This is a genomic window from Mycolicibacter minnesotensis (assembly GCF_010731755.1).
GTDB classification, from domain to species: domain Bacteria; phylum Actinomycetota; class Actinomycetes; order Mycobacteriales; family Mycobacteriaceae; genus Mycobacterium; species Mycobacterium minnesotense.
Genome location: NZ_AP022589.1, coordinates 3,834,244 through 4,224,047 on the forward strand (window position 1 = coordinate 3,834,244; position 389,804 = coordinate 4,224,047).

Annotated in this window: 348 protein-coding genes, 1 tRNA gene, 11 pseudogenes and 1 riboswitch (1 of these 361 running past the window's edge); of the genes and pseudogenes, 132 read left to right on the plus strand and 228 right to left on the minus strand. The window is 67.0% G+C overall.

Annotation, left to right across the window (positions count from 1 at the left end; genetic code table 11):
- The 4 genes from G6N09_RS17635 to G6N09_RS17650 all read left to right on the plus strand — a co-directional run.
- Nucleotides 1-229, plus strand: the final stretch of a protein-coding gene (locus G6N09_RS17635) for a LysM peptidoglycan-binding domain-containing protein (RefSeq protein ID WP_109558830.1). It extends 323 nt beyond the left edge of the window; the window shows 229 of its 552 coding nt (coding positions 324-552); its start codon lies off the left edge, out of view; its stop codon occupies nt 227-229.
- 137 nt (nt 230-366) lie between these two features.
- Nucleotides 367-1,020, plus strand: a complete 654-nt coding sequence (locus G6N09_RS17640) for an Rv1815 family serine proteinase (RefSeq protein WP_083022936.1) — start codon at nt 367-369, stop codon at nt 1,018-1,020.
- On the plus strand, nt 1,017-1,517 hold the full coding sequence (locus G6N09_RS17645; RefSeq protein WP_083022938.1) for a VOC family protein: 501 nt from the start codon (nt 1,017-1,019) through the stop codon (nt 1,515-1,517). The genes G6N09_RS17640 and G6N09_RS17645 overlap by 4 nt, the downstream gene beginning before the upstream one ends.
- Nucleotides 1,514-2,965, plus strand: a complete 1,452-nt coding sequence (locus G6N09_RS17650; protein WP_083022940.1) for an FAD-binding protein — start codon at nt 1,514-1,516, stop codon at nt 2,963-2,965. Before G6N09_RS17645 ends, G6N09_RS17650 begins: the two co-directional genes overlap by 4 nt.
- A gap of 10 nt (nt 2,966-2,975) precedes the next feature.
- On the opposite strand, the gene G6N09_RS17655 is transcribed toward G6N09_RS17650, so the two are convergent.
- On the minus strand, nt 2,976-4,910 hold the full coding sequence (locus G6N09_RS17655) for an ABC transporter ATP-binding protein/permease (protein WP_083022942.1): 1,935 nt from the start codon (nt 4,908-4,910) through the stop codon (nt 2,976-2,978).
- A 182-nt stretch (nt 4,911-5,092) separates the two neighbouring features.
- Here G6N09_RS17655 and secA2 point away from each other — a divergent pair, with 182 nt between their 5' ends.
- From secA2 to G6N09_RS17705, 10 genes are all read left to right on the plus strand, one after another.
- Nucleotides 5,093-7,453, plus strand: a complete 2,361-nt coding sequence (secA2, locus tag G6N09_RS17660) for an accessory Sec system translocase SecA2 (RefSeq protein WP_109558816.1) — start codon at nt 5,093-5,095, stop codon at nt 7,451-7,453.
- Nucleotides 7,454-7,462: 9 nt separating this feature from the next.
- Nucleotides 7,463-8,065: a CDP-alcohol phosphatidyltransferase family protein gene (locus G6N09_RS17665; RefSeq protein WP_083022946.1), complete on the plus strand. Its 603-nt coding sequence runs from the start codon at nt 7,463-7,465 to the stop codon at nt 8,063-8,065.
- The gene (locus G6N09_RS17670) at nt 8,058-8,990 is read left to right on the plus strand and encodes a DUF881 domain-containing protein (protein ID WP_083022948.1); all 933 of its coding nucleotides are present in this window, start codon (nt 8,058-8,060) and stop codon (nt 8,988-8,990) included. The genes G6N09_RS17665 and G6N09_RS17670 overlap by 8 nt, the downstream gene beginning before the upstream one ends.
- Nucleotides 8,991-9,071: 81 nt before the next feature.
- Complete coding sequence (locus G6N09_RS17675; protein ID WP_046189077.1) at nt 9,072-9,404, plus strand: small basic family protein; 333 nt, start codon at nt 9,072-9,074, stop codon at nt 9,402-9,404.
- A gap of 4 nt (nt 9,405-9,408) precedes the next feature.
- The gene (locus G6N09_RS17680; RefSeq protein ID WP_083022950.1) at nt 9,409-10,179 is read left to right on the plus strand and encodes a DUF881 domain-containing protein; all 771 of its coding nucleotides are present in this window, start codon (nt 9,409-9,411) and stop codon (nt 10,177-10,179) included.
- Nucleotides 10,180-10,207: 28 nt separating this feature from the next.
- Nucleotides 10,208-10,621, plus strand: a complete 414-nt coding sequence (gcvH, locus tag G6N09_RS17685) for a glycine cleavage system protein GcvH (RefSeq protein ID WP_046189075.1) — start codon at nt 10,208-10,210, stop codon at nt 10,619-10,621.
- 175 nt (nt 10,622-10,796) lie between these two features.
- The gene (gene garA / locus G6N09_RS17690) at nt 10,797-11,282 is read left to right on the plus strand and encodes a glycogen accumulation regulator GarA (RefSeq protein ID WP_083022953.1); all 486 of its coding nucleotides are present in this window, start codon (nt 10,797-10,799) and stop codon (nt 11,280-11,282) included.
- Nucleotides 11,282-12,019 carry a transcriptional regulator FtsR gene (gene ftsR, locus G6N09_RS17695; RefSeq protein ID WP_083022955.1) on the plus strand — a complete coding sequence of 246 codons (738 nt, stop codon included), beginning with the start codon at nt 11,282-11,284 and terminating at the stop codon, nt 12,017-12,019. The genes garA and ftsR overlap by 1 nt, the downstream gene beginning before the upstream one ends.
- 143 nt (nt 12,020-12,162) lie before the next feature.
- Nucleotides 12,163-12,657 carry a bifunctional nuclease family protein gene (locus G6N09_RS17700; protein ID WP_083022958.1) on the plus strand — a complete coding sequence of 165 codons (495 nt, stop codon included), beginning with the start codon at nt 12,163-12,165 and terminating at the stop codon, nt 12,655-12,657.
- A 233-nt stretch (nt 12,658-12,890) separates the two neighbouring features.
- Nucleotides 12,891-13,526 carry a MerR family transcriptional regulator gene (locus tag G6N09_RS17705; protein ID WP_083022960.1) on the plus strand — a complete coding sequence of 212 codons (636 nt, stop codon included), beginning with the start codon at nt 12,891-12,893 and terminating at the stop codon, nt 13,524-13,526.
- 55 nt (nt 13,527-13,581) lie between these two features.
- On the opposite strand, the gene G6N09_RS17710 is transcribed toward G6N09_RS17705, so the two are convergent.
- Nucleotides 13,582-14,208, minus strand: coding sequence for a TetR/AcrR family transcriptional regulator (locus G6N09_RS17710; protein ID WP_083022963.1), 627 nt, complete (start codon nt 14,206-14,208; stop codon nt 13,582-13,584).
- A complete protein-coding gene (locus G6N09_RS17715) occupies nt 14,205-15,113 on the minus strand; it encodes an oxygenase MpaB family protein (RefSeq protein WP_109558832.1) in 909 nt (302 codons plus the stop codon). The genes G6N09_RS17710 and G6N09_RS17715 overlap by 4 nt, the downstream gene beginning before the upstream one ends.
- A gap of 126 nt (nt 15,114-15,239) precedes the next feature.
- Nucleotides 15,240-15,337, plus strand: a riboswitch (glycine riboswitch).
- Nucleotides 15,338-15,506: 169 nt separating this feature from the next.
- Here G6N09_RS17715 and gcvP point away from each other — a divergent pair.
- Together gcvP and G6N09_RS17725 are read left to right on the plus strand one after the other, a co-directional pair.
- Nucleotides 15,507-18,332 carry an aminomethyl-transferring glycine dehydrogenase gene (gene gcvP, locus G6N09_RS17720; protein WP_083023442.1) on the plus strand — a complete coding sequence of 942 codons (2,826 nt, stop codon included), beginning with the start codon at nt 15,507-15,509 and terminating at the stop codon, nt 18,330-18,332.
- Between the two features lie 109 nt (nt 18,333-18,441).
- Entirely contained in the window at nt 18,442-20,079 is a 1,638-nt protein-coding gene (locus tag G6N09_RS17725; RefSeq protein ID WP_133053069.1) for a hypothetical protein, read from the plus strand.
- Between the two features lie 42 nt (nt 20,080-20,121).
- Here G6N09_RS17725 and G6N09_RS17730 read toward each other — a convergent pair whose 3' ends face one another.
- The 6 genes from G6N09_RS17730 to G6N09_RS17755 form a co-directional block, all read right to left on the minus strand.
- A complete protein-coding gene (locus G6N09_RS17730) occupies nt 20,122-22,218 on the minus strand; it encodes a substrate-binding domain-containing protein (protein ID WP_083022968.1) in 2,097 nt (698 codons plus the stop codon).
- 69 nt (nt 22,219-22,287) lie between these two features.
- Nucleotides 22,288-24,474 carry a malate synthase G gene (locus G6N09_RS17735; protein WP_083022969.1) on the minus strand — a complete coding sequence of 729 codons (2,187 nt, stop codon included), beginning with the start codon at nt 24,472-24,474 and terminating at the stop codon, nt 22,288-22,290.
- A 49-nt stretch (nt 24,475-24,523) separates the two neighbouring features.
- Nucleotides 24,524-25,414: a 3-methyladenine DNA glycosylase gene (locus G6N09_RS17740; RefSeq protein ID WP_083022971.1), complete on the minus strand. Its 891-nt coding sequence runs from the start codon at nt 25,412-25,414 to the stop codon at nt 24,524-24,526.
- Nucleotides 25,407-26,468 (minus strand): hemolysin family protein, encoded by a 1,062-nt coding sequence (locus G6N09_RS17745; RefSeq protein ID WP_083022974.1) that lies wholly within the window; start codon nt 26,466-26,468, stop codon nt 25,407-25,409. The genes G6N09_RS17740 and G6N09_RS17745 overlap by 8 nt, the downstream gene beginning before the upstream one ends.
- Nucleotides 26,461-27,807 (minus strand): hemolysin family protein, encoded by a 1,347-nt coding sequence (locus G6N09_RS17750; RefSeq protein ID WP_083023444.1) that lies wholly within the window; start codon nt 27,805-27,807, stop codon nt 26,461-26,463. The genes G6N09_RS17745 and G6N09_RS17750 overlap by 8 nt, the downstream gene beginning before the upstream one ends.
- Nucleotides 27,808-27,844: 37 nt before the next feature.
- The gene (locus G6N09_RS17755; protein ID WP_083022977.1) at nt 27,845-29,281 is read right to left on the minus strand and encodes a GuaB1 family IMP dehydrogenase-related protein; all 1,437 of its coding nucleotides are present in this window, start codon (nt 29,279-29,281) and stop codon (nt 27,845-27,847) included.
- A gap of 241 nt (nt 29,282-29,522) precedes the next feature.
- Here G6N09_RS17755 and G6N09_RS17760 point away from each other — a divergent pair, with 241 nt between their 5' ends.
- A complete protein-coding gene (locus G6N09_RS17760) occupies nt 29,523-30,407 on the plus strand; it encodes an alpha/beta fold hydrolase (RefSeq protein WP_109558817.1) in 885 nt (294 codons plus the stop codon).
- Between the two features lie 4 nt (nt 30,408-30,411).
- Here G6N09_RS17760 and gndA read toward each other — a convergent pair whose 3' ends face one another.
- From gndA to G6N09_RS17775, 3 genes are read right to left on the minus strand one after another with little or no spacing between them, the layout of a single operon-like run.
- On the minus strand, nt 30,412-31,860 hold the full coding sequence (gndA, locus tag G6N09_RS17765) for an NADP-dependent phosphogluconate dehydrogenase (RefSeq protein ID WP_083022979.1): 1,449 nt from the start codon (nt 31,858-31,860) through the stop codon (nt 30,412-30,414).
- Nucleotides 31,861-31,916: 56 nt separating this feature from the next.
- On the minus strand, nt 31,917-32,855 hold the full coding sequence (locus G6N09_RS17770) for a M56 family metallopeptidase (RefSeq protein ID WP_083022981.1): 939 nt from the start codon (nt 32,853-32,855) through the stop codon (nt 31,917-31,919).
- 14 nt (nt 32,856-32,869) lie between these two features.
- Entirely contained in the window at nt 32,870-33,286 is a 417-nt protein-coding gene (locus tag G6N09_RS17775) for a BlaI/MecI/CopY family transcriptional regulator (protein WP_046189058.1), read from the minus strand.
- A 155-nt stretch (nt 33,287-33,441) separates the two neighbouring features.
- Here G6N09_RS17775 and G6N09_RS17780 point away from each other — a divergent pair, with 155 nt between their 5' ends.
- Nucleotides 33,442-33,849: a PaaI family thioesterase gene (locus G6N09_RS17780; RefSeq protein WP_083022983.1), complete on the plus strand. Its 408-nt coding sequence runs from the start codon at nt 33,442-33,444 to the stop codon at nt 33,847-33,849.
- 4 nt (nt 33,850-33,853) lie between these two features.
- On the opposite strand, the gene G6N09_RS17785 is transcribed toward G6N09_RS17780, so the two are convergent.
- On the minus strand, nt 33,854-35,239 hold the full coding sequence (locus G6N09_RS17785) for a type II NADH:quinone oxidoreductase Ndh (RefSeq protein WP_083022984.1): 1,386 nt from the start codon (nt 35,237-35,239) through the stop codon (nt 33,854-33,856).
- 108 nt (nt 35,240-35,347) lie between these two features.
- Complete coding sequence (locus G6N09_RS17790; RefSeq protein ID WP_083022986.1) at nt 35,348-36,019, minus strand: SDR family oxidoreductase; 672 nt, start codon at nt 36,017-36,019, stop codon at nt 35,348-35,350.
- 199 nt (nt 36,020-36,218) lie between these two features.
- Here G6N09_RS17790 and modA point away from each other — a divergent pair, with 199 nt between their 5' ends.
- From modA to G6N09_RS17820, 6 genes are all read left to right on the plus strand, one after another.
- On the plus strand, nt 36,219-36,974 hold the full coding sequence (modA, locus tag G6N09_RS17795) for a molybdate ABC transporter substrate-binding protein (RefSeq protein ID WP_083022988.1): 756 nt from the start codon (nt 36,219-36,221) through the stop codon (nt 36,972-36,974).
- Between the two features lie 6 nt (nt 36,975-36,980).
- The gene (locus G6N09_RS17800) at nt 36,981-37,772 is read left to right on the plus strand and encodes an ABC transporter permease (RefSeq protein ID WP_083022990.1); all 792 of its coding nucleotides are present in this window, start codon (nt 36,981-36,983) and stop codon (nt 37,770-37,772) included.
- Entirely contained in the window at nt 37,769-38,878 is a 1,110-nt protein-coding gene (locus G6N09_RS17805; protein WP_234806914.1) for a sulfate/molybdate ABC transporter ATP-binding protein, read from the plus strand. The genes G6N09_RS17800 and G6N09_RS17805 overlap by 4 nt, the downstream gene beginning before the upstream one ends.
- 36 nt (nt 38,879-38,914) lie before the next feature.
- Entirely contained in the window at nt 38,915-39,739 is an 825-nt protein-coding gene (locus G6N09_RS17810; protein ID WP_109558818.1) for an alanine and proline-rich secreted protein Apa, read from the plus strand.
- A gap of 67 nt (nt 39,740-39,806) precedes the next feature.
- Entirely contained in the window at nt 39,807-40,100 is a 294-nt protein-coding gene (locus G6N09_RS17815; protein WP_083022992.1) for a GlsB/YeaQ/YmgE family stress response membrane protein, read from the plus strand.
- Nucleotides 40,101-40,133: 33 nt separating this feature from the next.
- The gene (locus G6N09_RS17820; protein WP_083022994.1) at nt 40,134-41,162 is read left to right on the plus strand and encodes a zinc-binding alcohol dehydrogenase family protein; all 1,029 of its coding nucleotides are present in this window, start codon (nt 40,134-40,136) and stop codon (nt 41,160-41,162) included.
- A 10-nt stretch (nt 41,163-41,172) separates the two neighbouring features.
- Here the strand turns inward: G6N09_RS17820 and G6N09_RS17825 are convergent, their stop codons facing one another.
- The 3 genes from G6N09_RS17825 to G6N09_RS17835 form a co-directional block, all read right to left on the minus strand.
- Nucleotides 41,173-41,898, minus strand: coding sequence for a CPBP family intramembrane glutamic endopeptidase (locus tag G6N09_RS17825; protein WP_179959917.1), 726 nt, complete (start codon nt 41,896-41,898; stop codon nt 41,173-41,175).
- Between the two features lie 117 nt (nt 41,899-42,015).
- The gene (locus G6N09_RS17830; protein ID WP_234806915.1) at nt 42,016-42,438 is read right to left on the minus strand and encodes an MmpS family transport accessory protein; all 423 of its coding nucleotides are present in this window, start codon (nt 42,436-42,438) and stop codon (nt 42,016-42,018) included.
- 5 nt (nt 42,439-42,443) lie between these two features.
- Nucleotides 42,444-44,894, minus strand: a complete 2,451-nt coding sequence (locus G6N09_RS17835) for a phosphoketolase family protein (protein ID WP_083022999.1) — start codon at nt 44,892-44,894, stop codon at nt 42,444-42,446.
- Here G6N09_RS17835 and G6N09_RS17840 point away from each other — a divergent pair.
- Together G6N09_RS17840 and G6N09_RS17845 are read left to right on the plus strand one after the other, a co-directional pair.
- Nucleotides 44,893-47,274 (plus strand): CoA transferase, encoded by a 2,382-nt coding sequence (locus G6N09_RS17840; protein ID WP_407662699.1) that lies wholly within the window; start codon nt 44,893-44,895, stop codon nt 47,272-47,274. The two genes, G6N09_RS17835 and G6N09_RS17840, sit on opposite strands and share 2 nt — an antisense overlap.
- A 10-nt stretch (nt 47,275-47,284) precedes the next feature.
- The gene (locus G6N09_RS17845) at nt 47,285-48,760 is read left to right on the plus strand and encodes an acetyl-CoA acetyltransferase (RefSeq protein ID WP_083023002.1); all 1,476 of its coding nucleotides are present in this window, start codon (nt 47,285-47,287) and stop codon (nt 48,758-48,760) included.
- A gap of 10 nt (nt 48,761-48,770) precedes the next feature.
- Here the strand turns inward: G6N09_RS17845 and G6N09_RS17850 are convergent, their stop codons facing one another.
- From G6N09_RS17850 to G6N09_RS17865, 4 genes are all read right to left on the minus strand, one after another.
- The gene (locus G6N09_RS17850; RefSeq protein ID WP_083023005.1) at nt 48,771-49,406 is read right to left on the minus strand and encodes an endonuclease; all 636 of its coding nucleotides are present in this window, start codon (nt 49,404-49,406) and stop codon (nt 48,771-48,773) included.
- A 52-nt stretch (nt 49,407-49,458) separates the two neighbouring features.
- Nucleotides 49,459-50,697 (minus strand): alpha-hydroxy acid oxidase, encoded by a 1,239-nt coding sequence (locus G6N09_RS17855; RefSeq protein WP_083023007.1) that lies wholly within the window; start codon nt 50,695-50,697, stop codon nt 49,459-49,461.
- Between the two features lie 75 nt (nt 50,698-50,772).
- A complete protein-coding gene (locus G6N09_RS17860; RefSeq protein ID WP_083023010.1) occupies nt 50,773-51,309 on the minus strand; it encodes an alkyl hydroperoxide reductase in 537 nt (178 codons plus the stop codon).
- 63 nt (nt 51,310-51,372) lie between these two features.
- Nucleotides 51,373-51,954: a peroxiredoxin gene (locus G6N09_RS17865; protein WP_083023013.1), complete on the minus strand. Its 582-nt coding sequence runs from the start codon at nt 51,952-51,954 to the stop codon at nt 51,373-51,375.
- A 113-nt stretch (nt 51,955-52,067) separates the two neighbouring features.
- Here G6N09_RS17865 and G6N09_RS17870 point away from each other — a divergent pair, with 113 nt between their 5' ends.
- Nucleotides 52,068-53,000, plus strand: a complete 933-nt coding sequence (locus G6N09_RS17870) for a hydrogen peroxide-inducible genes activator (RefSeq protein ID WP_083023015.1) — start codon at nt 52,068-52,070, stop codon at nt 52,998-53,000.
- A gap of 47 nt (nt 53,001-53,047) precedes the next feature.
- Complete coding sequence (locus G6N09_RS17875) at nt 53,048-53,815, plus strand: enoyl-CoA hydratase/isomerase family protein (protein WP_083023017.1); 768 nt, start codon at nt 53,048-53,050, stop codon at nt 53,813-53,815.
- Here G6N09_RS17875 and G6N09_RS17880 read toward each other — a convergent pair.
- Nucleotides 53,807-54,040 carry a (2Fe-2S)-binding protein gene (locus G6N09_RS17880; protein WP_083023019.1) on the minus strand — a complete coding sequence of 78 codons (234 nt, stop codon included), beginning with the start codon at nt 54,038-54,040 and terminating at the stop codon, nt 53,807-53,809. The genes G6N09_RS17875 and G6N09_RS17880 overlap by 9 nt on opposite strands.
- A 9-nt stretch (nt 54,041-54,049) precedes the next feature.
- On the minus strand, nt 54,050-54,745 hold the full coding sequence (locus G6N09_RS17885) for a fatty-acid--CoA ligase (RefSeq protein WP_109558820.1): 696 nt from the start codon (nt 54,743-54,745) through the stop codon (nt 54,050-54,052).
- A gap of 237 nt (nt 54,746-54,982) precedes the next feature.
- Between G6N09_RS17885 and bfr the strand changes: the two genes are divergently transcribed.
- The 4 genes from bfr (at nt 54,983) to G6N09_RS17905 (ending at nt 60,117) form a co-directional block, all read left to right on the plus strand.
- Nucleotides 54,983-55,462, plus strand: a complete 480-nt coding sequence (gene bfr / locus G6N09_RS17890) for a bacterioferritin (RefSeq protein ID WP_083023021.1) — start codon at nt 54,983-54,985, stop codon at nt 55,460-55,462.
- A 67-nt stretch (nt 55,463-55,529) separates the two neighbouring features.
- Nucleotides 55,530-57,572: an MDR family MFS transporter gene (locus G6N09_RS17895; RefSeq protein ID WP_083023024.1), complete on the plus strand. Its 2,043-nt coding sequence runs from the start codon at nt 55,530-55,532 to the stop codon at nt 57,570-57,572.
- An 83-nt stretch (nt 57,573-57,655) separates the two neighbouring features.
- Nucleotides 57,656-58,150, plus strand: coding sequence for a carboxymuconolactone decarboxylase family protein (locus G6N09_RS17900; protein WP_083023026.1), 495 nt, complete (start codon nt 57,656-57,658; stop codon nt 58,148-58,150).
- Between the two features lie 203 nt (nt 58,151-58,353).
- Complete coding sequence (locus tag G6N09_RS17905) at nt 58,354-60,117, plus strand: CocE/NonD family hydrolase (RefSeq protein ID WP_083023460.1); 1,764 nt, start codon at nt 58,354-58,356, stop codon at nt 60,115-60,117.
- Between the two features lie 4 nt (nt 60,118-60,121).
- Here G6N09_RS17905 and G6N09_RS17910 read toward each other — a convergent pair whose 3' ends face one another.
- Nucleotides 60,122-60,580 carry an SRPBCC family protein gene (locus G6N09_RS17910; protein ID WP_083023029.1) on the minus strand — a complete coding sequence of 153 codons (459 nt, stop codon included), beginning with the start codon at nt 60,578-60,580 and terminating at the stop codon, nt 60,122-60,124.
- Between the two features lie 117 nt (nt 60,581-60,697).
- On the minus strand, nt 60,698-61,681 hold the full coding sequence (locus tag G6N09_RS17915; RefSeq protein ID WP_083023032.1) for an esterase family protein: 984 nt from the start codon (nt 61,679-61,681) through the stop codon (nt 60,698-60,700).
- 345 nt (nt 61,682-62,026) lie between these two features.
- On the opposite strand from G6N09_RS17915, the gene G6N09_RS17920 reads away from it, so the two are divergent.
- Nucleotides 62,027-63,145, plus strand: a complete 1,119-nt coding sequence (locus tag G6N09_RS17920; protein WP_083023034.1) for a DUF7159 family protein — start codon at nt 62,027-62,029, stop codon at nt 63,143-63,145.
- A 1-nt stretch (nt 63,146) separates the two neighbouring features.
- Here G6N09_RS17920 and G6N09_RS17925 read toward each other — a convergent pair whose 3' ends face one another.
- Nucleotides 63,147-63,707 carry a YceI family protein gene (locus G6N09_RS17925; RefSeq protein WP_083023036.1) on the minus strand — a complete coding sequence of 187 codons (561 nt, stop codon included), beginning with the start codon at nt 63,705-63,707 and terminating at the stop codon, nt 63,147-63,149.
- Between the two features lie 126 nt (nt 63,708-63,833).
- Here G6N09_RS17925 and G6N09_RS17930 point away from each other — a divergent pair, with 126 nt between their 5' ends.
- Both G6N09_RS17930 and gnd read left to right on the plus strand, forming a co-directional pair.
- Nucleotides 63,834-64,256: a hypothetical protein gene (locus G6N09_RS17930; RefSeq protein ID WP_083023039.1), complete on the plus strand. Its 423-nt coding sequence runs from the start codon at nt 63,834-63,836 to the stop codon at nt 64,254-64,256.
- 106 nt (nt 64,257-64,362) lie between these two features.
- On the plus strand, nt 64,363-65,382 hold the full coding sequence (gnd, locus tag G6N09_RS17935) for a phosphogluconate dehydrogenase (NAD(+)-dependent, decarboxylating) (protein ID WP_083023041.1): 1,020 nt from the start codon (nt 64,363-64,365) through the stop codon (nt 65,380-65,382).
- 113 nt (nt 65,383-65,495) lie between these two features.
- Here gnd and G6N09_RS17940 read toward each other — a convergent pair whose 3' ends face one another.
- Nucleotides 65,496-66,626 (minus strand): nitronate monooxygenase, encoded by a 1,131-nt coding sequence (locus G6N09_RS17940; RefSeq protein ID WP_083023044.1) that lies wholly within the window; start codon nt 66,624-66,626, stop codon nt 65,496-65,498.
- A gap of 145 nt (nt 66,627-66,771) precedes the next feature.
- Nucleotides 66,772-67,563, minus strand: coding sequence for an HAD-IB family hydrolase (locus tag G6N09_RS17945; protein ID WP_083023046.1), 792 nt, complete (start codon nt 67,561-67,563; stop codon nt 66,772-66,774).
- Nucleotides 67,564-67,678: 115 nt separating this feature from the next.
- Between G6N09_RS17945 and G6N09_RS17950 the strand changes: the two genes are divergently transcribed.
- From G6N09_RS17950 to G6N09_RS17965, 4 genes are all read left to right on the plus strand, one after another.
- Nucleotides 67,679-67,924 carry a hypothetical protein gene (locus G6N09_RS17950; protein WP_083023462.1) on the plus strand — a complete coding sequence of 82 codons (246 nt, stop codon included), beginning with the start codon at nt 67,679-67,681 and terminating at the stop codon, nt 67,922-67,924.
- A 128-nt stretch (nt 67,925-68,052) separates the two neighbouring features.
- Nucleotides 68,053-68,553 (plus strand): hypothetical protein, encoded by a 501-nt coding sequence (locus tag G6N09_RS17955; protein ID WP_083023049.1) that lies wholly within the window; start codon nt 68,053-68,055, stop codon nt 68,551-68,553.
- 24 nt (nt 68,554-68,577) lie between these two features.
- Nucleotides 68,578-69,852: a competence/damage-inducible protein A gene (locus G6N09_RS17960; RefSeq protein ID WP_083023051.1), complete on the plus strand. Its 1,275-nt coding sequence runs from the start codon at nt 68,578-68,580 to the stop codon at nt 69,850-69,852.
- Nucleotides 69,853-69,900: 48 nt separating this feature from the next.
- Nucleotides 69,901-71,364 carry a lipase maturation factor family protein gene (locus G6N09_RS17965; protein ID WP_083023053.1) on the plus strand — a complete coding sequence of 488 codons (1,464 nt, stop codon included), beginning with the start codon at nt 69,901-69,903 and terminating at the stop codon, nt 71,362-71,364.
- 10 nt (nt 71,365-71,374) lie between these two features.
- Here the strand turns inward: G6N09_RS17965 and G6N09_RS17970 are convergent, their stop codons facing one another.
- The 6 genes from G6N09_RS17970 to dtd all read right to left on the minus strand — a co-directional run bounded on the left by G6N09_RS17970 (nt 71,375) and on the right by dtd (nt 75,664).
- On the minus strand, nt 71,375-72,859 hold the full coding sequence (locus G6N09_RS17970) for an HNH endonuclease signature motif containing protein (RefSeq protein ID WP_083023056.1): 1,485 nt from the start codon (nt 72,857-72,859) through the stop codon (nt 71,375-71,377).
- Nucleotides 72,860-73,106: 247 nt separating this feature from the next.
- On the minus strand, nt 73,107-73,406 hold the full coding sequence (locus G6N09_RS17975) for a hypothetical protein (RefSeq protein ID WP_133053070.1): 300 nt from the start codon (nt 73,404-73,406) through the stop codon (nt 73,107-73,109).
- A 103-nt stretch (nt 73,407-73,509) separates the two neighbouring features.
- Nucleotides 73,510-73,965, minus strand: coding sequence for a phage gene 29 protein family protein (locus G6N09_RS17980; protein WP_083023059.1), 456 nt, complete (start codon nt 73,963-73,965; stop codon nt 73,510-73,512).
- A 385-nt stretch (nt 73,966-74,350) separates the two neighbouring features.
- Nucleotides 74,351-74,659 carry a Gp37-like protein gene (locus G6N09_RS17985; protein ID WP_083023061.1) on the minus strand — a complete coding sequence of 103 codons (309 nt, stop codon included), beginning with the start codon at nt 74,657-74,659 and terminating at the stop codon, nt 74,351-74,353.
- A gap of 101 nt (nt 74,660-74,760) precedes the next feature.
- Complete coding sequence (locus G6N09_RS17990) at nt 74,761-75,186, minus strand: DUF2834 domain-containing protein (protein ID WP_083023063.1); 426 nt, start codon at nt 75,184-75,186, stop codon at nt 74,761-74,763.
- Nucleotides 75,187-75,232: 46 nt separating this feature from the next.
- Nucleotides 75,233-75,664 carry a D-aminoacyl-tRNA deacylase gene (dtd, locus tag G6N09_RS17995; RefSeq protein WP_083023066.1) on the minus strand — a complete coding sequence of 144 codons (432 nt, stop codon included), beginning with the start codon at nt 75,662-75,664 and terminating at the stop codon, nt 75,233-75,235.
- A gap of 53 nt (nt 75,665-75,717) precedes the next feature.
- Between dtd and G6N09_RS18000 the strand changes: the two genes are divergently transcribed.
- On the plus strand, nt 75,718-76,032 hold the full coding sequence (locus G6N09_RS18000; protein ID WP_083023069.1) for an MTH1187 family thiamine-binding protein: 315 nt from the start codon (nt 75,718-75,720) through the stop codon (nt 76,030-76,032).
- On the opposite strand, the gene G6N09_RS18005 is transcribed toward G6N09_RS18000, so the two are convergent.
- From G6N09_RS18005 to G6N09_RS18025, 5 genes are all read right to left on the minus strand, one after another.
- A complete protein-coding gene (locus tag G6N09_RS18005) occupies nt 76,025-76,684 on the minus strand; it encodes a M15 family metallopeptidase (protein WP_083023072.1) in 660 nt (219 codons plus the stop codon). The two genes, G6N09_RS18000 and G6N09_RS18005, sit on opposite strands and share 8 nt — an antisense overlap.
- A gap of 17 nt (nt 76,685-76,701) precedes the next feature.
- Entirely contained in the window at nt 76,702-77,448 is a 747-nt protein-coding gene (gene yaaA, locus G6N09_RS18010; RefSeq protein WP_083023074.1) for a peroxide stress protein YaaA, read from the minus strand.
- Complete coding sequence (locus G6N09_RS18015; protein WP_083023076.1) at nt 77,445-77,951, minus strand: phosphatase PAP2 family protein; 507 nt, start codon at nt 77,949-77,951, stop codon at nt 77,445-77,447. Before G6N09_RS18015 ends, yaaA begins: the two co-directional genes overlap by 4 nt.
- A gap of 49 nt (nt 77,952-78,000) precedes the next feature.
- Nucleotides 78,001-78,447, minus strand: coding sequence for an STAS domain-containing protein (locus G6N09_RS18020; protein WP_083023078.1), 447 nt, complete (start codon nt 78,445-78,447; stop codon nt 78,001-78,003).
- A gap of 98 nt (nt 78,448-78,545) precedes the next feature.
- Nucleotides 78,546-80,510, minus strand: coding sequence for a neutral/alkaline ceramidase (locus G6N09_RS18025; RefSeq protein ID WP_083023080.1), 1,965 nt, complete (start codon nt 80,508-80,510; stop codon nt 78,546-78,548).
- Nucleotides 80,511-80,703: 193 nt separating this feature from the next.
- Here G6N09_RS18025 and G6N09_RS18030 point away from each other — a divergent pair, with 193 nt between their 5' ends.
- Genes G6N09_RS18030 through G6N09_RS18040 form a run of 3 tightly spaced genes read left to right on the plus strand, consistent with a single transcriptional unit; the run spans nt 80,704 to nt 83,720 of the window.
- The gene (locus G6N09_RS18030; RefSeq protein ID WP_109558821.1) at nt 80,704-81,960 is read left to right on the plus strand and encodes an acyltransferase family protein; all 1,257 of its coding nucleotides are present in this window, start codon (nt 80,704-80,706) and stop codon (nt 81,958-81,960) included.
- A gap of 23 nt (nt 81,961-81,983) precedes the next feature.
- Nucleotides 81,984-82,697: an Rv0518 family GDSL lipase gene (locus tag G6N09_RS18035; RefSeq protein ID WP_083023082.1), complete on the plus strand. Its 714-nt coding sequence runs from the start codon at nt 81,984-81,986 to the stop codon at nt 82,695-82,697.
- A gap of 45 nt (nt 82,698-82,742) precedes the next feature.
- Entirely contained in the window at nt 82,743-83,720 is a 978-nt protein-coding gene (locus tag G6N09_RS18040) for an NAD-dependent epimerase/dehydratase family protein (RefSeq protein ID WP_083023466.1), read from the plus strand.
- Here G6N09_RS18040 and aceA read toward each other — a convergent pair.
- Complete coding sequence (gene aceA, locus G6N09_RS18045) at nt 83,717-86,017, minus strand: isocitrate lyase ICL2 (protein WP_083023084.1); 2,301 nt, start codon at nt 86,015-86,017, stop codon at nt 83,717-83,719. The genes G6N09_RS18040 and aceA overlap by 4 nt on opposite strands.
- 179 nt (nt 86,018-86,196) lie before the next feature.
- Between aceA and G6N09_RS18050 the strand changes: the two genes are divergently transcribed.
- Complete coding sequence (locus G6N09_RS18050) at nt 86,197-86,562, plus strand: hypothetical protein (protein ID WP_234806916.1); 366 nt, start codon at nt 86,197-86,199, stop codon at nt 86,560-86,562.
- Nucleotides 86,563-86,650: 88 nt separating this feature from the next.
- Nucleotides 86,651-88,483, plus strand: a complete 1,833-nt coding sequence (locus tag G6N09_RS18055) for a fatty acyl-AMP ligase (protein WP_083023089.1) — start codon at nt 86,651-86,653, stop codon at nt 88,481-88,483.
- On the opposite strand, the gene G6N09_RS18060 is transcribed toward G6N09_RS18055, so the two are convergent.
- The 3 genes from G6N09_RS18060 to G6N09_RS18070 form a co-directional block, all read right to left on the minus strand.
- Nucleotides 88,453-91,314 carry an MMPL/RND family transporter gene (locus G6N09_RS18060; RefSeq protein ID WP_083023092.1) on the minus strand — a complete coding sequence of 954 codons (2,862 nt, stop codon included), beginning with the start codon at nt 91,312-91,314 and terminating at the stop codon, nt 88,453-88,455. The genes G6N09_RS18055 and G6N09_RS18060 overlap by 31 nt on opposite strands.
- On the minus strand, nt 91,311-91,742 hold the full coding sequence (locus G6N09_RS18065) for an MmpS family transport accessory protein (RefSeq protein WP_083023467.1): 432 nt from the start codon (nt 91,740-91,742) through the stop codon (nt 91,311-91,313). The genes G6N09_RS18060 and G6N09_RS18065 overlap by 4 nt, the downstream gene beginning before the upstream one ends.
- A 104-nt stretch (nt 91,743-91,846) precedes the next feature.
- Nucleotides 91,847-92,458, minus strand: coding sequence for a TetR/AcrR family transcriptional regulator (locus G6N09_RS18070; protein ID WP_083023095.1), 612 nt, complete (start codon nt 92,456-92,458; stop codon nt 91,847-91,849).
- Between the two features lie 81 nt (nt 92,459-92,539).
- Here G6N09_RS18070 and G6N09_RS18075 point away from each other — a divergent pair, with 81 nt between their 5' ends.
- Genes G6N09_RS18075 through tpx form a run of 3 tightly spaced genes read left to right on the plus strand, consistent with a single transcriptional unit; the run spans nt 92,540 to nt 95,170 of the window.
- Entirely contained in the window at nt 92,540-93,466 is a 927-nt protein-coding gene (locus tag G6N09_RS18075; RefSeq protein WP_083023097.1) for a metal-dependent hydrolase, read from the plus strand.
- The gene (locus tag G6N09_RS18080; protein ID WP_083023099.1) at nt 93,466-94,614 is read left to right on the plus strand and encodes a hypothetical protein; all 1,149 of its coding nucleotides are present in this window, start codon (nt 93,466-93,468) and stop codon (nt 94,612-94,614) included. Before G6N09_RS18075 ends, G6N09_RS18080 begins: the two co-directional genes overlap by 1 nt.
- A 58-nt stretch (nt 94,615-94,672) precedes the next feature.
- Nucleotides 94,673-95,170, plus strand: a complete 498-nt coding sequence (gene tpx, locus G6N09_RS18085; protein WP_083023101.1) for a thiol peroxidase — start codon at nt 94,673-94,675, stop codon at nt 95,168-95,170.
- A 23-nt stretch (nt 95,171-95,193) separates the two neighbouring features.
- Here the strand turns inward: tpx and G6N09_RS18090 are convergent, their stop codons facing one another.
- A complete protein-coding gene (locus G6N09_RS18090; protein ID WP_083023104.1) occupies nt 95,194-95,982 on the minus strand; it encodes an enoyl-CoA hydratase/isomerase family protein in 789 nt (262 codons plus the stop codon).
- Nucleotides 95,983-96,005: 23 nt separating this feature from the next.
- Between G6N09_RS18090 and G6N09_RS18095 the strand changes: the two genes are divergently transcribed.
- Nucleotides 96,006-96,392 carry an NYN domain-containing protein gene (locus G6N09_RS18095; RefSeq protein WP_109558835.1) on the plus strand — a complete coding sequence of 129 codons (387 nt, stop codon included), beginning with the start codon at nt 96,006-96,008 and terminating at the stop codon, nt 96,390-96,392.
- Here the strand turns inward: G6N09_RS18095 and G6N09_RS18100 are convergent.
- Nucleotides 96,389-97,984 carry an FAD-binding protein gene (locus G6N09_RS18100; protein ID WP_083023106.1) on the minus strand — a complete coding sequence of 532 codons (1,596 nt, stop codon included), beginning with the start codon at nt 97,982-97,984 and terminating at the stop codon, nt 96,389-96,391. The two genes, G6N09_RS18095 and G6N09_RS18100, sit on opposite strands and share 4 nt — an antisense overlap.
- Nucleotides 97,985-98,195: 211 nt before the next feature.
- On the opposite strand from G6N09_RS18100, the gene G6N09_RS18105 reads away from it, so the two are divergent.
- Nucleotides 98,196-99,023: a lytic transglycosylase domain-containing protein gene (locus G6N09_RS18105; protein ID WP_234806926.1), complete on the plus strand. Its 828-nt coding sequence runs from the start codon at nt 98,196-98,198 to the stop codon at nt 99,021-99,023.
- A gap of 4 nt (nt 99,024-99,027) precedes the next feature.
- On the opposite strand, the gene G6N09_RS18110 is transcribed toward G6N09_RS18105, so the two are convergent.
- From G6N09_RS18110 to G6N09_RS18125, 4 genes are read right to left on the minus strand one after another with little or no spacing between them, the layout of a single operon-like run.
- The gene (locus G6N09_RS18110; protein ID WP_083023112.1) at nt 99,028-99,393 is read right to left on the minus strand and encodes an Hsp15 family ribosome-associated heat shock protein; all 366 of its coding nucleotides are present in this window, start codon (nt 99,391-99,393) and stop codon (nt 99,028-99,030) included.
- A gap of 12 nt (nt 99,394-99,405) precedes the next feature.
- On the minus strand, nt 99,406-100,029 hold the full coding sequence (locus G6N09_RS18115; RefSeq protein ID WP_083023114.1) for an FKBP-type peptidyl-prolyl cis-trans isomerase: 624 nt from the start codon (nt 100,027-100,029) through the stop codon (nt 99,406-99,408).
- Nucleotides 100,030-100,066: 37 nt separating this feature from the next.
- Complete coding sequence (locus G6N09_RS18120) at nt 100,067-101,080, minus strand: NADP-dependent oxidoreductase (protein ID WP_083023117.1); 1,014 nt, start codon at nt 101,078-101,080, stop codon at nt 100,067-100,069.
- Between the two features lie 35 nt (nt 101,081-101,115).
- Nucleotides 101,116-101,670 carry an FKBP-type peptidyl-prolyl cis-trans isomerase gene (locus tag G6N09_RS18125; RefSeq protein ID WP_165756566.1) on the minus strand — a complete coding sequence of 185 codons (555 nt, stop codon included), beginning with the start codon at nt 101,668-101,670 and terminating at the stop codon, nt 101,116-101,118.
- Nucleotides 101,671-101,767: 97 nt separating this feature from the next.
- Between G6N09_RS18125 and G6N09_RS18130 the strand changes: the two genes are divergently transcribed.
- The gene (locus G6N09_RS18130; RefSeq protein WP_083023119.1) at nt 101,768-102,802 is read left to right on the plus strand and encodes a TIGR03617 family F420-dependent LLM class oxidoreductase; all 1,035 of its coding nucleotides are present in this window, start codon (nt 101,768-101,770) and stop codon (nt 102,800-102,802) included.
- Between the two features lie 10 nt (nt 102,803-102,812).
- On the plus strand, nt 102,813-103,724 hold the full coding sequence (locus tag G6N09_RS18135; protein WP_083023122.1) for a hypothetical protein: 912 nt from the start codon (nt 102,813-102,815) through the stop codon (nt 103,722-103,724).
- On the opposite strand, the gene G6N09_RS18140 is transcribed toward G6N09_RS18135, so the two are convergent.
- Genes G6N09_RS18140 through G6N09_RS18150 form a run of 3 tightly spaced genes read right to left on the minus strand, consistent with a single transcriptional unit; the run spans nt 103,721 to nt 106,337 of the window.
- Nucleotides 103,721-104,542, minus strand: a complete 822-nt coding sequence (locus G6N09_RS18140) for a DUF6498-containing protein (RefSeq protein WP_083023124.1) — start codon at nt 104,540-104,542, stop codon at nt 103,721-103,723. The two genes, G6N09_RS18135 and G6N09_RS18140, sit on opposite strands and share 4 nt — an antisense overlap.
- A gap of 41 nt (nt 104,543-104,583) precedes the next feature.
- A complete protein-coding gene (locus G6N09_RS18145; protein WP_083023125.1) occupies nt 104,584-105,507 on the minus strand; it encodes an NAD(P)H-dependent flavin oxidoreductase in 924 nt (307 codons plus the stop codon).
- A 29-nt stretch (nt 105,508-105,536) separates the two neighbouring features.
- Nucleotides 105,537-106,337: an alpha/beta fold hydrolase gene (locus G6N09_RS18150; RefSeq protein WP_083023128.1), complete on the minus strand. Its 801-nt coding sequence runs from the start codon at nt 106,335-106,337 to the stop codon at nt 105,537-105,539.
- Nucleotides 106,338-106,527: 190 nt separating this feature from the next.
- Here G6N09_RS18150 and G6N09_RS18155 point away from each other — a divergent pair, with 190 nt between their 5' ends.
- A complete protein-coding gene (locus G6N09_RS18155; RefSeq protein WP_083023131.1) occupies nt 106,528-106,956 on the plus strand; it encodes a cellulose-binding domain-containing protein in 429 nt (142 codons plus the stop codon).
- A gap of 33 nt (nt 106,957-106,989) precedes the next feature.
- Here G6N09_RS18155 and G6N09_RS18160 read toward each other — a convergent pair whose 3' ends face one another.
- Together G6N09_RS18160 and G6N09_RS18165 are read right to left on the minus strand one after the other, a co-directional pair.
- Nucleotides 106,990-107,556, minus strand: a complete 567-nt coding sequence (locus tag G6N09_RS18160; protein WP_083023132.1) for a dihydrofolate reductase family protein — start codon at nt 107,554-107,556, stop codon at nt 106,990-106,992.
- A 41-nt stretch (nt 107,557-107,597) separates the two neighbouring features.
- Nucleotides 107,598-108,620, minus strand: a complete 1,023-nt coding sequence (locus G6N09_RS18165) for an LLM class flavin-dependent oxidoreductase (protein WP_083023135.1) — start codon at nt 108,618-108,620, stop codon at nt 107,598-107,600.
- 68 nt (nt 108,621-108,688) lie between these two features.
- Between G6N09_RS18165 and G6N09_RS18170 the strand changes: the two genes are divergently transcribed.
- Together G6N09_RS18170 and G6N09_RS18175 are read left to right on the plus strand one after the other, a co-directional pair.
- Nucleotides 108,689-109,204: an SRPBCC family protein gene (locus tag G6N09_RS18170; protein WP_083023138.1), complete on the plus strand. Its 516-nt coding sequence runs from the start codon at nt 108,689-108,691 to the stop codon at nt 109,202-109,204.
- A gap of 10 nt (nt 109,205-109,214) precedes the next feature.
- Nucleotides 109,215-109,808 (plus strand): TetR/AcrR family transcriptional regulator, encoded by a 594-nt coding sequence (locus G6N09_RS18175; protein ID WP_083023140.1) that lies wholly within the window; start codon nt 109,215-109,217, stop codon nt 109,806-109,808.
- Here G6N09_RS18175 and G6N09_RS18180 read toward each other — a convergent pair.
- The 4 genes from G6N09_RS18180 to G6N09_RS18195 form a co-directional block, all read right to left on the minus strand.
- Nucleotides 109,805-111,055 (minus strand): HNH endonuclease signature motif containing protein, encoded by a 1,251-nt coding sequence (locus G6N09_RS18180; protein ID WP_083023142.1) that lies wholly within the window; start codon nt 111,053-111,055, stop codon nt 109,805-109,807. The two genes, G6N09_RS18175 and G6N09_RS18180, sit on opposite strands and share 4 nt — an antisense overlap.
- A gap of 57 nt (nt 111,056-111,112) precedes the next feature.
- Complete coding sequence (locus G6N09_RS18185) at nt 111,113-111,922, minus strand: LLM class F420-dependent oxidoreductase (RefSeq protein ID WP_083023144.1); 810 nt, start codon at nt 111,920-111,922, stop codon at nt 111,113-111,115.
- Nucleotides 111,923-112,014: 92 nt separating this feature from the next.
- On the minus strand, nt 112,015-112,635 hold the full coding sequence (locus G6N09_RS18190) for a winged helix-turn-helix transcriptional regulator (protein WP_083023147.1): 621 nt from the start codon (nt 112,633-112,635) through the stop codon (nt 112,015-112,017).
- A 23-nt stretch (nt 112,636-112,658) separates the two neighbouring features.
- Nucleotides 112,659-113,390 (minus strand): hypothetical protein, encoded by a 732-nt coding sequence (locus G6N09_RS18195; protein WP_083023149.1) that lies wholly within the window; start codon nt 113,388-113,390, stop codon nt 112,659-112,661.
- Between the two features lie 108 nt (nt 113,391-113,498).
- Here G6N09_RS18195 and G6N09_RS18200 point away from each other — a divergent pair, with 108 nt between their 5' ends.
- A complete protein-coding gene (locus tag G6N09_RS18200; RefSeq protein WP_083023150.1) occupies nt 113,499-113,912 on the plus strand; it encodes a DUF1761 domain-containing protein in 414 nt (137 codons plus the stop codon).
- A gap of 18 nt (nt 113,913-113,930) precedes the next feature.
- Here the strand turns inward: G6N09_RS18200 and G6N09_RS18205 are convergent, their stop codons facing one another.
- Genes G6N09_RS18205 through G6N09_RS18220 form a run of 4 tightly spaced genes read right to left on the minus strand, consistent with a single transcriptional unit; the run spans nt 113,931 to nt 117,037 of the window.
- Nucleotides 113,931-114,482, minus strand: a complete 552-nt coding sequence (locus G6N09_RS18205) for a YaeQ family protein (protein WP_083023152.1) — start codon at nt 114,480-114,482, stop codon at nt 113,931-113,933.
- 55 nt (nt 114,483-114,537) lie between these two features.
- Nucleotides 114,538-115,446 (minus strand): LLM class flavin-dependent oxidoreductase, encoded by a 909-nt coding sequence (locus tag G6N09_RS18210; protein ID WP_083023155.1) that lies wholly within the window; start codon nt 115,444-115,446, stop codon nt 114,538-114,540.
- A 29-nt stretch (nt 115,447-115,475) separates the two neighbouring features.
- Nucleotides 115,476-116,369 carry an alpha/beta hydrolase gene (locus G6N09_RS18215; RefSeq protein ID WP_133053071.1) on the minus strand — a complete coding sequence of 298 codons (894 nt, stop codon included), beginning with the start codon at nt 116,367-116,369 and terminating at the stop codon, nt 115,476-115,478.
- Between the two features lie 32 nt (nt 116,370-116,401).
- The gene (locus G6N09_RS18220; RefSeq protein WP_163752851.1) at nt 116,402-117,037 is read right to left on the minus strand and encodes a GAP family protein; all 636 of its coding nucleotides are present in this window, start codon (nt 117,035-117,037) and stop codon (nt 116,402-116,404) included.
- Between the two features lie 91 nt (nt 117,038-117,128).
- Between G6N09_RS18220 and G6N09_RS18225 the strand changes: the two genes are divergently transcribed.
- Nucleotides 117,129-117,854, plus strand: coding sequence for a TetR/AcrR family transcriptional regulator (locus tag G6N09_RS18225; RefSeq protein WP_163752853.1), 726 nt, complete (start codon nt 117,129-117,131; stop codon nt 117,852-117,854).
- On the opposite strand, the gene G6N09_RS18230 is transcribed toward G6N09_RS18225, so the two are convergent.
- The gene (locus G6N09_RS18230) at nt 117,841-120,060 is read right to left on the minus strand and encodes an arylsulfatase (RefSeq protein ID WP_083023165.1); all 2,220 of its coding nucleotides are present in this window, start codon (nt 120,058-120,060) and stop codon (nt 117,841-117,843) included. The genes G6N09_RS18225 and G6N09_RS18230 overlap by 14 nt on opposite strands.
- Before the next feature lie 232 nt (nt 120,061-120,292).
- Nucleotides 120,293-120,502, minus strand: coding sequence for a hypothetical protein (locus G6N09_RS18235; RefSeq protein ID WP_083023166.1), 210 nt, complete (start codon nt 120,500-120,502; stop codon nt 120,293-120,295).
- 361 nt (nt 120,503-120,863) lie between these two features.
- Here G6N09_RS18235 and G6N09_RS18245 point away from each other — a divergent pair, with 361 nt between their 5' ends.
- Both G6N09_RS18245 and G6N09_RS18250 read left to right on the plus strand, forming a co-directional pair.
- The gene (locus G6N09_RS18245) at nt 120,864-121,100 is read left to right on the plus strand and encodes a type II toxin-antitoxin system Phd/YefM family antitoxin (protein ID WP_179959853.1); all 237 of its coding nucleotides are present in this window, start codon (nt 120,864-120,866) and stop codon (nt 121,098-121,100) included.
- Between the two features lie 20 nt (nt 121,101-121,120).
- Nucleotides 121,121-121,519, plus strand: a complete 399-nt coding sequence (locus G6N09_RS18250) for a type II toxin-antitoxin system VapC family toxin (protein ID WP_083023473.1) — start codon at nt 121,121-121,123, stop codon at nt 121,517-121,519.
- 428 nt (nt 121,520-121,947) lie between these two features.
- Here G6N09_RS18250 and G6N09_RS18255 read toward each other — a convergent pair whose 3' ends face one another.
- Nucleotides 121,948-122,478 (minus strand): Rv1443c family protein, encoded by a 531-nt coding sequence (locus G6N09_RS18255; protein WP_083023168.1) that lies wholly within the window; start codon nt 122,476-122,478, stop codon nt 121,948-121,950.
- 98 nt (nt 122,479-122,576) lie between these two features.
- On the opposite strand from G6N09_RS18255, the gene G6N09_RS18260 reads away from it, so the two are divergent.
- A complete protein-coding gene (locus tag G6N09_RS18260) occupies nt 122,577-123,242 on the plus strand; it encodes a TetR/AcrR family transcriptional regulator (protein WP_083023171.1) in 666 nt (221 codons plus the stop codon).
- 414 nt (nt 123,243-123,656) lie between these two features.
- Here G6N09_RS18260 and G6N09_RS18265 read toward each other — a convergent pair whose 3' ends face one another.
- The 4 genes from G6N09_RS18265 to G6N09_RS18280 form a co-directional block, all read right to left on the minus strand.
- The gene (locus G6N09_RS18265) at nt 123,657-125,684 is read right to left on the minus strand and encodes a serine/threonine-protein kinase (protein ID WP_083023176.1); all 2,028 of its coding nucleotides are present in this window, start codon (nt 125,682-125,684) and stop codon (nt 123,657-123,659) included.
- A 190-nt stretch (nt 125,685-125,874) separates the two neighbouring features.
- Nucleotides 125,875-127,917, minus strand: a complete 2,043-nt coding sequence (locus G6N09_RS18270; protein ID WP_083023179.1) for a serine/threonine-protein kinase — start codon at nt 127,915-127,917, stop codon at nt 125,875-125,877.
- A gap of 67 nt (nt 127,918-127,984) precedes the next feature.
- Nucleotides 127,985-128,542, minus strand: coding sequence for an NAD(P)H-dependent oxidoreductase (locus G6N09_RS18275; protein ID WP_083023181.1), 558 nt, complete (start codon nt 128,540-128,542; stop codon nt 127,985-127,987).
- Between the two features lie 85 nt (nt 128,543-128,627).
- The gene (locus tag G6N09_RS18280; protein ID WP_083023183.1) at nt 128,628-129,389 is read right to left on the minus strand and encodes a sulfite exporter TauE/SafE family protein; all 762 of its coding nucleotides are present in this window, start codon (nt 129,387-129,389) and stop codon (nt 128,628-128,630) included.
- Between the two features lie 187 nt (nt 129,390-129,576).
- Here G6N09_RS18280 and G6N09_RS18285 point away from each other — a divergent pair, with 187 nt between their 5' ends.
- Nucleotides 129,577-130,545 (plus strand): acyl-ACP desaturase, encoded by a 969-nt coding sequence (locus G6N09_RS18285; RefSeq protein ID WP_083023185.1) that lies wholly within the window; start codon nt 129,577-129,579, stop codon nt 130,543-130,545.
- A 44-nt stretch (nt 130,546-130,589) separates the two neighbouring features.
- Here the strand turns inward: G6N09_RS18285 and G6N09_RS18290 are convergent, their stop codons facing one another.
- Nucleotides 130,590-131,798, minus strand: a complete 1,209-nt coding sequence (locus G6N09_RS18290; RefSeq protein ID WP_083023187.1) for an oxygenase MpaB family protein — start codon at nt 131,796-131,798, stop codon at nt 130,590-130,592.
- 55 nt (nt 131,799-131,853) lie between these two features.
- Between G6N09_RS18290 and G6N09_RS18295 the strand changes: the two genes are divergently transcribed.
- Nucleotides 131,854-132,483 (plus strand): TetR/AcrR family transcriptional regulator, encoded by a 630-nt coding sequence (locus tag G6N09_RS18295; protein WP_163752856.1) that lies wholly within the window; start codon nt 131,854-131,856, stop codon nt 132,481-132,483.
- Nucleotides 132,484-132,499: 16 nt separating this feature from the next.
- Here the strand turns inward: G6N09_RS18295 and G6N09_RS18300 are convergent, their stop codons facing one another.
- Complete coding sequence (locus G6N09_RS18300) at nt 132,500-133,135, minus strand: VldE C-terminal domain-containing protein (RefSeq protein WP_083023191.1); 636 nt, start codon at nt 133,133-133,135, stop codon at nt 132,500-132,502.
- A gap of 200 nt (nt 133,136-133,335) precedes the next feature.
- On the opposite strand from G6N09_RS18300, the gene G6N09_RS18305 reads away from it, so the two are divergent.
- Nucleotides 133,336-133,668 (plus strand): DUF732 domain-containing protein, encoded by a 333-nt coding sequence (locus G6N09_RS18305; RefSeq protein ID WP_083023194.1) that lies wholly within the window; start codon nt 133,336-133,338, stop codon nt 133,666-133,668.
- A gap of 81 nt (nt 133,669-133,749) precedes the next feature.
- Entirely contained in the window at nt 133,750-136,548 is a 2,799-nt protein-coding gene (gene acnA, locus G6N09_RS18310; RefSeq protein ID WP_083023196.1) for an aconitate hydratase, read from the plus strand.
- A 10-nt stretch (nt 136,549-136,558) separates the two neighbouring features.
- Here acnA (G6N09_RS18310) and G6N09_RS18315 read toward each other — a convergent pair whose 3' ends face one another.
- The 7 genes from G6N09_RS18315 to G6N09_RS18345 all read right to left on the minus strand — a co-directional run bounded on the left by G6N09_RS18315 (nt 136,559) and on the right by G6N09_RS18345 (nt 144,337).
- Entirely contained in the window at nt 136,559-137,623 is a 1,065-nt protein-coding gene (locus G6N09_RS18315; RefSeq protein ID WP_083023478.1) for an ABC transporter ATP-binding protein, read from the minus strand.
- 13 nt (nt 137,624-137,636) lie between these two features.
- Nucleotides 137,637-138,488 (minus strand): carbohydrate ABC transporter permease, encoded by an 852-nt coding sequence (locus tag G6N09_RS18320; RefSeq protein WP_083023199.1) that lies wholly within the window; start codon nt 138,486-138,488, stop codon nt 137,637-137,639.
- A complete protein-coding gene (locus G6N09_RS18325) occupies nt 138,485-139,369 on the minus strand; it encodes a carbohydrate ABC transporter permease (RefSeq protein ID WP_083023201.1) in 885 nt (294 codons plus the stop codon). The genes G6N09_RS18320 and G6N09_RS18325 overlap by 4 nt, the downstream gene beginning before the upstream one ends.
- Entirely contained in the window at nt 139,366-140,703 is a 1,338-nt protein-coding gene (locus G6N09_RS18330; protein ID WP_083023480.1) for an ABC transporter substrate-binding protein, read from the minus strand. The genes G6N09_RS18325 and G6N09_RS18330 overlap by 4 nt, the downstream gene beginning before the upstream one ends.
- A 13-nt stretch (nt 140,704-140,716) precedes the next feature.
- Nucleotides 140,717-142,630 (minus strand): YhgE/Pip domain-containing protein, encoded by a 1,914-nt coding sequence (locus G6N09_RS18335; RefSeq protein WP_083023203.1) that lies wholly within the window; start codon nt 142,628-142,630, stop codon nt 140,717-140,719.
- A gap of 2 nt (nt 142,631-142,632) precedes the next feature.
- Nucleotides 142,633-143,295 (minus strand): ATP-binding cassette domain-containing protein, encoded by a 663-nt coding sequence (locus G6N09_RS18340; RefSeq protein WP_083023482.1) that lies wholly within the window; start codon nt 143,293-143,295, stop codon nt 142,633-142,635.
- Between the two features lie 133 nt (nt 143,296-143,428).
- Nucleotides 143,429-144,337: a sigma-70 family RNA polymerase sigma factor gene (locus tag G6N09_RS18345; RefSeq protein WP_083023204.1), complete on the minus strand. Its 909-nt coding sequence runs from the start codon at nt 144,335-144,337 to the stop codon at nt 143,429-143,431.
- A 72-nt stretch (nt 144,338-144,409) separates the two neighbouring features.
- Here G6N09_RS18345 and G6N09_RS18350 point away from each other — a divergent pair, with 72 nt between their 5' ends.
- A complete protein-coding gene (locus G6N09_RS18350; protein WP_083023206.1) occupies nt 144,410-144,763 on the plus strand; it encodes a DoxX family protein in 354 nt (117 codons plus the stop codon).
- Nucleotide 144,764: 1 nt separating this feature from the next.
- On the opposite strand, the gene G6N09_RS20170 is transcribed toward G6N09_RS18350, so the two are convergent.
- The gene (locus tag G6N09_RS20170; RefSeq protein ID WP_165756568.1) at nt 144,765-145,352 is read right to left on the minus strand and encodes an isochorismatase family protein; all 588 of its coding nucleotides are present in this window, start codon (nt 145,350-145,352) and stop codon (nt 144,765-144,767) included.
- A 99-nt stretch (nt 145,353-145,451) separates the two neighbouring features.
- A pseudogene (locus G6N09_RS20175) lies at nt 145,452-145,778 on the minus strand (DUF2784 domain-containing protein); the annotation flags it as partial.
- A 34-nt stretch (nt 145,779-145,812) separates the two neighbouring features.
- On the opposite strand from G6N09_RS20175, the gene G6N09_RS18360 reads away from it, so the two are divergent.
- On the plus strand, nt 145,813-146,325 hold the full coding sequence (locus tag G6N09_RS18360) for an RDD family protein (RefSeq protein WP_083023210.1): 513 nt from the start codon (nt 145,813-145,815) through the stop codon (nt 146,323-146,325).
- A gap of 3 nt (nt 146,326-146,328) precedes the next feature.
- Here the strand turns inward: G6N09_RS18360 and G6N09_RS18365 are convergent, their stop codons facing one another.
- Nucleotides 146,329-147,837: a carboxylesterase/lipase family protein gene (locus G6N09_RS18365; RefSeq protein ID WP_083023213.1), complete on the minus strand. Its 1,509-nt coding sequence runs from the start codon at nt 147,835-147,837 to the stop codon at nt 146,329-146,331.
- A gap of 211 nt (nt 147,838-148,048) precedes the next feature.
- On the opposite strand from G6N09_RS18365, the gene G6N09_RS18370 reads away from it, so the two are divergent.
- Nucleotides 148,049-148,747 (plus strand): hypothetical protein, encoded by a 699-nt coding sequence (locus G6N09_RS18370; protein ID WP_083023218.1) that lies wholly within the window; start codon nt 148,049-148,051, stop codon nt 148,745-148,747.
- Nucleotides 148,748-148,750: 3 nt separating this feature from the next.
- Here the strand turns inward: G6N09_RS18370 and G6N09_RS18375 are convergent, their stop codons facing one another.
- The gene (locus tag G6N09_RS18375; RefSeq protein WP_083023221.1) at nt 148,751-149,089 is read right to left on the minus strand and encodes a hypothetical protein; all 339 of its coding nucleotides are present in this window, start codon (nt 149,087-149,089) and stop codon (nt 148,751-148,753) included.
- Between the two features lie 142 nt (nt 149,090-149,231).
- On the opposite strand from G6N09_RS18375, the gene G6N09_RS18380 reads away from it, so the two are divergent.
- Entirely contained in the window at nt 149,232-149,567 is a 336-nt protein-coding gene (locus G6N09_RS18380) for an RNA polymerase-binding protein RbpA (RefSeq protein WP_083023223.1), read from the plus strand.
- A 40-nt stretch (nt 149,568-149,607) separates the two neighbouring features.
- Here G6N09_RS18380 and G6N09_RS18385 read toward each other — a convergent pair whose 3' ends face one another.
- The 4 genes from G6N09_RS18385 to G6N09_RS18400 all read right to left on the minus strand — a co-directional run bounded on the left by G6N09_RS18385 (nt 149,608) and on the right by G6N09_RS18400 (nt 154,272).
- Nucleotides 149,608-150,360, minus strand: coding sequence for a polyprenol monophosphomannose synthase (locus tag G6N09_RS18385; protein WP_179959854.1), 753 nt, complete (start codon nt 150,358-150,360; stop codon nt 149,608-149,610).
- Nucleotides 150,353-152,059 (minus strand): apolipoprotein N-acyltransferase, encoded by a 1,707-nt coding sequence (gene lnt / locus G6N09_RS18390; RefSeq protein WP_083023483.1) that lies wholly within the window; start codon nt 152,057-152,059, stop codon nt 150,353-150,355. The genes G6N09_RS18385 and lnt overlap by 8 nt, the downstream gene beginning before the upstream one ends.
- 64 nt (nt 152,060-152,123) lie before the next feature.
- Nucleotides 152,124-153,656 (minus strand): amidohydrolase, encoded by a 1,533-nt coding sequence (locus G6N09_RS18395; protein WP_234806919.1) that lies wholly within the window; start codon nt 153,654-153,656, stop codon nt 152,124-152,126.
- A 115-nt stretch (nt 153,657-153,771) separates the two neighbouring features.
- The gene (locus G6N09_RS18400) at nt 153,772-154,272 is read right to left on the minus strand and encodes an FxsA family protein (RefSeq protein ID WP_083023230.1); all 501 of its coding nucleotides are present in this window, start codon (nt 154,270-154,272) and stop codon (nt 153,772-153,774) included.
- 74 nt (nt 154,273-154,346) lie between these two features.
- On the opposite strand from G6N09_RS18400, the gene G6N09_RS18405 reads away from it, so the two are divergent.
- Nucleotides 154,347-155,048, plus strand: a complete 702-nt coding sequence (locus tag G6N09_RS18405; protein WP_083023232.1) for a dienelactone hydrolase family protein — start codon at nt 154,347-154,349, stop codon at nt 155,046-155,048.
- Between the two features lie 45 nt (nt 155,049-155,093).
- Here G6N09_RS18405 and G6N09_RS18410 read toward each other — a convergent pair whose 3' ends face one another.
- The 3 genes from G6N09_RS18410 to G6N09_RS18420 all read right to left on the minus strand — a co-directional run bounded on the left by G6N09_RS18410 (nt 155,094) and on the right by G6N09_RS18420 (nt 156,766).
- Complete coding sequence (locus G6N09_RS18410) at nt 155,094-155,486, minus strand: PPOX class F420-dependent oxidoreductase (protein ID WP_083023234.1); 393 nt, start codon at nt 155,484-155,486, stop codon at nt 155,094-155,096.
- A gap of 73 nt (nt 155,487-155,559) precedes the next feature.
- Nucleotides 155,560-155,877 (minus strand): hypothetical protein, encoded by a 318-nt coding sequence (locus tag G6N09_RS18415; RefSeq protein ID WP_083023237.1) that lies wholly within the window; start codon nt 155,875-155,877, stop codon nt 155,560-155,562.
- A 139-nt stretch (nt 155,878-156,016) separates the two neighbouring features.
- Nucleotides 156,017-156,766 (minus strand): decaprenylphospho-beta-D-erythro-pentofuranosid-2-ulose 2-reductase, encoded by a 750-nt coding sequence (locus G6N09_RS18420; protein WP_083023239.1) that lies wholly within the window; start codon nt 156,764-156,766, stop codon nt 156,017-156,019.
- 35 nt (nt 156,767-156,801) lie between these two features.
- On the opposite strand from G6N09_RS18420, the gene G6N09_RS18425 reads away from it, so the two are divergent.
- The gene (locus tag G6N09_RS18425; protein ID WP_083023242.1) at nt 156,802-157,215 is read left to right on the plus strand and encodes a F420-dependent biliverdin reductase; all 414 of its coding nucleotides are present in this window, start codon (nt 156,802-156,804) and stop codon (nt 157,213-157,215) included.
- Here the strand turns inward: G6N09_RS18425 and G6N09_RS18430 are convergent.
- Complete coding sequence (locus tag G6N09_RS18430) at nt 157,212-158,345, minus strand: M24 family metallopeptidase (protein WP_083023244.1); 1,134 nt, start codon at nt 158,343-158,345, stop codon at nt 157,212-157,214. The two genes, G6N09_RS18425 and G6N09_RS18430, sit on opposite strands and share 4 nt — an antisense overlap.
- Before the next feature lie 137 nt (nt 158,346-158,482).
- Here G6N09_RS18430 and G6N09_RS18435 point away from each other — a divergent pair, with 137 nt between their 5' ends.
- Nucleotides 158,483-159,412: a 5'-3' exonuclease gene (locus G6N09_RS18435; RefSeq protein WP_407662700.1), complete on the plus strand. Its 930-nt coding sequence runs from the start codon at nt 158,483-158,485 to the stop codon at nt 159,410-159,412.
- 22 nt (nt 159,413-159,434) lie between these two features.
- On the opposite strand, the gene G6N09_RS18440 is transcribed toward G6N09_RS18435, so the two are convergent.
- The 10 genes from G6N09_RS18440 to G6N09_RS18480 all read right to left on the minus strand — a co-directional run bounded on the left by G6N09_RS18440 (nt 159,435) and on the right by G6N09_RS18480 (nt 168,994).
- Nucleotides 159,435-160,166, minus strand: a complete 732-nt coding sequence (locus tag G6N09_RS18440) for a DUF4333 domain-containing protein (RefSeq protein WP_083023248.1) — start codon at nt 160,164-160,166, stop codon at nt 159,435-159,437.
- A gap of 72 nt (nt 160,167-160,238) precedes the next feature.
- Nucleotides 160,239-163,034, minus strand: a complete 2,796-nt coding sequence (locus G6N09_RS18445; RefSeq protein ID WP_083023251.1) for a DEAD/DEAH box helicase — start codon at nt 163,032-163,034, stop codon at nt 160,239-160,241.
- On the minus strand, nt 163,027-163,935 hold the full coding sequence (gene tatC, locus G6N09_RS18450; protein WP_083023254.1) for a twin-arginine translocase subunit TatC: 909 nt from the start codon (nt 163,933-163,935) through the stop codon (nt 163,027-163,029). The genes G6N09_RS18445 and tatC overlap by 8 nt, the downstream gene beginning before the upstream one ends.
- A gap of 38 nt (nt 163,936-163,973) precedes the next feature.
- Nucleotides 163,974-164,198: a Sec-independent protein translocase subunit TatA gene (gene tatA / locus G6N09_RS19630; RefSeq protein WP_046188266.1), complete on the minus strand. Its 225-nt coding sequence runs from the start codon at nt 164,196-164,198 to the stop codon at nt 163,974-163,976.
- Between the two features lie 39 nt (nt 164,199-164,237).
- Entirely contained in the window at nt 164,238-164,471 is a 234-nt protein-coding gene (locus G6N09_RS19635; RefSeq protein ID WP_234806920.1) for a DUF2510 domain-containing protein, read from the minus strand.
- Complete coding sequence (locus G6N09_RS18460; protein ID WP_083023256.1) at nt 164,468-165,418, minus strand: helix-turn-helix transcriptional regulator; 951 nt, start codon at nt 165,416-165,418, stop codon at nt 164,468-164,470. The genes G6N09_RS19635 and G6N09_RS18460 overlap by 4 nt, the downstream gene beginning before the upstream one ends.
- Nucleotides 165,415-166,410 (minus strand): helix-turn-helix transcriptional regulator, encoded by a 996-nt coding sequence (locus tag G6N09_RS18465; RefSeq protein WP_083023259.1) that lies wholly within the window; start codon nt 166,408-166,410, stop codon nt 165,415-165,417. The genes G6N09_RS18460 and G6N09_RS18465 overlap by 4 nt, the downstream gene beginning before the upstream one ends.
- A 37-nt stretch (nt 166,411-166,447) precedes the next feature.
- A complete protein-coding gene (locus tag G6N09_RS18470) occupies nt 166,448-166,939 on the minus strand; it encodes a hypothetical protein (RefSeq protein ID WP_133053072.1) in 492 nt (163 codons plus the stop codon).
- Nucleotides 166,940-166,947: 8 nt separating this feature from the next.
- Nucleotides 166,948-168,309, minus strand: coding sequence for a Pup--protein ligase (gene pafA / locus G6N09_RS18475; RefSeq protein WP_109558823.1), 1,362 nt, complete (start codon nt 168,307-168,309; stop codon nt 166,948-166,950).
- Nucleotides 168,310-168,370: 61 nt separating this feature from the next.
- Nucleotides 168,371-168,994: a two-component system response regulator PdtaR gene (locus G6N09_RS18480; protein ID WP_083023264.1), complete on the minus strand. Its 624-nt coding sequence runs from the start codon at nt 168,992-168,994 to the stop codon at nt 168,371-168,373.
- 81 nt (nt 168,995-169,075) lie between these two features.
- Here G6N09_RS18480 and G6N09_RS18485 point away from each other — a divergent pair.
- A tRNA-Leu gene (locus G6N09_RS18485) sits at nt 169,076-169,152 on the plus strand.
- A gap of 447 nt (nt 169,153-169,599) precedes the next feature.
- On the opposite strand, the gene G6N09_RS18490 is transcribed toward G6N09_RS18485, so the two are convergent.
- Nucleotides 169,600-169,926 carry a CDGP domain-containing protein gene (locus G6N09_RS18490; RefSeq protein ID WP_133053073.1) on the minus strand — a complete coding sequence of 109 codons (327 nt, stop codon included), beginning with the start codon at nt 169,924-169,926 and terminating at the stop codon, nt 169,600-169,602.
- Between the two features lie 350 nt (nt 169,927-170,276).
- On the opposite strand from G6N09_RS18490, the gene G6N09_RS18495 reads away from it, so the two are divergent.
- Nucleotides 170,277-170,837 carry a hypothetical protein gene (locus G6N09_RS18495; RefSeq protein ID WP_133053074.1) on the plus strand — a complete coding sequence of 187 codons (561 nt, stop codon included), beginning with the start codon at nt 170,277-170,279 and terminating at the stop codon, nt 170,835-170,837.
- A gap of 7 nt (nt 170,838-170,844) precedes the next feature.
- Here G6N09_RS18495 and G6N09_RS18500 read toward each other — a convergent pair whose 3' ends face one another.
- The gene (locus G6N09_RS18500) at nt 170,845-171,171 is read right to left on the minus strand and encodes a YnfA family protein (protein WP_083023274.1); all 327 of its coding nucleotides are present in this window, start codon (nt 171,169-171,171) and stop codon (nt 170,845-170,847) included.
- Between the two features lie 77 nt (nt 171,172-171,248).
- Between G6N09_RS18500 and G6N09_RS18505 the strand changes: the two genes are divergently transcribed.
- The 4 genes from G6N09_RS18505 to G6N09_RS18520 all read left to right on the plus strand — a co-directional run bounded on the left by G6N09_RS18505 (nt 171,249) and on the right by G6N09_RS18520 (nt 175,187).
- Nucleotides 171,249-172,559: an adenylate/guanylate cyclase domain-containing protein gene (locus G6N09_RS18505; protein WP_083023276.1), complete on the plus strand. Its 1,311-nt coding sequence runs from the start codon at nt 171,249-171,251 to the stop codon at nt 172,557-172,559.
- A 65-nt stretch (nt 172,560-172,624) separates the two neighbouring features.
- Nucleotides 172,625-173,878, plus strand: a complete 1,254-nt coding sequence (locus G6N09_RS18510; protein ID WP_109558824.1) for an alpha/beta hydrolase — start codon at nt 172,625-172,627, stop codon at nt 173,876-173,878.
- A gap of 32 nt (nt 173,879-173,910) precedes the next feature.
- Nucleotides 173,911-174,519 carry an HdeD family acid-resistance protein gene (locus G6N09_RS18515; protein ID WP_234806927.1) on the plus strand — a complete coding sequence of 203 codons (609 nt, stop codon included), beginning with the start codon at nt 173,911-173,913 and terminating at the stop codon, nt 174,517-174,519.
- 101 nt (nt 174,520-174,620) lie between these two features.
- Nucleotides 174,621-175,187 carry a DUF4190 domain-containing protein gene (locus G6N09_RS18520; protein ID WP_083023280.1) on the plus strand — a complete coding sequence of 189 codons (567 nt, stop codon included), beginning with the start codon at nt 174,621-174,623 and terminating at the stop codon, nt 175,185-175,187.
- Here G6N09_RS18520 and G6N09_RS18525 read toward each other — a convergent pair.
- From G6N09_RS18525 to G6N09_RS18570, 9 genes are all read right to left on the minus strand, one after another.
- Complete coding sequence (locus tag G6N09_RS18525) at nt 175,184-176,077, minus strand: acyl-CoA thioesterase II (RefSeq protein WP_083023283.1); 894 nt, start codon at nt 176,075-176,077, stop codon at nt 175,184-175,186. The two genes, G6N09_RS18520 and G6N09_RS18525, sit on opposite strands and share 4 nt — an antisense overlap.
- Nucleotides 176,077-177,495, minus strand: coding sequence for a pyruvate kinase (pyk, locus tag G6N09_RS18530; RefSeq protein ID WP_083023285.1), 1,419 nt, complete (start codon nt 177,493-177,495; stop codon nt 176,077-176,079). The genes G6N09_RS18525 and pyk overlap by 1 nt, the downstream gene beginning before the upstream one ends.
- Nucleotides 177,496-177,587: 92 nt before the next feature.
- Nucleotides 177,588-177,983, minus strand: coding sequence for an NINE protein (locus G6N09_RS18535; RefSeq protein ID WP_083023287.1), 396 nt, complete (start codon nt 177,981-177,983; stop codon nt 177,588-177,590).
- Nucleotides 177,984-178,025: 42 nt separating this feature from the next.
- Nucleotides 178,026-179,390, minus strand: coding sequence for a prolipoprotein diacylglyceryl transferase (lgt, locus tag G6N09_RS18545; RefSeq protein WP_234806921.1), 1,365 nt, complete (start codon nt 179,388-179,390; stop codon nt 178,026-178,028).
- Nucleotides 179,387-180,193, minus strand: coding sequence for a tryptophan synthase subunit alpha (gene trpA, locus G6N09_RS18550; protein ID WP_083023293.1), 807 nt, complete (start codon nt 180,191-180,193; stop codon nt 179,387-179,389). The genes lgt and trpA overlap by 4 nt, the downstream gene beginning before the upstream one ends.
- Nucleotides 180,190-181,458 (minus strand): tryptophan synthase subunit beta, encoded by a 1,269-nt coding sequence (gene trpB / locus G6N09_RS18555; RefSeq protein ID WP_083023296.1) that lies wholly within the window; start codon nt 181,456-181,458, stop codon nt 180,190-180,192. Before trpB ends, trpA begins: the two co-directional genes overlap by 4 nt.
- On the minus strand, nt 181,459-182,277 hold the full coding sequence (trpC, locus tag G6N09_RS18560; protein WP_083023488.1) for an indole-3-glycerol phosphate synthase TrpC: 819 nt from the start codon (nt 182,275-182,277) through the stop codon (nt 181,459-181,461). It abuts the gene before it with no gap.
- Between the two features lie 83 nt (nt 182,278-182,360).
- On the minus strand, nt 182,361-183,032 hold the full coding sequence (locus G6N09_RS18565; RefSeq protein WP_083023298.1) for a TIGR02234 family membrane protein: 672 nt from the start codon (nt 183,030-183,032) through the stop codon (nt 182,361-182,363).
- Nucleotides 183,025-184,572 (minus strand): anthranilate synthase component I, encoded by a 1,548-nt coding sequence (locus tag G6N09_RS18570; RefSeq protein ID WP_407662626.1) that lies wholly within the window; start codon nt 184,570-184,572, stop codon nt 183,025-183,027. Before G6N09_RS18570 ends, G6N09_RS18565 begins: the two co-directional genes overlap by 8 nt.
- A 79-nt stretch (nt 184,573-184,651) precedes the next feature.
- Between G6N09_RS18570 and G6N09_RS18575 the strand changes: the two genes are divergently transcribed.
- Nucleotides 184,652-185,116 carry a peroxiredoxin gene (locus G6N09_RS18575; protein WP_083023300.1) on the plus strand — a complete coding sequence of 155 codons (465 nt, stop codon included), beginning with the start codon at nt 184,652-184,654 and terminating at the stop codon, nt 185,114-185,116.
- A 10-nt stretch (nt 185,117-185,126) separates the two neighbouring features.
- On the opposite strand, the gene G6N09_RS18580 is transcribed toward G6N09_RS18575, so the two are convergent.
- From G6N09_RS18580 to hisD, 11 genes are all read right to left on the minus strand, one after another.
- Nucleotides 185,127-185,960, minus strand: a complete 834-nt coding sequence (locus G6N09_RS18580) for a class I SAM-dependent methyltransferase (protein WP_083023302.1) — start codon at nt 185,958-185,960, stop codon at nt 185,127-185,129.
- 335 nt (nt 185,961-186,295) lie between these two features.
- Nucleotides 186,296-187,207 (minus strand): coiled-coil domain-containing protein, encoded by a 912-nt coding sequence (locus G6N09_RS18585; protein WP_083023304.1) that lies wholly within the window; start codon nt 187,205-187,207, stop codon nt 186,296-186,298.
- A gap of 9 nt (nt 187,208-187,216) precedes the next feature.
- Nucleotides 187,217-188,047 (minus strand): hypothetical protein, encoded by an 831-nt coding sequence (locus G6N09_RS18590; protein WP_083023306.1) that lies wholly within the window; start codon nt 188,045-188,047, stop codon nt 187,217-187,219.
- 416 nt (nt 188,048-188,463) lie between these two features.
- Nucleotides 188,464-188,814 (minus strand): phosphoribosyl-AMP cyclohydrolase, encoded by a 351-nt coding sequence (gene hisI / locus G6N09_RS18595; protein ID WP_083023308.1) that lies wholly within the window; start codon nt 188,812-188,814, stop codon nt 188,464-188,466.
- A 13-nt stretch (nt 188,815-188,827) separates the two neighbouring features.
- On the minus strand, nt 188,828-189,613 hold the full coding sequence (hisF, locus tag G6N09_RS18600) for an imidazole glycerol phosphate synthase subunit HisF (RefSeq protein ID WP_083023493.1): 786 nt from the start codon (nt 189,611-189,613) through the stop codon (nt 188,828-188,830).
- A gap of 58 nt (nt 189,614-189,671) precedes the next feature.
- Nucleotides 189,672-190,487 (minus strand): inositol monophosphatase family protein, encoded by an 816-nt coding sequence (locus tag G6N09_RS18605; RefSeq protein WP_083023310.1) that lies wholly within the window; start codon nt 190,485-190,487, stop codon nt 189,672-189,674.
- Nucleotides 190,488-190,493: 6 nt separating this feature from the next.
- Entirely contained in the window at nt 190,494-191,258 is a 765-nt protein-coding gene (priA, locus tag G6N09_RS18610) for a bifunctional 1-(5-phosphoribosyl)-5-((5-phosphoribosylamino)methylideneamino)imidazole-4-carboxamide isomerase/phosphoribosylanthranilate isomerase PriA (protein ID WP_407662627.1), read from the minus strand.
- Nucleotides 191,255-191,884 carry an imidazole glycerol phosphate synthase subunit HisH gene (gene hisH / locus G6N09_RS18615; RefSeq protein ID WP_083023311.1) on the minus strand — a complete coding sequence of 210 codons (630 nt, stop codon included), beginning with the start codon at nt 191,882-191,884 and terminating at the stop codon, nt 191,255-191,257. The genes priA and hisH overlap by 4 nt, the downstream gene beginning before the upstream one ends.
- A complete protein-coding gene (gene hisB, locus G6N09_RS18620) occupies nt 191,881-192,495 on the minus strand; it encodes an imidazoleglycerol-phosphate dehydratase HisB (RefSeq protein WP_083023313.1) in 615 nt (204 codons plus the stop codon). Before hisB ends, hisH begins: the two co-directional genes overlap by 4 nt.
- On the minus strand, nt 192,492-193,631 hold the full coding sequence (locus G6N09_RS18625) for a histidinol-phosphate transaminase (protein ID WP_083023498.1): 1,140 nt from the start codon (nt 193,629-193,631) through the stop codon (nt 192,492-192,494). Before G6N09_RS18625 ends, hisB begins: the two co-directional genes overlap by 4 nt.
- A gap of 5 nt (nt 193,632-193,636) precedes the next feature.
- Nucleotides 193,637-194,995, minus strand: a complete 1,359-nt coding sequence (gene hisD / locus G6N09_RS18630; RefSeq protein WP_083023315.1) for a histidinol dehydrogenase — start codon at nt 194,993-194,995, stop codon at nt 193,637-193,639.
- Nucleotides 194,996-195,126: 131 nt separating this feature from the next.
- Here hisD and G6N09_RS18635 point away from each other — a divergent pair, with 131 nt between their 5' ends.
- Entirely contained in the window at nt 195,127-195,537 is a 411-nt protein-coding gene (locus tag G6N09_RS18635) for a nitroreductase family deazaflavin-dependent oxidoreductase (RefSeq protein ID WP_083023318.1), read from the plus strand.
- 8 nt (nt 195,538-195,545) lie between these two features.
- Here the strand turns inward: G6N09_RS18635 and nadC are convergent, their stop codons facing one another.
- Genes nadC through nadA form a run of 3 tightly spaced genes read right to left on the minus strand, consistent with a single transcriptional unit; the run spans nt 195,546 to nt 199,029 of the window.
- Complete coding sequence (nadC, locus tag G6N09_RS18640) at nt 195,546-196,400, minus strand: carboxylating nicotinate-nucleotide diphosphorylase (protein WP_083023319.1); 855 nt, start codon at nt 196,398-196,400, stop codon at nt 195,546-195,548.
- The gene (locus G6N09_RS18645; protein ID WP_083023321.1) at nt 196,400-197,980 is read right to left on the minus strand and encodes an L-aspartate oxidase; all 1,581 of its coding nucleotides are present in this window, start codon (nt 197,978-197,980) and stop codon (nt 196,400-196,402) included. Before G6N09_RS18645 ends, nadC begins: the two co-directional genes overlap by 1 nt.
- The gene (nadA, locus tag G6N09_RS18650; RefSeq protein WP_083023323.1) at nt 197,977-199,029 is read right to left on the minus strand and encodes a quinolinate synthase NadA; all 1,053 of its coding nucleotides are present in this window, start codon (nt 199,027-199,029) and stop codon (nt 197,977-197,979) included. Before nadA ends, G6N09_RS18645 begins: the two co-directional genes overlap by 4 nt.
- Nucleotides 199,030-199,074: 45 nt before the next feature.
- Between nadA and G6N09_RS18655 the strand changes: the two genes are divergently transcribed.
- Both G6N09_RS18655 and G6N09_RS18660 read left to right on the plus strand, forming a co-directional pair.
- Nucleotides 199,075-199,767, plus strand: coding sequence for an NUDIX hydrolase (locus G6N09_RS18655; protein ID WP_083023326.1), 693 nt, complete (start codon nt 199,075-199,077; stop codon nt 199,765-199,767).
- A 42-nt stretch (nt 199,768-199,809) separates the two neighbouring features.
- Nucleotides 199,810-201,132 (plus strand): lipase family protein, encoded by a 1,323-nt coding sequence (locus tag G6N09_RS18660; protein ID WP_083023328.1) that lies wholly within the window; start codon nt 199,810-199,812, stop codon nt 201,130-201,132.
- On the opposite strand, the gene G6N09_RS18665 is transcribed toward G6N09_RS18660, so the two are convergent.
- The 3 genes from G6N09_RS18665 to bioB are packed head-to-tail and all read right to left on the minus strand — an operon-like array spanning nt 201,113 to nt 202,985.
- Nucleotides 201,113-201,751 (minus strand): DUF2567 domain-containing protein, encoded by a 639-nt coding sequence (locus G6N09_RS18665; RefSeq protein WP_083023330.1) that lies wholly within the window; start codon nt 201,749-201,751, stop codon nt 201,113-201,115. The genes G6N09_RS18660 and G6N09_RS18665 overlap by 20 nt on opposite strands.
- Nucleotides 201,748-201,987: a biotin synthase auxiliary protein BsaP gene (bsaP, locus tag G6N09_RS18670; protein WP_407662628.1), complete on the minus strand. Its 240-nt coding sequence runs from the start codon at nt 201,985-201,987 to the stop codon at nt 201,748-201,750. The genes G6N09_RS18665 and bsaP overlap by 4 nt, the downstream gene beginning before the upstream one ends.
- Complete coding sequence (gene bioB, locus G6N09_RS18675) at nt 201,987-202,985, minus strand: biotin synthase BioB (protein ID WP_083023334.1); 999 nt, start codon at nt 202,983-202,985, stop codon at nt 201,987-201,989. The genes bsaP and bioB overlap by 1 nt, the downstream gene beginning before the upstream one ends.
- A 51-nt stretch (nt 202,986-203,036) precedes the next feature.
- Between bioB and G6N09_RS18680 the strand changes: the two genes are divergently transcribed.
- Nucleotides 203,037-203,624, plus strand: coding sequence for a TetR/AcrR family transcriptional regulator C-terminal domain-containing protein (locus tag G6N09_RS18680; RefSeq protein ID WP_083023337.1), 588 nt, complete (start codon nt 203,037-203,039; stop codon nt 203,622-203,624).
- Here G6N09_RS18680 and G6N09_RS18685 read toward each other — a convergent pair.
- The 4 genes from G6N09_RS18685 to G6N09_RS18700 are packed head-to-tail and all read right to left on the minus strand — an operon-like array spanning nt 203,621 to nt 207,305.
- The gene (locus G6N09_RS18685) at nt 203,621-204,133 is read right to left on the minus strand and encodes a 2'-5' RNA ligase family protein (protein ID WP_083023339.1); all 513 of its coding nucleotides are present in this window, start codon (nt 204,131-204,133) and stop codon (nt 203,621-203,623) included. The two genes, G6N09_RS18680 and G6N09_RS18685, sit on opposite strands and share 4 nt — an antisense overlap.
- Nucleotides 204,134-204,136: 3 nt before the next feature.
- A complete protein-coding gene (bioD, locus tag G6N09_RS18690) occupies nt 204,137-204,817 on the minus strand; it encodes a dethiobiotin synthase (RefSeq protein ID WP_083023341.1) in 681 nt (226 codons plus the stop codon).
- Nucleotides 204,814-205,971, minus strand: coding sequence for an 8-amino-7-oxononanoate synthase (locus G6N09_RS18695; RefSeq protein ID WP_083023343.1), 1,158 nt, complete (start codon nt 205,969-205,971; stop codon nt 204,814-204,816). Before G6N09_RS18695 ends, bioD begins: the two co-directional genes overlap by 4 nt.
- 41 nt (nt 205,972-206,012) lie before the next feature.
- Nucleotides 206,013-207,305, minus strand: a complete 1,293-nt coding sequence (locus G6N09_RS18700) for an adenosylmethionine--8-amino-7-oxononanoate transaminase (RefSeq protein ID WP_083023345.1) — start codon at nt 207,303-207,305, stop codon at nt 206,013-206,015.
- 158 nt (nt 207,306-207,463) lie between these two features.
- On the opposite strand from G6N09_RS18700, the gene ripD reads away from it, so the two are divergent.
- The 4 genes from ripD (at nt 207,464) to treY (ending at nt 214,881) form a co-directional block, all read left to right on the plus strand.
- Nucleotides 207,464-208,099 (plus strand): NlpC/P60 family peptidoglycan-binding protein RipD, encoded by a 636-nt coding sequence (gene ripD, locus G6N09_RS18705; RefSeq protein ID WP_083023347.1) that lies wholly within the window; start codon nt 207,464-207,466, stop codon nt 208,097-208,099.
- A 74-nt stretch (nt 208,100-208,173) separates the two neighbouring features.
- Nucleotides 208,174-210,384 carry an acetyltransferase SucT gene (locus tag G6N09_RS18710; protein ID WP_179959855.1) on the plus strand — a complete coding sequence of 737 codons (2,211 nt, stop codon included), beginning with the start codon at nt 208,174-208,176 and terminating at the stop codon, nt 210,382-210,384.
- 50 nt (nt 210,385-210,434) lie between these two features.
- The gene (glgX, locus tag G6N09_RS18715; protein ID WP_083023352.1) at nt 210,435-212,603 is read left to right on the plus strand and encodes a glycogen debranching protein GlgX; all 2,169 of its coding nucleotides are present in this window, start codon (nt 210,435-210,437) and stop codon (nt 212,601-212,603) included.
- A 4-nt stretch (nt 212,604-212,607) separates the two neighbouring features.
- Nucleotides 212,608-214,881, plus strand: a complete 2,274-nt coding sequence (treY, locus tag G6N09_RS18720; RefSeq protein ID WP_083023354.1) for a malto-oligosyltrehalose synthase — start codon at nt 212,608-212,610, stop codon at nt 214,879-214,881.
- 24 nt (nt 214,882-214,905) lie between these two features.
- Here treY and ilvA read toward each other — a convergent pair whose 3' ends face one another.
- Together ilvA and G6N09_RS18730 are read right to left on the minus strand one after the other, a co-directional pair.
- Nucleotides 214,906-216,195, minus strand: a complete 1,290-nt coding sequence (ilvA, locus tag G6N09_RS18725; protein WP_083023357.1) for a threonine ammonia-lyase IlvA — start codon at nt 216,193-216,195, stop codon at nt 214,906-214,908.
- 28 nt (nt 216,196-216,223) lie between these two features.
- The gene (locus G6N09_RS18730; protein ID WP_083023359.1) at nt 216,224-216,661 is read right to left on the minus strand and encodes a nitroreductase family deazaflavin-dependent oxidoreductase; all 438 of its coding nucleotides are present in this window, start codon (nt 216,659-216,661) and stop codon (nt 216,224-216,226) included.
- A gap of 90 nt (nt 216,662-216,751) precedes the next feature.
- Between G6N09_RS18730 and G6N09_RS18735 the strand changes: the two genes are divergently transcribed.
- From G6N09_RS18735 to G6N09_RS18750, 4 genes are all read left to right on the plus strand, one after another.
- Nucleotides 216,752-216,952: a hypothetical protein gene (locus G6N09_RS18735; RefSeq protein WP_083023361.1), complete on the plus strand. Its 201-nt coding sequence runs from the start codon at nt 216,752-216,754 to the stop codon at nt 216,950-216,952.
- A gap of 73 nt (nt 216,953-217,025) precedes the next feature.
- Nucleotides 217,026-217,859 (plus strand): class I SAM-dependent methyltransferase, encoded by an 834-nt coding sequence (locus tag G6N09_RS18740; RefSeq protein WP_083023500.1) that lies wholly within the window; start codon nt 217,026-217,028, stop codon nt 217,857-217,859.
- 128 nt (nt 217,860-217,987) lie between these two features.
- Entirely contained in the window at nt 217,988-218,704 is a 717-nt protein-coding gene (locus tag G6N09_RS18745) for an LLM class F420-dependent oxidoreductase (protein WP_234806922.1), read from the plus strand.
- A 62-nt stretch (nt 218,705-218,766) separates the two neighbouring features.
- Nucleotides 218,767-219,612: a mycofactocin-coupled SDR family oxidoreductase gene (locus G6N09_RS18750; protein ID WP_083023364.1), complete on the plus strand. Its 846-nt coding sequence runs from the start codon at nt 218,767-218,769 to the stop codon at nt 219,610-219,612.
- Between the two features lie 110 nt (nt 219,613-219,722).
- On the opposite strand, the gene dnaE is transcribed toward G6N09_RS18750, so the two are convergent.
- A complete protein-coding gene (gene dnaE, locus G6N09_RS18755; RefSeq protein ID WP_083023367.1) occupies nt 219,723-223,274 on the minus strand; it encodes a DNA polymerase III subunit alpha in 3,552 nt (1,183 codons plus the stop codon).
- Between the two features lie 138 nt (nt 223,275-223,412).
- Between dnaE and G6N09_RS18760 the strand changes: the two genes are divergently transcribed.
- Complete coding sequence (locus tag G6N09_RS18760; RefSeq protein ID WP_083023370.1) at nt 223,413-223,649, plus strand: dodecin family protein; 237 nt, start codon at nt 223,413-223,415, stop codon at nt 223,647-223,649.
- 70 nt (nt 223,650-223,719) lie between these two features.
- Here G6N09_RS18760 and G6N09_RS18765 read toward each other — a convergent pair whose 3' ends face one another.
- Both G6N09_RS18765 and lspA read right to left on the minus strand, forming a co-directional pair.
- The gene (locus tag G6N09_RS18765; RefSeq protein ID WP_083023371.1) at nt 223,720-224,640 is read right to left on the minus strand and encodes an RluA family pseudouridine synthase; all 921 of its coding nucleotides are present in this window, start codon (nt 224,638-224,640) and stop codon (nt 223,720-223,722) included.
- A gap of 16 nt (nt 224,641-224,656) precedes the next feature.
- A complete protein-coding gene (gene lspA / locus G6N09_RS18770) occupies nt 224,657-225,238 on the minus strand; it encodes a signal peptidase II (RefSeq protein ID WP_179959856.1) in 582 nt (193 codons plus the stop codon).
- 41 nt (nt 225,239-225,279) lie between these two features.
- Here lspA and G6N09_RS18775 point away from each other — a divergent pair, with 41 nt between their 5' ends.
- Nucleotides 225,280-226,218 carry an asparaginase gene (locus G6N09_RS18775; protein ID WP_083023375.1) on the plus strand — a complete coding sequence of 313 codons (939 nt, stop codon included), beginning with the start codon at nt 225,280-225,282 and terminating at the stop codon, nt 226,216-226,218.
- Here the strand turns inward: G6N09_RS18775 and G6N09_RS18780 are convergent.
- The 7 genes from G6N09_RS18780 to G6N09_RS18810 all read right to left on the minus strand — a co-directional run bounded on the left by G6N09_RS18780 (nt 226,199) and on the right by G6N09_RS18810 (nt 239,211).
- On the minus strand, nt 226,199-227,581 hold the full coding sequence (locus G6N09_RS18780) for a DNA polymerase IV (RefSeq protein WP_083023378.1): 1,383 nt from the start codon (nt 227,579-227,581) through the stop codon (nt 226,199-226,201). The genes G6N09_RS18775 and G6N09_RS18780 overlap by 20 nt on opposite strands.
- Nucleotides 227,582-227,886: 305 nt before the next feature.
- Nucleotides 227,887-228,231 (minus strand): DUF732 domain-containing protein, encoded by a 345-nt coding sequence (locus G6N09_RS18785; protein WP_083023380.1) that lies wholly within the window; start codon nt 228,229-228,231, stop codon nt 227,887-227,889.
- A gap of 13 nt (nt 228,232-228,244) precedes the next feature.
- Complete coding sequence (locus G6N09_RS18790) at nt 228,245-229,579, minus strand: PPE family protein (protein ID WP_083023383.1); 1,335 nt, start codon at nt 229,577-229,579, stop codon at nt 228,245-228,247.
- An 18-nt stretch (nt 229,580-229,597) separates the two neighbouring features.
- A complete protein-coding gene (locus tag G6N09_RS18795; RefSeq protein WP_322789957.1) occupies nt 229,598-230,809 on the minus strand; it encodes a PPE family protein in 1,212 nt (403 codons plus the stop codon).
- Between the two features lie 415 nt (nt 230,810-231,224).
- A complete protein-coding gene (ileS, locus tag G6N09_RS18800) occupies nt 231,225-234,374 on the minus strand; it encodes an isoleucine--tRNA ligase (protein ID WP_083023386.1) in 3,150 nt (1,049 codons plus the stop codon).
- Between the two features lie 283 nt (nt 234,375-234,657).
- Nucleotides 234,658-237,648 carry an MMPL/RND family transporter gene (locus tag G6N09_RS18805; RefSeq protein ID WP_083023388.1) on the minus strand — a complete coding sequence of 997 codons (2,991 nt, stop codon included), beginning with the start codon at nt 237,646-237,648 and terminating at the stop codon, nt 234,658-234,660.
- Nucleotides 237,649-237,723: 75 nt separating this feature from the next.
- Nucleotides 237,724-239,211, minus strand: a complete 1,488-nt coding sequence (locus G6N09_RS18810) for a flavin-containing monooxygenase (protein ID WP_083023390.1) — start codon at nt 239,209-239,211, stop codon at nt 237,724-237,726.
- 290 nt (nt 239,212-239,501) lie between these two features.
- On the opposite strand from G6N09_RS18810, the gene G6N09_RS18815 reads away from it, so the two are divergent.
- The 5 genes from G6N09_RS18815 (at nt 239,502) to G6N09_RS18835 (ending at nt 244,699) form a co-directional block, all read left to right on the plus strand.
- Complete coding sequence (locus G6N09_RS18815; protein ID WP_234806929.1) at nt 239,502-240,551, plus strand: AurF N-oxygenase family protein; 1,050 nt, start codon at nt 239,502-239,504, stop codon at nt 240,549-240,551.
- A 97-nt stretch (nt 240,552-240,648) separates the two neighbouring features.
- The gene (locus G6N09_RS18820) at nt 240,649-241,416 is read left to right on the plus strand and encodes a phthiotriol/phenolphthiotriol dimycocerosates methyltransferase (RefSeq protein ID WP_170309978.1); all 768 of its coding nucleotides are present in this window, start codon (nt 240,649-240,651) and stop codon (nt 241,414-241,416) included.
- Nucleotides 241,417-241,603: 187 nt separating this feature from the next.
- Nucleotides 241,604-242,983 (plus strand): cytochrome P450, encoded by a 1,380-nt coding sequence (locus G6N09_RS18825; protein WP_234806923.1) that lies wholly within the window; start codon nt 241,604-241,606, stop codon nt 242,981-242,983.
- Nucleotides 242,980-243,816, plus strand: coding sequence for an SDR family NAD(P)-dependent oxidoreductase (locus tag G6N09_RS18830; RefSeq protein WP_083023395.1), 837 nt, complete (start codon nt 242,980-242,982; stop codon nt 243,814-243,816). Before G6N09_RS18825 ends, G6N09_RS18830 begins: the two co-directional genes overlap by 4 nt.
- A gap of 70 nt (nt 243,817-243,886) precedes the next feature.
- The gene (locus tag G6N09_RS18835; RefSeq protein WP_083023508.1) at nt 243,887-244,699 is read left to right on the plus strand and encodes a phthiotriol/phenolphthiotriol dimycocerosates methyltransferase; all 813 of its coding nucleotides are present in this window, start codon (nt 243,887-243,889) and stop codon (nt 244,697-244,699) included.
- A 15-nt stretch (nt 244,700-244,714) separates the two neighbouring features.
- Here the strand turns inward: G6N09_RS18835 and G6N09_RS18840 are convergent, their stop codons facing one another.
- From G6N09_RS18840 to G6N09_RS18865, 6 genes are all read right to left on the minus strand, one after another.
- Nucleotides 244,715-245,500, minus strand: coding sequence for an alpha/beta hydrolase (locus tag G6N09_RS18840; protein WP_083023397.1), 786 nt, complete (start codon nt 245,498-245,500; stop codon nt 244,715-244,717).
- 111 nt (nt 245,501-245,611) lie between these two features.
- Complete coding sequence (locus G6N09_RS18845) at nt 245,612-246,961, minus strand: hypothetical protein (RefSeq protein ID WP_083023398.1); 1,350 nt, start codon at nt 246,959-246,961, stop codon at nt 245,612-245,614.
- A 189-nt stretch (nt 246,962-247,150) separates the two neighbouring features.
- Nucleotides 247,151-248,719 (minus strand): hypothetical protein, encoded by a 1,569-nt coding sequence (locus tag G6N09_RS18850; RefSeq protein ID WP_133053075.1) that lies wholly within the window; start codon nt 248,717-248,719, stop codon nt 247,151-247,153.
- 181 nt (nt 248,720-248,900) lie between these two features.
- The gene (locus G6N09_RS18855) at nt 248,901-249,620 is read right to left on the minus strand and encodes a nitroreductase family protein (protein ID WP_083023402.1); all 720 of its coding nucleotides are present in this window, start codon (nt 249,618-249,620) and stop codon (nt 248,901-248,903) included.
- Complete coding sequence (locus G6N09_RS18860; protein ID WP_083023404.1) at nt 249,613-250,116, minus strand: DUF2505 domain-containing protein; 504 nt, start codon at nt 250,114-250,116, stop codon at nt 249,613-249,615. The genes G6N09_RS18855 and G6N09_RS18860 overlap by 8 nt, the downstream gene beginning before the upstream one ends.
- Before the next feature lie 13 nt (nt 250,117-250,129).
- The gene (locus G6N09_RS18865; RefSeq protein ID WP_083023407.1) at nt 250,130-250,810 is read right to left on the minus strand and encodes a flavodoxin family protein; all 681 of its coding nucleotides are present in this window, start codon (nt 250,808-250,810) and stop codon (nt 250,130-250,132) included.
- 235 nt (nt 250,811-251,045) lie between these two features.
- Here G6N09_RS18865 and G6N09_RS18870 point away from each other — a divergent pair, with 235 nt between their 5' ends.
- Nucleotides 251,046-251,876: a class I SAM-dependent methyltransferase gene (locus tag G6N09_RS18870; RefSeq protein ID WP_083023411.1), complete on the plus strand. Its 831-nt coding sequence runs from the start codon at nt 251,046-251,048 to the stop codon at nt 251,874-251,876.
- Here the strand turns inward: G6N09_RS18870 and G6N09_RS18875 are convergent.
- The 13 genes and pseudogenes from G6N09_RS18875 to mutA form a co-directional block, all read right to left on the minus strand.
- Nucleotides 251,869-253,125: a phthiocerol/phthiodiolone dimycocerosyl transferase family protein gene (locus G6N09_RS18875; protein ID WP_083023414.1), complete on the minus strand. Its 1,257-nt coding sequence runs from the start codon at nt 253,123-253,125 to the stop codon at nt 251,869-251,871. The genes G6N09_RS18870 and G6N09_RS18875 overlap by 8 nt on opposite strands.
- A gap of 27 nt (nt 253,126-253,152) precedes the next feature.
- On the minus strand, nt 253,153-257,520 hold the full coding sequence (locus G6N09_RS18880; protein WP_083023511.1) for a type I polyketide synthase: 4,368 nt from the start codon (nt 257,518-257,520) through the stop codon (nt 253,153-253,155).
- A gap of 41 nt (nt 257,521-257,561) precedes the next feature.
- A complete protein-coding gene (locus G6N09_RS18885; protein ID WP_083023416.1) occupies nt 257,562-263,006 on the minus strand; it encodes a type I polyketide synthase in 5,445 nt (1,814 codons plus the stop codon).
- Complete coding sequence (locus G6N09_RS18890) at nt 263,006-268,438, minus strand: type I polyketide synthase (protein WP_163752864.1); 5,433 nt, start codon at nt 268,436-268,438, stop codon at nt 263,006-263,008. Before G6N09_RS18890 ends, G6N09_RS18885 begins: the two co-directional genes overlap by 1 nt.
- Nucleotides 268,435-273,207, minus strand: coding sequence for a type I polyketide synthase (locus G6N09_RS18895; protein WP_083028014.1), 4,773 nt, complete (start codon nt 273,205-273,207; stop codon nt 268,435-268,437). The genes G6N09_RS18890 and G6N09_RS18895 overlap by 4 nt, the downstream gene beginning before the upstream one ends.
- Before the next feature lie 19 nt (nt 273,208-273,226).
- Complete coding sequence (locus G6N09_RS18900; RefSeq protein ID WP_407662702.1) at nt 273,227-277,705, minus strand: type I polyketide synthase; 4,479 nt, start codon at nt 277,703-277,705, stop codon at nt 273,227-273,229.
- A 33-nt stretch (nt 277,706-277,738) separates the two neighbouring features.
- Nucleotides 277,739-278,425: pseudogene (locus tag G6N09_RS20470) on the minus strand (beta-ketoacyl [acyl carrier protein] synthase domain-containing protein); the annotation flags it as partial.
- Nucleotides 278,426-278,598: 173 nt separating this feature from the next.
- Nucleotides 278,599-280,356 carry an AMP-binding protein gene (locus tag G6N09_RS18905; protein ID WP_083024611.1) on the minus strand — a complete coding sequence of 586 codons (1,758 nt, stop codon included), beginning with the start codon at nt 280,354-280,356 and terminating at the stop codon, nt 278,599-278,601.
- Between the two features lie 568 nt (nt 280,357-280,924).
- On the minus strand, nt 280,925-281,641 hold the full coding sequence (locus G6N09_RS18910; protein WP_083024614.1) for a thioesterase II family protein: 717 nt from the start codon (nt 281,639-281,641) through the stop codon (nt 280,925-280,927).
- Between the two features lie 83 nt (nt 281,642-281,724).
- Nucleotides 281,725-282,990: an esterase/beta-lactamase LipL gene (gene lipL / locus G6N09_RS18915; protein ID WP_083024617.1), complete on the minus strand. Its 1,266-nt coding sequence runs from the start codon at nt 282,988-282,990 to the stop codon at nt 281,725-281,727.
- Nucleotides 282,991-283,060: 70 nt separating this feature from the next.
- Nucleotides 283,061-284,050, minus strand: coding sequence for a methylmalonyl Co-A mutase-associated GTPase MeaB (meaB, locus tag G6N09_RS18920; RefSeq protein WP_083024619.1), 990 nt, complete (start codon nt 284,048-284,050; stop codon nt 283,061-283,063).
- Nucleotides 284,051-286,339 (minus strand): methylmalonyl-CoA mutase, encoded by a 2,289-nt coding sequence (gene scpA, locus G6N09_RS18925; RefSeq protein WP_083024621.1) that lies wholly within the window; start codon nt 286,337-286,339, stop codon nt 284,051-284,053.
- A gap of 5 nt (nt 286,340-286,344) precedes the next feature.
- Nucleotides 286,345-288,252, minus strand: a complete 1,908-nt coding sequence (mutA, locus tag G6N09_RS18930) for a methylmalonyl-CoA mutase small subunit (protein ID WP_083024624.1) — start codon at nt 288,250-288,252, stop codon at nt 286,345-286,347.
- Between the two features lie 168 nt (nt 288,253-288,420).
- On the opposite strand from mutA, the gene G6N09_RS18935 reads away from it, so the two are divergent.
- From G6N09_RS18935 to G6N09_RS18955, 5 genes are all read left to right on the plus strand, one after another.
- Nucleotides 288,421-289,182 (plus strand): TVP38/TMEM64 family protein, encoded by a 762-nt coding sequence (locus tag G6N09_RS18935; protein ID WP_083024626.1) that lies wholly within the window; start codon nt 288,421-288,423, stop codon nt 289,180-289,182.
- A gap of 71 nt (nt 289,183-289,253) precedes the next feature.
- Complete coding sequence (locus G6N09_RS18940; RefSeq protein ID WP_083024629.1) at nt 289,254-289,544, plus strand: FeoA family protein; 291 nt, start codon at nt 289,254-289,256, stop codon at nt 289,542-289,544.
- Complete coding sequence (gene feoB, locus G6N09_RS18945; protein ID WP_083024631.1) at nt 289,541-291,454, plus strand: ferrous iron transporter B; 1,914 nt, start codon at nt 289,541-289,543, stop codon at nt 291,452-291,454. The genes G6N09_RS18940 and feoB overlap by 4 nt, the downstream gene beginning before the upstream one ends.
- A complete protein-coding gene (locus tag G6N09_RS18950; protein ID WP_083024634.1) occupies nt 291,451-292,047 on the plus strand; it encodes a NifU family protein in 597 nt (198 codons plus the stop codon). Before feoB ends, G6N09_RS18950 begins: the two co-directional genes overlap by 4 nt.
- A 175-nt stretch (nt 292,048-292,222) precedes the next feature.
- Complete coding sequence (locus G6N09_RS18955) at nt 292,223-292,903, plus strand: MIP/aquaporin family protein (RefSeq protein ID WP_083024636.1); 681 nt, start codon at nt 292,223-292,225, stop codon at nt 292,901-292,903.
- A 16-nt stretch (nt 292,904-292,919) separates the two neighbouring features.
- Here G6N09_RS18955 and G6N09_RS18960 read toward each other — a convergent pair whose 3' ends face one another.
- Genes G6N09_RS18960 through G6N09_RS18970 form a run of 3 tightly spaced genes read right to left on the minus strand, consistent with a single transcriptional unit; the run spans nt 292,920 to nt 294,894 of the window.
- Nucleotides 292,920-293,300 carry a DoxX family protein gene (locus G6N09_RS18960; protein WP_083024639.1) on the minus strand — a complete coding sequence of 127 codons (381 nt, stop codon included), beginning with the start codon at nt 293,298-293,300 and terminating at the stop codon, nt 292,920-292,922.
- Nucleotides 293,297-294,445, minus strand: coding sequence for an SPFH domain-containing protein (locus tag G6N09_RS18965; RefSeq protein WP_083024641.1), 1,149 nt, complete (start codon nt 294,443-294,445; stop codon nt 293,297-293,299). Before G6N09_RS18965 ends, G6N09_RS18960 begins: the two co-directional genes overlap by 4 nt.
- A gap of 14 nt (nt 294,446-294,459) precedes the next feature.
- On the minus strand, nt 294,460-294,894 hold the full coding sequence (locus tag G6N09_RS18970) for an NfeD family protein (RefSeq protein ID WP_083024937.1): 435 nt from the start codon (nt 294,892-294,894) through the stop codon (nt 294,460-294,462).
- Nucleotides 294,895-294,973: 79 nt separating this feature from the next.
- On the opposite strand from G6N09_RS18970, the gene G6N09_RS18975 reads away from it, so the two are divergent.
- The gene (locus tag G6N09_RS18975; RefSeq protein WP_083024643.1) at nt 294,974-295,813 is read left to right on the plus strand and encodes an Rv1486c family protein; all 840 of its coding nucleotides are present in this window, start codon (nt 294,974-294,976) and stop codon (nt 295,811-295,813) included.
- Nucleotides 295,814-295,834: 21 nt separating this feature from the next.
- On the opposite strand, the gene G6N09_RS18980 is transcribed toward G6N09_RS18975, so the two are convergent.
- The 9 genes from G6N09_RS18980 to G6N09_RS19020 form a co-directional block, all read right to left on the minus strand.
- A complete protein-coding gene (locus G6N09_RS18980) occupies nt 295,835-296,863 on the minus strand; it encodes a ferrochelatase (protein WP_083024645.1) in 1,029 nt (342 codons plus the stop codon).
- Between the two features lie 10 nt (nt 296,864-296,873).
- On the minus strand, nt 296,874-297,683 hold the full coding sequence (gene inhA, locus G6N09_RS18985; protein WP_083024647.1) for an NADH-dependent enoyl-ACP reductase InhA: 810 nt from the start codon (nt 297,681-297,683) through the stop codon (nt 296,874-296,876).
- A gap of 32 nt (nt 297,684-297,715) precedes the next feature.
- Complete coding sequence (fabG1, locus tag G6N09_RS18990) at nt 297,716-298,459, minus strand: 3-oxoacyl-ACP reductase FabG1 (protein WP_407662629.1); 744 nt, start codon at nt 298,457-298,459, stop codon at nt 297,716-297,718.
- Between the two features lie 99 nt (nt 298,460-298,558).
- Nucleotides 298,559-299,566: a VWA domain-containing protein gene (locus G6N09_RS18995; protein WP_083024650.1), complete on the minus strand. Its 1,008-nt coding sequence runs from the start codon at nt 299,564-299,566 to the stop codon at nt 298,559-298,561.
- A gap of 28 nt (nt 299,567-299,594) precedes the next feature.
- Nucleotides 299,595-300,506, minus strand: a complete 912-nt coding sequence (locus tag G6N09_RS19000; RefSeq protein ID WP_083024652.1) for a DUF58 domain-containing protein — start codon at nt 300,504-300,506, stop codon at nt 299,595-299,597.
- Between the two features lie 62 nt (nt 300,507-300,568).
- Nucleotides 300,569-301,690 (minus strand): chaperone MoxR1, encoded by a 1,122-nt coding sequence (gene moxR1, locus G6N09_RS19005; RefSeq protein WP_083024940.1) that lies wholly within the window; start codon nt 301,688-301,690, stop codon nt 300,569-300,571.
- A 132-nt stretch (nt 301,691-301,822) separates the two neighbouring features.
- Complete coding sequence (ripB, locus tag G6N09_RS19010; RefSeq protein WP_234806969.1) at nt 301,823-302,491, minus strand: NlpC/P60 family peptidoglycan endopeptidase RipB; 669 nt, start codon at nt 302,489-302,491, stop codon at nt 301,823-301,825.
- A gap of 43 nt (nt 302,492-302,534) precedes the next feature.
- On the minus strand, nt 302,535-303,974 hold the full coding sequence (gene ripA / locus G6N09_RS19015; RefSeq protein WP_083024656.1) for an NlpC/P60 family peptidoglycan endopeptidase RipA: 1,440 nt from the start codon (nt 303,972-303,974) through the stop codon (nt 302,535-302,537).
- A 255-nt stretch (nt 303,975-304,229) separates the two neighbouring features.
- Nucleotides 304,230-304,781, minus strand: coding sequence for an Rv1476 family membrane protein (locus G6N09_RS19020; RefSeq protein WP_083024658.1), 552 nt, complete (start codon nt 304,779-304,781; stop codon nt 304,230-304,232).
- Between the two features lie 132 nt (nt 304,782-304,913).
- Here G6N09_RS19020 and acnA (G6N09_RS19025) point away from each other — a divergent pair, with 132 nt between their 5' ends.
- Nucleotides 304,914-307,748: an aconitate hydratase AcnA gene (acnA, locus tag G6N09_RS19025; RefSeq protein WP_083024660.1), complete on the plus strand. Its 2,835-nt coding sequence runs from the start codon at nt 304,914-304,916 to the stop codon at nt 307,746-307,748.
- A 14-nt stretch (nt 307,749-307,762) separates the two neighbouring features.
- Nucleotides 307,763-308,326, plus strand: coding sequence for a TetR/AcrR family transcriptional regulator (locus G6N09_RS19030; protein WP_083024662.1), 564 nt, complete (start codon nt 307,763-307,765; stop codon nt 308,324-308,326).
- A 105-nt stretch (nt 308,327-308,431) separates the two neighbouring features.
- Here the strand turns inward: G6N09_RS19030 and G6N09_RS19035 are convergent, their stop codons facing one another.
- From G6N09_RS19035 to G6N09_RS19060, 6 genes and pseudogenes are all read right to left on the minus strand, one after another.
- Nucleotides 308,432-308,632, minus strand: a complete 201-nt coding sequence (locus G6N09_RS19035) for a helix-turn-helix domain-containing protein (protein WP_083024664.1) — start codon at nt 308,630-308,632, stop codon at nt 308,432-308,434.
- A 92-nt stretch (nt 308,633-308,724) separates the two neighbouring features.
- On the minus strand, nt 308,725-310,359 hold the full coding sequence (locus tag G6N09_RS19040; protein WP_083024666.1) for an ABC-F family ATP-binding cassette domain-containing protein: 1,635 nt from the start codon (nt 310,357-310,359) through the stop codon (nt 308,725-308,727).
- 47 nt (nt 310,360-310,406) lie between these two features.
- Nucleotides 310,407-311,146 (minus strand): annotated as a pseudogene (locus G6N09_RS19045) (enoyl-CoA hydratase).
- A gap of 107 nt (nt 311,147-311,253) precedes the next feature.
- Nucleotides 311,254-311,628 carry a thioredoxin gene (gene trxA / locus G6N09_RS19050; protein ID WP_083024670.1) on the minus strand — a complete coding sequence of 125 codons (375 nt, stop codon included), beginning with the start codon at nt 311,626-311,628 and terminating at the stop codon, nt 311,254-311,256.
- Between the two features lie 114 nt (nt 311,629-311,742).
- Nucleotides 311,743-311,913 carry a CsbD family protein gene (locus G6N09_RS19055; RefSeq protein WP_083024672.1) on the minus strand — a complete coding sequence of 57 codons (171 nt, stop codon included), beginning with the start codon at nt 311,911-311,913 and terminating at the stop codon, nt 311,743-311,745.
- Nucleotides 311,914-312,102: 189 nt separating this feature from the next.
- Nucleotides 312,103-312,282 carry a DUF6131 family protein gene (locus tag G6N09_RS19060; RefSeq protein ID WP_083024675.1) on the minus strand — a complete coding sequence of 60 codons (180 nt, stop codon included), beginning with the start codon at nt 312,280-312,282 and terminating at the stop codon, nt 312,103-312,105.
- 401 nt (nt 312,283-312,683) lie between these two features.
- Here G6N09_RS19060 and G6N09_RS19065 point away from each other — a divergent pair, with 401 nt between their 5' ends.
- Entirely contained in the window at nt 312,684-313,220 is a 537-nt protein-coding gene (locus tag G6N09_RS19065; RefSeq protein WP_234806974.1) for a DUF5666 domain-containing protein, read from the plus strand.
- A gap of 10 nt (nt 313,221-313,230) precedes the next feature.
- Here G6N09_RS19065 and G6N09_RS19070 read toward each other — a convergent pair whose 3' ends face one another.
- The 9 genes from G6N09_RS19070 to G6N09_RS19110 all read right to left on the minus strand — a co-directional run bounded on the left by G6N09_RS19070 (nt 313,231) and on the right by G6N09_RS19110 (nt 322,162).
- Nucleotides 313,231-314,964 (minus strand): amidohydrolase, encoded by a 1,734-nt coding sequence (locus G6N09_RS19070; protein WP_165756574.1) that lies wholly within the window; start codon nt 314,962-314,964, stop codon nt 313,231-313,233.
- A 63-nt stretch (nt 314,965-315,027) separates the two neighbouring features.
- Nucleotides 315,028-315,852, minus strand: coding sequence for an MBL fold metallo-hydrolase (locus G6N09_RS19075; protein WP_234806970.1), 825 nt, complete (start codon nt 315,850-315,852; stop codon nt 315,028-315,030).
- A gap of 2 nt (nt 315,853-315,854) precedes the next feature.
- Nucleotides 315,855-316,196: a metal-sulfur cluster assembly factor gene (locus G6N09_RS19080; RefSeq protein WP_083024683.1), complete on the minus strand. Its 342-nt coding sequence runs from the start codon at nt 316,194-316,196 to the stop codon at nt 315,855-315,857.
- A complete protein-coding gene (sufU, locus tag G6N09_RS19085) occupies nt 316,193-316,690 on the minus strand; it encodes a Fe-S cluster assembly sulfur transfer protein SufU (RefSeq protein ID WP_083024685.1) in 498 nt (165 codons plus the stop codon). The genes G6N09_RS19080 and sufU overlap by 4 nt, the downstream gene beginning before the upstream one ends.
- Nucleotides 316,691-316,694: 4 nt before the next feature.
- Nucleotides 316,695-317,957 carry a cysteine desulfurase gene (locus G6N09_RS19090; RefSeq protein ID WP_083024688.1) on the minus strand — a complete coding sequence of 421 codons (1,263 nt, stop codon included), beginning with the start codon at nt 317,955-317,957 and terminating at the stop codon, nt 316,695-316,697.
- 1 nt (nt 317,958) lies between these two features.
- The gene (gene sufC / locus G6N09_RS19095) at nt 317,959-318,741 is read right to left on the minus strand and encodes a Fe-S cluster assembly ATPase SufC (protein ID WP_083024690.1); all 783 of its coding nucleotides are present in this window, start codon (nt 318,739-318,741) and stop codon (nt 317,959-317,961) included.
- 34 nt (nt 318,742-318,775) lie between these two features.
- Complete coding sequence (gene sufD, locus G6N09_RS19100; protein ID WP_109558888.1) at nt 318,776-319,945, minus strand: Fe-S cluster assembly protein SufD; 1,170 nt, start codon at nt 319,943-319,945, stop codon at nt 318,776-318,778.
- A gap of 12 nt (nt 319,946-319,957) precedes the next feature.
- A complete protein-coding gene (gene sufB / locus G6N09_RS19105; RefSeq protein ID WP_083024692.1) occupies nt 319,958-321,403 on the minus strand; it encodes a Fe-S cluster assembly protein SufB in 1,446 nt (481 codons plus the stop codon).
- 66 nt (nt 321,404-321,469) lie between these two features.
- The gene (locus G6N09_RS19110; protein WP_407662703.1) at nt 321,470-322,162 is read right to left on the minus strand and encodes a helix-turn-helix transcriptional regulator; all 693 of its coding nucleotides are present in this window, start codon (nt 322,160-322,162) and stop codon (nt 321,470-321,472) included.
- Nucleotides 322,163-322,382: 220 nt separating this feature from the next.
- Here G6N09_RS19110 and mptB point away from each other — a divergent pair, with 220 nt between their 5' ends.
- Genes mptB through G6N09_RS19130 form a run of 4 tightly spaced genes read left to right on the plus strand, consistent with a single transcriptional unit; the run spans nt 322,383 to nt 326,786 of the window.
- Nucleotides 322,383-324,074 (plus strand): polyprenol phosphomannose-dependent alpha 1,6 mannosyltransferase MptB, encoded by a 1,692-nt coding sequence (gene mptB, locus G6N09_RS19115; RefSeq protein ID WP_083024697.1) that lies wholly within the window; start codon nt 322,383-322,385, stop codon nt 324,072-324,074.
- Complete coding sequence (locus tag G6N09_RS19120; protein WP_083024699.1) at nt 324,071-325,009, plus strand: ABC transporter ATP-binding protein; 939 nt, start codon at nt 324,071-324,073, stop codon at nt 325,007-325,009. The genes mptB and G6N09_RS19120 overlap by 4 nt, the downstream gene beginning before the upstream one ends.
- Entirely contained in the window at nt 325,006-325,794 is a 789-nt protein-coding gene (locus tag G6N09_RS19125) for an ABC transporter permease (protein WP_083024701.1), read from the plus strand. The genes G6N09_RS19120 and G6N09_RS19125 overlap by 4 nt, the downstream gene beginning before the upstream one ends.
- 56 nt (nt 325,795-325,850) lie before the next feature.
- Complete coding sequence (locus tag G6N09_RS19130; protein WP_083024945.1) at nt 325,851-326,786, plus strand: COX15/CtaA family protein; 936 nt, start codon at nt 325,851-325,853, stop codon at nt 326,784-326,786.
- On the opposite strand, the gene G6N09_RS19135 is transcribed toward G6N09_RS19130, so the two are convergent.
- Nucleotides 326,742-327,443, minus strand: a complete 702-nt coding sequence (locus G6N09_RS19135; protein WP_083024947.1) for a DcsG N-terminal domain-containing protein — start codon at nt 327,441-327,443, stop codon at nt 326,742-326,744. The genes G6N09_RS19130 and G6N09_RS19135 overlap by 45 nt on opposite strands.
- 31 nt (nt 327,444-327,474) lie before the next feature.
- Here G6N09_RS19135 and G6N09_RS19140 point away from each other — a divergent pair, with 31 nt between their 5' ends.
- A complete protein-coding gene (locus G6N09_RS19140) occupies nt 327,475-328,461 on the plus strand; it encodes a quinone oxidoreductase family protein (protein WP_083024704.1) in 987 nt (328 codons plus the stop codon).
- Here the strand turns inward: G6N09_RS19140 and G6N09_RS19145 are convergent.
- On the minus strand, nt 328,458-330,059 hold the full coding sequence (locus G6N09_RS19145; protein WP_083024949.1) for a PPE family protein: 1,602 nt from the start codon (nt 330,057-330,059) through the stop codon (nt 328,458-328,460). The two genes, G6N09_RS19140 and G6N09_RS19145, sit on opposite strands and share 4 nt — an antisense overlap.
- A gap of 65 nt (nt 330,060-330,124) precedes the next feature.
- Entirely contained in the window at nt 330,125-331,678 is a 1,554-nt protein-coding gene (locus G6N09_RS19150) for a PPE family protein (protein ID WP_083024706.1), read from the minus strand.
- 169 nt (nt 331,679-331,847) lie between these two features.
- Here G6N09_RS19150 and G6N09_RS19155 point away from each other — a divergent pair.
- Nucleotides 331,848-332,328: pseudogene (locus G6N09_RS19155) on the plus strand (NUDIX hydrolase).
- Here the strand turns inward: G6N09_RS19155 and G6N09_RS19160 are convergent.
- On the minus strand, nt 332,325-333,248 hold the full coding sequence (locus G6N09_RS19160) for a heme o synthase (protein WP_083024708.1): 924 nt from the start codon (nt 333,246-333,248) through the stop codon (nt 332,325-332,327). The pseudogene G6N09_RS19155 and the gene G6N09_RS19160 overlap by 4 nt on opposite strands.
- Before the next feature lie 209 nt (nt 333,249-333,457).
- Between G6N09_RS19160 and tkt the strand changes: the two genes are divergently transcribed.
- The 6 genes from tkt to G6N09_RS19190 are packed head-to-tail and all read left to right on the plus strand — an operon-like array spanning nt 333,458 to nt 340,315.
- Nucleotides 333,458-335,557 carry a transketolase gene (tkt, locus tag G6N09_RS19165; protein ID WP_083024951.1) on the plus strand — a complete coding sequence of 700 codons (2,100 nt, stop codon included), beginning with the start codon at nt 333,458-333,460 and terminating at the stop codon, nt 335,555-335,557.
- Nucleotides 335,558-335,591: 34 nt separating this feature from the next.
- Nucleotides 335,592-336,704: a transaldolase gene (gene tal / locus G6N09_RS19170; protein ID WP_083024711.1), complete on the plus strand. Its 1,113-nt coding sequence runs from the start codon at nt 335,592-335,594 to the stop codon at nt 336,702-336,704.
- A gap of 4 nt (nt 336,705-336,708) precedes the next feature.
- Entirely contained in the window at nt 336,709-338,265 is a 1,557-nt protein-coding gene (zwf, locus tag G6N09_RS19175; protein ID WP_083024714.1) for a glucose-6-phosphate dehydrogenase, read from the plus strand.
- Nucleotides 338,266-339,177: a glucose-6-phosphate dehydrogenase assembly protein OpcA gene (gene opcA, locus G6N09_RS19180; RefSeq protein WP_083024716.1), complete on the plus strand. Its 912-nt coding sequence runs from the start codon at nt 338,266-338,268 to the stop codon at nt 339,175-339,177.
- A complete protein-coding gene (pgl, locus tag G6N09_RS19185; protein WP_083024719.1) occupies nt 339,174-339,917 on the plus strand; it encodes a 6-phosphogluconolactonase in 744 nt (247 codons plus the stop codon). The genes opcA and pgl overlap by 4 nt, the downstream gene beginning before the upstream one ends.
- The gene (locus G6N09_RS19190; protein WP_083024721.1) at nt 339,917-340,315 is read left to right on the plus strand and encodes an ATPase; all 399 of its coding nucleotides are present in this window, start codon (nt 339,917-339,919) and stop codon (nt 340,313-340,315) included. The genes pgl and G6N09_RS19190 overlap by 1 nt, the downstream gene beginning before the upstream one ends.
- 61 nt (nt 340,316-340,376) lie before the next feature.
- On the opposite strand, the gene secG is transcribed toward G6N09_RS19190, so the two are convergent.
- The 5 genes from secG to G6N09_RS19215 form a co-directional block, all read right to left on the minus strand.
- Complete coding sequence (gene secG / locus G6N09_RS19195; protein WP_046188054.1) at nt 340,377-340,610, minus strand: preprotein translocase subunit SecG; 234 nt, start codon at nt 340,608-340,610, stop codon at nt 340,377-340,379.
- Nucleotides 340,611-340,653: 43 nt separating this feature from the next.
- Nucleotides 340,654-341,439, minus strand: coding sequence for a triose-phosphate isomerase (gene tpiA / locus G6N09_RS19200; RefSeq protein ID WP_083024724.1), 786 nt, complete (start codon nt 341,437-341,439; stop codon nt 340,654-340,656).
- Entirely contained in the window at nt 341,436-342,674 is a 1,239-nt protein-coding gene (locus G6N09_RS19205) for a phosphoglycerate kinase (protein WP_083024726.1), read from the minus strand. Before G6N09_RS19205 ends, tpiA begins: the two co-directional genes overlap by 4 nt.
- 7 nt (nt 342,675-342,681) lie before the next feature.
- Entirely contained in the window at nt 342,682-343,704 is a 1,023-nt protein-coding gene (gene gap / locus G6N09_RS19210) for a type I glyceraldehyde-3-phosphate dehydrogenase (RefSeq protein WP_083024727.1), read from the minus strand.
- Nucleotides 343,705-343,807: 103 nt separating this feature from the next.
- Complete coding sequence (locus G6N09_RS19215) at nt 343,808-345,559, minus strand: DUF3556 domain-containing protein (protein WP_083024729.1); 1,752 nt, start codon at nt 345,557-345,559, stop codon at nt 343,808-343,810.
- 199 nt (nt 345,560-345,758) lie between these two features.
- On the opposite strand from G6N09_RS19215, the gene G6N09_RS19220 reads away from it, so the two are divergent.
- Complete coding sequence (locus tag G6N09_RS19220; protein WP_083024731.1) at nt 345,759-346,088, plus strand: CDGP domain-containing protein; 330 nt, start codon at nt 345,759-345,761, stop codon at nt 346,086-346,088.
- Between the two features lie 68 nt (nt 346,089-346,156).
- Here G6N09_RS19220 and whiA read toward each other — a convergent pair whose 3' ends face one another.
- From whiA to G6N09_RS19260, 8 genes are all read right to left on the minus strand, one after another.
- Nucleotides 346,157-347,134, minus strand: a complete 978-nt coding sequence (whiA, locus tag G6N09_RS19225; protein WP_109370695.1) for a DNA-binding protein WhiA — start codon at nt 347,132-347,134, stop codon at nt 346,157-346,159.
- Nucleotides 347,131-348,210, minus strand: coding sequence for a gluconeogenesis factor YvcK family protein (locus G6N09_RS19230; protein WP_083024954.1), 1,080 nt, complete (start codon nt 348,208-348,210; stop codon nt 347,131-347,133). The genes whiA and G6N09_RS19230 overlap by 4 nt, the downstream gene beginning before the upstream one ends.
- 73 nt (nt 348,211-348,283) lie before the next feature.
- A complete protein-coding gene (gene rapZ / locus G6N09_RS19235; protein ID WP_083024733.1) occupies nt 348,284-349,219 on the minus strand; it encodes an RNase adapter RapZ in 936 nt (311 codons plus the stop codon).
- Nucleotides 349,216-351,174, minus strand: coding sequence for an excinuclease ABC subunit UvrC (uvrC, locus tag G6N09_RS19240; RefSeq protein ID WP_083024735.1), 1,959 nt, complete (start codon nt 351,172-351,174; stop codon nt 349,216-349,218). The genes rapZ and uvrC overlap by 4 nt, the downstream gene beginning before the upstream one ends.
- 63 nt (nt 351,175-351,237) lie before the next feature.
- Nucleotides 351,238-351,675 carry a PH domain-containing protein gene (locus G6N09_RS19245; RefSeq protein WP_083024737.1) on the minus strand — a complete coding sequence of 146 codons (438 nt, stop codon included), beginning with the start codon at nt 351,673-351,675 and terminating at the stop codon, nt 351,238-351,240.
- 47 nt (nt 351,676-351,722) lie between these two features.
- Nucleotides 351,723-352,205, minus strand: a complete 483-nt coding sequence (gene ribH / locus G6N09_RS19250; RefSeq protein ID WP_083024739.1) for a 6,7-dimethyl-8-ribityllumazine synthase — start codon at nt 352,203-352,205, stop codon at nt 351,723-351,725.
- Nucleotides 352,206-353,483 carry a bifunctional 3,4-dihydroxy-2-butanone-4-phosphate synthase/GTP cyclohydrolase II gene (locus G6N09_RS19255; protein WP_083024956.1) on the minus strand — a complete coding sequence of 426 codons (1,278 nt, stop codon included), beginning with the start codon at nt 353,481-353,483 and terminating at the stop codon, nt 352,206-352,208.
- Nucleotides 353,484-353,578: 95 nt separating this feature from the next.
- Nucleotides 353,579-354,196 (minus strand): riboflavin synthase, encoded by a 618-nt coding sequence (locus G6N09_RS19260; protein ID WP_083024741.1) that lies wholly within the window; start codon nt 354,194-354,196, stop codon nt 353,579-353,581.
- A gap of 219 nt (nt 354,197-354,415) precedes the next feature.
- On the opposite strand from G6N09_RS19260, the gene G6N09_RS19265 reads away from it, so the two are divergent.
- Nucleotides 354,416-355,114: an LppX_LprAFG lipoprotein gene (locus G6N09_RS19265; RefSeq protein ID WP_083024743.1), complete on the plus strand. Its 699-nt coding sequence runs from the start codon at nt 354,416-354,418 to the stop codon at nt 355,112-355,114.
- Nucleotides 355,114-356,667, plus strand: a complete 1,554-nt coding sequence (locus tag G6N09_RS19270) for an MFS transporter (protein WP_083024746.1) — start codon at nt 355,114-355,116, stop codon at nt 356,665-356,667. Before G6N09_RS19265 ends, G6N09_RS19270 begins: the two co-directional genes overlap by 1 nt.
- Nucleotides 356,668-356,680: 13 nt before the next feature.
- On the opposite strand, the gene ribD is transcribed toward G6N09_RS19270, so the two are convergent.
- The 4 genes from ribD to fmt are packed head-to-tail and all read right to left on the minus strand — an operon-like array spanning nt 356,681 to nt 360,726.
- Nucleotides 356,681-357,712, minus strand: coding sequence for a bifunctional diaminohydroxyphosphoribosylaminopyrimidine deaminase/5-amino-6-(5-phosphoribosylamino)uracil reductase RibD (ribD, locus tag G6N09_RS19275; RefSeq protein ID WP_083024748.1), 1,032 nt, complete (start codon nt 357,710-357,712; stop codon nt 356,681-356,683).
- Nucleotides 357,709-358,386 (minus strand): ribulose-phosphate 3-epimerase, encoded by a 678-nt coding sequence (gene rpe / locus G6N09_RS19280; protein WP_083024750.1) that lies wholly within the window; start codon nt 358,384-358,386, stop codon nt 357,709-357,711. The genes ribD and rpe overlap by 4 nt, the downstream gene beginning before the upstream one ends.
- Before the next feature lie 4 nt (nt 358,387-358,390).
- Nucleotides 358,391-359,788 (minus strand): RsmB/NOP family class I SAM-dependent RNA methyltransferase, encoded by a 1,398-nt coding sequence (locus tag G6N09_RS19285; RefSeq protein WP_083024753.1) that lies wholly within the window; start codon nt 359,786-359,788, stop codon nt 358,391-358,393.
- Nucleotides 359,785-360,726: a methionyl-tRNA formyltransferase gene (gene fmt, locus G6N09_RS19290; RefSeq protein ID WP_083024756.1), complete on the minus strand. Its 942-nt coding sequence runs from the start codon at nt 360,724-360,726 to the stop codon at nt 359,785-359,787. The genes G6N09_RS19285 and fmt overlap by 4 nt, the downstream gene beginning before the upstream one ends.
- 208 nt (nt 360,727-360,934) lie before the next feature.
- On the opposite strand from fmt, the gene G6N09_RS19295 reads away from it, so the two are divergent.
- Together G6N09_RS19295 and G6N09_RS19300 are read left to right on the plus strand one after the other, a co-directional pair.
- Nucleotides 360,935-361,756 (plus strand): class I SAM-dependent methyltransferase, encoded by an 822-nt coding sequence (locus G6N09_RS19295; protein WP_083024759.1) that lies wholly within the window; start codon nt 360,935-360,937, stop codon nt 361,754-361,756.
- Between the two features lie 122 nt (nt 361,757-361,878).
- Nucleotides 361,879-362,364, plus strand: coding sequence for a MarR family winged helix-turn-helix transcriptional regulator (locus G6N09_RS19300; protein ID WP_083024761.1), 486 nt, complete (start codon nt 361,879-361,881; stop codon nt 362,362-362,364).
- 24 nt (nt 362,365-362,388) lie between these two features.
- On the opposite strand, the gene G6N09_RS19305 is transcribed toward G6N09_RS19300, so the two are convergent.
- The 3 genes and pseudogenes from G6N09_RS19305 to G6N09_RS19315 form a co-directional block, all read right to left on the minus strand.
- A complete protein-coding gene (locus G6N09_RS19305) occupies nt 362,389-363,855 on the minus strand; it encodes a bifunctional aminoglycoside phosphotransferase/ATP-binding protein (RefSeq protein ID WP_083024763.1) in 1,467 nt (488 codons plus the stop codon).
- A 59-nt stretch (nt 363,856-363,914) separates the two neighbouring features.
- The gene (locus tag G6N09_RS19310) at nt 363,915-364,796 is read right to left on the minus strand and encodes a universal stress protein (RefSeq protein WP_083024765.1); all 882 of its coding nucleotides are present in this window, start codon (nt 364,794-364,796) and stop codon (nt 363,915-363,917) included.
- 140 nt (nt 364,797-364,936) lie between these two features.
- Nucleotides 364,937-365,611, minus strand: a pseudogene (locus G6N09_RS19315) (phosphoribosyltransferase); the annotation flags it as partial.
- A 552-nt stretch (nt 365,612-366,163) separates the two neighbouring features.
- On the opposite strand from G6N09_RS19315, the gene G6N09_RS20385 reads away from it, so the two are divergent.
- From G6N09_RS20385 to G6N09_RS19330, 3 genes are all read left to right on the plus strand, one after another.
- Entirely contained in the window at nt 366,164-367,006 is an 843-nt protein-coding gene (locus G6N09_RS20385) for a DUF732 domain-containing protein (protein ID WP_083024769.1), read from the plus strand.
- 99 nt (nt 367,007-367,105) lie between these two features.
- Complete coding sequence (locus tag G6N09_RS19325) at nt 367,106-368,089, plus strand: Acg family FMN-binding oxidoreductase (protein ID WP_083024772.1); 984 nt, start codon at nt 367,106-367,108, stop codon at nt 368,087-368,089.
- 8 nt (nt 368,090-368,097) lie between these two features.
- Nucleotides 368,098-368,958, plus strand: a complete 861-nt coding sequence (locus G6N09_RS19330; protein WP_083024774.1) for a universal stress protein — start codon at nt 368,098-368,100, stop codon at nt 368,956-368,958.
- A 23-nt stretch (nt 368,959-368,981) separates the two neighbouring features.
- On the opposite strand, the gene G6N09_RS19335 is transcribed toward G6N09_RS19330, so the two are convergent.
- On the minus strand, nt 368,982-370,925 hold the full coding sequence (locus G6N09_RS19335) for a primosomal protein N' (protein ID WP_083024959.1): 1,944 nt from the start codon (nt 370,923-370,925) through the stop codon (nt 368,982-368,984).
- Between the two features lie 185 nt (nt 370,926-371,110).
- Between G6N09_RS19335 and G6N09_RS19340 the strand changes: the two genes are divergently transcribed.
- The gene (locus tag G6N09_RS19340) at nt 371,111-372,469 is read left to right on the plus strand and encodes an alpha/beta fold hydrolase (RefSeq protein ID WP_083024777.1); all 1,359 of its coding nucleotides are present in this window, start codon (nt 371,111-371,113) and stop codon (nt 372,467-372,469) included.
- 13 nt (nt 372,470-372,482) lie between these two features.
- Here G6N09_RS19340 and G6N09_RS19345 read toward each other — a convergent pair whose 3' ends face one another.
- The gene (locus tag G6N09_RS19345) at nt 372,483-373,202 is read right to left on the minus strand and encodes a lysoplasmalogenase (protein WP_109558885.1); all 720 of its coding nucleotides are present in this window, start codon (nt 373,200-373,202) and stop codon (nt 372,483-372,485) included.
- Here G6N09_RS19345 and G6N09_RS19350 point away from each other — a divergent pair.
- From G6N09_RS19350 to G6N09_RS19360, 3 genes are all read left to right on the plus strand, one after another.
- Nucleotides 373,201-374,127 carry an esterase LipI gene (locus tag G6N09_RS19350; protein WP_083024780.1) on the plus strand — a complete coding sequence of 309 codons (927 nt, stop codon included), beginning with the start codon at nt 373,201-373,203 and terminating at the stop codon, nt 374,125-374,127. The two genes, G6N09_RS19345 and G6N09_RS19350, sit on opposite strands and share 2 nt — an antisense overlap.
- Nucleotides 374,128-374,131: 4 nt before the next feature.
- A complete protein-coding gene (locus tag G6N09_RS19355) occupies nt 374,132-374,518 on the plus strand; it encodes a VOC family protein (protein ID WP_083024783.1) in 387 nt (128 codons plus the stop codon).
- A 69-nt stretch (nt 374,519-374,587) separates the two neighbouring features.
- On the plus strand, nt 374,588-376,138 hold the full coding sequence (locus G6N09_RS19360; RefSeq protein WP_083024786.1) for a flavin-containing monooxygenase: 1,551 nt from the start codon (nt 374,588-374,590) through the stop codon (nt 376,136-376,138).
- Between the two features lie 83 nt (nt 376,139-376,221).
- Here the strand turns inward: G6N09_RS19360 and metK are convergent.
- The 7 genes and pseudogenes from metK to mihF all read right to left on the minus strand — a co-directional run bounded on the left by metK (nt 376,222) and on the right by mihF (nt 382,311).
- A pseudogene (metK, locus tag G6N09_RS19365) lies at nt 376,222-377,431 on the minus strand (methionine adenosyltransferase).
- Between the two features lie 198 nt (nt 377,432-377,629).
- Entirely contained in the window at nt 377,630-378,244 is a 615-nt protein-coding gene (locus tag G6N09_RS19370; protein WP_083024791.1) for a TetR/AcrR family transcriptional regulator, read from the minus strand.
- Entirely contained in the window at nt 378,241-379,599 is a 1,359-nt protein-coding gene (gene hpnE, locus G6N09_RS19375) for a hydroxysqualene dehydroxylase HpnE (RefSeq protein ID WP_083024794.1), read from the minus strand. Before hpnE ends, G6N09_RS19370 begins: the two co-directional genes overlap by 4 nt.
- A 98-nt stretch (nt 379,600-379,697) precedes the next feature.
- Nucleotides 379,698-380,948, minus strand: coding sequence for a bifunctional phosphopantothenoylcysteine decarboxylase/phosphopantothenate--cysteine ligase CoaBC (coaBC, locus tag G6N09_RS19380; RefSeq protein ID WP_083024796.1), 1,251 nt, complete (start codon nt 380,946-380,948; stop codon nt 379,698-379,700).
- Nucleotides 380,949-380,976: 28 nt separating this feature from the next.
- Entirely contained in the window at nt 380,977-381,297 is a 321-nt protein-coding gene (rpoZ, locus tag G6N09_RS19385; RefSeq protein WP_083024799.1) for a DNA-directed RNA polymerase subunit omega, read from the minus strand.
- A gap of 69 nt (nt 381,298-381,366) precedes the next feature.
- The gene (gmk, locus tag G6N09_RS19390; RefSeq protein ID WP_083024801.1) at nt 381,367-381,969 is read right to left on the minus strand and encodes a guanylate kinase; all 603 of its coding nucleotides are present in this window, start codon (nt 381,967-381,969) and stop codon (nt 381,367-381,369) included.
- A gap of 7 nt (nt 381,970-381,976) precedes the next feature.
- Nucleotides 381,977-382,311: pseudogene (gene mihF / locus G6N09_RS19395) on the minus strand (integration host factor, actinobacterial type).
- Nucleotides 382,312-382,985: 674 nt separating this feature from the next.
- On the opposite strand from mihF, the gene G6N09_RS19400 reads away from it, so the two are divergent.
- Nucleotides 382,986-383,519 (plus strand): hypothetical protein, encoded by a 534-nt coding sequence (locus G6N09_RS19400; protein WP_083024803.1) that lies wholly within the window; start codon nt 382,986-382,988, stop codon nt 383,517-383,519.
- 89 nt (nt 383,520-383,608) lie between these two features.
- Here G6N09_RS19400 and pyrF read toward each other — a convergent pair.
- The 5 genes and pseudogenes from pyrF to G6N09_RS19425 all read right to left on the minus strand — a co-directional run bounded on the left by pyrF (nt 383,609) and on the right by G6N09_RS19425 (nt 389,735).
- A pseudogene (gene pyrF / locus G6N09_RS19405) lies at nt 383,609-384,454 on the minus strand (orotidine-5'-phosphate decarboxylase).
- Nucleotides 384,454-387,789, minus strand: a pseudogene (carB, locus tag G6N09_RS19410) (carbamoyl-phosphate synthase large subunit). The pseudogenes pyrF and carB overlap by 1 nt, the downstream one beginning before the upstream one ends.
- Nucleotides 387,789-388,908 (minus strand): annotated as a pseudogene (carA, locus tag G6N09_RS19415) (glutamine-hydrolyzing carbamoyl-phosphate synthase small subunit). The pseudogenes carB and carA overlap by 1 nt, the downstream one beginning before the upstream one ends.
- Nucleotides 388,823-389,418 (minus strand): annotated as a pseudogene (locus G6N09_RS19420) (PH-like domain-containing protein). The pseudogenes carA and G6N09_RS19420 overlap by 86 nt, the downstream one beginning before the upstream one ends.
- Nucleotides 389,415-389,735 carry an amidohydrolase family protein gene (locus G6N09_RS19425; protein WP_179959820.1) on the minus strand — a complete coding sequence of 107 codons (321 nt, stop codon included), beginning with the start codon at nt 389,733-389,735 and terminating at the stop codon, nt 389,415-389,417. The pseudogene G6N09_RS19420 and the gene G6N09_RS19425 overlap by 4 nt, the downstream one beginning before the upstream one ends.
- Nucleotides 389,736-389,804: the final 69 nt, after the last annotated feature.

The following is a 389,804-nucleotide window of genomic DNA, read 5'->3' on the forward strand; positions in this document are numbered from 1 at the left end:
CGAGACCGACGCTCCGCCGCCGGAAGAGCCCAAGGCCGAAGAGGCCCCGGCTCCCGTAGAGGAGGCCGCACCCGCGGCCCGCACCTACACCGTGGTCTCCGGTGACACCTTGTTCGCCATCGCCGAGCGCTTCTACGGTGACGGCAACAAGTACCCGCAGATCGCGGAGGCCAGCGGTATCGCCAACCCCGACCTGATCCACCCCGGTCAGGAGCTGACGATCCCCTGATCGCCGCGCAACGCTGACGCGGCGGCCCGGATCCCCAGGGGCCGGGCCGCCGCGCTGCGCCACGGTGGTCTGGCCCGGCCGGACTGAAACCGGTCCACAACGATAGGAGTCGACGGTTGCGCAGGCCCGTTGCGCGGATGTTGGCGATGTTGCTGGGGATCGGTGTCGCGGCTGTCGGCCCGACGGCCGTCACGGCCCGAGCCGATCGAGTGCTGGTGTTCCCCGGAATGGAGATTCGCCAGGACACCCACGTCTGCACCTTGGGTTACGTCGATCCGGTGACGCGGGTGGCCTTCTCCGCCGGCCACTGCCGGGGCAGTGGTGCCGTCACCGACAGGGGCGGACGGCTCATCGGCCACCTGGCGACCTTTCGGGACAACACCCCCAACGGCTCGACGGTCAACACCGATCAGGTGATCGCCGACTACGAGGCGATCGTGCTGGCCGACGATGTCGACGTCAACGATGTGCTGCCCGGCGGCTTGCAACTGCAAGCCGACCCGGACCACGAGATGAATCCGGGTGAGCCGGTCTGTCACTTCGGCATCGTCACCGGAGAGACCTGTGGCGCCATCGAGCGGATCAACAACGGCTGGTTCACCATGAGTCGCAGCATCCGCAGTCAGCAGGGTGATTCGGGCGGCCCGGTCTACGCCGTACGAGACGGTGGTTCGGCTCGCATCGTCGGGCTGTTCAACAGCGTGTGGGGCGAGTATCCCGCGGCCGTGTCGTGGTCGGCGATCTCACAGCAGGTCCGCGAAGACGTCGGCGTTCCGGCCCCGCAGCCATGACCCCCACGCCGCGGCCTCCCATTCAGATCGCCTGGGTGACCAGCGACCTCGACGCCACCGAATCGACCCTGACCGCCCTGCTGGGCGCGCGCCGATGGGTCCGCATGCCGGGCGTGCACTTCGCCCCGGACGCCTGCAGTTACCTGGGCGAGCCGGCAGATTTCGTCGCCGACATCTCGCTGAGCTACGTCGGCGACATGCAATTGGAGCTGATCGCCCCGGTGCGCGGCCGCAGCCTCTACGACGACTTCCTGCGTGGCGGCGGGCCGGGCCTGCATCACGTCTGCATCGAGGCCGAGGACCCCAACGACTTCGAGGCTATGCTGAACGACGCCGCCGGGCGGGGCGCCCCGGTGGTTGCCCGGGGTGTCATGCCCGGCGGCATGCAATTCGCGTACGTCTCAGCTCCGGACGCGGGCATCCCCTACCTGGAGATCGCTTACATCCCCGCTGAGATCAGGTCCGTGTTCGAGTACATCAAACAGGAGCAGCGGTGAGCACCCAGATCCCGGAAACCACCAGTGCCGAAGCGGTTTCGGAGTGGTCTGACGAGGTGGACGTCGTGGTGATCGGCTTCGGCATCGCCGGTGGCTGCGCGGCGGTCACGGCGGCGGCGGCCGGAGACCGGGTATTGGTACTGGAGCGGGCCGCCGAAGCCGGCGGTACCACGTCCATGGCCGGCGGTCACTTCTACCTCGGCGGCGGTACCGCCGTCCAGCAGGCCACCGGGCATCCTGACTCGGCCGAGGAGATGTACAAGTACCTCGTGGCGGTATCGCGCGAGCCCGAGCACGACAAGATCCGGGCCTACTGCGACGGCAGCGTCGAACACTTCAACTGGCTCGAAGACCTGGGCATCGCCTTCGAGCGCAGCTACTACCCGGAGAAGGCGGTGATCCAGCCCAACACCGAGGGGCTGATGTTCACCGGCAACGAGAAGGTGTGGCCGTTTCTGAACGAGGCCGTTCCGGCCCCGCGCGGACACAAGGTCCCGGTGCCCGGCGACACCCAGGGCGCCAAGATGGCGATCGATCTGTTGCTCAAGCGGGCCGACAGCCTCGGGGTGGCGATCCGCTACGAGACCGGCGCCACCGGTCTGGTCACCGACGCCTCCGGTGCCGTCGTGGGCGTGGCATGGAAGCACTTCACCGAAAGTGGAGTCATCAAGGCGAAGTCGGTGGTGATCGCCGCCGGTGGCTTCGTGATGAACCCGGAGATGGTGGCGCAGCACACGCCCAAGCTGGCGGAGAAGCCTTTCGTACTGGGCAACACCTACGACGACGGCCTGGGCATCCGGATGGGTATCTCGGTGGGTGGTGCGACCAAGCACATGGACCAGATATTCATCACCGCGCCGGTCTATCCGCCCTCGATCCTGCTCACCGGGATCATCGTCAACAAAGAGGGCAAGCGCTTCGTCGCCGAGGACTCCTATCACTCACGGACGTCGGGTTTCGTCATGGACCAACCGGACAGTGCGGCGTACCTGATCGTCGACGAGGAGCACATGCGCAAGCCGCAGGTGCCCTTGGTGCCGCTCATCGACGGCTGGGAAACGGTACCGGAAATGGAAGCCGCCCTGGGCATTCCGGAAGGAAACCTGGTGGCCACCCTGGATCGCTACAACACCTACGCGGCGCAGGGGGAGGACCCGGACTTCCACAAGCAGCCGCCGTTCCTCGCCCCGCAGGACACCGGGCCGTGGGGCGCGTTCGACCTGACTCTGGGCAAGGCGATGTACGCCGGATTCACCATGGGCGGACTGGCCACCTCGGTGGACGGCGAAGTGCTGAATGCCGAGGGCCGCCCGGTACCGGGCCTGTATGCGGCCGGTGCCTGCGCGGCCAATATCGCCCAGGACGGCAAGGGCTATGCCAGCGGAACCCAGCTGGGGGAGGGCTCGTTCTTCGGCCGGCGCGCCGGGGCGCACGCGGCTGCTCGCTAGAGCGGGCTTCTTAGACCGGGCTGAGGTCCCAGCGGCCCTGGCCGAGCAGTTCGAGCACGTGGCGATGGTGCTGGCGGACGGTGTGTCGATGGCTCACGCTGACCAGAATGGTATCGGGCAGTTCGGTGCGCAGCAGCCGGTACAGGGTCAGCTCCAGCCCCTCGTCCAGCGCTGACGTCGACTCGTCGAGGAACACGGCTTTGGGCCGGGTCAACAGGATTCGGGCGAACGCCACCCGCTGCTGCTCGCCGGGTGAGAGCACCTTGGCCCAGTCGTCGACTTCGTCGAGCCGCTCGACCAGGTTCGGCAGGGCCACCTTGTTCAACGCCTCATCGATCGCGGCGTCAGACACCTCGCCCACCGCCAGCGGGTAGGACACGACGGTGCGCAGGTCGCCCAGCGGGATATAGGGCAGCTGCGAGATGAACATGGTGGCGTTGGCCGCATCGGGTCGGCGCAGGGTGCCCGAGGCGTACGGCCACAGTTGAGCCAGGCTGCGCAGCAACGTGGTCTTGCCGCTGCCCGACGGGCCCGCGATCATCAGCGCGTCGCCGGCGCTCAGCTGCACGTCGAGTGCCTCGATCAGCGGGACGCCGTCAGGGCTGCGCACCTCGACGCCCTCCAGCGCCACGCTGTCGTCAGGGCTGGGTTTGACCAGCAGCTCGGGCAGCTCCCTGGCCTCGCGATTGGCCTCAAGCAACCCGTGCAGCCGGATGATCGAGGCACGGTAGCCGGCGAAGTTGTCATAGGCATTGCGGAAGAACGACAGTGAATCGGAAATGCTGCCGAACGCCGACGCGGTCTGCGCGACCCCGCCGAACATGATCTGTCCGTCGAACAGGCGCGGCGCCTGGATCACCCAGGGCAGCGGCACGATCGCCTGGCTCACCGACAGGTTCCAGCCGGCGAACCCGATGGTTCGGTTCACGAACGCCAGGTAGTTCGCGACGATGGCGCGGAACCTGGTCCGCAACTGAACCCGCTCGGCGAGCTCGCCCCGGTAGAACGCGACCGATTCGGCCGCGTCGCGAACCCGCACCAGCGCGTAGCGGAAGGCGGCGTTGGTGAGCTCGTTGCGGAAACTCAGCCGGATCAGGGGCCGGCCGATCCAGAACGCGACGATCGTCGCGACGGTCACATAGACCAGCACGATCAGGAACATCGCGCGCGGGATGTCGAAACCGAAGACGGTCAGGGTGCCAGACAGGTTCCACAAGATCGCGGTGAAGGACACCACGGTGACCATGGACTGCACGGCGCCGAACAGCAGTGTGCTGCCGGTGCTGTTGGCCGGGGCGTTCACGCTGGCGCCGTTGCCCGCGGTGAAGATGTCGATGTCCTGCTGAATGCGCTGGTCGGGGTTGTCGATGGCGCCTTCGATGGCCTCGCCCACCGCCGGGTCCAGCGGCGTGGTGACGAAGCGGGACCGGTAGTAGGCCCGGCCGTCCAGCCAGTCGCCCGTGAGCCGTTCGGTGAGCCAGATCCGCCAATTCACCATGAAGTGCTGGGTCAGGTAGATGTCGAGCATCACCCGTGCCACATGCAGCACCGCCATCACGCTGAAGATCGCGATCGACATCCAGAATCCGTGCACACCAGACGCTCTGACGGCGTCATCGCCGCCCGCGGCGCCCTGGAACGCGGTCTGCAGCGACGAATACAGGTCGTTGCCCTGGAAGCTGAACAACACGTTGAGCCGGACCGCGGTGATCACCGACAGCAGCAGCACACCCAGCATCACCCAGACCCGGACGCTGTCGCGTCCGGTGAAGTACGGGCCGCTGATCTCCCAGAACTGGCGGCCCCACCGGGTGCTGACCCGCAGCACCGCCGCCACGGCCAGCACCCCGACGGCACTGATGGTCCAGGCCAGCGCAATCCACACCAGAGAATCGGGCAGCGCATGCGCCCAGTCGATGGATGGATTGAACAGCTTCGAGTCCACTATCGATGTCTCCTTGCCGTCCCTATCGCCGGAACCGCGTCGCGGCCGATCAACGAATCGAGAACCCCGTGCGAAACCTACCGCAGGGGAGTCGCGTCGCGCCGGGTGAGATTGCCGCAGCGCCCCGCCGACGCGGTGGTGCCCCCGGCTCGCAGGCGGTGGCTACCGCGTACCGTTGTGCTGTGGCTAACACCTCCAAGACTGACTCCGGAACGCGAACCAAGTCGGGTCGCCTCAGCGGGAGATTCTGGAAACTGCTGGGCGCCAGCACCGAAAAGAACCAGAGTCGTTCGATGGCCGAAGTCACGGCCGCCGCCGAGTACGCCGAGAAGGCCGCTGGGCTCGACGACGAGCAGCTGCTCAAAGCTGCGCAACTGCTCAAGCTGAAGGACCTGGCCGACGCCTCCGACATCCCGCAGTTCCTGGCGATCGCCCGCGAGGCCGCCGAACGCAGCATCGGACAGCGTCCGTTCGACGTCCAGCTGCAGGGCGCGCTGCGGATGCTGGCCGGGGATGTGGTCGAGATGGCCACCGGCGAAGGCAAGACACTCTCAGGCGCCATCGCGGCCGCCGGCTACGCCATCGGTGGCCGGCACGTGCATGTGGTGACCATCAACGACTACCTGGCCCGCCGCGACGCCGAGTGGATGGGCCCGCTGCTGGAGGCACTCGGCGTCACCGTCGGATGGATCACCGAGGAGTCCACACCAGACGAACGCCGCGCGGCTTACCAGTGTGACGTCACCTACGCGTCGGTCAACGAGATCGGCTTCGATGTGCTGCGTGATCAGCTGGTCACCGACGTCGACGACTTGGTGTCGCCCAACCCCGACGTCGCGCTGATCGACGAGGCCGACTCCGTGCTGGTCGACGAGGCACTGGTGCCGCTGGTGCTGGCCGGCACCACCCACCGCGAGACCCCGCGGATGGAGATCGTCGATCTGGTCGGCCGCCTTAAGCCCGGGGTGGACTACGACTCCGACGAGGACCGCCGCAATATCCATCTCACCGATGTGGGTGCCCGCAAGGTGGAGAAGGCGCTCGGCGGAATCGACCTGTACTCCGAGGAGCATGTGGTCTCCACGCTGACCGAGATCAACGTGGCGCTACATGCCCACGTGCTGCTGCAGCGCGACGTGCACTACATCGTGCGCGACGGCAAGGTGCAGTTGATCAACGCCTCGCGCGGCCGGATCGCCGCCCTGCAGCGCTGGCCGGACGGCCTGCAAGCCGCGGTGGAGGCCAAAGAGGGCATCGAGACCACCGAGACCGGCGAGGTGCTCGACACCATCACGGTGCAGGCCCTGGTCAACCGGTACCCCACCGTGTGTGGCATGACCGGGACGGCACTGGCGGCCGGGGAGCAGCTGCGGCAGTTCTACCAGCTCGGCGTCTCACCGATCCCGCCGAACATGCCCAACATCCGTGAAGATGAGGCGGACCGGGTATACATCACCGCTGCGGCAAAAAACGATGCGATTGTGGCCCACATCGTCGAGGTGCACGCCACCGGACAGCCCGTGCTCGTAGGCACCCACGACGTGGCGGAGTCCGAAGAACTGTACGAGCGCCTGCGTAAGCGCGGCGTTCCGGCGGTGGTCCTCAATGCCAAGAACGACGCCGAAGAGGCCACCGTGATCGCCGAGGCCGGCAAGCTCGGGGCGGTCACCGTCTCCACCCAGATGGCCGGGCGGGGCACCGACATCCGGCTGGGTGGTTCCTCGGAAACGCAAGCGGCCGATCATGATGCGGTGGTCGAACTGGGCGGGCTGCACGTCATCGGAACCGGCCGTCAGCACACCCAGCGCCTCGACAACCAGTTGCGCGGTCGGGCCGGCCGCCAGGGCGACCCGGGATCCTCGGTGTTCTTCTCCAGCTGGGAAGACGATGTCGCCGCGACCAACCTGGAAGACAACAAACTGCCCACCGAGACCGACGATGATGGTCGCATCGTGAGCCCGAAGGCCTCCGGTCTGCTCGACCACGCGCAGCGCATCGCCGAGGGCAAACTGCTCGACATCCACGCCAATACCTGGCGCTACAACCAGTTGATCGCCCAGCAGCGCACCATCATCGTGGAGCGCCGCAACACGCTGTTGTCCACCCCGGCCGCCCGCGAGGAGCTTGCCGAGCTCACTCCCAAGCGCTACGCGGAGCTCAAGGAGCAGCTGGGGGAGGACGGCGAGGCCAAGCTGGAGAAGATCTGCCGTCTGATCATGCTCTACCACCTGGACCGCGGGTGGGCTGACCACCTCGCCTTCCTGGCCGACATCCGGGAGAGCATCCACCTGCGCGCGTTGGGCCGGCAGAATCCCCTCGACGAATTCCACCGGATGGCGCTGGACGCCTTCGCCTCGCTGGCCGCCGACGCCATTGAGGCATCCCAGCAGACCCTGGAGACGTCGGACGCGATCGAGTCGGAGCCCGGCATCGACTTGTCCAAGCTGGCGCGCCCCACCTCGACGTGGACCTACATGGTCCGGGACAACCCGCTGAGCGACGACAGCATGGACGCGCTGAGTCTGCCCGGGATCTTCCGCTAGGGGGTCGCTATGACTGTCGGGTCCGGATCCGATCGCGTTCAGGACCGGGTGCTCACCGTGCCCAACATCATCAGCGTGGCTCGCCTCGGCCTGATCGGCGTCTTTCTGTACCTGCTGCTGATCGCGCGGGCCGACGGGCCCGCCGTGGCGGTACTGATGCTCAGCGGTGCCTCCGACTGGGCCGACGGCAAAGTGGCTCGGCTGTTCAATCAGTACTCGAAGCTGGGGGCCCTGCTCGACCCGGCGATCGACCGGCTCTACATGCTGGCGATTCCGGTGGCGTTCGGCGTGCGGGGCCTGGTGCCCTGGTGGATCATCGGCGTTCTGTTGGCCCGGGATCTGCTGCTTGCGGCCACCCTGCCGGCGTTGCGCAGTCGCGGCCTGACGGCCCTGCCGGTGACGTACGTGGGCAAAGCGGGCACCTTCGCCCTGATGTCGGCGTTCCCGCTGATCCTGCTGGGGCAGTGGGACACCCTGGCCAGTCGGGTGGTGCTGTCGGCCGGATGGGGCTTCCTGATCTGGGGACTGGGCATGTACCTGTGGGCCTTCGTGCTGTATCTGATCCAGGTGACGCTGGTGGTCCGCAGGATGCCGAAGGTCAGCGGTGGCTGAACCGTTCTTCGCCCTGAGCGGCTACGACTCCCAGGGCTTCGCCGGCGCCCACGAGGCCGGCCGCCCGCGCACGTTCGCGGTACCTTCGCTGCTGCGCTCGCTGTTGTCCGAACACCTCGACCCCGGCTACGCGGCGGCGGCCGCCCGGCGTCGGCGCCGTGCCGCGCCGCTGCCCGCCAGAACCCGCGTGGCGGGATGGGCATGGAAGGCGATGGCGGCGCTGCTGGTGGCGACCGTGTTCGCCATCGGTGTAGCCCAGGCCCGCTCCGTGGCCCCCGGGGTGCGTGACGCCCAACAGGTGCTGGCCGCGAACGTCCGAGCGGCCGAAAAGGCCACCGGCACCCTCGCCGACAAACGGGACACCTACGCCAACCAAGTCGATGACTCACAACGGCACCGGCTGGCCGACGATGCCCAGGGCCAGCGGGTGCTGGCCGGCCTGGACGCGCTGAGTCTGGAGTCCGCCAGCACCCAGGTGACCGGCCCCGGGGTGGTCGTCACCGTGACGGACCCCGGCGCCGGGCGAAACCTCTCTGATGCCTCCAAACAGCGCGTGTCGGGCAGTCAGCAGATCATCTTGGACCGCGACCTGCAGCTGGTGGTCAACTCGCTGTGGGCCAGCGGGGCGGAGGCGATCGCGGTCGGCGATGTACGCATCGGTCCCAACGTCACGATCCGTCAGGCCGGGGGCGCCATCCTGGTCGACAACAAGCCGATCAGCAGTCCCTACGCATTGCAGGCCATCGGTCCGCCACGCGAGTTGCGCGAGACCTTCGACCGCAGTCCCGGTCTGTACCGGCTACGTCTGCTCGAAGCCTCCTACGGGGTGGGGGTGCGGGTCGACGGCCGCAGCTCGGCCGACCTGACCCTGCCGGCGGGATCGGTACGAGATGTCCGATTTGCCAAACAGATCGGGGCATCGTGACGCAAGCTTGCGCTGCGGGGCGCGGCGCTGCCGGTGTCGCGGCCGGCTGGGTGCGGTTCGGGAGGCTGGGGTGATTGCACAATGATCGGTATCGCTGCACTGATCGCCGGCATTGTGCTGGGACTGGTCTTTCACCCCAGCGTGCCGGAAGTGGTTCAGCCCTATCTGCCGATCGCAGTGGTGGCGGCATTGGATGCGGTGTTCGGCGGCCTACGCGCCTACCTGGAGCGGATCTTCGACGCGAAGGTATTCGTCGTGTCGTTCGTCTTCAACGTCCTGGTGGCCGCCCTGCTGGTCTATCTCGGTGACCAACTGGGCGTCGGCACCCAGTTGTCGACCGCGATCATCGTGGTGTTGGGCATCCGGATCTTCGGCAACGCGGCGGCGTTGCGGCGACGGCTGTTCGGAGCCTGACCCGATGAGTAGCACCGATCCGGAGCCGCACGGCAGACACGAACTGCCGCAGTCGGCCCGGCCCGACAGTGCGCCGCCGCCGGGCCGGTCCGGTCCGCTGTTCAGCGTGCTGGGGCTGCTGCTGTGCCTGCTGCTGGGGGTGGCGATTGTCACTCAGGTACGCCAGAACGATTCCGAAGACGCCTTGGAGACGGCTCGGCCCGCCGACCTCTTGGTGCTGCTGGATTCGCTGCGTCAACGCGAAGCCACCCTGGGCACCGAGGTCGCCGAGCTACAGCAAACGCTCGACGCGCTGCAGAAGTCCGGGAGCAGTGATCAGGCCGCCATCGAAAACGCCCAGGCCCGGCTCGCCGCCCTGGCCATCATGATCGGCACTGTGGGCGCGATCGGGCCCGGCGTCGTGATCACCATCGACGACTCCGCCCGCGGTGTCGCACCCGAGACCATGCTCGATGTGATCAACGAGCTGCGGGCGGCCGGCGCCGAGGCCATCGAGGTCCGCGACGGCACCAAGGCGGTGCGCATCGGTGTGGACTCGTGGGTGGCGGGCGCGTCCGGCGCGGTGGAATTCGATGGGACCGTGCTGACGCCTCCGTATTCGGTTCTGGCGATTGGCGATCCGCCGACTTTGGCGGCTGCCATGAACATTCCCGGCGGGGCCGTCGACAGCGTCAGGCGGCTCGGCGGGGCGATGACGGTGCAGCAGGCGGACCGCGTTGAGGTGACCGTGTTGCGGCAACCGAAACCACGCCAATACGCTCAGCCAGTCAAGTGAGCCCGACAGCGCAAGGAGCACGATCACCGTGAGTTCGGAAAGTTCAGTTCCGTCCGACCTGTATTACACCGCGGAGCACGAGTGGGTTCGCCGCACCGGACCCGACGCCGTCCGGGTGGGCATCACCGATTTCGCGCAGGCGGCGCTGGGCGATGTGGTTTTCGTTCAGCTACCTGCAGTGGGCACCGAGGTGACCGCCGGCGAAGCTTTCGGCGAGGTGGAGTCGACCAAATCCGTTTCCGACCTCTACGCGCCGATCACCGCCTCGGTGATCGCTGTCAACGCCGAGCTGGACGCGAACCCGCAGCTGGTGAACTCCGACCCGTACGGCGCGGGTTGGCTGCTGGAACTTCAGGTGGCAAACGCGGATTCGGCGGGCCTAGACCAGAGTCTGGCGGGGCTGCTGAGCACCGAGGCCTACCGGGCGACGTTGTCGGAATGACGGTTGCTAGCCTGCCTGCCGGGACGCGCCGGGCATCCGGCGACACGATCCCGCGGTGCGGGGGACATGACGTACCGCTGCGCGGTACGGTCGACTCAACGATTCGGGGTTGGGCGCCACAGATGTCCGGCAGGTGCGACCAGGTAGCAGATCAGCGGCCAGTGAGGAGTAGTGCGTGACGGAGAAGGACCCGGCGACGGGGCAAGACCAGTTGGGCGATGAGGTCACCGCGGAAACCACATCGGTTTTCCGCGCCGACTTTCTGAGCGAACTCGACGCTCCCGCGCAGGCGGGCGGCGACAGCCTGACCTCGGGTGTGGAGGGGCTGCCTGCGGGTTCCGCGCTGCTGGTCGTCAAGCGTGGACCCAACGCCGGATCGCGATTCCTGCTTGACCAGCCTGTCACCGCAGCGGGTCGGCATCCCGACAGCGACATCTTCCTCGATGACGTCACCGTGAGTCGCCGTCATGCCGAGTTCCGGCTGGAGGGCAACGAGTTTCAGGTCGTCGACGTCGGCAGCCTCAACGGCACCTACGTCAACCGGGAGCCGGTCGATTCGGCTGTCCTGGTCAATGGTGACGAGGTCCAGGTCGGCAAGTTCCGCCTGGTATTCCTGACCGGCCCGAAGACGGCTGAGACCGAGGCCGGGCCGGGCAGCTAGTGAGCGCGCCTGACAGCCCTGAACTGGCCGGGATGTCGATCGGAGCGGTACTGGATCTGCTCCGCCCGGATTTTCCCGACGTTACGGTCTCCAAGATTCGTTTTCTGGAGACCGAGGGGCTGGTCATGCCGCAGCGTGCGGCGTCAGGCTATCGGCGGTTCAGCGCGTACGACTGCGCTCGGTTGCGCTACGTGCTGACCGCGCAACGCGATCACTACCTGCCGCTGAAGGTGATCAAGGCGCGGCTGGATGCCGAACCGGACGGGGCACTGCCCTCGGCCGAGTCGCCGTATCCCACGCCGCGACTGGTGGCGGCCGGGGGAGAGCGCAGCCAACGCGGGGCGGCTCTCCCGGTGCCACCCCGCCAGGTGCGGCTGAGTCGGGAGGACCTCCTGGCTCGCTCGGGTGGCGATGACGCACTGCTGACAGCACTGGTCAGATCCGGTGTGATCAACGCCGGGCCCGGCGGCCTGTTCGACGAACATGCGGTCGTCATAGTCCAGTGCGCGCGCGGGCTGGCCGACTACGGTGTCGAAGCGCGGCATCTGCGGGCATTCCGTTCGGCGGCCGACCGGCAGTCCGACCTGATCGCCCAGATTGCCGGCCCGCTGGTCAAGGGGGGCAAGGCGGGCGGGCGGGACCGCGCCGACGACTTGGCTCGCGAGGTCGCGGCGCTGGCGATCGCGCTGCACACCGCGCTGCTCAAGTCCTCGGTCCACGACGTACTGCACGGCTGAGGACTAGACTTCGCTTCGACGGCTCGTTGCGCGGCCACGGTTGTCTGACCGTCGGTATCGCGGCGAGTCATACTGGTACACATAGGGATCCTGGGCCACATAGGGACTGTGCGAGACAGGCGAACGCGGAGGGCTGACTGGAGATGGGTGAAGTACGCGTGGTCGGCATCCGCGTCGAGCAGCCGCAGAACCAGCCGGTACTGCTTCTGCGCGAGGCCGATGGTGACCGATACCTTCCGATCTGGATCGGGCAGGCCGAGGCCGCTGCGATCGCACTGGAGCAGCAGGGCGTAGAGCCGGCACGTCCCCTGACCCACGATCTGATCCGGGACCTCATCGGCGCACTCGGGCACTCACTCAAAGAGGTCCGCATCGTCGATCTGCAAGAGGGCACGTTCTACGCCGACTTGATCTTCGACCGTGACATCACGGTGTCGGCGCGTCCGTCGGACTCGGTGGCCATCGCCTTGCGGGTGGGAGTGCCGATCTATGTCGAGGAGTCGGTGTTGGCCGAAGCGGGCCTCCTGATTCCCGACGAGAACGACGACGAGAGCGACGGCGCGGTACGCGAAGACGAGGTGGAGAAGTTCAAGGAATTCCTCGATAGCGTGTCGCCGGACGATTTCAAAGCAACCTGACCCGGCGCGGCGGACTCAGCCTCGTCACAGATCCGTTTCATCTCTCTGCGGTCAGCGCGACACGCCCGAACGAAAGCATTGCGGGCAAAACACGGCCCCCATACTTGAACCACGGCGGGAACAACTGCACAGCAGCCCGGCGAACGGCGTATGCTCACGACCAACTCGGGCAAGAGCAAACGCGGCCACTGGCCAGCCAGTGGCAACGAGCGCGATCGGCGAGAGGAAGCAGCGTGGGCGATCAACCTGGGCAGGATCAGCTGGACTTCAAGGGTCAACCCGACACGGGTGACCGCGAAGTCCCCGCGGCTCCGTCCGCCACCGCTCGACCGGTACAGGGCGGGCTTTTCCCCGACGACTCCGTTCCCGATGAGCTCGTCGGTTACCGCGGCCCCAGCGCCTGCCAGGTCGCCGGCATCACCTACCGCCAGCTCGACTACTGGGCTCGCACCTCGCTGGTGGTCCCCTCGATCCGCGGTGCGGCAGGTTCGGGCAGTCAGCGGCTGTACTCGTTCAAAGACATCCTGGTGCTCAAGATCGTGAAGCGACTCCTCGACACCGGAATCTCGCTGCACAACATTCGGATCGCGGTCGACCACCTGCGTGAGCGCGGGGTTTCGGACCTGGCCAACATCACGCTGTTCTCCGACGGCACCACGGTCTACGAGTGCACCTCGGCCGAAGAGGTCGTTGACCTGCTGCAGGGTGGTCAGGGCGTGTTCGGCATCGCGGTCTCGGGCGCGATGCGAGAGCTGACCGGCGTCATCTCCGAGTTCCCCGGTGAGCGGGCCGACGGAGGCGAGTCGATCGCCGCACCGGAAGACGAGCTAGCCAGCCGCCGCAAGTTCCGCGACCGCAAGACCGGTTAGGGGCCCGACACCGGCAGGCCTAGCGCCTTGCCGAAACCTCTTGGGGCGCGGGGTTTTACTTCCCGACGGCGCGTTCGGCCATCGGGGTGAGGACTTCCTGGGCGAACCGGCGTAAAGCTGCGTCATCGCGGAAATCCGGATCGGTGGACGGCATCGAGACATAGGTCAGAAAGAGCCGGGCAAAGACATCGGCCACCCAGCGCTCCGCCTGCCCGGGACCGCCGGGTGCGTCGCCGTGAAGGTAGTTGGCGATGAATGCCGTGCCCATCGCGAGCAGATCCGCGGAATCGGTGGCCGGTAGCGGCCCGAACTGGCCTGCACGGCTCAGCATCGGATGTGTACGGGCGAACGTGATGGCCGCCACGAACGCCTCGGCGACGCCGTGGTTGCGGTCGTGGGTGTTGTCGATCGCGTCGGCCACCGCGGCCAGAAAGCGCTGGGTCTCCCGGCGGATCAACGCTTGGATCAGATCCTCGCGGCGGGGATAGCGCCGATAGGCGGTCATGCGTGACACGCCCGCGCGCCGGACCACGTCTTCGATGGTGATGCGTCCCAGGCCCGCCGTTGCGGCTTCGTGGACGGCGGCGTCGAGGATGCGCTGGGCTGTCGGGTCGGCGGCGTGTTCGGGGGGCACCCCGGCGACTGCCTGGCCGATCACGCTGACGAAGTGCGGGTCGATCATGGCGCCCCGGTGTTGGTGGCCCCGACACCGGCGGCACGTTCACGCGCCAATCGGACATAGGCGGGAATGCCGAATGCCCACCTGGTCCGGCGGACATCTAGCTGCAGCGCCGGGCTGATGAGGGGCCGTGCCAGCAGCGAGGGGCGATCGAATCCGGTGAGTTCGCGCGCCCAGCGCGGGGCGTAGCTCATACCGGCGTGCACTGCGAAGCGGTGCATGCTGCGGTCGAGCGGGTCGGGAAGCCGCGGCAGGAAGGGTGCGGTGAGCAGGAATTCGATGAATTCGCGGGTCTGCGCGTTGACGCTGAGTTGCGGGCGCATCCGGGACACGAAGTCATCGAGTTCGGCCATGGTCGAGGGCACGTGATCGGCGCCGGCCATCCGACCGATAGTGGCCTGTTCGGCCAGGTAGCGGTCACGTTCGTGCGGCGACAGCGGACGGTTCGTGCGCTCGAACACCCGCATGATCATCCACGGGATGCAGGTGTGCACCCAGGCCAGCAGCTCGGGATCGAGCGCCCGGTAGGCCACGCCGTCGGGGCGGGTGCCCGATACGTGGGCGTGGATGGACTTGACCTGCTCGATCAGCCGCGTCGCGGCCTCGGTGTTGCCGAAGGTTGTGGTCAACACGTATCCCAGGGTGGTACGGGCGCGCCGGAACGGGTCCTGCCGATACGACGAGAGGTCCTGCACCCCGGCGATCACCGACGGATGCAGAATCTCCAGCACTATCGCCGACAATCCGGCCTGCGACACCGCGGCCAGGTCGGCGTTCACCTCCCAGGACACGCTGCCCGGACCGATCAGGCCCGGGTCTCCGGGCGGACCGCCATAGATCCCGGGATCGTCGTGGCGGCCGGCAGTGGCCTGGAATTCGTCGATGATGCGTTGCCGTAGCGTGCCCATCTCCACCCTTTGGTATGAATGTGACAATTTGAGTATTAGATATACCACTTGCGGGGAAGGGGAGCCACGCGTTTTCGGTCGGCGCTGTGGTCGCGCAACGGACGGCAGGTAGTATTGGCTCCGCATCAGCCCCGCGCGGGAGAGTTCCGCGGCAGCCAGCCGCGGACGCCGAAGGAGCAATACCTCTCCGTCAACCTCTCAGGCACCCGGACCGCGCCGGCATTGATGCCTCTGGAAAGCGGTGACGCCCTGCGGGGTTGCACCCGCCCATGGGGAAAGGCGCCGCAGGTGATCGCGGTGCCGAATCTCTCAGGCGCCCGGGCCGGGCAGACGACAGAGGGGGAGGACACGAATACTCTCGCCGTCGTCTAGCGCTCAGGAGCTCCCGTGTCCGTGCCCACCGAATCCCGCTTTGTAGACCGGCACATCGGCCCGGACAGTGCCGCGATCAGTGCGATGCTCGCCGCCATCGGTGTCGCGTCGCTGGAGGATCTGGCCGCCAAGGCTGTGCCCGCCGGCATTCTTGACGCGCTGAGCGGCGACGGCGTTGCGCCGGGGCTGGACGTCCTACCGGCCCCGGCCACCGAGGCTCAGACGCTGAGCGAGTTGCGTGATCTGGCCGACGCCAGCACCGTCGCGGTCTCCATGATCGGCCAGGGCTACTACGACACCCTCACCCCGCAGGTGTTGTTGCGCAACATCCTGCAGAACCCGGCGTGGTACACCGCCTACACGCCCTACCAGCCGGAGATCAGCCAGGGCCGGCTGGAAGCGCTACTGAATTTCCAGACCATGATCGCCGAGCTGACCGGCCTCGAGATCGCCAACGCCTCGATGCTCGACGAGGGCACCGCGGCCGCCGAGGCGATGACGCTGATGCATCGTGCCACGCGGGGCACCTCCCATCGCTTGCTGGTCGACAGCGACGTGTTCACCCAGACCGCCGCGGTCCTGGCGACCCGGGCCGAGCCGCTGCGCATCGAGATCGTCACCGCAGACCTGCGGGCGGGCCTGCCCGACGGCGACTTCTTCGGCGTGATCGTGCAGGTTCCGGGGCGCTCGGGACGGATCACGGACTGGGCGGACCTGATCGAGGCCGCCCACGGGCGAGGCGCACTGGTGGCGGTCGGCACAGACTTGCTGGCATGCACGCTGCTCACGCCGCCCGGGGACATCGGTGCCGACGTGGCGTTCGGCAGTGCCCAGCGTTTCGGGGTCCCGATGGGCTTCGGCGGCCCGCACGCCGGCTTCCTGGCGGTGCACTCCGGCCATGCCCGGCAGCTGCCCGGCCGGCTGGTCGGGGTTTCTCGGGACAGCGACGGCGCCGACGCCTACCGGCTGGCGTTGCAGACCCGCGAGCAGCACATCCGTCGTGACAAGGCGACCTCCAACATCTGCACGGCGCAGGTGCTGCTGGCCGTGATGGCCGCCATGTATGCCAGCTATCACGGTGCCCAGGGCCTGACCGCGATCGCGCGGCGCGTGCACAGTCAAGCCGAGAAGATCGGCGCAGCCCTTGGTGATGCACTGGTCCACGACCACTACTTCGACACCGTGCTGGCCCGGGTGCCCGGTCGTGCCGACGAGATCATCGCCGTGGCCAAGGCGGCCGGCATCAACCTGTGGCGCGTCGATGCCGACCACATCTCGGTGGCCTGTGACGAGACCACCACCGACGTGCACGTGTCCGCGGTCCTGGACGCCTTCGGCCTGGCCGCGGTCGAACCTGTCGGCGTCGCCATCGACACCCGCACGTCGGAGTTCCTGACGCACCCGGCGTTCGTGCGCTACCGCACCGAGACCGCCATGATGCGCTACCTGCGGTCCCTGTCGGACAAGGACATCGCCCTGGACCGCAGCATGATCCCGCTCGGATCGTGCACGATGAAGCTCAACGCCGCCGCCGAGATGGAGTCGATCACCTGGCCGGAATTCGCGCGTCAGCACCCGTTCGCCCCGGTCGACGACGCGGTGGGCCTGCGCACGCTCATCGCGCAACTGCAGGGCTGGTTGTCGGCGATCACCGGCTATGACGCGGTGTCGCTGCAACCCAACGCGGGGTCGCAGGGTGAGTACGCGGGCCTGCTGGCCATCCACGCCTATCACGCCAGCCGCGGCGAGTCTCACCGTGACATCTGCCTGATCCCGTCCAGCGCGCACGGCACCAACGCCGCCTCGGCGGCGCTGGCCGGGATGCGGGTGGTTGTGGTGGCCTGTCGTGACAACGGCGACGTCGACCTCGACGATCTGCGTGCCAAGGTCGACGCGCACGCGGCGGCGTTGTCGGCACTGATGATCACCTACCCCTCCACGCATGGGGTCTACGAGCACGACATCGCCGAGATCTGCGCGGCCGTCCACGACGCGGGCGGGCAGGTCTACGTCGATGGAGCCAACCTCAACGCGCTGGTCGGACTGGCCCGGCCCGGCCGCTTCGGTGGCGACGTCAGCCACCTGAACCTGCACAAGACGTTCTGCATCCCGCACGGCGGCGGTGGGCCCGGTGTCGGACCGGTGGCGGTGCGTGCGCACCTGGCCGAATTCCTGCCGGGGCACCCGTTGGCCGCTGAGTTGCCCGGCGGGCAGCCGGTGTCTGCGGCGCCCTACGGTTCGGCGTCGATCCTGCCGATCACCTGGGCCTACATCCGGATGATGGGAGCCGACGGCCTGCGTGCGGCGTCGCTGACCGCGATCGCGTCGGCAAACTACATAGCCCGCCGCCTCGACGAGCACTACCCGGTGCTCTACACCGGCGAGAACGGCATGGTCGCTCACGAGTGCATCCTCGATCTGCGGGAGATCACCAAGAGCACCGGCGTCACGGTTGACGACGTCGCAAAACGGTTGGCCGACTATGGTTTCCATGCACCGACCATGAGCTTCCCGGTGGCGGGAACCCTGATGGTGGAGCCCACCGAGAGTGAGAGTCTGGCCGAGCTCGACGCGTTCTGCGAGGCGATGATCGCCATTCGCGGCGAGATCGACCGGGTCGGCGCCGGTGAATGGCCGGTCGAAGACAATCCGCTGCGCGGGGCGCCGCACACCGCGGAATGCCTTGTGGTGGACAAGTGGGAACACCCCTACACCCGCGAGCAGGCCGCCTATCCGCTGGGAGGTGACTTCCGGCCCAAGGTATGGCCTCCGGTGCGCCGCATCGACGGGGCTTTCGGCGACCGGAATCTGGTCTGCTCCTGCCCGCCGGTGGAAGATTTCGCCTGAGCCGCCCGGGGTTTTCGGCAAAGAGACAGCAAAGTCTCAGTCGAACCCCAAAAGAGTCTAGGATCGCCCTTACCCAATCCAGGGTTGCGGCTCGTATCTAGGAGGACTCGTGCAGGAGCCCCTTTCTCGCTCCTGCGTCACGGCCGGGATCGCTCTCGTCGGCGCCGGAATCGTCACGGTCACCCCGGTGACCGTGACGCCCTTGGCAGCCGAGGTTTCGCCGGCCGTGACGCTGGCCGCCTCCTACGGAGAGCTGTTCACCAACACGATCGACAACATCGAACGCATCAGTTCCAGCGCGGACTGGGCGGCGATGTGGCAGGTGTTCACCGCGACGCTGGCCAACCCCGCCGGGGTGATCGACGCGGCCAGCAACTTCGCGTTCACGGTGGACACCGACGTCACAGCACTGCCAGCGACGGTCTCGGTGCAGCTGTCGCCGGGCCTGGAGCTGTTGATCGCCGGCCTGGCCTCGCACGTGGCGACCCTGAACGCGCTCGTCGGTGTGATCGACGACCTGGGCGACCCCCAGACCGCGTTCACCGCGTTGTTCAACGCTCCGGCCACCCTCGTGGACGCCTACCTCAACGGCCAACAGAACCTGTCTCTTCTGGACGGGATCGTCACCATCCCGATGTTCAACGGCGTGCTGGCGCCCGAGCAGAACCTCGAGATCGACGTCAGTCTGTCGAGGCTGCTGGAGATGGTGGGGCTGGGAACCCCGGACCTGAGCGCGCTGCAACTCGATGGCGTCATCAACCAGGTGCGTCAGGGCACCCTGACCCTGGGCAGCCTGCTCACCGGTCTGGGATTGAGCGATGAGGGCCTCGGGGATCTGCTGAAGCTGACCACCAATGTCAGCAGCCTGGGAGAGTTACTCGACTTCCTCGGCCTAGGCGACCTGGGGCTGAGCCGCTACAGCCTGCCCGCCCTGTTGAGTCAGCTGGGTCCCGATACCGACTTCTACCGCAATCTCAATCTTGACCTCGAGCTCGGCAACTTCCGGCTGGTCGACCTGCTGGGGGCATTCGGGGTCAACGCCGGTATTCCCATGGGGCTGGGGCATGTGCTCGTCGGTCTCGGCGAGGGGGACCTGGACGGCCTGCCGCTCGGCAGTCTGCTCGCGGACGCGGGCCTGCTCACACAGGCCGTCAGCTGGCTCAACTCGACCGCGTCCGATCTCTTCGATCCCATTCCCCTGGTGGGCACCGCGTTGACGGATTTTGTCAACAGCTTCCTGGAATCCGACGGCCTGGAGGGATTGCTCAACGCCTACACACTCGGTGATGTGTTGGGTGACCTGCAGATCGACGACACCATCAGCTCGGTACTGGGGACGGTGGGCAGCACCCTGCTGTCGGTGGGGAGCCTGACCCTCGGCGGCGTGCTGGGGGAGCTCGGCTTCGCCGATTCCCTCGGCGATCTCACCCTGCGCGACGTGCTCGACGGACTCGGTGGTGCGCTGGGCGGCGTCTTGGCCGATGGCCCCCTCGGTTTGGACCTCACCTGGTTGTTGAACGGCGTGGATGTGGGCGACGTGGTCGGCCTGCTGGGCCTCGACGACTTCTCCCTCAACCTCGGTGACCTGGTCGGAGACTGGGTGAACCCGTACCTGGCGGATCTGCTGGAGGGTTTCGCCCAGGGCAACGTGGAGCTCGCCGGTGCCAGTGTCGGCTCCTTCGGGGGAACATTCACCGAACTGTTCGTGAGCATGCCGCAACAGCTGCTGGCCATGCTGGGTGCCTAAGGCGCCTAAGTCGGCAGCCGCCAGGGCGGGGAACCCGGTCTGTCAGTTCAGCAGCGAATTCAGCGCGCCGGCCAGCTCGGGTGTGTTGGCGCCGCGCAGATTCTGGTAGCTGCCACCGGACAGTTGAGCCACGGCCTGCCAGGTCGCCTGGTCGGCATCGGCCCCGAAATCGATGACGTTGACGGCCACCGGTCGCTGCGGGTCGGCATTGGCTCGGATGAACTCCTGGAGCCCCGCGCCGTCCAAGGTCCGGTCGGTGTGCGGACCCGCCGTGATGACCAGCACCGAATTACTCTGTCCAGCAACAAAATTGGTCACTGCCTGGGTGTATACCAGGCGTAGCGTCGTGAACGACACCGCTCCACCGGGTGTCGAACTCAAGTCGTTGAGCTCGCTGGTCAGTTTCTCCGCTCGGGTACCGCCCGGCAGCGGCTCGTCCAGGGGTCCGGCGGCCACCAGATTGCGGCCTTCGGTGCCGTCGAAAGTCCACAGACCCACTGAGGAATTCGGGGTCAGTGCCTTGAGCCGTTGATCCAGGGCGGCGATCACATGGGCCAGCCGGCTCTTGCCGCCTTCATCGGTGGTCATCGATTGGTCCAGCATCACCGTGACCGCCGCGCTGCCCGGCAAGGTGGTCAGCGCGTTGGACAGGGCGGCGCGGGTCGCCTCATCGCCGACCGAGAGCGTGTCCGACACCGCGGGGAACCCGGTGACCTCACTGCTCGGCGGTGCAACACCTTCCACCCGGAATCCGGATTTGGCCAGCTCTGCCAGCTGGTCGGGCTTGCGCGCGAAGCGGGCGAACTCGCTGGCGGCACTGACCTGCTCCTGCGACAACCAGGAGCCGGCCAGCAACACGGTGGGATAGTCGGCGACCGGTACCGGGCCCGGTGGCCGCCACGAGCTGAGGGTGGTCGCTGGGTCCGAGAGTGACTGGCCACGGGTGAACAGTTGCTGTTCGGTGGTCACCACCGCATGCACCGGTGCGTCCGCCAGGTTTCCCTGCCGCAGCAGCACGTTCATCGCCTCGGCCAGTGAAGCGTCGACCAGTTTGGGCTGGTCGCCCGCAAGCCGGTGCACCGCCCCGACACCGTCGGTGGAGGGGGCGTCTTTGGGCGCGGCTCCGGCGGCCACCGCCTCGCCGGCCAGGAACGCGGCATCGCCGTTGCCGCCGATCGGCAGCGCCAGTCGCAACGAGCCCCAACCGGCCAGCCCGAGCCGGCCCAGTCCATCGGGATCGGTCTGGAGATCCGGCAGACTCGCCCAGGTCTGCTTCTCCAGCGCGCTCTTGAGCTCGGGGCGGATCGCCAGCAGCACCGGCGACGTGACCAGGGAACGACTGTCGCTGACGGTCTCGGCGCCCGCGGAGGCCCGCAGCCGGGCGGTGGAGATCGAACTGCCCGGAATCCACAACGCCGGACGCTGCCCGAGCTGAGCGGGCCACTCGCCGATGAAACCGCCGACGACGGCATCGGAATCAACGGGCTTGACCTGTACCGACACACAGCGATCGCCGACGGGTTTTGCGGACTTGTTGAACTTGTCGGCGAACCCCTGCACATGGTCGGCGATCGACGGATCGGCGACAACAGCCACGGTCAGATCACCAGCTGCGCAGTTGCCTGCGGCGACCGCGGAACGATGCGACAACGAATTGCCGAAGAAGCGCCACAGGATCACCGCGCCTACCACCACGATCACCGTCACCAGCGCGGCGACTACGCCGACGCTGACGCCGCGGGTACCCGAGTCGTTGCGATGCCGGCGCCACCGGTCGAGCTCACGGTGCCCGCCGCGTGGCTCGTCGCGTTCGGACGCAGGTGCATCGCCGATAGCAGCGAAGGGACCGGTGCGGTAGCGGGATTCCTCATCGGGCTCACCGCCGCGGCGCATGTACTGCGCCGGGTCGGCGTCGTAACCGTCGTCGTCGTAGCCGGTGTCGCGGTATCCGATGTTGCCGGGGTCGTACGGCGCCTCGTCGTAGAACGCGTCCTGATAGTCGTCGACGTACTCGTCGTCGTCCGGGTCGCCGAAACCGAAAAGCTCGGGTCCGCCGTCGAACCGGCTCTCCTCGGGCTGATCGCCCCGGAGCGCCTCGTCGTCGGGGTCGTCCGGGCCGGGGAAACTATGCCTACCCACGGTGGGTGCGTCCTCTCCGCCTGGTCAGTTGCCCGGCCACGGTGATGTCCATTCGGTTCTGCGTTGGATTCAGATACCGGCCTGGGCTTTGAACTCCCGCCGACGCCGGTGCAGGATCGGCTCGGTGTAACCGTTGGGTTGGGTGGTTCCGGACAGGATCAGCTCCCGTGCGGCGGCGAACGCGATACTGGATTCGAACTCGGGCGCCATCGGCAGGTAACTCGCATCCCCGGCGTTCTGGCGGTCCACCGCCGGGGCCATGCGCTCCAGGCTGGACTGCACGTCATCTGCGGTGATCACCCCGTGGCGCAACCAGTTTGCCAGCAGCTGCGATGAGATCCGCAGCGTGGCACGGTCTTCCATCAGTGCCACGTCGTGGATGTCAGGAACCTTCGAGCAGCCCACACCTTGGTCGATCCAGCGGACCACGTAGCCCAGGATCGACTGGCAGTTGTTGTCGACCTCTTCGCGGATCTCGTCGGGAGCCCACGCCAGACCCTCTGACAGTGGGATGGTCAGCAGCTGTTCGATTGTGGCGCGCCGCTTTCCGGCCAGCTCCTTCTGCACCGCGAAGACATCCACCTGGTGGTAGTGCATCGCGTGCAGGGTGGCTGCGGTGGGGGAGGGAACCCAGGCGGTGCTGGCACCCGAGCGGGGGTGGCCGATCTTCTGGGTGACCATGTCCGCCATCAGGTCGGTCATCGCCCACATGCCCTTGCCGATCTGGGCGTGACCGGTCAGGCCGGTGGCCAGTCCGGCGTCGACGTTGTTGTCCTCGTAGGCCAGGATCCACGGCTGGGATTTCATGCTGGCCTTGCGCACCATGGGTCCGGCCTCCATGGAGGTGTGGATCTCGTCGCCGGTGCGGTCCAGGAAGCCGGTGTTGATGAACACCACGCGGTCGGCGACGGCCTTGATGCAGGCGCGCAGGTTGACCGTGGTGCGGCGTTCCTCGTCCATGATGCCGACCTTGAGGGTGCCCTGCGGCAGGCCGAGAACGTCTTCGACCCGGCTGAACAGCTCGGCGGTGAAGGCGACTTCCTCCGGGCCGTGCATCTTCGGTTTGACGATGTAGATCGACCCGGTGCGGCTGTTGACCAGCGGCCCGTTGCCCTCGGAGGCGGTCAGGCCGTGCATGCCGATCAGCCCGGTGAACAGTGCGTCCTGAATGCCCTCGGGCACCTCGGCGCCGGAGCTGAAGACGATTGCGTCGTTGGTCATCAGATGACCCACGTTGCGCACGAACATCAGGCTGCGGCCCGGCAGGGTCAAGGTCTCCCCGTCGGGTGCGGTGAACTCACGGTCGGCGGTCAGGGTGCGGGTGAAGGACTTGTCGCCCTTGCTGACCTGCTCGGACAGGTCGCCACGATTCAGGCCCAGCCAGTTGCGGTAGCCCAGGACCTTGTCGTCGGCGTCGACCGCGGCCACCGAGTCCTCGAAGTCCATGATCGTGGTGACCGCGGACTCGAGCACCACGTCTTTGATGCCGGCGGCGTCGGTGGACCCGATCGGCGAGCTCGGGTCGATCAGGATCTCGACGTGCAGGCCATGGTGGGACAGCAGCACCGACGACGGCGACGCCGCCTCGCCGATGTAGCCGACGAATTCGGCGGGCTCGGCGACCGAGGTCTGCAGGCCGTCGCCCAGCGTGACCACCAGCGCGCCGTCGGTCACCGCGAAGCTCTTGACCTCGGTCCAGGCGCCGTTGGACAGGGGCACGGCGTCGTCGAGGAAGCGCCGCGCGTAAGCGATCACCTTGTCGCCGCGCACGGGGTTGTATCCCGTGCCCTTCTCGGCCCCGCCGTCCTCGCTGATCACGTCGGTTCCGTAGAGGGCGTCATACAGCGAGCCCCACCGCGCGTTGGCGGCGTTGAGGGCGAATCGGGCGTTGAGGACGGGCACCACCAGCTGCGGGCCGGCCTGCACCGCGATCTCGTCGTCGACACCGGCGGTGGTGACGGTGAAGTCCTCGGGCTCGGGCAGCAGATAGCCGATTTCGGTGAGGAAGGCGTGGTAGGCCTCGGTGTCCAGCGGCTCAATCACCCGATGCCGATGCCACTTGTCGATCTGTGCCTGCAGTTCGTCACGACGCGCCAGAAGGTCCTGGTTCTTCGGCGTCAGATCGGTGACGACTTTGTCCACCCCGGCCCAGAAGCTGTCGGGGTCCACGCCAGTGCCCGGCAGGGCTTCGTCAGTGATGAAGTCGTAGAGCACGCGAGCGACCTGCAAGTCGCCCACCGACACCCGATCCGTCATGATTTCCTCCCTCATAGCCGACCTACCACCTTACCGGCAGGTAGCGAGGCTATTCGCATCTGGCGATTACTGTCAGCAGGTCGCAGCGCTCCAGCAATGTCGCCCGCAACGGTTCGGCAAGCTGGGCGATCTCGCTCTGGCGGCGGACGTATTCGGCACGGCCGGCCGCGGTTTCGATGGTGATCGGCGCATAACCGTAGTCGCTCAAGTCATACGGACTGGCCCGCATGTCGATTTCGCGTGCCGCCGCAGCCAGCTTCAGGCAGCCCAAGAGCAGTTCGGACTCGATCAGCGGCCCCAACTTGTAGCACCACTTGTACAAGTCCATGTTGGCGTGCAGGCACCCCGGTTGCTCCCACGTCAGCTGGGTCGCCCGACTCGGCGCCCCGATATTGCGCGGTGCCGCCGCAGGAGTGAAGAAGCGAAACGCGTCAAAGTGGGTGCAGCGCAACGGCGTTGCCTCGACCACCTCGTCGATCTCGTCGGGGCTGAGCCGCAGAGGGACATGGCCGTGCCGAACATCCTCGTGCGCCGGGCGGCGATACACCATCGCCCACTCGTGCAGGCCGAAGCAGTTCAGCTGGGCAGAGCGTGCCGCGGTGGCGCGCAACAGCCCTGCGATGAAGGTCACGGTGTCGGCTCGCTCACGCAGGTAGTCCTCGGCCACGCCGACCTGCTCACCGTGCGGTGCGTAGCCGCGCCGCCTCCGGTAGGTGCGTAACGCCGTCTGACCGGCAAGCCGCACCCCGAACCCGGGATGCCACTGACGCAACTGCGCCGGCCGCAGGCTGTAGTAGCTGAACAGGAATTTCGGCACCGGGTCGCCGGCCGCGATGCGGCGCAGCTGCGGAGCCAGGAAATCGTCCAGGTGCTGCTGGTAGGCCGTTGCCCGGGATTGCCACTGTTCGGAGTCCAGGACCGGTTCAGCCAGGTCAAACACGGTGCGTCCCGTCGCGGACAGTGCCGACGACGTCTTCGACCATGTCCTCGAGGGTCACCATCGCCACGGCCGTGCCGTCGTCGGCGACCACCAGCGCCAGATGACTGTTCCGCCGGCGTAACCGTGACAACGCATCGGCCAGCGGCAGGGAGTCGGGGATGCGCGGCAGTGGCCGGACGGCCGCGACGTCCACGACGGCGTCGCCGGGGCCGGTAGCGGACTCGCTGAGCGCCAACACGTCCTTGATGTGCAGGTAGCCGACGAATTCGCCCTGATCCACCACCGGGAACCGGGAGTAGCCGGTCTGCGCGAGGGCCTGCTCGACGGCGGCGACGGTCGGGCCGCGCCCGGGTTCGGCGACGGCCACAGCGCGGATGTCGCCTATCGGCAGTGCGACATCGGCGACCACCCGGGTGCGGATCTGCAGGGCACGGGTCAGCCGGGTGTATTCCTCCAGGTCGAGCAGCCCGGCCGAGACCGATTCCGCGATCATCTCGCTCAACTCAACCGTGGATACGGTGATCTCCAACTCGTCTTTGGGCTGCACGCGCAGCGCCCGCATGATGACGTGCGCGCACCAGTTGTAGAACACGATGAACGGCCGGGCGGCCGCCATATAGAGCAGATAGGGCGGGATCAGCAGCATCGCCGCGGTCTCCGGACCGGCCAGCGTGATGTTCTTGGGAACCATCTCCCCGAACAACACGTGCAGGGTGACGACGACCGCCAGCGCCACGACGAACGCCACCGTGTGCAAGAGCGGATCCGGAATACCGGCCAGCCGGAACGGGTGTTCGAGCAGGTCGGCCACGGCGGGCTCACCGATGCGGCCCAGCAGGATCGAACACACCGTGACGCCCAGCTGGAACCCGGCCAGCATCAACGGGAGCTGTTCACCGGCCCGGATCACCGTGACCGCGCTGCGCCGACCCTGTTCGGCCAGGGCCTCCAGCCGGTCGCGGCGCGCCGAGATCAGCGAGAACTCCGCGCCGACGAAGAACCCGTTCCCGACGATCAGCACGACGGTGAGCACCACGTTCACCACGTCACCCACGGCCGGCCTCCAAGCGGGTGAGGGCCAGCAGGTCGATCCGCCGGCCATCCATGCGGACCACCCTGGCCAGCCAGCGTGGCGGGTGCGAGGAGAGTTCGTCGGGGTGGAATGCGGTCAGTTCGACGGTCTCGCCGACCGCCGGAATGTGGCCGAGTTCTTGGAGCACCAGACCGCCGATGGTTTCGTAGTCGCCCTCCGGCGCCCGGTAGCCGGTGGCGACGGCCACCTCGTCGATGCGCAGCAGTCCCGACACCTGCCAGCCTCCTCCGGAGGCGACGACGTCGGGGGTGGCGTCGTCGTGCTCGTCGCGCACGTCACCCACGATCTCCTCGATGAGGTCCTCGACGGTCACCATGCCGGCGGTGCCGCCGTACTCGTCGACGACCATGGCCGCTTGTTGACCGTTGGCGCGGATCTGTTCCATCACCGCATCGCCGTCCAGCGTGGACGGCACCACCGCGACCGGCTGGGCCACCATGGTGACCGGCGTGGCCGCCCGGTCGGCGGCGGCGACGGCGAAAACCCGCTTGACGTGGACGATGCCTACCGTGGCGTCCAGGTCGCCGTCGACTACCGGGAAGCGGGAGAAGCCGGTCTCGACGGCGACCGCCGCCAGGTCGGCGACCGTGTCATCAGCCTGCAGGCTCACGATCTTGGACCGCGGCGTCATGAGCTCCGCGGCGGACAGGGCACCGAAGCGCAGCGACCCTTCCACCAACGCGGCGGTAGTCGGGTCGAGGGCCCCGCTGCGCGCGGAATTTCGCACCAGGGACGCCAGCTCCCGCGCGGAGCGGGCCGACGCCAGCCGGTCGGCGGGCTCGATCCCGACCCGCCGCAGGATCCGATTCGCGGTCCCGTTGGTCACCCGGATCGCGATCGCGAAAATCCGGGAGAACAGCAGCTGTGGTCCGGCTACCGCGCGGGCGATCGGCAGCGGACGTGCCACGGCCAGGTTCTTGGGCACCAACTCGCCGAAAACCATGGACAGTGAGGTGGCGATCACCAAGGCCAGGAACAGGGCCACGCCGCCGGCGGTGCGCTCGGACATGCCGACCGCCGCCAGCGGGAGCCGCAGCCATCGGGCCAGCACAGGTTCGGCCAGATAACCGGTGGCCAGCGTCGTGATCGAGATGCCCAGCTGGGCACCGGACAGCTGAAACGACAACGTCCGATGCGCCTGTTGAATGTAGGCATCGCGGCGGCCACCGCGGCGTGCGTTGGCCTCCACAACACTGCGTTCCAGGGTGGTCAGGGAGAACTCGGCGGCCACGAAAACCGCCGTACCCAACGTCAGAATCGCGAACGCCAGCAGGCTGCCCACGGTGACCGCGAGGGTCATGAGGACACCCCGCCACGTCTGCACGCGCCCATGGGTCTCACCAGCCGAACGGTAGCGGATGGCCCTCGGCGAATCCCGCAGCCGACTGGACCCCCAGCACCACCCGCTCATGCAGCTCGGTCAAGTCGGCGGCGCCCACATAGGTGCAGGTGCTGCGCAGTCCGGAGGTGATGTGGTCGAGCAGATCCTCGACGCCACCGCGCTCGGGGTCCAGCTCCATCCGCGAGGTCGAGATGCCCTCTTCGAACAGCGCTTTGCGGGCGCGGTCGAAGGCACTGTCGGCCGCGGTGCGTGCGGCCACCGCGCGTTTGGACGCCATTCCGTAGCTTTCCTTGTACGGCTTGCCGTCTCGGTCGAACATCAGGTCGCCGGGTGATTCGTAGGTGCCGGCGAACCAGGAGCCGATCATCACGTTGGACGCCCCGGCAGCCAGGGCCAGCGCGACATCACGGGGATGACGCACGCCGCCGTCTGCCCACACGTGCGCGCCGAGTTCGCGGGCCACGGCCGCACATTCCACGACCGCGGAGAACTGGGGGCGGCCCACACCGGTCATCATCCGGGTGGTGCACATGGCACCGGGACCGACACCGACCTTGACGATGTCGGCTCCCGCAGCGATCAGGTCGCGGGTCCCTTGTGCCGACACCACGTTGCCGGCCACCAGCGGCACTCCCGGGTCCAGCGCCGCGACAGCCCGGATGGCCTGCAGGGCCTTCTCCTGGTGCCCGTGGGCGGTGTCGATGACCAGCACGTCGACTCCGGCGGACAACAGGGCGGCCGCCCGGCTGGTGACATCGCCGGTGATGCCCACGGCCGCGGCGACGCGCAAGCGCCCGTCCGCGTCGACGGCCGGGGTGTAGATCCCGGACCGGATCGTGCCGGTGCGGGTCAGCACCCCGGCCAACGTCCCATCGGGATGTGTCAGCACCGCAACGTCGCGAGGCGCGTGTTCGAGCAGATCGAAGACCGTGCGCGCGTCGGTTCCGACCGGCGCGCTGACCAGGTCTGCGGCCACAACATCGCGGACCCGGGTGAACCGGTCCACGCCTTCGCAGGACGCCCTGGTCACCACACCGGTGGGTCGACCCTCGGTGACCACCACTGCGACGCCGTGGGCACGTTTGGTGATCAAGGCCATGGCGTCGGACACCGAATCCTCGGGGGACAGCACCACCGGGGTGTCGGCGACCAGATCGCGGCTCTTGACGAACGACACCGTCTGGCTCGCCGCGTCGATCGGTAGGTCCTGGGGCAGCACCACGAGCCCGCCGCGCCGAGCCACCGTCTCGGCCATCCGACGGCCCGCCACCGCGGTCATGTTGGCCACGACCACCGGGATGGTGGTGCCCGACCCGTCGCGGGTGGACAGGTCGACGTCGAGGCGGGAATCCACGCCCGAGCGGTTGGGCACGATGAAGACGTCGTTATAGGTCAGGTCATGGGTGGGGTCGTACCCGCTGGCGAATCTCACCGGGTGCCCACCCTCGGATTGTCGGGTTCCGACGAGCCCATCTGTTCCCCTCCACGCGTCATGAGCCGGACGCCGGCGCCCTACCGGGAGACACCGTTTTCGGCCCGGTCAGCCACGGTACCGCCCCTACGACGGCGGAGACCACAGCAGGGAGCCTCCCGGGGTGTCGGTCGAAGAATCGGCCGGCGGTACCGCAAACAATTCGCGGTTCGCGTCACGCCGACGTTAAGGCGCGGTCACAATGACCGCGATGACGAAAACGGCGTGGCCCAACAGTGTGTGTGAGTGGCAGGACGGTGGCCGGTGGGTCTCTAGCGGAGTCGGCCGGGTGTTTGTGAGATCAGCGGCGGGGCAGGGCCCCACAGTGCTGCTGTTGCACGGCTTTCCGTCCTGCTCGTATGACTTCCGGGACGTGGTGGCACGGTTGGCCGGCCGACCCTGGCTGACCATGGACTTTCTCGGGTTCGGCCTGTCCGACAAGCCGCCTCGGCACCGTTACAGCCTGTTCGAGCAGGCTGACCTGGTGCAGCAGGTGGTGGAAGCGAGCATCGCCGGCCCGGTGGTGCTGGCCGCCCACGACATGGGAACTTCGGTGGCCACCGAATTGCTGGCCCGCGACATCGAGGGCCGGCTGAACTTCGATCTGCAGCGCGCGGTGCTGACCAACGGCAGCGTGATCCTGGAGCGGGCCAGCCTGCGGCCCATCCAGAAGGTGCTGCGCGGCCCCTTCGGGGGTATCGCCAGCCGGCTGACCAACCGGCGCAGTTTCGTGCGCGGGTTCGGCCGGCTGTTCAGCCCGGAGCATCCGCTGACGCCGGAGGAGGCCGCCGCGCAATGGGCACTGCTGACCCACCACGGCGGAAACCGGATTGCGCACCGGCTCTCGGCCTATCTCGACGAACGGGTGCAGTACGCCCAGCGCTGGCACGGGGCGGTGCGCGACTGGCCTAAGCCCCTGGGCTTTGTCTGGGGCCTGGGTGATCCGGTCGCGACCACCAATGTGTTGGCGGGCCTGCGGGAATTACGTCCGGCCGCCGAGTTCGTCGAGCTTCCCGGATTGGGCCACTATCCGCAGATCGAAGACCCGCAGGCCTTCACCGACGGCGTCCTGCGTCTGCTGGTCTGAACCGCTAGACCGAGACTTCGCTTCGATCGGCGCTCCACAGGGTGTGGTACTGCCCCTCGGCGTCCACCCGGCCGTAGCTGTGCGCGCCGAAGAAATCGCGTTGCGCCTGGGTCAAGGCCGCCGGCAGCCGCTCGGTCCGCAGACCGTCGTAGTAGGCCAGGGCCGAGGAGAACCCGGGCACCGGGATGCCGAGGCTGACCGCGGTCGTCACGACGCGCCGCCAGGAGTCGATGGCAGCCTCCACAGCGCTGCGGAAATACGGCGCGGCGAGCAGGCTCACCAGCTCGGCGTCGGTGTCGAAGGCGTCCTTGATCCGGTTGAGGAACTTCGCGCGGATGATGCAGCCGCCCCGCCAGATGGTCGCCAAGTCGCCGGGCGTGACATTCCAACCGTATTCGGCGCTGCCGGCCTGGATCTGGTTGAAGCCCTGCGCGTACGCCACGATCTTGGAGGCGTACAGCGCCTGGCGGACATCCTCGGTGAACTGAGACGCATCCGAGGGGCGCTCGCCGAGCGTCCCGGCGGCCAGACCCGCCGCGGCACGCCGCTGGGGGACCGAACCCGACAGAGCGCGCGCGAACACCGCCTCCGCGATACCGGTCACCGGGACTCCCAGGTCGAGAGCGGACTTCACCGTCCAGCGGCCGGTGCCCTTCTGCTCGGCCTCGTCGACGATCACGTCGACCAGCGGCTTGCCGGTCTTGGCGTCCACCTGCCGCAGCACCTCGGCGGTGATCTCGACCAGATAGCTGTCGAGATCGCCGCCGTTCCACTCGGTGAACACGTCGGCGATCTCCGGTGCACCCAGGCCCAGCCCGTCGCGCAGCAACTGGTAGGCCTCGCCGATCAGCTGCATGTCGGAGTATTCGATGCCGTTGTGCACCATCTTCACGAAGTGGCCCGCGCCGTCCGGTCCGATGTGGGTGCAGCACGGCACGCCGTCGACGTGAGCGGAGATCTCCTCCAGCAGCGGCCCCAGCGACTCGTAGGATTTCTTGGGGCCGCCCGGCATGATCGAAGGCCCGTTCAGTGCGCCTTCCTCGCCCCCGGAGATGCCGGCTCCGACGAAGTGCAGGCCGCGGGCGGCCATCGCCTTCTCCCGCCGGATGGTGTCGGTGTACAGGGCGTTGCCGCCATCGATGATGATGTCGCCGGGCTCCATCGCGTCGGCCAATTCGTTGATCACGGCGTCGGTGGGGTCACCGGCCTTGACCATGATCAGCACCCGGCGTGGCCGCTCCAAGGCGGCGAGAAACTCCGGGATCGACTCGCTGCGAACGAAATTCCCTTCGGAACCGTGGGCGTCCAGCAAGGCGTCGGTTTTGGCGACCGACCGGTTGTGCAGGGCCACGGTGTAGCCGTGGCTGGCGAAGTTGCGCGCGATGTTGGATCCCATCACTGCCAGTCCGGTCACGCCGATCTGGGCGGTGCCAACAACTTCCGACGCGCTCATGTATTCGCCTTTCGGTGGTAGGTCACTGCTGTGCCCGACGTTCCGGGCGGCGGGAGTTACCCCGCGATCAGTCGGTGGAGTTCGGTGAGCCACGGTACCGCCAGCGCCACGGTGGGCACCGTCAGCACCCCGGCTGCGGCGGAATAGGCGGCCGCCGCCAGCACCGGGCTGTTGCCCCGCCCCGACAGTCGGCGCACCCGCAGCACGGTGTTGGTGCCGCCGGCCGCCAGTGCACCGGCGGGAACCCTGGTTGACGCGCACGTCACCAGGGCGCGGGCCAGGGGAGGCGCGCCGGCGACCCGCACTGCCGCGTCGTCGGCAAGCAGTTCGATGAGCAACCGCACCGCGTCCAGGGCACTGGCGCTACGCACGAACCAGGGGAACGCGGTGTGCACGGCGGTGAAAGCCTCCAGCACGAGATCGTGCCGGGCGCGCAGGTGAGCCCGCTCGTGGCACAGCAGCGCGGCCAACTCGGTGTCGCCGAGGGCATCCAGCGTGCCCGAACTGAGCACCACCCGGCTGCGCACGCCGGGCAGACAGTAGGCCAGGGGCTGCATCACCTGCAGAATGCGCAGACCACTGGTGCGTACGGCGGGCGCGCGATCGGTGACGCCGAGCAGGTCGACCAGCATGCGGTGGTGGGACCGCCGCTGGCGGGTGCGGATGGCGACTCGCAATCCCGTCGACATGAGGCGCAGCCCGACCATCAGGGTCAACGCGAACACTGCGACGTAGAAGGTCCACAGCGGCCAGCCCAAACGGTCCAGTGAGCCGAGGATGGTCGTGGTGGGCCGGCCGTCGGGGCCCGGCATCAGCAGGCGACTGGCGGTGGCCAGGCCCGCGCTGAACGCCGAGAGCACGGCGGCGATAGCGATGGCCTGCCAGAGCACTACGGCTGCACGGGGGGCGCGGAGTGGCCACTCTGCGCGCGCCAGCAAGGCAGGTACTGGCCCTACGAGCAGCAGCGCGAGGAGGGAAAAGGCCAGCGCGGACACGCTGCCAGTCTCCCTTAGGAGGCCGGTCGGCCGCTACCGGGGAGGCGAATGCGGTGCTTGGCCTCCAGTTCGTCGAGCGCACGGCGCAGGGCGTCCGCCTCGTCGATGCCGACGCGTTCGACGAAATGGACCAGCGCGGCCCGGCGGTCGCCGGAGTCGGCTGCCTGATCGAGCGCCTCCACCATCAGCCCGGCCACCAACTCGTCGCGGCCGCGCACCGGTGTGTAGCGGTGCGCGCGGTCATCGCGGATCTGTGAGACGAGGTTCTTTTTGGCCAGTCGCTGCAGGACCGTCATCACGGTCGTATACGCCAGGTCGCGCTGGGCAGACAGTGCCTCGTGGACTTCGCGCACAGTTTGAGACTCCGGTGCGGACCACAGATGGTCCATCACCGCTCGTTCCAAGTCCCCTAAGTGGGTCTGTTTCGCCATGTGTGTCATCAACTCCCCGGGCAACGGAGCAAGCCTACCCTTATTTACTACGGCGTGTCGTATCAGAACCCTGAGGGTCTGCTACGACCCGGCTACGACGGCCACGGATTGAGCCGTTGGGCCGTCATCGTCGGGCTGTCGTGTAGAACCAACACATGGCTGCCACCGATATTCCGACTGATTTCTCTGCACCCTTCGACAGCGAAATCGGCCTGGTCTACACCGAAATCGGACCGGACGGCGCGCGGGCCACGCTGGAGCTGACGCCCAAACTCTGTCAGCCGGCGGGAATCGTGCACGGTGGCGTGTACTGCTCGATCATCGAAAGCGTGGCCAGCGTCTCGGCGCATGCTTGGCTCCTGCGCGACGGCGGCGTCGGAACGGTCGTCGGGGTCAACAACAACACGGACTTCCTGCGGGCGGTCTCCTCGGGGACCGTCAATGCGGCGGCCACGCCGATTCACCGGGGCAGGCGCCAGCAGCTGTGGGTGGTGACGATCACCGACTCTGACGAGCGGTTGGTCGCCCGCGGCCAGGTCCGGTTGCAGAACCTGGAGGGGTAAGCGGTCAGCTGACCGCGCGCTCAGCCCCGCGCTGCGCCTCGGCGGCCAGCATTTCCAACTGCTCGAGACGGGTACGCGCAAAGGCCTGCTGCTCGGTGATGGTCAGCTGCCCCCGGCGGGTGCTCAGGAAAGTCACGTTCCACGACAGCAGGGTGCTGACCTTGTTCTTGAACCCGACCAGGTAGACCAGGTGCAGCACCAGCCAGGCCAACCAGGCCAGGAACCCACTGAATTCCAGCGGCCCGATCTTGGAGACCGCAGAGAACCGGGACACGGTGGCCATGGAGCCCTTGTCCAGGTACTGGAACGGTTCGCGATCGACCGGGTTGGCGCCGCCGAGCTCCGCCTTGATGGTGCTCGCGACGTGCTTGGCACCCTGAATGGCGCCCTGCGCCATGCCGGGCACGCCGTCGACTGCGGCCATGTCGCCGATGACGAACACGTTCGGGTGGCCCGGCACCGACAGGTCGGGCAGCACCTTGACCCGTCCGGCGCGGTCGAGTTCCACGTCGGACTGCTCGGCGAGGTCGCGGCCCAGCGGGCTGGCTGACACACCGGCAGACCACACCTTGCACTGGGATTCGATGCGCCGGATGGTGCCGTCGGGGTCCTTGACGGTCAGGCCGTTGCGGTCGACGTCGGTCACCATCGCGTCGAGCTGGATCTCCACGCCCATCTTCTCCAGGCGTTCGGCGGCCTTGCGGCCCAGCTTCTCGCCCATCGGCGGCAGCACGGCCGGTGCAGCGTCGAGCAGGATCACCCGTGCCTTGGTGGAGTCGATGTGGCGGAAAGAGCCCTTGAGGGTGTGGTGCGCGAGTTCGGCGATCTGGCCGGCCATCTCCACACCGGTCGGACCGGCACCCACGACGGTGAAGGTCAGCAGCTTGGCGACCCGCTCGGGGTCACTGGACCGCTCGGCCTGCTCGAACGCGCTCAGGATGCGTCCGCGCAGCTCCAGCGCGTCGTCGATGGTCTTCATGCCCGGCGCGAACTCGGCGAACTGGTCGTTGCCGAAGTAGGACTGCCCGGCGCCGGCCGCGACGATCAGGGTGTCGAACGGGGTGTTGTAGGTGTGTCCGAGCACCTCGGAGGTGACGAACTTCTCGGCCAGGTCGATGTGGGTGACGTCACCGAGCAGCACTTGCGCGTTGCGCTGGTTACGCAGCACGACACGGGTGGAAGGCGCGATCTCACCTTCGGAGAGGATCCCGGTGGCCACCTGGTAGAGCAGCGGCTGGAACAGGTGATGGGTGGTGCGAGCGATCAATTTCACATCGACATCGGCCCGCTTGAGCTTCTTGGCGGCGGTCAGCCCACCGAATCCCGACCCGATGATGACGACCTGGTGGCGTCGGGTCTGCGGCGCAGTGACTTCAGGCTGGGCGCTCATGGGATTCCGTTTGCTCCTCGACGGTGACTGCGTTCCCCTAATACGCTAGTCGACCCAAAAGCCGGTCACCGCATCTGCTGGTTGTGGGATTAGCCACTCCTGTCACAGTCAGCTGAAGCAGGCCAGCGCTCCGTGGCCGACGTGCAGCGTCTGGCCGGTGATGTGCCGGGATGCCGGTGAGGTCAAAAACACTGCGAGGCGAGCGATTTCGACGGCGCCAGACGGTGGTACCTGGGTGAGTCCGTCGTATCCGGGACGGGCGGCATCGCCGGCGGCGACCACGTTGACGGTGATCCCGCGGGTGCCGAACACCGTGGCCTGCCCGGCGGTCCAGTTCGACAGCGCGGCCTTGATCGCCGCGTCGGCGCTGCCTTCGCGGGGGTTCTCCGGCAGCACCGAGATGATCGAGCCGCCCGAGCGAAGGTGGTCGCCCACGGTCCCGACGGTGAGCACCGCAGACAGCACCGTGGCGTCAAGCGCACTGCGCCAGGCATCGGCCTGGTCGGCCAGCGAAAACGCGCGGGGATCGCCGCCCTGCCAGCGCGGCGCCGGGACATTGACGATGGTGTCGAGGTGGTGGGGGAACAGTCCGCGAGCCTGCGCCATGCTGGCCGGGTCGGCGGTGTCGCAGACGACGGCTTCGGCGTCGAGCTCTTTGGCGGCGACTTCCAGCTCAGGGCCTCGCAGCCCGGCGAGCGTCACCTTGTGGCCGGCTTCGGTGAAACCCTCGGCAATGGCGCGACCCAATTCGGTGTCACCGCCGGTGACCAGCACATCCATCGGTAGGCCTCCCTCGTGTTGCGGGCTATGTTACTGGACGGTAGCCGATTTTCGGGGGCGGGGCGCAACTCGACACAGGCACAATCCGGCCACAGTCCCGCGTTGCTTCGCACCGCTCGCGATCACCGCGGGGCCGCTGGGGCGGCGACCCGCTTCGCGTTGCTTCGCACCGCTCGCGATCACCGCTAGGCTGCCTGCCATGGGGCGTGCCCGGGCGGTCTGCAGCGCTGTGGTGTTCATGCTGGCTGCGGGACTGACGGGCTGCGGCGCGGGCCCCGTGCCGCCGTCGATCACGGTGTTCGCCGCGGCATCGCTGGAGGCGGTGTTCACCGAGATCGCCGAGCAGTTCAAGGTGGACAATCCCGGCGTCGCGGTGGCCTTCAACTTCGCCGGCTCATCGGACTTGGCCACGCAACTGGCGCTCGGCGCGCGCGCCGACGTCTTCGCCTCAGCGAACACCACCCAAATGGACAAAGTTGCACAGGCCGGCTTGGTGGACGGCTCGGCGGTGCCCTTTGCCACCAACACGCTGGCGATCGTCACGGCTCCCGGAAACCCGCACCACGTTCGCTCCTTCGCCGACCTGGCGTTGCCCGGGCTCGCGGTAGTTGTGTGCCAGGAGCCCGTGCCCTGTGGTGCCGCGACATCCAAGGTCGCCCAGGCAACCGGAGTCGAGATCACCCCGGTCAGCGAAGAACCTGACGTCACCGACGTCCTCGGCAAGGTCACGACCGGTCAGGCCGATGCCGGCGTCGTCTACCGCACCGACGCGCTGCACGCCGGCGACAAAGTGGCCACCATCGAGTTCCCCGAGGCCGCCGGCGCCGTCAACACCTACCCGATTGCGGTGCTTCGCGAGGCACCCCGGCCCGGTCCCGGCCGGGCGTTCATGGATCTGGTCACCGGGGAGCAGGGCAGCAGGATGCTGCGCGCCGCCGGCTTCGGTAAGCCCTGACCGGCGGTGGTCGGCCGGCCCGATGACCCGCCAGGCTGGGTCTATGTGCCCGCTGCGATCGGCGCGGCCTTCCTGGTGCTGCCGCTGGTCGGTATCGCGGTCAAGGTCGACTGGCCGCAGTTCTGGACGTTGATCAGCAGTCCGTCGGCCACCACCGCGCTGCTGTTGAGCGTGCGAACCGCGGCGGCCAGCACAATGCTGTGCGTGGTGCTGGGCGTGCCGATGGCCCTGGTCCTGGCCCGCAGCAGGACGCGCGTGGTGCGGCTGCTGCGGCCATTGGTGCTGTTGCCGCTGGTGCTGCCGCCGGTAGTGGGCGGTATCGCGCTGCTGTACGCGTTCGGCCGCCTCGGGCTGCTGGGGCGCTACCTGGACGCGGCGGGCATCCACCTCGCGTTCACCACCACCGCGGTGGTGCTGGCACAGACGTTCGTCTCCCTGCCGTTTCTGGTGATCGCGGTGGAGGGCGCGGCCCGCATTGCCGGTGCCGAATACGACGTGGTGGCGGCGACGCTGGGTGCTCGGCCCAGCGCGGTGTGGTGGCGGGTGACCCTGCCGCTGTTGGCTCCGGGACTGCTCTCCGGAGCGGTTCTGGCATTCGCGCGTTCGCTGGGCGAGTTCGGGGCGACACTGACCTTCGCGGGTTCCCTCGAAGGTGTCACCCGGACGCTGCCGTTGGCCATCTACCTGCAGCGGGTCTCTGACCCCGACGCCGCCGCAGCCATGTCACTGGTCCTGGTGGCCGTTGCCGCGGTGGTCGTACTCGCCTTGGGTGCCCGACGGCTGGCCAGCAGCGGGTGAGCGCTGAAACGGCGGGTCTGACGGTGCGGGCGACGGTCGCCGAGCGTGGGCTGGACTTGCAGCTGAACGTCGCGCCGGGCGAGGTCCTGGCCATCCTGGGTCCCAATGGCGCCGGAAAATCCACCTTGCTGCACGTGATCGCTGGACTGCTGCGGCCCGATGACGGTGTAGTGCGGTCGGGGGATCGGGTGTTGACCGATACGCGCTCTGGCGTGCAGGTGCCAACCTGTGACCGCAGGGTCGGCCTGCTGCTGCAGGATCCACTGCTCTTCCCGCACCTGCGCGTGGCAGCCAATGTGGCGTTCGGATCGCACCGCCGCGTGCCGCTGCGCCGGACGCACGTTCGGGCCGTCGCCGCCCCCTGGCTGCGCGCCGTCGATGCCGAGGGGCTCGCGGAACGTTGGCCTCGCCGGCTTTCCGGGGGGCAGGCGCAGCGGGTTGCGATCGCCCGGGCGTTGGCCGCCGAACCGGAGGTGCTGCTGCTGGATGAGCCGTTGGCGGGTCTTGATGTCGGCGCGGCCGCCGCGGTACGGACGGTGCTGCGCGACGTGCTCAGCGCGGCGGGCCGCACCACGGTGCTGGTAACCCACGACCTGCTTGACGTCTTCGCGCTGGCGCACCGCGTTGTCGTTCTGGAGGCCGGTCGAATTGCCGAGATCGGCTGCACGGCAGAGGTCTTGGCGGCGCCACGAAGCCGCTTCGGGGCGCAGATAGCGGGATTCAACCTGGTCGCTGGGTTGCTCGAGGACGATGGTGTCCTGCGCACCGGGTGGGGGGACCGGTGGCATGGCATCGCCGAGGAGGGGCTGCGACCGGGCTCTTCGGTGGTCGCGGTGAGCACACCCCAGGCGGCCGCGGTCTACCGAGAGCGGCCGCTCTCGGGCAGTCCCCGCAATCTGGTCGAGGTGGCCGTTGCCGAGCTTGACGTGCGGGGCAGCGCTGTGCAGGTACGTGGCGCGAACCAACCGGATGGGGCGCCCGGGCTGGCGGCGGACATCACCGCAGAGGCGGCGGCGGAACTGAGGCTGGCGCAGGGAGACACCGTGTGGTTCGGGGTCAAGGCCCACGAAGTCACCTTGCGCGCGACACACCTCGGCACGGCGTAACTTGCGTACCGATGGCAACGCGGTAGTTTTTCTGCCATGAAGCAGGTGGAGCTGACCTCAAGGGGTATTCGAGCGTTGGCCGCGTCCGCGGTCGCCGGCGCACTGGCGTTCGCGGTAGCCGCACCGGTGCACGCAGACCCGGTGCCGCCGCCTCCCGTCCCGCCGGCGACTGCCGACGCGCCGCCGGCCGAGCCTGGCGCGCCCGCTCCGGCCGCTGAGCCCGCCGCACCCGAGCTGGGACGCGTCGACGACCCCGCGGGCGGATTCAGCTTCGTGCTGCCGGGCGGGTGGGTGCAGTCCGACACCAGTCACCTCGAATACGGTTCATCGCTGCTGAGCAAGAAGACCGGCGAGCCGATGCTGCCCGGTCAGCCGGTGCCGGTGGCCAACGACACCCGGATCGTGCTCGGCAAGCTCGACCAGCGGCTGTACGCCAGCGCCGAGACCGACAACGGCAAGGCCGCCACGCGCCTCGGATCCGACATGGGTGAGTTCTTCATGCCCTATCCCGGAACCCGCGCCAACCAGGTGAACGCGCCGCTCGAAGGTGGAGGCCTGACCGGCAGCGCGTCCTACTACGAAGTCAAGTTCACCGACCCGGCCAAGCCGGTCGGCCAGATCTGGAGCGGCGTGATCGGTGTGCCGCCGGCAAGCGGTACCGGCCCGCAGACCGAGCGCTGGTTCGTGGTGTGGCTCGGGACGGCCAACAACTCGGTCGACACCGGCGCGGCCATCGCACTGGCCGAGTCCATCCGTCCCCTGGGGGCGCCTCCCGCCGAAGCTGCGCCGGCCCCGGAGCCCGGTGTTCCGGCACCGGCACCGGCACCGGCACCCGCTCCAGCGCCGGCACCTGCTGCCTGATTCGGCGGCAACGCGACACGGTTGAGCTAGTCCCACCGGATCAGGTGATCGCCGTAGGATCACGCCCATGGCCGGAAGCTACCTCGCTGCTGCACTGTCCACGCCGACCTCGGTCAGCTGGCTGGCGTATGTCCTGATCGGTGGAATCGCCGGCTGGCTGGCGCACCGGATCATGAAGCGCGGCGGCTCGGGCATCCTGCTCAACATCGTGACCGGGGTGATCGGCGGCTTCATCGGTGGCATGCTGCTCAGCTGGCTCGGTGTCGACGTCGAGGCCGGCCGCAGGTGGTTCACCTTCTTCGTGTCTCTTGGCGGGGCGATCGTCCTGCTCTGGCTCCTCGGCCTGGTCCGTCGTAGGTAGCCATCGCTGCGCTCGAGCGCGCACCATAGGGCTATGGCGTCACAACCTGCCGGAGCGTCCATGTGGGCCTGGCGCGTTCAACGGCCAGGTCCCATAGAGAGCCGCCCGCTGGAGCGAGTCCGTACCGCGGTGCCGCGACCGCAGCCCTTTGAACTGCTGGTCGCGGTGCATGCCTGTGGTGTGTGCCGGACCGACCTGCACGTCAGCGAAGGCGATCTTGCGGTACACCGGCCCGGTGTCATCCCCGGCCACGAGGTGGTCGGCGAGGTGGTGGAGGTCGGTGCGGAGGCCGGCACCGACTTCGCCGTAGGCGACCGGGTGGGAATCGCCTGGCTGCGGCAGACCTGTGGCGCCTGCCGGTACTGCCGCCGCGGCGACGAGAATCTCTGCCCGCACTCGCGCTACACCGGCTGGGACGACGACGGCGGCTACGCCGAGTTCGCGACGGTCCCTGCTGCGTTCGCCCACCACCTTCCCGAGGGCTACAGCGACACCGAGTTGGCGCCTCTGCTGTGCGCGGGCATCATCGGTTACCGCTCACTCCAGCGAGCTGACCTACCCTCGGGCGGGCGGTTGGGCATCTACGGCTTCGGTGGCAGTGCGCACATCACCGCCCAGGTTGCACTGGCCCGCGGCGCCGAGGTCCACGTGATGACGCGTGACGCAGCGGCGCGGGAACTGGCGCTGGAGTTGGGCGTTGCCTCGGCCCAGGGCGCTGCCGACCCGCCACCGGTGCCGCTGGATTCGGCGATTCTGTTTGCGCCGGTCGGAGAGCTGGTGCTGCCGGCGTGTCAGGCGCTGGATGCCGGTGGAACCTTGGCGATCGCCGGAATCCACCTCAGCGATATTCCTTCGCTCAACTATCAGCGCCACCTGTTTCGGGAGCGCCAGATCCGTTCGGTCACGTCCAACACACGTGCCGATGCGCGGGCCTTTCTCGACTTCGCCGCAGCGCACCACATCGACGTGACAACACCGCTGTACTCACTGAGCGATGCCGACCGGGCGCTGGAGGACTTGGCCGCGGGCCGCATAGCCGGGGCAGCGGTTCTGGTGGTGTGATCCGGTGAGCTCAGGCAGACACCTGCCACACCAACGCGGCAGCTAGTGCACCGACCCCGTTGAGTGACCAGTGCAGTGCGATCGGCGCGATCAGGCTGCCGCTGCGCCGCCGCAACCAGCTGAAGACGAACCCGGCTGCTCCGGTGGCAAGCACCGCCAGCGTCACGCCGGCCAGCATGCCGAGGAAACCGCCCCCGAACAACCGGGTGAATCCAACATTGTTGCTGGTCAGGCCCAAGGATGTGGCGACATGCCAGAGTCCGAACAGCAAGGAGCCCGCCGCGGCTACCCCGCGAAACCCCCAGGCGCGGTGCAGCGCACCGTGCAGCGCCCCGCGAAACGCCAACTCCTCAGGAATCACCGTCTGCAGCGGGATGACCACCATGGAGGCCACCAGGGCTCCCGACACGGTGGCGTAATGGTTGTTCAAGAACATCGGCCGGGTCGCGGGCAGCATGACCCCCAGGGCGATAACGGCGACCACGGCCAGCACCGCGGCCAGCGCATAGCCCAGACCGGACTTCCAGTGGGCACGTCCCAACCCGAGCTCGGTCCAACTCAGGCCGTTGTAGCGGACCAGGGCGATCAAGCCGATCGCCGTGGCCGGAACGGTGGCGACCGCCGCCCACGGGGTGGTGAAATGCGCGATCAGATTGGCCAGCGCGAGGACCACCACGACGACGGCGACGTCGACGAAGGCGCGAAACTGGCTCAACGCCGCAAAGTGCGCCACCATCGGGTGCCGCCCCCAGGGCGCCGCGAATTCAGGACTGGACATTGTGTCGAATTCTACGCGCGCGGGCGCTCAGACGGCGGTGACGATTACGCACCGCCTCTTGTCAGCAGAGCCGTGCTAGCCGTCGGCGCGGGTCGAGCCGTGGTGCTCGCACAGCACCCGAGCCGGGGCGCCAGTCGCGGTGTTCTGGCTGATCACTTTGCCGTTGACGGTGACGGTGCAGGTCAGAGTGCCGGGACCGGCGCTTTGCGCACTGAGCGAGTAGGAGGCGGGGCTGTCGGCGCTGGTCATCGAACCGGTCAGCTGAATGGACCACGGCAGCGGGGTGTTGGTGGCGTGCGCCTGGCCGTTCTGGGTCTGATAGGTGATGTAGCCGGCGACGCCGGTGCCGGTGAGGTCATAGCGGACCGGCACCTTCGTCCGGTCCGGCTCGGCGCCGGCGGACCCGGCGCCGACGATGGCGGCCGACGCGATGAGGGCGCCGAACAGCAACGACATCGCCTTGCGGGGCATCCGGATCGGTGACGGGGCAACAGTCATGGCCGTCACCTTATCTCGCCGCCTCTGAGGTCGGTGTCCGATCGCCAGGTCCAGTCGGTGATGCGGGGATCATCCTCCCCGTGCTCGCGGGTGTAGGCCCGCGCGGCCAGTCGGGCATCGACCATCTTTTGGCGCAGCATCCCCTGGCGCTCGCCCAATGCCGGCACCCGATCGATCACATCCATCACCAGGTGAAAGCGATCCAGGTCGTTGAGCATCACCATGTCGAACGGTGTTGTGGTGGTGCCGCGTTCGCGGTAGCCCCGGACGTGCATCTGCTGGTGGTTGGCCCGGGCATAGGTCAGCCGGTGGATCAGCCAGGGGTAGCCGTGATAGGCGAAGATCACCGGCTTGTCGCGGGTGAACAGGGCATCGAATTCGGTGTCGGACAACCCATGCGGGTGTTCGGTGGCCGGTTGTAGACGCATGATGTCCACCACGTTGAGGACACGCACGGCCAAGTCGGGCAGCTCGCGATACAGGATGTCGGCGGCGGCCAGCGTTTCCAGGGTCGGGATGTCCCCGGCGCAGGCGAGCACCACGTCGGGCTCGCCTGCGGTGGTGCCCGCCCACTCCCAGATCCCCAGACCACGGGTGCAGTGCGCCACCGCGTCGGCCATGTTCAGGTAGGCCAAGGCCGGCTGCTTGCCGGCGACGATCACATTGACGTAGTCGCGGCTGCGCAGGCAGTGATCGGCCACCGACAGCAGTGTGTTTCCGTCGGGCGGTAGGTACACCCGCACCACCTCGGGCCGTTTGTTGGCCACCAGATCGATGAAGCCCGGATCCTGATGTGATGCTCCGTTGTGGTCTTGGCGCCATACGTGGGAGGTCAGCAGATAGGTCAGCGAGGCGATCGGTGCCCGCCACGGCAGTTCGCGGCTGACGGCCAGCCACTTGGCGTGCTGATTGAACATCGAGTCGACGATGTGGACGAAGGCCTCGTAGCAGTTGAACAGGCCGTGCCGCCCGGTCAGCAGATAGCCCTCCAACCATCCCTGGCACAGGTGCTCGGACAGCACCTCCAGGACGCGACCGTCGGAGGCCAGATGGTCGTCGCCGGGCTCGGTCTGCGCCAGCCAGGCCCGATCGGTCTTCTCGAACACCGCCGAGAGCCGGTTAGAGGCCGTCTCGTCGGGGCCCATCAATCGGAAGCGGTCACGGTTGCGGTCGATGACGTCGCGCAGGAACGTGCCGAGCACGCGGGTGGCTTCGTGGGTTTCGGTGCCGGGTGCGCTCACCGGCACGGCGTAGTCCCGGAAATCAGGCAGGTCCAGGTCGCGCAGTAACAACCCGCCGTTGGCATGGGGATTGGCGCTCATCCGACGGTGCCCGCGTGGGGCCAATGCCGCCAGCTCCGGCCGCAGGCGACCCGACGCATCGAACAGCTCCGCAGGGCGATAGCTGCGCAGCCATTCCTCCAACTGCCGGCGGTGCTGCGGATCGGTGCGAGTCGACGCGAGCGGCACCTGATGTGCCCGCCACGTTCCCTCCACCTGCTGGCCGTCGACGATCTTCGGTCCGGTCCAGCCCTTGGGGGTGCGCAGCACAATCATCGGCCACACCGGACGCGTCGTGGGGGATGTGCCGCGTGCAGCCCGGCGAATCGCGGCGATGTCATCGAATGCGTCATCGAGGGCCGCCGCGAGCTGCTGGTGCACAACGGCGGGGTCGTCACCGGCAACGGTGATCGGCCGGTATCCGTAGCCGCGCAGCAATGTCTCCAACTCGGCATGCGGAATACGCGCCAGCACAGTGGGATTAGCGATCTTGTAGCCGTTGAGATGCAGGATCGGAAGCACCGCACCGTCCACGGCGGGGTTGAGAAACTTGTTCGAGTGCCAGCCGGCCGCCAGGGGCCCGGTCTCGGCCTCACCATCGCCGATGACACATGCGACCACCAGCTCCGGGTTGTCGAAGGCCGCGCCGAAGGCATGCACCAGCGCGTAGCCCAGTTCGCCGCCCTCATGGATGGAACCCGGCGTCTCGGCCGCCACATGACTGGGGATACCGCCGGGAAAAGAGAACTGCCGGAACAATTTCCGCAGTCCATCGGTGTTCTCCCCGATGCCGGTGTACACCTCACTGTAGGTGCCCTCGAGGTAGGCGTTAGCAACTAGGGCCGGGCCGCCGTGACCGGGGCCGGTGATGAAGATGACGTCGGCGTCGCGTTCGCGGATGATCCGGTTGAGGTGCAGGTACAGCAGGTTCAGCCCGGGGGTGGTGCCCCAGTGCCCGAGCAGCCGGGGTTTGACGTGCTCGGCCCGCACGGGTTCGGACAGCAGGGGGTTGTCCAGCAAGTAGATCTGGCCAACGGACAGATAGTTGGCAGCCCGCCAGTAGGCGTCCAGGCGGGCGAGTTCGTCGTCGGAGAGCGGGGGCGGTAACGGAGTCGCGCTGGCTGAACTCACCTTGTCGATTGTCGCGCCCCAAGCCGACGGCGGCAACCGATTCATTACCCTGACTCCCGTGCTGCTGAAATCGGTTCGTGTGCTCGACCTGGCCGGTGGCGACGCCGATGCGGTCACCCGGTTGCTCGCTGACCTAGGAGCCGACGTGCTCAAGGTCGAGCCCCCCGGCGGTAGTCCGGCGCGCAGCGCTGCGCCGCTGTTGGGTGGCGTCAGCATTGCGTTCGCGCTGCATAACGCCAACAAGCGCAGCATTGTCTTGGACCCTGCCGACGAACGAGACCGCCACCGGTTCGAGGAGCTGGCCGGTAGCGCCGACATCGTGGTGGACAGCGGCCATCCGGGCCTGGCCGGCGACTTCGGGACCTCCTGCGCTGAGCTAGCCGACCGGTTCTCCCAGTTGGTGACGATGTCGGTCACCGATTTCGGAACCAGCGGGCCACGCTGCGCCTGGCAGGCCACCGATGCGGTGCTCTACGCACTTTCCGGCGCGCTGTCTCGGTCGGGCCCCACCACCGGGACGCCGGTACTGCCGCCGGATGGGATCGCCTCGGCGACGGCGGCGGTGCAGGCCGCCTGGGCAGTGCTGGTGGCGTACTACAACCGATTACGCTGCGGGACAGGGGATTACATCGACTTCTCCCGCTTCGACGCGGTGGTCACAGTGCTCGACCCGATATTCGGCGCGCACGGTCAGGTGGCCGCCGCGCAACGCGCGTCGAGCAGATGGCGTGGGCGGCCCCGCAATCAGGACGCCTACCCGATCTATGCATGCCGCGACGGCTATGTGCGGCTGTGTGTCATGTCCCCGCGTCAGTGGCGCGCACTGTGGAGCTGGCTGGGGGAGCCGGCCGAGTACGCCGACCCCAAATTCGGTGTGATCGGGGAGCGGTTCGCGGTCTGGCCGCAGATCAGTGCGCTCATCCGCGCGCTGTTCGCCGAACAAGACATGATCGACCTGGTCGCGGCCGGTCAATCCCGTGGTGTGCCGATCGCCGCGGTGGGCGATCCGGCGCAGGTATTGACCGAGGAGCATTTTGTGGCCGCGCAGGCGGTCACCCGGGCAGAGTTGGCGCCCGGCCTACCCGCGGTGATCCCCACCGGTTACTACGTGGTCGACGACCAGCGCGCCGGCTATCGCACCTCGGCGCCGATGGTCGGCGCCGCGGACACCGGATGGCTGGCCGAAGCGCTGACTGAGCAGCCCTTGGCAGGAGCGGTGGGCGCCCGGCCGTTCGAGGGACTGCGGATCGTCGACCTGGGCGTGATCGTGGCCGGCGGGGAAGCCAGTCGGCTTTTCGGCGATCTGGGTGCCCAGATCATCAAGGTCGAAAGCGCGGCCTATCCGGATGGACTGCGGCAGGCCCGCCCCGGGGCCGCGATGAGCGAGTCGTTCGCTTGGACACACCGCAACAATTCCGGATTCGGCTTGGACCTGCGCAGCCCGGCCGGCAAGGAGGTCTTCGCCGGACTAGTGGGCGCGGCTGATGCGGTGTTCGCCAACTTCAAACCGGGCACCCTTGCCGCCCTGGGTTTTTCCTACGATGCCCTACGTGAGATCAACCCGCGGATCGTGCTGGCCGAAAGCAGTGCCTTCGGTGAGTCGGGACCGTGGAGCGACCGGATGGGCTACGGCCCGTTGGTGCGGGCCACCACCGGCGTCACCGCGCTGTGGACTGCCCCCGAGAACACCGCCGAGCCCGGGCGGCATCCCTTCTACGACGCCACCACGGTCTTCCCCGATCACGTGGTTGCGCGCGTCGCCGCCCTTGGCGCACTGGCCGCCCTGATCGCGAGCAGGCGCTTCGCCGTAGGCAGTCACGTCCACGTGTCGCAGGCCGAGACCGCCGTCAACCAGCTTGACACCAGCTACGTCGCCCGTGCGGCGGGTCCTTCGGTGCAGCCCGACACCGCGGTGGATTTGGTCTGCCCGTGCTCCGGTGAGGACGAATGGTGTGTCATCTCGATCCGCACTGACACCGAGATGCATTCGGTTGCTGCGGCTTTCGGCGATGAAGGGTTGGCTTCGGACCCGCGCTTCGCAACCGGTGCGGGCCGGGTGGCCCACCGTTGCGAGCTGGAGGCAGCGGTGGGCCGGCATACCGTCGGCCATGCCCCGAGCCAGCTGGGGGAACTGCTGCAGGGCGGTGGCGTCGCGGCTGCACCGATGAACCGGCCGCCTGATGTTGCCGACGATCCGCAGCTGGCCCACCGCGGCGTGTTCGCGGCCATGACGCACCCCTTGATCGAGCACCCGCTGCCGGCAGAGACCGGTCCGGCCCCGTTCCGCAACATTCCGGCCGCACCGCAGCGGCCCGCACCCCTGCCGGGCCAGGACACCCGGGACATCTGTCGCACGGTGCTTCGACTCGAGGACGCCCAGACCGACCGCCTGATCGCCGATGGGGTGCTCTTCACCTCCGATTAGTCTTACGCCCATGTCTGTCGACCCCCGTACACCGGTACTGATCGGCTACGGCCAGGTCAATCATCGCGACGACACCGACCCGGTTGAGCCGGTCGATCTGATGGCGGTGGCGGCGCGTAACGCCGCCCACGATCGGGTCTTGCGTGCGGTCGACTCGATCCGGGTGGTGAACTTGCTCTCGGCGCGTTACCGCGATCCGGGCGCTCTGCTGGCCCAGCGGATCGGGGCCGAGCCCCGCACCACCCGCTACAGCCCGGTGGGCGGCAACGTGCCGCAGTCTCTGGTGAACCAGGCCTGCCTGGACATCCGCGACGGCCGCGCCGGAGTGGTGCTGGTGACCGGCGGCGAAACCTGGCGAACCCGAACCAGATTGCGTCGCGCCGGCGGCAGACTGGTCTGGACCCAACAGGACGACACGGTCCCCATCGCCGAGTGCGACGGCGAGGATGTGCCGATGGTCGGTCCGGCTGAGGAGCGCATCGGGCTGGATCGGCCGGCGTATGTCTACCCTCTTTTCGAGCAGGCCTTGCGTATCGCCGCGGGGGAGAAGGCCGACGATCATCGCCGCCGTATCGGCCGACTGTGGTCTCGCTTCAACGCCGTGGCCGTCGATAACCCGCACGCCTGGATCCACCAGCCCGTGCCCGCCGAAGAGATCTGGCAACCGGGACCGAAGAACCGGATGATCAGCTGGCCCTATACCAAGCTGATGAACTCCAACAACATGGTCGATCAGGCGGCCGCGCTGGTGCTGACCTCGGTGCAGACCGCCACCGATCTGCGGGTGCCGACTCAGAACTGGGTATTTCCGCTGGCCGGCGCCGACGCCCACGACACCTACGCTGTCGCCAACCGGGCTGAATTGCATCGATCGCCGGCGATCCGGATCGCGGGAGCCCGTGCGCTGGAGCTGGCCGGGACCGCGATCGGCGACATCGACCACGTCGACCTGTACTCGTGTTTCCCGTCCGCGGTGCAGGTCGCGGCGGCGGAACTGGGGTTGCCCACCGACGACCCCGAACGGCCGCTGACCGTGACCGGCGGACTCACCTTCGCCGGGGGCCCGTGGAACAACTACGTGACGCATTCGATCGCCACCTTGGCTGAGCTCTTGGTGGCCAATCCGGGGCACCGCGGACTGATCACCGCCAACGGGGGATATCTGACCAAGCACAGCTTCGGGGTGTACGGCACCGAACCGCCGCCCGCCGGATTCCGTTGGGAGGACGTCCAAGCCGCGGTGGACGCCCAACCCACCACGGTGTCTTCGGGGGCGTGGTCGGGAACCGGTGTGGTGGAGTCCTGGACGACACCGTTCGACCGAGACGGCCGGCCGCAACAGGCGTTCTTGGCTGTTCGTACGCCCGACGGGGCGCGCACCATGGCGGTGATCCGGGATCCCGAGGCCGCCGAGTCGACAGTGCGCGAGGACATCGCCGGAGCCGCGGTAGACGTGCACGACGACGGTACGGCGACGCTGATCTAGGCGGGGGCCGTCATTCGGCCATCCGCTCGCGAATTCCGGCGTCCGCGGCGTAGCGCACGAGTGCCGCCGCGAGTTGGGCGTTGCGACCCTGCGACAAGGCGCCCAGCTCGCGGGGATCTCCGGGTAACCCGAGCTCGCGTGCGGCATTCAGCGCGCGATCGTCGAACGTGGAGCGGGCCCATGGCCAGACGTCTTGGACTTCGCGGAGGAAGATGCTCGCGCCGACATCGCCGAGGCCGGTGAAAGTCTTCAGCGCCTGGGCGGCGGCCGCGAGGTCGCGGCCGCCGCGTTCGGCAAGCAGTCGGAGATCGCCCCCGTAGTTCGTCTGGGCGGTCTGGGCCAAGTCGATCAGTTGACTCGCGGCGCTTTCGTCGTAGCGGCGGTAGTCGGCCCGGCCCAGGGCATCGATCAGGGTCTGTCGATCGGCCTTGAGCACCGTGTGGGGGGTGCGCAGCCCAGTGGCGAACAGCTCACGTGCCGCGCGTGCCGCGATAGCGGAGTCGATGGGCTTGCTGGCAAGCAGGCACAGCATCAGCAGCTGGAACAGCGGCATCGGCTGGTTGCGCAGCCGGATACCAGCCTCCTGGGCGTAGGTGGTGCCCGCACGGCGGAGCAGCCGGCGGACCAGCTCCTTGTCACTGGCCACCCGCTGCGAATACCCGCGCCGGCGGCGGCGCAAACCAGTCCTGGGCGCCCCGTTACCGGCGCGGCGGCAGTCGCTGCAGCTGCGTCACATGCTGTGGTGACAACTCCGCCAATTCGCTGACGCCCAGCAGCCGCATGGTCCGCCGGATCTGTTCGGCGAGGATGTCGATGACGCGGTCCACACCGGCCTGCCCGCCTGCCATCAGTCCGTAGAGATAGGCCCGGCCGACCAACGTGCTTCGGGCGCCCAGGGCGAGCGCTGCGACGATGTCGGCGCCGGACATGATCCCGGTGTCCACCAGGATCTCGGTGTCGGCTCCGACCTCGCGGGCCACCGCAGGCAGCAGCTGAAACGGCACGGGCGCCCGGTCGAGCTGGCGGCCCCCGTGGTTGGACAGCACGATTCCGTCGACTCCGAGATCGACCACGGCGCGGGCATCGGAGAGGGTCTGGATGCCCTTGACGACGAAGCGGCCCGGCCACTGGGCTTTGACCCAGGCCAGATCCTCGAACGTCAGGCTGGGGTCGAACATGGTGTCCATGTACTCGGCGACCGTGCCCGACCATCGGTCCAGCGATGCGAACGCCAAGGGTTCGGTGGACAGCAGGTCGAACCACCAGGAGGGGTGCAGGGCGGCGTCGGCGACGGTGCGCAAGGTCAGCGCCGGCGGGATCGACATACCGTTGCGGGAGTCGCGCCTTCGGGCCCCTGCGACCGGACAGTCCACGGTCACCAGCAGGGTGTCGTATCCGGCCTCGGCGGCGCGGCGCAGCAGCGCCATCGATCGTTCGCGGTCACGCCACATGTACAGCTGAAACCACCGGCGCGCTCGGGGCGCCGCCGAGGCCACATCTTCGATGGATGCGGTGCCCAGGGTGGACAGCGAGAACGGGATGCCGGCCGCCTCGGCGGCTCGGGCGCCGGCCAGCTCGCCTGCGGTGTGCATCAGCCGGGTGAAGCCGGTGGGGGCGATCGCAAACGGCAACGCGGTCGGTGCGCCGAGCACGTCGCGGCGGGTGTCGACGTGGGTGACGTCGCGCAGGATTGCCGGATGAAACTCGATGTCGCGGAAGGCTTGTCGCGCCCGCTCCAGGGAGATCTCATCCTCGGCGGCGCCATCGGTGTAGTCGAAGGCCGCTTTGGGGGTGCGCCGCTTGGCCAGGCGACGAAGGTCTTCGACGGTCAGCGCGGCCGCCAGGCGTCGCGCCGTGCTGTTCAGTCGTGGTCTGCGGAATCGGATCAAGGGCGCCAGGTCGTGCACTCGGGGAAACCGCCGCCTGCTCTCCGACATCGCTGACTCCTTGGGGCAAAGCCTACGGCGCGCGCCGGGTATCACCCCGGCGCGCGCCGATGGAGGCTGGATCGCCTAGTTCGCGGTGGGGTCGGCGGAGGCGGCGAAGACCGCCTGCGCCACACCCGCCACGATCGAGGCGACCTTGAGGGCTTCCAGCACCGCTTCGCGGCCGATGCCCGCCTCTCGCACGACCTGCTCGTGGGAGGCGACGCACGCCTGGCAACCGTTGATCGCCGACACCGCGAAACTCCACAACTCGAAGTTCGCCTTGTCGACGCCCGGGTTGCCGATGATGTTCATCCGCAACCCGGGCCGCAGGTCGTCGTAGTTGCCGTCCAGGAAGTGCCGGCCACGGTAGAACACGTTGTTCATGCCCATGATCGACGCGGCGCCGAGCGCGGCCTGGTAGGCCTCCGCCGACAGGTTGTCGGCGGCCTCGGCTCCGATCTCAGCCAGTACCGTCGCGTTGCGCGTGGCGACGGCGCTGGCCAGCAGACTGCCCCAGAGCTGCTCGTCGTTGAGGACCGTGGTGCGGGCGATCGAACCCAGGTTGAGCTTGAGGTCCTTGGCGTACTCCGGGATCGCGTTCTTGAGGTTCTCGATACTCATGTGTCGCTGTTCCTCCTCATCCTGGCGCTCGGCATCGCCCGAGCGCGACTCATACGACTGCGATCAGAGCGACTCTTTGAGCAGCTCGCCCACGTTCAGGGTCGCCTCGCCCTTCTTCCAGTTGCAGGCACACAGCTCGTCGGACTGCAGCGCGTCGAGCACCCGCAGCACCTCGTCGACATTGCGGCCCACCGAACCCGCGGTCACTGAGACGAACTGAATCTCGTTGTTGGGGTCGACGATGAAGGTGGCCCGGTCGGCGACACCGTCAGCGTTGAGCACGCCGGTGTCCCGCACCAGATCGCGGGCCAGGTCCGACAGCATCGGGAACGGCAGGGTCTTGAGGTCCTCGTGCGTGACGCGCCAGTTGTAGTGCACGAACTCGTTGTCGGTCGAGACGCCGAGAACCTGGGCGTCGCGGTCGGCGAACTCGTCGTTCAACTTGCCGAATGCCGCGATCTCGGTGGGGCAGATGAAGGTGAAGTCCTTGGGCCAGAAGAACACCACGCGCCACTTGCCGGCGTAGTCGTCGCTGGTGATGGTGGTGAAGAGCTCATCGGGCCCGTTCACCTTCGACAGGTCGCCCCCGATCAGGGCGGTCACCTTGTAGGCCGGGAACTGGTCGCCGATAGTCAACAGTGCCATGACACTCCTTGTGATGTGAGATCTGCTTCGGGGCGCATTCGACGCCCGCACGCTCTATCGTGCCTTATCGCAATTAAAAATAAAAGGTGATACTTGGCACTATACTTATCGGCATGACCGATGCAAGCTATCAGCCCACGCTCGCGGGGCTGCGGGCATTCGCCGCCGTCGCCGAGAAGCACCACTTCAGCCTGGCCGCTGCCGGCCTGGGCCTCAGTCAGTCGACTCTGTCGCAGGCATTGTCGTCGTTGGAGTCGGGCCTGGGCGTCCAACTCATCGAGCGCTCGACCAGGCGGGTCTTTCTGACCGCCGAGGGACAGCACTTGCTTCCCTACGCCCACGCAGTACTCGATGCGGCGGCGCAGTTCTCGGCCGCTTCGGCGGGGGTAGTCGATCCGCTGCAGGGCGCTATGCGGCTCGGTCTGATCCCGACCGTGGCACCGTACGTGCTGCCCGCCGTGCTGGCCGGCCTGACTTACCAATTGCCGGAGCTGCGCCTGCGGGTCATCGAAGACCAGACCGACCGCCTGCTCACCGGCCTGCGCGAGGGGGCGGTGGACGCGGCGGTGATGGCGCTGCCCACAGACGCCACCGGGATGACCGAGATCCCGCTCTACGACGAAGACTTCGTGCTCGCGTTGCCGCAGGGGCACGCCTTGGCCGGCAAACGCCGGGTGTCGCCGACAGCGCTTGCGGACTTGCCGCTGTTGCTGCTCGACGAGGGGCACTGTCTGCGGGATCAGACGCTGGAGATCTGCCGCAACGCAGGGGTGCGTGCGGAATTGGCCACCACACGCGCGGCGTCGCTGGCCACCGCGGTCCAGTGCGTCAACGGCGGTTTGGGGGTGACGTTGATCCCGCAGACCGCGGTGGCGGTCGAGGTCGAGCGCAACGGCTTGGCGCTGGCCCACTTCGCGCCGCCGCAGCCCGGGCGGCGGATCGGTCTGGTATTTCGCACCTCCAGTGGGCGAGAAGAGTCCTATCGAAGACTGGCGGGAATCATCGGCAGCGTGATCGCTGCAGGCCACCAGGTCACGCTGCGGTGAGCTGCGTGGCAGCCACGACGCGGAGGCTCGGCGTTTAGGCTGCACGGGTGATCCTGACGATCGAAGACAAGAACCGCGTTCGGACGTGCACGCTCAATCGGCCCGAGTCGCTCAATGCGTTCAACGAAGCGCTCTATGACGCCCTTGCCGAGGCGTTGCTGGCGGCCGCGGCGGACCCGGAGGTCGCGGTGGTGCTGCTCACCGGCGCGGGGCGCGCATTCAGTGCCGGAACCGATCTCGCCGAGATGCAGGCCATGGTGACCGACCCGGATTTCGTACCGGGCAAGCATGGCTTCCGGGGCCTGATCACCGCGCTCGGCCAATTCCCCAAGCCGCTGATCTGCGCGGTCAATGGGCTGGGATTGGGGATCGGCACCACAATCCTGGGCTATGCGGACCTGGCCTTCATGTCATCGACGGCCCGGCTGAAATGCCCCTTCACCAGTCTGGGTGTGGCGCCCGAAGCCGCGTCGTCCTATCTGCTGCCGCAGTTGATGGGGCGGCAGAACGCGGCCTGGCTGCTGATGTCCTCGGAGTGGATCACCGCCGAGGAGGCGCTGCGGATGGGCTTGATCTTCGCGGTCTGCGAGCCTGACGAGCTTGACAGCGAAGCCCGGCGTCATGCGGAAGTCCTTGCTTCTCGGCCTATTTCGAGCCTGATGGCGGTCAAGAGCGCAATGGTCGAGCCGACGCGGGCCGAGACGCTGGCTGCCGTCGAACGGGAGAATGCCTTCTTCGCCGAGCTCTTGGGCGCCCAGGCCAACGCGGATGCGCTGGCCGAATTCACCGGGCACAGGGGCGGCGGGTCAGTGTGATCCCACCGGGCTGATGTCGAGTGCCAGGCGGTGCAGTGCATCGCTGTCGACAGTGGGTCTGGCGGCCAGGGTGGCTTCGATGATGTCCCGCACGGTGCAGCGGCACCGGCCACAATCTCCGCCCGCCCCGCACATCGCGGCAACCTCTTTCGACGTGCAGGCGCCGGCGGCGACGGCATCGGACACCATCTGGTTGGTGGCTCCGACACACAGGCATACATACATGGCCCGCCCCTACCGGCCGTCGCCCGCGGGCGCCATCAGGTCGATAGCGGCGGCGAACTTGCCGACGAAGGGGCGGGGGTAACCGCCGCTGCCGTTGCCCGCCATCCACTCCGCGGCGGAGTCCGGGTGGTCGTTGAATCGTTGTGCACTTGCCGCGCTGTCGAATTCCAGCAGCGTCATCACCTCATGTCCGTCATCGACTGCCTGATAGACCCACACTTTGCGCACCCCGGCGGCGGCGAACCTGTCGAGCCCGACATGGACCTTGGCCATCAGTTCCGCGGGGTCGGCCACCGTGGCAACCGCACCGACGATCACCTCCGTACCGCCCTGCTCGGAGTCGGACTGGGCCAGGTTGATCTTTTCTCGAACCTCACCGGCGAAGATCGCCGGCAGATCGTTGACCCCCGAGCGGTCGAACCACTCGAAAACGGCGGGGGAGCGAAGCAACTCCTTGACCGAGGCCCGGTGCCGCAGACCGATCGTGACCAAGACCCGGTTGGGCTCTGACTCCGAGGTGTACAGCACGGCATGGCGGGCGCCCAGACCCCGCAGCGGGGAATGGTCGTGCTCGATCAGCGACCAGGTCCGGTCGACATCGTCGACGCGGTAGTCCAGCGCCAGCACCAGCGAATGCGGATCATTGCCCTGCGAGAATCCGCCGCCCGAAATGCCGACACGATTGCCAGGCGAAGCGAGTCTCATGTTAGTAGAGTCTAACCTAAGTAAAGCGCACCTTCCATGGGTCTGGCAGCGGCCGGCGATCAGGAAATCGCCCGGAGGCCCGAAGGCGGTGCGGCGATTCGACGCGCCGAGACCCGGGTAAACATCTCCCCGTAGCCGGTGGCCTGCACTAGATTGAGATTCGGCGCGTCACGGCGATCATCACTGTTCCGCCCGTCGCGGCCGGCATGCGAGGTTCTTCACACCAGAGGAGAGATCATGCAAGGCGACCCCGAGGTTCTCAAGCTGCTCAACGACCAGCTGACCAGTGAGCTCACCGCGATCAACCAGTACTTCCTCCACGCGAAGATGCAGGACAACTGGGGTTTCACCGAGCTGGCCGGGCACACCCGTGAAGAGTCGATGGAGGAGATGCGCCACGCCGAGGCGGTCACCGACCGGATTCTCATGCTCGGCGGCCTGCCGAACTACCAGCGGATCGGGTCCCTGCGCATCGGGCAGACCCTGCGCGAGCAGTTCGAGAGCGACCTGGCGCTGGAGATCGACGTGCTCAACCGATTGCGGCCCGGCATCGTCATGTGCCGGGACAAGCAGGACAGCACCACCGCCAAGATTCTGGAGACCATCCTCGTCGACGAGGAGTCCCACATCGATCACCTGGAAACCCAACTGGAGCTGATGGACAAGCTCGGCGACGCGCTGTATTCCGCGCAGTGCGTCGCCCGGCCGCCCTCGTGAGTGGCTGAGCCGGGCGCAGCGGGGCGCCACCGCTGATCGAGCGGCCACCGTCGAAGGAAAGGTGCGTATGACCGAAACGCCGGTCGCCGACGACGTGCGACCCGCGCCGGTCAGCCCGCACCGCCGCAACCTGATCTTCCTGGCGATTGTCTTCGGCCTACTGATGGCCGCGCTGGACCAGACCATCGTTGCGACAGCCCTGCCCACGATCGTGTCGGATCTGGGCAACGCCGGCCATCAGTCCTGGGTCGTCACCAGCTACCTGCTGATGTCGACCATCGCCACGATCCTGGCCGGCAAACTCGGTGACCTGTTCGGCCGCAAGCGGGTGTTCCAAACCGCGGTGGTGTGCTTCGTCGCCGGCTCGGTGTTGTGCGGCATGGCCACGTCCATGGGAATGCTGGTTGGGTCCAGGGCCTTGCAAGGTCTCGGCGGTGGCGCGATCACCGTCACCGCCGCCGCACTCATCGGCCAAGTGATCCCCCTGCGGGACCGAGGCCGCTACCAGGGCATGCTCGGCGCGGTCTTCGGCGTCACCACAGTGATCGGACCGCTGCTGGGTGGTTACGTCACCGATTACCTCACCTGGCGGTGGGCGTTCTGGATCAATCTGCCGATCTCGGTGGTGGTGTTGGTCGTGGCCGGGGTGGCGATCCCGGCCCTGGCGGGGCACGCCAAACCCGTCATCGACTACGCCGGGATCGTGTTGATCGGCGCGGGCGCCACCGGATTGACGCTCGCCACCAGCTGGGGTGGCACGCGTTACGCCTGGGGGTCAGCGGTGATTATCGGCCTGTTCGTCGGCTCGGCAGCCGCACTCGCCGTGTTCGTGTGGGTGGAAAGCCGGGCCGCGGCGCCCATCCTGCCGACCCGGCTGTTCGCCGACCCGGTGTTCGCCGTGTGCTGCGTCCTGGCGTTCGTCGTGGGCTTCGCGATGCTGGGTGCACTCACCTTCCTTCCCACCTTCATGCAGTACGTCGACGGGGTCTCGGCCATCACGTCCGGCCTGCGCACGCTGCCCATGGTGGTGGGCATGCTGGTGACCTCCACCGGCAGCGGCGCCCTGGTCGGACGCACCGGCCGCTACAAGATCTTCCCGGTGGTCGGTACGGCCCTGATGACGATCGCCTTCGCGTTGATGTCGCAGATGGACGCGGCCACGCCGGCGCTGGTTCAGTCGGTCTACCTGCTCATCCTGGGCGCCGGGATCGGGCTGTCGATGCAAGTCCTCGTCCTGGTCGTGCAGAACACGTCCAGTTTCGCCGACCTCGGTGTAGCGACATCCGGAGTCACGTTCTTCCGGACCATCGGCAGCTCGTTCGGTGCCGCCGTATTCGGGTCACTGTTCGTGAACTTCCTGGCCCACCGGCTGGGCCCGGCGCTGCGCAGCGCTGGGCTGGCCGCCGGTGCGGCCGACTCGCCCGAGGCCGTGCGCCGGTTGTCGCCCCAGCAGGCGGAACCGATCGTGGCGGCCTACGCCGACGCGCTCGGGCAGGTGTTCCTGTGCGCCGCGCCGGTCGCGCTGCTCGGCTTCGTGCTGGCCCTGTTTCTGCGCGAGGTTCCGCTCAAGGAGTTGCACGACAATGCGGTCGACCTCGGTGACGGGTTCGGCATGCCCACCACCGCGTCCTCCGACGAGCTGTTGGAGAAGGCGGTCGGTCGACTCCTGCACAACGAGCCCGGGATGCGGCTGCGTTCCATCGCGCTGCGCCCCGACTGCCAGCTCGACGTCGCGGGTCTGTGGACGGTCCTGCGCATCTACCGCTACACGCAGGTGTTTCGGACCGCGCGGCTCAGCGACATCGGCACGCGCCTGCGGGTGCCCTACGAAATCCTCGAGCCCACCGTCGATCGGCTGGTGGAACAGGGTTATGCGCTGCGCGACGGCGATCACCTGGGACTCACCCGCGCGGGTCTGCGTCAGGTCGGGTTCGTGTCGTCGCTGGTACAGGACTGGGTGGTCGACAAGCTGGCCCGGTCGCCCGGCTTCGAGGGCCGCCCGGATCGGGCCGAGGTCGGGGCCGCGCTGGAGCGGATCGCGCGGCGAGCGTTGATCGATCCCGACGATGCGGGGGAGTCCGCGGAGTTCGCCAGCACCGCCCACGGGTGACCGCCACGACCGCCGAACCTGATGGCGGCGATCCGCGTCGACCGGCTCCGCCGCCCTAGCGATCGCCGCTAGTATCCCTAACCATGAGCCGAATCGGGAGTTTCGCCGCGGACGACGTGATGGGTTGGATGGTCAAATCGCCTGACCTGGCTGCAGGTATCGGTGGTTTCAGTGCCGCGGTCTACAACGCGGGCCGCCTGCCGATGCGTACCCGAGAGCTGGCCCGCATGGTCATCGCCTTCGACAACGAATGCACCGTCTGCGTCAACACGCGCGACGCAGATGGTCCGGCGGCCGGGGTCGGCGAGGACCTCTACGAGCACGCGGCAGAGTGGCGGACCTGGCCTGGTTACAGCCCGCAGGAACGGCTCGCCGCCGAGTTCGCCCACCGCTTCGCCACCGACCACATCAGCCTGCGCGACGACGAGGACTTCTGGTCGCGGTGCGCACCGCACTTCACCGACGAGCTGCTCGCCGACCTCGCGTTGTCGTGTGCCCTGTGGGTCGGTATGGGCCGAGTGTTGCGCACCCTGGACATCGGACAGGCCTGCTCGCTTACCCTGCCCAGCCGCGCTTGACCCGCACGGGACGGCCGCGCCGGGTCGGATGGGCGTTGGTCGGGGCGGCCGCAGTTGCAGCTGGGGCTGGGGCCGCTGGATTCGCCGCGCGCCGATTCGCAGGCCCTCGGAAACGCAAGCCGAGTGCATCGCCGCTGAGCCCGGAGTGGACCGCCGGGCCGGCCCGTTACGGCGTCGGGGTACGGCGCAACGTCGCCGTGGAGATGAGCGACGGTGTTGTGCTGCGCGCCGACGTGCATTACCCCACGGTCGCCGAGACCGGTGCGCCCGCCGACGGGCCGTTTCCCGTGCTGTTGGCGCTGACGCCCTACGGCAAACTGGCGCCGCCCCCGGCCGCGCAGATCGGCGGCGGTCCGACCCCGCGGCTGATCAAGCGCGGCTACATCGAGGTGATGGTCGATGTTCGCGGTACCGGGGCATCCGGTGGTTCCTTCGCGATGTTGAGCGCCGACCAAGCCCGAGACGGCGCCGAGTTGGTCACCTGGGCGTCGACGCTGCCGAATTCCAATGGCCGCGTAGGCATGTTCGGAATCTCCTATCTGGCGATCAACCAATTGTTCACCGCCGCGGCGGTGGGCCCCGATTCGCCGCTGAAGGCCGTCTTTCCGGTCATGGCCGCCAACGACTTCTACCGCGACGTCGCAACCATGGGCGGCGTTCTGCACCTGCCTGCCGTCCGCGGCTACGGTGCGATCTACTCGCTGCTGAACCTGATCAACCCGGCGTTGGAGTTCGTCACCCCCGGCGGACATGCCCGCCCCCGGGCGGGAGGACTCGCCGCGGTTCGCCAGCGTGGCAAAGACCAGCGCAGCTACTTCGGACCGTTGACCGCAGAAGCCCGCGGCGGCGGCGACGCCGCCTATGACGGTTCGGTGTGGGAGACCATGCGGCCCGACCGGGTGCTGTCGCAGATCGCCGCCAATAAGGTGGCCGTCTTTCTGGTCGGTGGCTGGCACGACGCCTTCCAGCGGGGAGCGCCGCTGAACTACGCGGCGTTGCAGAATGCCGCGACCGGCCGACCCGCGAGCGACCCGATGCAACCGGGGCAACCCCTGACGGACCGGATCAGGCTCCTGATGGGCCCCTGGTATCACGTCTCGGACTTCGGTGGTCTGCGTATGCAGGATCTGCAGATGCGCTGGTTCGACTACTGGCTGAAAGACGATGAGACCGCGGCCATCTCCGGCCCACCGCTTGCGTTCCAGCCGATCGGCGACCACCGTTGGTACCACACCCGCGAGTACCCGATCCCCGAAGCGACGCCGACCCGGCTGTACTTGGCACCGTCAGGGCTGTTGAGCGCCGACCCCCCCGCCAGGCCGAGCCTGGCAGCCTTGCCCTACCGCTCGCGCGGCCCGGTATCCGGGCGCAGCCTGGAGCAGTGGTCATTGGGGCTGAACAGCTACGCGACCACGGCTGCCGGCGGCCGCACCCGACACGACCAGGACAACCGTCGGGCGCAACGCGGTGCGTTGACCTACACCACCGAGGCGTTCGACTCACCGACCATGCTCGCCGGCCCGATCACGCTGCACGTGCACGCGACGGCCGACACCACCGAGACATTGTGGGTCGCTCACCTGGACGACGTGACACCGGACGGGGTCAACCGCCCGCTGACCATGGGGGCACTGCTCGGTTCGCACCGCGAGCTGGACCCCGACCGCACCTGGTATCTGCCGGACGGCACCGTGCTGCGCCCGCATCACATCAGCACTCGAGCCGCGGTGCGCCCGGTGGAGCCCGGCGAGCTGACCCGCTACGACATCGAGATCTTCCCCACCGCGGCACTGATGGCGCCGGGGCACCGTCTGCGACTGACGTTGACCACCTACGACTTCCCGCACTTGGTGCCGAACGCGTCGGCACGGGAGGCATTGGCGGGAGGTCTCTACCACGTCAACCAGGGTGGACCCACCCCGTCGTTCCTGTTGGTGCCGTTGGCTGACCCGGACAGCCTGAACTGATCGACTAGGCCTGTTCTGCGACGTCGCGGATTCGTTCCAGGGTTCGGCGCATATCCCGAATATTGTTGCGCTGCCGCAAGAATCCGCCGAATAACCAGTAATACACCTTGGTCAGGAACGATTCGGTCAGCCGGAAAGATTCGGTGACGTCCGTACCGTCTGCGGTGGGTGTGAGCGCGTAGCGCCAGTGGTTCACCGCACGATCACCGGCCAGCACCTCAAAACCGAACACTCGATTCGGCTCGCATTCGGTGACCCGACAGGTGGTCCAGTACACCGGCCCGATTCCGTTGCGCCGGACATGCCCACGAAACCGAGCGCCCACCGCTGGACCGTCGGCTCCATCGAGCCATTCGGCCTCGAAGGTCTCCGGCGAGAATTTCCCGATGTTGCGGACGTCGGCCACCAGATCCCAGATCCGCTCGGCCGGAGCCGCCATATGGACTGTCGCAGAACCCTGCATGCCGGCAATCCAATCACGTTCGCGACAGCAGGGTAACCCCCTCGTGGCAAAAGTGACTGGCCCCACCCGGAAGGGGATGGGGCCAGCTACTAGAACCGAACTGCTCGGGTCAGGCGATCAGCTTCCGCCGCCGCTGGCGCCGAGGTGGCTCTGCAGGTCGGGCTTCATGGCCTGCAGCTGCTGGCCCCAGTACTCCCAGCTGTGGGTGCCGTAGTCGGGGAAGTTGAAGATCGCGTTGTTGCCACCGGCCGCGGTGTAGAGATCCTGGAACTTCTTGTTCTGGCCGATCATGAAGTTGCCTTCAAGGAACGTCGCGGGGATGTTGTCGCCGCCCAGTTCGTTGGGGCGACCGTTACCGCAGTAGACCCACAGGCGGGTGTTGTTGGCCACCAGCTTGTCGACGTTGATGGTCGGGTCGTTGCGCAACCATGCCGGGTCACTGTCGGGACCCCACATGTCTTCCTTCTTGTAACCGCCGGCGTCACCCATGGCCAACCCGATCCAGCTCTTGCCGTCGGAGGGGTTGATGTAGCCGGACAGGGAACCGGCGTAGGTGAACTGGTTGGGGTGGTAGATCGCCAGCGTCAGAGCCGAGGCGCCGGCCATCGACAGGCCGACCGCGGCGTTGCGGCTCTGGCTCACGCCGTACTCCGACGCCAGGTAGGCCGGCAGCTCGCTGGTCAGGAAGGTCTCCCACTTGTAGGTGGAGCAGCCCGCCTTGCCGCAGGCCGGCTTGTACCAGTCGCTGTAGAAGCTGGACTGGCCACCGACCGGCATGATCACCGAAATGCCCGACTGGTAGTACCACTCGAATGCCGGGGTGTTGATGTCCCAGCCGTTGTAGTCGTCCTGGGCACGCATGCCGTCGAGCAGGTACAGGCCCGGGGAGCCCGAGCCGCCAGGCTGGAACTGGACCTTGATGTCACGGCCCATACCTGCCGAAGGCACCTGCAGGTACTCGACCGGCAGACCCGGCCGGGAGAACGCGGATGCGGTCGCCTCGCCACCTGTCAGGCCGATCAGGCCCGGCAACGCTGCAGCAGCCACCGCGCCGACCAAAAGTCGGCGTGCCCAGCGCAATCCCTTGGTCACATCTGTCATTCCTGCCCCTTGTCGTCGTGCTGTGGAACGTTCAATCTCTCGATCGCGACGCCACGCGCCACCACTTCGGCATCGGCCCTCACACGCAGCAACGGCCGCGTTGGCGAACTTCAGCGGCCGTCCGGGATCCGACTCGTCCCATAGCATACCCGATTTTCGCCCGAGACCCGGTTAGGACAAGCGTGACGACACGCGTAGGCTCGCCACCGGTAAGCCGACAGAACCACACTGTCCTTGTGCGGTCCCCCCGCAGTTCTGGTGCCCTGCCGTCCCGTCTACGGGTGCGGCGAGATACCCGAGCTGAGGTGGTGAAATCGCAGGTCAGGACGATTGGGGCACGCGATTTTGGACACCGTACTAGGGCTCGCGATCACACCGTCGACCATCGGCTGGGTGATCGCCGATTCCGGGGGTCCCGGCTGCCCGACAATTGACGGTGAAGAAGTGCGTGTCGCCGACGGACCCGCCGGACCCGCCGGATCCGACGCGACCGCGTTGGCGGAGCAGGCCGGCGCGGTTGCCGCCCAGGTATGCAGCATGCTGGCCACTCGTGGCGAGCGACTGCATGGGGTTGCTGTGACCTGGAGCGATGATGCCGCAGTCGGCGTGGCTCTGCTGTTGGAGACGCTGGCAGATGCCGGCGTCGAGCACGTGGTTCCGGTCCGCTACAGCCAGGCTGCCGAAGCGTTGGCCGCCGGCATCGGCTCACGAGGATCGCGGCCCGCGGTCTGCATCGTCGAGACCGACGTGGCCACCCTGGTGATGCCCGACCCGGCCGGGGGCGCCAGTACTTTCGTCACCACCTGCCCGATCAGCGGTATCGACGATGTGGTCGGCTGGCTTGGTGACGCCGTGCGCGCGGGAGATCGTCGACCAGACGCGGTGATGGTGGCCGGGTCGGTTCGCGGCATGGACCGGCTCGGGCGCCGTTTGGAGTCCACGCTGTCGATGCCGGTCTTTGTTCAGGGCGGCGCATTGCAGGCGCTGGCCCGTGGCGCGGCGCTGGCCCTGGCGCCGCATGCCGAATTGACCGCAGCGCCCAGTGATGCGCCTGCCGGGAGCTTGGGGGCGGGCGCCATCGGCCGACTTCGGGCCCGGCCGCTGTCCTACGTCGCGGCGCTCCTGGCGCTGGCGGGGGCAGTGGTGACCTTGGTGGCGTCGGTCGCCGCCGCGCTGAGCCTGCAACTGGGCCCGAGCAGGGATCTCCCGGATCCGCCGCCCCATCGCGCGACGGTGGCCCGCGTCGCCGTCCCAGCCGCGCCGTCGGCGGCCGCCCCAGCGCCGGCCCCGCCTCCGGCGGTCACGGCACCCCCGGCGGAGACGCCCGAGAACACACCCGACGAGTTCGGTTCGCTGTGGGATGCGCCGGAGGACGACCCGGGGCTGGTTGCTCCCGCGCCGGCGGGAGTTTCATCCCAGCTGGAACGCATCCGGGACCACATCTTCGGCCAGCCCGGCCGCTGAGTCAGGCCGGCTCCGGCACGTCGGCGGCGGTTCCGGCAAAGGACACCGTCACCTCGTCGGCGACCTGCATGGCCCCCATCAACATCGAATAGCGCCGCACACCGAAGTCGCTGTGGCGCACCTGGGTGTCGCCGCTCACCCGCCAAGAGCCGCCGTCCTCGGCCACCTCGACGGTGATGACGTGCTGTCGCGTGCGTCCGTGGATCTCCAGCTCGCCGGTCAGGCGATAACCGTGGTCGGTCGGCGCGATGTCGGTGGAGGTGAATCGGATCAGCGGATGCTTGGAGCTGTCGAGGCATTTGAGCGCATTGGCCCGGATCAGCGCCTTCTCGGGCGCCGTCAACGGGGTCATGCCGCCTTCGCCCTGCAACACCCGCAGCGAGTCCACCTCGACGGTCAGCTCCACGGCCGCGGGTTGCGTGCCGTTCCAGGTCACCGCCGCCGCCCAGCGGTCCATCACGATCGTGAGCCGATGGCCCATCTTCGATGCGCGCCCGGCCACGCCCGTTTTGACCAGCAGTTGGCCGTGCGATGGGTCGAGCTGCGCCTGTGTCGCGGTCATCCGCGGCACTCTAGCGCTCTGCGTGGCGAGGGGTTTCGATGGATTCGCGATGGCATGCCGCAGCCACCCGTTAGGCTCTGACGCGTCGCCGACGGGTGGCCTGGAACGACAGACTGAGGGCGAAGAATGATTCGTGAACTAGCTGCAGCTGCTTTCATCGCGGGAGCCGCGGGTGCAGTAGCTATCAGCGCCGCACCGGACGCCGCTGCCTACCCAGGTGACGTGCCGGGCATGGTCGATGGCCAACGGCAGGGCGACGCCTGCTTCAGCTGGGAGCGCTTCATCTACGGGCACGGCCCCAACGGCCAGGCACTGGCCTGTCACTTCATCGCCAACCAATTCCCGGCCAAGGAAACGGGGTTCTGGCAGGTCTCCTACCCGCTCTACGGCGTTCAGGAAATCGGCTCGCCCTGCCCCAATCCGCAGTCGGCCGCGCAGTCAACCGACGGACTGCCGTTGCTGTGCCTGGGGGCGCGCGGCTGGCAGCCCGGGATCTACACCGGTGGCATCGGCCCCTACTTCCCGCCGGGAATCGCCCAGGTGGGCTGACCGACCCGGGTGACCGCGTCCGGCGCTTTCGCCGGCCAGCTCTCGCCCAGGCAGCTGCGCTAGTTTCGAGCGGACGACGGCCGCTCACGGTAAGGAGCAGCGCACCATGCAACTGGGAATGATCGGTCTGGGCCGGATGGGCGCCAATCTGGTTCGCCGGCTGGTCGACGGCGGTCATGAGTGTGTGGTCTATGACCACGACACCGCCGCGGTCACCGCACTTGCCGCCGAGCCCCGCACCACCGGGGTGTCCTCGCTGGCCGAGCTGGCGGCGCGGCTGTCCAGCCCGCGCGTGGTGTGGGTGATGGTGCCTGCCGGTGATATCACCACCGGGGTCATCGATGAGCTCGCCGGCGTCCTGGCGGCCGGAGACATCGTGATCGACGGCGGCAACTCTTACTACCGGGACGACATCAAACACGCAAAGACCTTGACAGACAAGGGTATTCGCTTACTTGACTGCGGAACGAGCGGCGGTGTGTGGGGGCGTGAACGCGGATACTGCCTGATGATCGGCGGAGATCGCGCCGCGTTCGACTACGCCGAGCCGATCTTTGCCACGGTGGCGCCGGGAGTGGACACGGCGTCGCGCACACCGGGCCGCGTGGGCGAGATCGCCCAGGCCGAGAACGGCTACCTGTACTGCGGCCCGACGGGGGCCGGGCACTTCGTCAAGATGGTTCACAACGGTATTGAGTACGGGATGATGGCCTCGATCGCGGAGGGGCTGAACATCTTGCACCACGCCGACATCGGCAAGCAGGACCAGCACGGTGACGCCGAAACCGCGCCCTTGGCTAATCCCGAGTTCTATCGCTACGACATCGATGTCGCGCAGGTCGCCGAAGTCTGGCGGCGGGGCAGTGTGATCGGTTCCTGGCTGCTGGACCTGACCGCCAGCGCCTTGCACAAGTCGCCGGACTTGGACGAATTCGCCGGTCGGGTCTCCGATTCCGGTGAAGGGCGCTGGACCGTGATCGCCGCGATCGATGAGGGTGTGCCGGCGCCGGTGCTCACCACCGCACTTTATTCGCGGTTTGCCTCGCGCCAACTGTTCGAGTTCGGCGCCAAGGTGCTGTCGGCGATGCGCAAACAATTTGGCGGGCACGACGAGAAGCCCGGGTGATCGCACCACTCGCGGTGCTCTGCAGACGGCAACGGGTTCACCGCCGCGACTGATCGCGACGGTGAACCCGTGGCAGCTGCTCTGGTTACCGCTGGGCTCCAGCGGTGGTCGATCTAGACGCCCGAGGCCTCGTTGAGCGCTTCGAGGGTGCCGGTGGCCTCGAGGTACTCCTGAACCCACCGCTCGATGACGGTCGCGGTCTTCTCCACCTTGGTGAACTGCCCGACGACCTGACCGACCGGGTTGAATGCGACATCCACGGTCTCGTTGGGGTACTTGTTCGTGGCGCGCACGGCCATGCCGGAGACCATGTACTGCAGCGGCATGCCCAGGGGCTTGGGGTTCTCCGGCGCTTCCCACGCCTCGGTCCACTCATTGCGCAGCATCCGGGCCGGCTTGCCGGTGAAGGAGCGGCTGCGGACAGTGTCGCGGCTGCCGGCCTTGATGTAGGCGGCGTGCTGGGCCTCGGTGTTCGAAGACTCCTCGACCATCAACCACTGCGAACCGGTCCACGCACCCTGCGCGCCCAGTGCCAGCGCCGCCGCGATCTGCTGACCGCTGCCGATGCCGCCTGCCGCCAGCACGGGAACCGGTGCCACTGCCTTGACGACCTCGGGCCACAGCACGATCGAGCCGACGTCGCCGCAGTGGCCGCCGGCCTCGCCGCCCTGGGCGATGATGATGTCCACACCGGCCGCAGCGTGCTTCTGGGCTTGGCGGGCAGAGCCGCACAACGCGGCGACCTTACGGCCCGACTCGTGGATGTGGGCGATCATGTCGGCCGGGGGAGTGCCCAGCGCGTTGGCGATCATCGTCACCTTCGGGTGCTGCAGCGCCACCTCGACCTGGGGGGTGGCGGTCGCCTCGGTCCAGCCGAGGAGTTGCAGGCTGTCCTCGTCGGCGTTCTCGACGGGCACACCGTGGTCGGCCAGCAGTTTCTTGCCGAAGTCGAGGTGCTGCTGCGGTACCAGCTTGCGCAGCGATTCGGCCAGGTCCTCGGCCGACTGGCCGGAGTCCATGCCTTCGTACTTGTTGGGGATGACGATGTCGACGCCATACGGGTGGTCGCCGATGTTCTCGTCGATCCACTTCAGCTCGATCTCGAGCTGCTCCGGCGTGAAGCCCACCGCGCCCAGCACCCCGAATCCACCGGCCTTACTCACCGCGACGACCACGTCGCGACAGTGGGTAAAAGCGAAGATCGGGAACTCGATGCCGAGTTCGTCGCAGAGGGGAGTGTGCATGACCTACTCCTTAAACGGGGCCGGTTGATTGAAGTGGAACGTGTTCTAATTAAGTACCAGACGCGGCGTCACGAGGCCAGTCAGGCCTAGGTGGGCTGGTAAAACCTAACACTACCGCCAATCGTGTCTTGGAGCATCGGGCAGCTCAGCGGGTGGAGACCGCGCGCAGCAGCGCCGCCCCGAAACCCGCGACGCTGCGCAAGGATCGGCCGCCGCCTGTGCCGGGGGCGGTGACCCGCAGCACCGGCCAGCCGTGGGCGGCGGCCAAGGCCGCCAGCCGCGGACGTGGATTGACCGGTCGAGGCCGGCCCACCAGGGACATCAACGCGGCGTCCTCGTCGCCGTCGGCGTAAAAGAAGCTGGCGGTGAGGTCGACGTCGTTTTCCGCGCAGAACCGCTGCACCGTGCTCGCCTTCTGGGGACCCCACACCACGGGCTTGACGATGTCGCCGGTCAGGAGACCCGATGCGTCCAGTTCGAAGCGGTTGCACAGCACCTGCTCGATCCCCAGAAAGCGGGCGACCGGGGCGGCGTGGATGGTCAGTGCCGAGGAACTGAGCACCACGGTGTGACCACGCCGTTGATGGGCGCGCACGATCTCGTGCATGTGCGGATAGATCCGTCCGGTGATGTGGTCGTCGAACAGGCGGGCGCCCACCTGTTCGAGTTCCCGGATGGACTCGCCGCGCAGGTATCCCGCGGCTCGAACCAGGAGTCGTTCGAACTGCATGCGTCCCAGTCGGTACCGCACGGCCGCCTCGACAACGCCGAGCACTTCGCCGGCACGGGCCTGACGCCGGCGGATCCGGTCACCGGCATGCGCGGTGGCCGTGAATCCCGCCACCAGCGTGCCGTCCAGGTCGAAGAAAGCGCCGACCCGGGGGCCCGGGTCGGCGTTGGCGACATCGGCGATCAGATCGCTCGGAACGGCAGCCATCGCCGTCGATGGTACGGCCGGCCCGGATAAGACGCAGTGATCACGCGCCGCGTGACACGGTGACGTGGTCGGCAGCTGATAGCGTGGTCGGACTATGGATGGAAAGGTCGGCGCAGTGAGCACCGAGACCAGTGAGAACACCGCGACCGATGTGCGGGCAACCCTGTCGGAGACCGCGGAGCAGCACGGCTGGCGGCGTACCCAGCGCGAACGTGTCGATATCTACAGCCGTGGGATCTACCACGTCCACGCGATCTGGCGGGACAGCAGCACCCTCAATGGTGGAGCCCACTATGAGGACTCGATTCTGCTGACCTACACCACCGAACTGCCCAAGACTCTGGGCTGGTTGGCGCGCTGAGACCGGCTCGGTAACTGCTGCGGCTCCGGTTCGCAACGGTTGCATAAACGCCCCTCGTGTCACACAGGCATCAGTTTTCACACGGATAACTTCAGTCCCGACCTTGTTATCGGGATTGGGGAGAAGCCATGTCACGAATCCGTACGTACCTGACCGTCGCAGCCGGTGCCGCCGCCGGACTGTTCCTGGGAGCGCTGGCGTCCAGCGCCACCGCCAACGCCGACACCGTGCCGATCAACCCGGGCCTGTCCGGCGTGGTCGAGCAGATGGTGGCGTCTACGGCGAACCTCCCGCAGCAGCTGCTGCAGACCACCACCTCGGCGCTCAGCGGTACCACGTTGGCCCCGCCCGCGGCACCCGGACAGGCGCCGCTGGCGACCGCCACCTTCAACGTCCCGCCGTCGCCGAGCGCGCTGCCCCAACAGCAGGCCGCGGCCACCGGCCTGCCCGGCCTGGGCAACCTCCCGGCGAGCCTGAGTTCGGTGCTGCCGTTCCCGCTGCCGAACTTCGGTGGCCCGGCGCCGGTTCCCGCGGCGACGACGGCGCTGGCGCCGAGCGGCTACCTGCCGACGGTTCCGGTCGCACCGGTGTCGCCGATGGAGGTCATGCTGATTCCGGGCTTGCCCTGACGCTGACTGCGTAATCTCGGACCGGTGAGCGCACGCGCAGGAATCGTCGTCACCGGTACCGAGGTACTCACCGGACGTGTGGCCGACCGTAATGGACCGTGGTTGGCCGACCGGCTCCTCGAACTGGGAGTTGAGTTGGCGCACATCACGATCTGTGGTGACCGTCCCAAGGACATCGAGAGCCAGCTGCGGTTCCTGGCCGCCGAGGGTGTTGACCTGATCATCACCAGCGGCGGCCTGGGGCCGACGGCCGACGATCTGACGGTCGACACCGTCGCCCGGTTCTGCGGCCGGGACATCGTTCTCGATACCGAGCTGGAGTCGCGGATCGCCGACATCATCGCACCGATGTTGGCGCGGTACTCGGGTCCTGATGCTCCGGATCTCGAGACGGTGCTGGCGGCCAATCGCAAGCAGGCCATGGTTCCGGTCGGCGCGACGATCCTGGATCCGGTGGGCACCGCGCCGGGCGTCGTGGTGCCGGGCACTCCGACCGTCGTGGTGTTGCCGGGGCCGCCGCGCGAGCTGCAACCGATGTGGCTCAAGGCAGTCGAGACCGCCGCGGTCCAGGAGGCGTTGGCTGGCCGAACGCACTACCAGCAGCAGATGATCCGCATGTTCGGGTTGCCCGAATCCGGCTTGGCCGACACGCTGCGCCAGGCGCAGCAGGTGATCGGTGACTTCCACCGGCTCGAGATCACCACCTGCCTGCGTCGCGGCGAACTGGAGATCGTCACGCGGTATGAGCCCGACGCCGCGGACGCCTACGACCAGCTGCTGGCCGTACTACGCCAGCGACATGCACGGGCGATCTTCTCCGAGGACGGTTCCCGAATCGACGATCTGGTGGCCGACTTGCTGACCGGCCGGCAGATCGCGACCGCCGAGTCCTGCACAGCCGGCCTGCTGGCGGGGCGTTTGGCCGACCCGCCGGGCGCCTCGCGCTACCTTGCCGGCGGGGTGGTGTCCTACTCCAACGAGGCAAAAGTGGAGTTGCTCGGTGTCGATGCGGCCCTGATAGCCGAACACGGCGCGGTGTCCGAACCGGTGGCCGAAGCGATGGCGATCGGGGCGCTGCGCCGTTTCGGGGCCGACACCGCCGTCTCCATCACCGGTATTGCCGGGCCCGGTGGCGCAACGCCGGATAAGCCGGTGGGAACGGTGTGCTTCTGTGTGGCGCTGGCCGACGGCCGGATGGTCACGCGGACCACCCGGTTGCCGGGGGATCGCACGGACGTGCGGGAGCGCTCGACCACGGTGGCCATGCATCTGCTGTACCGGGCACTGTCAACCGACTGATTCCCGCGGCTGCCGGTGGTATGAACATCACACCGAGGAGTTGCAGGTGTGAGCACACAGTGGGCATGGCTGAGTGGTTCGGGGTATTGGGTCGGCCGAACGGTGCTCGAGCGCGGGATCGCGGTCATCTATGCCATCGCGTTTGTCGCCTCGGCGCGGCAGTTCCGCGCGCTGATCGGCGGGCAGGGCATGTTGCCGGTGCCGTCGTATGTGCGTCGGCGCCCGTTTCGTCTGGCCCCCAGCATCTTTCATCTGCACTATTCGGATCGATTCTTCGCCTCGGTGTGCTGGCTGGGGGCAGTCCTGGCCGCGGCGCTGGTCGTAGGCGCCGGCGAGCTGGTACCGCTGTGGGCGGTGATGGCGACCTGGCTGCTGCTGTGGGTGCTCTACCTGTCGATCGTCAACGTCGGCCAGATCTGGTACGGCTTCGGCTGGGAGTCGATTTTGCTGGAATGCGGCCTGCTGGCCGTGTTCTTGGGCAATGGCCACGTTGGCCCGCCGGTGCTGATCATGTGGCTGTCGCGCTGGCTGCTGTTCCGGATCGAGTTCGGGGCCGGGCTGATCAAGTTGCGCGGCGATTCCTGTTGGCGTGACCTGACCTGCCTGTACTACCACCACGAGACCCAGCCCATGCCTGGGCCGTTGAGCTGGTTCTTCCACCACCTGCCCCGACCACTGCACCGCGTCGAGGCTGCGGGAAACCACGTGGCCCAACTGGTAGTGCCCTTCGGCCTGTTCGCACCGCAGCCCATCGCCGGGGTCGCCGCGGGGATCATCATCGTCACCCAACTGTGGCTGGTGGCCTCCGGCAATTTCGCCTGGCTGAACTGGATCACCATCGTCTTGGCGGCCGGTGCGTTGGATCAATCCTGCTTTTCCGGAATGACTTCGGAACTGGTGCCTTTGGACCTGCCGCAATCTCCGGTGTGGTTCACCGCCCTGGGGATGGTGTTCGCCGCCGCGGTGGTGATGCTGAGCTACTGGCCGGTGCGCAACCTGGCTTCGCGTAGTCAGCGCATGAACATCAGCTTCAATCCGATTCATCTGGTCAACAGCTATGGCGCGTTCGGCACCGTGGGTCGTTCCCGGCGCGAACTGGTGATCGAGGGGACGTCGGATGCCGAACTGACCGAGCGAACGTCGTGGCGGGAGTACCAGTTCAAGGGCAAACCCGTTGCGGTGAAACGTCTTCCCCGTCAGTGGGCCCCGTATCACCTGCGGCTGGACTGGATGATGTGGTTCGCCGCATTGTCACCTCGATTCATGCTGCCGTGGCGCGACGCACTCGTGCAACGACTGCTGCGCAATGACCGGGACACGCTACGACTGTTGGGCCACAACCCGTTTCCCGACAGTCCACCGCACTTCGTGCGCATACTGCTCTACGACTACCGCTTCACCACCTGGGCTGAGTGGCGGCGGGATCGAGCCTGGTGGCACCGCAGCCTGGTAGGGGTCTATCTGCCGCCGGTCTCGGCGAGCGGGTTGCCCGCGCCGCCGAGAACTCGCTAGCGCGCTGCGGTTACCCGGCTTCGGGCCAACAGTCCAGGGGCGCAGGTTCTTCCTCGGGACTGTCGCCCTCCCCGTCGCGTGGTGGGGCAGGCCGGGCGTGGAAGTCCATCACGGCTTCGATGAAGTGAAAAGGATTGGTTCGGGGTTGGCCGCGTTCAAGTTTCGGCGGGGGAGTCCATACGACGCGGCCGTCGTGTCCGAGGGTCGTGGTCCAGCCTTGCTCGGTGGCCATTCGGTTATCGGGTGCACAGGCCAACGCCAGGGCGTCGACGTCGGTCTTGCCGTTGCGGGCCCAATCCTGTTCGAGATGGTGCGCCTGCGACAAATACCCCGATACCGTGCAGCCGGGTCTCGTACAGCCGCGATCTCGGGCATGGAGCACGATGCGCTGATCCGCCGAGGCGAGCCGTTTGCTACGGCCTAGCCAGAGTGCCCGGCCCCGGCCATCGAACACGCTCAAGTAGTGATGGGCGTGCTCGGCCATCCGCAACAGATCGGTCATCGGCAACAGTGACCCTCCGGCGGTGTGGGCTTTGCCGGTGGCGTCGGAGCCGGTTACCGGTGCGTGGCCGGCTGCAGCGTGGAGTTCGGCCAGGGTGGTCGAGATGATGACGGTTACCGGTAGCCCGTTGAGTTGGCCGAGGTCGCCGCAGGCGAGTACTGCGCGGCAAGCGGCCAGTAGGGCGTCGTGGGTGCGCTGATCGGGTCGGCGATCATCACGCTGGATCTGTTCCTGTGATGGGGTGCCGCTGACGCAGGGCTTTTCGTCGGCGGCGTTGCACATTCCGGGTGCGGCGAGTTTGGCCAGGATCGGTTCCAGGGTGGCGCGCAGCTCCGGGGTGATCTGCCCCGACAGTGAACTCATCCCGTCGATGCCTTGCCGGCCGAGGCGCAGCCCGCGCCGGGCCAGGCGTTCCCGGTCGGTGAAATCGCCGTCTGGGTCCAGGACGGCCACCAGATGTTCGGCCAGGCGCTGGAAGGTTTCCGGCCCGAATTGGCTCGCCAGCACCGCGAGGTCACGCTCCGCCCGCTGGCGATAGGCAGCGCCGACCGTGGTCGGGATCTTGGTCAGGGCTTTGCGTGCGATCGCCACATGCTCCGGCCCGATCCGACCCTGCGCCTGCGCAGCGGCCAGTTCCGGCAACACCGGCTCCAAGGGTTCCCCCGTCATGGCGGAGCGGGGGCCCAGATCAGCGGCATCTGCGATCCGACGGCGCGCGTTGGCGCTGCTGATCCGCAACCGCTCGGCCAATGCCTTGGTCAGCGAGGGCGCCCCCAAGGCGCCGGGATCGCCTTCGGTGACCAGCCGGGCCAGGATCCGGTGATCGACCACCGGTGCCCGCCACGCCAACGCTTCCCGGCGGGCCAGCACTGCCACCAACTCCTCGGCACTCAGGGCGTCCAGTGAGCACTGCTCAAGCTGGTCATAGGCGGCCTCGATCGCGTCCAGGCACCCCAGGACGGTGTCCCGATCCGCGATGGCATCCCTACCCATACATCGAACAATAGTTCGACCCACCGACAGAAAAGGTGGTCGGCCAGAACCTGTTAGCAGGATCGCCAATTGGGGATAAACGTGGCCACGGCTGGAACGTGCTGAAGGAGCGCATCCGCGACGGCAGGTGGCTGGTAGCCGTTGACCGAGAATCGAATCTTCCGGTCGCGCTTGGGATATCGGCTCGAACAGCTCTGATGTGTCCGCTGGTGCTGGGAATCCAGGGGAAGTGTTCTACGGCGCTTACTTAGGGCCCGAGCCCTGTTGTCGGAGATCGAGAGGGTCGGTGCCATTTGATGCCGTCCCAGATGTGGACCAGGGACTTGGTGGGATTGTCCTTGTCGTCGACCAGCCAGACCCCGTGGTTGATCATCGACTCGTCCCAGTTGGGCAGCAGCGTGGTGGCGTCCTCGAAGGTCTCCAAGCCATCGATGAATTCCAGCTCGACGATCGGCGCGTTCTTGCCCGGTTCACCTTGCCGGCCAACCAGGACCGGGGTGGTCAGCACCGCGTCGCCTTGGACGGCTTCCAGGGTGGCCGACATCATCTGCGGGTGTCTTCATCGCAGACGACCCCGTACCACGCTGCCGAGAGCAGGGTGTTGAACAGGTGAACGACGTCGCCTGTCTTGGCGGGCACGGGTGCAGTCATCAGTGATAGTCCTCTGCGAGTTTGATGGACGGTCGGATCCGCCACCCGTCGGGTGGCGGTGGTGGTGCAAAGTCGGCTCCGCCGAAGTGTTCGGCGAGCAATGCCCGGACCCGCGGGTAATCGGGGTCCAGGTCAGACAGAGACGTGTTGTCCAGGTCGACGGATGTGGGATCGGGCGCGTCGATGTCGACCCATTGCCGGTAGCCGCCCGGAGCATCAACCGGCCGGATAGCAGCCTGACCAGCAACGGGACCGATTCCGGCGCGGTCAAGGTGCCGTGCGATCACCGGTATGTTGACAAACCGCAGGTCATAAATGGTGCCCTCGGGCGATACTCGGCAGTTCAGGGCATCGGCAATGGCCCACATGGCCTTGTCGAGCGGGTGGGCATCCGAGCCCGGCTCGGGAATCTCGGGAAGGACCAACCGACCGTGGACGTCGATATGCGGCTGCATCAACCCCCCTCACTCGGCAATAGGACGAAAGGAACGCAGTGACGCGCGTGATGCAAGCAAGCGGCAGCCAGCGAAGGAAACGCATTAGGTGGAGCAAAGCCCTACTTGCCGTGGCGCCGGCCGCGTTATTTATCGCCGCACCGGCGCCAGCTCACGCCGACGGAGCGTGCACGGCGTTAGCGAACGAGGTGGCTGCTTATAACGCATGCATGAACAAGATGAACATGCACTGCGCGTATACGGGGGGGTTTTATGTGGAAGTCCACTCCACGTGCACCTACGCCGACGGTGGCCGGGATGAATGCGTCCAACACCTTGTGCCGTTCTCGTTCGGTGGCGTAGAGGTCACCGACTCGACCTGTACATATGTGCCGCCCGGCGTCCCCTAGAATAAGTCGTTGCTGCCGAATATGGTGCCGATGGCGTTCCACATTGTTTGGATGGTGCGCACCACTTGCCCCAGGGGATCTTCCATGTCACCACCGGTGCCGATGGTGATGTCGAACGTTTTCGGGGTGGACTCGTCGTAGTACATGCGGACCGCGCTGACTTGGTCGGTGTAAAGCAAGCCGTCGATCTCAAACAGACAGCGGGTGCCGAGGTCGAAATCGTAGAAGATCGAGTACGGCCGCCGATTCCAAATACTGACCTTGAACGCCTGATACGGGCGGGTCTTCCAATGCCCCTGCCTCATAGCCAACGCCGAGCTGACGGTGCCACCGCCGTCCTAGTGTAACGAATGCCCTACGCGCGCAACGTGATAGGAGTCGACAGGCTGCTGGCGTCGCCCAGCGGCTACCGGGTATCGACCCACACGGTAAATCCGGCCAGCACCACCGTGACCACGCTGAGCAGCACGATGTCGACAGCGCCCAACCGGGGCCCCTCAACACCCTCGGTGGCCAGTCGGCGTTCCCGGGCGATCAGAAACAACGGGAACGTCACGCTGATCGCCACGAGAAAGCCGCCCACGATGTAGGCCCAGACGAATCGCACGTTGTGCTTGCGGGCTTCGGTCACCATCAGGATCGCCGCGGCCAGGAACAGCAGCAGGATGTCGGCGGTGATCGAGCGCGACGCCGGTGTCACCGCGGTGTCCGGCAGGAACTGGGAAAGAAAGTCTGCCCCGTCGTAGGCCAGATTCTGGCTCCAGGTGGCGACCAACGCAGCAACGGCGATCGCGGCGTAAACACCGCAACGGACTTTGGCGGCTGTATTCATGCGGTCACGGTAGCGCCCATAGCGCCAGGTGCACCGTGATTTCGGCTCACAGCTCGAGCAGCACCGTCACCGGGCCGTCATTGACCAGCTCCACCTGCATATGCGCGCCGAACTGTCCGGTCGCCACCGTCGCGCCCAAACGTCGCAGTGCCTCGGCGAATTCGGCGACCAGCGGCTCGGCGACAGCTCCGGGAGCGGCGGCATTCCAGGACGGCCGCCGCCCTTTTGCGGTGTCGGCGTACAGCGTGAACTGGCTGACCACGAGAATCGGCGCACCGATGTCTGCCGCCGAGCGCTGATCATCGAGAATACGTAACTGCCAAAGCTTTTCGGCCAGCCGCTGCGCCTTATCCGAGTCATCACTGTGGGTCACACCGACCAGGGCGAGCAGCCCCTGGCCGTCGGGTTCGATCGCACCGACGGTCTGACCGTCGACACTGACGCGGGCCGACGAGACGCGCTGCACCAGAACTCGCACGCCCTCGATGCTAGGTAGGCTCGCCGTGATGCCTGACGGGAGGGGTGAGCCACATGTCGGTATTGGTCGCGTTCTCGGTGACGCCGCTGGGCGTGGGGGAGGGTGTCGGTGAGATCGTGGCCGAGGCGGTCCGGGTGGTGCGGGAATCGGGCCTGCCCAACCGCACCGACGCCATGTTCACCATTATTGAAGCCCAGACCTGGGGTGAGGCGATGGCCGTGGTGCAACGGGCGGTGGAAGCGGTCGCGGCGCGGTCGCCGCGGGTCAGCACGGTCATCAAGGCCGATTGGCGCGAGGGCGCCATCGACGCGATGAGCGCCAAGGTCGAATCGGTGGAACGGCACCTGGCGGTGCCCCCGACTAGTTGACCGGCACCTGGGGAATCGGCCGCCCAACATCGGCGCCGGGGCCGTTGAAGTGCCACCATTCCCCGGAGTAGGTGGCCAGTCCGCCGGCGTTCATCGCCTCGCGCAGCGCCGCGCGTTCGGCGGCGGCACGGGCGCTGATCCCGTCGGCGAATGCGGCTGCACTGGGGGAGAAGTCGTCGAAACCGGTGCCCATCTCGGAAAGGTGTCCCTGCGCGTCGGCGGTCGTCACATCCACCGACCGCCCGGTCTCGTGACTGCGGGCCAGGGAGCCCGGCCGCGCTACCCACGTCGGGTTCGGCACCACCTCGAACATCCGAACCTGCACCGCGTGCGGACGGTAGCAGTCCCAGAACACCAGCTTCCGGCCGCGACTGCGCAGCGCCGCGGCGGCCGCCGTCAGTCCCGGGACCATCGACTCATGCACCAGACAGCGGGCATCGGCAGGGTAGAGCTGTTGGCCGACAAAGTTGTTCGCGGTGGCATAGCGCAAGTCGATGAACGCGTCCGGAACCGCGCTGCGCACGTCGACGAATCCCGCCGCGCGCGCCGCCTCCGACAGCGCCGGTACGTCTGATCCCGGTGCCGCGGCCGCGGCACCCGAGGCGCCGGAGAGCAGCGCCGCCACCACTGTCAGCACTCGCAGACTTCGCATCAGCCCATTGTGGCGTGTCAGGCGTCGACCACGATCGTCAACCGCCGGTCGTCGCGCTCGACCCGCATGCCGGCCCGCCGCGCTATGGCCGCCACCGCCGCGGCGTCGCCGGGTTCGGCCCGGGTGCTGGCCAGGACCCGAGCCAGTCGTCCCTTGTGCGCCTTGTTGAAGTGGCTCACCGACACTCGCCGGCCGTCGGCGTGCTCGGCAACCACGTCGACGCTGACAGAGCCGGGGATCGGGGCCAGCGCGGCATAGGATCCCGACCTCAGGTCGACGACCAGTTCGGATTCGGCGATCTCGGCCAGCACCGGTTCCAGCACCGGCCGCCAGCGCCGTGCCAATCCCGGTCGGCCGGGCAGCTTCGAGGTCGCCGAGAGGCGATAGGCGGGGACCGGATCGGTGGCCCGCAGCAGGCCGAACAGGGCCGAGCCCACCGCCAGGCGGGCGCCGGCCCGAGCCGCTGATGCTCCACGCAGCGAGTCGACGTCCAATGCTTCATACAGCACGCCGGTGTAGCGATGGATCGCCGGCGCGGTGGGCGCGGTGTACAGCGCCGCGTTGCGCTCGATCTCACCGTCCTGGGCGGCCGACAGACCCAGCGCGGCACGGCTGGCCTCTGGGTCGGCGGCCAAGCCGACTAACTCGGCCACCAGTTCGGCGCGCAGCCCGGTGAGTTCCGGTGCGGTCAACGCATCCAGTTGCAACGGCGGGCCGTCGCCCCCGGCGCGTTTGGTCTCCGACGGGGGCAGCAGCACGATCACAGCGCAGACGTTAACCGAGCCGTTCCACACACCAGCGCGGTGGCGAGCATCGCCGCACCGACCGTGTCGGTGAGGAAGTGGTAGCCGCAGGCCACCAGTCCGAGCATGCCCAACAGACTCACCAGTGTGGCCGCCGCCACCACCCAGAGCCGGGCTGCGACCACCACCATCATTCCCAGCACCGCGACCAGTAGCGCGGTGTGGCCACTGGGGTATTCGACGTAGGGCCCATTGCGCCGATCGAACAGAAGCTTGAGCGCCATCGTGATCACCGTGACGGCCAACGGGCAGGCCAGCACCGCGGCCGCCAGAGCCCAGCGCCTGCGCGCCAGGGCCACCGCCAGACACGCCACCGTCACCCCCAACACCAGCCAACCGCTGGTGAAGACCAACAGCCAACGGGGCTGCTCGCCGACCAGGGTGACGGCGGCGCGACTGAACCAATTGTCGATCGAGGTCGAGCCGCGGCCTACCGCCCAGCCCAGTGCCAATGTCGCCAGCACTCCGACCGGCGGCCACCAGCGCAGGGCGGTGGCGAGGCTCCGATCTATCTCAGGCCGACTTCTTGATCAGTGGCAGGAGCATCTGGCGGCGCTGGTCATTGCCGTCGGCAAGAGCGTGCAGCGCCTGGTCCACCGACAGCGAGGTCGGAAACATGGCGTCCTCGTCGAAGTCGCCGAGCAGTTCGTGGACGGACGCGCTTTCGATCAGCGTCCAATCCACGCCCGCGGCATGGCAGTCACCGTCGAGCACGCACAGCAGCCAGATCCCCGCGGCGGCGAACGAGGTGACCCCGCTCAGGTCCAGCACCAGCGGTTCCTTGGCGAGGACGAACCGGCGAGCGTGCTCACTGAGCTGGTCCACGTTGGTGGCGTCGATCCGTCCCCGAACCGTGATCACCGTCGCGAGCTGACGGTACTGCGCCCGAATCTGCGCGCCGCCGAACTCGACAATGGGATTGATCCGAGCTGTCCCCCGTGTGGTGATGTCGATTGCCATGCCAGCCCCCGCCTTCCATGTCGATCGTTGCCGGCAGGTGAGCCGACCTCGATGTTTCCGACGTTATGCGGCGAAGTTAAGGCCTCTTGGGCGACCGATTAACGCTTTGGTGAGATATCGAAGGGTTCGGTTGCCCCGGTGAACGCACTGATCCGCCCATCGCGGTCACGCGCGTCGCCGTCATAGCGCAGCCGGTAGCGCCCCGCTGCGGTGTCCTCGGGAGCCGTCCAGCTCACGGTGACGGTGGACCCACGCCGGCCGGCGCGCCGCCAGCGGAACATCGTGGACCAGTCGCTGTCGTCGGCCACGGTCTGCCAGCCCTCGGGCGTCTCCCGCTCCACCCGCACGTAGGTGCCGCCGCGGTGCAGGTCGTTGTTCGGGTAGGCGCCGACGAACTCCGCCGACACTGTGGAGCCCGCCTGGTACTGCGGCAGCGGGGCTTGGAGGACGTCGCCGTAGCGCTGGCCGGCGGTCAACGCATCCGGCTTCACCCGGCGCCGCGACCGCCGTCGGCGGGACGGTTCGGCGGGACGCTGCCCCTCGGGTACTGGACGTTGGTCCCGCATCGCGGTGGCCAACTCCGAGACCACCTGCTGCAGGGCCGGCAGCTCCCAGCGGCCGAACAGGGTGCTGCCACCCTCGTAGCGCTGCTCGTCGTATTCCTCCGGCGTGGTGACGTAGTGCAGATAGCCGTTGCTGTAACCGGCCACCAGGACGTCGCGCAGCTCCGCGCCGACGATGTCTGCCACCGTGCGGCGCAACCGAAGACCCGCCACGATCGTCACCTCGGCAGGAATGCCGATCAGATACAGCTGACCGATCCGCAGCAGCTGAACGGGGCCGCCCTCCGGCATCAGCATCGACAGTGCCTTGTTCAGCCGAGTACCCGGACCCACCGCACCCTTGGGGGCCTGCGAGTCACGCATGCGCGGCGAGAGGCGGTAGACCGTGTTGGCGACCAGCCCGTCGAAAAACCGGTTCCGGCCCTGTTTGAACATCGGGTACAACGGGCCGGCCCCTTCGTCGGTGCCGGCCACGCATGAAGCACCGGCGATCGCAGGGCCGGTGCGATGAGTCCGGCCATCACCGGTGAATTCGGGCCGGACCTCAAAATCGGTCAGGTCGACGTAGGTGGTTCGGGCGTCCAGACCGCCGGTGACGTCGGTGCCGTGACCCAGGGTCAGCTCGGTGGCAGCGACGGCCTGACGGCCACCGATGATCCGGGTGTTCTCGAACTCGTCGTCGGTGGGTCCGCTGCCCGGCCGCTGGCCGGTATTGGGCGACATATCCCCGGAGTTGGTCTGCGCGAAGGCCGCGATGAACTCCTGTGGCGTGGAGGCCAGGTAGTCGACACCGTGGTCGAGGCGCTCGCACTGATAGGCCGCGAAGCCTTTGTTGTCGCCGCTGATCAACGTGTTGCGGTTGGTCATGGAGGTGCCGTGCGTGGCGAACCAGTTCACCGACCCGACCAGGTTGCCGTCACGTTCGATACGCAGCAACGTGGTCTGCGGATCGATCTTGTCGGGGAAGTGTGCGCGGTCGGCCTCGGGGTTGCGGGCGAACGACGACGGCGAACGGTTGCAGCTGGCGTCATGCAGCCGGCCCACGGCCAGGCTCAAGCTGGCGGGCGCCAGGTCGGCATGCGCCGCCGCGACGGCTTCACAGATCCCATCGACGATGGCGTCGAAGGTCTGCTGCCGGAACCCGTTCGTGTTGGAGTTGTAAAGCCGGTGGTCGCAGTAGCCCCCGGGGCCGCTGTGGGTGTGCGTCGCCGTGAGCATCACGTTGCGGAACGTGTACAGCTCGCCGTAGGAAGCGGCAAGGCGGCCGAGGACTTCGTGATGCACGCTCTCCAACAGCAGCGGCACCTCGGCGACCACCAGCAACAGCCGGGACGCCGCCGTGGCCGGGCCTTCGTGTACGAAGACGAATGCCCGCGCCCGCAACCGATTGTGTACGCCATCGGTTTGCTGCGAGGCCACGCCGTAACCCAGCATTCCGCATTCGGCCGGCTCGCCGGTGATGTCGGCGATTCCGCGTCCTACCTGATAGTCGTCTGGCATCGCTACAGTATTCACAACGGCCCTGCCCGCCTCGTCGCCGACGTGCCCGGCCGATTGCTTCAACCCCGGCAATCCCGCTGCTAGTCTTCGATGGCTGTCGGCCACCGGGTTGCGGTTGCCGACGCCAGGCCGTCCCGGTGGGCCCACACCCGAGGCAGCCAGTACATGCGGAGCCCACCGGCGAAAGAGTGTTGTGCGCAGCGGAGAGATCAAGGCTCTGACCGGGCTTCGCATCATCGCCGCGGTCTGGGTGGTGTTGTTCCACTTTCGGCCTCTTGTGCGTCTGGCGTCGCCGTCGCTGAGTGACGCGCTCGCCCCGGTGCTGGACCGAGGCGCCCAGGGCGTCGACCTGTTCTTCATTCTCAGTGGTTTCGTGCTGACCTGGAACTATCTGGAACGCATGGGCGAGGCGTTTTCCGCGCGCGCCACCGTGCATTTCCTGTGGCTTCGGCTGGCCCGGGTCTGGCCGATCTATCTGGTCACCATGCATTTGGCACTGCTGTGGGTGATTTTCACCTTGCATGTGGGGCACGTCCCCACCGAGGACCTGAGCAGGATCACCGCGATCAGTTATGTCCGTCAGGTGCTACTGGTGCAGCTGTGGTTCGAGCCGTTTTTCGACGGGTCGAGCTGGGATGGGCCGGCCTGGTCCATCAGCGCCGAGTGGCTGGCCTACCTGCTGTTCGGTGTCCTGGTGCTGGCGGTCTACCGGATGATGCGGGTGACCTCGGCGCGCGCCCTGGCCGTCCTAGCGATCATCGCCTCGCTGCCGCCGTTGCTGTTGCTGCTGGCGACCGGCCAGTTCTACACACCGTGGAGTTGGTTGCCGCGCATCGTCATGCAGTTCACAGCCGGAGCGCTGGCCTGCGCCGCGGTGCGCAAGCTCAGTCCGAGCGATTCGACGCGTCGCGCCGCAGGATACTTCTCCGCACTGCTCATCGCCGTCATGGTCGGTGTCCTCTATTACTTCGATGCCCACCCCATCTCGGGGTTGTACGACAGTGGCGGCCTGGTGGACGTGCTGTTCGTACCGTTGGTGATGGCATTGGCGATCGGCATCGGCAGCCTGCCGGCACTGCTGTCCACCCGGGTGATGGTCTACGGCGGGCAGATCTCCTTCTGCCTGTACATGGTCCACGAACTGGTGCATACGTCGTGGAACTGGGCCGCACAGCAATTCGAGATCGTGCTCGACGAAGGGGCAACCGGCGCGAAGTGGATGGTGTGCGGCTTGTTGGTGGCGGCGACGTTGCTCTCGGTCCTGCTCTTTCACAGCGTCGAGGAGCCCGGTCGCCACTGGATGCGCAAGATGATCGGCGCTCGGCCGGAGTCTGCAGATGTCACACCGGATGAAGACCCGTTAGCTGTTGAACCGGTAGAGGACTCGCCGGACACCAGTGAGGCCCGCCTCGACGAGCCGGTGGTCGCGGTTCCGGCTACTCTGCGCTGAAGCTGATTGGGGGAGGTAATGCCGTGAGTCGGGTGATGACATTCACCGTCGCGATGATGGCCGGGGTCGTCGCAGTCGTCGCCGGTACCGCCTATCTGTCACGCGAACCCGGATCCACACGTCATTACGAGACTGTCCCGCTGAGCGCCTCACCGAACCGGATCGCGGTGATCGGTGACTCCTACACGTCCGGATATGAGGACACCGGGCGTGGAGCGGCGAACTGGACCGAGCGGGCGTGGCAGAACCTGGCCGGCCGCGGGGTCTACGTCACTGCTGACGTGGCCGCCGAAGGTGGTGCCGGTTACGGCGTGCGCGGCAATCATGGCGGTCTGTTCGGGGATCTGACCTATCGCGCAGTGCAACCCGACGACGCGCTGGTGGTTTTTTTCGGGTCACGCAACGACCAGGACGTCGAGCCGGGCCAGTTGAGCCGCCTGATCGCCGACACCCTGGGCCTGGCTCGCCGAACCGCGCCGGGCGCGCGGATGCTGGTCATCGGACCGCCGTGGCCGACCGACGATGTCCCGGGCAATGTGTGGCGGATCCGTGATCTGCTCAGCGCCGAGGCGCGGGCGGTGGGAGCGGAGTTCGTCGATCCCCTCGCCGAGCGGTGGTTCGTGGGCCAACCGCAGCTGATCGGCCCCGATGGTGTGCACCCGACCGATGCCGGGCACGCCTATATGGCTGACAGGATCGCACCGCTGATCGCGGGACAGCTTCCGAAACGGACCTGACCACAACGGGATCGGGCCGACGGCCGTAGAAGGGATGTGGTGAGTGTGCGGGTGTTGATCACCGGGGGCACCGGATTCGTCGGAGGCTGGACCGCCAAGGCGATCGCCGACGCCGGGCACCAGCCACGATTCCTGGTCCGCAATCCTGCGGGCCTGCACAGCAGCGTGGAGCGGCTGGGTGTGGATGTGTCCGACTACGTCGTCGGTGACATCACCGACGCGGACTCGGTGCGAGAGGCACTGCGCGGCTGCGATGCGGTCGTACACGCTGCCGCGGTGGTGGCCACCGATCCACGTCAGACGGCACAGATGCTGGCCACGAACTCGGCCGGCGCCCACCATGTGCTCGGCGGAGCGGTTGAGCTGGGGCTGGACCCGATCATTCACGTCTCCAGCTTCACTGCGCTGTTTCACCCGGGACTGACGATGTTGCGGGCTGACCTGCCGGTGGCCGGGGGCGCCGACGGCTACGGACAGTCCAAAGCCCGGGAGGAGCTCTATGCGCGCGGCCTGCAGGACGCCGGCGCCCCCGTCAACATCACCTATCCGGGCATGGTGCTCGGTCCTCCGGTCGGTGACCGGCTGGGGGAGGCCGGCGAAGGAGTACGCGCGGCGCTGCAGATGCACGTCATCCCCGGGCGTGACAGCGCCTGGATGGTGATCGACGTTCGTGACCTCGCGGCGATGCATCTCGCGCTGCTGGAGCCGGGCCGTGGCCCGCGCCGCTACATGGCCGGTGGACAGCGGGTACCGCCGGGAGAGTTGGCGAGCCTGCTTCAGGAGCTGTCGGGTTCGCCGATGGTCGCGTTGCCGGTACCGGACATCGCGTTGCGCTGGGCCGGCCGCGTCTTGGATCAAGTCGAGCAGGTGCTGCCGATCTCGACCCCGTTCACCGAGGCCGGGATGCAGTACTACACCCAGATGCCCGAATCCGACGACAGCCCTGCCGAAAGAGACCTCGGCATCGTGTTCCGAACCCCGCGGGAGACGTTGGCCGACACCATTGCCGGCATCCGCGGTTAGTCCCGCTTATCGATCAGCTTGCCCAGCGCCACTCCGTCGGAGGCCAGCAGTTCGTCGATGCGCGGCTGGTTGACATCCGCGACGATGATCTCGCCGACCTCCTGGTTGACGCTGGCGAAGATGCCGTGCTCCTTCATCTTCTCGGTCAGATAGAGGTTGTCTTGGGTTGGTGTCACGTAGTGCACCGCGGCGGCTTTGAACCGGTGGATCAACCACAGGTGACACAGCGTGATCAGGCGCTTCTGCCGGAGCTTCTCGGCGAAGGTGTTCTGGTCGCGCACCGTCAGGATGCTGCGGCCGTGCCGGTCCTTGATCGGGTCGACGATCACGTTGGCGAGCTTCTCGTCGCCCTCGCCATAGATTCCCAGCTCCAGAACGTCGGAACCGGGTCGAGTGGGCCGTAGTTGCGCACGCAGCGTCTCGCCGAGGTCATAGTGCTCGGCCCACAACGCCAGCCAATCCTCCAGCAGCTTCTTGGGCACTTCGGTCTGCACCAGGTGCTGATGCTGCGTGGAGCCTGCACCCATGGCCTTGGTGGTGGCGGTGCGCCCGGACGACGCGGCCAGCGCAGCGTCACTGCGTGGTCCGCCGACCAGTGTCTGCGGCGTGCGGTACGGCGATTCGACCAGCCGCATCTTGCGCTGCAGGCGGGCCAGCGCCAACATGCCGTCCTGCAACAGGGTGGCGGCGAACTCCTCCGAGGCCACACCGTCGACCTGGTGGCCGCCGTAGGTGATGAAGTTGAAGACGAAGCCCATCTTGCCGAGCTCGGCGGGGAAGGCCCGCATCTGCTCATCGGTCATGCCGGTGGTGTCCCAGTTGAACGAGGGGGACAGGTTGTAGGCCAGCATCTGGTCCGGGTATTGGGCATGGATCGCCTCGGCGAACTCGCGTGCCTCGGCGAGGTCGGCGGTCTTGGTCTCCATCCACAAGATGTCGGCGAACGGCGCCGCCGCCAAGGACTTGGCGATCGCATACGGAATGCCGCCGCGCACCTGGAAGTAGCCTTCGGGAGTCTTTGCCCGCTCGCAGTCCCAGCCGGGGTCGGCGTTGAGCTCCGCGGCCTTCTCCCGGGCGGTGTAGAGCGGGGCCCGCGCGGCGAACTCCCGCCACTGCGCTGAGCTCATGTCCTTCGGTTCGCCTTCACGTTCGGCGAACTCGAGCATCTTGGCGACGGCGTCGGCGAACGTCATGAGCCCCGCGTCGTTCTGCCAGGTCTCGACGAATGTCGACTCGATCTCGTCGAAGATGCGATCCACGGACTGCCGTCCGTCGCCGCTCCAGCCCTGGGCCGCCTTCGTGATCAATGCCGTGATGCCGTTGCGTTCCAGCCAGGCCTCGGCCGTGGCGTACTCGCCCTCGGGGAGGGCGTAGAGCAGGTGACCGTTGATCTCGGTGATGCCGGCGTTGTGGAACTGACGTGTCATCGCCAGGAAGCAGGCCTTGTAGGAGGGGATCTTCAGATTGGTGGTGCCCAGGATGAACGGCTGGTCACGTTCGTCGCCGCGGCTTTCGACCAGATTGGCGGCCTCGGCGTCGGTGCGCGCGACGATGATGCCGGGCACGCCCATCAGGTCCAGCTGAAATCGGGCGGTGTTGAGGCGCTTGATCTGTTCGTCGGAGGGCACCAGTACCTTGCCGCCCTGGTGACCGCACTTCTTGGTGCCGGGGCGCTGGTCCTCGATGTGGTAGCCAGGGACGCCGGCCTCCACGAAGCGCCGGATCAGATTGCGCACGTGCGGATCACCGCCGTGGCCGGTGTCGGCGTCGGCGATGATGAACGGCCGGTAGTCGATAGCCGGGGTGGCAGCGCGCTGCTCCTCGGTCATCTGAAGACGCAGATACTGCTGATTGCGGTCGGCGGTGAGCAGGGCACGCACCAGCCCGGCCGCCTCATCGGGCACCTGACTGAGCGGGTAACTGGCCAGGTCAGGGCCGGGGTCCTCGTTGATGGAGCCCTTCGCCGAGGTGGCCCAGCCGCCCAGGTAGATGCCTTCGATGCCGACGCGCTTCATCACCACCGCCTGGCCCGGTGAGTACGGGCCGAACGTGGTGATGCTCTTCTTCGCGGCGAACAGTTCACGCAGTCGCACGTAGAACGCACTCGCGGCTTCGCGCGCCACGATGTAGTCCGACGGGATGGTGCCGCGTTGCTCCACGACCTGGCGCGCGCTGTAGAGACGGGTGATGCCGTCGAACCTGGGGCTGTCGAAGTAGCGTTGCGTGGCCGCGACGTCGGAGTCGATATCGCGTTCGACCGGTGTGCTCGCCGTCGGGTTCGTCTCGATGGTCGTCATGGAAATTCGCTCCCTTTCACCGGGTTCCTGCGGTCCGCGTGCTTCCTGCTCGTATTGTGCCGCCGCAGACGAAGCGATTGTTCGGTTTTGCCCCACATCTTCAGCCTGCTGCGGCAGATGCCGTCGAACCGGCGCGAAGGCCTCGGATTCGGCCGTGCAGGTGGCTAAGCTCAGGCGTTATGACGTCCCGGTCCGACCGGAGGAAAGAGCACTGGGGGCCGCCCCAGCAGCCCGTCGTGGTCGGCCGCTGGGCGGCGGTTCGGATGAGCCGGCGATTCGCCGGGGTGGGGGTCCACATCCCGCCCGCGCGGCTACGCCAGATGGCGGTCGGGGCGCCCTTGGCGTCGGCGGAGTCGGTCGACTACGCGTTCGCGCTGGCTGCCACGCAGTTCAAGCAACAACAACGGCTGGCCAGGGCGCGGCGCAACCGGCAGCGTCTGGTCCATGCCCTGGTCGTCGCCGGCCTGGTACTCGCGGCGCTCAATCTGCTGATCTGCATGGGTTACCTCGTCATCAGCCTGGCGTTGCGCGACCCGGCGCTGTGACTCGTGGTGGTCCAACGGCATTGCGGTAGAGCTGCTTTGGCATCCGTGCAGCCGTCGTCAGGGCGCTTCTGGCCCTAGACTGCGGGGCATGAAGACCTCGCAGCGTCCCGATCCCGCCGTCGGGTTGGTCCTGATCGAGGAGTGCCTGGACGAGAACGGCGGGATCGTTCTGCCTCCCGGCGAGACGTTGATCTCGCTGATCGACCGCAATATCGCGGCTGTGGGCGACGCGGTGGCCTTCCGCTACCTCGACTATGCCGGGCCGGACGAGGGGCGGGCGGTGGAGCTGACCTGGACGCAACTGGGGCGGCGCCTGCGCGCGATCGGTGCCCGATTGCAGGACCTGGCAGTTCCCGGTGACCGGGTGGCGATCCTCGCGCCGCAGGGACTGGACTACATCACCGGGTTCTATGCCGCGGTCAAATGTGGCACCGTCGCGGTGCCGCTTTTTGCTCCCGAGCTCCCCGGCCACGCCCAACGTCTGGACACCGCACTGCGCGACTCGGCCCCAGCCGTGGTTCTGACCACAGCTGCGGTGCGGCACGTGGTCGAGGAATTTCTGGACAAGCTGTCACTGCAACCTCAGCCCCACGTACTGGTCATCGACGAGATACCGGACTCGGCGGGGGAGGACTTCGAGCCCGTCGGCATCGATGTCGATGACGTGTCGCACCTGCAGTACACCTCGGGGACCACCCGCCCGCCCGTCGGCGTGCAGGTGACGCACCGGGCGGTCGCCACCAACCTGCTGCAGATGATCCTGTCGATCGACATGCTGGACCGAAATACGCACGGCCTCAGTTGGTTGCCGCTCTATCACGACATGGGCCTGTCGATGATCGGCTTTCCCGCGGTGTATGGCGGGCACTCCACGCTCATGTCGCCGACGGCATTCATTCGTCGGCCACAGCGCTGGATCAACGCCTTGTCGGACGCCGCGCGACGTGGCCGGGTGGTGACCGCCGCACCGAACTTCGCCTACGAGTTGACCGCGGCGCGGGGCTTGCCGGCCCCGGACGCCGACATCGACCTTGCGAATGTCGTGATGATCATCGGATCCGAGCCGGTGAGCATGGCGGCGATCAGCGCATTCAACCAGGCATTCTCGCCATACGGCTTGCCTCCCACCGCCATCAAGCCGTCCTACGGGATTGCCGAGGCCACGCTGTTTGTGGCCACCATCGCCCCCGACGCCACGGCGAGCGTGCAGTACCTGGATCGTGAGCAGCTCGGCGCCGGCCGGGCATGCCCGATACCCGCCGACGCCCCGGGCGCAGTGGCGCACGTGTCGTGCGGTCAGGTGGCTCGCAGCCTCTCGGCGGTGATCGTCGATGCTGAGGTGGGAGCCGAATTGCCGGACGGGGCCGTCGGCGAGATCTGGTTGCAGGGCGACAACGTCACGGCCGGCTACTGGGGTCAGCCCGAGCAGAGTCGGCGCGCGTTCGACGCCCACCTGCGCACGCCGCTGGAGCGCGGCAGTCACACCGGGCCGGCGCTCGCCGACGGCGCCTGGCTGCGCACCGGTGATCTGGGCTGCTACCTCGACGGTGAGCTCTATGTCACGGGCCGCATCGTGGATCTGATGGTCTTTGCCGGGCGGGGCCACTACCCGCAAGACATCGAGGCCACGGTGGCGCAGGCCTCGCCCCTGGTGCGTAGCGGATTCGTGGCCGCGTTCGCGGTGCCGGCCGACGGCGTCGACGAGCTGGTGATCGTCGCCGAGCGCGCGACCGGTGCGGGACGCAAAGACCCGGCTCCCGCTATCGAGGCCATCCGAGCGCGGGTGCAGCTGGTGCACGGGGTGAACGTCGCTGAGGTGCGCTTCGTGCCGGCCGGGGCTATCCCACGGACCACCAGTGGAAAGCTCGCCCGCAGGGCATGTCGACAGGCTTACCTGGCGGGCGCGCTCGGTGCGCACTGATCGGGCTGCGACTGCCGCAGTGCAACCGGCGCAGGCCGCGCCCGCCGGATGTTCTGCGGCCACCAGAACCATCGACCCAGCAGCGCCGCGATCGAGGGCGTCAGGAACGAGCGCACGATCAAGGTGTCGAACAGCAGGCCGAGCCCGATGGTGCTGCCGGCCTGACCGATCGAATACAGGTCACTGGCCGCCATCGACATCATCGTGAAGGCGAACACCAGGCCCGCGGCAGTCACCACCGAGCCAGTCCCGCCGATCGAGCGGATGATTCCGGTCTTGAGGCCGGCGCCGATCTCCTCCTGGAATCGCGAGACCAGCAGCAGGTTGTAGTCCGAGCCGACCGCCAAGAGGATGATCACCCCGAACACCGGTGCGATCCAGTTCAATTGGAGGCCCAGGATGTGCTGCCAGACCACCACGGTCAGCCCGAAGGCCGCGCCCAGCGACAGCAGCACCGTACCGACGATCACCGCGGAGGCCACCAGTGCCCGGGTGATCAACAGCATCACGATGAAGATCAGGGTCACCGCGGCCACGCCGACGATCAGGATGTCGTAGGTGGAGCCGACCTGGATGTCCTTGTAGACCGCTGCGGTGCCGGTGAGGTAGAACTTTGCGCCGGTCAGCGGGGTTCCCTTGACCGCGTCGTGGGCGGCGGCCAGCATCGGTTCGACGAACGCGATGCCTTCAGGCGTGGCCGGGTCGGCGTCGTAGGTGACGATGAACCGTGCTGCCTTGCCGTCGGGGGAGAGGAAGAGCGCGAGTCCCTTCTGGAAGTCCGGGTTGTCGAATGCCTCCGGGGGCAGATAGAAGTAGTCGTCGGACTTGGAGGCGTCGAACGCCTGCCCCATCGCGCTGGCGGTGTCGGTCATCCTGGCCATCTGAGTCACCAGCCCGGCGAAGCTCGAGTGCATCGAGAGCAGGCTGGCCTGCATCGATTTCGCGACCGCGATCATCGGGTCGAATTGGTCGACCAGCTGCGGCATCAGGGCGTTCATCTCGGCCATGTCGGCCAGCAGTGGCCGCATGTTCTCGCTGAACCTGTCCATGCCGTCGTAGGCATCGAAGACCGATCGGATCGCATCACACGCCGGGATGTTCAGACAGTGTTGCTCCCAGTAGAAGTAGTTGCGAATCGGTCGGACCACATCATCGAAATCCGCTATGTGGTCGCGGATCTCGTCGACCGTCGCGGTCACGGTCGCCATGTCGGCGCCCATCTTCTCGGTGGTGCCGTTCATCTGGTTGACGAGATCGCGTAGCCGCTCCATGGACTCCACGGTGGCGCCCAGATCGGTGCTCATCGTGACCATGTCCGCCAGGCGGTCGTTCATGAATTGCAGGTTCTCCTGGATCGGAACGGCCTGCATGCTGATCTGGAACGGAATCGAGGTGTGGTCGATCGGGCTGCCGAGTGGCCGGGTGATGCTCTGCACCCGCTCCACTCCACGGGTGCGAAACATGTACTTGGCGATCCGATCCAAGATGATCATGTCGGCAGGGTTGCGCAGGTCATGGTCGGTCTCGATCATCAGAACATCCGGGTTCATCCGGGCGGCGCTGAAATGACGTTCGGCCGCGTCGTATCCCACGTTCGCCGGCAGGTCGGCCGGGATGTAGTAGCGGTCATTGAAACTGATCTTCATGCTGGGCACGGCCAGCATGCCCACCAGCGTCACCAGCAGCGCCGCCACGAAAACCGCGCCGGGCCAGCGAACGTTGACGGTGCCGATGCGGCGCCAACCGCGGCCCTCGGCCCGCTTGGGGTCCAACAGGCCGTGGCGGGTCGCGATCGCGACGATCGCCGGGGCCACGGTCAGCGCCCCCGCGATGACCACCAGCAGGCCCAGCGCCGACGGGACGCCGAGGGCCTTGAAGTAGGACAACCGGGCGAAGTGCAGACACAGCGACGCGCCCGCGATCGTCAGCCCTGAACCCAAGATCACGTGCCAGGTTCCCCGGAACATCGAATACCAGGCAGTCTCGGGGTCTTCGCCGGCGTTGCGGGCCTCGTGGTAGCGCCCGATCAGAAATATCGCGTAGTCGGTGCCAGCCGCGATCGCCAATGACGACAGCATGGCGACCACGAAGGTCGAGAAGCCCAGCAGGCCATGGTGTCCCAACAGTGCGACCAGCCCGCGCGCGGTGCCCATCTCGAACCCCACCATCACCAGGGCGAGCGCGACCGTCGCGGCGGAGCGATAGACGATGGCGAGCATGATGATGATGACCACACCGGTCACCGCCATCATCTTGAGCATGCTTGTGTCAGCGGCCTCGTTCATGTCGGTGGTCAACGCCGCCTGACCGGTGACGTAGGCCTTGACCCCGGCCGGCGGGAGCACCGAGGCGACGATCGTGCGAACCGCATCGACGGATTCGTTGCCCAGGGTGCTGCCCTGATCCCCGGCGGTGTTGATCTGGGCATACGCGGCACGGCCGTCGGTGCTCTGCACTCCGGCCGCGGTGATCGGGTCGCCCCACAGGTCCGCGATGTGCTGAACGTGTTGGTGATCGGCCGCCAGTTTGGCAATCACGGTGTCGTAGTGGCGGTGGGCTTCGGGTCCCAACTCGGTCTGGCCCTCGAGCACCAGCATCACCATGGCGTCGGAGTCGAACTCATCGAAGGTGGCGCCGATGTGCTTGGCCGCGATCATCGACGGGGCGTCCTGCGGTGACATCGTCACCGCGTTATCCCGGGCCACCGACTCGATCGGCGGGACCAGCACGTTGAGTCCGACGGTCAGCAACAGCCAGAAGATCACCAGCGGCCAGGCCAGCCGGCGAATCGCCCGCATATATGCCGGGCGCAGGGCTCCGTGGCCGCTCATGCGCCTTTGGCCAGACAGAAGACCTGGGCGTGGTGCCCGGTGGCGACCTGCTCATCTTTGACGGCGCCATTGACGGTGATTCGGCAGCCGATCGTGTCGCCGTCGCCCTGAGCGACCACGTTGCCGATCACCGACGGGCTGGTGGTGCTCATCTCCAGGGTCCAGGGCAGGCCGGCGAAGCTCGCCTGTTCGGGCTGGGCTTCGCGATTGAGGTAGCTCACCGCGCCGCTCGCGGCAGCAGGCCCGAAAACCTCGTAGCGGAGCTGCTTGTTGTTGATCGACTCGATGACGCGTGACCCGCTGCCGTCCCAGCGGTAGATCTCGTCGGCGCCGAAGGCCCCGCGCAGGTCGACCACCGCCAGCGTTCCCAAGAGCGCCGCCACTGCCACCACGACAGGCACCCATGCTCGGTTCACCCACGCGCGCACGCCGACCACCTCCCGATATCGTCCACTGAAGCCCTACGCGAATACTATACCCCGTAGGGTATACGAAATATTCCCGAGTTACCGCAGGGGGTATCTGGGGTAGGTCAGCCGACGGGGTGTCGGACCTGGGCGGCGACGGCTTCGCCGAGCCAGCGGCGCAGGAATCGTCGCAGCTCGTCAGGCGAGCGGGCGGGGTCGTTGGGTGCCACGATGAACGACAGCATGATCCGCAGGGCGAACTCCACGAGTTCGCGCAGTGCCACCTCGTCGTAGCCGTGCTGGTGCCAGTCGATGTCGAAGCGTTCGATCATCCGCATTCCGAAGGCTTGTGCCTCTTCGGAAGCCATCTCCCGGTTGTGCGCGGAGGAAGGCGACAGCATCACGCCCAGGTGCGGGGAGTGGGTCACCGCGTCCAGGGTGTAGACCGCTCCCTCGGCGAGTGCGTCGGCGGGATCGTGGATGCCGCGGACGTGGTCGGTGAGCCGGTCGAGGAAGTCGTCGACGGAGGCGATCGCCACGGCGCGCATCAGGGCGTCGGCGGTGGGGAAGTAGCGATACACCGTCTGCCGGATCACCCCGAGTGAGGTGGCGACGTCCGCCAGCGATACCGCTGAGCCCGTCTCGGTGACCAGCTCGACCGCGGCGGCGATGATCCGCCGGCCCGCCTCTTCGTCGGTGTGCGGCGGGTTTCCGCCCCAGCCGCGTCGGCGTGCCATCAGCGACCTGCTTGACAACCGTGATGCATAGAACAATCATACGCGAAGGCGTCCAATTGTATGTTTGAAGTTGAGGTAGTGATGACTGACCTGATCGTGCGCAAACTGCGATTCGCGTTCGCCGAGTACCCCGTGCCGTTCTTGTGGAATGAGGCCAATCCGGCGTTCTCCTCGATGGCCAACGCGGTCTCGCTCCTGGCGATCGGTTTCGAGAAGATGATCGGCGGCATGATCGCCGAGGCGATGCCGCTGATCACCGACCCGGCCGTCGCCGAAGAAGCCGACGCCTTCGTGCGCCAGGAAGGCCAGCACTCCATGGCGCACCGCGGCCACGCAAAGGCGCTGATCCGGGCCTACCCGGGGCTCAAGGAGACCGTCGACGAGTGCAACGCCATGTTCGACAAGATGTCTGCCGAGAAGTCACTGGACTATCGGCTGGCCTACACCGCCGATCTAGAAGCGACCTTCACCCCGGTCTTCAAGCTGATGCTCGACCACGATGACACCCTGTTCGCGCCGGGTGACGACCGCGTGGCGTCCCTGTTCTTGTGGCACTTCGTCGAAGAGGTCGAACACCGCAGCTCTGCGCTGGTCATCTACGACCACGTCATCAACGACCCGTGGTACCGGATGCGGATGGCGCCCTCGATCTTCAAACACGTGATGAGCGTGATGAAGGTGGCGTGCGAGGGCTTCAACCGGCACGTCCCGCTGGAAGACCGCAAAGTCGACGCACTCTCGCTGTTCAGCACCTATCGAGCCAAGCAGGCCTGGCGGCGACGAGTTCCCTTCGGCTGGCCCGCTGATCAGGGGCCGGTGGCGGACGCGTTCAGCCATCTGCCCAAGCGCGAAATGCTCACCGCGGTAACCGGTATCGTCCGGAGTCAGTTGCCCAACCACAAGCCGGCTCACGAAAAGATCCCGGTGCTGGCCAACCAATGGTTCGCCCGCTATGACGACGGCTACGACGTCACCAAGTGGTACACCGCGGAAGAGAAGAGCGCCTGATGCCCGACCTGTGTACCCCGACTTTCGAGCGGCTCGCCGGATCGCTGGGATTCTCCTGCGGTGACACCGGTGGTCTGCTGGAATTCCGCAACCCGCTGCAGTTGGAGAACGCGACTCTGCCCGTCTTGGAGATCACTGTGATCGCCGGGGCGGTGCTGGCATTGGTCTACGCGATCGCGCGGTTCCGGCGTGGGGACGCCACCAACCTCGCGCTGTGGTTCGGCGCGATCGCCTATCTGCTGATCATCGAGCCGCCCCTGTACTTCCCTGGCGCATTCGGCATCGCCGACCACGTCGACACGATGTTCGCCCACAATCTCTTTACCGTCGAATTTCTGTGGGGCCGGCTCCCGCTGTACATCGTCGCGATCTATCCGATGATGGCGACGATCTCCTTCGAGATCGTTCGCATCCTGGGGGTCTTTCGCCGTTACGGCGCCATCGTGGGCGCCCTGTGCGTCGGGTTCGTCCACCACGCCTTCTACGAGATCTTCGACCACCTCGGCCCGCAGCTGCGCTGGTGGGAGTGGTCGGTGGACAATCCGCTGAACCAACCCATGTTCACCTCGGTACCGATGGGCAGCGTGGTGGTGTTCGCCGCGCTGTGGCCGGCATCGCTGGCGCTGTGCGTGCAACTGTTCGTCGGCCGACAGGTCGACGCAGGCCGGCGCTTCGGCGGACTGCAGCTGACCTGGCGCACCCTGGTCATCGGGATCCTGGCCTCGCTGGGGACGGGAATACTGCCCCTACCGGCCACGCTGCTGGGCGCTGCCACCGACGGCAGACTCCTGGGGATCGCTTACGCGGTCGAGCTTTTCGCCATCACGGCCGTCGCCATCCCGGTACTGATCGCGCAATGGCGGCGCCTGCGGCTCAATCTGTTCACCGCCGGCCGCTACGACAACCCGCTGATGGTCCGCTACGCCGCGGTCTATCTGTCGGTGATGACGGTGCTGTGGCTGATGGCTCTGCCGGACTACCTCGATGCGGCCGACGGACTCACCGCCCACGGTGACCCGGTGGGATCACTGTGGTACGTGACGCTGTGTTTCGCGGTCGCCTACTTGTGCGTCGCCGCGGCAGCCACCGTTCCGCCGGCCCTGGCGGCCCAGCCTGACGCTGTCGAACCGGTGGCAGCCGGGCACTGAACGCCGACGAGCACAGCCCGACGTCGACGCCCGCCGACGCACTTGGCACACTGTTGCCATGGCGCAGATCACGTTACGTGGAAACCAGATCAACACCTCCGGTGAGTTGCCGGCCGTCGGCTCGACGGCCCCGGCCTTCACCCTGACCGGAACCGACCTGAGCGTGGTCGACAGCGGCAGCTTCGCCGGAAAGCCGGTCCTGCTGAACATCTTCCCGTCGGTCGACACCCCGGTCTGTGCGACCAGCGTGCGGACCTTCAACGAGCGCGCTGCCGCCGCGGGTGCTGTGCTGTGCGTGTCCAATGACCTGCCGTTCGCCCTGAAGCGCTTCTGCGGTGCAGAGGGCATCGAGAACGCCACCAGCGCCTCGGCCTTCCGGGACAGCTTTGGCGCCGACTACGGGATCACCATGACCGATGGTCCGCTGGCCGGACTGCTGGGACGGGCCGTCGTCGTGATCGGTGCCGACGGCAACGTCGCCTACACCGAGCTGGTGCCCGAGATCGGCCAGGAGCCGGACTACGACGCGGCACTGTCGGCGCTGACCGGCGCCTAAGCACCGGATTCCGACTCGGGAGGTCAGCGGCCCCGCCAGCGCGGTGGCCGCTGCTCCCGCCAGGCCTGTAGCCCCTCGGTGACATCGGAGGTGGCCCCGGCCACCTTGCGCATGGTCTCACCAAATCGGACGGCGTCGACCCAGCCCATATCGGCACTGCGCCAGGCCACCTCCTTGGTGGCCCGCTGGGCCAGGGGTGCGGCGGCAGTGAGTCGGCGTGCCCACGCCAGTGCTGTGTCCTGCAGGGCCTCGGGTTCGACCAGCTTCCACACCAGTCCGATCTCCTTGGCGCGTTGAGCGCTGATCGATTCGCCGGTCAGCAGCAGTTCCATCGCATTGGCCCAGCCCACCCGCTGCGGCAGCCGGATCGCACCGACGATGGTGGGCACCCCCAGCGATACCTCCGGGAATCGGAAAACCGCATCGGTGCTGGCGATCACGAAGTCGCAGAACAACAGTCCGGTCAACCCGTAACCCACGCATGGGCCGTGTACTGCGGCGATGGTCGGCTTGAACAGCTCCATGCCGGATTCGAATGAGTTGACGGTCGGCTTCTCCCAGAAGGTTCCCGGAAACGTGCCGACCGCGCCGACCGAGTCCTTGAGATCGGCCCCGGCACAGAACACGTCCCCGGTGGCGGTGAGAATCCCCACCCAGGCGTCCTCCTCCGCGCGGAATCGGTCCCACGCTGCGTTGAGGTCGCCACGCATCGCCCCATTGATGGCGTTGCGGGCCTCGGGCCGGTTGAGGGTGATGGTCGCGATGTGGTCGTGGCACTCATAGGTGACCAGGCGCGGGCTCGTGGCGCTCATTTCTGCACCGTACCGTCGGAGTGGTGCGGTGGATCGTCGACGCCATGAACGTGATCGGTGTGCGCCCGGACGGCTGGTGGAAGAACCGCCACGCCGCCATGATCCGGCTGACCCGACAGCTCGAAGACTGGGCGGCGGCGCAGCCCAACGACGTCACCGTCGTGTTCGAGAAGCCACCGTCGCCGCCCATCGAATCGGACACGATCACCATCGCGTGGGCTCCTCGTGGCGGCGCCAACTCAGCCGATGATGAGATCGTCCGGCTGGTCGAGGCGCAGAACCGGCCCCCCGACGTCACGGTCGTGACTTCTGATGTCGTTCTGGCCCGTCGGGTCGCCGCCGCCGGCGCAGCCACGTTCCCGGCGGCACGCTTCCGCCGCCTCCTGGAGTCCTCGGGCGGCGGGACTTAGGGTGCGACCGCCGCCGCACTGGCCCCGGCCCGACGCCCCGCGAACACACAGTCGGCGATCGACAGCCCGCTGACATAGGACTTCGAGGCGACACCGATGGCGGTGCGTCCCGCGCTGTAGAGACCGGGGATCGGAGCCCCGTCGGCGTCGAGGACCGAGCCGGTGTCCTCGGCGACCCGAACGCCCCCCAGGGTGAGCATCGGGGTCGGGCGTAAGACGTTGGGGCGCACCGAGATATCCATCAATGTGAACGGTCCTTGATCGATGCGGCGGCAGAAGTCCGCGGGTTTGCCCGCCGGATCCGGTGAGCCGGAGTGGATCGCGTCGTTGTGGGCGGCGACGGTGGCCGCCAGGCCCTCGGGGTCGATGCCGGCCGCCCGAGCTGCCTCGGCCAGCGTGGCACGCCGCACGGCGCCGCCGAACATCAGCGCAGCGCCCTGCGCGCGCTGGAACCACAACGTCTGGGACAGCAGCTGACTCCGGGCTTCGGACATCAACCGGGAGTCGGCCAGGATCCAGCCTTGCCCGCCGTGGTTCTTCACCATGGCGTGTCCGACGGCGGCTCCGTAGCGGGACTCATCGATCACTCGCTGCCCCGCGGCATCGACGATGATCGCGGAGATGAAGGCGCTCGGGGGCGTGATGAACTTCCACACCGAGACGTTGTCCATCCGGTCGGTCACCGCCCCGGCGCTTTGGGCCAACGCGATGCCGCTCCCGTCATCGCCGCTGGTTCCCAGGGGCAGGCCGCCGCCGAACTCCGGCGCAAAGCGCTTGCGCCACTCAGTGTTGGCGATGAAGCCGCCGGCACAGAGGATCACCCCGCGCCGCGCGATGATCTCGGTTGTCCGGCCGTAGCGCTGCTGCAGCTTCGCCAGTCGGCGGTCCATCGCGGCGCGTAAGGGCGGGTAGTAGACACCGGGCTTCGACGACAGCGCGGACAATCGGGCGTAGCGACGCTGGATGCGGTGCGGCGCCTCGCCCATCGTGGTGGCCCGCACACCGATCACCCGCCCGGACGGGTCCTGTAGCAAGTCGGTGACGGTGGTGTGCGGACGGAAGTCGACACCGAGCTTGCGGGCCGACTCGGCCAGTGGCGCATAGATCTGCTTCCCGGACGTGCCCTTGCCATAGGCGCGATGACCACGCTGCACCGGTGGGGTGTGTGCACGGAAGGCCCCGGCGTTCTCACTTCCCGAGTGGTACAGGTAGTAGCGGTTGTTGGGAAACGACGTCTTGTAGGGGCATAGGCCCGAGTTGAACGGCACCCCGTGCGCCGCCAGCCAGTCGATCATCTCGGGGCTACCGTCGACGAAGCGCCGCAGTGTTTCGGGCTGGACGGCATCGCCGACCTCCAGCCGCAGGTAGTCCAGCATCTGTTCGGGGGTGTCGTGCACGCCGGCGTCCCTCTGGACCGAAGTGCCGCCGCCGGCGTAGATGATGCCGCCCGAGATCGCGGTGGCGCCGCCACCATTGGCACGATCGACCGCGATGACCTCGGCCCCCAGTTCGCGGGCGGTGATGGCTGCAGAGGTACCGGCCGCGCCGTATCCGACCACGACGACATCAGTCGTCACGCTGGTGGTGGTCATGCACACTCCTTAGGCGAGCCGGATTGAACGGCCATCAATCTAACAGGCGATAGTCTTCCTATTGCAGAAGTGACCAGCGGCGATTGCTGGCCTGGAAGTAAAAAGCGGAACATGTTCTAGCCCATCCGGACGCACCGGTTACCCACCCTGCACGATTCGGGGCGGCGCAGGGGCGAAGATGAAAGGCATGGCTGTTCGATTGAGAGGCATCATGGCCTCGCTGGTTGTGGTGGTCGCCTGCACGCTGTCGCTGACCCCGGCGGCGCCGGCAGGCGCGGCACCCGGCATGGATCCAGCAGCAATTGCTGCCGATCTGGTGGCTGCAGACCAGGCGTTGCGTAACACCGCGTCGCCCGAGCAGTTGCTGGCCGCCGCGGCCCGCCGCCAGCAGGTCGCCTACCGCACGCTGGGCGCCCACCCCGAGTGGGATGCGATCGCGCGCCCGCAGATCCCCGCGGCGTTGCTCGCGGTCTATGACCGCAATATCGATGCGCGCCGCGCATTGATGGCGCTCACCGATCCGAAAGACACCCTGCCACCCTGGCGGGTGGTGCCCCCGGTTCCGGGCAACGAATTGATGGCCAGCTATCGCGCGGCCGAGGCTGCCTCCGGAGTTCCGTGGAATTATCTGGCGGCGATCAATTTCGTGGAGACCGGCTTCGGCCGGATCAACGGGGTCAGTGACGATGCCGCCCAAGGCCCGATGCAGTTCCTGCCGTCGACGTTCGCGGCATACGGCAACGGCGGCGATATCCACTCGCCGCGCGATGCCATCATGGCGGCAGGCAGACTCCTGGCCGCCAACGGTTTTGCCACCAACCGCGACAAGGCGATCTGGGGATACAACCATTCGGACTACTACGTGCGGGCGGTCAACGACTACGCCGCGGTGATGGGCGGTGACCCGGCGGGCTTCCCGAGCTACTACCGCTGGGACACCTACTACCGCACCACTGCCGGTGACCTACTACTGCCGATCGGGTATGTGTCGTCGTCGCGGATTCCGGTTGCGGAGTATTTGGCCGCGCACCCGCAGTGACCTCTCAGCCCTGTTGGGTCCGCCATTTCTCCAGCGCTCGTCGATCCCGTTTGGTGGGTCGGCCGGCGCCGCGATCACGTGTCGCGATCGGGGTGGCTGACGCGGGCGGGGCCGGCGGCGTTCGATCCAGATAGCAGGTGATGGCGTCGGCCGCTCCCACCCGCTTCTGGATGACCCGCAGCACTTCGACGACTCGGGTGCGATCGCCCACCAGGGCGCTCACCACGTCACCCGGCGCCACCGTTGTCGCAGGCTTGGCCGGACGATTGTTGACCCGCACATGGCCGCCGCGACATGCGGTCGCGGCATCCGGCCGGGTCTTGGTGATCCGCACCGCCCACAGCCACCGGTCCACGCGGGTCGATTCCACGACGGACCCAGATCAGCGCGAGGCGTTGAGGATCTTGATCGCAAAGACCAGCGTGTCGCCCGGCAGAATGCCGGCGGCCGGCTGGCCTTGGGGATAACCGTCGGCGGGGATCATCGCCACCGCCACCGTCGAGCCGATCTTCTGTCCCGCAATGGCCTTCTGGAATCCCGGAACCACCCGGTCCAGCCCGAAGTCGACCGGCTGGCCGCGCTCGTAGCTGCTGTCGAACACCGACCCGTCACGCCCGTTGACACCCATGTAGCAGACCGAGACCGTGGCATGGTCCCCGACGACGCGGCCGTCGCCGGCGTGCAGGGTGTGCACTTCGGTCTTGGTCACCTTGAACGGCTCAGTGACGACGACACTCGGTGCGGCGGAGTTTGTGGAGCCGGTTACCGCGACGCTGCCGCTGGCACCCTTGAGCGTCCATTCGGCCGCGACACCGTCCGCCGGTGGTGTGCTGGGACAAGCGGTGACGGTCTCGCCACTCGGGGGCAGGAAGAGGTCGGTGACCGACGACGTCTTCGAGGACGCTGTGCTGTCCGAACCGCCACAGCCAGCCAGCGTCGACGCCAACGCGGCGACACCTGCGGCGAGGGCGACGAACCGAGGAATACGCGAATTCACCAGGGTCACGCTACAGCCCGACCCGGTTGGTTGGCGCCCGGCGGCGCTAGCCGCCGACCTTCACCACGAGCTTGCCGACGTTCTTGCCGTCAAACAGCATGTTGATGGCAGTCGGGAGTTGCTCGAAGCCCTCCACCACCGTCTCCAGCGGCGTGAGCTTGCCGGCGGCGATCAGCTCGGAGATCTCCTGGTTGGCTTCGGGCGCCTGAAGGAAGTGGTCGAGCACGATGAAACCCTTCAGGGTGGCGCGCTGAATCAGCAGATTCCCGAACGCGCGCGGCCCGGGAGGCGGGTCCGCCTCGTTGTAGCCGGAGATCAACCCGCACAGTGCAATACGAGCGCCCACGTTCACACGCGCAAAGATCGCATCCATGATGTCGCCGCCGACGTTCTCGAAATCGACGTCGATGCCGTTGGGGGTGGCGGCGGCAAGCTGGCGCGCCCAGTCGGCGGCGCGATAGTCCACCGCGGCGTCGAATCCGAGTTGGTCGGTCAACAGCGCGCATTTCTCCGGGCCACCCGCAATCCCGACGACCCGTGCCCCGCTGGCTTTGGCGAGCTGACCGGCGACCGAGCCGACCGCGCCGGCTGCGGCCGAGACGACCACGGTCTGGCCCGGCTGCGGCTTGCCGATGTCGCGGATCCCGACCCACGCGGTGAGCCCCGTCATGCCCAGGGCGCCCAGGTAGGCGCTCGGCGAGACATCCTCGGCGACATCGACCGGGAACAGTGGCATCGAGTCCGAGACGACCAGATACTCCTGCCAGCCGGTCAGGCCCTGCACGGTCTGGCCGACCGGGAAGTTCGGGTTATTCGACTCGACCACCACGCCGAGTCCGGCCGCACGCATGACCTCGCCGATGCCCACGGGAGGCAGGTATGACGGTGTCTCGTTGATCCACATCCGGTTGGTGGGATCCAGTGAGATCCAGTCCACCCGCACCAATGCTTCGCCGTCGCCGATCTGCGGGACCGCCTGCTCACTGAGTTCGAAGGTGTCCGGGCCGATGCGGCCGGCGGGGCGTTCGCGAAGCAGGAAGCGGCGGTTGCGATCGGTCATGTGCGCACGGTACCGGATGAGGCTGGCACCGGGGATCAGCCTGAGGCGCCCAAGATCTTGATCGCGAAGATCAGGGTGTCGCCCTGCCGGATCCCGGCGCTGGGCTGGCCGTCGGGGTAACCATCCGCGGACGTCATCGCCACGGCGACGGTCGATCCGACGGTTTGCCCGGCGATCGCCTTCTGGAATCCAGGAATCACCCCGTCGAGCGGAAAGTCCACCGGGGCGCCGGTGCGGTAGCTGCTGTCGAAAACCGACCCGTCGCGTCCGTTGACACCCAGGTAGCAGACGGAGACCTTGGCGGTGGCCGGAACCACCGGGCCGTTACCGGCCTGCAGCGTGTGCACCTGAGTCGACGTCACCGTGAACGGGGGCGATACCTCCACCCGGGGCGCGGCCGTCTCGGTGGATCCGGTGACCGCGATGCTGCCGGTGTCGCCGGTCAGCGTCCACTCCGGCGTGCCTCCGGCCGCTGCAGCCGTGGGGCAGGAGCCGGCGGCTGCGGCCGGTCCTGTTCCAGCCAAGGGGAGGGCGAGGGCCGCGACACTGGCCGCGAGGGCGATGAAAGAACTCAACCGGGTGGGCTTCACGCTCGCCACGCTACAGGTCAACGACCCCGCGGTTGGCCGCTCACGACAAGGCTCGGATAGCCCGGTCAGCAGCCCGCGAACCGCGTAGGCTCGCCGGGTGCAGATTGACGTGATGACCATTCCGCAGCAGTTGGGAAAGGTCGGCGAACTGGCCCGCACGACGGCGGCGGGCTTTTCAGGACTGCTCTTCACCGAGGCCGGGCGCACCGCGTATCTCAACGCCGCCATCGCATCTCAAGCCGCGCCCGGTCTGGAGTTGTCGACCGGGGTGGCGGTTGCCTTTCCGCGCAGCCCATTTGTCACCGCGGCCACGGCATGGGAGTTGCAAGAGGCCACCGGTGGCAGGTTCCGGCTTGGACTGGGCACCCAGGTCCGCACTCATGTGGTGCGCCGTTACGGGGCAGCGTTCGATCGCCCCGGCCCGCGGCTGCGCGACTACGTGCTTGCGGTGAAGGCCTGCTTCACCGCGTTCCGGACCGGGAAGCTGGATCATCACGGGGACTTCTACGAGCTGGATTTCATCACCCCGCAGTGGAGCGCCGGACCGATCGACGCCCCTGACCCCAAAGTCGATGTCGCGGCGGTGAATCCGTGGATGCTGCGGATGGCCGGAGAAGTTGCCGACGGTGTGCATGTCCATCCTCTCGGGGAGCCCGGTTATCTCGCCCGCCACGTGGTTCCGAAGGTAGCCGAAGGAGCCCACAAGGCCGGACGCGCAGCCTCGGAGATCGCCGTGATCGTGCCCGCGATGACCATCGTCGGTGACAGCGACGAGGAGCGACACAAGGAGCGGGAATTCGTGCGGGCCAGCCTGAGCTTCTACGGAAGCACCCCGAACTACGCCTTCATCTGGGACGAGGCCGGATTCGAGGGCACCACCGCGCGGATCCGGGAGAAGCAGAAGGCCGGCGATATGGCGGGGATGGCCGCTCAGATCACCGACGAGCATCTTGCCCACTTCGCCACCGAATCGACGTGGGATGAGTTGGCGGACAAGCTGATCGACAAGTATGGCGGAGTCGCGACGCGCCTGGTCCTGTACAACGCGCTCGGCGATCCCGGGCGTTTCGAGCACTACGGCGAGGTTGCCCGGAATATTTCGGGTCAGCAGCACGCCGTGACGACTCAATGAGGTCGGTGGCGTGCTGATCGGGGTGGCCGCAGCGGTGCTGGCCTGCTTCGGCTATGGGGTGGCCTCGGTCCTGCAGGCCTACGGTGCACGCAGTTCCGCCGCCGCCGACCAGGGGGAGCAAACGCTCACCAGCGCCGACGGTCGACCGACCCTGCGCTCGACCGCGAACGCGGTGCTGACCACCGCGTTCATCGCCGGAATGGTGCTGGATGTCGTCGGCTTCGTTGGAAGCGTCGTCGCTGCCCGGCTCATCCCGCTGTTCTTGTCGCAGACCATCATCAGCGCCAATCTCGTCGTCACCGCCGTGTTGGGCATCTCGGTGCTCGGTATTCGTCTGCACCGCCGCGACTGGGCGGCCATCGCTATGGTGGTCGTTTCGCTGTGCGTGCTGGGGCTGACTGCCGGGCATGCCGGAACGGGAAGCTCGGCCCCGGGGCTGCACCTGGCACTACTGCTGGCTGCGCTGGCGGTCTTTGCGTTCGGCGTGGTGCTCATTCGTCTATTAGGGGCGCGTGCCGCCGTCGCGGCCGGCTTGGTCTCCGGGGTCCTCTACGGCCTCCTGGCGATCGCGGTCCGCGTGGTGGACGGCGTCGATCCGCTACGGGTCGAGATTCTCCTGCGGGACCCGGCATCCTGGGCGATCGTGCTGACCGGGTTCGGCGGTTTCTACCTGTTCACCGTGGCGTTGCAGCTGGGTTCGGTCAACGGTGCCGTTGCCGCCCTGGTCGTCGGGGAGACGGTACTGCCCGGGATTGTGGGTGTGACACTGCTGGGAGATACCACCGTTCCCGGGCTGGGCTGGCTGGTGGCGCTGGGATTCTGCACGGCGGTCGGCGGTGCGGTGGCCGTCGCTGTGCTCGGTGCGGCCGGCCACGCGGCCACCACGGAGCCGGCCCCGACCCAACCGACCCTCAATCCTTAGGACGTGGTGGCCCGCCAGGGCTGCTCGTTGCGCCGCTGCCGCTGGCGTTCGCTGGCCTGATCCTTGGCCCAGAAGTCTTCGAAGCGTTCGCCGGGGTGCACGTTGGGCGTGCGATTCATCAGGTTGGTCAACATCCGCGGCGGCTTTTCCGGCTCCCATTGTGGAATGACGGTGCTCAGTGCAGCCATGGTCTTCAGCACGACGAACACCGTGAAAAGTGCGCTGGGCGCATCGGTGGCGGCGATCGCGACGAATCCGAGCAGCAACGTCATATGCACGACCATGACTCGGCCCAGTCCGACGTTGGCGGTGACCTCGACGTCGCGGAAGGACCATTGACGCAGCGTGCTCAGATCGATGAGGAAATCGAGGGTCAGGAAGACAAACACGCCCAGGCACCCCCACCCGACGCTGCGCCAGCTGAGATCGATCATCGCGAGCTCGGGCGCGCGGTTGTAGGTGAGTAGCGCCAGGATGGCGGCAAGGAAGACGCCGTGGGCCGCGCAGAAGGCCAGGCTGATGAGGGCGAACCCGCTCACGAACGACGACGTCCGGGCGTCGCCGGTTCCCGGTCCCTGGTAGCGGAAATGACCGTACTTGGGGTTCAGTCGTTGGTGGATGGCGATGCGGGCGATCACATACAGGCACATCGCCACGTTCTCGAACCAGTACACCACCACTGTGGTTGCGCCGGACCAATGCTGACCGAACCAGCCAAAGGCCGGCACCGCGATCACTCCCAGCGCGGCGAACAGATGAGCAGGCGACAGCGGACGCCGCCGTTGCGCCTCCGGCTCCGAGGCGGGCTGGTGATTCATTGCACGATCATCACCTGCCGGGGCCCTTCGACGGGAGTGGTTCACCAACCTCCGGCTCGTGATCGCGCCTCGCCCAGTACCGCCTCGATCTGCCCCCAGGTGCTGCGAATGATCTCGGCCACCGGCATCAGATCGACGATCCGGGAGGACACCTGGCCGGTGTTAGCGACGCTGGCCTCCATATCGCCGTCGAAGTAGAGCTCGGTGATCTTTCCCAGCAGCCGCGAATCCGGTTCGTGTGCCGCGACTCGGGCGGCCAACCCGGTTCGCAGGACACGCATGGTGGGATTGCCGGGAACATCGAGCAGCACGGTGCCGGAGTCGCTGGCGGCCACGATCGCGTCCTTGAAATTCGCGTGCACCGCGGACTCGTGGCTGGCCAGCATCCGGGTGCCCATCTGCACACCCTCGGCACCCAAGACCAGGGACGCCGCAGCCGATCGCGCATCGCAGATACCGCCCGCCGCGATGATCGGCAGGTCGACGTTCTCGGCGACCAAAGGCAGCAGCACCATGGTGGAAGCCCCGAGCAGCGACTTGAAGCCGCCACCTTCCACGCCCTCGACCACCAGCGCGTCGACACCGGCGTCGGCGGCTTTGTGGGCTCCCTTGAGCGAGCCGACAACGTGCACCACCGTCATGCCGGCGTCGTGCAGCGCCGCGGTGAACAACGCTGGATCGCCCGCCGAGGTGAAGACGTGGCGCACACCGGCCTCGGCCAGCGTGTCGACGATCGAAGGATCCTTCTTCCAGCCCTGGATCATCAGATTGGCCGCCACCGGTTTGTCGGTGAGCGTGCGAACCCGCTGCAGATCGGCCCGCCCCTCCGGGGTGAGGGTCTCGATCACGCCGAGCCCGCCTGCCTCCGACACCGCCGCGGCGAGTTCGGCGCGAGCGATGTAGGTCATCGGGGCCTGGACAACGGGATAGGCGACCCCGAGCAGGTTTTGGATGCGGTTGGCCACGGCCTATTCAAGCACCGTGCGGGCCGGCCCTAGGACGCCTCGGCCTGCGCGTGGGGTGCGCTGCCCTCCAGCAGCACCCGAGCGACCAGCTCGGGGTCGTCGGCCATCGGTACGTGACCGCACCCGTGTAGCCGCAGGTGGCGGGCCTGGGGGAGCCGGCGTTCGGCGATGCGGGCTTGGTAGGGCAGCAGGATCCGGTCGCGTGCAGCCCACGCGACGGTCACCGGGATGTCGGCCGGGATCTCCCGGTCGAACACTTCGGCGGCCGGAAAGATCTTCTTCATGGCCGGAATGGCCCGGCGCATGCCGTTGAGGTCGCCCACGAACTCCTCGGCGGGTATCCGCTCGGGGTGCGCTGACACGACCCCGCCCATCAGCCGCCGTGCCCGGGGTGAGCGGGCCAGCTTGGGGACGGCGGGCGCCAGCAGGCGGGCGCTGGTGGTCAGTACTCGGAAGAGCGTGCGGACATAGGCGAAGTCCACCGCGTTGTGCCAGTAGGCGGCGGGGGAGAGCACCGTGGCGCTGGCGACCAAGCTGTCGGCGGCGGCTTCTAGCGCGATGCGACCGCCCAGTGAGTTGCCCGCAATGTGGGGGCGCTCCAGGCCCAGCTGGTCCAAGAGCCCGACCAGTTCGTCGCGCAGGGTCCCCTGGACGTCACTGTCGCGGACCACGAAGTCATGGGACTCGCCGTGCCCGGGCAGGTCGAACAGGACCACGGTGCGATGGTCGGTCAGATGGTCCAGCACGGGGTACCACGCCTGCCTGCGGTGGGTGATCCCATGGACGAGCACCAGGGGCTCTCCCGTTCCGTGGATCTCGTACTTCAGCATGCCGGTGCTCCTTGTCACGAACGGCGACGTCGCCTGGGGGCAACGGTAGCCCTGACGGCTCTCGGATCGGGACCGCGGGGTGAATCGACCAACGCCTGACGTCACACGACGGTTTCAGTTGGACAAAGGTCCGGCAGGACAGCCGGGAGCGAGGGCCCATTGAGTCACCGGGGTTTTAGGGTGGGCAGCTATGGCCGTACTGCGACGTCGCGTGAAGCGCTGGTGCGCAGCACTTCACGTTGCCGTGGCCGCCGCGATGGTCGTGATGCTGGGATTCGCCACCACCGCGGTGGCTCATGCCGCCGCGGCCACTGCGACGCTGTCGGTGACCTCGACCTGGCAGACGGGTTTCATCGCGCGCTTCACCATCACCAATTGGAGCGCGGTGCCGATGACCGATTGGCGGCTTGAATTCGACTTGCCGGCGGGTGAATCGATCTCGCATGCGTGGAGCAGCAGCGTGGGCCGATCCGGTACGCACTATGTGGTGGTTCCGGTGAATTGGAATCGGATCATCGCTCCCGGCGGCTCGGCCACCGGTGGGTTCAGAGGCGTGTTGTCCGGGCCGTACTCACCCCCGGCGAACTGCATGCTCAACAGGCAGTACCTCTGCATCTGAGGCTCTGCATCTGGGCAGGCTGGCCGCTTCGGGTCAGTCGTTCTCGGCCGCGTAGCGCAGCAGGACCGCACCGCCGGGAAAGGTGCGGTTCTCCAGCAGCCGCAGCGAGATCCACGACGGCAACGTCGGGAAAAACGGGGTGCCGCCGCCCACGACAGTCGGCGCGATCACGAGCCGAAACTCGTCCACCAGGCCGGCCTGAACGATCGGCGCGGCCAGTGTCGCGCCGGCCACTTCCAGGTTGCCGTCGGTTTCGGCCTTCAATCGCGTCACCACCTCAACCGGATCGCCGCGTTCCAGTCGGGAATTCCAGTCGACCGACTCCAGGGTGCGCGAGAACACCACCTTCGGCATAGCGCGCCAGACGCGGGCGAAGTCGACGACCAGCGGGGGAGCGTCCGGGTCCTCATCGGCCGTCGGCCAGTACGCCGACATCAGTTCGTAGAGTCGCCGCCCGTAGAACGACAGCGCGGTCTGCCGCTCGAAATCGTTCCAGTACTGGTGCAGTTCATCGCTTGGTTCGCTCCAGTCGATGCTGCCCCGTGCGTCGGCGATATAGCCGTCCACCGACACCGTGAAGCCGTAGATGAGCTTGCCCATGCGGTCCAGTCTGCACCTGATGTGCAGCGCCGGAAGGTGTGTCAGTCGCGTGCCGCGGCCACGAGCACCTCGAGCGCGGCGATCCGCTCTTCGATGCTGCCCGACACCTTGGCAAGCAGGGTGCCGACGCCGGCGGCGCGATAGGCCCGCACACGCTGGGTGATCCGCTCACGGTCACCGATGATGTTGGTGAGTCCGCCCAATTCCAACGGGACGGCGGCGCGGGCGGCGGCCTTATCGCCCTGCTGCCACAGGCGCGCCACCTCGTCGACCTGTTCGGCGAAACCGAGCCGGCCGAAGGCCTGATTGTAGAAGTTCTCCTTACCGGCGCCCATCGCTCCGATCGTGAACGCATAGCCGGCCGCATGCTCGCGAATCAGTTCATCGGTGCGGGCCTCGTCCTCGGTGACCTCCAGTGCGACCGGGGCCACCAGGTCCAGCGCTGCCAGGTCGCGGCCCGAGCGTGCCGCTCCTTCGGCCAGTGGCTGGAAGAACACCTCGGAAAGCTCCGGAATGAAGGCATTGCCCAGCCAGCCGTCGGCGAGTTCGCCGGTGAGGCGCAGGTTTGCCGGACCCATGGCGGCGACGTAGATGGGCAGTTCGGCGGGGAGCAGTGCAGGGACCAGTGCGGCGCCGCGACTGTCGGGGAGCGGCAGTTGGTACTCCCTGCCGGCGTACTGCAGGCGTTCGCCCCGGGCGATCATTCTGATGATGTCGATGGTCTCCCGTGTTCGCTGCACCGGATGGGCGAACTCCACGCCATGCCAACCCTCCATGACGCGCGGGCCCGAGACACCGATCCCCAGGGTGAAGCGGCCACCGGAGAGCTGCTGCAGACTCAGGGCCGATCCGGCCAGCATCGCCGGGGTGCGCGAGCCCAGCTGCACGACGAACGTGCCCAACCCGATAGCGCTGGTGCGGGCGGCCAGAAACGACAGGCCGGTCAGGGCGTCGTAGCCCCAGATCTCCGGTGCCCACAAGGAGTCGACGCCGATGTGTTCTGCGGCCTGCGCGAACTCGACAGCGCCGGGCTCCTGCGGCGCTACCGCGACTCCGACTCGCATTCGTGTCCCTTTCCGTGGGCAGCGGCCCTAGGCTATGTTCCCAAACATAGTTTGGGAAGGGGACGTCGATGCGCTACCGGGATACGCCGATCGTTCAGGAGTCGGTGGTGATCGCCGCCGACCCGCAGCGCGTCTGGGAGCTCGTCACCGATGTGACGCTGCCGGCGCGCTTCTCACCCGAGCTGGCCGCCGTTGAGTGGATCGAGGGTGATGCTGTAGCGGTCGGGAACCGGTTTCGCGGCCGCAACGCGCACGCTGCGCTGGGAGAGTGGAGCACCGAGTCGGTGATCGTGGAGGTCGAGGAGGGCCGCCGCTGGGTCTGGGACGTGGCCGGCGCCGAGGGGCAACCGACCGCGTCCTGGGGCTTCGAAGTCGAGCCCGTCCGCGACGGGACCCTGGTGCGGCAGTGGGGCCGGATGGGGCCGGGGCGTTCGGGTTTGAGTTTCGCCATCGACCGGATGCCCGACAAAGAGGGCCGAATCATCGACAATCGGCTGGCCGAATGGCGCGAGGGACTCAAGGCGAACCTGCGAGGGATCGCCGAGCTGCTTGTCTCCGAGCCTGATTCGGGCGCTGCGGGATAGGCCTTCTCGGATGCCGCCGCGCGGAGAGACACGGCGCCGCATGTTGGATGCGGCGATCGTGGTGATGCGCGAGCGCGGTGCTGGCGGGCTTTCGATCGACGAGGTGCTGGCCCGCAGCGGCTGTCCGCGCGGATCGGTGTACCACCATTTTCCGGGCGGGCGGGCCGAGCTGCAGCGGCGAACGCTCGAATACGCGGGGGAGTCCTACGCAGGAATGATCGAGCGCGCGGCCGCCAAGGGGGGATCCGAGGCCGTGATCAGTCGGGTGATTGCGTTCTGGACCAGGGTGTTGACCGAGAGTGAGTTTCGGGCCGGCTGCCCGGTAGCGGCCGCGGCAGTGAATCCCGCTGTGGGGGAAGAGGATTTGGCGAGCCGCGCCGCCGAGATCTACTTGGTCTGGCGAGATGCCGTGGCGGCCGCTTATATCGCCGAGGGCGCCACTGCTGAGCACGCCGAAGTGTTGGCGAACACGGCTCTGTCTACTGTGCATGGCGCTATCACCCTGTGCCGGATCACCCGTAGCCTGGGTCCGCTGGAATCCGTGGCGGAATCGCTTCGGCTGCTCGCTGCTTCGGCGGAGCGGCGAACCCCGGCAGACAACTAATTGGTGGTCGGCGGCGCTTGCGGTCGGAATGGTTCGTACCACCACCAGTTCGCGCGCTCGCCAGTCGGTCCGGGACAGGGGCCGACCGCTGGTGGTGGCGTGCTCGGCTGCCGGGCCAACGATCCTGGTTGGAGCCGCTGGCCCCCACCGTCGGTCACCACAAGTTCACCGGCCGGGCCGGTGATGGTGATGCCGCCTCGATGGTGCAGACGGTGGTGATAGGGGCAGAGCAGTACCAGATTGTCCAGTTCGGTAGCCCCACCGTCTTCCCAGTGCGTGATGTGGTGGGCGTGCAAGCCGCGGGTTGCCGCGCAGCCGGGAACGGCGCAGGTGGGGTGGCGGTGCTCGAGTGCGCGTCGAAGGCGACGGCTGATGGTGCGGGTCGATCGACCAGAGCCGATCACTTCGCCTGCGTCGTGGAACCAGACTTCGCACGTGGCATCGCACAGCAGATACCGCCGCTCGGAGTCTGAAAGCAGCGGGCCCAGGTGCAGGGAGCCGACCTGCTGCTGGACGTCCACGTGCACCACCACGGTGGTGCGCTGCCCGTGGGGGCGTCGCTGTACCTCGACATCCCAACTCGTCTCGACCAGCCGCATGAATGCGTCGATGTTCGTCGGGATCGGTGTTGCGTGATCGGACCCCTCGCCGCCGGCCTCGCGGTCGCGTTTCCAGTCCGTCACAAGGGCGTCATGGTGCGAGTGCAGTGCGGCCTCGAACTTCGCTGATTCTGCGTGGGGTAGTGCGATGCGCCAGAAGTCGAACTCGGCGTCAGACGTCTTGGTGATCGACGCCTGCGGCTCGGGCCGCGGACCCGGTTCTGGACGTGGCTCCAAGGAGACCGCAGTGCGCAGCTGTGTGACGGTGGCGACGCCGGCCAGCTGCGCATAGTGCTCGTCGGATCCCGGGCCGGCCCGGTGCGCGATCACCCCAACCTGATCCAGCGACAATCGGCCCTCCCGCATACCTTGGGCGCAGCGGGGAAACTCGTCAAGGCGGTGCGCCACAGTGGCAATCGTGGCGGCGTTGCTCGGTGCTGAGCCGGTCTTCCAGGCCAGCAGCGCCGCAATGGAGCGTGCCCCAGTAGCACCCCACAACTCGTCGCGCTCGATCTCGGCGGCGATCTCGACGATGCGTCCGTCGATCGCGTTGCGTTGACCGGTCAGCTCGGCCAGCTCGTCGAAGAGCACCTCAAGCCGCACTGCGGAGTGCGGTTCCGCGGTGGCTGTCGATGCGGCGGGGGACATGTGATCAGCATTGCAGGGGGGTACGACAAGTTTGGGAACGAAGCGCGCGCGGGGCGCTCACCCGTTGTCTCGCCACCTCAACACCTGCTTGAGTGAGGTGAGGTCGTAGCCGTCATCGGACGTGAGCTCGGTCTGAAACAGCGTGACACCCGCATCGCGGAAGGCGTCGGCACTGGGGTCGTCCACCCAGAGCGTTGAGCGTTCGATATCCGAGCCACGGCGGCTGAACGAGGCTGCAAGTTCGTCGACGAGGTCGCTGGACCTGCGGTACGCCTCGATGTCCTGGAAAGCGTGCCAGATGTCGGCGTGGCGGGCAATCGCGGGAAGTGCGCGCTTGGGTCCAGTTCCGCCGATGAGGATCGGCAGTTTGCGCACGGGTGGAGGAACCAGTGCGGCAAGCCGCCTTTCGATGCGCTCGAGACTCTCGTCGAACAGATCGAATCGCGAGCCTGCGGTGCCGAATTCATAACCGTATGTGGTGTAGTCCTTTTCGTACCATCCAGCACCGAGACCGAGAATGAGCCGCCCGCCGCTGATGTGGTCGACGGTGCGGGCCATGTCGGCCAGCAAGTCTGCGTTGCGGTAGCCGACCCCGGTGACGAGCAGGCCGATCTCGGCGTGTGAGGTGATCTCACCCCACGACGCGAGTGCGGTCCAGCCCTCGAAATTGGAAACGTCAGGCTGGTCTTCGGCGAGGATGGGTTTGCCGCCGACAATGGCCTCCATGGCCGGGCGATGGAAGTGGTCGTAGCCGAAGATCACGTCGACGCCGAGGTCGTCGGCCGCCAGTACGGCGTTGCGCCACGTGCGATAGTCGGGCGTGCCGCCGGGCTGAATCTGAACGGCGACGCGTAGGGGACGAGTCATGGGTGCTCCTGAGCCGGGGAAGGGCGACTCTTGAGCCAAGTGCACCGGGCGCGGGTTTATTCCGGGCGGCTGGGAGAGGGCCGCGGCGCGGGTCAGCGGGGGGTGAATACTGCCGCGAGGTCGTGCGGGTCACCGCTGAGGGCGCCCGCGGCGATCGCTTGCTGGACGGTAAGCATGCCGGCGGCCAAACCCAGTATCACCATCGGCTCGGTGCGGAGCACGGTCGTGGGTTGCTCATCGACCGGCGGGCTCACGTGGGTGCCGGTCTTGTCGATGCGCACCATCAGGGTGGTGCCGTCGACTTCGATGCCGGCCGCTGCCGGTGCCTTGGCCCGGTTGGGGCCCAGCAGTGACTCCAGAGCCACCACCAGCCAGTGGGGTTGAAAGCTGTCGTTCTGTGGGCCGGCGGCCATGAGCGGCTTGCTCCAGTTCACCAGGGAGGCGACGGTATGACGGAGTTCGTGTCCCCAATCGGTGAGTGCGTAGGCGACGCCGTTGCTGTCGTCGTCCAGTTGGCGCTGAACTACGCCGGCGTCTTCCAGTTCACGTAAACGAGCGGTCAACAGATTGGTAGAGATTCCGGGGAGCCCCGCCTGGAGTTGCCTATAGCGCGCTGGGCCGGTGAGCAATTCGCGCACCACGAGCAGGCTCCACCGATTGCCCACGACGTCGAGCGCACGCGCCAAGCCGCAGTACTGCCCATATGTGCGCATCGGTCCTCGCGTGTCTTCGGTGCTCAATGTCCGACCGCTATTTCGTCGAAGTCGAGTGCTAGCAGGGTGGGCCGAGCAAGGACCACGCCGCGCGGCCCGCGGGGGAGGACGCGCCGTTGGGCGGGAAAGACGATCCCGTCGATGTGACGATATCGGCTGCAATAGAGCGTGGCGTTGGCCCAGGAGCCGACTGGTTCGGCGAGGAAGTCGTGGCGACCGATCAGGCCACCGGGGTCCACGTAAAACGTCTGCTGCCGGCAGTGGGTGCTGATGTCAGCAGGGAATGTGGCCAGGAGTCGCCGCCATGGACGGCCCGATGTCTGACAGGGTCCGCCGTCGCTCACCACGACGCCATCGTGGGCGAGCAGGTGCGGTGCGGTGAGGTAGTTCCAGAAGGCGTATCCGGCAAAGTAGATGGTGTCCAACGGGTCCCAATGGAGATTGCGGCGGATGCCGCTGAGGCCAAAGAAAGCTGACCGGGGGTCAGCTCGGACGTCGATCACCTCACCGTCATGGCTTTCTCTCCGCACCTGGCCGTGGTCGAATACGCCGCGCTGACCGGTCCGCGGGAAGTCGTGAAGGACGGTGCGTTGCTCGGCGGGGTGCACTTCGACAGCGAACCTCGCCAGTTTGTTTCCGGGAAAGCGTTTGGGCAGCAGGCCTCCCAAACGGCCGTGAGCGGTGATCGTCCTCACGGAACTCCAACGTTCAGTCCCGCCATAGGCGTCAAGAACCTCGTCAAGTAGGTCGCTCATCAAGCCACTTTCGATAGCGCTTCATTTTTGATTGTATGCTTGTATATTACACGCGAATATGGTGATCGCAGGTCGGATCCAACCCGCACGTCATCGAGGAGCCTTGAGATGCACATGAATTGGCTCGGCGTCGTGGTCGCCATCGCAGCAGGCATGGCGATCGCCGGCGTGTGGTACGGAAGGATCTTCGCCAACGCGTGGTGGAAGTTGACCGGCGTCACGCCAGAGCGGTCCAAGGCGGCCAGCAGGCAGAACATGGCCCAGTTGCTGGTAGCGAACACCGTGACCGCAGTAGGGCTGGCGGCCGTCATCGAGACCGCTTTCATGGCCACCGGCGTTCACTCGGTGTGGCTGGCCGTTGTCGTTGGTGCTGCGGCATGGCTGGCCTTCTCGGCGACGACACTGCTTCAACACAACGCCTTCGAACTGAAGCCGGCGCGGCTGACTGTCATCAACGGTGCCTACCAACTCGTGTTGTTCCTTGCGATGAGTCTGCCGATCGCTGCATTCTCGTCGCCATAGATTTGATCGGGTAGAAGTTCACTCCAATGGCTCGGGCGCGAAGGTGACGTCGACTCCGCCGACGGTCATCGTCACCTGACCTTCGATCACCATCACCTGCGCCGAGATTCGTCGATCGACAGTCTGGGCCAGCTGCTGCACCGGTGCGTGCGGTATCTGCACCACCGATAGGTTCGACAGCCCCGCTACTTTGGGGCCGACGGTGCGCCACCAGGTGGCCACGCCGGAGGCGAACGGGAACAGCAGAACCTGGTCGGCTTGGCCGGCCGCCTTGCTCAAGGCGCGTTCGTCGGGCTGGCCGACGGTGATCCACTCCAGGATCCGGCCGGTGTAGTCGGCGAGGCTCAGGTCCGGCACGCCAGGGGCGGACAGGCCCGCCCCGAACGCCAGCTCACCGTCGACGTCGGCGAGTCGGTGTGCGCGCAGCCCGAACGCCAACAAGCGCACCACCATCCGCTCATCGTTCTCACTGGGGTGACGGGCCACGGTCAGCGCATGATCGGCGTAGTAACCATGATCGACATCGGAGACGCCAAGTTCGACTTTGAATACTGTTGCAGAAAGGGCCACGTCATAGTGTCCACCCGGGTGGTGTCCCCAGAGCAGTCGGCCCGCTTTGAACGCCTCAGGCCAGCGGCGTGAATGCCTCGGCCAACTCCCGGTAGGTGTCGAGACGCTGCGGGCCCCGTGGCATCCCGAAGTCGGGGACGATCACCTCGTCGACGCCCTCGTCGCGCCAGGTTGCTGCCGCCTCGGCGATGCGCGCCGCCGGCCCATAGACCACCGGTTGTGGCAAAAATTCGGCTGCGGACTTAGCTTCGGCCTCCGATTCGGGTGAATCGGTAACCATCACCAGGGCCTGCGTGGAGCGCCATACCGTGGCTGGGTCGCGGCCCTGCTTCTCGCAGGCCGCGTCCAGCGCTGCCGATCGCTCGCCGAATCCGCCTGGCGCCGACCACTGATTCCATTCCTGGGCGTGCCGCGCGACCAGCCGCAACATCCTCGGCCCCGTTCCGCCGATCAGCAGCGGCAGCGGCGACTGCACCGGCTTCGGCTCGCACAGTGCGTCCGTCAGTTGGTAGTACTGCCCTTCGAACGTCGTCGTCTCGTTCGTCAGCAGCCCCGTGATGACGGCGAGCCCCTCCGCGAAGCGGTCTACCCGCGCCTTGGGCTCGCCCAGCTCCAACCCGTACTGCTCGTGTTCGGTTTCTTGCCAGCCGGCGCCGAGGCCAAGTGTGAAGCGACCCCTGCTGATCTGGTCGACCGTCACCGCGAGGTTGGCGAGCACTGCCGGGTGCCGGAACGTCATCGACAGCACCAGGTTGGCCAGCCGAATGTTCGACGTGACGGTGGCCAGTGCGGCCATGACGGCGGTGGCCTCCAGCCAGTCACTCGTCCGGCCAGGTCTGTCGCCGGGGGACATGAAGTGATCGGCAACGTAGAGCGTATGCCAGAACCCGTCGTCGGCGAACTGCGCCAGCTCGAGGACTTCGTCCCATGGTTGAGTCGTTGACGGCCACACGGAGAATCGCACACGGTCAGTCTAGGGATCATCGAGCCTCATCAATGGATAAAGGCTCTGCCCACGAAAGACGATATTCGCTGCTTGGCTTCCTTCGACTCGGGAACAGGCAAAAGGATGAAGCCGTGGAATCCGCCGGCTATCTCGACGAGCGACGCGTCTACACCGGCGGCGTGCAGGCGGGTCGCGACATGGCGGGAGTCATCGAGCAGGCAGTCGTGGGTACCGACGACGATCAACGTGGGGGGGAAGTCGGTGAACGAGCCGAAGAGCGGCGACAGTAGCGGCGTCTTCAGATCAAGGTCACCCGCATAGGCCACTGCACTACGCGAGAGACCCTCGCGGGACAGCAGATCTCGGTCTTCGTTCCGCAGGAAACTGTCGGAACTGTTGGACAGGTCCGCCCAGGGGAACATTGTCACCAGAGCCTTCGGCGCGTCTGCGCCTTGGTCGAGCGCTCGTCGTACCAGCGACATGGCCAGTCCACCGCCGGCAGACTCCCCAACAATGACCGTAGGCCGGTTACGCGCTACCTCCGAATAGACCGCCCACACATCATCGAGTGCCGCGGGGAAGGGGTGCTCTGGTGCCAGTCGGTAGTCGACACTCACCAGTTCCACACTGTTGGACTGGGCCAGCCCGCTGTGGGCACGGGCTGCCAGAGAACTACCGGCAACGAATGCCCCGCCGTGTACGTGGAAGATCAGCCCTGGGCCCGCCTGGGCGGGGCGGAACCACCGAACGGGCACGCCGGCAACCGTGGCGGTGGACTCCTGGACTCCGCGCACCTTACGTTGGCGCGATTCCATCGATTGGGTGATCTTGCGCGTTCTGCCCACGTTGTGAGCGCCGCCTGCGTGCGATGTCGCCCACAACATGAGCTTCTGCAGAGCGACCAGGCGTCGGCTCGGACGTTGTGACTTCAGTACACGCACCACTGTGCTCCTTCGCCTCTATATCAATGCCGTCACGCTGCCTGCAGCAACAACATCAGGCCAACCGCAATCAGAACCACCGCGAGAATCGCGGCATGGTGTCGTTCCAATGCACTCTTAAGCCGTTGCAGGGGCTCGTTCATTCGCTCGCGCCAGATGGCATAGCTGAGCACCGGCAGTATCACTGTCGCACTAGCGAACAGGACGAAAACAGTGACGTCGGCCCACGGGGCCAGGTTCGTCTGCGCGGTGGAACTGACGCTGAAACCTGCTGCGGCGCAGGCGGCCAGCACCTTGGGATTCAGGGACACGAGGACCGGCGCGGCCGTGGCGGCGCGGTGCGGGGTAACGGAGTCCAGTGCCCGCAGCCACACCGGAGCACGTTCACTGCGCCCTCGGCGCATCCAGGTGACGATACCGGCGGCGATGAGAAGCGCCGCCAAACCCGCTGTTGCCGTTCGGATCCACTGCTGCGGCGGCCCGCCCAGGCCAGGCAGTTCACCGGCGATTCGGACAAACAGTCCAGTGAAAAGAGCTAGCGACAGCGTCCAGCCCGCCGCGAAAGCCCATCCCGATGCCAGTGGACGGGGAGTGTGCAGCATCAGGATCGCGGGCACCACCGAGGCCGGCGACAGGGCGATGACCAGGGCCAAAGACGCCAGTTCCACCCGCATTGCGCACCAGAGCTCTCTACTCAATCGCGACTAAATAATGCGGCCTCATTATATATTAGTGGTGGGAACTGCGTACGATCGGGCGATGCCCTCGGAGTCGGCCCGCATTCGGGAAACGGACCGCAAACGCGGCCGGAACAGCAGCGGGGAAGCCACGCGCATCAAACTCATGACGATCGCGGAGGCGATGTTCGCCGACCGCGGAATCGCTGCCGTCAGCCTCAACGAAATCAGAATCGCCGCCGGACAAAGCAACGCCGCGGTCGTGAACTACCACTTCGGAACAAAAGAGGACCTGATCAAGGCCATCCTCGAACATCGCCTTGAACGCATCGACGGAGACCGGGGACGGATTCTCGAGGCGATCACCGACGACCAGCCGGTCGCACTCAGGCGCCTTCTCGAAGCCTTGGTGCTCCCTCAGGTGAGCAGCATCGAGCGGGGGGAGCGACACGTCGAGCTGGTCGCGCAGCTGCTGTTCCACGGGCACGGCGAACCAGGCGGGCATGCGTGGATTCTGGCCGACCCCCTGTTGACCGAGCATGGGCAACGACTCAATCGGCTTCTCTGGCAGCAGCTTTCTCATCTTCCGCACGCCGTATCCGTGGCGCGGCTCCGTTTCGTCTATACAAGTTGCCTCAATGCTGTGGCAGACCACCAGCGGCAACTGGCAACCGCGGCCGAGGCGCCGTCGACTGCGATATTCGTATCGGATCTCATCAATTCGCTGACCGCGGTCATGAGCTTGCCGGCGTCAGCAGAAACACTTGAGGCGCTGCGCCACAAGGAAAGTCACGTCAGTCAGACTTGAGCGCGGCCCTGAGCAGTTCCTGACTCGGTAGCGACTCCAGGTCGGATTCTACTGTTACCGAGTGCAACTTGCCGTTCCACGCGAACGGTGGTCGATAGCTGTCGCACACCGGCAACCCGCGATCTCGCCCCAAGAGCAACGACGTCCCGCCGTGCTGCCACACGTGGGGCAGCGTCACCGGGGCCACCGCAGAGCCGACGACTGAGTTGTCAATCACCGCCTCGACCCGGGTCTCGCCGTCGAGCCGGTGTAGCCGACATCCTGTGCTGTGGCGACCCGTCGTCAGGAGCTGATCGGCTTGCACCCGGATATTGCCGCCCGGCGCGGCGATGGCGATGTGCAGGCGGGACTCGATCACGAACGCCGCCAGGCCTCCCGTCCAATTGCCGATCGCAAACAGCACACCGTTGGCAGCCTCCAGCGGGACATCGACATCAGCGGTTAATCGGCTGTATAGCAAGGGGAGCGCCTCATCGACAACTGGCCCGCCCGAGGGCCGCAGCACGACGCGCTGCCCGGGCGGGAAGTCCGGCCACACCATTTCGGCCGCCCGTGCCACCAATGAATCGGTCAGCGGTAGCACGTTGTAGCGGGCGGCCTCGGCCGCCCACAGGTCGGTCAACCGCGACACCACGTCGGGGTGGGCCGCCGAGACGTCGTGAGCCTCGGAGAAATCGTCGGCCCGAAACAACGACCACCGATCAAGTGCGAAGTCTCGGCTTCCGTCCAGCAGTGCTTCCTCGTCCATAACCCCTTGGGCCACGTGATCGGTGGTGGCTTTGAAGCCATCGGCGATGATGGAGCGGGAACCCACGACTTCGAAGTACTGGGTGGATCGGGGCGCGGGCGCTGCCGCGTCGGTGAAAGTCGGCAACAAGCTCGCGCCGTGGGCGCCGCCGTCGGTAGTTTCAGCAGACGGTGACTGCGGCTCAACGCCGCAGGCTTCCAAGACAGTTGGCATGATGTCGATGGCGTGCGCGAACTGTGAACGGACAGTGCCGCTCTCGCGGATGCCGCGCGGCCAGTGCGCGATCAGCGGAACGCGTGTGCCTCCCAGCCACGCATACCGCTTCCACAGGCGGAAGGGAGTGTTGCCGGCCCACGCCCAGCCCCACGCATAATGCGGATACCCCGCGGTGCCACCCCAGTCCGGTAGCACGTCGAGGTTGTCAGTCGCCGACTCTGGCACCCGATGGGTGAACCGGTGCTCGTTGCTGGTTCCGCCCACGCCCCCTTCAGCGCTGGCCCCATTGTCCGACATGAGGAGGACGAGCGTGTTGTCCAGCACGTCGAGTTCCTCGAGGGTGCGGATCAGACGATCGATCTGGCTGTCGGTATGACTGAGAAAGCCCGCGTACACCTCGTGCATCCGCGCGTAGACGGCACGTTCGTCCGCAGTAAGGCTGGACCAGGCCGGGACCCAATCAGGGCGCTGGGTGATGGTCGTGCCTGCAGGCACCACACCCTCAGCGAGCTGGCGGGCGAATACCTCGTCTCGCCAAGAGTCCCAACCGATGTCGAACTGTCCTGCGTAGGCGTCGGCCCATTCCTTGTGCACATGGTGTGGCGAGTGCATGGCCCCGGTGGCAAAGTAGAGGAAGAACGGCTTACCGGGTGCTGACTGCTGCTGGCTGACCACCATCCGGATGGCCTCATCGGTGAGATCCTCGGTCAGGTGGTACCCAGTTGGGCGCACATCAGGTCCGTCGAGATACGTGTTGTCGCGCACCAGCTGCGGGTCCCAGTGATTGGCATCGCCGAGTAGAAAGCCGTAGTAGCGCTCGAACCCGAGTCCCAGCGGCCAGCGGGTGAATGGACCGGCACTCGTCCGTTCGCCGCGAGGTGCCAGATGCCACTTCCCGACGGCCATCGTGCTCCAACCCGAATCCCGCAGTAGGCGCGGCAGCGTCGGAACGGAGGCGGGGATCTTCCCGGTGTAGCCCGGATGGATGGTCGGGATGTCGGCCAGGAAGCCCATTCCCACCGCGTGGTGGTTGCGGCCGGTGAGCAACGCGGCACGCGTCGGTGAACACAGTCCCGTGACATGAAAGCGGTTGTAACGGAGCCCATTGCGAGCGAGACGATCGATAGCCGGGGTCTGGATATCTGACCCGTAGCAGCCCAGCTGGGCGAAACCGAGGTCGTCGAGCACGATCATGACCACGTTAGGGGCTCCTGGACGCGCGGCCACATCGGATGTACCCATCGTCAGCTCCTCGACCGAGCGAAGGAAGAATTAATGCGCATACATTATTAGTACACGATGTCCTCGGCTGTGGCGATCTACGCGGGTGGAGATGCCTGGAGCGTGGGGCGACGAAGACGACAGCCCTACGGGTGACCGCCATACTCGATTCCGCCGCCTTGCCGGCTGTGCCGAGCGGCAGATCAGATGCAACGCATGTCAGGGGAGAGCCACTGCACCGATGCCGCCGGCTTCACCCGATGCTGCTGAACACCGCCGCAATCAGACCGCCCAGGGTCAATACGCCAACGATGACCCCGGCGTAGATCGCGTGGCGGCGGCGGTGTCGGCGGGCGCTGTCGATCGCCACAGCGATGCTGACGAGGATCAACGCCGTATAGACCGACAATCCGACGGTCAGCATCGCCGCTTCACCGGCGCTGGCCAGAGTCACTTCGTGCATGCGGTGAGCCTACGGGGGGAACGGTCGCATCTCGCCGTTGGGCAGATCGGCAGGATTGCTGGACGCCTGATTCAGCTGATGAATGTGGCGGGCTTTACTGGCAACTCGCCATATTCGATTCCGTCGTGTTCTGTCGGTGAGCCTGGCCGTGTATTCGAGCGGGGCCATTGGACGGCTCGTTCCCGATGACGTCGCCGGTTTCGTCAAGTACGTGAGCGAACATCCAGGCGCACATTGAATGACTCCCGTAGTGCCCGCTACGCCAGACGCGCCGTCAACGGGGCACTACCGAGACGTTCTTCCTTTCAGCGCACGCTATAAATGCGCAGCATCGGCGTCTCACCGGTGATACACTGCGAATGTGGACAAAGTTACGGTGCGCGACCTGCGCAATAGTGGAGGAGACGTTCTACGCCGCGTCGAGCACGGCGAGCGCATCGTCATCACCCGGGACGGCACACCTGTGGCAGAGCTCCGGCCGCTGCCTCGGTCCAGCGCAGGTCCCGCTGAGCTGATTCGTCGCCGTAAGAATCTTCCGCCGGTGAACCCGGACGCCCTCCGGCGCGACATGGACCACCTCATCGACCCATCACTGTGACGCAAACCCAGACCCGGGGGATGCTGGATACTTCGACCGTGATCCTCTTGGGTCAGATATCCGATCCGGGCGAGCTTCCCGACGAATCGGTGATTAGCGCGATAACGCTGGCCGAGCTGTCCGTAGGTCCACACGTCACCAACGACGATGCAGAGCGCGGTGCCCGTCAGCAACACCTCCAGCAGGCCGAGGCGGACTTCGACGTCCTGCCGTTTGATGAAGATTGCGCCCGGGCGTTCGGCGCGGTAGCGGCGGCGCTACGTGCGTCGGGGCGCAAGCCGGCTGCACGGGCGTACGACGCCCTCATTGCGGCCAGCGCAATTGCACATGCGGTGCCGCTATACACGTGCAACCCCGCAGACTTCGCAGGAATCCCGCGACTAGAACTACGATCAGTCACCCACCCGCATCACCGATAAAGAAGGTTGACGCTGAAGGGCGCTGAGGGGCAGCGCAATGCGCAACGATTTAACTGACATAATGTACGTTATCGGCATTGGGTGATAACTGCTGGGAGTGGCCGCGTGGATCGGTCTCGTCATTTCCCTGTGCCTGTCGTGGCTTCACGCCCTGGACAGCCGTCACCCGTCTCGGCCCCTGGCGCGGTTGTCAGATGCGCAACCCGCACAGGTGTCGAGGCCACCGGCCGTGCCGCTCAGGATCCCGTGCCGGTACGTTGTCGCCTGGGATGCGCTCGCAGCTATTCGCGACGCTATGCCGGTCGCGACTGACTCGGAGTCGCCCCCTGCCTCGCCCCGTCCCCGTGCCTCAATACGTCACAGTGACGAATTGACCAGGTTAGGCCGTATCGACCTAACCGCGCGAAATCACCTCTCGCGGTGGCGAATCAGGCCTGCGGCGGCGGCGCGCTATTCATGGCGAGCATCGTCCGCGCCAGCCGCCGGTGACGATGCGCGAAGAAGCCTCGGAGAACGGTGCTCACCAGTGCGCCCCATCCGGGGATGAATTGCAGGGGCGCTTGTGGAGCGACCGTGATCTCGTCGGTGACGATTGTCTTCTCGCCGGCGACGTCGTTGGTGGGTTCCAGCGTGCGATGGTGCACCCAGATGCGCATGCCGGTCATGCGGGATTCTTCGCGGAACATTCGACCCGGTTCGATCCCGGCAATGGTGATGTCGTCGACCCCGACCGGGATGAAACCGAAGAGCAGCAGGTGGCTTCTGCCGATCCGCGTGCCCGGTGTCACGTTGCCGATGGAGCGGCCGCGGAAGCTGCGCGGCATCGTCATCCTGAGATAGGGACCCATCTCGTCATTGATCCCGTCCTGCGAGGTGACCCGCTGCCAGACCAAGTCCGCCGAACCCTCGACCACGCTTGCGGTGCGGATCACCTGTTCATCGGTGCGAGCCGATCTCAATTCGTCCTCTATCGGTGTGGTTGATCTGGGATACGCCGGCGATCAGGGACGGCGAGTTGCCCGTTGTCGTTGTTAGGATCACCTCAATACTGAGGGGAATGCCTCGGTTTGACTACTCGCATTTCGGCAGGGGTTCAGCAATCGCTCCACCAGACCGGTATAGGTCGCGTAAGCAGCCGAAACAGGACCGTGCCAAGGAGACTCGGCAACGGGTGCTCGATTCTGCGGCTCAGGTCTTCTCCGAGCACGGGTACTTGGCGGGCACGACCAACCGCATCGCCGAAGATGCGGGGTTGTCCATCGGCACGCTGTATCAGTACTTTCCGAACAAGGATGCGATCCTGCGTGCGTTGATGGAGCAGCACGTCGAGACCGGTATGACACTGCTGGCCCAACGCACCGCAGCCGGTCTACCTGACCGGCTCGACGACACACTCCGAATCTTCGTCCGCGCGGCAATCGACAATCATTGTGATGATCCGGGGCTGCATCGCGTGCTGTTCGAGGAAGCTCCGCGATCCCCCGCATTCCTTGAGCGCCTCCATAGCCTCGAAGACATGGCGGTTGCGTCGACGGCAGCGCTCATCGCTCAATACCCGGAGGTGAACGTCAGTGATCCAGTGACCGCCGCAGAGGTCATCGTCGCCACGGTCGAATCACTCGTCCACCGGCTCATTGCGACACCCGCGCCCGTCGCAGCAGGCGTGGTCGAGGACGTCATCGTCACCATGCTGTGCGGCTATCTCACCGGCAGCACCGAGTGATGCCAGTTGACGGCCCCCAGGCTGAGTGCCCCGCCGCTAGCGCGGCGGGGGCGGCGCCACAGGCTGGCACGCATTCACTGCGGGGTTCCACCAGTTGCCGGGACCGCAATCGGGAGGTGCGGTGGGCTGGCAGGCGTTGGTCCCCGGGTTCCACCAATTGCCGGGACCGCAATCGGGCGGTTGAGCCGAGGCGACCACGGGCGCTACCGCTGTCGCGTACGCCACCGGCGCTAACGCCACTGCCGCGGCAAATGCCATGCGAAAAGCGAACATAGCAAGACCTCCTTCGGAAGTGCCTAGACCCCCACTGTGGGAGCCGATCTTCTAGCACTACCCTATCCGGCGGTCTGGCAATCACAGTGCCCTTCCTGGTCTTCACAGTCTGGACATGAAAGTGCTCGCAGTAGTTGGCAACTAGCCGAACAGTGCCGGATCTGCGACAGTGACGGTGCCCGGGACCTCGCCTTTACGCACTGCAGTAACAGGGACTTCAAACCATGACCCGTTGCCGCCGCATTCGTTCGACGTCGTCGTGTGTTTGTATGTCCCACTGAGCGTGCCATCTGGCAGCGGTTTCAGGGTCAGAGAAATTTCTGTGGTCTCCTCGAGGGTGAGGTCAGACCCGCAGGGAATACGGACCACTGATTCGCGCACCCTCCACTCGCCTTCGGCAAATCGCAAGACACCAGCGCCCCCAGAGGGTTCGGTGGGGTTCGTACTGTCGAGCATGGCAGCGGTGGCCACGCATCCAGATGCGGTGCAGCGTGATCGAAAAGCCCGCCACTGGTGTAGACCGTCTTCACCATGGCTGAAGGTGCCATCCGAACGGGTCTGGCCGACATTGAGAGTCAGCTCGTACAAACCCGTCAACACTGGGCCCGGCACAGCTTCAGGAGCAGGTGGCAGCTCCTCCATCACCGGATCTGGAAAGGCAAGTTCAGGAGGGTTGTCACCGACTCGTTCTGCTGTGAACGGTGTTTGGTATACCCCGCCTTGGCGCCCGCATTCAGCGGTAACGATCGTCATGGTTACGGTGCTCTGGAACGATCCGTCAGGCTGCGGTTGCAGCTGCGAAGACGTGACGGTCGTGTCTTGCCCCTTCTCCATAGCCCCATCATCGCCGACGAAACACTCTTCCATTTCGTCGCGTTTCCGCTTCGGAAACCCGTCCCAGTTGCCGTCGGCAAACTGAAAGCGCGCAACAGTCCCCTTCTCTAACAGCCGACTGTGATCCGCGGGATCCAGTGGCAATCCAGAGGCGAAACAGGTGGATGCGTTGCAGTTAGTTCGCATCGCCCACCATCGCTCGTAGTCCTCGTACGGCAGTGGATGCGGAGCACCCATCAAACTTGACTGCGCCGGACGGTATTGAAAGCGAAATATTCCGTCGAGCGGTGCGCTCGCGGCTATAGGGTGCGATTCCTCGGTGTGGTTAGCAGCGTGGTTTCGAATGTAAACGCCCATGGCGACCACAGTGGCGATCAGTATGGCCGTCACGGCCAGGATTGCCACGCCGCGTTTCCGGCCGGCTAGGAAACGAGGCCCCCGTGTCTGAATCGCGGGGAGATCTGCCACGGGGCGTCTCTTGGTCAAGCGGTCAGTAGCATTTGCGGCCTTCAGTAATGCCGACGCGAAATCCCCGCAGGATGCGAACCGCTCTGAAGGGGTCTTCGACAGTGCTTTCCCGACTACCTCATCAAGAGCAGCCAATTCTGGCCGCAGTGCGCTCAACCGGGGCGGGGGCGCGTTGAGATGCTGCCCAATGACGGCCGCCGGGTTTGAATTGCTGTACGGCGGCGCACCGGTAAGCAGGTGGTATGCGGTCGCAGCCAACGCATATTGGTCGGCACGCCCATCGAGCGTCTGCCCCATCAGCTGTTCTGGCGCAGCGTAGGCAACAGTCCCGACAGTCAGATTGGTTGCCGTGAGTCCAGGAGAGTCGATAATCTCTCGGGCTATCCCGAAGTCGGACAGGGCAATACGCGGCTCTCTGACAGAAGTGGATTCAATCAAGATATTTGCCGGCTTGACGTCGCGGTGCAGCAGACCGCGCTGGTGCGCGTAGTCCAAGGCATCGGCGATCGCTGAGACGATGGTCGTCACCCGGGCTACCGGCATGCCGGCCGGGTACTCAGCACGCATCAGTTGGCTGGCATCGCAGCCTTCGATGTAGTCCATGGTGATCCACAGTCGGCCGTCGAACTCGCCGCGATCATGAACGCCGACGATGTGAGGGTGCCAAAGACCTGCGGCAAGATCGGCTTCGCGAACGAACCGATCCCGAAATTCACGATTTCCAGTAAGCGCCTCGGGCAAGATCTTCAGGGCGTCACGCCGGGGCAAGCGTGGATGCTGCGCGAGATACACCTCCCCCATCCCGCCTGCGCCAATACTTCTGATGATCGTGTAACCAGCGAATTCGGTGCCCGCCAGCAGCGTCATACTATTGCGTCCTAACGACAAGTGGTCTGCTGCGCAGCGTAGCCGCTTGTCGGACAATCTTGTCTGCGGAACCGATCACCCGTGTCAAAGCATCTCGCCGGCAGCACCGAATTCAGCTCTGCACGTGGCGAATCGGTTGCGCCCAGATTTCGCGTAGTGATGCGACGACGTCATCGAACCGCATGAATGATCAGCCGAACAGCGCGGGATCTGCGACATTGACGGTCGTCGGGATCTCTCCGGTGCGTACTGCTGTAATAGGGAACTCGAACCATGACCCGCTACCGCCGCATTCGTTGGAAATGATGGTGTACCTGTATGTCCCACGGAGGCTGCCATCTGGTAGCGGCTCTAGCGTCAGAGTGTCTTCTACGGTGTGCTCGCTGGTCTTGTCGTAGGCGCACGGGACACGGGCTGGCCTCGGCATCTGGTCCCAGCGGCCATCGACAAATCGCAGAACGCCGGCCCGCCCCGCGGCTTGGGTGGGATTCTCCTCGTCGAGTTTTGCTCCGGTAGCGACGCATCCTGACGCTGTGCAGCGTGATCGATACGCCCACCACTTGAGCTCCACGTCGTCACCATGGCCGAACGTCCCATCCGAACGGGTCTTGCCGGTATCGAAGCTGAGCTGATACAAACCCGCCAAGGCAGGGCCCGGGACCGCTTCAGGTACGAGTGGCTCCTCGCCGATTCGCGGGGCGGGAACGGCGATCGCGGGCGGGGTGTCTCCGATTCTCTCAGCTGTGAACGGTGTTTGGTACACAGTGCCTTGCCGATTGCATTCCCCGGTGACGACGGTCTCGGTGGCTGCACCGTGGAACGAGCCGTTGGAATCAGGCCGCAGCTGCCACGCTGTCGAAGTCGTATCTTGCCCTTGCTGCATTGTCCCGTTTGCGCCGATGGAGCACTCATCGACATCTTGGCGATTCTGCCTCGGGGTCTCGTTCCAGTTGCCCTCGGTGAACTGCAGCTGTACCGAAACGCCCTGCTCCTTGAGGCGACTATGGTCCTCGGGATCCAGCTGCAATCCAATTGCAGCGCAACTGGAGTCATTACACATGGTCCGCATCACCCACCAGCGCTCGATGTCTTCCTCGGGCTTGGGATCAGGCGATCCCATGAGGGTTTCCTGTGCAAGGTGGTATCGAAGACGAAACACTCCATCGAGCGGTGCCGTCGCGACTATCGGGTGCGATTCAGCGATCTGGTCCGTGGGGTGGTTTCGGATGTTTCTGGTATAGATCCCCGTGGCCACCGCAGTAGCGATCACAGCCGCCACTAGGGACAAGATGGCTACGTTGCGCCTACGGTTGCGCAGCCGACGGTGCTCCGCGGTCTGGATTGCAGCGGGAGCAGCTGTGACGGGCCGTCTCTCGGTTGATCGGTCGGCGTCGTTCTCGGCTTGGCGCGCCAGTGCTGTAGCGAACTCGGCACAGGTGGCGAATCGATCCGATGGGGTCTTGGACAACGCTTTTTCGAGGACCTGGTCAAGAGCAGCCAGTTCCGGACGAAGCACGCCCACACTGGGCGGTGTCGCGGTGAGGTGCTGTCCGATCATGGCTGCCGGGTCTGAGCTGCTGTACGGCGGCGCGCCGGTGAGCAGGTGGTAGGTGGTCGCCGCCAACGCGTACTGGTCAGCCCGCCCGTCAAGACTTTGTCCCATCAGCTGTTCGGGCGCCGCATAGGCAACGGTCCCGACCGTCAGGTTGGTCGCCGTGTGTCCCGCCGGATCGACCATCTCGGGGGCTATTCCGAAGTCAGATAGCGCAATACGAGCGGGACTGGAGGCCGAGGTCTCGATCAGGATGTTTCCCGGCTTGACGTCACGGTGCAGCAGACCGCGCTGGTGCGCGTAGTCCAAGGCGCCGGCGATCGCTGAGACGATAGTAGTCACCTCGGGAAGGGGCATGCCGGCTGGGTATTCGGTGCGCAGCAAGTGACCGGCGTCGCAGCCCTCGACGTAGTCCATCGCGATCCACAGTCGGCCATCGGACTCGCCGCGATCGCGAACGCCGACGATGTGAGGGTGCCACAGGCCCGCGGCAAGATCAGATTCACGAACAAACCGATCCCGAAACTCGCGATTGCCGGTGAGCGCTTCGGGCAGAACCTTCAGGGCGTCGTACCGGGGCAAGCGGGGATGCTGTGCGAGATAGACCTCCCCCATCGCGCCTGCGCCAATACTTCTGATGATCGTGTAACCAGCGAATTCGGTGCCCGCCAGCAGCGTCATGCTGTTACGTCCTAACGACAAGGAAGGGTTCTGCTGCGGAGCGTAGCTGGTCGCCGGCAGCCCAGGATTAGTTCTGCACGTGGCGAAGCAGCTGCGACCAGACTTCGCGTAGTGATGCGACGATGTCGTCTGACTCCTGCGGATGCAGGCCGTTGAGATTCTTTGCCGGAATCGACAGTTCGATGTCGTCGGGCACCTGCGCGCCGGCTATCGCAAGCGTCTTGCGGGCATCCGCATGTGCCCAGGCCGCGCCGTAGCGGCCCAATGCAGTGCCGATCACCGCTGCGGGCTTGCCGGTCAAGGCGCTCTCGCCGTACGGGCGTGAGAGCCAATCGAACGCGTTCTTGACCGCGCCGGGCAGGCCGCCGTTGTACTCCGGAGTCACTACCAACAGTGCGTCACTGTTGGCCGCCGCGGTGCGCAGCGCGTTAACGGCGTCGTGCGGGGTCGCGGTATCGATGTCCTCGTTGTAGTGCGGCAGCTCGCCCAGGTGGTCGAACATCGTCGGCTCGACATGCTCAGGCGCCGTGGTGATGGCCGTCTGGGCCAGTTGGCGATTCAACGAGCCCGATCGCAAACTGCCGACGAGGACGAGAACCCGGACGGTGGACTGGTCGTGAGTCATTGCTGCAAGCGCATTCTATGTTGGCTTTCTGGTCTGAGTTGATCGTGATGATAGTGCTCTTCGGCCCGGCCGACGGCTCGTCCGACTACAGCGACTGCAGCGCATAGAGAGCGCCAGTTGCGATGGCGAGTGCGCCGAGCGCGGTGCGCAACATCGGTTCGGGTACCTGGGGTCCTAACCGCGCGCCCAGATAACCACCCACCAGGCCACCGGCGCCGGCGACGAGTCCGACAGTCCAGTCCGGTCCGGTCGGCAACCCGGAGGTGGTCGCCGCAAGGATCAGGTAGGCGCTCGCGCCGACCAGCGAGGTGATGAAGGTGCAGACCAGCGTGGCCGGCGCGACGATGGGCAACGGCGTGCCGCGATGCACCAGGATGGGGCTGAGCAGCGAGCCGCCGCCGATGCCGTAGATCCCGCCGACTACGCCGACGCTGAACGCGAAGGCGAAGGTGACGGTCCGAGATAGTGGCATCGACGGTGGTTTAGGGGCCCGGTGACGTCGGCCGCGGATCAGCGAGATGCCCAGCGGTACAAGAAATCCAGCTATCAACAAGCGGAACACGTGGATTCCGGGAATCAGAAATACCCGAATACCGGCGCCCAAGACGACCCCGGGCAGCGTGCCGATAAGCAAGACCGAGGTCAGTGGGCTGCGCAGCGGCGCTTGGGTGCGGTACCGGGCCAACGCTCCCGGTATCGCAACGATATTGAACAGCAAGTTGGTAGGCGTCACAGCCGGGCTGGGCACTTGCAGCACGCTGACCTGGACCGGCAGCAGGAACACCGCACCGGACACCCCGATCGGCGCGGTCACCAGGGCGACCGCCAGGCCCCCGATGAAACTCATTACGACGAGCTCAGTGGCGCCCACCACTGAAGTTCAGCCCACGAACCCGCCGCTGACCAGAGTTTGGCTCATCGGATCGGTCCGGTGCCCTATCTCGCCTGGCCCGCGCTGTGGTCGGGGTGTGTGCCCCCGGCGGGTTACGCTTGCGGTGCATTGGGGGGGCCCACGTGCAGTCGAGAGGGATGCGATGTCGAGGCAGTTGGCCGATCTGGAGATACTGCGCGAGCTGGAGCCGATCGCTGCGACCAATGTGAACCGGCACGAGTCGGTGGCAATCGCTTGGAACCCGCATGATTACGTGCCCTGGGACCGTGGCCGCGATTTCGCTGGGATTGGCGGAATCGACTGGTCGCCGGAGCAATCCCAACTCAGCGATATCGCGAAGGCCGCGATGGTCACGAACCTGCTCACCGAGGACAACCTGCCGTCTTATCACCGGCAGGCGGCCAAGTACTTCTCCAGCGACGGCGCCTGGGCGGCCTGGGTCGGCCGATGGACCGCCGAGGAGAACCGCCACGGCATCGTGATTCGCGACTACCTTGTTGTGGCACGCGGGGTCGACCCGGTGGCTCTGGAGCAGGCACGAATGCAGCACGTCACCAATGGTTTCGCGGCGACTGCCGAGGAGGAGTCGCGACACAAGACGGACTTTCTGCTCTCGGTCGCCTACGTGACCTTCCAGGAGCTCGCCACTCGCGTCAGCCACCGCAACACCGGCAAGGTCTGCGATGACCCTGTCGCCGACCGGATGCTGCAACGCGTTGCCGCAGACGAGAACCTGCATATGATCTTCTATCGGAACATCGCCTCTGCTGCATTGGATCTGGTTCCCGACCAGGCTCTGGAAGCCGTCGCTGCAGTTGTCGAGAACTTCAGGATGCCGGGTCAGGGTATGCCGAACTTTCGCCGCAACGGGGTGCTGATGGCCAAGCACGGAATTTATGACCCCCGCCAGCATTTGGACGAAGTCGTACTGCCGACACTGCGTAAGTGGCGGATTTTCGAGCGCGATGATTTCAGCTCACGCGGGGAGCAACGCCGTGAAGAGCTGGCTGCCTACCTTGAAAACCTTGAGCGCCAAGTCATCAGGTTCGAGGAACAACGCGACCGTCGGCTCGCTCGGGATGAACTCAAGAAGGGCATGCAACCGGTCTAGCGCCTCGGGTCTCGCGAGAGCCAACACCGAGCCGGCCCAGATCGCTACGCCGAGTGCGCTGCCGCAGGATGCCCAGCACTGTCCGGCGCGGCGTCGACCAGGTCATGGTGAACCCCATAGCGCGACCGCTGTTCGGCCATCAGGCCCGGATAGTTGGCCATGGCGCGTCGCGTCCGCAATGGGTTCACGCCGGGAATGCGGGCCAGCACCTCGTTGACCCCACCGACTGCCGGACCGATCACCCGCGGCAGATGCTTGAACGGCGTGTCGGCCACGCCCAATCGGCTGGCATTGGCATCGCCGAGAAACGCCCGGGTCATGCCATTGATGATGCTCACGCCCACCCGGTGTTTCCATGCCCCGCCGAACGGCAGCAGCTCGGCTATCTCACGCGCCAGGTAGTCGTGGGTCAGGGCGCGGACGAAGTCGCGATCCCCGTCGTCGGGCTCTACCGCGGTCAGGGCGTACAGCTCGGCGATCCGTATTTGATCTGCTTCGGTGACCGGGTTGAGTTCCTCGGCAACGCCGTTGAGCCGGCCGACGTAGCGCCAGAAGTGATAGATGTCGTCGAGCTCGGCACGGGTGTAGCGGACGCCCAGCTGATGCATGGCCGCCAGGGCGATCCGGCCGAACTCGACGATGGTGAACGCCATGTAGCTCTGCGGGATGGGCGCCCCCCACGCTTCGGTGTCCCAGTCGCCGTCGCTCAACAGGTGACGCCGGACGAAGGCGTGAATCATCCGGACCCGCACGGTGGTGGCCAGGCCGGCACCGTCGCGGCGCAACCCACCGGGGGTCAGGATCTCTTGGAGCCATGCGCCCACCTCGATCGACCGCACCGCGGCCTGGCTGGTGTAGCGACCGGTGAGCACCAGCGGCATGCCGGCGACGGCGTTCATGGCACCGGCGGTCAGTGAGGCCGCGCCCAGGACGATCCCGTAGGACGCGGTGTGGCGGACGATGTGCCCCACGGCTCGGTCCAAACGGTCGTGGTCGAGCCAATGGGGTTCGTGGTCGATCTCGGCGAACAATGCACGCAGCGATTGCGGCGCTGCCTCGACCGTGTCAATGCCGTCACGCAGCGCGGCTCGCAGCATGGCCATGCCGGCGCCGGGCGGCAATGTGGCGAAGTCGGCGACGACGGCATCGGCCGGCGGGTCGGCGATCTGGGTGCCGGCTATCCAATCGCGGCCGGCCTTGCCGTATCGCGCGACGGCCTCGGCGGCGTTGGGGATCTGGGGCACATTTGCCATGCAGCTATGTAAACATGAGAGGGCCTCACTTACTACTCACTTTGAGGAGAGCGCCATGCCCGCTGCCGCGCGGTCGCGCCCGCAACAGCAACGGGCCCGCGAGATGCGCCACAGGCTGCTCGACACCGCCCGCCAGCTGATCGCACGCCGCGGCGTGGAGACCCTGACCACTCAGACCATCGCCGACGCCGCCCATGTCAGTATCGGCACTGTATATCGCTATTTTCCCGACCGATCCGCGATCATCGCCGAGTTGGTGGACGACGCGACACGAGACATCTCACTCCAACTGGTGCGCGTGGTGGGTCAAGCCCTCGACCTCGATGTCGACCAGGCAGCGCTGATGATCGTGGACACGTTGACGACGGCCTATGAAAGCCACGCCCCGATCTTGCTCGCCGCGTTGACGTCCTCATCTTTTGATGTACCGCCGTATCTCAACCACACCGCGATGGACGAGATCGAGCGCAGCCTGCTGCCGCTGGGCAGCGTGATCCCCAGCCGGGCACGGCCGGACTTGACGCCTGCGCAGTTGGACGATCTGGTGTTCGTGACCATGGGGGTGACGTCGAGCGCCTGTCTACGTATCGCCCTGCAGCGGCCCGCTCACGCAGATCGCGACGCGATGGTCCGGCTGACCGCGACCATGCTGGCTGCCGCGCTGACTGCCCCGGGAGGGCCCTAGAGGGCCGGGGCGCCGGTCAGCGCAGGTAGATCTCGGCGCCGCTGGGATATCCCCCGCCGGTGGTGGTGACGTGGACGTGGTCGTAGTGGCCGTAACCGCCACGTTGAGCGCCACCGCCTGGGGTGTAGTACACGCCGCGCCAGATGGCGTCCTGCAGGCCGAATCGGCCGGCGTTCTCCATCACGTACGCCACGATCGAATCGCCGAGCGCGATGCCCTCGGCGCTGCTCGGGTTGGGAACCATCACATCCAGGGCCAGACCGTTGGGGTGCCAGCGCAGCGCGTCGGCCCGCACCCCGCCGATCTGCATGATCTGGGGAAAGGCGTCGCTGATGCTGCGCGCAGCCTGGATCGTCCTGACTTGCAGGCCCCGCTCCGGGGCGACCCCGGCGGACAGAAACCGCGGGACGGTGCGCGTTCGCGATGCCACCGCAAACCGAGCCGGCGGACCGGCTTCGGGTGCCGCAACCGGCGCCGCGACCAGCTGCAAACCGCCTGGTGAATTGTCTTCGGCAACCACCGCAATGGCTTCTTTCGGCACCGCAGGATTGGCGCTACCGCCCACAGCAAAGAACATTGCCGCTGGAGCGAGGACTGCAGCCATCAATACCGAAGAGCGTTTGCGCTGGCTGGCTAACTCGTGTCGGCCCACGGAGAGACACAATACGAGAAATTTGGCTAATAGTCACAAATTTATAAACCTCATAAATTCCTTATGTCTCGCTCGTCACATCCGAATAGGCGGCACGCGCCACATCGCGCGCTATTGACGCAGGTGAAAGCTGCAATGCAGCCGACGCCCACCACCGGCAAAGGAAGACCACCTAAGCAGATGGGTTTACACTGGGTCTCATGAAATCGACGACCCTCGCCGCGGCGGTCCTGGGCTTGGCCGTGACCCTGGCAGCACCGGCCCACGCCGACCCCGACACCGATTTCGCCAACCAGCTTCACACCTACGGGATCTACGGCCCGCGCGACTACAACGCCTGGCTGGGCAAGATTGTCTGCGAGCGCTTGGACAAGGGCGTCGACGGTGACGCGGCCAAGTCGGTCCGCTTCATCACCCCCAACCTTCAGAAGGGCACCAACCAGGCCCAGGCCTGGCAATTCCTGGGCGCCTCGGTCAACACCTACTGCCCCGACAAGCGGCCGGTACTGGAGCGCGCAGCACAACAGAGCTGATTCCGGCCCGCTCCCCTGGTCCCGGCACGATCACGGACCTAGGGTCGGTAGTAACCGATCCGACCGGTGGGAGGGCCCGCGATGGCCACAGGCAGAAACCTCGACAGCTTCGGAACCCGTGACCGGCTGACGGTCGAGGACACCACGTATCAGATTCGACGCCTCGATCGCGTCGAGGGCTCGGCTCGTCTGCCCTACAGCCTGAAGGTTCTGTTGGAGAACCTGCTGCGCAACGAGGACGGCCGTCTGGTCACCGCCGAGCAGATCAGCGCGATGGCCGCCTGGGATCGCACCGCCGCGCACGGCCGCGAAATCGCCTACACGCCGGCACGCGTCCTGATGCAGGACTTCACCGGGGTGCCCTGCGTGGTCGACCTGGTCGCCATGCGCGACGCGATCGCCGAACTGGGTGGCAAGACCACCCGCATCAACCCGCTGTGCCCGACCGAGCTGGTGATCGACCACTCGGTGATCGCCGATGTCTTCGGCCGCGCCGATGCCTTCGCGATCAACACCGAGCTGGAGTTCGAGCGCAACGCCGAGCGCTACCAGCTGCTGCGCTGGGGACAGCAGGCGTTCGATGACTTCTCCGTGGTCCCGCCCGGCACCGGCATCTGTCACCAGGTCAACCTCGAATACCTGGCACGCGTGGTGTTCACCCGCAGCAGTGCCGATGGCCCGCTGGCCTACCCCGACACCCTGGTCGGCACCGATTCGCACACCCCGATGGTCAACGGCCTGGGCGTGCTGGGTTGGGGCGTCGGCGGAATCGAGGCCGAGGCGGCCATGCTCGGCCAACCGATGAGCATGCTGATCCCGCCGGTGGTCGGCCTCAAACTCACCGGCGAACTGCCGCCCGGCACCACCGCCACCGACCTGGTCCTCACCGTCGCCGAACTGCTACGCGCCACCGGCGTGGTGGGCAAGTTCGTCGAGTTCTTCGGCCCGGGAGTGGCCAATGTTCCGCTGGCGAACCGCGCCACGATCGGCAATATGAGCCCGGAATACGGGGCCACCTGCGCGATCTTCCCCGTCGATCGCGTGACCTGCGACTATCTGCGACTGACCGGCCGATCCGAACACCAGATCAAGCTGGTGGAGGCCTACACCAAAGAGCAGGGCATGTGGCATGACCCGGATCGCGAACCGGTGTATTCGCAGACGCTGGAGCTGGACCTGGGCAGTGTCGAGCCGTCGATCGCCGGCCCCAAACGCCCGCAGGACCGGATTCCCCTGCGCCTGGCCCCGCACACCGTCGCCGCACTGCTCGACGGCGCCGAGACCACCGCTCAGGCCCTGTCGGACCTGGACAAGGCGTCGGCGGATTCGTTCCCGGCCAGCGACCCGATCGCGTTCGGTCACTCCGAAGTGGAAGGCAAACCGAGGGAGCCGTGGGCCGGTGGGGACAAGCTCCCCTGGCGCACCGACGCCCAGCCGATCGAACTCGCCGACGGCACCCGCACCGAGATCGACAACGGCGACGTCGTGATCGCCGCCATCACGTCCTGCACCAACACCTCCAACCCCTCGGTGATGGTCGGTGCGGCACTGTTGGCACGCAATGCCGTCGACAAGGGGCTGACACGCAAACCCTGGGTGAAGACCACCTTGGCGCCCGGGTCGCGGGTGGTCACCGACTACTACGAGCGGGCGGGCCTGACCCCCTACCTGGACGCGCTCGGCTTCAACCTGGTGGGCTACGGCTGCACCACCTGTATCGGCAACTCGGGACCCCTGATCCCCGAAGTGAGCCAGGCCGTCGTCGACAAGGACCTGACCGTGTGTTCGGTGCTGTCAGGCAACCGCAATTTCGAGGGCCGCATCCACCCCGAGGTCCGGATGAATTTCCTGGCGTCCCCGCCGCTGGTGGTCGCCTACGCGCTGGCCGGCACCCTGCGCGTCAACCTGCTGACCGACCCGTTGGGCACCGGCACCGGCGGCGAGCCGGTGTATCTGCGGGACATCTGGCCCACAGAAGCGGACGTGGACGCCGTCGTAGGAGACAACTTGCATTCCGAGATGTTCACCACCAGCTACGCCGACGTCTTCACCGGCGACCAGCGGTGGCGATCGCTGGATGTTGCTGAGGGGAACACCTTCTCCTGGGCGCCGGAGTCCACCTATGTGCGCCGGCCCCCGTACTTCGACGGTATGACCCGCGAGCCGGCGGCACTCACCGATATCGCCGGAGCCCGGGTGCTGGCCAAACTCGGCGACTCGGTCACCACCGACCACATCAGCCCTGCCGGCTCCATTCGATTCGACGCTCCTGCGGGAAAGTATCTGTCGGAGAACGGAATCGAACGCAAGGACTTCAACTCCTACGGCTCTAGGCGCGGCAACCACGAGGTGATGATCCGCGGCACCTTCGCCAACGTGCGGCTGCGCAACCAACTGGCGCCCGGCACCGAGGGCGGCTTCACCCGCGACTTCACCCAGCCGGACGGTCCGGTCAGCACCATCTACGACGCATCGGTGAACTACCTCGCCGCCGGGACCCCGTTGGTGATCCTGGCCGGGAAGGAATACGGATCCGGCTCCTCACGGGACTGGGCCGCCAAAGGCACTGCGCTGCTGGGAGTGCGAGCCGTCTTGGCGGTGTCCTACGAACGCATCCACCGATCCAACCTGATCGGCATGGGGGTGCTCCCCCTGCAGTTCCCCGACGGAACCGACGCGGACTCGCTGGGCCTGACCGGCGAAGAGACCCTCGACATCACCGGGGTTACCGCACTGGGCGAGAGCATCCCCGACACGGTGCAGGTACGGGCCGGTGACATCGAGTTCGATGCCACGGTGCGTATCGACACCCCCGGCGAAGCCGACTACTACCGGCACGGCGGCATCATGCACTACGTGCTGCGGCAGTTGCTCGACTGAGCGGGGGTGCTCAGCCGACGCGCACTCCGTCCATGTCGAAAAAGTGCAGGTCCGCCACGTCGGGACGCAGTGACAGCCGGGCGCCCCGCGTCACCTCGGTGTCGCCGGGAACCCGGGCGACCACCGAGTGCCGGGCCTGTGGATCCACCGTCGAGCCGTATAGATAGGTGTCGGCACCGAGTTCCTCGACGAAATCCACCTCGACCACGAGCCCGCCGTCGGCGATCCGCAAGTGCTCAGGCCGCACCCCGACCGTGACTGACGCTCCCGCGGAACCGATCCGACGATCTACTTCGATTCGGTAGCCGCCCAAAGCCACCCCGCCGTCGTTCACCGGCACGGTGAACAGGTTCATCGCCGGCGATCCGATGAATCCGGCGACGAAGACGTTGGCAGGGCTGCGGTAGAGCTCGCGTGGCGGCGCGCACTGCTGCAACACGCCTTCACGCAGCACCGCGACCCGATCCCCCATCGTCATGGCCTCGACCTGATCGTGGGTGACGTAGACGGTGGTGATCCCCAGTCGACGTTGCAGTTCCGCGATCTGATTACGGGTCTGCACCCGCAGCATGGCGTCGAGGTTAGACAGCGGCTCGTCCATCAAGAACACCTGCGGGCGCCGCACGATCGCGCGGCCCATCGCAACTCGCTGACGCTCGCCGCCGGACAGGTCCTTGGGTTTGCGCGACAACAGCTCGGACAGGCCCAGCAACTGGGCGGCCTCGGAGACCCTGGCGCGGATCTCGGCCTTGGGTGTCTTGGCGATCTTGAGCGCGAATCCCATGTTCTGGGCCACGGTCATGTGCGGGTAAAGCGCGTAGTTCTGAAACACCATCGCGATGTCGCGGTCTCCGGGGTCAGTCCCGGTCACGTCGCGGTCGCCGATGTAGATGTGCCCGGAGTCAACGGGTTCCAGGCCCGCCAGCATCCGCAACGTCGTGGTCTTGCCGCAACCCGAGGGCCCGACCAGCACCATGAATTCGCCGTCTCGCACAGCCAGGTCTAACGCGTCGAGCGCGGGACGGCCAGCACCGGGATAGTTCCGGGTCGCCGCGTCGAAGGTCACTGCTGCCACTGTGTTCTCCTGACTACCGTCCGCCGAAACCGGTCGCCGCGATTCCACTGACGAAGGCGCGCTGGGCGATCGCGTAGATCACCACCAACGGTGCCAGCATCAACATGGATGCCGCCATCAACACCGGCCATTCGGCGACGTACTCCCCCTGCATCCATACCAATCCCAGAGTCAGGGTGGCGATGCCCTTGCGCTGGATCATCAACAGCGGCCACAAGAAGTCGTTCCAGACGTTGATCCAGGTCAGTACCGCCAACACCATGACCGCAGGTTTGGCGTGCGGCAACAGGATCCGCCAATAGATGGTCCACGGCGAACAGCCGTCCAGAATGGCGGCCTCTTCCAGGTCCGCGGGAAGAGTGACGAAGAACTGCCGCATCAGATAGGTGCCGAATGCACTGCCGAACAACCCGGGAATGATCATCGCCCACATGGTGTCGGTCCATCCGAAGACCCGCATCAGGATGAACTGCGGTATCACCGTGACCGTCAACGGCACCATCAGCGTCGCCAGGTACACCACGAACAGGGTGTCGCGTCCGGTGAACGGCAATCGCGCAAAGGCGTAGCCGGCCAACGAGCAGAAGAAGACCTGACCGGCCGTGACGCAGCCGGCGTAGAGGACGGTGTTGATCAGCATGTGCCAGAACGGCATCCGGGCAAACACCTCGGCGTAGTTCGACCACTGAAGATGCTCCGGCAGTAGCGCAGGCTGGCTGATCTCGGACTGGCGCTTCAGCGACCCCGCCAGGGCCCACAGAATCGGGAACAGTGCGCAGGCTGCGACGGCGCCCAACCCGGTGTAGACCCCCAGCAGCCCGCCGATGCGGTGCCGCGCGGCCGGCCCTGAGCGGCGGGCCTTCACTGCTGCACCGCGTTTCGGCGCGAGAGCCGCAACTGGACGACGGTCAAGACCAGCAACACCGCAAACATCACCCAGGCCAATGCCGCGGCGTACCCGAAGTCCAGGAAGGCAAAGGCATGCTGGAACAACATGATGGCCAACACATAGGTACCGGTCTCGGGGCCGCCGCTGCTTCCGGTGAGCACGTACACCAGATCGAACGCCTGGAAGGCGTTGATCACCGAGATCACCACCACAAACCACACCGCGCCGCGGATCATCGGCACGGTGATCGACACGAAGCGCCGCACCTCTCCCGCGCCATCGATCCGGGCCGCCTCATGCAGGGAGTCCGGTACCCCCTGCATGGCCGCCAGCAGAATCACCGTCGCGAACGGGACGCTCTTCCAGACGCTGACCAGACACAACGAGGCCATCGCCCAGTGTGGTTCGGTGAGCCACGGGACCGGGCCGACACCGAACCACCCCAATGCGATGTTGAGCAGCCCGCTGTCGGTGTTGAACACGAACTGCCACACCACCGCGATCACCACCGACGAGACCGCCAATGGCAGAAATGCGATGGCCCGAAACAGGCCGATGCCCTTGACCGTGCGATTGAGCAGTCCGGCCACCGCCAGGCTGATCAGGACCGTCGGGACCACGGTCCCGACGGTGAACACCGCCGTATTGCGGACCGCGATACCGAACAGCGGGTCGGCAGTGAACAGTTCCCGATAATTGGCCGCGCCCACGAACGTCGGCGCCCTGAACAGGTCCCAGCGCTGGACACTCATATACAGCGAGAACGCCAGGGGGAAGGCCATGAACACCGCAACCCCCGCCAGGTTCGGGGCGATGAACCAGCGGCCCGCGCGGGCACGTCTGCGAGTGGGATTCATGTCGAGGCCAGCACTTCGTCGATCTGCGGTGTGAGATCACGTTTCAGACTGGCCGCGGGCCGCTTGCCGCGCAGCACCGGGCCGATGGCCCGGTCCATCAACGCGTGGACCTTCTGCCACTCCGGGGAGATCGGCAGTCCCTCCGAATGCGCCGGACCACCCGTCAGCACCTCGAGGTGGCCGATCCCGGCGTGTGCCGCGGCGAATCCCGGCGACGTGATCGCCGAACGCAGTACCGGAACGAAGAGCCCGGAGCCTGCGATCAACCCCTGACCTACCGGGCCCGCCGCGAACTTCACGAACTCCCACGCCTGCTCTCGATGTCGGCTGTCGTCCGCGATAGCCAGACCGGTGCTGCCGATCGCGGACCGGGCGGCCAAACCCTTAGCGGCAGCCGCCGGCCCGGTCGGCAGCACCGCCACGTCGAAGTCGAGATCTTCGGCCTGCGCGAAGGTCTGATAGCGCCAGTGCCCACCGAGGGCCATCGCCGCATTGCCCGCGCTGAACAGGCCCATGGTCGACATGGACTGGGTATCCGCCGCGGCGGGCGCCACGCGATGCCGGTTGGCCAGATCCGCGTAGAACTGGATACCGGCGAGAAAGTCGTCGTCGTCGAAGTTCAGGTGCGTCGGATTGAACCGCGGCACCGCCCACGGCGTGCCGTTGTTCATGCCGAACAACGCCGCGGAATAGGGCGGTGACCAGGTGTCGACGAAGCCCCACTGGTTGGTTCGGCCGTGTGCAGACCGTTGGGTCAGTGCGGTGGCGGTGGCCAGGAACTCGTCGAAGGTCCAGGGTGTGTCCCAACGACCTGGGGGTGGCGCCAGACCGGCCTCGGTGAAGATCCGGCTGTTGTAGAACAGGAAGGCACCCGACCACTGCTCGGGGAACGCGTACTGGCCGCCGTTGAAACCGAACGTCTCATAGAGCGCAGGAATGCTGTCGGCATGCAAAGTCGCCGCGAACTGCCGATCCCGATCCAACAGGGTGTTGAGGTCCGCCAGGACGCCGCGCTCGGCAAGCCCCGCGTAGTTGAACTCCCAGGCCATCAGCACATCCGGGCACTTGCCGCCGGCACAGAACGTCGACATCTGTTGGGTCGGGTCGCCGCCGGCCAATATCGCGCGCACCCGGATGCCGGGGTGCTCACGCTGGAACGCGTCGACGATCCGCATCCGGGCCTCGGCTTCTTCCGGGTTGGCCGCGAAGAAGAAGGTCAGTGCGTCATCGTCATTGCCGCAGGCCGATGTCCACGGCAGCAGCGCCGCCGTCCCGAGCGCGCCGGCGCCGCGCAGCAGGGTGCGTCGCGGGAGCGCACGCGCACCGGACGACAGCACCGGGGAACCGTCAGACTTCGATCGGTGGGTAGAGGCGCTCGAGGGTGAATTGGCGATCTCGTCGTGCCGCCCAGGAGCTGGCGGCCAACGACACCACCAGGATGCCCGCCAGCACGGCGACCGACGTCCACATCCGCTCGTCGATGCCACCGACGGTCAGCTGCCGTAACCCGTTGACGGCGTAGGTCATCGGGTCGTAGGGGTGCAGTATCTGGAAGGGTTTCGCGGTGGTCTCCACCGGATACACGCCGCCGGAGGACACCAGCTGGAACATCAGGAAAGCCAGAGTGAACACCCGGCCGACAGCCACCCCGAGCAGGGCGTTGAAGGCCTGGATCATCGCCAGGAACGACGCGGCGATCAATCCCAGGAAGGCGACCGTTCCCAGCGCGTATCTGGCCTGCAATCCCACGCCGAAGTGCACCACCGTGTACATCAGCAAGACCTGGCAGATCCCCAACAACAGGGCCGGCCAGTATGAGGCGAGCACGACTCGCAGTGCGCCTACACCGTTGACGATGGCGCGAGTCTGCAACGGTGTCAGCAACATCCACACGATCAGTGATCCGATGAACAGTGCCAGCGGCAGGAAGAACGGCGCGAAGCCGGTGCCGAAGGTGGCCGCGTGGTGGGTGAAATCCATGTCGACACCGACCGGACTGGCCAGGGTCGCAGACACCTCGACTCGCTGTTGATCGGTGATGGTCGAGGCACGCTGATCGGCCTCACCCAGCCCTGAGGCCAGCTGCGCGGCACCGTCCTTGAGCTGATTGCTCCCGTCCGTCAACTGGACCAGGCCGTCGCTGAGTTGGCGCCCACCGGCCTCCAGCGCGGCGGCGCCGTCGCGAAGCGCGATCACATCCGACCTCAGACCACCGTCGAGAACGTGCGTCATGAAGGTGCGCAGCCCACTGTTCGGATCGGCCAGATCCGTCTCCAGCTCTTGAGTGTTCGCGCGCAGTTCGGCCAGCCCCTCATCGGTGGCCGGGTCGATACCCTCGACATCGAGCAGACGCTGGGCGCCGGCAAGGGTGTCACCGAGTCCCTGCACCGCCGGGTCAGGGTTGGCGCGCAGGCCCTCGACCACCTGATTGACGATCCCCGCGGCCTGCTGATAGTTGACGTTGAGCGAGGCGATGCGATCGGTCACCGTCTTGAGGTTGCCGCCGAGCCTGCCGGCAGCCGCTCCCGCCGCGTTGGGGTCGAAACCCATGGCAGCCAGGTCGTCGGTCACCTTGATCAACGGCTCGGTGGCATGGTGGACGCCGGTCGAGAGCTGACGGATGCCATCGGCAAGCGCGACTGATCCATCGCGGGCGGTTGCCAGGTTCTCGGCCAACGTCGCCGAACCGTCGGCAATCTGCCCCGCGCCGTCGGCGGCCTTCTTGACTTCGTCGGTCACCTGATTCAATGCGGTGCCGATCACCTCCTGGCCGACCTTGGCGCTCACCTCGTTGAGCACCTCGCGGGCGGCGTTCTGCCCCATCACCGAGGCCAGGTAGTTGTTGGCGTCGTTGAAACGGAACTGGATCTGAGCCTTCTGCGGGTGCGGCCCCGCCGGTGACACCACCGCCTCGCTGAAGTCCGCGGGCAGGGTGATCGAGAAGTAGTACGTGCCGTCGGAAACCCCTCTGGTGGCTTGGCTTTCCGACACCTGGTGCAGATCGAGTTGCTTGGAATCCACCAGCGCGCGGGTGACTTCATCGCCGGCATGCAACTGCTCACCGGAGACCACGGCCCCGGTGTCCTGGTTGACCAGGGCGACGGGGATTTTGTCAATGGCGGCGAACGGATTCCAGAACGCCCACAGATACATGGCTCCATACAGCAGCGGCAGCACGATGATGGTGATCAGCGCCAGCCGCGGCATGGTTCCGCGCGAATAGCGTTTCAGGTCGGTGCCCAGCGACATTCCGGCGAGCATGGTCAGGCGTTCCTCTTCTCGTGACGGCCGTGGACGAGCTCGGCGCGCTCTAGATGGTCGACGGTGATCTGTGCAGCAAGACCGAATCCATCGGGAATCGGATTGGCCGACGAGGTGATCACGGTCTGCTGTGCTCCCAGGGCGACCAGCCGCGTCAGCAGAATGGCGCGATCGCGACTGTTCTTGATCTCGTCGATGCTGCCGACCACCAGCAATGGTGGGCGTGCGGTGTTGGCCAGGGCGATCCGCAGCAGCAACCCGGTCAATTCGTCGAGGTGCTCGACGTAGTCGTGCATCTGGGGCAACGGCAGGTCGCCGAAGACCGGGCCGCAGATCACGTCGCGCTCGGCATCACCGGCGCGGCGGACCAGCTGGTACCAGGGTGCATCCCAGCGGATCTGTTCGGTGATCAGGTCTTCGACCGTCACGGACTCGAATATCGCGTCGATCTGTTCGATTCCGGCCAGCGCAGCGTTGTCGAAGATGTCGCGAGCCCGCCGGTGCCCGAGCACGGTGAGGGTGCCCGACGACGGCTTCATCCGGCCCGCCAAGTTCATCATCAGTGCGGTACGCCCCGATCCGGGAGGACCGACCAGCACGGTGGCACCACCGGCGGGAATGTCCAGGTCGAGCGGCCCGAAGACCCGCCCCCACGGCCCGGTCATCGTGATGCCGCGGGCGGTCACCGCCACGGGCGGCTTGGCCTCTTCGGCTTGCGTGTCATCTGGCACGGACGTTCCCCTCACACATCGGTTCGCGTGACCCATCAAAGCAGAATCGGGCTGCTGTGAAGCGTCCTCAGGAGTTCTCGCGGTCGCGGGGCTGCCCCGGCAGTTGCAGGGTCGCGGCGCGCAGCCGGTCGGGCCCACCGGCGATGTCGAGGGCATGGATGCGCCCGTCGCCCCCGATCTCGAGGCGTATCAGGGCCACCAGGCGGTCCCCGGGCGCGATCGCGATGCCCGGGGCGCCATCGATGAGCAGCACAGCACCGGCGCGCGTGCGCTCGGTGAAGCGCCGGGTCTCGGTGGCGACCTCGGCGGCACCGCGGATCTGAACCGGAACGCCGTCGGGCAGCAATACCGGGTCAGCGCGACGCACCACATCGGGAGCCAACAGCTGCAGCAAGGTCGGGATATCACCGCCGCGCGAGGCAGCCAGGAACGCATTCACTATCCGCAGGTGCTCGGCGTGCACTGCCGGCTGCTCGGCGGGTGCCGCCTGAAGTCGGGCCCGAGCGCGGCTGGCCAGCTTCTTGGCGGCGTCCGGCGAGCGATCCAGCAGCGTGCCGATCTGGTCGAACGGGACGTCGAACAGATCATGCAGCACAAACGCGACACGCTGCGCCGGCGACAACCGGTCCAGCACCACCAACAGCGCTCGATTGATCGCCTCGGTACGCAGCACTTCCTCGTCGGCGCCGGGCAGCGCCACGGCAGAGGTGTGATCCAGCTCGGACGATGGCGGCAGCCATTGCTCGGCCCGGCGCGAACGCACCCGCAACTGATCCAGGGCGACGCGCGCGGTGATGGTGGTGAACCAGCCGGGCACATTGTCCACCTCGGCGAGATCGGCCCTGCTGGCCTTCAACCAGGCGGATTGGACGGCGTCTTCGGCGTCTGCTGCCGAGCCCAGCAGATGCAACGCCACTGAATGCAGGCGGTGACGCTCGTCCTCGAACCGTCGGGTCAAAACGTCGGGGTTGCTCATGGGTCACCTTTCCCGTTCGGGAGTCGTCAAAGAGGTATCTCCATATCCACCGACGACAGAGAGAGCAACACCATGAGCCTACCGACCCTCACTGTGGCGACGGTTGCGGTGACCGCGGCCATCACCCTCGCGATCGCGATCGCCGACTTCGTTCCGGCGCAGTTCGTCCTGGCCAATTCGGCGCAGGTCGGAGTGCCCAGATCGTGGCTGGTGCCGCTGGGAGCTGCAAAGCTGGCCGGGGGCGTTGGTCTGCTCGCCGGGCTCGCCGGCTTCACCGCGGTCGGGATCGCCGCCGCGGTGGGGCTGGTCGCGTTCTTTGTCGGGGCCGTCGTGGCGCATGTGTGGGCCGGAGTGTTCTACAACATCGGTTTTCCGGTCGTCTACCTGCTGGCATCGGCGGCGTCGTTGGTGATGCTGCTGGCGTGAGTCACCCGGATCGCGGCGACTGATCGGTCTCTGCCAGGGCGACACCGGCGTCGCGCATCGCTGCCAGCGCGGCAATGGTTCGCTCGGTGGTGGTCCCTGCGGTCAGATGTGGCAGCACAGCGGTGTCAAACCCGGCCCGGAAGGCGGCTACGGCGGTGGCTCGCACACAGTGATCGGTGGCCACACCCACCACGTCGACGCTGGCTACCCGGTGCCGGCGCAGCCAATCACCCAGCGCGGTGCCGTCGGCGTCGGAGCCCTCGAACCCGCTGTACCCCGCGCTGTAGGCACCCTTGCGAAAGACCGCCTCGATGCGGTCGGTGTTCAGCGCGGGATGAAACTGTGCCCCCGGACTTTCGGCCACACAGTGCGGCGGCCAGGACGTCTGATTGTCCGGGCATGCGGAGAAATGCTCGCCAGGGTCGATGTGCCAATCCTGGGTGGCCACCACATGCGCATAGCGTTCGCGCGCCTCCGGGCTCTCGAGGTAGCGGCTGATGGTGGCGGCGAGTGCGTCAGCGCCATCGACCGGAAGCGCTCCCCCGCCGCAGAAATCGTTCTGCATATCGACGATGATCAGCGCCCGCATGCGGTCACAGTATCGTCGGCGCCGCAAGGCTTCTCGCGCGCACAGTGCCCAGGACACCAGGACCGCCACCAGCACCGCGGCGTCGATCCCGGTGGTCCACGTGACCGGATAGAGCACCCCGGCCAGATAGTGGGCGATGAAGCCCTCCGGTGGCAGCGGCGCCATTCCGGCGGCGGTACGCGCCCGCCGTTCCAGCCAGGTCAGCGGGCAGTCCCATCGCGCCGCGACGATCAGCACCGCCCAGCAGACGGCAGCACCATGCAGCCACAGGGTGCGTGGTGCGCGCAGCCCGATAAAGCCGCCGACCACGACATAGCCGACGAACGCCAGATGTGTTGCGACGATCAACACCACCGCGCTCAAATACATCGCTGCGCGTTTCGCCCTCCGCAGAAACCACTTCCGTCCCTGGGCGTCACGGTACATTGGCGAGCATCCAACGTGGTCAGGAGCGAATCTGATGGCAACCAGCAATTTTGGCCCGACCGGCCCTGGTTACGGCCCCGGATATGGCCAGCCCGGCGGTTATCCGCCGCCGCAGGCCTGGGGCCAGCAGCCCGGTGGTCTGGGCAGGCGTTTTTGGGCCCGCGTCATTGACGGTCTGCTGATCGGGGTGGTGGCGTTCTTCCTGTCGTTGTTTCTGTTCTCCGACGATTACCCGTTCCTGGTGACCGGGCTGTTCTCCGGGGTGCTGACGTTCGGCTACTTCGTGCTGTTCGAGACGTCGCAGGGGGCTACCCCGGGCAAGCGGCTGCTGGGCCTGGCAGTACATGGGCCCGACGGAGTCTCGAAGCCGACGTCATCGCAGGCGGCCGTGCGCAATGCATTCACCCTGCTCGCGGTAGTGCCCTACCTGGGCCCGCTGCTGGCCTTAGTGGCCTACGTCGTGATCGCGGTGACGATCAGCGGTAGCCCGACAAAGCAGGGCAAGCACGACGAGCTGGCCGGCGGAACCCGCGTTACCCGGTCCTGAGGTTCAGCGGGCCAGCGTGAAGCCCTGCCAAGCCTTGCGGCGCTCGGGAGCCGGGTCGTATTCCAACCGCGACCTGCGGTCGAACACCATGACGGCCCGCTCCGCAGCGGTGTAGGCAGGCCAGCCGTCGCCCGGCGCCCCGGTGCGGCCGAACGCGCCCCAGCGGCGCTGAACGTGCTTGCTGACCTGCAACGCCGTCCGGCGGTCTGCGCCGGCGGTGAGCAGCCGGCCGAATCCGCCGTTGCGGTACACATCGAACACCGCGAACAGCTCGGTGGCGTGCGTGGCGCCCATCCCCGCCCACCGCAACATCCGTGGCGCATAGTCATACCGGTAGACGTAGGTGGGTGCATGGGCGCCATGGGCTTCGGCGATCTGCCACACCGCGGCGTTGAAGGCGAAATCGCCGCCCAGGCGGATGCAGGCCGACCGCTTCGGATAGTCGGGGTAGGCGGCGATGATGCGGTCGCGCACCCCTTCGCCTGCACCGGCCAGGACCGCCTCGACCGAGGGTTCGTCGACGGGCAGCATCCGTAGGAACCGGGTGAACAACCGCCCCTCATCGGCGTTGCTGCCCACGATCAGCGGAACCCGATGGGCTGAACCCGTCCGCATTGCCTCAACCGGATCCACGGGCAGGACGTCGTCCCCGCAGACCGGGCCGATCGGAAACGCGCCCAACATGTCTCGATTGCCCTCGGCGATCAGCCGGTCCTGGGCGGCCAGCAGCTCGGACGTCGACACCCGCAGCAGAGCCCGGGCGCTGTCGGAGGGACGTACTCCCAGCAATGCCGCGAATCGTTCGGCGAATGCGGCGGCAATCTCGTTGGTGCGCACCAGTCCCGCCGCCGGGCTCTCGGCGATCGCGCGGGTGAACAGGCCCTCCGCGGCCGGGACCGCCAGCAGGGTCGCGACGGCGTGCGCGCCCGCACTCTCGCCAAAGATCGTGACATTGTCGGGGTCGCCGCCGAAGGTCGCGATGTTCTCCCGCACCCAGCGCAGCGCAAGGACCAGATCACGCAGGTACAGGTTGCTGTCCAGGGTGACGTCGGCGTTGGACAGCGAGGACAAGTCCAGGCATCCGAGCGCGCCCAGCCGGTAATTCATCGACACGAAGACGCATCCGCGCCGGGCCAGTGCGGCGCCGTCATAGATCGGGGTGGCCGAGCTGCCCATGATGTAGCCGCCGCCGTGGATGAACACCATGACCGGCAGCGGACCCGTCTCCGTGTCCTCCGGTGCCGTCACGTTGAGCGTCAGACAGTCTTCGCTGGTGGGCTGGAATCGGCCCGGCGCCAACAGGGTGTAGTAGCGCTCCTGCGGTGCGCACTGAGTGAATCCGTGGCAGTGGCGCACCCCGGACCAGGGCTCGGCCGGCTGCGGCGCCCGGAATCGCAGCTCGCCAACCGGCGGCCGCGCGTACGGGATGGATCGCCATCTACGCACCCCGTCGCGGACGAAACCCTCCACAACGCCGCTGGTGATGGTGGCCTGCACAGGGTTGTTATGCATGAGCCGAACGGTAGCGAATGCCTCGGCGGTTAGCGAACTTCGACGAAGGAGAGGTGAGGCTGGACCGCCGAATTGGGCGCAAGCGGTTAGCGAACTTCGACGAAGGAGAGGTGAGGCTGGACCGCCGAATTGGGCGCAAGCGGTTAGCGAACTTCGACGAAGGAGAGGTGAGGCGGGACCGCCGCTAGAGCTCGGCGGTTAGCCTAACGGCATGCGTCTCACCGGGCTGATCGCCGTCCTGTTGTTGATCGCCGGATGTTCTGGTGCGAAGGTCAGCGAGCCGGAGCCGAGCACGTCCACTGCCACTACCTCCACCTCGGCACCGGCGTCCACCTCGGTGACGTCGCCGACGGCGAAGCCGTCGGCTCCTCCTGCGGCGGGCGCCGCGATCGCCGACGTCATCGCCTGGGTCGAGGCCGGCCGGCCGGTCGATCCTGCCGGCTACCACCAGGCCACTCGGGACGGCGAAGTCACCGACCTGATCGACGACGTTGCATTCACGGTGCCGGCGGCGCCCCGCCGCGCCACCGCCTGCATGACCGCTACCGACGCCCCCGACAGTGCGCTGGCTTGTGTGGTGGACCTGGTGAACCCACCGGCCCAGCCCGAAGACATCTACGGCGAATGGAAGGGCGGCTGGGTGGACTTCGGCGGCAACACGCTGCAGGTGGGCTCCGCACACGGTGATCCCGGTCGGTTCGTACACGGCGACGGGGCCGAGCTACCCGATGGCTCCGCATTGACCTTCGGCGACTACCGCTGCCGCGCGGATCGAGTCGGGCTGTTCTGCGTGAACTACGCGCACCGCTCGGCAGTGCTGTTCAGCCCAGAGGGCATCGGGACGTTCGGCTGCCTGCACCCCGTCCCGCCGCCGGCCGCCGCCGGCAAGCTGTTCAGCTGCGCCAGCTGAGCCTCACCGCCAGCGGTCGGCGGAATCAACGGCCTGCAACAGGACGTCGCACAGCTGCCGCAGCTCCTCGTGCGGAGCACCTTCACCCAAGGCGGTCGAGATGTCTTCGGCCGCACATCGCACCTGGTAGACCCGGTCGGACAGGGCCGTCGCCTCGTCGGCGGAGAGCACCACCGAGTCCGGGGACAGCGCGGTCGTCTTCCCGCTGCTGATCAGGGCCCGCTGCTCGTAGGCGCGCTGCCGGCAGGACTGTCGGCAGTATTGCCGTCGCCGCCCGATCCCGGCATCTCCCACGTCGCGACCACACCAACGGCACGGCTGGGGGCGGGCACTGCGTGGCACGTCTGCACACCTTAGTCCGGAAGCCGCGATGATCCCGGTATCATGAGAGGTCGCGCCAGGGTGCGCCGGGAACTTCACAGGGTCCGCTCGCGTTGACTTTCGCGAGGCATATTTCACTGACAGGCATTAAGGAGAGTGGGTCATGGCTGATCGTGTTCTGCGGGGCAGTCGGCTGGGAGCCGTGAGCTACGAGACCGACCGCAACCACGACCTGGCGCCGCGCCGCATGGCGCGCTACCGCACCGACAACGGTGAAGAGTTCGAGGTTCCCTTCGCCGACGACGCGGAGCTCCCCGGCACCTGGATGTGCAAGAACGGTATGGAAGGCGCACTGCTCGAGGGCGACGCGCCTGAGCCAAAGAAGGTCAAGCCGCCGCGCACCCACTGGGACATGCTGCTGGAGCGCCGCTCGGTCGAGGAACTCGAAGAGCTGCTCAAGGAGCGGCTTGAGCTGATCAAGACGAAACGGCGCGGCTGAGCCCTAGGCTCTGCACGTCAGGCGCTGGCGACCGCGGCGGTCAGCCGCGGGCGCCGCGCAGCCGGTTCAGCCGGCCGCCGATCCCCCACCGCGCGACCTTGATCATCGCTTCGCGGATGTTAGAACCGCTCATCTTGGACACACCCAGCTCGCGTTCGGTGAACGTGATCGGCACCTCGGTGATGGTGTAACCGTTGTTGACCGCCCGCCAGGTCAGGTCGACCTGGAAGCAGTACCCCTTCGAGTCGACCGCGTCCAATCCGATCTTCTCCAGAACTCCTCGACGGTAGGCGCGGTAGCCGGCGGTGATGTCGTGGATTCCGACGCCCAGTAGCACGCGGGCATAGGTGTTGGCGGTCTTGGACAGCACCAGCCGACGCACTGGCCAGTTGCGCACCGTTCCGCCGTCGACGTAGCGCGAGCCGATCGCCAGGTCAGCTCCTGCGTCGATGGCATCGAGCAACCGGTAGAGCTGTTCGGGCGCGTGGCTGCCGTCGGCATCCATCTCCACGATCACCTCGTAGTCGCGGTCCAACCCCCAGGCGAATCCAGCCAGGTAGGCAGCGCCCAACCCGGCCTTGGAAGTGCGGTGCATCACGTGGATGCGGGTCGGGTCGGCGGCCGCCCGCTCGTCGGCGAGTTTGCCGGTGCCGTCGGGGCTGCCGTCGTCGACGACGAGTACGTGTACGTCAGGGCGGGCCTGCTGTAGCCGGTCGAGGATGATCGGCAGGTTCTCCAACTCGTTGTAGGTGGGGATGACCACCAATGTGTGCAGGCTGGGACGCTCACTCATCGGCGCCGTTCCTCCCGTTCTCCGCATCGGCGCCGGTGCGGCCCCGTTTGTTGTGACGTCGCGTCAACCGCACGCGCATGAAGTTTCCATTTTGCCGTATGGCGGCCACCAAGGCCGCAACGGCCGCTCCGAGCAGCGCCCATTGGATGGCCGGCCCCCACCGCGTCGCCGGCGTCAGCGAGGTCTTGAGGTGCAGGCGGCCCTCGAGGTAGCTCGGTTCGAAGAAGGCGGTGCGGGCAAGCTCATGGCCGTCGGGGGCGATCATGGCGCTGATACCGGTGGTTCCGGCGACGACGACGTAACGGTCGTGTTCGACGGCGCGCACCTTGGCGAACGCCAGTTGCTGCTCGCTCATGGTCTGGTCGAATGTGGCGTTGTTGGTCGGTACGGCCAGCATCTGGGCGCCGGCGAGCACCGATTGGCGCGGCGCCCGGTCGAAGATCACCTCCCAGCAGGTGGCCACTCCGATCGGGACGCCGGCGACGTGCACCACGCCGTTGCCGTTGCCGGGAACGAAGAATCCCGCGCGGTCGGCGTAATCGGACAGGTGGCGAAAGAAGCCGCGCCACGGCAGGTACTCACCGAACGGCTGTACGATTCGCTTGTCGTGGCTCTCCCCCACTCCGGTGTGCGGATCCCACACCAGCACCGAATTCGAGGCCACCGGATTGTCCCGGGTCCAGCCGGGCGCGGCACGTACCGTGCCCACCAGGATCGGCGCGTCGACCGCCTGCGCGGCCAGGGTGATCTGCCGAGCGGCATCGGCGTTCATCAGCGGGTCGATGTCGGAGGCGTTCTCCGGCCAGACCACGAACAGCGGCTGCGGGGCACGCCCGTCGGCGACATCCTCGGCCAAGCGCAGAGTTTCGCGGACGTGATAGTCGAGCACCTCGCGGCGCTGGGCGTTGAAGTCGAGCCCCAGCCGCGGCACGTTGCCCTGTACGGCGGCCACCGTGATGGTCGGTTCGTCGCCCGCTCCGACCCCGGACCGACGCACCCCAGGCCACACCACGACGGCGGTCAGCATCACCAGGCACAGGCACAGGCCGGGCATCAGCACCGCGGGCACACGGTCGGTGGAGTCGGGTGTCGGTGGATTGCGCAGCCACCGCACGATCTCCATCGTCAAAGCGGTTCCGGCGCAACCGAGCAGGACCACGCCGGTGGACAGCAGCGGCACCCCGCCGAGCGCGACCAGAGGCAGTAGTGGTCCGGAGGTCTGGCCGTATCCCACCACACCCCAAGGGAATCCGCCGAACGGGAAGACCGCCTTCAGCCACTCCTGGGCAGACCACAGCAGCGCGAACCACACGGGCCAGCCGGCCAAGCCACGCACCGTCACGGCGGCAGCACCGAAAAGCGCCGGAAACAGCGCACACATCAACGCCAGCGCCAGCCACGGCCACGCCCCGACCAGCCCGCCGACCCAGGGCAGCAGCGGTACATAGAACGCCAGGCCGCACAGCAGGCCGTACCCGAAGCCCCCGGCGACGGTGGTCTCTCGGCGCACCAACACCCAGGCCAGCAATGCGAATGCCAGTACCGCGGCCCACCACCAGTTCAGTGGCGGGAAGCTGGAGCGCAACAGCATGCCCGCGCCCACCGAGGCGGCCAGCTGTGCCCAACGGTCGGCCGCGGCGACACCGAAGCGCTCCAGCCGAGTGGGGCCAGCCGGGTCGGGGGCGGTCAGGTCTTCCATTGGAACCATGGGAATTTCAGTGGTGGGTTCGGTGGTGGTCTCGGCAGCAGGCGCGCCGGGGAACTCAGCCATGAAGGACCACACCACGGTGCACCGTGCGCAGGCATCGCGGGCTGACACCGGCCTCGAGCACCGGCAGGGCCGGCACCCGCGCGCGCGGGTCGGTCGACCACCGCTGGACGGTGTCGCGCGGAGCCTCGACGGCGAGCATGCTGTTCTCCCAAACCGCATAGGAGGCCGGAGCGCCGGGCACCAGCGTGCCGGTGATGCCGTCGTTGATGCCGGCGGCACGCCAGCCGCCGCGCGTCGACGCCGCGAACGCGGCCCGCATCGACACCGCCCGGCCCGGGGTGTGGTGGTGCGAGGCGGCACGTACCGCCGCCCAGGGGTCCAGCGAGGTCACCGGGCTGTCGGAGCCGAACGCGAGGGGCACGCCTTGGGATGCTAACAGCGCAAAGGGGTTCATCCCGGCGGCTCGCTCGGCGCCCAATCGTTGTGCGTACATCCCGCCTTCGCCGCCCCAGAGGGCGTCGAAGACGGGCTGCATGCTGGCAATCACGCCCCACGACCCCAACTTGGCGGCCTGTTCGGCGTCGACCATCTCCAGATGCTCCAGTCGGTGCCCGCAGCGAGCCACCGCAGCAACCCCGAACTTCTCTACCACCCGTTCCAATGCCGCGACCACCGACGCCACCGCGGCGTCGCCGATCACGTGGAACCCGGCGGTCACCCCCGCCTGAGTGCAGGCCCACAGGTGGGCGGTGACCGCGTCGGTGTCCAGATGGCACACCCCGGTGCAGCCGGGGGCATCGGCGTAGGGCTCGTGGAGCAATGCGGTGTGCGAGCCCAGCGCCCCGTCGACGAACAGATCACCGCCGAGTCCGTGAGCACCCGTGGCCTCGATCAATGCGTGCGCCTGGGTGGCGGTGCGGACCGGTTCGCCCCAGTAGCCGATGACCTCCACCCCGTGTCCGCCTTGACTCAAGGCGCGCAGCTCCTGCCAGTCGTCGGCGCCGCCGATGTCCGGGCCCGCGCACTCGTGTACTGCGACGATCCCAGCAGCGGCCGCAGCATCCAGCGCCGCGACCCGGGCCTCGGCGCGCTGGGCCGCGGTGAGCAGGGTGCCCGCCGCGGCGCGCACCAGGTGGTGTTCGTCTCCTGACAGCGGGGCCTGCGCGTCGATTCCCGCAGGTAACCCGGGAACCAGATTGCGCAATGCGGTCGATGCCAGCGCCGAATGGACGTCGGCGCGCGACAGGTAAGCCGGTCGATCCCCCACCACCGCGTCCAGGGCCGTGGTGTCGAGGGCCGGGCCGTCGCTCCAGCCGGACTCGTCCCAGCCGTGCCCCCGGATCGGTTCGCCCGGATGTGCTGCGGCGTAGTCGGCGATCAACTGTAGGCAGTGCCGTGCCGAGGTAGCCGGCCGAAGGTCCAGCCCGGTACGGCACAACCCGGTCTCGGTGACATGGACATGGCTGTCGACGAATGCCGGTGTGACCAAGGAACCCTCAAGGTCGATCACCTCGGCCTGGGGGAACTGGTGACGGCCGACATCGTCGCTGCCCAGCCACGCCACCAGCCCATCCCGGACTGCCATGGCAGTGGCATCAGGATGACTTGGGCTATGGATTCGTCCGCCGAGCAGTAAGGACGCGGGTCTCCCCGTCACAACGGTCACGACGTAGAAAGTACGGGTCGGCGCGAGCTGCGGGTCAGCCGACCGGAAGGGCGCGCTGGGGCCCCGCGGTGTCATCGGTGACATCGAGCCACTCGGCGTCGATGTAGTCGGCCCGGCTCCCGGGCACCCGGCGGCTGCTGTACCACCGGCGTCCCATGGTGGCCGCCGCCAGCAACGGGGTATGCCGGCCCAGTGCGGTGGCCGCCGCCGCCGTCAGCAGGGGTCGAGCGGCGGCCCGGGTTGGGGGTGCCAGGAGCAGCAGTCCCAGCACCGTGGTGACCGGGCCGGGAACGAGCACCAGCACGGTGCCGGCCGTGACCAGTCCGCTGTCAGCGAGCACTCCGGGATCCGCAGGCTTGCGCAACCGATGGATCTGGTGCCTGACCTGAGCACTCGCCAGGAACAGCCCGGCCACGAATGCCCCCGACAGCAGCAGTGTGGTCCAGCCGAAACCCAACGCCCAGATCAACGCGGCCACCGCCGCCACCTCGACCACGACGTACAGCCCGAAGAACCGCAGCACAGCACTCACCATGCCCTATCAACGTCCGGGCCGAGAAGGTGGTTCCAGGCCTGTCGCGGGGAGGATCGGGACGCAATACTGAGGTCATGACGACCATCCGACTCGAAGCGCCCGGCGGCCCCCTGGACGCCCTGCTGGAGGTTCCGGACGGGCACGGGCCGTGGCCCGGTGTGGTGCTGATCCACGATGCGATCGGCTACGGCCGGGATATGCAGGCCATCTCCGAACGTGTCGCGAGCGCGGGCTATGTGGCGTTATCACCGAACCTGTACTCCCGGGGTGGCCGGGCACGCTGTATCACCCGCGTGTTTCGTGACCTGCTCACCCAGCGCGGCCGCGCCCTCGAGGACATTCTGGCCGCCCGCGATCAGCTGCTGGGCATGTCGGAGTGCTCGGGTGCGGTCGGGATCGCCGGCTTTTGCATGGGTGGCCAGTTCGCCTTGATTCTGTCTTCCAGTGGATTCGGTGCTGCGGCTCCGTTCTACGGTGTCCCTTTGCCGCGGCACCTAGAGCAGACCTTGGAGGGTGCCTGCCCCATCGTGGCCAGCTTCGGTGGCCGCGACCTGTTGGGTGCCGGCGCCGCCGACCGGCTCCGTCGGTTGGTCGAGGACAAGGGCATCGCGCACGACATCAAGGTCTACCCAGAGGCCGGGCACAGCTTCGCCAATCAGCTTCCGGCCCAGCCGCTGATTCGCATCGCCGGTTTCGGTTATGACGACGCGGCGACCGCGGATGCCTGGGACCGAGTGTTCGCGTTCTTCGGGCAGCACCTGAGCGCCGAGGCCTGACGCCTCACGAACGGCCGATGACAGCGGTGCGGGTCAATTCGGCTATTAGGCAGCCGGATCGGCCGCGGAAAGGGCCAGGCCGACATTGGTGCGCATGCCGCCGCGCAGCTTGCTGAAGAAGTTGAACACCGGACCGATCAGCGGGTAGCGCTTGCCGATGGCCGCGTAGACGGCCCCGTTGTCGGCTTTGTCCAATACGGTGGCAACGGCTTCGAGCGGCTCGCTCTTGGGCCGGCCCCGCATATCGCAGATCGCCAGTGTGACGCGCGGTGTGTTGCGGATCCTTTTGACCTTCCAGGACGACTCCTGGGTGATCACCAGGAGTCGATCACCATCGGGTGCGGCCCACACCGCGGTGGGCTTGGGGCGGCCGTCTTTGGTGAACGTGGTTAGCAGCACGTAGTCAGACTTGGCGATCTGGGCGAAAGTGGGGGCCATGACCGCGAACCTACCCGCCCGGGGCGCCCGCGTCCGCAGGCCGCCTGGTCAGGATGCGCCGACTGTCGAGCAGTTACAGCGGCGGGCGGTTTGCGATGGGGTACAGATCGGCGAGCTTGGGCAGCGCGGGGGCGGGCCGCCCGGAGTCGACGAAGTCTGCCACCGCGTCCACGGTGATCAGCCCGTAGCGGACCAGCAGATCAACCGCATTCAGTCCGAAGTGGGTGGCCACCTTGATCAGGTTGTCTGCGGTGATCAGACGCCCTTCGTGGGCGGCCTTGTAGTAGGCGGATTTCCGGTAGCCGAAGGCCTCGTATACCTCTGTCGCAGGAAGCGGCCGACCGACCAGGTACGGCAGCACGACCGAGGGGTCTTTTTTGCGATCGTCCATGGTTTTAGACTCTAGTCCTGTCATGCCGGAATAGTTAAGACAATTTACCGGAATTTCTTCATATTTTCCGACCGGTCAAGTATGTCGGATTACGTTCATATCGTATGGGATGCCGGATCGTGGTCTCCGGTGGGGAATGTTAACGCGGCATCCGGCGCCAGATCGTCTGCGGCAAGACCCGCAGCACGGCGAACAGCGGACGCAGGGTCCACGGCACCCACACACTGCGGCGGCGCCGGCGCAGCGCCCGGGCTGCCGCCGAGGCCACCTGCTGCGGAGTGCTAGACAACGGCGCCGGGTCCATTCCGGTCGTCATCCGACCCACGACAAAACCCGGCCGGACGATCAGCAGCCGGACCCCCGAGCCGTGGAGCGCGTCGGCGAGACCGCTGGCGAAGCCTTCCAGGCCGGCCTTCGCCGAACCGTAGACGTAGTTCGCCCGGCGCACGCGCACTCCCGCAACCGAAGAGAACACCACCATCTGGCCCCGGCCGGCGGCTCGCATAGCCACGGACAGGTGCGTGAGCAGGCTGATCTGGGCGACATAGTCGGTATGCACGACGGCCACCGCGTGCGCGGCGTCGACCTCGGCGCGGGCCTGATCGCCCAGGAGGCCGAAGGCCAACACGGCGGTACCAATCGGACCGTGCTCTGCGATGACCGATGCAATCAGCGCGGCATGTCCGGCCAGGTCGTCGGCGTCGAATTCTTTCGTGTGCACCGCCGCGGCCCCCGCGGCGCGCACGGCCGCCACCTCAGCATCGAGCCGATCAGCCGACCTTGCCGCCAAGACCACCGTCGCTCCCGGCGCCAACCGCTGCGCCAACTCGGCGCCGATCTCACTGCGGCCGCCGAAAATCACCACTGGCCCATCAACCGTGTCGTTCACGGCTGCGATTATCGCCTGCGCTAGCGTGAGCGGTGATGGCGAACGCAACGACTCGACTGACCAGTGACGCGTTGGCGTTTCTCACCGAACGTCACCTGGCTATGCTGACGACCCTGCGATCGGATGGTTCGCCGCATGTGGTGGCGGTGGGCTTCACCTTCGATCCGAAAACTCACATCGCCCGCGTGATCACCACCGGTGGCTCGCAGAAGGCGGTCAATGCCGAGCGCGCAGGCGTTGCGGTACTCAGCCAGGTCGACGGGGCCCGCTGGCTTTCGCTGGAGGGCAGCTCGACGGTCAACGACGCCCCCGCCGCCGTCCGTGACGCCGAACTGCGTTACGCGCAGCGCTACCGCACTCCGCGGGTCAACCCGCAACGCGTCGTGATCGAAGTGCAGGTGGAGCGGGTATTGGGCTCATCCGACCTGCTCGACCGCGGCAACCGCTAACCGACCGATTCTCCCACCGGCACCACGACCAGGTCGTGGGGTCGTTTGTTCAGTGATTCCGCCCCGTCGGCGGTGACGATCACGATGTCTTCGATCCGGGCTCCCCACTGGCCGGGAAAATAGATCCCGGGCTCGACCGAGAACGCCATCCCCACGGCGAGTTCGTCGTCATTGCCCGCGACGATGTAGGGCTCCTCATGCACCGACAGGCCGATGCCGTGCCCAGTGCGATGCACGAAGTACTCCGCCAGGCCCTCCTGAGTGAGGACGTCGCGTGCCGCCGCATCGACCTGCTCTGCCGTTACCCCGGGCCGGACGCCGGCGACGGCCGCGCGCTGCGCCTCCTGAAGGACCGAATAGCGCTGTGCCACAGTCGGATCAGGATCGCCAAGGCTGTAGGTCCGGGTCGAGTCGGAGTGGTATCCCGGCTCCACCGGACCGCCGATGTCCACGACCACGATGTCACCGACCTGCAGCACACGGTCGGAGCACTCGTGGTGCGGGTCGGCGCCGTTCGGACCCGAGCCGACAATGATGAAGGCTACGTCGGAATGGCCTTCGGCCACGATCACCTCGGCGATATCGGCCGCGACGTCAGCTTCGGTGCGTCCGGGCACCAAGAACTCCGGCACCCGGGCGTGCACTCGATCGATGGCCGCCCCTGCCTGGCGAAGGGCGTCGATCTCGCTGGGATCCTTGACCATACGCAGGTCACGCAATACCCCGGTTGCCAAGACCGGCGTCGTGCCGAGCACGTCCACCAGCGGCAACAGATGCAGCGCCGGCATCGAATCGGTGACCGCAACGGCCGCCGGACCGCCCAGGGCCTCGGCGACCAAGCGGTAGGGATCCTCGCCGTCGACCCAGTCACGCACCGCCACCCCGAGGTCGGTGACCGCCGATTCCCGAAGCGCTGCCAGCTCGAGGCGCGGCACCACCACGGTCGGCGAGCCCGAGGCCGGCAGCACCAGGGCGGTGAGGCGTTCGAAAGTCTGGGCCCGGGAGCCGATCAGATAGCGCAGGTCGTAGCCCGGGGTGATCACCAGCCCGGCCAGGCCGGCTTTCCCGGCGGCGGCGGCCGCGGCGGCCAGTCGGTGGGCGTAGACGCTGCTGTCGAACCGGGAAGTCACGCCATCAGGCTAACCGCCCGGTGCGCGTATGCATCTCACGACGTGGCGCGCCCCGGGGGCGTCGCGCTCTGCTGACTCCAGTGGCAAATAGGCTGAAGGCCGTGTCTGCTCCCGTGCTGCTGCTCGACGGTGCCAGTATGTGGTTCCGCTCCTACTTCGGGGTGCCCTCCTCGATCACCGCGCCCGACGGTCGACCGGTGAACGCGGTGCGTGGCTTCTTCGACAGCGTGGCCACGCTGATCACCCGTCAACGTCCGGGCCGGCTGGTCGTCTGTTTGGACCTGGACTGGCGGCCCCAATGGCGGGTTGATCTCATCGAGTCCTACAAGGCGCACCGGGTGGCCGGGGAGGTATCGGCAGATCTCGCCGCAGCCTCCGACATTGAAGAGGTTCCCGACGACCTGACCCCACAGGTGGAGATGATCGCCGAGTTGCTCGACGCATTCGGGATCACCACCGGCGGTGCACCCGAGTTCGAAGCAGACGATGTGCTGGGCACCCTGGCAGCGGCCGAACGGCGCGATCCGGTGATTGTGGTCAGCGGTGACCGCGACCTGCTGCAGGTGGTCACCGAGCATCCGGTCGCGGTGTCGGTGCTCTACCTGGGCCGCGGGCTGGCCCGGGCCACCCTCTGGGGGCCCGGCGAGGTGGCCGAGCACTATCGCCTGCCGGTGGAGCGGGCCGGAGCCGCCTACGCCGAGATGGCACTGCTACGTGGCGACCCTTCCGACGGCCTGCCCGGCGTACCCGGCATCGGCGAGAAGACCGCGGCCGGCCTGCTGACCCAATACGGCTCACTTGCAGCGGTGCTGGATGCAGCCGCCGACCCGGGATCGGCGCTGGCCAAAGGGGTTCGAGCAAAACTACAGGCAGGCCGGGACTACATCGACGCCGCCGGTCCGGTGGTGCGGGTCGTCACCGACGCCCCGGTGAGCCTGTCGACACCTTCGGACACGCTGCCCCGGGTCGCTGCCGATCCGCCGCGGGTGGCGGCACTGGCGGAGCGACTCGGGGTGGGCTCGTCGATCGCCCGGCTCCAGCGCGCGCTGGACGGGCTGCCGGACTAGCCGCAGTCCGGTCAGTGCGGACCTACTTGGGTCGGCCGACCTCGTAGGTACCCGAGTTGTCCTGGAAGGTGACGGTCACCTGGCGTTTGGTTCCGTCGATACTGACCTCGCAGTTGAACGTGTCACCCTGCTTGACCACGGGGCTCTGTCCGTTGTTGCACCGGACGTCCTTGACGTTCTTGGCGCCGTAGCCGTTGGTCTGGTCGGCCAGGATCTGCTGCACGCCTTCCTGCGCCTTGTCGATGTCGAGCTTGGTGGTCACGAAGAAACCGGGCTTCCAGAAACCCAGCACCAAGAGGACCAGGACAGCGATTGCGACCGATCCTGCGAGCACGGGGCCGACAACACCGGACCGTTTGGTCGCAGTTCCCGGCGCCGGGTACTGACCTGGCTGCTGCGGGTACTGGCCGTACTGGCCGGGTTGGCCGTACTGCCCAGGCTGGCCGGGCTGACCGTACTGGCCGGGCTGGCCGTAGGCAGCGGGCTGACCGTACTGGCCGGGCTGGCCATAGGCGGGCGGCTGACCATACTGCTCGGGCTGCTGCTGCGGGTAACCGGGATACTGCTGCGGCGCAGAAGGATAGGCGCCCTGCTGCGGGTATTGGGGGTACTGCTGCGGCGTATAGGCCGGGGGCTGCCACTGCTGCTCAGCGCCGGTTGCGGGACCCTGTCCGGTGCCCGGCTGGTCCTCGGGCTGACCGGGCTGCTGAGGCTGCCACGGCTGCGTCGGGTCGTATCCCTGCGGTCCGCTCATCGTTGTTCCTCAAGTCCTCTCGCGTAGCGGGTGCTGATCACCGCCGGCTCTCACCGTAGCGCCCGGACCAGCCTACCCGGCGTCAACGGCAACTACGCCGCGCAAAACCGTGTCGATCGCCTGTTTTGCCGTGGCCTGCAGCTCCGGGCTGGGCGCCGCGTTACGCAGCTGATCCAGCAGGTCGAGCACTTGGCGGCACCAGCGCACGAAATCCCCCGCCGACAGCGGCGAACCGCCGCCGGCCGCGTCCGAAGCGGCCAGTGCCGAGGCAAGATCACCGCTGCGAGCCCACCGATAGACGGCGGCGACGAATCCGTCGTCGGGCTCCCGGGTCGGGTTGATGCCGTGCCGACGCTCATCGGCCCGCAAGGCCGCCGAGAGCTTGCGCGTCTGCTGCAGGGCCCGGCGCACCGGCTCGGTGGGCGCCTGCAATGTCGGCGGTCCGCCGGGGCCGTCCGCGCCCCGTGTCTCATAGAGAACCGAGGACACCACCGCCGCAAGCTCGGGGGGCTTAAGGCCGTGCCACGCCCCGCTACGGAGGCATTCGGCCACCAAAAGATCGCTCTCGCTGTAGATCCTGGCCAGCATCCTGCCGTCGTCGGTGACCTTGGGGTCGCCCTTTCCCGCGGCGCTGATGAAGCCGCGTTCGGAGAGCAGACCGACGATGCGATCGAAGGTACGTGCCAGCGAGTTGGTGGCGGCTTCGACCTTCCGGCGCAGCTGTGCGTTGTCGGCCTCGACACGCAGGTACCGCTCCGCGATACGCACCTGGGCTTCCCGGTCGGGTGCGTCGTGCACGGGGTGGTCGCGCATGCGCTGGCGCAACGCGGCCAGCTCCGGATCCACCGGGCCGTCGTGCGCGTTGCCGCCGCGCCCGCCGCGCGAGCTGGGAACCACTAAGCCGGCGGCCGCCGAGCGCAACGCCGAGGCCAGATCACGACGGACCCGGGGCTGGCGATGCTCCACACGTTTGGGCAGGCTCATGGTGCCCAGGGGCGGAACGGCGCCGGAGTAGTCCGCCGAGGAGATCCGGCCCGCCCACCGATGCTCGGTGAGCACCAGGGGCCGCGGTTCGTCGGACTCCCGATCGGCCTGCAGCACCACTGCCAGCCCGCCGCGGCGGCCGTTGCTCAGGGTGATGATGTCGCCGCGTCGCAGCGCCGAAAGCGCCTCGCCGGCCGCCTGACGCCTGGCCAGACGCGAGGCTCGGGCCTGGGCCCGTTCGCGTTCGGAGATCTTCGCCCGAAGCCGGGCGTAGTCGAGTACCGCTGAGTCGCGACCGCCGATCTCGGCCGCGATCTCGTCGAGGGTGCGTTCGCCTCGCTCGGTGCTGCGTACCAATCCGACCACTGATCTGTCGGCCTGGAACTGGGCGAACGACTGCTCCAACAGCTGATGGGCCTGCTTGGGCCCCATGTGTTGGACCAGGTTGATCGTCATGTTGTACGAGGGCGCGAACGAGCTGCGCAGCGGGAACGTACGAGTGGATGCCAGACCCGCCACCTGATCGGGATCGGCGGTGCTCTCGCTGGGGTGCCACAGCACCACCGCGTGGCCTTCCACGTCGATGCCGCGCCGGCCGGCCCGCCCGGTCAGCTGGGTGTACTCCCCCGGGGTCAGGGCGGCGTGCTGCTCACCGTTGAACTTCACCAGCCGTTCGAGTACCACTGTTCGGGCCGGCATGTTGATACCCAGAGCGAGGGTTTCAGTGGCGAACACCGCCTTGACCAGACCAGCGGTGAACAGCTCTTCGACGGTGTGGCGAAACACCGGTAACAGGCCGGCGTGGTGGGCGGCAAGGCCCCGCAACAGCGCCTCACGCCACTCGTAGTAACCCAGCACATCCAAGTCGTCGTCGGCCAGATCGCCACAGCGATGGTCGATCACCTCGGCGATCCGGGCCCGTTCGGCTTCGGTGGTCAGCCGCAGGGGGGAACGCAGGCATTGCTTGACCGCAGCGTCGCAGCCGGCGCGGGAGAACACGAAGGTGATCACCGGCAGCAGGCCAGCCGAGTTCAACACCGCGATCACGTCGGGACGCATCGGAGGCCGGTAGGTGGGCCGGTCGATCCGGCCGGAGGGACCGCCGTGCCGGGTTCGCCGGCCACTGCCCCAATCAGTGAGCCGGTCCGCTTCCCGGCGATGCGCGATGTGGCGCAGCAACGCTGGGTCGACGCGCGGCCGCCCACCAGCCACGGGCGCGGTGGCATCGGGCCGCGACTCAAACAGGTCAAACAACCGTTTGCCCACCATCATGTGCTGCCACAACGGCACCGGGCGGTGCTCGTCGACCACCACGGTGGTGTCGCCGCGCACGGTCTGAATCCAGCCACCGAACTCCTCGGCGTTGCTGACTGTGGCCGACAGACTGATCAGCCGCACCTCCTCGGGAAGGTGCAGGATGACCTCCTCCCACACCGCGCCGCGCATGCGGTCGGCCAGGAAGTGCACTTCGTCCATCACGACGTGAGAAAGACCTTGCAGTGCAGGAGAGTTCGCGTACAGCATGTTGCGCAGCACTTCGGTGGTCATCACCACCACCGGCGCGCCGGAATTGACCGAGAGATCGCCGGTCAGCAACCCCACCCGGACCTTGCCGTAGCGGGCCACCAAGTCGGTGTGCTTCTGGTTGCTCAGAGCCTTGATCGGTGTGGTGTAGAAGCACTTTCCGCCGCCGGCGAGGGCCAGATGCACGGCGAACTCACCGACCACGGTCTTGCCGGCACCGGTGGGCGCGCACACCAGCACTCCCCGACCCTCCTCCAGTGCCGCGCAGGCCCGGCGCTGGAAACCGTCCAGGCCGAAGGGCAGTTCGGCAGCGAACCGGCTCAGCTCGCTGGCCCCGGGTGTCTCGGGTGAATCACTCATGAGGCGCGGTAACGGGAGTGGGCGCGTCGATCGGTGAGGCCTCGTCGTCGGAGAGCGCGCCGGCGGACTCCCGCTTGGCCTTGCGCTTGTCGTGCAGTCGGGCGATCTGAATGGCGAGCTCCTGCAACAACGTCAGGGTGCAGCCCAGCACGATCATCGAGAACGGGTCTGAGCCAGGCGTGAAGAACGCGGCGAAGACGAACATGGCAAAGATCAGGCCGCGCCGCCACTCCTTGAGCCGGTCGTAGCTCAGCACGCCGACCATGTTCAGCATGACGATCAACAAGGGGAACTCGAAGCTGATGCCGAACACCATGAGCAGGTTCAGCAGAAAACCGAAATAGTGGTCACCGGATAAGGCAGTCACCTGGACATCGCTGCCCACGGTGAGCAGAAATCCGAGCGCCTTGGACAACACCAGGTAGGCCAGGATGGCGCCGGTGACGAACAGCACCGCAGCGGACACGACGAACGTCACCGCGAAGCGCTTTTCCTTGCGGTACAGCCCCGGGGTGATGAACGCCCATAGGTGGTAGAACCACACCGGGCAGGCCAACACGATTCCGGCAGCCAAGCCCACCTTGAGACGCAGCATGAACTGGTCGAACGGCGCGGTGGCCAGAAGTCGACACTGGCCGTCGGGGGCGATCGAGGCGCGCGCTGAGGCGGGCAGCTCACAGTACGGTTGGCGAAGCCACTCGCCTAGGCTTTCCAGGCCAAAGAGCGGCTGGGTGTACCAGATGAAGCCGATGATCGTGGTGAGCACGATGGCTGCCATCGAGATCAGCAGGCGGGTGCGTAGCTCCCGAAGGTGATCGACCAGGGACATCGTCCCATCGGGATTGACACGGCTGCGCCGTTGCCGAGGATCAAGCCGCCGCAGAACTCCGAGATTGCGCACAGTCGAATGGGGCGCGGTCGCCGCGACGGCGGGACCGGTTACGCCGACTGGCCGCCCGGCGGATCGACCCGCTCGGACGCGACGGTGGTCGAGGTGGCAGTCGAATCCGGCTTGCTCTCGTTCTGCAGCTCGCGGACCTCGGACTTGAAAATGCGCAGCGACTTACCGAGCGAGCGTGCCGCTTCGGGCAGTCGCTTGGCGCCGAACAAAATGACCACGGCGACGGCGAGGATCGCCAGGTGCGACGGTCCTAATGCGTTCACTTTGGTTACCTCCAGACGTCGCCACGATGCTACCGCAGCTCACGAGTTCGGCGGTGCATCCCGGGGCCGGGTGGCCTCGGTCCAGCGTTGACCGTCGAAATAGCGCAGCAATGCGGCATCCGCTGGGTCGGGATACCAGTCGGGTACCTGGGGCGGCGGAGCAGCGGCCTTGGCCTTGGCTTTGACCAGGAAGAAGATACCCACGACAACACCCACCATGAGGGCCAGAAAAGCGAAATCGGCCATCAGGGTCTCGAGGGTGTACAGCGTCAAGGGCGTACCTGCTCATACATCGCCAGTGCCCCCAACGCTGTGTCTCGCACCCCCGCGACCAGCGATTCCGGTGCCACCACCTGCACCTCGTCGCCCATTCCCAGCAGCAGCCGGGTCAGCCATTCTTCGGACGCGTACGTCAGCTGGGCCTCCATCCATCCGTCGGATAGTTGCCCGACCGCCTGCATCGGGTAGTACTCGAACATCCATGCCGCCGTCGGCGCCAACCGCACCGTGGCGACCGGTAAGGACGGATCAGCGTCGAACAGCGAGGTGTCGGTGTCGGCCTGGCGCGCCGGCTCCGGTGGGGCGGCCGGCTCATCGAGCAGTCGTGCCTCGTCGATGCGGTCGAACCGGAACAGCCGCACCCCTTCGGCTTCGCGGCACCATGCCTCCAGGTAGCTGTGGGTTCCGATCAGCACCACGCGGATCGGATCGACGACGCGACGCGACACACTGTCGCGCGACGCGGCGTAGTAGTCGATGGCCAGTGCGCGATGCCGACGCACACCGTCGCGGACCACGTCGGCCGCGGATTCGTCGGCCACCGCCGAGGCAGGTGGCGCCGGTGCGGCGGCCCCGGCTGCCTCCTCGACCTTGGCGATCGCGCTACGGGCGGCGCGCGGATCGACGATTCCGGGCATGTCGACCAGCGTGCGCAATGCCATGAGCATGGCGGTGGCCTCGCGCGACGTCAGGCGCAAGGGACGATCCACGCCCGCTGACTCGAACACATCGAGGCGGTCGTCGTAGAACGTCACGTCGATCAGCTCACCGGGCCCGTATCCCGGCAGGCCGCACATCACCAACTGCTCCAGATCGGTCTGCAGTTGGCTCAGGCTGACACCGAGTTCCGCAGCGGCCTGTTCCTTGGTGATCCCCGGCCGGGCCTTCAGGTAGGGCACCATGTTCAACAGCCGGACCAGTCGCTTGGACAGCTGCGTCATACCGGCACCTCCCCCACCCGGGCACTCAGCCGCGACAACACGTCGTCGCGCAACGATGCCGGCTCCAGGACGACGGCGTCGGCACCGTATCCGGCAACTTCCCGCGCCAGCCGATCGTGGGTTCCCATGTCGAGGCCGATGATGTCGCCGTCGCGGCCGGCCAGGGGCTCGCGGGCCAGCACCCTGCCGGCGCGGCGCAGTGCCACCGCGCGCCCGTCGGCAACCCAGATACGAGCCTGTATCCCGCTGGGGGCGTCGCCGACGGCCTCGGCGACGATCACGCGCAGATCGGCAGTGTCGGGTCGGGTGACGGTGTCGGGCGGCCCGATCGGCCGCACCTTGGGCCCGATCCGCGACAGCCGGAAGGTGCGCACCGCGTTGCGGTCTCGGTCGTGGCCGACCAGGTACCAACGACCGGCGTGGGTGACCACACCCCACGGCTCCACCGTGCGAGTCACGTAGGGCTCGACCGGCGAGGGCCGGTGCTCGAACTGCACGGCCTGACCGGCCTGGACGGCGTCCATCAAGGCACCCAGCGCCGGCTCGGCCCGATGCATGCCCTGAAGGGCGGTCGGCGGTGCCACCAAAACATCTGTCCGATTCGAATCCACCTCGACGCCGGCGGCATGCAGTTTGGCCACTGCACCCTCGGCGTTGGCGCGCAGCTCCGGTGACTGCCACAGTTGCACCGCGACGGCCACTGCGGCGGCCTCTTCACGGGTCAGGTCAATGGCCGGCAGGGCGTAAGTGTCGGGGTTGATCCGGTAGCCCTCCACCGTGTCGAACCCGGATGCCTTACCGGTCTCCAAGGGAATGCCCAGGTCACGCAGCTCATTCTTGTCGCGTTCGAACATCCGAGAAAAGGCGTCGTCGCTGGGGCTGTCGCCGTAGCCGACCACGGTGGCCCGAATCTTCTCGGCGGTGAGGTAGCTGCGGGTGGACAGCAACGCGATCACGAGATTCAGGAGTCGTTCGACCTTGGCGGTGGCCATGACAGAACAGGATAAGGCTCGCGGGTTACGCGAATGTTCACATGCGGTCCGCGGGCGCGCAGGACAGGCCTGGGAAGTCCCAGGTGCTGCACTGGTAATCGGAGAATTCGGGGTCCCCGGTCTGCGGCTGGCCCTCAAGTTCGGCGTGCGCCGAGGCCTTCGCACCGTAAACGCCGGGATACAGCGGCATCAGCGTGTGGTCGTTGGGAAACGTCACCGAGAAGCTATCGCCGTCGTGCACCTCACGGGTCTCGTGGTATGTCAACGTGTGTGACGGCCCGGCCAGCTCCAAAGGTGCACCGGAGGCGGTCAGATGCATCTGAATCATCAGCGCGGTCCCGGGCCGAACGGTGTGGCAGTCCCTGACGTCAACGCGGCTGCCCACGTAGTCGGCCCCGTCGACGGAGTAGACGAACGGTTTGACGACGCTGAACTGACAGGCGACGACACCGTCTGCATGTGCGGCCGGGGCCGCCGCCACGGCGGCGGCCATGGTGAGCAGCACGGCGAGGCCACTCAGTCGGGTCATCGCGCCCGTCACATGCTCGCGATCAGGCGCTTGACCCGCTCGTCGACCGACCGGAAGGGGTCCTTGCACAGCACGGTGCGCTGCGCCTGATCGTTGAGCTTGAGGTGCACCCAGTCGACGGTGAAGTCGCGGCCGGCTGCTTGTGCGGCACTGATGAATTCGCCACGTAGCTTGGCGCGAGTGGTCTGCGGTGGGGTCTCGACCGCCGCGTCGACGTCCTCGTCGGTGGTGATGCGTGCGGCCAACCCTTTGCGCTGCAGCAGGTCGAACACGCCGCGGCCGCGCTTGATGTCGTGGTAGGCCAGGTCCAGCTGCGCGATCTTGGCATCGGACAGCTCCATGTTGTAGCGATCCTGGTAGCGCTGGAACAGCTTTCGTTTGATCACCCAGTCGATCTCGGTGTCGACCTTGGCGAAGTCCTGCGTTTCGACGGCGTCGAGCTGGCGCCCCCACAGGTCGATGACCTGCTCAAGCTGCGGGTTGCTGGCCGCCCGCGTCTGCACGTATTCCACGGCTCGCCCGTAGTACTCACGCTGGATATCCAGCGCACCGGCTTGGCGCCCACCGGCCAGGCGCACCGGCCGGCGGCCGGTCATGTCGTGACTGACCTCGCGGATCGCCCGGATCGGGTTGTCCAGCGAGAAATCGCGGAAGGACACCCCGGCCTCGATCATCTCCAGCACCAGCGACGCGCTGCCCACCTTGAGCAGCGTCGTGGTCTCCGACATGTTGGAGTCGCCGACAATGACGTGTAGGCGCCGGTACTTCTCGGCGTCGGCGTGCGGCTCGTCGCGGGTGTTGATGATCGGGCGGGAGCGGGTGGTCGCGCTGGAGACGCCCTCCCAGATGTGCTCGGCACGTTGGGACAGGCAGAACGTGGCGGCTTTGGGAGTCTGCAAAACCTTGCCGGCGCCGCAGATCAGCTGGCGGGTGACCAGGAACGGCAGCAGCACGTCAGAGATTCGGGAGAACTCCCCGGCCCGCACGATCAAGTAGTTCTCGTGGCAGCCGTAGGAGTTGCCGGCGGAGTCGGTGTTGTTCTTGAACAGGTAGATGTCGCCGCCGATCCCCTCATCGGCCAGCCGCTGCTCGGCGTCGATCAACAAGTCTTCGAGCACCCGCTCGCCGGCCCGGTCGTGAGTGACCAGCTGAATCAGGTTGTCGCACTCGGCGGTGGCGTACTCGGGGTGACTGCCGACATCGAGGTATAACCGAGCCCCGTTGCGCAAGAACACATTCGAGCTACGACCCCAGGACACCACCCGGCGGAACAGGTACCGCGCCACTTCATCGGGCGACAGTCTGCGATGGCCGTGGAAGGTGCAGGTGACACCGAACTCGGTCTCAATGCCCATGATTCTGCGCTGCACGCCATCGAGCGTACTGGTTGAGCCAGCGCGGCGGGGCTCAGGCGGGTCGGTGGCGTGCCGCTCAGGCCGGCGGCTTGGCCGGGGCCTGAACGTTCTCCAGCACCACCTCGGCCACCTGCCGCATAGTGGTTCGCTTGTCCATCGCAGCGCGCTGGATCCACTTGAAGGCCTCGGGCTCGGTGAGGCCGTGCGCGGTCTGCAGCACACCCTTGGCGCGCTCGACGAGCTTGCGGGTCTCCAGCTGCTCGGCCAGCGTGCTGACTTCGCGTTCCAAGGCGGTGATCTCGTCGGCCCGGCTGACTGCCAGCTCGATGGCCGGGACCAGGTCCCCGGCGGTGAACGGTTTGACCAGATAGGCCATTGCTCCGGCGTCGCGGGCCCGTTCCACCAGGTCGCGCTGGCTGAACGCGGTCAGGATGACGATCGGCGCGATGCGTTTGGCGGCGATCTCCGACGCAGCGTCAATGCCGTCGCGGCGCGGCATCTTCACGTCCAGGATCACCAGATCGGGACGCAACTGCTCGGCCAGCTCGACGGCCTCCTGGCCGTCACCGGCCTCGCCGACCACCTCGTAGCCCTCTTCGCGCAGCATCTCGGCGAGATCCAGCCGGATCAGCGCCTCGTCCTCGGCGATCACCACCCGCCGGGTGGGGCGCGGGCTGCTGGCGGGCGTGGGCTCGGTCATGCCTCCTATTCTGTCCTGGCTGCCGGTTGGGGCAACCCCGAGGGGCATCGTCTAAGGTAGGAAACCGCGCGCCAGCGCCGGGCCCTCGTATCCCAACTGGCAGAGGAAACGGATTCAAAACCCGTGCAGTGTGAGTTCGAATCTCACCGAGGGCACCACAAGCAGCATCCTCGCCCCCTTAGTGGGCGGCGCACTCGCCACAGTCCGTGCCAGCCTGCCCAGGGGCCTCGCGGAATTCGACGAGGGCGGAGTAGCCAACGGCATCGGCCTCATGCCTAAAGCCACCATTCAGCCCGAACGCATCCTGCCCAACCGGGCAGACCGCCAACCGCAAGCGCCTCCTCAACCTCCTCGGCGGCAATCGCACCACCCACACACCCATCACCGTCTACGGAGCCGACCCGAACACCGCCAACGACATCAGGGAGTGGCTGTCCTAGCTGGACGCGTAGGAGCAAAAAGCAACGAAGGCCGGCCCCGGACATTGGGGGCGGCCCTCCTTGTCACGTCACGCGGGTGTTCTACCGCTGAACTACGGGCCCATGAGTCGCCCCGACGGGATCCGAACCTGCGCCTTTCGCATTGTCAGAACAGCCCGGTCCCGATCAGCCGTCGATGTGGCCGGGCTGTCCGAACGGGATACTGCCGGCGTCGATGGTCACGCAGCGGCCAGTCGCAGGTACAAATCCACCCACGCCGCCGTACCCGTTCGAAAACGAGTAGCCGGACGTGTGCCAGCAGCGCCGCCAAGTGCCATCCTCGCGGATCGGCTCATCGCACCACTGCGTCGTCCCGAACGCATCCGACTGGCAACGCGTGCCCGGGTCGCCCGGAATACCTGGGTCGGCCGCCGCAGGCGCGGTGCCCATCACGCCGACTGTCACCAGCGCCACCGAGGCGAACAAAAGTCCACGAATACATCCCACGGTCATTACCTTATTCGCCTTTCGCTGACATGGTTCGTGAAATCTCCAAGGTTGAGACGGTCAATCGCTTGCTTGCGACGTTCGTCAGTCACGAAGCGTGTAGCGCTGGTGGCCGTTAGGCTCGCGTGTCGCGCCAGGGCGTGCGCCGTACGCATTTTGGCCCCGTTCTGTAGGAGAGCGTCGCAGCACCAGGCCGCCTCGAGCCGGGCCAATCGCTATCTCGCATCCGGTATCTCGCCGCAGCCTCCCGGTCCCCGGCATCCCCGGGTCTCGAATGGTTTACCAATGTCGCCCCCAACGGACAGCGCCGAACCTAGACTCGGCCACGCCGGGGTCGCGGCAGCCGAGGAGGGCCATTGAGGAAATCCGTGCTGGTTGTGCTGACCATGCTGTTGGTCGCGGCGATCTGTTTTCTCCTCTGGCCCTCGGATCACTCGCAGGACAACGGGCACGCGCCGCCCATGGTGCGGGTGCAGTCCGAAGCCGCCCCCGGCCGTGACGGCGGTATCGGTGGCAACCTTCTGCAGCGTGACCCGCTTCAAGACGCCTTTCGCGCACCCGACCAGGACGACTGCGAGTCATGCCAGCTGCCCTTTGTGCCGTTCTTCGGGACACGGGCCGGAGTCAGCTGCGAGATCAACTACCGACGCGGCGAGCTGCGCGACTCTGCGTACTGCATGTCGATGAACCCACCGCAGCACGTGACGATGGACACCGACGGGGAGTTGGCGATCTGCGGTGACAATGTCGAGTGCCTGTCCGATCCGCCCTACGATCAACCGACGCTCCCGTTCGGCCAGAGCGCGGGTGCCGGGCCGTTCACCTGCCGGTCGGAAGCCACCGGCGTGACCTGCACGGTCAGCCCCTCCGAACGCGGCTTCGCGATCTCCTCCGCCGGCATCGAGCCGGTGGGCTGACTCCCGCTCAGCGCGGCCAATACATGATCACGCCCACCCCAATCAGACAGATCAGCGCGCCCAGGACATCGGCACGGTCGGGCCGGAATCCGTCGAACGCCATTCCCCACACCAACGATCCGGCGACGAACACCCCGCCGTAGGCGGCCAGGATTCGGCCGAACTGCGCGTCGGGTTGCAGGGTGGCCACGAAACCGTAGAGGCCCAGGGCGATCACCCCGGCCCCGGCCCACAGCAGGCCACGATGCTCGCGTATCCCCTGCCACACCAGCCAGGCCCCACCGATCTCTGCGATGGCGGCCAACACGAACAACGCCACGGAACGCATCACCATGGTCGGTGACCTTAGACGCACCCCATCTAGCTGCGGAAACCGCCAACATCCCAGCTCAGCGCATTAGGCTGTCGGTTGTGTCCGTCAAGCGGTTTCTTGCGGTGCCGGCCGAGGCCCAGACCCCGTACCGGCGCTCGCACTGCATCCCGGCTCGCAACCGCCATTACGCCGCGCGCTGGTCGCAGCGGCTGCGAATCCTCAAGCTGGCTGCCGGACTTGCCGCCTTCATCAGCGCGGGCTGGGGCATGCTCGAGATCTGGGTCGACCCGAAGTACTGGTGGATCGGCGCGATCAATCTGATTGCCGCGACCGCCTTGGCCCTGACCCCGCTGCTCTACCACTACGGAGAGCTCATCGCGCCGCTGGCCTTTGTCGGCATCGCCTACCTGACGACCACGATCGTGTGCTGGATGGTGGGAACCGGATCAGGCATCCAGTTCTACTTCCTGGCGGCGGCCTCCATCAGTGTGCTCATTCTGGGCGTCGACCGGATCAAACTCGCCGCCATCGTGGCAGGCATCGGGGCGGCACTGACCATCGCCCTGCAGTTTCTGGTCCCCGCCGACAACCTTCACCAGCCGGCCTGGCTGCACAACCTGTCGTTCGTGCTGGTCGTCGTCTCGGCCTGCTTCATGGTGGTGGCCACCGTGTGGTTCGCGCTGCGCGAGATCGCGCACGCCGAAGCGGCGATGGAAGCCGAGTACGAGCGTTCTGAAGCCCTGTTGGCCAATATCCTGCCCACGGCGGTCGCAGACCGACTGAAGAACCCGGCGATCGACGTGATCGCCGACAGCTATCCGGACGCCTCGGTGCTGTTCGCCGATATCGCCGACTTCACCCGGCGGGCCAGCCAGACCGACCCGGGCCAACTGGTCGGGTTCCTTAACGAGCTCTACAGCGGCTTGGACAGCCTCGTCGACCAGCACGGCCTGGAGAAGATCAAGACCAGTGGCGACTCCTACATGGTGGTCAGTGGCGTTCCCGACCCACGGCCGGACCACCTGAACGCGCTGGCACGGCTGGCACTCGACATCGCCGCCACCGTCGGCGAGTTACGCGACCCGATGGGCCGGCCGGTGTCGTTGCGGATCGGATTGGCCACCGGGCCGGTGGTCGCCGGGGTAGTCGGTAATCGCCGCTTCTTCTACGACGTGTGGGGTGACGCGGTAAACCTTGCCTCCCGCATGGAGTCCACCGGCGTCGCGAACCGCATCCAGGTCCCCCAAGATGTCAAGGACCGCCTGAACGACGACTTCGAGTTCGAGGAGCGCGGGGACGTCGATGTCAAAGGCAAGGGCAAGATGCGCACCTGGTTTCTGGTGGCCGCCCGGCCCCTCGCCTCGTACGGATCGGCGAGCCGTTCGCTGTCGGTGACCCCCGCACGGTGACCAGGCGCTTCGGCCGCCTTCGGTAGGGTGCCGAAATGGGTCGTCTCACAACGCTGAGGAGCGCAATGACAAGGCTTTTGGCTGTACTGGGCTCATTGGCCGGTCTGGCCACCACCATCAACGGCTATCGCCCCTTGACCAAGCGCGGTTATCCGTCGCTGTATGCGTTTGCCTTTGGTCTGTTCGCCTCGGAGCTGCCACTGCAGCTGATCGCCGGCCAGTCCGCGGCATTGGCGGCACTGTCGCGGTGGCTCTCACCGCAGGCGCGCCGGGCCGGATGGCTGCTGTCGGCCATCTCGTGGCTGGGCCTGCTGGGGCTGAACCATGCCGGGCGCACCAGCAATCGGCCGCTGACCGAGGCCCTGGATGCCGAACTCGGTGCGACTCGCCGCACCGACAGCAGCGGCCTATGGAAGCGACCGGGTCCCGACGCCGAGATCGCGAAGGCTCCCGGCGTGGCGCGCATGATGCGGGTCTATCGGGACTACGCCACCGACTCCGATATCCCCTACGGCGAATACGGCGGGCGCAACACCCTCGACATCTGGCGACACCGTGACCTCCCCCGCGACGGCCGGGCGCCGGTGCTGCTCCAGGTTCCCGGCGGTGCCTGGATGGTGGGAAGCAAACGCGGCCAAGCACATCCATTGATGGCGCACCTGGTGGAGCGAGGTTGGGTGTGTGTGTCGATCAACTATCGCCTCAGCCCGCGGTCCACCTGGCCTGACCACATCATCGACGTCAAGCGGGCGCTGGCCTGGACCAAAGCACACATCGCCGACTACGGCGGCGACCCGGACTGGGTGGCGGTGACCGGCGGCTCGGCGGGCGGACACCTGTGTGCCCTGACCGCGCTGACTGCGCATGATCCGCGATTTCAGCCGGGATTCGCCGACGCCGACACCAGTGTGCGGGCCGCGGTTCCGTTTTACGGGATCTACGACTTCACCGGGGAAACCGGACTTCATCCGCTCTTGACCCCGGCACTGGGGGCGTACGTGTTCAAGCAGAGCCGTCGGCGATTCCCCGACACCTATCGCGATGCGTCCCCGACGAGCTACATCTGCGCCGATGCCCCACCCTTTTTCGTGCTGCATGGACGAAACGATTCCTTGGTGCCCGTGGAGCAAGGCCGCGCGTTCAGCACGCGACTTCGGGAGGCCAGCAGCAATCCGGTGGTCTACGCCGAATTGCCTTTGGCGCAGCACGCTTTCGACATCTTCGGCTCGCCGCGGGCCGCGCACACCGCGGTCGCCGTGGAGCAGTTCCTCACCGAGATCTACGACCGCCACAGCCAGCACGTCATCACCAGTCGCTGAACGGCAGCCAATACCCGTCCGGAACGGCGTATCTGTGTCAGACTGCGCCCATGGAAACATCGGTCTCGAATCTGCTGCCGAATCTCTGGAAGTCGACACTGGTCTCTGGTGTCTTGGCCCTTGCCTTGGGCGTACTGGTGTTGGTCTGGCCCGGACGGACCATCCTTGCTGCCGCGGTGCTGTTCGGTGTGTACCTGGTGGTCACCGGGATCGCCCAGCTGATCTTCGCGTTCAGCTTGCCCGTCATGTCCGCCGGCGGACGGGTGCTGCTGTTTCTCAGCGGCACCGCCTCAGTGATTCTGGCGGTCCTGTGTTTCCGGCACTTCAACTCCGACGAAGAGGCCCTGGCGGTGCTGCTGTTGGCCATCTGGATCGCCGTCGGCTTCATCTTCCGTGGCGTCGCGACCACCGTCGCCGCCATCAGCGACCCGGATCTGCCGGGCCGTGGCTGGCAGATCTTCATGGGCGTCGTCAGCCTGCTTGCCGGTCTGGTGACATTGGCCTCGCCGTTCGCCTCGCTGTGGGTGCTGGCCTTGGTCGTGGGCAGCTGGCTGATCGTCATCGGCATCGTCGAGATCATCACCGCACTCAAGATCCGGGGCGCATCACACAAAGTGGCCGCCGCGCTGTCTGCCGGATAGCCGGCCGCCAGACAGCGCCCGGCCCCCAAGCCGTGTCGCGGGTAGGGTGGGTCCTGACCCGTTTCGACACCTGACTAAAGCTCTGATCTGGAGTCTGCTCAATGCCTGAGTCCGGCATGCCCTCGCTGTCGCCTGAGTCGCAACCTTCCTGGCCACCGGCCGGCGGCAGCTACCCCCCTCCGCCGGCCTACCCGTACTCCTACCCGGCGCCCGGGCCGTATCCCGGTTACCCTCCGCCGGCACCCATACCGGCACCTCGCAACGGCGCCGGCATCGCTGCCCTGGTGGTGGCCATTGCCGGCATTGTGACGGCGTTGTCGGTGATCGGCGGGGTCGTGCTGGGTCTGGTGGCCGTGGTGCTGGGCATCGTCGGCAGGGGCCGAGCCAAGCGCGGGGAGGCCGACAACGGCGGTGTCGCGTTGGCCGGGATCGTCTTGGGTGCCCTGGCGGTGGTCGCCGGGATCGGCTGCATCTTCGTCTACGTCGGGATCTGGCGGACCGCCGGTGGCGGCGACTACGTGGCCTGCATGACTAAAGCCGGTTCGGACGTCGAAGCGCAGCAGGAGTGCACCGAGCGATTCCGTGAGCACTTCGAGAACACCTTCGGCAGCGGTGCTGACGCCCCCAGGGTCCAAGAGGAGACCGACAACGGGCTGATGCCCGCCTAGCCTCCGGCGGGCTGACGTTTGGTGCTGGGAAAGTACTTCAGCACGCCTTCTTGGGTGACCGTGGCAAGAATCTGCCCTGATCGGTCGAAGAAATGCCCGGTGCCCAGCCCGCGGGAGTCCGCGGCCACCGGCGACGACGTCGCATAGAGCACCCATTCGTCGAACCGAACCGGCCGATGAAACCACACCGTGTGATTGGCGCTCGCGGCAAAGATCCGGTCGAACCCCCAGGACAATCCGTGGGTGGTGATGATCGAATCCAGCACCGTGGTGTCCGATGAGTAGACCATCATCGCGGTGTGCAGCACCGGATCCTCGGGGATGGCCCCGTCGGCCTTGAGCCAGACCCGATTGTGGTCGAGCCGTCCGCCCTGGCTGCGCATCACCCAGGCCGGGTCGTTGCTGTAGCGCCACTCGATGGGGTGCGGTGCCTTGACGAAGCCCGGCACCACCTCCTCATAGCCACGCAGGAGCTCACTGAGCCTGGGCAACGTCTCCGGCTCGGCAACGGCGGGAGCCGCCACACTGTGTTCCAGGCCGCTGCCGGCCGCCAGGTAGGACACCATCGACGTGGCGATCAACGTCTCGCCCTGCAGAGCATCAACGCGGCGATTGGCGAACCGGCGCTCGTCACGCAGCCGATGTACCCGGAACTCGATGTCGCGTCCCGGGTCACCTCCGTTGATGAAGTGGACCGAAAGCGCTCCAGGCGGAAGGTGCTCGGCGACCGTCCGACTGGAGGCGACGAACGACTGTGCCATGAGCTGTCCGCCGAAGGTGCGCAGCGGCGTCTTGCTGGGATGCGATCCGACGAAGACGTTGTCGTCGACAGCCGTGAGATCCAATACGGCCAGCAGTTCTTCGAGGTCCGTATTCGGCTCGGACGGCACTAGATGTCGTCCTCGCCGATCCGGTGCACGTGAATCATGTTGGTAGAGCCCTCGGTTCCCGGGGGGGCACCTGCGACGATCACCATCAGGTCACCGCGCTGGTAACGGCCCAGATCGAGCAGCGCCTTGTCCACCTGGCGAATCATTCCGTCGGTGGTGTGTGCCTGCGGGACGATGAATGTCTCTGTCCCCCAAGTCATTGCCAACTGGCTACGGATCTCAGGCATCGCAGTGAAGGCCAACAAAGGCAGCGGCGTGTGCAGCCGCGCCAAGCGGCGCACCGTGTCGCCGGACTGGGTGAACGCCACCAATGCCTTGGCGTCCAGGCGCTCACCGATCTCACGCGCGGCGAAGGAGATCACCCCGCGCTTGGTACGAGGGGCGTGAGTCAACGGCGGCGCTGCCGTCGAGTTCTGCTCCACCGCGCAGATGATCCGACTCATGGTCCGCACGGCGTCCAGGGCGTACTTGCCCACCGCCGTCTCCCCCGAGAGCATCACCGCGTCGGCGCCGTCGAGCACCGCGTTGGCCACGTCGGACGCCTCCGCCCGAGTGGGCCGGAAGTTCTCGATCATCGACTCCAACATCTGGGTCGCCACGATCACCGGACGGGCATTCTCGCGCGCCACCTGGATGACACGCTTCTGCACCAACGGCACCTCTTCGAGGGCCAGCTCCACGCCGAGGTCACCCCGGGCCACCATCACCGCATCGAACGCGAGCACCACGGCCTCGAGGTTCTCGATGGCCTCCGGCTTCTCCAGTTTTGCGACTACCGGGACCCGCCGGCCCACGCGATCCATCACCTCGTGCACCAGTTCCACGTCTGACGGTGAGCGCACGAAGGACAGTGCCACGATGTCGACGCCGAGTTCGAGTGCGAACTCGAGGTCCCTGATGTCTTTCGCCGACAGCGCGGGCGCGGAGACCTTCATGCCCGGCAACGACATGCCCTTGTGGTTGCTGACCGGGCCGCCCTCAGTGACGGAGCACACCACGTCATCGCCGTCGATGTGCTCCACCACCAGTCCGACCTTGCCGTCGTCGACCAACACGCGGTCGCCCGGAGCCGCGTCGGCCGCCAGCTTCTTGTAGGTGGTGGAAACCCGGTCGTGGTCGCCGGGGCAGTCCGACACGGTGATGCGCACCGTCTCGCCGTTCGCCCAGTAGACGGGGCCGTCTGCGAAGCGCCCCAACCGGATCTTGGGACCCTGTAGATCGGCGAGCACCCCGACTGCGCGCCCCGTCGCATCGGAGGCAGCACGCACCCACTCGTAGGAGGCCTGGTGATCTGCGTGCTCGCCGTGGCTGAAGTTCAGGCGAGCCACGTCCATGCCCGCGTCGACCAGTGCCCGGACCATCTCCGCGGAGTGGGTCGCAGGACCGAGAGTGCAGACGATCTTTCCGCGTCTATTCACAGCGCCAGCATAGTCGGGCCGGCTGAGCTGTCTTCCTCAGGAATGGTTGCGGTCAAAGTAAATCCATGTGACACGCGGGCGCGGCAGCCGCATCAGGTGACGTCACGCAGCACTCGACCCTGCTTGTCGTGCACCCGCCCACTCAGCATCAGGACGGCGTCGATAACACCCCAGACGAACGGCACGATGATCCCGAGCCCGTAGGTGGTGATGGTGGCCAACACGCCGATCAGCAGCTGCACCAGCCCCAGACCGGTCTGGCCCAGATACATCCGGCCGAACCCGAGAAAGCCGAAGAACCCCAGCAGCTGTAGCAGCGCGGCGGTGACTTTCGACTTCGGCGAGTAGGGCTGGCCAGTGACCGGATGCCGCCCCTGCGGCGCCCACGGGTCCGGGGGGCCCGGATATGCGCCGGGATAGCCCGGCGGTGGCGGGTAGGGCTGCCACCCGCCGTGCGGACCCGGTAGGGGCCACGACGGATCGCTCATGACTGCAGCATGCCAGAAATGCTGGACCTGGCGGCCGGCTAGCTATCCGCGCTGTTCAACGTCCTGGGCGGCATCCGACTCGCCCTCGGCGTCATCCGGTTCCGCATCGACGACGTCATCGGCAGCATCGGCATCGTCCACCGCAGCTGCGGGCGGTCCGGCGTGATCCGACGTGTGGTCATCGGCAGCGTCGACGTCCGTCGAGTCGTCGTCGGGTTCGGGGGCCACCTCGGCGCCCCCGGCGGTGTCGGTCTGCTCGGGTTCCTCGACGGGCGCCGGCTCACCAGGCGCCGGATCAACCACCTCGTCCTCGGCCGGCGCGTCCGCGACATCTGACTCGTCGTCGGACGTGGCCTCTCCGGGCTCGTCGTCGCTGGGCGACTCGGATTCCTCGTCGGTGACGGCGTCCGCGGATTCGGCCGCTATGGCGTCGGATTCGTCGGGCTCATCGGGGACCTCGTCATCGAGCTCAGTACCTGGCTCAGCCGCCTCCTGCGCCTCCACCGGGATCTCCGGCTCGCCGGGGTCATCGGGCTGCCAGCCGAGGCGAATTGCCTCGGGATCCTCGCGTCCCTTGGTGGCAAGCAGCAGATACACCACCGCGCCGATGAAGACGAAGGTAGAGGTGAACGAGTTGACCCGGATTCCGGCGATGTGGGTCGCCGCATCGTCACGGAGCAACTCGATGCCGAACCGGCCGATGCAGTATCCCGCCACGTAGAGCGCGAACAGCCGTCCGTGCCCCATCCGGAAACGCCGGTCGACGTAGATCAAGACCACGAACACCACGAGGTTCCAGAGCAATTCGTACAGGAAGGTCGGCTGGACGATCTTGTACAGCTCGCCGGTGGAGACGCCGTCGAGCAGGTGCGGATCGCGCACTCCCGCGGCGTCTTCCCGCCAGAAGATCTCCAGACCCCACGGCAGCGTGGTCTCCCGGCCGTAGAGCTCCTGATTGAAGTAGTTGCCGATACGGCCGATGGCCTGCGCCAACACGATTCCGGGGGCGACCGCGTCACCGAACGCCGGTAGCGGGATCCCGTGGCGGCGGCAGCCGATCCAGGCACCGACCCCACCCAGGGCCACCGCGCCCCAGATTCCCAGGCCGCCGTCCCAGATCCGGGGGGTGGCCTCCCAGCCGACACCGCCCTCACCGAAGTAGGTCCGCCAGTCGGTCATCAGGTGGTAGAGCCGGCCACCGATCAGTCCGAACGGCACCGCCCACAAGGCGATGTCATAGATGACGCCCGGCTCTCCGCCGCGGGCGCGCCACCGGCGATCACCGATCAGCAGAGCGGCAATGATGCCGATGATGATGCACAGTGCATAAGCCCGGATCGGCACCGGACCCAGGTGCCAGACACCGCGCTCAGGACTGGGAAAATACGTGAGCCAATCCAATGTCATTGGGCGCAAGCCTTGTGACGCACACCGGCAGCAAGTTCTTGAGTCAATGCCCGCAATTCGGTCAGGCCCTCGGCTAGCGCGGTGACCAGCGCCGAACCGACGATGACGCCGTCGGTGTAAGCACCGATTTCCGCGGCCTGAGCGCCCGATCGCACTCCCAGGCCGACACCGACGGGGATGTCGGAGACCGCACGCACCCTGGCCACCAGTTCGGGCGCTGCGTTCGAGACCGTGTTGCGAGCCCCGGTGACACCCATGGTGGAAGCGGCATAGACGAATCCGCTGGATGCCGTGACGGTCTCGGCCAGCCGTTGCGGTGTCGACGAAGGCGCTACCAGAAAGATTCGGTCCAGTGCGTGCGCCTCGGACGCGGCGAGCCAGTCGTCGGCTTCGTCGACGATCAGGTCAGGGGTGATCAGGCCCAACCCGCCAGCTGCCGCGAGATCGCGGGCGAACGCGTCGACGCCGTAGCGCAGTACCGGATTCCAGTACGTCATCACCACGGCACGCCCACCGGCATCGGCGATGGCCTCAACGGCGCTCAACGTGTCGCGGACCCGGACCCCGCCTTGCAGGGCAACCTCGGTGGCGCGTGCGATGGTTGGGCCGTCCATCCCCGGATCGGAATAGGGCACGCCGACTTCGATCAGGTCACAACCGGCGTCGACCAGGGCGGTCAGCGCGGCGATCGAGCCCGGTAGGTCCGGATAGCCGGTCGGCAGGTACCCGATCAGTGCGGCCCGGCCCTCGGCCCGGCACGCGTCGAACAGCGGGGCCAGCCGGTCGCCGGCGTGGGAACTCACGACGCTCCCCCCGCCACATCGAGCAGACCGAACCACTGAGCCGCAGTCTCGACGTCCTTGTCGCCGCGACCGGACACGTTGACCACGATCACCTTCCCCGGCCCCAGCTCGGCGGCCAGTTTCAGGGCACCGGCCACCGCATGCGCGGACTCGATCGCAGGAATTATTCCCTCAGTGCGACAAAGGATTCCGAAGGCATCCATTGCCTCGGTGTCGGTGATCGGTCGGTACTCGGCACGACCGGTCTCACGCAGCCAGGCGTGTTCTGGACCCACTCCCGGATAGTCCAGACCGGCTGAGATCGAGTGCGACTCGATGGTCTGGCCGTCGTCGTCCTGCAGCAGGTAGGAGAACGACCCCTGGAAGGCGCCCGGTGATCCGCCGGCGAAGGTCGCTGCATGCCGCCCGGTGTCCACGCCGTCGCCGCCTGCTTCAAAACCGACAAGCTGAACCGACGGGTCGTCGATGAATGCGTGGAAGATGCCGATGGCGTTGGAACCGCCGCCCACGCACGCCACCACGGCGTCGGGAAGCCGGCCGGCCATCTGCTGAATCTGGACACGTGTCTCCAGCCCGACGATCCGCTGGAAGTCACGCACCATGGCCGGGAACGGGTGCGGCCCGGCTGCGGTGCCGAAGCAGTAGTAGGTGCGGTCAGCGTTGGTGACCCAGTCGCGGAAGGCCTCGTTGATGGCGTCTTTGAGGGTCTGAGAGCCGGACTCGACCGAGACCACCTGGGCACCCAGCAGCCGCATCCGGGCCACGTTGAGTGCCTGACGGCGGGTGTCGACGGCACCCATATAGATCACGCATTCCAAGCCGAGCAATGCGCAAGCGGTGGCGGTGGCCACGCCGTGCTGGCCGGCGCCGGTCTCGGCGATCACCCGGGTCTTGCCCATGTAGCGCGCCAACAGGGCCTGACCGAGCACGTTGTTGATCTTGTGAGAACCGGTGTGGTTCAGGTCTTCCCGCTTCAAAAAGATGCGGGCGCCACCGGCGTGCGCGGTCAGCCGCTCCGCCTCATACAGCGGTGAGGGCCGGCCGGTGTAGTGCGTCTGCAGGTTGTCGAGGGTGTCCAGGAATTCCCGGTCATTGCGCACTTTGTCGTACGCCGCGGTGACCTCTTCAATGACCGCCATCAAGGCTTCGGCGACGTAGCGGCCGCCGTAGACGCCGAAGTGCCCGCGGGCATCCGGCTCGTGGCGAGACGGCTCAGCAATTCCGGCGCTGGCACGCGGCATGCTCGGGTGCGCGGTGTCTGACATTTAGCGAGCCGACTTCGGGCAGGACGGATGCTTACCCGCACTGACCAAATCGGCAACGGCCGCCCGGGGGTCACCACTGGTGACCAGCCCCTCGCCGACCAGGACGGCGTCCGCGCCGGCACCGGCGTAGGCCAGCAGGTCGGCGGTGCCGCGCACCCCGGACTCGGCGATCTTGACGACCTCGGTGGGCAGCCCGGGCGCGATGCGCGCAAAGCAGTCCCGGTCGACCTCCAACGTGGTCAGGTCACGCGCGTTGACGCCGATCACCTTGGCCCCGGCGGTCAGTGCGCGGTCAGCCTCTTCTTCGGTGTGTACCTCGACCAGGGCGGTCATGCCGAGCGACTCGGTGCGGTCGAGCATCGATTCCAATGCCTGTTGTTCCAGTGCCGCCACGATCAGCAACAGCATGTCCGCGCCGTGCGCGCGGGCCTCATGAATCTGGTACGGCCGTACGATGAAGTCCTTGCGCAGCAACGGAATTGAGACCGCGGCGCGCACAGCGTCCAGGTCGGCCAGTGAACCGTTGAACCGGCGCTGCTCGGTCAACACGCTGATAGCCCGGGCCCCGCCGTCGGCGTAGGCACTGGCCAGATCCGCCGGGTCGGCGATGGCTGCCAGCTGACCCTTTGAGGGGCTGGCCCGCTTGACTTCGGCGATCACTGCGATGCCGGGCTCACGCAGCGCCGCCATGACGTCGCGGGGCGGTGGCATGGCCTCGGCGGCGGCCTTGACCTCCGCCAGGGGCACGGCAGCCTCTCGGACGGCAAGGTCGGCGCAGACTCCTTCGATGATGGAGTCGAGAACGGATGCCGAAGTCATGCCTGCCGTTTCCTCTCCCACGTCCGCGTGGACCTTCGTCGAAGACCTTTATCGAAGGGTAACGACCGCCGCTGCTCGCGGTGTCACCGGCCCTCGCCGTCCGGGCCGGAAGCCCGGTCATTCCGATCCCCGGTGGGGTCGCGGCCCTCGTCGAGGGCGTCCCACATCATTCGCTCCGACAACTCCGGGTCGTCGTCTTCCCCGCTTCGGCCGAGCTGGAGTTCCTGGGCCTGCGCGCGTCGTGCCGCCGGTGCCGAGTATTTGGTGTCCGCGCCGGCGTGGTGGGTGGCAGTACGCATCAACAGGACCGCCGCGGCCAGCGTGCACAGCGCTGCTGCCAGGCTCACCACGGCGCCGGTGAGGTGGCGCTGCGTGCTCAGTAGCGAGGTCAACGGGACCTCGGCGATGTCTAGGGCCCGCATCGTGACGTCGCGTACCACCCACACGCTGATGGCCAGGTAGCCGCTGGCCAGGCTCACCACGGCCAGCACCACCGCCAAGACCCGCAACTGCCAGCCCCGCACCGCCATGGCCGCCACAGCGGAAGCCAGGCACAGCAGCGCCAAGGGCACCAGGGCCGTCGACCAGTCCGCCCCGCTGACGACGATCTGTTTGGGCTGCCCGAGCCCGTCGGATGAGTGGATCAACACCCACGGGAGCCGAGACGCGCCCCAGAGGCCGCCGGCCGCCGCTACCAGCAGTAGCTGCGCCGCCCGCAGTGCGCGGCTCCGGTGGCGGTCGCGGCCGTCAGCCATCGGTCCCCGGCGGCGACAGCGATTCAGCGGCCGCGATCGCGGCCAACACGGCGCGGGCCTTGTTGGAGGCCTCTGTGTATTCGTAGGGGCCGTTGGAATCGGCGACAACGCCGCCACCGGCCTGGACATAGGCCGTCTCGCCGCGCATCAGTGCGGTGCGAATCGCGATCGCGAAGTCGGCGTTGCCGGCGAAGTCCAAGTAGCCCACGACGCCGCCGTACAGGCCGCGACGGGTCTTTTCGACCTCCTCGATCAGCTCCATCGCACGCACTTTGGGTGCTCCGGACAAGGTGCCGGCCGGGAAGCACGCCGTCACCGCGTCGAGTGCGGTCCGGTCCTGGGCGAGCTCGCCGGTGACGGTGGACACCAAGTGCATGACGTGGCTGTAACGCTCGATATGGCTGTAGTCCGAGACCCGCACGGTGCCTGGAACACAGACTCGACCCAGGTCGTTTCGGCCCAGATCGACCAGCATCAGGTGCTCGGCGATCTCTTTCTCGTCATTCAGCAGGTCCTTGGCCAGCAGCTGATCTTCCTCCTCGGTGGCGCCTCGCCACCGGGTTCCCGCGATCGGGTGCGTGGTCGCACGACCGTCCTGAACGGTCACCAGCGCCTCGGGGCTTGATCCCACGATCGAAAACGCCAGTTCGCCGGCATCGTCGGGGACCTGTAGCAGGTACATGTACGGGCTTGGGTTGGATACCCGCAGCATTCGGTAGACGTCGAGCGGGTCAGCCGCGGTCGTCATCTCAAAACGCTGCGAGGGAACCACCTGAAACGCCTCGCCGGCCTCGATCTCACCGACCAGCCGCTCGACGATCTCCCCGTACTCCTGCGGCGTGCGCTGTTCGCGGTAGACCGGCGCGGGCCGCTCGAAGGTGGCCACACTGGATTCCAGGGGCTGGCTCAGTGCCGCGGTCATCACGTCCAGCCGCGCGAGTGCGTCGTCGTAGGCGTCATCGACGCGTTCGCCGGTGCCGTTCCAGTTCACCGCGTTGGCGATCAGGGTGATGGTGCCCTCGTGATGGTCGACGGCGGCCATGTCGGTGGCCAGCAACAGCAGCATGTCGGGCAGCGCCAAGTCGTCGACAGCCAGCTCCGGCAGGCGCTCGAGCCGGCGCACCAGGTCGTAGGTGAAGAAACCCACCAGTCCACTCGACAGCGGTGGCAGCCCGGGGATGGCGGCCGTCTCCAGCAGCCTCAGCGTGTCGCGCAGGGCCTGCAACGGGTCTCCCCCGGTGGGTGCGTCCTGTGGCGCCGCGCCCAGCCACACCGCGTTGCCGTCGCGCACCGTCAGCGCCGACGTCGTGCCGGCACCGATGAACGACCATCGTGACCACGACCGGCCGTTCTCCGCCGACTCCAGCAGGAAGGTGCCGGGGCGGTTGGCCGCCAGCTTGCGGTATGCCGACAGCGGCGTCTCGGCGTCGGCCAGCACCTTGCGGGTCACCGGGACCACCCGGTGCTCAGCGGCCAGCGCCCGGAAGTCCTCCCGGGAGGTGACCCCGGCCCTAGAAGTGCTCGTGGTTTGCACGCCCACATCTTCCCAGAACCGGCGCTGGGGGCACGCTCAGCCCTATCACCGCCACCGCGGTCCTTGCCGGAGTAGCCTGGCCGCCATGAAAACCGGTGACACCGTGGCCGACTTCGAGCTCCCCGATCAGACCGGGGCCCCGCGCAGACTGAGCGAACTGCTGTCCGAGGGGCCGGTGGTGTTGTTCTTCTACCCGGCGGCCATGACGCCGGGCTGCACCAAAGAGGCCTGCCACTTCCGCGATCTGGCCGGCGAGTTCGCCGCCGTCGGGGCCACCCGGGTCGGCATCAGCGCCGACGCGGTGGCCAAACAGGCCAAGTTCGCCGACCAGCAGGGTTTTGACTACCCCCTACTGTCCGACACCGAGGGCGCGGTAGCCACCCAGTTCGGCGTCAAGCGCGGCATGCTCGGCCGACTCATCCCGGTGAAACGGACGACCTTCGTCATCGACACCGATCGCACGGTGCTGGACGTCATCGCCAGCGAATTCTCCATGGACGCCCACGCCGACAAGGCGCTGGAGGTGCTGCGCGCGCGGCGGACCGCCTAGCGGCAGGGTGTCATTCGGGCTTGTGGAACGTGTAGACCTGGTACTGAAGCAGACCGAGCTTGGACAGCCAGTTCATCCATCGGGTACCGACGATCATGGTCTTGCGGATGTCCGCTGATTCGTGCGCGCGGAAGAACTTCAGCAGGAACGGGTAGGTCGGCAACGTCTGCTTCCGGATGTTGCGCGACGTCTCGAGCCGTAATCCGGCGCGTGCGCCCATGTTTTTATACGAGCGCAGCGGGACACTGCCGAGCGTCCCGTACGACTTGGCGATCCGGCTGCGGATCGCCAACCAGATCGGAGTCTTGCCGAAGAACATCATGATCGGCACAAAGTCCGATACCGCCAAGTAGCCGCCCGGCTTGAGCACTCGCGCGGCCTCCACCAGAAACTTCTCACGGGACGGGAAGTGGAAGATGCATTCGACGGCCAGGATTCGATCGAAGGAGTTGTCCTCGAACGGCAACCGGCAGGCGTCTCCTTCGAACCAGGCGATCGTGTTGCCTTCGGCGGGCGTGCTCACCGCCTTGGCGGCCGCGAGCTGGCGCGGATCGATGTTCAGACCCGTGAGGTCCATATCTGAATGTGTGTCGTTGATCTGCCGGATGGTCCCGCCGAATCCGCAGCCGACATCCAACAGATTTTGCCCATCAGCAACCCTCCCGGCCTCCAGGAGTACCCCGTTCATCAGCTCCATGGCCGCGACGTAGTCGGCCAGGGTGCCATCGGCGCTGTTGGGAGTCTCCCAGTAGCCCCAGTGCACCTGGTCTTTCCACAGTTGGCTTAGTTCGCCACGGGAAGGTCGATCGTCGATCAGAAGGTCAAAGTACGGCAGGTCGGGCATCGGCGGACAGTATCACGGATCTGATTTGCTCGAAGGGTTCGAAAATCGGCAGTGATACCTGACAACCTGCGGATAATGAACGCCACCGTCAATATGTGCGGTTTGCTTGCTCCGATTCAATGCGGAGCCGACGTCGCCCCCGGATACAGCTTCGGGCCCCGTCTCGCGGCCCCGTTGGAGTTTCGCTCGGCCAGCTGCACTGACCATCGACGCCACGTACGGGGCGACACGAAGACCACCGCATGGATTCCAAGCTGGACACCAGTCACCCGTTGCGGATCAGGCAGGAAGAAATCGGCCGCGGCCCGCGACCGAGACCGACTCACCTGCGGGGATTATGCGTGCTCGGACTCTCCAGATCGCTTGACGACGCTCATCCGGTCTCGGCGGATGGCCGACTCGATCCGGCTCTGGATCTCACTGAGCGCGCCGACCACGTCGCCGCGGACGTGAATCAACTGCATGACCTCGGCATCGGTGCGCTCCACGATGAGCTTGGCTTCACGTTCAGCGGTGGCGATCAGGGCCGCGGCCTTAAGGCGGCTGTCCTTTTCCATGTTGGCGATCTGGATCTGCGCCTGTTCCCACGCCGCGCTGACCTGCTTAGCCTGTTCGCGTTCGCTTTCGCGGCGACGCCGGTCGTCTTCCTCGGCGAGTCGCTGCGCAGCTTCGCGGCGGGCGCGCTCGGTCGCCTCGGTTTCGCTGATCAGGCGAGCGCATTCGCCCTGCGCGGCGCGCAGCAGCTCTCCGGCCTCGGTCTTGGCGTCGGTAAGGATCTGCTCGCGACGTAGCGAGGTCGACTCCTGAAGCTCGGCCAATGCGGCACTGGCCGCGGCGCGGTCCTGGCGAGCGGCCTCAAGCTCGTCGCGAAGGTGGCGGGTGAGAGCTTCGGCTTCTTCTTCCGCCATTGCCTTGGTACGCCGAGCCTCATCGGATGCGACCCGCATCATCCGCGCGATTCGGTCGGACATGCCCTCCACCGAATCGATCGGACCGGACAACCGAGCAATGTCACCGCGCAGCGCGTCAATCTCATTGCGCAGCCGGGTCCGATCATCGTCGGTGTTGGTAAGTTCGCGCTGCGCGTCAGAAAGCTGACTCTCCAGTGCTGGGATGCGCTCTTGTAGGGCTTCGAGCTCTTGGCGCAGCTGCTGGATGTACCCCGTCACCTGGCTTCGATCGAGGCCGCGCAGTTGCGTGGTGAAGTTAGGCAGTTGTGGCTCGTATAGGGAAATCGCTGTGCTCATCGCGGGCTCCTAGCAGGGGTCTGTTTCGTCGGCGAGTTGGTGGTCGGAGATGGTCGGCGCCAGCCGATTGGTCGGGAGAAGCTGCTGAAATCGGTTGTCCCAGTCCTCGTTCGGGCCAGATCCGCGAACCCGGTGCGAGGCCACGGTGACTGCCCGGGCCTGGCCGACCGGCTCTGCAGCCTGGTCCAGCTCGTTAAACTTGACGTAGAAATCCCGCAGTTGTTCGGTGATGATCGCGCGGACCTTCAAGAGTTCCTGCAGTTTGGCCTGTGCCGCGGCCTGTTGCGCTTCGATGTCAAGCCGGACTTGGGCCAGCAGTTCCGCAGCTGTCCGCTCAGCGTCTCGCACTATGTCGGCAGCTTCCTGGCTGGCCTGCTGGCGAAGACTTGCGAAGCCTGCGTCCACCTGACTGGCCTGTTCCTCCAGGCAGGCACGCATCGCGACAACCGTCTCATGTTCGTTCTGTGCCTCGGCGACGATCTCAGCGGCGCGGTCATGAGCGTCATTGCGAATCCGCTCGGCTTCGCTTGCCGCCGACGACAGGATCGACGTCAACTGATCACTGAGATTGGCGATGTCACCGGGAATGGCCCGCGCCAGTTCGGTGTACTGCGCCGAGGTGGACGCGAGCTCATGCCTGGACTTATCGACTTGATCGCCAAGGGTGGCAATCCGCGCCTCGCTGCGGTGGATCAGTGCATACAGCTCGGAGAGCTCCTGCTCCTGGGCCTCCGTATGGCGATAATTCAACCGCTCCATATCCGCGGAAATACGGGCGTAGATGGCGGCAGCCTGGACGTCGACGCGCTGACTCATGATCTTCGCCTGGTCTGCCGTCACGCGTGACACTATATAACCAAGAATTGACGTTCGGGAAGATTATTTTTTGCTATCACAAAACCTGTTGCAGCACTGGACGTTTGGAGTGCGACAACAGCCCGCTTCGGGGAATGGAGCCATTAAAGGGCCAGCCCTTGAGTCAACCCTCAGGCCGTGACGCTATTTGTTAATCTTCGTTTCCGAATTGTGAATCGCCATTCTGGCTGGTGCTGCGAGTAATGGCCAAGCAGTTTCATCGTGAGGCGTCAGCAACGAACGCACCGCTAGGCCCATGAACCTGCGCAGCGTCGGTGAACAGCTCAATGTGTGGTGCTAGCTGGGTATCGCCATGGCCAGGGCGAACCCAGACCAGCCACGATTCAGACCGCGAGTGTGCAGGAGGTTCTGTCACGCATCGCTCCTGCGCTATCAGCGAATCAATCTGCGGGACCAAGCAACACGTCTGCGTCGAAGCAGCTGTGATCGCCGGTGTGGCAAGCGCCCCCGGTCTGATCGACCGTGAGCAGCACGGTGTCACCGTCGCAATCCAACCGCACCGAATGGACGTACTGAGTGTGGCCGGAGGTCGCTCCCTTGATCCACTGCTCATTGCGTGACCGCGAAAAATACGTCGCCTCACGGGTTTCCAGAGTACGAGCCAGCGCGTCGTCGTCCATCCAGGCAACCATGAGCACGTCGCCGCTGCCCTGCTCCTGAACCACCGCCGCAATCAAGCCTTCGGCATTGCGCTTGAGGCGGGTCGCGATAGCCGGATCCAGCTGTGTCATCGTTCGCGGCCCCTCATCGCACCACAATCCCTTCGGCCGACATCGCGGCCTTCACCTGGCCGATGGTCAGCTCCCCGAAATGAAACACACTGGCAGCCAGGACAGCATCGGCGCCGGCGGCGACAGCAGGCGCGAAATGCTCCGCCGCTCCGGCTCCTCCACTGGCGATAACCGGCACGCTCACCGCGGAGCGAACCGCACGCAGCATCGCCAAGTCGAATCCAGCCTTGGTGCCGTCGGCATCCATCGAATTCAGCAGAATCTCCCCCACACCCAGTTCGACGCCCCGTCGGGCCCACTCGACGGCATCGATACCCGTTCCCTGCCGGCCGCCGTGGGTGGTGACCTCCCAACCGGAGGGAGTCGGCGCCGACCCGGCGGGAACGGTACGGGCATCCACCGAGAGCACGATGCACTGCGAACCGAACTGTCGGGACAGCTCCCCCAGCAGTTCCGGGCGGGCGATGGCGGCGGTGTTCACCGATACCTTGTCTGCGCCGGCCCGCAGCAGGACGTCGACGTCGGCTACCGTGCGAACCCCACCACCCACGGTGAGCGGGATGAACACCTGATCGGCGGTGCGCGCCACCACCTCAAGCATGGTGGCCCGACCCGATGACGACGCCGTAACGTCGAGGAAGGTCAGCTCGTCGGCGCCCTCGGCGTCATAGGCCGCGGCCAGCTCGACCGGGTCGCCGGCATCGCGCAGATTCGCGAAGTTGACGCCTTTGACAACCCGGCCTCCGTCGACGTCCAGACACGGGATGACCCGTACCGCCACATCGCTGCGCTGATGCATCGGTCCCAGCTTCGCCTCTCCTGCGTCGAGCCTCGCTGAACCGCTGTGTTGATCCATATCAGTAGTCCCCCGGTGCGCCGACTCGCTTGAGGATGTCCAGGATCTGATCGTGCACTCCCGGCGCGGCGACCAGCGTCGATTCCGACCGGGCCGTCCAGGGCGCCCCGGACAGGTCGGTGACGACACCGCCCGCTGCACGCACCATGGCGACCCCGGCGGCGTGGTCCCAGATGTGGTCGCCGAAACTGATTGCCCCGCCAAGAGTTCCGTCTGCCACATAGGCCAGGTCGATTCCCGTGGCACCGTGCATCCGGGTCCGTGAGGTCACCCGGGTCAGGCCTTCGAGTACCGCGAGCCGGTAACGACCGGGCAGCCTGCCTCGCCATTCCACGTTGAAGGTGCCGATGCCCACCAGGGAGTGCGCCAGGTCAGCCGTCTCCAACCGTGGCTGTGGCACCCCGTTGCGAATCAGCGGACCACCGACGACGGCGGTGTAACGCTGGTCGGCAAACGGCAGCCACGTCAGCCCCGCGACCGGCTCGCCGTCGCACAGCAGTCCCAGGAGCATGGCGGCCATCGGCGATCCAGCCGCATAATTGAAAGTCCCGTCGATGGGGTCGAGCACCCACACCATCGGCGAATCGATCGGCGGCCCGCCGAATTCCTCACCGTGCAAACCGATTCCAGTGGCAGCCACCAGTGCCTCGGTGATCTGGCGTTCCAGGGCCAGGTCGACCTCGGTGGCGAAGTCGTTGCCGCCCTTGAGGACAGCCGAGTCGGCACGGTGGCCGGCGCGGAACGGCTCGGCCGCGACATCGAGGATCTCCGACGCGGTTGCTACCAGCGCCTGCAGATCCGCGGTGTCCAGCGCCATTGCGACCTAACCCTGCACCGTGGACAGTGCCTCGGGCAGAGTGAACCGGCCCGCATAAAGCGCCTTGCCGACGATTGCACCCTCCACCCCGCGGCCGACCAACGTGGCGATCGCCCGCAGGTCATCGAGGCTCGAGACACCCCCCGAGGCGATCACCGGGGCGTCGGTGCGGTCAGCGACGGCACCGAGCAGTTCCAGGTTGGGGCCGCCCAGCGTGCCGTCCTTGGTCACATCGGTGACCACGTAGCGCGAACAGCCCTCCCGGTCAAGACGTTCCAGCACCGGCCATAGGTCGCCGCCGTCGGTTTCCCAGCCGCGGCCGCGGAGCCGGTGGGCGCCTTCGGGGTGGTCGGGGTCGATCTGCACGTCCAGCCCGACCGCCACCTTCTCGCCGTATTCGGCGATGGCACGAGCGCACCACTGCGGGTTCTCCAACGCGGCGGTACCCAGGTTCACCCGGGCGCAGCCGGTCGCCAGGGCCGCCGCGAGCGACTCGTCGTCACGGATGCCACCGGACAGCTCCACCCTGACGTCCAGGCGGCCAACCACATCGGCGAGAAGTTCGCGGTTGGAACCACGGCCGAACGCGGCATCCAGGTCCACCAGGTGGATCCATTCCGCGCCGTCGCGCTGCCAGCCCAGCGCGGCGTCCAGCGCCGAACCGTACTCGGTCTCGCTGCCGGCTTTGCCCTGCACCAGACGTACCGCCCGGCCGTCCACCACGTCGACGGCGGGCAGCAGAATCAACGCATTGCTCACAGACGTACTCACAGTGCCTCCACCCAATTGCTCAACAGCGTCGCCCCGGCATCCCCACTCTTTTCGGGGTGAAACTGGGTGGCGGCCAACGGCCCATCCTCGACAGCCGCCACGAACGGTACCTGATGGGTCGCCCAGGTCACCAAAGCCTCTGGACGGCCCTCCCAGCGCTGCGCGGCATAGGAGTGCACGAAGTAGAACCGGGTGTCGGCATCCAAGCCTGAGAACAGCGTGCTGCCGGGGGCGGCAGCGACGACGTTCCACCCCATGTGCGGGATCACCGGCGCCTCCAGGCGGGTGACCGCACCCGGCCACTGCCCGCAGCCGACGGTGTCCACCCCGAACTCGACGCCGTGGGCGAACATGATCTGCATACCGACACACACCCCGAGAACTGGGCGGCCGGCCTCCACCCGCTGGGCGATGATCTTGTCCCCGTTGACCTCGCGCAAGCCACGCATGCATGCCTCGTACGCGCCGACGCCCGGGACCAGAAGACCGTCCGCGTTGGCGGCAACCTCGGGGTCGGCGGTCACCTCAACCTCCGCGCCAACGCGCTGCAGGGCCCGCTGGGCCGAGCGCAGGTTTCCCGATCCGTAATCCAGAATCACCACGGAGGGCTTGCCTGAGCTGCTCACAAGGCACCCTTGGTCGACGGCACGCCGGTTACCCGGGGGTCGAACTCCACGGCCTGACGCAGCGCACGCGCAACGGCCTTGTACTGGGCCTCGGTGATGTGGTGCGGATCACGGCCGTAAAGCACCCGGACGTGCAGCGCAATGCGCGCGTTGGACGCCAGGGTCTCGAACACGTGCCGATTGATGACGGTGTGATACGGCGCCTGGGTCCCGGCGATCGTGGTATGCACCAAGTGGTCCGGTTCACCGGTGTGCACACAGTAGGGCCGACCAGATACGTCGACCGCAGCGTGCGCCAACGTCTCGTCCATGGGGATGAAGGCGTCACCGAATCGACGGATGCCCTTCTTGTCGCCAAGCGCCTCACCCAACGCCTGCCCGAGAACGATCGCGGTGTCCTCAACGGTGTGGTGAGCCTCGATCTCGACGTCGCCGCGGGCTCGCACGGTCAGGTCGAAACTGGCGTGACTACCCAAAGCGGTCAGCATGTGATCGAAGAACGGCACTCCGGTGTCGATGTCGACGATGCCGGTTCCGTCCAGGTCGAGTTCGACTGTGATGTCGGATTCGCGGGTAGCACGTTCCACCCGGGAACGGCGAGTGCCAGTCATGATGCTCCTAGTGACGGTTGGGCGAGTTCAGTGGCCACGAGCTGCTTGCTGGCGGCGAGCAGGGCGTCGTTCTCCTCCGGCAGTCCGGTGGTGGCCCGCAGGTATCCGGGAATACCGACGTCGCGGATCAGCACACCGGCATCCAAGTAGCGTTGCCAGGTCGCGGGCGCGTCGGCGAACCGACCGAACAGCACGAAGTTGGCGTCACTGGGAATGACACGGAATCCCATGGTGGACAAAGCCTCTGAGACACGGTCACGCTCAGCGATCAACTGTGCGACGCTGCCGAGGGTGTCGTCGGCGTGCCGGAGCGCCGCCCGGGCAGCAACCTGTGTGAGTACCGACAGGTGATAGGGCAGGCGGACCAGCAACATCGCGTCGATGACGGCCGGAGCCGCGATCAGATAGCCCAGCCGGCCACCGGCGAACGCGAAGGCCTTGCTCATGGTCCGGCTGACGATGAGCCTGGCCGGGTAGTCGTCGATCAGCGCGATCGCGCTGGGCTGAGAAGAGAATTCGCCGTAGGCCTCGTCCACGATCACGACTCCGGGCGCAACATCGAGCAGGCTGCGCAGGTCGGTGAGCGAGATGCTCTGCCCGGACGGGTTGTTCGGCGAGGTGATGAACACTACGTCGGGTTGGTACTCGGCGATGGCAGCGCCGGCCACCCCGATGTCCAGGCCGAAGTCAGAGGTCCGGTTGGCTGCCAGCCAGCGTGTCTGAGTGCCCTCGGAGATGATCGGGTGCATCGAGTAGGACGGCACGAATCCGAGGGCACTGCGCCCTGGACCACCGAATGCCTGCAGCAACTGCTGCAGGATCTCATTGGAGCCGTTAGCCGCCCACACATTGTCGAAACCCACCGCCACCCCGGTTTGGGCAGTCAGGTAGGCGGCCAGGTCGGCGCGCAGTGCCACTGCGTCACGATCGGGGTAGCGGTGCAACTGCGCGGCGGCCTCCCGCACCGAACGAGCCACATCGTCGATCAGTGCGGCGCTGGGCGGGTGCGGATTCTCGTTGGTGTTAAGCCGAACCGGTACCTCCAGCTGCGGCGCACCATAAGCAGACTTGCCGCGCAGGTCGTCGCGCAAGGGCAGGTCCGCCAGAGTGATCTGCGCACCCGGGCCGGAAGCGATGGCGCTCACTGCTCGAACCTCCGCCGTACCGCTTCGCCGTGCGCCGGCAGGTCCTCGGCGGTGGCCAGTGCGATCACGTTGCCGCTGACATCCTTGAGGGCGGCCTCGGTGTAGTCGACGACGTGGATGCCGCGCAGGAAGGTCTGCACCGACAATCCGCTGGAGTACCGCGCACTGCCTGCGGTGGGCAGGACGTGATTGGAACCGGCGCAGTAGTCGCCGAGACTCACCGGAGCATAGGGACCGAGGAAGATCGCCCCCGCAGAGCGGATCCGGGAGGCCACCTCCGCGGGGTCGGCGGTCTGGATCTCCAGGTGCTCGGCGGCGTAGGCGTTGACCACGCGAATACCGGCGTCCAGGTCGTCGACCAGAACGATCGCCGACTGCGGACCAGACAGTGCCGTGGTCGCGCGCTCGCGGTGCACTGTGGTCTGCAGCTGGGCGATCACCTCGCGGGCGGTGGCATCGGCCAGCTCGGGGCTGGTCGTGACCAGCACACTGGCGGCCATCTCGTCGTGCTCAGCCTGGCTGATCAGGTCCGCTGCCACATGGGCCGGGTGCGCGGTGTTGTCGGCCAGGATCGCGATCTCGGTGGGGCCGGCTTCGGCGTCGATCCCGACCTGTGACCGGCAGAGCCGCTTGGCGGCGGTGACGTAGATGTTGCCGGGCCCGGTGATCATGTCGACCGGGGCCAGTTCGCCCTGGTCGGTGTCGGTGCCGCCGTAAGCCAACAGCGCCACCGCCTGCGCGCCGCCCACCGCCCAGACCTCTTCCACGCCGAGCAGCCGGGCTGCGGCCAGGATCGTGGGGTGCGGCAGGCCGGCAAAGGCCTCCTGCGGGGGGCTGGCAATCACCAATGAGTCGACGCCGGCAATCTGAGCTGGGACGACATTCATCACGACGCTGGAGGGGTAGACCGCGTTGCCGCCGGGGACATAGAGGCCCACCCGCTCAACCGGCAGCCAGCGTTCGGTGACGGTGGCGCCCGGGGCCAATGTGGTGGTGGTGTCGCTGCGCCGCTGGTCGGTGTGAACCGCACGGGCCCGGGTGATCGCCACCTCCAGCGCGGTGCGCACGGCGGGGTCCAGCTCGGTCAGGGCGGTGTCGAGGGCCGCAGCGGGCACCCGGACGGTCGTCGGGCGCACCCGGTCGAACGATTCGCCGAACTCCAGGGCCGCGGCGGCCCCACGCTCCGCGACCGCCTCGACGATGGGCCGCACCCGCGGCAGTACCGCCTCCACGTCCACGCCGCCGCGTGGCAGTACGGAGCGCAGTCGGGCCCGCGAGAGATTCGACGAAGAGGCCGACTGTTCGGTGCCGCGCAGGTCGATGCGTGCCATGAGGCCGGTGTTCACGCCGTCCATTGTCCCAGAGGGGCTCAAGTCAATATCGCAGCGCCGCGGTCCCGCGTCATGGCCGGGCCCGCGGCTAGGGTGGTGCGCAGTGTGACGTCGGCGAACTGGGCCCGTCACTACCCCTGGAGAACGGAGTTGCCATGGCTGCCGACAAGGGCGCCGCTGACCCGGCCACGCTGCCGGCGATATTCCCGGTGTGGATGGATCGCCTGCAGATCAAGTACCTGAACCCGGTGATCAAGCCGGTCGCGAAGTACCTTCCCGGCACGTCGGTGATCACCCACCGGGGACGAAAGTCCGGCAAGATCTTCGAGACGGTGGTGACCACCTATCGCAAGGGCGGCATGCTGGCGATCGCCCTCGGGCACGGCAAGACCGACTGGGTGAAAAATGTGATGGCCGCCGGTGAAGCGGACATCCGGCTGTTCCGCAGCGAGCTGCACCTGGTCAATCCGCGGATCCTGCCGGCTGGTTCTGGTGACGCTTCGCTGCCGTTGTTGTTGCGCATCCAAAACCGCAAGGTGGCGGTATTGGTCACCGACATCGCCTGACGGCGGACCTACATGTCCAAGCCGATGTCGAGCACGCGCACCGAATGCGTGAGCGCTCCCACGGCCAGGTAGTCGACACCGGTGGAGGCGTAGGCCCCTGCGCTCTCAAGGCTGAGCCCACCGGAGGACTCCAGCAGCACGCCGGGCGCTCGGGCATCGCGCCGCTGCACCGCCATCTGGGTTTCCCAGACCTCGAAGTTGTCCAGCAGCACCAGTTCGGGTGCCTCGGCCAGCACTTCGTCGAACTGTTCGAGTGAATCCACCTCGACTTCGCAGGGCACCTGCGAAGCGGCGGCTCGAACGGCCCGCAGCGCCGCGGCCACCGAACCGGCCGCGGCGACGTGATTGTCCTTGATCAGGGCGGCGTCGCCGAGTCCCATCCGATGATTCACCCCGCCACCGACCCGCACCGCGTACTTCTGCAGCACCCGCAGGCCCGGCAGCGTCTTGCGCGTGTCGCGGATGCGCGCCGAGGTGCCGTCCACGGCATCGACCCAGGCCGCGGTGGCGGTGGCGATCCCGGACAGGTGGCAGACCAGGTTGAGCATGGTGCGCTCGGCGGTCAGCAGACCGCGAGTATCGGCCGTCAGCCGCAATACCGCTGCCCCGGCCGGGACCCGGGACCCGTCGGCCGCCCGGTCGAGCACCCGATAGCCGTCGGCGCCCAGTACCTCGTCAAGGACCAGCAGGGCCAGGTCCACACCGGCGATCACCCCGGGCACCCGGGTGACCATGGCAGCCTCGGCGGTCACGCCGGCAGGTACGGTCGCCGCGGTGGTGACATCGGGTCCGTAGCGCAGATCCTCATCGAGCGCGAGGGCAATGACCTGGCGCGCTTCGGCAAGTTCGGTCTCGGACAGCATCACGATGCGACTCCCGCGGGTGTTTCGAGCACGACGACGCCGTCGCGCAGGACAAGGGTGGAACTGCGAGCCCGGGCTGGGTCGGCCCCCGGGTATTCCGACCGGTGGTGACAACCCCGGCTCTCGGTGCGCGCCGACGCCGCCGCCGCGACCACCGTGGCAGTCAATGTCAGCGCGGCATCCTCGACGTCGGCCCGGTCAGCTACCGGGCCCACCTCAGCGCTGGCAAGCACATCCTGCAACCGGGCCAGCCCTGCTGCGTCGCGGACCACCGAGGCATCGCGCGACATAGCGTCCTGCAGAATCCGCCGGGGCAGTATTGGGCGCCCCACGGCATCCGAAGCCCGGGACTGGACCCGGCCCACGGCTATGGCATGCGTCGCGGCCTCGGCGCCGGCCCGCGCGCCCACCACCAATCCCTCCAACAGGCTGTTGGAGGCCAATCGGTTGGCGCCATGCATTCCGGTTCGGCCCACCTCGCCCGCGGCGAACAGCCCGGCCAGATCGGTGCGACCCGCGACATCGGTGACGATTCCGCCGCAGCTGTAGTGCGCGCCTGGAACCACCGGAATCGGTTGCCGGACAGGGTCAATACCGGCGTGGCGGCACGCCGCGGTGACGGTGGGGAAACGCTCCTCGAACCCGTCGATTCCACGGGCGTCCAGATACACACAGGGGTCACCGGTCTGCCGCAGCCGCGCGTCGATGGCCCCAGCCACCACGTCGCGCGGCGCCAGGTCCCCCATCGGATGCACCCCTTCGGTGATGGAGGCCCCCCGGGCGTCGATCAATCTGGCGCCCTCCCCGCGCACCGCCTCGGTGATCAGCGGCCTGCGTCCCCCGCCGGCGCTACCTCCCGAGAACAGCATCGTCGGATGGAACTGGATGAATTCCAGGTCGCTCACCGTGGCCCCGGCCCACAGCGCCAGGGCCACCCCGTCTCCCGTCGCGCCTCCCGGGTTGGTGGTCGCCCGGTACAAGTGGCCCAATCCGCCGGTCGCCAGCACCACCGAGGGAGCGTGGATCACGCCGATGCCATCGCCATTGGCCACCAGCACGCCGGTGACGTGGTCGGTGTCGCGCAGCACCTGCAGCACCACATGACCGCCGCGGACATCCAGGACGGTCGCGGCGTGGTCCAGCGCACGCTGCACTTCGGCCCCGGTGGCGTCGCCGCCGGCATGAATGATGCGGCGCCGGGAGTGCCCGCCTTCGCGGGTGAGCGCCCAGGTCCCGTCCGAGCCCTGGTCGAACACCGCCCCCGCACCGGCCAGGTCGGCGACCGCGCGGTAGCCGTCGGCCACGATCGAGGTCACCGCGTCGCGATCGCACAACCCGCCACCTGCGGCCATGGTGTCGGCAACGTGGGCCGCCACCGAGTCGTCCGTGTCCGGCAACACCACCGCGATGCCGCCCTGGGCATAGTGCGTCGCCGTTGCCGCCGATCCCGCGGCCGACTTGCTGAGGACTACGACGTCGCTCCCGGCCCGGTGCGCGGCCCGCGCCGCCGCCAGCCCGCCGACACCCGTGCCGATGACGACGACGTCGGCACGTTGCTGCCAGGTGGGCCCAGTGGTCACTTGCTGACCGGGACGGAATGTCCGATCGCGATCATCCGCTGCACGCTGCGGGCAGCCAGTCGGGCGGTCTCGGGGTCGACGTGGATCTCGTCAGCCCCCTCGGTGAGGCTGCGCAGCAAGGCCGCCGGGGTGATCATCTTCATGTACTTGCAGGCCGCCTTGCGGTTGACCGCCTCGAAGTCCACCTGCGGTGCGGCCTTGCGCAGCTGGTGGATCATGCCGATCTCGGTGGCCACCAGCACCTTGCGGGCCCCGGTGCGGGCGGCCTCTTCGAGCATGCCGCCGGTCGAAAGGATCTTGACCTGCTCCGCGGGGAAGTGACCCTCGCCGACCAGATACAGCGACGACGTCGCGCAGCCGCACTCGGGGTGCACGAACAGTTCGGCGTCGGGGTTGGCGCGCGCCTTCTCTTCGAGCTCGTCGCCGTTGATGGCGGCGTGCACGTGGCATTCGCCGGCCCAGATACGGATGTTGTCGCGGCCGGTGACCCGCTTGACGTGCTGGCCCAGGAATTGGTCCGGCAGAAACAGCACCTCACGGTCCGGGTCGATCGCGTTGACCACGTCGACGGCGTTCGACGAGGTGCAGCAGTAGTCGGTCAAGGCCTTCACCGCCGCCGTGGTGTTCACGTAGGACACCACTACCGCGTCGGGGTATTCGCTGCGCCAGGCCCGCAGTTCCTCGGCGGTGATCGAGTCGGCCAGGGAGCAGCCCGCGCGGGTGTCTGGCAGCAGCACCGTCTTGTCCGGGGACAGAATCTTGGCGGTCTCAGCCATGAAGTGCACGCCGCAGAACACGATGGTGTCCTCCTCGGCGGTGGCCGCGATGCGCGCCAGCGCCAAGGAGTCACCGACGTGGTCGGCGATGTCTTGGATCTCCGGCAGCTGGTAGTTGTGGGCCAGGATCGTGGCATTGCGTTCGTGCTTGAGCCGGAGGACCTCGGCCACCCACTCCTCATCAGGCTCGATGCCGCCGTATCCGGCCGGCGAGTTCACGATGCGGTCGGCCAGCTTGCCCGCCTGCACACCGTTGTCGGTGAGGGTGGTCATGGGTGACTCCTTCGCAAAACAGGTTTTCGACTTATAATCGAAAACGTGGTTCATACTAACACCGCGCACGAAGTGCTCACCGCGGTCTTCCAGGTTGGCGGCCTCGACCAGCGCCGACCCCGACTCAACGTGCTGCTCTGGGAGCGTGCCCGCGAACCGCAGTCGGGTCGCTGGTCCCTGCCGGGTGGCCTGCTGCGCACCGACGAGGACGTGACGGCCTCGGCACGCCGCCAGCTTGCTGAGAAGGTCGATCTGCGTGAGATCGCCCACCTTGAGCAGCTGGCTGTGTTTTCCGACCCTGGCCGGGTGCCTGGTGTTCGCACCATCGCCTCGACGTTTCTGGGCCTGGTGCCCTCCCCCGCCGACCCGGAGCTACCCAGCGACACCCATTGGCATCCGGTCGACGACCTACCGCCGATGGCGTTCGATCATGGCCCCATGGTGGCGCACGCCCGAAGCCGACTGGTCGCGAAGATGTCGTATACCAACATCGGATTCGGTTTGGCTCCAACAGAATTCATACTGTCGACGCTCCGGGATATTTACAGCGTCGTGTTGGGGTACCAAGTCGATGCCACCAACCTGCAGCGGGTGTTGGTGCGCCGCGGAGTGATCACCCGGACCGGAACCACCGCCCGATCCGGGCGCAGCGGGGGCCGTCCGGCGGCCCGCTACCGGTTCACCGAGTCCGAACTTCGCGTCACCGACGAATTTGCCGCATTGCGGCCGCCCGGGTGAGTCGACTGGAATCTTAACGCCTTCTTAAGCGACAATGCCCTGATGGACTTCGACAGCCTCGCCCGAGAAACATCTGTCGAGTGGATCGGGCAGGCCCCGCACGAGCCGCTGCAACCCGGCTCACGCCCCCTGCTGCCCGCTCAGGACCCGTTCTACGAGCCGCCAGAGGGCTTCCAGCACGCGGCGCCCGGCACCGTGCTGCGCTCCCGTGAGGTCGAATTGGCCTTCTTGGGCCTGATTCCCCAGCGCCTGCACGCCACCCAGCTGCTCTACCGCAGCAACGACCGCAACGACATCGCCCAAGCGGCGGTCACCACTGTGGTGGTGCCGGCCGGACACGACCGGGCCCGCCCCTGCCCGATCGTGTCGTACCAGTGTGCGATCGACGCGGTGGACGGCCGCTGCTTCCCCTCCTTCGCGCTACGCCGGCGCGCCAAGGCCCACGGCTCGTTCACCCAGCTGGAGTTCGTGCTGATCGCCGCCATCCTGGCGCAAGGCTGGGCGGTGTCGATTCCCGACCACGAGGGCCGCGACGGCCACTGGGGAGCGCCATTGGAGCCGGGCTACTTCGTGCTCGACGGACTGCGCGCGGCATTGGCCAGCGAGCAGGTGGGCCTCTCGGCTGACGCCCCGATCGGACTGTGGGGTTATTCCGGCGGGGGACTGTCTACGGCCTGGGCCGCTGAGGTCTGCGGCAACTACGCGCCGGAGCTCAAGATCGTCGGGGTGGCCCTGGGCTCTCCGGTCGGCGACCTGGGCAACACGCTGCTACGGCTGAACGCGTCATTCTGGTCCGGCCTGCCCGCCCTCATGATCGCCGCGCTGCGGCGGGTGTATCCAGACCTCGACGCATTCGTCGAACAACACGCCACCACCGACGGGCGCGCGCTGATGCGGATGCTGGAGTCGACCAGCACTGCGGCGGCGGTGCTGCGGCTGCATCACCGGTCCCTGAGCTCCTACATCGACAAGCCCCTCAATGAGCTGGTGGAGACGCCGGTGGTCCAGCAGGTGTTCAACGAGACCCGGCTCGGTGGGACAGCGCCGGCTCCGCCGATCCTGATGCTGCAGGCCATTCACGACCAGGTGATCTCCGTCCACGACATCGACACGCTCGCCGCGGCCTACACCGCCGGCGGAGCACGGGTGACCTACCACCGCGACCTGCTCAGCGAACACATCACGTTGCATCCGGTGTCGACGCCGATGGTGCTGGACTGGTTGCGTGACCGCTTCGCCAACAGGCCGCTGCCACAGGACCAGGTCCACCGCGACTGGCCGGCGTTGCTGAACCCCAAGACCTACCTCGGGCTGGCCCGGCTCGGCCTGGTGGCGGCACGCGTCATCACCGGCGGGGCGGTGTAATCCCCTCGTCCGGGGCCGATTCGGGCGTCAGCGGCTGTCCGGCGGGCTCGGGCGGATAGCCGCCGAGGTCTTCGCGGGTACTCCAGGTGGCGCACAAGCCGTACACCAGCGCTGCAACGGCCGCCGGCAACAGTAAGGTGGCCGCAATCTGCAGCGGCGAGTGGCCGAAGAACACTGGTGGCCCCTCCGCGACATAGTGCACCCGATGCTCCGGGGTCACCGGGGCCGCATCCACGTCGATGGTGCCGTAGCGGCGGCGCACCAGGACGCTTCCGGTCAGCACCGCCAGGGCCGCCCCGGCAGTCAGGCCCACCGACAGTCCCGCGACCATGCCCGGTCCGCGATGTGCTCGCCACTGCCAGGCCAGGACGGCCGCCGTCACGGCCACCACACCCCATAACCCGATCAGCAGGAACGGCGCGATAAAAAAGTTCTCGGCCTCGTTGCCCAGGTAGGCCTGCACCCGTTCCCCACTGCGGGTGAGTGCCACCACGCCGTGAATGGGTGGGGCGATCCACGCCCAGAGGGCTCCGACCGGCAGACCGACCGCGGTCAATCCCCCGGCGAGCACCAGGCGTGCCCGGCCGCGCGTGAGCCGCGGGGCTGGGTTGAAAGTCACCTCTGGGTGTCCAGGTCGGTCGAGTCCACCAGACCGTGCCGCGAGCACTTGGCCCACCAGCCATCCGGCCGGACCTGCACCATCATCCGGCGTCCGCAGGAGGCACAGAATCGGGGCGGTTCCAGCCCCAATTGGGCCGCGGTGGGCAGTGCTGCACCAGCGGGATCATCGATCTGGACACCGGTGTAGACGTTGTAGACACCGGCTCCGAGGGCAGCGGGCAGGTCGCGGACCATCAGAGGCTGGCGTTGAGTGCCTTGATCGGCATCTGCAAATCGTCGAGCAGTTCCAGGTCGGTCTCGGCCGGCCGGCCCAGCGTGGTCAGGTAGTTGCCGACGATGATCGCATTGATGCCGCCCAGGATGCCCTGCTTGGCTCCCAGGTCACCCAGCGTGATCTCCCGGCCGCCGGCGAACCGCAGCATGGTGCGCGGCAGCGCCAGCCGGAAGGCGGCGACGGCGCGCAGCGCATCGGCGGGCGGCAGTACCTCCAAGTCGCCGAACGGGGTTCCCGGCCGCGGGTTGAGGAAGTTCAAGGGGACCTCGTGGGGATTCAGTTCGGCCAGGTCGGCAGCGAACTCCGCGCGCTGCTCCAGCGTCTCCCCCATGCCCAGGATGCCGCCGCAACAGACCTCCATGCCGGCTTCGGCCACCATGCGCAGGGTCTCCCAGCGCTCCTCCCAGGTGTGAGTGGTGACGACCTTGGTGAAGTGCGATCGGGCGGTCTCCAGATTGTGGTTGTAGCGGTGCACGCCCATGGCGGCCAGCTGGTCCACCTGCTCCTGGTTCAGCATGCCCAGCGAGCAGGCGATCTGGATGTCGACCTCGTTGCGGATGGCTTCGATTCCCGCTGAGACCTGGGCCAGCAGCCGCTCATCGGGACCGCGAACGGCGGCGACGATGCAGAATTCGGTGGCGCCGGTCTTGGCCGTCTGCTTGGCGGCCTCGACCAGGCTGGGGATATCGAGCCAGGCACTGCGGACCGGCGAGGAGAACAAGCCCGATTGCGAGCAGAAGTGGCAATCTTCCGGGCAGCCGCCGGTCTTCAGACTGATGATGCCCTCGACCTCGACCTCCGGGCCACACCAGCGCATCCGCACATCGTGGGCCAAGGAGAGCAGCTCCTCGAGCCGCTCGTCGGGCAGCTGCAGCACCTCAAGAACCTGATCCTGCCGCAACGCCTCGCCGCGTTCGAGTACCTGTTCCCGGGCCAATGCCAGGATGTCGTCGGTCATGCGCGCGTGCTCCCCTCAAAAATTGAACGGTGTTCAGGTTAGGCTAGCGGGGTGCAGCTGCACAAACGTGACCCCAAGGACGAGATCGTCGCCGCGGCGACCGCCATCCTGGACGACTACGGCATCGCCGACCTGTCGATGCGCCGGCTGGCGCGTGAGCTCAATGTCAGCCCCAGCGCGCTGTACTGGCATTTCGCCAACAAGCAGCAGTTGCTGGGCGCGGTGGCTGATCGGGTGCTGGCGCCCGCGTGCGGCGACCCCGGGCCAGGCACCTGGCAGTGGCAGATCCAGACCCTGGGCGAACGCCTGCGCGACGCCCTGCTGTCCCACACTGACGGGGCGGAACTGGTGTCGGCCAGCATGGCTGCGGGCCAATCCCAGGCGGCCACCGACATTCTGGCACTGCTGGCCAGGTCCGCAACGGCAGCCGGAGTGCACCCGGATCAGGCCGGGCAGGTCGCGCGCACCGTCGTCTACTACGTCTTGGGCTTCACCGCCGACGAGCAGTCCCGCCTGCAGTGGGACGCCGCCGGGGCCGCCGAGGTCACGCCCGACACCGATCCCAGCAGCGCGTTTGGCTTCGGCCTGGGGCTGCTGATCGACGGGCTGGCGATGCGGGCTGGGCTCACCGTCGGCTAACCACCGACGATCGGGTGCTCGGTGCGTGCGCCGCCATCCCAGCGCCGCAGCCCGACGAACCGGCCAGCCACCGCGGATCCGCCGGCGATGCGCTGAGCCCGGGCCAACTGATCCGGACCCACTCGGCGAGCCAGCGTCACATGGGGGGTCCACGCACCGGGCGTCGCGTTGGGCAACGGGCCAGGTGTCAGGTGCGGCGCACTGAGCCGATACACCTGTTCATGCAGTGTCAACAGCACCACCGTCGGCACCACCAGTCGCGCCAGCACGCCGTGAGAGTGGCCGAAGATCAGCGTCGCTCCGAGCGTGCAGCTCAACGGCAGCCGGTCGGCCACCGAACACAGCACGGCATCCACCCGCGGATCGATGCGCTCGGCGACCACGAGGGTCACGTGCGGACGGGCGGCCGGGGCCTGGCTGGGCACTCCGGCGGCGGCCAGCTCAGCCCAGATCCGCCGGATCGACGCCTCGGTATCGCCGTCGAAGACCAGCTCAATCGAGTGCACCATCGCTCAGCCCGCCAGCGTGCGCACCCAGTCGAGGTCGAACGCGGTGGCACTCATAGCGGCGAACTCCGCATCGCCCAGCGCCCCGGCGCCTGCCGGCAGCACCGCACGTACCGGCGCCTGTCGGGCCAGCGCTCCCCGATTGCCGGTGGCGGCCGGTCCGGGCTGCTGAGGCCAACTGCCGATCACCAGTCCTGCACACGAGAGCCCTTGTCCGGCAAGTGATTCCAGAGTCAGCGCCGTGTGGTTGAGGGTACCCAGCTCCGCGCCGACCACCACCAATACGGCGGCACCGAGGTCGACCGCCAGATCTCGCAGGGTCACCTCATCGGCGGCCAGCTCAACCAGCAGGCCACCGGCACCCTCGACCAGGGTCAGTTGTCCCGGCCGATCCGCACCGCGAATCAGCGACAGCAGGTCTGACCGCGTCGGCAGCGCCATCCCGGCCTGCTCGGCGGCGGCTAGCGGGGCCAACGGAGCCGGATAGCGGGCCGAAGCGAACAATTCAGTCACCCCGGACAGTCGGCGGACCTCAGCCAGGTCGTCGTCGCCGTCGGCGATTCCGGTCTGGACCGGCTTGCAGACCGCGACATCCAGACCCGCCTGCCGCGCAGCGCTGGCCAGCGCGGCGGTGGCGATCGTCTTACCCACCCCGGTCCCGGTTCCCGTGATGACAAGGACCGTCACGACGACACCGCGGGGTGATCGCGCAAGACGTCGCGCAGCACCCGCACCGCCAGCTCCAGATCACGCTCGGTCAGGGACGCGCGCGCGGTCAGCCGCAGCCGCGACGTTCCCTCCGGCACCGAGGGCGGCCGGAAACACCCGACCCGGACCCCGGCATCCAAGCAGGCGGTCGCGGCGGCCACCGCCGCCTCCGCGTCGCCGATGATGACCGAGACCACCGCGGACTGCGGCTCGTGGCGCACCCCGCATACCTGGGCCAACACGCTCGCGTGGCGCAGCACGTCGGCGGCGCGGGTCGGTTCGGCGATCAGGACGTCCAGGGCCGCCGAGGCCGCACCCAGTGCCGCCGGGGCCAGACCGGTGTCGAAGATGAACGTGCGCGCGGCGTCGATGAGGTGATCGCGCACCTCCACCGGCCCCAGCACCGCCCCGCCCTGGCTGCCCAGCGCTTTGGAGAGCGTCGTGGTGATCACCACGTCGGGTGCACCCGCCAGCCCGGCTTCGTGCACCAGCCCGCGGCCCCCGAGGCCGCGAACACCCAGCGCGTGTGCCTCATCGACGATCAGCAGGGCACCGTGCCGCCGGCACACCTCATGCAGTTCCCGCAGCGGGGCCAGTGCGCCGTCGGTGCTGAACACCGACTCGGTGAGAACGACGGCGCGTTCCTCGGCGCGCCCGGCCAGCGCTGCGGCGACGGCGTCGACGTCGCGATGCGCGGTGACGGCGACCCGCGCCCGGGACAGTCGGCAGGCATCCACCAGGGACGCGTGACAGTAGGCGTCGGAGACCACCAAAGAGCCGGGTCCCGACAGGCTGACCACCGCGCCGAGGTTGGCGGTGTAGCCCGAGGAGAAAACCAGGCCCGCGGGGGCACCGACGAAGTTGGCCAGGCGCTGCTCGAACTGCTGGTGCAATTCGGTGTTGCCGGTCACCAGGCGCGATCCCCCGGCGCCGGCACCCCAGGTCTGCAATGCCTCGATGCCGCCGGCGATCACAGCCGGGTGCGTTGCCAGGCCGAGATAGTCGTTGGACGCCAGATCCAACTCGGTTGCGACGACGGGCCGCACCCGCAGGGACCGCCGGAGGCCGGCCTCACGACGCCTCGCCTCCACCTCGGCCAGCCAGGCCAGTGGTGACAGATCGGTGCGGTTCACACGGCACTCCCTGTGCGGTATCGGGACGACTTGAACACCGTTCAGGTTAAGGCATGCACCGCGCTGACCATCGCGCTGCCGATTCGGGCGATCTCCTCGGGTGTGCAGACATAGGGCGGCATGGCATAGACGAGATTGCGGAACGGACGTAGCCACACCCCGTGGGCCAGCGCGGTCTCGGTGGCAGCGGCCAGGTCTACCGGTGCACGGCATTCGATGACGCCGATCGCCCCGCAGACCCGGACGTCGGCGACCCCGGGCAACTCGCGGGCGGGGGCCAGGGCAGCCGACAGTCCCGCGCTGACCCCCGCCACCGTGGCGCGCCAGTCTTGGCCCAGCAACAGCTCCGTGCTGGCGACCGATACGGCACAAGCCAACGGATTGGCCATGAAGGTCGGACCGTGCATGAGCGCGCCTGCCTCACCGCCGCTGATGGTGTGGGCGATCTCGGTACTGCACAAGGTCGCGGCCAGGCTGAGGTAACCGCCGGTCAGGGCCTTGCCGACACACATGATGTCGGGACTGACGCCGGCATGGTCGGCGGCGAAGAGCTCGCCAGTACGGCCGAATCCGGTGGCGATCTCGTCGAAGATCAGCAGCACGCCGTGGCGGGTGCAGGCGTCGCGCAGATCCGTCAGATAGCGCGGGTCGTGGAAGCGCATGCCGCCGGCGCCCTGGACTACCGGCTCGACGATCACGGCCGCCACCTCGTCTCGATGCTGCTCGAGCTGGGCATCGAAGGCCGCGCTGTAGTCCGGGTGGTAGTCACGCGGTACCTGCGGGGCGAACAACTGGGCCACCAAGACGTCCCGCCACAGTGAATGCATCCCACCGTCCGGATCGCAGACGCTCATCGGCGTGAACGTGTCGCCGTGATAGCCGCCGCGCCAGGTCATCAGCCGGTGTTTGGCGGGGCGGCCGCGGGCACGCCAGTACTGCAGCGCCATCTTGGCCGCCACCTCAACCGACACCGATCCCGAATCAGAGAAGAACACCGTGTCCAGCCCGGCTGGAGTGATCTCCACCAGCAGCTGCGCCAACCGGGCTGCGGGCTCGTGGGTGAGCCCGCCGAACATCACGTGACTCATGGTCTGCAGTTGCGCGGTGAGCGCGGCGTCCAGTTCGGGGTGGCCGTGGCCGTGGATGGCGGTCCACCACGAACTCATGGCGTCGAGCACTTCGACTGGTGCGCCGTCGAGGGACAGGGTCAGATAGGCGCCGCGGGCGGCCAGCGCCACTCGCGGCGCCCAGGACTCGGCGCCGATCGTGCTGTAGGGGTGCCACAGGTGCGCGGCATCGATGGCGCTGATCTGGTCAGGACTCAACGCGGGCATGCCTGAGGACAGTAGTGGCCCCGGGCGTAACCGTTGGGTCACAGGTTGCGCAATTTCTCTCCCGTGGCGGCAGGTGGCACGTATTCGCCGGTAGTCTCTGTGACAGAAGTGACGACTGATACTGCCGTGATTATCGGCCCAGAAGGGGGTTTGTTCCTATGAAACGCGTCTGCGCTACCGCTATCGCACTGGCGGCAACACTGGCCCCCGCACTGAGTGCTGCGCCGGCTTACGCCGACCCGCTGTCCCAGACCGGCCAGAACCAGCTCATCGAGCGGGTGATCCAACGAGCGCTGTCGCAACGCGGGGTCCCCTTCGTCTACGGCGGTGGCGATGTCAACGGGCCCACCAACAGTGCACGAGCACGTGCAGCGACCACTCGCAGCTCCCTGACCGACATCACCGGCCGCGCCAGCCTCCCGACCGGTCCGTTGCCGGCCGGTAGCGCCACCCCAGGGCTGCCGGGCCTGCCGGGCGCGACCCTGGGTCCGACCGAGGAGATCCCCGACACCACCACCGTGGGTTTCGATGCGTCCGGGCTGATCCAGTACGCCTACGCCGGCGCCGGCATCAGGATGCCGCGCACCTCAGGCGAGCAGTGCAGTGTCGGGCAGAAGGTGCCGCCCGCGCAGGCCCGACCCGGTGACCTGCTGTGCTATGGCCCCGGTGGAACGCAGAGCGTTGCGCTATATCTGGGAAACAACCAGATGATCGAGGGCACCAGCCCCGCTGTCTCCGTGTCGCCGGCCCGCACCTCAAACATGGTGCCGTACCTCACCCGCGTACTGCCCTGACGACCGACTCGGGCGACATCACAGCGCTTGAGAGTGCGGTTGGGGCAGGCCGTTAGGTAGATTGTCGGGCGACCATGATTGCCCTGTCCCCGCCCCGACCGGCGGTAACACCTGTTGCGGGACCCGCATCCGGGTCCGTTGCGACGCCTGCGCCGGCCACCGCGATGGGCACCCGAAAAGAGGGCTTCTACCGCCACGACCTGGACGGTCTGCGCGGCGTCGCGATCGCGCTGGTGGCGGTCTTCCACGTCTGGTTCGGTCGGGTGTCCGGCGGGGTGGATGTTTTTCTGGCGCTCTCGGGTTTCTTCTTCGGCGGCAAGCTGCTGCGGGTCGCGCTGAATCCGGCCTCGTCACTGTCGCCGATCCCCGACGTGACCCGCCTGGTCCGCCGCCTGCTGCCTGCCCTGGTGGTGGTGCTGGCCGCCTGCGCGGTACTCACCATCTGGATCCAGCCGCAGACCCGTTGGGAGGCCTTCGCCGACCAGAGCCTGGCCAGCCTCGGCTACTACCAGAACTGGGAACTGGCCCGCAGTGCCGCCGACTACCTGCAGGCCGGTGAGGCCGTCAGTCCCCTGCAACACATCTGGTCGATGTCGGTACAGGGCCAGTTCTACATCAGCTTCCTGCTGCTCATCTTCGGGTTTGCCTACCTGTTCCGGCGCGCCCTGGGCACCCACCTGCGGGCAGCGTTCGTCGTGCTGCTGTCCGCGCTGACGGTGGCGTCGTTCTGGTACGCGATCATCGCGCATCAAGACAATCAGTCGCTGGCCTACTACAACAGCTTCGCCCGCGCCTGGGAGTTGTTGGTCGGCGCGCTCATCGGTGCACTGGTGCCCTACATCCGCTGGCCGATGTGGCTGCGTACCGCGGTGGCCACCGTGGCACTGGCGGCCATCCTGAGCTGCGGGGCACTGATCGAAGGGGTCCGCGAGTTCCCCGGGCCGTGGGCCTTGGTACCGGTGGGCGCCACCGTGGCGTTCATCCTCGCCGGGGCAAATCGCCAGGCCCAGCCCGGCACCAGCGCGAGGCTGCCCTGGCCCAATCGATGGTTGGCGGCAGCGCCCCTGGTGACCCTGGGTTCGATGGCCTACTCGTTGTACCTGTGGCACTGGCCGCTCCTGATCTTCTGGTTGTCCTACAGCGGGAACAGGGAGGCGGGCCTGCTCGATGGCGCGGTGATCCTGGCGGTGTCCACGGGGTTGGCCTACCTGACCATGCGCTTCGTCGAGGATCCGCTGCGCTCGCGCAAGCCGGCGGCCGCCGGACCGGCTCCGGTGGTGCGGCCGCGCTGGCGCAAGCCCGCCGCCGGATGGTGGCGCCGGCCGACCTCGGTGCTGGGATCGACCGTGGTGCTGCTCGGCGTGGCATTGACGGCCACGTCCTTCTCCTGGCGGGAGCACGTCACCGTGCAGCGCGCCAGCGGCACCGAATTGGTCAAGCTCAGCAAGGACGACTATCCCGGTGCCCGTGCCCTGCTGAAACACCGTCGGGTGCCCAAGCTTCGGATGCGCCCCACCATCCTGGAGGCCAAGAAGGATCTGCCGCGCTCCACCCGGGAGGGCTGCATCAGCAACTTCACCAACCCGGAGCTGATCAATTGCGTCTACGGTGACCCGGAGGCGACCCGGACCGTGGCGCTGGCCGGCGGATCGCACGCCGAGCACTGGCTGCCCGCGCTGGACATCCTCGGCCAGCGTCACCACTTCAAAGTGGTCACCTACCTCAAGATGGGCTGCCCACTGTCCACCGAGAAGGTGCCGCTGGTCATGGGCAGCAACGCCCCCTACCCACAGTGCTACCAGTGGGTGCTCAAGACGATGGACAAGTTGGTCGCCGACCACCCGGACTTCGTGTTCACCACCGCCACCCGGCCGTGGAACATCAAGCCCGGCGACGTGATGCCCGGCACCTACATCGGCATCTGGAAACAACTGTCGGACAACCACATTCCGATCCTGGGCGTCCGCGACACCCCGTGGCTGCTGCACGACGGCGACCCCTATCAGCCGGCAGACTGCCTGGCGTCGGGCGGCGACGCGGAATCGTGCGGCGTAAAACGCTCCGAAGTACTTGACGAGCGCAATCCGACCCTGGACTTCGTCGGCAAATTCCCGCTGCTCAAGCCGTTGGACCTGTCCGACGCCGTCTGCGACAAGGAGATCTGCCGAGCGGTCGAGGGGAATGTGCTGGTTTATCACGACTCTCATCACCTGTCGGCGACCTACATGCGCACCATGACCGGCGAACTCGGCCGTCAGATGGGTCCGGCCACCGGCTGGTGGTGAGCCCGGACACGCTCGGCGGCAGACGGTGCACAAGCGGATAAGGTCAAGCGATGTCGTCGGCTGAGCCGGTCCCCGCCCCCACACCGGAGCCGTCCACGCCCACGGTCTGGCCCGGCAACAGTTACCCCCTCGGCGCGGTCTACGACGGAGCCGGCACCAACTTCGCGGTCTTCTCCGAAGTTGCCGAGCACGTCGAGCTCTGCCTCATCGACGACCGCGACCACACCGAGACCCGTATCGGTCTCGACGAGGTGGACGGCTACGTCTGGCACGCGTACCTGCCCGGCGTCGGCCCCGGCCAGCACTACGGCTTTCGGGTGCACGGTCCTTTCAACCCGTCCGCGGGACAGCGTTGCGATCCGGGAAAGCTGCTGCTCGACCCGTATGGGAAAGCCTTCCACGGCGCCTTCGACTTCGGCCCGCAACTGTTCTCCTACGACCCGGCCGATCCCGACAGCGGCGCTACGCCCCCGGCACAGGACTCCCTGGGCCACACCATGACGAGCGTGGTGATCAACCCCTACTTCGATTGGGCCGCGGACCGGTCGCCGTGCACCCCCTATCACCAGACGATCATCTACGAAGCACACGTCAAAGGCATGACCCAGACCCACCCGGGCATTCCGGCCGAACTTCGCGGCACCTACGCCGGGCTGGCCCACCCGGTTATCGTCGACCACCTCAAGTCACTCAACGTGACGGCTATCGAACTCATGCCCGTGCATCAGTTCCTGCACGATCAGCGGCTGTTGCAGCTGGGACTGCGCAACTATTGGGGATACAACACCTTCGGATTCTTCGCTCCCCACAACGAGTACGCGGCCAGCCGCGCACCCGGCGGCGCCGTGGCCGAGTTCAAAGCCATGGTTCGGGCGTTCCACCAGGCCGGTATCGAGGTGATCCTCGACGTGGTCTACAACCACACCGCCGAAGGCAATCACCTGGGACCCACCCTCAACTTCCGCGGTATCGACAACGCCGCCTACTACCGGCTGGACGAGGCCGATCTGCGGCACTACACCGACTACACCGGTACCGGCAACAGCCTCAACGCCCGTCACCCGCACACCCTGCAGCTCATCATGGACTCACTGCGCTACTGGGTGACCGAGATGCACGTCGACGGTTTCCGCTTCGACTTGGCCTCCACGCTTGCCCGGGAACTTCACGACGTCGACCGGCTGTCCGCGTTCTTCGACCTGGTGCAACAGGACCCGGTGGTCAGCCAGGTGAAGCTGATCGCCGAGCCGTGGGATGTCGGCGAAGGCGGCTACCAGGTGGGCAATTTCCCCGGGCTGTGGACGGAATGGAATGGGAAGTACCGCGATACCGTTCGCGACTACTGGCGCGGTGAGCCCGAGACGCTCGGCGAGTTCGCCTCTCGGCTGACCGGTTCCTCGGACCTCTATGAGGCGACCGGCCGCCGCCCCAGCGCCAGCATCAACTTCGTCACCTGCCACGACGGCTTCACCTTGGCGGACCTGGTGTCCTACAACGAGAAACACAATGAGGCCAACGGCGAGGACAACCGTGACGGTGAGAGCCACAACCGGTCATGGAACTGCGGAGTCGAAGGCCCCACCGAGGACCCTGCGATCACGGACTTGCGTGCCCACCAGGTCCGCAACATCATGGCCACCCTGCTGATCAGCCAGGGCACTCCGATGATTCTGCACGGCGATGAGATGGGCCGATCTCAGCGTGGCAACAACAACGTCTACTGCCAGGACTCCGAACTGTCCTGGATGGACTGGACTCTGACCGAGCGCAATGTCGACCTGCTCGCATTCACCCGGGCCCTGACCACACTGCGCACCGCCCATCCGGTGTTCCGGCGGCGCCGATTCTTCAAGGGCCGACCGATCCGCGGCGGCGATGAGGTGCGTGACATCGCCTGGCTGACCCCAGCGGGTCACGAGATGACTCAACAGGACTGGGGCAGCGAATTCGGCAGATGCGTCATGGTTTTTCTCAACGGCGACGCACTGCCGGAGCCGGATGCCCGCGGACAACGGATCATCGACGACTCGTTTCTGTTGTGCTTCAACTCCGGTGACACCTCCGTGGAGTTCGTCACGCCCAACAGCGAGTACGCGCAGGTCTGGACCGCGGTGATCGACACAGCCCACCCGGCCGGCAGCTCCGAACTGGTAGTCGACGCCGGGCAGGCCATCACCGTGATGGGACGCTCATTGACCGTGTTGCGCAAGAGCCGGTGACCCGATGGTGTCCCCGGTGCTGTCGACGTATCGGCTGCAGTTGCGCGGACCCGCTGGTCGTCGTTTCACCTTCGCCGACGCCGAGAACCTGCTCGACTATCTGGACGCGCTCGGAATCAGCCATCTGTATCTCTCCCCCATCCTGACACCGACTTCGGGGTCCAGCCACGGCTATGACGTCACCGATCCCACTACGGTCTCCGCCGATCTGGGCGGGCCGGACGGCTTGGCCCGCCTCTCTGCGGCGGCGCGGTCGCGCGGAATGGGCCTGATCGTCGACATCGTGCCCAACCATGCCGGTGTCGAGGTGCCCGCGGAGAACCCCTGGTGGTGGGATGTGCTGCGGCACGGGCGATCGTCGGACTACGCCGGATTCTTCGACATCGACTGGGACCGGGGCGCGGGGCGACTCGTGCTCCCCGTCCTGGAGTCCGACCGGGATCTGGCCGGCCTGACGCGCCACGGCGACACCCTGGTTGTGGGCGGCCTGGTGCTGCCGATCGCCCCGGGCACCGGCGCCGGCGACCCACACCAGGTACTCGACCGACAGCATTACCACCTCGTGGACTGGCGCAGTGGCGTCTGTGGCTACCGCCGATTCCTGACCATCAACACCCTCGCCGCGCTGCGCCAGGAGGATGTGCAGGTTTTCGCCGCGACCCACCGCGAGGTGGCCCGCTGGTTCGCTGAGGACGTGGTCGACGGGGTCCGCATCGATCACCTCGACGGACTGTCCGACCCGGTCGGCTATCTGCGCCGACTGCGCGCGCTGATCGGTCCTTCGGCCTGGATCATCGTGGAGAAGAATCTGGCCACCGGCGAAGCACTGGACCCCTGCCTCCCGGTGGCCGGTACCACCGGCTACGACGCACTGCGGCTGATCGGGGGGCTGTTCGTCGACCCCGACGGGGTCCCCGAACTGAGCGCGCTGGCGGCCCCGACGGCGGTGGGACCGCTGCCCACGCTGCGCACCATGACCGCCGCGGCCCTGGCCAACGACAGTCAGCGCCTGCTGCGCTGCGTCACCGCCGCTACCGGCACCGTCGACCCCCGGCTGGCCAAGGCGCTCGCGGCGCTGCTCGGCCAGATCGGGGTGTACCGCTGCGACTATCCGATGACCGAGCCCATTCTGCCCGCTGCGATCGCCCAAGCCGCCGCGGCCGAACCGGAATTGGCTGAGCCGCTGGGGGTCATCGGTGCCGCCGTCGCCGGCGGGGGCGAAGCCGCGGTGCGGCTGCAGCAACTCTGTGTGGCGGTCGTGGCCGGCGCAGTCGAGGGCAGCCTGTTCCATCGCTACGCCCGGTTGGTGTCACTCAACGAATTCGGTGGTGACCCACTGCGGTTCGGCTGCACCAGCGGCGAGTTCCACGCCGCCGTGGCCGGCCGTGCTCGTCACTGGCCGGATGCGATGACGACTCTTTCCACCCATGACACGATGCGAGGAGAGGATGTCCGAGCGCGCATCGGCGTGCTCTCGCAGCTGCCCGGACGCTGGGCCGGTGCGGTGCAGCGCTGGGAGTCCCGCATTCCATGTCCCGACGCAGCGACGGGACTGTTTCTGTGGCAGAACATCTTCGGAGCCTGGCCGGAGGACGGAATCGTCACTGAGGCACTGCGTGCCCGGCTACACGCCTACGCGCGTAAGGCCATCCGGGAGGCGGGCGGGCGCACTTCCTGGCGTGACCCGGACAACGCATTCGAGCGTGCCGTCTCCGATTGGCTGGATGCGGTTCTGCACGGTCCGGTCGCCGACGAACTCACCGAGTTGGTCCATGCAGTGGCACCACACGCCCACAGTGATGCAGTGGCCCAGAAGCTGCTGGCCCTGACCGTGCCCGGTGTGCCCGATGTCTACCAGGGCACCGAGCTGTGGGAGGACAGCCTGGCCGATCCGGACAACCGCCGCGCGGTCGACTTCGCCGCCTGCCGTGTCGCGCTGGAAGCAGCCACACACCCCAAGATGCGTGTCGTACAGGGCGCTCTGCGGGCCCGCCGCGCGCGCCCAGACACCTTCCGGCACGGCGCCTACCGGCCGATACTGGCGGCCGGGCCTGCCGCCGACCACGTGGTGGGATTTCGGCGCGCTGACGACGTGGCGGTGGCGATCACCCGTTGGACGGCGCGGCTGGCCGAGTCCGGCTGGGCCGACACGGTGATAGCGCTGCCGCAGGGCCCCTGGATCGACCGCCTGACCGGGCGACAGTGGATGGGTGCCGTCCGCGCCGCGGAGCTGTTCGCCGAGCTGCCCGGGGTTCTGCTGGAGCGGCACCACAGCTGATCTCGCCCCACGGCCGCGGAGCTGTCAGAGCAGGTAGCGATATGCCGGCGAACCAGGTTCCAGGGTTTCGACGTGGATCTCCGAGGTGCGCATCCGCGACAGCAGTCCGTCGAGATCGGCTGCCGACCCCAGCTGCACCCCGACCAGCGCCTCGCCGGTCTCGCGGTTGTTGCGTTTGACGTACTCGAACAGCGTCACGTCGTCGTTGGGACCGAGGACCTCGTCGAGGAAGCGGCGCAGAGCGCCCGGCTCCTGGGGGAAATCGACCAGGAAGTAGTGCTTGAGGCCCAGGTGCACCAGGGAGCGCTCCAAGATCTCGCCATACCGGGAGACGTCGTTGTTTCCCCCCGAGATCAGGCACACCACCGTCGATCCCGGTTGGATATCGGCCTCCACCAGTGCGGCCACCGACAGCGCTCCCGCCGGCTCGGCGACGATCCCCTCGTTCTGATACAGATCGAGCATCGCAGTACAGACGGCACCTTCGTCGACGGTGGTCACCGACACCATGTCGCCGGCCCCCGACAGCACGGCGTACGGCAGGGCTCCGGCGCGCCTGACGGCGGCGCCGTCCACGAACTGGTCGACGTGCTCAAGACTGACCAGCTCCCCCGCGGTCAGCGCGGCCATCATCGAGGCGGCTCCGGCCGGCTCGACGCCGAGCACCCCGGTGGTGGATGTCCGCTCCGCCAGATAGGTCGTGATGCCCGAGATGCAGCCGCCACCGCCGACCGGAACGATCACCAGATCCGGTGCGGTCTCGAGCTGGTCGAGGATCTCCACCGCGATGGTGCCCTGACCTGCCATCGTCCGCAGGTCGTCATAGGGGGGGACCAGGGTGGCTCCGGTGCGGGCAACATCAGCCTGTGCGGCCTCGGCCGCCAGGTCGTAGGTGGCCCCGCCAACGATCAGCTCGATGAATTCCCCGCCGTGGTAGCGGATGCGGTCCCGCTTCTGCTTCGGGGTCTTGGCCGGCACGTAGACCCGGCCGTGGACGCCCAGCGCGCGACAGGCGTAGGCGAATCCCTGTGCGTGATTGCCGGCTGACGAGCACACCACACCGGCGGCCAACTCAGCCTCGGTGAGCTGCACCAGCAGGTTGTAGGCGCCGCGCAGCTTGTAGGACCGCACCGACTGCAGGTCTTCGCGCTTGAGATAGACCTGGGCGCCGGTCAGCTCGGAGAGCCGCTCGCTGTACTGCAGCGGGGTGGGCGCGACCACCCCGGCGATCCGCTCGGCCGCCGCGTCGATGTCGGCCGCGGTCAGCGGGCGGGGCAAGGAGCCACTTCGGTTCTGGCGCAGTTCGGCGGACACCGCAATATGGTGCCACCCAGCTGGGAGTTCAGCCCACCGGGGTCAGCACGAACACCGGGATCTCGCGGTCGGTCTTTTCCTGGTAGTCGGCGTAGTCCGGGTAAGCGGCCACAGCACGCTCCCACCACTGCGCCTTCTCGTCGCCGGACACCTCGCGGGCGTCGTAGTCGCCGGCGACGGGGCCATCCTGGAGTTCAACCCGGGGATTCTTGACCACGTTGTGATACCAGACCGGGTTCTTCGGGGCCCCGCCCAGCGATGCGACGATCGCATACTGGCCGTCGTGTTCGACCCGCATCAACGGGGTTTTGCGCAGTTTGCCGGTCTTGGCGCCGACCGTAGTGAGCAGCACGACGCGCATGCCTTTCAACTCGGTGCCCTCCGTGCCGCCAGAGGCCATGTACTGCTCGGCGTTCTCCCGTGACCAATCCCACGGGCTGGGTGCATATTCTCCGCTCAATGGCATGCCACCAAGCCTAGACCGACACCGCCCCCGAACCCTTGCACCAGCAGATTTCGGCTGGCCTAACAAATAGTTGTCCCGTACCGTTGACTTATGGCCATCGTCGACCGTTCCAGGCGGCACGTCGCTATCGCCGGTGTGCCCTGGCCGACCTACAAAGTGGTCGCATTGGCGCTCGGGATCCTCACCTTGCTGGCGGTGGGTGCAGTGACGTCCAGCGCCGCGACCGCGGTTCTCACCGCCGCGGGCGTATGCACCGCGGCCTGGCTCGTCCTCGGCGTCCTCGGCGACTGACCCGCTCCAGTTCGACGCCGGCGCTGGACCGCACCTACGTATGCCGTTGGCGGAAATCGCCTACGGTGAGCCCATGTCGATTGCCGTGACCGAGTTCAGTCTGGTCGAGCAGACCGCGTTCCTCACCGCGTACGCCCGTGCGCTCGACTATCGGTCCCCCACCTCAATCCTCGACGACGGGCTCTCTGACCGGGTCGTCGGTCTGATCGACTACGACTTTGCCGCCTTCCGGATTCCGGCAAGCGTGGTGCGCCAAACCGCCTTGCGCGCCAAAATGCTCGACGAGCGGGTCCGCACTTACACCGCGGCCAATCCCGAGGCGGTAGTGGTCGACCTCGGGTCCGGGCTCAACGAGCCGCTGGCCCGGGTGATCCCGCCCGCAGGCGTCGACTGGTACAGCATTGATCTGCCGCGGGTGATCGCGTTGCGCGAGACGGTGGTGCCGGCCCAGCCCGGCGAGCATCGGATCGCCGCTGATTTGACCGGCGTCGACTGGACATCCGGCATTCCGGTCGGGCGGCCGACCATGGTGATCGCCGATGGACTGTTCGCCTTCCTCACCCAGGCGCAGGTCATCGGGCTGATCGGCCACGTCATCGACCATTTCGGTACGGGCGAATTGGCGTTCAACGACTACGGCAGGGTCGGGGCGGTGAGTTCGCTGAGCATGAAGCTGGCGCCGCGCGGAATGTTCAGCGTGCTGCGTCATGTCTGGGCCAACCCTGGATTCACCGATCCGCGGACACCGGAGCGGTGGGATCCCCGACTGCGCCTGGTCGAGCAGGCCTGCCTGGCACACGCCGCGGAGGTTGACACGTTTCCCAACCCGGCCCGCGCCCTCACCCGGCTAGCCGGCCGATTCTCGTCTCTGTCCGGCCGGGCCCGGGTGCTGCGCTACAAGTTCTGAGGTGGCGGGCCTGCGGATATGAGCTTTTGGTTGCGATCATGCGGTGACCGCCAGGGCGGGTCACCGTCAGGGCATGATTGGCCGTGATGGTGAAAATCGGTGTTCAGATTCATCCGCAAAACACGACGATGTCCGACCTGAGAGCGGGGTGGCAGGGCGTCGACGACTTGGGCGTGGACAGCCTGTGGACGTGGGACCACTTCTTCCCGCCGCTATATGGTTCGGCTGAGGAATCACACTTCGAGGGCTGGCAGATTCTCGCTGCCATGGCGGTCACCACAACGAAGGTCTCCCAGATCGGCATGCTGGTCACCGGCGGCGGCTACCGCAACCCAGACCTGCTGGCCGACATGGCCCGCACCCTCGATCACCTCTCCGGCGGCCGAGCCGTGCTGGGTATTGGCTCGGGCTGGATGGACAAGGACGAAATCGAGTACGGCTACCCCGGGCGAACACCCCGACAACGACTCGATTTCCTCGCCGAGGCTCTACCCCGCATCCGGCGCCGCCTCGGTCTACTGCAACCCGGGCCGATTGGCCGGCTGCCAGTCCTGATCGGCGGCAACGGGGAACGGCGCACGCTACGACTGGTGGCGCAGCACGCGGACATGTGGAATGGCTACGGGGATGCCGACACGGTTCGCGTCAAGAACGCCGTCATCGACCGCTGGTGTGACGAACTGGGCAGAGACCCCCGCGAGATCGAACGCACGGTCTGGATCGAGCGCGCAGATCCAGACCTGATGGCTGCCCTCATCGAGGCCGGGGCCGAGCACCTGATACTCGGCCTACGCGCGCCCTACGACCTGCATGAAGTGGAGCGCCTGGTGGCGGCCGCCGCGTGATTCACGGCGCCGCTGCCATGCTTGACTGCTTCTGGTGAAGATCATCCGGGCGAAAGGTTGCGATGTACGACAATAGGATCGGCAGAGTCGCCGGCAAGGTCGCGTTCATCACCGGCGCAGCCCGTGGCCAGGGTCGCGAACACGCAATTCGACTGGCCGAGGAAGGCGCTGACATCATCGCGGTCGATGTCTGCGCAGACATCGACGGTGTCGCTTATCCGGGTGCGACGGAGGATGACCTCGCCGACACCGCGGCCCTGGTGGAGAAGGCGGGCCGCCGCATCGTCACCGCCAAGGCCGACGTGCGCGACCTGGACAGCCTGCGCGTCGCCCTTGAGCGGGGTGTGGCCACCTTGGGCGCACTGGACATCGTGGTAGCGAACGCCGGCATCAGCGGTTCACCGGCGCAGGCTGCGCTGATCGAACAGTCCGCATGGCAGACCATGCTGGATATCAACCTGACCGGGGTGTGGCTCACAGTCAAAGCGGCACTGCCACATATGACCAACGGCGGCGGATCGATCATCTTGATCAGCTCGATGTTGGGCCTTCGCGGCGGCGGCTACATGGCCCACTATGCGTCGGCCAAACATGCCGTCGTCGGGTTGATGAATTCGCTCGCGAATGAGCTTGCGCCGCAATCGATCAGGGTTAACTCAATCCATCCTGGCAACGTCTTGACACCGATGATCGACAACGACCAGTTCCACCGGACTCTGCGCCCAGACCTGGCCGAACCAACCATGGCCGACACCGCGGCGATCATCGGGCACTTCCACATGCTGCCCAAGCCGGTGATCGAGGCACGCGCCGTCAGTAACGCCGTGCTCTTCCTCGCCTCCGATGAGGCGCAGTACATCACCGGAGCGGCGCTACCGGTCGACGCCGGCGCCGTTGCGAAGTTCTGACCACCCACGTGCCGACACTTGGACCGCATGCACTGCACGTGATCTTCGATCCGGGCGGTCGACGGTGACTTAGCGGTCTGGCTCGGAATTTCGGTGACGTACTCGTTGGGCTAACCGCCCAGGCAGCCGGGACCGAGCAGTGCCTTCAAGTCCCCCATCAGTGCCGAAGACGGCGTCACCCGCAGCGAGGGGTCCAATTCCAGCACCGTGATGCGCTCACCACTGATCAGCCGCAACTGCACCTGCGCGGTGCCGGGATGGCGGGTCAACACCTGCTTGAGCGCACTGACTTTGTCCATGGTGCACTGCCGAGTCGGAAGGCTCACGGCCAGGGGACGATCCGCGGCATTGGCGGTGAAGTCGGGCACCACCAGCTCGTTGGCGATCAGCGAGATCCGGTCGTCGCGAATATTCACCTTGGCACTGACCAGCACCACCGCGTCGTCGGCGACCTCGGCCCCGTAGGCCGAGTAGGTCTGCGGAAAGAACATCACCTCGATACCGCCGGTGAGATCTTCCAATTGCGCTGAAGCCCAGGGCAGTCCGTTCTTGTTGACCCGACGGTTCACCGATGCCAGGATGCCGCCGACCCGCACCTGGGTGTCGGCGGCGATATCGCCCTCCAGGATCGCCGGGATCTGGGTATCCACCTGGGCGGCCAGCAGGTGTGCGATGCCGTTGAGCGGGTGCCCGGAGACGTAGAGCCCCAACATCTCCCGTTCCAAGGCCAGCTTGTGCTTGTCGACCCACTCCTCATCGGGAACTTTGATACCGAAAACGGCATCGGCTCCAGCGCTGTCGCCGTCTCCCCCGCCGAACAGATCGAACTGCCCTATCGCCTCGGCCTTCTTGGTGCCCAGCACCGAGTCGACCGCGTCGGTGTGCACCAGGAACAGACCCTTGCGCGGATGGCCGAGCGAGTCGAAGGCACCGGCCTTGATCAGGGATTCGGTGACCTTCTTGTTGCAGGCCGCGATGTCGATCTTGTTGAGGTAATCCGAGAAGTCGGTGAAGCGGCCCTTCTGGTTCCGGGTGTTGATCAGCGAGCCGACGACATTGGCGCCGACGTTGCGGACCGCGCCCAGCCCGTAGCGGATGTCTTGGCCCACCGAAGCGAAGTTCAGCTCTGATTCGTTGACGTCCGGCGGAAGCACGGTGATTCCCAGCCGGCGGCAGTCGGCCAGGTACACCGCAGCCTTGTCCTTGTCGTCACCGACAGAGGTCAACAGACCTGCCATGTATTCGGCCGGATAGTTCGCCTTGAGATAGGCAGTCCAGTAAGACACCAAGCCGTAAGCGGCAGCATGCGACTTGTTGAACGCATACCCGGCGAACGGAAGGATGGTGTCCCACAACGCCTTCACGGCCTTCTCGGAGAATCCGTTGGCCGTCATGCCCTCATAGAAGCCCTTGTACTCGGCTTCGAGCACTTCAAGTTTCTTCTTGCCCATGGCCTTACGCAGCGCATCGGCCTTGCCCATGGTGTAGGACGCCACCTTCTGAGCGATAAACATGATCTGCTCTTGGTAGACGATCAGACCGTAGGTCTCCGACAGGATGCTGCGCAGTGGCTCCTCAAGCTCGGGGTGGATGGGCTTGATGACCTGGCGGTCGTTCTTCCGGTCTGCGTAATCGTTGTGGGCGTTCATGCCCATGGGTCCCGGCCGGTACAGCGCCAGCACTGCGACGATGTCGTTGAACTCGGTGGGCTGCATACGGCGCAGCAGGTCACGCATCGGTCCACCGTCGAGCTGGAACACCCCCAAGGTGTCACCGCGGCCCAACAGTTCGTAGGTAGCTGGGTCTTCGAACGGCACGGTGTCGAGATCCAGGTCGATGCCCCGGTTCGACTTGATGTTCCCCAGACAGTCGCCGATGATCGTCAGGTTGCGCAGGCCTAGGAAGTCCATCTTCAACAGGCCGATTTCTTCACACGACGGGTAGTCCCAGCCGGTGATGATGGCGCCGTCCTGCGGGCGCTTCCACAACGGGATCGCCTCGATCAAAGGCTCGGAACTCATGATCACCGCGCAGGCATGCACACCGGCGTTGCGGACCAGGCCTTCCAGGCCGCGTGCTGTCTCGTAGATCGTCCGCACGTCGGGATCGGTGTCGATCAACGCCCGAACCTCGGCGGCCTCCTTGTACCGCTCGTGGTTGGCGTCGGTGATGCCCGACAGCGGAATGTCCTTGGCCATGATCGGCGGCGGCAGCGCCTTGGTGATCCGGTCGGCAATCGCGTAGCCGGGTTGGCCGTAATGCACACGGGCTGAATCTTTCAGCGCCGCCTTGGTTTTAATGGTGCCGAAGGTGATCACCTGGGCGACCCGGTCACTGCCCCACCGCTCAGCGGCGTAGCGCACCATCTCGCCCCGGCGGCGGTCGTCGAAGTCGATGTCGATATCGGGGGCTGACGGTCGTTCCGGGTTGAGGAAGCGTTCGAACAGCAGCCCATGCGGGATCGGGTCGATGTTGGTGATGCCGAGCGCGTAGGCCACCAGTGAGCCGGCCGCTGATCCGCGGCCGGGGCCCACCCAGATGTTGATCGAACGGGCGTAACTGATCAGGTCCGCGACGATCAAGAAGTAAGACGGAAAGCCCTTGCCGCAGATGACGTCGATCTCGTAGGCGGCACGATCGGTGTATTCGCTCGGCACACCGGCTGGAAAGCGGTGCTGCAGCCCGGCCAGCACCTCATGGCGCAGCCACGAGCCCTGGTCATGGCCGTCGGGGACCGGAAACACCGGCATCCGGTCGCGGGGGGCCCACACGTCGGCATAGGACTGCACCCGCTCGGCGATCAACAGCGTGGAGTCGCAGGCCCCGGGCAGCTGGTCGTCCCAGAGCGCACGCATCTCGGCGGCTGACTTCAGGTAGTAGCCGTCGCCGTCGAACTTGAACCGGGTCGGATCCGAGAGCGTCTTGCCGGTCTGGATGCACAGCAGTGCCTCATGGTTGCCCGAGGCGTCGCGTGTGACGTAGTGGCAGTCGTTGGTGGCCAACGTCGGGATGCCGAGTTTGCGGCCCACCTCCAACAGGCCTTCGCGGACCCGCCGTTCGATCGACAGCCCGTGGTCCATGACCTCCAGGAAGTAGTTCTGCGGGCCGAAGATCTCCCGCCATTTGGCGGCCGACTCCAGGGCCTCGCGCTGCTGACCCAGCCGCAACCGGGTCTGCACTTCCCCCGACGGGCAACCGGTGGTGGCGATGATGCCCTCGGCATGCTCGGCGATGATCTCGGCGTCCATCCGCGACCACTTGCCGAGCTGGCCCTCGAAGGAGGCCAAAGACGAGAGCCGGAACAGGTTGCGCAGGCCAGTGGCGTTCTCGGCGACCATCGTCATGTGGGTGTAGGAGCCACTGCCGGAGACGTCGTCACTCTTCTGGCCCGGGTCCCCCCAATGCACCCTGCGGGTGTCGAACCGAGAACCGGGGGCGATATAGGCCTCCACCCCGATGATCGGCTTGATGCCGACCTTGGTAGCCGCGTTGTAGAACTCACTGGCCCCGAACATGTTTCCGTGATCGGTCATGCCGATCGCGGGCATCTCCAAGCGCTGCGCTTCGGCCAGCATCGGGGCGATCTTCGCCGCGCCGTCGAGCATCGAGTACTCGGTGTGGTTATGCAGGTGCACGAAGGACCGCGAAGAGGAACTGTCCATAGGACCGCCAGTCTATGGCCGACCACCGACGCTTTCCGCGCGTGTCGCCAGACGTGTCTTCTGCCCCGTCGTTTCCCGGGACAGCGGCCGCCGCCGTGCACTACGTTGAGGTTCGGCTGAATCGGAGGAGAGTCATACATGAGCGTGTACCGGGTGATCGACATCATCGGGACCAGCCCCTCGTCCTGGGAGAACGCCGCGGCCGAAGCGGTGCACCGGGCCAAGCAGACCATCGATGACATCCGCGTCGCCCAGGTGGTCGAACAGGACCTGACGCTCGACGACAAAGGCGGGATCATCTACCGCACTAAGCTGCGCATCTCCTTCAAGATCCGGCCGCCGAAGGCCCCTAAGCCGGCCGAAGAGTCCAGCTGACCGAACCGATACCGCGGCGCGTCGACGGGTGGTCGAGGCCCGCACACCCTGACGCGGAACTCAGCGCCTTTCAGCGCCGCAGTATGTCCACGGCGTGTTGCAGATCGGCGGGGTATTCGCTGGTGATCTCGATACGCCGCCCGTCGCCGGGATGCGCGAACGCCAGGGAGCGGGCGTGCAGCCACTGACGTTCCAACCCGAGCTTGCGGGCCAAGGTCGGATCGGCCCCGTAGGTGAGGTCGCCGCAGCACGGATGGCGCAGCGCCGAGAAGTGCACCCGGATCTGGTGGGTGCGGCCGGTCTCCAGGTGCACATCGAGCAGGCTGGCGGCGACGAACGCCTCCACCGTGTCGTAGTGGGTGATGCTGTGTCGTCCGTCGGCGGTCACCGCGAACTTCCAGTCCGGTCCATGATGGCGCCCAATCGGAGCATCGATGGTGCCGCTGGACGGGTCCGGATGGCCCTGCACCAGCGCGTGGTAGCGCTTGTCCACGGTGCGTGCCTTGAACGCCCGCTTCAGGGCGGTATAGGCACGCTCGGAGATCGCCACCACCATTACCCCGGAGGTGCCGACATCCAGCCGGTGAACGATGCCTTGGCGTTCCGGGACACCCGACGTGGTGATCCGGTAGCCGGCCGCCGCCAACCCTCCGAGCACGGTCGGCCCGCTCCAGCCCACCGACGCGTGTGCGGCCACCCCGGCGGGTTTGTCGACGGCGACGATGTCGGCGTCGGAGTACAGGATCGTCATTCCCTCGACCTCGGCCGGGGTGTTCTGCGGTGGCGCCGGCGGTTCGGGCAGTCGCACCTGAAGCCACGCCCCGGCGACGAGTCGATCGGACTTGCCTGCGGCCACACCGTCCAGTTCGACGTCGCCGTTCTCGGCCAGAGTCGCGACCACGGTCCGCGACAAGCCCAACAGGCGGGCCAGACCGGCGTCGACGCGCAAGCCGGCCAGCCCCTCGGGCACCGGCATGGATCGTTCGGTCACAGCGTCCTCAGGGTTATTAGCCATTGTCGGCGCCGTTGCCGGCGCGCCGACCCACCACGTCGAAGTCGAAGCCGAAAACCGACAGCGTCACCAGCAGGATCGCGCCGCCCACCACGGCGGGGTCGGCGACGTTGAACACCGGCCACCAACCGATCGAGAGAAAGTCGACCACGTGGCCCTGCAGGTGACCGGGTGCTCGAAAGAACCGGTCCACCAGGTTGCCCAGTGCCCCACCGAGGATCATCCCCAGCCCGAGGGCCCACCAGGGCGACACCAGGCGACGCGACATCCAGATGATGCCCAGTACCACTGAGCTGGCGATCAGCGTCAACACCCAGGTGTAGCTGGTGGCCATCGAGAAGGCAGCGCCGGAATTACGCACCAGGGTCCAGGTGACGGTGTCGCCGATGATCGGCACGGGCTGCCCGGGGGTCAACATCTTCACCGCGAGCACCTTGGTGACGACGTCGGCGGTGAGCACCACCGCTGCCACCGACAGCAGCAGTCCCAACCGCCGGGGAGCTGGCGCCGGCTCCGACTCAGGGGCCGGGACCGGGTCCACCGCCGTCTCGGTCGAGTCGGTTGTCTCGTCAGTCACGCTCCCATCATCCCCCAACCCACGTGGGGCATGATCGCGGCATGCAGTCCACGCGCGTCACCGTCATCACCACCGGCGGCACCATCTCCTGCAACACCCAGGGAGACGGCACGTTGCGACCCGCCCGCAGCGGCTCAGAACTGTTGGGCGACACCGGCGCCGTAGACGTCACGGTGGTGGATCTGATGGCCCGCGACAGCTCGGAGCTCGGCCCCGCCGAGTGGGCTGACCTGCTGCGCGCGGTCGCTGCCGAGGTGGAGGGCGGCGCGGACGGCGTGGTGGTCACCCACGGCACCGACACCTGCGAAGAGGGTGCGCTGTGGCTGGAACTGGGCTATACCGGGGATGCGCCGGTCGTGGTTACCGGGGCCCAGCGCAGTGCGGACGCTCCGGACGCCGACGGACCGGCCAACCTGCGGGATGCGCTGCTGGTGGCTGCCGACCCGGCCGCTCGGGGACTCGGGGTGCTGGTGTGTTTCGCCGGCCGGGTGCTGGCGCCGCTGGGTCTGCAGAAGGCCACCCTCACTGGATTGTCCGGCTTCACCGGTCCGCTGGCGGGCACTGTCGCCGACGGCCGGGTCACCCTGACTCGCGACAAGACGCGGCCCCGTCTCGGTGTCGCGACCAGCGTCCCGCGTGTCGACGTGGTCGCGTTGTACGGGGGTGCCGATGCTGTGGCCCTGGATGCCTGCGCCGCCGCGGGCGCGCAGGGGGTGATTTTGGCCGGTCTCGGGTCGGGTAACGCCCCGTCGGCGGTCATCGATTCGGTGCGCCGGCACTGCGGAGCCGGACTGACCGTCGCGGTCTCCAGCCGGGTCCCGGATGGGCTGATCGGTGCCGATTATGGTCCGGGCCGAGCCCTGGTGGACGCGGGCGCGGTGCTGGTGCCCCGCCTGCGGCCACCGCAGGCCCGGATTCTGCTGATGGCGGCGCTGGCGGCCGGCGAGCCCATCGATGAGGTCATGGACCGGTGGGGCTGATCTGTGCCTCGTCGTGCGCGCGCGCCTCAACCGCGTAGTCGGGCCAGTCGAGGCTGTCCACGGCGTCGGCCCGGCTGATCCCGGGCTCGTCGTCGGGGAAGGTCCGCACCGGGCCCGGACCCGAACTGCGGGTCTCGAAGCGCACCGTCACCACGCCATGGCCGGCCCCCTGCACCCATCCGTGTCCGAGATCGCGATGGCTGACGTCATCACCGACTCGCCAGTGCGCCGCCGCGGGCAACGTAATCGGCTCCCGCGCAGCGATTTCCGGCACTGCTGATGCGGCGTCGGGAAACTCCAGATCCGGGAAGAGCGACTCCTGGCGAACCTCGGTCAACCCGGAGAAACCCACCCCGAGCAGCCTGATCGGGCCGATCTCCTGCGGATCAAGCAACAGTCGACCGGCCGCCGAGGTGAGCGCCGCTGCGTCAGTGGTCGCATAGGGCAGAGTGGCCGAGCGAGTCAGCACACTCATGTCGGCGCGCTTGAGTTTCACCGTCACGGTCCGGGCGCCGCGACCGTCGCGCAGCAGCCTGCGATAGGCGTGTTCGCCGATGGGTCCGATCTCGGCCCGCAACTGATCCAACGTGGTCAGGTCAGCGGCAAACGTTGATTCGGCGCTGATCTGCTTGGCCTCGGCACGTTCGGCGACCCGGCGGTCGTCGATTCCCCGAGCGAGTCGGTGCAGCGCCGGGCCGATCGTGGCACCCAGAATATCGGCGGCCTCGGTATCTGTCAGTGCGGCGAGCTGCCCGATGGTGTCGATGCCCAGTCGGTGCAGCTTCTCCTCGGCGACGGGGCCGATCCCCCACAGCCGGCGCACCGGGAGTCCGTCCAGCAGCAGCCGTTCCTCGGCCCGGCTGACCACCCGCACCCCGTTCGGCTTTGCCAGATCCGATGCGATCTTGGCGATCTGCTTGCCCGAGCCGGCCCCGACCGACGCGACCAAGCCGGTCTCTTCGAGCACCCGGTGACGCAGGTGTTCACAGAATTGGAGGACGTCGGTGGCACTCGCCCCCGCCAGCTCGGCCGGCTCGCCGAAGGCCTCGTCGAAGGACAACTGCTCGACCACCGGAATCTGGGTGCGCACCGTCTCGAAAACCCGCCGGCTCGCCAGTCCGTAGACGGAGCCGCGCGGCGGCAACACCACCGCTGGGGCGCCCACCAGCCGTCGTGCCTGGTGCATTGGCATCGCGGAGCGAGCGCCGAAAACCCGTGCCTCGTAGCTGGCCCCGGCCACCACACCGCGACCCCCGAGTCCGCCGACCAGAACCGGGCGTCCCCGCAGGGTCGGTCGGGTCAGTTGCTCGACAGACGCGAAGAAGGCGTCCATATCCAGGTGCAGGACCCATCGGGCGTCCACGGGTCCAGCCTATTGGGCGCACCGCAATCCGGCCGCACCCGACTAGGGTCGAAAATCATGGCCATGGATCTGGTGCATCGCCTGTTTCGCCGAGGCGTTTCGTCTACTGGCGACCGGGGCGGTCTTCGCCCGGCAGTGACGGCGTGCACTCGCCGATGTTTCAGCTGATGCATTTCCGGGACACCTACAACCCAATGTCCCCCGACCACTTCCGGACCGGCTGTACAGCAAAGGATTCCGTGACGTCCAGGTGATGACCAAGGTTGGTCAGCAGCGCTGGCGGGCCGTCAAGCGCTGACCTGGGGTCACTTCGACCCGCCGCCACCTTTCTTGAGCTGGTGTGGGCAGTACGTCTTTGCCGCAATCGTGGCGAACCTGGCCGCGTCGACGACGCTGAGATCGGGATTGGCCTCCGTGACGTCGTTGAGCAGTTCCATCGTCGATTCACCGTTGGCGGCCAGGCCGCACAGAGCCTCGGCGGCGGCCACGGCGTGGTCGGTGTCATCGAAGATGATCCCGACCTGGCGCAGCGACGCGATGAATTCGGCACTGTCGACCGTCTTCGGCTCTCCTTCACCGGGTTCGGCATGCCCGGGTGCGGCGAGAATAAGCCCGGCGATGACGACAAGCGGGGCGAGCAACAGTTTCATAGGGGTCCTCCCGTCAACCGAGCGCAGACTGCGATCCGGCGAGGGCACTGTCCGCATCGTCGAGGACATGCACCGCGTGGATTCCCGGCTTCAGCGACAGCTTCGCGACCAGCTCGTCGAGGCCGGCCGCGTCGACATTCCAATGCTGCACCACATCCGGCGTCTGCTGCAATTGCGCGATCACCTGGTCGAGCGGGACCGGCGCCTCGCGATCGGTGATGTTGGTCGACACCACGCGGGCAACCGGCGCCACCGTGCGCGTGCGCGCCGCGGGCGCCCCCAGCGCCCCACCGGCGGCGCTGCCCATGGCGGCCGGGGCGAGCATCCCCGGCACCGAACCCGCGGCGGGCGCGGCACCCAGGGCCGACTCTGGAAATGACGTGGAGGCCAGCTGGATCGCCGACGTGGCACTCGCCCAGTTCGGCGGCACCGACAGTGCTCCCACCCGCATCGCGCTGCCGGAGGCGGCACCTGCCGCAGAGGAGAGACTGGCGCCTGCGGTCAGTCCGGAGCTGTGCAGTCCCCCAAGCGCCGACTTCGGAATCACCGGAATCACCGCTTTGTACCCGGACCGGAACTGGGTGATCCCCAGGTTGGTGCTGGCGTGCACGGCGTTGACCCAGCCGGTCTGGCCGCTCACGCCGCTGGCCAGCGAGAGGTGGCTCTCCCACAGCTCGTGCCCGTAGGTGGTGCCGAGGACACCATCGATCGCGTTCTGCCAGCCGGCGTTATAGGAAGCCGTCAGATCGGTGATCTGCTTCGTGATCAACTGAATCAGGTCGGGATCGGAGGTGGCCGCGGCGCTCCCCGGCTCAGTGTTGGTCGTCCGCGGCGCCGCGGTGAACGAGGTCAGATCGGTGGCCGCTTCCGAAGCACCGGCATAGCCCTGCATCGCGGCGACATCTTGTGCCCACATTCGCGAGTATTCCGCTTCGACCGCGGCGATCGCGGTGCTGTTTTGCCCGAGGATGTTCGAAGCCACCAGCGATTGCAGTAGAGCGCGGTTGGCGGCGATCGCCGGCGGCGGCACGATCCCGGCGAAAGCCGATTCATAGGCGGCTGCGGCAGCTGTGGCCTGGGCTGCGGTCTGTTCGGCCTGTGCCGCCGTGGTCTGGAGCCAGGTCACGTACGGCGCGGCTGCCGCGGCCATCGCCGCCGCGGCCGGCCCCTGCCAGCCGCCGCCGAGACTCGCTAATACCGCCTGGTACGACGATGCCGTGGCATGCAACTCGGCGCCCAGCCCCGTCCAAGCCGCCGCTGCGGCGAACAGCGGGTCCGCCCCCGGTCCCGAGTACAACTGGCCGGAGATGATCTCCGGTGGCTGCGCTGCGAAGCTCTGAAAAACCATGAACGCGACCTACTTTCGCTATTTCGCGATCGGGGGGATGACGATGACGGTGGCGGTGGTGGCGATGTCCGGTCCCGTCTGGGTATTGGTGACATGGCTGATCGCACTGATCGCCCGGGTGGCTCCGGCTCCGGCGGCCTGACGTACCGGAGTGCCGATGGCCCGGCCCGCCAGACTGGACAGTGCCATCTGTCCGGCCAGCAGGCTCTCGCCGTTGGCGGCCAGAGCCGGAGCTGCCTCGAGCACACTCGCTTGAAGGGCCACAGCGGCGGTCTTGACCGCCGGCACCGCGCTGGCCCAGGTCGACGGCACCGACAGCGACCCGATCAGGCCGGCCCGACCCACAGCCCCCGACACCGCCGCCGGAATGGATTGCGAACCGGTCAGCAGCGGGCTGGACAGCAACGGAGACAACGCCCCGACGATGGGTTTGGGACTGAGCGTGGTGGTCAGGTTGCCGAGCCCGTTAGCTACCGATGGGATGCTGATAGCCATCTGGTAAATGCTCCGAGCCGAGCTCTCGATGTTGATCCCGTAGGGCCCGTTGGCGGTACTGATTACATTGGTGAGGGTCTTGACGATCGCCTGGTAGTCGTCCACGAGCTGGGTCGGCGTCATGTTCAGCATGTTCTGCAGGGCGTTGGGAATCTTGTCAAGAAACTCAGACAGAGTCGACTCCGCGCTGGAGGCTGCTGCGGACTGCGCCGCCTTACTGACCGACGCCGACTGGCCGGCCTGCCCGCCGGCATTGGTGGTCTCCGGCGGCGTAGTGAAAGGACTGAGCTGACTGGCGGTTGCCGTCGAGCCCGCATAGGCGTACATCGCGGCTGCGTCCTGCGCCCACATCTCCCCGTACTGCGCCTCGGTGGCCGCGATCGCCGGCGCGTTCTGCCCCAAGAAGTTGGTCGCCACCAGCGTGGCCAGCAAGGTGCGGTTGGCGGCGATCACCGGCGGAGGCACCGTGGCTGCGTAGGCGGCCTCGTAGGCTCCGGCTGCTGCCGTGGCTTTCAGCGCGGTTTCCTCGGCCCCGACCGAAGTGGCCTTCAGCCACGCCGCATACGGGGCCGCCGCCGCCGTCATCGAGGCGGCTGAGGGACCCTTCCACGCCGACCCGGCGAGGTCAGCGATCACCGAGGTGAACGATGTCGCCGTGTAGTCCAGTTCGGTCGCCATCGCCGACCAGCTCGCCGCGGCGGCCAGCAACGGCGCCGAGCCGGGTCCGGCATACATTCTCGCGGAGTTGACTTCCGGCGGGAGCGCCCCGAAATCCATGAATCCCCTGCCCCTCTATGCCGAGTAACGAACCGACCCACCCGATGTGTTGCCCGCTTTGGGGGCAATTCGGGTGGGCCAGAACCAACCGCGAACAACTGTTCGTATGGCCTGGAGATTAATCGCGGACGAACGGTCGCCGAAAAGGAGTTGGCCTCCCGTCCGGGCCGCAGCGAAGCCCGCGCTGGGGCTGCGAGGCAGTCTGCGGCGCCGACCCGGCGGGGGCATTTTTACACTCCCGATCTGCATAAATGCCATGTCCCGCCGGGCCATTGGGCTGCTGGCCGGCCCCGCGCACCGGCTACCGGCGGCCTTAAGAATCTCGCCGCGAGAAAGTCGGCCCTGGCTGGACCGCTTTCCGATGCCGAGCTGCTCAGGCCTTGGCGAGGGCCACCCGCACGCCGTCGCCGATTTCGGTGGCATCGGCGGGGTCGCCGAATTCGAAACTGGTCGCCAAAATTTCTCCGGCGATCAACTCGGCATGATTCTGTGCCCATTCGCGCCGCTGCTCGGGTACCGCGATCACGACGCTGATCCGGTCGGAGACCTCAAGGCCGCTGCTCTTCCGTAGCTCCTGCAGTTCCCGGATCCGGTCCTTGGCCCAGCCTTCGGCCTCCAGCTCAGGCGTGACGGCGCTGTCGAGCACCACCAGGCCCGCACCGTCGGGCAGCGCGACGGTGTACGCCGGATCGGCGGCCACCAGTTTGGAGGTGTACTCGCTGTCCAGCAGCAGCACCGGGCCGGCGCTCAAGGTTCCATCCGAGTTGACCACGCCCTCACCGGCCTTGACCGCCTTGATCGCGGCCTGCACATCCTTGCCCAGGCGAGGACCTGCCGCCTTCGCGTTCACCGCCAGCTCGAACCGGCCGTAGTGGGCGATATCGTCGGTGAGTTCGACTGCCTTGACGTTGAGCTCGTCGGCGATCAGATCGGTGAACGGCGCCAGTCGCTGCGGGTCCTCGACGGCGACGGTGAGCTTCGGCAGCGGCAGCCGAACACGAAGCTGGTGTGCCTTGCGCACCGACGACGCCGCGGAACAGACTTCGCGGACCTGATCCATGGCAGCCACCAGCTCGGCATCGGCGGGCAGATCGGCGGCCAGCGGCCAGTCGGTGAGGTGCACCGATCGTTCCCCGGTGACCCCGCGCCAGATCACCTCGGTGGTTAGTGGCAACAGCGGCGCGGCCAACCGTGCGGTGATCTCGAGCACCGTGTGCAAGGTGTCTATTGCGTCGGCGTCTTCGTCCCAGAACCGTTGCCGGGACCGCCGGACGTACCAGTTGGTCAGCGCCTCGGTGAACTGACGCAGTTGCTCACAGGCCCCGGAGATGTCACACACATCCAGGGCCTGCGTCAGGTCGTCACGCAGCGACGCCAGCTTGGCCAGGATGTAACGGTCGAGCACGTTCGTCGAATCGGTACGCCAGACGCCGGGTTTCGGGGCATACAGCGTCAGGAAGGTGTAGGCGTTGGTCAGCGGCAGCATCACCTGACGCACACCCTCGCGGATGCCCGCCTCCGTGACGATCAGGTTGCCCCCGCGCAGGATCGGCGATGCCATCAGGAACCACCGCATGGCGTCGGAGCCATCGCGGTCGAACACCTCGCTCACATCCGGGTAGTTGCGCAGCGACTTGCTCATCTTCTGGCCGTCACTGCCGAGCACGATGCCGTGCGCCACACAGGTTTTGAACGCCGGACGGTCGAACAGTGCGGTCGCCAGCACATGCATCATGTAGAACCAGCCACGCGTCTGCCCGATGTATTCGACGATGAAGTCGCCCGGGTAATGGGCAGCCTGGCCCCCGCCGCCGTCGAACCATTGCTGGTTCTCGAAGGGATAGTGCACCTGGGCATACGGCATCGAACCCGAGTCGAACCAGACGTCCAGCACGTCAGGGATGCGCCGCATGGTCGAACGGCCCGTCGGGTCGTCGGGGTTGGGCCGGGTCAGCTCGTCGATATAGGGGCGGTGCAGGTTGTCCGGGCGTACTCCGAAGTCACGCTCCAGGTCATCCAGGCTGCCGTAGACGTCGATCCGCGGATAGGCCGGATCGTCGGACTTCCATACCGGAATCGGGGTGCCCCAGTAGCGGTTCCGGGAGATCGACCAGTCCCGCGCACCGCGCAGCCAGTTGCCGAAGATCCCGTCCTTGATGTGCTCGGGGTACCAGGTGATCTGCTCGCCCAGTTCCACCATCCGGTCCCGGAATTCGGTGACGCGGACGAACCACGACGACACCGCCTTGTAGATCAACGGGTTACGGCAGCGCCAGCAGTGCGGGTACGGGTGCTCGTAGGTCTCGTGGCGCACCAGCACCGCGCCGTTGGCCGCGGCCGGCCCGGTGCCGTTCTTCAGGTCGGCGATGATCGCCTTGTTCGCGTCGAACACATGCTGGCCGACATAGTCGGGCACAGTCGTATCGAAGCGGCCCTTGGCGTCCACCGGGGTGACCGGAGTGATTCCGGCCGGGTCCGTGGTGTTCTTGTCGTCCTCACCGTAAGCCGGTGCCAGGTGCACGATCCCGGTGCCGTCCTCCGTGGTCACGAAATCGGCGGGGAGTACCCGAAAAGCGTTCTCCGAGTCCATGAAATACGGAAACGGCGGCACATACCGCAGGCCGAGCAGCTCCGCTCCGCGATAGCTGCCCAGCAGCTGCGGCTTCTCCCCCTCGCCCAGGCCCAGTTCGCGCGCGTAGGCAGCCAATCGCGCCTCGGCCAGCAGGTAGCGCCGCTCCCCCGCCGCGACCACCACATAAGTCACGTCCGGGTTGACCGCGACCGCCTGGTTGGACGGCAGTGTCCACGGTGTCGTGGTCCACACCAGCAGGTGGGCACCGTCCAGCGCGGAGTCCTGCGCAAGCACCCGGAACCCGACGGTCAGCGCCGGATCCTGACGGCTCTTGTAGACGTCGTCGTCCATCCGCAGCTCGTGATTGGACAACGGGGTCTCGTCGCGCCAGCAGTACGGCAGCACCCGGTAGCCCTCATAGGCCAGTCCCTTATCCCACAGCTGTTTGAACGCCCAGAGCACCGACTCCATGAACGGCAGGTCCAGGGTCTTGTAGTCGTTGTCGAAGTCGACCCAGCGGGCCTGCCTGGTGACGTAGGCCTGCCATTCAGACGTGTAGCGCAGCACCGATTCCCGACACGCCTGGTTGAACGCCGCGATGCCCATCGCATCGATCTGCGACTTGTCGGTGATCCCGAGTTGACGCTCCACCTCGAGCTCGGCGGGCAGGCCGTGGGTGTCCCAGCCGAAGCGGCGCTCCACCTTGTAGCCGGTCATGGTGCGGTAGCGCGGGACGATGTCTTTGACGTAGCCGGTCAGCAGGTGCCCATAGTGCGGCAGCCCGTTGGCGAACGGCGGTCCGTCATAGAACACGTATTCCGGCGCCCCGTCGCGGCGATCGATGCTCGCCTGGAAGGTGTCGTCGGCGGCCCAGTAGTCCAGGACGGCGGACTCGGCCGCCGGGAAGTCGGGGGCGCCGGCGGCCGGCTTCGGATAGCTGCGTTCGCTCACTTCAGTGTCGTCTCCCAAGGGCCCGGCCCGGGGACGACGCTGCGCGGTTGCGCAAGCGCCGCGGTACCACCCCGCTTGCCGCGCACCCGTGCTGAGGCGCGACCGCTCGATGTGAGGCTGTGACGGGCCGTCCCGTTCGGTTCTACTGGGCCAGACCGTGGCTGTTCTTCCGAAGGCTCCCCGGTGATTGCCGGTTCAGTGCCGTTGAATCCCAGTCTAAAGCCCCCCAACAGCACCAGTGTGCCCAGGGCCGACGCCCGGGTCCTGGCAGCTCAGGAGCCGCTCAGCGGTCGGTCTCGTCTTCCGGCGGCTGGATCGCCGCCAGCACTTCGGTGGGACGGTCACCTGCGGGCTTCCCGGGCCTTGCGGACAACTCCGGAAACGCGGTGGCAACCATGTCTTCGAAGGTCTGGTCGTGTTCATCCGTCGCGGCTCCCGCGGCGGGCGGCACGGTTGGCCGTGCCCGCGCCGGGTGCTCACGCACGTTGAGAGGCCACCAGAACCACCGCCCGAGCAGGGCCGCCAACGACGGCATCATGAAGGAGCGCACCACCAAGGTGTCGAACAGCAGGCCGAGCCCGATCGTTGTTCCCAACTGACCCACCACCCGCAGATCGCTGACGAGCATGGACGCCATGGTGAAGGCGAACACCAGCCCTGCGGCGGTCACCACCTTTCCGGTGCCGCCCATGGTCCGGATGATGCCGGTCTTGAGCCCGGCACCCATCTCTTCCTTGAAACGGGCGACCAGGAGCAGGTTGTAGTCACAACCCACCGCCAACAGGATGATCACCGACATCACCATCACCAACCAGTGCAGGTGGATGCCGAAGATGTACTGCCACAGCAAGACCGACAGGCCAAACGAAGCGCCCAGCGATGCGAGCACCGTTCCGACGATCACCACCGATGCGATGAAGCTGCGGGTGATCAGCAGCATGATGATGAAAATAATTGCCAGGGAAGTGATTCCGGCGATCAGAAGATCGTAGTCGGCACTGCCCTGCAAGTCGTTGAAGAGCGCTGCGGTGCCGGCTACATAGACCGTGGCAGTCGACAGCGGTGTACCCTTCAGGGCTTCGGTGGCGGCCTTCTTGATGAGATTGACCCGTGCCATGCCTTCGGGTGTCGCCGGGTAGCCGTCGTGGGTGATGAAGAACCGAGCCGCATGCCCGTCCGGTGACAGGAAAAGCTGAACCACGCGTTTGAAGTCCGGGTTGTCGAAAGCCTCCCGAGGCAGGTAGAACGAGTCGTCACTCTTGGCCGCGTCGAAGTCCTGACCCATCGCGGCCGAGCCGCCACCTACCTCCTCGATCTGCGTCATGATGCCCGACATGGTGCTGTGCAAGGTCAGCATCATGGTCTGCAGGCTGCGCATCGCGGCGATCTGCGCCGGCATCATCTCCAGCAGCTGCGGTGTCACCGCGTCGATATTGCTCATGTCGGGCGCCAGCTCGTCGAGTTTCTCGGTGAGCAGGGTGGTGCCGTCCATCGACGCATACGCCGCCCGCAGTGACAGACAAGTGGTGTCGCCGCGGCAATCCTTGCCTTCGACGGATTCACGCAACGCCTTGGAATTCTCGTTCAAATCGGCCATGTTGCCGCGCACCTGCGTGGCCAGGTCCCTCGCCTCGTCCGAGACGCCGGCAGCGTGATGCGTGTTGGCGGCCATCTGCTGCATCAGGCCGTACATCCGCTGCAGCGAGGCGATGGTGTCCTCCAGCTCGTCTGCTTGCCGGCGCATGTCGGCCACCCGGTTCTTGACGAAGTCCAGGTTCTGCATCTGCCCGGCGTTCTGCATGCTGAGCAGGAACGGGATCGAGGTGTGTCCCAGCGGGGTGCCCTCGGGGCGGGTCACTCCCTGAACCATGGCGACGCCCTCGACGGCGAAAATCGCTTTGGCCAGTTTGTTGAGCACCAGGAAGTCCGCGGAGTTGCGCATGTCGTGGTCGGACTCGATCAGCACTACCTCCGGCAGCAAGCGTGCTTCCGGGAAGTGCCGCGACGCGGCCGCCCAACCAAGATTTGCCGGGGTGTCCTGCGGGATGAACGAGGGGTCCTTGTAACTCACCCGGTAGCCGGGCAACGCCAGCAGGCCGACGAGTGCAACCGCGCAGGCGGCGATGAAGATCGGTCCCGGCCAGCGCACGATCGCCGTGCCCACCTTGCGCCACCCGCGGGCGGACATCTTACGGCGAGGTTCGAGCAGGCCGCGCCGCGTTGCGACGGCCAGGACCGCGGGCACCAGCGTGAGCGAGATGGCCACCGCGACCAGCATGCCGACCGCGCACGGCACGCCCATGGTCTGAAACACCGGCAGCCGGGTGAAGCTCAGACAGAACGTGGCGCCGGCAATGGTCAGGCCCGAGGCCAGCACCACATGGGCGACCCCACGGTAGGTGGTGAAATACGCCGTCTCCGGGTCTTCACCGGCGTGACGGGCCTCGTGATAGCGACCGATGAAGAAGATGCCGTAGTCGGTCCCCGCGGCGATCGCCAGGGTCACCAGGATGTTGATCGCGAAGGTCGACAGTCCGATCAGGCCTTGGTGGCCCAGGAAGGCCACGACTCCCCGCGCGGCGGCCAGCTCGACCCCGACCACGGCCAACAACACCGCGACGGTGCTGATCGACCGATAGAGCAGCAACAGCATCAGGGAAATCACCGAGACGGTGGCCACCAGAATCTTGAGCACCGCGCGGTCGCCGCTGGTGTTCATGTCGGTGACCATGGGCGCCGGGCCGGTCACGTAGGCGCGCACCCCCGGGGGCGCCGGCGTGCGAGCCACGATGTCGCGAACCGCCTCCACCGAGTCGTTCGCCAGTGCCTCACCCTGATTGCCGGCGAGGTTGAGCTGGACCAAGGCAGCCTTGCCGTCGGGACTCTGCGCGCCCCCCGCGGTCAGCGGGTCACCCCAGAAATCCTGGATGTGCTGAACGTGTTGGGTATCGGCGTTGAGCGCAGCGATCAGTTCGTTGTAGTAGTGATGCGCGGCGTCGCCGAGAGGCTCATCACCTTCGATGACGATCATCGCCGCACTGTCGGTGTTGGACTCCGCGAAGTCATGCCCGAGTCGTGCCATCGCCTGAATCGACGGTGAGTCTTTGGCGCTCAACGACACCGGGTGTTCCTTGGCGACCTGCTCCAATGGCGGCACGGCAACGCTGACCAACGCGGTAAGAGCGACCCAGCCCACGATGATGGGAATCGCGAAGCGGCGCACGAACTGCGCCGCCGACCACCGGCCATGGCTCAGTTGATGTCTACTCGTCACTTTTCGAGACCCCCCAGCAGACAAAATGCCCAAACGATCACTGTAACCCCCTGTTCAGGACCGTGGCAGCCGAAGCTAACCGATCTGGTAGTCCGACAGCGGGAAGTGATCCTGCTCCTTCACGGCGCTGCGCACCGAGGTCGGCCGGAAAAGCGGAGCCTCACCCGTGCTCTGGTTGAACCAGTAGGAATTCGATGTCGCACAGTTGCCCAGGTGGAACACCGAGCTGTCCAGCAGGCCCATCATCCGCTCGTAGAAGCGGGCGTTGGCCTCCTCGGTGACTTCGAAGGTCTGAGCCTGACGCCGCTGCACCTCGCCGAACAACCGTTTCATGTGCCGCGTCTGGTATTCGACGGTGTTGAACCAGGACAGCCCGACCCAAGAGAACGGGCTGGCCATGTTGATGAAGTTCGGGAATTGCGGGGCGGTCATCCCCTGGTAGGCCTGGAACCGAGTCTCACGCCACCACTTGCCGAGGTTGCGGCCGCCGCGACCGATCACCTCGATCGCCGGGAGGTTCCCTTCCCATACGTCGTATCCGGTTGCCAGCACCAGCGTGTCGATCTCACGTTTGACGCCGTCGCACGACACGATGCCGTCGGGTTCGATCCGTTCGATTCCCTCGGTGACCAGGTGCACATTGGGCTTGGCGAAACTCGGGTAGTAATCGTTGGAAATCGAGGGACGCTTGCAGCCGAAGTCGAAATCGGGCTTCATCTTGCGGGCGAGTTCGCGGTTGCGTACCGACCGCAACCGGTGCAGCGCGGATTGGGCAGCCATTGCCTTGTTGAGGAACTTGAACCGGCGGTAGCGCCACATGGTCAAGACCATCATGAAATCGGTGGTGTTGTCGGTCAACCATCGCACGATGCGCTGAGTGAACGGCCGTCGCGCGAACATCCGCTGTATCACCGGGGGAAACACCACGTCGGATTTGGGCGTCACGAGGATCGGGGTGCGCTGATACACCGTCAGGTCGGCGACTTCCTTGGCCAGCTGCGGGATCACCTGAATACCGGTTGATCCGGTGCCGATGACCGCCGCCCGGCGCCCGGCCATGGAGTAGTCGTGGTCCCACTGCGCGGTGTGCACCACGTGGCCGGCGAATGTGTCGATACCGGGGATGTCGGGCACCTTCGGCTGGCACAGGAAACCGGTGGCGACGATGAGGAACTGCGACGTCAGGGTCTCGCCGCCGGCCAGCGCGGTCCGCCACACCTTCGCGTCCTCATCCCACTGGGCGCTGTCGACACTGGTGTTGAAACGCATGTGACGCTCGACGTCATATTTGGCTGCGACGTGCTCGGCATAGGCCTGTACCTCGTTGCCGGGGGCGAACAGCCGCGACCAATACGGATTCGGTTCAAACCAGTACGAATAGGTAGTGGAGGGTTGGTCGACGGACAGACCGGGGTAATGGTTGACTCGCCACGTCCCGCCGAGACCGTCCAGGCGGTCAACGATCACGATGTCGTCGTAGCCCAGCTGTTTGAGCTGGATGGCCGCGCCGATGCCGCCGAAGCCGGCGCCCACGATGACGGCCTGGTAGTGCTGGGTCCCCATAAGCAGGACACGCTACCCCAACGGCGTAATGCGCGACCTTACACGCAGGTCAGACCGGTATGACACAGGCCTTGACGGATAAGTAAAATAAGGGTCACCACCAGGTCTCAACATGATGTCAATCACAATCGTGAGGCGTGCCTAGCCTTAGCGTTTTGCCAAACTTGACGGTATGCTTCGGCTGGCTTCGCCCCAGGGCGGTGCACACCAGGGGCCCGGGGGGGCCTGGACTAGAGGACGGATTGCTTATGCCGACCGGCGTGATCGTCATCTGCTGGCTACTGGCCGGCATGGGCGCGATCACGGCTGTCCCCTATGCGATCCTGTATCTGATCAGGCGCTTGAAGAACGCCATGTACGTCGGTGACGACGTGGCCTACGGCGAAACGCTGGCGACTCTCTCGGAGAGTTCCGTTCGGCGTAATTTCAACCCCTACATCGACATCGACTGGGACTCCCCCGAGCTCGACATCAGCACCGATGATCCCCGTTGGATCATTACCGGCGCGGACCCACTGGGCCGCCATCCCTGGTATCAGGCACAGCCCCTGGACAAGAAGATCGCGATGGGCATGTGGCGCCAGGCCAATATGGCCAAGGTCGGCGTCCAATTCGAAGGCATTCTGGTGCGGGGCCTCATGCACTACACGTTCTGGGTGCCCAACGGCTCGCCGGAATACCGCTACTGCTTGCACGAATGCATCGAAGAGTGCAACCACACCCTGATGTTCCAGGAGTTGGTAAACCGTATCGGCGTGGATGTGCCCGGCATGCCGAGGTGGCTGCGGGTGCTCTCCCCGATCGTCCCGTTCTACGCCGGCCCTTTGCCGAACTGCTTCTTCTTCGGCGTACTGGCGGGCGAGGTGCCCTTCGACTATCTGCAGACTCTTGCCCTGCGCGAAGAGGACTCCGTCCCGGCGATCGTCCGCCAGATGATCGGAATCCACGTCGCCGAAGAGGCGCGTCATATCTCGTTCGCACACAAGTATCTGGAGCGGCGGGTGCCGCGGCTGTGGTGGAGCAGCAGATTCATGCTCTCGCTGTACGTGCCCGTGGTCATGCGGATGCTCGGCCAGGCGATGGTGGTGCCGCCCCGAAGTTTCTTCCGCGAGTTCGGCGTGCCCAGGTCAGCACGTAAGCAGTGGTTCTTCGGCGCGCCAGAATCCCGTCAGACCTGGCGAGACATGTTCGCCGATGTGCGGATGCTCTGCCATGAGTTGGGGCTGATGAATCCCGCGGCCCGACTGATGTGGCGGATCTGCAAGATCGATGGGACGCCGTCGCGATACCGCGGCGAGCCGCAGCGCGTGCAGGTGCCGGCGCAACTCACCGACGTCTGAGCCGCGCGCTGGGCTGTGCCATACTTTCGGTATGGTGCGTTCCCCATCTGAGACCTTGGAAAAAGTCGGCGCCGACCTGGTGTACCGCATCTCGGCGATGCCGCTGTACAAAAAGGCCTTCAAATACTGGTACCCGTTCATGACCAAGCGGATGGGACACGACGACGTCGTCTTCCTCAACTGGGGCTACGAGCAGGAGCCACCGCTGGACCTCAAGCTGGATGAGGCCGACGAGCCCAACCGGTACTCGATCCAGCTCTACCACCAGACCGCCACCCAGATCGACCTGGCCGGCAAGAACGTCCTCGAAGTCAGCTCCGGGCACGGTGGCGGCGCGTCCTTCTTGGCTCGCACGCTGGCGCCAGCCTCCTACACCGGCCTGGACTTCAACCCCGACGGCGTCGCCTTCTGCCAGCAGCGCCACCAGGTTGCAGGCTTGGACTTCGTGCAGGGCGACGCAATGAACCTGCCGTTCGACGACAACTCTTTCGACGCGGTGATCAACGTCGAGGCGTCCCACATCTACCCCGACTTCGCCCAGTTCGTGCGTGAGGTGGGCCGCGTACTGCGGCCCGGCGGGCACTTCCTGCACACCGACTTCCGCGCCAAAGAAGACATCGAATCCTGGCAGAAGACGCTGGCCACGCCGCCGCTGCGCCTGGTCAACGAGCGCGACATCAGCCGCGAAGTGGTGCGGGGCCTGGCGGCGAACTCGCCGCGCTCCAACGATCTGATCAACGAGCGGATGCCGTTCTTCCTGCGCCGCTTCGCCCGTGAGTTCGCCGTCGTGGAGGGATCGCTGTTCTACCGCGACCTGGACCGCGGCGAGATCACCTACCGCATCTTCGACCTCGTCAAGGACTGAGGTCCGCCACGAGCAGCGCCGGAGCGCACGGGACTGATGTTCCGGCGCTCCGGCTCTTCTTTTAGGGTGACCGACGGCCATTTAGACGCCGGAACCAACCGGGTTAGGGTGGCGACAAGCCTGATCGCAGGCCACGGGGAGCCGGTCGCGCTCCACACCCGACGATCGTGACGAGGGGCTCAGCCAGATGGACCAGAAGGACCTGACGCGTCGTCTTCGCTTTCGCGCCAGCCTGCTCAGGATCGGCACCGACGGGCTCGTCGGCGTGGCCCGCGACCGGGCGACCGCCTACCGGTATGCGCTGACCGGCCGTGAAACCGCGCCGCTGACCGACTTCGATCCCTTTGCCCCGGCGACCATGCACGATCCCTATCCGGGATACCGCACGCTGCTGTCCGGACCCAAGGTCTGGTACAGCCGCAAACGCGGCATCTGGATCATTCCGGGCTACGACGAGGTCCGCCAGGCCTTGCGCGACGACGAGGCGTTGTCCTCGGCGGAGAGCCAGGCCCGCTTTCGGGTCCGCCTGCAGACCATGAACGCCACCGATCCGCCGGTGCACACCCGGTTACGCAGATCGGTGTCGCGCGCGTTCACACCCCGCGCGATGAAGTCGTGGGAGATCAATATCAACCGCGCCGCCGACGAGCTGGTCGCGGCGATGATCGAGCGCGGCCGAGTCGAGATTGTGGCCGACTTAGCCAAGCCCCTGCCCAACCGGCTCATCACCATGATGCTGGCGATTCCGCAGGAGGACCGCCACCAGTTCCTGGAATGGGCGGACACCATCAACGAGGCCGCGTTCGCACCGCTGAGCCTGCGTGGCATGACGATGAACATGCGGTCAAGTCAGGCGGTCAACGCCATGTACCGCAGCCTCTATCCGATGATCGCGGCACGTCGTGCCACCGCCGGCGACGACCTGATCTCCATGTTGGCGGCGCCCAGCGGTGAGGACACCCTCTCCGACGACGAGGTGTTCTGGACCGCTTCGATGCTCGTCGGCGCAGGCAGCGAGACCACCACCAACCTGATCTCGGGATTGTTCCTGACCCTGGCACAACGTCCGGACGTCTACACGAGGCTGCGCGAACACCCCGAACTGATCCCCGCAGCCATCGAAGAGCAGCTCCGGCTGGTCTCGCCGGTTCAGGGGTTCTATCGCACCGCGACCCGCGACTACCCGGTCGGCGAGCACACCATCCCGGCTGGTGCGCGCGTGCTGGTGCTCTATGCGGCCGCCAATCGCGATCCACGGCACTACAACGACCCCGACACCTTCGATCTGGACCGCAATCCGACTGACCACCTCGCTTTCGGCGGCGGCGCGCACTACTGCCTGGGCACCCACCTGACCCGCATCGAAGTGAGCCGCGTACTGACCCAGCTGATCCCCCATGTCAAGGAGATCCGGCTGGCCGGAGAGCCCCGATATCTGGTGAACGCGACGATGCGCGGGTTGGAGCGCCTGCCCGTCGAGTTGTTGCTCGCCGACTCCGACCCCCGGGGCGGGCTCGACGGGCAGGCGGTTATCGACGACGAAAACGGGGTACTCGACGCCCTATGACCGACGCGGACAGCCGCATTGCGCTGGTTACCGGTGCCACGAGCGGGATCGGAAAGGCAACTGCCGACCGACTCCACGACCGGGGATATGAGGTGTTCGCGGTCGGCCGTGATCAGGAGTCGCTGCTACGCCTGAAGGAACGCGGATTGCTGGCCCGCGCCCTCGACGTGACCGACGAGAACGCGGTGGATCAACTTGTCCGGGAGATCAACGCCAACCACGGCGGCGTAGATGTTTTGGTCAATTGCGCAGGCTTTCCGCTGACCTGCCCGTTGGAGCAAGTGGAACTAAGCGACCTGCGAAAACTCTTCGAAACGAATATCGTTGCCGCACTGCACTTATCACAGGCCGTGCTGCCCGGGATGCGCAACCGCGGCACCGGGACCATCGTGAACATCGGCAGCACGGGGGGACGCTTCGCCAGTCCCGGCGCCGGCGGCTACCACATTGTCAAGTACGGGATGGAGGCGATGTCACTGGCCCTTCGCGCAGAGGTGGCGCCGTTCAACGTCCGGGTGGTCTTGATCGACCCAACCGGGGTGCGGACACCGTTCGTCACCTCTCAGCAGGATGACCGCCCGACTTATCCCGACGACGATCCCTACGGAGGGTTCAAGCACCGCTACGCCGAGAACACCCGCCGGCTCAGCGAGCAGCCCGGCGTGATGATCGAGCCGCACAATGTCGCACGCGCGGTGGTCCGGGCGGTCGAGTCCAAAGACCCGAAACCCCGTTACACCATAGGACTCTCTGGCAAGGCCACCGTGCTGGCGCGGGCCCTCGTGACCGACCGGATGTGGGAACGAATCCTGATGCGGGGCCTGCGCGACTGAGGCCGCCTGAAGCCCGGACCCGGGCACGACCGCGCCGCCAGAATCGTGAGATACTTCTTCGATGGTCACGATGAACCGCCTGATCTTCAATCCGGTATCCCACCGCGTCATGACGAACCCGTTCGTCTACCACCTGCTGTTCACCTCGTTTGTGACAAAGCGGTTCTCGACCCAGACCAAGATGCTCAGCGGTGACGACTGGTTGTTCCTCAACTACGGCTACGAAGAGGACCCGCCGATGGCGGTGCCGCTGGAGCCCGCCGACGAGGCCAACCGATTCTTTATTCAGCAGTACCACCGCACCGCCGCCCTCGCCGACCTCGCAGGTAAGAAGGTGCTTGAGGTGAGCTGCGGCCATGGGGGCGGAGCGTCGTACGTGGCGCGGACCTTCAAGCCCGCCTCCTACACCGGTCTGGACCTCAATCCGACCGCCATCGAGTTCTGCCGCACCCGCCATCAGCTGCCCGGGATGGACTTCGTCGAGGGCGACGCGGAGAACCTGCCCTTCGAGGACGGCTCGTTCGACGTGGTGTTCCAGGTTGAGGCGTCGCACCTGTACCCGAACCCGGCAAAGTTCTTCAACGGTGCGGCGCGCGTGCTGGCCCCCGGCGGGCACTTCCTGTACACCGATTTCCGCCGCCGCAGCGAGCTGGCCCGCTGGGATGCCGAGCTGGCCGCCACAGGTCTGCGGCTGGTGTCCCAGGAGGACATCAGCATGGACGTGCTGCGCGGGAACGAGAAGAACCTGGGCCGCAAGCAGGACATGATCGCCCACCACGGCGGCCTGGCCCGATTCGCCAGCGCCGCGACCGACTGGACATTCAACGGCGCACTGAAGAACGGCGAGTTCGTCTACCGCCTGTACTCGTTCACCAAGGACTGAGCTCGCCGGTCGGCGCTACAAGCCGCGCCCGCCGAGCCACCTGTGGATGTGGTCGGCAACGAGTTTCCAACCCGGCTCGAGCATCATGTTGTGGCCCATGCCCGTAAAGAAGTGGGCCTCGGTGGCGTAGGCACGAGCGGTGGCCCGCACCTCTTTGCAGGTGTGCGCACCGTCGTGTTCGGCGCCCAGCACCAGCAGCGGCGTCGTCACCCGCTTGGGGCGCGGCAACCGGAGGATCAGGCAGTCCACGCTGATCCGCGGGCTGTCCTCTTGAAGCCGAGCCGCGCAGTCGTCGACGACGTGCTGCGGGGTGGTTTCGGAGAAGAAGTGTTGCCGCGCCCTCTCCGGCGTGCTGATGTACGGCAGGGCCTTGCCTGTCGCCGCCATCTTGATCGCATCCCACGGGCGGTGGCGCAGCCAGCGCAGGCTGGAGCCGTAGTTGCCCTGCGGCGGTATCGAGGCCATCAGCACCCCCGCCGGAGCCGACCGGTTCTCCAGGTATTTCTGCACGATCAACCCGCCCATGGAGTGACCGATCACCACCGGTGACACCGGAAGCCCATCAGCCACCGAACAGATGTCAGCCACGTAGTCATCGACACCGCAGGCCCGCAACGGCTTGTCGCTTGAGCTGCCGCCATGCCCCCGGAAGCTGACCGCCAGCGCCCGGTAGCCCAAGTCGGCGAAGTAGCCCAGAAAATGGTCGTCCCAGCACCATGCGGCGTGCCACGCGCCATGAACGAACAGCAAGGGCACGGGGTGGGCCTCACTGACGCAGCCCTTGTCGATGACTTCAAGCACGTCGCTGCTCCCCTGGTCCGGTAGGAAGTGCTGTCATCGGCACTGCGTGAGCCACGCGCCTACCCTATCCAAGCGCGGGCCACCATAACCGGCGCGGGCGCCGGCGGCCGACTACACCGGGGTGATGTTGAAGATCGCGTCCCACAGGCCCTGGATGTCGAAGGGCCCGATGATCCCGACGTTGTCGAAGATGTTGTACCAGTAGTCGCCCAAGAACGCCTGCAGCTGCTCGGGGGTGGGCAGGAAAGCACTGGTGTCGATAACGGGGTCCGGCGGCAGCTCGTTCTTGATGTCGAGCAACACCGTGCCCAACCGCCACAACCACGCCTGCGTCTCGATCATCTCCGGGTTGGAGACGTTCGCGGTGCCCTCGTCGTAGGCGTCCATCCATTCGCCGATGACGGGGTTGCCCGGCCACAAGTCATCCATGATCTTCACCAGCCAGTAGTAACTGGGGGTGTTCCAGTCCTCCGGGTCGAAGATGTTGCCGCCGGGCTCGGGTAGCAGGCACGGCCCGGGGCAGACCGGGCTGCCGGGGATGAACGGGTTGAACGCCAGCAATGACGAGGCGATGAGCGACTGCGCCACCCGCGCGAATTCGATCGGGTCGGGCAGCGTGAACTTGTTGAAGTCGAACGGCTCCAGCAGGCTGTCGAAAAAGTTCGTGAACGGCGTGGTGAAGTCCATCGAGTAGTAGCTGCCCGCCCAAGGCATCAGCGGGGCGTCCGGGTCGATGTTGGGGTAGTCGTCGGGGTTCAACCCCAGTTCTGCGAGGGTGCGCGTGCCCTCCCAGTAGTACCCGTCATTGGCGTACCCGATGTTGACCATGCCTGGCCCGTTGGGGTCGAAGTAGAACTCGTTGCCGTTGGTCATGGCCGAGAACGGGATCTGGAACCAGTTCTGGATCAGCGGGAAGTTCTGTAGGCCCAGTGCGATCAGCACACTCCAGAGCGACTGGTCGATCCAGGTGAAGCCGGTGATGGGGCTGGTCGGCATTACCGGGTAGCAGTCCAGACCAGCACAGCTCAGATCGATGGGAATCTGAACATTGGCCAGCATCGACAACTGCTGTCCCAGGCCCGGGAAGAAACGGTCCCCCTCATTGCCGGCACCGGAGATCAGCGGGAACGGAAACATCATCTGCAGGATGCCCTCGAAGTGCCCCATGTCGCCGGGATCCTCACCCCAGGCGTTGGTCGGGCTTCCGGCGAACCACGGGCCGCTGTAGAACAGCGACTGGGCCAGCGTGTCCATGCCGTGGATCTCGTTCGCCGGGATGTTCACCAAGGCCTGGAACAGGTTCAGCGGAACGTTCCACAGCGACTCACCGGCGGTCAGCTGCGTGTCCAGGTGAACCGTGGGCAGCTCGGGAATGGCCCGGGCCGCGGGAGCGACGGCGATCACTCCGGCGGTGGTGATGGCCAGCCCCGCGGAGAAGTACGAACGCAAGGCTGCGGTCATCCGGGTGTCCTTCCAAGAAATGAGAAGTAGCTCTACTCGCCGCGACACCGCCGCGTTGGTTCAAGCAATCTATCAAAGTGTTAACTGAGCGCAAATCGTGAATCACTTGCTCACGGCACAGGTTAGCCAGTGGCTTCGCCGTGACGCGACACGCCCATGGAACGGGCGTTGTTCGAGGAGGTGGACTGGTTAGAAGGTGAACCAGCTCCCGAAGTCACTCCACAGCCCGTCGAAATCCGGGGCGATCCCGCTTGAGGGGTTGAGGAAGTTCATGAATCCTTCCCAGAGCAGCGCAGAGTCGCGGCCGCCGTAATCACCGATCTCCTGCTCGTCCAGCGGCACGCCGGGTGTCCACGTCGGCGGCATCAAGTAGCCCGTCTCCGGATTCTCCGGCCACGGCCCCAACAGGCCCGGGTCTGTCAACAGGCCGGAGTTGACCGCCAGGTTCGGCAGATAGGGATTGATCTGAGCCAGGAAATCGATGATGTCGTTCTGGGTCTGCTCGTCGAACGTGAACATACCGGTCTGCAGGGCCGAAATCCCGGCCATGACCTGTTCGTCAGTCGAGCCATTGGCATTGCCCACGGCATTCGCCGCGTCCTGCTCGGTCAGATCGATCCAGTGCTGGATCTGCGGGTTGGGCTCGCCGATCGCCTGGATCGACTTGACCAGATCCAGCGTGGTCAATCCTAACGGCGGTGAAGTGCACAGTCCCGCGCAGAAGGGGCTGCCTGCCACGAATGGATTGAAGTCCACCACCAGTCCGGCGGTGAAGGCCTTCATGGTCTGGGTGATATCCGCGAAGCCCGGCAGGTGGAACCCGATGGTCGGGTCGTCGCCGTTGACACTCCAGTTGACGGGTTGCGTGAGGCTGTCGAACCACTGCTGAAAGGGGTTGAGTGGGTCTAACTTGAACGTCAACCCGGCCCAGGGCATCAGGTTGATCTGGTTGCCGTATTCGTCGTAGACGATGTTGCCGTCGGCGTCGGTGAGGGGACGGGTCCCCGTGAAGCCGTAGTCGTCCGGCACCGATCCGTTCGGGCCGATGCCCTCGTTCGGGTTGGCAATCCCCGCTGAGGTGGGATTGTCGGGGTCACTGGTGGGGCCTTCTGGAAACGTGTAGCCCTCGAAAAGTTGCTGCAGCGGTACCTGCAGCCAGTAGCTGAACAGGGGTAGCTGATTCGGCCCACCCAACGACTCAACGAAGCGCAGCGCCTGGTCCAGCCCGGTGAGGCCGGTGATCGGGTTGACCGGCGTCATCGGCCAGCACTGGATCGAGTCGCACGACGGGTTGACCGGCAGCATGGCCGCGGCCAACATCGCCATCTGCTGGCCCAGGCCGGCGGTGCCGTTTGCCAGCGCGTCCTCGTCGAAGTCGGGCTGATACTGGCCGGAAATCTCCGGCGCAAACGGAAACATAAAGTCCATGACCGCCATGAAATGGCCCGGATCGCCCGGATCCTCACCCCAGATATTGGTTGCGCTCGGCGTAAACCAGCTGCCGGTGAAGAAGAAGGAATTGGCCAGAATATTGGCCGCCTGCACTTCGTTATAGGGGACGTTGAAAAAGTCTTGAAAAAGATTAAAGGGGATGTTAAGCAGAGAGCCGTCGGCTGCGAGTCGCACACCGCGCTCGGCCGCCGTCAGAACGTGAGCCCAAGGTACGACTGGACTTACCGGTGCGACCGCTACCGCGGCGGCAGCAGCGATGACTACACCTTTTGCCCGGTTCCGATGCGTTCGGACGACAGCCTGCATCACAATTCCCCCCTCCCCAGTGGGCCCCCCGGCCCTAAGAACTGTGCCAGCATATAGCCGCTACGGCTATATGTCTAAGCGAGCGCATATGTAAATCGTGCCCTCGATTTGAACTACAGTCCACTAAATCGAACGGTGCGTCTCTTTGCTCAGCTCAGGTGGAAAAAGGATGAACATGCATTCAGTTTCCCAGCCATGCCCGGTCGCCGTAGCCGTTGAGGTGGGCCACCTCCCCCACCGGCTTGCGGGTGGTGGGACCGTACCGTCCGCGCGGCCAGCCCAGCGGGACGATGCAACACGGTGTGATCTCACTCGGCAGCCCGAGGGTGCGGCGCACCGCACGCTGGTTCCACAGCGGCAGGGTGATCAGCGACGCACCCAGGCCCATGGCACGTGCCGCAAGCAGCAGATTTTGAACGCTCGGGTAGATCGATCCCCAGTAGGCCGACTCGGCGATGTGGGGCATGCGTACCACCGGTAACCGGCCTTCGCGGGCCCCCAGCCTCAAGCAGGCCACCACCAGCACCGGGAGTTCCGCGAAATGATCGATCTGCCACTGCATCGCCCGGGCGATACCGGCGATCGATTCATCGGTCTTGATCTTGCGGCGCAACACCACGCCGCGCTGGATTTTCCACGCCTGCCGATAGCGTTTGGCCAGTTCCTCCTTGACGCGGCGGTCCTTGACGACGATGAATTCCCAGTTCTGGCCGTCATTTCCGGTCGGAGCCCGCAGGGCCAGCTCGATGCACTTGAGCACGACCTCGTCATCGACAGGATCGGAGTACACCCGCCGTATCGCCCGCTGCGTCATCATGGCCTCGCCCAACGGCATGTCCAGTCGGGCCAGCGCCTCAGCAGTGCCGGGCACATGGGAGGGGATGAATTCGTGGTCAGCCATTTTCACCCAGCCAGGTCGTGGTGAACCGTTGGATCTCCGGAATTCCTTCGGCGAATTCGCGGGCCAGGAAGCTCTCGATGGGGCCGCCCACCAAGGGCATCTTGAACCGGATCGTGCCATTCAACGCCAGCTTCGAGCCGGTGCCCTCACGTTCGAGGACCGCGACTCCGCTGCCCGAACCGGGCGCGCCGGTCACCGCAACGGTGATCTCACCGTTGACCCGGCCGTCCCCGGCGGGGGTCCACACCTCGGTGGTCACGATATTCAGGTCGCCGCGATACACCTTGGCCAGCATCCCGGGCAACGCCCCGTGCCGCAGGTCCTCGGTCACCACCACCTGCACCCGGCCATCTGCAGCGACGTCTAGGGCGTCGAGAGTCTTGTTTCCACCAAAAGCCTCAAGCCGGGCCAACCAGTAGGAGCGATCGCCGAAGGCGCCGTGCACCTGCTCGACGGATGCCGGCGAGGAAAAAGTCACCTCGAAGGGACGGGGCATGTCCGCGGACCTCTCATTTTCCGAACAACCGGCTGACCAGGCCCGCGGCGAACGTGCGGACCCGATCGAGCTGCTCGGGTTGGACGTTGGTGGGCGGCAGGCGCAGGCCCAGGTAGCGCTCCCGGTAGCGCCCGCTGCCCAGGTAGCTGGTCAGCGCCAGCATCGACCTCATCGGGTCGCCCGGATAGGTCAGGTGAATCTCGTCCTGATAGCGGCCGCCACACTCCTCGGCCAGCCGGCAGACTTCGGCATAGTTCTCCTGCCAGAACTCACGGCACACGGTAAACACCACAAACGGCTTGCCGTCCAGCAGCTTTCGCGCTTCTTCTGACTTCAAGAACGATCTGATCGGCATGGCGGGCGCCTTCCACCAGGTCGGCGAGCCGATGCAGATCAAGTCGTATGCACCGTCACGCACCGCGTCGGGAGTCCGGATCTCCCCCGTCTCGCCCCGCTGCTGCGCCTTGAGCACGCTGAGCATGTCAGGCCACACCCGGCGCAGCGGAAACTGGGCGAAACGTGGCGCGTACTGCGGGTCGGTGAATTCGATCCCCGCTGTGACTACCTCGCAGCCGTGCTGAGTGAACACCTCGCCGGCGGCCTCAAGCACCTTGAGCGACTGGCCGGAGAAGCTGTAGTACAACAACAGGATCCGCGGCGCTCGTCCGTTGCGCTCGCTGGCCTCAACCGCCATCTGTGCCTCCTATTTCCTGCGTCGGTCCCAGCTTCGGCTCTCCTGCGTCGAGCCTCGCTGAACCGCCGGTTTCCTGCGACTGTCCCAGCTTCGGCTCTCCTGCGTCGAGCCTCGCTGAACCGCCGGGTTCCTGCGTCGGTCCCAGCTTCGGCTCTCCTGCGTCGAGCCTCGCTGAACCGCCGGGTTCAAGCGTGCGGTGCATCGAAGATCCGTTCAGCGTATTAGGCTCGCCGACGTGGCAGACAAGATCCCCGTCGACCTGCACGGTGCCGCGGCAACCATGCTGACGACGCTCTACCTCAAGGCACTCGACGCCGATTTCGAATCGCCGGTGCTGGGCGATCGGTACGCCAAGGAAGCGGTAGACCGTATCGACTTCGACTGGGACGGACTCAAGGCCCCCGGGCGCTGGGCGCCCCTGGTCACGGTGCGCACCGCCCAATACGACATCTGGGCACGTCAATTCTTGGCCAGCCACCCGAACGCGAGCGTCATCCACCTCGGCTGCGGTATGGACGCTCGGGTGTTCCGAATCGACCCCGGGCCCGAGGTGGCCTGGTACGACGTCGACCAGCCCCCGGTGATCGCGTTGCGCAAGCAGGTCTATCCCGACCGCCCCGGATACCACCTGGTGGCGACGTCGGCGACCGACCCGTCGTGGATCGATGAGATCCCGGCAGACCGGCCGGTCCTGCTGCTGGCCGAAGGGATCAGCATGTACCTGGCCGAAGCCGACGGCGTGGCCCTGCTCCAGAGCATCGTCGAGAAGTTTCCGTCCGGCGAACTTCAGATCGACTTCTACAACTGGCTCGGAATCAAAACCCAGAAGACCCACCGTCTGCAGCGACAGTCCGGAGCCACCCTGCATTGGGCGGTCAACAGCCCCAACGACATCCTGGACAAAGTCACCGGAATCCGGCTGCTGGCAGCCGCCAATCTCTTCGACGCTCAGACCTTCAGCCGGGTCCCTGCCGGCTTCCGGCGATCCAGCCGGCTGGCCCGGGCAGTGCGGCCGCTGCGCGGAATGCTGCAGTACCACCGCTACGCCTTCGGCCCGGTCAGCTGACGCCGGCGGCGTGCTGATCGGCGATATCGCACAGCAGCGCGCGAATCGCCTCCACCGAGCGCTCCGGCGCCGGCCCATGGGAGTGGTATTCGATATTGAGCTGCCCAGAGAAGATCTGGGTGAAGTAGATGTCGATCCCCGCGCTCACGGCAAAGTACAGCTCGCCGTGTGTCGTGGTCACCTCGACGCCCGGTGGTGTCCGCACCGGCGGAACCAGACCGTTGTTGCTCAGGACGACGACGTCGGGCAGACCCGGCGGGTTTCCGACGTACTGCGGGCTGAAGTGCAGTCTGGACTGCTGGATGACGCCCTCGTCGAGATCTTTCTGGAAGTTCGCGGCGATATCGCGCGCCATCTCGACCAGATCGGTCTTGGCGTCGACCTCGGCGAGGTACGTGGCCAGCCCGATCGGGTTGGTGCATCCGGTGGCCGAAACCGGCGGTGACAGAAAGTATCTCAAGTCGACGGTGTAGACGTAGGGCACCGGGATACTCAGCTTGCCGCGCAGCTGCCATTCGGCGATCAGCACCGCAGCCGACAGCACCGCGTGCAGGCTCAGGTCGTGGGCCCGGCCGAACGCGACCACGTTGTCGGTCTGACTCTCGGTCAACCGGCATGACGCCATCGGCACGAGCATTGGCGACGACGGCGTCTCCTGTCCGACAGCTCGACGGGTCGGCGGCAGGTCGTAGGCGAACAGCGCCGGCATGAACCGCTCGATCCCGGAGCGCTGTTGCTTCGCGATCCCCCGATCGGCCAGCACCGCTTCGACGGACAGCGGAGCGGGCTCAACGTTGATCGCACCGATCCGGCCGGTGGTCACCAGGTCGGTATAGAAGGACAGCATCTCCTCGATCAGCGCGTACATGTGGTGACCGTCGGCGACGGCGTGATGCACGTACAGGGTCGGCTGGGCCTGCCCGTCGCGGATGATCACCCGCATCGCCACCAGCGACTCGCTCTGGTCGAAGCGCGGGGCCGGCGGCTGCGCGTCGGACCCGTCGAGTTCGATGACCTCGATGCCGTCGGGCATCAGGTCGTCGGTGACGAACTGGTGGCGCCCGTCGGGCAGTCGCTCCAGGCGCCCGGTGAGGATCGGATGCGCCTCCAGCAGCGCCTCGTAGGCCTCCGAGAGCAGATCGATGTCGACCGGACCAGTGACGTGTGCGGCGAGACCCACGAAATTGTGGGTTTCGGCCAGCATCTCCTCACTGATCGCCAGCTTCCTAATGACCGACGTGGCAAACACTTTCGGTTCTCTCCTAAATCGACAGGCCTAAGACAGCTCGACCAAGGTCATTTCGTCTTCGCCTTCCGAGGCCATGTCCTCTTCGGCGAGGGCCGCGCGGACCAGGTCCATCACCGCCGCGGAGAACCCGTCGGCGATCGCGCGCACCACAGACTCCGCGATCCGGCGACTGTCATGCCACCAATCCAGGTACAGCACACCGCCGGTGCGATAGGCCCGCAGCTCCAGCGCGTGCCCCAGCCCCGGGATCGCCTCGCGCACCGGCATCGCGGTATCGGGGTCGAACTGCACGGGAGCATCGCCGAGCGACGGCGGCTCGGGAATCGCCCCGACGTAGGAAAAGTGCACATCAGCAGGGGCAACCGAGCCGAACAGTCGCGCGGTCGGTGCGTACAGGTAGCGGAGCAGGCCGTAGCCGATCCCGTAATGCGGTACGCCGTCCAACGTTTCGTGGATCGAGTCCAGCAGCTGCCGAGCACTGCCCTGGCCGTCGGCGGAGCAGCCCAGCGCAACCGGGTAGAGCGTGGTGAACCAGCCCACGGTACGACGCAAGTCGACCTCGGGTTTGAGCACCGAACGGCCCGCTCCCCCCATGTCGACGGCGAGAGTGCCCTCACCGACCGCCGATCCCACCGCCCGGCTCAGCCCGGCCAGCAGGATCTCATTGATCGGCAGCCGCAGCCGCCGACGCGCATCGTCGATCTCGCTGGTGTCGGCCGCGGCCAGTGTCGTGGTGAGCTTGGACAGATCAGCCGCAGCCGGGGGCTCGGCGACCTCTGCGGCCAGCCGCAGCGTCGCCGACTTCGTTGTCTTCAGCCAGAATTCGCGGCTTTCCAGCACCGCCGGGTGGGTTGCCAGTCCGGCGCACCGCTGCGACCACTCGGTCCATCCGACCCCGACCGGCTGCAGTTCGATGTCGTTGCCGCCCAGCTTCTGACCGAAGGCGGTGAAGATATCGGTTACCAGGATGTCGCGGGAGGCCTCGTCGCCGACTCCTCCGTGCAGGCTCAGCGCGAGGTAGCACAAGTCACCCGAGGCGCCCCGGATGTAGAGCGCCGTCAGCGGCGGGCTGGCCAGATCCTGATCGCGGATGTGCTCGGCCAGCAGGGTGCGCACTGCATCGCCTTCGGCTGTCATGCCCTCGGGCAGCGAGTGGGTGCTGATCTCGCCGAACTCGCCGGGCTCGACGATCCGCTGCTCCCAGGTACCGGCCCGCTCGGTGATGCGCAGCCGCAGCGCGTCGTGGTGGTTGACCACCGCGGTCAACACGGCTGCGACGTCGTCGACTGAGACCTCGGGCCGCAGCCGCAGGATCAACGGGATACGCCAGCGACCGTGCTCGCGGACACCGTTTTCCAGGAAGTAGGTGATGTTCGGCGGTACCGGCGGGTGCTCCACCTCGCCGAGGGACTGGCGGCCCAGCCCGCCGGCGGTGTAACGGGCGGTCAGTGCCTTTGCCAGCGCCGCGACCGTCGGGTTGTCGTAGAGGTCCTGCGGGGTGATGTCCAGGCCCTCATGCGAGGCGGCCATAGCGACGCTGATCGCCACCAGCGAGTCGCCGCCGATGTCGAAGAAGTTGGCCGTGCGCTCGACCGAGCCGACACCCAGGCACACTGCCCAGATCCGTTGCAGCGTCGCCTCGATAGAGGTGCCGCTCGAGCCGCTGGTGCCGTTACCGCTGCCCTGCCCGCCCGCGGCGGCACCGCTCGCGGCACCCGCGCCGGACACCCAGGTGGCGCCGGCATTGTGCTCGAGCCAATGCCGTTGGCGCTCAAACGGATAACCGGGGACGGTGACACGTTGGGGCTGGTAGTCGCCGTGCAGCGGTGACCAGTCCACCTCGATACCGGCAGCCCACAGTTGACCCAGCGCCAGCAGGAAGGTGTCGCGGTCGTCGCGGTTCTGGGCGTGGTGGCGCATCAGACGGACGGCCCGATGTCCACTCGCGAACTTCGGGTTGCGGGCCGCGGAGGCGGTCAGAGTGGCACCGGGACCGACCTCGAGAAGGACGCGGTGCGGGTCGGCCAGCACGGTGTCAATCTCGTCGGCGAACCGCACCGTGGCCCGCACGCTGCGTGCCCATGTCGCCGGGTTGGTCGCTTCGCTGGGCGCCAACCAGGTGCCGGTCAGGTTCGACAGCAGCGGGATCTGCGGCTCGTTAAGGGTCTGGCGGGACAGGAAGGCGGTGAACTCCGAGATCATCGAATCCATCAGCCGGGAGTGGAACGCATGCGAGGTGCGCACCCGGCGCGCGTTGATTCCGGCCTGCTTGAGCCGCTCGGTGAAGTCGCGGATGTCGGAATCGGCTCCGGCGACCACGCAGCCGTCGGGGTCGTTGACCGCTGCCAGGTCGACGTCGCCGGTCAGGTAGGCACCGACCGCGTCGGCACTGATCGGCACGGCCACCATCACGCCGCGAGGTGCGGCGTGCATCAGCCGCGCCCGCATCGCCACCACCTTGATCGCGGTGTCGAGGTCGAACACGCCGGCGACGGTCGCCGCGGCGTATTCGCCGATACTGTGGCCGATCAGCGCCGCGGGCCGCACCCCGTAACTCTCGACCAACTTCGCCAGCGCGTACTCCACGGTGAACAGTGCCGGCTGGGTGCGGTCGGTGCGTTCCAGATCGCGCGAAGTGCCCTCGAAGATCATCGCGCGCAGGTCATAGCCCAGCTCTGACTCGAACCCGGCAGCGCAGCGGTCGAAGTACTCGGCGAACACCGGCTCGCTGTCGTAGAGGCCGCGTGCCATCCCGATGTGCTGGGCGCCCTGACCCGGGAACAGGAACACCACCCGGTCGGTGGCCTCAGAGCTCACCTCGGCGAGGTCGACGCCTTCACCGATGAAGACGTTCTCACTTTCCTCCGAACTGAGGACCGCGGCCGCGTCGGCGCGGTCGGCGACCACAGCCGCCAGCCGCAATGTGTGCGGCTTGCGACCGGCCAGCGTGTACGCGACGTCAGGCAGAGCGGACCCGTCCGTGTCGTCGACGCCGCTGAGCTCAGCGGACAGCTCGGCGCGTCCCTGCGCCAGCGCCTCGGCGGTACGCGCCGACAGCAACAGCACTTCGGGGCCTGGCTTGGGTGCCGACGCCGCAATGTCTTCTCGGGGCCACTCTTCGACGATGACGTGGGCGTTGGTGCCGCCCACGCCGAACGAGCTGACCCCGGCGCGCCGGACGGCCTGCTCGGTTTCCCAGGGCCCGTACTCCCCGCGGATCCGGAACGGGCCGGATTCCAGGTGCAGTTCGGGGTTGGGGCTGGTGTAGTGCAGCGTGCCCGGAATGGCCTGGTGTTTGAGGCACAGAATGGTCTTGATGAGGCTGGCAATACCTGCGGCCGACTCCAGGTGCCCGATGTTGGACTTCACCGAACCCACGTAGCAGTGGCCGGACCGTGGCTGATCGGAGACGGAGAACGCCTGGCGCAGGCCCTCGATCTCGATCGGGTCTCCCAGCGGGGTCGCGGTGCCGTGCGACTCGATGTAGCTGATGGTGGAGGCGTCCACCTCGGCCACCGCGTGCGCCTCGGCGATCACGTCGGCCTGCCCGGCGGCGGTGGGCGCGGCATAGGTCATCTTGGTGCCGCCGTCGTTGTTCAGCGCCGAACCCCGGATGACCGCGTGGATCTGGTCACCGTCGTCGACGGCCGCCTCCAGCGACTTGAGTACCACCACGCCGACGCCGCTGGAGAAGATCGTCCCGTCTGCCCGCACGTCGAACGGTCGGCAGTGCCCACTGGCCGAGACCATCGAACCCGGCTCGTGCCAATATCCGATGTGGTGTGGAACCCGTAGTGACGCCCCACCGGCCAGGGCCATGTCGCATTCACCGTTGAGGATGCTCTGGCAGGCCAGGTGCAGCGCGACCAATGCCGACGAACAGGCCGTCTGCACCGACAGCGCAGGCCCATGCAGGTCGAGTTGGTGGGCGACCCGAGTGGCCAGATAGTCCTTGTCGTTCTGCAGCGAGAGGTTGACCATCTCGAAGCTGACGCCCTGACCGATGATCAGGTTCGGGTCGTAGTGCGACATGAGGTTGTGCAGCAGGTAACCGCTGGTGGTGCTGGTTCCGTAAACGCCGACCGAGCCCTCGATCTCGCCGGGAAGGTAGCCGGCGTCCTCGAGGGCATGCCATGCCGTCTGCAGGAAGAGCCGGTGCTGGGGGTCCATGGTGCGGGCGGCCAGCGGGGTGAAACCGAAGAAGCTCGCGTCGAACTCGTCGATGCCCTCCAGCAGCGCGGCCCGGCGCACATAGTTGTGGTTGGCCAGCGCCTTGTCGCTCACACCATTGGCGCGCAGTTCGTCTTCGGACAGCGTGACGATGGATTCGGTGCCGGTGCGCAGGTTGTTCCAGAACGCCGACAGGGTGCGGGCGCCCGGAAAGCGCCCCGCCATGCCGACGACCGCGATCGCGTTTGCCGGCACTTCATTGTTGGTCACGAACGATCTCCTACTTTTCGCCGTGCCGCGGCCCGCTGGCGTGCCGCGGCACGCTGCTGAGCGCGGCCCCGAACACCGCCGACGTCGCCGGCGCCTTCTGCACCCTCTGGCTCGGCGAGGCCGAGCTGGCGGGCCAGGTCGGCGGCCAGGTCCGTCAGCGAGGCACCCTGCAGCAGCAGTGCGACCGGAGGCTCCGCTCCGAAATCGCCCCGGACGGTGTTACGAATACGGACCGCCATCAGCGAGTCCATCCCGAGCTCGGTCAACGGCCGGGCGGGCTCGATAACGCTGCCCTTGGGGTATCCCATGATCGCCATGATCCTCGAACCCAGCCGCGCAACAACGGCCGCGCTGGCCTCGGCAGCGCTGAGCTGCTTCAAGCCTTCCGGACCGGGCCAGCCATCATCGTCGTCGTCGAGGTCCAACTCCTCGGCAAGAGTGGCGAAGTACCCGAGTTGCTGCAGTTCCGGGAACGCCGCGGCCACCCGGTCCAGGCGTAGCCGTGCGACGCCGACCCGGGACAGGTCGCCACCCAAAATCGCCTCGAGAGCCTCCATGCCTTCGTCGGGGTTGATCGGGTCCAGGGCACTGAACTTGAGCTCCTGGGCGACCCCGACTCCGGACCACTGCCCCCAGTTGATGGTGATCGCCGGCAGCCCGGCGGACCGCCGCCACGCCACCAGCCCGTCCAGCCAGGCGCTGGCCGCAGCGTAGGCCGCCTGGCCAGGTGCCCCCAGCAATGACGAGGTCGAAGAGAATCCGACCCACCAGTCGAGGTCCTTACCGACCGTCGCGACGTGTAGACGCAGCGCTGCCGCGGCCTTGGGAGCCCACACCCGGCTCAGGGTGTCTTTGTCGATGCCGACCACGATCTGGTCATCGATCACCGCGGCACCGTGAATGACACCGCGCAGCACATGCCCGGTCTGCTCCGCCGCGGCCACCAGACTCTCAGCCACGCCCGGTGCCGCGAGATCGCCCGAGACGACCGCGATCTGGGCCCGCTCTTCAAGCTCGGCCAGTACGGCGCGCTGTTCCTCGGAGGGCTGCGATCGGCTGTTCAGCACGATGCGCGCGGCACCGTGGTCAATCAGCCAGCGGGCGACGACCAATCCGATGCCGCCCAGGCCGCCGGTCAGCACGTAGGCGCCGTCAGAGCGCACAGCCGGAACATCGGTCGCGGTCAGGGTCGCGCGCTTAAGCCGCTCGGCGTAACGCTTGTCCCCCCGCCAGGCCACCACGTCGTCGGTGCTCGCCAGCCCCAATTCGGTGATCAATGCCGCCACCGGGTCGGCACCCGCGTCCAGGTCGACCACACCGGTGCGCAGGTCCGGGTGCTCATAGGCCAACACCCGCACCAGCCCCTTGAGCGCACAGATTGACGGGTCACCCGCCTCCGCCTGCCCACCGGCGCCGACCGTCAGGCCATTGCGGCCCACCAGCCACAATCGCGGTGCGGTGCCATGCCAGCCGCCCACGAGGGTGCGCACCGTCGAAGCGACCGACCAGGCGAGGTCACGGCCGCGAGAGGGGGCATCGCCGGTTTCGCTACCGTCGAAGGCTCCCCGGGCCGCCAACACCACGACGCCGACCGGCGGCCGGTTCGGGTCGTCGGCGGTCTGCGCGAAGGCCTCCCGCACTGCCGCCTCACTGGTCAGATCCGCGGTGATCACTCGGCGGCTGTCGGATCCGAATCGCGCTGCCAAGTCAGCGGCCAGCGCGTGACTTTCGGAATCTTCGGCCAGCACCAGCCAGCTGCCGTCGGCGGCCGCCGGTGGTTGCGCGGGTGCGTCCGCGTCGATCCATTCGGTGTCGAAGATCTTCTGTGACAGCGGCAGTGGAACGGTCCGCCGCTGCACCCGCTGCAGGTAGATACCGGACAGCTCGGCGGTCACCGCGCCGGTGTCATCGGTCAGGGTGACGCGCCCCAGGATTCCGCCGTCGTCGTGGCTGGTCAGCTCGGCGTGGCCGCGTGCCCGGCGACCGACTTCGCCGAAGATCCGGATGTTCTCGACTGCCACCGGCAGGTAGGTGGCTTCTTCCATCCCGGCCGGACCCATCAAGGATTCGTCGGGCAGCGCTGCTGCCAGGCACTGCAGCGCTGCGTCGAGCATGACCGGGTGGATGCGATATCCGCGGTGCGCGGTGGCTTCGTCGGGTAGCACGATCTCGGCTTCCGAGGCGCCACCGGGCTTACGCACGATCCGGGTCAGGGCGGCGAAGGCCGGCCCGTGCTGCAGACCGGTTCGCCGCAGGGCCGTGTACAGGTCCGCCGGTGACAATGCGGTGCCACCGCTGGTGGGTGTCGGTCGTGGTGGCTCAGCGGCCGGCTGCGATGTGGCGGCGCGCGCCACAGCGTGTCGTGACCAGCTGCCGCCGGCCGGGCGGGAGTGGATCTCGATCCGCAGCTCTTCGGTGCCATCGGCGTCGTGCAACAGGCGCGTGGTGACTTCGGTGCGCTCGTCGACACGCAGCATCTGCTCGACCTCGACCCGGTCCACGGCGATCGCAGACGCGGGCAGCCCCAGGGCTTCGCCGGCGGCGGCCAACGCCATCTCGGCAAAACCGGTGGCCGGCATCACAACCTGGCCGTGCACCTTGTGGTGAGCCATCCATGCCACCAAGTCGGTGCCCACGTCGGCCTTCCAGACGTGGCCGTGGCCCGCCGGCAACTCGACGTGGACGCCCAACAGGGGATGCGCGTCGGCGGAGTGGCGATGGGCAGCCACCGGTGCCGCCCAGTACCGCGTGTGTTGCCACGGCCGGGGCGGCAAGTCGGCGCGGCCGATTCCGCCGTCGGGCTGCGACGCATCCGCCGATGGGGGCGCGACGGTCGCCAGGTTGGTGTGGAAGCTCAGTGCCTCCGGCTGATCCCGCAACAGCGTTCCGGTCACCACGCTGTCGCCGGAGGGCCGCGTCGTCTCGAGATTGCCGTTGATCGCATGGCTGAGCAGCGGGTGCGGGCTGACCTCGACGAAGGTGGCATGCGCCGCCGCGGCAGCGGTGACGGCTTGGCTGAATCGAACCGGGTTGCGCAGGTTGTGCACCCAGTAGTCCGCATCCAGGGCGGGCACGCCGGTTGCCTCGTGTCCGACGGTGCTGATCAGCGGAATCTTCGGCGCCGACGGCGTCAGATCGGCCAGTGCTCTCCGCAACTCCCCCAGGATGGGGTCAACGGTGGGGTGATGCGACGCAACATCCACCTCAACGCGGCGGGCGAGCTTGCCCTGGGCGTCGACGATCGCGACCACCGCATCGACCTGGTCGGGCGGACCGGCGATCACCGTCTGCTGCGGCGCGGCGTAGACCGCCACCGTGATGTCGGGGTGCGCAGCGACCAGCTTCTCGGCGGCATCGGCGTCCAGCTCCAGCAGTGCCATCGCGCCCTGGCCGCTCAATCGGGCCATCAGCTTCGACCGGGTGGCGATCACTTTCAGGCCGTCGGCGGGGCTCAGCGCACCGGCCACCACGGAGGCGGCCACCTCCCCCATCGAATGCCCGATCACGGCGTCCGGTTCGACCCCGTGGGATCGCCATAGCGCGGTCAACGCCAGCTGCATGCCCACCAGCACTGGCTGGATGCGGTCGATGCCGACCACCGGTTCGCCGGATTCCAGGACCTGCCGCAGCGAGAACCCCACCTGTGCAACGAAATCGGGCTCCAGCTCATCGACGGCGGCGGCGAAGGCCGGCTCATCGAGCAACAGTTGACGGCCCATGCCCGCCCACTGCGATCCCTGCCCTGAGTACAGAAAAACGGTTCCCTTGCCGCGCACCGCGGTGCGGGTACCGACCACCCCGGGGGCCGGGTATCCGCCGGCGACCGCCCGCAGCCCGGCCAGCGCCTGCTCGGTGTCGCGCGCGCAGACCGTGGCGAATTTGGCGTACCGGCTGCGGTGGTGGTTGAGGGTGTGGGCGATGTCGGCCAGTGGGACGGCCGCGCCCGGACCGTCGATCCAATCGGCCAGGGTCGCCGCCCAATCGGCCACTCGCTGCTCGTTCTTGCCCGATACCACCAGCGTGGCGACCGGATCAGCCGGAGCCGAGCCCGCCACCGGGTCGGGACCCTGTTCGAGCACCACGTGGGCATTCGTTCCACCCAACCCGAACGACGACACCGCGGCACGTCGTGGCCCCTCGGCCGCCGGCCAGGGTGTCATCTCGGTAGGAACGAACAGCCGCGTCGGGGACGGGTCGATCGCCGGATTCCACTTGGAGAAATGCAGATTCGGTGGGATCTTCCCCCGCTGCACCGATAGTGCGGCCTTGATGAAACCTGCGATTCCCGCGGCCGCCTCGAGGTGTCCGATGTTGCTCTTGACCGCACCCAACGCGCACTTGTCGGCACCGCGACCGTAGACGTCGGCAAGCGCCTCGAACTCGATGGGGTCACCCAAAGCCGTTCCGGTGCCGTGGGTTTCGACCAGGTTGACCGAGTTGGCGGCTACGTCGGCGCTGCGCAGAGCCCGGGTGATGGCGTCGATCTGGGCGAGCGTGTTGGGAGCAGTCAGTCCATTGGACTTGCCGTCCTGATTGATCGCTGAGCCGCGGACCACGGCCAATACCCGGTCGCCGTCGCGGATGGCGTCGGTGAGGCGCTTGAGCACCACGATCCCGGCGCCTTCGCCGCGCACGAATCCGTCGGCGCCTGCGTCGAAGGTGTGGCATCTGCCACGCGGGGACAACATTCCCCACTTAGCCATGGCGATCTGGGTTTCCGGTCGCAGAATGAGGCTGACGCCTCCGGCCAGAGCCAGGTCGCTCTCGCGCATTCGCAGGCTCTGGCAGGCCATGTGGATGGTGACGAGCGACGAAGAACACGCCGAGTCCATCGCGACGGCCGGTCCGCGCAAGCCGAGCAGGTAGGCGATCCGGCCCACAGCGACCGCGTGGGCGTTTCCGGTCGCGGAGTAGCCGTCGATAGCATCAGGGTTTGCTGCCGAAATACCTTGGTATTCGGTGTAATACACACCCATCATTACCGCGGAGCGGATTCCCGACAAGGTTTCCGGGGACATCCCGGCGTGCTCGAGGGCCTCCCAGGCCACTTCGAGCATCAGCCGCTGTTGCGGGTCCATTGCCTCGGCCTCGCGCGGAGAGATCCCGAAGAAGTCGGCGTCGAATCCGGCGACGTCGGAGATGAAGCCGCCCCACTTCGATGACATCCGACCCGCAGCCAAGGGGTCGGGGTCGTAGTACTCCTCGGCATCCCAGCGATCCGCCGGGATTTCGGTGATGGCGTCGCGCCCGTTCTCCAACAGGTTCCAGTAGGCGTCCGGGCCCGAGGCGCCGCCCGGAAAGCGGCAGCCGATGCCCACGACGGCGATCGGCTCGGCGGCGGCGATCCGCGACGCCTTGTCGAACTGCTCGGTCAGCGCCCCCCGCTTGTCGGCGCCCATCGCCGACATCCTGTTGAAGATCGTCGTGGAGGTTCCCGTCATCAATGAATACCGCTCTCGCTACCGGTCGAAGCCGACTCGACCTGATCGAACAACTCGTCCAGCACGCCGCCGGAAGAGCCGAACCCCAAATCATCGTCGTCTTGCCCTGGTGTGCTGTCCGGCACGGCATGACGCGACGCCAGCAGTCCCACCAGATGCGTCGCCAACGCTGAGATGCTGGGGTGATTCCACAGCATTGACGCCGACAAATCCACCCCCACCAGTTGTTGTGTCTCTTTCAGAACCGTCATCGCAATCATGGAATCCAGTCCCATCTCCGGGAAAGGCTGATCCACGTCGATTGCGGTCGCCGATGTCCGCAGTTCGCGGGCCAGGATAGCCTGCAACCTGACCATCAACTCGTCGTGCCGTTCGCCGGCCGGGATGGTCGACCAGTCCGGGGCGCCCTGTGCCGACGCGGCCGTGGCGCCGCCACTGGGTTGCTCATCCGTCACGGAAGCAGCAAGGGCCACATCCGCCTCACCGATGAGCGGTTCGAAGAAGGTCAGATCCCGGAACTCCGGCGAGGTGGTGACCGCACGGTCGATACGCAGCCGTGCAACCCCGACCCGGCCCTGGACGCCGGCTCCCAGCACCGCATCGAGGGCTTCGATGCCTTCCTCGGGGCTGATCGGGTCGAGGACGCTCAATGTCATCGACTTCCCGAGACCCACGTCGGACCACTGGCCCCAGTTGATGGCGGTGGCGGGTAGCCCCGAGGCGTGTCGCCACGCCATCAGCGCATCCAGCCAGGCGTTGGAGGTGGCGTAGCCGAGTTGACCGGGCAGACCCAGCAGCGCGGCCATTGAGGAGAAGCCCACCCACCAGTCGAGTGGGGCGGCTGCGGTAGCGGCATGCAGCCGCGCGGCGCCGACGGCCTTGGCCGACCAGACGCTCTCCAGGCTCTCGCGAGTCACGGCCGTCACCAGGCCGTCACCCAGCACACCGGCGGCGTGCACGACCCCCCGCAACGGCTTGCCGGCCTCCTGCGCCGCGTCGACCAGACGCTGCGCCACCCCTGGCGCACTGATGTCACCGGCGACGAACACCACCTGCGCACCGGCGGACAATTCGGCGATGACGGCGCGCTGTTGCTCGGTGGGCTCGCTGCGGCCATTGAGGACGACCCGCCCGGCACCGCGAGCCACCAGCCAGCGAGCGACCACAGTGCCCAACCCGCCAAGACCACCGGTGAGCAGATACGAACCGTCCGCGCGAACCTCGGCCTGGGTGGGGGCCCCGCCTAAGGCGGCCCGCGTGAGCCGCTCGGTGTGGCGCCGTCCGCCGCGCCACGCGATCACATCGTCACGCAGCGAAGCGCCCAGCTCAGCGAGCAGAGCTTCGGCCTGGGTAGCGGCATCCACCGAGGCATCCAGGTCGACCAGGGTGACGCCCAGGTCGGGCTCATCGGCGAGCACGCGGGCGAGTTCGCCGGGGAATCGCCAGGTGCGGACCACACCCTTGAGGGCCCCGATGGCGGGATCGCCGGGTTCGGGACGCTCATCGCCGCCGAAGGCCAATCCACCGCGGCTCACCAGCCAGAGCCGCGGCGTGGTGCCTGCAGCCGCCTGCTGCCAACCGTCGACCACGGCACGGGCCGTCGACGACGCCGTCCAGATGAGCTCGCGGGCGCGTTCCAGGGCACCGTCTGGGTCGGATTCGTCGAATCCGGCTCGGTCCAGGAAGACCACGACGCCGGCCGGCGGATGGGTGGGATCGGCGCCGGCTCGGGCGACCGCCTCCCCCAGGGCCGGTTCGTCGGCGAAGGGGCCGGACACGACCTTGCGGTTCGGCCCGCCCAGGCGTGCACTGAACTGCGCGGCCAGTTCCCCGGCAGAGGGCTCGGCAAGCACCAGCCAGCTGCCGTCGGCCACCCCGGTCCCCTCGGGTGCCGGCGACAGAGCCCATTCGGTGGCGAACAGCTTCTGGTCCAAGGGCACGCTCAGGGAGCGGGGATCGAGCGGGCGCAGCTCGACGCCGCTGAGTTCGGCAACGGCGGTGCCCACGGCGTCGGTGAGGACCACACGGCCAACGGCCACCTTGTCTTCGCGGCTGCTCACCTCGGTGTGGCATCGCACCTGACGCCCGGAAGCAGCGAAAACCCGTACCTGCGCCACGGCCACCGGCACGTAACCACCCTGCGCGGCATCGTCGGCACCGAGGTCCGCTGACAGCTGCCGCAGCGCGGCATCCAGTACGGCCGGGTGCAGGCGATACGCGGCGTGCGTGGCCACGTCATCGGGCAGGGTCAGCACACGGTGCACGGAGTCCTCTTCGGGCTGCGCGCCCACCCAATCCGCCGTCGCCGCTGCCACATCCGCGACCGCATACCGGGTCCAGGATTCGCCTGCCGGACGGGCATGGATCTCGACCCGGGTCTGGCCATCGGCCCCGCTGAGCTGGGTGGTGACCTGCATCCCGCGCTCCAGCACCAGTGGCTCTTCGATCTGCAAACCGGTCACCGCTATCGACTCGGCCGCTCTGCCGAGGGCCTGGCTGGCCGCCGCCACCGCCATCTCGATCAGTGCCGCCGCGGAGGCAACGGCCTGTCCGTGCACCGGTTGGCCGGCCAGCCACGGCATGGCCTCGGCACGGAAGTCGTTCTGCCAGATGTGGTCGCCGCCGCTGAGCATCTCGACGTGTACGCCGAGCAGCGGATGCACGTCCGGTGCCTGGCCAGCACGTCCGGGCACCTGGAGCCAATGCCGGGTGTGCTGCCAGGGGCTGCTGGGCAGTTCGGCGAAACCGCCCTGTGCGGTGGCGGCGCCGCTGTGGTGCCGGCCGAGTTCGGTGAGCTGAACATGGAAACTCAGAGTCTCGTCGTCACCCCTGCGCAGGGTCGAGGCCACGGTCAGCGGTTCGACGGCGGCAGCTTCGGCCGTCTCGATGATCGAGTGGGTCAACAGCGGGTGCGGGCTGATCTCAATGAACGTGTCGTGATCAGCCGCCGCCACGGCCACGGCCTGGCTCACCAACGCGGGCTGGCGGACGTTGGCCACCCAGTAATCCGCATCCAGCACCGGGGTGGGCCCGGATGCGTCAACGACAGTGGAGATGAACGGGATCTGTGGTGTCTGCGGGGTGACATCGGCCAGCTCAGCGCGCAGTTCTTCAAGGATCGGATCCATGAACGCGGTATGGGAAGCCACCTCCATGTTCACCCGCCGCGCAAACCGCTCCTGCCCAGCCACCTCAGCGATCACCGCATCCACATCCGCCGGCGCACCCGCCACCACCGTCTGCCGCGGCGACAAATACCCCGCCACCTCAACACCGGGATACCCCGCCAACAACTCCAACGCGGCCGCAGCATCCAACTCCAACAACGCCACCGCACCCTGACCGGCCTGGCGCGACATCAACGCCGAACGCACCCCGATCACCTTCAAACCCTGCTCCGGCGTCAGCGCCCCGGCCACCACCGCCGCAGACACCTCCCCCATCGAATGCCCCAACACCGCATCCGGAACAACCCCATAGGAACGCCACAACGCAGCCAACGCCAACTGCAACCCCATGATCACCGGCTGCACCTGCGCATCACCGGACACCTCACGGCCCTGCTCAATCACCTCACGCAGCGAAAAACCCACCTGCCGAACAAAAACCGGCTCCAACTCATCAACCGCCGCCGCAAACACCGACTCATCGGCCAACAACCGACGACCCATCCCCACCCACTGCGAACCCTGACCCGAAAACACAAAGACCGGCCGAGATGTCGCCGGCCGCGGCCGGGCTTCGGTGACGCCGGGGGCAGACTCCCCGGCAGCAAGCGCGGTCAGTCCGGCCACCGCGGCCGCGTGGTCGCGAGCGCTGACGCCCGCGGTGTACTTGAAGCGGCTTCGGTTCTCCCGCAAGGTCTCTGCGATGTCGGCCAGCGCGATGTCGGCGCCGTCGGTGGCCATCCACTGCGCCAACACCCCCGCAGTAGCCGCAATCCGCGCCGGCGACTTACCCGAAACCACCAACGTACTCACCGGCACCACCGCAGACCCCGCTGCCGCCGCAACCTCAGCCTCGGGAGCCTGCTCCACAATCACATGCGCATTAGTGCCCGACACCCCAAACGACGACACCCCAGCCCGACGCGGACGCGACACCACCGGCCACCCCATCGCCTGAGCAGCAATCACAAACTTCGACGCCCCCACACCCGCATTCGGCGTCAACTCCGAAAAATTCACATGCCGCGGAATAAAACCCCGCTGCACCGACAACACCGTCTTAATAAACCCCGCAACACCCGAAGCCGACTCCAGATGCCCCACATTGGTCTTCACCGACCCCACCACCAACGGCGCCGACGAACCACGCTCACCAAACACCGCCGACAAGGCATCCAACTCAATCGGATCACCCAACGCAGTCCCCGTGCCATGCGCCTCGACATAATCAATATCGGCCGCAGACAACCGGGCCGACGCCAACGCCGCCCGCACCACCTTCTGCTGAGCCGGACCCGACGGAACCGTCTGACCCGACGACGGCCCATCCTGATTCACCGCCGAACCCCGCACCACCGCCAAAACCCGATCACCATCACGCTGGGCATCCGACAAACGCTTCAGCACCACCACCCCAGCGCCCTCGCCCCGCACATAACCATCCGCGGCCGCATCAAAAGTCTTGCACTGCCCATCCGGGGCCAACATCCCCCACCGCGACGTCGCAATACTGTGTTGCGGGGTCAACATCAGGTTCACCCCGGCCGCCAACGCCTGATCCGACTCCCGCCGCCGCAAACTCGCACACGCCAAATGAATCGTCACCAACGACGACGAACACGCCGTATCCACCATCATCGCCGGACCATGCACACCCAAGAAATACGACAACCGACCCGCCGCAAAATTCGGTGCATTCCCAAAGGAGAGGTAGGGGTCGTTGTCGCGCGGGCCGGTCCGTTCCGCTGCGGCCAGTACGTAGTCGTTGGTGGTCAGGCCGACGAAAACCCCGGTCTGCGTACCCCGAATCGCCTCCTTGGTGATCCCGGCATGCTCCAACGCCTCCCAGGCCACCTCCATCAACAACCGCTGCTGAGGATCCATCGCATCAGCCTCACGCGGCGAAATACCAAAAAACTCCGCATCAAACTCCGCCGGCTGCCACGACGTCAAAAACCCGCCCTCACGCGAACAAATCGTCCCCGGCACCGAATGATCCGACGAAAAAAACTCATCCGCATCCCAACGATCCGCCGGAACCCGAACAATCCCCGAACCCTCATCACACAACAACTGCCACAACGCAGCAGGACCATCCACCCCACCAGGCAGACGACACCCCACACCCACCACCGCAATCGGCTCAGTATCGCCCGCCTCAGCAACCGCCAACCGCGCCGTCAAATCATCAATCTTGCGCAGCGCCTCAGCAACAATCGCCCGACGATCCGGCCCCCCGACCGACGCAGCACTCTTCTCGCTCAACTCAACCTCTCCGAGAGCTGCGCGAGCAGCTCATCATCACTCATGTCGTCATAGGCGTCGGCGCTGTCCTGCTCGGCGACCTCTACCAGCTCGGGCAGGATCGTTGCCAGGTAACCCGTCAGTGCGTCGATGGTCGGGTAGTCGAACACCACTGCGGCCGGCAGGGTCTCGCCGAGGCTGTCGGAGAGTGCGCGCTGCAGGGTGACGCTCATCAGCGAATCCATGCCGGACGCGAAGAAGCCGGCCATGGGGTCCAGCGCGTGACGCGAACCCAGGCCCATCGCGGCGACGACCTGGTCGATGACGTGTTCGCGCAGCAGCGCCCCACGCTGTTCGGGTTCCGCCTGCGCCAGCCCACGGCGGAACTCGGTGCTCTGCGCCACCGCCCCGTCAGCCGGTGCTTCGCCGGTCGACAGGTCGTCGACGATGTGCAGGGCTGCCCGAGTGCGGTACGCGGCGGCAAGCCGCGGCCAGTCCGCCGCGACCACGGTGTGCCGCGGTGCGCCCGGTGCACCGATCACCAGTGGCAGTGCGCCAATGGCCACCGGGTCGTCCATGGGTTCCAGGCCGGATTCCACCGTCACCTGGCGCTCGGCCTCGGACTGGTTGTCGGTCAACGACTTCCACAAGCCCCAGTTGATCGCCGTGGCCGGTAGTCCGGCTGCGCGACGTGAGTAGGCGAAGGTGTCCAGGAAGGTAGTGGTGGCCGTGTAGTGCGCCAGCCATCGCGACCCGGTGATACCGGAGATCGACGAGAACAGCACGAAGTAGCGAACCGGCTGCCGCAGTGAAAGCTTGTGCAGCAAGGCGACCACGTCCAGCTTCGGGCGGAACATGGTGGTGACATCGTCATCGGTCATGTCGCGCAGGGTCACCGGGCCACCGGCGAAAGCGGCAACATGAATACCCTCGAGCGCCGGCAGGTCGGCTCCGAACCGGTCGAACAGCGCACTCATGGCGGTCTCGTCGGCCGCATCGGCGGGAACCGTCACCAGTGTCGTTCCTGCCGAAGCCAACTCCGCGGCCAACTCCTGCAGGCGTGAACCGGGGTTGCGGGACACCGCAACGATGGTCTTGGCGCCGCTGGCCGCCAATTGACGCACCAGATGCGGACCGATGTTTCCGGTTGCGCCGATGACCAGATGCGATGTCTCGCTGTCGAAGCGGACCGGCGCAGCTCCAGTGGGCCGACCGCCGAGCAGACGGGGCACCCGACGGATGCCCGCCCGGTAGACGACCTGATCCTCGTCATCGTCAGCGGCAGCCTCGGCAACCAGGTACCCCGACACCACCGCAGCAGGTACCGACTCGTCGACGTCGATTACCCTGCCCCAGATCTCCGGGTGCTCCAAAGCCAGGCTGCGGCCCAGTCCCCACAACACCGCATGTGCGGGATTGGCGCGATCACCGTCGCCGACGGGCTGGGCGTTGCGCGTCAGCAGGTACAACTTCGCTGGGCTCGACGCCTGCTCCGCCATCGCGGTGACCAGTCGACGCGCCGCGTGGAACACCGCGTAGGCGGGCCGGGCGCTGAGGCTGGCCGCATCCACCGGCGGTGCATACAGGACATGCGTGGCGCCGGCCAGAGCCGCGGCCAGTGCCGCCCCGTCATCGGCCAGTACCGCCGCGTCCAGGGCGGTCACAGCGCCGCTGCCTCGCGCGCCGATCTCGGAGCCCAACTCGCTGTCGCCGATCACCAGCCAGGACTGCTCGGCGGGGCCCTCGCCAGCCGGCGCCTCGGCTGCCGGCCAGGTCAACTCGCACCACCAGTCCTGGGGGACCGTCCCGGCACTGCCGGTGACACGTGGTGGCTCCCCACCCGCCGTGGGTGCCGGCCGGACGGTCTTGGTCTCGATCCAATAGCTGCCGTGCTGCCACGGGGTGGTGGGCAGTACCGGGTGCGGCTCGGGTGGGTGCGGTGTCTGCGGCGGCTGGGTGGTGTGGGTGCGGTTGAGATTGGTGTGGAAGCTCACCGCGTCATCGGCGTCGCGGACCAGGGTCCCGACACTGTGGTGGTGCCCGTCGAGCTCCTCGACGGTGGCCGCGATCGCCTGGGTCAGGATCGGGTGAGCGCTGACCTCGACGAAGGTGGTGTACTCACTGGCCGCAGCGGCGACCGCCTGGGTCAGCAGAGCGGGCTGACGAACATTGTTCACCCAGTAGTCGGCGTCCAGCAGCGGCATGCCGCCGGCGGGCATCGCCGATTCGGTCACCGTGGAATAGAACGGGATGGTGGCGACCTCGGGCGTCAGGCCTGCCAGCGCCTCCCGCAATTCCGGCAGGATCGGATCCATCAACGCGGTGTGCGAGGCGACTTCCATGTTGACGCGCCGCGCGAACTTGTTCTGACCGCTCACCGCGGCGATGACCGCATCGACGTGCGCAACTGGGCCTGCCACGACCGTCTGCTTCGGCGACAGGTACCCCGCGATGCTGACGTCGGGGTATTCGGCGATACATGACCCGGCGGCTTCGGCATCCAAACTCAGCATGGCCACCGCGCCCTGCCCGGCCTGCCGCGACATCAGCTGCGAGCGCGCCGCAATGACCCGGAAGCCGTCGGCCGGGCTCAGTGCACCGGCGACCACCGCGGCAGTGACCTCGCCCATGGAGTGGCCGATGACGGCGTCGGGGTGCACACCATAGGAGCGCCACAGCTCGGTCAGCGCCAACTGGAGCCCCATCAGGACAGGTTGTACCTGCGCGTCTCCGCTGACCGGTTCACCGGCGGAGATCACCTGCCAGAGCGAGAAACCCACCTGTTCGACAAACACCGGCTCCAGCAGGGCCAGGGCACGGGCGAACGCCGGCTCGTCGGTGAGCAGCTGGCGCCCCATGCCGACCCAGTGCGAACCCTGGCCGGAATAGACGAAGACCGTGCCCGGACCACACGGGCCGTCATGCGGGCCGATGACGCCACACTGCAGACCCTCGACCGAGGTGCCGGTCGCCAAGGCCCGCAAGCCTCCGACCGCTGCGGAGCGGTCACGCGCGCACACGGTGCCGAACAGGGGCTGCCGGGCGCGGTGGTGATTGAGGGTGTGCGCGACATCTGCCAACTGCACCGACGCCCCGTCGCCGTCCAGCCACTGCGCCAGGTCACGGGCGGTTTCGGCGATCCGTTCCGGGGTCCGCCCGGACAGCACCAGCGTTGTCACTGCCGGATCGGCTTCACGACCGGTGATCTTCGCGGGCGGCGCCTGTTCGACAACGACGTGAGCATTGGTACCACCGAATCCGAACGACGAGATTCCGGCCCGCCTCGGGTGGTCCGATGACGGCCAATCTTGTTGCTCGGCAACAACCTTCAGGCGCATCTGATCGAAGGTGATGTGCGGATTCGGAGTGTTGAAGTGCAGGTTCTTCGGAATCTGGCCGCGTTGCACAGCCAACACCGTTTTGATGAACCCCACCATGCCGGCGGCGGCCTCAAGGTGGCCGAGGTTGGTCTTGGCGGCGCCGAGCAGCAGCGGCGACTCCGGTGATCGCCCCCGCCCCAGCACTGTGCCCAATGCCTTGGCCTCGATCGGATCACCCAGAAGAGTTCCGGTTCCGTGGGTTTCGACATAGTCGACTTCCTGCGGCGCGATTCCAGCATCGGCGTAGGCCGAACGCAGCACAGCCATCTGGGCAGCGGGGTTGGGCGCCAGCAGACCATTGGAGTGGCCGTCCTGATTGATCGCCGACCCGCGCACGACCGCCAGCACTCGGTCACCGTCGCGCCGCGCGTCGGACAGGCGCTTGAGCACCACCACGCCGCAGCCCTCGCCGCGGACGAATCCGTCGGCGTCGGCGTCGAAGGCGTGACAGGCTCCGGTCGTCGACAAGGCACCGCTCTGGTCGAAGCCCCGGAACACCGCCGGTGACATCAGCAGGTTCACCCCGCCGGCAATCGCGGTCTCAGACTCGCCGGTCCGCAGGCTGCGGCACGCCAGGTGCAGCGCAACCAGCGACGACGAACACGCGGTGTCCACCGTCACCGACGGGCCGCGCAGATCCAGGAAATAGGAGAGCCGGTTGGCGATGATGCTGAGCGCTCCGCCGGCGTTGCTCCACGCGTCCACACTCTCCAGGTCGGAAGACGCATGGCAGCCGTATTCGGTGATGCTGGCCCCGACGAACACGCCGGTCTGCGATCGGCGCAACGCGGTCGCCGGGATTCCGGCGTGTTCCAATGCCTCCCAGGCGACTTCGAGCAGGAGGCGTTGCTGCGGATCCATCTTCACCGCTTCGCGGCTGGAGATGTCGAAGAACTCGGCGTCGAAGGCGGCGATATCGCGCAGGAATGACCCCCAGCGCGTGGTGCGTGCGATGGTGTTGGCGGTCTCGGGCGAACCGTCGTCGAACGGCGCCCAGCGATCTGCGGGCACTTCGGTCACCGCGTTGCCGCCGTCGATCAGGAACTGCCACAGCGCGTCCGGTGAGTTGATGTCACCGGGAAACCGGCAGCCCAGTCCGATCACCGCGATGGGCTCGTCGGTGCCGAAGCGGCCAGGCTCCGACGTCGACTCGTCATCGGCGGATCCAGGCTCGATCAGGAACCGGGCCAGTTCGGCGACCGAAGGGTGCTCCCACAGTTCCACCGGTGAGACCTTGCGTCCCAGTAGCTCAGACAGCTCTCCGCACAGAACGACGGCGTCACGGGAACCGACGCCCAGGTCGTTGAGAGACGCGGAGAAATCGATGTCCGCAAGGCTGCAGCCGATGTTGGTGACCAGATAGTCGGCCAGCCAGTGGCGCAGTGCCTCTTCGTCAAACGCTGCCGTCATGCGGGGAACTCGATTCCCACTAGATCCCGTCCCATCCGGCCGGAGCCGATTCCACGCTGTCGAACAGCTCGTTCAATACACTGTCGGCCGATTCGGGCAGGTCACCGCCTGCGGCCGCGTCATCGCCGGCATCATCGCGCGGCACAAGCTTCCCGGTCAGGTGCTCCGCCAGTGCCGCAGTGGTCGGGTGGTTCCACAACATCGTGGCAGACAATTCCAGTCCGACCAGCCCCTCGATGTCACGACGAACCGCCATCGCCATCACCGAGTTGAGACCGAGCTCGGCGAACGGTCGATCCAGCTGCAGGTCAGCCTCTGGCATGCGAAGCTCCCGGGCCAGGATGCTGCGCAACCCGATCTCCAGCTCGCTGAGTATGTCATCGGCCGACAGCTGCGCCCAGTCACGGACCGGTCCAGCCCCGCCGACGCCAGGAGTACCCTGCTCCCCCTCTGCCGGCAGCGGCACCATCACGGCCTGCGCGACGTCGTAGTGCTCGAGGTGGTCCCACGCGGCGAAGGCCTCCGCCGGCGTAATGGGCCGCGATCCCATGCGCTCGAGCTCGTGCAGTACAACGTGCGCCTCGGCCCCGAAGCCCAGCCCCTTCCACGCCACCCAGTCCAGGCTGACGCTGTGGCAACCCAGCCGATGGCGCGCGCGAGCCAAGCCGTCGAGATAGGCGTTGGCACTGGCGTAGGCACCCTGACCAGGCACGCCGAACACGGCACCCGCTGCGGCGGTCATGAAGAAGAAGTCGAGCGTCGTCGGCGCGAAGAGTTCGTGCAGAACCTGGGCGCCGGAAACCTTCGGCCACATGGTGTCGCGCAGCCGGTCGGCGTCCACCTCGGTCAGCAACTGGCCCTCGGTGATGCCGGCGGCATGAATGATGCCGCGGATCGGCGGCGCGCCGGCCTCGTCGCGCCGCGCCAGCAGGTCGACCACCGCAGCGCGCGATCCGACGTCGAGGGCGGCGACATCGACCGTGACGCCGCGCCGCTCCAACGCCCTGATGGCGGCGACCTTGTGGCGGACACCGGCGTCGATCTCCTCGGAGTCCCAGTCGCGCCGGGGCGGCAAACCGGTTCGGCCGACCAACAGCAGCCGCCGGGCACCGCGGTCGGCCAGCCACCCGGCCATTAACAGGCCGAGCGCACCCATGCCGCCCGTGATGAGGTACGTGCCATCAGGCTGGCACACCGTCGGCTCCCGCTGCGGCGGGCCGGTAAGCGGGGTGAATGCCGGGGCCAGGAACTGGCCGTCGCGCAGCACCAGGACGGATTTCGCGGGAGTCCCGAGGATGCCCGCAAGAGCCCCGGCATTGGCGGCCGCGGTGTCGGGGGCCTCGTCGTCAGGCAAGTCCACCAGTCCGCCGCACAACTGCGGTTGCTCGGCCCGGATCACACCCGCCAACCCCCACAGGCAGCTCTGCCGAACCGCCGCCTCGGTGGCGGCCTCGTGTACGCCGTGCGTGACGAGCCACAGCGCCGGCGGGCGGTTTTCGCGCGTGGCCAAGGTAGCCACCAGGTCGGCCACTTCGCCGGCCAGCCGGGCTGCGCAGTCCACATCGGATTCGCCCGCTTCACCCGGGTTGGCCACGTAGACGACCGTCTGCGCCTCGGCGACCCCGGCGCTGCGGTGACCCAGCACGGTGAGCTGTTCGCGGAGACGTTCGGCGGCGGCGCTGGTACCGACGACGGTGAGAGTTCCCGGCTGACTCGGCGGCTGTGGCGTGCCGTCCCAGGGTTGCCAGTCGATCACGTGGGCGATCGAACTCGGGTCGTCGGCGGACGTAGACGAGCCCAGCGCCGTGTAACGCAGGCCGCGAATGTCGATGCATGGGGCCCCGTCGGGACCCGGCACCACGATGTCGACGACGAGTTCGCCCTCCTCGCCGTCGCGCCGGCGCACGGTGATGCTCGCGTGACCGTCAGCAGGTGCCTGTCCCAGACGGACTTCGTCGACCCCCGCGGGGACCATCAGCTCCGGGTTCGCCTCATCCGCCAGGCGCGCCACATGCAGGGCGGCATCGAGGAGGGCGGTCACCGACGGTGCGGCAGTCACATCGGCGACCAACTCCGTCTCGGTGTGCCGGCCCGAGGCCACTGTCCACTCGAACGGGCGCCCCTCACTGCCCCAGGCCTGCCAGAGCGAGGTCACCGCGTCGTCGGTGAACTCGGCGCCGGCGTGGCCGCGTCCGAGTTCGGAACCGCCAGTGGCCCAACCAGATTCGTCGCGTGGCGTGATTCGCGCACTCAGATGCTTGATCCAGCGCGCGGCCGGGTCGTCGGTGACCAACTTCGATGAGACCGTCACCGTCTCGGCGTCGGCGACCACCTGGATGGTCCGCGGCTGGTCCACGATGACCGGGTGCTCGAAGCGAATGTCGCTGACCGCGCCGCACCCGCTCACCTCGGCCGCGGCTTCGGACAGCGTGTGCAGCAGCACCGACGCCGGCACCAGCTCAACGCCGTTGTTGCGGTGACTGCCCGGGTACGGCTTGGTCGCCGGGGACAGTCGCGCCTGCCAAAGATGCACGGCCGGCGTGCTGCCGACGGTGATGTGGGTGCCCAGCAGAAGGCCGGGTCGCGGCGCGGATTCCGCTGCGGTGATCGAGTTCTCGACGTCAAGCCAGTGCAGGGTGTGCCGCCACGGGGTCGTCGGCAACACCGGGTAGGGGCCGGACGGGTGCGGGAACTCGCGTGGGCTGACCGAGTCCGCGCTGTTCAGATGCTGATGGAAAACGACGGTGTCGTCTTCATCGCGTACCAGCGTGCCGATGCTGGAGTGCGGCAACGCTTCCAGATTCTCGTCAATGGTGTGGGTCAGGATCGGGTGGGGGCTGATCTCGATGAACGTGCCGTGCTTGTCCCCCGCCACGGCCACGGCCTGGCTCACCCGAGCGGGCTGGCGGACGTTGGCCACCCAGTAATCCGCATCCAGCACCGGGGTGGGCCCGGATGCGTCAACGACAGTGGAGATGAACGGGATCTGTGGTGTCTGCGGGGTGACATCGGCCAGCTCAGCGCGCAGTTCTTCAAGGATCGGATCCATGAACGCGGTATGGGAAGCCACCTCCATGTTCACCCGCCGCGCAAACCGCTCCTGCCCAGCCACCTCAGCGATCACCGCATCCACATCCGCCGGCGCACCCGCCACCACCGTCTGCCGCGGCGACAAATACCCCGCCACCTCAACACCGGGATACCCCGCCAACAACTCCAACGCGGCCGCAGCATCCAACTCCAACAACGCCACCGCACCCTGACCGGCCTGGCGCGACATCAACGCCGAACGCACCCCGATCACCTTCAAACCCTGCTCCGGCGTCAGCGCCCCGGCCACCACCGCCGCAGACACCTCCCCCATCGAATGCCCCAACACCGCATCCGGAACAACCCCATAGGAACGCCACAACGCAGCCAACGCCAACTGCAACCCCATGATCACCGGCTGCACCTGCGCATCACCGGACACCTCACGGCCCTGCTCAATCACCTCACGCAGCGAAAAACCCACCTGCCGAACAAAAACCGGCTCCAACTCATCAACCGCCGCCGCAAACACCGACTCATCGGCCAACAACCGACGACCCATCCCCACCCACTGCGAACCCTGACCCGAAAACACAAAGACGGTCCCAGGTCCGGGCAACACCGTCGCGGGTTCCACCAAACCCGGAGCGGACTCACCAGCGGCCAGCGCGGTCAGCCCGGCAAGGGCCTGCTCGCGGTCGCGCGCGGCCACCGTGGCGAACTTCTGGAAGCGAGTGCGGTGGTGGTTGAGCGCGTGCGCGATGTCGGCCAGCGCGATGTCGGCGCCGTCGGTGGCCATCCACTGCGCCAACACCCCCGCAGTAGCCGCAATCCGCGCCGGCGACTTACCCGAAACCACCAACGTACTCACCGGCACCACCGCAGACCCCGCTGCCGCCGCAACCTCAGCCTCGGGAGCCTGCTCCACAATCACATGCGCATTAGTGCCCGACACCCCAAACGACGACACCCCAGCCCGACGCGGACGCGACACCACCGGCCACCCCATCGCCTGAGCAGCAATCACAAACTTCGACGCCCCCACACCCGCATTCGGCGTCAACTCCGAAAAATTCACATGCCGCGGAATAAAACCCCGCTGCACCGACAACACCGTCTTAATAAACCCCGCAACACCCGAAGCCGACTCCAGATGCCCCACATTGGTCTTCACCGACCCCACCACCAACGGCGCCGACGAACCACGCTCACCAAACACCGCCGACAAGGCATCCAACTCAATCGGATCACCCAACGCAGTCCCCGTGCCATGCGCCTCGACATAATCAATATCGGCCGCAGACAACCGGGCCGACGCCAACGCCGCCCGCACCACCTTCTGCTGAGCCGGACCCGACGGAACCGTCTGACCCGACGACGGCCCATCCTGATTCACCGCCGAACCCCGCACCACCGCCAAAACCCGATCACCATCACGCTGGGCATCCGACAAACGCTTCAGCACCACCACCCCAGCGCCCTCGCCCCGCACATAACCATCCGCGGCCGCATCAAAAGTCTTGCACTGCCCATCCGGGGCCAACATCCCCCACCGCGACGTCGCAATACTGTGTTGCGGGTCAACATCAGGTTCACCCCGGCCGCCAACGCCTGATCCGACTCCCGCCGCCGCAAACTCGCACACGCCAAATGAATCGTCACCAACGACGACGAACACGCCGTATCCACCATCATCGCCGGACCATGCACACCCAAGAAATACGACAACCGACCCGCCGCAAAATTCGGTGCATTCCCAAAGGAGAGGTAGGGGTCGTTGTCGCGCGGGCCGGTCCGTTCCGCTGCGGCCAGTACGTAGTCGTTGGTGGTCAGGCCGACGAAAACCCCGGTCTGCGTACCCCGAATCGCCTCCTTGGTGATCCCGGCATGCTCCAACGCCTCCCAGGCCACCTCCATCAACAACCGCTGCTGAGGATCCATCGCATCAGCCTCACGCGGCGAAATACCAAAACTCCGCATCAAACTCCGCCGGCTGCCACGACGTCAAAAACCCGCCCTCACGCGAACAAATCGTCCCCGGCACCGAATGATCCGACGAAAAAAACTCATCCGCATCCCAACGATCCGCCGGAACCCGAACAATCCCCGAACCCTCATCACACAACAACTGCCACAACGCAGCAGGACCATCCACCCCACCAGGCAGACGACACCCCACACCCACCACCGCAATCGGCTCAGTATCGCCCGCCTCAGCAACCGCCAACCGCGCCGTCAAATCATCAATCTTGCGCAGCGCCTCAGCAACAATCGCCCGACGATCCGGCCCCCCGACCGACGCAGCACTCTTCTCGCTCAACTCAACCTCCCCGAGAGCTGCGCGAGCAGCTCATCATCGCCTCATACAGACCGAGCAGATGCATCCAGTCGGTCGAAGCCGTCCCGTTGGTAGATTTCCACGCAGCTGGAGCGACGGATCTTGCCGCTGGTGGTGATCGGGATCGCGCCCGGCGGCACCAGTACCAGGTCACCGCTGACCAGGCCGTGCGCCTTGGAGAGCGCGGCCGTCACTTTGCGACGCACCTCGGTCAGCCTGTCCAGGATCTCCTCATCGGATCCCCCCTTGTTCTTGAACTCGGCGATCGTAACAAGCTGCTCGGACTGACCGTTCGGGATAGAGACCGCGGCCACCCGGCCACCGGTGATCTCCTGAACGGTCGCTTCGATGTCGTCCGGGTAGTGGTTGCGACCGTCGACAATCAGCAGGTCCTTGATACGGCCGACGATGTAGAGCTCGCGATCGGAGATCACGCCGAGGTCCCCGGTCATCAACCAGGGGCCCTGTGGGGTGCCGGGAGACGGATTCACCAGCTTGCCACTGAAGCTGGCCTCGGTGGCCTGCCGGTTGTGCCAGTAGCCGGCCGCCACGTTGGGACCGTGAGTCCAGACCTCGCCGACCTTGCCGTCGGGGTTCTCGGTGTGAGTCTCCGGGTCCACGATCCGGATGGTGCAAGCCCGTGGCACGCCGCAGCTGACCAGCTCGACGCCACCGTCGGGACCGCTCGGCTCGGCCGTGCCCGCGGCCAGTTTGGTGTAGTCGAATCGCGGTGTCGGTGGCGGGGTGCCGGGAGTGTTCGACGTGAGGTACACGCTGGCCTCGGCCAGACCATAGCCCGGACGCAGGGCGGCCGGGTTGATGCCGAACTTGGTGAAACGGTCGACGAAGCGGCGCAGTGTCGCGGCGTGGATGCGCTCCGCCCCGAGGCAGAACGTGTGCACATTGGCCAAGGTCAGTCCAGCCATGTCCTCGTCAGAGGTACGCCGCACGGCCAGCTCGTAGGCGAAGTTCGGGCCACCGGTGAAACCGATCGGCTGGCGGGCCAACTCCTGCATCCAGCGGGACGGCTTGGCCAGGAACGCCATGGGGCTCATGTGGATGGTGTGTCGACCCAGGACCATCGGGTAGATGACGGTGCCGAGCAGGCCCAGATCGTGGTAGAAGGGCATCCACGACACGATGTTGAGTTCCGACGGGGGCGTGCCGCCGGTCGGCTCGAAGGTGTCTGAGGCCATCTGCAGCATGTTCGAGACGGCGTTGGTGTGGGTGACCATGACACCAGCGGGGGTGCGGGTCGAACCGGACGTGTATTGCAGGAAGGCGATCTTGGTCTGTGCCGTGGCGGTAGGAGCCGCCGCAGGTTCGGAGTCCAGATCCAGGGCGTCGATCTCGATCACCACCGGGGGTTTGCCGTCCAGTCCCTTGATTGAGCTGGCGATGTCACCCACAGCCGCCGACGTGGTCAGGATGGCGGCGGGGGCGCTGTCGCGCAGCGCCGCCGACACCCGCTCGTCGTGCACGCCGAACATGGGGACCGGCAGCGGGACGGCGATCAAACCTGCTTCCAGCGCGCCGTAGAACCCGACGATGTACTCCAGGCTCTGCGGAGCCAGGATCGCCACCCGGTCACCCGGTGAGGCGCAGGTCGCCAATTCGGCCGCCACGACCCGCACGCGGTTGCGCAACTGTGCCCACGTCACGGTCTCGCGGTAGCCGGACGGGTCGACGTCGTAGTCGATAAAGGTGTAGGCCGGAGCGTCCGGCCTGTCCCGCTCGAGGTTGGCCAGGATGGTCGGGATGTGCGTTTCAGTTACGGACATTGGTATGTCTTCTCCTTCTGCGCTGCCAGGTCTGGGACCTCAACCTGCTGATTAGTTCGTCCCCCGTCGAGAGTCGTGTGCACGTGCTCCCCGAACTGACGGTTTCGCTGCGCAAGGTCCCTACGCAGCGGAGGTATGCAATTGAATTAGCGACATTGGGGATGCTGCTCCCGCAGGGTGAAGTCTCGCGGGCACCCCTAGCGGAATGCTCAGCTGAAAGTGTCGGCCTGTACGCAGGCCGGCTGGACGCACTGCCGGATGAGAACTGGGGCGGGGACTTCCGAGCGCCGCGATCGCCCGGCCGACACGGCCGGTGCGGAAAATTCGACCAACGCCACGGGTATCCCTTCTGGACGTTTGCAACGTGCGCTAAAACTCCTTGGACCCCGACATCCCAGGCGTTTCCCTCCGCGGAGGCTACCACGTACGCACTGCTGACAGGCAATTTATGGCCCACATACAGCGCAAACGCAGCAGATCCGCCATAGTAGCGGAGAAGTCATTAGCCCGCACCACAAGCAACTTCGGCACCAAGAGTTAATTCACATGCGGATTACCGGTTCGCGCGTCAGACCTGGCAATATTGCGTGATCTTGTTGTCGATATCGCCGACCAGTTCCGGCAGGTGATCATTGAGGTAGAAGTGGTGTCCCGGAGCGGTGAACACCCTCGCGCTGAACTCGGCGGTGGTGCGTTGCGCCCACGGACCCACCTTTTCGTCGGTCGCGACGTCATCTTCGTCACCGTGGAACGCGAATATGGGACAGGACACACGCGCATCCGGGGGGCAGTCGTAGTTCGCGATGGCTTTCAGCCCACGTAACGTCGGAAGAATCTTCGCCGCAAACTCTTCATTCTCCAAGAATTCGGGATTGACGCCTGTCATGCTGCTGACCGCCTCGAGCAGGCCACGATCGGATTCGGGAATGTTGTCGTAGCCGGCGCGTCCTGGCGCCCCCGCCGCCGACACGAACAGCGCCGCGATGCGATGTCCGTCCGCCTCGAAACGGCGAGCCACTTCGAACGCCAGCAGCGCCCCCATGCTGTGGCCGAAGAAGGCGACCGGCCCGTCGCCCGGGCTCGGCGGGGCCACCGTCTTACACACCTGGTCGGCGAGGTCTTCGATGCTGGTGAAGGCGCCCAGATCGTGCGTTCCGCCCTTACCCGGGTACTGAACGCCGATGCGTTTGACATCGGTGGTGAACGCCTTGGAGAACGGAACGTAGTACTGCGGCGATCCCCCGGCGTGCGGGAAGATGTAGAGCTTCGGCGTACGGTCAGTCACCCGGTAACCCTACCGGCGTCACCCGAGCACCCAGGGCACTCCCCGGCCGGCTTCCTGGGGCAGCCCGCCTGCTGGGGCGAACGTCAGCCGGCCGCTGCGTCGCGCTCGACAAACGGTGCCCCCAGCTGAGGGATGCTCGTGTAACCGTGTCGGCGTGCGCGCGCGGCCCCACGGCGGATCAGTGCGGCGGTTCCGACGAATCCGGCCTGGTCGAGGGCCACAAAGGGCGTCAGCAGTCGGTTGTGCACAAAACCGATCGCCAGTCCGGAGGCCGGATCGGCCCAGCCCATGGACCCGCCCAGCCCGACGTGGCCGAATCCGGGCAGCGCTGGGCCATAGGGAACCGCGTGATACCCGAGGTGGAATGCCAGCGGAATACCGATGGTGCGGTCGAGCTCGAGGGTGCGCCGGCCGGACAGGCCCGCGACGACCCGGCGCGACAGCAGCTGCGTGCCATTGATCTGCCCACCGTTGGCCAGCGCCCCGTAGAGGCGTCCCAGGCCGCGTGCGGTGATCACGCCGTTGAGGGCCGCCGCTTCGGTGTCCAGGAAAGGGGTGTCGCCACGCACGGTGTCCATCACTCCGGGAAAATAGATCGCGCCGAGTCCGCCGGACCGGCGCAACGCCGCGGCCCGGGGCACCAACTGATCGACAATCGGGGACCGTCGGCTGCGTTGGGGCATGATGATCTCCGCCGCGACCGTCGGCGCGCTGACCGGCGGCCTGCCCAGGTGCAGTCCATCGGTGCCCAGCGGCCCAGCCAGCTCGGTGCGGAACAGCTCACGCATGCCGATTCCGGTGACGGCACGAGCCAATCCCGAGACCAGCCAGCCATAGGTCAGCGCATGATAGGCAGATTTGCCGCGTTCGGGTCCCGGTGCGGCGGCCGCCATCCGGGCCTCCATCGCCATGTGGTCGAGGAGATCTGACCTGCTGGCGCCGTTGAGGTGGGTCAGCCCCGCCCGATGCCCCAACAGCTGACGGACAGTGATTGCCGCTTTGCCATTGGCACCGAAGTCCGGCCAGTACTGCGCCACCGGCACGTCATAGTCGATCAGTCCCCGGTCGACGAGCCGGTGAATGACCGTCGACGCCGCGCCCTTGGTCGCCGAGAACACCATGGCCCCGGTATCGGGTGACCACGGCACCCGGCCCGCGCGGTCCGACCACCCCGTCCAGACGTCCACGACTGGCTTGCCGTGCAGGTAGACCGAAAGCGCGCCCCCACCGAACCGGCGGCCCGGGAACATGGCCGCGAAAGCGCGCACAGCACAAGAGAAATTGGGATCGGCAGCGCCGTGCACGTTCGCCGGCAGCGCTGCCCCACGAACCTTGAGATGCTGTGTCATAGCCGGGAATCTACCGCGCCGACGGCCCAACATAAGTTGGATTACGGCCATTGAGTCCGGATCGTGTCCGCTACTCCCAGATGGCGCCGAGGATCCGCTGCGCGGCCAACGCGGGAGTCAGATCTCCGCTGAGCACCTGCTGTTCCACTTCGGCACGCAGGGCACGCACTGCCGGATCCGCGAGCGCACGATCGAGGACGGCATCACGGACCAGCTGGCGAGTCCAATCCACCTGCTGCGCTCGTCGTCGGGCATCGAACTCGCCGGCGTCGAACAGCGTCTGCCGATGCCGCTCCACCGTGTCCCAGAACTCCGCCAGCCCGGTCCCCTCGATGGCGCTCATCGTCAGCACCGGTGGTAGCCAGAGGGTTTCACGCGGATAGATCAGTCGGATCGCGGCCGACAACTCGCGCGCGGCGAGCCGCGCCTCGGCGAGGTGGTTGCCGTCGGCCTTGTTGACCACCACGATGTCGGCGAGTTCCAGGACGCCCTTTTTGATGCCCTGCAACTGGTCGCCGGTACGGGCCAGCGTCAAGAAGACGAAGGTGTCGACCATGTTGGCCACGGTGACCTCAGACTGACCGACCCCGACCGTCTCGATCAGGATCACATCGAAGCCGGCCGCCTCCAACAGCACCACGGTCTCGCGGGTGGCCTTGGCGACCCCGCCCAGGGTGCCCGACGTCGGCGACGGCCGGATGTAGGCGCGTTCGTGCGCCCCCAACCGCTGCATTCGAGTCTTGTCCCCCAGGATCGAACCACCGGTACGCGTCGACGACGGATCGACCGCCAGCACAGCTACCCGGTGGCCCTGCTCGATGAGGTGCATTCCGAGGGCCTCAATGGTGGTCGACTTGCCCACCCCGGGCACCCCGGTGATCCCTACCCGCCGGGCTCCGCCGGCATCAGCGGCCAACGCCAGCAGCAATTCCTGGGCCTGCCGACGATGGTCGGCGCGGGTGGACTCGACCAGGGTGATGGCGCGGGGCAGCACGGAGCGATCCCCAGAGCGCACCGCCGCCGCCAACTCGGCAACGGTGTCAGACACGTTGTCGGCCATCTAGTTCTGATCTGCGTCCGGTCCTGCCGGGTCCGCCAGCTCGTAGCCTCTCCGGGTGGCCAGCGTGTGCAACAGATCCACCGCGGCGTCGGCGATCACCGTGCCGGGCGGGAAGATCGCGGTCGCCCCGGCGGCATAGAGCTCATCGAAATCGCCAGGCGGGATGACGCCGCCCACGACGATCATGATGTCGGGCCGGCCCACCTGCGCCAGTGCGTCACGCAACGCGGGAACCAGGGTCAGGTGCCCGGCTGCCAGCGACGAGACCCCGACCACGTGGACGTCGTTGTCGGCTGCTTGGCGCGCCACCTCATCGGGGGTGGAGAACAGGGCACCGACGTCCACATCGAAACCGATGTCGGCGAACGCGGTAGCGATCACCTTCTGGCCGCGGTCGTGCCCGTCCTGGCCCATCTTGGCGACCAGGATTCGGGGCCGACGGCCGTCGGCCTCGGCGAACTTCTCGACCAGAGCGGTTGCGCTAGCGATATTGCTGCCCTTCCCGACTTCATCACGGTAGACGCCCGAGATGGTACGAATCTCGGCCTGATGGCGACCGTAGACCTTCTCCAGCGCGTCAGAGATCTCCCCCAGCGTGGCCTTGGCACGGGCGGCGTTGATCGCTAGCGCCATCAAGTTGTTGCCCAGCCCGTCCTCCCCTTGTGGGCCGCTGACCCCGGCTGCTCGGGTCAGTTCGGCCAACGCCGCCTGGCAGGCTTCCTCATCACGCTCGGCGCGCAGCTGCTCGAGCTTGGCTAGCTGCTCGGCGCGCACCCGGCTGTTCTCGACCTTGAGCACCTCGATCTCTTGGTCCTCAGCGACCTGGTACTTGTTCACGCCGATCAGCGGCTGACGCCCGGAGTCGATCCGGGCCTGGGTGCGGGCAGCGGCTTCCTCGATGCGCAGCTTGGGAATGCCCTCGCTGATGGCCTGCGCCATACCGCCGTGCGCCTCGACCTCCTCGATGTGGGCGCGGGCCCGCTGCGCCAACTGATGGGTCAGCCACTCGACATAGTAAGAACCGCCCCACGGGTCGATAGGCCGGGTGGTCCCCGACTCCTGCTGCAGCAGCAGCTGAGTGTTGCGGGCGATCCGGGCGGAGAAGTCGGTGGGCAGCGCCAACGCCTCATCGAGGGCGTTGGTGTGCAGCGACTGGGTGTGGCCCTGGGTGGCGGCCATCGCCTCGATACAGGTACGCGCAACGTTGTTGAAGACGTCCTGGGCAGTCAACGACCACCCCGAAGTCTGCGAATGCGTGCGCAGCGACAACGATTTCGCACTCTTGGGGTCGAACCGGGCTACCAGCTCACTCCATAGCAGGCGACCCGCACGCAGCTTGGCGACCTCCATGAAGAAATTCATCCCGATGCCCCAGAAGAACGACAGTCGGGGCGCGAACTTGTCGATGTCAAGACCGGCTTCCAAACCGGCCTTGATGTAGTCCACACCGTCGGCAAGCGTGTACGCCAACTCCAGATCCGCTGTGGCACCGGCCTCTTGGATGTGGTAACCCGAGATGGAGATCGAGTTGAACTTCGGCATCTTGGCGCTGGTGTAGGCGAAGATGTCGGAGATGATCCGCATCGACGGCTTCGGCGGGTAGATGTAGGTGTTGCGCACCATGAACTCTTTGAGGATGTCGTTCTGGATGGTGCCAGCCAGCTTCTCCGGCGGCACCCCCTGCTCCTCGGCGGCCACCACATACAGCGCCAGGATCGGCAGCACCGCACCGTTCATGGTCATCGACACGCTGACAGCACTCAGATCGATCCCATCGAACAACTGCCGCATGTCCAGAATGGAATCGATGGCTACCCCGGCCATTCCGACGTCGCCCTGCACCCGGGGGTGATCAGAGTCGTAGCCGCGGTGGGTGGCCAGGTCGAACGCGACCGACAGCCCCTTCTGGCCGGCGGCGAGGTTGCGGCGGTAGAACGCATTGGAGTCCGCCGCCGTCGAGAAGCCCGCGTACTGGCGGATCGTCCACGGCTGGTTGACGTACATCGTCGGATAGGGCCCTCGCACAAACGGGGCCTCGCCGGGAAAGCTGTCCAGCGGGTAGCCCTCGGACACCGCGGCAGCGCGATCGGCGGCGGTGTACACGGGTTTGACCGTGATTCCCTCCGGCGTGTGCCATTCCAGCTGCTCGGGTGTGTAGCCGTGGGCGGCGGCGGCCGCCGCGACGTGCTCGGCGACGGCGCTCTCGGTGACAGGGTCGGTCGTGTGGTCGCCGTGCAGCGTGACCTCGGCGAAACTGCCGATCGTCCCGTGTGAGGTGCTCGTGGTCATGGCTCTCAGGCCCCCAATCGGGTCAGTAAGTCCGACAGCGCCTGCACCGCATCGATTTTCATGGTCAGGTAGTCGTCTGGCTTCGGATCGGTGTCGGGGTTACCGGCCAGGGCTTTGGCAGGCCCCGCCAGGTAGACCCGCTCAACTCCGGCGGCACGTGCCGCGCCTATAACCGCGGCCGCTTCGACGCCGTAGCGGGCATCGCTGCCGCACAGCACCACCGCATCGGGTGAGCCTGCCTCCGCGACGGCGCCGGCCACCTGCTCGGCGCCCAGGGTGCCGGGGTTGATCACCGCGATACCGCCGGAGGCCAGCAAGTTGGCTGCGAAGGTGGTCCGAAGGTTGTGTTCGGCAATCGACCCCAGTGGCAGCAGCAACGCCTGCGGCCGGGCACCGGTACGCGCCAGGAAGGCGTCGGAGCGGTCCCGCAGCGCCTCGAACTGCGCAGCGTAGCGTCGCAATCCGGCCGGGGGGTTCTGTGTCGCGGACGGAGGCAACGGCGCCTCGTCGAGGTTCGGGTATTCGTTGACGCCGGTGATCGCGCTGCGCCGATGGGCGATCTCGTCGGCCCGCGCGGCGGCGACCTCGGCGATCCGCTCGCCGAGGTGCTCGCGGGCGGCCTCGAATCCGCCCAGCGCCTCGATCTCCTGGAACTGTCCCCAGGCCTGCTGCGCCAGCTGTTCGGTGAGGTCTTCGACGAACCAGGATCCACCGGCCGGGTCCAGCACCTGACCCAGGTGCGACTCCTCCAGCAGCAGTAGCTGCGTGTTGCGGGCGATCCGCCGCGAGAAGCTTGTCGAAGTGCCGGGCTGCCCACCCGGGATCACGGTGTCGAACGGCCACACCAGCACGGTGTCCGCCCCACCGACACCGGCGCCGAAGGCAGCCAACGTGGTGCGCAGCATGTTCACCCACGGGTCACGCTGCGTCATCATCGCCAGTGACGTCTCGGCGTGGACAACGGCGCCACCGGCTTCCGGCGCCCCGGCCACCTCGGTGACCCGCGCCCAGAGTTGGCGCGCCGCCCGAATCTTGGCGATGGTGATGAACTGGTCGTCATCGGCGGCGATCCGGAAGCTGATCTGACGAGCGGCGTCGGCCACCGAAAGGCCGGCTTCGGTGAGCAGGCGCAGGTAGGCCACGGCCGCGGCCACGCCGGCCGCCAACTCCCCTGACGCACCGGCGCCCAGGTTGTGCAGGGCCGGGCCGTTGACGGCGATGGCCCGCACCCCCGGGTACCCGACGGACCGCGACGCCACCGCGATCACCTCGTCGATCGATGGCGCCGGGCCGTCGGCGAGCGGCGCGGTCAGCGGATCGGCACCCAGATCGACCGAGAGATTGGCCCGGTTTTCCGGGGCCAGCGCGTCGACCAGCGACAACATAGTCTCGGCGGCGGTGGTGTAGTCGCCTGCGCCCGCCCCGTCGAGAAGCACCGGAACCAGATCCAGATAGACGTCGTCAAAGACTCGCATCAGCTCGGAGGCCGGCACGCCCGCGTCGCCCACCCGCAGCGTCAGCGCGCTGACGCCGTCGGTCAGGGCACTGAGCAGGGCGCCATTGGCGTCTGCGGCCGATCCCGGCCCGCCGATGGGAAAGACCTCCGCCACCTTCCACCCAGTGTTGACATCGCGTCGGGCATCGGCGCCGCGCACGTAGGGCCAGTTTCCCGGCAACGGCGGCTCCGGCAGCGCGTCCAAAGCGGTGTAGAGCGGACGAATGGCGAATCCGCCCTGCCCCGCCAGCCCCTCCACGGCGCTGTCCAGCAGCCGCTCGGGCTCACCGCCTGTCTGAGCGTCGATCTCAGCCGGCTCGCGGCGCGCGCTCTTGGCCAGCACCCCGGCCACGGCGGCACGCCACCGGGCCCGGGCCTGCTCCATGCCGGCGGGTTCGGCGGACACGTCGATAGACACCGGCGACTCCTGTGGTTACTCGCGAGTAGCTGATGAATCGCTACCCGACACGTGCCAACCAGGCTAAATGATGCCGCTCAGCCGACACGGACGAGGTGCGTCGAGCACAGAAACTCCCGCTGCGCGACGCTGGCCATTAACCCCAGGCCCGTAGGCTTGCAATTTGTGATGTCCGCCGCGACCCGAATCCCGCAGGTGCTGCGCGGCGCGTGGGCGGCGTTCCTGGGCACCGCGCGGCAGGTGGCGCTGCGGCGATTGGCATTGACGACGATCGTGCTGGCGAGCCTGGTCGCGGTGGCATTGCTGGTACCGGTCCCCACGGCTGTGCAGTTGCGGGACTGGGCACAGACCTTGGGGCCGTGGTTTCCGCTGGCATTTCTGGCGGCACACACCCTGGTCACCGTGTTCCCGTTCCCCCGCACCGCCTTCACGCTGGCCGCCGGCCTACTGTTCGGACCCTGGCTCGGCGTCGTCCTGGCGGTGGTGTCCAGCGCTCTGAGCGCGGTGGCGGCCGTGGTCCTGATGCGGGTATTCGGGTGGCAGGTGAGCCGGTTGGTGCGTCATCCGCGCCTGAATGCGGTCAACGCCCGGCTGCGTCAGCGTGGCTGGCCCGCGGTCGTGTCGCTGCGGCTGATTCCGGCGATCCCGTTTTCGGTCATCAACTACGCCGCCGGCGCCTCGGCAGTACGACTGCTGCCGTACACGCTGGCCACCCTGGTCGGACTGCTCCCGGGCACCGCCGCGGTGGTCGTGCTCGGCGACGCCCTGACCGGTGCGGTAAGCCCGCTGTTGTTCGCGGTGTCGGCCTGCACCGCTGCTGTCGGGGTGGCGCTGTTGACTTACGAGGTACGGGTCCACCGCCGGGACCGGCCTGAACCCGACCCGCGGGCGTATCACGTCGATCCCGCCGAACCGGCGGCCATCGGCTGATCGGCAACCGACACGCCTGCGAAATCCGGCGTACGTTGCAACCGTGAGCTGATCTAGCGTTAGGGCGTCTGATGAGCAGGTGGCGGCGGCAATCGTCGCGGCGATCCGGATCGGTGACCGTGCTCGCCGATCTGGCCCCGGGTCAGCGGGCCACCATCACCGGCGCCGTGCCGCATGCACCCGAGGCGGTAGCCGGACGCCTGCGACAGCTGGGTTTCCGTGCGGCCGCTCGCGTTGACGTGATCCGCCGGGCACCGCTGGGCGACCCCACGATCTACCGCGTCCAAGACACCGAACTGTGTCTGCGACGCCGGGAGGCCCAGTTGATCCAGATCGACGCGGTGAGCGACGACCGGTCATGACGAACTGCCACGACGACACCGCCACGTCCATCGACGTGCGCCCGGCACGACGAGTGGTGCTGGTCGGTAGCCCCAACGCCGGCAAGACCAGCCTGTTCAACCACCTGACCGGGTTGCGAGCCAAGACCGGCAACTATCCGGGCGTCACCGTGGGACGCAGCGTCGGCGTGCTGACCGTCGGAGACGTCGAGTTGGCCATCGAAGACCTGCCCGGCACTTACAGCCTGGATCCGATCAGCCCGGACGAGCAGGTGGTCGCTGACGTGCTGGCCGGAGGCATCAGCAGCCTGGATCGGCCCGACGCGGTCGTGCTGGTCGCCGACGCCACCACCTTGCGCCGCTCGATCGTGCTGGTGAGCCAGGTGCTGCGCCTGGATCTACCCACGGTTCTGGTGCTGACCATGACCGATGAATTGCTTGCCCGCCAGGGCCGAATCGACCTCGACGCGCTCACGGCCGCGTTAGGTATCCCCGTGCTCGCCGTCATCGCGAACCGCGGGTCGGGGATCGAGGAGCTGCGCACACTGTTGGCGTCCAGCCGCTCCTGGTCGCGTCCTGCGGTGCTGCCGCCCGCCGATCCTGACGCACTCGACAGCTGGGGGGAATCGGTGCTTGCGTCCGCCGATTACATTGCCCCGCAACGTGATCGGCGTACCAGCCGAATCGACGAACTGGTCCTGCACCCACTGTGGGGCATCGTCATCTTCTTCTCGGTGATGTTCGCGTTCTTCCAGATCATCTTCACCGTCGCAGCGCCGCTGCAGGACCGTGTCGCCGCCGGACTGGACTGGCTGGGGTCTGAAGTCAACGACCACCTCGGCGGCACGGTGGCCGGTGGTCTGATCGGTGACGGCATCGTGGGCGGCGTCGGGACCGTGTTGCAGTTCCTTCCGCAGATCGTGCTGCTGTTCTTGATGATCGCACTGCTGGAAAATGTCGGATACATGTCTCGCGCCGCGTTCCTGATGGACCGCGTGATGGCGCGCACGGGGCTTGAGGGCCGCGCGTTCGTGGCTATGCTCTCCTCGTTCGCCTGCGCGGTCCCCGGGATCATGGCTACCCGCACCCTGCCGGCGTCGCGGGATCGAATCGCCACCATCATCAGCGCGCCACTGATGACCTGCTCGGCACGACTACCGGTCTATACCCTGCTCGTCGGCCTCCTGGTGGCCCCGCAGGACCGATGGTGGGGCTTCAGCGCCCAAGGCGTCACCATGTTCGGCCTCTACCTCGGCGGTGGTCTCTCGGCACTGCTGGCCGCATCAGTGTTCAAGTCGACGATTCTGCGCAGCGACCTGCTGCCGTTCACCATGGAGCTTCCGCCCTATCGTTTTCCTGCTCCCACAGCAGTGCTGGTGGCGATCTGGTCTGCGGCAAAGATCTTCTTACGCAAGGCAGGCACCATCATCTTGGCGACGTCGATGGTGCTGTGGGTGTTGATGAATCTGCCAACCCGCTCCGCCGAGACTGCCCAGCTGACCCCGCCCGAGGCCTCGGCCTACGTACTGGACCACAGCTACGCCGCCGGGCTCGGCAGGGCCATCGAGCCGGTCTTTGCGCCTTTGGGCTTCGACTGGCGCATCGATATAGCACTGGTCGGATCCCTGTCGGCGCGGGAGGTGTTCGTCTCCACCCTCGGTCAAGTCTCGGCGGCGACCAACCCTGCCGACCCACACCAGGCGCTGGCTGCGCTGACCGATGATCACGGCGGTCGGGTCTTGACCACGTCGACGGTGATCGCACTGCTGGTCTACTTCATGTTCGCGCTGCAGTGCATGTCCACCGTCGCGGTGATGCGCCGCGAGACCAATACCTGGCGCTGGCCCGCCTTCGCGTTCGGCTATATGTTCGTCTTGGCCTGGGCGATGGCGTTTATCGCCAAGTCGATCGCGGCGGCTGTGAGCACATGATCCCCCTGCACGCCGAGGCGACAGAAGACCCGCAACGGGTGCGATGGATCGCGCCCCACGACCGCATGCCCGCCGGTGGGCGGGTGCGGTGGGCACCGGGCCGACTGGGCGCGTTGCAGGACGTCGGCGTCATCGAGGAACTGGCGGTGAACGGGAACGCCATAGTGATCACACTGAGCCCGGGGCATCTTTGGCGAGATCGCGGCGACGAGATCCGCGTCGCCCTCGATGAGGCCCTGCGAGACCCCACGCACTGGCAGGTGGAGCCCATCGAGCCCACCGGCGACATCACACAGGTGGTTGAGGATCTGCTCGCAGGGCCAATCGGCGCGATCGCCGCATCGCACGGCGGAGCGATCGAACTGGTAGGGGTCAGCAGTGATCAGGTGCGGGTGCGGTTGTCCGGGGCCTGCCGAGGCTGCCCGGCTTCGGAGACGACGCTGCACGACAGGCTCCAACACGATCTCCGCCGACGGTTCGGCGACCAGATCACGGTCGCGGTGGCGAACGCCTCGGCCACCGCGACGGTCGGCAGAAGACTGTTGACGCTGTTCGTCCGCGGAAGCGGCGGCGGTGAATTGCGACGGGACTGATAACCGAAATTCTCGGCAAACAACACGAACCCCTGCTTAATCCAGCAACAATTCGGTGAAAAGCGGTCTACGAATGGCGTGAGCTGGCCCCTACGCCGTTACAGTCTTCTTTAGTGCCATGTGCTGGCACAGCACAAATTCGACATGTGCTCGACGGAGTGAAGGGACCGGATCAATGGCTGATCGGAACGCCGCGGTGCGCAAATATTTGACCGAAATGATCGGCACGTTCGTTTTCATGTTCGCTGTGCTCGGCATCGTCTTGTCTGGCACGGACTGTGTCGCCGCTGTCGCCCTGGGTATCGGCTCGGTGCTGATGGTGATGGTCTACGCCAGCGGGCACATCTCGGGTGGCCACCTCAACCCGGCGGTGTCGGTGGCCGCGTATCTGCGAGGCGCACTGCCCTTGAATGATCTGGGCCCCTATATCGTTGCGCAGTTGGCCGGTGCACTCGCCGCGTTCGGTGTCGGATTCGGGTTGTGGCACGACAAGTACGCCGCCGAGACACTTGATCTGAGCGGCGCTGTCTGGCCTGCATTCTTGGCCGAATTGGTATTCACGTTTGCCTTGTGTTATGTCGTTCTGCACACGGCGACCAGCAAAGACAGCGCCGGCAACAGCTTCTACGGTCTGGCGATCGGATTCGTGGTGACTGTCGGCGTGGTGGCGGTCGGTGCGATCTCGGGCGGCGCGTTCAACCCGGCTATCACCTTCGGCCTGATGCTGTCGGGGATCTTCGCCTGGAAGTTCCTCTGGGTCTACGTGATCGCCCAGGTGCTGGGCGCGGTCGTGGCGGCCTACGCCTACAAGGCGACCACCCTCGACGAGCACACCACCGCCAGCCGCCGAGGCTAGACACCCGAGAGCACGACTACTCCAGGGCCCGTACCCCGCCGCCGGCGGTGTGCGGGCCCTGGACCGTCATCACGGCGAACACCACCAGGAACAGCACCGCGGGCACGATGTTGGCAACCCGGTTCCGCACTCGCAGGTGGATTCCGAGTGCACCGGCGAAATACGCCGTCAACAGCCCGGTGGTGAGACGGGCGACGCCCGGGAACCGGAACACCGACGCCAGCCCCAGCGCGGTGGCGGCTTTGGCCACCGGGACCGCCCAGCGCACCTCGGCGGGAATCCGCATGGCATCCATGTTCTTGGCGACATAGGGCACCGGGATCGCCGATGCCACCGCGTCACCGGCCAAAAACGCGGCCAAGGCCGCGTAGGTCGGCCGAGCCGTCAGAGCGCTCACGCCAGGCCGGGATCGAGCTGCGGGGGCAGCGCAGTGCCCTCGACCGGCTTGCGGGCATCCGCCTCGGCCTTGGCGACCGCCTGCGCGATCGCCGGATCGGTCTTGGTGGTGAACCAGTCGGCGACTTCCTCGCTGTCGTCCTCGTGCTGGTTCGGATGATCGTCGACGGGTGACGGCTGGTAGCGGAAGACGCCGTCTTCGCCGGGAGCACCGAGCAGTTTGGTGAAGCCCTGCAGGGCGGTGCCGAAATCACTGGGCACCACCCACACCTTGTTGGCCCCACCGCGCGCCATCTCCGGCAGCACCTGCAGGTACTGGTAAGCCAGCAACTCCGGGGTGGGCCGGCCGGCCTTGATCGCCGCGAAAGTCTTCTCGATCGCCTTGGCCTGCCCTTGGGCCTGCAGGTAGGCCGCGGCCCGCTCACCTTGGGCCCGCAGCATCCGGGACTGCCGCTCACCTTCGGCGGCCAGGATCGCCGCCTGCTTGGCGCCCTCGGCCGTCAGGATCTCGGACTGCTTCTGGCCTTCGGCCTGTTTGATGGCGGCCTCGCGCTGGCCCTCGGCGGTCAGGATCATGGCCCGCTTCTCGCGGTCGGCTTTCATCTGCTTCTCCATCGACGCCTGGATCGACGGGGGCGGATCGATGCTGCGCAGCTCCACCCGGGCCACCCGCAGGCCCCAGCGTCCGGTCGCCTCGTCGAGCACGCCGCGCAGCTGGCTGTTGATCACCTCACGTGAGGTCAGCGTCTGTTCCAGCGTCATCCCGCCGACCACGTTGCGCAGCGTGGTGGTGGTGAGCTGTTCCACGCCCACGATGTAGTTGCTGATTTCATAGACCGCGGCCTTGGGGTTGGTGACCTGGAAGTAGACGACGGTGTCGATGTTCAGGGTCAGGTTGTCCTCGGTGATCACCGGCTGCGGCGGGAACGACACCACCCGCTCACGCAGGTCGATGCGGGCCCGCACCCGGTCGATGAAGGGCACCAGCAGGGTCAGCTGACCGCTGACGGTGCGGCTGTAGCGGCCCAGGCGTTCGATGACCGCCGCCTCGGCCTGCGGGATCAACGCGACCGACTTGGCGACCACGATTATCGCGAACACCACCAGCACGGCCAGCAACAACAGCCCCGTTGTGACGCCTTCCATGACGATTCCTTTCGTTACAGGACCTTGCTGACCACCGCGGTGGCTCCATCGATATGCATCACAGTGACCTGCTCCCCCGGTTCGAAGACGTCACCGTCGGTGAGCGGCCGGGCAGTCCACACCTCGCCGTTCAGCTTGATCCGGCCGCCGTGCTGCTCTACACGGTCGAGTACCAGTGCGGCCTTGCCCTGCAGCGCCAGCACCCCGGTCTCCCCGTCCGCCGTCGACCACAACCGGCGACGCAACGCGGGGCGCACCAAGACCAGCAACAGCACGGACACCACCAGGAACACCGCGCCATCGGTCCACAGCGGCCAGTCGGTGACGGCGCTGGTGGCCGCTGCCGACAGCGCACCACCGGAGAGCATCAGCAGGAACATGTCGCCGGTGAGGGCCTCGGCTCCTGCGAGCCCGAGTGCGAAGACCAACCAGATCAGGGCAGTCGGCATGCGGTCAGGATAGCCCGAGAACGGCCCGGACCTATGCGGTCCGGAGGTGAAGATCCGGGCAACTACACTGCCTTGCATTATGTGGTGCCCGAGTACTTCGCTGTCGGTGTGGGCCAACGCCTGGCTTGCCGGTCGGGCCGCCCCGGACGACGTGCTGGACGCATTATCGGCCTGGGCGCCAGTGCAATCGGTGGCTGCCCACGATGCCGTCGTCGCGAGCAGCATCGGCCTGTCATGGCCGGACGCGAGCGGCGGGGGCACGGCAGCGCTGCTGCAGTTGGTGCGCGGCGCGGGCCTGGCAGCCGCAGGCGATGGCATCCGACCGGTGTTTCCCGTACCGGGGGATGTCCGCGGATTGCCTGCCGGGACCCCGTTCCAGCAGGAGGCGATCCTGGCCGGCGAGGCTGTGCTGATCGGGTCGGCTGACACCTCGTCCCCGCTCGGACTGGTTCCGACCTACTCCGAAGTCGCCGATCCGGGCGAAGACGACGACGCCGAATTGTGCTGGACCGTCTTCCCGTTGACCAACGTGCCGGCCCCCGAACAGCACGATGTGGGCGACGCCGAATACGCCTTGCGGTCGGCGGTACGCACGGCCGCCGAAGCCCTGGGCTCCACCGGCTCACGGTGGGCCGAATATGGTGTAGAAGATCCGCGACTGCGGGTGGAACAGATGATGGAAGCCGCCCTCGTGCACAGGATTCCAGACCACGCGCCCACCCGCGCGGTGCGCGTGCTGCAGAGTGCCGCACACGTCGAGGCGATCATCGTCGTCAGTGCCGATCTGCTGACCGCCAGCGCCCAGACCTCGGCTGCGGTGCAGCGCGCCGTGGACACCGTTGCGCCGTTGACGGCGGTGGTTCGCTCAGCACGCAGCGCGGCGGTGACGGCCATTCTGCACTCTGCCTGGCGAAACTAGGACCGTAGTGCCGCCGCCTCGCTAGCCGGGAGGCGCCACCACAGCAACGCAGTGCGACGACCCGCACGGCGTCCCGTCGACGCCGAATCCGCAGCCCAGGCCGCTCGGTTCGGTGACACGTTGCGGCGCAGCGCCGTCACGCAGTTCCTCGATCAGGCCGCGGGCCAGGCGGGCCAACCGCGGATCGGCGTTCGGAGTGACCGCGCGGGCATACGCGATGCCCGCCGCCTGCGCCTGGGACTGGACCTCGTTGTCCAGGTCCCAGACCACCTCGATGTTGTCGCTGAGAAATCCAATGGGGCACACGATCACCGCAGACACCCCGGCGTCCGCCAGTGCGGCCAGATGAGCTTCGACGTCGGGTTCCAGCCAGGGCACCTGCGGCGGTCCCGAGCGCGACTGCCACACCTGGTCGTAATCGGTGTAGCCCGCGGCGGCGGCAACCAGACTCGTAGCGTGCGCGACCTGGCGGCTGTAGATCCGCGGTCCGTAGCGCTCATCGGCGCGGACCGGGATGGAATGCGCGGTGAACACCAGCCGAGCGCCGGCCCGAAGATCGGCCGGCAGGCTGTCTGCAGCGGCAGCGATCGCCTCGGCGAACATGGTGACGAACAGCGGATGGTCGAAGTATTGGCGCAGTTTGACCAGTTCGGGCGCGCCCGCGCCGGTTGCCTGGCGCGCCCGGGCGACGTCCTCGGCGTACTGATCGCAGCCGGAGTAGCCACCCCACGCCGAGGTGGGAAACACCGCGGCGCGCCGAACGCCGTCGGCCGCCATCTGGGCCACCGTGTCCTCGACGTAGGGTTCCCAGTTGCGGTTGCCGAAATAGACTGGAAGTTCCGGCAATTCGGCGCGCAGGGCGTCTGCCAGCGCTCTGTTGATCCCGTTGATCGGCGATACTCCGCCGAAGTGCAGATAGTGCTCGGCCACCGCGTCCAACCGGGCGGCAGGCACGCCTCGGCCCCGAGTGACGTTCTCCAGGAACGGCCGAACCTGCTCGGGCCCTTCAGGGCCGCCGAACGACAGCAGCAGGACGGCGTCGATGTCCATGAAGCGCCGTTCAGAGCAGCTGAGTGTGTGCGCCGCCGTCGGCGTAGACGATCGTCCCGGTGGTGGCGGGCAGCCAGTCGGACATCAGCGCGCAGACCGTCTTGGCCACCGGCGTCGGGTCCTTCATGTCCCAGCCGATCGGGGCGCGCTGGTCCCAGCCCTCTTCAAGCAACCGGATCTGCTCCCCGGCTCCCTCGCCGAGCGCTCCACCCACGATCGCGCTCATGGCCAGCGTCCGAATCGGACCTGCTGCCACGAGGTTGGACCGTACGCCGACCTGCCCAGCTTCACGCGCCACAAACCGGTTGACCGACTCCAGGGCGCTCTTGGCCACCGTCATCCAGTTGTAGGCCGGCATCGCCCGGGTCGGGTCGAAGTCCATGCCGACGATGGAGCCGCCGGGGTTCATGATCGGCAGCACCGCCTTGGCCAGCGACGCGTAGGAGTACGCGGAGATGTGGATGCCCTTGGCAACGTCCTCGTAGGGCGCGTCGAAGAACGGGTTGATTCCCATGCCGGTCTGCGGCATGAATCCGATGGAGTGCACCACCCCGTCGAGCTTGTTGCCCTCGCCGATCACCTCGGTGACGCGGGCGGCCAGCGTGTCGAGGTGTTCGTTGTTCTGCACGTCGAGCTCAAGCAGGGGCGCCGACTCGGGCAGCCGGTCGATGATCCGCTGGATCAGCCGCAGCCGGTCGAATCCGGTGCACACCAGTTGCGCGCCGGCCTCCTGGGCGACCTTGGCGATGTGGAATGCGATGGACGAGTCGGTGATGATCCCGGTGACCAGGATCCGCTTGCCTTCGAGAATGCCTGCCATGAAGTTCCCTATCTTCGAATCTGAACAGTTCGTTAGTGGCCCATACCCATACCGCCGTCGACGGGGATGACCGCGCCGGCGATGTAGCCGGCATCCTCGGAGGCCAGGAAGCTGACCGCTCCGGCCACCTCCTCGGCGGTACCGACCCGCTTGGCGGGGATGAAGTCCAGCGCACCCTCCTGGATCCGCTCGTCGAGGGCCCGGGTCATCTCGGTGTCGATGTAGCCGGGAGCGACGACGTTGGCCGTCACGCCCGCCTTGGACAGCTCCCGAGAGATCGACCGGGCCATGCCGATCAGACCGGCCTTGGCCGCCGCATAGTTGGCCTGATTGCCGATGCCCCACATGCCCGATACCGATCCGATGTAGATGATCCGGCCGAACCGCTTGCGCTGCATGCTGCGCGACGCGCGTTGCGTCACCCGGAATGCCCCGGTGAGGTTGGCGTTGATGACCTCTTCGAAGCGCTCCTCGGTCATCCGCATCAGGAAGGCGTCTTTGGAGATACCGGCGTTGGCCACCAGAACCTCCACCGGGCCCTGATGCTCCTCGACCTCCTTGAAGGCGCGGTCGACGGCTTCGTTGTCGGTGACATCGCACACCACCCCGAACAGTCCCTCGGGCGCACCGGACCCCCGGTGGGTGACCGCAACCTTGTGTCCGTCGGCCGCCAGGCGTTGGGCGATCGCCAGTCCGATTCCCCGGTTTCCACCGGTGACGAGGACCGAGCGAGACACAAATGCGGGCTTTACTGCGGGGGCTTCGCTGTCTGTCACCGGCATAACCTATCGAATCGACACGTTGGCTCTGCGCACAGGGCGCGGGCTACTCGCACTTTTGCGCCATGAGCGCAGAGTCAACTACTGAGGGCGGGGCTAGGCGGGCAAGCGGCGGTTGAGCAGCAGCGCAGTGAACCCGGCCAGCGCCAAGACAAAGGCGCCCAGCCGGAGCCAGCCGGTGCTGGCCTCACCGCGAATGGTCTCGAAGCCGATCTGGTCCTGCAGGGTTGCATAGACCTCTTTGAGCTGGGCCAGGCTGGAGGCGGTGTAGGCGCTACCGCCGGAGAGGTCGGCGATCTTCTTCAGCGAGTCGTCGTCGACCGGTACCGGCTGACGCTGCTCGTTGATCTCGACGTAGCCGTAGGCCGTGCCGAACGAGATCGTCGACACCGGCACCCCCTGGTCCTTAGCGGTCCGCGCCGCGGTGAACGCCCCTTTGGGGTTGTCAGGGTTGGACGGCACGGTCTCCTTGCCGTCGGAGAGCAGCACGATCCGGGCCGGTGGCGGGGTGTCACCACCGCCGATGACGGCGCCCACGGTGGCGATCGCCTGCAGCGCGGTGAAGATTCCCTCGCCGGTGGCGGTGCGGTCCGCCAGTTGCAGCTTGTCGATCGCGGCCTTGGTCGCCTCACGATTGGTGGTCGGCGAAGTCAGCACGGTCGCCGTGCCTGCGTAGGCGATCAGGCCCAGGTTGATGCCCGCGGTGAGCTCGTCGGCGAACTGCTTGCCGGCTTCCTGCGCGGCCGCCAACCGGGAGGGTGCGACGTCGGTGGCCCGCATCGACTGCGAGACGTCGATCACCAGCATCACCACGGCACGGTTGCGCGGAATCCGGATGTCGTGGGTGGGCCCCGCCATGGCGACGGTGAACAGCAGCAGCGAGCTGACCAGCAGGACCGCCGACAGATGGCGCCAGCGGGTCGGCGTCTTGGGCGCCACGCTCTCCAGCAACTCCATGTTGGCGAACCGCAGAATCCGCCGCTGCCGTGCCACCTGCATGAGGATGTAGAGCACGACCAGCCCCACGACCACGAACAGGAACAGGAAGAACCAGGGGTGCGCAAAGCCCGACAAGGTCATCGGCCCGAGTAGCGGCAATGTCATAACAGACCTGTCTGTTTACGAGTCGAGTTCACGGCGTCCCCGCCAGCGCGCCGCGCCGGCGTGACTCGACGAATCGGACGATGTCGGCGATCCAGTCCCGGTCGGTCCGCAACCCCAGTAACGGCGCACCGCAGCTGCGCAAGGCCCGCACGACGTCTGCGTGGTGGGCCACCGCTGCCCGGGCGAAATCATCGCGAAGCTTGGCGTCGATGGTGAACTCGCGGGTGACCCCGGACTCGGTGTCCTGCAAAACCACGTCGCCGACGTCGGGTAGCTCGACGTCGCGCGGATCGAGGACCTCGATGCCCAGCACCTCGTGCCGCGCGGCAACCGCCCGCAGTGGCCGCATCCAGTTGATCGGGCCGAGGAAGTCGCTGATGATGACCGCCATACCCCGTCGGCGCTCGGGCCGGCGCAGCGCGTCGATGGCCGCCGCCAGATCACCGCGCACCCCGACGGGGGCGCGTGGAATGGTGGCGATGGTCCGCAGCAGGGTCTGCTCGTGATTGCGGCCGGAGCGGGCCGGCACACGTACGACGTTCTGACCGTTGGTGACCAGCGCGCCCAGCCGGTTACCTCCGCCGCTGTTGAGGTAGACGATGGCCGACGCCGCGGCCACCGCCAGGTCACGCTTCTCACAGGTGGAGGTGCCGAAATCCATGCTGGCCGACATGTCCACCACCAGCCAGGTCTCCAGCTCGCGATCGGCGATCATCTGTCGGACGTGCGGATGGGTGGTACGGGCCGTGACCGACCAGTCCATCCGGCGTACGTCGTCACCGGGCTGGTAGAGCCGCGACTCCCCCGGCTCGGAGCCCGGTCCTGGGATCAGGCCCAGGTGGTCGCCGTGCAGCACACCGTCGAGCTTGCGCTTGACCGTGAGCTCCAAGGTGCGCAGCGCCGCCGCCAGCTTGGGATCGCGGATTCCTCCGCGCAGCATCGACGGCGGAGCGGTGCTGGTTCCGGGCGTCTGAGACGATCCAGCCCCGGTGTCGGGCTCGCTCACCGACCGCCGGCCACTGCCGCCGCGGTCGGGGCACCCGGTGCCGGCGAGTGCTGTTGCTGCTGTGGAACCGCGTTGACCTGGGGCAGCGGCACCGTCTGCAGCAGCCGATTGATGACGATCTCTGGGGTGATCTCGTCGGCGAGTGCGTCATAGGACAGCACCAGCCGGTGCCGGAGCACGTCCGGGATGACCTCGATGACGTCCTGCGGGATCACATAGTCGCGGCCGCGCACCAGGGCCAGTGCCCGAGAGGCGGAGATGATGCCCAGCGAGGCACGCGGCGACGCACCGAACGACAACCAGTTCTTCACGTCCGGCATACCGAACTGCTCGGGGTGACGCGTTGCGGTGATGACCCGCACCACGTAGTCCACCAGCGCGTGGTGCACGAAGTTGTTGGCCGCCAAGGCCTGCAGGCGCACCAGGTCACCGGTGCTCAGAATCTGCTTGGGCTCCGGCGGGGCGACACCCATCCGGTAGATGATCTCGCGCTCCTCCTCCGGTGAGGGGTAGCTGACGTTGATCTTGAACAGGAAGCGGTCGCGCTGCGCCTCGGGCAGCGGGTAGACGCCCTCGTGCTCGATCGGGTTCTGCGTGGCCATCACCAGGAACGGGTTGGGCAGCGGGAACCGCTTGCCGCCGATGGAGACCTGGCGTTCCTGCATGACCTCGAGCAGCGCCGACTGCACCTTGGCCGGCGCACGGTTGATCTCGTCGGCCAGCAGGAAGTTGGTCATCACCGGCCCGAGTTCGGTGTCGAACTCCTCGCGGCCCGCCCGGTAGATGCGGGTGCCGATGATGTCGGTCGGCACCAGGTCCGGGGTGAACTGGATCCTGGCGAAGTTTCCGCCCACCACCTTGGCGAAGGTCTCGACAGCCAGGGTCTTGGCGACGCCGGGCACGCCCTCGAGCAGCACGTGGCCCTTGGCGAGCAGGCCGACCAGGATGCGCTCGACGAGCTGGTCCTGGCCGACGATGACGCGCTTGACCTCGAAGATGGCCCGCTCCAGCGCGTGTACGTCGGCGGCGAGCCCGCTACCGCCGACAGTGCCTGTCTCGGCACCGGCCGAGCCGGGGAAACCGCTGGCGCCCGCGGGCGTCCCATCCGATGACGTCATCGACAAATCCTCCACAAAGGTCGGTCAGACACAACTGCTTGCACGGCACGTGGCCGAGGGGCAGCGTTGTGCCCGCGTTCAACTATTCCAGGGTTCGTAGCATCCGTCGACGTAAGGGCTCGTCGCGACTGCTCAGTACTCGATTATCCGGGTCAGGTAGGGCGTCATTCCCGACGTCCTCACCGGGCTGACCACCACCTTGCCGGCACTGCCCGAGGCCTCCAGCATCTTGCCGCCACCTAGGTACATCGTGACGTGCTGGCCGCCGCCGGGCCCGTACAACATCAGATCCCCACGCCTGGCCTGGCTGGGCGGTATGTGCCGGCCGGCGTTGTACTGGTCGCCGGAGAAGCGTGGGATCAGCACTCCGACACCAGCGAACGCGTAGCGCATCAGCCCCGAGCAGTCGAAGCCGACGGTGCCCGCACCGGAGTCGACTCCCTTGCTCGGGCCGGTCAGCGATCCACCGCCCCAGGAGTAGGGCACACCCATCTGCGCGCCGCCGCGCCGAATGACGTACTCGATGGCTTGCTTGCCGTGCACCCGCTGACCGGGCGACACGTTGCCGGCGGCCTCGTCGCCGACGTTGAACCCCAGGCCGGACAGGAATTTGCGGCCCAGATCCATGGTGGTCTGGGTGGCGTTGGCGGTGGCCTGCAGCGATGCGTTGGCAATTGCCAGCGGGTCACCGGGCGCGCCGGCGCTGATCGTGGCCGGCAGTGTGGGGTCCCAGCCGGGGTCGGCCGAAGCCGGCGCAGCCAGGCCCAGCATCACGGGGATCGCCACCAGCAGCGACCCCATGAGGCGAGATAGTCGTAAGGAAATCTGTTGCATTGCTCCGCCGTCAGTACTCGATGTATCGGACCACGAAAGGCGTCATACCGCTCTTGCGTACCGGGGACACCTTCACTGTCTGGCCCACGTCGGGCGCCTCCAGCATCAGGCCGTTGCCGAGGTAGAGCGTCACGTGCTGACTGCCACCCGGCCCGTAGAAGATGACGTCGCCGCGCCGCGCGAGCGCCGACGGGATCTGGCGCCCCATCTTGTACTGCGAGCCCGAGTAGTGCGGCAGCTTGATACCGACGCCGGCGAACGCGTACAGGATCAGTCCGGAGCAGTCGAAACCGACGGTGCCCGATCCAGAGCCGATCCCGCGGCCCGGACCCGCGGCCGTGCCACCGCCCCAGGAGTAGGGCACACCGCGCTGGGCAAGCCCACGGCGAATCACGTATTCAGAGGCCTGCTTGCCGTAGACCCGCGGAATCTGGCCGTTGTTGATACCGGTGGAGTCCGGCTTGGCCAACCCGATGGACTGCAGGAACTTCTGACCCAGATTGGCCGTGACCTGTGCCGAGGTCTGGGAGATTCCCAGTACCTGGTTGATGACCGCGATCGGGTCACCGGGGACATCGGCGCTGGGGATCATCGGCAGGGTCGGGTCCCAGGGACCGTCCCAGTGTGCGGGCTGACTGGCGGCCATGGGACCGGCGACGGGAGCGCCAGGATTTCCCCATCGGTCGCCGCCGGTGCCCCCGGGCGAAGCCTGTCCGCCCTGGGGCGTGTCGCTGCCGCGAGCGGCGGCAAGCTTGGCTTGGGCCTGGCTGCGACGGGCGGCCAACCGGTCGATCTCGCCCTGCTGCTCGCCGAACTTGCGCTGGGTGTCGGTGAGTGCGGCCACGGCGGCGTCCTGGCTGGACTGCGCGTCCGCGAGCGCTTGGTCGGCTTTCTGCTTGGCCAGCCGAGCCGCCGACTCCTTGTTCAGTTGTTCGGTGCGGGCTCGCTTGAGGTTGTCCAGGGCCTGCTGGGAGCTCAGTGCCAGGGACTGGCCGGCGGCGGCCGTGGCGATCATCTCCGAGGGGTTGGCCGCGGTCAGATAGCTGTCCGAGGGGCCGTTGACGTAGGTCGACGCGGCAAAGGTGTTGAAGCGGCGCTGCGCGGCGGCGATCGCTGCATCGGCGTCGGCGATCGCCTGATGACCGACTTCGACCTCGCGCTGGGCAGCGGCGGCATCGTCGCGTGCGGTCTGCAGGTCCACCAGGGCCTTGTTGACCCCCTCCTTCTCCTCGGCGATCTGCGCGCCCAGATTCTGCAGTTGTTGGTTGGCGTCGGCGACGTCGGCGATCAGGGCGGCAATACCGTCGGGGTCCTGTCCGGGCTGGGCTGTGGCCAGTCCGGGGGTGCCCAGCAGCATTGCGGCGCTGAGCACCGTCACCGTCGCGGGCTTGGTGAAGCGGGTGGCCAGTCGGAAAGCAGAGCCATCGGAGCCACAGCGGATGCGTCTCATTTCGGCTTGGTTCTCCTCGGACTCTGAGCAGGCGGCGCCGAGCTTCGGCCGGTGGCAAAAGCACAGAAACAACAGGGGTTAACAGCTGCGCCTTTTGAGACCATACGTCACATAAGTCACTGGAGAAACGTTCGTAACAAACTACATTGATGTAGTTAAGCCGGTTGTGACCATTCGGTGACCTATTAATTTGCCCCAGAGCACCGTCGGGCGGCCAATAGTCGCCTAATTTCCAGATTTACGCAGCTAGTGGCGCTAATCGTTAGCTTCGGCGCGTGTCGCGGTTAGTTTGCTGCGACGCTGCAGAAAGCGGGTGCCGACTGCTGCGGCCGCCACCCCCGCCAGGAGCACCACCGTCAGAGCCGTCCAGGGCAGATCGGGGGTGGTCAATTCCTGCAGGAAATTCTGGGCCGACACCACCGGATCACCGGTTTTGGCGTGATCCTCGGCGGCCTCCAGCTTGGACCGGTGAAACTGGCCGCTGTAGCTGCCGACGAAATTTGTGCTGACCACCAGGACGGTGGAATCCGGATAGTCGTAACCGACCACGGTGGCGACGTCGCGCAGCGCGGTGTCCATTCCGGGGTTGCGCGCGACTTCGACGATTTTGAGGTCGATCCCGTCGCGGCCCGCCTGCGCCACGACCTCGCGCAGCGCCGGCACGTCGGATGCCGGGGCACTCACCCCGTCGGCGGCGACAGCAACCTTGACCAGCGCCATGCAGTCATCGGGAGGTGTGGCGGGGTCCAGGCCGACGGTGATGCAGAGCTCGCCGGGAATATAGGCCGGCGGGTGCAGGATCGTCACGAGTGAAGACGGTATCAACCCCGACCAAGTGAGGTGAACCTTACTTTATACAGGACAATCGTACTGTTAGGGTTGGGGCGCCCGTCGGCGCGGACCCGTCGATGGAGGAGAACTCGATCTCGGGGAGTTGACGTGACCAGCACTGATTCGGTGAATTCATTCGGAGCCCGCGACACCCTGGTGGTGGGCGACAACGAATATCAGATCTACCGTCTTGACGCGGTGCCGGGCACCGAGAAGCTCCCCTACAGCCTCAAGGTGCTGGCCGAGAACCTGCTGCGCACCGAAGACGGCGCCAACATCACCACCGAGCACATCAACGCGATCGCCAACTGGGACCCGGCCGCCGAGCCCAGCATCGAGATTCAGTTCACCCCGGCCCGGGTGATCATGCAGGACTTCACCGGCGTGCCCTGCGTGGTGGACCTGGCCACCATGCGTGAGGCCGTCACCGCCCTCGGTGGTGACCCGAACAAGGTCAACCCGCTCTCCCCCGCCGAGATGGTCATCGACCACTCCGTGATCCTCGACGTCTTCGGCACCTCCGACGCCTTCGAGCGCAACGTCGCCCTGGAGTACGAGCGCAACGCCGAGCGTTACCAGTTCCTGCGTTGGGGCCAGGGCGCTTTCGATGACTTCAAGGTCGTCCCGCCCGGCACCGGCATCGTGCACCAGGTCAACATCGAGTACCTGGCCCGCACCGTCATGGTGCGTGACGGACAGGCCTACCCCGACACCTGCGTCGGTACCGACAGTCACACCACCATGCAGAACGGCCTGGGCGTGCTGGGCTGGGGCGTCGGCGGTATCGAGGCCGAAGCCGCCATGCTGGGCCAGCCCGTGTCGATGCTGATCCCCCGCGTCGTCGGCTTCAAACTGACCGGTGAGATTCAGCCGGGCGTCACCGCCACCGATGTCGTGCTGACCGTCACCGAAATGCTGCGCAAGCACGGCGTGGTGGGCAAGTTCGTCGAGTTCTACGGCAAGGGCGTCGCCGAGGTACCGCTGGCCAACCGCGCCACCCTGGGCAACATGAGCCCTGAATTCGGTTCCACCTGCGCGATCTTCCCGATCGACGAAGAGACCATCAACTACCTGCGCCTGACCGGCCGGACCGACGAGCAGCTCGCGCTGGTCGAGGCCTACGCCAAGGTTCAAGGCATGTGGCACAACCCCGACCGCGAGCCGGTTTTCTCCGAGTACTTGGAGCTGGACCTGTCCACCGTGGTCCCGTCGATCGCCGGCCCGAAGCGCCCGCAGGACCGAATCCTGTTGTCGGAGAGCAAGATCGCTTTCCGCAAAGACATCCACAACTACGTTGAAGAGCAGCATCCGACACCGGAGACCAAGCTCGATGAAGCCATCGAGGAATCCTTCCCGGCCTCCGACCCGGTCTCGCTGTCCTTCGCCGACGACGGTGCCGTAGATGTGCAGTCCGCCGCCAACGGCGCCGAGGGCCGGCCGAGCAAGCCGGTGCGCGTCAAGGGCGAGCGCGGCGAGTTCATCCTCGACCACGGTGCCGTGGCGGTCGCGGGTATCACCTCCTGCACCAACACTTCCAACCCGTCGGTGATGATCGGCGCGGCCCTGCTGGCCCGCAATGCCGTCGAGAAGGGCCTGTCGTCCAAGCCCTGGGTGAAGACCAACATGGCGCCGGGCAGCCAGGTCGTGACCGACTACTACGAGAAGGCCGGCCTCTGGCCCTACCTGGAGAAGCTCGGCTTCTACCTGGGCGGTTACGGCTGCACCACCTGTATCGGCAACACCGGTCCGCTGCCTGAGGAGATCTCCAAGGCGGTCAATGAAGAAGACCTGACCGTCACCGCCGTGCTGTCGGGCAACCGCAACTTCGAGGGCCGTATCTCCCCCGACGTCAAGATGAACTACCTGGCGTCGCCGCCGCTGGTGATCGCCTACGCCCTGGCCGGCACCATGGACTTCGACTTCGAGACCGACTCGCTGGGTAAGGACTCGCACGGCAACGACGTCTTCCTGCGCGACATCTGGCCGTCGGCCCAGGAGATCGACGACACCATCAAGTCGGCGATCAGCCAGGACATGTTCCGTAAGTCCTACGCCGATGTCTTCGCCGGCGACGAGAACTGGCGCAACCTGCCCACCCCGGACGGCGACACCTTCGCCTGGGACGAAGCGTCGACCTACGTGCGCAAGGCGCCGTACTTCGATGGCATGGGGATGGAGCCCGAGCCGGTCGCCGACATCAAGGGAGCCCGCGTGATGGCCCTGCTGGGTGACTCGGTGACCACCGACCACATCAGCCCTGCCGGCCCGATCAAGCCCGGCACCCCGGCCGCGGACTACCTGGACTCCCACGGCGTGGAGCGCAAGGACTACAACTCACTGGGCAGCCGTCGCGGCAACCACGAGGTCATGGTCCGCGGCACCTTCGCCAACATCCGGCTGCAGAACCGGGTTCTCGACACCATTGGGCTGGAGGGCACCCAGGGTGGCTACACCCGGGACTTCACTCAGGAGGGTGGCCCGAAGGAGTTCATCTACAACGCCTGCGTGAACTACCAGAAGGCCGGTATCCCGCTGGTGGTGCTCGGCGGCAAGGAATACGGATCCGGCTCCTCACGCGACTGGGCGGCCAAGGGCACCACACTGCTGGGCGTGAAGGCCGTCATCACCGAGTCCTTCGAGCGCATCCACCGCTCGAACCTGATCGGTATGGGCGTGATCCCGCTGCAGTTCCCGGTCGGCGAGAGCGCACAGTCACTGGGCCTGGACGGCACCGAGACCTTCGACATCGTCGGTATCGAAGAACTCAATGCCGGCAAGACGCCGAAGACGGTCAAGGTCACCGCCACCAAGCAGAGCGGAGAGAAGGTCGAATTCGACGCGGTGGTGCGTATCGACACCCCCGGTGAGGCCGACTACTACCGCAACGGCGGCATCCTGCAGTACGTGCTGCGCAACATGCTGAAGTCCGCAACGACCGCGTAGACGGCGATCACCTGATGCCCAGGGTCAGCGAGGATCACCTGGCGGCCCGGCGCCGTCAGATCCTCGATGGCGCGCGGCGTTGTTTCGCCGCCTACGGCTACGACCAGGCGACGGTGCGACGACTCGAGCAGACGGTGGGCTTGTCGCGCGGGGCGATCTTCCATCACTTCCGCGACAAGGACACCCTGTTCTTCGAGTTGGCCCGCGAGGACGCCGAGCGGATGGCCGATCTGACCTCACGGGAGGGCCTGATCGGCGTGATGCGGGACATGCTGGCCGCGCCCGAGCAGTTCGACTGGCTGGCCACCCGGCTGGAGATCGCCCGTAAGTTGCGCCACGACCCGGAGTTCAGCCGCGGCTGGGCGGAGCGGTCAGCCGAATTGGCCGCTGCCACAACCGATCGGCTGCGGCGACAGAAGCAGGCCGGTCGGGTGCGCAACGACGTCGCTGCCGAAGTTCTGCACTGCTATCTGGATCTGGTGCTCGACGGCCTGATCGCGCGACTGGCCTCGGGCGAGGACCCGCAGCGGCTCTCCGCGGTCCTCGACATGGTCGAGGACTCGGTGCGGCACAGCTGATTTCGCTGGGCTGGGACGGTTCACACACCGAGCGTGTACTCAGACCGAATTTCCCGCCGAAATCTCGCTCTGCGTGCACGTTCGGCGAGGTGCTCGGCAGGAGCGCTAGCGCGAACGGGTGCGGTGGTTGGGCCCACCCCGGCTGCGCATCGCCGCCCCGGACTCCCGCAGCATGCTGTGCACCGATCCGTAGGAGCGTCCTGTCGATGCCGCCAAGGTCCGGATACTCGCTCCACCTTCGTAGGCGGTGCGCAACTCGACCAGCTGCCGATCACGCAGCTTCTTGGGTTTCGTCGTCGTTGCCACGTCCCCTCACCATCCCCTCGCCGCCTGGACGGGTTCAGCGTAGGAAGGCGGCGGCCCTGACGGGCGACTTTGAGGGAAATGCCGACAGGCCGCTAGGCGAGCTCGATCAGATCGCGGTAGTCCGCCGACCAATGGTCTTCGGTGCCGTCGGGCAACAACACCACACGCTGAGGGTCCAATGCCTCGGCCGCACCCGGGTCGTGGGTCACCAGCACCACCGCGCCCGCATAGCTGCGCAGCGCATCGAGCACCTGCTCCCGCGAAGCCGGGTCCAGGTTGTTGGTCGGTTCGTCGAGCAGCAGCACGTTCGCCGTGGACGCCACCAGACCGGCCAGGGCCAGGCGGGTCTTCTCACCGCCGGACAGTGTGCCGGCCGCTTGTTCCAGCTGCAGCCCGGTGAACATGAACGCGCCCAGCAGTCCGCGCAGGTCCTGCTCGGACGTGTCGGGAGCCGCATGAACGATGTTCTCCCACACCGTTGCTGCGTTGTCGATGGTGTCGTGCTCCTGGGCGAAGTAGCCGATCTTGCAGCCGTGCCCAGGTTCGAGCTGGCCGGCGTCGGGGGTTTCCACTCCGGCGAGCAGACGCAGCAGGGTGGTCTTGCCGGCGCCGTTGAGCCCCAGTACCACCACCCGCGAACCGCGGTCGATGGCCAGGTCGACACCGCTGAAGATCTCCAGCGAGCCGTACATCTTGGTCAGTCCGCTGGCCATCAGCGGCGTCTTTCCGCACGCCGCCGGGGTGGGGAATTTGATCCGGGCCACCTTGTCGGCCACCCGCTCATCGTCCAGCTCCGCCATCATCCGTTCAGCGCGGCGCAGCATATTCTGCGCTGCAACGGCTTTGGTGGCTTTGGCGCCCATCTTGGCGGCTTGGGTACGCAACGCGGTGGCCTTGCGTTCGGCGTTGGCCCGCTCCCGGCGGCGGCGCTGCTCATCGGTGGCCCGGGCGTCGAGGTATTTCTGCCAGCCCATGTTGTACACGTCGGCTTCGCCGCGCACCGCATCCAGGAACCACACCCGGTTGACCACGTCGGCCAGCAGGCCCACGTCGTGGCTGATCAGCACCAGCCCCCCACTGTGGTTCTTCAGGAAATCGCGCAGCCAGCCGATTGAATCGGCGTCGAGGTGGTTGGTCGGTTCGTCGAGCAGCAAGGTGGTGCCACTCGAACCGCCCGCTCCGCCCTCGGCGGCAGCGAACAGGATGCGAGCCAGCTCCACCCGGCGGCGCTGCCCGCCGGACAGGGTGCGTAGCGGCTGGGTCAACACCCGTTCGGGCAGTCCCAGACTGGTGCAGATCCGGCCCGCCTCACTCTCGGCGGCGTAGCCGCCCAGTGCGGCGAATCGCTCCTCGAGCTGGCCGTAGCGGCGGATCGCCTTGTCGCGGGCGCCGTCGTCGACGACCTCGGCCATCAACACCTGCTGCTTCTCCAGGTCGACCAGGATCGCGTCCAGTCCGCGCGCGGAGAGCACGCGGTCGCGGGCCAGCACGTCGAGGTTGCCTTCCCGCGGGTCCTGGGGCAGGTAGCCGACCTCCCCCGTGCGGGTGACGCTGCCGGCGTACGGTTCGCCTTCCCCGGCCAGGATGCGCATGGTGGTGGTCTTGCCGGCGCCATTGCGGCCGACCAGCCCAATCCGGTCGCCGGGCTGGATGCGCAGCGCCGGGCCTTCGGCGGCGAGCAGGGTGCGCGCTCCGGCGCGGACCTCCAGGTCCGTTGCGGTGATCACGCGCGCGTACTCCCGTCGTGGTGGTGCTACTTATCGTCGGTGCTGACTTATTTGTCGTCAGGGAAGGCCGGTGGGCGCTTCTCGGCGCGCGCAGCGACGGCTTCCTCGAAGTTGCTGGTCAGCAGGCGCACGTAGAGCTGTCCGAGCCCCTCGGCCTGCATGTGCCCCTCCAGACTACCGGCGTCGAGTCCGCTCCAGAGCGTCCGCTTGGTCAATTCGACTCCCGGCCGGGAGAAACCGGCGATCCGCTCGGCCATGTCATAGCAGGTGTCCAGCAGCTCGGCGGTCTCCACGACACGGGAGACCAGGCCGATTCGCTCGGCCTCGGCGGCATCGACGTCGCGGCCGGTGAGCATGATCTCGAACGCCCGTGACGCCCCGATTGCGCGGGGCAGCAGATAGCTCAGCCCCAGTTCACTGGCGGTCAGCCCGTTGTTGATGCCGGCCGCCCGAAAATAGGCGTCCGACGCCGCCACCCGGATGTCGGACGCCAGCGCCAGACACAGACCCCGCCGATGGCGGCCCCGTTGACCGCGGCGATCACCGGTTGGTGCAGGCGCCGCAACGCCAGGATGATCTCGTCGAGCAATTCCATCGACCGCAACCCGAACGTGGGCCGGGTCAGTCCGGCCACGTGCGGCACCGAACCCGCGGACTTGTGGTCGGCACCCGAAGAGAACCCCCGACCCGCCCCGGTCAGCACCACCACCCGCACCGAGTTGTCGTAGCTGACATCGGCCAACGCGTCGCGCAGCGGAACCATGACGTCGAACGCCATGGAGTTCATCCGCTCCGGGCGGTTCAGCGTGATCTGCGCGACGTGTGGACGCGGACGGTCGACCAGGATGAACTCGGATTCAGAAGGCACGCAAGCACGCTATCGCGTGCGGGTGCTCAGACCTGTTCGGGCTTGCTCTGCGTGGCCTGCTCGGCCAACGCAGCGTCGACGTCGAGGTCCTTGACCTGCTGGACCAGGTCCTCCAGCGCCGCAGCGGGCAGGGCGCCGGCCTGGTTGAACACCAGCGTGCCGTTCTTGAACGCCATCAGTGTCGGGATGGAACGGATCTGGGCGGCAGCCGCCAACTGCTGCTCGGCCTCGGTGTCGACCTTGGCGAACACCACGTCGGGGTGCTTGTCGGAGACGGCCGCGAAGGTGGGCGCGAACGAGCGACACGGCCCGCACCAGGACGCCCAGAAGTCCACGAGCACGATGTCGTTGTCGGCGATGGTTTCTTCAAACTTCGCTGCGGTGAGGTCTTGAGTTGCCATGACTGGCTCAACGCTCAGTTATCCCGCGGTGTTCCCGGCTGCACACCGCGCTGATCTGGCCGCGAACGGAAGTCGCCGCCGTGGCTCGGCGGCGACTCCCTCTCACGGCAGCGGTCAGCGGAACGTGTCCTTGATGTTCTCGCCGGTCTTCTTGACGTTGGCCTTCAGCTGATCCTTCTTGCCTTCAGCCTCGGTGTCTTTGTCACCGGTGACCTTGCCGGCTTGTTCCTTGACTTTGCCGCTCGCGTGCTGGGCGGCATTTTTGGCCTTGTCGACGATTCCCATGGAGAGTTGTCCTTTCACTTGGTGGTCAACTGCGCAACTGCAGCCGGCCGCGTCACGACTGCGCCGTCGGCGTTGCCGTCAACCTGCCCACCGTTTCCGGGTGCAGGAGTTCGTAGATTCATGCCGGTAGTGGCGGGGTTGGCAGCGACGAACGTCCGGCGGCCGCGCCGTTGCTAGCAGCCGCCGTTGCTAGTAGTAGTGGCGACGACCGCCGACCGCGTGGCCCGCTCTCCCGGCGAACATCAGGATCAGGCCAACAATCAAGAGGACCACGCCGATGGAGAACAAGACGTTCGCGTAGGCGAAGGCAGGGACAAGGGCGGGCAGGACAAGCCCAAGAACGATGAGGATGACTCCGAGGGAAATCATTGCGGTTACCCGACTTTCTGGCGAAGCCCAAGTCAGCCACGACCTGGTGGTGATGGTCTGATTCGTGGGTCGTACTCGTTGGGGTATGCCCACCTTGGAGCACTGACAAACCACTTTTCTCTTCCGCCCGCCGAGACATCGCGGCAATTCTGGAACCTCCGAACCGCGCGGAATTCCCGACCGCCGGCGCATACACAGCCCACACACAGCTCAGAGCAAGGCGGTGGACAGCCGCACCGCCGACGGTGATATGACGTAACCAGGACAGCCGCACCCGCGAGGTCCACGATTGGAGCATCTTGATGTCTGCCCGTTGCCGCACCGCTCTCGCAGCTTTTGCCCTAACCGGAACCACCGCATTGATTTTCCCCGCGCTGGCACACGCGCAGGGTGACCACGTGATGGGTTCGGTCTCCTCGGTCTCCGGCAACACCGTCGAGGTCGCCCGCCCGGCCGGCACCACCACCGTCGAACTGACCGAGAGCACCCGAGTTTTCGAGTCGGTGCCAGCCCAGCGCGGCGAGATCACCGCCGGTACCTGCATCAAGGCCGGTGCCGGGCGCGACAGCGCTGCGGCCGACGGCGGCGCCATCACCGCGAAGTTCGTGGCGATCACCACCACCGTGGACGGTCAGTGCCCGCAGCGGCCGGCCTCGTCGGCCGACAATCCGGCACCGGCGAAGCCGCACCATGGTGTGCGCGGTGTCGTCGAATCGGTCGCCGGTGACACCCTCACCGTCGCCGGCCCCAACGGCCCGACCACGGTCACCGTCAACGACGACACCCACTACCGCCGGATGATCACCGTCAGCGCCCCGTCGATCAGTGCGGGCAAGTGTGTCGCCGCCGGCGGGACCACTGACGCCAAGGGCGTGCTGCAGGCCAGCCGGGTCACCGTGTGGGCCGGCAACGGCGGTTGCCCCGAGCCGCCGGCGTAGCGGCCAGCCGCTACCCCAGCACCTTGCCGTAGGTCTGCCGGCCCATCAGGTAGGTCGCCTCCACGGCCACGTCACGCAGGTCGGCCGGCGAGACCCGGCGTGGATTGTGCGACAGCACCACCAGATCGGCGTACTTGCCGGGCTCCAGGCTGCCGATCTCGGTGTCCAGCCGCAGCTGCCAGGCAGCGTCGAGCGTCTGCGCCTTGATCGCCGCGTCCACACCGATGCGCTGTTCGGGGGCCAGGACCCGGCCGCTGCCTTTGACTATCCGATTGACCGCGGTGGCGATGTTGCCGATCGGGCTGGGCGGTGTCACGGTGCCGTCGTTGTGGAAGGACAGGTGCAGGCCTGCGTCTAGGGCCGAACGCGCCGACATCCAGTGCGAGCCGTGTTCTGGACCGAACAGCTTGTCCACCAACACGTCTCCCCAGAAATAGATGTGCTCGATGAACAGGCTCGGGGTGATTCCCAGCCGAGCGGCCCGGGCGAACTGATCGGGCCGCATGGCCCCGACGTGTTCGATCCGGGGCCGTAGCGCCGGGGGTGTACGCGCCTGTTCAAACGCATCCAGCACCACATCGATCGCCGCGTCGCCGTGGACGTGGCAGGAGACCTGCCAATGCTGGTCGACGAATGCCTTGGTCAGCTCGTGAATCTGCGCCGGCGAGTAGTTCATCCGACCGCGGTGATTCGGCCCCAGTCCCATACCCGCGGTGGTGGGGTTGGTCAGATACGGGAAGGTGGTGAAGATGTTGCCCTGCCAGGGCGAGCCGTCCGCCCACATCTTCATGCCGATCTTGTCGAACAGCACGTCCGCGCGGGCCCGCTTACCGCGCACATTCTTCGGATCGGCGGCCAGGTCGGCGGTGCCGATCTCATAGGCACGGATCCGCACGGCGCAGTCAGCCTGCTCGGCGAGGGCGCCGAACACCTCGGATTGCGTACGCGCGTCATAGGAATGCTCGGTGGCGGTGGCGATTCCTGCCCGAGCGAGCTGAACGTAGGCCCAGCGCAGGTTGTCGCCGGCGTTGGCCATGATCGCACCCGAGAACGGCGCGACCAGCGCCATCACCGCCGCCGCCTCACGCACCTCGCCGGTCAACTGACCGTCGGGCCCATGCAGGTATTGGGCGCCGGCCGGGTCGGGAGTGGTCTTGGTGATGCCGGCCGCGGTGAAGGCGGCGGTGTTGCCGTAGGCGGCGTGCCCACTGTTGGAGATGATCACCACGGGGTTGTCCGGGGCCAGCCGGGACAGTTCAGTCCGGCTGAAGGGCGCCAGCCCGGTCTGCAGAAGTGGGTCCACTCCGTTGAGCAGGATCGGTTGGCCCTTGGGGGTGTCTGCCACCGCGTCGGCCAACTTCGCGAACACTCCTGCCGCGGTGGGCACCGTGAACGGACGCACGTCGATGGCCGGCGGAGCCAAGGTGGATCCCATCTCGAAGGGATGGCCGTGGGGCTCGACGAATGCCGGTAGCAGCGCGCGCCCGCGCAGATCCACCACGGTGGTCTCCGCGCCCCGCAGTCGCAGGACGTCTTCGGCAGAGCCGACCTTGCTGATCCGACGGCCGGTGACCGCCAGCGCTTCTGCCTCGGGCGCGCCGGGTGCCACCGTCACCACCGAGCCGCCGATGAAGATGAGGTCGGCGCCCTCGCCCCGCGATCCGCACGCGGAGAGTCCGCCGACGGCTGTTCCCGCCGCCGTGGCGGCCAGCCCGGCCATGAAGCGCCGTCTGTTCGTAGTCACTGTGTCCGCTCTGTGTCACTCGCAGTCACACGACGAGGATCTGACGCTGATCGAGCCCGTGGATCAGGTGAGGTCGTCGTGGTCGCCACGCACCCACGCCGCATGGCGGTCCGCGGAGAACCGGATCGCGGCCGCGGCATCGGTGTCGATGGCGTTGGTGTGCAGCCCATAGATGCGGTCGAAGCGCAATTCCCCAAGGGTGCCCGCCATCCGCTGCACGACGGCGGCCGACAACGGAATGCGGTTCGGGTAACTGCGCAAGAACGCCACGGTGCGCTGATCGGGGTTCGGGAAGATCGTGTCGCCCACCAGCAGCACACCACGCCCATCGGCGCCGGCATGCCAGCAGGCGACGGAACTGCCCGGAAAGTGGCCGCCGACTTGAAGAACCGTCAGCTCCGGCGCGAGCTCCAGCCGACCCGACCAGTAGCTGATCGCCGGGTCCGGCCGCATCACCCACGCCTTGTCGGCGGCGTTGACATACACCGGAATCCCGCCGAGTCTTCGGCTCCACTCCACTTGGGCGCCGAACATGTGCGGATGGCTGGCCACCACTCCGAGAACCGGCCCACACTCAAGCACCGTGGCCAGCGCGGCGTCGTCGAGGAAGCCCGAGGGATCCCACAGAACGGTGCCGGCGGAGGTGGATACCACCTTGCCCAGCTGACCGATACCGAGCGGAGGATTGCTGCCGATTCCGATCAGCCCGGGCTCCAGTTCGAAGGCATAGGACTGCATGCCGTCGGCCACCAATCCGTCCAGCGTGACCCAGTGCTGGCCATCCGGCGGCACCCATTGCCGATCGTCGGCGCAGATCGCGCACACCTGCGGCGTCGCAGCGTGTTCGACACCGCACGTCCGGCAGAGCCAGAAGTCGGAGGCCGTCACGGTCAGACCGTGAAACCGACTGCGCGCATCATCTCGCGGCCCTCGTCGGTGATCTTGTCCGGTCCCCATGCGGGTTCCCACACCCAGTTGACGTCAGCTTTCTTGACCAAACCGGTTCCCACCGTGGCGTTCTGGATCTGCTCGACGATCATGTCCTGCAGCGGACAGGCCGGTGAGGTGAGCGTCATGGTCACTACCGCGACCAAACCGTCTTCGTCCTCGCGGACCGATAGGTCGTACATGAGGCCCAGGTCCACGACGTTGATGCCGATTTCGGGGTCGATGACGTCGTGCATCGACTCCTCGAGTTCGGCGAGCAGCTCGTCCGGTCCCAATTCGCTCATCGGTTCATCTCCTGGGTCGAGACACTGACGGATGCCAACGTCTGATCTTCTGTCTTTGAAAGTGCCTGTGCCAGTGCGTCCTTGAAGGCCATCCAGCCCAGCAACGCGCACTTGACCCGCGCCGGGTACTTGGCCACGCCGGCGAAGGCGATACCGTCGCCGAGCACCTCCTCGTCACCCTCCACGGTGCCGCGCGAAGACACCATCTCGTGGAATGCGTCGAAGGTCGCACTCGCCTGCTGCACGGTCTCACCGATTACCTGGGAGGCCAGCACCGATGTCGCCGCCTGCGAGATCGAGCACCCCTGCCCGTCGTAGGAGACGTCGGCGATGTGGGCACCGTCGGGTGACAGCGCTACGCGCAACGTGAGTTCGTCACCGCAGGTGGGGTTCACGTGATGCACCTGAGCGCCGTACGGCTCGCGCAGGCCGCGGTGCTGTGGATGTTTGTAGTGATCGAGGATCACCTCTTGATAGAACTGCTCAAGACGCACGGTCTTACACTCCCCCGAAGAATTCCACGGCCCGGCGAACGCCCGCCAGCAGACGCTCCACCTCCTCGTGGGTGTTGTACACCGCGAACGATGCGCGCGCGGTGGCGGCCACATTGAACTTGCGGTGCAACGGCATGGCGCAGTGGTGGCCCACCCGGACTGCGACGCCGTCGTCGTCGAGCACCTGGCCCACGTCATGAGCGTGCACTCCGTCGATGACGAACGACACCGGGGAACCGCGGTCGACCGTGGTGGCCGGTCCGATGATGCGGACGCCGGGGATGGCGGCCAGTCCCTCCAGGGTGGCGGCCACCAGCGCGTGTTCGTGCGCGGCCACCACATCCATCCCGATGGCGTCGAGGTAGCGTGCGGCCGCCGCCAACCCCACCACCTGGGAGGTCATCGGTGTGCCTGCCTCAAAACGTTGCGGGGCAGCGGCATAGGTGCTCGACGCCATCGTGACCGTCTCGATCATCGATCCGCCGGTGAGGAACGGTGGCAGCGCCGTGAGCAGCTCCCGCCGGCCGTAAAGCACGCCGATCCCGTGCGGGCCCAGCATCTTGTGGCCGGAGAACGCGGCGAAGTCAACCCCCAGGGCGTGGAAATCGACCGGTTGGTGCGGAACCGATTGGCAGGCATCCAGAATGGTCAGCGCACCAACCGCGCGGGCCCGTGACACCAACTCGGCGACCGGGGCCAGCGCTCCGGTCACATTCGAGTGATGGGTGAACGCAACGACCTTGACCCGCTCATCGAGCTCCAGCGAATCAAGGTCGATGCGTCCGTCGGGTGTCACCGCGTACCACTGCAGGGTCGCTCCGGTGCGGCGCGCCAACTCCTGCCACGGAATCAGATTGGCGTGGTGTTCCAGCTCCGTGGTGACGATCACGTCTCCCGGGCCAACTGCCGCCTCATAGCGACTGTCTCCCAGCACATAGGACACCAGGTTCAGCGATTCGGTGGCGTTCTTGGTGAACACCAGCTCAGCCGGATCGGCCCCCACGAAGCGGGCGATCGCCGAGCGGCCATCCTCGTAGGCGTCGGTGGCCTCCTCCATCAGCTGGTGCGCTCCGCGATGAACCGCGCCGTTGGAGTTCAGCAGGAAGTCCCGCTCAGCGTCGAGCACCGGCAGGGGCCGCTGCGAGGTGGCCCCCGAGTCGAGGTAGGCCAGCCGGCTGCCACCGCGCATGACACGATTCAGGATCGGGAAGTCCGCCCGGATCGCGTCGGTGTCCGGTGGCGCCGGACGACTGACCGAGAGCGTCATCTCAGGCCCCCGCCGCTGCCGCCTGCTCGGTGAAACGCTCGTAGCCGTTCTCTTCGAGCTCGTCGGCCAGTTCCGGTCCGCCCGACTCGACGATCCGTCCACCGGCGAAGACGTGCACGAACTGCGGCTGGATGTAGCGCAGGATCCGGGTGTAGTGGGTGATCACCAGCACGCCACCGTGCTGTGTCTCCTGGTAACGGTTCACGCCCTCGCTGACCACACGCAGAGCGTCGACGTCGAGGCCGGAGTCGGTCTCATCGAGGATCGCAATCTTCGGCTTGAGCAGGCTCAGCTGCAAGATCTCGTGGCGCTTCTTCTCACCGCCGGAGAAGCCCTCGTTGACGTTGCGTTCGGCGAACGCGGAGTCGATACCCAACTCGGCGAACGCTTCCCGCTGCTCCTTGATCCAGGTGCGCAGCTTCGGTGCCTCACCGCGCACAGCGGTGACCGCGGTGCGCAGGAAGTTCGACATCGACACACCTGGCACCTCGACCGGGTATTGCATCGCCAGGAACAGGCCCGCGCGGGCGCGCTCGTCGACGCTCATCGCCAGCACGTCTTCGCCGTCGAGGGTGATCGACCCGGACGTCACGATGTACTTGGGGTGACCGGCGATCGCGTAGGACAGCGTTGATTTGCCGGAACCGTTAGGACCCATCAGGGCGTGGGTCTCTCCGGAGTTCACCGTCAGGTCGACACCGTGCAGGATCGGGATGTCGGCGGTGCCGTCGTCTCCGGCGGGCGACACACTGACATGCAGACCCTTGATTTCCAATGTGCTCATTGCTGATTCGTGTCCTTCGATGATGCGTTCGGATTTAGGTGGTCTCGGTGACCGCGAGTTCACGCTCGACGGCCTCGGTGAGGCGTTCTCGCACCGCCTCGACGGGGATCCTGGCGATGATCTCGCCGAAGAAGCCGCGCACGATCAGGCGCCGGGCCTGATCTTCGGGGATGCCACGCGCCTGCAGGTAGAACAGCTGAAGATCGTCGAATCGCCCGGTCGCGCTGGCGTGTCCGGCCTGCACGATCTCCCCGGTCTCGATCTCCAGGTTGGGGATCGAGTCCGCCCGGGCGCCATCGGCCAGCACCAGGTTGCGGTTCACCTCAAAGGTGTCGGTGCCGATGCCGGCCGCGCGGATCAGCACGTCGCCGACCCAGACCGTGTGGGCGTCCGGCAATCCCGAGTCGGGGTCGCCCTGCAGCGCACCCTTGTAGAGCACGTTCGACCGGCAGTGCGGCCGGGCGTGGTCGACCAGCAGACGCGATTCGAGGTGCTGGCCGGCATCGGCGAAATACAGACCGAGCATCTCGGCGTCACCACCCGGGCCGTCGAATCGGACCCGGCCGGTCAGCCGCACCAGATCCCCGCCCAATTGCACCGCGGTGTGGCGCAACACCGCGTCCTTGCCCAGCGCCGCGTGGTGGCTGGTGACGTGCACCAGATCCTGCTCCCCCTCGGCGATCCACACCACGGTCAGCGCAGCCCCGTCGCCGACGACGAATTCGACGTTGTCGGCGTAGGTTCCGCTGCCCCGGACATCGATCACGATGGTGGCGCGCGACAGTTCCTCGGCGCGCAGCTGCAGATGGCCGTAGGCCGTAGCGCCCGCACCGGGGCCGGTCACCGTGATCGTGACCGGCTCTGCAATCTCGGCACCCTTGGAAACGGTCACCACCGTCGCACTGTCGAATGCCGAGAATGCCTGGGCGGCAACGCGATCAGCCGGAACACCGGCAGCGCCGAGGCGCTCGTCGTCGCGAGCGACGGTCTCGGACCGCACGCCCTCGGAGCCGGCCACCTCAATTCCGGCGACCGCATCGGCCACAGCAGAACCGTCGTGCAGGCCACGCAGCCGGCGCAGCGGGGTGAACCGCCAGGCTTCGTCGCGACCGTGGGGAACCTCGAATGCGTTCACGTCGAACGAGGTGAACTGCATTCCCTTGTGGAAACCTTCGGCCGCCTGGGTCAGGTTGGTACCGGCGATGGAGCTTGTCACCTAGCCCACCGAGCCTTCCATCTGCAGCTGAATCAGCTTGTTGAGTTCGAGTGCGTATTCCATCGGCAGCTCCTTGGCGATGGGCTCGATGAAGCCGCGCACCACCATCGCCATCGCCTCGTCTTCGGTCAAACCACGACTCATCAGGTAGAACAGCTGGTTCTCGCTGACCTTCGACACGGTGGCCTCGTGGCCGACGGTGACGTCGTCCTCACGGATGTCGACGTAGGGATAGGTGTCGCTGCGGCTGACGTTGTCGACCAGCAACGCATCGCATTTCACGCTCGACTTGGCTCCGTGCGCGCCCTTGTGGATCTCCACCAGGCCCCGGTAGGACGACCGGCCGCCGCCGCGCGCCACCGACTTGGACACGATGTTGCTCGACGTGTTCGGTGCCAGGTGCAGCATCTTGGCGCCGGTGTCCTGGTGCTGGTCCTCGCCGGCGAACGCGACCGAGAGCACCTCGCCCTTGGCGTGTTCGCCGGTCATCCAGACCGCGGGGTACTTCATGGTGACCTTGGAGCCGATGTTGCCGTCGACCCATTCCATGGTGGCGCCGGCCTCAGCCCGGGCCCGCTTGGTGACCAGGTTGTAGACGTTGACCGACCAGTTCTGGATCGTGGTGTAGCGGCAGCGACCACCCGGCTTGACCACGATCTCCACTACCGCGGAGTGCAGCGAGTCCGAGGTGTACACCGGCGCGGTACAGCCCTCGATGTAGTGCACGTAGGCGTCTTCGTCGATGATCATCAGCGTGCGCTCGAACTGGCCCATGTTCTCGGTGTTGATCCGGAAGTAGGCCTGCAGCGGGATGTCGACGTGTACCCCCTTGGGTACGTAGATGAACGACCCCCCGCTCCATACGGCGGTGTTGAGCGCGGAGAACTTGTTGTCTCCGGCCGGGATCACCGTGCCGAAGTACTCGCGGAACAGCTCCTCGTGCTCCTTGAGCGCGGTGTCGGTGTCGAGGAAGATGACGCCTTGCGCCTCAAGGTCTTCGCGGATCTTGTGGTAGACGACCTCGGACTCGTACTGGGCCGCCACACCACCGATGTAGCGCTGCTTCTCGGCCTCCGGGATACCCAGGCGGTCATAGGTGTTGCGGATGTCGTCGGGCAGGTCGTCCCAGGTCTGGGCCTGCTTTTCGGTGGAGCGCACGAAGTACTTGATGTTGTCGAAGTGGATGCCGCTCAGGTCCGAGCCCCAGTTGGGCATCGGCTTCTTCAGGAAGGTCCGGTAGGCCCGCAGTCGGGCTTGCAGCATCCACTCCGGCTCGTTCTTCTTCGCGGAGATGTCGCGCACGACCTCCTCGGAGATACCGCGCTGGGCGGCCGCACCGGCGGCGTCGCTGTCCGCCCACCCGAATTCGTACCGGCCCAGCGACGCGATCGTCTCGTCCTGGGTCGGCTCCGCGGTTGCTTCGGTGGCCTCCGGCGTGAGTGTCATGGTGACGCTCCTTCGGTGTTCGTGATGGCTTCGGCGCAGGGTGTGGCCGAAGGTCGGTCGATACTGCTAGTGCTTCCTGGTGACGGCGCCGGCCTTACCGGCTCGGTTGGTCAGCGGCACATGGGTGGTGCAGACGTAGCCGCCGTCGGCGATGGTCGCCAGCCGCTGCACATGGGTGCCCAGCACCGCTGCCATCGCCTCCTGCTCGGCCTGGCACAGCTCCGGGAACTCCTTGGCGACGTTGGCGATCGGGCAGTGGTGCTGCAGGATCTGCACTCCCGGAACGCCCCCCTCCACCCGTGCGGTGGTGGCGGCGTAGCCGGCTTCGGACAATGCACCGGCGATGCGTTCCGCGGTGGCCTCCAGGTCGCCGTCGGCCGAAGCCGCGGCAACGTTGTTCAAGATGGCGTCGATGCGCTGACGCGCGAAGTCGACCACTGCATCCTCGCCGCCGATCACGCGCAGTTGGCGTATTGCGGCCACCGCGAGGTCGTCGTAGCGGTGACCAAGCTTGCCGCGGCCTGCTTCAGTGAGCTGGAACCGCTTGGCCGGACGCCCGCGGCCCACTTGCTGCCAGGATGCCGCCGCATGCGCTTCGGCATCACCCATCTCGATCAGGGCGTCGAGGTGGCGACGCACCCCGGCGGCCGACAAACCCAACCGGGCGCCGATCTCCCCCGCGGTGATCGATCCGGACTCCATCAGCAGGCGCACCACGGCGTGGCGCGTGTCGTGGCCGCTGGCGGCTTCCGCTGCCAGTGAGGAACCTGCCGCAACCGCACCGCCGGGGCCCTGCCCGGCGGTTTCGGTAGTGGCCTGAACCTCGGCCTCGATTTTCACAACACCAGTGTGACGCAATTCCCGAGCTCGGTCTAGAAAGGGTTACCTCAGTTCAGTCGGGTTGCGCCGTTGCGCTGATCACATCCGGCGCACTGCCTGGCGGCCGCGGCCGCCGCCGAGCGGCCGTTACGCTGCTGGGATGTCCCCCGGCCGGCACTCGCTGAGCACGTCGATCGCGTATCTGCACGGCGACGAGCGCACGGTCGGCTCCCCCCTCAACGCCGCTGAACTGGTCGCATTGCGGCGCACTCGGCTGTTCGGCGCCACCGGAACTGTGCTGATGGCGATCGGTGCGCTCGGGGCCGGGGCGAGGCCGGTGGTGCAGGACCCGACTTTCGGGGTCCGGCTGCTGAACCTGCCGTCGCGGTTGTCCACGGTGGCTCTGACCATGACCACCACGGGTGCGGTGATGATGGCGCTGGCCTGGCTGATGCTCGGACGATTCGCCCTGGGACGGCGGAGGATGTCGCGCAGCCAGCTGGATCGCACGCTGCTGCTGTGGATGTTGCCGCTGCTGGTGGCCCCACCGATGTACAGCAAGGACGTCTACTCCTACCTGGCGCAGAGCCAGATCTCTCGACTGGGCCTGGACCCCTATCGGGTGGGGCCGGCGCCGGCCCTGGGCCTCGATCACGTCTTCACCCTCTCGGTTCCCAGCCTCTGGCGCGAAACCCCCGCGCCCTACGGCCCACTGTTCCTGTGGATCGGGCGCGGAATATCGGCGTTGACCGGCGAGAACATCGTCACCGCAGTGCTGTGCCACCGGGTAGTGGTGCTGCTCGGAGTCGGACTGATCGTGTGGGCGGTGCCGCGGTTGGCAGCCCGCTGCGGAGTCGCCGAGGTCAGCGCCCTGTGGTTGGGTGCGGCCAACCCGCTGCTGCTGATGCACCTGGTCGCCGGTATCCACAACGAGGCACTGATGCTGGGCCTGATGCTGACCGGCACCGAGTTCGCTCTGCGCGGGATCACCGCCGCCCAGCCCCTGATGCCTTCCCTGCGGATCCACCCGACCTGGACTGCCTGGGCACCGCTGGTCGAACTGTTGGCCGGCGCGGTGTTGATCACGATGTCGTCGCAGGTCAAGCTGCCGTCACTGTTGGCCCTGGGATTTGTGGCGATGGCCTTGGGCTGGCGATGGGGTGGCGACCTGCGGGCTTTCCTGCTGGCCGGTACCGCCATGTCGGTGCTGGCGGCAGCGGTGACGGGATTGATCGGCTGGGCCAGCGGACTGGGCTTCGGCTGGGTCTTCACGCTGGGTACCGCCAACGTGGTGCGCAGTTGGATGTCGCCGCCGACGCTGATCGCACTGGGCACCGGCCAGGTGGGGATCCTGCTGGGTTTGGGGGACCACACCACCGCGGTGCTCTCGCTGACGCGTGCCATCGGTGTGTTGATCATCGCGGTGCTGGTCGTCTGGCTGCTGTTGGTGGTATTCCAGGGCCGGCTACACCCGGTCGGCGGGCTCGGCGTCGCCCTGGGCATCACAGTTCTGCTGTTCCCGGTGGTTCAGCCCTGGTATCTGCTGTGGGCGATCATTCCGCTGGCCGCGTGGGCGACCCGCCCTCAATTTCGGATCGCGGTGATCGGGGTGACGCTGGTGGTGGGCATCTTCGGCCCTACTGCCAACGGCGACCGCTTCGCCCTGTTCCAGATCGTGGACGCGACGCTGGCCAGTGCCGTCGTGGTGTTGGGCCTGTTCTTGCTGACCTACCGGCGGCTGCCGTGGCGGGAGTTGCCCCGGGAATCCGATGGCACGACGGGCGACCTTTCCGCCCGGGAAGCCACCCCCCGGCCGGCCGCCACCAGCGACGCTTACGCTGATTCCCCGTGAACTCAGCTGTCGCGGTACGTCTGAGCGGGGTGCGCAAGCGTTACGGCACCGGTCCATCGGCGATAGATGCCGTCGCCGGCCTTGACTTCGAGGTACAGACCGCCGAGGTGTTCGCCCTCCTCGGCCCCAACGGTGCCGGTAAGACGACAACGGTAGAGATGTGCGAAGGCTTCGTGCGTCCCGACGCCGGCACCATCGAGGTCCTCGGCTTAGACCCGATCGCCGACAACGATCGGCTGCGGGAACGCATCGGCGTGATGCTGCAGGGCGGCGGCAGCTATCCGGCCGCCCGCGCGGGCGAGATGCTCAAGCTGGTGGCCTCCTACTCGGCGAACCCGCTGGACCCGCAGTGGCTGCTGGCGACCCTCGGACTGACCGACGCCGCGCGCACCACCTACCGCCGGCTCTCGGGCGGTCAGCAGCAACGGCTCGCACTGGCCTGCGCCCTGGTCGGCCGGCCGGAGCTGGTGTTCCTAGACGAGCCCACCGCCGGCATGGACGCCCACGCGCGCCTGCTGGTGTGGGAACTGATCGATGCGTTGCGCCGCGACGGCGTGACGGTGGTGCTCACCACCCACCATCTTCGCGAGGCCGAAGAGCTCGCCGATCGGCTGCTGATCATCGACCACGGCGCCGTGGTGGCGGCCGGCACACCGGCGGAGTTGACCCGCAGCGGGGCCCAAGGGCAGCTGCGGTTCACCGCACCGCCTCGCTTAGACCTGTCACTGCTGATCACGGCGTTGCCGGAGGGCTATCGGGCCAGCGAGGTACAGCCCGGCGAATACCTGGTCGAGGGGACGGTGGATCCGCAGGTTCTGGCGACCGTGACCTCCTGGTGCGCACGCCTGGACGTCCTGGCCACCCAACTGCGGGTCGAACAGCGCAGCCTTGAGGACGTGTTCTTGGAGCTGACCGGACGGGAGCTACGCCCATGAGTGCCCAGCAGTTGTTCGCGCCTGGGACCTTCACCCCCGACCCGCGGCCAGCCGGTGTACCGGCGATGCTGGCCGCGCAGTATCGGCTGGAGCTGACCCTGCTGCTGCGCAACGGCGAGCAGCTGTTGTTGACGATGTTCATCCCGATCACCCTCTTGGTCGGGCTGACCGTGCTGCCCCTCGGCCCCTTCGGCGAGGGCCATGCCGAGCGTGCCACGACGGTGCTGCCGGTGATCATGTCGTTGGCGGTGATCGCCACTGCATTCACCGGCCAGGCCATCGCGGTCGCGTTCGACCGGCGCTACGGAGCACTCAAACGCCTAGGTGCCACGGCATTGCCGGTGTGGGGTGTGATCGCCGGAAAGTCGTTGTCGGTGGCCACCGTTGTGCTGCTGCAATCGGTGTTGCTGGGCGCGATCGGTTTTGCGCTGGGCTGGCGACCGACGGTGGCCGGACTGGGTCTGGGCGCGGTGATCATCGCGCTGGGGACCGCCTGCTTTGCCGCGCTGGGTCTGCTGCTCGGCGGTAGTCTGCGCGCCGAGATCGTGCTGGCCGGCGCCAATCTGCTGTGGTTCGTCTTCGGGGGGTTCTCGGCCCTGACGGTGGAGACCGATCTGGTACCGAGCACGGTGCGCTGGCTGGCCCGTCTGACGCCCTCCGGCGCGCTCACCGAGGCGCTGGCGCAGGCATTGAGCGTCTCGGTTGACTGGTTCGGCATCGCCGTGGTGTGCGTTTGGGGCGTGGTGGCTGCCATCGGTGCGGTGCGGTGGTTTCGGTTCAGCTGACCTACTACGGGATGTAGTTACCGATCCTCTACGATCAGCCCGTGGGACGGTTCCTGATGCGCCTGGTAGACCTGCTCCCCGAACCGGGCCTGCGCACCCAGCGGTGGCTGGCCGCCGCGGTGGTGTTCACCCAGGGGTTCATCTCGATCACCGGTGCGATCGTCCGCGTCACCGCCTCCGGGTTGGGATGCCCGACGTGGCCGCAGTGCTTTCCGGGCAGCTATGTCCCGGTGGCTGTGTCGGAGGTGCCCCGGATTCATCAGGCCATCGAGTTCGGCAATCGCATGGTCACCTTCGCGGTGGTGATCACCGCGGCACTGGCCGTGTTGGCGGTGATCCGCGCCCGGCGACGTACCGAGGTATTGGTCTATGCCTGGCTGATGCCCGGCTCCACGGTGTTGCAGGCGGTGATCGGCGGAATCACCGTGCGCACCGGGTTGGCCTGGTGGACGGTGTCGGTGCACCTGCTGGTCTCCATGCTGATGGTGTGGCTGGCGGTGCAGTTCTACGCGAAAGTCGGCCAGACCGACGATGAATCGGCGGTGGTGAGCTACCGGGTCCCGGCGCCGTTGCGTGGGTTGACCGCACTGTGCGCCGTGACGCTGGCCGCAGTGCTGATGACCGGCACCCTGGTGACCGCCGCCGGCCCGCATGCCGGCGACAAAAGCGCGGCCCGCACAGTGGCCCGCCTGAAGGTGGAGGTCGCCACGCTCGCCCACCTGCACGAGTCGCTGCTGATCGGTTTCCTCGGTCTGCTGGTGGGACTGGCCTTCGGGATGGCCGCGGTGCAGGCGGCCCAACCGGTGATCCGCCGGCTGGCGGTCGTGACCGTGCTGACGTTGGCTCAGGGGCTGATCGGCGTGGTCCAGTACTTCACGGGTGTGCCCGCCGTGCTGGTCACCCTGCACGTGGCAGGCGCGGTGCTGGTCACCGGCGCGACCGCGGCGCTATGGGCGTCGCTGCGACAGCGGACCCAACCCGAGCCGCTCTAGCGCGGCGGTGACCTCGACGGCGAAACGGCGTTGGGCCCGGTCTTTCTCGTCGGCGTCCAGCTCGCTGAATCCCAATTGCGGCGCAATGAGATCCAGGCTGACCAGGCGTGCATCCGCGGCGCTTCCGGCGACGTCGACACGCGCGTAGAGCAGTTCCTCGATCCGGATGCTCAGACGTTCGGCGGCAGCCCGCAGGGCGGCACGTCCGATGTCCCACAGCTCGAAGTCCGGGTCGAAACCCGCGGCGCCGAAGGCATGCGAGCGACCGGCACCGAAGAACACCAGGGCCGTGACGTCACGCCGCGATTCCCCGACTAGCGTCGGCACCCCGTCGCACTGCAGGTCTGCCAGGTAGCGGCGGTCGGCGTTCCAGGCCACCGCTTCCGGCGGATTCAGCAGGTGCCTCACCCGCGTCGTCCAGTCCAGGAATTCGGCGCGCCGTCCTTGATCGCCGCCGGCGGTCCGCAGAATCACCAGATCCGCCGCCAGGGTCTCGGGGTCGTCCCAGGGCAATCGACGGGCGTGCAGCCCACGGTGACGCAACGCCGCGACCAGGCCGGCGTCGCTGTCAGGATCGGCGCCGTCGTGCCGACCGCCCCGGGGATCGACCGCCAGCATGATGCGCGGATGGAAGATGTCGGGCCGGGCCAGCTTCATGCAGACCTCATAGTCGGAGATGATACTCACCATGCACGCCGTGGAAGTGGCCGCGACCGGTGGCCCCGAAGTCTTGACCTATGTCGACAGGCCGCAGCCCTCCCCCGGCTCCGGCGAAGTGCTGATCGAAGTGGAGGCCGTCGGGGTCAACTACATCGACACCTACTTCCGCTCCGGGATCTATCCGGCTGCGCTGCCTTTCGTCGTCGGCAGCGAGGCCGCCGGCACCGTGGCACAGGTCGGCGATGGCGTGACCACGCTCGGTGTCGGAGATCGTGTGGTGACGGCTGCGGCCACCGGCGCCTATGCCGAATTCTGCACGGCGCCAGCGGCTTTGGCGGCGCCGATTCCAGCCGGCGTCGACGCCGGTGTGGCCGCAGCCGCCCTACTCAAAGGCCTTACGGCGCATTACCTCATCACGTCGGTGTACGCCGTGCAGCCCGGCGACACCGTTTTACTCCATGCCGGAGCCGGCGGGGTGGGGCTGATCCTCACGCAATGGGCCACCGCGCTGGGCGCCCGGGTGATCACCACCGTGTCGGGTCCGTCCAAGGCGGATTTGTCACGGCGGGCCGGCGCCGTGGAGGTACTGGACTACCCGGGCTCAGGTGACGACGCCGCGGTCACGTTCGGCGCCCGCATCCGGGAGTTGACCGAGGGCGTCGGTGTGGCCGCGGTGTATGACGGCGTGGGAGCCGCCACGTTCGACGCCAGCCTGGCCAGTCTGGCTGTGCGGGGCACGCTGGCATTGTTCGGCGCGGCCAGCGGACCGGTTCCGCCGGTCGATCCGCAGCGCCTCAACGCCGCCGGGTCGGTGTACCTGACCCGGCCCAACCTCGGCCATTTCACCCGGACAGCCGAGGAATTCTCCTGGCGGGCCGGCGAACTCTTCGACGCTGTCGTGAATGGCACGATCGAGGTGACGGTCAGCCGGCACTATCGGCTCGCCGACGCTGCCCAGGCGCACCGCGACCTGCAGGGCCGTCGCACCGTCGGCTCGATCGTGCTCGACGCTTAGCGGCCGCCGCGGTCGCAGTCCCAGCCGTCGGGCAGTAGCGGCACCCTGGGACCGTCGGCGAATTCCGCCCCTTCCAGGCGGGTGAGCCCGGTGACGCGGCTATGGGTGCCCTGCAGGCTTCCGGAGCGGCCCAGCTCGCCCGCTCCGCGTTCGGACACCGACGCCGGTTCCCAGTCCGGGGTCACTCCGACGGTCAGATCCATCACAGCGTCACTGTGCCCCGGTCTGGTTTGGCGTCGCCGGAGGCGGTTGGCCCGGCGGGTTTCCGCAGCCGCCGCGACCGAGCCGGCCTCGGGGGTGGGCGTCTTGCGCTTGGCGCTGTCCGCGGCGGAGGCATGGGCGCCGAGACCTGAGCCGTAGTCGATCCGGGGCCCGCCCCCGATCAGGTAGGGCAACAGCGGCGGGCCGGCGGGTACGGTCGCCGGCGGCGCTGGAGCCGGAGGCGCCGGGGCCGCACCGGCCGGGGCGGCAGCGGGTGGCGGCGCCGGTGGCGGCGGTGCGGCCGCCACCGCCGAGCCGACCGCGACAGCCGGTACATCGGCGACGACCGCCGCAGTAACCGGCACGGCGCCGCCCGCGGGCACCGGCTGAGGCATACCGGCGAGGCCTGCGAGGCCGGACAGGCCACCGACAGGTGCCACTACGGCGCCCGCGGCGGCGGCCATCGCCGCCGGCTGGCTTACGGCCTGCAGTAGCTGGGCGATATGGGTGGGCCAGTCGAACAGCACCAATGCCGCGAAGTACTGCAGCGCCGGGATGATCTGGCTCGGGTCCTGGGTGATCATCAAGAAGTCCTGGTAGAGCTCCAGAGTTCGCGCGAGGTACCAGATCGGTTTGGTGGCATCGGCGTAGAACTCGTAACCGAGGCCGTTGAGCGCCTTAGCGGCTGGGTCCCAATTGATCCCGAAGTTCCGCAGGAAATCCGCCACGGCGGTCGTCACGGCGTTGGTGATGGGATCGAGCCCAGGGCGTCCCGTTTCGATGCCAAGACTCTTCAGAATCGGTTCGAGGAAGTCGAGCAGCCCCTGCAGGGGATTCTCGGTGATCGGCTCCGGCGTCCATGGCGAGTCGGCCGACGCTGATCTCTGGATCGGGTCCGCCGGAATAGCAGTGGGGGTCGCTGCCATCGACGCCTCACATGCCGCCTGGTAGGTCGCCATGGTGGTGGCGGCCTGCATCCACATCCGGAAGTAGTCGGCTTCGTTGAGCGCGATCGGAATGGTGTTGATCCCGAAGAAGTTCGTTGCCACCAGCGTGCCGTGGGTGGCGTGGTTGGCAGCCAGCTCGGGCAGCGTCGGCATAGCCGCCAACGCGGCGGCATACGCCGCGGCCGCCTGTTCGTGCACCAGCGCCATCCGGGCGCTGTCGGCTGCGGCGCGGTGCAGCCACGCCAGATACGGCAGGTGCGCCGCCTGATACTGCTCGCCCGCGACGCCGCGCCACGCCCCGCTGCCCGACGCCAACACTGCCGTGAGATCCGCTGCGGCCTCCGCATAGGTTCCGCTCAACGACGTCCATGCACCCGCGGCGCCGAGCAGCGGCCCGGGGCCTGGGCCCGCACTGAGCAGCGCCGCATGCACCTCGGGCGCAGACGCCATCCACACCGGGCCGAACACGAGGATTCACTCTAGCGAATCAGTTATTTCGGGTTGCCGAACTCTGCTTACTTCGTGTCGAGTCCGCTACCGGGCAGCAACGGCAGCCGCGGTCCTTCGTCGAAGGCCCTACCGGAGGACACCATCAGCCCCACAGCCGGTCTGTCGACGCGAGCGCCGGTCCCGGCGAAACCGCCGGCTCGCTGCGACGACGCCGTCACATCGGCCTGCATCGGATCCTGCCATTGCGGTGTCACCTCGACAGTGAGGTCCATGACAGCGTTACCGGGCCGGCGCATCGCGGCGCGCCGCCGTCGACGGGCCCGCTGCTGTTCGTGCACCGCGGCTCCCGCCTCAGCGGCCGCCGCAGAACCCCGGGGCTCGGAGGACTTGCGGGATGCTCCGGCTCGCCCGGACATGCCGGAGCCGGCCCCGACACCGGGCGGCCCAATCAGATAAGGCGGGAAGAAGGGCGCGGCTCCCGGGGGCGGAGCCGGCGCCGGGGTGGACCCGCCAACCCCGGCTGCCGGCGGGGCCGGCGCGGCCGCCGCAGCCGGGGCAGCCGGGGCAGCTGTGGAGGGAATCGCCGGTGCCTGGGCTCCCGTCGACGGCGATCCAACGCCGGCGTAGGAATCAGGAGCGGTGCCCAACGGAAGCGGAGCGACAGGCTGCGAAACGCCGGCCAATCCGGCCAATCCGGCCAGACCTCCTGTCGCGCCCGCAGGGCCGACCAGCACACCGACCGCGGCCGCGAACAACTGCGGCGATTGGGCCAGCCATGAGCCGATCTCGGCGAGATGTGTCGGCCAGTCGAACTCTGCGAGCTGGACCAGGTACTGGAATGCCAGTGCGGGATTCTGCTGGAAATTCACGCCCAGCTGCTGAAAGTCCTCCAACAGTTCCAGTGACCTCACCAGCCAGAACATCGGCTGATTGGGATCGACGTACTCGTCATAGGGAATGCCGTTCATCATCGCGTGGGCCGGGTCCCAATTGATCTGCCCGTTGCTGGCGGTCTGCAGAATCTTGGCGATCAGCTGATCCAGCGGATCGTTGACGGTGGGGTCGGTGCCCTCGCCATCATCGGCGGGCTGCGCCTCGGCCTTGACGATCTGCGGCGCCGAGGTTGCCTGGGGCGCCGAGGCCACCGCCGCGCCGCTGACTGCCTGATAGGTCGCCATGGTCGTCGCGGCCTGCACCCACATCCGTGCGTAGTCGGCCTCGTTGAGCGCCAGGGGAATGGTGTTGACGCCGAAGAAGTTCGTCGCCGCCAACATCCCGTGGGTGACGTGATTCGCGGCAAGCTCGGCCAACGTCGGCATGGCGGCCAGCGCGCTGAGGTAGGCCGCGGCGACCGCCTCCAACCGGGCCCCCGTCGTGGCGCTGTCCGTGGCGGTTTGATTCAGCCAGGCCACGTAGGGCACGTGAGCGGTCATGTAGGACTCCGCGCTGGGCCCCTGCCACCCGCCGCCCTGGACGGCCTCCAGGGTCGTCATGAGCTCCTCGGCCGCGGCGGTGTACTGGGCGGCCAGCGCCGACCACGCGGCCGCAGCAGCCAGCAGCGGACCCGATCCCGCCCCGGCGCTCAGCAGGGCCGAGTGCACCTCCGGGGGCGATGCCATCCATGCCGGACTCGGGGCGGTCACCGGCCACCACCCGAAGAGTTAATGAATATGGTTTTCATTATCGACAGATTCAAGACCGGGCACGGCGGCCAGCACCAGACGCGCAGCCTCCCTGTTGCCTGCGTCGCTGCTGTGAGGCTCTCACCCAGCTGGCACCATCATTCACATGCCGATTCCGCAGTTCATCGTCGAGCTCCGCGCCCACATCGGCCATGCCCCGCTGTGGCTGATCGGGGTCACCGCAGTAGTGCTCCGTGACGATGAAGTTACTGCTGGTGAAAAGGGCCGACAACGGCGTCTGGTCACCGGTGACCGGGATCGTGGACCCCGGCGAGGAGCCGGCGGACGCCGCCGTCCGCGAGGTCGCCGAAGAAACCGGCGTCACCGCGGTACCCGAGCGGCTGGCCTGGGTCCACGTCACCGCTCCGGTGACGCACGTCAACGGCGACCGGGCGCAATACCTCGACCATGTCTTTGTGATGCGCTGGGTGGCCGGACAGCCCTATCCCGCCGACGACGAGAGCACGGCTGCGCGCTGGTGTGCCCGCAGTTCACTCCCCGCCATGCCGGAACGGATGGTTGCCCGCATCGAAGCGGCGTTCGCTGCGGGCGAGTCAACCCGGTTCGAGTGGAGCCCGAGGCCCTAGAACAGCGTGGGCAGGCCGATGGCCGAGTCCACCGCCAGCGCACAGAAGACCAGCGCCAGGTAGTTGTTGGACTGCAGGAACAGCCGCAGGGGCTTGATCGGCTCACCACGTCGCACCCCTGCGTAGAGCTGGTGAGCCATGGCCAGGAACCAGGCACCGGCCACGACCGCGACCGCCGCGTACAGCCACCCCGCAGCAGGAACCAGCGCCAAGGTCGCCAACACCGTCGCCCAGGTGTAGACCACGATTCGGTGGGTGACCACGTGCTCGCTGGCGACCACCGGCAGCATGGGCACCCCCGCCGCCGCGTAGTCCTCCTTGTAGCGCATCGCCAGCGCCCAGGTATGCGGCGGCGTCCAGAAGAAGATCACCAGGAACATCACCAGCGCGGGCCAGCCGATGGTGCCGGTGACCGCCGACCAACCGATCACTACCGGCATGCAGCCGGCCGCTCCGCCCCAGACCACGTTCTGTGAGGTGCGCCGCTTGAGCATCATCGTGTAGACCAGCACGTAGAACGCGATGGTGGCCATGGCCAGCAGACCCGACATCAAGTTCGTGGTACGCCACAGCCACACGAAAGAGCCCGCACCCAGCCCCAGGCTGAACACCAGAGCGTTGCGGGTCGGCACCGCGTCACGCGCCAGCGGCCGGAGCGCAGTGCGCTTCATCACCTTGTCGATGTCGGCGTCGACGACGCAGTTCAGCGCATTGGCACTGGCGGCGGCCAGCATCCCGCCGATCAGCGTGTTGAAGATCAGCAGCGGATTCACCGTGCCACGGTCCGCGAGCAGCATCGCGGGAATGGTCGTCACCAGGAGCAACTCGATGATCCGCGGCTTGGTCAGCGACAGATACGCCAACAACGTGCTGCGTATTGCGCGTATTCGGCGCGGCTGTGCGCGCTCGCGAATACTCACGTGATGACTCCTAGGATGGCAGCTGCGACGCCAGCTTCTACTACCGACGATGGTAGACCGCCTCGCCAGGCCGTCCGAATCGCAGGGTCACTTCACTCCGGAAACCACACGGCGACCGCACCTGCAACACTGCGCTCGCCCGCACTAGGGTGAGAGAAGCAACTCGGCCTGTTGTGCAGACCTATCCCGAAGATGAGGACCCGAAGTTCGTGACCACTGCTGCAGAGATCTCCGCTCTTACCGCCGCGCACCACCCCGCTGATTGGGCCGAGATCGACTCCGTCGCGGTCGACACCGCCCGGGTGCTGGCCGCTGACGCAGTGCAGAAGGTGGGCAATGGCCACCCGGGCACCGCGATGAGCCTCGCGCCGCTGGCCTACACGCTGTTCCAGCGGGTTATGCGCCACGATCCCTCCGACACCGATTGGCTGGGCCGTGACCGGTTCGTGTTGTCCTGTGGGCACTCCAGCCTGACCCTCTACATCCAGCTCTACCTGGGGGGTTTCGGGCTCGAACTGGCCGACATCGAGGCCCTGCGCACCTGGGGCTCCAAAACCCCGGGCCACCCGGAGTTCCGCCACACCAAGGCCGTGGAGATCACCACCGGCCCGCTCGGCCAGGGGCTGGCTTCGGCGGTCGGCATGGCGATGGCCGCGCGCTACGAACGCGGACTGTTCGACCCCGATGCCGCCCCCGGGACGAGTCCGTTCGACCACTTCATCTACGTGATCGCCTCGGACGGCGACGTGCAGGAGGGCGTGACCAGCGAGGCGTCCTCGCTGGCCGGCGTTCAACAGCTGGGCAACCTCATCGTGTTCTACGACCACAACAAGATCTCTATCGAGGACGACACCGCGATCGCGTTCAGCGAGGACACCGCGGCTCGCTACCGGGCGTACGGCTGGCACGTCCAGGAGGTCGAGGGCGGCGAGAACGTGGCCGGCATCGAAGAGGCGATCGCGGCGGCGAAGGCCGTCACCGACAAGCCGTCCTTCATCTCGCTGCGCACGATCATCGGTTATCCGTCCCCGGGCAAGATGAACACCGGGGCCATCCACGGCTCCGCGCTGGGTGCCGACGAGGTGGCAGCCACCAAGTCCGCACTCGGTTTCGACCCGGAGAAGGCGTTCGACGTTCGTGACGACGTGATCACCCACACCCGTGGGCTGGTGACGCGAGGCCAACAGGCCCACGCCGAGTGGCAAGAGCAGTTCGAATCGTGGGCAGCCCGGGAGCCGCAGCGCAAGGCGCTGCTGGACCGGTTGCTCGCCGGTGAGCTGCCGCAGGGCTGGGACGCCGAGCTGCCGTACTGGGAACCCGGTTCCAAGGCGGTCGCAACCCGCGCGGCATCCGGCAAGGTACTCAACGCCGTGGGTGCGAAGCTTCCCGAGTTGTGGGGCGGCTCAGCCGATCTGGCCGGCAGCAACAACACCACGATGGACGGCGTGAAGTCGTTCGGCCCGACCTCGATCTCCACCGGCGAGTACTCGGCCGACCCGTACGGTCGTACCCTGCACTTCGGGATCCGTGAACACGCGATGGGTTCGATCCTGTCCGGCATCGTGCTGCACGGACCTACCCGCGCCTACGGCGGCACATTCCTGCAGTTCTCCGACTACATGCGGCCCGCGGTGCGCCTGGCGGCGCTGATGGACATCGATCCGATCTACGTGTGGACACACGACTCGATCGGGCTCGGCGAAGACGGCCCCACCCACCAGCCGATCGAGCACCTGGCGGCACTGCGGGCCATTCCCCGGCTGTCAGTGGTGCGACCGGCCGACGCCAACGAGACTGCCTACGCCTGGCGTACCGTGCTGGCCCGCGGCGCGGACAGCGGGCCGGTCGGGCTGATCCTCACCCGCCAGAATGTGCCCATCCTGGAGGGCACCGACGCCGAGGGTGTCGCGCGCGGAGGGTACGTGCTGGGGGGCCTCGATGCCGCCGGCGCCGAGCAGCCCGACGTCGTGTTGATTGCCACCGGATCCGAGGTCCAGCTCGCGGTAGAAGCGCAGAAGCTCTTGGCAGCCCAGGACATCAACGCCCGGGTGGTGTCGATGACGTGTCTGGAGTGGTTCGAATCGCAGCCGGTCGAATACCGCGACGCGGTGCTGCCGCCCTCGGTGTCGGCGCGGGTTGCCGTAGAAGCCGGTATCGCACAGTGCTGGCACAAGATCGTCGGCGACACCGGCGAGATCGTGTCGATCGAGCGCTACGGCGAATCTGCCGACTACCAGACGCTGTTCCGTGAGTTCGGCCTGACCGCTGAAGCCGTCGTCGCCGCGGCGATCAGAACTCTGGACAACTGACATCGATCGACTGGTCGATCAGAAGGAGCGCAACATGACTCAGAATCCCCAGCTTGCCGCTCTGGCTGCCGCGGGCGTATCGGTGTGGCTCGATGATCTGTCGCGTGATCGGCTGACATCGGGCAACCTCGCCGACCTCGTCGCCACCCGCAGCGTAGTCGGGGTGACCACCAACCCGACCATCTTCCAGAAGGCCCTGGAGAAGGGGCACGCCTACGACCAGCAGCTGTCAGAGCTGGCCGCTCGCGGCGCCGACGTGGACGCGGTGATTCGCACCGTCACGACCGACGACGTACGCAACGCGTGCGACGTGTTGTCCGCCGCGTGGGAAGCCTCCGACGGCGTGGACGGACGGGTCTCCATCGAAGTCGATCCGCGCCTTGCCCATGACACCGACAAGACCGTCGCCCAGGCCATTGAGCTGTGGAAGATAGTCGAGCGGCCCAACCTGTTCATCAAGATTCCGGCCACCAAGGCGGGACTGCCGGCCATCAGCGCGGTTCTGGCCGAGGGGATTTCGGTCAACGTCACGCTGATCTTCTCCGTGGAACGGCACCGCGAGGTGATGGACGCCTACCTGACCGGTCTTCAGGCCGCCAGGACCGCCGGCCACGACCTGTCCAAGATCCACTCGGTGGCCTCATTCTTCGTCTCCCGGGTGGACACCGAGATCGACGCCCGGCTGGAGAAGATCGGCTCGGCCGAAGCGCTGGCGCTGCGCGGCAAGGCCGGCCTCGCCAACGCCCGGTTGGCCTACGCCGCCTACGAGGAGGTCTTCACCGGCGAAGACTTCGCCGCGTTGGCGGCACACGGTGCGCGTGTCCAGCGGCCACTGTGGGCGTCCACCGGGGTCAAGAACCCGGACTACCCCGACACCCTCTACGTCACCGAACTGGTTGCGCCGCATACCGTCAACACCATGCCGGAACCGACATTGGACGCGGTGGCCGACCACGGTGAGATCACGGGCGACACCATCGCCGGAACCGCCACGGCATCGGAGCAGGTCTTCGAACAACTCGAGGCGGTGGGCATCGATCTGACCGACGTCTTCGTGGTGTTGGAGTCCGAAGGCGTCGAGAAGTTCGAGGCGTCCTGGGGCGAGCTGTTGGACGCCACCGCGGCCCAGCTTGAAGGGGCCAAGTGATCTGATGGCCGGCGCCGGGGCAGCGCGTAACGCCGCAGCGGAATGGCAGAATCCGTTGCGCGACAAGCGGGACAAACGCCTGCCCCGCATCGCCGGACCCTGCGGCGTGGTGATCTTCGGGGTCACCGGAGATCTGGCCAGGCGCAAGCTGATGCCGGCGATCTATGACCTGGCAAACCGTGGCCTGCTACCGCCCACTTTCGCCCTGGTCGGCTTTGCCCGTCGGGACTGGGCCGACGAGGATTTTGCCGACGTGGTCTACCAGGCCGTCAAGGAACATGCCCGGACCCCGTTTCGCCAGGTGGTGTGGGACCGGCTGGCGGCCGGATTCCGTTTCGTGACAGGCACCTTCGACGACGACGAGGCCTTCGCCCGGCTGGCCAAGACCCTGGAGGATCTCGACACCGAACGCGGCACCGGCGGCAATCATGCCTTCTACCTGTCGATCCCGCCCGGGGCCTTCCCGGTGGTCTGCGAGAAGCTGCACTCCACGGGGCTGGCCCGGCCACGGGACGGCCGTTGGAGCCGAGTGGTGATCGAGAAGCCGTTCGGCCATGACCTGGCCAGCGCCCATGACCTCAATGCCGTGGTCAACAGCGTGTTTCCCGAGGAGTCGGTGTTCCGGATCGACCACTACCTGGGCAAGGAGACGGTCCAGAACATCCTGGCGCTGCGCTTCGCCAATCAGCTGTTCGATCCGATCTGGAACGCCCACTACGTCGACCACGTCCAGATCACCATGGCCGAAGACATCGGCCTGGGCGGGCGAGCCGGCTACTACGACGGCATCGGCGCGGCCCGGGATGTTATCCAGAACCACCTGCTGCAGCTGCTGGCGCTCACTGCCATGGAGGAGCCGGTGAGCTTCTCCCCCGCCGAGTTGCAGGCCGAAAAGATCAAGGTGCTCTCGGCCACCCGACTGGCCCAGCCGTTGGATGAGACCACCTCACGCGGCCAGTACGCCGCTGGCTGGCAAGGCGGCGAGCACGTGGTCGGTCTGCTCGACGAGGACGGGTTCGCCCACGATTCTCGAACCGAGACGTTTGCGGCGATCACCTTGGAGGTCGACACTCGGCGCTGGGCGGGCGTGCCGTTCTACCTGCGCACCGGCAAGCGACTGGGGCGGCGGGTGACCGAGATCGCGCTGGTGTTCAAGCGCGCGCCGCACCTGCCGTTCGACGACACCATGACCGACGAACTGGGCAAGAACGCACTCGTGATCCGGGTCCAGCCCGACGAGGGAATCACGCTGCGGTTCGGGTCCAAGGTGCCCGGTCACCTGATGGAGGTCCGCGACGTCAATATGGACTTCTCCTACGGATCGGCGTTCTCCGAGGATTCGCCGGAGGCCTACGAACGCTTGATCCTGGATGTGCTGCTGGGTGAGCCCTCACTGTTCCCGGTCAACGCCGAGGTCGAACTGTCTTGGGAGATACTCGATCCGGTGCTGGAGAACTGGGCCGAGCACGACCGGCCCGAGCCGTATGTGGCCGGGAGCTGGGGTCCGCAGTCATCGTTTGACATGCTCACGCGATCTGGTCGGGAATGGCGGCGGCCCTAGATGATCATCGACCTCCCGGACACCACCACCACTGCGATCAACAAGAAACTGAATGCGGTGCGCGAGCAGGTCGGCGCGGCGACCACGGGCCGGGTCTTGACCCTGATCGTCGCCATCGGCAATGACGCACTGCTCGACGAGTCACTCGGCGCGGCCAACATTGCCAGCCAAGAACACCCAAGCCGGGTGATCGTGGTGGTCACCGGAGGCCCTGATGCGCAACAGCCCCGATTGGACGCCGAGCTGAGGATATTCGGTGACGCCGGTGCCAGCGAGGTGCTGGTATTGCGGCTGCACGGCCCGCTGGCCGAACACGCCGACGCCGTCGTGGTGCCCTTCCTGCTTCCCGATATCCCGGTGGTCGCGTGGTGGCCCGATGTCGCGCCGAAGGCACCGGCCACGGACCCGCTCGGAGCATTGGCGCTGCGGCGGATCACCGACGCCACCAACGCCCCCGATCCTCGGGCAGCGATCACGAGCCGCCGAGACGGCTACACCGCCGGCGACACCGACCTGTCGTGGAGCCGGGTCACCTACTGGCGGGCGTTGCTCGCCTCCGCACTGGATCAGCCCCCGTTCGAGCCCATCCGCTCGGCGGTGGTGTCCGGGCTGGCGACCGAGCCGGCCCTGGACATGCTGGCGGGCTGGCTGGCCAGTCGCATCGACGGTCCGGTGCGACGCACGGTCGGCGACCTCAAGATCGAGCTGATCCGCGACAGTGAGACCGTGTCGTTGAGCCGGCCACAAGACGGGGTTACCGCCACCTTGCGCCGCACCGGAAAACCCGACGCGCTGGTCCCGCTGCCCCGCCGGGTCACCGCGGAGTGCCTGGCCGAAGATCTGCGCAGACTCGATGCCGACGTCATCTATGGCGCCGCGCTGGCCGGCCTCGAAGAAGTGGAGTACCTGTGATCGTTGCGACCTATCCTGACTCCGACGCGCTGGTCGCCGACGCCGGGGACCGCCTGGCGGACGCGGTCACCTCGGCGATCGCGGCCCGCGGCCGCGCCCTGGTGGTGCTGACTGGCGGCGGTACCGGCATCGGGCTGCTGCGCAGACTCGGTGAGCATGCCGCGCGGATCGACTGGGAACGCGTGCACGTCTATTTCGGCGACGACCGATTTGTGCCTGGCGGCGATGACGAACGCAACGAGAAACAGGCCCGCGAGGCCTTGTTGGACCACGTCGGGATCCCAGCCGCCAACATTCACGCGATGGCCGCCAGTGACGGCGCGTTCGGTGATGATCTGGACGTCGCGGCGCTGGCCTACGAGCAGGTGCTGGCCGACCATGCCGAACCCGGTGAGCGCACCCCAGACTTCGATGTGCATCTGCTGGGCATGGGTGGCGAAGGCCACGTCAATTCACTGTTCCCGGACACCCCGGCGGTCATCGAGTCCGCGCGGCTGGTGCTCCCGGTCTATGACTCGCCGAAGCCGCCCCCGCTCCGGATCACCTTGACCCTGCCGGCAATCCGGCGTGCCCGCGAAGTGTGGCTGGTGGTGGCCGGGGAGGCCAAGGCCGAGGCGGTCGCCGCCGCGATCGGCGGTGCCGACCCGGTGAAGGTGCCGGCCGCCGGCGCGATCGGGCGTGAGCAGACCCTGTGGTTGCTCGACGAAGCAGCGGCCTCGCTGCTGCCCGCCACGTCATAATGAGCGCTATGGCAGACAGAAGCGCCGGATCCGGCACGGAACGTAAGCGGCTCAAGACCCTGGCTCAAGCGGCCCTGAACGCCGACGTGACGGTCGGGCAGCTCGAAGATGTGCTTGACGGTCTGGGCGGCACGATGAATGAGCTCAACAGTTCCCTGTCGAATCTCAACGCCACGATAGAACGGCTCGGGGGCGGGTTGGACCATCTCGAAGAGACCATGTCCAGCCTGGATGACCTGGCCCGCCGACTGGTCACGCTGATCGAGCCGGTGGAGGCGATCGTGAGCCGCATCGACTACCTGGTCGAAGTCGGTGAGACGGCGATGGCTCCCCTGACAGCGACCGAGAACGCCGTGCGCGGCGTGTTCAACGCCATGCGAAATCGGGTGGTGCGCTGAGGTCTGGAGGCTCGGACAGATCCGGTCGGGCCGCGGCGCGCTTGCCGCGGCCCTTTCAGACTCAGGCGTATTTGATGAGCAGGCCCACCGCGATGATCGAGGTCAGCCAGATGGCGATGACGAAGTAGGTCAGCCGGTCCAGGTTCTTCTCGACCACTGTCGAGCCGGACAGGCTGGACTGCACACCGCCGCCGAACAGCGTCGACAGGCCGCCACCCTTGGCGCGGTGCAGCAGCACCAGCAGAATCACCAGCAGGCTGGTGATCACCAAGAGAATCTGCAGCGTCAAGATCATTCCGCTACCCTACCGTTCGCCTCGGGCCAGCCCCGGCGCCGGGTCAAGGGAGGGGCCCGCCGGCGGCCAGCGCCGCCAGCATCGCGAACTGCTCACCGTCGAGTGACGCCCCGCCAACCAGGCCGCCATCCACGTCGGGCTGACCGATGAGTTCGCCGACGTTCTTGGCGTTGACCGAGCCGCCGTAGAGAACGCGGACGGTGTCGGCGATCTTGGGCGTGGAGAGCTTGCCCAGTTCGGCGCGCACGGCGGCGCAGACTTCCTGCGCGTCGGCCGCGCCAGCCACCCGGCCGGTACCGATAGCCCACACCGGTTCGTAGGCGATGACGCTCGCCCCGATCTGCTCGGCGCTCAGTCCCGCCAGTGAGCCGCGCAACTGCTCCAGGCAGTATTCGACGTGGTTGCCGGCCTCCCGGATCTCCAGGTGCTCGCCGATGCAGATGATCGGCGTCAGGCCGTGCTTGAGGGCAGCGGCGGCTTTCGCCGCGACCAGGGCGTCGCCCTCGCCGTGGTAGCTGCGACGCTCCGAGTGCCCGACCACCACAAAAGTGCAACCCAGTTTGGCCAGGAAGGCCCCGCTGACCTCGCCGGTGTAGGCACCCGCGTCGTGCTGCGACAGATCCTGAGCACCGAAGGTCAGCCGAAGCTTGTCCCCGTCGACCAAGGTCTGCACGCTGCGCAGGTCGGTGAACGGCGGCAACACCGTCACATCGACCTTGTCGAAGTACTTGTCCGGCAGCGCGAAAGCCACCTTCTGTACCAACGCGATCGCTTCGAAGTGGTTGAGGTTCATCTTCCAGTTGCCGGCGATCAACGGCTTGCGACTCATGACGCTCCTCCGTCTTCCAGGACCTGCAGGCCCGGGAGTGATTTGCCCTCAAGGTATTCCAGCGATGCGCCGCCGCCGGTGGAGATGTGCGAGAAGCCGTCATCCGGCAGCCCGAGCGCCCGCACCGCCGCGGCGGAGTCGCCCCCGCCGACCACACTGAACGCGCCCTTGGCGGTGGCCGCGGCGATTGCCTCCGCGACTCCCCTGGTCCCGGCTTCGAAGGCCGGGAATTCGAACACGCCCATCGGCCCGTTCCAGAAGATGGTCTTGGCGTTGCCCAGCAGCGCGGCAAACCGCTCCACCGAACCCGGGCCGACATCCAGACCCATCTTGCCTTCCGGAATGGCCTCGGCGGCGACGACCTCACCGGTGGCAGCAGCATCGAACTTGTCGGCTACCACAATGTCGACCGGCAACCGCAGTACGTCGGCGTAGTCATCGAGCAGCTGCCGGCAGGTGTCCACCATGTCGGCCTCCAGCAGCGAGTTTCCCACCTGCAGGCCCTGGGCGGCCAGGAAGGTGAAGCACATTCCGCCGCCGATCACGATGCTGTCGGCCTTGGTCGCCAGCGACTTGATCACGCCCAGCTTGTCGGAGACCTTCGAGCCGCCCAGCACCACGGCGTAGGGCCGCTCGGTGGATTCGGTCAGCTGCTCCAACACCGTGATCTCGGCCGCAACCAGCGTCCCCGCATACGACGGGAGCAGGGTGGCGATGTCGTAGACCGAGGCCTGCTTGCGGTGCACCACACCGAATCCGTCGGAGACGAACGCGCCCGGCGATCCGTCCGGCGCGGCGACCAGCTCGGCCAGTGCCCGGGCCAGCGCCAGGCGCTGGCCGTCGTCCTTGCTGGTCTCCCGCGCGTCGAATCGGATGTTCTCCAGCAGGAGCACGTCGCCGTCGGTCAGACCTTCGGCGCGGGCCAACGCATCGGTGCCGACCACATCACCGGCGAGCTGGACGTGGCGGCCCAACTGCTCGCTGAGCGCGGCCGCAACCGGCGCCAGCGACAGTTTGGGATCCGGACCGTCCTTGGGGCGTCCCAGGTGGGCGGTCACCACTACCTTGGCGCCGGCGTCGACCAGCGCACGCAAGGTAGGCACCGAAGCGACGATCCGGCCCGCGTCGGTGATCGTGCCGTTCTCGTCGAGCGGGACGTTCAGGTCGGAGCGCACCAGCACGCCCCGCCCTGCGACGCCCTCGGCGATCAGGTCTTGGACTGACTTGACGGCCACGATCGCGTTACAGCGACTTGCCGACGAGGGCGATCAGGTCGACCAGTCGGTTGGAGTAGCCCCACTCGTTGTCGTACCAGGAGACCACCTTGGCCTGGTTGTCGATGACCTTGGTGAGGCCGGAGTCGTACAGCGAGGAGTGCGGGTCGGTGACGATATCGCTCGACACGATCGGCGCGTCGTAGTACTTCAGGATGCCCTTCATCGGCCCCTCGGCGGCAGCCTTCATGGCGACGTTGATGTCGTCGACCGACGCCGACTTGCTCAACTCGGCGGTCAGGTCGGTGACCGAGCCGGTGGGGATCGGCACCCGCAGGGCGTAGCCGTCCAGCTTGCCCTTGAGCTCGGGCAGCACCAGGCCGATCGCCTTGGCGGCACCGGTGCCGGTGGGCACGATGTTGATGGCGGCTGCGCGGGCGCGACGCAGGTCGCTGTGCGGGCCGTCCTGCAGGTTCTGGTCCTGGGTGTAGGCGTGGATGGTGGTCATCAGGCCCTTGACGATGCCGAACTCGTCGTTGAGCACCTTGGCCAGCGGACCGAGGCAGTTCGTGGTGCACGAGGCGTTGGAGATGATGTTCTGGCTGCCGTCGTACTTGTCGTCGTTGACGCCCAGCACGATGGTGATGTCCTCATCGGTGGCCGGGGCGGAGATGATGACCTTCTTGGCGCCGGCGTCCAGGTGGCCCTTGGCCTTGGCGGCGTTGGTGAAGATGCCGGTGGACTCGACGACGACGTCGACGCCCAAGTCGCCCCACGGCAGTGCCGCCGGGCCTTCCTTGACCGCAAGGGCCTTGATCTTGGTGTTGCCCACGACGATGGTGTCGTCGCCCTCAAGGCTGACGTCATACGGCAGGCGGCCCAGGATCGAGTCGAACTTCAGCAGGTGCGCCAGGCTGGCGTTGTCGGTGAGGTCATTGACCGCAACGATCTCGATGTCGGTGTTGTTGCCCAGGGCTTTCTGTGCGTCCAATGCCCTGAAGAAGTTCCGACCGATGCGGCCGAAGCCGTTCACGCCTACCCGGACCGTCACTGGTCTCTCCTCGTGTTCTTAGATTGCTGGTGTACTGGCCGTCAGCCTAGCGGGCGTTGCGAGCGCGACGAAGTCGGGCGAAGGCAGACGTACGCCATTGTGGCTAGTGCGTGACCGAGCCCACAGGACCTTCGGTACGGCGGACGGGGAGCTCATCGCCGGGTTCAGGCCACGGTTGGCGGCTGAGTAGATCGGCCACGGCCACATAACCGGCTTCGATCAAGCCGGATCTGGCGTCGACAATCCGGTAGGCCTGCTCTTTGCGATGGATGGGTTGACCTTCGAGCACGATCACTCGCAGGTCACCCTCGGCGAAGTTGCATCGGCGCTGCACGGCGGCGAGCAGCTGTTCGTTGTGCAGGTGGCCTTCGCCGAAGTTCCATCCGATCAGCGGGCCGGCGATGATCTCGCCGTCGCGGATGCTGTAGTCGGCCAGGTTGTCGAGTGCTCGAGGCAGCAAGCCGTTGAGAGCCCGGCCTTGCAGGTGCATGGCTCGGAAGGCCCCCGGAACCTTGTCGGCGACGAGGTCGGCGGTGGCCTGGTCGTAGAACTTCGCCAACTGGTTGATGACCAGCTTGGAGCTCTTGACCACGTTGGCCTCTACGGTGTCCTCGGTTCCGGCGCGGAAGCACCAGAAGCTGGCGGCCCAGTTTCCGGCGTAGTAACGCATCGCCGGCAGGAAGGAGATCTGCTGCGGGAACATGTTTCCTGCGACCGGGATGACGACCAGCCCAATGAGCAGGATCGCGATCAGCAGCGGTGAGCGCAGTTCAAAGACGCTGACTTCGGGGTGATACCCGAAAAGGAAGAACAGCGAGAACAGAAAGAAGACATTCCACTCCAACGGCACCCCCATCGGGAGGTTGGACAAGATGTTGAGGTGAAAGATCACCATGAACGCGATCAGGAACCACCGCCATGGGTGATCGCCGGCGACGAGCACCAGTAGTGCCGGCACGACGAACTCAGCGGTGGTACCGCCGACGTGTGCCATCAGCTGCGGTATCCGGGTGGGACGAAGATCGTTCAGGTGATCCCGGTACATCAGGTGCTTGAGCCCGGTGAACACCTTGGCACGCAGCAGGGCGTTGTTGCTCGTCATCACCGCGACCACATAGGGAAAGTGGTGGTTGAGTTTTGACGTTGCCGCGCCCCACCACAGGCCGAGAATGATGAGTTTGAATGCGGCCATCTGATCGATGTAGGGAAAGAAGAAGACGAGCAGGGTCAGTCCGTAGTGCTCGGCGCGCGCGGCCAGGAAGATCGTCTTGTCCCGCAGGCCCAACAGTCCCAGGGCGACGATCATCGGCACCATCAACACCGGGTCGAGCAGGCCCACGGGGCCGGGCTCACCCTGCCCGGGCGACAGCAACGCCCAGACACCGGAGCCGAGCACGACGGTATACAGCGCGATGTCGATGACGGTTCGGCTGTCGCCGCGCGTCAGCGGCACTTTTCCGGGCCAGGGCGGCAATCGAATTGTGTTGGGCCGCAACCAATAGAGCACGCCACCGATGGGTGGCCAGAATCGGGCCGTCAGAGGACCCGAACCGCAGCCCAGACCCAGGATCTCGAACAGCAGACTGAAGACGACGAGTTTCTGATAGACGATCGGCTGTGTCCACCATTCGGCGATGCGGCCGAGCCCGCCCAGGCCCGGCGTCACGGCGATGACTGCGGCGGCGCCGACGGCATATGCCGCGATCTTGAGCAGGTAGATCAAATAGACCCCCGACGGAGTCCCGAAGCCCTCTTCGGCCCAGTGCCGGCTGCAGACCTGGATCCGGGTAGCCCACGGGGTGGACCGCCACGTTTCGGGGTCGACATCGGGAACCGTCGGTTTGATGAACCCCATGCTGTCCTCACTCCTTGCCGTATGCCCGTTCTGTTATAGCGGTAAGAGCAGACCTACGAAGGTGATTCGGGTGGGCCGGTATCGGCGCGGAGGAATTCGTCTCGTCGCGGGCACCTTGGCCGCGCCGGCAACCCACCCAACCGGCATAGTGCATCATCACCTGATCGGACCCTTCACAACCACAGGGAGAACCGCACGAATGAGGCATCGCATCATCGGGATCGTCACTACAGTCGCGGCGGCCGCTGCGACCATCGCCGCGATGTCTGCCGCACCGGCGGCCCTGGCCTACCCCGGCGACCCCAACCCCGGATGTGAGTCAGGCGGGTTCTTGAATGCCACCCTGTTCTGTGACGGACCGATCCGTCCCGACGGCACCTGGCAACGGTGCTGGTCGTGGCAGGCGAACTACACCGGCGCCTTCGACGGTAACCCCGGCTTCTACTCCCCGGCCGGACAGATGTGCGCGGTGATCAGCGAAGAAAATTTCCAGCCCGCCATCAGCCCGCACTACCACATCGGCGATTGACCGCCGAAGCCTCTTAATCGATTGCGCCCCAACGGTTCTGCCGCCGCGCCGCGGAGAGCAGCCGCCGGTCAGGCGTCTTCCAGCAACTCCGGGGTGACCGCGGACTCGGTGTCGGGAATACCGTCCTGTTTGGCCTTGCGGTCGGCCATCGACAGCAGCCGCCGAATCCGGCCCGCCACGGCGTCTTTGGTCATCGGAGGGTCAGCAAGGCGACCCAGCTCCTCCAGCGAAGCCTGCCGGTGTTCGACGCGCAGCTTGCCGGCCGTGGCCAGATGGTCCGGCACCGTATCGCCGAGTATCGCCAGAGCGCGTTCCACCCGGGCCGCAGCCGCCACGGCTGCCCGCGCCGACCGGCGCAGGTTGGCGTCGTCGAAGTTGGCCAGCCGGTTGGCGGTCGCCCGCACCTCGCGACGGATCCGGCGCTCCTCCCAGACCAGCCGGGTGTCCTGGGCGCCCATCCGGGTCAGCAGCGCCCCGATCGCCTCCCCGTCGCGCACCACCACTCGATCCGCACCACGTACCTCGCGAGCCTTGGCGCTGACGCCGAGCCGGCGCGCCGCACCGACCAGCGCCAGGGCCGCCTCTGGGCCCGGACAGCCGACTTCCAGTGCCGACGAGCGACCGGGTTCGGTCAGCGAGCCGTGCGCCAGGAATGCCCCACGCCAGGCGGCTTCGGCGTCGCCGACGCTGCCACCGACAACCTGGGCGGGCAGACCGCGCACCGGCCGCCCGCGCAGGTCCAACAGCCCGGTCTGACGGGCCAACGCCTCACCGTCCTTGGTCACCCGCAGCACGTAGCGGGTGCTCTTGCGCATCCCGCTGGCGGTCAGCACGTGCACGATCGCGTTGTAGCCGTACAGATCGAAGATGTCCTTGCGCAACCGCCGCGCAATCACCCCCAGGTCCACTTCGGCCTCGACCACCACCCGGCCGGCCACAATGTGCAGCCCGCCCGCGAAGCGCAACAGCGCCGCCACCTCAGCGCGGCGCGCACTCACCGAACTGACCACGAGACGGCTCAGCTCATCTTTGACTTCGGCCGTCATCGCCACGCCTTGTCACCTCCCGGCCCGAGACCACTCGGTCCACTCACGCCGGTTTGCCGGCCCCCAACCTCGGCCTGCGTCGCGACCGGAGTCGGAACGGTCAACGTCGATGCGTCGATCTTCCGAACCCCGTCCAGCGCAGCCGCCAACTTTCCTGGGTCATGTAAAGGTGTACCAGGTCGAGCCACATCCACGAATTGAACCTCGGCCCCGAACAACGTCGCGGCACGCCGCAGCTGCTCGCGTTCGCGCTCACTGGGCACCCGGCCCGCGTCGATGATGATGTGGTCCACCGTGAAACCGGGTGCATGCTGCGCCAGCACATGCAGATGCCGCTCCACGGAGAACCCGGCGGTCTCCCCCGGTTCGGCCACCAGGTTGAGCACCAGGGCACGGCGAGCCGTGGTCTTCTGCAGCGCTGAGGCCAGTCCCGGCACCAACACATGCGGGATCACGCTGGTGAACCACGAACCCGGACCGAGCACCACCAGGTCCGCCGACATGATCGCGTCCACCGCCTGCCGTGTGGCCGGCGGGTTACCCGGCAGCAGCCGCACCCGGCGCACCTTGCCCGGCGTGGTCGCGACGGCCACCTGGCCGCGGATCAGGCGGAACAGCCGGGGATCGGCGTCGAGACCCGACACGTCTGCCTCGATCTGCAACGCGATCGGACACATGGGCAGCACCCGGCCCTTGACGCCCAGCATCCGACCGAGTTCGTCCAGCGCGGCGACGGGGTCGGCGAGCACCTCGTTGAGGCCGGCTAGGAGCAGGTTGCCGATCGGATGCCCCGCAAGTGCGCCGGTTCCACCGAATCGGTGCTGCAGGACGGTCGCCCACAACTGGCCGTTCGGGGTGTCGGATGCCAGCGCCGCCAATGCCATGCGGAGATCTCCGGGAGGCACCACGTCCAACTCGCCGCGGAGCCTGCCCGACGAGCCGCCGTCATCGGCGACGGTGACCACCGCCGTGACATGCGGCGTAAGCCGGCGCGCGGCCGACAACGTCGCGTACAGGCCGTGCCCACCTCCGAGTGCGACGATGCTCGGATTTCCTTGTGCGGGCTCAACGCTCAACGGCGCCACTCTCCCCCGCTAACGGGCGGTGTCCCCGCCTCATCGCTACGAACCATATCGTCACCGGCGCAACTCATTCGCGGCCCAGATCGCGGTGCAACACCCGAACCGACAGCTCGTCGTCGTCGTCCTGGGAGTCCAGCAGGCGCGCCAGGGCTTCGGCGATGGCGACGCTGCGATGTTTGCCGCCGGTGCACCCGATGGCCAGGGTCATGTATCGCTTTCCCTCTCGTCGATAGCCACCGACCACCAGGGTCAACAGCCGGTGGTAGCTCGCGAGGAACTCGTCGGCCCCCGGTTGGCTCAACACGTAGTCGCGCACGGCGGGATGCTGGCCGGTGTGCGGCCGCAGTTCGTCGACCCAGTGCGGATTGGGAAGGAAGCGCACGTCCATGACCATGTCGGCGTCCATCGGCAGGCCGTACTTGAATCCGAAGGACTCCACCGTGATCGAAGTCGGGGCGCTCACGGCGTCACCACCGAACATCTCCTCGATGCTCTCCCGCAACTCGCGCACGCTGAGCACCGAGGTGTCGATGACGAGGTCGGCCACCGCGCGCACCGGTGCCAACATGATCCGTTCGGCAGCAATGCCCTCGGTGAGCGTCTGCTGGCCCTGCAGTGGGTGACTGCGTCGGTTGTGCTCGTAGCGGCGGATCAGTACGTCATCACCCGCCTCCATGAACAGCACCCGGGGATTGATGCCGCGGGTGGCCAGTTCAGTGCGCACCGAGTCCAGATCACCGGTGAACCCGGCCGAGCGGACATCCATCACGACCGCGAGCTGCGTGATCCGCGACCCCGCCGCCAGGCCCAGATCCACCATCCGGGTGATCAGGTCTGGCGGCAGGTTGTCGGCGACGTACCAGCCCAGGTCTTCCAGGACTTTCGCTGCGGTGCCACGCCCCGCTCCGGACAGCCCGGTCACAAGTACGACGTCGATGCCGGCGCCGTCTCCGGGCCCGACACCGGCGCGTTGGCGCACGTCCTTCGGTGATTCCGTGGTCATCCCGACATCCGTTGCTGTTCAGCGGCGCCCGCCGCGCCGTCGGCTCCCAGCGCCTCGAGAACGGCGGCGGCGGTCGCCGCACCGATCCCCGGGATCGAAGTGAGCTCTTCGACGGTAGCCCGTTTGAGCCGCGCCACCGAACCGAAATGCGAGATCAACACCTTGCGCCGATGCTCACCAAGGCCGGGCACCGCGTCCAGCACCGACTCCGTCATCCGCCTGGACCGCTTGCTGCGGTGGTAGGTGATGGCAAACCGGTGTGCCTCGTCGCGAATGCGCTGTAGGAGGTAGAGTCCTTCGCTCTGCCTGGGCAGGATGATCGGATCCGGTTCGGAGGGCACCCACACCTCCTCCAACCTTTTGGCCAGGCCGATCGTGGCGACGTCGGTGATGCCCAGCTCAGCCAGGACCGCGGCCGCGGCATTGACCTGGGGTGCACCGCCGTCCACCACGTACAGATTCGGCGGGTAGGCAAACTTGCGTGACCGTCCCTCCGGGGCAAGGGTCTCCGCGTCCAAGTGCCGGCGGAATCGGCGCCGGGTCACTTCGGCAATCGACGCCACGTCATCGGAGCGGCCCTCACCGGCGGCCTCCCGGATCGCGAAGTGGCGATAGTCCGACTTGCGCGGCAGCCCGTCCTCGAAAACCACCAGGGAGCCGACGACATCGGTGCCCTGAACATGGCTGATGTCGACGCACTCGATGCGCAGTGGAGCGTCAGCCAGCCCAAGCGATTCCTGAATATTCTGCAGTGCAGCAGATCTGGCGGTGAAGTCACCAGCACGCTTCATCTTGTGTTGCTGCAGTGCGTCTTTGGCGTTGCGCTCGACTGTCTCGGCCAGGACCCGCTTGTCGCCGCGCAGGGGCACCCGCAGCGAGACACGTGACCCCCGCAGCTCCGACAGCCAACTGGTCAGCTCCTCAGCGTTGGCGGGCAGGCACGGCACCAGGACCTCACGCGGCACCGGATTGGTCGGCTCGTCTGCTGCACTGTCCAATTCGGCCTGATCGCCGTAGAACTGGGTGACGAACTGCTCTACCAGCCCTTCCAGTGAACTCTCGGCATCGCCGGGGTCACCGGGCTTTTCGACGATCCAGCCACGCTGGCCACGCACGCGTCCACCCCGGACGTGGAACACCTGAACCGCCGCTTCCAGCTCGTCATCGGCGAAGGCCACCACGTCGGCGTCGGTACCGTCGCCAAGCACCACGGACTGCTTCTCCAGCGCTCGCCTCAGGGCCGCGACATCGTCCCGCAGCCGGGCGGCGCGCTCGAAGTCCAGCTCGTCGGAGGCGGCCAGCATCTGCTGTTCGAGGCTGCGCACCAAACGATCGGTCTTGCCGGCGAGGAAGTCGCAGAAGTCATCCACGATGCGCCGGTGCTCTTCGGCACTGACCCGACCGACACACGGCGCCGAGCACTTACCGATATAGCCGAGCAGGCAGGGCCGACCGATCTGCTGGTGCCGCTTGAACACACCGTTGGAGCAGGTACGCGCGGGAAAGACCCGCAATAGCAGGTCCAGCGTCTCGCGGATCGCCCAGGCGTGTGAGTAGGGCCCGAAGTAGCGCACTCCCTTGCGGCGCGGCCCGCGGTAGACCATCAGCCGCGGGTACTCCTCATTTAGGGTGACCGCCAGCACCGGGTAGGTCTTGTCGTCGCGGTAGCGGACGTTGAACCGCGGATCGAACTCCTTGATCCAGTTGTATTCCAACTGGAGCGCTTCGACTTCGGTGTTGACCACTGTCCACTCGACCTTGGCGGCAGTGGTCACCATCTGGCGGGTTCGCGGGTGAAGTCCGGCGATATCGGCGAAGTACGAGGTCAGGCGCGACCGCAGGCTTTTCGCTTTGCCCACGTAGATGACTCGACCGTGCGGGTCGACGAACCGGTAGACGCCGGGCCCCACGGGGATGGACCCGGGCGCCGGACGATAAGTCGCGGGGTCTGGCACGCTAACCAGGCTATCGTGCGGCTTTACCCCGGCGAGCAGAGACAGATTCGCGCTCTGAGGGGCTCAAGGCTGCGATTCTGTGTCTGCTCGCGGGGATGACGGCCGGTACCGCGCGACCAGGGCGCGCAGCTCTCGCATCGCCTGCACGGCGTGTTCCTTGTCGGCGGACTGGATGGCGACCAGCGGAATGTACTCGTCGTCGGGGAGCTCCAATCGAGCCCAGCGTTTGCCCGGGGGGAAGGTCACCCCGACAACCTGCGACCAGGGAATCAAGTGGTCTGACAGCGCATTGCGGACAGAGATCCCGGACTCGCCCGCCCGAACCCGTGCCCGGGTCAGAAGCAGCAGCGCGCCGGCGATGATGAGGCCCAGAACCACGACCGCCACCTGGTCATAGGTGCGAAAGATCACCCCGCTGGCGCGAATGGTCAGAAGAAAGCTCACCGCGACGTGGATCGTCACGATCACTGTCGCGACCATCCAGACGCCATAGCGCATCATGCGCGGGCGTACCTGGAGATCCCAATGCGTAGATCCCGACGGCGAAGTCACAGCGCGGCGCGAAGATCGCGCAGGGTCAGCGCCGTGCTCAGGGCCGCAGCCGCCGCCTGAGCACCCTTGTCTTCGGTCGAATCTGGCAATCCGGCGCGGTCCAGCGCCTGCGCCTCATCGTTGACGGTCAGTACACCATTGGCGACCGGGGTCGCCGCATCCAGCGATACCCTGGTCAGGCCTTGCGTCACCGCGTCGCAGACGTAGTCGAAATGCGGTGTGGCGCCGCGGATCACGACACCCAGGGCGACCACAGCGTCGTGGTTTCGAGCCACTTCCTGTGCCACGACCGGGATCTCGATCGCCCCGAGCACCCGCACCACCGTGGGCTCGGCAATCCCCGCGTCAGCGGCCACCTTGCGCGCCCCGGCCAGCAGCGCGTCACAAATACGGGTGTGCCAGGTGCTGGCCACGATCGCCAGACGCAGGTTGGAGGCGTCGAGCGCCGGCATGTCCGGCACTCCTACGGCGGGACTCATCTACAGCGCCCCGCCGAATTCGTTCGGCAGCTGCGAGGCGTCGTCGAAGTCCTCCAGCCCGGTCAGGTCGTGGCCCATCCGGTCTCGCTTGGTCAGCAGGTAGCGGATGTTCTCCGAGTTGGCCCGTACCGGCAGTGGCACCCGCTCGAGGATGTGCAGGCCGTAGCCGTCGAGGCCGACGCGTTTGGCGGGGTTGTTGGTGAGCAATCGCATCGAACGAACCCCGAGGTCGCCGAGGATCTGCGCGCCGATCCCGTAGTCGCGCGCGTCGGCGGGCAGCCCCAGTTTCAGGTTGGCGTCAACGGTGTCGTCACCGGCATCCTGCAGTTGGTAGGCCTGCAGCTTGTGCAGCAGTCCGATGCCGCGGCCTTCATGCCCGCGCATGTAGAGCACTACGCCACGGCCTTCTTGCGCCACCATGGCCAGCGCGGCGTCCAGTTGGGGACCGCAGTCGCAGCGCCGCGACCCGAAAACGTCTCCGGTCAGGCATTCCGAGTGCACCCGCACCAGCACGTCGTCGCCGTCATTGTTCGGCCCGGCGATCTCGCCGCGAACGAGCGCGACATGTTCGACGTCCTCGTAGATGCTGGTGTAGCCGACCGCCCGGAATTCGCCGTGGCGAGTCGGGATACGCGCCTCGGCGACCCGCTCGATGTGCCGCTCGTGCTTGCGCCGCCACTCGATCATGTCGGCGATGGAGATCAGGGCCAGACCGTGCTCGTCGGCGAAAACCCGCAGTTCGTCGGTCTGGGCCATCGCGCCCTCGTCTTTTTGGCTGACGATCTCGCAGATCGCACCGGCCGGCTGCAGGCCTGCCATTCGGGCCAGGTCAACCGCAGCCTCGGTGTGACCGGGCCGACGCAGCACCCCGCCATCCTTGGCGCGGAGCGGCACCACGTGGCCGGGGCGGGTGAAGTCGTTGGTAGCGCTGGTCGGATCGGCCAGCAGTCGCATGGTCGTGGCCCGGTCCGAGGCCGAGATTCCGGTACCGACGTTGTCCTTCGCATCGACGGTGACGGTGTAGGCGGTGCCGTGCTTGTCCTGGTTGAGGGCGTACATCGGCAGCAGCCCAAGCCGGTCGCAGATGGCGCCGTCCAGGGGCACACACAGGTAACCCGAGGTGTAGCGCACCATGAACGCCACCAATTCGGGGGTGGCCTTCTCCGCGGCGAAGATCAGATCGCCTTCGTTCTCGCGGTCTTCGTCGTCGATGACCACCACGGCCTTGCCCGCTGCAATGTCGGCAACCGCCCGCTCGACGGTGTCCAACTTCGTCATCTGTGCCACCTTGGTTTCGCCATCGGAAAGCGCCCGGTCGGCGCAACCCGCCCGTCCAGTATGAACCACCCCGGAACCGCGGTTCGCCCCGTGACTCAATCCGTGGCTTTTGTCACCAGTCGCTCGACATATTTGGCGATCACGTCCACCTCAAGATTGACCAGTGTGCCGACCGCTGCACGGCCCAGCGTGGTGAGTTCCAGGGTGGTAGGAATCAGCGAGACTTCAAAGTAGTCATCGGGGTCTTCGGGGTTTGAGCCCACCGCCGAGACGGTCAGCGACGTCCCGTCAACGGTGATCGAGCCCTTTTCCACCACATAGCGCGCCAGTGCTGCCGGCAACCCGATCCGCACCACCTCCCAGTGCTGTCCCGGGGTACGGGCCAGCACCCGCCCGGTGCCGTCGACGTGGCCCTGCACGATGTGCCCGCCCAGCCGGCTGCCCAGCGCCGCCGCCCGCTCCAGGTTGACGGGGCTGCCGACCTGAAGCGACCCCAGGCTGGACCGATCCAGGGTTTCACGCATCACGTCAGCGCTGAACCGGCCGCCGGGCTGCACCTCGACCACCGTCAGGCACACGCCGTTGACGGCGATCGAGTCGCCGTGACGCGCGTCGGAGGTGACGGTGGGGCCCTCGATGACCAGGCGCGCAGCATCGGTGAGGTCCTCGCGGTCGACCAGCGCTCCGAGCTCCTCGACGATTCCGGTGAACATCAGAACAGGCTAGCGACGATCACGAGCGCGACGAAGTCGGGCGCAGTGGATCGTCGCCCCTCAGCACAGCGACGATCACGAGCGCGACGAAGTCGGGCGCAGTGGATCGTCGCCCCTCAGCACAGCGACGATCACGAGCGCGACGAAGTCGGGCGCAGTGGGCCGCATCCGTGGAACAAAGTCCCTGCTGCCCTACCTCGACCCCGCGGCCTCTATACGATGTCCCCCATGCGCAGACTTCTCATCGCCCTGGCCACCGCGACCACTGCCGCCGCGCTGCTCGCCGGCTGTTCGTCCAAGGACACCGGCGGTCCGCTGCCGGAAGCAGCACCGCTGGTCAAGGAATCGGCCACCACCACCGCCAACCTCAAGAGCGCGCACCTGGCGCTGTCGGTGACGGGCCAGATCAAGAATCTTCCGGTCAAGACCCTCGAGGGTGACCTGACGAACCAGCCGACCACCGCGGCCAAGGGCAGCGCAACCATCACGATGCTGGGGTCAGATGTCGACGCCAAGTTCATCGTGATCGACGGTGACCTCTACGCCGCGATCACCGGCGACGACTACGACAACTTCGGCTCCGCCGCCAATATCTACGACGTGGCCGCGATCCTGAGCCCGGACAAGGGCCTGGCCAACTTGCTGGCCAACCTCACCGACGCGAAGGCCGAGGGCCGCGACACCATCAACGGTCAGAAGGCCGTCCGGGTCACCGGCAATGTGCCCGCCGACGCTGTGAATGCCCTGGCGCCGCAGCTCAAGGCCACCGCGTCGACACCCGCCACGGTGTGGATCTCCGAAGACGGTGATCACCAGCTGGCGCAGGCTCAGTTGTCCCCCAGCTCAACCAATTCCATCCAGATGACCCTGTCGAACTGGAACGCTCCGGTCACCGTAGAGAAGCCGGCAGGAGCGTGATGCGGGTCAACCGCAGACTCGCGATCAGCGCCGGTAGCCTCGCCGTCCTGCTCGGTGCCCTCGACACCTATGTCGTGGTCACGATCATGCGCGACATCATGGCACCGCAGCCGGCGGGTGTTGGGATTCCGATCAACAAGATCCAGCAGCTGACCCCGATCATCACCTGTTACCTACTGGGCTACATCGCAGCGATGCCGTTGCTGGGTCGGGCCTCGGATCGTTTCGGCCGCAAGTTGCTGCTGCAGGTCAGTCTGATCACCTTTGCTGTCGGCTCGGTGGTGACCGCGCTCTCGACTGATCTCACGACCTTGGTGGTCGGCCGCACGATCCAGGGCGTCGCCAGTGGCGCTCTGCTGCCGGTGACGCTGGCGCTGGGCGCCGATCTATGGTCGCAACGCAACCGGGCCGGTGTGCTGGGCGGGATCGGTGCGGCTCAGGAGCTTGGCAGCGTGCTGGGCCCCCTGTACGGCATCTTCATCGTCTGGGCACTGCGTGACTGGCGCGATGTGTTCTGGATCAATGTCCCGCTGACCGCACTGGCGATGGTGATGATCCACTTCAGCCTGCCGTCGCGATCCGACACCGACACCGACGGTGCTCCGCCCGAACGCATCGACGTCATCGGCGGCCTGCTGCTGGCGCTAGCGCTGGGGCTGGCGGTCTTCGGTCTGTATAACCCCGAACCCACCGCCAAGCAGGCTCTGCCCGACTGGGGTGTGCCGGTGTTGGCGGGGGCGTTGGTGGCCACCGTGGCGTTCGCGGTGTGGGAGAAGTTCGCACGCACCAAACTGATCGACCCGACCGGTGCCCGATTCGGCCCCTTCCTCGCAGCGCTGGGCTCCTCGGTCTGCGCCGGAGCGGCGTTGATGGTGACGCTGGTCAATGTCGAACTGTTCGGTCAGGGCGTACTGGGGATGACCCAGAACGAAGCGGCCGGGCTGTTGCTGCGGTTCCTGATCGCTCTGCCGATTGGCGCGCTGGTGGGTGGCTGGATTGCCACCCGCATCGGTGATCGCGTCGTAGCGTTCTTCGGCCTGCTCATTGCCGCCAGCGGTTACACGCTGATCTCGAAATGGCCGGTCGATCTGCTGAGCTACCGGCATGACGTCTTCGGGTTGTTCTCGCTGCCCGCCCTCGACACGGATCAGATGCTGGCCGGCTTCGGATTGGGTTTGGTGATCGGGCCGCTGACGTCGGCCGTGATGCGGGCCGTTCCGCCACGTGAGCACGGCATCGCCGCCGCGGGAGTGGTGGTGGCGCGGATGACCGGGATGTTGGTCGGGATGGCGGCATTGTCGGCGTGGGGCCTGTATCGCTTCAACCAGATCTTGGCGGCTCAGCCTAAGGCGGTCGGTGAGACGCTGGCGGAGAAGATGGTCAGCAAGGCTGCCAACTCCAAGGTGGCGTTCGCCATGATGTACGGCGAAATCTTCTGGATCACGGCTCTGGTCTGCATGGTGGGCGCCGTACTCGGGCTGTTGATCGGCAGCAACAGGCTGTCCGCGGAGGACCCGGAGGACTCTGCGCCAGAGGCGGCGATCGCGCGCTGAACGGTACCGGCCGTCAGTGCGGCACCAGGCTCAGCACCAGGTCGGGTCCGATCTGCTCGGTGGTGTCGAAGCGCCAGCGCAGGGCTCGGGCGATGGTGGGCACTCCGACGTCGTCGACGGCGGTGATCGGTCCGCCCAGCAGGATCGGCGCAACATAGGCCAGGATCCGGTCGATCACGCCGGCGCGCAGAAACGCTCCGGCCAGCGTGGGACCACCTTCGATCAGGACGTCGGTGCGATCCGAGAGCGCCCTGAGCACCTCGGCCGGGTCGTGGGTGCGGATCACCATGGTGCGTGAGTCGTCATTGAGCACGCGCGCGTCCGCGGAGATCTCACGCTGCCCCACCACCACCCGCAGCGGCTGACGCTCGGCAAGGGTGCCGTCGGGCAGCCGGGCGGTCAATGTGGGGTCGTCGATCAGCACGGTGCCCGTGCCCACCACGATGGCGTCGGCCGCGGCTCGGCGGCGGTGCAGGTCGGCGCGGGCCGCCTCGCTGGTGATCCACTGGCTGGAGCCGTCGGCGGCCGCGCTACGCCCGTCGATGCTCGTCGCGTACTTCCAGGTGACGTGTGGCCGCCCGGTGCGCTGCTTGTGCAGCCACTCCCGCAAAGGCCCGGTGCTGACCGCCTCAGCCTGAACTCCGGATAGCACCTCCACACCTGCGTCGGCCAGTCGCCTGGCGCCGCCGCCTGCGGCCGGGTTGGGGTCATCGATGGCGTAGACCACCCGCGCCACCCCGGCGGTCAACAGCGCGTCCACGCACGGCGGGGTCCTGCCGTGGTGATTGCACGGTTCCAGGGTGACGACCGCCGTGCCGCCGACGCTCAGTTCGCCGGCCCGGCGTAACGCCACCACTTCGGCGTGCGCCTCACCGGTCGGCCGCGTGCCCCCGACACCTGCCACCCGGCCTTCACGGTCCAGGATGACCGCACCGACCGGCGGATTGGGATAGGTGTTGCCCTTGACCCGCTGCGCCTGGGCGACCGCCAGCAGCATCGCGGCGTCGAGGTCCGTGACGTGCTCGGCGGTCGGCTTGGCGCTCATGCGCGCAGATGCGGTGACGCAGCCAGTGCCTGGCGGCGCAGCGATTCGACGGCAGCGCCTGGGTCGGCCGCGCTGTAGACGGCTGAGCCTGCGACGAAGCAGTCGACGCCGGCCTCGGCGGCCTGTTCGACGGTGTCGGCGTTGATGCCGCCGTCGATCTCCACCAGGATGCGCAACTCGCCGGCATCGACGAGTTTGCGCACTGCGCGCACTTTGCTCAACACCTCGGGGATGAAGGACTGGCCGCCGAAGCCGGGCTCCACCGACATCACCAGCAAGGTGTCGAAGTCCCGCAAGATCTCCAGGTAGGGCTCCAACGCGGTACCGGGTTTGATGCTGAGCCCGGCTTTGGCGCCTGCGGCCCGGATGTCACGGGCGACCGCGACGGGATTGTCGGTGGCCTCGGCATGGAAGGTCACGTTGTAGGCGCCGGCCTCGGCATACGGCGGCGCCCAGCGGCCCGGATCCTCGATCATCAGATGGCAGTCCATCGGGATGTCGGTGGCCGCGAGCAGGCTCTGCACCACCGGCAGGCCGAGCGTCAGGTTCGGCACGAAATGGGCATCCATCACATCGACGTGCAGCCAGTCGGCGCCCTTGACGGCGGCGACCTCATCGGCGAGGCGCGCGAAATCGGCCGAGAGGATCGACGGCGCGATCATGGGTCGTGACATGCGCTCAGATTACTTGTAGCGCTGCCGCGAACATGGCGTCGGTGCCGTGCCGGTGCGGCCACAGCTGCACGTACGGACCATCCCCGAGCATGTCGGCCGGGGCGAACAGCTCTCGGGTGTCCAACGTGCGCACCGGTTGCCGGCGCAGGGCGTCGGCCACCACACCGACCGTTTCGGACAGATGCGGCGAACAGGTCGCGTAGAGCACCACGCCCCCCGGCCGGGTCAGCGCGATCGCTGCGGCCAGCAGCTCGCGTTGCAGTTTCGCCAGCACCGGGATGTCGCCGGGTTGCCTGCGCCACCGCGCCTCGGGCCTGCGGCGCAGCGCACCGAGCCCGGTGCAGGGCACATCGACCAGCACCCGGTCAAAGCCGGGCTGCAGACCTGAGTCGCGGCCGTCAGCTGTCAGGACCTCCACGCCCAGGCCGCGGGTGTTGTCGGCGACCATGGCGGCCCGATGCGGCGCCTGCTCGACTGCCGTGACCCGCGCCCCGACCTGTCCGCCGAGGGCGGCCAGCAGGGCCGTCTTACCGCCAGGCCCGGCGCACAGGTCCAGCCACCGGCCGGTGTCACCCTCGACCGGGGCCAGGGTCAGCGCGCGCGCCACCAGCTGGCTGCCCTCGTCCTGGACCAGGGCCTGCCGCGTTCGCACGGCGTCGAGCTGGCCGGGGTCGCCACCGGGCAGGTAGACCGCGTAGGGCGAATACCTACCGACGTCGCCGTCGACCGCCGCGGCCAACTCTGCCGCGGTCAGGGCGCCGGGTCGGGCGGCCAGGTGCACCCGCGGACGCTCGTCGTCCCCGGCCAGCACCGCGTCGAGTTCACCGGCGGCGGCACCCAAGGCGTCGGCGAACGCCTGCGCAATCCACCGCGGGTGGGCCCGAACGAAGGCGGCATGGCCGATCGGGTCACTGTCGGCGGTCGGCGCCAGCTCGGCAGTCCAGGAATGTTCGTCGCGGCCACTGATGGTTCGCAGCACCCCGTTGACGAAACCCGCTCGCGCGGAATCGAACTCAATGGCGGCTTGATCAACGGTGGTCGACACCGCGGCATGAGGCTCCACCCGGGTGCGTAATAGCTGGTAGCTGCCCAGCCGCAGCAGATCCAGCAACACCGGGTCGATGGTGTCGGTCGAGCGTTGCGCAGCAGCGCTGATGATCGCGTCGAGCAGCCCGCGGACTCGACAGGTGCCGTACGTCAGTTCGGTAGCGAAAGCGGCGTCGCGCCCCGTGATCCGGCGTTCGGCCAACAGTGCCGGCAGCGCCAGGTTCGCGTAGGCGTCCCGTTCGGTCACCGCCCGCAGCACGTCGAATGCGGCCCGGCGCGCCGGATCCAGGGGCTTCCGCTGGGTCTTTCGCGGGCCGGCCTGGCCACGGTGGGGCCGCCTCGTGGGCCCGGTCATGACGCCCGCACCTCAGCGTCGATTCGGGCACCGCGCGCCCAATCGGTGGCGTCCATGAGTTTCTTTCCGGGCGGCTGGATCTGTCCCAATCGCACCGGGTCTGATCCCGTACCAACCAAGAGATCGCGCCGCCCGACGTGAATCTGGCCGGGCGCCAGTTCTTTCGGGCCGTCATCTGTGATCTTGGCGACGGTGACCGGACCGATCTTCACTCGCAGGTCGCCGATAACGGTCCAGGCCCCCGGATTCGGCGTGACAGCTCGGATCCTGCGCTCGACTACCGCGGCCGGCAGATCCCAACGCACCCGGGCATCGTCCACGCCGATCTTGGGCGCATAACTGACTCCGTCGTGCGGTTGAGGTACTGGATTGAGCGCACCGTCGGCTATGCCGTCGAGAGTCGCGGCTAGCAGTTCGGCGCCCGAGACGGCCAACCGCGCCAGCAGTTCTCCCGCGGTGTCATCGGCACGGATCGTCTCGGTTGCCACGCCGTAGACCGGCCCGGAGTCCAGTTCCGGCTCGATCGCAAACGTGGTTGCCCCGGTCACCTGGTCACCGGCGGCGATGGCTGCCTGCACTGGTGCGGCGCCCCGCCAGGCGGGCAACAGCGAGAAGTGCAGGTTGACCCAGCCGTGCGTCGGTACCGCCAACAGTGCGTCCCGCAGCAGCGCGCCGTAGGCGACCACGGGGCAGCACTCCGGCGCCAGGTCGGCCAGTGCGGCGACCGATTCCGGCGCATTGGGCTGCGACGGCCGCAGCACCGGAATGTCGTGGTCAAGGGCAAGCCGTGCGACCGGGGACGGCTGTGGACTGCTCCGCCGCCCCGAGGACGCGTCGGGTCGGGTGAGCACTCCGACCACCTCGTGACGCGGTGAGTCGATCAGCCGTTGCAACGACGGCAACGCGGTGTCCGGGGTGCCGGCGAAGACAATGCGCACCGGAACAGTTTAGGGAAGCCGGGGACCGCGATTCGCCAACGCTCACCTACAGCGACCCCACAGAATACTGGCAACTAAACACTATTGCGGACTGCAACGATCGACGACTAACACTGGAGTCAAGCGGTACAGATCTCATGCGAGCACGACGGGCCGCCCGACAACGGAGTCCACACGCCACGCTCGCATCCCTGTTCAGGAGGCTCCGATGACTGTCGACTACACCGCGACCGGCGATACCCTGACCTCGCTGCACCGAAACATGTGGGCGATGGGCGACTACGCCTTGATGGCCGAGCAAGTGATGGCCCCGATCGGCCCGATCCTGGTCGACGCCAGTGGCATCAGAGCCGGCGACCGGGTCCTCGACGTGGCTGCCGGGTCCGGCAACATCTCCATTCCGGCCGCCATGACCGGCGCCACCGTCGTCTCCAGCGACCTGACCCCCGAACTCCTGCAGCGGTCGCAGCTGCGCGCCATCGAGCACAACGTGCCGATGCAGTGGCACGAGGCCGACGCACAGGCGTTGCCGTTCGCCGACGGCGAGTTCGATGCGGTCCTGTCCGGGATCGGGGTGATGTTCGCCCCCGACCACCAGCGGGCCGCCGATGAGCTGATCCGGGTCTGCCGCCCCGGCGGCACCCTCGCCCTGGCGAACTGGACACCCGAGGGGTTCTTCGGACGGATGCTCACCGCAATCCGGCCGTATCGCCCCACCCAGACGCCGGGCGTGCCCCCGGCGGCATTGTGGGGCCGGGACGACTACGTCGCACACCTCTTCGGCGACAAGGCCACCATCATCGAAGCCCGACGCTGCATGCTGGTGGTGGACCGGTTCGCCAATGCCCATGAGGCGCACGACTACTTCAAGACCCACTACGGTCCGACGATCGACGCCTACCGCACGATCGCCCACAATCGCGCGCTGGTCGCCGCACTGGATGCCGAGCTTCTCGAACTGGCCCAACGACACATGCACCACGGCCTCATGGGTTGGCAGTACTTGCTGCTCACCGCCCGGAGAACCTAGGCACGCCAGCTGCGTTCGGGGATCCCGCGAATCATGCGCATGGCAACAGTGGCTCTGTGTAACACTGGGTTGCACCAGACCAGCGAAGCCCAGCTGACAAGCCTGAACCGAGGTGACACCGAATGGCCACCGCAGATGTGGCGGCAACCGACGAGTCTGTCGATGCGATCACCGATGCACTACTGACCGCTTCGCGGCTCTTAGTGGCCATCTCGGCGCACTCGATAGCCCAGGTGGACGAGAGCATCACGATCCCCCAGTTCCGGACATTGGTGATCCTCGCCCGCCACGGTGCGATGAATCTGGCCACCCTGGCGGGCCTGCTCGGCGTCCAGCCTTCGACGACCGGGCGGATGGTTGACCGACTCGTGGGCACCGGCCTGATCGATCGCCTGCCGCACCCCACGTCGCGGCGTGAACTGGTGGCAGATCTGACCCCACGCGGACGAGACGTGGTACGCCAAGTCACCGATCAGCGCCGGGCGGCGATCGCCCACATCGTGGAGGCGTTACCCGCGACAGAGCGTCGGGGGCTGGTCAGCGCTCTGACCGCATTCACCGTGGCCGGCGGAGAGCCGTCCGGCTACGCCGAAGAGTTCGACATCTAAAAGGACGAGCCGGGATCGCCCTCATCACCGATCCTGAATCATGTTGCGCCACAGCTCCTGCGCCGTACAAACACACTCAGCGAGCGGCCTCGCGGTGTCGACACGATGCGCGGTGTCCCAGTCGAAGCCGTCAGCCGTCAAGGCCGCGGCCAGCTGTGGCGTCGCATCGGAATTACCCGGCACCCGGCTTCTGATTCGTTCTGCGGCGACGGCAGCCGGCACAACACAATGGATCTCGGCGATCAGGGCAAGTCTGTCGGCGGCCAGTCTGCGGGCCTCGGCACGCAGCTTCGCATCGCGCCAGGTACCGTCCAGAATCACTGACTGACCATTGGCCAGGACCAGCCCTGCCCGCCGCAGGATCTCGTGGTAGACGGCGGCGACGTTGGCCGCTGTATACAGACCCGAGCCCAGTTCGCCGGGCTCTCCGCTCAGGTACCCGGATCCGCGCAGCTCCTTTCGAACATCGTCGGTCGAAATCACCACCGCACCCACCTGTTCGGCAAGTCCTCGCGCAAGGGACGACTTTCCGGTTCCGGGACCGCCACCGACAAGCACCAGCCGCACCGCCCCGGCCTCAAGATGACTGACGGCGATAGACAGGTGGCGAGCCGCAGCCGCGGCGGCATCCGACTTTCCCTGGGTCAGCTGCACACAGTCAACTTTGGCCCGCACCGCCGCACGATAGGCGATATAGAAATCCCGCAGCGACGACGGCGCGGTGTCGCGCGAATATTCCGTGTACCGGCTCAGGAAGTAGTCGCTCAGATCGGTACGGCCGAGGAATTCCAGGTCCATCGCAAGGAAAGCGGCATCGTCGATGCGGTCCAGAAAGCGGAGCTCATCGTCGAATTCCAGGCAGTCGAGCAGCACCGGCTGATCGTCCACCCAGAAGATGTCATCGGCGAGCAGGTCGGCATGGCCGTCGACAATGCATCCTTCCTCGATACGCCGGGCGAACAAAGCTGCCCGGCCCGCGAGATAGTCGGCGGTAAGGCGCTCCACCCGCCGCAAGGACTCTGCCGGCACGGCCGTGCCGATGTGATGGCGCAAGGTCGGGAAGTTGTCGAAACACCTTCTGCGTATCGCTTCGGGCTTGCCCTGCAGGTTGATCCGCCGGCTGCGATCAGCTCGCTCGTGGAATTCAGCGAGTACGTCGGCGATCCTGTCGAGCACATGCTCGACGGGTTCGCCACGCGTCACCAGCGACGTAAGCCGATCATCGTGGTGATAGCGCCTCATCACGACAACCGGTTCCGGTGCGGAGCGGGAAAGGTCACCGAAGTGGGCGACCCCGATGTAGCTGTCGGGCGCAAGTCGACTGTTGAGCGCGACTTCTCGCGCGCACGCCTCCTCGCGCTGCTCGACCCTCCGGAAATCGAGGAAGTCGGTCTGCACGGGCTTCTTGGCCTTGTAGGCCCGATCGCCGACCAAAACCACCACACCGGAGTGCGTTTCGTGGGCCGCGACATAAGGCACTGAAGACTCCATGCCATCAAGTGTTACTCGGAGTGGGAACTGCGGACAGGGCAGCAGTTCGCGCGACGTGGTCAGCTCGGGTCTGGGCGGACCACGATCACCGGAGTCCTCGCGCCGTGCGCTACCGCGGAACTGACCGAACCCAGGAGTTGACTGGCAAACCCACCACGGCCGTGACTGCCGACGATGACAAGCTGCGCGTTATCGGCGGCCTTGAGCAACCAGCGGGCAGGCTGGTCGCAGAGCACCCGCCGCTCGACAGTCACATCCGGATATTGCTCCTGGTAACCGGCAAGCCGCTCTGCGAGCACCTCGTGCCCCTGCACTTCATAGCTACGCCGGTCCATGTTGAGGATCGGCATGACCCCCACATCGCTCCAGGCGTGCAGTGCCACCAGCGACACTCCACGACGGGAGGCCTCGTCAAATGCCAGCGCTGTTGCTCGTTCCGAGACCGGGGAGCCGTCGATACCCACGACCACCGGCGCATCCTTCGCGCCGGTACGGTCGTTGCCAATCACCGCGATCGGGCCGTAGCCATGGTGAATCAGGCTCGTGCTCACCGAGCCCAACAACAGGCGTCCGATAGAGCCGAGGCCAGTCGAGCCGGTGACCGTCATCCAGCTGCCCTTGGTGGCACCAATCAACGTCGAGACCACTTGTGCGTATGCCATCTCGGCGTGCACCTCGGGCGATCCGGCCTCGCCCCGATTGGACTCGACCACCTCACGTGCCCGAGTGAGGATCCTGGTGGCCTCGTCGGCCTGCCAGGTCGGCACTCCCTCGTGCATCGGCCCGGGCGGCCATCCGGTCTCCAAGGGTGTCACCACATGCAGCAATGTGATCGGCAGCTGGCGCATGATCGCCTCCTGCGTGGCCCATGCCACCGCCGCATCAGCCTGCGCTGAGCCGTCGACCGCGACGACGATTCCCGGTGTTCCGACAGGTGACATCTGTACTGCCCTCCACTCATGTCGACCAGCCAATCGATCAGGCTCGACTGCGACGTTATTGCCCTCTGATGCGATTCGCAGGAGTCGTTGGACCTCAAGTCGAGTGCCATTGGCCCCACCGCTGCGCACGGCCGCTGCTACGCAGTCTGGCTGGCAAGCAGTTGGCAGACCTGCGCATCGGTGACCTGAGCGAAGTCCCTGTACGAATCTCCGACTGCGAGAAACGGGGTAGGTGTCGTCACGCAGACCATGTCGTCGACGGGGCCGGAGAGGGCCCGAAGGGTGGATTCCGGAGCCGCCGGAACGGCGATGACGATGCTGGACGGCTCGGCGTCCCGCAATGCCTGCACCGCCGCGAGGATGCTGGCACCGGTGGCCAACCCGTCGTCAACGAGGATGACTGTCCGGCCTGCCACGTCCAGCGGTGGGCGGCCCCTGCGGTAGGCCGACTCCCGACGGCCCAACTCCCGACCCTCGCGTTCGGCGACATCACGCAGCTGTTGCGGCGTGATTCCCAGGTCACGAACCACATCGTCGTTGACGACGATCCGTCCCCCGCTGTCCAGCGCTCCTATCGCGAGTTCTTCGTGGCCAGGAGCGCCGAGTTTGCGCACGATAAACGCGTCCAGCGGTACCCGCAACGCCGCCGCGACCTCCCACGCCACGGGAATTCCACCCCGCGCCAAACCGAGCACGATGACGTCGCTGCGATCGCGATACACGCCGAGCAGACCAGCCAGCACCTGGCCTGCCTCCCTGCGGTCACGAAATCTCCTTCGCGGCGGCCATACTCCGGCCTCGGCCGCGCCGCTCATGGTGCTTTCCGCATGACGCCGTCTCCCTCGAATCGACGACTGATAGCACCTATTGCACCCCGAACTCCGCTATCGCGAAAGGGGGGACGAAGTCCCGAGTTCGGGGGACGATTGTCATTCGAATACCCACAGCCGGGCTGGCACTTCCTCCTTGTTAGTTACCTGCAAACTCTTGCGACAGAACAAATCCGGTGGTGCAATAGGCTTATCACTTCAGATACGGCAGCTGCCGAGTCGACAGCCACCGCCCCTTCATTGGAGGCACAGCTCATTTCCCACCGCAGCAAACACCACTGACGACATACCTGTTCTCGTGTCTCGCATGCACCGAAGCCGGTCTGGATTGTCGGTGCCTATGAGGCCGCCGTGTGCGTCTCCGAGATATCCCTGGTGACCCCATCAGTCAGCGGATACCCCACGCATAGGGCAAGTAGCCCGTAACGACATCACCCGACGCCCGCCCCGCTTTGCCAGCACAGGACTGTCGATTCTGTTGCGCGGAAGGGCCGCTCCCGGCGGCGAGCGCGGTCCGTACAGAACGGAGACCCGTTCATGAGTATCCCCAGGGCGATCTACCTCGGCACCATGATCACCGCGACGCTAGTGGCCACAGCCGCACTGCATCCCATCAGTACCGCCGCGGCAGATCCGAACCAGGATGACCAATTTCTGGCCGTCCTCCACAGCAAGCAGATTCCCGCTATCGAGAACCCGCCGACGGTCATTGCCGCGGGCCATACCGTGTGCCGCAAACTCGACAGCGGAATACCGGCCGCCAATATCTTGGACGAGTTGCGGAACGACGCATACCAGATGGACCCGCTCCTGCATTCCCAACCGGGACGAGTCTCTGAGACCATGAGCCGATTCATCGCAGCGGCGGTCCAGATCTATTGTCCCGGAGATGAAAGCAAGATCGTTTCGCTGATGTTCAGCCTCGCTGAGCCAGTCGGCAACTCCCCGCGTCTCTTCACCGTGGCGGGCTACCGGACCCTGGCCGGCTGGCGCAGCACTTCAGCGGGGTTGTCGCTCGACACCGCGGCGACCGGAGACATCGCCCAACCGCCGCCGGAGCTACCGTCGCCCAAGTCGCCGAAGGCGAAGATCCCGCATACTCCACGGGTTGTCACGAAACACCCCACGCCACGGCAACCACCTCCGCCTCCGCAGATCGCGCCCCCGTCGGTACAACAGCTTCCGCCCCCGCCGCAGGCCGAGCCTCCGGCCGGGCGCCCGGAACCGGGCAGCGCCGCCGACGGCAGTGGGCCTGGTGATGGTGGCGGCGAACGCCCCGGCGGTGGCGACGGCCCGGTAGGGCCCCCACAAGACAACCCGGCAGAGCCATCACCGGTACAACCACGGCCACCGGGAATGATCCAACTCGTTCCGTGGTGAGTCTCAGCAGAGTCCCGAACCCAAGGAAGTACCAACGGCCCTAACGCCGGACTCGGGATGCGGGGAACCATAGACGGCAGAGGCAGATCGGAGGCCGAAATGTCCGCCTCGCGCACAACAGTCACGACAATCAGGAATGCGCTGTCGGCCGCTGGACGTGCACCGTCCTTGCACAATATTCAACCGTGGCGCTGGGTCCTAGACGCTGACGAGCTGCGCCTGTATCTGGACCGCAGCCGGGTGTTGCCGTCCGACCGCGGCGGACGAGAAGCAGTCATCGGCTGCGGAGCTGCGTTGGATCACCTGCGAGTGGCGATAGCCGCCGCTGGCATGAACGCCATCATCGAACGGCTGCCCAATCCCAACAACCCCGACCACCTCGCATCGATCCAGTTCACTCCGATGAGCTACGTCACCGACGGGCACCGTCTTCGCGCAGAGGCGATCTGGGCACGCCACAGTGACCGGCTGCCGCTGAATCCGCCCTCGAATTGGGCGGCGTTCGAGCCCGTACTGCGCAGCCGTATCAAGGAATACGAAGTGCAACTCGATGTGCTGCCCGAAAGCGCCCGCGCCCGCTTGGCGCAAGCGTCGCAACTCACCGAGTCACTTCGCCTCTACGACTCCGCCTATCATGCCGAATTGCACCGGTGGGCAGTGCCATTCGCATCCTCTGAAGGTATTCCCTATGACGCATTGACATCGGCTACCGAAACCCAGCGAGTCGATGTCGGCCGCCGGTTTCCGACGCCACACCACGCGGAGCGCAGGGCCCAGATCAGCGAAGACAGGTCGATGGTCGCGGTGCTGTCCACCACGACCGACACGCGCGTCGATGCCTTGGCGGCCGGCGAGGAGCTCTCGGCGGTATTGCTGGAATGCACCATGGCGGGACTGTCCACCTGCCCGTTGACACATCTGACCGAGGTTCAGGTCGCGCGGGACATTGTCGAGACTCTGCTCGGAACCGTCACCCTCCCCCAAGTTCTCGTCCGGATAGGCACCGCCCCGGTCGCCGAGGACATTGCACCCCGCACCCCGCGCCGGCCGCTCGATGACGTCCTGACCGTTCTGGACGGATAGGACGTCGAATGGCGAAATCGCGATCCTCAGTGGGCAGTGTTGTCGTCGGCCTAGACGCTTCTCGCTCGGCAATGCAAGCCGTCCTGTGGGCAGTCGATGAAGCCATCCACCGCCAGATTCCGGTGTACCTGCTCTACGCCCTCGGCGAAGAAGCCGGTGGGCGCGACGACGCGGAAAGCGACACTGCGGTAGCCGAACGGACGGTTGGCAGCGCCATGTCGATGATCGAAGCGCTGAAGGTTCCCGTCCAATTCGAAGCACAGATCGTGCGCAGCCGGCCCATCACGGCACTCCTGGATGCCTCGCGGTCAGCAAGCATGATTTGCGTTGGCTCCATGGGATTTCATCACTTGACGCGCGGGCGCATCGGTTCCACCTGGCCGGCACTGTTGACCTCCGCACGTTGCCCGGTGGCGGTCGTACCGCGGACCCATCAGCCCGGTTCCCGGGGAGTCGATCTGATACTCGCCGTGGTGGACAACGCCTCGACCGCAGACGATGTGCTGGAGCTCGGCGTCAGCGAAGCATGCCTTCGCGACGCACCCCTGCGCGTCTTTCTGCTGAGGCACACTCACCACCGCGATTCCTGTCCGAAACCGATACCTGTGGATGGCCGCACAGTGGTGGAACGCCGAGTGGACCACTGGCGTCGCACGCAGCCGAAGCTCGACATCGAGATCGTCTGCGACCACAACGACCTGCTCAACTATCTGGAGCAGCTGCAACGCCACATCACCCCGCTCCAATTGATCGTCGTCGACCCGCGGCGTCCCGGGCCGCTGGATCTGCTGCTGGGCGTCGCGGCCCGAGCGCCGTTGGAGGCCGCCGGTTGTACCGTGATGACCTGCACGCGGCGCCAGTGGTTGTGATCGCGGTACGACCACAGACAGCATCAGCCAATGTGCAGCGGATCGATCTGCACCCGCACCGGGTGGTGTGATCCCCGAGCACTGAGGACCCCGATGCCGTGGCGCAGGGCAGCGGCCAGCGCCAGGCCGTGATCGCGATTCACCCGCACCAGCATCCGGATCACGTTCAGCTGTTCGGGCACACCGGCCGGACGCCGCACCCCCGGGGGCAGCGGTACCGGACCGAGTAGATCTGCGCCGGCCGGTAGCCGCGCCTGTTCCAGCAGCGCCGTCACGGATTCGGAGTCACCGTCGAGTGCCGCGATGTGCACCGCTGGCGGTAGTCCCACCTCGGTTCGAGTGGCCAGCTCTGCCTCGGCGTGGCTGACCGGGTCCCAGCGGATCAGGGCCTGCACCGTCGGGATGGACGATTCGGCGACCACCGTCACCAGGCCGCCCGACTCGCGGTTACGCACCAGGGCCGCCGCGGCCATCCAGCGGCGCAGCGTGTCCTCGGCCGCTCGCAGATCCTGGCGCCCCAACAAAGCCCAACTGTCCAGAAGTAGCGCTGCCCCGTACCCGTGCGGGGCAGCGGGTTCGGCGCCGGGGGTGGCGATGACCAACGCCGGGCCGTCCTCGATACGGTCCACAATGGTGTCACCGGCGGAGGTGATCACCGGGGTGCCCGAGAAGGCGCGGCCGAGCTCCTCGGCGGTGCGCCGAGCACCAATGACCACCGCACGCACCGCATCCGACCCGCACCGCGCACACCGCAGGGCGGGATCGGCCCGACCGCACCAGCGGCAGACCGCCGAACGCCCCCGCTCCGGCAACGACAGCGGGCCGGTGCAATGCCGGCAGCGAGCGACGGTGCGGCACCGCCCACACGCCAGGGAAGGCACATAACCCCGCCGGGGAACCTGCACCAGCACCGGAGCGCCGGAAGCAAGGGCACTGCGCGCACTCTGCAGGGCGATCGTCGGCAACCGGGCGCTGCGTGCTGCTGCGTCGCGCTGCTCGGCATATCCGGTGTCGTCGAGGGCCATCACGCGGGGCGCGGCGGCGCGCAGCACCGCCCTGGGTGCCACCACGTCATGGGCCCAACCGCTATTCACCAAGGCGTGTGCCTCCGCGGTCCGGGCATAGCCGCCGATCAGTGCGGCACAGCCGGCCAGGTGCGCCCGAAGCATCGCCACCTCACGCGCATGGGGGTACGGTGCCCGCGGTTCGGCCAACGAATCGTCACCGTCATCCCAGACCATCACCAGCCCCAGATCGGCCAGCGGGGCGAAAACCGCACTACGCGTTCCGATCACCAGCCGTGCCCCACCACGCAGCACCGACAGCCAGCGCCGGTAACGCATGGCCGGCCCCAGGCCCGCCGACAATGCCACGACTGCAGCCTCGTCGATCCGGGCCGTCACCGCCCGCGACAATGCGTCGACGTCACGCTGATCGGGCACAATGGCCAACGCCGTGCGTCCAGCGCGGATCGTCTGGGCTGCGGCGTCGACGAACCGCTCGGTCCACGAATCGCCCGGGGCTACCTGCCACACGGCGCGCGCAGCCCGACCTTCGCCGAGCGCAGCCAAGAATGCTGCACCCGCGCCGTAGCGCTGCCATCCCGACGGGTCGATCGGCGCTAGGACCGGCGGGTCGGGCCTGGTGGTCACTTCGCGCTCCACCCGCGCGTGCCGCGGCGGCACCGCCAATCGCAGCACGTCGGGCCGGGTGCCGGCGTACCGCGCCGCCACCGCCTCCACCAGCCGACGTATCTCGTCGGTCAGCACCGGCTCGCCCGAGACCACCCGCTCCAGTCGGCCCAGCCGGCCGACGTGGTCGGTGTCGGCGCGTCGCTCGAGTACGAAGGCGTCGACAAGTCGGCCATGGAAGCGCACCCGCACCCGCGTTCCGGGCCGAGCGTCCTTGGACTGCTCGGGCGTCACCAGATAGTCGAACTCGCGGTCCAGGTGCGGCACCGACAGCATCGGCAGCACCCGCGCCACCGGTTCGTCGGGTCCCTGGACAGGCCCCCGATTCCCCTCTCCGGCGTCGACGCTCACCACGCAGGTGTAGCAGACGCCCGCGACCGGGTCATCCGGCGGATCACAGCGGGCACCGACTGTGTATCGGCGCAGACGCGCCTGATCCCGCTGCGCTAGCTTGCTGCGGTATGCGCCAACAGCCCGGGACCTCCGCGCTCGCAGCGCAGGGCCGCGAAGCCGACCTCGCCGCTCGGATGAAGCGCGCTGCGCACACCGACCTCATGGTTGCCGCCACCCTGCGCGAGAGCACCGAGCACGCCCGCTCCGGCCGTCGACAGCTCGACGCCATCCATGCCGAGATCCGCGACGCCCTGGATCGTCAGCGACCTCTCGGGTGGGACACACCCACCGGTGCCCGTCAGGCACAGACCTTCCTGGCCGCCAAGGCCCGGCAGATCTACCGGGTGATCGCCGACGCCGTGGCCGACAATCGACGGCAGACGACCCTGCTGCGATCGGTTCATGCCGGCTACCCAATGTCGGCCCGGCTGCGCGACCGGCTCAACCGACAGGCATTGGCTGATGATCTGAATCGTGTGGAGTCCGCCACGTCGGCGATCAGCCCCACCGACATGGCGCGCTACCGCAACGCGTTACAGGTCCGCGACGGGCTGGCGGTCAACGGCGCCGACGGCGCGGAGCCGGTCTTGCTGCTCATCTATGAGCCGACCGCATTCGATGGCCGTGGCCGGGCCGCCATCGCAATCGGGGACCCCGACACCGCCGACAACACCACCTTCTTGGTTCCTGGCGTGCGCAGCAGCGTCCAAGGCGGCTATCTCTCCTACCCGGATGGCCGCAACATCTATCGCGAGGTGGTCCGGGCCGACCCGGACCGCACCGATTCCGTCGTCGTGTGGATGGGCTACCGCACCCCCGACAGCCTGCTCGATCCCGCGGTGGCGCAACCTACCGCTGCGCGCGCAGGCGGCCGGCTCCTGGCTACCGATGTCAACGCCGTGGCGATGTCGCATATCGGCCCGTCGCACGTCACCGTGATCGGTCACTCGTACGGCTCGACGACGGTGGCGGACGCGGCGGCCGCTGCGGGGATGCGCGTCGACGACGTCGTGCTGGTCGGGTCACCGGGGACCGACCTGGCCCACACCACCAACGACTTTCATCTTCCCGCTGGCGGGCACGTTTTTGTTGGGGCGGCCTCGTCGGACCCGATCACCGGTTTCGGCGGGCAACCACAACTGCCGGTACCCGCGACGTCGGCGACGGTTGGGCTCGGCGCCGATCCGGCCACCGACGGCTACGGGTCCACCCGATTCAAAGCGGAGGCTCGTGGCGTGGCGTTACCGATGACGGGCCACAGCTCCTACTTCGATCCCGCCGGTGAATCCCTGTTCAGCATCGGCGACATCGCCTCAGGGCACGGCGATGCGTTGGCCAGACACCACATGACCGCGCCGCACCGCCTTCGGCTGCCCGCCTTCGATCCCGAACGGCTACGTCCCGGGACCGGCGGTCACCGACATTGAGCGCCGCCGAAGGTCAGCCCTGGGCCGCTTCGGCGCTCGGGGACCGGCCGAAGAAGAACCCGGCCGTGATCAGCAGCAACGCTGCCGCATAGGTCCACCAGACCGGTACTGCGAGCATCTCGTTTCCCAACACGAATTTGCTGATCGCAATCATCGAGTCCGACACCGCAAAGCACACCGCACCGATCGCCGTCCAGGGCGTGGGCAGCTTCGCCAGCAGTGCGGCGCACACCATCGCGGCGAGCACACCGACGTACACCACCACAGGGACGGTCATCCCCTCACGGGCCATTCCGGGCCAGAGCCAGACCAGCATGGCCAGGCAACCGACGCAGACCACGCCCACTCCCACAAGCCCGCCGCGCGATACCTGGGCCAGCGGTAGCAGGGCGCCGAGAAAACACAGATGCGCCAACAGGAAAGCCGTCAGACCCGCGACGAAGGAGGGTTCCCACCACGGGATCGCCAGCAACCAGTCACCCGTCGCAGACAGGATGAGCGCCGGGATCAGCCACCTCGACTCCCGCAGGATCGGGTGTGCGACCGCGGCGAACGCGAGCAGCACCGCCATGGCCGCCTTGAACGCCGGCTGACCAATCCACTGCCCGGTCAGTTCCGCGCCGGGCCCCGACCGCAACGCGACCACCGTCAGGAAAACGCCGTAAGCCACGCCCAGCCATCCCGCGGCCGCCCACGAGGAGAAGACTCGGCGGGTTGCGTACGGTGTTTCCATGCCAGCAATCGATCCCATAGTGCTGAAGGTACTGGACGCTGTTCCGTTCCGGTTGACCCTGGATGACGGTCCCGAGCAGGCGCGGCGCACGATGCGCGACCTGCCGCGACGGCCCGTGCACCCTGAGCTGCCGAGCGAAGACCGGGTGATCGACGGCCCCGGCGGCGACCTGCCCATCCGCATCTACCGACCGGCAGGCACCGAATCCGGGTCCGAGCCGGTCGTGGTGTTCTTCCACGGCGGCGGTTTCGTCGCCGGTGATCTCGACACCCACGACGGAACCGCCCGTATGCATGCCGGCGACACCGGAGCAGTGGTGGTGTCGGTGGATTACCGCTTGGCCCCCGAGCACCCCTTCCCCGCCGCAGTCGAGGATGCGATGGCGGCCACCGAGTGGGTTGCCGAGCATGCCGCGGAACTGGGCGTGGATCCGCACCGGCTGGCAGTGGCCGGGGACTCGGCCGGCGGAAATCTGGCCGCGGTGGTTTCGCAGCTGGCCCGCGACGCCGGTGGGCCCTCGATCGCGTTCCAGCTGCTGTGGTATCCGGCCACCAGCTACGACGGCAGCCTGCCCTCGTTCACCGAGAACGCTGATGCCCCGATCATCGACAGCAAGGCGATCGCGGCGTTGACGCTGGCTTATGCCGGACACGTCGATCTCAGCGATCCGCCGGCGGCGCTGGCCCCGGCTCGGGCAGCGAATCTGGCTGACCTGCCACCGGCCTATATCGCGGTGGCCGGCCATGACCCGCTGCGCGACGACGGCATCCGTTACGGCGAGCTGCTGGACGCCGCCGGAGTTCCGGTGCAGGTACACAACGCCGAAACCCTGATTCACGGGTATCTGGGCTATGCCGGGGTGATCCCGGCGGCCACCGAGGCCGCCGAGCTGGGACTGGCCGCCCTGCGCAACGCACTGGCCTGACGCGATGCGGCTGAACCAGATCACCGTCGGCAGCATCGATCTCGACCGCGCGGAACGTTTCTACCGGCTGCTGGGTCTGCGACTGATCGTCAAGACGGACGATTATCTCCGGTTCGAATGCCCTTCCGGCGACAGCACCTTTTCGGTGGAGCGCGTCAGCGAGGTCGCGGCCGGTGAGCAGGTGACGATCTACTTCGAAGCCGACGACCTCGACGGTCAATACCAGCGGCTACGGGGTTCGGTGGAATTCACCCAGCCGCCCACCGATATGCCGTGGCTGTGGCGGGAGGCCCGGCTGCGTGATCCCGACGGCCACCGACTGTGCCTGTTTTGGGCCGGTGAGCACCGCCGCGATCCACCGTGGCGCCTGCCGCCCCAAGATTTGCCGTAACAGCACCCCGACCCGGCCGCGGGCGCGCTACCGTCGATCTCGTTCGACGGCGGCGGCAAGGAGCAGATCGTGAACGAACGACCCGACCACGAGGTCTTGATCATCGGGGCCGGATTCTCCGGTATCGGGGCTGCGATCTCCCTCGACCGGGCCGACATGACGGACTACCTCATCATCGAAGCCGGAGACGGTGTCGGCGGCACCTGGCACTGGAACACCTATCCGGGTATCGCCGTGGATATTCCATCGTTTTCCTACCAGTTCTCTTTCGAGCAGAGTGCGGACTGGTCACGAACCTATGCGCCCGGCCAGGAACTGAAGGCCTACGCCGAACACTGCGTCGACAAGTACGGCCTGCGTTCCCGAATACGGTTCGGCACCGTGGTGTTGTCGGCGCACTTCGACGAGGAGCGCGGCTGGTGGCGGGTGCAGACGGATTGCCAGGATGAGCGCCGCGGTTCAGCGAGGCTCGACGAAGGAGAGGCGAAGCTGGGACCGCGGGATGAGCGCCGCGAGGTCAGCGCCCGATTCGTGATCAATGCCAGCGGCGTGCTGACCACCCCGAATCTGCCCGAGATCTCCGGGGTCGAGACCTTCGCCGGCGTGACGATTCACACCGCGCGTTGGGACCACTCGCAGGACCTGACCGGTAAACGGGTCGCCGTGATCGGCACCGGGGCCTCTGCCGTTCAAGTCATCCCGGAGATCGCGCCAAAGGTTTCCTCGCTCACCGTGTTTCAGCGGACCCCGATCTGGTGCTTCCCGAAGCTCGACCTACCGCTGGCGGCACCGATGCGCTGGGCCATGCGACTGCCCGGCGGCAAGGCACTGCAGCGCCTGGCCAGCCAGGCCTACGTGGAGGCGACATTCCCCATCGCGGCGCAGTACTTCACGGTGTTTCCACTGGCCAAGCGGATGGAATCGGCGGGACGGGCATATCTGCGCCGGCAGGTGCACGACCCGCAACTGCGTGCGAAGCTCACGCCGCACTACGCCGTCGGATGCAAGCGTCCCGGCTTCCATAACACCTACCTGTCGACGTTCAACCGCGACAACGTGCACCTGGTGGTCGACCCCATCGACCGGATCACCCCTACTGGTGTGGTCACGGCCGACGGCACGGCCCACGACGTCGACGTGCTGATTCTGGCGACCGGGTTCAAAGTGATGGACAGCGACAACCTGCCCACCTTCAGTGTCACGGGGGTCGGCGGTCAAACACTGCACCAGTTCTGGGACGAACACCGGCTGCAGGCCTACGAAGGTGTCAGCATCCCCGGGTTCCCCAACATGTTCAGCGTGTTCGGCCCCTACGGTTACGTCGGGTCGTCGTACTTCGCGCTGGTCGAAGCTCAGACCCACCACATCGTCCGCTGTCTCAAGCGTGCCCGCGGCCGTGGTGCTACCCGGGTGGAGATCTCCGAAGCCGCCAACGCCCGCTACTTCGCCGAGATGATGAGCAAACGGCATCGGCAGGTGTTCTGGCAGGACAGTTGCAAGCTGGCCAACAGCTACTACTTCGACAAGAACGGCGATGTCCCGCTACGCCCCACCACCACGGTGGAGGCCTATTGGCGCAGCCGGCGCTTCGATCTCGACGACTACCGGTTCAGCGCCTGAGTTTTACCGCGCGAGCGTGAATCTGGCTTCACGTCCGGCGCCGAGCGTGAAGCTGCCTTCACGCTCGGCGGCGGCCAGTCGAATCAGATGGCGCGCTTGAGGTCGTCGACCTTGTCGAGCTTCTCCCACGGCAATTCGATGTCGGTACGACCGAAGTGACCGTATGCGGCGGTCGGTGCGTAGATCGGCCGCAGCAGGTCCAGGTCACGCACGATCGCGCCGGGGCGCAGGTCGAAGACCTCGGGCACGATCTTCTCGATCTTGATCGGGTCGACGGTGGCGGTGCCGAAGGTCTCGATGAACAGACCGACCGGTGCGGCCTTGCCGATGGCGTAGGCGACCTGCACCTCGACGCGCTGCGCCAAGCCCGCGGCGACGATGTTCTTGGCCACCCAACGCATCGCGTACGCGGCCGAGCGGTCCACCTTCGACGGGTCCTTGCCGGAGAAGGCACCGCCGCCGTGGCGAGCCCAGCCGCCGTAGGTGTCGACGATGATCTTGCGGCCGGTCAGGCCGGCGTCACCCATCGGCCCGCCGACGACGAAGTTGCCGGTCGGGTTGATCAGCACGCGGGTCGAGGAGGAGTCCAGCGTCTCGTGGGCGAGCTCGGCAAGCACGGTGGAGATGACGTGCTCGCGCAGGTCGGGGTCCAGGGTGTTGACCAGGTCAATGCCCTCGGCGTGCTGGGTGGAGATCACCACAGTGTCCAGCCGGGTCGGGACGTCATCTTCGTACTCGATGGTGACCTGGGTCTTGCCGTCCGGACGCAGGTAGTCCAGCGTGCCGTTCTTGCGAACCTCGGTCAGACGCCGCGACAGCCGGTGGGCCAGCGCGATAGGCAGCGGCATCAGTTCCGGGGTGTCGGCGATCGCGTAGCCGAACATCAGGCCCTGGTCGCCGGCGCCCTGGGAGTCCAGCGGGTCGGCTGCGCCCTCGACGCGGGCTTCGTGTGCGGTGTCGACGCCCTGGGCGATGTCGGGCGACTGTGCGCCGATTCCGATGTTGACGCCGCAGCTCGCGCCATCGAAACCCTTCTCCGACGAGTCGTAGCCGATCTCCAGGATGCGCTCACGCACGGTGTTGGTGATGTTGGCGAACGCCTCGCGGGCGCTGGTCGTGACCTCACCGACTACGTGGACCTGGCCGGTGGTGACCAGGGTCTCCACCGCGACCCGGAGCGGGGTCATCGGCGAGCAGTGCGTCGAGCACCGAGTCGCTGATGGCGTCACAGATCTTGTCGGGGTGGCCTTCGGTCACCGACTCACTGGTGAACAGCCGTCCCTTTTCGCTCACAATGTCGCCTTCCGGGTAATCGATCCAAAAGTTGGCTCGGGCAAATATAGCGATGCGGTCTTCGGGAGAGCCTGGCAGCCCGGCGCCCACCCCCGCGCCACGGGCCGGGTGCTGGCTGTGCTGCCCCGCGTCCAGGAGGTACTCGACAACTTCCCCCACGAGAGAAACCTGGACGACTCGGCCCTGCGAGCGCCCACTCTACCGTCCTGTCACAGCTGACGCCGTCTCGACCCGGAGCGCCCAGCCCACCAGCGACCGCAGGTAACTCAGCACCAGCTCGTCTGGATGGGCGCGCGGATCGGTGAGATGCAGCAGGGCCAGTTCTTCCACGGCGGACAGCAGCAGGCGCATCGTCACGCCGTCGGCGTCGATCGGGCGAGCCGCCAGCCGCGAAAGCCGCCGCGCGGCGATGGTCCGTGCATAGCGACGGCCCAGTTCCGTGCGGGTCTGGAGTTGCGATGGAGCTCCGGCTGGCGGGCTCAAGATGATCCGCCAGCTGGTGGGCGCCGCGTGCAAGTAGGCCAGAATGCCCCGCCCGAGCGCGTCGGGGTCATCGGCCGGTGGGCCCTCCACACTGCGCATTCCCGCGAACGCGATCCCCGATTCGCGATCCAGAAGAGCCGACATCAGGCCGGCGAGATCGCCGAAGTTCTGATACACGACGGTGCGGGTGACCTGTGCGGCACGTGCCACCCTGTCTATGGTCACCGCGGCAAAGCCCTCGGCCGCAACGATGTCGCGGGCGTGGTCGAGCAGCTGCTCCCGCCGCTCCTGCGACGACATCCGCCGCTTCGGCTCCGGCTGGGTGCTCATGTGGAGGCCGGCAGGTTGAGCAGTAGCTCCACCGCGCGAGCAGCGCTCTGCGCCGCGCTTTCCATGGTCGCCGACCAGTCGGTACGGGTCCAATCACCGGCGAGGACCAGGCTCGGCACCGACGTGCGCTGGTCGGGCCGCAACCCAGAGGTGCCGACCACCTGCGAGAACGTGGCTTTGGGCATTTTGACCACCTGTGCGGCCACCACAGTCGCCTCGGACGCTGCCGGATAATAACGACGCAGCATGTCCATCTGCTCGGCAACGATCTGCTCGTTGGACCGGTGGATCTGCTCGTAGGCGCCGCTGGTGGTCAGGCAATACAGCCAGGCGCCGTTGGGGTCGCGGCCCTGCATCCGCTGCCGGTCGAACACCTCGTCTATGACGCCCGTGCCGCCGATCACCGACTCCATCGCCGCTTCGGTGCCCAACGGCCGGTCGAGGTACAGGTTGGTGCTCACGATCGGCGTGTAGTGCAGCTTTTCGGCAGCAGCGTAAATTTCGGCGTGCTCGGGCAGATCGTCGAGCAAACCCGCGATATTGGAGTTGGGCACCGCGCACACCACGGCGTCTGCCGCCAGCTCAGTACCGTCCGCCAACTGCACAGCGCGAACCGCATTGTTCTCCACCACGATTCGCCGGGCCACTGTGCGGTAGCGGACCTCGACGCCCAGCCGGTCGAACACCTCGAGCGCACCCGAGATGTAGAGGGTGTCCAGATCGGTGGTGGGGTAACCGATCGTCACCGCACTGCGGTGACGCAGGCCAAGCCGGATCCCCGTGGCAAGAACATCGGCAAAGACCTTGGCCGAACCCCGGTCCACCGGCTCGGCGGCGATGCCGAGCGCGAGCCAGTCCCACACCGCCTCGCGGGCTCGAGCGGGCATCCCGACGCGGCTCAGCCACTGGTCTGTACTCAGGTCAGGCAGATCGGCGGGCTGGAACAGCGCCTCACCGGTCAGCCGCACCGTGGCGACCGCGGTTCGCAGCCGGTCGAGCAGGCCGGCATCGGGGTGCGGACCGAACAGGGTCCGCATCGCGCCCAGTCCGCGCGTCAGCATCCGGGTGCTGGCACCGCCGGGCCAGCGCAGTGTCCCGCCGGTCGGAAACTCGACCATCGAACGGGTACCGACGCTGGTCAGATACCGGAAGAGATGGTCATAGCCGCTGGCGATCACATGCTGACCGTTGTCGGCGACGTCGGCGATTCCCGGGACCTGCATGGCCTGGGTGCGTCCACCGAGCCGTCCGCGCCGCTCCAGCAGGGTCACCTTCTTGCCCGCCTCGGCCAACCAGACCGCCGCAGCCAACCCCGCCAGGCCACCGCCGATCACCACGTACCGTCGATCGTCCATGCCACCAACCCTTCCGAGTAACTTACGAATCGTAAGTTACTGGGAGGGCGCCCGGGCGGTCAACGCCTCCGGCAGACCTGGTCACCCAGGAGGGGCAATCATTCCCCACCGGCGGCGAGGAAGGCCGCCACCGCATCGACGATCCGGCTGGCCATCAGGGTCTTGGAGCCCGATTCCAGGGCGGACTCGGTTCCGTCCGCGGCCAACAACCATCCGTCGTTGTGGTCGACCTCGAACGCTCGGCCATCGCCGACCGCATTGACCACCAACAGGTCACAACCCTTGCGGCGCAGCTTCGCGCGGGCGTGGAACAACACGTCGCCGTTCTCATCGCCGGTCTCCGCGGCAAAGCCCACAATCGCCCGCATGTTGGGCAGCTGGCCATCGGTACGGGCACGCACCGCGCCGGCCAGTACGTCCTCGTTGCGGACCAGGTCGATGGTTGGGGGCTGGTCGTCCTCCCCCGGACCCTTCTTGATCTTGGCCGGAGCCACCCGCACCGGGCGGAAATCGGCTACCGCCGCGGCCATCACCAGCACATGCGCCTCCGGGGCGTGCTTGACGACCGCGTCATGCAGCTGCTGAGCAGAGCTGACGTGAACCACGTGGACTCCGGCCGGATCTATCAGCCCTGCCGTGTGCGCGGCGATCAGAGTCACTTCGGCGCCACGCTGGGCTGCCACCCGGGCGACGGCGTAGCCCTGTTTGCCCGAACTGCGGTTGCCGATGAATCGGACCGGGTCGATGGGCTCGCGGGTACCGCCCGCAGTCACCAGGACCTTCTGCCCAGCCAGATCATGCGGCAGCGCGTCGGCCCGCTCCAGTAACAGCGACGCGAAGGTGTTGATCTCTTCAGCTTCGGGCAGCCGCCCAGCGCCGGTGTCGGCACCGGTCAGGCGGCCGGAGGCGGGTTCGAGCACAACCGCGCCGCGTTGCCGCAAAGTCGTGACATTGGCGACAGTCGCCGGGTGTTGCCACATCTCGGTGTGCATCGCCGGAGCGAACAGCACCGGACATCGGGCGGTCAGCAGCGTGGCGGTCAGCAGGTCGTCGGCGCGGCCGGAGACCGCGCGGGCCAGCAGGTCTGCGGTCGCAGGTGCCACCACGACCAGGTCGGCTTGTTGTCCCAGCGCCACATGGGGTACGCCGGGTACGTCGTCGAAGACGCCGGTGTGTACCGGCTGGCCCGACAACGCCTCGAAGGTGGCCGCGCCGACGAACCGCAGCGCGGACTCGGTGGGGACCACGCGTACGGCGTGTCCGGCCTCGGCAAGCTGTCGGACCACGGTGCACGCCTTGTATGCGGCGATGCCTCCGGCGACACCGACGACGACCCGTTTCTGGCCCACCGGTATGACCCGCCCTGCCCGGCTCGGGCTATTCGCCTTCGGTGTATTCGAGCAGGTCGCCGTGGATCTCGCGCAGCGCGATCGACAGCGGCTTCTCCTGCAGACCAGGCTCGACCAGCGGGCCGACGTACTCAAGGATGCCCTCGCCGAGCTGGTTGTAGTAGTCGTTGATCTGCCGCGCCCGCTTGGCCGCGTAGATCACCAGGGCGTACTTGCTCGAAGCACGCTGCAACAGCTCATCGATGGGCGGGTTGGTGATGCCGAGAGGCGTGTCGTAACCGCCGATCAACGCCGGGTCGAACTCGTCGGCGTCGGTCACCACGGCCGAGTCGATCTGCGAGGTACTCACGAAGGACAATCTCCTAAAAGCTCATCTGGCTGGGGCGGGTCGCGCCTGCTGGTTTTTCGTCCGGGTAAATCAGACCGCGCCCGGTGCGGTATCCACCAGCAAGGATACCAATTCTGAGCAGGCGGTTTCCAATCGAGTGTTCACCACGACGGTGTCGAAGTCTCCCTGCGCCGCCAACTCGGTACGTGCGGTGGCCAGTCGGCGCTGCATAACCTCTTCGGTTTCGGTGCCACGACCGACCAACCTGGCCTGCAGCGTCTCCCAGTCCGGCGGGGCGAGAAACACCAGGAGGGCCTCCGGCAGCGCCTTCTTGATGGCCCTGGCGCCGGCCAGATCGACCTCGATCAGAACGGGCCGACCGGCGTGGGTGGCCTCGGCTACCGGTGCCGCTGGGGTACCTGAGCGCTGTAGCCCGCCGTGAATGTCGGCCCACTCCAGCAACGCGTTCTCGGCAACCAGCCGGTCAAATTCGGCCGGGGTGACAAAGCGGTAGTCGACGCCGTCCACCTCCCCGGGCCTAGGCGCCCGGGTGGTGGCCGACACACTGAAGTACAGATCCGGCACCCGCTCTCGCAGGCACCGGACCACGCTCGACTTACCGACCGCGGATGGGCCGGACAGCACCACAACGCGTCCCGCGTGCCTGCCGCCCGGCCCTCCACCGGTTCTCACCGCCGGGTCAGGAGAAGTCGAACTTCTCCAGCAGCGCCTTGCGCTGCCGGTCGCCCAGGCCGCGCAGCCGGCGGGTGGGGGCGATCTCCAGCTCGGTCATGATCTCCTGCGCCTTGACCTTGCCAACCTTGGGCAACGCCTCCAGCAGAGCAGACACCTTCATCTTGCCCAGGACCTCATCGGTCTCGGCGTCCTTGAGCACCTGCTTGAGGTTGGTGCCTCCACGCTTGAGCCGGTCCCGAGCTCCGCTCGGGCCCGACGTGCGGCCGCTGCCTTCTCCAACGCGGCGGCGCGCTGTTCGTCGGTCAACTGGGAAGGGCCACGATTCCTCCGTCTCGTCATCATCGACAACGTCGATGTTTTCCTTGTCCCGGCCAGGTACTTCGGCCAGAGACGACGACCGTACCCACGCCGTCTGACGAAATCTAACCCCACCCCCCCGTTTCCGGCTACAAATGCCCAGCGTATGGGGTTTGGGCGCGGCGAGCTCCGACCCGGGTCCGCGACGTTCCATCCACCCTGCCCGAGGGAGCCGCCGGCTCTGCCGGCCTGAACCGAAAAGCCGCTCTGAACTAGCCTTTTGGCCGTTTTCGCGAGCCGGATGGGATGCGCCGCCATGGCCGCCGCGGCAGCCGCCACGAGCCGACCGGAGCCTGCAGCAATGACTTCGCCCCTCATGGCGTGTCGGGCGTGTCGAGGTACCGCAAGCCGACCCCGGCACGCTCGGCTGCCCTCGTTCATCGCCGCCGACCAGCGGACCCGCGCGCGGGGATCGACACCACATGGCCAGCAATATCCCGCCGCCGCCGATGATGCCGCTAACGGGATTCGGCCGCGAATCCCGACTCCCGGGCTGACAGCAACTATTCAGGGAGTTTCTACATTTGCGCGACCGAAGTCGTAGTTAAGCCGCCTAATGTCGCGACCAGGTGGACAGTCCACCCGGGGGTATTTATGGGGGGTACGACTATGAGCATTTCCGCTGAATACCGTCTAGGTAGAGAAAGTGGGAATTCATGACGAACACGACAGTGGGCCGTACTGGCCGGTGGGCACTGGCGGCGGCCGCAGTGTTGGCCTTTGGCGGTTTCGGGATCGGAGCAGCCAACGCTGACCCCAATGATGGAATCACCGGCGGCGCCGGCAACAACGGCGGGGTGAATGTCAACATGGGCCCCGTCGGCGGCGGATTCAATACCGGCAGGAACGGCGGCTTCAACTTCGGCCCGAATGGAATCGGCGCAGGCGGCGGCCAGAACAACAGTGCCAACGTCAACATGGGCCCCTTCGGCGGCGGCATGAATGTCGGCAGGAATGGCGGCTTCGACTTCGGCCCGAATGGAATCGGCGCAGGGGGCGGCCAGAACCACGGCGCCAACGTCAACATGGGTCCCTTCGGCGGCGGCTATAACGCCAACACCGGTGGCGGTGCCAACGTCGGCCCGAACGGCGTCGGCGGCGGTCAGAGCAATGGCGCCAACGTCAACATGGGTCCCTTCGGTGGCGGCTACAACGCCAACACCGGCGGTGGCATCAACTTCGGACGCTAACCGGCCGGCCAGGGCCTGCGTGGGCGCCCCAACGGGGCCCTACGCAGGCCCTGTTGCGTTGCGCTGAAGGGGAAGGGCGGCCGTGACGGCTATTCCCCAGCGGCCAGATAGGCCACGGCGTCACGCAGCCGCTCAGCCGCGGCCCGCAATGCCTCGACGTCCGGTCCGGCCCGCAACACCTCGCGGGAGACCGCCGGCAGCAAAGTCGCGGAGGGTGCCCCACCGAGACCCGCCAGCGCTTCGGGACGGCCACCCTGTGCCCCGATGCCTGGAATCAGCACCGGCCCGCCCAAGGCACTCAAATCGGGGACCTCGGCCAGCGTCGCACCCACCACCACCCCGATCGAACCCGGTCGCTGCGCTGCTGCGTTGGCTTCCGCAACCGCATCGACGATCGTCTGCGCTACGGTCCGCCCGTCCGCGTCCCGGGCGCGCTGCACACTCGCACCTTCAGGGTTTGACGTCGCTGCCAGCACGAACACGCCCCGGCCATACTGCGCAGCGGTCTCCAGCAGCGGCTGCAGCGACCCGAAGCCCAGGTAGGGCGAGGCGGTGACCGCGTCGGCGGCCAACGGCGACTCACCGGCCCATGCCGCCGCATAGGCGGCCATGGTCGACCCGATGTCACCGCGCTTGGCGTCGGCCAGCACCAGCACACCCGCCTCGCGCAGCGGCGATGGTGCGCTCCAACACGGCGAAGCCCGCCGAACCGTACGACTCGAAGAACGCCACCTGCGGCTTGACGATCGCGAACCCGGCGAACGCCGTCACGCATGTCTCGCTGAACCGTGCCAACCCGTCCGGCGTGGCGGGCAAGTCCCACGCGGCCAGCAATTCGGGTGCGGATCGATGCCCAGGCACAGCGGCCCGCGGGCCGCGGTCGCCTCGGCCAGGCGGACGCCGAATCCCCCGGTCCCCCCCGGCCCGGTAGCCACTACTGCCCGCCGAGGGTGCTGTGCAGTTCCTGCAGGGCGCACCCCGATGTCGCCCCGGATGCCGGCCTCGATGCCCTGCACCGCCGCGGCCGCCCCCTGGACGGTGGTAATGCACGGTATGTTCACGCTGACCGCTGCCGAACGGATTTCGTAGCCGTCCACCCGTGGACCGGAGTTGCCGTACGGGGTGTTGATCACCAGGTCCACCTCACCGGCCCGAATCGCGTCCACCGCGGACAGGGCCGGTCGCTCGGGACTGGGCTCCTCAAAGTTCTTGCGCACCACATCACAGGGAATGCCGTTGCGGCGCAGCATCTCCGCGGTGCCCTCTGTTGCCAAAACCCGGAAGCCCAAGTCCGCGAGCCGTTTGACCGGGAAGACCAGTGAGCGCTTGTCGTGATTGGCCACCGACACGAACACGGTGCCCTGAGCCGGCAGCGACCCGTAGGCGGCGGTCTGGCTCTTGGCGAAGGCGGTGCCGAAGTCGCGGTCGATGCCCATCACTTCGCCGGTGGACTTCATCTCCGGGCCGAGCAGCGAGTCGATACCGGAGCCGTCCTCGCGACGGAAGCGGTGGAACGGCAGCACCGCCTCCTTGACCGCGATCGGGGCGTTCGGGCCCACGGTGGCCCCGTCGCCCGAGGCAGCCAGCAGGCCCTCCGAGCGCAGCTCGGCGATGGTGGTGCCCAGCATGACTCGTGCGCAGGCCTTAGCCAGCGGTACCGCGGTGGCCTTGGACACGAACGGGACGGTACGGCTGGCCCGCGGGTTGGCCTCCAGCACGTAGAGCACGTCGTCTTTGAGGGCGAACTGCACATTGAGCAGGCCGACCACCCCGACACCGTGGGCGATGGCCTCGGTGGCGCGTCGCACGTTCTCGATGTCGCTGCGCCCCAGGGTCACCGGCGGCAGCGCACGCCGAGTCACCGGAGTGGATGCCGGCCTCCTCGATGTGCTCCATGATGCCGCCGATGTAGACCTCGGTGCCGTCACACAAGGCGTCGACGTCGATCTCGATGGCGTCTTCCAGGAACCGGTCGACAAGCACCGGATGTTCGGGCGACAGCTGGGTGGCCCGGGTGATGTAGCCATGCAGGGTCTCTTCGTCGTAGACGATTTCCATACCCCGCCCGCCCAGCACATACGACGGGCGCACCAACACCGGATAGCCGATGTCGGCGGCAATCCGCTTGGCCTGCTCGAAGGTGGTGGCGGTGCCGTACCGCGGCGCGGGCAGGCCGGCGGTGGTCAGCACATCGCCGAACGCGCCGCGGTCCTCGGCCAGATCGATGGCTTCGGGGCTGGTGCCGACGATCGGTACTCCGGCGTCGGCCAGCCGCTGGGCCAGCCGCAACGGGGTTTGCCCGCCGAGCTGCACGATCACGCCAACCACTCCGGGGCCGCCCTGCCCGGACTGCCGCTCGGCGTAGTACACCTCGAGCACGTCCTCGAACGTCAGCGGTTCGAAGTAGAGCCGGTCGGCGGTGTCGTAGTCGGTGGACACCGTCTCGGGGTTGCAGTTGATCATCACCGTCTCGAACCCGGCCTGGCTCAACGTGATCGCGGCATGCACGCAGCTGTAGTCGAATTCGATGCCCTGCCCGATCCGGTTGGGGCCCGAGCCCAGGATGAGCACCTTGGGCTTGCTGTCCTGCGCCGCTACCTCGGTCTCAGCGGCAGGATCCAGTTCGAAGGTGCTGTAGTGATACGGCGTCTTGGATTCGAACTCAGCCGCGCAGGTGTCGACGGTCTTGAATACGGGGTGGATGCCCAGCCGGTCCCGCAGCAGCCGCACCCCGTCCTCGCCGGCCAGCTCTGGGCGCAGCACCGCGATCTGATGATCCGACAGACCGCTGTACTTGCAGCGGCGCAGCAGGTCCGCGTCCAGCACCGGTGTGTCGATGACCTCCGCACGCAGCGCCACCAGGCCGTTGATCTGCTCGACGAACCACGGGTCCACCCCGGAGGCCTCGGCGACCGTCTCAACACTGGCGCCCAGTCGCAGCGCCAGCTCGATGTCGTACAGCCGACCCTCGGTGGGAACCCGCAACCGCGCCAGCACATCCTCGGCGGTGCCTTCGGCATCCGGCTTGGTCCAGAACCCGGCACGATCGGTCTCCAGCGAGCGCATCACCTGCCGAGTGACTCGATGAAGTTGCGGCCCAACGACATCGCCTCACCCACCGACTTCATGGTGGTGGTCAGCCGCGGGTCAGCGCCGGGGAACTTCTCGAACGCGAACCGTGGCGCCTTGACCACCACGTAGTCCAGCGCCGGCTCGAAGCAGGCCGGGGTCTCCTTGGTGATGTCGTTGATGATCTCGTCGAGGGTGTAACCGATAGCCAGCTTGGCGGCGATCTTGGCGATCGGGAAACCGGTCGCCTTGGATGCCAGCGCACTCGATCGCGATACCCGCGGGTTCATCTCGATCACGATGAGCCGGCCGTCTCGGGGGTCGACAGCGAACTGGATGTTGCAGCCGCCGGTGTCCACCCGACCTCACGCAGAATCGCGATGCCCAGGTCGCGCATCTTCTGGTATTCCCGGTCGGTCAGCGTCATTGCCGGGGCGACGGTCACCGAGTCACCGGTGTGCACGCCCATCGGGTCGACGTTCTCGATCGAGCAGACCACGACGACGTTGTCGTTGCCGTCGCGCATCAGCTCGAGCTCGAATTCCTTCCAGCCGTAGATGGATTCCTCGATCAAGACGTTGGCTGTCGGCGAGGCGGCCAGGCCGTCACCGGCCATCCGCTCGACCTCTTCGAGGCTGGCCGCCAGCCCGGATCCCAGGCCGCCCATGGTGAAAGAGGGGCGAACGACCACGGGCAGCCCGAGTTCGGCGACGGTGTCGGTGACCTCGGCCATGGTGTAGCAGACCCGGGAACGTGCCGACTCGCCGCCGACCTTGGCCACGATGTCCTTGAACTGCTGGCGGTCTTCGCCGCGCTGGATGGCCTCGAAGTCGGCGCCGATGAGCTCCACCCCGTAGCGCTCCAGCACCCCGTGCTCGTGCAGTGCCACCGCGGTGTTCAGTGCCGTCTGGCCGCCCAGGGTGGCCAGCAGGGCGTCGACTTTATTGCCGCGCTCGGCCTGCTGGGCGAGCACCTTTTCGACGAACTCCCAGGTGATGGGCTCGACGTAGGTGTTGTCGGCGTATTCGGGGTCGGTCATGATGGTGGCCGGGTTGGAGTTGACCAGGCTCACCTGCAGGCCTTCGGCTTTGAGCACCCGGCAGGCCTGGGTCCCCGAGTAGTCGAATTCACAGGCCTGGCCGATCACGATCGGTCCGGAACCGATCACCAGCACGTGGCGCAGGTCGGTACGGCGCGGCATTACTTCTCCCCTGCCATCAGGTCGACGAACTGGTCGAACAGGTATTCCGCGTCATGCGGTCCGGCGGCGGCCTCCGGGTGGTACTGCACCGAGAACGCCCGGCCGTCAGCAAGCTTGACGCCCTCGACGACTCCGTCGTTGGCGCAGGTGTGGCTGACCACCGCCGGGCCGAAGTCGGTGTCAAAACGCTGGCCCGCTTCACCTTCGAGGGCGAAGCCATGATTCTGCGCGGTCACCGCCACCCGGCCCGTGGCGTGGTCAATCACCGGGATGTTGATGCCGCGGTGGCCGAAGGTCATCTTGTAGGTGCCCAGCCCCAGCGCGCGGCCAAGGATCTGGTTTCCGAAACAGATTCCGAACAGCGGGATTCCCGCGCCGAGCACCTCGCGGGTCAGCGCGACCATCGCCTCTGCGGTGGCCGGGTCCCCGGGTCCGTTGGACAGAAACACCCCGTCTGGCTTCAGCTCGGCGATCTGAGCGAAGTCCACCGACGACGGCAACACATGGCTGCGGATCCCGCGCCGCGCGAAATTGCGCGGCGTGTTGGTCTTGATGCCCAGGTCCAGTGCGGCGATGGTGAACCGATGTGGCCCATCGGATTCCACGATGTACTCGGCGTCCGTGCTGACCTCCCCGGCAAGGTCGGCGCCCAGCATCGACGACTGCTCGCGGACCCGCTGAACCAGCTCTTCCGGCCCGGCCAATGCGTCGCCGGAGAACACCCCGGCCTTCATCGAGCCGTGACTGCGCAGATGGCGGACCAAGGTGCGGGTGTCAACGCCGGCGATCCCGACGATCCCCTGGCGCACCAGCTCGTCGTCGAGGGTCCCGGTGGCCCGCCAGTTCGACGGCCTCGGCGACGGATCGCGGACCACATACCCGGCAACCCAGATCTTGTCGTCGCGGCTCGCCGTCCTCCCGGTTCCAGCCGGTGTTGCCGATCTGTGGGGCGGTGGCCACCACGATCTGCCGGTGGTAACTGGGGTCGGTCAGCGTCTCCTGGTAACCGGACATTCCGGTGGAGAACACCGCCTCACCCAGGGTCTGGCCCAGTGCCCCGAACGGTCTGCCGGTGAAAGTCCGGCCGTCCTCGAGAACCAGCACCGCTCGCGCGTTCATCCTTGGTGTTCCTCTTCTTCAGCCAACGGCTGTGCTCGGCGCGGTCGTCCGCCCGGCCGGTGTCGATCTCAGTGCCCGACGGCAGCCGCCAGCGAATCGCCAGCACCCCGTCATGGTTTCGGGTGGGGATAGTGCGCCCGGCGATGCCACGTTCGGCACGAACCGCGATCACCGCGTCCTGCGGGATCCAGATGGGTCGGGCGCCGCTGCGCTGCACCATGATTCCCTCGGGGTAGCGGGTCAGCACCGCCTTGGTCCGATAGCCCAGGTCTCCGACCACCACCCGGTCATTCCACTTCGGAGCCAGGGTGCAACCGGGTACTGCCCACGGGTGGCAGCCACGGTGGGCGCCCCTACCGTGTCGGGCACGGTCGGCAACGTCCCGATCAGTGCGTCCTGCAACTGGCCGCGGTACCGCCAGCCGCGCATCATCAGCCGGATCACCACGCCGATCAGCACGGCGAGCACAAATGCGAAGACCAGCGAGCCGATCAACGTGGGGGTGTTCATGCCGGACTCTTCCCGTCCCGGGCGGTGATCCGGCCGCGCAACAGTGTTGCGGTGACGGTCGCGGGCAACGTCATCTCCTCGTACGGCGTGTTGTCCGAGCGGCTGGCCAGCTGTGTCCCGGCGACGACCCAGGTCGTGTCGGGGTCGACCACCGTCACATTGGCCGGCTCGCCCACTTCCAGGGGACGGCCCTGGTCTGGCAGACCGACGATCTGCGCCGGACGCTCGCTCATCACCCGGGCCACGTCGCGCCAGGTCAACAGGCCGGTCTGCACCATGGTCGCCACTACCGACAGCGCGGTCTGCAGACCGAGCATCCGGGCCGGGCTGCGGCGAACTCGCAGGTCTTTTCGTGCTCGGCGTGCGGGGCATGGTCGGTGGCCACA

What these genes read in the sequence shown, in the direction of transcription:
- G6N09_RS17640 (WP_083022936.1), top strand. Translation starts at nt 367, where the DNA reads ATGTTGGCGATGTTGCTGGGGATCGGTGTCGCGGCTGTCGGCCCGACG.
- G6N09_RS17645 (WP_083022938.1), top strand. Translation starts at nt 1,017, where the DNA reads ATGACCCCCACGCCGCGGCCTCCCATTCAGATCGCCTGGGTGACCAGC.
- G6N09_RS17665 (WP_083022946.1), top strand. Translation starts at nt 7,463, where the DNA reads ATGACTGTCGGGTCCGGATCCGATCGCGTTCAGGACCGGGTGCTCACC.
- G6N09_RS17675 (WP_046189077.1), top strand. Translation starts at nt 9,072, where the DNA reads ATGATCGGTATCGCTGCACTGATCGCCGGCATTGTGCTGGGACTGGTC.
- G6N09_RS17680 (WP_083022950.1), top strand. Translation starts at nt 9,409, where the DNA reads ATGAGTAGCACCGATCCGGAGCCGCACGGCAGACACGAACTGCCGCAG.
- G6N09_RS17700 (WP_083022958.1), top strand. Translation starts at nt 12,163, where the DNA reads ATGGGTGAAGTACGCGTGGTCGGCATCCGCGTCGAGCAGCCGCAGAAC.
- G6N09_RS17710 (WP_083022963.1), bottom strand. Translation starts at nt 14,208, where the DNA reads ATGATCGACCCGCACTTCGTCAGCGTGATCGGCCAGGCAGTCGCCGGG.
- G6N09_RS17715 (WP_109558832.1), bottom strand. Translation starts at nt 15,113, where the DNA reads ATGGGCACGCTACGGCAACGCATCATCGACGAATTCCAGGCCACTGCC.
- G6N09_RS17735 (WP_083022969.1), bottom strand. Translation starts at nt 24,474, where the DNA reads ATGACGGATCGGGTGTCGGTGGGCGACTTGCAGGTCGCTCGCGTGCTC.
- G6N09_RS17750 (WP_083023444.1), bottom strand. Translation starts at nt 27,807, where the DNA reads ATGACCCTCGCGGTCACCGTGGGCAGCCTGCTGGCGTTCGCGATTCTG.
- G6N09_RS17760 (WP_109558817.1), top strand. Translation starts at nt 29,523, where the DNA reads ATGACCGCGATGACGAAAACGGCGTGGCCCAACAGTGTGTGTGAGTGG.
- gndA (WP_083022979.1), bottom strand. Translation starts at nt 31,860, where the DNA reads ATGAGCGCGTCGGAAGTTGTTGGCACCGCCCAGATCGGCGTGACCGGA.
- G6N09_RS17775 (WP_046189058.1), bottom strand. Translation starts at nt 33,286, where the DNA reads ATGGCGAAACAGACCCACTTAGGGGACTTGGAACGAGCGGTGATGGAC.
- G6N09_RS17780 (WP_083022983.1), top strand. Translation starts at nt 33,442, where the DNA reads ATGGCTGCCACCGATATTCCGACTGATTTCTCTGCACCCTTCGACAGC.
- G6N09_RS17785 (WP_083022984.1), bottom strand. Translation starts at nt 35,239, where the DNA reads ATGAGCGCCCAGCCTGAAGTCACTGCGCCGCAGACCCGACGCCACCAG.
- G6N09_RS17790 (WP_083022986.1), bottom strand. Translation starts at nt 36,019, where the DNA reads ATGGATGTGCTGGTCACCGGCGGTGACACCGAATTGGGTCGCGCCATT.
- modA (WP_083022988.1), top strand. Translation starts at nt 36,219, where the DNA reads ATGGGGCGTGCCCGGGCGGTCTGCAGCGCTGTGGTGTTCATGCTGGCT.
- G6N09_RS17810 (WP_109558818.1), top strand. Translation starts at nt 38,915, where the DNA reads ATGAAGCAGGTGGAGCTGACCTCAAGGGGTATTCGAGCGTTGGCCGCG.
- G6N09_RS17815 (WP_083022992.1), top strand. Translation starts at nt 39,807, where the DNA reads ATGGCCGGAAGCTACCTCGCTGCTGCACTGTCCACGCCGACCTCGGTC.
- G6N09_RS17820 (WP_083022994.1), top strand. Translation starts at nt 40,134, where the DNA reads ATGGCGTCACAACCTGCCGGAGCGTCCATGTGGGCCTGGCGCGTTCAA.
- G6N09_RS17825 (WP_179959917.1), bottom strand. Translation starts at nt 41,898, where the DNA reads ATGGTGGCGCACTTTGCGGCGTTGAGCCAGTTTCGCGCCTTCGTCGAC.
- G6N09_RS17830 (WP_234806915.1), bottom strand. Translation starts at nt 42,438, where the DNA reads ATGACTGTTGCCCCGTCACCGATCCGGATGCCCCGCAAGGCGATGTCG.
- G6N09_RS17835 (WP_083022999.1), bottom strand. Translation starts at nt 44,894, where the DNA reads ATGAATCGGTTGCCGCCGTCGGCTTGGGGCGCGACAATCGACAAGGTG.
- G6N09_RS17845 (WP_083023002.1), top strand. Translation starts at nt 47,285, where the DNA reads ATGTCTGTCGACCCCCGTACACCGGTACTGATCGGCTACGGCCAGGTC.
- G6N09_RS17855 (WP_083023007.1), bottom strand. Translation starts at nt 50,697, where the DNA reads ATGTCGGAGAGCAGGCGGCGGTTTCCCCGAGTGCACGACCTGGCGCCC.
- G6N09_RS17860 (WP_083023010.1), bottom strand. Translation starts at nt 51,309, where the DNA reads ATGAGTATCGAGAACCTCAAGAACGCGATCCCGGAGTACGCCAAGGAC.
- G6N09_RS17865 (WP_083023013.1), bottom strand. Translation starts at nt 51,954, where the DNA reads ATGGCACTGTTGACTATCGGCGACCAGTTCCCGGCCTACAAGGTGACC.
- G6N09_RS17870 (WP_083023015.1), top strand. Translation starts at nt 52,068, where the DNA reads ATGACCGATGCAAGCTATCAGCCCACGCTCGCGGGGCTGCGGGCATTC.
- G6N09_RS17880 (WP_083023019.1), bottom strand. Translation starts at nt 54,040, where the DNA reads ATGTATGTATGCCTGTGTGTCGGAGCCACCAACCAGATGGTGTCCGAT.
- G6N09_RS17885 (WP_109558820.1), bottom strand. Translation starts at nt 54,745, where the DNA reads ATGAGACTCGCTTCGCCTGGCAATCGTGTCGGCATTTCGGGCGGCGGA.
- bfr (WP_083023021.1), top strand. Translation starts at nt 54,983, where the DNA reads ATGCAAGGCGACCCCGAGGTTCTCAAGCTGCTCAACGACCAGCTGACC.
- G6N09_RS17895 (WP_083023024.1), top strand. Translation starts at nt 55,530, where the DNA reads ATGACCGAAACGCCGGTCGCCGACGACGTGCGACCCGCGCCGGTCAGC.
- G6N09_RS17900 (WP_083023026.1), top strand. Translation starts at nt 57,656, where the DNA reads ATGAGCCGAATCGGGAGTTTCGCCGCGGACGACGTGATGGGTTGGATG.
- G6N09_RS17905 (WP_083023460.1), top strand. Translation starts at nt 58,354, where the DNA reads ATGAGCGACGGTGTTGTGCTGCGCGCCGACGTGCATTACCCCACGGTC.
- G6N09_RS17910 (WP_083023029.1), bottom strand. Translation starts at nt 60,580, where the DNA reads ATGCAGGGTTCTGCGACAGTCCATATGGCGGCTCCGGCCGAGCGGATC.
- G6N09_RS17915 (WP_083023032.1), bottom strand. Translation starts at nt 61,681, where the DNA reads ATGACAGATGTGACCAAGGGATTGCGCTGGGCACGCCGACTTTTGGTC.
- G6N09_RS17925 (WP_083023036.1), bottom strand. Translation starts at nt 63,707, where the DNA reads ATGACCGCGACACAGGCGCAGCTCGACCCATCGCACGGCCAACTGCTG.
- G6N09_RS17930 (WP_083023039.1), top strand. Translation starts at nt 63,834, where the DNA reads ATGATTCGTGAACTAGCTGCAGCTGCTTTCATCGCGGGAGCCGCGGGT.
- gnd (WP_083023041.1), top strand. Translation starts at nt 64,363, where the DNA reads ATGCAACTGGGAATGATCGGTCTGGGCCGGATGGGCGCCAATCTGGTT.
- G6N09_RS17940 (WP_083023044.1), bottom strand. Translation starts at nt 66,626, where the DNA reads ATGCACACTCCCCTCTGCGACGAACTCGGCATCGAGTTCCCGATCTTC.
- G6N09_RS17945 (WP_083023046.1), bottom strand. Translation starts at nt 67,563, where the DNA reads ATGGCTGCCGTTCCGAGCGATCTGATCGCCGATGTCGCCAACGCCGAC.
- G6N09_RS17955 (WP_083023049.1), top strand. Translation starts at nt 68,053, where the DNA reads ATGTCACGAATCCGTACGTACCTGACCGTCGCAGCCGGTGCCGCCGCC.
- G6N09_RS17970 (WP_083023056.1), bottom strand. Translation starts at nt 72,859, where the DNA reads ATGGGTAGGGATGCCATCGCGGATCGGGACACCGTCCTGGGGTGCCTG.
- G6N09_RS17975 (WP_133053070.1), bottom strand. Translation starts at nt 73,406, where the DNA reads ATGATGTCGGCCACCCTGGAAGCCGTCCAAGGCGACGCGGTGCTGACC.
- G6N09_RS17980 (WP_083023059.1), bottom strand. Translation starts at nt 73,965, where the DNA reads ATGCAGCCGCATATCGACGTCCACGGTCGGTTGGTCCTTCCCGAGATT.
- G6N09_RS17985 (WP_083023061.1), bottom strand. Translation starts at nt 74,659, where the DNA reads ATGAGGCAGGGGCATTGGAAGACCCGCCCGTATCAGGCGTTCAAGGTC.
- G6N09_RS17990 (WP_083023063.1), bottom strand. Translation starts at nt 75,186, where the DNA reads ATGAATACAGCCGCCAAAGTCCGTTGCGGTGTTTACGCCGCGATCGCC.
- G6N09_RS18000 (WP_083023069.1), top strand. Translation starts at nt 75,718, where the DNA reads ATGTCGGTATTGGTCGCGTTCTCGGTGACGCCGCTGGGCGTGGGGGAG.
- G6N09_RS18005 (WP_083023072.1), bottom strand. Translation starts at nt 76,684, where the DNA reads ATGCGAAGTCTGCGAGTGCTGACAGTGGTGGCGGCGCTGCTCTCCGGC.
- G6N09_RS18020 (WP_083023078.1), bottom strand. Translation starts at nt 78,447, where the DNA reads ATGGCAATCGACATCACCACACGGGGGACAGCTCGGATCAATCCCATT.
- G6N09_RS18025 (WP_083023080.1), bottom strand. Translation starts at nt 80,510, where the DNA reads ATGCCAGACGACTATCAGGTAGGACGCGGAATCGCCGACATCACCGGC.
- aceA (WP_083023084.1), bottom strand. Translation starts at nt 86,017, where the DNA reads ATGACGACCATCGAGACGAACCCGACGGCGAGCACACCGGTCGAACGC.
- G6N09_RS18050 (WP_234806916.1), top strand. Translation starts at nt 86,197, where the DNA reads ATGACGTCCCGGTCCGACCGGAGGAAAGAGCACTGGGGGCCGCCCCAG.
- G6N09_RS18055 (WP_083023089.1), top strand. Translation starts at nt 86,651, where the DNA reads ATGAAGACCTCGCAGCGTCCCGATCCCGCCGTCGGGTTGGTCCTGATC.
- G6N09_RS18060 (WP_083023092.1), bottom strand. Translation starts at nt 91,314, where the DNA reads ATGAGCGGCCACGGAGCCCTGCGCCCGGCATATATGCGGGCGATTCGC.
- G6N09_RS18070 (WP_083023095.1), bottom strand. Translation starts at nt 92,458, where the DNA reads ATGGCACGCCGACGCGGCTGGGGCGGAAACCCGCCGCACACCGACGAA.
- G6N09_RS18075 (WP_083023097.1), top strand. Translation starts at nt 92,540, where the DNA reads ATGACTGACCTGATCGTGCGCAAACTGCGATTCGCGTTCGCCGAGTAC.
- G6N09_RS18080 (WP_083023099.1), top strand. Translation starts at nt 93,466, where the DNA reads ATGCCCGACCTGTGTACCCCGACTTTCGAGCGGCTCGCCGGATCGCTG.
- tpx (WP_083023101.1), top strand. Translation starts at nt 94,673, where the DNA reads ATGGCGCAGATCACGTTACGTGGAAACCAGATCAACACCTCCGGTGAG.
- G6N09_RS18090 (WP_083023104.1), bottom strand. Translation starts at nt 95,982, where the DNA reads ATGAGCGCCACGAGCCCGCGCCTGGTCACCTATGAGTGCCACGACCAC.
- G6N09_RS18100 (WP_083023106.1), bottom strand. Translation starts at nt 97,984, where the DNA reads ATGACCACCACCAGCGTGACGACTGATGTCGTCGTGGTCGGATACGGC.
- G6N09_RS18105 (WP_234806926.1), top strand. Translation starts at nt 98,196, where the DNA reads ATGGCCTCGCTGGTTGTGGTGGTCGCCTGCACGCTGTCGCTGACCCCG.
- G6N09_RS18120 (WP_083023117.1), bottom strand. Translation starts at nt 101,080, where the DNA reads ATGACCGATCGCAACCGCCGCTTCCTGCTTCGCGAACGCCCCGCCGGC.
- G6N09_RS18140 (WP_083023124.1), bottom strand. Translation starts at nt 104,542, where the DNA reads ATGAATCACCAGCCCGCCTCGGAGCCGGAGGCGCAACGGCGGCGTCCG.
- G6N09_RS18150 (WP_083023128.1), bottom strand. Translation starts at nt 106,337, where the DNA reads ATGCTGAAGTACGAGATCCACGGAACGGGAGAGCCCCTGGTGCTCGTC.
- G6N09_RS18155 (WP_083023131.1), top strand. Translation starts at nt 106,528, where the DNA reads ATGGCCGTACTGCGACGTCGCGTGAAGCGCTGGTGCGCAGCACTTCAC.
- G6N09_RS18160 (WP_083023132.1), bottom strand. Translation starts at nt 107,556, where the DNA reads ATGGGCAAGCTCATCTACGGCTTCACGGTGTCGGTGGACGGCTATATC.
- G6N09_RS18165 (WP_083023135.1), bottom strand. Translation starts at nt 108,620, where the DNA reads ATGCGAGTCGGAGTCGCGGTAGCGCCGCAGGAGCCCGGCGCTGTCGAG.
- G6N09_RS18170 (WP_083023138.1), top strand. Translation starts at nt 108,689, where the DNA reads ATGCGCTACCGGGATACGCCGATCGTTCAGGAGTCGGTGGTGATCGCC.
- G6N09_RS18175 (WP_083023140.1), top strand. Translation starts at nt 109,215, where the DNA reads ATGCCGCCGCGCGGAGAGACACGGCGCCGCATGTTGGATGCGGCGATC.
- G6N09_RS18180 (WP_083023142.1), bottom strand. Translation starts at nt 111,055, where the DNA reads ATGTCCCCCGCCGCATCGACAGCCACCGCGGAACCGCACTCCGCAGTG.
- G6N09_RS18185 (WP_083023144.1), bottom strand. Translation starts at nt 111,922, where the DNA reads ATGACTCGTCCCCTACGCGTCGCCGTTCAGATTCAGCCCGGCGGCACG.
- G6N09_RS18190 (WP_083023147.1), bottom strand. Translation starts at nt 112,635, where the DNA reads ATGCGCACATATGGGCAGTACTGCGGCTTGGCGCGTGCGCTCGACGTC.
- G6N09_RS18195 (WP_083023149.1), bottom strand. Translation starts at nt 113,390, where the DNA reads ATGAGCGACCTACTTGACGAGGTTCTTGACGCCTATGGCGGGACTGAA.
- G6N09_RS18200 (WP_083023150.1), top strand. Translation starts at nt 113,499, where the DNA reads ATGCACATGAATTGGCTCGGCGTCGTGGTCGCCATCGCAGCAGGCATG.
- G6N09_RS18225 (WP_163752853.1), top strand. Translation starts at nt 117,129, where the DNA reads ATGCCCTCGGAGTCGGCCCGCATTCGGGAAACGGACCGCAAACGCGGC.
- G6N09_RS18230 (WP_083023165.1), bottom strand. Translation starts at nt 120,060, where the DNA reads ATGGGTACATCCGATGTGGCCGCGCGTCCAGGAGCCCCTAACGTGGTC.
- G6N09_RS18235 (WP_083023166.1), bottom strand. Translation starts at nt 120,502, where the DNA reads ATGCACGAAGTGACTCTGGCCAGCGCCGGTGAAGCGGCGATGCTGACC.
- G6N09_RS18250 (WP_083023473.1), top strand. Translation starts at nt 121,121, where the DNA reads ATGCTGGATACTTCGACCGTGATCCTCTTGGGTCAGATATCCGATCCG.
- G6N09_RS18260 (WP_083023171.1), top strand. Translation starts at nt 122,577, where the DNA reads ATGCCTCGGTTTGACTACTCGCATTTCGGCAGGGGTTCAGCAATCGCT.
- G6N09_RS18265 (WP_083023176.1), bottom strand. Translation starts at nt 125,684, where the DNA reads ATGACGCTGCTGGCGGGCACCGAATTCGCTGGTTACACGATCATCAGA.
- G6N09_RS18270 (WP_083023179.1), bottom strand. Translation starts at nt 127,917, where the DNA reads ATGACGCTGCTGGCGGGCACCGAATTCGCTGGTTACACGATCATCAGA.
- G6N09_RS18275 (WP_083023181.1), bottom strand. Translation starts at nt 128,542, where the DNA reads ATGACTCACGACCAGTCCACCGTCCGGGTTCTCGTCCTCGTCGGCAGT.
- G6N09_RS18280 (WP_083023183.1), bottom strand. Translation starts at nt 129,389, where the DNA reads ATGAGTTTCATCGGGGGCCTGGCGGTCGCCCTGGTGACCGCGCCGATC.
- G6N09_RS18285 (WP_083023185.1), top strand. Translation starts at nt 129,577, where the DNA reads ATGTCGAGGCAGTTGGCCGATCTGGAGATACTGCGCGAGCTGGAGCCG.
- G6N09_RS18290 (WP_083023187.1), bottom strand. Translation starts at nt 131,798, where the DNA reads ATGGCAAATGTGCCCCAGATCCCCAACGCCGCCGAGGCCGTCGCGCGA.
- G6N09_RS18295 (WP_163752856.1), top strand. Translation starts at nt 131,854, where the DNA reads ATGCCCGCTGCCGCGCGGTCGCGCCCGCAACAGCAACGGGCCCGCGAG.
- G6N09_RS18305 (WP_083023194.1), top strand. Translation starts at nt 133,336, where the DNA reads ATGAAATCGACGACCCTCGCCGCGGCGGTCCTGGGCTTGGCCGTGACC.
- acnA (WP_083023196.1), top strand. Translation starts at nt 133,750, where the DNA reads ATGGCCACAGGCAGAAACCTCGACAGCTTCGGAACCCGTGACCGGCTG.
- G6N09_RS18325 (WP_083023201.1), bottom strand. Translation starts at nt 139,369, where the DNA reads ATGAATCCCACTCGCAGACGTGCCCGCGCGGGCCGCTGGTTCATCGCC.
- G6N09_RS18335 (WP_083023203.1), bottom strand. Translation starts at nt 142,630, where the DNA reads ATGCTCGCCGGAATGTCGCTGGGCACCGACCTGAAACGCTATTCGCGC.
- G6N09_RS18340 (WP_083023482.1), bottom strand. Translation starts at nt 143,295, where the DNA reads ATGACCGGGCCGTGGGGGCGGGTCTTCGGGCCGCTCGACCTGGACATT.
- G6N09_RS18345 (WP_083023204.1), bottom strand. Translation starts at nt 144,337, where the DNA reads ATGAGCAACCCCGACGTTTTGACCCGACGGTTCGAGGACGAGCGTCAC.
- G6N09_RS18350 (WP_083023206.1), top strand. Translation starts at nt 144,410, where the DNA reads ATGAGCCTACCGACCCTCACTGTGGCGACGGTTGCGGTGACCGCGGCC.
- G6N09_RS20170 (WP_165756568.1), bottom strand. Translation starts at nt 145,352, where the DNA reads ATGCGGGCGCTGATCATCGTCGATATGCAGAACGATTTCTGCGGCGGG.
- G6N09_RS18360 (WP_083023210.1), top strand. Translation starts at nt 145,813, where the DNA reads ATGGCAACCAGCAATTTTGGCCCGACCGGCCCTGGTTACGGCCCCGGA.
- G6N09_RS18365 (WP_083023213.1), bottom strand. Translation starts at nt 147,837, where the DNA reads ATGCATAACAACCCTGTGCAGGCCACCATCACCAGCGGCGTTGTGGAG.
- G6N09_RS18370 (WP_083023218.1), top strand. Translation starts at nt 148,049, where the DNA reads ATGCGTCTCACCGGGCTGATCGCCGTCCTGTTGTTGATCGCCGGATGT.
- G6N09_RS18380 (WP_083023223.1), top strand. Translation starts at nt 149,232, where the DNA reads ATGGCTGATCGTGTTCTGCGGGGCAGTCGGCTGGGAGCCGTGAGCTAC.
- G6N09_RS18385 (WP_179959854.1), bottom strand. Translation starts at nt 150,360, where the DNA reads ATGAGTGAGCGTCCCAGCCTGCACACATTGGTGGTCATCCCCACCTAC.
- lnt (WP_083023483.1), bottom strand. Translation starts at nt 152,059, where the DNA reads ATGGAAGACCTGACCGCCCCCGACCCGGCTGGCCCCACTCGGCTGGAG.
- G6N09_RS18395 (WP_234806919.1), bottom strand. Translation starts at nt 153,656, where the DNA reads ATGGCAGTCCGGGATGGGCTGGTGGCGTGGCTGGGCAGCGACGATGTC.
- G6N09_RS18400 (WP_083023230.1), bottom strand. Translation starts at nt 154,272, where the DNA reads ATGGTGAGTGCTGTGCTGCGGTTCTTCGGGCTGTACGTCGTGGTCGAG.
- G6N09_RS18405 (WP_083023232.1), top strand. Translation starts at nt 154,347, where the DNA reads ATGACGACCATCCGACTCGAAGCGCCCGGCGGCCCCCTGGACGCCCTG.
- G6N09_RS18410 (WP_083023234.1), bottom strand. Translation starts at nt 155,486, where the DNA reads ATGGCCCCCACTTTCGCCCAGATCGCCAAGTCTGACTACGTGCTGCTA.
- G6N09_RS18415 (WP_083023237.1), bottom strand. Translation starts at nt 155,877, where the DNA reads ATGGACGATCGCAAAAAAGACCCCTCGGTCGTGCTGCCGTACCTGGTC.
- G6N09_RS18425 (WP_083023242.1), top strand. Translation starts at nt 156,802, where the DNA reads ATGGCGAACGCAACGACTCGACTGACCAGTGACGCGTTGGCGTTTCTC.
- G6N09_RS18435 (WP_407662700.1), top strand. Translation starts at nt 158,483, where the DNA reads ATGTGGTTCCGCTCCTACTTCGGGGTGCCCTCCTCGATCACCGCGCCC.
- G6N09_RS18440 (WP_083023248.1), bottom strand. Translation starts at nt 160,166, where the DNA reads ATGAGCGGACCGCAGGGATACGACCCGACGCAGCCGTGGCAGCCTCAG.
- G6N09_RS18445 (WP_083023251.1), bottom strand. Translation starts at nt 163,034, where the DNA reads ATGAGTGATTCACCCGAGACACCCGGGGCCAGCGAGCTGAGCCGGTTC.
- G6N09_RS18460 (WP_083023256.1), bottom strand. Translation starts at nt 165,418, where the DNA reads ATGACGCAGCTGTCCAAGCGACTGGTCCGGCTGTTGAACATGGTGCCC.
- G6N09_RS18465 (WP_083023259.1), bottom strand. Translation starts at nt 166,410, where the DNA reads ATGGCCACCGCCAAGGTCGAACGACTCCTGAATCTCGTGATCGCGTTG.
- G6N09_RS18470 (WP_133053072.1), bottom strand. Translation starts at nt 166,939, where the DNA reads ATGACCCGACTGAGTGGCCTCGCCGTGCTGCTCACCATGGCCGCCGCC.
- G6N09_RS18480 (WP_083023264.1), bottom strand. Translation starts at nt 168,994, where the DNA reads ATGACCGAGCCCACGCCCGCCAGCAGCCCGCGCCCCACCCGGCGGGTG.
- G6N09_RS18490 (WP_133053073.1), bottom strand. Translation starts at nt 169,926, where the DNA reads ATGACCGTGGGATGTATTCGTGGACTTTTGTTCGCCTCGGTGGCGCTG.
- G6N09_RS18500 (WP_083023274.1), bottom strand. Translation starts at nt 171,171, where the DNA reads ATGGTGATGCGTTCCGTGGCGTTGTTCGTGTTGGCCGCCATCGCAGAG.
- G6N09_RS18510 (WP_109558824.1), top strand. Translation starts at nt 172,625, where the DNA reads ATGACAAGGCTTTTGGCTGTACTGGGCTCATTGGCCGGTCTGGCCACC.
- G6N09_RS18520 (WP_083023280.1), top strand. Translation starts at nt 174,621, where the DNA reads ATGCCTGAGTCCGGCATGCCCTCGCTGTCGCCTGAGTCGCAACCTTCC.
- G6N09_RS18535 (WP_083023287.1), bottom strand. Translation starts at nt 177,983, where the DNA reads ATGAGCGATCCGTCGTGGCCCCTACCGGGTCCGCACGGCGGGTGGCAG.
- lgt (WP_234806921.1), bottom strand. Translation starts at nt 179,390, where the DNA reads ATGACATTGGATTGGCTCACGTATTTTCCCAGTCCTGAGCGCGGTGTC.
- trpB (WP_083023296.1), bottom strand. Translation starts at nt 181,458, where the DNA reads ATGTCAGACACCGCGCACCCGAGCATGCCGCGTGCCAGCGCCGGAATT.
- trpC (WP_083023488.1), bottom strand. Translation starts at nt 182,277, where the DNA reads ATGACTTCGGCATCCGTTCTCGACTCCATCATCGAAGGAGTCTGCGCC.
- G6N09_RS18565 (WP_083023298.1), bottom strand. Translation starts at nt 183,032, where the DNA reads ATGGCTGACGGCCGCGACCGCCACCGGAGCCGCGCACTGCGGGCGGCG.
- G6N09_RS18575 (WP_083023300.1), top strand. Translation starts at nt 184,652, where the DNA reads ATGAAAACCGGTGACACCGTGGCCGACTTCGAGCTCCCCGATCAGACC.
- G6N09_RS18580 (WP_083023302.1), bottom strand. Translation starts at nt 185,960, where the DNA reads ATGCCCGACCTGCCGTACTTTGACCTTCTGATCGACGATCGACCTTCC.
- G6N09_RS18585 (WP_083023304.1), bottom strand. Translation starts at nt 187,207, where the DNA reads ATGAGCACAGCGATTTCCCTATACGAGCCACAACTGCCTAACTTCACC.
- hisI (WP_083023308.1), bottom strand. Translation starts at nt 188,814, where the DNA reads ATGACACAGCTGGATCCGGCTATCGCGACCCGCCTCAAGCGCAATGCC.
- hisF (WP_083023493.1), bottom strand. Translation starts at nt 189,613, where the DNA reads ATGCATCAGCGCAGCGATGTGGCGGTACGGGTCATCCCGTGTCTGGAC.
- G6N09_RS18605 (WP_083023310.1), bottom strand. Translation starts at nt 190,487, where the DNA reads ATGGCGCTGGACACCGCGGATCTGCAGGCGCTGGTAGCAACCGCGTCG.
- hisB (WP_083023313.1), bottom strand. Translation starts at nt 192,495, where the DNA reads ATGACTGGCACTCGCCGTTCCCGGGTGGAACGTGCTACCCGCGAATCC.
- hisD (WP_083023315.1), bottom strand. Translation starts at nt 194,995, where the DNA reads ATGGACGGCGTGAACACCGGCCTCATGGCACGCATCGACCTGCGCGGC.
- G6N09_RS18635 (WP_083023318.1), top strand. Translation starts at nt 195,127, where the DNA reads ATGGCTGCCGACAAGGGCGCCGCTGACCCGGCCACGCTGCCGGCGATA.
- nadC (WP_083023319.1), bottom strand. Translation starts at nt 196,400, where the DNA reads ATGCTGTCCGAGACCGAACTTGCCGAAGCGCGCCAGGTCATTGCCCTC.
- nadA (WP_083023323.1), bottom strand. Translation starts at nt 199,029, where the DNA reads ATGACCACCCTCACCGACAACGGTGTGCAGGCGGGCAAGCTGGCCGAC.
- G6N09_RS18660 (WP_083023328.1), top strand. Translation starts at nt 199,810, where the DNA reads ATGGACTTCGACAGCCTCGCCCGAGAAACATCTGTCGAGTGGATCGGG.
- bsaP (WP_407662628.1), bottom strand. Translation starts at nt 201,987, where the DNA reads ATGGTCCGCGACCTGCCCGCTGCCCTCGGAGCCGGTGTCTACAACGTC.
- bioB (WP_083023334.1), bottom strand. Translation starts at nt 202,985, where the DNA reads ATGACCGACGACATCCTGGCATTGGCCCGGGAACAGGTACTCGAACGC.
- G6N09_RS18685 (WP_083023339.1), bottom strand. Translation starts at nt 204,133, where the DNA reads ATGGTGCACTCGATTGAGCTGGTCTTCGACGGCGATACCGAGGCGTCG.
- G6N09_RS18700 (WP_083023345.1), bottom strand. Translation starts at nt 207,305, where the DNA reads ATGCCCGCGTTGAGTCCTGACCAGATCAGCGCCATCGATGCCGCGCAC.
- ripD (WP_083023347.1), top strand. Translation starts at nt 207,464, where the DNA reads ATGAAACGCGTCTGCGCTACCGCTATCGCACTGGCGGCAACACTGGCC.
- G6N09_RS18710 (WP_179959855.1), top strand. Translation starts at nt 208,174, where the DNA reads ATGATTGCCCTGTCCCCGCCCCGACCGGCGGTAACACCTGTTGCGGGA.
- glgX (WP_083023352.1), top strand. Translation starts at nt 210,435, where the DNA reads ATGTCGTCGGCTGAGCCGGTCCCCGCCCCCACACCGGAGCCGTCCACG.
- treY (WP_083023354.1), top strand. Translation starts at nt 212,608, where the DNA reads ATGGTGTCCCCGGTGCTGTCGACGTATCGGCTGCAGTTGCGCGGACCC.
- G6N09_RS18730 (WP_083023359.1), bottom strand. Translation starts at nt 216,661, where the DNA reads ATGCCATTGAGCGGAGAATATGCACCCAGCCCGTGGGATTGGTCACGG.
- G6N09_RS18735 (WP_083023361.1), top strand. Translation starts at nt 216,752, where the DNA reads ATGGCCATCGTCGACCGTTCCAGGCGGCACGTCGCTATCGCCGGTGTG.
- G6N09_RS18740 (WP_083023500.1), top strand. Translation starts at nt 217,026, where the DNA reads ATGTCGATTGCCGTGACCGAGTTCAGTCTGGTCGAGCAGACCGCGTTC.
- G6N09_RS18745 (WP_234806922.1), top strand. Translation starts at nt 217,988, where the DNA reads ATGTCCGACCTGAGAGCGGGGTGGCAGGGCGTCGACGACTTGGGCGTG.
- G6N09_RS18750 (WP_083023364.1), top strand. Translation starts at nt 218,767, where the DNA reads ATGTACGACAATAGGATCGGCAGAGTCGCCGGCAAGGTCGCGTTCATC.
- dnaE (WP_083023367.1), bottom strand. Translation starts at nt 223,274, where the DNA reads ATGGACAGTTCCTCTTCGCGGTCCTTCGTGCACCTGCATAACCACACC.
- G6N09_RS18760 (WP_083023370.1), top strand. Translation starts at nt 223,413, where the DNA reads ATGAGCGTGTACCGGGTGATCGACATCATCGGGACCAGCCCCTCGTCC.
- G6N09_RS18775 (WP_083023375.1), top strand. Translation starts at nt 225,280, where the DNA reads ATGCAGTCCACGCGCGTCACCGTCATCACCACCGGCGGCACCATCTCC.
- G6N09_RS18785 (WP_083023380.1), bottom strand. Translation starts at nt 228,231, where the DNA reads ATGAAACTGTTGCTCGCCCCGCTTGTCGTCATCGCCGGGCTTATTCTC.
- G6N09_RS18790 (WP_083023383.1), bottom strand. Translation starts at nt 229,579, where the DNA reads ATGGTTTTTCAGAGCTTCGCAGCGCAGCCACCGGAGATCATCTCCGGC.
- G6N09_RS18795 (WP_322789957.1), bottom strand. Translation starts at nt 230,809, where the DNA reads ATGTATGCCGGACCCGGCTCGGCGCCGTTGCTGGCCGCCGCGGCGAGC.
- G6N09_RS18810 (WP_083023390.1), bottom strand. Translation starts at nt 239,211, where the DNA reads ATGGGGACCCAGCACTACCAGGCCGTCATCGTGGGCGCCGGCTTCGGC.
- G6N09_RS18815 (WP_234806929.1), top strand. Translation starts at nt 239,502, where the DNA reads ATGGGCGCGATCACGGCTGTCCCCTATGCGATCCTGTATCTGATCAGG.
- G6N09_RS18820 (WP_170309978.1), top strand. Translation starts at nt 240,649, where the DNA reads ATGCCGCTGTACAAAAAGGCCTTCAAATACTGGTACCCGTTCATGACC.
- G6N09_RS18825 (WP_234806923.1), top strand. Translation starts at nt 241,604, where the DNA reads ATGGACCAGAAGGACCTGACGCGTCGTCTTCGCTTTCGCGCCAGCCTG.
- G6N09_RS18830 (WP_083023395.1), top strand. Translation starts at nt 242,980, where the DNA reads ATGACCGACGCGGACAGCCGCATTGCGCTGGTTACCGGTGCCACGAGC.
- G6N09_RS18835 (WP_083023508.1), top strand. Translation starts at nt 243,887, where the DNA reads ATGAACCGCCTGATCTTCAATCCGGTATCCCACCGCGTCATGACGAAC.
- G6N09_RS18845 (WP_083023398.1), bottom strand. Translation starts at nt 246,961, where the DNA reads ATGACCGCAGCCTTGCGTTCGTACTTCTCCGCGGGGCTGGCCATCACC.
- G6N09_RS18850 (WP_133053075.1), bottom strand. Translation starts at nt 248,719, where the DNA reads ATGCAGGCTGTCGTCCGAACGCATCGGAACCGGGCAAAAGGTGTAGTC.
- G6N09_RS18855 (WP_083023402.1), bottom strand. Translation starts at nt 249,620, where the DNA reads ATGGCTGACCACGAATTCATCCCCTCCCATGTGCCCGGCACTGCTGAG.
- G6N09_RS18860 (WP_083023404.1), bottom strand. Translation starts at nt 250,116, where the DNA reads ATGCCCCGTCCCTTCGAGGTGACTTTTTCCTCGCCGGCATCCGTCGAG.
- G6N09_RS18865 (WP_083023407.1), bottom strand. Translation starts at nt 250,810, where the DNA reads ATGGCGGTTGAGGCCAGCGAGCGCAACGGACGAGCGCCGCGGATCCTG.
- G6N09_RS18880 (WP_083023511.1), bottom strand. Translation starts at nt 257,520, where the DNA reads ATGGCGGGGCGCTTTCCGGGCGCCCGCACCCTGTCGGCGTTCTGGAAC.
- G6N09_RS18885 (WP_083023416.1), bottom strand. Translation starts at nt 263,006, where the DNA reads ATGACGGGAACCTCCACGACGATCTTCAACAGGATGTCGGCGATGGGC.
- G6N09_RS18895 (WP_083028014.1), bottom strand. Translation starts at nt 273,207, where the DNA reads ATGACGGCAGCGTTTGACGAAGAGGCACTGCGCCACTGGCTGGCCGAC.
- G6N09_RS18905 (WP_083024611.1), bottom strand. Translation starts at nt 280,356, where the DNA reads ATGTCCGTAACTGAAACGCACATCCCGACCATCCTGGCCAACCTCGAG.
- lipL (WP_083024617.1), bottom strand. Translation starts at nt 282,990, where the DNA reads ATGACACAGCATCTCAAGGTTCGTGGGGCAGCGCTGCCGGCGAACGTG.
- meaB (WP_083024619.1), bottom strand. Translation starts at nt 284,050, where the DNA reads ATGGCCGACAACGTGTCTGACACCGTTGCCGAGTTGGCGGCGGCGGTG.
- scpA (WP_083024621.1), bottom strand. Translation starts at nt 286,339, where the DNA reads ATGACCACGAGCACCTCACACGGGACGATCGGCAGTTTCGCCGAGGTC.
- G6N09_RS18935 (WP_083024626.1), top strand. Translation starts at nt 288,421, where the DNA reads ATGTCCGCCGCGACCCGAATCCCGCAGGTGCTGCGCGGCGCGTGGGCG.
- G6N09_RS18940 (WP_083024629.1), top strand. Translation starts at nt 289,254, where the DNA reads ATGAGCAGGTGGCGGCGGCAATCGTCGCGGCGATCCGGATCGGTGACC.
- feoB (WP_083024631.1), top strand. Translation starts at nt 289,541, where the DNA reads ATGACGAACTGCCACGACGACACCGCCACGTCCATCGACGTGCGCCCG.
- G6N09_RS18950 (WP_083024634.1), top strand. Translation starts at nt 291,451, where the DNA reads ATGATCCCCCTGCACGCCGAGGCGACAGAAGACCCGCAACGGGTGCGA.
- G6N09_RS18955 (WP_083024636.1), top strand. Translation starts at nt 292,223, where the DNA reads ATGGCTGATCGGAACGCCGCGGTGCGCAAATATTTGACCGAAATGATC.
- G6N09_RS18965 (WP_083024641.1), bottom strand. Translation starts at nt 294,445, where the DNA reads ATGGAAGGCGTCACAACGGGGCTGTTGTTGCTGGCCGTGCTGGTGGTG.
- G6N09_RS18970 (WP_083024937.1), bottom strand. Translation starts at nt 294,894, where the DNA reads ATGCCGACTGCCCTGATCTGGTTGGTCTTCGCACTCGGGCTCGCAGGA.
- G6N09_RS18975 (WP_083024643.1), top strand. Translation starts at nt 294,974, where the DNA reads ATGTGGTGCCCGAGTACTTCGCTGTCGGTGTGGGCCAACGCCTGGCTT.
- G6N09_RS18980 (WP_083024645.1), bottom strand. Translation starts at nt 296,863, where the DNA reads ATGGACATCGACGCCGTCCTGCTGCTGTCGTTCGGCGGCCCTGAAGGG.
- inhA (WP_083024647.1), bottom strand. Translation starts at nt 297,683, where the DNA reads ATGGCAGGCATTCTCGAAGGCAAGCGGATCCTGGTCACCGGGATCATC.
- G6N09_RS18995 (WP_083024650.1), bottom strand. Translation starts at nt 299,566, where the DNA reads ATGACATTGCCGCTACTCGGGCCGATGACCTTGTCGGGCTTTGCGCAC.
- G6N09_RS19000 (WP_083024652.1), bottom strand. Translation starts at nt 300,506, where the DNA reads ATGCTGCGCGGAGGAATCCGCGATCCCAAGCTGGCGGCGGCGCTGCGC.
- moxR1 (WP_083024940.1), bottom strand. Translation starts at nt 301,690, where the DNA reads ATGACGTCATCGGATGGGACGCCCGCGGGCGCCAGCGGTTTCCCCGGC.
- ripB (WP_234806969.1), bottom strand. Translation starts at nt 302,491, where the DNA reads ATGGGGTCGCTGCTGGTGGCGATCCCCGTGATGCTGGGCCTGGCTGCG.
- ripA (WP_083024656.1), bottom strand. Translation starts at nt 303,974, where the DNA reads ATGAGACGCATCCGCTGTGGCTCCGATGGCTCTGCTTTCCGACTGGCC.
- G6N09_RS19030 (WP_083024662.1), top strand. Translation starts at nt 307,763, where the DNA reads ATGCCCAGGGTCAGCGAGGATCACCTGGCGGCCCGGCGCCGTCAGATC.
- trxA (WP_083024670.1), bottom strand. Translation starts at nt 311,628, where the DNA reads ATGGCAACTCAAGACCTCACCGCAGCGAAGTTTGAAGAAACCATCGCC.
- G6N09_RS19055 (WP_083024672.1), bottom strand. Translation starts at nt 311,913, where the DNA reads ATGGGAATCGTCGACAAGGCCAAAAATGCCGCCCAGCACGCGAGCGGC.
- G6N09_RS19060 (WP_083024675.1), bottom strand. Translation starts at nt 312,282, where the DNA reads ATGATTTCCCTCGGAGTCATCCTCATCGTTCTTGGGCTTGTCCTGCCC.
- G6N09_RS19065 (WP_234806974.1), top strand. Translation starts at nt 312,684, where the DNA reads ATGGGTTCGGTCTCCTCGGTCTCCGGCAACACCGTCGAGGTCGCCCGC.
- G6N09_RS19080 (WP_083024683.1), bottom strand. Translation starts at nt 316,196, where the DNA reads ATGAGCGAATTGGGACCGGACGAGCTGCTCGCCGAACTCGAGGAGTCG.
- G6N09_RS19090 (WP_083024688.1), bottom strand. Translation starts at nt 317,957, where the DNA reads ATGACGCTCTCGGTCAGTCGTCCGGCGCCACCGGACACCGACGCGATC.
- sufC (WP_083024690.1), bottom strand. Translation starts at nt 318,741, where the DNA reads ATGAGCACATTGGAAATCAAGGGTCTGCATGTCAGTGTGTCGCCCGCC.
- sufB (WP_083024692.1), bottom strand. Translation starts at nt 321,403, where the DNA reads ATGACACTCACGCCGGAGGCCACCGAAGCAACCGCGGAGCCGACCCAG.
- mptB (WP_083024697.1), top strand. Translation starts at nt 322,383, where the DNA reads ATGTCCCCCGGCCGGCACTCGCTGAGCACGTCGATCGCGTATCTGCAC.
- G6N09_RS19125 (WP_083024701.1), top strand. Translation starts at nt 325,006, where the DNA reads ATGAGTGCCCAGCAGTTGTTCGCGCCTGGGACCTTCACCCCCGACCCG.
- G6N09_RS19130 (WP_083024945.1), top strand. Translation starts at nt 325,851, where the DNA reads ATGCGCCTGGTAGACCTGCTCCCCGAACCGGGCCTGCGCACCCAGCGG.
- G6N09_RS19135 (WP_083024947.1), bottom strand. Translation starts at nt 327,443, where the DNA reads ATGAAGCTGGCCCGGCCCGACATCTTCCATCCGCGCATCATGCTGGCG.
- G6N09_RS19140 (WP_083024704.1), top strand. Translation starts at nt 327,475, where the DNA reads ATGCACGCCGTGGAAGTGGCCGCGACCGGTGGCCCCGAAGTCTTGACC.
- G6N09_RS19145 (WP_083024949.1), bottom strand. Translation starts at nt 330,059, where the DNA reads ATGGCGTCTGCGCCCGAGGTGCATGCGGCGCTGCTCAGTGCGGGCCCA.
- G6N09_RS19150 (WP_083024706.1), bottom strand. Translation starts at nt 331,678, where the DNA reads ATGGCATCGCCCCCGGAGGTGCACTCGGCCCTGCTGAGCGCCGGGGCG.
- tal (WP_083024711.1), top strand. Translation starts at nt 335,592, where the DNA reads ATGACTCAGAATCCCCAGCTTGCCGCTCTGGCTGCCGCGGGCGTATCG.
- zwf (WP_083024714.1), top strand. Translation starts at nt 336,709, where the DNA reads ATGGCCGGCGCCGGGGCAGCGCGTAACGCCGCAGCGGAATGGCAGAAT.
- opcA (WP_083024716.1), top strand. Translation starts at nt 338,266, where the DNA reads ATGATCATCGACCTCCCGGACACCACCACCACTGCGATCAACAAGAAA.
- G6N09_RS19190 (WP_083024721.1), top strand. Translation starts at nt 339,917, where the DNA reads ATGAGCGCTATGGCAGACAGAAGCGCCGGATCCGGCACGGAACGTAAG.
- secG (WP_046188054.1), bottom strand. Translation starts at nt 340,610, where the DNA reads ATGATCTTGACGCTGCAGATTCTCTTGGTGATCACCAGCCTGCTGGTG.
- tpiA (WP_083024724.1), bottom strand. Translation starts at nt 341,439, where the DNA reads ATGAGTCGCAAGCCGTTGATCGCCGGCAACTGGAAGATGAACCTCAAC.
- G6N09_RS19215 (WP_083024729.1), bottom strand. Translation starts at nt 345,559, where the DNA reads ATGGGGTTCATCAAACCGACGGTTCCCGATGTCGACCCCGAAACGTGG.
- G6N09_RS19220 (WP_083024731.1), top strand. Translation starts at nt 345,759, where the DNA reads ATGAGGCATCGCATCATCGGGATCGTCACTACAGTCGCGGCGGCCGCT.
- whiA (WP_109370695.1), bottom strand. Translation starts at nt 347,134, where the DNA reads ATGACGGCCGAAGTCAAAGATGAGCTGAGCCGTCTCGTGGTCAGTTCG.
- rapZ (WP_083024733.1), bottom strand. Translation starts at nt 349,219, where the DNA reads ATGACCACGGAATCACCGAAGGACGTGCGCCAACGCGCCGGTGTCGGG.
- G6N09_RS19245 (WP_083024737.1), bottom strand. Translation starts at nt 351,675, where the DNA reads ATGATGCGCTATGGCGTCTGGATGGTCGCGACAGTGATCGTGACGATC.
- ribH (WP_083024739.1), bottom strand. Translation starts at nt 352,205, where the DNA reads ATGAGTCCCGCCGTAGGAGTGCCGGACATGCCGGCGCTCGACGCCTCC.
- G6N09_RS19255 (WP_083024956.1), bottom strand. Translation starts at nt 353,483, where the DNA reads ATGACGAAGTTGGACACCGTCGAGCGGGCGGTTGCCGACATTGCAGCG.
- G6N09_RS19260 (WP_083024741.1), bottom strand. Translation starts at nt 354,196, where the DNA reads ATGTTCACCGGAATCGTCGAGGAGCTCGGAGCGCTGGTCGACCGCGAG.
- G6N09_RS19265 (WP_083024743.1), top strand. Translation starts at nt 354,416, where the DNA reads ATGTCCCCCATGCGCAGACTTCTCATCGCCCTGGCCACCGCGACCACT.
- G6N09_RS19270 (WP_083024746.1), top strand. Translation starts at nt 355,114, where the DNA reads ATGCGGGTCAACCGCAGACTCGCGATCAGCGCCGGTAGCCTCGCCGTC.
- ribD (WP_083024748.1), bottom strand. Translation starts at nt 357,712, where the DNA reads ATGAGCGCCAAGCCGACCGCCGAGCACGTCACGGACCTCGACGCCGCG.
- rpe (WP_083024750.1), bottom strand. Translation starts at nt 358,386, where the DNA reads ATGTCACGACCCATGATCGCGCCGTCGATCCTCTCGGCCGATTTCGCG.
- G6N09_RS19285 (WP_083024753.1), bottom strand. Translation starts at nt 359,788, where the DNA reads ATGACCGGGCCCACGAGGCGGCCCCACCGTGGCCAGGCCGGCCCGCGA.
- G6N09_RS19295 (WP_083024759.1), top strand. Translation starts at nt 360,935, where the DNA reads ATGACTGTCGACTACACCGCGACCGGCGATACCCTGACCTCGCTGCAC.
- G6N09_RS19300 (WP_083024761.1), top strand. Translation starts at nt 361,879, where the DNA reads ATGGCCACCGCAGATGTGGCGGCAACCGACGAGTCTGTCGATGCGATC.
- G6N09_RS19305 (WP_083024763.1), bottom strand. Translation starts at nt 363,855, where the DNA reads ATGGAGTCTTCAGTGCCTTATGTCGCGGCCCACGAAACGCACTCCGGT.
- G6N09_RS19310 (WP_083024765.1), bottom strand. Translation starts at nt 364,796, where the DNA reads ATGTCACCTGTCGGAACACCGGGAATCGTCGTCGCGGTCGACGGCTCA.
- G6N09_RS20385 (WP_083024769.1), top strand. Translation starts at nt 366,164, where the DNA reads ATGAGTATCCCCAGGGCGATCTACCTCGGCACCATGATCACCGCGACG.
- G6N09_RS19325 (WP_083024772.1), top strand. Translation starts at nt 367,106, where the DNA reads ATGTCCGCCTCGCGCACAACAGTCACGACAATCAGGAATGCGCTGTCG.
- G6N09_RS19330 (WP_083024774.1), top strand. Translation starts at nt 368,098, where the DNA reads ATGGCGAAATCGCGATCCTCAGTGGGCAGTGTTGTCGTCGGCCTAGAC.
- G6N09_RS19335 (WP_083024959.1), bottom strand. Translation starts at nt 370,925, where the DNA reads ATGCTGTCGGTGCCGCACCTGGACCGCGAGTTCGACTATCTGGTGACG.
- G6N09_RS19340 (WP_083024777.1), top strand. Translation starts at nt 371,111, where the DNA reads ATGCGCCAACAGCCCGGGACCTCCGCGCTCGCAGCGCAGGGCCGCGAA.
- G6N09_RS19350 (WP_083024780.1), top strand. Translation starts at nt 373,201, where the DNA reads ATGCCAGCAATCGATCCCATAGTGCTGAAGGTACTGGACGCTGTTCCG.
- G6N09_RS19345 (WP_109558885.1), bottom strand. Translation starts at nt 373,202, where the DNA reads ATGGAAACACCGTACGCAACCCGCCGAGTCTTCTCCTCGTGGGCGGCC.
- G6N09_RS19355 (WP_083024783.1), top strand. Translation starts at nt 374,132, where the DNA reads ATGCGGCTGAACCAGATCACCGTCGGCAGCATCGATCTCGACCGCGCG.
- G6N09_RS19370 (WP_083024791.1), bottom strand. Translation starts at nt 378,244, where the DNA reads ATGAGCACCCAGCCGGAGCCGAAGCGGCGGATGTCGTCGCAGGAGCGG.
- hpnE (WP_083024794.1), bottom strand. Translation starts at nt 379,599, where the DNA reads ATGGACGATCGACGGTACGTGGTGATCGGCGGTGGCCTGGCGGGGTTG.
- G6N09_RS19400 (WP_083024803.1), top strand. Translation starts at nt 382,986, where the DNA reads ATGACGAACACGACAGTGGGCCGTACTGGCCGGTGGGCACTGGCGGCG.
- G6N09_RS19425 (WP_179959820.1), bottom strand. Translation starts at nt 389,735, where the DNA reads ATGCTCGGTCTGCAGACCGCGCTGTCGGTAGTGGCGACCATGGTGCAG.